The 461,373-nt window shown below is 41.6% G+C and carries 502 protein-coding genes, 9 tRNA genes, 1 other RNA gene, 4 pseudogenes, 3 riboswitches and 7 other annotated features (1 of these 526 only partly in view); of the genes and pseudogenes, 82 read left to right on the top strand and 434 right to left on the bottom strand.

Going from position 1 to position 461,373, the window contains the following annotated elements; translation table 11 throughout:
• The 19 genes from hisC to CZ434_RS02950 form a co-directional block, all read right to left on the bottom strand.
• A protein-coding gene (gene hisC / locus CZ434_RS03040) for a histidinol-phosphate transaminase (protein ID WP_077621737.1) crosses the window boundary here: on the bottom strand, positions 1 to 19 show its 5' portion. It extends 1,085 nt beyond the left edge of the window; only the first 19 of its 1,104 coding nucleotides appear in the window; the start codon lies at positions 17 to 19; the stop codon falls past the left edge of the window.
• Positions 20 to 35: 16 nt separating this feature from the next.
• Positions 36 to 398, bottom strand: a complete 363-nt coding sequence (gene aroH / locus CZ434_RS03035) for a chorismate mutase (RefSeq protein ID WP_077621736.1) — start codon at positions 396 to 398, stop codon at positions 36 to 38.
• Positions 399 to 417: 19 nt separating this feature from the next.
• Positions 418 to 1,497: a 3-dehydroquinate synthase gene (aroB, locus tag CZ434_RS03030; RefSeq protein ID WP_077621735.1), complete on the bottom strand. Its 1,080-nt coding sequence runs from the start codon at positions 1,495 to 1,497 to the stop codon at positions 418 to 420.
• Positions 1,497 to 2,663 carry a chorismate synthase gene (gene aroC, locus CZ434_RS03025; protein WP_077621734.1) on the bottom strand — a complete coding sequence of 389 codons (1,167 nt, stop codon included), beginning with the start codon at positions 2,661 to 2,663 and terminating at the stop codon, positions 1,497 to 1,499. The genes aroB and aroC overlap by 1 nt, the downstream gene beginning before the upstream one ends.
• 383 nt (positions 2,664 to 3,046) lie before the next feature.
• Positions 3,047 to 3,490: a nucleoside-diphosphate kinase gene (ndk, locus tag CZ434_RS03020; RefSeq protein WP_077621733.1), complete on the bottom strand. Its 444-nt coding sequence runs from the start codon at positions 3,488 to 3,490 to the stop codon at positions 3,047 to 3,049.
• 83 nt (positions 3,491 to 3,573) lie between these two features.
• A complete protein-coding gene (hepT, locus tag CZ434_RS03015; protein WP_077621732.1) occupies positions 3,574 to 4,545 on the bottom strand; it encodes a heptaprenyl diphosphate synthase component II in 972 nt (323 codons plus the stop codon).
• 25 nt (positions 4,546 to 4,570) lie between these two features.
• Positions 4,571 to 5,281 (bottom strand): demethylmenaquinone methyltransferase, encoded by a 711-nt coding sequence (gene menG / locus CZ434_RS03010; RefSeq protein WP_077621731.1) that lies wholly within the window; start codon positions 5,279 to 5,281, stop codon positions 4,571 to 4,573.
• 4 nt (positions 5,282 to 5,285) lie between these two features.
• The gene (locus tag CZ434_RS03005; RefSeq protein ID WP_077621730.1) at positions 5,286 to 6,095 is read right to left on the bottom strand and encodes a heptaprenyl diphosphate synthase component 1; all 810 of its coding nucleotides are present in this window, start codon (positions 6,093 to 6,095) and stop codon (positions 5,286 to 5,288) included.
• Positions 6,096 to 6,193: 98 nt separating this feature from the next.
• Positions 6,194 to 6,427, bottom strand: a complete 234-nt coding sequence (gene mtrB, locus CZ434_RS03000) for a trp RNA-binding attenuation protein MtrB (protein ID WP_077621729.1) — start codon at positions 6,425 to 6,427, stop codon at positions 6,194 to 6,196.
• 152 nt (positions 6,428 to 6,579) lie between these two features.
• Entirely contained in the window at positions 6,580 to 6,852 is a 273-nt protein-coding gene (locus tag CZ434_RS02995; RefSeq protein ID WP_077621728.1) for an HU family DNA-binding protein, read from the bottom strand.
• Positions 6,853 to 7,195: 343 nt separating this feature from the next.
• Positions 7,196 to 8,674 (bottom strand): stage IV sporulation protein A, encoded by a 1,479-nt coding sequence (gene spoIVA, locus CZ434_RS02990; protein WP_077621727.1) that lies wholly within the window; start codon positions 8,672 to 8,674, stop codon positions 7,196 to 7,198.
• 231 nt (positions 8,675 to 8,905) lie between these two features.
• Complete coding sequence (locus tag CZ434_RS02985) at positions 8,906 to 9,640, bottom strand: YajG family lipoprotein (RefSeq protein WP_077621726.1); 735 nt, start codon at positions 9,638 to 9,640, stop codon at positions 8,906 to 8,908.
• Between the two features lie 25 nt (positions 9,641 to 9,665).
• Positions 9,666 to 9,863 carry a DUF2768 domain-containing protein gene (locus tag CZ434_RS02980; protein WP_077621725.1) on the bottom strand — a complete coding sequence of 66 codons (198 nt, stop codon included), beginning with the start codon at positions 9,861 to 9,863 and terminating at the stop codon, positions 9,666 to 9,668.
• A 266-nt stretch (positions 9,864 to 10,129) separates the two neighbouring features.
• Positions 10,130 to 10,390: a stage VI sporulation protein F gene (locus tag CZ434_RS02975; protein WP_077621724.1), complete on the bottom strand. Its 261-nt coding sequence runs from the start codon at positions 10,388 to 10,390 to the stop codon at positions 10,130 to 10,132.
• Between the two features lie 58 nt (positions 10,391 to 10,448).
• Positions 10,449 to 11,489, bottom strand: a complete 1,041-nt coding sequence (locus CZ434_RS02970; RefSeq protein ID WP_077621723.1) for an NAD(P)H-dependent glycerol-3-phosphate dehydrogenase — start codon at positions 11,487 to 11,489, stop codon at positions 10,449 to 10,451.
• A gap of 11 nt (positions 11,490 to 11,500) precedes the next feature.
• Positions 11,501 to 12,811: a ribosome biogenesis GTPase Der gene (der, locus tag CZ434_RS02965; protein ID WP_077621722.1), complete on the bottom strand. Its 1,311-nt coding sequence runs from the start codon at positions 12,809 to 12,811 to the stop codon at positions 11,501 to 11,503.
• 116 nt (positions 12,812 to 12,927) lie between these two features.
• Positions 12,928 to 13,107, bottom strand: a complete 180-nt coding sequence (locus CZ434_RS02960) for a capping complex subunit for YIEGIA (protein WP_077625052.1) — start codon at positions 13,105 to 13,107, stop codon at positions 12,928 to 12,930.
• 8 nt (positions 13,108 to 13,115) lie between these two features.
• Positions 13,116 to 14,006, bottom strand: coding sequence for a YIEGIA family protein (locus CZ434_RS02955; RefSeq protein WP_077621721.1), 891 nt, complete (start codon positions 14,004 to 14,006; stop codon positions 13,116 to 13,118).
• The gene (locus tag CZ434_RS02950) at positions 13,999 to 14,607 is read right to left on the bottom strand and encodes a YphA family membrane protein (protein WP_077621720.1); all 609 of its coding nucleotides are present in this window, start codon (positions 14,605 to 14,607) and stop codon (positions 13,999 to 14,001) included. Before CZ434_RS02950 ends, CZ434_RS02955 begins: the two co-directional genes overlap by 8 nt.
• Before the next feature lie 139 nt (positions 14,608 to 14,746).
• Here CZ434_RS02950 and CZ434_RS02945 point away from each other — a divergent pair, with 139 nt between their 5' ends.
• Positions 14,747 to 14,950 (top strand): spore coat protein, encoded by a 204-nt coding sequence (locus tag CZ434_RS02945; protein ID WP_077621719.1) that lies wholly within the window; start codon positions 14,747 to 14,749, stop codon positions 14,948 to 14,950.
• Positions 14,951 to 14,972: 22 nt separating this feature from the next.
• Entirely contained in the window at positions 14,973 to 15,269 is a 297-nt protein-coding gene (locus CZ434_RS02940; protein WP_095742887.1) for a spore coat protein, read from the top strand.
• Positions 15,270 to 15,476: 207 nt separating this feature from the next.
• Here the strand turns inward: CZ434_RS02940 and fni are convergent, their stop codons facing one another.
• The 9 genes from fni to prsW all read right to left on the bottom strand — a co-directional run bounded on the left by fni (position 15,477) and on the right by prsW (position 23,253).
• Positions 15,477 to 16,502 carry a type 2 isopentenyl-diphosphate Delta-isomerase gene (gene fni / locus CZ434_RS02935; RefSeq protein WP_077621718.1) on the bottom strand — a complete coding sequence of 342 codons (1,026 nt, stop codon included), beginning with the start codon at positions 16,500 to 16,502 and terminating at the stop codon, positions 15,477 to 15,479.
• Between the two features lie 12 nt (positions 16,503 to 16,514).
• Positions 16,515 to 17,654 carry a 30S ribosomal protein S1 gene (gene rpsA, locus CZ434_RS02930; RefSeq protein ID WP_077621717.1) on the bottom strand — a complete coding sequence of 380 codons (1,140 nt, stop codon included), beginning with the start codon at positions 17,652 to 17,654 and terminating at the stop codon, positions 16,515 to 16,517.
• A 105-nt stretch (positions 17,655 to 17,759) separates the two neighbouring features.
• The gene (locus tag CZ434_RS02925; RefSeq protein ID WP_077621716.1) at positions 17,760 to 18,341 is read right to left on the bottom strand and encodes a lysophospholipid acyltransferase family protein; all 582 of its coding nucleotides are present in this window, start codon (positions 18,339 to 18,341) and stop codon (positions 17,760 to 17,762) included.
• A 19-nt stretch (positions 18,342 to 18,360) separates the two neighbouring features.
• Positions 18,361 to 19,035, bottom strand: coding sequence for a (d)CMP kinase (gene cmk, locus CZ434_RS02920; protein ID WP_077621715.1), 675 nt, complete (start codon positions 19,033 to 19,035; stop codon positions 18,361 to 18,363).
• Positions 19,036 to 19,201: 166 nt separating this feature from the next.
• The gene (locus tag CZ434_RS02915; protein ID WP_143262113.1) at positions 19,202 to 19,402 is read right to left on the bottom strand and encodes a DUF5359 family protein; all 201 of its coding nucleotides are present in this window, start codon (positions 19,400 to 19,402) and stop codon (positions 19,202 to 19,204) included.
• A 35-nt stretch (positions 19,403 to 19,437) separates the two neighbouring features.
• Positions 19,438 to 20,106 carry a flagellar brake protein gene (locus tag CZ434_RS02910; RefSeq protein ID WP_077621713.1) on the bottom strand — a complete coding sequence of 223 codons (669 nt, stop codon included), beginning with the start codon at positions 20,104 to 20,106 and terminating at the stop codon, positions 19,438 to 19,440.
• A gap of 81 nt (positions 20,107 to 20,187) precedes the next feature.
• Positions 20,188 to 21,531: a germination protein YpeB gene (gene ypeB, locus CZ434_RS02905; RefSeq protein WP_077621712.1), complete on the bottom strand. Its 1,344-nt coding sequence runs from the start codon at positions 21,529 to 21,531 to the stop codon at positions 20,188 to 20,190.
• A 14-nt stretch (positions 21,532 to 21,545) separates the two neighbouring features.
• Positions 21,546 to 22,412, bottom strand: coding sequence for a spore cortex-lytic enzyme (gene sleB / locus CZ434_RS02900; RefSeq protein WP_077621711.1), 867 nt, complete (start codon positions 22,410 to 22,412; stop codon positions 21,546 to 21,548).
• A gap of 148 nt (positions 22,413 to 22,560) precedes the next feature.
• On the bottom strand, positions 22,561 to 23,253 hold the full coding sequence (gene prsW / locus CZ434_RS02895) for a glutamic-type intramembrane protease PrsW (protein WP_077621710.1): 693 nt from the start codon (positions 23,251 to 23,253) through the stop codon (positions 22,561 to 22,563).
• 86 nt (positions 23,254 to 23,339) lie between these two features.
• Between prsW and CZ434_RS02890 the strand changes: the two genes are divergently transcribed.
• Positions 23,340 to 24,308, top strand: coding sequence for an asparaginase (locus CZ434_RS02890; RefSeq protein WP_077621709.1), 969 nt, complete (start codon positions 23,340 to 23,342; stop codon positions 24,306 to 24,308).
• A 49-nt stretch (positions 24,309 to 24,357) separates the two neighbouring features.
• On the opposite strand, the gene CZ434_RS02885 is transcribed toward CZ434_RS02890, so the two are convergent.
• From CZ434_RS02885 to CZ434_RS02860, 6 genes are all read right to left on the bottom strand, one after another.
• Complete coding sequence (locus tag CZ434_RS02885) at positions 24,358 to 25,329, bottom strand: YpdA family putative bacillithiol disulfide reductase (RefSeq protein WP_077621708.1); 972 nt, start codon at positions 25,327 to 25,329, stop codon at positions 24,358 to 24,360.
• 107 nt (positions 25,330 to 25,436) lie between these two features.
• Entirely contained in the window at positions 25,437 to 26,717 is a 1,281-nt protein-coding gene (locus tag CZ434_RS02880; protein WP_077621707.1) for a Glu/Leu/Phe/Val family dehydrogenase, read from the bottom strand.
• 149 nt (positions 26,718 to 26,866) lie between these two features.
• Positions 26,867 to 27,793 (bottom strand): D-alanine--D-alanine ligase, encoded by a 927-nt coding sequence (locus tag CZ434_RS02875; RefSeq protein WP_077621706.1) that lies wholly within the window; start codon positions 27,791 to 27,793, stop codon positions 26,867 to 26,869.
• A gap of 203 nt (positions 27,794 to 27,996) precedes the next feature.
• Positions 27,997 to 28,581, bottom strand: a complete 585-nt coding sequence (locus CZ434_RS02870) for a genetic competence negative regulator (RefSeq protein WP_077621705.1) — start codon at positions 28,579 to 28,581, stop codon at positions 27,997 to 27,999.
• Positions 28,582 to 28,705: 124 nt separating this feature from the next.
• The gene (locus CZ434_RS02865; protein ID WP_077621704.1) at positions 28,706 to 29,476 is read right to left on the bottom strand and encodes a metallophosphoesterase; all 771 of its coding nucleotides are present in this window, start codon (positions 29,474 to 29,476) and stop codon (positions 28,706 to 28,708) included.
• A gap of 78 nt (positions 29,477 to 29,554) precedes the next feature.
• A complete protein-coding gene (locus CZ434_RS02860) occupies positions 29,555 to 30,187 on the bottom strand; it encodes a CBS domain-containing protein (RefSeq protein ID WP_077621703.1) in 633 nt (210 codons plus the stop codon).
• Positions 30,188 to 30,334: 147 nt separating this feature from the next.
• On the opposite strand from CZ434_RS02860, the gene CZ434_RS02855 reads away from it, so the two are divergent.
• The 3 genes from CZ434_RS02855 to CZ434_RS02845 all read left to right on the top strand — a co-directional run bounded on the left by CZ434_RS02855 (position 30,335) and on the right by CZ434_RS02845 (position 31,474).
• On the top strand, positions 30,335 to 30,562 hold the full coding sequence (locus CZ434_RS02855; protein ID WP_077621702.1) for a spore coat associated protein CotJA: 228 nt from the start codon (positions 30,335 to 30,337) through the stop codon (positions 30,560 to 30,562).
• Positions 30,555 to 30,818, top strand: a complete 264-nt coding sequence (locus CZ434_RS02850) for a spore coat protein CotJB (protein ID WP_077621701.1) — start codon at positions 30,555 to 30,557, stop codon at positions 30,816 to 30,818. The genes CZ434_RS02855 and CZ434_RS02850 overlap by 8 nt, the downstream gene beginning before the upstream one ends.
• Positions 30,819 to 30,904: 86 nt before the next feature.
• Positions 30,905 to 31,474 (top strand): manganese catalase family protein, encoded by a 570-nt coding sequence (locus CZ434_RS02845; RefSeq protein WP_077621700.1) that lies wholly within the window; start codon positions 30,905 to 30,907, stop codon positions 31,472 to 31,474.
• 35 nt (positions 31,475 to 31,509) lie between these two features.
• Here CZ434_RS02845 and CZ434_RS02840 read toward each other — a convergent pair whose 3' ends face one another.
• Genes CZ434_RS02840 through CZ434_RS02825 form a run of 4 tightly spaced genes read right to left on the bottom strand, consistent with a single transcriptional unit; the run spans position 31,510 to position 35,042 of the window.
• Positions 31,510 to 31,860 carry a hypothetical protein gene (locus CZ434_RS02840; protein ID WP_077621699.1) on the bottom strand — a complete coding sequence of 117 codons (351 nt, stop codon included), beginning with the start codon at positions 31,858 to 31,860 and terminating at the stop codon, positions 31,510 to 31,512.
• A complete protein-coding gene (locus CZ434_RS02835; RefSeq protein ID WP_077621698.1) occupies positions 31,860 to 32,450 on the bottom strand; it encodes a CPBP family intramembrane glutamic endopeptidase in 591 nt (196 codons plus the stop codon). Before CZ434_RS02835 ends, CZ434_RS02840 begins: the two co-directional genes overlap by 1 nt.
• On the bottom strand, positions 32,437 to 33,984 hold the full coding sequence (locus CZ434_RS02830; RefSeq protein ID WP_077621697.1) for a RecQ family ATP-dependent DNA helicase: 1,548 nt from the start codon (positions 33,982 to 33,984) through the stop codon (positions 32,437 to 32,439). The genes CZ434_RS02835 and CZ434_RS02830 overlap by 14 nt, the downstream gene beginning before the upstream one ends.
• On the bottom strand, positions 33,984 to 35,042 hold the full coding sequence (locus CZ434_RS02825; protein ID WP_077621696.1) for a YpbB family protein: 1,059 nt from the start codon (positions 35,040 to 35,042) through the stop codon (positions 33,984 to 33,986). Before CZ434_RS02825 ends, CZ434_RS02830 begins: the two co-directional genes overlap by 1 nt.
• A gap of 133 nt (positions 35,043 to 35,175) precedes the next feature.
• On the opposite strand from CZ434_RS02825, the gene CZ434_RS02820 reads away from it, so the two are divergent.
• On the top strand, positions 35,176 to 35,421 hold the full coding sequence (locus tag CZ434_RS02820) for a ferredoxin (RefSeq protein WP_077621695.1): 246 nt from the start codon (positions 35,176 to 35,178) through the stop codon (positions 35,419 to 35,421).
• A gap of 162 nt (positions 35,422 to 35,583) precedes the next feature.
• Positions 35,584 to 36,081 carry an inorganic diphosphatase gene (locus CZ434_RS02815; protein WP_095742886.1) on the top strand — a complete coding sequence of 166 codons (498 nt, stop codon included), beginning with the start codon at positions 35,584 to 35,586 and terminating at the stop codon, positions 36,079 to 36,081.
• Between the two features lie 40 nt (positions 36,082 to 36,121).
• On the opposite strand, the gene CZ434_RS02810 is transcribed toward CZ434_RS02815, so the two are convergent.
• From CZ434_RS02810 to CZ434_RS02730, 17 genes are all read right to left on the bottom strand, one after another.
• A complete protein-coding gene (locus CZ434_RS02810; protein ID WP_077621693.1) occupies positions 36,122 to 37,354 on the bottom strand; it encodes a GerMN domain-containing protein in 1,233 nt (410 codons plus the stop codon).
• Positions 37,351 to 37,887 (bottom strand): RNA polymerase sigma factor SigX, encoded by a 537-nt coding sequence (sigX, locus tag CZ434_RS02805; RefSeq protein WP_077621692.1) that lies wholly within the window; start codon positions 37,885 to 37,887, stop codon positions 37,351 to 37,353. Before sigX ends, CZ434_RS02810 begins: the two co-directional genes overlap by 4 nt.
• Positions 37,888 to 38,265: 378 nt before the next feature.
• On the bottom strand, positions 38,266 to 38,766 hold the full coding sequence (locus CZ434_RS02800) for an ECF transporter S component (protein WP_077621691.1): 501 nt from the start codon (positions 38,764 to 38,766) through the stop codon (positions 38,266 to 38,268).
• Between the two features lie 5 nt (positions 38,767 to 38,771).
• Positions 38,772 to 39,188, bottom strand: coding sequence for a DUF4430 domain-containing protein (locus CZ434_RS02795; protein WP_077621690.1), 417 nt, complete (start codon positions 39,186 to 39,188; stop codon positions 38,772 to 38,774).
• Positions 39,189 to 39,332: 144 nt separating this feature from the next.
• A riboswitch (cobalamin riboswitch) is annotated at positions 39,333 to 39,538 on the bottom strand.
• An 80-nt stretch (positions 39,539 to 39,618) separates the two neighbouring features.
• Positions 39,619 to 41,388: an ATP-binding protein gene (locus CZ434_RS02790; RefSeq protein ID WP_077621689.1), complete on the bottom strand. Its 1,770-nt coding sequence runs from the start codon at positions 41,386 to 41,388 to the stop codon at positions 39,619 to 39,621.
• On the bottom strand, positions 41,388 to 42,104 hold the full coding sequence (locus CZ434_RS02785; RefSeq protein ID WP_077621688.1) for a response regulator transcription factor: 717 nt from the start codon (positions 42,102 to 42,104) through the stop codon (positions 41,388 to 41,390). Before CZ434_RS02785 ends, CZ434_RS02790 begins: the two co-directional genes overlap by 1 nt.
• Before the next feature lie 47 nt (positions 42,105 to 42,151).
• Positions 42,152 to 43,339: a c-type cytochrome biogenesis protein CcsB gene (gene ccsB / locus CZ434_RS02780; RefSeq protein WP_077621687.1), complete on the bottom strand. Its 1,188-nt coding sequence runs from the start codon at positions 43,337 to 43,339 to the stop codon at positions 42,152 to 42,154.
• 38 nt (positions 43,340 to 43,377) lie between these two features.
• Positions 43,378 to 45,006 (bottom strand): cytochrome c biogenesis protein ResB, encoded by a 1,629-nt coding sequence (gene resB, locus CZ434_RS02775; protein WP_077621686.1) that lies wholly within the window; start codon positions 45,004 to 45,006, stop codon positions 43,378 to 43,380.
• 30 nt (positions 45,007 to 45,036) lie between these two features.
• Positions 45,037 to 45,606, bottom strand: a complete 570-nt coding sequence (resA, locus tag CZ434_RS02770) for a thiol-disulfide oxidoreductase ResA (RefSeq protein ID WP_281252227.1) — start codon at positions 45,604 to 45,606, stop codon at positions 45,037 to 45,039.
• 54 nt (positions 45,607 to 45,660) lie between these two features.
• Positions 45,661 to 46,401, bottom strand: coding sequence for a pseudouridine synthase (locus CZ434_RS02765; protein ID WP_077621685.1), 741 nt, complete (start codon positions 46,399 to 46,401; stop codon positions 45,661 to 45,663).
• Positions 46,402 to 46,504: 103 nt separating this feature from the next.
• Positions 46,505 to 47,038: a spore maturation protein gene (locus CZ434_RS02760; RefSeq protein WP_077621684.1), complete on the bottom strand. Its 534-nt coding sequence runs from the start codon at positions 47,036 to 47,038 to the stop codon at positions 46,505 to 46,507.
• Positions 47,035 to 47,625, bottom strand: a complete 591-nt coding sequence (locus CZ434_RS02755) for a nucleoside recognition domain-containing protein (protein ID WP_077621683.1) — start codon at positions 47,623 to 47,625, stop codon at positions 47,035 to 47,037. The genes CZ434_RS02760 and CZ434_RS02755 overlap by 4 nt, the downstream gene beginning before the upstream one ends.
• The gene (locus CZ434_RS02750) at positions 47,625 to 48,722 is read right to left on the bottom strand and encodes a serine hydrolase (protein WP_077621682.1); all 1,098 of its coding nucleotides are present in this window, start codon (positions 48,720 to 48,722) and stop codon (positions 47,625 to 47,627) included. The genes CZ434_RS02755 and CZ434_RS02750 overlap by 1 nt, the downstream gene beginning before the upstream one ends.
• Before the next feature lie 141 nt (positions 48,723 to 48,863).
• Positions 48,864 to 49,748, bottom strand: a complete 885-nt coding sequence (locus tag CZ434_RS02745) for a superoxide dismutase (protein ID WP_077621681.1) — start codon at positions 49,746 to 49,748, stop codon at positions 48,864 to 48,866.
• 711 nt (positions 49,749 to 50,459) lie between these two features.
• The gene (locus CZ434_RS02740; protein ID WP_077621680.1) at positions 50,460 to 50,942 is read right to left on the bottom strand and encodes a DUF3907 family protein; all 483 of its coding nucleotides are present in this window, start codon (positions 50,940 to 50,942) and stop codon (positions 50,460 to 50,462) included.
• Between the two features lie 68 nt (positions 50,943 to 51,010).
• Positions 51,011 to 51,604: an SMC-Scp complex subunit ScpB gene (gene scpB, locus CZ434_RS02735; RefSeq protein ID WP_077621679.1), complete on the bottom strand. Its 594-nt coding sequence runs from the start codon at positions 51,602 to 51,604 to the stop codon at positions 51,011 to 51,013.
• Complete coding sequence (locus CZ434_RS02730) at positions 51,604 to 52,341, bottom strand: segregation/condensation protein A (RefSeq protein WP_077621678.1); 738 nt, start codon at positions 52,339 to 52,341, stop codon at positions 51,604 to 51,606. The genes scpB and CZ434_RS02730 overlap by 1 nt, the downstream gene beginning before the upstream one ends.
• 173 nt (positions 52,342 to 52,514) lie before the next feature.
• Between CZ434_RS02730 and CZ434_RS02725 the strand changes: the two genes are divergently transcribed.
• A complete protein-coding gene (locus CZ434_RS02725; RefSeq protein ID WP_077621677.1) occupies positions 52,515 to 52,598 on the top strand; it encodes a YjcZ family sporulation protein in 84 nt (27 codons plus the stop codon).
• 185 nt (positions 52,599 to 52,783) lie between these two features.
• Here the strand turns inward: CZ434_RS02725 and CZ434_RS02720 are convergent, their stop codons facing one another.
• The 20 genes from CZ434_RS02720 to CZ434_RS02625 all read right to left on the bottom strand — a co-directional run bounded on the left by CZ434_RS02720 (position 52,784) and on the right by CZ434_RS02625 (position 69,503).
• Positions 52,784 to 53,167, bottom strand: a complete 384-nt coding sequence (locus CZ434_RS02720; protein ID WP_077621676.1) for a GNAT family N-acetyltransferase — start codon at positions 53,165 to 53,167, stop codon at positions 52,784 to 52,786.
• Between the two features lie 486 nt (positions 53,168 to 53,653).
• Positions 53,654 to 54,088: a peptidylprolyl isomerase gene (locus CZ434_RS02715; protein WP_077621675.1), complete on the bottom strand. Its 435-nt coding sequence runs from the start codon at positions 54,086 to 54,088 to the stop codon at positions 53,654 to 53,656.
• A complete protein-coding gene (gene lysA / locus CZ434_RS02710) occupies positions 54,085 to 55,404 on the bottom strand; it encodes a diaminopimelate decarboxylase (RefSeq protein ID WP_245830916.1) in 1,320 nt (439 codons plus the stop codon). Before lysA ends, CZ434_RS02715 begins: the two co-directional genes overlap by 4 nt.
• Before the next feature lie 197 nt (positions 55,405 to 55,601).
• Positions 55,602 to 57,017, bottom strand: coding sequence for a spore germination protein (locus CZ434_RS02705; RefSeq protein WP_077625048.1), 1,416 nt, complete (start codon positions 57,015 to 57,017; stop codon positions 55,602 to 55,604).
• Between the two features lie 62 nt (positions 57,018 to 57,079).
• On the bottom strand, positions 57,080 to 57,640 hold the full coding sequence (gene spoVAEA, locus CZ434_RS02700) for a stage V sporulation protein SpoVABEA (protein ID WP_077621674.1): 561 nt from the start codon (positions 57,638 to 57,640) through the stop codon (positions 57,080 to 57,082).
• A 34-nt stretch (positions 57,641 to 57,674) separates the two neighbouring features.
• Entirely contained in the window at positions 57,675 to 58,091 is a 417-nt protein-coding gene (locus CZ434_RS02695; RefSeq protein ID WP_077621673.1) for a stage V sporulation protein AB, read from the bottom strand.
• Positions 58,072 to 58,695 (bottom strand): stage V sporulation protein AA, encoded by a 624-nt coding sequence (locus CZ434_RS02690; RefSeq protein WP_077621672.1) that lies wholly within the window; start codon positions 58,693 to 58,695, stop codon positions 58,072 to 58,074. The genes CZ434_RS02695 and CZ434_RS02690 overlap by 20 nt, the downstream gene beginning before the upstream one ends.
• 116 nt (positions 58,696 to 58,811) lie before the next feature.
• Positions 58,812 to 59,567: an RNA polymerase sporulation sigma factor SigF gene (sigF, locus tag CZ434_RS02685; protein ID WP_077621671.1), complete on the bottom strand. Its 756-nt coding sequence runs from the start codon at positions 59,565 to 59,567 to the stop codon at positions 58,812 to 58,814.
• A 10-nt stretch (positions 59,568 to 59,577) separates the two neighbouring features.
• A complete protein-coding gene (gene spoIIAB, locus CZ434_RS02680) occupies positions 59,578 to 60,018 on the bottom strand; it encodes an anti-sigma F factor (protein ID WP_077621670.1) in 441 nt (146 codons plus the stop codon).
• On the bottom strand, positions 60,018 to 60,368 hold the full coding sequence (spoIIAA, locus tag CZ434_RS02675) for an anti-sigma F factor antagonist (RefSeq protein WP_077621669.1): 351 nt from the start codon (positions 60,366 to 60,368) through the stop codon (positions 60,018 to 60,020). The genes spoIIAB and spoIIAA overlap by 1 nt, the downstream gene beginning before the upstream one ends.
• 105 nt (positions 60,369 to 60,473) lie before the next feature.
• Positions 60,474 to 61,670, bottom strand: coding sequence for a D-alanyl-D-alanine carboxypeptidase family protein (locus CZ434_RS02670; RefSeq protein WP_077621668.1), 1,197 nt, complete (start codon positions 61,668 to 61,670; stop codon positions 60,474 to 60,476).
• A gap of 105 nt (positions 61,671 to 61,775) precedes the next feature.
• On the bottom strand, positions 61,776 to 63,077 hold the full coding sequence (locus CZ434_RS02665) for a pyrimidine-nucleoside phosphorylase (RefSeq protein WP_077621667.1): 1,302 nt from the start codon (positions 63,075 to 63,077) through the stop codon (positions 61,776 to 61,778).
• A gap of 21 nt (positions 63,078 to 63,098) precedes the next feature.
• A complete protein-coding gene (locus tag CZ434_RS02660; RefSeq protein WP_077621666.1) occupies positions 63,099 to 63,920 on the bottom strand; it encodes a purine-nucleoside phosphorylase in 822 nt (273 codons plus the stop codon).
• Positions 63,921 to 63,933: 13 nt separating this feature from the next.
• On the bottom strand, positions 63,934 to 65,115 hold the full coding sequence (deoB, locus tag CZ434_RS02655) for a phosphopentomutase (RefSeq protein WP_077621665.1): 1,182 nt from the start codon (positions 65,113 to 65,115) through the stop codon (positions 63,934 to 63,936).
• A gap of 97 nt (positions 65,116 to 65,212) precedes the next feature.
• Positions 65,213 to 66,100: a site-specific tyrosine recombinase XerD gene (xerD, locus tag CZ434_RS02650; protein WP_077621664.1), complete on the bottom strand. Its 888-nt coding sequence runs from the start codon at positions 66,098 to 66,100 to the stop codon at positions 65,213 to 65,215.
• Between the two features lie 7 nt (positions 66,101 to 66,107).
• Positions 66,108 to 66,326: a YqzK family protein gene (locus CZ434_RS02645; protein WP_077621663.1), complete on the bottom strand. Its 219-nt coding sequence runs from the start codon at positions 66,324 to 66,326 to the stop codon at positions 66,108 to 66,110.
• 125 nt (positions 66,327 to 66,451) lie between these two features.
• On the bottom strand, positions 66,452 to 66,916 hold the full coding sequence (gene fur, locus CZ434_RS02640) for a ferric iron uptake transcriptional regulator (RefSeq protein ID WP_077621662.1): 465 nt from the start codon (positions 66,914 to 66,916) through the stop codon (positions 66,452 to 66,454).
• A gap of 109 nt (positions 66,917 to 67,025) precedes the next feature.
• Entirely contained in the window at positions 67,026 to 67,664 is a 639-nt protein-coding gene (spoIIM, locus tag CZ434_RS02635) for a stage II sporulation protein M (RefSeq protein ID WP_077621661.1), read from the bottom strand.
• A gap of 125 nt (positions 67,665 to 67,789) precedes the next feature.
• Positions 67,790 to 68,956, bottom strand: coding sequence for an endonuclease Q family protein (locus CZ434_RS02630; protein WP_077621660.1), 1,167 nt, complete (start codon positions 68,954 to 68,956; stop codon positions 67,790 to 67,792).
• A 1-nt stretch (position 68,957) separates the two neighbouring features.
• Entirely contained in the window at positions 68,958 to 69,503 is a 546-nt protein-coding gene (locus tag CZ434_RS02625) for an NUDIX hydrolase (protein ID WP_077621659.1), read from the bottom strand.
• Positions 69,504 to 69,644: 141 nt separating this feature from the next.
• On the opposite strand from CZ434_RS02625, the gene CZ434_RS02620 reads away from it, so the two are divergent.
• Positions 69,645 to 70,565 carry an aldo/keto reductase gene (locus CZ434_RS02620; RefSeq protein WP_077621658.1) on the top strand — a complete coding sequence of 307 codons (921 nt, stop codon included), beginning with the start codon at positions 69,645 to 69,647 and terminating at the stop codon, positions 70,563 to 70,565.
• Between the two features lie 53 nt (positions 70,566 to 70,618).
• Here CZ434_RS02620 and CZ434_RS02615 read toward each other — a convergent pair whose 3' ends face one another.
• From CZ434_RS02615 to CZ434_RS02595, 5 genes are all read right to left on the bottom strand, one after another.
• A complete protein-coding gene (locus CZ434_RS02615; RefSeq protein ID WP_077621657.1) occupies positions 70,619 to 70,849 on the bottom strand; it encodes a YqkE family protein in 231 nt (76 codons plus the stop codon).
• Positions 70,846 to 71,175, bottom strand: a complete 330-nt coding sequence (locus CZ434_RS02610; protein WP_077621656.1) for an iron-sulfur cluster biosynthesis family protein — start codon at positions 71,173 to 71,175, stop codon at positions 70,846 to 70,848. The genes CZ434_RS02615 and CZ434_RS02610 overlap by 4 nt, the downstream gene beginning before the upstream one ends.
• Before the next feature lie 66 nt (positions 71,176 to 71,241).
• Entirely contained in the window at positions 71,242 to 72,033 is a 792-nt protein-coding gene (locus CZ434_RS02605; RefSeq protein ID WP_077621655.1) for an SDR family NAD(P)-dependent oxidoreductase, read from the bottom strand.
• A 14-nt stretch (positions 72,034 to 72,047) separates the two neighbouring features.
• Positions 72,048 to 73,013, bottom strand: coding sequence for an MBL fold metallo-hydrolase (locus tag CZ434_RS02600; RefSeq protein ID WP_077625047.1), 966 nt, complete (start codon positions 73,011 to 73,013; stop codon positions 72,048 to 72,050).
• A 177-nt stretch (positions 73,014 to 73,190) separates the two neighbouring features.
• Positions 73,191 to 74,813 (bottom strand): M20/M25/M40 family metallo-hydrolase, encoded by a 1,623-nt coding sequence (locus tag CZ434_RS02595; protein ID WP_077621654.1) that lies wholly within the window; start codon positions 74,811 to 74,813, stop codon positions 73,191 to 73,193.
• A 118-nt stretch (positions 74,814 to 74,931) separates the two neighbouring features.
• Here CZ434_RS02595 and CZ434_RS02590 point away from each other — a divergent pair, with 118 nt between their 5' ends.
• The 3 genes from CZ434_RS02590 to rnz are packed head-to-tail and all read left to right on the top strand — an operon-like array spanning position 74,932 to position 77,653.
• Positions 74,932 to 75,669, top strand: coding sequence for a glycerophosphodiester phosphodiesterase (locus CZ434_RS02590; RefSeq protein ID WP_077621653.1), 738 nt, complete (start codon positions 74,932 to 74,934; stop codon positions 75,667 to 75,669).
• Between the two features lie 31 nt (positions 75,670 to 75,700).
• A complete protein-coding gene (gene namA / locus CZ434_RS02585; protein ID WP_077621652.1) occupies positions 75,701 to 76,720 on the top strand; it encodes an NADPH dehydrogenase NamA in 1,020 nt (339 codons plus the stop codon).
• 15 nt (positions 76,721 to 76,735) lie between these two features.
• A complete protein-coding gene (gene rnz, locus CZ434_RS02580) occupies positions 76,736 to 77,653 on the top strand; it encodes a ribonuclease Z (RefSeq protein WP_077621651.1) in 918 nt (305 codons plus the stop codon).
• 50 nt (positions 77,654 to 77,703) lie between these two features.
• Here rnz and CZ434_RS02575 read toward each other — a convergent pair whose 3' ends face one another.
• Positions 77,704 to 78,954, bottom strand: a complete 1,251-nt coding sequence (locus tag CZ434_RS02575; RefSeq protein ID WP_077621650.1) for a DNA polymerase IV — start codon at positions 78,952 to 78,954, stop codon at positions 77,704 to 77,706.
• 91 nt (positions 78,955 to 79,045) lie between these two features.
• The gene (locus CZ434_RS02570) at positions 79,046 to 80,221 is read right to left on the bottom strand and encodes an MFS transporter (RefSeq protein WP_077621649.1); all 1,176 of its coding nucleotides are present in this window, start codon (positions 80,219 to 80,221) and stop codon (positions 79,046 to 79,048) included.
• 140 nt (positions 80,222 to 80,361) lie between these two features.
• Between CZ434_RS02570 and CZ434_RS02565 the strand changes: the two genes are divergently transcribed.
• Both CZ434_RS02565 and CZ434_RS02560 read left to right on the top strand, forming a co-directional pair.
• Positions 80,362 to 81,120 (top strand): TrmB family transcriptional regulator, encoded by a 759-nt coding sequence (locus CZ434_RS02565; protein ID WP_077621648.1) that lies wholly within the window; start codon positions 80,362 to 80,364, stop codon positions 81,118 to 81,120.
• Between the two features lie 164 nt (positions 81,121 to 81,284).
• Entirely contained in the window at positions 81,285 to 82,193 is a 909-nt protein-coding gene (locus CZ434_RS02560) for a glycine betaine ABC transporter substrate-binding protein (protein WP_077621647.1), read from the top strand.
• 91 nt (positions 82,194 to 82,284) lie between these two features.
• On the opposite strand, the gene CZ434_RS02555 is transcribed toward CZ434_RS02560, so the two are convergent.
• The gene (locus tag CZ434_RS02555) at positions 82,285 to 82,932 is read right to left on the bottom strand and encodes an SIMPL domain-containing protein (protein WP_077621646.1); all 648 of its coding nucleotides are present in this window, start codon (positions 82,930 to 82,932) and stop codon (positions 82,285 to 82,287) included.
• 150 nt (positions 82,933 to 83,082) lie between these two features.
• On the opposite strand from CZ434_RS02555, the gene CZ434_RS02550 reads away from it, so the two are divergent.
• Complete coding sequence (locus tag CZ434_RS02550) at positions 83,083 to 83,877, top strand: TIGR00266 family protein (protein ID WP_077625046.1); 795 nt, start codon at positions 83,083 to 83,085, stop codon at positions 83,875 to 83,877.
• Between the two features lie 258 nt (positions 83,878 to 84,135).
• On the opposite strand, the gene CZ434_RS02545 is transcribed toward CZ434_RS02550, so the two are convergent.
• Positions 84,136 to 84,762, bottom strand: coding sequence for a DJ-1/PfpI family protein (locus tag CZ434_RS02545; protein ID WP_077621645.1), 627 nt, complete (start codon positions 84,760 to 84,762; stop codon positions 84,136 to 84,138).
• A 332-nt stretch (positions 84,763 to 85,094) separates the two neighbouring features.
• On the bottom strand, positions 85,095 to 85,451 hold the full coding sequence (locus CZ434_RS02540) for a SpoIIAA family protein (protein WP_077625045.1): 357 nt from the start codon (positions 85,449 to 85,451) through the stop codon (positions 85,095 to 85,097).
• A 169-nt stretch (positions 85,452 to 85,620) separates the two neighbouring features.
• Here CZ434_RS02540 and CZ434_RS02535 point away from each other — a divergent pair, with 169 nt between their 5' ends.
• Positions 85,621 to 85,989: a carboxymuconolactone decarboxylase family protein gene (locus CZ434_RS02535; protein WP_077625044.1), complete on the top strand. Its 369-nt coding sequence runs from the start codon at positions 85,621 to 85,623 to the stop codon at positions 85,987 to 85,989.
• 138 nt (positions 85,990 to 86,127) lie between these two features.
• Here CZ434_RS02535 and CZ434_RS02530 read toward each other — a convergent pair whose 3' ends face one another.
• The 5 genes from CZ434_RS02530 to CZ434_RS02510 form a co-directional block, all read right to left on the bottom strand.
• Positions 86,128 to 86,553 carry an OsmC family protein gene (locus CZ434_RS02530; RefSeq protein WP_077621644.1) on the bottom strand — a complete coding sequence of 142 codons (426 nt, stop codon included), beginning with the start codon at positions 86,551 to 86,553 and terminating at the stop codon, positions 86,128 to 86,130.
• A 96-nt stretch (positions 86,554 to 86,649) separates the two neighbouring features.
• Positions 86,650 to 87,774, bottom strand: a complete 1,125-nt coding sequence (locus tag CZ434_RS02525; protein WP_077621643.1) for a M20/M25/M40 family metallo-hydrolase — start codon at positions 87,772 to 87,774, stop codon at positions 86,650 to 86,652.
• A 111-nt stretch (positions 87,775 to 87,885) separates the two neighbouring features.
• Positions 87,886 to 89,436: an acyl-CoA carboxylase subunit beta gene (locus CZ434_RS02520; protein ID WP_077621642.1), complete on the bottom strand. Its 1,551-nt coding sequence runs from the start codon at positions 89,434 to 89,436 to the stop codon at positions 87,886 to 87,888.
• Positions 89,433 to 90,257: a methylmalonyl-CoA epimerase gene (gene mce / locus CZ434_RS02515; protein WP_077621641.1), complete on the bottom strand. Its 825-nt coding sequence runs from the start codon at positions 90,255 to 90,257 to the stop codon at positions 89,433 to 89,435. The genes CZ434_RS02520 and mce overlap by 4 nt, the downstream gene beginning before the upstream one ends.
• Positions 90,258 to 90,278: 21 nt before the next feature.
• Positions 90,279 to 91,919, bottom strand: coding sequence for an acyl-CoA mutase large subunit family protein (locus tag CZ434_RS02510; RefSeq protein ID WP_095742954.1), 1,641 nt, complete (start codon positions 91,917 to 91,919; stop codon positions 90,279 to 90,281).
• A gap of 176 nt (positions 91,920 to 92,095) precedes the next feature.
• On the opposite strand from CZ434_RS02510, the gene prli42 reads away from it, so the two are divergent.
• Positions 92,096 to 92,233 carry a stressosome-associated protein Prli42 gene (gene prli42, locus CZ434_RS21915; RefSeq protein WP_179107155.1) on the top strand — a complete coding sequence of 46 codons (138 nt, stop codon included), beginning with the start codon at positions 92,096 to 92,098 and terminating at the stop codon, positions 92,231 to 92,233.
• A 169-nt stretch (positions 92,234 to 92,402) separates the two neighbouring features.
• Here prli42 and CZ434_RS02505 read toward each other — a convergent pair whose 3' ends face one another.
• The 10 genes from CZ434_RS02505 to CZ434_RS02460 all read right to left on the bottom strand — a co-directional run bounded on the left by CZ434_RS02505 (position 92,403) and on the right by CZ434_RS02460 (position 103,924).
• A complete protein-coding gene (locus CZ434_RS02505) occupies positions 92,403 to 93,353 on the bottom strand; it encodes an aromatic acid exporter family protein (protein ID WP_077621639.1) in 951 nt (316 codons plus the stop codon).
• 76 nt (positions 93,354 to 93,429) lie between these two features.
• Positions 93,430 to 93,861 carry a BrxA/BrxB family bacilliredoxin gene (locus CZ434_RS02500; RefSeq protein WP_077621638.1) on the bottom strand — a complete coding sequence of 144 codons (432 nt, stop codon included), beginning with the start codon at positions 93,859 to 93,861 and terminating at the stop codon, positions 93,430 to 93,432.
• A gap of 97 nt (positions 93,862 to 93,958) precedes the next feature.
• Complete coding sequence (locus CZ434_RS02495) at positions 93,959 to 95,236, bottom strand: dihydrolipoamide acetyltransferase family protein (protein WP_077621637.1); 1,278 nt, start codon at positions 95,234 to 95,236, stop codon at positions 93,959 to 93,961.
• Between the two features lie 19 nt (positions 95,237 to 95,255).
• The gene (locus CZ434_RS02490) at positions 95,256 to 96,239 is read right to left on the bottom strand and encodes an alpha-ketoacid dehydrogenase subunit beta (RefSeq protein WP_077621636.1); all 984 of its coding nucleotides are present in this window, start codon (positions 96,237 to 96,239) and stop codon (positions 95,256 to 95,258) included.
• A gap of 12 nt (positions 96,240 to 96,251) precedes the next feature.
• Entirely contained in the window at positions 96,252 to 97,244 is a 993-nt protein-coding gene (locus tag CZ434_RS02485; RefSeq protein ID WP_077621635.1) for a thiamine pyrophosphate-dependent dehydrogenase E1 component subunit alpha, read from the bottom strand.
• Positions 97,245 to 97,262: 18 nt separating this feature from the next.
• Positions 97,263 to 98,687, bottom strand: coding sequence for a dihydrolipoyl dehydrogenase (lpdA, locus tag CZ434_RS02480; RefSeq protein WP_077621634.1), 1,425 nt, complete (start codon positions 98,685 to 98,687; stop codon positions 97,263 to 97,265).
• 1 nt (position 98,688) lies between these two features.
• A complete protein-coding gene (gene buk / locus CZ434_RS02475) occupies positions 98,689 to 99,783 on the bottom strand; it encodes a butyrate kinase (protein WP_077621633.1) in 1,095 nt (364 codons plus the stop codon).
• Between the two features lie 30 nt (positions 99,784 to 99,813).
• On the bottom strand, positions 99,814 to 100,908 hold the full coding sequence (gene bcd, locus CZ434_RS02470; protein ID WP_077621632.1) for a branched-chain amino acid dehydrogenase: 1,095 nt from the start codon (positions 100,906 to 100,908) through the stop codon (positions 99,814 to 99,816).
• 13 nt (positions 100,909 to 100,921) lie between these two features.
• A complete protein-coding gene (locus tag CZ434_RS02465; protein ID WP_077621631.1) occupies positions 100,922 to 101,824 on the bottom strand; it encodes a bifunctional enoyl-CoA hydratase/phosphate acetyltransferase in 903 nt (300 codons plus the stop codon).
• 33 nt (positions 101,825 to 101,857) lie between these two features.
• Entirely contained in the window at positions 101,858 to 103,924 is a 2,067-nt protein-coding gene (locus CZ434_RS02460) for a sigma 54-interacting transcriptional regulator (protein ID WP_077621630.1), read from the bottom strand.
• 171 nt (positions 103,925 to 104,095) lie between these two features.
• Here CZ434_RS02460 and CZ434_RS02455 point away from each other — a divergent pair, with 171 nt between their 5' ends.
• From CZ434_RS02455 to CZ434_RS02445, 3 genes are read left to right on the top strand one after another with little or no spacing between them, the layout of a single operon-like run.
• Positions 104,096 to 104,326: a DUF2627 family protein gene (locus CZ434_RS02455; protein WP_077621629.1), complete on the top strand. Its 231-nt coding sequence runs from the start codon at positions 104,096 to 104,098 to the stop codon at positions 104,324 to 104,326.
• A 34-nt stretch (positions 104,327 to 104,360) separates the two neighbouring features.
• Entirely contained in the window at positions 104,361 to 106,271 is a 1,911-nt protein-coding gene (locus CZ434_RS02450; protein ID WP_077621628.1) for a DUF294 nucleotidyltransferase-like domain-containing protein, read from the top strand.
• Positions 106,271 to 106,999, top strand: coding sequence for a 3'-5' exonuclease (locus CZ434_RS02445; RefSeq protein WP_077621627.1), 729 nt, complete (start codon positions 106,271 to 106,273; stop codon positions 106,997 to 106,999). Before CZ434_RS02450 ends, CZ434_RS02445 begins: the two co-directional genes overlap by 1 nt.
• 42 nt (positions 107,000 to 107,041) lie before the next feature.
• Here CZ434_RS02445 and CZ434_RS02440 read toward each other — a convergent pair whose 3' ends face one another.
• The 29 genes from CZ434_RS02440 to CZ434_RS02300 form a co-directional block, all read right to left on the bottom strand.
• The gene (locus CZ434_RS02440; RefSeq protein ID WP_077621626.1) at positions 107,042 to 108,397 is read right to left on the bottom strand and encodes an aspartate kinase; all 1,356 of its coding nucleotides are present in this window, start codon (positions 108,395 to 108,397) and stop codon (positions 107,042 to 107,044) included.
• Positions 108,398 to 108,564: 167 nt separating this feature from the next.
• Positions 108,565 to 109,161, bottom strand: coding sequence for a SafA/ExsA family spore coat assembly protein (gene safA, locus CZ434_RS02435; RefSeq protein WP_077621625.1), 597 nt, complete (start codon positions 109,159 to 109,161; stop codon positions 108,565 to 108,567).
• A gap of 105 nt (positions 109,162 to 109,266) precedes the next feature.
• Positions 109,267 to 110,052, bottom strand: coding sequence for a sporulation transcription factor Spo0A (gene spo0A / locus CZ434_RS02430; protein ID WP_077621624.1), 786 nt, complete (start codon positions 110,050 to 110,052; stop codon positions 109,267 to 109,269).
• A 264-nt stretch (positions 110,053 to 110,316) separates the two neighbouring features.
• Positions 110,317 to 111,600 carry a SpoIVB peptidase gene (spoIVB, locus tag CZ434_RS02425; RefSeq protein WP_077621623.1) on the bottom strand — a complete coding sequence of 428 codons (1,284 nt, stop codon included), beginning with the start codon at positions 111,598 to 111,600 and terminating at the stop codon, positions 110,317 to 110,319.
• Between the two features lie 203 nt (positions 111,601 to 111,803).
• Positions 111,804 to 113,543, bottom strand: coding sequence for a DNA repair protein RecN (gene recN / locus CZ434_RS02420; RefSeq protein WP_077621622.1), 1,740 nt, complete (start codon positions 113,541 to 113,543; stop codon positions 111,804 to 111,806).
• A gap of 62 nt (positions 113,544 to 113,605) precedes the next feature.
• Positions 113,606 to 114,055 carry a transcriptional regulator AhrC/ArgR gene (gene ahrC / locus CZ434_RS02415; RefSeq protein WP_077621621.1) on the bottom strand — a complete coding sequence of 150 codons (450 nt, stop codon included), beginning with the start codon at positions 114,053 to 114,055 and terminating at the stop codon, positions 113,606 to 113,608.
• Positions 114,056 to 114,131: 76 nt separating this feature from the next.
• Positions 114,132 to 114,959 (bottom strand): TlyA family RNA methyltransferase, encoded by an 828-nt coding sequence (locus CZ434_RS02410; protein WP_095742953.1) that lies wholly within the window; start codon positions 114,957 to 114,959, stop codon positions 114,132 to 114,134.
• A gap of 3 nt (positions 114,960 to 114,962) precedes the next feature.
• On the bottom strand, positions 114,963 to 116,855 hold the full coding sequence (gene dxs / locus CZ434_RS02405) for a 1-deoxy-D-xylulose-5-phosphate synthase (RefSeq protein WP_077625043.1): 1,893 nt from the start codon (positions 116,853 to 116,855) through the stop codon (positions 114,963 to 114,965).
• Between the two features lie 124 nt (positions 116,856 to 116,979).
• Positions 116,980 to 117,555 (bottom strand): hypothetical protein, encoded by a 576-nt coding sequence (locus CZ434_RS02400; protein WP_077621619.1) that lies wholly within the window; start codon positions 117,553 to 117,555, stop codon positions 116,980 to 116,982.
• Between the two features lie 701 nt (positions 117,556 to 118,256).
• Positions 118,257 to 119,141, bottom strand: a complete 885-nt coding sequence (locus tag CZ434_RS02395; RefSeq protein ID WP_077621618.1) for a polyprenyl synthetase family protein — start codon at positions 119,139 to 119,141, stop codon at positions 118,257 to 118,259.
• 1 nt (position 119,142) lies between these two features.
• Positions 119,143 to 119,373: an exodeoxyribonuclease VII small subunit gene (locus CZ434_RS02390; RefSeq protein ID WP_077621617.1), complete on the bottom strand. Its 231-nt coding sequence runs from the start codon at positions 119,371 to 119,373 to the stop codon at positions 119,143 to 119,145.
• Positions 119,366 to 120,715 (bottom strand): exodeoxyribonuclease VII large subunit, encoded by a 1,350-nt coding sequence (gene xseA / locus CZ434_RS02385; protein ID WP_077625042.1) that lies wholly within the window; start codon positions 120,713 to 120,715, stop codon positions 119,366 to 119,368. Before xseA ends, CZ434_RS02390 begins: the two co-directional genes overlap by 8 nt.
• An 18-nt stretch (positions 120,716 to 120,733) precedes the next feature.
• Positions 120,734 to 121,597 carry a bifunctional methylenetetrahydrofolate dehydrogenase/methenyltetrahydrofolate cyclohydrolase FolD gene (gene folD, locus CZ434_RS02380; protein ID WP_077621616.1) on the bottom strand — a complete coding sequence of 288 codons (864 nt, stop codon included), beginning with the start codon at positions 121,595 to 121,597 and terminating at the stop codon, positions 120,734 to 120,736.
• 14 nt (positions 121,598 to 121,611) lie between these two features.
• On the bottom strand, positions 121,612 to 121,989 hold the full coding sequence (nusB, locus tag CZ434_RS02375) for a transcription antitermination factor NusB (protein WP_077621615.1): 378 nt from the start codon (positions 121,987 to 121,989) through the stop codon (positions 121,612 to 121,614).
• Between the two features lie 201 nt (positions 121,990 to 122,190).
• Positions 122,191 to 122,589 carry an Asp23/Gls24 family envelope stress response protein gene (locus CZ434_RS02370; protein WP_077621614.1) on the bottom strand — a complete coding sequence of 133 codons (399 nt, stop codon included), beginning with the start codon at positions 122,587 to 122,589 and terminating at the stop codon, positions 122,191 to 122,193.
• Between the two features lie 19 nt (positions 122,590 to 122,608).
• The gene (gene accC / locus CZ434_RS02365; RefSeq protein WP_077621613.1) at positions 122,609 to 123,964 is read right to left on the bottom strand and encodes an acetyl-CoA carboxylase biotin carboxylase subunit; all 1,356 of its coding nucleotides are present in this window, start codon (positions 123,962 to 123,964) and stop codon (positions 122,609 to 122,611) included.
• A 12-nt stretch (positions 123,965 to 123,976) separates the two neighbouring features.
• Positions 123,977 to 124,477 (bottom strand): acetyl-CoA carboxylase biotin carboxyl carrier protein, encoded by a 501-nt coding sequence (accB, locus tag CZ434_RS02360; RefSeq protein WP_077621612.1) that lies wholly within the window; start codon positions 124,475 to 124,477, stop codon positions 123,977 to 123,979.
• A gap of 249 nt (positions 124,478 to 124,726) precedes the next feature.
• Positions 124,727 to 125,290, bottom strand: a complete 564-nt coding sequence (locus CZ434_RS02355; protein WP_077621611.1) for a SpoIIIAH-like family protein — start codon at positions 125,288 to 125,290, stop codon at positions 124,727 to 124,729.
• A gap of 15 nt (positions 125,291 to 125,305) precedes the next feature.
• A complete protein-coding gene (gene spoIIIAG / locus CZ434_RS02350) occupies positions 125,306 to 125,953 on the bottom strand; it encodes a stage III sporulation protein AG (protein WP_245830915.1) in 648 nt (215 codons plus the stop codon).
• A 1-nt stretch (position 125,954) separates the two neighbouring features.
• The gene (gene spoIIIAF / locus CZ434_RS02345; protein ID WP_179107154.1) at positions 125,955 to 126,509 is read right to left on the bottom strand and encodes a stage III sporulation protein AF; all 555 of its coding nucleotides are present in this window, start codon (positions 126,507 to 126,509) and stop codon (positions 125,955 to 125,957) included.
• A gap of 70 nt (positions 126,510 to 126,579) precedes the next feature.
• Positions 126,580 to 127,809 (bottom strand): stage III sporulation protein AE, encoded by a 1,230-nt coding sequence (gene spoIIIAE / locus CZ434_RS02340; RefSeq protein ID WP_077621609.1) that lies wholly within the window; start codon positions 127,807 to 127,809, stop codon positions 126,580 to 126,582.
• Positions 127,810 to 127,833: 24 nt separating this feature from the next.
• Positions 127,834 to 128,223 (bottom strand): stage III sporulation protein AD, encoded by a 390-nt coding sequence (gene spoIIIAD / locus CZ434_RS02335; protein ID WP_077621608.1) that lies wholly within the window; start codon positions 128,221 to 128,223, stop codon positions 127,834 to 127,836.
• A gap of 5 nt (positions 128,224 to 128,228) precedes the next feature.
• Entirely contained in the window at positions 128,229 to 128,435 is a 207-nt protein-coding gene (gene spoIIIAC, locus CZ434_RS02330) for a stage III sporulation protein AC (RefSeq protein WP_077621607.1), read from the bottom strand.
• A gap of 21 nt (positions 128,436 to 128,456) precedes the next feature.
• Complete coding sequence (gene spoIIIAB, locus CZ434_RS02325) at positions 128,457 to 128,969, bottom strand: stage III sporulation protein SpoIIIAB (RefSeq protein ID WP_077621606.1); 513 nt, start codon at positions 128,967 to 128,969, stop codon at positions 128,457 to 128,459.
• Entirely contained in the window at positions 128,914 to 129,888 is a 975-nt protein-coding gene (gene spoIIIAA, locus CZ434_RS02320) for a stage III sporulation protein AA (RefSeq protein ID WP_077621605.1), read from the bottom strand. Before spoIIIAA ends, spoIIIAB begins: the two co-directional genes overlap by 56 nt.
• Positions 129,889 to 130,068: 180 nt before the next feature.
• Positions 130,069 to 130,629, bottom strand: coding sequence for an elongation factor P (efp, locus tag CZ434_RS02315; protein WP_077621604.1), 561 nt, complete (start codon positions 130,627 to 130,629; stop codon positions 130,069 to 130,071).
• Between the two features lie 24 nt (positions 130,630 to 130,653).
• A complete protein-coding gene (locus CZ434_RS02310) occupies positions 130,654 to 131,715 on the bottom strand; it encodes a M24 family metallopeptidase (RefSeq protein WP_077621603.1) in 1,062 nt (353 codons plus the stop codon).
• A 5-nt stretch (positions 131,716 to 131,720) separates the two neighbouring features.
• Positions 131,721 to 132,161, bottom strand: coding sequence for a type II 3-dehydroquinate dehydratase (gene aroQ / locus CZ434_RS02305; protein ID WP_077625040.1), 441 nt, complete (start codon positions 132,159 to 132,161; stop codon positions 131,721 to 131,723).
• 60 nt (positions 132,162 to 132,221) lie between these two features.
• Positions 132,222 to 132,737, bottom strand: a complete 516-nt coding sequence (locus CZ434_RS02300; RefSeq protein ID WP_077621602.1) for a YqhR family membrane protein — start codon at positions 132,735 to 132,737, stop codon at positions 132,222 to 132,224.
• Between the two features lie 137 nt (positions 132,738 to 132,874).
• Here CZ434_RS02300 and CZ434_RS02295 point away from each other — a divergent pair, with 137 nt between their 5' ends.
• The 4 genes from CZ434_RS02295 (at position 132,875) to CZ434_RS02280 (ending at position 135,781) form a co-directional block, all read left to right on the top strand.
• Entirely contained in the window at positions 132,875 to 133,825 is a 951-nt protein-coding gene (locus CZ434_RS02295) for a DUF1385 domain-containing protein (protein WP_077621600.1), read from the top strand.
• Positions 133,740 to 134,273 (top strand): SA1362 family protein, encoded by a 534-nt coding sequence (locus CZ434_RS22755; RefSeq protein WP_425441997.1) that lies wholly within the window; start codon positions 133,740 to 133,742, stop codon positions 134,271 to 134,273. The genes CZ434_RS02295 and CZ434_RS22755 overlap by 86 nt, the downstream gene beginning before the upstream one ends.
• Before the next feature lie 61 nt (positions 134,274 to 134,334).
• Positions 134,335 to 135,285 (top strand): DUF1385 domain-containing protein, encoded by a 951-nt coding sequence (locus CZ434_RS02285; RefSeq protein ID WP_077621600.1) that lies wholly within the window; start codon positions 134,335 to 134,337, stop codon positions 135,283 to 135,285.
• Between the two features lie 115 nt (positions 135,286 to 135,400).
• A complete protein-coding gene (locus CZ434_RS02280) occupies positions 135,401 to 135,781 on the top strand; it encodes an SA1362 family protein (RefSeq protein ID WP_077621599.1) in 381 nt (126 codons plus the stop codon).
• Positions 135,782 to 135,843: 62 nt separating this feature from the next.
• Here CZ434_RS02280 and mntR read toward each other — a convergent pair whose 3' ends face one another.
• A complete protein-coding gene (gene mntR / locus CZ434_RS02275) occupies positions 135,844 to 136,263 on the bottom strand; it encodes a transcriptional regulator MntR (RefSeq protein ID WP_077621598.1) in 420 nt (139 codons plus the stop codon).
• A 192-nt stretch (positions 136,264 to 136,455) separates the two neighbouring features.
• Positions 136,456 to 139,026: a vitamin B12-dependent ribonucleotide reductase gene (locus CZ434_RS02270; RefSeq protein ID WP_077621597.1), complete on the bottom strand. Its 2,571-nt coding sequence runs from the start codon at positions 139,024 to 139,026 to the stop codon at positions 136,456 to 136,458.
• Between the two features lie 411 nt (positions 139,027 to 139,437).
• Between CZ434_RS02270 and CZ434_RS02260 the strand changes: the two genes are divergently transcribed.
• The 3 genes and pseudogenes from CZ434_RS02260 to CZ434_RS21700 all read left to right on the top strand — a co-directional run.
• Positions 139,438 to 139,830, top strand: coding sequence for a rhodanese-like domain-containing protein (locus CZ434_RS02260; RefSeq protein ID WP_077621595.1), 393 nt, complete (start codon positions 139,438 to 139,440; stop codon positions 139,828 to 139,830).
• A gap of 338 nt (positions 139,831 to 140,168) precedes the next feature.
• Positions 140,169 to 141,758 (top strand): bifunctional metallophosphatase/5'-nucleotidase, encoded by a 1,590-nt coding sequence (locus CZ434_RS02255; protein ID WP_077621594.1) that lies wholly within the window; start codon positions 140,169 to 140,171, stop codon positions 141,756 to 141,758.
• A 176-nt stretch (positions 141,759 to 141,934) separates the two neighbouring features.
• Positions 141,935 to 143,052 (top strand): annotated as a pseudogene (locus CZ434_RS21700) (IS3 family transposase); the annotation flags it as partial.
• A 53-nt stretch (positions 143,053 to 143,105) separates the two neighbouring features.
• Here the strand turns inward: CZ434_RS21700 and gcvPB (CZ434_RS02240) are convergent.
• A complete protein-coding gene (gcvPB, locus tag CZ434_RS02240; protein ID WP_077621592.1) occupies positions 143,106 to 144,542 on the bottom strand; it encodes an aminomethyl-transferring glycine dehydrogenase subunit GcvPB in 1,437 nt (478 codons plus the stop codon).
• On the opposite strand from gcvPB (CZ434_RS02240), the pseudogene CZ434_RS22420 reads away from it, so the two are divergent.
• Positions 144,497 to 144,901, top strand: a pseudogene (locus tag CZ434_RS22420) (DDE-type integrase/transposase/recombinase); the annotation flags it as partial. The gene gcvPB (CZ434_RS02240) and the pseudogene CZ434_RS22420 sit on opposite strands and share 46 nt — an antisense overlap.
• A 53-nt stretch (positions 144,902 to 144,954) precedes the next feature.
• Here the strand turns inward: CZ434_RS22420 and gcvPB (CZ434_RS02230) are convergent.
• From gcvPB (CZ434_RS02230) to gcvT, 3 genes are read right to left on the bottom strand one after another with little or no spacing between them, the layout of a single operon-like run.
• Positions 144,955 to 146,415, bottom strand: a complete 1,461-nt coding sequence (gene gcvPB / locus CZ434_RS02230; protein WP_077621591.1) for an aminomethyl-transferring glycine dehydrogenase subunit GcvPB — start codon at positions 146,413 to 146,415, stop codon at positions 144,955 to 144,957.
• Positions 146,408 to 147,757, bottom strand: a complete 1,350-nt coding sequence (gene gcvPA / locus CZ434_RS02225) for an aminomethyl-transferring glycine dehydrogenase subunit GcvPA (protein WP_077621590.1) — start codon at positions 147,755 to 147,757, stop codon at positions 146,408 to 146,410. Before gcvPA ends, gcvPB (CZ434_RS02230) begins: the two co-directional genes overlap by 8 nt.
• Before the next feature lie 24 nt (positions 147,758 to 147,781).
• Positions 147,782 to 148,888, bottom strand: a complete 1,107-nt coding sequence (gene gcvT / locus CZ434_RS02220; RefSeq protein ID WP_179107349.1) for a glycine cleavage system aminomethyltransferase GcvT — start codon at positions 148,886 to 148,888, stop codon at positions 147,782 to 147,784.
• Positions 148,889 to 149,052: 164 nt separating this feature from the next.
• A riboswitch (glycine riboswitch) is annotated at positions 149,053 to 149,139 on the bottom strand.
• A gap of 164 nt (positions 149,140 to 149,303) precedes the next feature.
• Between gcvT and CZ434_RS02215 the strand changes: the two genes are divergently transcribed.
• Together CZ434_RS02215 and CZ434_RS02210 are read left to right on the top strand one after the other, a co-directional pair.
• Positions 149,304 to 150,980: a DEAD/DEAH box helicase gene (locus CZ434_RS02215; RefSeq protein ID WP_077621589.1), complete on the top strand. Its 1,677-nt coding sequence runs from the start codon at positions 149,304 to 149,306 to the stop codon at positions 150,978 to 150,980.
• Positions 150,958 to 151,767 carry a YqhG family protein gene (locus CZ434_RS02210; protein ID WP_077621588.1) on the top strand — a complete coding sequence of 270 codons (810 nt, stop codon included), beginning with the start codon at positions 150,958 to 150,960 and terminating at the stop codon, positions 151,765 to 151,767. Before CZ434_RS02215 ends, CZ434_RS02210 begins: the two co-directional genes overlap by 23 nt.
• 14 nt (positions 151,768 to 151,781) lie before the next feature.
• Here CZ434_RS02210 and CZ434_RS02205 read toward each other — a convergent pair whose 3' ends face one another.
• Together CZ434_RS02205 and CZ434_RS02200 are read right to left on the bottom strand one after the other, a co-directional pair.
• Positions 151,782 to 151,967: a YqzE family protein gene (locus CZ434_RS02205; protein WP_077621587.1), complete on the bottom strand. Its 186-nt coding sequence runs from the start codon at positions 151,965 to 151,967 to the stop codon at positions 151,782 to 151,784.
• 59 nt (positions 151,968 to 152,026) lie between these two features.
• A complete protein-coding gene (locus CZ434_RS02200) occupies positions 152,027 to 152,539 on the bottom strand; it encodes a shikimate kinase (RefSeq protein ID WP_245830913.1) in 513 nt (170 codons plus the stop codon).
• Between the two features lie 103 nt (positions 152,540 to 152,642).
• Between CZ434_RS02200 and CZ434_RS02195 the strand changes: the two genes are divergently transcribed.
• Together CZ434_RS02195 and CZ434_RS02190 are read left to right on the top strand one after the other, a co-directional pair.
• Complete coding sequence (locus CZ434_RS02195) at positions 152,643 to 153,095, top strand: ATPase, T2SS/T4P/T4SS family (RefSeq protein ID WP_077621585.1); 453 nt, start codon at positions 152,643 to 152,645, stop codon at positions 153,093 to 153,095.
• An 84-nt stretch (positions 153,096 to 153,179) separates the two neighbouring features.
• Complete coding sequence (locus tag CZ434_RS02190) at positions 153,180 to 153,584, top strand: hypothetical protein (RefSeq protein WP_077621584.1); 405 nt, start codon at positions 153,180 to 153,182, stop codon at positions 153,582 to 153,584.
• 30 nt (positions 153,585 to 153,614) lie between these two features.
• On the opposite strand, the gene CZ434_RS02185 is transcribed toward CZ434_RS02190, so the two are convergent.
• The 11 genes from CZ434_RS02185 to CZ434_RS02140 form a co-directional block, all read right to left on the bottom strand.
• Complete coding sequence (locus CZ434_RS02185; protein WP_077621583.1) at positions 153,615 to 155,825, bottom strand: type IV secretory system conjugative DNA transfer family protein; 2,211 nt, start codon at positions 155,823 to 155,825, stop codon at positions 153,615 to 153,617.
• Complete coding sequence (locus CZ434_RS22585; protein ID WP_281252224.1) at positions 155,825 to 155,959, bottom strand: hypothetical protein; 135 nt, start codon at positions 155,957 to 155,959, stop codon at positions 155,825 to 155,827. Before CZ434_RS22585 ends, CZ434_RS02185 begins: the two co-directional genes overlap by 1 nt.
• Complete coding sequence (locus CZ434_RS02180) at positions 155,956 to 156,402, bottom strand: hypothetical protein (RefSeq protein WP_077621582.1); 447 nt, start codon at positions 156,400 to 156,402, stop codon at positions 155,956 to 155,958. The genes CZ434_RS22585 and CZ434_RS02180 overlap by 4 nt, the downstream gene beginning before the upstream one ends.
• 129 nt (positions 156,403 to 156,531) lie before the next feature.
• A complete protein-coding gene (locus CZ434_RS02175; protein ID WP_077621581.1) occupies positions 156,532 to 156,720 on the bottom strand; it encodes a hypothetical protein in 189 nt (62 codons plus the stop codon).
• A gap of 100 nt (positions 156,721 to 156,820) precedes the next feature.
• The gene (locus CZ434_RS02170; protein WP_077621580.1) at positions 156,821 to 157,003 is read right to left on the bottom strand and encodes a helix-turn-helix domain-containing protein; all 183 of its coding nucleotides are present in this window, start codon (positions 157,001 to 157,003) and stop codon (positions 156,821 to 156,823) included.
• A gap of 485 nt (positions 157,004 to 157,488) precedes the next feature.
• Positions 157,489 to 158,667 (bottom strand): peptidoglycan-binding protein, encoded by a 1,179-nt coding sequence (locus CZ434_RS02165; protein ID WP_077621579.1) that lies wholly within the window; start codon positions 158,665 to 158,667, stop codon positions 157,489 to 157,491.
• Positions 158,667 to 159,104 carry a phage holin family protein gene (locus CZ434_RS02160; RefSeq protein WP_077621578.1) on the bottom strand — a complete coding sequence of 146 codons (438 nt, stop codon included), beginning with the start codon at positions 159,102 to 159,104 and terminating at the stop codon, positions 158,667 to 158,669. The genes CZ434_RS02165 and CZ434_RS02160 overlap by 1 nt, the downstream gene beginning before the upstream one ends.
• Before the next feature lie 144 nt (positions 159,105 to 159,248).
• Positions 159,249 to 159,752 (bottom strand): hypothetical protein, encoded by a 504-nt coding sequence (locus CZ434_RS02155; protein ID WP_077621577.1) that lies wholly within the window; start codon positions 159,750 to 159,752, stop codon positions 159,249 to 159,251.
• A gap of 70 nt (positions 159,753 to 159,822) precedes the next feature.
• Complete coding sequence (locus CZ434_RS02150) at positions 159,823 to 160,266, bottom strand: DUF1617 family protein (protein WP_077621576.1); 444 nt, start codon at positions 160,264 to 160,266, stop codon at positions 159,823 to 159,825.
• The gene (locus CZ434_RS02145; protein WP_179107153.1) at positions 160,256 to 162,805 is read right to left on the bottom strand and encodes a tail tube TT1 domain-containing protein; all 2,550 of its coding nucleotides are present in this window, start codon (positions 162,803 to 162,805) and stop codon (positions 160,256 to 160,258) included. The genes CZ434_RS02150 and CZ434_RS02145 overlap by 11 nt, the downstream gene beginning before the upstream one ends.
• Positions 162,806 to 162,872: 67 nt before the next feature.
• Entirely contained in the window at positions 162,873 to 163,844 is a 972-nt protein-coding gene (locus tag CZ434_RS02140) for a tyrosine-type recombinase/integrase (protein WP_218668307.1), read from the bottom strand.
• 118 nt (positions 163,845 to 163,962) lie between these two features.
• Here CZ434_RS02140 and CZ434_RS21910 point away from each other — a divergent pair, with 118 nt between their 5' ends.
• Positions 163,963 to 164,124 carry a CopG family ribbon-helix-helix protein gene (locus CZ434_RS21910; RefSeq protein ID WP_179107152.1) on the top strand — a complete coding sequence of 54 codons (162 nt, stop codon included), beginning with the start codon at positions 163,963 to 163,965 and terminating at the stop codon, positions 164,122 to 164,124.
• Positions 164,125 to 164,138: 14 nt separating this feature from the next.
• On the opposite strand, the gene CZ434_RS21905 is transcribed toward CZ434_RS21910, so the two are convergent.
• From CZ434_RS21905 to CZ434_RS01860, 63 genes and pseudogenes are all read right to left on the bottom strand, one after another.
• On the bottom strand, positions 164,139 to 164,279 hold the full coding sequence (locus CZ434_RS21905) for a hypothetical protein (RefSeq protein WP_179107151.1): 141 nt from the start codon (positions 164,277 to 164,279) through the stop codon (positions 164,139 to 164,141).
• 28 nt (positions 164,280 to 164,307) lie between these two features.
• The gene (locus CZ434_RS22375) at positions 164,308 to 164,559 is read right to left on the bottom strand and encodes a hypothetical protein (protein ID WP_218668306.1); all 252 of its coding nucleotides are present in this window, start codon (positions 164,557 to 164,559) and stop codon (positions 164,308 to 164,310) included.
• Positions 164,560 to 164,871: 312 nt separating this feature from the next.
• Positions 164,872 to 165,369 (bottom strand): annotated as a pseudogene (locus tag CZ434_RS02130) (peptidoglycan recognition protein family protein); the annotation flags it as partial.
• A gap of 12 nt (positions 165,370 to 165,381) precedes the next feature.
• The gene (locus CZ434_RS02125) at positions 165,382 to 165,639 is read right to left on the bottom strand and encodes a holin (RefSeq protein WP_077621573.1); all 258 of its coding nucleotides are present in this window, start codon (positions 165,637 to 165,639) and stop codon (positions 165,382 to 165,384) included.
• Between the two features lie 13 nt (positions 165,640 to 165,652).
• Positions 165,653 to 165,997, bottom strand: coding sequence for a hypothetical protein (locus CZ434_RS02120; RefSeq protein ID WP_077621572.1), 345 nt, complete (start codon positions 165,995 to 165,997; stop codon positions 165,653 to 165,655).
• Positions 165,998 to 166,219: 222 nt separating this feature from the next.
• Positions 166,220 to 169,021 carry a hypothetical protein gene (locus tag CZ434_RS02115; protein WP_077621571.1) on the bottom strand — a complete coding sequence of 934 codons (2,802 nt, stop codon included), beginning with the start codon at positions 169,019 to 169,021 and terminating at the stop codon, positions 166,220 to 166,222.
• A gap of 13 nt (positions 169,022 to 169,034) precedes the next feature.
• The gene (locus CZ434_RS02110; protein WP_077621570.1) at positions 169,035 to 169,976 is read right to left on the bottom strand and encodes a phage tail domain-containing protein; all 942 of its coding nucleotides are present in this window, start codon (positions 169,974 to 169,976) and stop codon (positions 169,035 to 169,037) included.
• A gap of 10 nt (positions 169,977 to 169,986) precedes the next feature.
• Complete coding sequence (locus CZ434_RS02105; protein ID WP_077621569.1) at positions 169,987 to 172,944, bottom strand: phage tail protein; 2,958 nt, start codon at positions 172,942 to 172,944, stop codon at positions 169,987 to 169,989.
• Between the two features lie 4 nt (positions 172,945 to 172,948).
• The gene (locus CZ434_RS02100) at positions 172,949 to 173,275 is read right to left on the bottom strand and encodes a hypothetical protein (RefSeq protein WP_077621568.1); all 327 of its coding nucleotides are present in this window, start codon (positions 173,273 to 173,275) and stop codon (positions 172,949 to 172,951) included.
• Between the two features lie 41 nt (positions 173,276 to 173,316).
• The gene (locus tag CZ434_RS02095; RefSeq protein WP_077621567.1) at positions 173,317 to 173,703 is read right to left on the bottom strand and encodes a tail assembly chaperone; all 387 of its coding nucleotides are present in this window, start codon (positions 173,701 to 173,703) and stop codon (positions 173,317 to 173,319) included.
• 58 nt (positions 173,704 to 173,761) lie between these two features.
• Positions 173,762 to 174,334, bottom strand: coding sequence for a phage major tail protein, TP901-1 family (locus CZ434_RS02090; protein WP_077621566.1), 573 nt, complete (start codon positions 174,332 to 174,334; stop codon positions 173,762 to 173,764).
• Positions 174,335 to 174,345: 11 nt separating this feature from the next.
• On the bottom strand, positions 174,346 to 174,732 hold the full coding sequence (locus tag CZ434_RS02085) for a hypothetical protein (RefSeq protein ID WP_077621565.1): 387 nt from the start codon (positions 174,730 to 174,732) through the stop codon (positions 174,346 to 174,348).
• Between the two features lie 8 nt (positions 174,733 to 174,740).
• Entirely contained in the window at positions 174,741 to 175,088 is a 348-nt protein-coding gene (locus tag CZ434_RS02080; RefSeq protein ID WP_077621564.1) for an HK97-gp10 family putative phage morphogenesis protein, read from the bottom strand.
• Positions 175,079 to 175,390 (bottom strand): hypothetical protein, encoded by a 312-nt coding sequence (locus tag CZ434_RS02075; RefSeq protein WP_077621563.1) that lies wholly within the window; start codon positions 175,388 to 175,390, stop codon positions 175,079 to 175,081. The genes CZ434_RS02080 and CZ434_RS02075 overlap by 10 nt, the downstream gene beginning before the upstream one ends.
• A complete protein-coding gene (locus CZ434_RS02070; protein ID WP_077621562.1) occupies positions 175,390 to 175,731 on the bottom strand; it encodes a phage head-tail connector protein in 342 nt (113 codons plus the stop codon). Before CZ434_RS02070 ends, CZ434_RS02075 begins: the two co-directional genes overlap by 1 nt.
• Before the next feature lie 4 nt (positions 175,732 to 175,735).
• Positions 175,736 to 176,080, bottom strand: a complete 345-nt coding sequence (locus CZ434_RS21800) for a hypothetical protein (protein ID WP_077621561.1) — start codon at positions 176,078 to 176,080, stop codon at positions 175,736 to 175,738.
• Positions 176,081 to 176,109: 29 nt separating this feature from the next.
• Positions 176,110 to 177,153, bottom strand: a complete 1,044-nt coding sequence (locus CZ434_RS02060; protein WP_077621560.1) for a major capsid protein — start codon at positions 177,151 to 177,153, stop codon at positions 176,110 to 176,112.
• A 2-nt stretch (positions 177,154 to 177,155) separates the two neighbouring features.
• The gene (locus CZ434_RS02055; RefSeq protein ID WP_077621559.1) at positions 177,156 to 177,491 is read right to left on the bottom strand and encodes a hypothetical protein; all 336 of its coding nucleotides are present in this window, start codon (positions 177,489 to 177,491) and stop codon (positions 177,156 to 177,158) included.
• 14 nt (positions 177,492 to 177,505) lie between these two features.
• A complete protein-coding gene (locus CZ434_RS02050) occupies positions 177,506 to 178,168 on the bottom strand; it encodes a DUF4355 domain-containing protein (protein WP_077621558.1) in 663 nt (220 codons plus the stop codon).
• Between the two features lie 169 nt (positions 178,169 to 178,337).
• A complete protein-coding gene (locus CZ434_RS02045) occupies positions 178,338 to 178,559 on the bottom strand; it encodes a hypothetical protein (protein ID WP_077621557.1) in 222 nt (73 codons plus the stop codon).
• Positions 178,560 to 178,616: 57 nt separating this feature from the next.
• Positions 178,617 to 178,919, bottom strand: coding sequence for an ImmA/IrrE family metallo-endopeptidase (locus CZ434_RS02040; protein ID WP_077621556.1), 303 nt, complete (start codon positions 178,917 to 178,919; stop codon positions 178,617 to 178,619).
• 4 nt (positions 178,920 to 178,923) lie between these two features.
• Complete coding sequence (locus CZ434_RS21900; RefSeq protein ID WP_179107150.1) at positions 178,924 to 179,067, bottom strand: hypothetical protein; 144 nt, start codon at positions 179,065 to 179,067, stop codon at positions 178,924 to 178,926.
• A 115-nt stretch (positions 179,068 to 179,182) separates the two neighbouring features.
• A complete protein-coding gene (locus tag CZ434_RS02035; protein WP_077621555.1) occupies positions 179,183 to 180,139 on the bottom strand; it encodes a minor capsid protein in 957 nt (318 codons plus the stop codon).
• Between the two features lie 9 nt (positions 180,140 to 180,148).
• Positions 180,149 to 181,564: a phage portal protein gene (locus CZ434_RS02030; protein ID WP_077621554.1), complete on the bottom strand. Its 1,416-nt coding sequence runs from the start codon at positions 181,562 to 181,564 to the stop codon at positions 180,149 to 180,151.
• Positions 181,565 to 181,576: 12 nt separating this feature from the next.
• Positions 181,577 to 182,881, bottom strand: a complete 1,305-nt coding sequence (locus CZ434_RS02025; RefSeq protein WP_077621553.1) for a PBSX family phage terminase large subunit — start codon at positions 182,879 to 182,881, stop codon at positions 181,577 to 181,579.
• Between the two features lie 216 nt (positions 182,882 to 183,097).
• The gene (gene terS, locus CZ434_RS02020; protein ID WP_077621552.1) at positions 183,098 to 183,742 is read right to left on the bottom strand and encodes a phage terminase small subunit; all 645 of its coding nucleotides are present in this window, start codon (positions 183,740 to 183,742) and stop codon (positions 183,098 to 183,100) included.
• A gap of 73 nt (positions 183,743 to 183,815) precedes the next feature.
• Positions 183,816 to 183,938: a hypothetical protein gene (locus CZ434_RS22580; RefSeq protein ID WP_281252223.1), complete on the bottom strand. Its 123-nt coding sequence runs from the start codon at positions 183,936 to 183,938 to the stop codon at positions 183,816 to 183,818.
• Between the two features lie 132 nt (positions 183,939 to 184,070).
• Positions 184,071 to 184,595: a hypothetical protein gene (locus tag CZ434_RS02015; RefSeq protein ID WP_218668305.1), complete on the bottom strand. Its 525-nt coding sequence runs from the start codon at positions 184,593 to 184,595 to the stop codon at positions 184,071 to 184,073.
• A gap of 2 nt (positions 184,596 to 184,597) precedes the next feature.
• Positions 184,598 to 185,974, bottom strand: coding sequence for a DEAD/DEAH box helicase (locus CZ434_RS02010; protein WP_077621550.1), 1,377 nt, complete (start codon positions 185,972 to 185,974; stop codon positions 184,598 to 184,600).
• Positions 185,971 to 186,282 carry a VRR-NUC domain-containing protein gene (locus CZ434_RS02005; protein ID WP_077621549.1) on the bottom strand — a complete coding sequence of 104 codons (312 nt, stop codon included), beginning with the start codon at positions 186,280 to 186,282 and terminating at the stop codon, positions 185,971 to 185,973. Before CZ434_RS02005 ends, CZ434_RS02010 begins: the two co-directional genes overlap by 4 nt.
• Before the next feature lie 310 nt (positions 186,283 to 186,592).
• Positions 186,593 to 189,031, bottom strand: a complete 2,439-nt coding sequence (locus tag CZ434_RS02000) for a virulence-associated E family protein (protein ID WP_245830912.1) — start codon at positions 189,029 to 189,031, stop codon at positions 186,593 to 186,595.
• A gap of 30 nt (positions 189,032 to 189,061) precedes the next feature.
• Entirely contained in the window at positions 189,062 to 189,466 is a 405-nt protein-coding gene (locus tag CZ434_RS01995) for a hypothetical protein (RefSeq protein ID WP_077621548.1), read from the bottom strand.
• Positions 189,459 to 189,671, bottom strand: a complete 213-nt coding sequence (locus CZ434_RS01990) for a hypothetical protein (protein WP_077621547.1) — start codon at positions 189,669 to 189,671, stop codon at positions 189,459 to 189,461. The genes CZ434_RS01995 and CZ434_RS01990 overlap by 8 nt, the downstream gene beginning before the upstream one ends.
• Complete coding sequence (locus CZ434_RS01985) at positions 189,668 to 189,883, bottom strand: hypothetical protein (RefSeq protein ID WP_077621546.1); 216 nt, start codon at positions 189,881 to 189,883, stop codon at positions 189,668 to 189,670. The genes CZ434_RS01990 and CZ434_RS01985 overlap by 4 nt, the downstream gene beginning before the upstream one ends.
• Complete coding sequence (locus tag CZ434_RS01980; protein ID WP_077621545.1) at positions 189,880 to 190,149, bottom strand: hypothetical protein; 270 nt, start codon at positions 190,147 to 190,149, stop codon at positions 189,880 to 189,882. The genes CZ434_RS01985 and CZ434_RS01980 overlap by 4 nt, the downstream gene beginning before the upstream one ends.
• Positions 190,146 to 190,295: a hypothetical protein gene (locus CZ434_RS21895; RefSeq protein ID WP_179107149.1), complete on the bottom strand. Its 150-nt coding sequence runs from the start codon at positions 190,293 to 190,295 to the stop codon at positions 190,146 to 190,148. Before CZ434_RS21895 ends, CZ434_RS01980 begins: the two co-directional genes overlap by 4 nt.
• Before the next feature lie 21 nt (positions 190,296 to 190,316).
• Positions 190,317 to 190,511 carry a hypothetical protein gene (locus tag CZ434_RS01975; protein ID WP_077621544.1) on the bottom strand — a complete coding sequence of 65 codons (195 nt, stop codon included), beginning with the start codon at positions 190,509 to 190,511 and terminating at the stop codon, positions 190,317 to 190,319.
• Between the two features lie 141 nt (positions 190,512 to 190,652).
• Positions 190,653 to 190,811 (bottom strand): hypothetical protein, encoded by a 159-nt coding sequence (locus tag CZ434_RS21890; protein WP_179107148.1) that lies wholly within the window; start codon positions 190,809 to 190,811, stop codon positions 190,653 to 190,655.
• Positions 190,812 to 190,816: 5 nt separating this feature from the next.
• The gene (locus CZ434_RS01970) at positions 190,817 to 191,014 is read right to left on the bottom strand and encodes a hypothetical protein (protein ID WP_218668304.1); all 198 of its coding nucleotides are present in this window, start codon (positions 191,012 to 191,014) and stop codon (positions 190,817 to 190,819) included.
• An 8-nt stretch (positions 191,015 to 191,022) separates the two neighbouring features.
• A complete protein-coding gene (locus CZ434_RS01965) occupies positions 191,023 to 191,235 on the bottom strand; it encodes a DUF1653 domain-containing protein (protein ID WP_077621543.1) in 213 nt (70 codons plus the stop codon).
• Between the two features lie 41 nt (positions 191,236 to 191,276).
• Positions 191,277 to 191,498 (bottom strand): hypothetical protein, encoded by a 222-nt coding sequence (locus CZ434_RS01960; protein ID WP_077621542.1) that lies wholly within the window; start codon positions 191,496 to 191,498, stop codon positions 191,277 to 191,279.
• Positions 191,499 to 191,530: 32 nt separating this feature from the next.
• A complete protein-coding gene (locus tag CZ434_RS01955) occupies positions 191,531 to 192,220 on the bottom strand; it encodes a sigma-70 family RNA polymerase sigma factor (RefSeq protein WP_245831047.1) in 690 nt (229 codons plus the stop codon).
• Positions 192,221 to 192,258: 38 nt separating this feature from the next.
• Positions 192,259 to 192,750 carry a hypothetical protein gene (locus CZ434_RS01950; RefSeq protein WP_077621540.1) on the bottom strand — a complete coding sequence of 164 codons (492 nt, stop codon included), beginning with the start codon at positions 192,748 to 192,750 and terminating at the stop codon, positions 192,259 to 192,261.
• 14 nt (positions 192,751 to 192,764) lie between these two features.
• On the bottom strand, positions 192,765 to 193,535 hold the full coding sequence (locus tag CZ434_RS01945; protein WP_077621539.1) for an HNH endonuclease signature motif containing protein: 771 nt from the start codon (positions 193,533 to 193,535) through the stop codon (positions 192,765 to 192,767).
• Positions 193,532 to 193,771, bottom strand: a complete 240-nt coding sequence (locus CZ434_RS01940) for a hypothetical protein (RefSeq protein WP_077621538.1) — start codon at positions 193,769 to 193,771, stop codon at positions 193,532 to 193,534. Before CZ434_RS01940 ends, CZ434_RS01945 begins: the two co-directional genes overlap by 4 nt.
• Positions 193,772 to 193,776: 5 nt before the next feature.
• Positions 193,777 to 194,322, bottom strand: coding sequence for a hypothetical protein (locus tag CZ434_RS01935; RefSeq protein ID WP_077621537.1), 546 nt, complete (start codon positions 194,320 to 194,322; stop codon positions 193,777 to 193,779).
• Positions 194,323 to 194,433: 111 nt separating this feature from the next.
• On the bottom strand, positions 194,434 to 194,643 hold the full coding sequence (locus CZ434_RS01930; RefSeq protein ID WP_077621536.1) for a hypothetical protein: 210 nt from the start codon (positions 194,641 to 194,643) through the stop codon (positions 194,434 to 194,436).
• A gap of 78 nt (positions 194,644 to 194,721) precedes the next feature.
• Positions 194,722 to 194,913, bottom strand: a complete 192-nt coding sequence (locus tag CZ434_RS01925; RefSeq protein ID WP_077621535.1) for a hypothetical protein — start codon at positions 194,911 to 194,913, stop codon at positions 194,722 to 194,724.
• Between the two features lies 1 nt (position 194,914).
• The gene (locus CZ434_RS01920) at positions 194,915 to 195,421 is read right to left on the bottom strand and encodes a dUTP diphosphatase (RefSeq protein ID WP_077621534.1); all 507 of its coding nucleotides are present in this window, start codon (positions 195,419 to 195,421) and stop codon (positions 194,915 to 194,917) included.
• Complete coding sequence (locus CZ434_RS01915; protein ID WP_077621533.1) at positions 195,418 to 195,837, bottom strand: hypothetical protein; 420 nt, start codon at positions 195,835 to 195,837, stop codon at positions 195,418 to 195,420. The genes CZ434_RS01920 and CZ434_RS01915 overlap by 4 nt, the downstream gene beginning before the upstream one ends.
• 14 nt (positions 195,838 to 195,851) lie before the next feature.
• Complete coding sequence (locus CZ434_RS01910; protein WP_179107348.1) at positions 195,852 to 197,840, bottom strand: DNA polymerase; 1,989 nt, start codon at positions 197,838 to 197,840, stop codon at positions 195,852 to 195,854.
• The gene (locus CZ434_RS01905; RefSeq protein WP_077621531.1) at positions 197,840 to 198,604 is read right to left on the bottom strand and encodes a DUF2815 family protein; all 765 of its coding nucleotides are present in this window, start codon (positions 198,602 to 198,604) and stop codon (positions 197,840 to 197,842) included. The genes CZ434_RS01910 and CZ434_RS01905 overlap by 1 nt, the downstream gene beginning before the upstream one ends.
• Positions 198,605 to 198,674: 70 nt before the next feature.
• Entirely contained in the window at positions 198,675 to 198,797 is a 123-nt protein-coding gene (locus CZ434_RS22415) for a DUF6011 domain-containing protein (protein WP_245830911.1), read from the bottom strand.
• 35 nt (positions 198,798 to 198,832) lie between these two features.
• Positions 198,833 to 200,023, bottom strand: a complete 1,191-nt coding sequence (locus tag CZ434_RS01900; RefSeq protein ID WP_077621530.1) for a DUF2800 domain-containing protein — start codon at positions 200,021 to 200,023, stop codon at positions 198,833 to 198,835.
• Positions 200,020 to 200,571, bottom strand: a complete 552-nt coding sequence (locus CZ434_RS01895) for a hypothetical protein (protein ID WP_077621529.1) — start codon at positions 200,569 to 200,571, stop codon at positions 200,020 to 200,022. Before CZ434_RS01895 ends, CZ434_RS01900 begins: the two co-directional genes overlap by 4 nt.
• A gap of 91 nt (positions 200,572 to 200,662) precedes the next feature.
• The gene (locus CZ434_RS01890) at positions 200,663 to 200,911 is read right to left on the bottom strand and encodes a hypothetical protein (protein ID WP_077621528.1); all 249 of its coding nucleotides are present in this window, start codon (positions 200,909 to 200,911) and stop codon (positions 200,663 to 200,665) included.
• A 5-nt stretch (positions 200,912 to 200,916) separates the two neighbouring features.
• Positions 200,917 to 201,282 carry a YopX family protein gene (locus CZ434_RS01885; RefSeq protein ID WP_077621527.1) on the bottom strand — a complete coding sequence of 122 codons (366 nt, stop codon included), beginning with the start codon at positions 201,280 to 201,282 and terminating at the stop codon, positions 200,917 to 200,919.
• 103 nt (positions 201,283 to 201,385) lie between these two features.
• Entirely contained in the window at positions 201,386 to 201,628 is a 243-nt protein-coding gene (locus CZ434_RS01880) for a hypothetical protein (RefSeq protein WP_077621526.1), read from the bottom strand.
• 22 nt (positions 201,629 to 201,650) lie between these two features.
• Positions 201,651 to 202,046 (bottom strand): hypothetical protein, encoded by a 396-nt coding sequence (locus CZ434_RS01875; RefSeq protein WP_077621525.1) that lies wholly within the window; start codon positions 202,044 to 202,046, stop codon positions 201,651 to 201,653.
• A gap of 44 nt (positions 202,047 to 202,090) precedes the next feature.
• A complete protein-coding gene (locus tag CZ434_RS01870) occupies positions 202,091 to 202,360 on the bottom strand; it encodes a hypothetical protein (protein ID WP_077621524.1) in 270 nt (89 codons plus the stop codon).
• Positions 202,361 to 202,385: 25 nt separating this feature from the next.
• On the bottom strand, positions 202,386 to 202,631 hold the full coding sequence (locus tag CZ434_RS01865) for a hypothetical protein (protein ID WP_245830910.1): 246 nt from the start codon (positions 202,629 to 202,631) through the stop codon (positions 202,386 to 202,388).
• Complete coding sequence (locus CZ434_RS21885; protein WP_179107130.1) at positions 202,628 to 202,768, bottom strand: hypothetical protein; 141 nt, start codon at positions 202,766 to 202,768, stop codon at positions 202,628 to 202,630. Before CZ434_RS21885 ends, CZ434_RS01865 begins: the two co-directional genes overlap by 4 nt.
• A gap of 52 nt (positions 202,769 to 202,820) precedes the next feature.
• Positions 202,821 to 203,024, bottom strand: a complete 204-nt coding sequence (locus CZ434_RS01860) for a helix-turn-helix transcriptional regulator (RefSeq protein WP_077621523.1) — start codon at positions 203,022 to 203,024, stop codon at positions 202,821 to 202,823.
• A gap of 161 nt (positions 203,025 to 203,185) precedes the next feature.
• Here CZ434_RS01860 and CZ434_RS01855 point away from each other — a divergent pair, with 161 nt between their 5' ends.
• The 12 genes from CZ434_RS01855 (at position 203,186) to CZ434_RS01800 (ending at position 209,421) form a co-directional block, all read left to right on the top strand.
• Positions 203,186 to 203,557, top strand: a complete 372-nt coding sequence (locus CZ434_RS01855) for a helix-turn-helix domain-containing protein (protein WP_077621522.1) — start codon at positions 203,186 to 203,188, stop codon at positions 203,555 to 203,557.
• A 113-nt stretch (positions 203,558 to 203,670) separates the two neighbouring features.
• Positions 203,671 to 203,895 (top strand): helix-turn-helix transcriptional regulator, encoded by a 225-nt coding sequence (locus tag CZ434_RS01850; protein WP_077621521.1) that lies wholly within the window; start codon positions 203,671 to 203,673, stop codon positions 203,893 to 203,895.
• A gap of 182 nt (positions 203,896 to 204,077) precedes the next feature.
• Positions 204,078 to 205,487, top strand: a complete 1,410-nt coding sequence (locus CZ434_RS01845; protein ID WP_179107147.1) for a recombinase family protein — start codon at positions 204,078 to 204,080, stop codon at positions 205,485 to 205,487.
• Positions 205,488 to 205,490: 3 nt separating this feature from the next.
• The gene (locus tag CZ434_RS01840) at positions 205,491 to 206,087 is read left to right on the top strand and encodes an ATPase, T2SS/T4P/T4SS family (RefSeq protein ID WP_077621519.1); all 597 of its coding nucleotides are present in this window, start codon (positions 205,491 to 205,493) and stop codon (positions 206,085 to 206,087) included.
• Complete coding sequence (comGB, locus tag CZ434_RS01835; RefSeq protein ID WP_077621518.1) at positions 206,041 to 207,096, top strand: competence type IV pilus assembly protein ComGB; 1,056 nt, start codon at positions 206,041 to 206,043, stop codon at positions 207,094 to 207,096. Before CZ434_RS01840 ends, comGB begins: the two co-directional genes overlap by 47 nt.
• Before the next feature lie 14 nt (positions 207,097 to 207,110).
• A complete protein-coding gene (comGC, locus tag CZ434_RS01830) occupies positions 207,111 to 207,413 on the top strand; it encodes a competence type IV pilus major pilin ComGC (RefSeq protein WP_077621517.1) in 303 nt (100 codons plus the stop codon).
• Positions 207,410 to 207,859 carry a competence type IV pilus minor pilin ComGD gene (comGD, locus tag CZ434_RS01825; RefSeq protein ID WP_077621516.1) on the top strand — a complete coding sequence of 150 codons (450 nt, stop codon included), beginning with the start codon at positions 207,410 to 207,412 and terminating at the stop codon, positions 207,857 to 207,859. Before comGC ends, comGD begins: the two co-directional genes overlap by 4 nt.
• Positions 207,846 to 208,175, top strand: a complete 330-nt coding sequence (locus CZ434_RS01820) for a hypothetical protein (protein WP_077621515.1) — start codon at positions 207,846 to 207,848, stop codon at positions 208,173 to 208,175. Before comGD ends, CZ434_RS01820 begins: the two co-directional genes overlap by 14 nt.
• A complete protein-coding gene (locus tag CZ434_RS01815) occupies positions 208,123 to 208,572 on the top strand; it encodes a ComGF family competence protein (protein WP_179107144.1) in 450 nt (149 codons plus the stop codon). Before CZ434_RS01820 ends, CZ434_RS01815 begins: the two co-directional genes overlap by 53 nt.
• Positions 208,544 to 208,939: a competence type IV pilus minor pilin ComGG gene (locus CZ434_RS01810; RefSeq protein ID WP_077621513.1), complete on the top strand. Its 396-nt coding sequence runs from the start codon at positions 208,544 to 208,546 to the stop codon at positions 208,937 to 208,939. The genes CZ434_RS01815 and CZ434_RS01810 overlap by 29 nt, the downstream gene beginning before the upstream one ends.
• A gap of 42 nt (positions 208,940 to 208,981) precedes the next feature.
• Positions 208,982 to 209,053: transfer RNA gene (locus CZ434_RS01805), tRNA-Gln, on the top strand.
• Positions 209,054 to 209,178: 125 nt separating this feature from the next.
• Positions 209,179 to 209,421 (top strand): DUF2626 domain-containing protein, encoded by a 243-nt coding sequence (locus CZ434_RS01800; protein ID WP_077621512.1) that lies wholly within the window; start codon positions 209,179 to 209,181, stop codon positions 209,419 to 209,421.
• Between the two features lie 50 nt (positions 209,422 to 209,471).
• Here the strand turns inward: CZ434_RS01800 and CZ434_RS01795 are convergent, their stop codons facing one another.
• On the bottom strand, positions 209,472 to 210,098 hold the full coding sequence (locus tag CZ434_RS01795) for an MBL fold metallo-hydrolase (RefSeq protein WP_077621511.1): 627 nt from the start codon (positions 210,096 to 210,098) through the stop codon (positions 209,472 to 209,474).
• A 157-nt stretch (positions 210,099 to 210,255) separates the two neighbouring features.
• Here CZ434_RS01795 and CZ434_RS01790 point away from each other — a divergent pair, with 157 nt between their 5' ends.
• Positions 210,256 to 210,423 (top strand): DUF2759 family protein, encoded by a 168-nt coding sequence (locus tag CZ434_RS01790; protein WP_077621510.1) that lies wholly within the window; start codon positions 210,256 to 210,258, stop codon positions 210,421 to 210,423.
• 149 nt (positions 210,424 to 210,572) lie between these two features.
• Here the strand turns inward: CZ434_RS01790 and CZ434_RS01785 are convergent, their stop codons facing one another.
• From CZ434_RS01785 to CZ434_RS01765, 5 genes are all read right to left on the bottom strand, one after another.
• On the bottom strand, positions 210,573 to 212,468 hold the full coding sequence (locus CZ434_RS01785) for an LTA synthase family protein (protein ID WP_077621509.1): 1,896 nt from the start codon (positions 212,466 to 212,468) through the stop codon (positions 210,573 to 210,575).
• Positions 212,469 to 212,744: 276 nt separating this feature from the next.
• On the bottom strand, positions 212,745 to 213,710 hold the full coding sequence (locus tag CZ434_RS01780; protein WP_077621508.1) for an ROK family glucokinase: 966 nt from the start codon (positions 213,708 to 213,710) through the stop codon (positions 212,745 to 212,747).
• 32 nt (positions 213,711 to 213,742) lie between these two features.
• Positions 213,743 to 213,931 (bottom strand): YqgQ family protein, encoded by a 189-nt coding sequence (locus CZ434_RS01775; RefSeq protein WP_077621507.1) that lies wholly within the window; start codon positions 213,929 to 213,931, stop codon positions 213,743 to 213,745.
• A 419-nt stretch (positions 213,932 to 214,350) separates the two neighbouring features.
• Positions 214,351 to 215,808: a spore germination protein gene (locus CZ434_RS01770; protein WP_077621506.1), complete on the bottom strand. Its 1,458-nt coding sequence runs from the start codon at positions 215,806 to 215,808 to the stop codon at positions 214,351 to 214,353.
• Positions 215,809 to 215,877: 69 nt separating this feature from the next.
• Positions 215,878 to 216,924 (bottom strand): M42 family metallopeptidase, encoded by a 1,047-nt coding sequence (locus tag CZ434_RS01765; RefSeq protein ID WP_077621505.1) that lies wholly within the window; start codon positions 216,922 to 216,924, stop codon positions 215,878 to 215,880.
• Between the two features lie 103 nt (positions 216,925 to 217,027).
• On the opposite strand from CZ434_RS01765, the gene CZ434_RS01760 reads away from it, so the two are divergent.
• Positions 217,028 to 217,903 (top strand): hypothetical protein, encoded by an 876-nt coding sequence (locus CZ434_RS01760; protein ID WP_077621504.1) that lies wholly within the window; start codon positions 217,028 to 217,030, stop codon positions 217,901 to 217,903.
• 108 nt (positions 217,904 to 218,011) lie between these two features.
• Here CZ434_RS01760 and CZ434_RS01755 read toward each other — a convergent pair whose 3' ends face one another.
• The 4 genes from CZ434_RS01755 to rpmG form a co-directional block, all read right to left on the bottom strand.
• A complete protein-coding gene (locus CZ434_RS01755; protein ID WP_077621503.1) occupies positions 218,012 to 219,190 on the bottom strand; it encodes a rhomboid family intramembrane serine protease in 1,179 nt (392 codons plus the stop codon).
• Between the two features lie 79 nt (positions 219,191 to 219,269).
• Positions 219,270 to 219,458, bottom strand: coding sequence for a hypothetical protein (locus tag CZ434_RS01750; protein ID WP_077621502.1), 189 nt, complete (start codon positions 219,456 to 219,458; stop codon positions 219,270 to 219,272).
• Positions 219,459 to 219,563: 105 nt separating this feature from the next.
• A complete protein-coding gene (locus CZ434_RS01745; protein ID WP_077621501.1) occupies positions 219,564 to 220,121 on the bottom strand; it encodes a 5-formyltetrahydrofolate cyclo-ligase in 558 nt (185 codons plus the stop codon).
• Between the two features lie 90 nt (positions 220,122 to 220,211).
• Positions 220,212 to 220,361, bottom strand: coding sequence for a 50S ribosomal protein L33 (rpmG, locus tag CZ434_RS01740; RefSeq protein WP_018933855.1), 150 nt, complete (start codon positions 220,359 to 220,361; stop codon positions 220,212 to 220,214).
• Positions 220,362 to 220,569: 208 nt separating this feature from the next.
• Here rpmG and CZ434_RS01735 point away from each other — a divergent pair, with 208 nt between their 5' ends.
• Positions 220,570 to 220,932 carry a hypothetical protein gene (locus CZ434_RS01735; RefSeq protein ID WP_077621500.1) on the top strand — a complete coding sequence of 121 codons (363 nt, stop codon included), beginning with the start codon at positions 220,570 to 220,572 and terminating at the stop codon, positions 220,930 to 220,932.
• A complete protein-coding gene (locus CZ434_RS01730; RefSeq protein ID WP_077621499.1) occupies positions 220,933 to 221,394 on the top strand; it encodes an endolytic transglycosylase MltG in 462 nt (153 codons plus the stop codon).
• Between the two features lie 41 nt (positions 221,395 to 221,435).
• On the opposite strand, the gene phoU is transcribed toward CZ434_RS01730, so the two are convergent.
• The 17 genes from phoU to CZ434_RS01645 form a co-directional block, all read right to left on the bottom strand.
• The gene (phoU, locus tag CZ434_RS01725) at positions 221,436 to 222,095 is read right to left on the bottom strand and encodes a phosphate signaling complex protein PhoU (protein WP_077621498.1); all 660 of its coding nucleotides are present in this window, start codon (positions 222,093 to 222,095) and stop codon (positions 221,436 to 221,438) included.
• Between the two features lie 22 nt (positions 222,096 to 222,117).
• Positions 222,118 to 222,900 (bottom strand): phosphate ABC transporter ATP-binding protein PstB, encoded by a 783-nt coding sequence (gene pstB, locus CZ434_RS01720; protein ID WP_095742883.1) that lies wholly within the window; start codon positions 222,898 to 222,900, stop codon positions 222,118 to 222,120.
• A gap of 6 nt (positions 222,901 to 222,906) precedes the next feature.
• Complete coding sequence (pstB, locus tag CZ434_RS01715) at positions 222,907 to 223,722, bottom strand: phosphate ABC transporter ATP-binding protein PstB (protein WP_077621497.1); 816 nt, start codon at positions 223,720 to 223,722, stop codon at positions 222,907 to 222,909.
• A gap of 23 nt (positions 223,723 to 223,745) precedes the next feature.
• Positions 223,746 to 224,633 (bottom strand): phosphate ABC transporter permease PstA, encoded by an 888-nt coding sequence (gene pstA / locus CZ434_RS01710; RefSeq protein ID WP_077621496.1) that lies wholly within the window; start codon positions 224,631 to 224,633, stop codon positions 223,746 to 223,748.
• Entirely contained in the window at positions 224,633 to 225,556 is a 924-nt protein-coding gene (gene pstC / locus CZ434_RS01705; protein WP_077621495.1) for a phosphate ABC transporter permease subunit PstC, read from the bottom strand. Before pstC ends, pstA begins: the two co-directional genes overlap by 1 nt.
• A gap of 69 nt (positions 225,557 to 225,625) precedes the next feature.
• Complete coding sequence (locus CZ434_RS01700) at positions 225,626 to 226,576, bottom strand: phosphate ABC transporter substrate-binding protein (RefSeq protein WP_077621494.1); 951 nt, start codon at positions 226,574 to 226,576, stop codon at positions 225,626 to 225,628.
• A 220-nt stretch (positions 226,577 to 226,796) separates the two neighbouring features.
• Complete coding sequence (locus tag CZ434_RS01695; protein ID WP_077621493.1) at positions 226,797 to 228,959, bottom strand: peptidoglycan D,D-transpeptidase FtsI family protein; 2,163 nt, start codon at positions 228,957 to 228,959, stop codon at positions 226,797 to 226,799.
• 142 nt (positions 228,960 to 229,101) lie between these two features.
• On the bottom strand, positions 229,102 to 230,379 hold the full coding sequence (locus tag CZ434_RS01690) for an MFS transporter (protein WP_077621492.1): 1,278 nt from the start codon (positions 230,377 to 230,379) through the stop codon (positions 229,102 to 229,104).
• A gap of 137 nt (positions 230,380 to 230,516) precedes the next feature.
• Positions 230,517 to 231,128, bottom strand: coding sequence for a superoxide dismutase SodA (gene sodA / locus CZ434_RS01685; protein WP_077621491.1), 612 nt, complete (start codon positions 231,126 to 231,128; stop codon positions 230,517 to 230,519).
• Positions 231,129 to 231,290: 162 nt separating this feature from the next.
• A tRNA-Phe gene (locus CZ434_RS01680) sits at positions 231,291 to 231,363 on the bottom strand.
• A gap of 43 nt (positions 231,364 to 231,406) precedes the next feature.
• Positions 231,407 to 231,499: transfer RNA gene (locus CZ434_RS01675), tRNA-Ser, on the bottom strand.
• Positions 231,500 to 231,509: 10 nt separating this feature from the next.
• Positions 231,510 to 231,586: transfer RNA gene (locus CZ434_RS01670), tRNA-Ile, on the bottom strand.
• A gap of 27 nt (positions 231,587 to 231,613) precedes the next feature.
• Positions 231,614 to 231,689: transfer RNA gene (locus CZ434_RS01665), tRNA-His, on the bottom strand.
• 13 nt (positions 231,690 to 231,702) lie between these two features.
• Positions 231,703 to 231,779: transfer RNA gene (locus tag CZ434_RS01660), tRNA-Met, on the bottom strand.
• A gap of 1 nt (position 231,780) precedes the next feature.
• A tRNA-Asn gene (locus CZ434_RS01655) sits at positions 231,781 to 231,855 on the bottom strand.
• Between the two features lie 233 nt (positions 231,856 to 232,088).
• Positions 232,089 to 233,729 carry a Na/Pi cotransporter family protein gene (locus CZ434_RS01650; protein ID WP_425442089.1) on the bottom strand — a complete coding sequence of 547 codons (1,641 nt, stop codon included), beginning with the start codon at positions 233,727 to 233,729 and terminating at the stop codon, positions 232,089 to 232,091.
• A gap of 347 nt (positions 233,730 to 234,076) precedes the next feature.
• Positions 234,077 to 234,703 (bottom strand): NfeD family protein, encoded by a 627-nt coding sequence (locus tag CZ434_RS01645; RefSeq protein ID WP_095742882.1) that lies wholly within the window; start codon positions 234,701 to 234,703, stop codon positions 234,077 to 234,079.
• Between the two features lie 135 nt (positions 234,704 to 234,838).
• Between CZ434_RS01645 and CZ434_RS01640 the strand changes: the two genes are divergently transcribed.
• Both CZ434_RS01640 and ispG read left to right on the top strand, forming a co-directional pair.
• Positions 234,839 to 235,207: a hypothetical protein gene (locus CZ434_RS01640; RefSeq protein WP_077621490.1), complete on the top strand. Its 369-nt coding sequence runs from the start codon at positions 234,839 to 234,841 to the stop codon at positions 235,205 to 235,207.
• 161 nt (positions 235,208 to 235,368) lie between these two features.
• A complete protein-coding gene (gene ispG, locus CZ434_RS01635; protein WP_077621489.1) occupies positions 235,369 to 236,472 on the top strand; it encodes a flavodoxin-dependent (E)-4-hydroxy-3-methylbut-2-enyl-diphosphate synthase in 1,104 nt (367 codons plus the stop codon).
• A gap of 46 nt (positions 236,473 to 236,518) precedes the next feature.
• Here ispG and CZ434_RS01630 read toward each other — a convergent pair whose 3' ends face one another.
• Both CZ434_RS01630 and CZ434_RS01625 read right to left on the bottom strand, forming a co-directional pair.
• Positions 236,519 to 236,965 (bottom strand): DUF4190 domain-containing protein, encoded by a 447-nt coding sequence (locus CZ434_RS01630; RefSeq protein ID WP_077621488.1) that lies wholly within the window; start codon positions 236,963 to 236,965, stop codon positions 236,519 to 236,521.
• A gap of 147 nt (positions 236,966 to 237,112) precedes the next feature.
• Positions 237,113 to 237,847, bottom strand: a complete 735-nt coding sequence (locus CZ434_RS01625) for a lytic transglycosylase domain-containing protein (protein WP_245830909.1) — start codon at positions 237,845 to 237,847, stop codon at positions 237,113 to 237,115.
• A 144-nt stretch (positions 237,848 to 237,991) separates the two neighbouring features.
• Between CZ434_RS01625 and CZ434_RS01620 the strand changes: the two genes are divergently transcribed.
• The gene (locus CZ434_RS01620; RefSeq protein WP_077621487.1) at positions 237,992 to 238,282 is read left to right on the top strand and encodes a DUF2624 domain-containing protein; all 291 of its coding nucleotides are present in this window, start codon (positions 237,992 to 237,994) and stop codon (positions 238,280 to 238,282) included.
• Positions 238,283 to 238,364: 82 nt separating this feature from the next.
• On the opposite strand, the gene CZ434_RS01615 is transcribed toward CZ434_RS01620, so the two are convergent.
• Both CZ434_RS01615 and CZ434_RS01610 read right to left on the bottom strand, forming a co-directional pair.
• Entirely contained in the window at positions 238,365 to 239,258 is an 894-nt protein-coding gene (locus CZ434_RS01615) for a deoxyribonuclease IV (RefSeq protein WP_077621486.1), read from the bottom strand.
• Between the two features lie 121 nt (positions 239,259 to 239,379).
• A complete protein-coding gene (locus tag CZ434_RS01610) occupies positions 239,380 to 240,687 on the bottom strand; it encodes a DEAD/DEAH box helicase (RefSeq protein WP_077621485.1) in 1,308 nt (435 codons plus the stop codon).
• 236 nt (positions 240,688 to 240,923) lie between these two features.
• Between CZ434_RS01610 and CZ434_RS01605 the strand changes: the two genes are divergently transcribed.
• Entirely contained in the window at positions 240,924 to 241,886 is a 963-nt protein-coding gene (locus CZ434_RS01605) for a 4-hydroxy-3-methylbut-2-enyl diphosphate reductase (protein ID WP_077621484.1), read from the top strand.
• Between the two features lie 51 nt (positions 241,887 to 241,937).
• Here the strand turns inward: CZ434_RS01605 and CZ434_RS01600 are convergent, their stop codons facing one another.
• From CZ434_RS01600 to rpsU, 24 genes are all read right to left on the bottom strand, one after another.
• A complete protein-coding gene (locus tag CZ434_RS01600) occupies positions 241,938 to 243,053 on the bottom strand; it encodes a Nif3-like dinuclear metal center hexameric protein (protein WP_077621483.1) in 1,116 nt (371 codons plus the stop codon).
• The gene (locus CZ434_RS01595; RefSeq protein ID WP_077621482.1) at positions 243,050 to 243,742 is read right to left on the bottom strand and encodes a tRNA (adenine(22)-N(1))-methyltransferase; all 693 of its coding nucleotides are present in this window, start codon (positions 243,740 to 243,742) and stop codon (positions 243,050 to 243,052) included. Before CZ434_RS01595 ends, CZ434_RS01600 begins: the two co-directional genes overlap by 4 nt.
• An 85-nt stretch (positions 243,743 to 243,827) precedes the next feature.
• On the bottom strand, positions 243,828 to 244,208 hold the full coding sequence (cccA, locus tag CZ434_RS01590) for a cytochrome c550 (protein ID WP_077621481.1): 381 nt from the start codon (positions 244,206 to 244,208) through the stop codon (positions 243,828 to 243,830).
• Positions 244,209 to 244,624: 416 nt separating this feature from the next.
• Positions 244,625 to 245,746 (bottom strand): RNA polymerase sigma factor RpoD, encoded by a 1,122-nt coding sequence (gene rpoD / locus CZ434_RS01585; RefSeq protein WP_077621480.1) that lies wholly within the window; start codon positions 245,744 to 245,746, stop codon positions 244,625 to 244,627.
• A gap of 31 nt (positions 245,747 to 245,777) precedes the next feature.
• Complete coding sequence (gene dnaG / locus CZ434_RS01580; RefSeq protein ID WP_077621479.1) at positions 245,778 to 247,598, bottom strand: DNA primase; 1,821 nt, start codon at positions 247,596 to 247,598, stop codon at positions 245,778 to 245,780.
• Between the two features lie 35 nt (positions 247,599 to 247,633).
• Positions 247,634 to 248,098, bottom strand: a complete 465-nt coding sequence (locus tag CZ434_RS01575) for a YaiI/YqxD family protein (protein WP_077621478.1) — start codon at positions 248,096 to 248,098, stop codon at positions 247,634 to 247,636.
• Positions 248,099 to 248,424: 326 nt separating this feature from the next.
• A complete protein-coding gene (locus CZ434_RS01570; RefSeq protein WP_077621477.1) occupies positions 248,425 to 249,240 on the bottom strand; it encodes a pyruvate, water dikinase regulatory protein in 816 nt (271 codons plus the stop codon).
• A 16-nt stretch (positions 249,241 to 249,256) separates the two neighbouring features.
• The gene (gene ccpN / locus CZ434_RS01565) at positions 249,257 to 249,886 is read right to left on the bottom strand and encodes a transcriptional regulator CcpN (RefSeq protein WP_077621476.1); all 630 of its coding nucleotides are present in this window, start codon (positions 249,884 to 249,886) and stop codon (positions 249,257 to 249,259) included.
• Between the two features lie 78 nt (positions 249,887 to 249,964).
• A complete protein-coding gene (gene glyS, locus CZ434_RS01560; RefSeq protein ID WP_077621475.1) occupies positions 249,965 to 252,052 on the bottom strand; it encodes a glycine--tRNA ligase subunit beta in 2,088 nt (695 codons plus the stop codon).
• Complete coding sequence (gene glyQ, locus CZ434_RS01555; protein WP_077621474.1) at positions 252,039 to 252,932, bottom strand: glycine--tRNA ligase subunit alpha; 894 nt, start codon at positions 252,930 to 252,932, stop codon at positions 252,039 to 252,041. The genes glyS and glyQ overlap by 14 nt, the downstream gene beginning before the upstream one ends.
• 74 nt (positions 252,933 to 253,006) lie before the next feature.
• Positions 253,007 to 253,177: a binding site (T-box leader), on the bottom strand.
• A gap of 53 nt (positions 253,178 to 253,230) precedes the next feature.
• Positions 253,231 to 253,974 carry a DNA repair protein RecO gene (recO, locus tag CZ434_RS01550; protein ID WP_077625030.1) on the bottom strand — a complete coding sequence of 248 codons (744 nt, stop codon included), beginning with the start codon at positions 253,972 to 253,974 and terminating at the stop codon, positions 253,231 to 253,233.
• Between the two features lie 60 nt (positions 253,975 to 254,034).
• Positions 254,035 to 254,181, bottom strand: a complete 147-nt coding sequence (locus tag CZ434_RS01545; protein ID WP_077621473.1) for a YqzL family protein — start codon at positions 254,179 to 254,181, stop codon at positions 254,035 to 254,037.
• 110 nt (positions 254,182 to 254,291) lie between these two features.
• Positions 254,292 to 255,197: a GTPase Era gene (gene era / locus CZ434_RS01540; RefSeq protein WP_077621472.1), complete on the bottom strand. Its 906-nt coding sequence runs from the start codon at positions 255,195 to 255,197 to the stop codon at positions 254,292 to 254,294.
• 220 nt (positions 255,198 to 255,417) lie between these two features.
• Complete coding sequence (locus CZ434_RS01535) at positions 255,418 to 255,801, bottom strand: diacylglycerol kinase family protein (RefSeq protein WP_077621471.1); 384 nt, start codon at positions 255,799 to 255,801, stop codon at positions 255,418 to 255,420.
• Positions 255,773 to 256,243, bottom strand: coding sequence for an rRNA maturation RNase YbeY (ybeY, locus tag CZ434_RS01530; protein WP_077621470.1), 471 nt, complete (start codon positions 256,241 to 256,243; stop codon positions 255,773 to 255,775). Before ybeY ends, CZ434_RS01535 begins: the two co-directional genes overlap by 29 nt.
• A complete protein-coding gene (locus tag CZ434_RS01525; RefSeq protein WP_077621469.1) occupies positions 256,244 to 258,385 on the bottom strand; it encodes an HD family phosphohydrolase in 2,142 nt (713 codons plus the stop codon).
• A gap of 72 nt (positions 258,386 to 258,457) precedes the next feature.
• Complete coding sequence (locus tag CZ434_RS01520) at positions 258,458 to 259,423, bottom strand: PhoH family protein (RefSeq protein WP_077621468.1); 966 nt, start codon at positions 259,421 to 259,423, stop codon at positions 258,458 to 258,460.
• 2 nt (positions 259,424 to 259,425) lie between these two features.
• Entirely contained in the window at positions 259,426 to 260,616 is a 1,191-nt protein-coding gene (gene yqfD, locus CZ434_RS01515) for a sporulation protein YqfD (protein ID WP_077621467.1), read from the bottom strand.
• 33 nt (positions 260,617 to 260,649) lie between these two features.
• Positions 260,650 to 260,931: a sporulation protein YqfC gene (gene yqfC, locus CZ434_RS01510; RefSeq protein ID WP_077621466.1), complete on the bottom strand. Its 282-nt coding sequence runs from the start codon at positions 260,929 to 260,931 to the stop codon at positions 260,650 to 260,652.
• Positions 260,932 to 261,066: 135 nt separating this feature from the next.
• The gene (locus tag CZ434_RS01505; protein WP_077621465.1) at positions 261,067 to 261,564 is read right to left on the bottom strand and encodes a hypothetical protein; all 498 of its coding nucleotides are present in this window, start codon (positions 261,562 to 261,564) and stop codon (positions 261,067 to 261,069) included.
• A gap of 31 nt (positions 261,565 to 261,595) precedes the next feature.
• Positions 261,596 to 262,579, bottom strand: coding sequence for a flotillin-like protein FloA (gene floA, locus CZ434_RS01500; protein ID WP_077621464.1), 984 nt, complete (start codon positions 262,577 to 262,579; stop codon positions 261,596 to 261,598).
• Between the two features lie 4 nt (positions 262,580 to 262,583).
• The gene (locus CZ434_RS01495; protein WP_077625029.1) at positions 262,584 to 263,882 is read right to left on the bottom strand and encodes an NfeD family protein; all 1,299 of its coding nucleotides are present in this window, start codon (positions 263,880 to 263,882) and stop codon (positions 262,584 to 262,586) included.
• A gap of 259 nt (positions 263,883 to 264,141) precedes the next feature.
• Positions 264,142 to 264,588, bottom strand: coding sequence for a GatB/YqeY domain-containing protein (locus tag CZ434_RS01490; protein WP_077621463.1), 447 nt, complete (start codon positions 264,586 to 264,588; stop codon positions 264,142 to 264,144).
• An 83-nt stretch (positions 264,589 to 264,671) separates the two neighbouring features.
• Positions 264,672 to 264,845, bottom strand: coding sequence for a 30S ribosomal protein S21 (gene rpsU / locus CZ434_RS01485; protein WP_067837072.1), 174 nt, complete (start codon positions 264,843 to 264,845; stop codon positions 264,672 to 264,674).
• Positions 264,846 to 265,046: 201 nt separating this feature from the next.
• Between rpsU and CZ434_RS01480 the strand changes: the two genes are divergently transcribed.
• A complete protein-coding gene (locus CZ434_RS01480) occupies positions 265,047 to 265,976 on the top strand; it encodes a Na/Pi symporter (protein ID WP_077621462.1) in 930 nt (309 codons plus the stop codon).
• A 53-nt stretch (positions 265,977 to 266,029) separates the two neighbouring features.
• On the opposite strand, the gene deoC is transcribed toward CZ434_RS01480, so the two are convergent.
• The 13 genes from deoC to gpr form a co-directional block, all read right to left on the bottom strand.
• Positions 266,030 to 266,701, bottom strand: a complete 672-nt coding sequence (gene deoC, locus CZ434_RS01475; RefSeq protein ID WP_077621461.1) for a deoxyribose-phosphate aldolase — start codon at positions 266,699 to 266,701, stop codon at positions 266,030 to 266,032.
• 141 nt (positions 266,702 to 266,842) lie between these two features.
• Positions 266,843 to 268,195 carry a tRNA (N(6)-L-threonylcarbamoyladenosine(37)-C(2))-methylthiotransferase MtaB gene (mtaB, locus tag CZ434_RS01470; RefSeq protein WP_077621460.1) on the bottom strand — a complete coding sequence of 451 codons (1,353 nt, stop codon included), beginning with the start codon at positions 268,193 to 268,195 and terminating at the stop codon, positions 266,843 to 266,845.
• Between the two features lie 4 nt (positions 268,196 to 268,199).
• The gene (locus CZ434_RS01465) at positions 268,200 to 268,952 is read right to left on the bottom strand and encodes a 16S rRNA (uracil(1498)-N(3))-methyltransferase (RefSeq protein WP_077621459.1); all 753 of its coding nucleotides are present in this window, start codon (positions 268,950 to 268,952) and stop codon (positions 268,200 to 268,202) included.
• 3 nt (positions 268,953 to 268,955) lie between these two features.
• Complete coding sequence (gene prmA, locus CZ434_RS01460) at positions 268,956 to 269,909, bottom strand: 50S ribosomal protein L11 methyltransferase (RefSeq protein WP_077621458.1); 954 nt, start codon at positions 269,907 to 269,909, stop codon at positions 268,956 to 268,958.
• A 105-nt stretch (positions 269,910 to 270,014) separates the two neighbouring features.
• The gene (dnaJ, locus tag CZ434_RS01455; protein ID WP_077621457.1) at positions 270,015 to 271,139 is read right to left on the bottom strand and encodes a molecular chaperone DnaJ; all 1,125 of its coding nucleotides are present in this window, start codon (positions 271,137 to 271,139) and stop codon (positions 270,015 to 270,017) included.
• Between the two features lie 656 nt (positions 271,140 to 271,795).
• Positions 271,796 to 273,619: a molecular chaperone DnaK gene (gene dnaK / locus CZ434_RS01450; RefSeq protein ID WP_077621456.1), complete on the bottom strand. Its 1,824-nt coding sequence runs from the start codon at positions 273,617 to 273,619 to the stop codon at positions 271,796 to 271,798.
• A 39-nt stretch (positions 273,620 to 273,658) separates the two neighbouring features.
• Positions 273,659 to 274,240: a nucleotide exchange factor GrpE gene (gene grpE / locus CZ434_RS01445; protein ID WP_077621455.1), complete on the bottom strand. Its 582-nt coding sequence runs from the start codon at positions 274,238 to 274,240 to the stop codon at positions 273,659 to 273,661.
• Positions 274,241 to 274,372: 132 nt separating this feature from the next.
• Complete coding sequence (gene hrcA / locus CZ434_RS01440; RefSeq protein WP_077621454.1) at positions 274,373 to 275,395, bottom strand: heat-inducible transcriptional repressor HrcA; 1,023 nt, start codon at positions 275,393 to 275,395, stop codon at positions 274,373 to 274,375.
• Positions 275,396 to 275,472: 77 nt separating this feature from the next.
• The gene (hemW, locus tag CZ434_RS01435; protein WP_077621453.1) at positions 275,473 to 276,630 is read right to left on the bottom strand and encodes a radical SAM family heme chaperone HemW; all 1,158 of its coding nucleotides are present in this window, start codon (positions 276,628 to 276,630) and stop codon (positions 275,473 to 275,475) included.
• A 128-nt stretch (positions 276,631 to 276,758) separates the two neighbouring features.
• Complete coding sequence (gene lepA, locus CZ434_RS01430; RefSeq protein WP_077621452.1) at positions 276,759 to 278,573, bottom strand: translation elongation factor 4; 1,815 nt, start codon at positions 278,571 to 278,573, stop codon at positions 276,759 to 276,761.
• A 182-nt stretch (positions 278,574 to 278,755) separates the two neighbouring features.
• Positions 278,756 to 279,100: a DUF3679 domain-containing protein gene (locus CZ434_RS01425; protein WP_179107143.1), complete on the bottom strand. Its 345-nt coding sequence runs from the start codon at positions 279,098 to 279,100 to the stop codon at positions 278,756 to 278,758.
• 13 nt (positions 279,101 to 279,113) lie between these two features.
• The gene (spoIIP, locus tag CZ434_RS01420; protein ID WP_077621450.1) at positions 279,114 to 280,301 is read right to left on the bottom strand and encodes a stage II sporulation protein P; all 1,188 of its coding nucleotides are present in this window, start codon (positions 280,299 to 280,301) and stop codon (positions 279,114 to 279,116) included.
• An 81-nt stretch (positions 280,302 to 280,382) separates the two neighbouring features.
• The gene (gene gpr / locus CZ434_RS01415) at positions 280,383 to 281,480 is read right to left on the bottom strand and encodes a GPR endopeptidase (RefSeq protein WP_077621449.1); all 1,098 of its coding nucleotides are present in this window, start codon (positions 281,478 to 281,480) and stop codon (positions 280,383 to 280,385) included.
• Positions 281,481 to 281,689: 209 nt separating this feature from the next.
• Here gpr and rpsT point away from each other — a divergent pair, with 209 nt between their 5' ends.
• Entirely contained in the window at positions 281,690 to 281,956 is a 267-nt protein-coding gene (gene rpsT / locus CZ434_RS01410; RefSeq protein ID WP_077621448.1) for a 30S ribosomal protein S20, read from the top strand.
• A 107-nt stretch (positions 281,957 to 282,063) separates the two neighbouring features.
• On the opposite strand, the gene holA is transcribed toward rpsT, so the two are convergent.
• Entirely contained in the window at positions 282,064 to 283,098 is a 1,035-nt protein-coding gene (gene holA / locus CZ434_RS01405; protein WP_077625028.1) for a DNA polymerase III subunit delta, read from the bottom strand.
• A gap of 325 nt (positions 283,099 to 283,423) precedes the next feature.
• Here holA and CZ434_RS01400 point away from each other — a divergent pair, with 325 nt between their 5' ends.
• On the top strand, positions 283,424 to 283,558 hold the full coding sequence (locus tag CZ434_RS01400) for a YqzM family protein (RefSeq protein ID WP_077621447.1): 135 nt from the start codon (positions 283,424 to 283,426) through the stop codon (positions 283,556 to 283,558).
• A gap of 82 nt (positions 283,559 to 283,640) precedes the next feature.
• On the opposite strand, the gene CZ434_RS01395 is transcribed toward CZ434_RS01400, so the two are convergent.
• The 3 genes from CZ434_RS01395 to CZ434_RS01385 all read right to left on the bottom strand — a co-directional run bounded on the left by CZ434_RS01395 (position 283,641) and on the right by CZ434_RS01385 (position 287,453).
• Positions 283,641 to 285,932 carry a DNA internalization-related competence protein ComEC/Rec2 gene (locus CZ434_RS01395; protein WP_077621446.1) on the bottom strand — a complete coding sequence of 764 codons (2,292 nt, stop codon included), beginning with the start codon at positions 285,930 to 285,932 and terminating at the stop codon, positions 283,641 to 283,643.
• A gap of 290 nt (positions 285,933 to 286,222) precedes the next feature.
• A complete protein-coding gene (locus CZ434_RS01390; protein ID WP_077621445.1) occupies positions 286,223 to 286,783 on the bottom strand; it encodes a ComE operon protein 2 in 561 nt (186 codons plus the stop codon).
• A 64-nt stretch (positions 286,784 to 286,847) separates the two neighbouring features.
• A complete protein-coding gene (locus CZ434_RS01385) occupies positions 286,848 to 287,453 on the bottom strand; it encodes a helix-hairpin-helix domain-containing protein (protein WP_245830908.1) in 606 nt (201 codons plus the stop codon).
• A gap of 77 nt (positions 287,454 to 287,530) precedes the next feature.
• On the opposite strand from CZ434_RS01385, the gene comER reads away from it, so the two are divergent.
• Entirely contained in the window at positions 287,531 to 288,355 is an 825-nt protein-coding gene (gene comER / locus CZ434_RS01380) for a late competence protein ComER (protein ID WP_077621443.1), read from the top strand.
• Between the two features lie 65 nt (positions 288,356 to 288,420).
• Here the strand turns inward: comER and CZ434_RS01375 are convergent, their stop codons facing one another.
• From CZ434_RS01375 to CZ434_RS01340, 8 genes are read right to left on the bottom strand one after another with little or no spacing between them, the layout of a single operon-like run.
• On the bottom strand, positions 288,421 to 289,179 hold the full coding sequence (locus CZ434_RS01375) for a class I SAM-dependent DNA methyltransferase (RefSeq protein WP_077621442.1): 759 nt from the start codon (positions 289,177 to 289,179) through the stop codon (positions 288,421 to 288,423).
• A gap of 12 nt (positions 289,180 to 289,191) precedes the next feature.
• Positions 289,192 to 289,539 carry a ribosome silencing factor gene (gene rsfS, locus CZ434_RS01370; protein WP_077621441.1) on the bottom strand — a complete coding sequence of 116 codons (348 nt, stop codon included), beginning with the start codon at positions 289,537 to 289,539 and terminating at the stop codon, positions 289,192 to 289,194.
• Positions 289,532 to 290,131, bottom strand: coding sequence for a bis(5'-nucleosyl)-tetraphosphatase (symmetrical) YqeK (yqeK, locus tag CZ434_RS01365; protein WP_077621440.1), 600 nt, complete (start codon positions 290,129 to 290,131; stop codon positions 289,532 to 289,534). The genes rsfS and yqeK overlap by 8 nt, the downstream gene beginning before the upstream one ends.
• On the bottom strand, positions 290,118 to 290,687 hold the full coding sequence (locus CZ434_RS01360) for a nicotinate-nucleotide adenylyltransferase (protein ID WP_077621439.1): 570 nt from the start codon (positions 290,685 to 290,687) through the stop codon (positions 290,118 to 290,120). The genes yqeK and CZ434_RS01360 overlap by 14 nt, the downstream gene beginning before the upstream one ends.
• A gap of 43 nt (positions 290,688 to 290,730) precedes the next feature.
• Positions 290,731 to 291,021: a ribosome assembly RNA-binding protein YhbY gene (gene yhbY, locus CZ434_RS01355; RefSeq protein ID WP_077621438.1), complete on the bottom strand. Its 291-nt coding sequence runs from the start codon at positions 291,019 to 291,021 to the stop codon at positions 290,731 to 290,733.
• Positions 291,008 to 291,862 carry a shikimate dehydrogenase gene (gene aroE / locus CZ434_RS01350; RefSeq protein ID WP_077621437.1) on the bottom strand — a complete coding sequence of 285 codons (855 nt, stop codon included), beginning with the start codon at positions 291,860 to 291,862 and terminating at the stop codon, positions 291,008 to 291,010. The genes yhbY and aroE overlap by 14 nt, the downstream gene beginning before the upstream one ends.
• Positions 291,863 to 291,872: 10 nt before the next feature.
• Complete coding sequence (gene yqeH / locus CZ434_RS01345) at positions 291,873 to 292,973, bottom strand: ribosome biogenesis GTPase YqeH (protein WP_077621436.1); 1,101 nt, start codon at positions 292,971 to 292,973, stop codon at positions 291,873 to 291,875.
• Between the two features lie 5 nt (positions 292,974 to 292,978).
• The gene (locus CZ434_RS01340) at positions 292,979 to 293,494 is read right to left on the bottom strand and encodes a YqeG family HAD IIIA-type phosphatase (protein WP_077621435.1); all 516 of its coding nucleotides are present in this window, start codon (positions 293,492 to 293,494) and stop codon (positions 292,979 to 292,981) included.
• Between the two features lie 393 nt (positions 293,495 to 293,887).
• Here CZ434_RS01340 and sda point away from each other — a divergent pair, with 393 nt between their 5' ends.
• The 8 genes from sda (at position 293,888) to sigK (ending at position 300,415) form a co-directional block, all read left to right on the top strand.
• A complete protein-coding gene (sda, locus tag CZ434_RS01335; RefSeq protein ID WP_077621434.1) occupies positions 293,888 to 294,028 on the top strand; it encodes a sporulation histidine kinase inhibitor Sda in 141 nt (46 codons plus the stop codon).
• 234 nt (positions 294,029 to 294,262) lie between these two features.
• Positions 294,263 to 296,599: a Na+/H+ antiporter subunit A gene (locus tag CZ434_RS01330; RefSeq protein WP_077621433.1), complete on the top strand. Its 2,337-nt coding sequence runs from the start codon at positions 294,263 to 294,265 to the stop codon at positions 296,597 to 296,599.
• Between the two features lies 1 nt (position 296,600).
• Complete coding sequence (locus CZ434_RS01325; protein ID WP_077621432.1) at positions 296,601 to 296,939, top strand: Na(+)/H(+) antiporter subunit C; 339 nt, start codon at positions 296,601 to 296,603, stop codon at positions 296,937 to 296,939.
• A complete protein-coding gene (locus CZ434_RS01320; protein WP_077621431.1) occupies positions 296,932 to 298,413 on the top strand; it encodes a Na+/H+ antiporter subunit D in 1,482 nt (493 codons plus the stop codon). Before CZ434_RS01325 ends, CZ434_RS01320 begins: the two co-directional genes overlap by 8 nt.
• A 6-nt stretch (positions 298,414 to 298,419) precedes the next feature.
• Positions 298,420 to 298,896 (top strand): Na+/H+ antiporter subunit E, encoded by a 477-nt coding sequence (locus CZ434_RS01315; protein ID WP_077621430.1) that lies wholly within the window; start codon positions 298,420 to 298,422, stop codon positions 298,894 to 298,896.
• Positions 298,896 to 299,198: a Na(+)/H(+) antiporter subunit F1 gene (locus CZ434_RS01310; RefSeq protein ID WP_077621429.1), complete on the top strand. Its 303-nt coding sequence runs from the start codon at positions 298,896 to 298,898 to the stop codon at positions 299,196 to 299,198. Before CZ434_RS01315 ends, CZ434_RS01310 begins: the two co-directional genes overlap by 1 nt.
• Positions 299,179 to 299,565 carry a monovalent cation/H(+) antiporter subunit G gene (gene mnhG / locus CZ434_RS01305; RefSeq protein WP_077621428.1) on the top strand — a complete coding sequence of 129 codons (387 nt, stop codon included), beginning with the start codon at positions 299,179 to 299,181 and terminating at the stop codon, positions 299,563 to 299,565. The genes CZ434_RS01310 and mnhG overlap by 20 nt, the downstream gene beginning before the upstream one ends.
• Positions 299,566 to 299,713: 148 nt before the next feature.
• The gene (sigK, locus tag CZ434_RS01300; RefSeq protein WP_077621427.1) at positions 299,714 to 300,415 is read left to right on the top strand and encodes an RNA polymerase sporulation sigma factor SigK; all 702 of its coding nucleotides are present in this window, start codon (positions 299,714 to 299,716) and stop codon (positions 300,413 to 300,415) included.
• Positions 300,416 to 300,747: 332 nt separating this feature from the next.
• On the opposite strand, the gene CZ434_RS01295 is transcribed toward sigK, so the two are convergent.
• The 3 genes from CZ434_RS01295 to CZ434_RS01285 form a co-directional block, all read right to left on the bottom strand.
• The gene (locus CZ434_RS01295) at positions 300,748 to 300,987 is read right to left on the bottom strand and encodes a YrhC family protein (protein ID WP_077621426.1); all 240 of its coding nucleotides are present in this window, start codon (positions 300,985 to 300,987) and stop codon (positions 300,748 to 300,750) included.
• 107 nt (positions 300,988 to 301,094) lie between these two features.
• Positions 301,095 to 301,787 (bottom strand): 5'-methylthioadenosine/S-adenosylhomocysteine nucleosidase, encoded by a 693-nt coding sequence (gene mtnN / locus CZ434_RS01290; RefSeq protein ID WP_077621425.1) that lies wholly within the window; start codon positions 301,785 to 301,787, stop codon positions 301,095 to 301,097.
• Between the two features lie 30 nt (positions 301,788 to 301,817).
• Positions 301,818 to 302,489: a YrrS family protein gene (locus CZ434_RS01285; RefSeq protein ID WP_077621424.1), complete on the bottom strand. Its 672-nt coding sequence runs from the start codon at positions 302,487 to 302,489 to the stop codon at positions 301,818 to 301,820.
• 177 nt (positions 302,490 to 302,666) lie between these two features.
• Here CZ434_RS01285 and CZ434_RS01275 point away from each other — a divergent pair, with 177 nt between their 5' ends.
• Positions 302,667 to 302,930 (top strand): hypothetical protein, encoded by a 264-nt coding sequence (locus CZ434_RS01275; protein WP_077621422.1) that lies wholly within the window; start codon positions 302,667 to 302,669, stop codon positions 302,928 to 302,930.
• Positions 302,931 to 302,958: 28 nt separating this feature from the next.
• On the opposite strand, the gene CZ434_RS01270 is transcribed toward CZ434_RS01275, so the two are convergent.
• The 22 genes from CZ434_RS01270 to CZ434_RS01165 all read right to left on the bottom strand — a co-directional run bounded on the left by CZ434_RS01270 (position 302,959) and on the right by CZ434_RS01165 (position 324,584).
• Positions 302,959 to 304,641 (bottom strand): peptidoglycan D,D-transpeptidase FtsI family protein, encoded by a 1,683-nt coding sequence (locus tag CZ434_RS01270; RefSeq protein WP_179107142.1) that lies wholly within the window; start codon positions 304,639 to 304,641, stop codon positions 302,959 to 302,961.
• 119 nt (positions 304,642 to 304,760) lie between these two features.
• The gene (locus tag CZ434_RS01265; RefSeq protein WP_077621420.1) at positions 304,761 to 305,150 is read right to left on the bottom strand and encodes a c-type cytochrome; all 390 of its coding nucleotides are present in this window, start codon (positions 305,148 to 305,150) and stop codon (positions 304,761 to 304,763) included.
• A 57-nt stretch (positions 305,151 to 305,207) separates the two neighbouring features.
• On the bottom strand, positions 305,208 to 305,942 hold the full coding sequence (gene tatC / locus CZ434_RS01260; protein ID WP_077621419.1) for a twin-arginine translocase subunit TatC: 735 nt from the start codon (positions 305,940 to 305,942) through the stop codon (positions 305,208 to 305,210).
• A gap of 22 nt (positions 305,943 to 305,964) precedes the next feature.
• Positions 305,965 to 306,186, bottom strand: a complete 222-nt coding sequence (gene tatA, locus CZ434_RS01255) for a twin-arginine translocase TatA/TatE family subunit (RefSeq protein ID WP_077621418.1) — start codon at positions 306,184 to 306,186, stop codon at positions 305,965 to 305,967.
• A gap of 29 nt (positions 306,187 to 306,215) precedes the next feature.
• On the bottom strand, positions 306,216 to 307,955 hold the full coding sequence (locus CZ434_RS01250; RefSeq protein WP_077621417.1) for a GMC family oxidoreductase: 1,740 nt from the start codon (positions 307,953 to 307,955) through the stop codon (positions 306,216 to 306,218).
• Between the two features lie 21 nt (positions 307,956 to 307,976).
• Positions 307,977 to 308,735: a gluconate 2-dehydrogenase subunit 3 family protein gene (locus tag CZ434_RS01245; protein WP_077621416.1), complete on the bottom strand. Its 759-nt coding sequence runs from the start codon at positions 308,733 to 308,735 to the stop codon at positions 307,977 to 307,979.
• Positions 308,736 to 308,919: 184 nt separating this feature from the next.
• Positions 308,920 to 309,396, bottom strand: a complete 477-nt coding sequence (greA, locus tag CZ434_RS01240; RefSeq protein WP_077621415.1) for a transcription elongation factor GreA — start codon at positions 309,394 to 309,396, stop codon at positions 308,920 to 308,922.
• 238 nt (positions 309,397 to 309,634) lie between these two features.
• On the bottom strand, positions 309,635 to 310,258 hold the full coding sequence (udk, locus tag CZ434_RS01235; protein ID WP_077621414.1) for a uridine kinase: 624 nt from the start codon (positions 310,256 to 310,258) through the stop codon (positions 309,635 to 309,637).
• A 27-nt stretch (positions 310,259 to 310,285) separates the two neighbouring features.
• Positions 310,286 to 310,921 (bottom strand): O-methyltransferase, encoded by a 636-nt coding sequence (locus CZ434_RS01230; protein ID WP_245830907.1) that lies wholly within the window; start codon positions 310,919 to 310,921, stop codon positions 310,286 to 310,288.
• Positions 310,922 to 311,016: 95 nt separating this feature from the next.
• Positions 311,017 to 312,159: an endolytic transglycosylase MltG gene (mltG, locus tag CZ434_RS01225; protein ID WP_077621413.1), complete on the bottom strand. Its 1,143-nt coding sequence runs from the start codon at positions 312,157 to 312,159 to the stop codon at positions 311,017 to 311,019.
• Between the two features lie 183 nt (positions 312,160 to 312,342).
• On the bottom strand, positions 312,343 to 312,627 hold the full coding sequence (locus tag CZ434_RS01220) for a DUF1292 domain-containing protein (protein ID WP_077621412.1): 285 nt from the start codon (positions 312,625 to 312,627) through the stop codon (positions 312,343 to 312,345).
• A gap of 24 nt (positions 312,628 to 312,651) precedes the next feature.
• Positions 312,652 to 313,068 (bottom strand): Holliday junction resolvase RuvX, encoded by a 417-nt coding sequence (gene ruvX, locus CZ434_RS01215; RefSeq protein WP_077621411.1) that lies wholly within the window; start codon positions 313,066 to 313,068, stop codon positions 312,652 to 312,654.
• A gap of 1 nt (position 313,069) precedes the next feature.
• On the bottom strand, positions 313,070 to 313,336 hold the full coding sequence (locus tag CZ434_RS01210; protein WP_077621410.1) for an IreB family regulatory phosphoprotein: 267 nt from the start codon (positions 313,334 to 313,336) through the stop codon (positions 313,070 to 313,072).
• 97 nt (positions 313,337 to 313,433) lie between these two features.
• On the bottom strand, positions 313,434 to 316,070 hold the full coding sequence (gene alaS / locus CZ434_RS01205) for an alanine--tRNA ligase (RefSeq protein WP_077621409.1): 2,637 nt from the start codon (positions 316,068 to 316,070) through the stop codon (positions 313,434 to 313,436).
• Between the two features lie 333 nt (positions 316,071 to 316,403).
• On the bottom strand, positions 316,404 to 317,471 hold the full coding sequence (locus CZ434_RS01200) for an AI-2E family transporter (protein ID WP_077621408.1): 1,068 nt from the start codon (positions 317,469 to 317,471) through the stop codon (positions 316,404 to 316,406).
• A gap of 188 nt (positions 317,472 to 317,659) precedes the next feature.
• Entirely contained in the window at positions 317,660 to 317,848 is a 189-nt protein-coding gene (locus CZ434_RS01195) for a hypothetical protein (protein ID WP_077621407.1), read from the bottom strand.
• A gap of 72 nt (positions 317,849 to 317,920) precedes the next feature.
• On the bottom strand, positions 317,921 to 320,245 hold the full coding sequence (recD2, locus tag CZ434_RS01190) for an SF1B family DNA helicase RecD2 (protein WP_077625026.1): 2,325 nt from the start codon (positions 320,243 to 320,245) through the stop codon (positions 317,921 to 317,923).
• A gap of 21 nt (positions 320,246 to 320,266) precedes the next feature.
• Positions 320,267 to 320,941: a tetratricopeptide repeat protein gene (locus CZ434_RS01185; RefSeq protein WP_077621406.1), complete on the bottom strand. Its 675-nt coding sequence runs from the start codon at positions 320,939 to 320,941 to the stop codon at positions 320,267 to 320,269.
• Between the two features lie 111 nt (positions 320,942 to 321,052).
• On the bottom strand, positions 321,053 to 322,165 hold the full coding sequence (gene mnmA, locus CZ434_RS01180) for a tRNA 2-thiouridine(34) synthase MnmA (protein WP_077621405.1): 1,113 nt from the start codon (positions 322,163 to 322,165) through the stop codon (positions 321,053 to 321,055).
• A 50-nt stretch (positions 322,166 to 322,215) separates the two neighbouring features.
• Positions 322,216 to 323,361 carry a cysteine desulfurase family protein gene (locus CZ434_RS01175; RefSeq protein ID WP_077621404.1) on the bottom strand — a complete coding sequence of 382 codons (1,146 nt, stop codon included), beginning with the start codon at positions 323,359 to 323,361 and terminating at the stop codon, positions 322,216 to 322,218.
• Positions 323,362 to 323,548: 187 nt separating this feature from the next.
• Positions 323,549 to 323,968 carry a cysteine metabolism transcriptional regulator CymR gene (gene cymR / locus CZ434_RS01170; protein WP_077621403.1) on the bottom strand — a complete coding sequence of 140 codons (420 nt, stop codon included), beginning with the start codon at positions 323,966 to 323,968 and terminating at the stop codon, positions 323,549 to 323,551.
• A complete protein-coding gene (locus CZ434_RS01165; RefSeq protein WP_245830906.1) occupies positions 323,922 to 324,584 on the bottom strand; it encodes a YczE/YyaS/YitT family protein in 663 nt (220 codons plus the stop codon). Before CZ434_RS01165 ends, cymR begins: the two co-directional genes overlap by 47 nt.
• Before the next feature lie 302 nt (positions 324,585 to 324,886).
• On the opposite strand from CZ434_RS01165, the gene CZ434_RS01160 reads away from it, so the two are divergent.
• Both CZ434_RS01160 and CZ434_RS01155 read left to right on the top strand, forming a co-directional pair.
• On the top strand, positions 324,887 to 326,173 hold the full coding sequence (locus CZ434_RS01160; RefSeq protein ID WP_077621401.1) for a replication-associated recombination protein A: 1,287 nt from the start codon (positions 324,887 to 324,889) through the stop codon (positions 326,171 to 326,173).
• Positions 326,174 to 326,380: 207 nt separating this feature from the next.
• Positions 326,381 to 327,058, top strand: coding sequence for an RsfA family transcriptional regulator (locus CZ434_RS01155; protein WP_077621400.1), 678 nt, complete (start codon positions 326,381 to 326,383; stop codon positions 327,056 to 327,058).
• Between the two features lie 267 nt (positions 327,059 to 327,325).
• Here CZ434_RS01155 and ssrS read toward each other — a convergent pair.
• The 11 genes from ssrS to CZ434_RS01105 all read right to left on the bottom strand — a co-directional run bounded on the left by ssrS (position 327,326) and on the right by CZ434_RS01105 (position 340,545).
• Positions 327,326 to 327,516: non-coding RNA, 6S RNA (gene ssrS / locus CZ434_RS01150), on the bottom strand.
• 127 nt (positions 327,517 to 327,643) lie between these two features.
• Entirely contained in the window at positions 327,644 to 329,407 is a 1,764-nt protein-coding gene (aspS, locus tag CZ434_RS01145) for an aspartate--tRNA ligase (RefSeq protein WP_077621399.1), read from the bottom strand.
• Between the two features lies 1 nt (position 329,408).
• Complete coding sequence (gene hisS, locus CZ434_RS01140) at positions 329,409 to 330,689, bottom strand: histidine--tRNA ligase (protein WP_077621398.1); 1,281 nt, start codon at positions 330,687 to 330,689, stop codon at positions 329,409 to 329,411.
• A gap of 223 nt (positions 330,690 to 330,912) precedes the next feature.
• Positions 330,913 to 331,129 (bottom strand) — a binding site (T-box leader).
• Positions 331,130 to 331,176: 47 nt separating this feature from the next.
• Complete coding sequence (locus CZ434_RS21880; protein ID WP_179107141.1) at positions 331,177 to 331,350, bottom strand: hypothetical protein; 174 nt, start codon at positions 331,348 to 331,350, stop codon at positions 331,177 to 331,179.
• Between the two features lie 194 nt (positions 331,351 to 331,544).
• Positions 331,545 to 331,991, bottom strand: a complete 447-nt coding sequence (gene dtd, locus CZ434_RS01135) for a D-aminoacyl-tRNA deacylase (protein ID WP_077621397.1) — start codon at positions 331,989 to 331,991, stop codon at positions 331,545 to 331,547.
• A gap of 18 nt (positions 331,992 to 332,009) precedes the next feature.
• Complete coding sequence (locus tag CZ434_RS01130; RefSeq protein WP_077621396.1) at positions 332,010 to 334,214, bottom strand: RelA/SpoT family protein; 2,205 nt, start codon at positions 334,212 to 334,214, stop codon at positions 332,010 to 332,012.
• 255 nt (positions 334,215 to 334,469) lie between these two features.
• Positions 334,470 to 334,982: an adenine phosphoribosyltransferase gene (locus tag CZ434_RS01125; RefSeq protein ID WP_077621395.1), complete on the bottom strand. Its 513-nt coding sequence runs from the start codon at positions 334,980 to 334,982 to the stop codon at positions 334,470 to 334,472.
• Complete coding sequence (gene recJ, locus CZ434_RS01120) at positions 334,972 to 337,314, bottom strand: single-stranded-DNA-specific exonuclease RecJ (protein WP_077621394.1); 2,343 nt, start codon at positions 337,312 to 337,314, stop codon at positions 334,972 to 334,974. Before recJ ends, CZ434_RS01125 begins: the two co-directional genes overlap by 11 nt.
• Before the next feature lie 66 nt (positions 337,315 to 337,380).
• A complete protein-coding gene (locus tag CZ434_RS01115) occupies positions 337,381 to 337,716 on the bottom strand; it encodes a LapA family protein (RefSeq protein ID WP_077621393.1) in 336 nt (111 codons plus the stop codon).
• 102 nt (positions 337,717 to 337,818) lie between these two features.
• Positions 337,819 to 340,068 carry a protein translocase subunit SecDF gene (secDF, locus tag CZ434_RS01110; protein ID WP_077621392.1) on the bottom strand — a complete coding sequence of 750 codons (2,250 nt, stop codon included), beginning with the start codon at positions 340,066 to 340,068 and terminating at the stop codon, positions 337,819 to 337,821.
• 180 nt (positions 340,069 to 340,248) lie between these two features.
• Positions 340,249 to 340,545: a post-transcriptional regulator gene (locus CZ434_RS01105; protein WP_077621391.1), complete on the bottom strand. Its 297-nt coding sequence runs from the start codon at positions 340,543 to 340,545 to the stop codon at positions 340,249 to 340,251.
• A 124-nt stretch (positions 340,546 to 340,669) separates the two neighbouring features.
• On the opposite strand from CZ434_RS01105, the gene spoVB reads away from it, so the two are divergent.
• Positions 340,670 to 342,223, top strand: coding sequence for a stage V sporulation protein B (gene spoVB / locus CZ434_RS01100; protein ID WP_077621390.1), 1,554 nt, complete (start codon positions 340,670 to 340,672; stop codon positions 342,221 to 342,223).
• Between the two features lie 34 nt (positions 342,224 to 342,257).
• On the opposite strand, the gene CZ434_RS01095 is transcribed toward spoVB, so the two are convergent.
• Together CZ434_RS01095 and CZ434_RS01090 are read right to left on the bottom strand one after the other, a co-directional pair.
• Positions 342,258 to 342,926, bottom strand: a complete 669-nt coding sequence (locus CZ434_RS01095) for a DUF421 domain-containing protein (RefSeq protein ID WP_077621389.1) — start codon at positions 342,924 to 342,926, stop codon at positions 342,258 to 342,260.
• 71 nt (positions 342,927 to 342,997) lie between these two features.
• Positions 342,998 to 344,296, bottom strand: a complete 1,299-nt coding sequence (locus CZ434_RS01090) for an ArsB/NhaD family transporter (RefSeq protein ID WP_077621388.1) — start codon at positions 344,294 to 344,296, stop codon at positions 342,998 to 343,000.
• 175 nt (positions 344,297 to 344,471) lie between these two features.
• Between CZ434_RS01090 and CZ434_RS01085 the strand changes: the two genes are divergently transcribed.
• On the top strand, positions 344,472 to 344,855 hold the full coding sequence (locus CZ434_RS01085; RefSeq protein WP_077621387.1) for a TIGR04086 family membrane protein: 384 nt from the start codon (positions 344,472 to 344,474) through the stop codon (positions 344,853 to 344,855).
• Positions 344,856 to 344,915: 60 nt separating this feature from the next.
• On the opposite strand, the gene yajC is transcribed toward CZ434_RS01085, so the two are convergent.
• From yajC to CZ434_RS00885, 40 genes are all read right to left on the bottom strand, one after another.
• Positions 344,916 to 345,179, bottom strand: coding sequence for a preprotein translocase subunit YajC (gene yajC / locus CZ434_RS01080; protein WP_077621386.1), 264 nt, complete (start codon positions 345,177 to 345,179; stop codon positions 344,916 to 344,918).
• An 18-nt stretch (positions 345,180 to 345,197) separates the two neighbouring features.
• Entirely contained in the window at positions 345,198 to 346,337 is a 1,140-nt protein-coding gene (tgt, locus tag CZ434_RS01075; RefSeq protein WP_095742881.1) for a tRNA guanosine(34) transglycosylase Tgt, read from the bottom strand.
• Positions 346,338 to 346,363: 26 nt separating this feature from the next.
• Positions 346,364 to 347,392, bottom strand: a complete 1,029-nt coding sequence (queA, locus tag CZ434_RS01070) for a tRNA preQ1(34) S-adenosylmethionine ribosyltransferase-isomerase QueA (protein WP_077621384.1) — start codon at positions 347,390 to 347,392, stop codon at positions 346,364 to 346,366.
• A gap of 20 nt (positions 347,393 to 347,412) precedes the next feature.
• A complete protein-coding gene (locus CZ434_RS01065; protein WP_179107347.1) occupies positions 347,413 to 347,604 on the bottom strand; it encodes a DUF2905 domain-containing protein in 192 nt (63 codons plus the stop codon).
• Between the two features lie 5 nt (positions 347,605 to 347,609).
• Positions 347,610 to 348,611 carry a Holliday junction branch migration DNA helicase RuvB gene (gene ruvB, locus CZ434_RS01060; protein ID WP_077621382.1) on the bottom strand — a complete coding sequence of 334 codons (1,002 nt, stop codon included), beginning with the start codon at positions 348,609 to 348,611 and terminating at the stop codon, positions 347,610 to 347,612.
• Between the two features lie 15 nt (positions 348,612 to 348,626).
• The gene (ruvA, locus tag CZ434_RS01055) at positions 348,627 to 349,244 is read right to left on the bottom strand and encodes a Holliday junction branch migration protein RuvA (RefSeq protein ID WP_077621381.1); all 618 of its coding nucleotides are present in this window, start codon (positions 349,242 to 349,244) and stop codon (positions 348,627 to 348,629) included.
• 825 nt (positions 349,245 to 350,069) lie between these two features.
• Positions 350,070 to 350,639, bottom strand: a complete 570-nt coding sequence (locus CZ434_RS01050) for an intercompartmental signaling factor BofC (RefSeq protein ID WP_077621380.1) — start codon at positions 350,637 to 350,639, stop codon at positions 350,070 to 350,072.
• Positions 350,640 to 350,727: 88 nt separating this feature from the next.
• Positions 350,728 to 351,477, bottom strand: coding sequence for a YebC/PmpR family DNA-binding transcriptional regulator (locus CZ434_RS01045; RefSeq protein WP_077621379.1), 750 nt, complete (start codon positions 351,475 to 351,477; stop codon positions 350,728 to 350,730).
• Between the two features lie 178 nt (positions 351,478 to 351,655).
• Positions 351,656 to 352,186, bottom strand: coding sequence for a YhcN/YlaJ family sporulation lipoprotein (locus CZ434_RS01040; protein WP_077621378.1), 531 nt, complete (start codon positions 352,184 to 352,186; stop codon positions 351,656 to 351,658).
• Positions 352,187 to 352,283: 97 nt separating this feature from the next.
• On the bottom strand, positions 352,284 to 353,021 hold the full coding sequence (gene nadE / locus CZ434_RS01035) for an NAD(+) synthase (RefSeq protein WP_077621377.1): 738 nt from the start codon (positions 353,019 to 353,021) through the stop codon (positions 352,284 to 352,286).
• A gap of 32 nt (positions 353,022 to 353,053) precedes the next feature.
• A complete protein-coding gene (locus tag CZ434_RS01030) occupies positions 353,054 to 354,013 on the bottom strand; it encodes an aminoglycoside phosphotransferase family protein (RefSeq protein ID WP_084778741.1) in 960 nt (319 codons plus the stop codon).
• The gene (safA, locus tag CZ434_RS01025; protein WP_095742880.1) at positions 354,006 to 355,313 is read right to left on the bottom strand and encodes a SafA/ExsA family spore coat assembly protein; all 1,308 of its coding nucleotides are present in this window, start codon (positions 355,311 to 355,313) and stop codon (positions 354,006 to 354,008) included. The genes CZ434_RS01030 and safA (CZ434_RS01025) overlap by 8 nt, the downstream gene beginning before the upstream one ends.
• A gap of 156 nt (positions 355,314 to 355,469) precedes the next feature.
• A complete protein-coding gene (gene pheA, locus CZ434_RS01020) occupies positions 355,470 to 356,327 on the bottom strand; it encodes a prephenate dehydratase (protein WP_077621374.1) in 858 nt (285 codons plus the stop codon).
• Positions 356,328 to 356,343: 16 nt separating this feature from the next.
• Entirely contained in the window at positions 356,344 to 356,793 is a 450-nt protein-coding gene (locus tag CZ434_RS01015) for an ACT domain-containing protein (protein WP_095742879.1), read from the bottom strand.
• A gap of 53 nt (positions 356,794 to 356,846) precedes the next feature.
• Entirely contained in the window at positions 356,847 to 358,127 is a 1,281-nt protein-coding gene (obgE, locus tag CZ434_RS01010) for a GTPase ObgE (protein ID WP_077621372.1), read from the bottom strand.
• Between the two features lie 6 nt (positions 358,128 to 358,133).
• Positions 358,134 to 358,682 (bottom strand): Spo0B domain-containing protein, encoded by a 549-nt coding sequence (locus CZ434_RS01005; RefSeq protein WP_077621371.1) that lies wholly within the window; start codon positions 358,680 to 358,682, stop codon positions 358,134 to 358,136.
• A gap of 126 nt (positions 358,683 to 358,808) precedes the next feature.
• On the bottom strand, positions 358,809 to 359,099 hold the full coding sequence (gene rpmA / locus CZ434_RS01000; RefSeq protein WP_077621370.1) for a 50S ribosomal protein L27: 291 nt from the start codon (positions 359,097 to 359,099) through the stop codon (positions 358,809 to 358,811).
• A 14-nt stretch (positions 359,100 to 359,113) separates the two neighbouring features.
• Positions 359,114 to 359,446, bottom strand: a complete 333-nt coding sequence (locus CZ434_RS00995; RefSeq protein WP_077621369.1) for a ribosomal-processing cysteine protease Prp — start codon at positions 359,444 to 359,446, stop codon at positions 359,114 to 359,116.
• A gap of 12 nt (positions 359,447 to 359,458) precedes the next feature.
• A complete protein-coding gene (rplU, locus tag CZ434_RS00990) occupies positions 359,459 to 359,767 on the bottom strand; it encodes a 50S ribosomal protein L21 (protein WP_077621368.1) in 309 nt (102 codons plus the stop codon).
• 12 nt (positions 359,768 to 359,779) lie between these two features.
• Positions 359,780 to 359,854 (bottom strand) — a sequence feature (ribosomal protein L21 leader region).
• Between the two features lie 36 nt (positions 359,855 to 359,890).
• Complete coding sequence (locus tag CZ434_RS00985) at positions 359,891 to 361,348, bottom strand: Rne/Rng family ribonuclease (RefSeq protein WP_077621367.1); 1,458 nt, start codon at positions 361,346 to 361,348, stop codon at positions 359,891 to 359,893.
• Between the two features lie 13 nt (positions 361,349 to 361,361).
• On the bottom strand, positions 361,362 to 362,234 hold the full coding sequence (locus tag CZ434_RS00980) for a site-2 protease family protein (RefSeq protein ID WP_077621366.1): 873 nt from the start codon (positions 362,232 to 362,234) through the stop codon (positions 361,362 to 361,364).
• Positions 362,218 to 362,994 (bottom strand): M23 family metallopeptidase, encoded by a 777-nt coding sequence (locus tag CZ434_RS00975; RefSeq protein WP_077621365.1) that lies wholly within the window; start codon positions 362,992 to 362,994, stop codon positions 362,218 to 362,220. The genes CZ434_RS00980 and CZ434_RS00975 overlap by 17 nt, the downstream gene beginning before the upstream one ends.
• A gap of 131 nt (positions 362,995 to 363,125) precedes the next feature.
• Positions 363,126 to 363,923, bottom strand: a complete 798-nt coding sequence (gene minD, locus CZ434_RS00970) for a septum site-determining protein MinD (protein WP_077621364.1) — start codon at positions 363,921 to 363,923, stop codon at positions 363,126 to 363,128.
• Positions 363,916 to 364,602 carry a septum site-determining protein MinC gene (minC, locus tag CZ434_RS00965; RefSeq protein ID WP_077621363.1) on the bottom strand — a complete coding sequence of 229 codons (687 nt, stop codon included), beginning with the start codon at positions 364,600 to 364,602 and terminating at the stop codon, positions 363,916 to 363,918. The genes minD and minC overlap by 8 nt, the downstream gene beginning before the upstream one ends.
• A gap of 131 nt (positions 364,603 to 364,733) precedes the next feature.
• Positions 364,734 to 365,273, bottom strand: a complete 540-nt coding sequence (gene mreD / locus CZ434_RS00960; RefSeq protein WP_077621362.1) for a rod shape-determining protein MreD — start codon at positions 365,271 to 365,273, stop codon at positions 364,734 to 364,736.
• On the bottom strand, positions 365,270 to 366,151 hold the full coding sequence (mreC, locus tag CZ434_RS00955) for a rod shape-determining protein MreC (RefSeq protein ID WP_077621361.1): 882 nt from the start codon (positions 366,149 to 366,151) through the stop codon (positions 365,270 to 365,272). Before mreC ends, mreD begins: the two co-directional genes overlap by 4 nt.
• Before the next feature lie 13 nt (positions 366,152 to 366,164).
• A complete protein-coding gene (locus tag CZ434_RS00950; RefSeq protein ID WP_077621360.1) occupies positions 366,165 to 367,205 on the bottom strand; it encodes a rod shape-determining protein in 1,041 nt (346 codons plus the stop codon).
• 232 nt (positions 367,206 to 367,437) lie between these two features.
• On the bottom strand, positions 367,438 to 368,127 hold the full coding sequence (gene radC, locus CZ434_RS00945) for a RadC family protein (RefSeq protein WP_077621359.1): 690 nt from the start codon (positions 368,125 to 368,127) through the stop codon (positions 367,438 to 367,440).
• Between the two features lie 81 nt (positions 368,128 to 368,208).
• Entirely contained in the window at positions 368,209 to 368,775 is a 567-nt protein-coding gene (locus CZ434_RS00940) for a Maf family protein (RefSeq protein ID WP_077621358.1), read from the bottom strand.
• A gap of 182 nt (positions 368,776 to 368,957) precedes the next feature.
• Positions 368,958 to 369,863 carry an SPOR domain-containing protein gene (locus tag CZ434_RS00935; protein WP_077621357.1) on the bottom strand — a complete coding sequence of 302 codons (906 nt, stop codon included), beginning with the start codon at positions 369,861 to 369,863 and terminating at the stop codon, positions 368,958 to 368,960.
• A 164-nt stretch (positions 369,864 to 370,027) separates the two neighbouring features.
• Positions 370,028 to 370,603 (bottom strand): hypothetical protein, encoded by a 576-nt coding sequence (locus tag CZ434_RS00930; RefSeq protein ID WP_077621356.1) that lies wholly within the window; start codon positions 370,601 to 370,603, stop codon positions 370,028 to 370,030.
• Entirely contained in the window at positions 370,600 to 371,163 is a 564-nt protein-coding gene (locus CZ434_RS00925; RefSeq protein ID WP_077621355.1) for a hypothetical protein, read from the bottom strand. Before CZ434_RS00925 ends, CZ434_RS00930 begins: the two co-directional genes overlap by 4 nt.
• A gap of 14 nt (positions 371,164 to 371,177) precedes the next feature.
• On the bottom strand, positions 371,178 to 372,149 hold the full coding sequence (gene pilM, locus CZ434_RS00920; RefSeq protein ID WP_077621354.1) for a type IV pilus biogenesis protein PilM: 972 nt from the start codon (positions 372,147 to 372,149) through the stop codon (positions 371,178 to 371,180).
• 13 nt (positions 372,150 to 372,162) lie between these two features.
• Entirely contained in the window at positions 372,163 to 372,918 is a 756-nt protein-coding gene (locus CZ434_RS00915) for a prepilin peptidase (protein ID WP_077621353.1), read from the bottom strand.
• A 68-nt stretch (positions 372,919 to 372,986) separates the two neighbouring features.
• On the bottom strand, positions 372,987 to 373,385 hold the full coding sequence (locus CZ434_RS00910; RefSeq protein ID WP_077621352.1) for a competence type IV pilus major pilin ComGC: 399 nt from the start codon (positions 373,383 to 373,385) through the stop codon (positions 372,987 to 372,989).
• Positions 373,386 to 373,400: 15 nt separating this feature from the next.
• Positions 373,401 to 373,483, bottom strand: a riboswitch (cyclic di-GMP riboswitch).
• A gap of 57 nt (positions 373,484 to 373,540) precedes the next feature.
• A complete protein-coding gene (locus CZ434_RS00905) occupies positions 373,541 to 374,749 on the bottom strand; it encodes a type II secretion system F family protein (RefSeq protein WP_077621351.1) in 1,209 nt (402 codons plus the stop codon).
• A gap of 2 nt (positions 374,750 to 374,751) precedes the next feature.
• Positions 374,752 to 375,789, bottom strand: a complete 1,038-nt coding sequence (locus CZ434_RS00900) for a type IV pilus twitching motility protein PilT (RefSeq protein ID WP_077621350.1) — start codon at positions 375,787 to 375,789, stop codon at positions 374,752 to 374,754.
• Between the two features lie 13 nt (positions 375,790 to 375,802).
• Positions 375,803 to 377,428: a GspE/PulE family protein gene (locus CZ434_RS00895; RefSeq protein WP_077621349.1), complete on the bottom strand. Its 1,626-nt coding sequence runs from the start codon at positions 377,426 to 377,428 to the stop codon at positions 375,803 to 375,805.
• 33 nt (positions 377,429 to 377,461) lie between these two features.
• Entirely contained in the window at positions 377,462 to 377,884 is a 423-nt protein-coding gene (locus CZ434_RS00890) for a hypothetical protein (protein WP_077621348.1), read from the bottom strand.
• The gene (locus CZ434_RS00885) at positions 377,877 to 378,344 is read right to left on the bottom strand and encodes a type IV pilus modification PilV family protein (protein ID WP_179107140.1); all 468 of its coding nucleotides are present in this window, start codon (positions 378,342 to 378,344) and stop codon (positions 377,877 to 377,879) included. Before CZ434_RS00885 ends, CZ434_RS00890 begins: the two co-directional genes overlap by 8 nt.
• A gap of 62 nt (positions 378,345 to 378,406) precedes the next feature.
• Between CZ434_RS00885 and CZ434_RS00880 the strand changes: the two genes are divergently transcribed.
• Positions 378,407 to 379,543, top strand: coding sequence for a prepilin-type N-terminal cleavage/methylation domain-containing protein (locus CZ434_RS00880; RefSeq protein ID WP_077621346.1), 1,137 nt, complete (start codon positions 378,407 to 378,409; stop codon positions 379,541 to 379,543).
• Positions 379,544 to 379,586: 43 nt separating this feature from the next.
• Here the strand turns inward: CZ434_RS00880 and CZ434_RS00875 are convergent, their stop codons facing one another.
• Complete coding sequence (locus tag CZ434_RS00875; RefSeq protein WP_179107139.1) at positions 379,587 to 381,293, bottom strand: GGDEF domain-containing protein; 1,707 nt, start codon at positions 381,291 to 381,293, stop codon at positions 379,587 to 379,589.
• 85 nt (positions 381,294 to 381,378) lie between these two features.
• Complete coding sequence (locus tag CZ434_RS00870; protein ID WP_077621344.1) at positions 381,379 to 382,662, bottom strand: bifunctional folylpolyglutamate synthase/dihydrofolate synthase; 1,284 nt, start codon at positions 382,660 to 382,662, stop codon at positions 381,379 to 381,381.
• Positions 382,663 to 382,782: 120 nt separating this feature from the next.
• Between CZ434_RS00870 and CZ434_RS00865 the strand changes: the two genes are divergently transcribed.
• From CZ434_RS00865 to CZ434_RS00855, 3 genes are read left to right on the top strand one after another with little or no spacing between them, the layout of a single operon-like run.
• Positions 382,783 to 383,673 carry an ATP-grasp domain-containing protein gene (locus CZ434_RS00865; RefSeq protein ID WP_077621343.1) on the top strand — a complete coding sequence of 297 codons (891 nt, stop codon included), beginning with the start codon at positions 382,783 to 382,785 and terminating at the stop codon, positions 383,671 to 383,673.
• A gap of 9 nt (positions 383,674 to 383,682) precedes the next feature.
• On the top strand, positions 383,683 to 384,552 hold the full coding sequence (locus CZ434_RS00860) for an ATP-grasp domain-containing protein (protein WP_077621342.1): 870 nt from the start codon (positions 383,683 to 383,685) through the stop codon (positions 384,550 to 384,552).
• Between the two features lie 3 nt (positions 384,553 to 384,555).
• The gene (locus CZ434_RS00855; protein WP_077621341.1) at positions 384,556 to 385,068 is read left to right on the top strand and encodes a GNAT family N-acetyltransferase; all 513 of its coding nucleotides are present in this window, start codon (positions 384,556 to 384,558) and stop codon (positions 385,066 to 385,068) included.
• 852 nt (positions 385,069 to 385,920) lie between these two features.
• On the opposite strand, the gene CZ434_RS00850 is transcribed toward CZ434_RS00855, so the two are convergent.
• Positions 385,921 to 388,572, bottom strand: coding sequence for a valine--tRNA ligase (locus CZ434_RS00850; RefSeq protein ID WP_077621340.1), 2,652 nt, complete (start codon positions 388,570 to 388,572; stop codon positions 385,921 to 385,923).
• Between the two features lie 65 nt (positions 388,573 to 388,637).
• Positions 388,638 to 388,873: a binding site (T-box leader), on the bottom strand.
• A gap of 415 nt (positions 388,874 to 389,288) precedes the next feature.
• Here CZ434_RS00850 and CZ434_RS00845 point away from each other — a divergent pair.
• Positions 389,289 to 389,477, top strand: a complete 189-nt coding sequence (locus CZ434_RS00845; protein WP_077625025.1) for a hypothetical protein — start codon at positions 389,289 to 389,291, stop codon at positions 389,475 to 389,477.
• Here the strand turns inward: CZ434_RS00845 and CZ434_RS00840 are convergent.
• From CZ434_RS00840 to hemA, 8 genes are all read right to left on the bottom strand, one after another.
• Complete coding sequence (locus CZ434_RS00840; RefSeq protein ID WP_077621339.1) at positions 389,474 to 390,499, bottom strand: protein kinase family protein; 1,026 nt, start codon at positions 390,497 to 390,499, stop codon at positions 389,474 to 389,476. The genes CZ434_RS00845 and CZ434_RS00840 overlap by 4 nt on opposite strands.
• 125 nt (positions 390,500 to 390,624) lie before the next feature.
• The gene (gene spoVID / locus CZ434_RS00835; RefSeq protein WP_179107138.1) at positions 390,625 to 391,668 is read right to left on the bottom strand and encodes a stage VI sporulation protein D; all 1,044 of its coding nucleotides are present in this window, start codon (positions 391,666 to 391,668) and stop codon (positions 390,625 to 390,627) included.
• Positions 391,669 to 391,876: 208 nt separating this feature from the next.
• Positions 391,877 to 393,169, bottom strand: a complete 1,293-nt coding sequence (gene hemL, locus CZ434_RS00830) for a glutamate-1-semialdehyde 2,1-aminomutase (protein ID WP_077625024.1) — start codon at positions 393,167 to 393,169, stop codon at positions 391,877 to 391,879.
• A 19-nt stretch (positions 393,170 to 393,188) separates the two neighbouring features.
• Positions 393,189 to 394,166 carry a porphobilinogen synthase gene (gene hemB, locus CZ434_RS00825; protein ID WP_077621337.1) on the bottom strand — a complete coding sequence of 326 codons (978 nt, stop codon included), beginning with the start codon at positions 394,164 to 394,166 and terminating at the stop codon, positions 393,189 to 393,191.
• Positions 394,167 to 394,176: 10 nt separating this feature from the next.
• Positions 394,177 to 394,965 carry a uroporphyrinogen-III synthase gene (locus CZ434_RS00820; RefSeq protein ID WP_077621336.1) on the bottom strand — a complete coding sequence of 263 codons (789 nt, stop codon included), beginning with the start codon at positions 394,963 to 394,965 and terminating at the stop codon, positions 394,177 to 394,179.
• Entirely contained in the window at positions 394,965 to 395,894 is a 930-nt protein-coding gene (gene hemC / locus CZ434_RS00815) for a hydroxymethylbilane synthase (protein ID WP_077621335.1), read from the bottom strand. Before hemC ends, CZ434_RS00820 begins: the two co-directional genes overlap by 1 nt.
• A 56-nt stretch (positions 395,895 to 395,950) precedes the next feature.
• Complete coding sequence (locus tag CZ434_RS00810; protein WP_077621334.1) at positions 395,951 to 396,769, bottom strand: cytochrome C assembly family protein; 819 nt, start codon at positions 396,767 to 396,769, stop codon at positions 395,951 to 395,953.
• 48 nt (positions 396,770 to 396,817) lie between these two features.
• Positions 396,818 to 398,185, bottom strand: a complete 1,368-nt coding sequence (gene hemA, locus CZ434_RS00805; protein WP_077621333.1) for a glutamyl-tRNA reductase — start codon at positions 398,183 to 398,185, stop codon at positions 396,818 to 396,820.
• A gap of 303 nt (positions 398,186 to 398,488) precedes the next feature.
• On the opposite strand from hemA, the gene CZ434_RS00800 reads away from it, so the two are divergent.
• Positions 398,489 to 398,980, top strand: coding sequence for a LiaI-LiaF-like domain-containing protein (locus tag CZ434_RS00800; protein ID WP_095742878.1), 492 nt, complete (start codon positions 398,489 to 398,491; stop codon positions 398,978 to 398,980).
• Positions 398,981 to 399,028: 48 nt separating this feature from the next.
• On the opposite strand, the gene yihA is transcribed toward CZ434_RS00800, so the two are convergent.
• The 19 genes from yihA to CZ434_RS00705 form a co-directional block, all read right to left on the bottom strand.
• Positions 399,029 to 399,610, bottom strand: coding sequence for a ribosome biogenesis GTP-binding protein YihA/YsxC (gene yihA, locus CZ434_RS00795; RefSeq protein WP_077621331.1), 582 nt, complete (start codon positions 399,608 to 399,610; stop codon positions 399,029 to 399,031).
• Entirely contained in the window at positions 399,597 to 401,930 is a 2,334-nt protein-coding gene (gene lon / locus CZ434_RS00790; protein WP_077621330.1) for an endopeptidase La, read from the bottom strand. Before lon ends, yihA begins: the two co-directional genes overlap by 14 nt.
• A 266-nt stretch (positions 401,931 to 402,196) precedes the next feature.
• Positions 402,197 to 403,477: an ATP-dependent protease ATP-binding subunit ClpX gene (gene clpX / locus CZ434_RS00785; protein WP_077621329.1), complete on the bottom strand. Its 1,281-nt coding sequence runs from the start codon at positions 403,475 to 403,477 to the stop codon at positions 402,197 to 402,199.
• A gap of 426 nt (positions 403,478 to 403,903) precedes the next feature.
• A complete protein-coding gene (gene tig, locus CZ434_RS00780) occupies positions 403,904 to 405,190 on the bottom strand; it encodes a trigger factor (protein WP_077621328.1) in 1,287 nt (428 codons plus the stop codon).
• Positions 405,191 to 405,365: 175 nt separating this feature from the next.
• Positions 405,366 to 406,361, bottom strand: a complete 996-nt coding sequence (locus CZ434_RS00775) for a DUF3196 family protein (RefSeq protein WP_179107137.1) — start codon at positions 406,359 to 406,361, stop codon at positions 405,366 to 405,368.
• A 179-nt stretch (positions 406,362 to 406,540) separates the two neighbouring features.
• A tRNA-Arg gene (locus CZ434_RS00770) sits at positions 406,541 to 406,614 on the bottom strand.
• 19 nt (positions 406,615 to 406,633) lie between these two features.
• Positions 406,634 to 406,707: transfer RNA gene (locus CZ434_RS00765), tRNA-Gly, on the bottom strand.
• Positions 406,708 to 406,871: 164 nt separating this feature from the next.
• A complete protein-coding gene (locus CZ434_RS00760; RefSeq protein WP_077621326.1) occupies positions 406,872 to 407,390 on the bottom strand; it encodes a metallophosphoesterase in 519 nt (172 codons plus the stop codon).
• Between the two features lie 16 nt (positions 407,391 to 407,406).
• Entirely contained in the window at positions 407,407 to 408,000 is a 594-nt protein-coding gene (locus CZ434_RS00755) for an XTP/dITP diphosphatase (protein WP_077621325.1), read from the bottom strand.
• A gap of 2 nt (positions 408,001 to 408,002) precedes the next feature.
• Positions 408,003 to 408,773: a ribonuclease PH gene (gene rph, locus CZ434_RS00750; RefSeq protein ID WP_077621324.1), complete on the bottom strand. Its 771-nt coding sequence runs from the start codon at positions 408,771 to 408,773 to the stop codon at positions 408,003 to 408,005.
• 895 nt (positions 408,774 to 409,668) lie between these two features.
• Entirely contained in the window at positions 409,669 to 410,805 is a 1,137-nt protein-coding gene (locus CZ434_RS00745) for a GerMN domain-containing protein (protein WP_077621323.1), read from the bottom strand.
• A 157-nt stretch (positions 410,806 to 410,962) separates the two neighbouring features.
• Complete coding sequence (gene racE / locus CZ434_RS00740) at positions 410,963 to 411,766, bottom strand: glutamate racemase (RefSeq protein ID WP_077621322.1); 804 nt, start codon at positions 411,764 to 411,766, stop codon at positions 410,963 to 410,965.
• 23 nt (positions 411,767 to 411,789) lie between these two features.
• A complete protein-coding gene (locus CZ434_RS00735) occupies positions 411,790 to 412,242 on the bottom strand; it encodes a MarR family winged helix-turn-helix transcriptional regulator (RefSeq protein ID WP_077621321.1) in 453 nt (150 codons plus the stop codon).
• Positions 412,243 to 412,339: 97 nt separating this feature from the next.
• The gene (locus tag CZ434_RS00730) at positions 412,340 to 413,812 is read right to left on the bottom strand and encodes a potassium/proton antiporter (RefSeq protein ID WP_077621320.1); all 1,473 of its coding nucleotides are present in this window, start codon (positions 413,810 to 413,812) and stop codon (positions 412,340 to 412,342) included.
• A gap of 189 nt (positions 413,813 to 414,001) precedes the next feature.
• Entirely contained in the window at positions 414,002 to 414,226 is a 225-nt protein-coding gene (locus CZ434_RS00725) for a helix-turn-helix domain-containing protein (RefSeq protein ID WP_077621319.1), read from the bottom strand.
• A gap of 143 nt (positions 414,227 to 414,369) precedes the next feature.
• Complete coding sequence (locus CZ434_RS00720) at positions 414,370 to 414,813, bottom strand: acyl-CoA thioesterase (RefSeq protein ID WP_077621318.1); 444 nt, start codon at positions 414,811 to 414,813, stop codon at positions 414,370 to 414,372.
• Between the two features lie 86 nt (positions 414,814 to 414,899).
• Positions 414,900 to 415,661, bottom strand: a complete 762-nt coding sequence (sdhB, locus tag CZ434_RS00715; RefSeq protein ID WP_077621317.1) for a succinate dehydrogenase iron-sulfur subunit — start codon at positions 415,659 to 415,661, stop codon at positions 414,900 to 414,902.
• 15 nt (positions 415,662 to 415,676) lie between these two features.
• Positions 415,677 to 417,428, bottom strand: a complete 1,752-nt coding sequence (sdhA, locus tag CZ434_RS00710; protein ID WP_077621316.1) for a succinate dehydrogenase flavoprotein subunit — start codon at positions 417,426 to 417,428, stop codon at positions 415,677 to 415,679.
• Positions 417,429 to 417,477: 49 nt separating this feature from the next.
• Positions 417,478 to 418,098 carry a succinate dehydrogenase cytochrome b558 subunit gene (locus tag CZ434_RS00705; protein ID WP_077621315.1) on the bottom strand — a complete coding sequence of 207 codons (621 nt, stop codon included), beginning with the start codon at positions 418,096 to 418,098 and terminating at the stop codon, positions 417,478 to 417,480.
• Between the two features lie 316 nt (positions 418,099 to 418,414).
• Between CZ434_RS00705 and CZ434_RS00700 the strand changes: the two genes are divergently transcribed.
• The gene (locus tag CZ434_RS00700) at positions 418,415 to 418,855 is read left to right on the top strand and encodes a YslB family protein (RefSeq protein ID WP_077621314.1); all 441 of its coding nucleotides are present in this window, start codon (positions 418,415 to 418,417) and stop codon (positions 418,853 to 418,855) included.
• Between the two features lie 110 nt (positions 418,856 to 418,965).
• Here the strand turns inward: CZ434_RS00700 and uvrC are convergent, their stop codons facing one another.
• The 13 genes and pseudogenes from uvrC to zapA form a co-directional block, all read right to left on the bottom strand.
• A complete protein-coding gene (gene uvrC, locus CZ434_RS00695) occupies positions 418,966 to 420,768 on the bottom strand; it encodes an excinuclease ABC subunit UvrC (protein WP_077621313.1) in 1,803 nt (600 codons plus the stop codon).
• A gap of 137 nt (positions 420,769 to 420,905) precedes the next feature.
• Positions 420,906 to 421,220, bottom strand: a complete 315-nt coding sequence (gene trxA / locus CZ434_RS00690) for a thioredoxin (RefSeq protein ID WP_077621312.1) — start codon at positions 421,218 to 421,220, stop codon at positions 420,906 to 420,908.
• Positions 421,221 to 421,510: 290 nt separating this feature from the next.
• Positions 421,511 to 422,491 (bottom strand): electron transfer flavoprotein subunit alpha/FixB family protein, encoded by a 981-nt coding sequence (locus tag CZ434_RS00685; protein WP_077621311.1) that lies wholly within the window; start codon positions 422,489 to 422,491, stop codon positions 421,511 to 421,513.
• A 36-nt stretch (positions 422,492 to 422,527) separates the two neighbouring features.
• A complete protein-coding gene (locus CZ434_RS00680; RefSeq protein WP_077621310.1) occupies positions 422,528 to 423,301 on the bottom strand; it encodes an electron transfer flavoprotein subunit beta/FixA family protein in 774 nt (257 codons plus the stop codon).
• Between the two features lie 16 nt (positions 423,302 to 423,317).
• On the bottom strand, positions 423,318 to 424,088 hold the full coding sequence (locus tag CZ434_RS00675) for an enoyl-CoA hydratase (RefSeq protein WP_077621309.1): 771 nt from the start codon (positions 424,086 to 424,088) through the stop codon (positions 423,318 to 423,320).
• Positions 424,089 to 424,110: 22 nt separating this feature from the next.
• Positions 424,111 to 424,695 carry a fatty acid metabolism transcriptional regulator FadR gene (locus CZ434_RS00670; RefSeq protein WP_077621308.1) on the bottom strand — a complete coding sequence of 195 codons (585 nt, stop codon included), beginning with the start codon at positions 424,693 to 424,695 and terminating at the stop codon, positions 424,111 to 424,113.
• 129 nt (positions 424,696 to 424,824) lie between these two features.
• Positions 424,825 to 426,531, bottom strand: coding sequence for a long-chain-fatty-acid--CoA ligase (locus CZ434_RS00665; protein WP_077621307.1), 1,707 nt, complete (start codon positions 426,529 to 426,531; stop codon positions 424,825 to 424,827).
• 193 nt (positions 426,532 to 426,724) lie between these two features.
• Complete coding sequence (locus CZ434_RS00660) at positions 426,725 to 427,132, bottom strand: DUF350 domain-containing protein (RefSeq protein ID WP_077621306.1); 408 nt, start codon at positions 427,130 to 427,132, stop codon at positions 426,725 to 426,727.
• Positions 427,133 to 427,217: 85 nt separating this feature from the next.
• Positions 427,218 to 429,560: an endonuclease MutS2 gene (locus tag CZ434_RS00655; protein WP_077621305.1), complete on the bottom strand. Its 2,343-nt coding sequence runs from the start codon at positions 429,558 to 429,560 to the stop codon at positions 427,218 to 427,220.
• Between the two features lie 82 nt (positions 429,561 to 429,642).
• Entirely contained in the window at positions 429,643 to 431,361 is a 1,719-nt protein-coding gene (polX, locus tag CZ434_RS00650) for a DNA polymerase/3'-5' exonuclease PolX (RefSeq protein ID WP_077621304.1), read from the bottom strand.
• A gap of 375 nt (positions 431,362 to 431,736) precedes the next feature.
• Positions 431,737 to 432,642: pseudogene (gene polX, locus CZ434_RS00645) on the bottom strand (DNA polymerase/3'-5' exonuclease PolX); the annotation flags it as partial.
• An 810-nt stretch (positions 432,643 to 433,452) separates the two neighbouring features.
• Positions 433,453 to 434,022, bottom strand: a complete 570-nt coding sequence (locus tag CZ434_RS00640; RefSeq protein ID WP_077621302.1) for a CvpA family protein — start codon at positions 434,020 to 434,022, stop codon at positions 433,453 to 433,455.
• Positions 434,015 to 434,290 (bottom strand): cell division protein ZapA, encoded by a 276-nt coding sequence (zapA, locus tag CZ434_RS00635; RefSeq protein WP_077621301.1) that lies wholly within the window; start codon positions 434,288 to 434,290, stop codon positions 434,015 to 434,017. The genes CZ434_RS00640 and zapA overlap by 8 nt, the downstream gene beginning before the upstream one ends.
• Before the next feature lie 239 nt (positions 434,291 to 434,529).
• On the opposite strand from zapA, the gene rnhC reads away from it, so the two are divergent.
• On the top strand, positions 434,530 to 435,468 hold the full coding sequence (gene rnhC, locus CZ434_RS00630) for a ribonuclease HIII (RefSeq protein WP_077621300.1): 939 nt from the start codon (positions 434,530 to 434,532) through the stop codon (positions 435,466 to 435,468).
• Positions 435,469 to 435,490: 22 nt separating this feature from the next.
• Here the strand turns inward: rnhC and pheT are convergent, their stop codons facing one another.
• From pheT to CZ434_RS00615, 3 genes are all read right to left on the bottom strand, one after another.
• Positions 435,491 to 437,920 carry a phenylalanine--tRNA ligase subunit beta gene (pheT, locus tag CZ434_RS00625; protein ID WP_077621299.1) on the bottom strand — a complete coding sequence of 810 codons (2,430 nt, stop codon included), beginning with the start codon at positions 437,918 to 437,920 and terminating at the stop codon, positions 435,491 to 435,493.
• A 16-nt stretch (positions 437,921 to 437,936) separates the two neighbouring features.
• A complete protein-coding gene (gene pheS, locus CZ434_RS00620) occupies positions 437,937 to 438,971 on the bottom strand; it encodes a phenylalanine--tRNA ligase subunit alpha (protein ID WP_077621298.1) in 1,035 nt (344 codons plus the stop codon).
• Between the two features lie 91 nt (positions 438,972 to 439,062).
• Positions 439,063 to 439,295: a binding site (T-box leader), on the bottom strand.
• 97 nt (positions 439,296 to 439,392) lie between these two features.
• Complete coding sequence (locus tag CZ434_RS00615) at positions 439,393 to 440,148, bottom strand: TrmH family RNA methyltransferase (RefSeq protein ID WP_342745642.1); 756 nt, start codon at positions 440,146 to 440,148, stop codon at positions 439,393 to 439,395.
• A 100-nt stretch (positions 440,149 to 440,248) separates the two neighbouring features.
• Between CZ434_RS00615 and sspI the strand changes: the two genes are divergently transcribed.
• Both sspI and CZ434_RS00605 read left to right on the top strand, forming a co-directional pair.
• Positions 440,249 to 440,464, top strand: a complete 216-nt coding sequence (sspI, locus tag CZ434_RS00610; RefSeq protein ID WP_077621296.1) for a small acid-soluble spore protein SspI — start codon at positions 440,249 to 440,251, stop codon at positions 440,462 to 440,464.
• Between the two features lie 157 nt (positions 440,465 to 440,621).
• Positions 440,622 to 441,251 (top strand): lytic transglycosylase domain-containing protein, encoded by a 630-nt coding sequence (locus tag CZ434_RS00605; RefSeq protein ID WP_245830905.1) that lies wholly within the window; start codon positions 440,622 to 440,624, stop codon positions 441,249 to 441,251.
• A 57-nt stretch (positions 441,252 to 441,308) separates the two neighbouring features.
• On the opposite strand, the gene CZ434_RS00600 is transcribed toward CZ434_RS00605, so the two are convergent.
• Together CZ434_RS00600 and CZ434_RS00595 are read right to left on the bottom strand one after the other, a co-directional pair.
• Positions 441,309 to 442,394, bottom strand: coding sequence for a M42 family metallopeptidase (locus CZ434_RS00600; RefSeq protein ID WP_077621294.1), 1,086 nt, complete (start codon positions 442,392 to 442,394; stop codon positions 441,309 to 441,311).
• A gap of 80 nt (positions 442,395 to 442,474) precedes the next feature.
• Positions 442,475 to 442,957 (bottom strand): dUTP diphosphatase, encoded by a 483-nt coding sequence (locus CZ434_RS00595; protein WP_077621293.1) that lies wholly within the window; start codon positions 442,955 to 442,957, stop codon positions 442,475 to 442,477.
• 123 nt (positions 442,958 to 443,080) lie between these two features.
• On the opposite strand from CZ434_RS00595, the gene CZ434_RS00590 reads away from it, so the two are divergent.
• A complete protein-coding gene (locus CZ434_RS00590) occupies positions 443,081 to 443,467 on the top strand; it encodes a sigma-w pathway protein ysdB (protein ID WP_077621292.1) in 387 nt (128 codons plus the stop codon).
• Between the two features lie 496 nt (positions 443,468 to 443,963).
• On the opposite strand, the gene CZ434_RS00585 is transcribed toward CZ434_RS00590, so the two are convergent.
• From CZ434_RS00585 to polA, 17 genes are all read right to left on the bottom strand, one after another.
• The gene (locus tag CZ434_RS00585; protein WP_077621291.1) at positions 443,964 to 444,569 is read right to left on the bottom strand and encodes a TVP38/TMEM64 family protein; all 606 of its coding nucleotides are present in this window, start codon (positions 444,567 to 444,569) and stop codon (positions 443,964 to 443,966) included.
• Positions 444,570 to 444,657: 88 nt separating this feature from the next.
• On the bottom strand, positions 444,658 to 444,927 hold the full coding sequence (locus tag CZ434_RS00580; RefSeq protein ID WP_245830904.1) for a DUF1294 domain-containing protein: 270 nt from the start codon (positions 444,925 to 444,927) through the stop codon (positions 444,658 to 444,660).
• Between the two features lie 107 nt (positions 444,928 to 445,034).
• Positions 445,035 to 445,391 (bottom strand): 50S ribosomal protein L20, encoded by a 357-nt coding sequence (gene rplT / locus CZ434_RS00575; protein WP_077621289.1) that lies wholly within the window; start codon positions 445,389 to 445,391, stop codon positions 445,035 to 445,037.
• A gap of 47 nt (positions 445,392 to 445,438) precedes the next feature.
• The gene (gene rpmI / locus CZ434_RS00570) at positions 445,439 to 445,636 is read right to left on the bottom strand and encodes a 50S ribosomal protein L35 (RefSeq protein WP_077621288.1); all 198 of its coding nucleotides are present in this window, start codon (positions 445,634 to 445,636) and stop codon (positions 445,439 to 445,441) included.
• 108 nt (positions 445,637 to 445,744) lie between these two features.
• Entirely contained in the window at positions 445,745 to 446,248 is a 504-nt protein-coding gene (gene infC / locus CZ434_RS00565; RefSeq protein WP_143262156.1) for a translation initiation factor IF-3, read from the bottom strand.
• An 81-nt stretch (positions 446,249 to 446,329) separates the two neighbouring features.
• Positions 446,330 to 446,449: a sequence feature (ribosomal protein L20 leader region), on the bottom strand.
• Between the two features lie 232 nt (positions 446,450 to 446,681).
• A complete protein-coding gene (gene thrS, locus CZ434_RS00560) occupies positions 446,682 to 448,631 on the bottom strand; it encodes a threonine--tRNA ligase (protein WP_077621287.1) in 1,950 nt (649 codons plus the stop codon).
• 91 nt (positions 448,632 to 448,722) lie between these two features.
• Positions 448,723 to 448,945, bottom strand: a binding site (T-box leader).
• Between the two features lie 53 nt (positions 448,946 to 448,998).
• The gene (gene ytxC / locus CZ434_RS00555) at positions 448,999 to 449,847 is read right to left on the bottom strand and encodes a sporulation protein YtxC (protein WP_245830903.1); all 849 of its coding nucleotides are present in this window, start codon (positions 449,845 to 449,847) and stop codon (positions 448,999 to 449,001) included.
• A 260-nt stretch (positions 449,848 to 450,107) separates the two neighbouring features.
• On the bottom strand, positions 450,108 to 451,043 hold the full coding sequence (gene dnaI, locus CZ434_RS00550) for a primosomal protein DnaI (RefSeq protein WP_077621286.1): 936 nt from the start codon (positions 451,041 to 451,043) through the stop codon (positions 450,108 to 450,110).
• A gap of 27 nt (positions 451,044 to 451,070) precedes the next feature.
• Complete coding sequence (locus CZ434_RS00545) at positions 451,071 to 452,441, bottom strand: replication initiation and membrane attachment family protein (RefSeq protein WP_077621285.1); 1,371 nt, start codon at positions 452,439 to 452,441, stop codon at positions 451,071 to 451,073.
• Between the two features lie 41 nt (positions 452,442 to 452,482).
• Positions 452,483 to 452,944 carry a transcriptional regulator NrdR gene (nrdR, locus tag CZ434_RS00540; RefSeq protein WP_077621284.1) on the bottom strand — a complete coding sequence of 154 codons (462 nt, stop codon included), beginning with the start codon at positions 452,942 to 452,944 and terminating at the stop codon, positions 452,483 to 452,485.
• Positions 452,945 to 452,977: 33 nt separating this feature from the next.
• Complete coding sequence (locus tag CZ434_RS00535) at positions 452,978 to 453,385, bottom strand: cytosolic protein (RefSeq protein ID WP_077621283.1); 408 nt, start codon at positions 453,383 to 453,385, stop codon at positions 452,978 to 452,980.
• Positions 453,386 to 453,545: 160 nt separating this feature from the next.
• Positions 453,546 to 453,923: an adenosylmethionine decarboxylase gene (gene speD / locus CZ434_RS00530; protein WP_077621282.1), complete on the bottom strand. Its 378-nt coding sequence runs from the start codon at positions 453,921 to 453,923 to the stop codon at positions 453,546 to 453,548.
• 428 nt (positions 453,924 to 454,351) lie between these two features.
• The gene (locus tag CZ434_RS00525) at positions 454,352 to 455,383 is read right to left on the bottom strand and encodes a glyceraldehyde-3-phosphate dehydrogenase (RefSeq protein WP_095742877.1); all 1,032 of its coding nucleotides are present in this window, start codon (positions 455,381 to 455,383) and stop codon (positions 454,352 to 454,354) included.
• Positions 455,384 to 455,535: 152 nt separating this feature from the next.
• On the bottom strand, positions 455,536 to 456,135 hold the full coding sequence (gene coaE / locus CZ434_RS00520; protein WP_077621280.1) for a dephospho-CoA kinase: 600 nt from the start codon (positions 456,133 to 456,135) through the stop codon (positions 455,536 to 455,538).
• A gap of 12 nt (positions 456,136 to 456,147) precedes the next feature.
• Entirely contained in the window at positions 456,148 to 456,777 is a 630-nt protein-coding gene (ytaF, locus tag CZ434_RS00515) for a sporulation membrane protein YtaF (protein ID WP_077621279.1), read from the bottom strand.
• 91 nt (positions 456,778 to 456,868) lie between these two features.
• On the bottom strand, positions 456,869 to 457,693 hold the full coding sequence (mutM, locus tag CZ434_RS00510; RefSeq protein WP_077621278.1) for a DNA-formamidopyrimidine glycosylase: 825 nt from the start codon (positions 457,691 to 457,693) through the stop codon (positions 456,869 to 456,871).
• Positions 457,694 to 457,711: 18 nt separating this feature from the next.
• The gene (polA, locus tag CZ434_RS00505; RefSeq protein WP_077621277.1) at positions 457,712 to 460,354 is read right to left on the bottom strand and encodes a DNA polymerase I; all 2,643 of its coding nucleotides are present in this window, start codon (positions 460,352 to 460,354) and stop codon (positions 457,712 to 457,714) included.
• Positions 460,355 to 461,373 lie beyond the last annotated feature (1,019 nt).

Below are 461,373 nucleotides of genomic sequence, written 5' to 3'. Positions count from 1 at the left end.
ATACTTCTTTTCCTTCCATTCTAAAAAGCTCCTCTCTACTTCAGCAAGTCTGGTCTCAGCTGTTTTGCCTTATGATGGTATACATGGTTGATTTGTTCCTGTGTCTTGTCGGTATTGACCGTCATCATTACTCGAATACATTGCTTTAGACTGCCGCGGACCTCTATTTCCTGCATACACATGACTGGAACGTACGTCCATCCCTCAAGTTTTCTCAAAGCCTTAGCCGGAAAAACTGCATCCAAGTCAGTAGTCATGGATACCAAAACCGTTGCTATATCATCAGGCATAATGCCATTCGCATCTGCCATTTCTTCGATCAGCTTTTTGGTATTCTCGATTATTTGTTGTCCTTCATTTTCTTCTACTGTTGTGGCTCCCCTTACTCCCCTGATCATTTACTCACCAACCTTCTTTTTATAACTCAGCATTTTGATTAAAAAAGCGTATTAATAGCTTTTCAAGATCATTGTCCGCTATTTTTTCTACAGATGGTTTTCCAATCCCTTTCAACAATACCATTTGAACTGTTTTATCCCTGGCTTTTTTGTCTTTTTTCATTCTATGGATGATAGAAGGAATATCAATATCTTTAAATTGGAGTGGGTAGCGATTGTATTCCAGCCATTTTAAAAGCCTGTCATAAGGCAATTCAATAGCATAGACATGTTCACTAACCCTGATGGCGAATAACATTCCGACTGCTACTGCTTCGCCATGAGTGATTTTGCCATAGCCTAACTCCGCCTCCAATGCATGGCCGAGAGTATGTCCGAAATTCAAAAATTGACGTATGCCCGTTTCTTTCTCGTCTTGTTGGACAATTTCCGCCTTTACCGCAATTCCTTTGCGAATATGGTCCATCAGCATAGTATCGGAGAGTTTAAAAACACTCGCATTGTCCACCACATCCAAAAAGTAAATTTCGTCACTGATCAACCCGTGTTTCACGATTTCCGCATAACCTGAACGAATTTCACTTTCCGGCAATGTATACAATGTTTCGACATCATATATCACGCCGCTCGGCGGGTAAAAACTGCCGATCATATTCTTTCCCTCCGGGTGATTTATGGCTACTTTGCCACCGACACTGCTGTCATGCGCCAAAATGGTTGTCGGAACCTGCACATAGTCAATCCCTCTCATGTACGTAGCGGCCACAAAACCGGCCAAATCCCCGACAACTCCGCCTCCAAGTGCTATGATAAGCGAATGGCGGTCCAAATTGGCTTCCAGACAATCCGTAATCAAATCAAAATAGACATCCTTGCTTTTAGATTGTTCTCCTGCAGGTATGACAGTGGTGAAGATTTCACTTCCTCCGGAAAGTGATTCAATAATATCCTCCAGATATAACTCTGCAACAGAACTGTCTGTGATGATCATTATTTGTTGGTAGTTTTTCTCTAACAAAGCTGCCAAATTATGTCTTATTTTTGTTCCCACATGAACACTATATTGACCAGAACTGGATTGGATAGTTAATGAATCCATTAAAAACACCTTAATTCTTCACGGTACTGATCAATGGATTCTTTCAATTTAGGGAATTGGTCATGAGGGAACTGTTCCAACAACCCTTTTGCAAGTTCAAATGCCACAACATGTTCCATAACGACAGCTGCTGCAGGAACTGCACAAGAATCAGATCGTTCAATGCTTGCGCTGAATGGCTCTTTCGACTCGATATCGACACTTTGCAACGGCTTGTAAAGAGTAGGAATTGGTTTCATGACTCCTTTCACAACGATCGGCATCCCGGTCGTCATGCCACCTTCAAATCCACCTAAGCGATTCGTTTTCCGATAGTAACCGACATTCTTCTCCCAAGCAATCTCGTCGTGGACCTGGCTGCCGTTCATCCGTGCGGCCTCGAAGCCTATTCCGAATTCCACCCCTTTAAAGGCATTGATGCTCGCAACTGCCCCCGCGATTCTTCCGTCAAGCTTCCGGTCATAATGAACATAGGAACCTACTCCGGCAGGCATACCTTCTATATACACTTCCACTACACCGCCGATTGAGTCCCCATCCTTTTTAGCCTGGTCAATCGCATCCATCATTTTTTGTCCCGCTTCTTCATCAAGGCTGCGGACAGGTGAATCCTCAGAGATTTGCCTTTTCTGATCGATCGACAGATCTGTTTTGTCTTCTGCTTGAATGCCTGCTATCTCTTTCACATAACTTACAACATCGATGCCGAGCTGCTTTAGTAATGTTTTTGCAACTGCCCCGGCAGCTACTCTTGCAGCCGTTTCCCTGGCAGAGGACCTTTCCAAAATATTTCTTATATCCCTGTGGCCATATTTCATCGCCCCGTTCAGATCTGCATGCCCGGGTCTCGGGCGGGTCACAGTCCTCCTGATATTCTGCCCTTCAGGATAAGGATCTTCTCCCATAATGTCTTCCCAATGTTTAAAGTCATCATTATGTATAACCATAGCTATCGGCGAGCCCAAGGTGTAACCATGTCTTACACCCCCTGCTATTTCAACGAGGTCCTTTTCAATTTGCATTCTTTTTCCGCGGCCGTGTCCTTTCTGCCTGCGGAGCAATGACTCATTTATATCTTCCTTTGTAAGAGGCATTAAAGCCGGAAGCCCTTCTACGATAGTTGTAAGTTGTTTGCCGTGTGATTCACCGGCAGTAAGATAGCGCATGATTATACCTCCATATACTTTTAATTTTTGTACTACTATATCATACCTTCTTTCCCATGTGTGCATATAAATCATAGTAAACGCTTACAAGACTAAATTTTTTAATAATAGTGGCCCGATTTGCCGATCAAGACCATAACCAGGTTATTGTCATTTTTAAAGACACCACCGCTCCCTTCATAATCTTGATTCATCAGATTGATATCCATTACTTTCATGGTTCTCATTCTGGGATACCTTAATCAACCTGCTCCACTATCTTGAAAAGACTGGATTATGTAGCATTTGCTAGATAAATAACAATTTGTGAAAAAAGAAAAACAACCCCCGCTTTGGAAGGTTGTTTCCTGTATATTTGGATAAAAATTATCTTAAACACTTTTTTAAAGCCAGGCACTGGCCGTTTTCTCATAATCCAATAGTTGTCCTTCTTCGAAAAATAAAGAAATTTCCCGTTGGGCACTTTTTTCAGAATCAGAGCCATGAATGACATTTTTTCCGACAGTCACCCCGTAATCGCCTCTGATTGTACCTGGTAAAGCTTCTTGAGGATTTGTCTTGCCCATCATTTGCCTTGCGACCGCAATCACATTCTCCCCTTCCCAGACCATCGCAAACACTGGCCCTGAAGTGATAAATGCGACCAACTCCTCGTAAAAAGGTTTTCCCTTGTGCTCACCGTAATGCTGTTCGGCCAATTCTTCTGTTATCTGCATCAATTTGGCGCCGACCAGTTTATATCCTTTTTTCTCAAAGCGTGCCATGATTTCCCCCGCCAAGTTTCTTTGTACCCCATCTGGTTTGATCATCAAGAAAGTCTTCTCCATCGAATACACCTCTCCAACAAGATTATGTATGAAAGCGCTAACCTAATAAATTCTATCAAATATTCAATGAATTGGCAATTTGTTTAAGATTTTCTTTTGCCTATATATTTTGCTATATCTTTCAAAGTCTGCTTCGCCTTAATATCAGGCAATTCTTCCAAAGACTTATAGGCCTTGTCGAGGTACATATCACTCAAAGCGTACGATCTTTCGATGACATCCGAATTTTTGATCATATCGATGAATGGACGGATATCTTCATGGCTAATATCCTCCGGAACCGCAAAAAGTCTGTTCAGTTCTTCCTTGAAGTCCGGGTTTTCCATTGCATAGAATACCGGCAACGTCAAATTACCCTGCATCAAGTCACTTCCTGCTGGTTTTCCCAACTGTTTCTCTGTGGAAGTAAAATCAAGAATGTCGTCAATGATTTGGTAGGACATTCCGATATAGTAACCATATCTGTTCAGCGCTTTTTCATAATGGGCGGGCACATCAGACGCAATTGCCCCGAGACTGCAGCTGGAAGAAATCAAAAGAGCTGTTTTTCTTTTTATCCGTCTCAGATAATTTCTGACATTTTGTTCCAAATGATATTTATCCCTGATTTGTTCCATTTCACCAATACAGAGTTCCACCATCGTTTCAGAAAGAATCCGATGTGCCTTTGGTTTTTCCAGGGCAGATAAATACTCAAGTGATCGTGCGAATATGTAATCTCCTGTGTACATAGCAATCCGATTGTCCCATCTAGCCTTGACGGTCGGTTCACCTCTTCGCAGCTGGGCTTCATCGATCACATCGTCATGAACAAGGGAAGCCATATGTATTAATTCCAAAGATACTGCGACTTTTTCCACACGCGTAATCTGGTAATCTCCAAATTTGGCGGCAAGCAAAACAAAAACAGGACGAAGTCTTTTTCCTCCTGCTTGCAATAACTGACTGGAAGCCTCCCTTAATACAGGATGCTTGGAGCGGATTGTTTTATTCAAGGCTTTTTCAATATGATCAAGATCTTGTTTTAAATAGGAATAGATCATTGCTAATTTCATGTCTTTCACCTTTTTAACTAATTTTTTATGATGGTTTTGTTCCCATATGCATGGCTGCAACGCCTCCAGTATAAGCCTTTACATTAACTTGGCTGAGACCGGCTTCCTTGAACATTTCTTTCAATTCTTCTTTGCCGGGAAAATCTTTGGCAGATTCATGAAGCCAGGCATACTCTTGATAGCTTTTTGCGAACAGCTTTCCGAAAAGAGGCATTATATGACCGAAGTATATATAGTATAGCTGTCGAAACACAGGTGCAGTCGGCTGGGAAGTTTCTAAACATACCACTTTTCCGCCGGGCTTGACTACTCTTCTCATTTCCCTCAGGACTTGGGCATAATCAGGTACATTGCGCAATCCAAAACCGATTGTTATATAATCAAAGCTGTTATCCTCGAAAGGCAGTTCCATGGCATTACCTTGAATAAAGTCCAAATGGGAGATGTGATTTGTCTCTTTCTTCTTACGTGCAACCGAGAGCATGTTATTACTGAAGTCCAGTCCGACTACCTTTCCTGTCGGTCCGACGGCATCGGCCAGCGAAAAAGACCAGTCGCCAGTTCCGCAGCAAACATCCAAGGCAGTATCACCGCTCTTAACATTCATCCTTTTCATGACATCTTTTCTCCACGCTTTGTGTCTCTGAAAAGAAATCACCGAATTCATAAAATCATAACGATTGTATATTTTTTCAAAAACATTATGAACCCGTTGTTCTTTGGTTTGTTGTGACATTCAATTAACCCTCTTCCAATACTGTTGTATTATTTCCAATGCTGTCGATAATGGCGTGGACATGCAATCGAAGTGATTGAAAATGACCTGGCAGCTGTGAAATGGTCTCTTCAGCACGGCGTGTACTGTTCTGGATGAATTGTTCAACTGTAGTTACGACGTGATTATAGTCAATTCGATGTGCCGGCCCTTTTGTAAGCAGCTCGAATATCAATGAGCTTTCTTTATTGAGAAAACTGCTTTTCTCCCGCATCAATTTCCTGGTGAGCAGCCAGTTGCCAGTAAACTCATTGATGGAATCCCGTTGGAAAAATTCAGCGATTCTCCTTATGAGCAGGGATTCTATTTGCATGACGGAGTTCATGAATTCAGAGACAGACTCGTACTCCTTATAATATACAGTCATCTTCAATTCATTGATTTCTTTAATCGCTGAGGCGAGCATATGAATCATCGGAATATCATCCAGGCGGGAAAGCAGATAATAGTACAACCCGCTGTAGTAATCTCCGGCCAGGACAGTCAATTGCCTTTGTTTTTTATTCCGGCCGGTTTCCCCGTGCTCTTCCCTTCTTGAAACAAGATCATGGGTATCCAATGCAATTTGGACAAGCATTGCAGTAATTATATAATGCTTTTTCTTGCTGTCGGAATTCGGAGTGTTATTTATGATGGAGGATAAGATGAACAGTTTATCGTCATCAATAACGGGCTTTTGTATATACTTTTCCAAGTAAGAATGCTCAATCTGCGTCTCAATCGCTTCTTTTATTTCATTAAGCGTTAAATTTGATGATGTCTTCAAAGTAACCACCCAAGCCCTTTCGTAACATTATGTCAGGTTTCATTCTATTATAACACAATTAAAATAGGTAATCCCGGCCAAAGTCTTACCTATTGTGAATCACGAACTCACTCGTCATTAAGGTTGGATATTTCCCCATGGCTCGACTGAATGATGGCATTCCCACGGATTTTCACTGCCGAGGTATGTTCTGTAAATTGCGCAATCATCATTTCGTTTTTGTCTAGTTTTTCTGAATGGTGAAACCTGGTATCCGTCCCTCTTGTCAATCCGATTACCTGGACACCGTCTTCCAGCGCCTTGATTATAAAGAAATCATTGCTGTCTTTATATGTTGACATCCTCCTGCCTCCTAATCAATATTTACACGTTCAAATTCACCTTTTGACCAGTCTTTGAAATGAACTATCTATGTACATACGATAAACCTAACATAACAAAAATGCAAAAATAAAAAGGGTGCAAAATGTGCACCCTTTGCCCGTTATGTAAATTATTTTACATTGTCTTTCAGGGCTTTACCTGGTTTGAAGGCTGGAACCTTGCTTGCAGGAATTTCGATTTCATCACCTGTTTGAGGGTTGCGCCCTTTACGTGCAGCACGCTCACGCACTTCGAAGTTTCCAAAACCGATTAATTGAACCTTGTCTCCAGCTTTAAGTGAATCCATGATAGATTCGAAAACTGCATCCACAGCTTTAGTAGCATCTTTCTTGGAAAGTTCGCTTCTTTCTGCAACTGTGTTGATTAGATCTGTTTTGTTCATGACATTCACCTCCTCCCGATATATATCCTACGATTTCGAACAAATGACCGTACATCCATTTGTTCACCATTTTTCAGCATTTTATACTAGTTGCCACCGATTTAAAAGATGACATGGCTTATATTAAACGACTTTTAGCGGAAATTCAACAAAAATCGGCTAGATTGCTAAAAATTTGTAGTATTTCCCAGATTTTCATCAGCCAGGCCACAATTGGATATTATCACAGTTAAATACTGTCATCAAGCGGGTTCTATCCAATTATTCTCTTTTCATTCACGAAAATCCTGTGTTTGGAAGGATGGAATTTTGGCCATAACAAAAAGCGGCCTGTAATTAGCCGCTAAAGGATTATTGCTATTAAACCACCAGATCCTTCATTGATGATTCTTTCAAGTGTTTCTTTCAACTTATATCTGGCGTTTTCCGGCATCAGGGATAGTTTGGCTTGAATTCCTTCCCTGACAATCGAACTTAATGACCGGCCGAAGATATCCGATTCCCATATTGACAAAGGATCTTCTTCAAAATCTTGCATCAAATACCTGACAAGCTCTTCACTCTGTTTCTCCGTTCCAATGATTGGAGCGAATTCCGATTCCACATCTACTTTTATCATATGAATGGATGGTGCAACTGCTTTGAGCCTGACTCCAAACCTGGATCCCTGCCGGATAATTTCCGGTTCATCCAATACCATATCATGAAGAGTAGGAGCTGCAACCCCGTATCCGGTTTGTTTGACCATTTGTAACGCTTCGGCCACCTGGTCATATTCTCGTTTGGCATTAGCAAAATCCTGCATCAATTGGAGTAGATGGTCCTTTCCTCTGATTTCTTCGCCGACTATCTCTTTTAATACTTGGTCATAAAGATAGTCTGGTGCCTGAAGATCAATTTCAGCTACCCCTTCGCCCATTTCCATCCCGGCCAGTTTTGCATCTGCGATATAGTCATAACCTTCAAAGTTGCCGACAACCCTGTCTACATCGCGCAACCGTTTGATGTCCTTCACTGTATCCTGAATGGCTGATTGATAACTTTCCCTCAGCCAGTGGTCTTCGTTCAAAACCATTACCCAGCTTGGTAAATTTACGTTCACTTCTAATACCGGGAATTCAAACAGGGCTTCACGAAGCACATTGTAAACATCGTGTTCGGCCATACTTTCCACACTCATCGCCAGTACGGGAATATCATATTTTTCGGACAGTTCTTCCCTGAGCAATTCGGTTTCTTTCGTATAAGGCTGAACTGAGTTTACAACCATGATAAAAGGTTTGCCGACTTCTTTCAGTTCCTCAACAACTCTAGCTTCTGATTCTATATAATCCTCTCTGGGGATTTCTCCAATCGTCCCATCTGTTGTGACAACTACTCCTATGGTGGAATGTTCCTGAATTACCTTCCGAGTTCCTATTTCTGCAGCATCATGAAAAGGAATCGGTTCCTCGTACCATGGTGTATTAATCATTCTTGGCCCATTTTCGTCTTCGAAGCCTTTTGCACCTTTCACAGTGTAACCGACACAGTCAACGACCCTGACGTTCACATCAAGTCCTTCATCCACTTGAATGGAAACAGCCTGGTTTGGCACGAATTTAGGCTCGGTCGTCATGATGGTTTTCCCAGCCGCGCTTTGAGGCAGTTCATCCTGGGCTCTTGCTCTCTCTCCTTCATCTTGAATGTTAGGCAATACAACAAGCTCCATGAACTTTTTGATGAATGTCGATTTACCTGTACGGACCGCTCCCACTACCCCTAGATAAATATCTCCGTTGGTCCGTTTTGAGATATCTTTAAAAATATCCACTCTTTCCAAATGATCCCCTCCCGGTCTACTTCGCCATAGAACTGTTACGAATCTTTGACATTAAGAGTCTATGACGTTGTCCTACCCAAATATGACTTGTTTCATTGAAAAGTTTTAAGATATAGCTGTAAAGGAATAAATATCGATAATAATTTCAGGTAAACTCAAGGGCAGCTTATTTATTTACAAAAAGACCCTTGCCTCATTATATGAAGCAAGGGCATATCTATTCTTCAATCTTTAAGGAGTTTTCAAATCAGGAGCGAAGACAGGCTCGTCGCTTCCACTTTCAATCGTATAAGGAAGGGAATAGGCAGGTGCAAAGGGGGTCGTTTCCGCCAGAAGATAACGGATATCGTCACCGGCTTCATAATCGTGTTCCTCATTCTTGATGGCTTTGTACAGTTCTGCCCTGTAGTCCACATAAATGTCCCCATTAGTATCCATGACGAGTGAGAGGTTGTCCTGTGAATAGGGACTCGGGATTGTCGGCGGATTCTCCAAGCCGATCTTTGAATAGTTGACTTTATATATTCCGTCGGCAACTTCTTCACCGAACGGAGGATAGAGATGCTCGTCCCTGTATTGATTAATATATCTTTCGACCGTATTGATTTCCTGTGTCATTCTTAAATCGATTACTTTAACACGGGGGTCCTCTTCCGGAGTAATGAGAATATATTGATAGACTCCCCCATTCTCAAAAGCTGTTCCAGGAATTTCGGAAATCAAATTTTGTTCTTTCAATTTAGTGAAATCAATTAAATATTTCTGGAAGACAGGGGTTTCGTTCGGTTTTGTCTTTATCGGCACCAATCCTTGATTATTCTCTCTGTATTGGTCAACAGCTGATTGAATCGTTTGCAACTGAACTTCGTTGGGCACCTCATTTTTTGTCAATTGCTCATTGGGATACAAGCAGCCGCTTAGTAATACTGTCATAAAAACCAGCAAAACGATATGAATCCGCTTCATCATTCAAACCTCCTAAAACATTCATCTATGCGGTCGGACCGCTGAAAACAATGTAAAAAATAATCAAACTGCCAAAAATAAGACAAATATATGCCACAACAGCGATTATAAATGCAAATATTCCTTTTAGCTTGTATCTGCTCAAAAGGATTAGCCCTATTGATACCATCAAGGCAATGATACCGGCAAAAGAAATATACATGTTTAACATCGATTCTGACAATTTTCTTCACCTCTTTATATCATCTCGCTTACTGTTTCCTCAAGACAAGCCGTTTTTATGTATTTGTTCGACACTTCCAGTATTATATCACAATTATTTGCACGTTCGATATCCCAAACGGATGACAACAAAAAGACCGAGATAGAGGGGGCAGTCTCTATCCCGGTATGACTAAATAATTACCCATACAGCTTTAAAATGAATGCTTGTGCGATTTATTTTATGCGAACCTTATCTTCTTTGTATCCTCATATGCCCAGTTACCGCTACTTTTTGAAAAGGTTTCCCAGTGTGCTCATGTCTGTAGGCATGTTGTTGCTGGTTATCGCTTTAACTATTTTGTCCTCTTTCTCTTTGGAAATAGGTTTATCAGCCATTCTGGCCAGCTGTCTCACAAGCCTCCTGACTGTTTTTTCATCCGAGAAATCAGCATTTTTAACGGAATCAGCCACTTTGAAGATATCATCAGGTTTTACACTCGATTTTTTCTGAATCTGGTCGAACAAATTCTTTTGAAAGTCGCTCACGTCCACTCCTCCTTGCCTTTATCTTCACAACATTATATGCAAAGAGGGTTAGACTGTGTTAGTTTGAAAATCGATTGCTCAAGATTAACGACAAATCATCCATTTCCTGTCTTCTATCACGGTTCATCAGCTGATCGACGACATCTTTCGGTTTAGCTTCTTCAAATAAAATCCTGTAGAGCCCGTCCGTTATTGGCATGTCAATCCCTTGCTTATCCGCCAATTGATGGGCAGCCCTAGTAGTCCGAACTCCTTCGACGACCATTCCCATTTGGTCTAATACATCCGGCAGCTTATAATTTTGACCAAGCAAGTTCCCTGCTCTCCAGTTCCGGCTGTGCACACTTGTACACGTCACAATTAAATCCCCGACACCGGTCAATCCTAAAAATGTCAGTGGATTTGCCCCCATCGAGCTGCCCAGCCGGGCGATTTCGGCAAGCCCTCTGGTAATGAGTGCCGCTTTGGCATTATCTCCATAGCCGAGACCATCTGATATACCTGCCCCAAGAGCAATAATGTTCTTCAATGCTCCGCCAAGTTCGACACCGATCATATCTGGGCTTGTATACACTCTCAAGTTGCTGTTTATGAATAAATCCTGTACTTTCTGAGCCTCTTCAATATTCTCGGACGAGGCGGTAAGTGTAGTCGGCTGTCTTTGGCTTACTTCTTCCGCATGACTTGGCCCTGATAGAACGACTACATTATTATAAAAGCGGTTGGACAATTCCTCATCGATAATTTCGGAAACCCTTTTGAAAGAGTCGGGCTCGATGCCCTTAGTACCATGCGCCAGGGTAACCGGATGTTCAAGTACTTCAGCCAACTGCCGGCAAACCCCTCTCACAGCCTTTGTAGGCACAACAAATAAAATGGTTGAGACATCCTCCGTCGCTTTTTTCAAATCATGATAGGCTGTAATCTTCTCTGAAATAGAAACTCCAGGTAGATACTTTTCATTGGCATGCGTCTGGTTAATCAATTCTGCATGTTCCCGGTTGTGCGTCCATAACCTCACCTCGTGCGAGTTATCTGCAAGGACCATTGCAAGCGCTGTTCCCCAGCTTCCAGCTCCCAATACTGCTATCTTACTCACAGAACTCCTCCTCAACTTCTTTTTCTAGCAAATATCTTGATCGGCGTCCCTTCGAAACCGAACGCTTCCCTTATTCTGTTTTCCAGAAACCGTTCATATGAAAAATGCATCAATGCCGGATCGTTTACAAATACCACAAAACTCGGCGGTTTGACAGAAACTTGTGTTGCGTAAAGTATCTTGAGCCTTTGCCCTTTCATAGTCGGAGTAGGATTCACCGCGAGGGCATCCATGATGACATCGTTCAACACATTGGTTTCCACTCTTTTTGCATGGTTTTCACTCGCTTGCAGGACTTGCGGCAACAGAGTGTGCAGCCTTTTTTTCGTTTTGGCGGACAAAAATACTATAGGAGCGTAATCCAAGAATAGGAAATGGGCCCTGATTTTATCCTCAAACTCTTTCATTGCCTTTTCATTTGTTTCGACTGTATCCCATTTATTGACTACAATCAAAACCGCTTTCCCTGCCTCATGAGCATAGCCGGCAATTTTCTTATCGTGCTCGATAATACCGGTTTCTGCATCAATTACCACGAGTACGACATCAGATCGTTCAATTGCTTTTAAAGCGCGAAGGATACTGTATTTCTCAGTTGTTTCATATATTTTACCTCTTTTTCGCATGCCAGCTGTGTCAATAATGACGAAATCCCGTTCATCGCGTGTGAACGGTGTATCGACAGCATCACGCGTGGTGCCAGCCAAATCACTGACAATGACCCTTTCCTGATTCAAAATGGAATTGACCAGGGAAGATTTCCCTACATTCGGCCTTCCAATCAAACTGAAGTGAATTGTATCTTCTTCATATTGTTCCTGTTCCAATTCAGGAAAGTGTTTTACCACTTCATCAAGCAAATCGCCGAGCCCAAGCCCGTGTGTCCCGGATATTGGAAACGGTTCTCCAAATCCAAGGGAATAAAATTCATAAATCTCATCCCTCATTTCCGGGTTGTCTATTTTGTTCACTGCCAATACTACTGGTTTATTGGAACGGAACAACAGTTTGGCCACCTCTTCATCAGCCGCGGTAATGCCTTCTCTTCCATTGACCATGAAAATGATGACATCTGATTCGTTTATGGCTACCTCTGCCTGTTCCCTCATTTGCACTAACAAAGGCTCATCGCCAACTTCAATCCCTCCTGTATCGATAAGATTGAAAGAAGTTGTCAGCCATTCAGCGCTCGAATATATTCTGTCTCTCGTCACTCCCGGTACATCTTCTACTATTGAAATCCTTTCTCCTACCAACCTATTAAAAATAGTTGACTTGCCCACATTAGGCCTTCCAACTATTGCTACTACAGATTTCCTCATGAAAGGACCATCCTTTCTGTCCACTATACTTCAGAACTTTTATTCACAATCATTAACCTATTTATTTTAGCAAAAGAGGAAATATTAAACAACGATTTCTTTAAATGCCACCTGTCTCAATGTTTGACGATGATATGTAATTGATCACTGAGCGCATGACTTATCCCGTCCAGGATTGCTTCCAGATTGGCAGCGACTTTTTCCATTTCCTCCTGGGAATCACATAAGAATATGGGTGCACCACCTGCAACTTTTTCCTGCTTGGTGGTAATAACGGCCAATACCGCTTTTTCCATTTTCACTCTCAATTCCCCCCTTTCCGGTTCGCTTTCGATTCGGACGGCATTCTGATCGCATTTTCCAATACGGGTGTTGCTCCGATCACGTTGATTGCCCTTTCAACATCTTTGTTCTGAGGCAAAATGAAGACACCGATTCGACCATCATCCAAATCCCTTTTGATAAGCGGGACGAGGGCTGGAGTTCCAGAATCCCTGAATACACCCATAGACACAGATACATCATGAAGAATTGCTTGCCTTTGTCCGAGATTGGCTATGGTAGAACGAACATTAAAGTTTTTCGGTGTGAGTATAAAGCCCATCCCATATTTTCTTATTTCATCCTGCCTTTCCGGTAAACCGATATTCATTATATAGATGTTGTCGACATAAAGTCCCGCTCCTTCAAAGTGTATATCCTTATATTCAATATCGACTATATCTTTAAGTGTAGATCCACTCATAAATTTCCTGATAAGGAGAAAACAAACCAAAGAGACTACAATCGCAATCCAAATATTCCATACTAGATAGGAAAGAGTAGCCAAAAACGCTGTAAATATGACCAGATAATTTCTGCCTTCGAACGCTACAGCTATTCCTTCTATATAAGTGTTTCCCCTCGGCACGAGTTCGTAAGCATCTAATTCAGTCAACGTATTCCTTTCCATATTTCTTACTTCACGGAACTGTGAAGCAGCTATTGTCAAAAATGTGACAGCGGTAAACTCTTTTTCCATAATGGAAGGCACAGCCATGGTCCCCAATCCAGCTGCAATGAATCCTAAAGAGATATGGATGACTTTGCCGTGCAGATATGTGGGATACTGTCGGTAATCAGTACGGAGCATAACAAGCCTTGCAAGCGTTCCGACAATGACCCCGAAAAGGATTGGATAAGTGTACTCATTCATGGTTCCACCTCATTTTCAGCTTTTCTTCTATGCTCTGAAGGATGATTTCCACCCGTCTTTTAACCAGTACCATTAGTGTTGCTAAAAGATTGAAGCTTATTCCCACCATCATCAAATCCAGAAACGATAATTGTCCTATACCTACTGAGAAACCATAGCTGTTCAAGATAATGGTGTGAAGAATTTCACCAGTCGTAACACCTAATGTCCAGACCGCACACCTGTCACGGAAGGTCTTACAAACAAAAAACAATAGTGCGACTCCAAGAAACGGAACCATCAGAAGCCTTGGCATGAAAACCCAAATCGGGCTGATCATTTCCCAGAATAGTATCCCTGTATAGCTGAATACCAGGCATAACGTACAAAAATTGTGATACAACCACCTGGAACTTCTCGCATGAAGTATCATACCTCCGCAAAAAGAAACGATAACTGCCATATTTACTTGATAGCCAACGAAAGTGGCATTTATCTCCGAGCAAATGATTAGCAGAAGTATCCATGCCGACATAAATATCCTGAACCGGTCTTTTCGATATAAGAAAGTGAAAAAGACCCAAACCATCCAACTGATCCAATAAAAAAACAAACCTTCCATAATGTTCACCACCCTTAGCATTATAGCTGGAATTTTATTATTTTAATCATTGGCGCTGAAAAGGAAAGGTTCAAGTTTGAAAAGTAACAGTTTAGGGGTATTCATTGTTGTGAGGCAATAAACGAAAAGGAGGAGTATTATGGCTGCGGCTAACAAACTTGCAATGCATGAAACGTTGGAAATCCATGAAATTCTCACTTTAAAACAATCCGCAATCCTGAAAGCTTATGCAATGAAACCCCTTGTAGAAGATGACACATTAAGACAGATCCTGGATAATGAGGTCACCACCTCGGAAAAAGCGATAAAAGAACTAGAAGAGTTATTACCGAATAACAAATAAAAAAGAAAGGAGAGAAAATCAGATGGAATTAATGGAGAAGTTGAAAACTGCAGGGAAAATGAGGGACGAGATTATCGCGACAGATTTTCTGGTCACTGCTAAATCTGCAGTTAGAACTTATGCAGTGGCTATAACGGAAACAGCATCCCCAGAAGTGAGAGAAGTCCTGAAAAAACAGTTAAACCAAGCCATCGACACACATGCTAAAATAGCGAACTATATGATCAAGAACGAGATGTATCATGCTTACGACGTCAACGAACAATTATCACATGATGAAGAAAAAATTAAAACGGCCTTGGAAATGGTCAACGATTAACCCTGGACTTCCAGGGTTTTTCTATTTGACACCCGCGATTCCCCTTGTCCGGTTTCTGTATTTGAAGTTCCATGCTTCTTCTGCCCGGCGATCATCACTCCTGTCAGGTGAATATCAAGATAACTAAGGAAAAGGGAACGACAAATAAAAAGGCCATCGGAAAAACTCTCCCGACAGCCTTCACAATGTTTTATGTATATTTACTCATCAAATTCTTCTTTGTGTAAACCAATCATTCAAATAACCTGTAGACACATATGGTTTATTTTCTAACTCGTAAGTTTTGGTACAATCCAGTAGTAGCATGGCAAGTTTTACTTCTTCATGGACTTGGTCGATTTGTTCCTGCAAGGCTTCTAATCCTTCCTCTAACAGGACTTTCAATAACGTACCAGCCATACCAAAAGCCTTGGCTCCCAATACCATTGACTTGGCTCCGTCCAATCCATTTCTTATGCCGCCTGATGCAAGCAGATTACAATCCGGGAATGCCTTCTTCACTTCTTTGATAGCAGCCGGGGAGGGGATGCCCCAATTATTGAAAGCTTGAAGCGGTTTCTTTCTACGCCTGTTTTCCACTTTTGAAAAATTGGTACCGCCTTTGCCTGACACATCTATGTATGTCACTCCCAATTGCTTCAACCGATTTGCTGTTTCCTTGGACATGCCATACCCTACCTCTTTTACAATTACCGGTATATGGATATGACGGACAATTGATTCTATATTTTTTGCAGTCGATGTGAAATCGCGATCGCCTTCGGGCATGATCAATTCCTGGAGAGTATTCAAGTGAATTTGCAAGGCATCGGCTTCCAGCATATGAATCGCTTTTTGTGCCTGGTCAACACTAGCCTCGCTGCCGAGGTTAGCGAATATAATCCCCTCTGGATTTTCCTTCCGCACAATTTTAAAGCTTGCTTCTTCTGTCTTGTCTTTTACTGCAGCCATTTGGGAACCGACCGACATCGCCACCCCTGTATGTGAAGCGGCAATTGCCAGTTTTTTATTTATCTCTTCCGTTTTTGTACCTCCGCCTCCGGTCATAGCGCTGATAAAAAGAGGCGAACTTAAAGAAAGTTCGCCTAAGTCAACACACAAATCGATGGAATCCCAATGAAGTGAAGAAATGCTTTGATGGATCAATGTCAAATCATCAAAATAATTTCCTTCCGTGCTGTTCGATTCAATCGCATATTTGATATGCTCCAATTTTCTTTGGGATCTATTCATTGTTGGTCACCATCACTTGTATTTATCTAACTTATCACCGATCATGTCACCCAATTGGAAACCTGAATGGTCTTCCTCTTTTTCGTATTGTTTTAATTCAGCTTGGTTTTGGTCACGCTCTAATTCCTTGATACTGAGCGACATACGCTGATCAGCTTCGTTTACATCGAGTACTTTAACTTGAACGGATTGACCGACATCCAGCACTTCCTGTGGTGTTCCGATATGCTGGTTGGAAATCTGGGATATATGCACAAGGCCTTCCACCCCTGGAGCGACTTCGACAAAAGCTCCAAAATTAACCAAACGTTTGACGGTGCCGTCAACCACAGATCCGGCTTGTATTTTATCCTCGATGTTATCCCACGGTCCGGGCAATGTTTCTTTCAAGGAAAGGGAAATCCGTTCATTGTCTCTGTCCACAGACAAGACTTTCACGTTGATTTTTTGGCCTTCTTCTACAACATCAGATGCTTTTTCTACATGCTGATAGGATAACTGAGAGATATGAACAAGACCGTCAATGCCACCGATATCCACGAATACTCCGAAATCGGTTAGACGCTGAACAGTACCTTCCACAACCTGTCCTTCTTGAAGGCTTTGCAGGACTTCCTGCTTCTTGGACGCTTCGTCTGCTTCTGTAACAGCACGGTGTGACAAAATCACACGGTTTTGCTCGCGATCCAACTCTACCACTTTTAAACTCAATGTCTTGTTTTTATAATCTTCGAAGTCTTCTACATAATGTGTTTCAACTAAAGAAGCCGGGATGAATCCGCGCAAACCGACATCTACGACAAGACCGCCTTTAACGACATCTTTGACTTCTGCTTCGAAAACTTCTCCGCTGTTATATTTCTCTTCTAAATCTTCCCATGCATTGTCTGCATCGACTGCACGTTTGGAAAGAACGATTTCATCGTCTTCTGATTTTTTCACTTTGAGAGTAAGCTCTTCTCCTTCACTCACAGCATCGGATGCTTTTTCCACATGCAAGCTCGAGAGTTCGCTGATAGGGACAATTCCTTCTACTTTATAGCCAATGTCCACTAGTACTTGTTTATCCTCTACTTTTACCACTTTACCGGTAACCTGGTCACCTACTTGTGGCTGTTGAAGATCTGAAAGTTCATTGTTCATTTCATCCATAAAAAGAAACCTCCTTCAATTTCCGACACACAACAATACTTCCTTGAAATGTCCTTTTTTCTAACTTCTTACATTTGAACATTTTTGTCAAGCAATAGATAGTTTCTAACTGTGTTTTTCTGCCAGCTTTCTGATTTCTGACATGATAACTTCAGTAACATCCTTTGCTGAAGTTTTATTTTCCCGATATTTATCCATTTCAATCGGTTTTCCGTAAATTACTTTCAATCTCGAAAAAGGTTTATAAGGTCCGATTATTGCACAAGGTACAATGTAAGCTTCAGAACGGAGTGCAAAAAAGCCTGCTCCGGACAATCCCTTTCCAATTTGGCCTGTTTTGCTTCTGGTACCTTCGGGGAACAATCCCAATGTCTCACCCCGACCGAGAATGTCAAGTGCTTTCCTCAATGCATTCCTGTCTTTCATTCCTCTTTTGATAGGAAAGGCATGTATTCTTGTTAGAAGCCCTCCAAGGAATTTTTTTTGGAACAATTCCTCTTTTGCCATGAAGTAAATATCTCTCGGACAAGTGATGCCAACTACCGGCGGATCTAAATTAGAGATATGATTGGCACAGATAATGACAGGGCCTTGCTTCGGAACATTCTCCTTACCCTCTACTTTAATACGATATAATGGATAAAGAAGTACTGTCACCACATTTTTTGCAAACGTATATAAACTCATTTCCCCTTAATCCCTTCTACTATTTTGTTACACCCTTGACAACTTCCAAAATTCTATCAGCGACTTCATTGATTGATAAAGAGGTCGTATCAATCTCCACTGCGTCTTCAGCTTTTATCAATGGCGAAGCCTCCCGTTCAGTGTCCAGCTGATCTCTTCTTTCAATTTCCTTCTTAAGCTGCTCCAATTCAGATGGATAGCCTTTTTCCAGATTCTCTTTGTGCCGCCTTTCGGCCCGTTCCTCGACAGAAGCAATCAGGAAAATTTTTACTTCGGCATCCGGCAGAACATGGGTGCCGATATCCCTTCCGTCCATTACCACCCCTTTTTGGTCGGCAAGGACCCGCTGTCGCTGAACCATTTCTTTTCGGACATCAGGATGTTTGGCCACGATCGAAACTTGATTCGTAACATCTTGAGTTCTGATTTCATCCGTGACATCACGGTCATCGACCAAGACCTTTTGCCCATCCTCGGATTGTTGGAGATCGATGACCGTTCTTTTAAGGAGCCCGGTGATTTTGCTTCCATCCTCCAGGTCAGTATTGTTTTTGATTGCTGCCCATGTAAGCGCTCTGTACATCGCTCCTGTATCGATATAGATAAAAGATAGTTCTTTTGCGATCATTTTCGCGACAGTACTTTTACCGGCAGCTGCTGGTCCGTCGATTGCTATAGCTAAATTTTGTTCCATGTACTTACATTCCTCTCGTATTTGGTGAAAAGTATTCATAAATAATTGCTGACAAAAAGTCCGCTAGTAAGAAATTCTCCTATTATCCGCCCGTGATGGTGGAGGGCGGAATGTCACATAACTCTTTACCTACCGAACCTCTCGTTTGGCACTCTAAGAGTTGCCCTTAAAAGGATAACACACTATCTATTACTTGTTGCAATTTTTCTAACACAGTTGTATTTTCCATTTTGGCTACCCCAACATATTCATAGACAGGGTTCAAAAATAAGTTTACATCAGTATGCAAAACAAGCAGTTGAAAACTGACCAAAAGGAAAGCATGCAAACCCAATAATGCTACAATATACCGTTCCACACGTTTCATCTTCCTCAAACCTTTTCTTTTAATTTGAGTAATACTTACAAACCCATTCCTCTCTTTCTGGATTGCAACTGTTTTTGAAAGCAAAATCTTATGATGGATTGTCGGTCTTTTTCATTCATATCCCCAAACTTCAAAGAAAGCAGTTTACTTTGACCTTCTTTCCTTGTGATTGTACGAATTGCTTTAGCCGACGTCCGTATGTATTCATATCGACTATTTTCCATTGGAAGGACGAGCCATAAATCCAGGGAAGTACCATGGGATATTTCATCATAGTGCTCGGGAAAGAGAAGGGAAATTCCGCCACCGCTAATATCTTGTGTAACAGCCGTAAAAGGCGCCAATATCCCGTTTGGATCATGGACCGAAACATCTAATGTGACTTCCATCCGTACGTATTGTCTTCTCTGGATTCTTTGCAAATGTTCGTCCCCTGGATAATCTAAGACAAGGGTCGGCACATTGTTCATTTTCTTTTTTTCTTTTATCTCGGTCGAAAAACGATAAACACCGCGATCTGTTCCAACAAAGTTTGCAGAGAACTTTGTGTTGTTTCTAAATAAACTAGTTCGTCCGGTCAATTCATGGACAGGGTAATCGACATACAAAAGATTCCCTATTACATCGACAATTTTACATCGGTATCGATCTGAATTTTCTCCCTTCCCCGTTTCCAGGACAAGTCTAGATCCTATTTTGATCACTCATTACGCCTCATTCCTATCTAGTCTTGCAAATATTATCTCAAAAATAGGCAAAAAGGGAAAGGCAATTACTACCCTTCCCTAAACAGATTCTTCGAATACTTCTTCCGTGCCTTTTAAATGCTCTACTCTTTCTTCCTCACCTGTGTTGGCATTGATAAATATCCGATAGGTATCGTTCTCTAATGTTCCAAGAAATTCGTAAACAAGCACCTCTTCAGTCATATCATTTTCAATCACAGCCAGGGAATGCTCTTGAATCTGGACATTCGGGTTTACCGTTTCTTCAGCTTCGCTAACAGATAATCCAGGTTCCTCTATCTTGCGTTCCTGATGATTCATGAAAAAATCCCGAGCAGAGATACCGAGAATATCACCATTATCCAGAGCTACTTTTACTTGTACAGAGTCCGGGTATATCCTCACTTCATCCTGCTTGAATAAAAAGTTGAAGACGCCAACATTGTCATACTGACTGCTTTGGAAGACCTCCATACCATCCAGCTGTAGTTTATTCATATAATCCCCAGCTTTTTCCATCGCCTCATTCAAACTTATTTTCTGCTCTTTGACTTCCCGGTTAACCATCAAAGAAAGCGGGTGACCGCCTTTTTCAGAAATATCGAGATAGCCATTTTTTCCATCTTTTTGGTAGGATGCGCTATACATAGGAATTTGGGCACCGTCGCCGGTTTTAGTGACTGTTATCTCAACATCCTCTCCCACATCGAATAAGTCCCTGGCTCTTTTCCTTGCTTGATTCTCGGAGATTTTTTCCCCCTGTAGATTTTGGAACTTGTGGTTTTCCTTCGAGGTACCGGTCAGAGTCGGTCCGAAGTTACCCTCCGAGTACCCTTTAACTGTTTTTTCCACAGTTTTAAACCCATCGACAATTGTATTGTCTGCCTGTTGGTCATTAGTCGACAGCGCAAGTTGAACATCCATCCAACGAAGATTATTATCCAGAACAACATGCTGGACTTTTCTCAGTTCATTTTTTATCTCTCCGGACTGCTGATACAAGGTCTGCAGGCTCTTCACTTCGTTTTCCGATAAAGGCTCTTTATCCAAATCCCTTATAGCTGCCTTATAACTAAAATCCCCTATGTCCGACAAAAACTCTTCGGTCTTGTTAAAAGGTAATAATGCCAGTGGCAGCTGTCCTACATCAGTACTTGCTTCCGATGTAAGCCTCCAAATATCAGCCAGTTGCGGAGACAATTGGGACCTCGTGTTCATGGCAAGAGTCGTTCCGATCTTCTCATGAAGCAAATCCATATGATAAGACAAATCGTGGAAAGACCGTTGATAGGTGTTTTCCGCTTGTATCAGAATTGCATTCTTCTCTTGGTGTTCCTGATAACCCCATATACCAGTAGCAGTTATACCTACAGCTAGCAGTGCTACTAAAATCCATCTGATCATTCTTATCCACCTTCCTACATACAGAATATATGCTTTCCTATCCGCTTAATTTGAGGACGGGACCATATCCAGCCTGAGGTGGCCGTGTCTGGATTGAAGTAGTAAATAGCTTCTCCAGTAGGGTCCCAACCATTGATTGCATCCAGTACCGCCTCTTCGGCCGAATCATCAGGGGTCAGCCATATCTGTCCATCAGCCACCGCCGTGAATGCTCTTGGCTCGAAAATTACTCCTGAAACGGTATTTGGAAACGTGGGACTTTCCACCCTGTTGAGAATGACTGCTGCCACGGCCACCTTGCCTTCATAGGATTCACCTCTCGCTTCCCCATGGACGGCATTTGCCATCAAGCGGATATCGTTTTGCGAAAAGCCACTCGGAACATTGACTGCAGTAGGTTCGTCCGGTGTCTGGTTTCCTTCCGCCTGCTGGGCTTGGCCTCCTCCTTGTGGGGCATTTCCACTTTGATTGTTGCCTTGCTTTACTTGTTGTTCCTTTGGGGTTCCCCCATAGTGGGTAAAGTCTTTGCCTTGGTTGATCTGTTTCTTCACAAAATCCTTGTCATAATTGCTTGCTTTCTGTAGTTTTTCCTTTGTTTCTTTACCGGCCAGCCCGTCAATCTCCATTCCGAACTCGTATTGAAAGTTTCGGAGAGCCCAGTAAGTTCCCCAGCCGAAAACACCGTCGATTTTACCATTATAGAAACCTAAGTACTGTAGTCTTGATTGCAGCTCGATGACATCTTCTCCGACAGCACCTTGCTGGATTACTTGATTACTAAAGGCCTTTACCGGTGAATTTTCATTCGAAGCAGTGAGGCCGACAGCAAGTACTATGATACTGATGACCAAAAACATCATCGACTTCTTCTTGAAGTGCATTTATATTCCTCCTAAGAGTAAAAATGTCTTTGTTGTCGGCTTATTTTTTAGCAAGCTATCAGTTTTTATACATTGTATTGACAGGAAGAAAATAAAAGGAAGACCATGAAAATAACAAAAAACCCGCTTCTTCTCCAAAAGCGGGTTTTCACAAAGTATTGGATTGTTTCTCGTTGATCAGAGTCACTTGGTGATGCATGGCTTGGCGATTGGCAATTTTGACTTTTCTTAGTCCGAGCATCCAGAGGGCTATCATGAAAGGAGTCAATAAATAAATCCAATAACTCGGGACGGCTTCTAAAATATAGTCGTACATTCCATGCAGAAAAACAGGCAGAAAAAGAGCGAATGCCAGTGTGCGTTTTTTGTAGACAGGAGAAAACTTCGCTTTCCCTAAATAATATCCCATTATTACGCCGAACAGTGCATGGGAAGAGACCGGAAAAAACGCTCGTCCGAAAGCATACTCTATTCCATGTGCCAACAGGTAGAGTAAATTCTCTACTGTCGCAAATCCCAGACTGATTGCAACTCCATAGACAATTCCATCGTATAAGGAGTCAAAGTCGGTATATTTATAAACGGTATATAAGAAAATGAACCATTTGAAAAATTCTTCCATCAGCCCTGTTATTAAAAAGGAGCGGATAAACGGTGTTTGTCCTACTCCTTCGACCATGAAAGCGTATTGAACAAACATTATCGGAAACACCAATAATGCTCCATATAAAAAAGTCCTGAAAACCATAGACAGAGGTTCTGATTCAAATTGGTCTTTCAAATAAAAAAATGACATCAATGCAAGAGTCGGTGCAATCCCTGCTGACAGGACAGCAAACATAATGACAACCTCTTTCTTTCTTAATATATTCATCGTATCATGAAGTAGGTAAGATTAAAATAGAGCTAAGTAAAGTAGGTGTAATTATGAAAAAAATCCTCATCATCCATACAGGCGGGACAATATCGATGATGGAAGACAAAATGACAGGAGCAGTATCGACTACTCACAAACACCCTTTGACAGATATGACTCCTGCCTTGAGCGAAATTGCCGATATAAAGGAAGAATTCATGTTCAACTTGCCTTCACCCCACATTACTCCATTGCACATGCTGCAACTTGGCAGAAATATAGAGAACAGGTTGTCTAAAGAGAAATTCGACGGAGTCGTAGTCACACATGGGACTGATACGCTGGAGGAAACGGCATATTTCCTTGATCTGTTCCTAAAAACTAGAAAGCCGGTCGTCGTTACAGGGGCAATGCGTTCAAGTAATGAAATCGGATCCGATGGTTTATATAATTTAATCAGTTCTATTAGAGTCGCGAATTCGGAAGACGCTCACAATAAAGGTGTTTTGGTAGTAATGAATGATGAAATCCATACTGCGAGAAATGTTACCAAAACATCTACAAGTAATGTAGCGACTTTTCAAAGTCCACAATATGGTCCGGTCGGAATCATCACAAAGCAGGCAATCTTTTTCCATCAGAAACTGTTGACCCAAGAGACCTATACTGTTGAAACATTAACAAAAAATGTAGCACTGATTAAAGCATATGCAGGAATGCATGAGAGTTTGATAAAAGCCATCCATCATACAGGCATTGATGGGCTTGTGATCGAAGGGCTTGGCCAGGGAAACCTTCCTCCCAATATCGTCGGATCTTTAGAAGCCATGCTGGCCGATGGTATTCCGATCGTATTGGTTTCAAGATGTTACCAAGGAGTTGTACAAGCTACTTACTCTTATGATGGCGGCGGTAACAAACTGAAAGAAGCAGGAATCATTTTCGCCAATGGGGTTACAGGTCCTAAAGCAAGAATAAAATTGATGGTTGCACTGGAACATACCGATAACCCAAAAGAACTGGTACCACTTTTTGAATAGACTCAATGAAAGAAGCTGCACTCCGATATGGATGCAGCTTCTTCTTCAGTCAGTTACAGATGGCATTTGCAATTAGCTCACCATGAAACCGTCCGTTCTCGATGAATATTTTGTTGTTGTTAAACCCTGCAGCAATAACCCCTGCTATATAAATTCCATTGATGTTCGTCTCCATTGTCTCTTCGTTAAAAACGGGAGCTCCTGTTGCTTCTTCAATTTCGATGCCCATATGACGCAAAAAGTCATTGTCGGGCTGGTAGCCGGTCATGGCAAAAACAAAATCATTTTCCACTTCTTTGGCCATCCCGTCAACTTTATATTTAACATGGCTTGTCGTTATCTCGGAAACACAGGCATTGAATTCCATGTTAATCCGCTTGTTTCTCACCAGTGATTCAAATTCGGGTAATATCCAGGGCTTTATGCTTCCGGAATATTCACTTCCTCTGTATAATACGGTGATATTCGCTCCAGCTTTGTGAAGTTCTAAGGTAGCGTCGACCGCAGAATTCTTTCCGCCGATGACGACTACATTTTTTGCGAAATATGGATGTGCCTCTTTAAAATAATGCATTACCTTCGGCAGGTCTTCTCCCTCGACACCCATCAACCTCGGCTGATCATAATAACCGGTTGCTACAACAACATTCTCGGTATAGTAAAGGTTTTCCCTTTCATCAGCCAGAATTGTATGTAGAAAAAAGCCATTTTCTTTTTTTTCAACTTTCACTACTCTCTCAAAAGAATTTATTCTCAGTGATTTTCTGTCTGCAACTGTCCGGTAATAAGCCAGGGCCTGATTACGGACAGGTTTTTTCTTTTCTGTTATGAAAGGTACTCCGCCTATCTCTAAACGGTCACTGGAACTGAAAAATGTCTGATGGGTCGGATAATGATAAATAGAATTGACTATATTTCCCTTTTCAATAATTAGTGGATTGATTCCCTTTCGTTGCAATTCAAGAGCGGCGGACATACCACAGGGACCGCCGCCTATAATGATCGTATGTTCGTTATGCAAATTCGTTCACTCCTTATCTGCAGCATGCAATAGATTATTCCCAAATAAAAACAAGTAAGCACTTACCAGATTCACTGTTAAGTGCTCACCTTGTTAAATGATTACAGTTAAATCCATCCACGGAATCTGGCTGCTTCGGCCATTTTCCGCACCCCAACCATGTAGGCAGCAAGTCGCATGTCGACCTTCCTGGTCATAGCAGTATTATAAACATTGTTGAACCCTTTGACCATCACTTTGTGAAGCTTTTCTTCTATCTCCTCTTCTGTCCAGTAATAGCCTTGATTGTTTTGCACCCACTCAAAGTAGGAAACGGTCACACCGCCCGCAGATGCCAGAACGTCCGGTACCAACAATATATCCCGGCCCGACAAGATTTTGGTTGCCTCCAGCGTAGTTGGTCCATTGGCAGCTTCTACTACAATTGACGCTTTAATATTATCGGCATTTTCCTCTGTGATCTGATTCTCTACAGCTGCAGGAACAAGTATGTCACAATCAAGTTCGAGCAGCTCTTTATTTGTGATCGTATTCTTGAACAGCTTGGTGACGGTTCCGAAACTATCCCTGCGATCAAGAAGATAATCGATATCAAGTCCATCTGGATCATGTAAACCGGCGTACGCGTCAGAGATACCGATCACCTTGGCCCCGGCATCATGAAGAAATTTGGCAAGGAAACTGCCTGCGTTCCCGAAACCTTGAATAACTACTTTAGCGCCTTTTACGTTGATACCTTTTTTCTTAACAGCTTCGTCGATACAAATGGTAACACCCTTTGCTGTGGCAGACTCCCGACCATGTGAACCTCCTAGTACAATCGGCTTACCAGTAATGAAACCCGGGTTATTGAATTCATCGATACGACTATATTCATCCATCATCCATGCCATGATTTGAGGGTTGGTAAACACGTCGGGAGCAGGTATATCTTTTGTCGGTCCGACTATTTGACTAATTGCACGTACATAACCGCGGCTTAGGCCTTCTAGTTCACGGAACGACATTTCACGAGGATCACAGACAATACCGCCTTTCCCCCCGCCGTATGGTAAATCTACAATACCCGCTTTCAAACTCATCCATATGGATAAAGCCTTTACCTCTTTTTCGGTTACAGCAGGATGGAAACGGACTCCCCCTTTGGTCGGTCCTACAGCGTCGTTATGCTGGGCTCTATAGCCTGTGAATATTTTAATGGAGTCATCGTCCATCCGGACCGGAATCCGGACTGTCATCATCCTGACAGGTTCTTTCAGCAAGTCGAAAACTTCATCTGGATATCCCAATTTATCAAGTGCTTGCTGAACAACTGATTGGGTGGATTTTAATACATCAAGTTTGTCGTTATGTTCATTTGGAGAATCTGATGCTTTATCGGCTACCATCATCTTACCTCCTATAAGATTCTGTTCATCCATTCGATTCTTCGTTCTTCAGAAAATAGTATACATGCTAACAATCAATATGCAAAAAAACTCCTATATAACCTTAGCCATCTTAACTATAATAAAAACATAAGAATACGTCCACTCGATTACTTTTTAGCGGAAAGTTCTACAAATCGTTCGATCATCTGCTCATATGTCAACCCGACTACCTTGGCTGCATCCGGGAATAGACTTGTCGGCGTCATTCCGGGCAGGGTATTCACTTCGAGAATCACAGGCTTTCCTTCATCCGTAATGATGAAGTCCACTCTTGAATACACTTCACAGCCTAATAACTGGTGTGCCCTTACAGCATAGTCTTTAACCTGGCTGGTCAGTTCATCGCTTATTCTTGCCGGGATGATATGTTCACTTCCTCCAGGTTTGTACTTAGAGTCGAAATCATAATATTTACTTTTTGGTATTATTTCGATAATAGGCAATGCTTCCTCATCGCCACTATTTCCTACAATTGCGACTGTATATTCCTTTCCGGAAACAAATTCCTCCACTAATAAAACGGAATCGCTTTTCATCGCCAGCTCAATCGCTTCCGGCAGCTGCTGTTCGTCAGAGACGATCGTCAATCCCAGTGTCGATCCTTCCTGGTTAGGTTTGACTACATACGGTGGCGAAAAAGAACCTTTCACCTTTTCTATCAGCTGACTTTTTGAATATTTTTTCGTCTCAAATGCAGCTCCTTTGGCGACTGGGAGCCCATTCATCTCAAAAATTTGCTTTGCTTTTGATTTATCCATTGCCAATGCGGAAGCAAGCACTCCAGAACCGACATAAGGAATATCCAACATATCCAGCAAGCCCTGGATTCTTCCGTCTTCTCCGAACTTACCATGCAATCCGATAAAAACCAGATCAACTTGCAAATCAATGAGTTCCGACATTTTATCGGGATGGAAATCTATACCGACTACTTCATGTCCGTTCTTTTTTAGTGCTTCGATAATTCCCTTACCGGTCGATAGAGACACTTCTCTTTCACCGGATGTGCCCCCATATAATACAGCAATTTTCACAAATTTCACTCCTTGGAATTATTAAAAAGTTAATATGATGCAGCGATGCACGACAATTGAAAATCCATGCACTTCATACCTATATTTCTAAGATACGTAAATATAGTAACATGTTACCTGACCATCATCTAGAAAAACCTTCAAACCTTTTTTCCAGCAAAAAAGGCTGGTTCCTCAAAACCAGCCCGTACCTCGTTCCTATTTTACAGAAAATACTCTCCGACCTTTAAAATGGCGTCAGAATCGAAAATTACTTTACCATATTCTTTCAACTTATAGGATGTAACTATGCTCGGCGATGAGAATTCCGACAAAATGGCAATGATATGTTCACGGTTTTGGCCATGGACATCTTCCTCAGATATCTGCATATAATACAAGTCATTCATATGATAAACACTGCCGCCTGTTAAACCCAATTGCTGCAAATGGGAGCTTACCTGGATGATATTTTCAAAATCCATAAAAGCAAAAATCAGTTCCCTGCTTTCATCCAATGTGACCTTCATTTCTACGAATTCCTCATCATCTTCACTGTCCAATTCGTATTCATTTTGTGTGACAATTACCATCATTCCCTGTGCTTGCATCAGATGTACTTGGACAAGCAGCATGCCTTCCAACTCAAAACCCAATTCATCGCTGGCTTCATACATCATATCGTGGAATAATTGATGGACTCTGGGCAAGTCAAGCCAGAGGTCTTCTTTCGTCAGCCCTCTTTCGACTAAGTCATCAAACGTTAAAAAGATTTTAAACTGGTTTGTGGATAATCGTTCTAAACGCATTCACTTATCCCCCCTTGAATGCCCCATTTATTATATTTAATATATGAGGAAGAATTAAAATGGTAACTGCTAATGACCGAAAAAAACAAGCGTTATCTTTAAAATTATTCATTAAGTATGCAAATCATGAAATAGTAACCACATGGCATTCCGAACTCGTTCCCAATCTGAATGGGAGATGGGTATACCCATAACCCTCACTCACTAATATCCAGGTATTGTCGACCTTGTTCAATCCACCTCTGGAATAAAGCCCCAAGCCCATAAACCGGATTTGCCCGCCATGTGTATGTCCACTAAAAGCTGCCGTGACTTCTTCTTTTTCGTTATTTGATAAACTATAGAATATATCTGGCCTGTGTGTCAACAGGATCTTCGTTTCGCCCACCGCTTGTTGAAACAACAATTCCATAAGAGGACTGCTTCTGTCAGGATCATCGACACCGATCAAACTGAGCGACCCTCCGGATGGAAGAACAATATTTTTCGATTCATTTCTAAGCGTGTGGACACCATAATTCTCCAACAGGGAAACAAGGCGGGTCTGATCAAGTTCGTAATCATTATTCCCCCATACAAAATATACCGGTGCGCCCAGCTCTTTCAAACGAATGATGTTTTCTTTGATTCTCTCGAAAGGAACTTTCTTTTCAGCCAAATCTCCTCCAATTAAAACAAAGTCAACTTGGTGGGCAACTGATAATAGAGTTTTTCTTTTTATTAATCTGGTGTGGATATCGGATATAAAAAAGAAATGGATGGCTTGCTCCTTTTCTTTTTTTTCATCGGGTTTCTCAATTCTCAAGTACCTGACATGGTCATGAAAGGCTTTGAATATCATATAGCCAACCATTCCTGCTAAAAGGGCTGTTAAAACCAACAAAAATGCAATCAAACCATAACTCCTTCTCTCTCCATCTTTATCTTACCAATCGAATCCAAAACACCAGGGGTGACAGGTGTTATTTTCTCCTCATATCTCTTTAATATCCAAGACTCTGAACCCTGCTTTCTCCAGTTTGTTGGACAATCTGTCTACATTGTCGTTTTTTTCGATTTTGAGTACAATTCTCCGGGCAAGTTTATCCGTTTCATCAAACGTAGTAACCGAAATGACATTGCCATGATAATGCTTGATGATATCAGCGAGCCTGGACAACCTCCCGGCCGATTCTTCGGAGGTGAAAGCAATTCTTATCCCGGGTTTTTTCACTCCAAATGCACTTTCGAATTGTTCCAATACATCAAAACGGGTTACAATCCCCAAGAATTGACTGTTTTCATTTACAACTGACAAGATGGGAAAACCCTTAAAAGCTGTCAGTGTTTTTTCAAATACAGCCTCTTCGTCGATAAACAAATCACTATTTGTCATTACATCGCCCGCCGTTTTATTTTCTAAAAAGGTTTGTTTTTTCATCTCACTGAGAAAAAATGCCTTATATATTACTTGTTTGGAGATCATTCCTTTGAATATGCTGCCATCAACTACCGGCATCGCTTCTATATCATTACTTTCCAGGCTGTCTACCACTTGTTTTAATACATCGCCAGTTGAAGCAACTATACATTTATAACTTGGGATCATGATACTTTTCACGAACATTTTCTCAGCCTCCTTTGTTTTACTTTATAATATTTCTACAACTTCCTCTGCATTACCTGCAAATTAATCCAACACAAGAATCAGACAAGCTCTTTTCCCATAGACTCTATGGAAAGAGTTTGCATACCGCCAGGAAGGAGGTTTCGCATGTTTACTCAACGGAAGTATTATCATCCATATATCAGTCCGTTTGATCCATGCCCACCAATCAAAACGAAAAGCTACGAAACACCGCCGCAATTATATCTCGGATTTCAACCACCAGGTCTCCCCCAATATGAAACAGCGATAGAAGCATTGTACAGAGGCACATTATGGCCTGCCCTTTTCAGTCCATATTGTTCGCCTTATGAGAGGGGGGACGACGATGGATAAATTGCTGTCAACTGAATATTATCAATTATTGGAGCAAATTCAAGCAATTGACTTCGTTCTCTGCGAATTGACCCTGTACCTCGATACGCACCCTTACGATGAAGAGGCCATACAGCAATTCAATTACCATGCTAAACAGAGCAAACAGCTGAAAAAGCAGTATGAAGTGAAATACGGACCGCTCATGCAATACGGAAAAAGTTATTCCGGTTACCCATGGAACTGGAAGGATGCACCATGGCCTTGGCAGGTATAAATCATGCCGGTTAACTTCCCATCCTCCACACAAACCTGAAAAATAGCGAGCTGGTATGGAAACTATTGATGGAAAGGAAGATATCTGTGTGGTATTACGAAAAGAAATTGCAATACCCTGTTCGTGTGAGGGAATGTAATCCCCGACTTGCAAAGTTTCTGATTGAACAATACGGCGGAGCTGACGGAGAATTGGCAGCAGCTTTAAGATATCTGAATCAAAGATATTCCATTCCTGATAAAGTGATCGGTTTGTTGACAGACATTGGTACAGAGGAATTTGCCCATCTCGAGATGATTGCTACCATGGTTTATAAGTTAACGAAAGACGCTACTCCGGAACAAATGAAAGAAGCAGGCCTTGGCGAACATTATGCAAACCATGACAATGCTTTATTTTACCATAATGCAGCAGGAGTTCCATGGACAGCTTCGTATATCCAGGCAAAGGGCGACCCAATCGCCGATATATATGAAGATATTGCTGCGGAAGAAAAGGCGAGAGCAACCTATCAATGGATTATTAATCTTTCAGATGACCCGGAATTGAATGATGGACTGAAATATTTAAGAGAAAGGGAAGTAGTCCATTCACAACGCTTCAGAGAAGCGGCGGAGATTCTAAAAGAAGAGCGAGATAAAAAGAAATTTTTCTGATTTACTTGCGGAGCTGTAATGTCATTCGGCTCCGCTCATCCACTACCTGTTTTGATTTCGATTATTTCCACCCAAGGCCGAAATTCCTCTGGTACACGCTCCATTTCGAGATTCATCCATTCTTTGCCCCATAAATTGTAAGTCAGCAGCAAAATGATAATCAATAAGAACAATAAAAACAATAAACGGACAAGCGGGTAGCTTAACTTCCACTTCATTCCGGTCTTTTTTTGTTGGTGAACAGTTTTTCGGGGAGGAAGTTCCAATACATTCACATCCATTTCCGCTGTTGGGTCGGTAGTTGATGTCTGATCCTCTTCCTGCAGTTCGGGCTTGCTTGCCTTTTTCCTAAGCTGATTTGCCTGATCACTCATATGTTCTCCCATCAGGACTCCCCCTTTCCCTTTTTTGATTTGATGATAAGCCCTAATAATAGATCTATTAGGAAATGTGCAGTGATTGTAGTTAGAAGGTTCGCAGTTGTTTCATATAGCCAACCAATAAAAAAACTCAACACCAAAACGGAAAATAACAATACAGGCTTTGTTAAATATCTGAAATGCACTAATGCAAATAGCAGACTGGCCGTTATATATCCCAATTCCGTTTGCAGAACGCCGCGGAACAACAACTCTTCACTGATGGAAATGACGGCTGCCAAAAGAAAGATATGAGGGATGGAAGCATTTCTGAACACCTTTTCATTGATTCCTCCGTCGTCGAAGGACTCCTCCGGAAATACCCTCACCAGGACCAAATCAATCAAAACTACAACCAATCCAGGGATGACACCATAGAAGAAAAGCTGTTGTGGCTTCCAAGAGAATAATCCGAGCCATCGGGAAGGAGAATCAAACAAAAACAGACTGATTCCTAGTGTGAACAGAAAGAAAATAAATTGGGATAAATACAACTGTTTTATCAATTGTTTATAAGGCATTTTCCTGGCAATTTTTGCTTGGTTAGTGAACTTCATTCCGGTCACCCTGCAACATAAGCATTTTAAAATCTTCTTTCCAATCAATCGTCTCATTCCGCCGTGTTTGCTCTTCCGGCTGCCACGTCCCCAAAGTAAAACCACAATGATCACAACACCCGTAAGTTGGAGGTTTGACAGAATCCTGAAAAGCAGAAAACAACCCCTCTCTTCTACAAATCGATTCAGACTCTGCCCATTTCAACAATTCCGACAGCTTCGACTCCTTATAGCTCGTCCTCCAGTTAACAATTTTTCCGAGTTCGAGCTTGACTTGGTTCCAGTCTTCAAATTCAGGAGCGATCCTTCCCTGTCCTATCACTGCTTGCTTTTCTAGATGATAACGTAAAAATCTCCACTGTGTTTCAGAAATATCCATAAACTGGGCATTTTCTTCGTCTTTTTCGAACAGTTTCCCTTCTTTTTGCTGTATGGCCTGCAACCGGTGAAATACCCTTTCAACCTCCATCTCAACAGGAAGTTCAAGCTGGATCAATTTCTTTGGCAATAAATCGTCATTCGGGGCTAGCATTACCAGACTGACGCTGGATTTTCCATCTCGGCCTGCTCGGCCTATTTCTTGGATGAATGATTCAATTTGTGTCGGCAGGTGAAAGTGCACAACAAGTCTGATATTGTTTTTATCTATCCCCATTCCAAAGGCACTGGTACAGCAGATCACATCTAATTCATCATTCATGAATTGCTGTTGAACCAGTATGCGATCTGTCTGTTCCATTCCGCCGTGATAGTATGCGATTTTTAAATCCGGCACTGCATTGGAAAGAGTGATTGCTGCTTTTTCTGTCCAGTTCCTGCTCGAAAAATATATCATTGTCGGAACTTTATATTTTTCCAATATTTTTGACAAGTACGTCAATTTATCAGCAGGGCTTGGGAATTTATCTACTTTCAATGCAATGTTTTCTCTGTCCATTGGATGTATATGCTTTTTCATTCGGTCGCTCTTCAACTGATAGATAATATCCTCCTGGACTTCTGGGGTGGCCGTCGCACTCAATGCTAAGATAGGGGGACGACCCAACTCCCCCACGATGTCACCCAGTTTCAAATAATCCGGCCTGAACTCATGCCCCCATTGGGAAATACAATGTGCCTCATCGACTACAAACAGGGCTAGTTGGATTTGTTTTAATTTCGCAACGAATTCCGGACTTTGAAGCATTTCGGGAGAGGCATAAATAAGGTCATAGCTGCCTAGTTGCTGAAATGCCGTCTTTTTCTTTTCAAAAGACAAAAAGCTGTTGATTGAAATGACTCTTTTAAAACCCTTCGCAATCAATTGTTTTTCTTGATCAGTCATCAAAGAAATCAACGGGGAGATGACTAGTACCGATCCTTTCAATATCCTAGCCGGAAGCTGGTAGCAAAGTGATTTTCCCGAACCGGTAGGAAGAATGCCGAGGACATCTTTTCCGTCCAGGACATCAAGGATTATTTCCTTTTGACCGGGCCGAAAGGAAGAAAAACCATAATATTTTTGTAATGCCCTTTCCAGTTTTTCCTCTACCATTACACCTGCTCCTTTAACCAGTCTGAACGTTTCACAGCCAATGCCAGTCTTAACTGAAAATACTTATACTTATTATCGAGTGCAAGCTGAATCTCTTTCAGCCTTCTTGTATTAAGCTTTTTAGCCATGCCCACTATTTCTTCCACTTCTTTGTTTGTCAAGAAACGTTCAAGCGGGAATTGTGGACTGGCATAAGCTACTTCAACAATATGATCGTGAATAGTGTTTTCTTTCAACTTTCTGATTTTGGCCACAGCAGGAATACTGTAGCCCTTTTGCAATAGTTCATATGTCTTTTTTGCAGAATCTGTAAGAAAGAAGTCATTGAACAACCCATCTGCAAAAACAGACAAATACGGATATTTGTCTTGGTTGTCTGCAATGTGATTCAAAAGCGCATGGACTGTCAGGAGCCACCTTAAGTGAACATCCAGCTTTTCAATCTGGTATTTTACAGCCAATTGTTCCATACTCAAACCTATTCTGCTGTACCCCGTCAGTCTGTCGACAAAAATCCCGGCATCCATATCAGGGATTTTTTGCAAGAAAGCCGACAGTTCTTCATAAAGAGCATCTATCCACTTTTTCAACTCTTGGTTATGCTTCCGGTAGAACGACTTGAACCATAGTAATGTCTGTTCATTTTCTATAACCGGAATGAAAAATTTATTACCAGAATAAATATTTGTCGCTGTTTGAACAAATATAGTTAAGCGTTGATAAATTAAATCTGCAGAGCGATCGTAGACCAAGCCGTTGAATTGCTCGAAAGGTTCTTTGTAAGCACTCTTAGAAAGACAGGCAATTCCTTTCTCTTTAACTGTTGCTGCACCTTCCCGAATTTGGATTTTGCCATTTTCATTCAATTCCATAATTGCACGGTTAAAATCTTCTTTTACAAGAGATTTGCACAGTCCGAAAAAACCGGCCAAGTCGAAGATTCTAGCATCCTGCAAGGTTTGGGAAGATCTCTTGCCAGTCAGCAAGTGATAGACGGCAGGAAGGCTTCGTTCACCGTTTATTTTATGTATACTAGCTAGTAATAAATGTTCAAACACACGGATTCTCCTTTACATCCCTTGCCAAAAGTACTTTCCTGACAATACCTGTTATTGAAATGTCGTTCCAACAATCTTACAATAGAATACGAGGCAGATGCTAACTTGACTGCAAACAAGGGGGAACTCATTGATGCCTAAATTTACAATGGTCGACCAAGAGACTTGCATTGCCTGTGGAGCGTGCGGGGCTGCGGCGCCTGATATATTTGATTATGATGACGAAGGTATTGCTCTGGCTTTTGCTGACAACAATCACGGCACAACTTCCATTCATAGTGACTTAGAAGAAGACCTGTTGGATGCTCATGATGGTTGTCCGACAGATTCAATTAAAATAGCTGAAACGCCATTTTTCGGTGATCCGCAAACTAAATAGTTTGGTAGTAAGGCCGACGAATAGTTCAGATTATATTTTAACATGTTATTAGCTTTCTTTCCTCCATAAATATTGATATAATATGTAACCGAAGTTAATTACATATTATCCGGCAGCGGATTTGAACAATCCTGCTCCAGGAAATCAATAAGGAGGAAAACTATAATGGCAGAAAATAAAGTTTTAGACGTGTTCGTGGAAATACCTACTGGAAACCAAAATAAATATGAATTCGACAAGGAAAAAGGTGTATTCAAGCTTGACAGGGTGCTATTCTCTCCACAGTTTTATCCTGCAGAATATGGCTATATTGATGAAACACTTGCATTGGATGGAGATCCACTTGATGCGTTGGTAATCGTAACTAACCCTACATTCCCAGGTTGTGTTATCGAGTCCCGTGTTATTGGTTTCTTGAATATGATCGATAGCGGTGAAGAAGACCAGAAACTGCTTGCAGTGCCCGTTGAAGATCCACGTTTTAAAGATGTGTACAGCTTAGAAGATATCCCATCCCATAAATTGGATGAAATTGCTCATTTCTTCAAGACATACAAAGATCTTCAGAACAAAAAAACAGAAATCGGTGAGTGGGAAGGCGTAGAAGCAGCTAACAAACTTATCGACGACTGTATTGCAAGATACAAAGAAACTAAATAAGCACAGAAAAAAACCGGCGCCTTATGAAGCACCGGTTTTTTTATTGCTCTATTGGAGTAGGATTGGCCCCGTCAGGGATATCGAGCGGCTCACTGAGCTGGTATGGACCCACTTGGTCAATCCCCATGTCCAACTCCACTTTTTGAAAATGAAAGTCCTTGGCTGTCATCAAAATAGCTTCAACTGTATTGAGAGTCTTTTGGTCTTCATTAAACTGGCCCTCCAAAGATACTTTCAAAATTCCTTTTGTAAGGTTCTGTTCCACAACTAATGATGCTGCTTCCGGTATAGAAGCACTGATACCGGAAGGCTGCTCATCTTTCTGCATCTCCTTTAGAGCACTGCCTATATTTCCTTCCTGATCTGTTAGAGGGACAGGCACCAGTCTTTCTGGTGATTGTTCATTGTACTGATAAATTTTGTACCCTTGTTCATCACCAGCTTGAAATTCAAATCTTTCAATATCTGTGCCGATTTGTCCTAAATCGACTCCTGGAACACCTTCAGTCTGAAGCAGTGCCTGATCGATATCCAGCGGCAGAAACAAATCCGAAAGGATTGTTTCTAATTTGCTTTGGACAGAACTTCCCGGGGGCAACGTATAATCTTCCGGAAAATCAATGATGACCTCTCTTGTTTCCTGCTTCAAATCAAAACTCAAGTTTGCTAGCGGGTGTGGAGAAGCACCCCCGACTTCTTCTGGAATATACGATTGGATATTATTCAATACTTCTTCAATCTTTTTTTCATCATTCTTTACTTTGATGGAGAACGGAATAAGGTATTGAGCATTCAAATCAGGAACGGAAATAGTCAATAATGTCTCGTCGTTTTCGTCAAGATAGATCAATTTCGGAGTTGTTATCTCTTCTGCATTATTTAATTGTGCAGATGCCCCAGTATCCTCTGCTCCCTCTTCAGATATCGAATAGTCTCCGTCCTCATTTCTTTCCATTTTTCCGACATTCTCTTTTACTGGCCGACTTTCCTCTGTATTTGTCATCGAATAATCTACAGTATCTCCCTCAGAGGAATAATAGCCTTCTTGCAAGATGCTTTGAACGATCACAACAGCCAGGATAAGAACAGCCAGCGTTGCAAAGGAGGGGATAAGCCAAACAGCCTTGGATTTCTTATTTTCAATCTGCCTACCCTCTGCCTCCATACGGCAAGTGATTTTTTGGTAGAGTTCATCTCGCTCTTGCTCATCCTTTATAGCAGGCATATCTCTCAACAAGTCTTCCAATTTATTTTCATCGATTTTTTTCTTCATTCAGCGTCTCCCTCCTCCCCGTTTTCTTGTTCGATAAATCTTCTCAAAGCTTTGATTGCTCTATGTTGCGTTGTCTTCACTTTGCTGATACTCCATCCTAAAGTTTTTGCGGTTTCTTCAATGGAAAAAGATTGTACATACCTTAGTATCACAACACTTTTTTGGTCCAAAGTGCATTTATCGAGACAACGGTAAACCATTTTCATTTCTTCATTGAGAAGGGATATCTCTTCAGGAAGCGCTCCCTCGTCCCTTACAAGATGGGCTTTTTCCCCCCAGTCAAAAATATCCAGGATTCTTTTTCTCCGGCTTTGCTGTCTGCGGAAATAATCAATGGATACATGGCGGGCAATAGAGAAAAGCCAGGTTTTTTCGGAACTATCTCCCTTGAAAGTATCATAGGACTTCAAAACCCTTATATATACTTCCTGGACGAGGTCTTCTGCTTGCTCCTTGTTTTTTACCATATACATGATAAATTGAAATAAATCATTATGATATTCCTCGTATAATTGCTGAAAAGCGGCTTTCATACGCAAGCCCCCCGTTCATAAATATTTGTCGTACCGAGTATCTCGAAAGTTACAATATCTTGGAGGAATTTTGTGTGTTTAATTTATGGTTTACAAGAGAGGGAAAGTGCGAACTAAGGTTACTTCGATTCTTGTTGTTCTAATGATCGTCTATGTCCTGGCTGCAGCAGAACACTTCGCTTTCCACGCGCACGGCCTTAGCCCCCACATCAGCTCTGCGTCTTCTACTGCCGCTTCTTAGTATGGTTCCTCGACGAGCTGGTGAATTTGGCTGGCGTTTAATCACATAGCCGCCGGATATTTTGGTTTCTTATATGATTGAAATAGGTCTTACTAATTTATCACAAAAAAATACCAACAGGGAAGTTGGTATTTTTATCATAATTGCCATTTATTTTGATACCGCTGAAATACTTTTGAGAATAATGGAAACAAAAGAAACGTAAAAATCCCATTACCAACAGCATGGTATGTGTCGAAAGGTAGTCCTGCTAAATAGTATGGCAAGAATTTTCCGCTTACTGTAAATGAAGTCAACGAAATAATCAGGCCATATAAATAGCCTGAAAAAATGGAAAATAGACTCAGAAGAATAACGGGAATATTTTTAAAATACTTTCCAATCATGCCACTTAAAAAACCAATAAAGGCCCAGCCGATGATCTGCCAGACAGTCCATATCCCCATTCCAAGAAACAAATTGGATAAATAGGTGGACAGGACTGCTAGCAGTATGCCAGCAACTGGTCCTAAAAAAAAGCCGCTAATGATAATCAAGGTAGTCACTGGCTGGATATTGGGAAGGAATTGAAAAGCAAATCGTCCCACTACAGCCAATGCTGCCAATATAGAAACAAGTGTGAGCTTATAAATGTTCAACTGGCTCATTCCATTGCTTGCAAATCAAAAGTAACTTCGTCATCAGGAGACAACTCTTTTTCATTCGCGCCAACTTCAGCCATTTCTCCATTCACATAATACATCCAATATTTACCTGCTTCTTCATCCTGCGAAACACCTTCAATTGAAGTGATAAATCCATCTGATTCTTCGACTTCAAAATTTTCTTTCATGACGTCCAACAAAATGTCTCCTTCTTCAATAGGAATATCTTCTTCAGCGATGACGTCTTCACCATCTTCACTAATCGTAACCGAAACGGACTCTTCGTTTTCTGTCTCACTCGCATTCTCTGTCTGGGGCTCTGACTGTTCCTGTTCCTGTCCTTGTTCTTGACCACAGCCCACTAGTCCTGTAACTAAGAAAAGGACTAAAAATAGTGCTGAAAAAATGTTTTTCATACTGACAACCTCCGATAATTTATTTGGTTGAACGAAATTGTCTAAAAATACCAACAAAAAAGCTTATCTTTCTAGGAAGATAAGCTTTAAGACATACGGATGGAATAACCAGCCTTAAGTCTCATTCGCTCAATCCCCGAAGCATTGAAACCAAAGACATGGCAGGTCTACTGACTTTGTGTATCAACCTACTAAGGGACCTTCCCATATGTTTGCCATACAGTGGAACTCCCGTTTCGTACACACTTACAGTTGCGAGGACAGTTCCGGATTTACACCGGATTCCCTTTTAAGCCAACAGCCCTTCCGTTTAAGAAAAACTGAAAAGCACCAACGTCTTCTCTATTCAATTTGCAAAATAATTCTACCATAACTAAACAAATATAAAAAGATTGAATGTTCCATAGGTAACAAGATTATTCTTCATAAATTACTGATAATCGTGCTTTTTCGGGATTTGGAAAGTAAATGTCGTACCTTCTTCCAATTTACTTTGAACCGTTATCGTACCCTTGTGGGCTTCAATTATATTTTTAGCAATGGCCAGACCGAGTCCTGTACCTTTTTTGCCGTTTCCTCTTGTCCGGGCCTTGTCTGCCTTGTAAAACCTTTCAAATACAAAAGGGAGATCTTCCGGGGGAATTCCATAACCTGAATCTTTAACAGAAGCAACCAGCATCTCACCTTCCGAGCGAAGTTGAATTCCTACCCGGCCATCTTCTTGGGAATGCTTTATGGCATTGTCGATCAAATTGGTAAACACCTGTTCAATTCTGTCAGGATCGAATAAGGCCTGGTGCTCATCGAGTTTCACATTCATCTCTAAATGAATATTTTTTTCATTGGCAAGCCCTTGAAATTTCTTCACGATACGATTTGTGAAAACTTCAACATCCACCGATTCAAAGTTCAATTGGATATTGCCAGATTGCATTCGCGCCAAATCGAGCAATTCATTGACAAGTCTTCCAATCCGTAGAGATTCTTCATGGATGATACCGGCAAGTTCATTTTTTTCTTGTTTGCTTTCCGCAATATCATCCACAATAGCTTCACTGTATCCTTGCAACAGCGAAATCGGTGTCCGAAGTTCATGGGATACGTTTGCAATGAAATCTTCCCGTAGTTTATCCATTCTTCTTTCTTCTGTCATATCCCGGAAAACAGCTACTGCCCCACGAACGTATTCTTGATCATAGAGGGGTGTCATGATCATCGCCCAGTTCCGGCCTTGAATGAGCAGCTCTTTCATGACTTCTTGTTCAGTATCAATTACTTGTTCCAATGTTTCTCTGAGCTCTGTCGGTAAAGGAGCTTCCTCTTCAAATTCAACTGAGTTTTCATAATACCAATCTCTTAAGAATTTTTCCGCAGGTGGGTTCGATACGATGATATTCCCTTTTCTGTTGAGCGTTATAACTCCATCTGCCATCGAACTAAGTATGCTTGATACTTGTTCCTTCTCTTGCCTGAGAGCATTGATATGAAATTTCAACTGCCTCCCCATTCTGTTGAAGGCCATTGCAAGTTCTCCTATTTCGTCATGAGTAAGAATCGGAACTTTTGTATTAAATTCGCCTCTTGCAAGTTCAAAGGCGCCTTCTCGCATTTTAATTAATGGGGAAGTAATCCTTGTGGACAGGAAAAAGGCGAAAATGGTTGTAAGTATCAATGCAACTCCTGCCGCCAGACAGATTATTTTAGTAGTTTCATTTGTAGTTTCTTTGATGACATTAAGCGACTGATAGACATAGACCGCGCCCTCCCTGTCAGGCAAAGGCATACCGACAATGATCGCCTGGTCTTCACTTCCCGGCAGACTGGTAAGTTTCTGCACTTCTCTATTGGTATCTTTTATCGCAAACAGATCGTCTTCTGATTTCAACCAATCATAACTGATTTCTGGCAATGTGCCATCGTTTCCATCAGAAACCCAAAAGTCGTTTTCAGAGAAAAGGACAGCCACCCTGCTTGAAGGATCCTTTACAAGGTCGGTGGTTTCAAAAATCAAATCCCGTTCCTCGTAATGTTCTACCATGACGGAGACCTTGACGGCTGTCTGCATGAGATTCTTTTCCGCTTCACTGGTATGGAAATTCTGAAAGAACTGCAATAGAAGTATAGTCAGGATTAAAAGAACAAATGCCACCAATAAGAGGATAGTAAACCATAATTTACCAACCACACTCCGCCACAACATTATTCCTCAGTTACCTCGAATTTATAGCCTACTCCCCAGACAGTGACAATCATTTTTGCCGCATCTTTGGAAACTTTGCTCAATTTTTCTCTTAATCTTTTCACATGGGTATCGACTGTCCGCAAATCGCCAAAAAATTCGTATTTCCAGACTTCCTTCAGCAACTGCTCTCTATCGAACACCTTATCCGGTGCTCTTGCCAAGAAAACCAGCAGTTCATATTCTTTAGGAGTCAGTCCCACCTCATTGCCGTCAGCTGTTACACGATGGGCATCGTTGTCGATTAACAAATGCGGAAATTCAATCAGGTCACGCGTTTTACTATCGATTTCGGAAAAAGTGCTGGCAGAAGATCGGCGGAGCAGAGCTTTTACCCTTAGGACCACTTCGCGGGGGCTGAACGGCTTGACTATATAGTCATCTGTCCCTACCTCAAAACCTTGAACACGATTAGCTTCCTCGCCTTTAGCTGTCAGCATAATGACAGGGGTGTTTTTTTCCTCTCTTAATTCCTTGCAAACTTCTATCCCATCTTTACCGGGCATCATAATATCAAGGATGATGACGGAAAAATCTTCTTTCAAGGCCAGCTCCAAACCTGTCTCCCCATCCTCTGCTTCGATAACTTCATAGTTTTCTCTCTCAAGGTACATCCTGATCAATTTTCTGATTCTATCTTCATCTTCTACCACTAACACTTTCTCTAAATCAGACATTTCTTTCCCCCCTAATCTTATATAGCATGGCTTTAAAAGAAATAACCTTATGCATAAGAATGAAGACCTGCGATTATCAAATTAACAGCAATCAAATTAAACATAATAATCGCAAAACCACCGACCGCAAGCCAAGCAGACTTTTCACCGTGCCAACCTCTCGAAAGTCTCAAGTGTAAAAAGGCGGCGTAAAAAAACCAAGTGATAAGGGCCCAGACTTCCTTAGGATCCCATCCCCAGAATCGGTCCCATGCCTGTTGTGCCCAAATCATTGCAAATATTAAAGCTCCTAAAGTAAATACAGGGAAGCCAATAGCGACAGAACGATAAGAGATTTCATCGACCAAATCAGGGTTTGCCTTTTTCAATAACGGCTGGATGGCAGCTGCAACTCTTTTACGCAGAATAAGCCTTGCAGCAATATAAAGAATAAGTCCGACCATCATCGACCAAATCAAGGTATTGAATTTTCTGGCTGCATTTTCTCCATGCATCCAACCTGGTGCTTCAAACACAGGTCCCATGGCGTCCTCTGTGAGAAGCTCACCCTCAGAAGGTCCTGCTATAGCAGGCAAATGATAATCAACAGTCACTTCTTCTCCTTCAATCGGGAACTGGAATTGCGCATTATAACCGAAACCGGAAAACACTGATGTAATTATCACAAAACCAAGTGTAGCCAATATGGAATAAATGATAATTTCAAGCCAAGTAGTACGTTTGCTTCTTCTGGCCTGGTCTACCTGGCTGATCAGATAAATAAGACCTGCTGCGAAACTCACAGCCAAAATTGCCTCCCCCAAAGCTGCAGTTGTTACATGAATATACAACCAATGACTCTTCAATGAAGGAATCAAAGGGGAAATCTCTGTCGGGAACATGCTTGCATAGGCTATCACTAAAAGGGCCACAGGCAATGCAAACAATCCTAGAAGATTCAACCGGTATATAAAATAAATAATTATAAAAGCCAAGACCAACATCATTCCGAAGAAAGTAGTGTATTCGAACAAGTTGCTGACAGGAGCATGCGAGCTCGCAACCCACCTTGTAAAGAAATAACTGACTTGTGAAAGGAAACCGACGATGGTAATCGCAATGGCAATCTTACCCAACCTGTCACTATTACTTTTTCCCCGCTTGTCACGAATTGTGCCGGCAAAGAAAAAGGTAGCGACCAAGTATAAAATAAAGGCAGCATATAGTAACCCGCTGCTAATAGTACTTAATTCCACGATGTTCGTCCTCCTTTAGCCTTCGGGTTTACGAAGGCTTATTTTTCATCCTGCTGATCATTTACCATGTTTACATTTGTAGTTTGAATGGCTTTCTCAATATCACGTTTTAAACCGAACCAATTCTTGTTGGTATGGGCAGCCATCAGAATACCTTCTCCTTTTGGATGGATCCAAACACGTCGGTGGTACCAGTACATGCCTTGAACGACACCTATCATAAAAATAAGTCCGCCTAATGCGATGATCGGTAAAGTATAGTCACGTTTCACCGTCAATCCGGTCACATCCCTGACATCAAAGTCCTGAAGACCGACTTTGTAATCATTTTCGCCGCTGGCATCCACATTTCTCCCGATACCTGCAAAACTTATTTCGGGTTCTTCTTCTCCGGGAGGATATACAAAGAATACAAAAGCCGGATTTCTGGGATACTTTGTTGATGAGGCAGGTGTACCTTCATCCAAATAGTAGTCAGGAAAATACTGGTCGATGACGACTCTGAAACCATTATCCAAATCGTACTCATAAGCAGGATCAGTCAAGTCGACAGTAAAGCTGGTCAACGCCTCCTCTTCTTCGTCATCTGTTTCATGGATTTTAAATGTCATTGAACTAAACTCGTTGAGCTGGTAGTTTGATTGATATAAAGCATATCCGTCAAATTTGAGCGGCTTGTTGACCTGGATACTGCCTTCCTTGACTTCTTCCAGCTCCGGATCCTCCCCGGCAACCATATTATCGGATCTTTCATAAATGACTGCGTCGGTCTGGTAATTACTCGGCACAGCACCGCCCTGCATCTGGATAGACTCTTGATACCGTTCATCGGATTCATCATAGGTTTCCATGATGAATTCTTTATTTTCTATATAATAACGCTGTTCAGTGTTTGGTATTACGACGGTTTCTCCTTCACGTACCCATACATAGTCATCTATGTACATAAATGGAATAAAACGAAGCAGAACCCCGAACAGAAAGACAATCAATCCAATATGATTGACATATGGCCCCCATCTGGAAAACCGGCCTTTTTCGGCAAGGATATGGCCATCTTCTTCTGTGATGTTATACCTCTGTTTTTTCAGACCATTTATGATTGTCTCCTTCTCTTCTTTCGAGACGTTGTCAGTATTATTGTAGAGTCTTTGCCGCTTTAAAAAAGTTTCATGCCTTTTTGGCTTTTGCATCTTTAAAGCCCTGTATAAAGGAACGACCCGATCGATACTGGCTATGATGATCGATATACCAATCATTGCTATCAAAACCATGTACCACCAGGAGCTGTATAAATTATGGAAACCGAGCTGGTAATAAATCTGGCCAAGAATTCCATAACGGTCGGCGTAATGTTCTGCGGGTTCCACCGTTTGAGGAATATACATTTCCTGCGGGAAAATCGTCCCGACGGCGGAAGCAATAATGGTGATTGCAATCAGCCATACACCTACTTTTACAGAAGAAAAGAAATTCCAAATCTTGTCGATAATGGACTTATTGTAGGTTTGGGAACGCCTGGCACTTCCGTCATACCGCATGTTGAGCAGTTTATTTTTGCCGCTGCCTTCATCGCCGCCTTGTTGGATCGGCTTTCCACATGATTCGCATAGCACTGTGCCTTCCCGATTGACATGCCCGCAGGCATCGCATGTAATTTGCTTCATAAAAATCCCTCTCCATTTTACTAGCTGCTGTTATTGAGGCGTAATTTGCTGCAAATATCCCTCCAGCCGGTCGAGAGTAAGTGCGCCTGACACCTTTTCAACAACCTTTCCTTCAGGATTGATAAACAAGGTAGAAGGAAGTTCTCCTACATCATACAATTCAAGCACTTGATTATTGTTGTCTCTCAATATTGGAAATGAAAGTTCGTACTGATCAACGAATCGATTCACAACCAAATCTGTAGAGTCTAAACTCACCGCTACTATCTCTACGCCTTTTTCTTTATATTCTGGGTAAAGACTTTGCATATAAGGCATCTCTTCTTTACAAGGCCCGCAATATGTAGCCCAAAAGTTCAACATGACTCCCTTTCCTTCAAGGTCGTCTAGCGAGAGTTGTCCCCCTTCACCGTTCAAACGCTCCAGTTTAAAATTAGGCGCCTCTTCCCCAACACCGACAACAATTTTATCTTTAGTAAAGTTAGATACTAAGGCAAACACTACTGCAGCCAATAAAACGATCAAAATAGACGACCGGAATAAGAGCCTCATTTTTTTCTTCTTGTTTTTCCGTTGTTTTGCTTCTTCCACTTTGCTCAAAACGCTCACTCCCTAAACCATTATATCATTTTAAGCAAGCCACAAATTTGACTATTATTTAACACTTTTTTCTGCCATCGACCGGAGTTTTTTGACTTCATGGGGCGTCAGTTCTCTTGACTCGCCTGCATTCAGACCGTTCAATGTAAGGAAACCATATTGTTCCCTCTTAAGTTTTTCAACCGGTAAATTGAGAACCTCCATCATTCTTCTGATATGCCTGTTCTTTCCTTCATGCAATATCAATTGAAGGATGGTGGTGTTTTTTTTGTTATCTGTAGACAGTATTTTTGCATGGGCAACTTTTAGTTTTTCGCCCTCAGAAACTACCCCCTTTTTCATTTTCTTCAGCACATCTTTATCAGGAATTCCTTTAATCTTAGCCACGTAGACCTTGTCCATTTCATAACGTGGATGCATGAGAAGATTTGCGAATTCTCCATCATTTGTCAACAATAACAAACCCGATGTATCGTAGTCGAGACGTCCGATCGGGAAAATCCTTTGTTTTACTTCAGGCAGATAATCCGTGACTACCTTGCGCTCCTTATCATCTTTCACACTGGAAATAACCCCTCTTGGTTTATAAAGGAGGTAATAAACAGGTTCTTCTTTTTCTAACGGGATGCCTTCCACCTCGATTTTGTCGTCGAAGGTCACCTTTGTTCCCAACGTTGTGACAGTCTTTCCGTTCACTTTGACTTTGCCGTCTTCAATCAACTTTTCAGCTTTTCTTCGCGATGTTATTCCACTTTGTGCAATCACTTTCTGTAAGCGTTCTTGAGAATTTGTCATGTTATCACCATAATTTCATTGTATAGTAGCTCTTACAATTTGTTATACGTTCGCTTTTGCAGTTTAAAAGCCACAATAAGAGCGTTAACATAATGTTAACGCCTTAAACCGCAAAAACAATCGTTACAACAACAATTGAAGCTATTATACCAATTAAATCTGCCAATAGTCCAACTTTAAGGGCATCACCCATTTTTCGGATACCAACAGCACCAAAATAAACAGTTATAATATAGAGAGTAGTATCCGTGCTTCCCTGCATGGTTGAAGCAAGTCTTCCAATGAATGAATCTGGGCCATATGTCCTGATCATCTCAGTAGTCATACCGAGTGCGGCCGTGCCCGACAGAGGACGGACAAGTGATAATGGAATGATTTCAGGCGGGACCCCGAGCAGCGACAGAAAAGGTGTCAAAAAACCGATAAATGCTTCAAGTGCTCCAGATGCTCTTAAAATTGCAATAGAAACCATCATCCCCAATAAAAAAGGGAGAAGCGAAACAGCCATTGTGACTCCCTCTTTCCCCCCTTCTACAAACAATTCATATGCCGGCACTTTTTTCCAAACAGCCGCCAATAAAACGGTCAATATAATGACAGGTATCAGCCAAATGCTTACATTTGTGATAATGCTCATTTTTTGTTCCGTCTCACCCTTCTGTAATAAAATAATCTATCAATCAATATAGCTGCACAGGTCGATATAAGTGTAGCGAGAATGGTGGTGCCTACTATTTCTGTAGGTGAAACGGAACCATATTTCATCCTGATCGCTATCACTGTAGTCGGGATTAGTGTCAAGCTGGAAGTGTTAATTGCCAGAAAGGTGATCATGGAACGGCTTGCTTCATCACTACCGTTGAGCTTCTTCATTTGTTCCATCGCTTTTATACCGAGCGGTGTGGCAGCATTGCCCAGACCAAATAGGTTTGCGGTGAAATTTGATAAAATATATCCCATGGCCGGATGGTCTTTTGGGATTTCAGGAAAAAGACGGGTTACTACAGGTTTGAAAACTTTCGTCAAAAAGGTCAGTAAACCAGCTTTTTCGGCCACTCTCATCAACCCCAGCCAGAACACCAAGACGCTGATCAGCCCAATGGAAAGCATGACGGCATCTTCGGCACCCTCAAACAAAGCTTTATTCACTTTCTCCATCGTACCGTTGAACATAGCATAAACGATTCCGACGATTGCCATGAACGCCCATATATAATTGACCATTACCTAACACCCATCATTTTATGAAGCACATTTAAAAAACGATGTTTGACGGTTCCTGTTTTCCTTTCATTGTGGATGGTGACCTCTGTAATGGGTTGCCCGTCAATCGCAAAGACTCTTTTCCCTATTGCGGATCGCGGGACATTCTCCTGCTTCTTAGACAACAAGTAGGTCTTACTCTCAACCTTTACCAATTCATCCCTTTTTAAAGGAAAGATAATGTCATGATGATAGAAGCCTTTCCTGGTCTCCTGTGTCTCTGCCATATGGAAGGTTTCTTTTCCCTGTTCTTGAAGTTTAACCATTTCGTAGTTCTCAAACCCCCAATTGAACATAAGCATATGATCCCTCCAATCATCGGGGTCGTTGATTGTGACCATCACCAGTTCCATGCCTTCTTTCTCTGCTGTGGAGACTAATGTCCGCCCGGCTCGTTTTGTATAACCTGTTTTGCCGCCTGTACAGTATTCATAGTACTGGGTCAACAGCTTATTTTTATTTGCCCAGGCGTATGTCCTTGTTTCAGCTTTATGGGACTTGGCACCAGTGATTTCTCTAAATACAGGATTATCCATAGCATACCTCATGAGAAGCGCCATATCATACGCAGTGGATCGGTGATTCTCTGAATCAAGTCCGTGAGGGTTTTCAAAAACGGTATTGTTCATCCCCAGCCATGCCGCTTTTTCGTTCATCATGTACACAAATCCTTCCAGACTCCCCCCAACATGTTCGGCTATTGCCACGGCTGAATCATTACCTGAGCGAAGCATCAGACCGTAGACAAGATCTTCCAGCTTCATTTCTTCTCCTTCCTCCAAGTAGATCGAGGAACCTTCTGTATAGACAGCCTTTTTGCTTGCAGTAACTTTTTCATCCAACTTTCCTGATTCAATTGCTATGATTGCAGTCATTATTTTTGTGATACTAGCTATCCGCTGTGGTTCATTTCCATTTTTTTCAAAAAGCACTCTGCCTGATCCTCTCTCCATCAAAACCGCACTAGTAGCAGAAACACCAGGACTTGCAATACTTGTATTCGGAAAACTCAACACAATCAGAAACAGGCAGCTGATAATGCTTATTATGGATTTCAATCTCCTACCTCCCCAACCTTCCTTCTTGTACAATATTATGCAAAAAGGACATGCATATGTATAAAATCACCTCTCGCAAAAGGAAGCAACGGAAATAAGCAAGTAGAAAAAAGGAACAAAAAATCCCGGGTTAATCCGGGATCAGTAAAGTTTTATATTGATTTGCTTAGCTTTCTCAAGTCTGGTGGCTACTGAAGGCCAATTGACTACATTCCACCAATTCTTGACATATTGAGATCGGTCATTTTTATATTGTAAATAGTAGGCATGCTCCCAAACATCCAAGACCAGGAGCGGAAATACATCCCATAAACTGAACATTTGATGTTTTTCCACGGTTTGGATGGCAAGTCTCCCGGATCTGAATTCCCATACGAGCACTGCCCACCCCACACCTTCGACCGATTCAGCAGCACTGGTGAACAGACGCTTGAACTGGCTGAAAGAACCGAAATCTTTTTCCAATTGATTCAATAATTCTCCTTTCGGTTTCCCTCCTCCATCCGGTGTCATATTCTCCCAAAACAATGTATGAAGAAAATGGCCTGAACCGTTAAATGCTTGTTCTCTCTGCCAATGTTTCAGTAGCTTATCATCTTTGGGATTACTGTAAATCTCCCTTTCTGCTTTATTAAGCCCATCTACGTAGGATTTATGGTGTCTGTCATGATGGAGTCTCATTATTTCTGAGGAAATGTAGGGTTCCAGTGCATCATATGGATATGGCAGATCAGGGAGCCTATGCCGACCTATGCCGACTGAACCTAAGACATTTCTCTTTTTTGAAATGATCAATTTCAACAGAGAAAGTAAAATTTGGCTCTTTTCTTCCAATTCCGCAATTTTTTCATCCGGGGGATCATTTTGCATTTCCAGTGCGTCGATAACCATCCCCTTCCAGGATACTAGTTGTTTTTTCCATTCACCTGCTTCCTTTTTATCCAAATCAAATCCTTCTATTTTTTCTTCAATATCTTTGCCCCATTGCAGCAAGGAGTTCAAATAGTCTTTTTTAGAGTCATTCATCCAATCACCTCGCCATATCCTATGCACCACTTCCCGCAGAGTGCCTATTCACAGCAAAAATGAAACATATATTTGTACACTACAGAAAGCAACCGATAACGAGTTCCACCGATGGAAGCCACCTTATTTAGTTTCTAGTTGAGAGAAACTGCGACACAACTCTCAGTGTCGCTTTCTTCCATCCATTTCGAATGGAGTGGTAGTCCAGCGCTACGGAAAAATACTCCCTTTCCGGGGGCAGCACCTCAGCCTCCTCGAAAATACAAAACGATTTTCTTCTTTCGATGCCATGCTGACGAAGCTTTCCTTATCCTGTGGGAACAGCGCAGGTCTTAGATGGGTCTGCATCTTCCAGTTAAGCTTTGTAGCAAATCCCTCGACCCATGGTTTTCAGTGGGACGAGTAATCGCAGTCCCAAAAGGGCTTCGATGGGGCGAGTAATCGCAGTCCCAAAAGGGCTTCGATGGGGCGAGTAATCGCAGTCCTAAAGGGAACAGGAAGCTTATTCACGTAGTCCCCTGGCTGAGGCCGTGGCCGCGGAAAGCGAAGTGTTCTGCCGTAGCGGTTGTATAGCACTCGACTTATTCAGGATGGGAGTAAGCCTGTCCAGTTATGTCGCAGTTTATGGATTTTACACAATAAGGATACTGTCAGACTAAAAAGAAAACCGTGAGTTCTGAAAAACAGAATCCCACGGTTTTCTTTTTAGTATCAAGACATTTTAGGTTGGAATTTTGTTTCATAATAAGCAAGGCTTTCTCTTATATCTTGAAAAGAGTCTTCCAATGAACTCATTAAATAGGCAAAAGACCTGGGCGGGGTATGATGAAATCTAATAGAATGATTGCCTGTATAAGATGCCCGGCTGTTCTCATACCACCGATCATATTTTGGTGAATAAAACTCCAATATACATTGGTGGTAGATGCCATATAACGTTTTTTCAACGGCAGAATCAGGAATATTTTCCCGACGAGTCAAACTTTTGACTGCATCCAGCGCTTCCTCGCAAAACACTGCCATTCTTCTTAGACCCTTCATTAATTCCTTATAATACTCAGCATCCTTGCTGCCGTTTTCTTCCAATAAGTCATTAAGTCTGTGATTGTCTAAATAGTCGCTCATTTCTTCTACCGTTTTTGATAAAAAATCCTTTACTTCTTTAACATGAACATGAAGCAATTTATTGCCCATCATTCAGCCTCCTGTATTGTGGAAGAGTTATTATGAATTATATGATTATAATTCGATCAATTTTACTATTATTCCTTTTCCATATCCAATTGATCTTGAAACTTTTCAAAAAATAAATCTGCTTCACCCTCAATATCGGGCTCTGAAAGATTTTCAGGCAACGGTGGAAGCTCTTCGATGGAACGTAAACCGAAGTAAGTCAAAAATTCAGTCGATGTTCCATATAGGATAGGCCGGCCGATCCCCTCTTTTCTGCCGACCTCCTGGATCAAAGATCTGGAAACAAGCGTCTGGACCGGCCGATCGCTTTTGACCCCTCTAACTTCTTCTATTTCAATCCTAGTAATCGGTTGTTTGTAAGCCACGATAGCCAATGTTTCCAGCGCTGCCTGTGACAGCCGGGAAGACTGCGGTGTTTCCAGAAGTTTTTTATAATATCCGGAATGTTCTGGCTTTGTTGTTAAATGGAGTACTTGATTTGATTTCATTATAGTAATACCTCGGGAAGGCTGATTATAATCATCGATCAGCTCCTGCACAAGATGTTCAATTGACTCAGCGTCCAAGTCGAGAGCATTTCGTATTTGTTTGACACTCAGACCTTCATCACCTGTAGCAAACAATAAACCTTCGAGGATTCCTTTATATCCTGTTAAGTCCACTATCGATCCCCCATATTATAGATAATTAATTCATCAAAGTGTTTCTCTTGCACACAATAGATTTCCTTTCCTTTCATCAGTTCCAGAATCGCCATGAAGGTCACAACCACATGGGAACGAGACCGTTGGGGAAATAATTGGTCGAAATGGATGCCGGATTCGCTTTTTCTTACTGCTGTCAGTATTTCTTCCATTCTTACCTTAATGGGAATTTCCGTCCTTTGAATTTTGGTTTCCATCGGCTGGTTCCATTTTTTCCTTTCCATCACCTTATTCATGGCTGCAATCATATCATAAATGGAAACATCACCTGGTACTACCGGAGATTTTGAATTCGATTCTTCCAAAACTTTCGGTGGTCGTGTATATATTTGATTGGCTTCCAGTTCTCTCTCTTTCAGTTCATCTGCCGCTTGCTTGTATTTTCTATACTCAATCAATCGGTGCATCAATTCGTCCCTTGGATCTTCTTCATACTCCTCTTCCTCTGCCTCGACAACTTGGTTAGGAAGCAAGAGCTGGCTTTTGATTGCCAACAAAGTGGCTGCCATGACTAAATATTCACTGGCTATGTTCAGCTCCAGCTGTTGCATAGTATGAATATAATTCATATACTGCTCGGTAATCTGAGCCACAGGTATGTCATATATATCAATTTCATACTGGTTTATCAAATGAAGCAAAAGATCAAGCGGTCCTTCGAATGCTTCGGTTTTGACTTCGTATGCCTCACTCATGTTACTCTTCCTTCCTTACTGAAAAACTCCAAAAAAGTTAAGAACACCATCTTAAACCAGAATAATGTTTTGATGTACTGCATGAACGCCTATACGCATACTCACCAATGGCATACATTATTAATGTAAGATCAAGTTTCAAACTATTTCCTGAAAAAAGGAGGAGTTTTCATATGGGTGCTAATTACGGCGGTGGATTCGCTTTGATCGTTGTGTTGTTCATTCTTCTTATTATCGTCGGTGCTGCTTGGTTATAGTATAGACTGTAAAAAAGCCTCCGGTCAGGCTAGTATAAACATGTAAAGCTGCCTCTATGTATATTAATGGACGAAATAGAACCGGTCAATACTCAGGCAAAATTGATCGGAAGAAAAACGTAAAAGCCAGCTCTAAAAAGGAGCTGGCTTTTCACTTGGATTATTCCAAGTCATATGTCCATTAATCACGATTCAAGACTTGTCCCATCTTTTCCTTCTTCTGTATCCTGACATTTATCAAGGAATCTTTCCGTCATATCATTTGAACATACAGCATATTTTTCAGCATACATTTCTTTGATACCTTGTACCATTTTTCTTCCTATTCCCATATTGCGATGGGATGGATTAACCGTAATATGCTGTACAATAACATTAACCTGGTTTTCAAACCTGATACCGACGGCACCGAGAATATCTTCTTCTTTCCACAAAAAAAGATGCCAGTCAGGATTGTTTTCATATTCCTTGATGGTACTCTGCAGTTTTTTTACTTCTTTTTCCTCAGGCATAAACGACAGAAGTCCCATAGCAATTTTTTCAAAGCTTTTCTTATAACGAATTAACATATTTACCCCTCATTAAGAAAATAACCTCCATGCTATTAATTAAGACCTCACCCATATAACATGAGCGGACCAAGTGGAAGTATATTTCTGTTAAGATACTAAATTATTCGGCAAACTATACTATATTTATGACTCACTTATTGGAATTTGTCAAATAGCTTTACTGGTTTTTTTATCATCATAATACGATGCCGAACCAATAAATTATACCCCAAACAATTCCACCTAATAATAGAATGCCAAACAGGATCCAATTTTTCTTTTTTTCATTCAATGAAAATCTTCCTTTTTTAACATGCCAACAGCTTCACTTTCTGCTTTCATTAATAAAGCTCCCAAAATATGGCCGGATTCATGGATGAATACTCCCAGTGGAGATACAATATAAATCAGGTACACGAGCATTATGAATCCAAAAGAACACAATCCTTTGCAAAGCGCTATATCGGCATTTTCTTTTTGGGTCCAAGGGGTTGAGAGGGAATACTAGACCGTCTCGACATGAACTGATTTCATTTCATCTCCGGGCTTGATTCTTAATACGGTATCCATTCCTTCAGTAACCTGTCCAAACACGGTATGCACACCATCCAAGTGAGGCTGAGGTTCATGAACGATAAAGAACTGACTTCCCCCCGTATCCTTTCCGGCATGGGCCATGGATAAACTTCCAGCCACATGTTTATGTGGATTGCCTTCTGTTTCGCATTTGATAGTATAGCCCGGGCCTCCTGCGCCTGTTCCAGTCGGATCTCCGCCTTGAGCGACAAAGCCAGGTATCACTCGATGAAAAGTCACGCCATTATAAAAACCGCTATTTGCCAGTTTTTCAAAGTTTGCCACCGTATTGGGAGCTGCATCCTCATACATCTCAATTTTAATTTGTTCGCCATTTTCAAATTCTATCGTCGCTTGTTTCATTTCTTTATTCGCTCCTTCATTTCGTATGATAAGTCATTTTTAGTTAAGTCATGATAGGATTCCCGCTGGATGACCAGTTGTTCATCACCGTTTTCCGCAAAAACGACTGCTGCTTTAGGAAAACGATTATAGTGATTGGACATTGAATAACCGTAGGCGCCGGTACTGAAAACAGCCAGCAGGTCACCATGTTCAATCCTTGGAACTTCTATATCCCATATTAACATATCTCCGGATTCACAGCATTTTCCGGCTATCGAAACTGTACGTTCTGTCGGTGCAGCTGCTTTGTTGGCAATCACTGCTTCATATTGTGCTTTATACAGAGCCGGCCTCAGATTATCGGTCATGCCTCCATCGACAGCAACATACGTTCTGACGCCTGGAATCTCTTTAACAGAACCTGTTTTGTAGATAGTCACTGCCGTGTTCCCGACAATAGACCTTCCCGGTTCTATCCAGATTTCCGGCAACTCCAGTCCCAGTTCGTCCGTTTGTGACTTCACTTCCCGGACCAATGCTTCGACATAGCGGTTAAGAGGCAAGGGTTCATCGGCACCAGTATAACGGATGCCAAAACCGCCTCCCAGGTTCAATACGCTTGGCGTAAATCCAAAAATTCGACTCCAACGCGCCAATGTTTCAAAAAGCTTTCTTACAGCTAATTCAAAACCATCTGTTTCGAATATTTGCGAGCCGATATGGCAATGCAAACCAAGCACGTTTATAGAGTCAATATCTTTCAAGACTTCAAATGCCTGGTCTGCTTGTCCATTTGCCAGGTCGAATCCGAATTTGGAATCTTCATTCCCTGTCAGAATATAATCGTGTGTATGGGCTTCTATGCCAGGGGTCACTCTTAAAAGGACGTCCATTGTCTCCTGACGTTCTCCCAGTATATCCCGCAACAGCTCGATTTCATAAAAGTTGTCAATAACGATGCAGCCAATCTTGTTTTCGACCGCCATCTCAAGTTCTTGATAACTCTTATTGTTGCCGTGCATATGGATTTTATCTACTGGAAAATCAGCTTGAAGCGCTGTATATAATTCTCCTTGTGAAACGACATCCAAACTCAGATTCTCCTGTTTGGCCACTTGCAGCATAGCGATTGACGAAAATGCTTTGCTGGCATAAGCCACTTGTGCTTTTACTCCGAGTTTTTTAAATGTGTCCACAAATGATCTTGCATTTCTTCTGATTAAATCGACATCATAGACAAAAAGCGGTGTACCGTATTTTTCCGCCAGGTAGGTGGTATCCACTCCGCCTACTTCCAAGTGTCCCTGATTATTTACTTTAAAAGGGTGCTTCACGCGTCGACACCTCCATCCTGTTTCACGCATTTGCATAAAAAGTCCCTTATCACCAACAGTTCATGGAGAACTCCTAATAAAAGCGATAAAGGGACTTTTGATAAACCTTTATATTATTTAAACAAGGTAAAATTGATTCCCTCTCATGAATACATAAAACAAATTTACCACAATAGTGTAAAAGGTTCAATATTTAGTTAAGGCTGCCTGTAGCTGTTACGAGGATGGACAATACTCGGTCTTTTTTTCGTGATCGGCACGGAAACGCGGAAAATGATCTGCATCAATGCGTTGGCATTGAAAGGAATAAAAGGCCATAAATATGGTGTATTTAATGATTTGGTACTTGCGAGCAACAACAAGTACAAGGTGAAACCAATAACCAAACCATTAACTCCGAACATTGCTGTAATGACAAGCAAAATGACCCTGGACAATTTATTGGCAACACTTAATTCATAACTCGGTGTAGCAAAAGATCCAATTGCACATATTGACACATACAATATGACTTCTGCCGTGAATAGTCCTACATCTATGGCAATTTGGCCAATTAAAACAGCAGCAATCAAACCCATTGCTGTAGAAAGAGGGGTCGGCGTATGAATGGCAGCCATCCTCAAAAATTCAATACCGATGTCGGCGATGATCAGTTGCAAAACAACTGGAATGTTACCTTCGTCATTAGGCCCGATAAAATCCAGGTTTTCCGGTAGCAGATTGGGTTCCAGGACGAATACAAGCCATAGGGGAAGCAAAAAAACAGAAGACAGGATGCCTAAAAACCTTATCCACCGGATAAATGTCCCGATGATCGGTACTTGCCTGTACTCTTCCGCATGTTGTACATGATGAAAAAAAGTGGTCGGCGTAATAATTACACTTGGTGATGTATCGACCAATACAATAACATGGCCTTCCAAAAGATGGGCAGCCGCTACATCAGGCCGCTCGGTGTATCGAACAAGAGGAAACGGATTCATACCTTGATGAACCAAATATTCTTCAATTGTTTTATCTGCCATCGAGATTCCGTCGACTTCAATGTTCTTCAGCTCGTTTTTAATCAGTTTGACAAGTCCAGGGTCTGCTACATCCTTCAAATAGGAAATACAAATATCTGTTTTTGACCTTTCGCCAACCTTCAACATTTCATGTCTTAGCCGTTCGTCCCTGATTCTTCGGCGGGCAAGCGCCGTATTTTCGACAATATTTTCCGTGAAGCCGTCTCTCGATCCTCTGACTACTTTTTCAGTATCGGGTTCTTGTGGAGTACGCCCTGGATAGGATCTCACATCAATGACAAAGGCTTCTGATTCACCTTCAACGAAAATGACAACTAAACCGGTCAGAATCTGGTCCACAGCTTCATCCATCGATGTGATTTTGGTGACCTGCTGATGAACTAGATGGTTCTCTATTACATGGAACAGTTTGCTTTTTGAAGAAGTGGAATGAAGATCATTAATTTCGAGAACTTTCTTTATCAATTCAACGATAATCGGAGTTTCTACCAGTCCGGTCAAGTAGTAGAGATGGATTTTCTTTTTAAGAATAGACAATTCCCTGAAGCCTACATCGTAAGAAGCTTTTACACCTATCCGTTCTTCCATGTATGCTTGATTTTTTTCTATTTCCGATTTTACCGGGGCATTTTCATTGGTTTCTGTCAACTTCAGCCACCTCTTTCCATAATAATTTCGATTGCTTTTCTGGTTATGGGCGAGCCGATTGCTATGTCATCTTTTCCCTGCATCTTTCCGATATCTCCGATTGCTATTATCAAGGGAAGGTCTAGTTGGTCCAATACATAAACAGTATCACCATTTATCCTTCCTACCTCAGGTATAGGAATACCTTCCTTGCTGATCCCGTTTGGTATTAACTCTCCATCTTGGTCGATGGCGAACGTGAATCGTGACCACTCGGCATTTTTGGTATGGGCCGCAACAGCAATGGCACCGATGATTTTGATACCTGGATGTTCAGCCATATCGAGTAAAATCCTTTCCCCTGCCCCTACTCCGGTGGCCCCGGCGTCATCAATCAAAACATAGACAGGTTCTTTCTTTGCCCGTAATACTGCCTTGATTACTTGGTATGAGGATGCATGGGTCGGATTGTCGGACAAATAAGCTAAACAAGTGCCGCCCAGCTGTTTTGACAAATAGTCAATAGTTTTTCTTGCATAAGCATCGCCATCTGTGATGACGATCACTTTTTTCGGTTCTTCCATCGGTTTGTTCCTTTCTCATACCTGCCTGGATTTTTCATTTAACAAAAATTATCCACTGAAACAGCGATCCAAAAACTTTCCCGAATACAAGCGCCATCAACAGCCATAATAAACTGTTCTCCATGCCGATCCGTTTTGCAAGTACCGGAAAAACATTGAGAACTTCTGTCAACGCAGCCGCAAGCATACCGACGAACACGCCGTGCAGCAACCCCCAGACTATTGTTACAGGAATAGATACATTCAATGGCACTCCCACAAAGGATAGATAGACTCCAAACATGGCTCCCAATATAACTGCCGCTTCATAACTTTTGACATATTTACTAGTCTTACTTAATTGAATAAGCCTGGGTATTATTCCCAATACTGTCAGGAAAGCCACAAATCCAGCCCCGACAGTCAGACCTGCTGCAAATCCGATAAATACTTCAATTAGTATCAGAATCATTTTTGCTGTTCAACTCATTTTCATGATAAGTTACATAGCTATCAAGGTCTTGCTGGTATTTGAACATCTCTACTTCTAATGGACTGGGCTCTTCATTAAATCGTTTCTTGAAGAGATGGTTGAAGAAGAGAATCATTCCGATTCCCAAACCAAGAGAATAAGGAATTTGGATCCAAAGTGGATACTCACTCGATCTACCTGTCAAAAGATAATACAGTTTTTGCTGCACTGCCTGCATACTGACATCGTAATGAAAATTCATTATCGCCATTGCGGCGCCGACAAATAGTAAAAGCCAAATGACAATGACCATCATTATGGGATTTTTTTTTCTTGCAGTTTGTATGTTCAAGATTATCTGAGTAGGCCCGATGGTTTGAAGTTCAATTTCAGGGTATAAATTATTCAGGCGCTCTATTACATGAAATACATCGATGATGGACACATTGTCATCAGACGGGGTTACCTTATAAATAAATACCTTTTCCAGGAGATGTTTGACATCATCATTTCCAGACAAAAAAGCGATATCCTTGAGACGGAGAGATGCGTTTGGCTTCACAACAAGTTTTTTCTTCAACCGTAAATAAACAATGCCTTTCATGATGTGTCTCCTTTCTTTCTGGTTGCTTTTATTATGGGTCAGCTGCCCGAGAAACATGCATAAACGTTAAGCACGCAAAAAAGCGGCCCTTGAAATGTTCCAAAGGCCGCTCTTTTCTAAATACCGATTTGGTCTTTTATATACCGGAGGATTTTCTTCTCCAACCGTGAGACCTGCACTTGTGAAATACCCAGTCGTTCTGCGACTTCTGCTTGCGTCTGATCTTTATAATAACGTAAATAAACAATCAGTCTTTCTCTCTTTTCCAAGTTACGGATAGCATCCTGCAATGCAATCTTATCAAACCATTTTGTATCCTGATCGGCTATTTGATCAAGAAGAGTTATCGGGTCCCCGTCATTTTCATAAACGGTTTCGTGAATAGAATGCGGCAGTTTAGCAGCTTCTTGAGCATGAACGACATCTTCAGGAGAAAGTTCCAGTTCTTCTGCGATTTCATTGACTGTAGGTGCTCTGCCAAGCTTTTTAGTCAGTTCGTCTTTTTTCCTTCTGATTTTATTTCCTGTTTCCTTCAGTGACCTGCTTACCTTCACACTGCCATCATCGCGGATAAACCGTTGAATTTCACCTATAATCATCGGGACAGCGTAAGTAGAGAACCTCACCTCATACTTCAAATCAAACTTATCAATCGATTTCAGTAAGCCGATACAGCCGATTTGAAATAAGTCGTCCGGGTCATACCCTCTGTTAATGAATCGCTGAACTACAGACCAGACAAGTTTTACGTTCTTTTCCACCAGCATATCTCTTGCTGATTGATCACCGTTCTGGCTGGAGTTTATCAATTGTTTTACTTCTTCATCTGTCAACTGAGCATCCTTTTGAGATTTCTTCAGCTCTATTTCCATAGGCAGCTCCTTAGTTGCACAAGGTTTTACTTTTTTTTAGTTGTTTATACAGTTTAACCGTGGTGCCTTCCTCAGGAGTTGAAAATACTTCCACCTTGTCCATAAAATTTTCCATAATTGTGAAGCCCATTCCTGATCTTTCCAGTTCCGGTTTGGAAGTGTACAAAGGCTGGACAGCTTCGTTAATGTCCCAGATGCCTATGCCTTCATCCTTTACAATCAACTCGATGCCATCATCCTCCAGAACACAGGAAATATAGATGGGATGATCCGGCTCGTTGTTATATCCGTGGATGATCGAATTAGTCACCGCTTCCGACACAACTGTCTTCAATTCGGTCAATTCGTCCATCGTAGGATCTAATTGTGCAACAAACGAAGCAACTGTCACCCTGGCAAAAGACTCATTTGAACTTAAGCTGGAAAATTGCAAGTTCATGGAATTTCTCATCAGGCCACCCCCAGACTAAGCAATGCATATTCTTCATTTTGTTCCAAACGGACAATCTTGAATAACCCAGACATGTCAAACAACCGTTTTACCTCCGGGGAAATAGAACAAACAATCATTTCCCCGCCAATTTGCATGACCTCTTTATACCTTCCAAGTATGACGCCCAGACCAGAGCTGTCCATAAACGACAAATCACCAAGATTCAAAATGACATGCTTTGTTTCAGAAGCTCTTATGGCCTCTTTCCATTCTTTTCTCAGCTCTTCAGAAGCATGATGATCAAGTTCTCCTGAGAGGCGGACTAATAGAACATTTTTTTTGGTAGTAAAGTCGACTGTTAGGCTCACTACAGATTCCTCCTTGCCGTTTCTGTAGGTAACCATTTCTCTGTTTGCCGGTTCAATTCCTGCCGTGTGACAAAAGAAGTGTTAAACCGCAAATTAAAGTGTTTTTCATCCTTTTTTGACCATTTCATGAAAGGTTCGTTTAAATAGTTTCCAATATCCCGCGTTTTGGATATCTTTGTTGACAACAAGCGGTGTCTCTGATAACACCTTCCCGTCTCTCATCACTTCTATTTTGCCGACTTGCTGGCCTTTTTTCAAAGGAAGGGTAAGGTTTTCATCAATTTGAACATTTGTCGTATATCCTTTTAGTTCCTCGCCTTTTTTGTACACTACCGAAATCGATTCCTCTGTTACAATATCGATATTTTCTTCATCTGCTTTAAGGAGCTTTATTTTTGATACCGGCTGATCGCTTTCGAACAATTTTTTTGTGTCGAAATGATTAAAAGCAAAGTCGAGCATTTGTGTTACATCGCTGTTCCGCTTTTTCGTTGTATCAGAGCCGAGAACCACTGCGATAACCCGCATATCGTCTTTTTTGGCAGTAGCGGTCAAGCAATATTTTGCTTCAGAGGTATATCCCGTCTTCAATCCATCTACACCAGGGTAGAATTTGACTAACTTGTTAGTGTTTACAAGCCAAAATTCGTCATCTGTTCCTTTTCGCAGATAATCATCATATATCTTTGTGTACTCCGTAATTTCTTCATGCTTCAAAAGTTCTTTTGCCATCACAGCCATGTCGTAGGCGGTGCTGAAATGCCCTTCGGCAGGCAAACCGGTGGGATTTTGGAAGCGTGTATTTTCAAGTCCCAGTTCCCTTGCTTTATTGTTCATCATTTTCACAAAAGCTTGTTCACTTCCGGCAATTCTTTCTGCAAGGGCCACACTGGCATCATTGCCCGAGGCAACGGCGACACCTTTCAATAGGTCCTGCACGACCATTTCTTCCCCTGCTTCCAGGAAGATTTGAGAGCCACCCATGGAAGCAGCATATTCGCTTATCCGTATCTTTTCATCAAGACTTATTTTTCCTTCATCCAACGCTTCCATAATGAGCGTCAATGTCATGATTTTAGTCATACTTGCCGGCGGCATTTGTTTATGGGCTTCTTTTTCGTATAGTATTTTGCCCGTGTCTCTTTCAAGCAAGATAGCTGATTTTGAATTTTTTGCCAAGTTCAGCTGATCTGGTGTTTGTTCCTGTTCTGCTTTGGTATTCGTTTCTTCTGCTTCCACTTGGATTAAACTTGCAGTAAAGAAAGTAAATATAACAAGAAACACTAAAGGAATTCTTTTCATGGCATTACCTCCAAAACGTTAGTATTCATATTTTTTCCATGAAAAGTTTTTTTATAACAAAAAAGACCCAGGTTTTCCTGGGTCTTTCCCTACCGGCATGGCCGGTTATTTTATAACTTCATAAATTAATTCGATAGGCGCTGTTTCCTCGGCTGTTATATTGTATGCATGCTGCACTTTGGCCACGGAGTCTTCCGGGTTTTCTGTTTGGCTGTGCAGGACGACAAGCGGCTCTCCTGCTTTGACAGGGTCACCGATTTTCTTCATTAGTGTCACACCGACAGAATGGTCGATTTCATCATCTTTTGTCGCTCTTCCAGCACCGAGATACATAGCCGCAATTCCGATTGCCTCTGCATCGATTTCTGAAACATAACCATCTGTTTCGGCTTTCACTTCGACATCATACTTGGCCTTAGGGAGTTTTGAAAGGTCATCAATCATCTCGATATTTCCTCCCTGGGCTTTTACGAATGTCCGGAATGCCTGGAACGCCTTCCCATTATCAAGATTGGCTTCCAGATTATGATAGGCCTGTTCATAGTCGGAAAAAGCACCGGCTAAAACAGTCATATGAGCAGCAAGTTCCAATCCGAGCCTTCTTAAGTCATCTACTTTTTTCCCTTGAAGGACTTCGACCGCTTCTTTGATTTCGTTTGCGTTGCCGACTTCATAACCAAGCGGCTGGCTCATGTCGCTGATCACGCCGATTGTATTTCTTCCGAGGTTGTTCCCGATATTGACCATTTCCCGAGCCAGTTCCTTTGATTCCTCAAGAGTCTTCATGAATGCACCCGAACCGGTCTTTACATCCAAAACGATACTAGCCGCACCGGAAGCCAGTTTTTTGCTCATGATCGATCCAGCAATCAATGGAATCGAATCAACGGTGGCTGTCACATCCCTCAACGCATACAACTTTTTGTCAGCGGGAGCTAGATTCCCGGTTTGACCGGCTACAGACAGCTTGTTAGTATTTACATTCTGAATGAATTCTTCCTTTGTCATCTCGATATTGAAGCCACTTATCGATTCTAATTTATCCAAGGTGCCACCCGTATGGCCAAGACCTCTTCCGGACATTTTGGCTACCGGTACCCCAACAGAAGCAACCAGTGGACCTGTTATAAAAGTAATTTTGTCACCGACACCGCCGGTAGAATGTTTATCAACGATATGGCCCTCGATCTTGGAGAGGTCGATGGTTTCTCCAGAATCGACCATGGCTTGCGTCAAAGTTGCGGTTTCTTTTTCCGTCATGCCGTTAAAATAGATGGCCATCAACAAAGCCGAGACTTGATAATCTGGAATAGTTCCCTTTGTATATCCATCGATAAAAAATGCTATCTCCTGTTCATTTAATTCATCGCCGTTTCTTTTTTTGCTAATGATGTCAACCATTCTCATCGATATAAACCCCTCTCCGGTTTAAGGTAGCGTCCTGATAATTTCTTTCACAAATGAGAGAAAATCTCCACGGACCTTTTCGGTTGTTTCGATCACTTCGTCATGGGAAAGCGGTTGATCTAATATTCCTGCCGCCATATTGGAAATGCAGGAAATGCCGAGAACCCGTATTCCCATGTGTCTTGCAACGATAACTTCAGGTACGGTGGACATGCCGACTGCGTCCCCTCCAAGCACCCTGAGCATCCGGACTTCTGCCCCGGTTTCATAAACGGGTCCACTGTTAGCTACATAGACGCCTTGCTTGACATCCAAATTCAGCCTTTCAGCGCTTTGTTTGGCGTGATCGATAAGCGTTTTGTCGTATGCAGTCGACATATCCGGGAATCTTGGACCGAGCTCTTCGTCATTAGGACCGATTAATGGATTGTCACCCAGATTGTTTATGTGGTCTGTAATCAGCATAAGATTTCCCGGTTCAAAGCTTTCATTGATTCCTCCTGCAGCATTGGTGACAAAGAGTTGTTCGATGCCAAGTTGCTTCATCACTCTGACCGGAAAGGTGACTTGTTCCAAGGTATATCCCTCATAGTAATGGAACCGTCCCTGCATGGCGACAACTGTCTGTCCCTCCAATTCCCCTGCTACAAGCTGGCCTTTGTGTCCCGCTACTGTGGATTCAGGAAAATGGGGAATATCTTTATACGATATAGCGATGGGGTTCTCGATTTCATCAGCAAGTACACCCAAGCCAGAACCAAGGATAAGTCCTATTGTTGGTTCTATATTGTTCACTCTACCACTAATATAATCCGCAGATTCTTTTATTTTTTTCACGTCCATTTCAACGTCCCCCTTATTCATCAATATCTTTCAAAAAACTAAGGCCATGTTCAGGCATTTTGACTTGGAAGTTTTCCGAAATGGTTGCACCGACATCGGAAAAGGTTTCTCTTAACTCCAATTCCTTTCCTGATTCCATTCCATTATGGTAAACAAGAAGGGGCACGTATTCTCTAGTATGATCTGTACCATGATGGATTGGATCATTGCCGTGGTCAGCTGTGATAATCAATAAATCATCTTCTTCCAACTTTTCAAGGACCTCCGGAAGTCTTGCATCGAAAGCTTCCAAAGCTTCTCCGTACCCTTGAGGGTCCCTGCGGTGACCGTATTTGGCATCAAAATCAACCAAATTCAAAAAGTTAAGACCATTGAAGTCCTTATCCATTGATTCAACAAGCTTCGTCATCCCGTCATCATTACTCACCGTCCGGATTGCTTCTGTCACTCCTTCGCCATCATAAATATCCGAAATTTTACCCAGTGCAATCACGTCAAATCCTTCATCTTTCAATTCATTCATTACTGTCCGCCCAAATGGTTTAAGAGCATAATCATGGCGATTGGCTGTTCGCTCGAAAGCACCTGGCTTACCGATGAATGGTCTGGCAATGACCCGTCCAATCATGTATTTCTCATCCAAAGTCAATTCCCTGGCAATCTCGCAAATCCGGTATTGTTCTTCTATAGGAATGACTTCTTCATGTGCAGCTATCTGCAACACGGAGTCAGCAGAAGTATAAACAATCAAAGAGCCAGTTTCCATGTGTTCTTCGCCCAGCTCTTTAATAATTTCCGTACCGGAAGCTGGTTTGTTTCCGATTATTTTCCTGCCCGTCTTTTCTTCCAGTTCATTAAGCAGCTCGCTTGGAAAACCGTCCGGAAATGTTCTGAAAGGCTGTTCGATTTTCAATCCCATGATTTCCCAATGTCCGGTCATCGTATCCTTCCCACTTGAAGCTTCCTGCATCTTTGTATAATGGGCTATAGGCGGATCTGCTTTTTCAATCCCTTTGATTTCCCTGATGTTGCTTAGGCCAAGGCGGCCTGTATTTGGCATTTTCAATCCGCCCATATGCTCGGCGATATGTCCTAGTGTGTCTGCTCCCTTATCATTGAATTGGATGGCATCCGGAGCTTCGCCAATGCCCACCGAATCCATTACTATCAAGAAAATCCTTTTAAATTGTTTCATAGTTAACCCTCCTATAAGTTACTTTCCCATAATTAGCACCGATTATGCCACCAATAGCATGTTGTAGGATGTCAGACATCTCAACAAAAAATAATGCCTATGCCCTCGGGTGATAGGCTTGATAGATATCCTTCAATCTGGCTTTGGTAACGTGTGTATAAATCTGTGTCGTAGATATATCAGAATGACCGAGCATTTCCTGCACGGATCTTAAGTCTGCCCCATTTTCGAGGAGATGGGTAGCAAAAGAATGTCGCAGCGTATGCGGTGTTATTACTTTTTCGATGCCCGCTTCCCTGGCAATCGCTTTCAATATCTTCCAGAAACCCTGACGTGACAAAGGGTTGCCATGATGGTTGATGAACAATGCGTCTGTTTTCTTCTTTTTCAATAAAGAAGATCTGCTCGTCATGATGTATTTTTCGACCGAGTCTTTTGCCATGTTTCCCAACGGGACAATCCGTTCCTTGGACCCTTTCCCAAAGCATCTGACAAACCCCATTGTAAGATGAACATCAGACAGCTTCAATGATAGCAGCTCAGATACACGCAAACCAGTGGCATACAACATTTCCAACATTGCTTTGTTTCTCACAGCAAGGTGATCCTTCTCATCCAAAGACAAAAGAAGGTCAACTTCTTTCGATGAAAGGACCTTAGGGAGCTTACGTTCTTTTTTTGGTGTTTCTATATGTAAACTGGCATCTGTACCCAGTTGATATTCCCTGACCAGAAACTGGTGGAACAATCTTATGGAAGATAAATTCCTGGCAAGGGTTGCGGAAGATTTGCCCTGATCATTTAACTCGTATAAATATTGCATGATATGATTTCTTGTGACACTTCTCCAATTATCGAGCTTTTGATTTTCCGTTAAAAACAAAAAATAATGCTTTAAATCCCTCTGGTAGGATTGCAGCGTATTATCCGATAATCCTCTTTCCACTTTCAAATAATGATAAAAGTCTTTCATTTCATCTTTCATTTAGATGCTACTCCCCCAGCCTGAAAAATATAGACAAACGGTCAACCAAGTCTTGTTCATTGCTGTTGAACACCTTGACGGCTCTTCCCTCTGGTGCATCATATCTATGATAGTCTTCATATTCTGCATGCATGGCCTTTAACCCGAAGTAAAACAAAAGTGTACAGGCTGTAAATATGATAAACACTTTCACAACATCTTTGATCAGGAACATAAACGGTCTCATCGATCTTATCTCCTTTGTAAAAAATGGACAACTTTTTTACTAACAAGATATGCCAAAACCGTTTGAATTTATACTCATCGATTGATTAACAGATAGAAAGAATTCGAGAGAAGGGTTTATTCACATCAAGATGTTTTGCTTTTTTCTGCAGCTTCGACCTGACATTTCGCACATACTCCATGAAAAGTCAGACGATGGTCTTTTACTTTAAATCCCCAATCTTTCTGGACTATCTTTTCGACATCATCCAATAAATCTTCCACTATTTCTTCTACCGAACCACATTCCATACAGACAAGATGGTGATGAAAATGCGCAGCTCCTTCTTTACGCAAATCATAACGGGAAACCCCGTCACCGAAATTAATTTTATCGACTATTTTCAGTTCCGATAATAATTCCAATGTCCTGTAAACAGTAGCAAGTCCGATTTCCGGCGCTTTCTCCTTAACCAGGAGATAGACATCTTCAGCACTCAGATGATCTTCTTCCCGTTCCAGCAGGACTCGTACTGTCGCCTCTCGCTGGGGGGTTAATTTGTAACTCTGAGAATGCAGTTGTTTCTTGATTCGATCGATTCGATGTTCCATGTCCCATCCCTCCCTCATATAACCACCTTAATTATAAGCAGACATGGAACAGGTGTCAAATTAAAATAATTATAAATAACTTTCGATAAAAATTATTTATTTATAATTATTATAAATAAATCCATTCAATTATTACCTGCATAGCCGGTTTCGCAATATAGGATTCGATAAAGGAAGCTGCTCCGACAAAACCAGCAAGTACTAAAAAACAAACATTGTATCTCATAAACGGTTGCAATACGGGCTGCTGGAGCCTCCTGGAAAATAACTTCCGCAGCAGTGCAGTGGAAAAAATCATTGCAAGACTGCCGGCTATTAGATAGACGGGTATAATCAGAAGATTTTGCGGAGCAATCGATGCTGCTGCGAAAATAAGTCCTTTCCACCCCATCTGATTTACGAAGAACCCGACCGAAAAACCTACAACCATACCCTTAACGAACAGCATGATCCAAATTACAGGCATACCGATAATCGACAGCCCCAGAATAAATAAGAACAACAAATACTTGATATGATAAGAAAAACTTTCTTTCAATATTTGTGTTTTTTCAGTCAAAGATCCCTCGATCAATTGACCAAAAAAACGATCCAAATAAAAAAACAAATCTTGTTTCTGGACAAAATTCATGCTATTGACAATAACCGCTCCGAAAACGATCCCGGTCAGAAATAGAATAGCCATAAAAAAATAGATGACTGAATGTTCTTTAATATGGTTCGTATAAACGCTTCTCGTCTTATACATGAGACTCCCCCCAATTTTTGAAATGAGTCAGAAGTTAACAGGCTCTCATTTCTCCTGAAAACAACTTCTATAACTCAAATCTATGAGCGGTATCTCTTTTTTAGACCTCCAAAAAGTAGAAGCATTCATAACTTTACACGGCCATATTTCCCCCCTCCTCCCGGTATAACCGGCAGCTTGCCGGACCTCATGGCAATGATTGCTTGTGCAAGCTTTTCGGAAACTACCTTCTCTAGTTCTTCTTTAGTAGTGTTATGAAGGACATCCATTTCGGTATCGAATGCTTCAAGCAGCTTATCCATTGTTTTCGGTCCAAGCGTTGGCAAGTATTCTAACGGGACTTGATGGATATAGGGAGGCCTTCGTGATATTGTATGGTCACTGTCCGAAAGTTCATCAATACGGTCGGAAACTCCTTTTATCCACTTATTCCCTTGGCAACTTTTACATGGCTCCGATGTCTGCACGGGCTCCAGACAATTAGCACAGACACTAACATGGTACTTACCCAGCAAGGGATTCATTCCATAGTTTGCCGACACTTTTCTTCCATCTATTTCCTGAATAGCCAGAACCAACTCCTGAAAGGTCGGTTCATTCAATTCCAATTTCTGATACTCCCTGCCGATTTTCGCCAACGAATGGGCATCCGAATTAGTTAAAAAAGTATAACGGTGCAATTCACTTATGCGATCGGCCATTTTTGTATCAGCACTCAACCCCAATTCGACTGCATCGATTAAATCCTTATCGAAAACTTCCGTAAGCGTTTTTTTAACACCTTTGCCGTACAAGCTTTTGAAAGGCGTGAAAACATGGGCAGGTATAAACAACCCACTCAATTCCTTGACTTTGTATTGCAACTCTTTCCCAGTCCCGTAATAGCGTTGGGAACTAAGGTTGATGTTCGTCATTTTACCTTGCAGCCAATTGCTGAATTCCTTCATTTTCGATAAGGTTGGAAAGAAGCACAAAACATGTACAGGCCCCTGGCAAAATCGGTCATAGATTTCAATTTCCGATCCAAGTATCAGGGTAGTCCGGTCAAATCGGATTCCTCCATCAGCTTGTTCCTCCGCTTTTCCAGCGTGAATCAAATCTTCCAATTCCGCTTGGACCGACGGAACATGGCTGTCGATCACCCCGATGATATCCATCCCTTTCCTTTGACTCGACTCAATTAATATATTCGTCAGTGTCAAACTTCTGGCCCCTGTTATTTTAACCGGCTTGTTGTGAAGATCTCTTCCTATGTGAATGTGCAAGTCTGCAAAAAACGTTGTGAGTGACAAGCTATTTCCACCCTTGTGATTTTAAATATAACAGAGCATAAATTGTCTTAGCATCATGGATCCGCTGTTCAGCAACCATTTTATCTGCCTCTTCAGGTGTCACCTCCAGGATTTCCACGAATTCATCCTCATCTCCGGCCACTTTTTCTTCCAATGGAATCAGGCTTTTGGTCAAATAGATGTGAACCAATTCGTCGGCAAATCCGGGTGAAGTATAGAAAGAAGTTAGCAGAGTCATGTCCTCGGTCGTATAACCAGTCTCTTCCTCAAGCTCTCTTACCACTGAAGCATCCGGATCTTCGCCAGGTTCCAACTTTCCCGCCGGAATTTCAACAAGACTTTTTTCCAATGGCTTCCTGTATTGTTCCACAAGAAGCAGTTTGTTATCCTCTGTCACCGGAATGACAGCCACTGCTCCCGGATGTTTGACGATTTCCCGCTTGGATGTCTTCCCGTCAGGGAGAGTAACTTCATCGACTTGGAGCTCGACAATTTTCCCGCTGAATATTTTTTCCGTGCTGATTGTCTTCTCTTCAAACTTTTTCATTTTCTTTTCCTCCTGTCCGCTTTTCATCTATCTATATCTAAAATAGTTTAACACCAATATAGAAATATATAAATCATCTCAGTTGTTATATGGAATGACATTTCTTTAAAATAATAGAAAACAGACTGAGGAGGAATGATCGTGAACAAAAGACAAGTAGGGAGTTCAGATTTACACGTATCAGAACTAGGACTGGGATGTATGTCACTTGGTACAGAAGAAAAAAAGGCTGAATATATCATCGATCAGTCATTGGATGCTGGAATCAACTATCTTGATACTGCAGACTTGTATGATTTCGGCGAGAATGAAAGCATTGTAGGGAAAGCGATCAAAGGGAAACGAGAGCAGATCGTTTTGGCCACGAAAGCAGGTAACCACTGGAGCAGAGAAACAGGTGACTGGTACTGGGATCCGTCCAAAAAATATATCAAAGAGGCGGCCAAAGATAGTTTGAAAAGACTTGGAACAGATTATATCGATCTCTATCAACTCCACGGAGGGACGATAGAAGACCCTATCGATGAAACCATAGAGGCATTCGAGGAATTAAAGGAGGAAGGGTTGATCCGTCATTACGGAATTTCATCGATCAGACCGAATGTAATCAGGGAGTATGTGAAACGTTCCAATATAGTGAGTGTAATGATGCAGTACAGTTTGCTGGACAGAAGACCAGAAGAAGAAATGCTGGATTTCCTCTATGAAAATCAGATCAGTGTCTTTGCCAGAGGACCGGTCGCCAAAGGGATATTGAGCAAACATGCAGAACAAAAAGTGGAGCAAAAAGGAAATGAGGGCTATCTGACTTACAGCTTCGAAGAACTGGAAGAAATCATACGGTCTTTGAAAGGTTTGCCTGAATCATCCCGGGGATTGACTGCATTGGCCCTGCAATACGTCCTATACCATCCAGCCATGGCCGCAGCGGTTTTCGGTGCCAGCTCGGTGGAGCAATTGCAGGAAAATCTTTCAAGTCAAAAAGCTGAACCTCTCGACAAGCAATTGTTTGAACAGCTTCAAACAATCACCAAACCTGTCACATATGAAAAACACAGATAATAGATTAAAGGAGCTTGCAAATAATCAGCAAGCTCCCCTTTCAATTAAAACCTTCATTTATATTTTTTCCAGTCCATGTCGCTTTCTTTCAACAATTCTTCGAAACTCTTATTCGCTTCCCGCTGCTTCCGTTCTTCTATTTTTCTCAATCTCTCTGTTTCTTTTTCTTTTTCTTCTGCTACTTTCCATTCATTTTTTTTTGAACGAAGCTGTTCTACGAGCGACTGGTTTAAACGTTCTTTCAGCGTATTGTTTCCATCTTTTGTTTTACGGTCTTTCTTCATGCCATTACCTCTTTCTTTATCTCCATCACAGAGATGGTCGGATTCAGCATACCTTGCGGGCTCGACAGACGGAAAATATTTCCATCAAAATCCAATTTCATGTTTTTTTCAAAAAACACTTTTTGTGCAGAAATAACAGCCGCCGACATTCGATCACAAATTACTTCTTCCAGTTCATCGGTAAAATTTTTCACGAACCGAAGAGTTGGTACCCCGTTCACTCCACAACAACCTTCCGTATCATAGAACACAAGGAGCAAATCCTGCGGATGCTGCATTAATTGTGTCAGTTTTTCAGCCGCATGCTCAGTCATTGTCAGATTCATCGGTAAGAACCCTCCTTCTTGTTAATACTATTTTATCTTCTATTTGCGATAGAAGCCAATTAAAAACTACTTTTTGTGGAATTGCCGGTTTAACACCTTTTCCATGAAACGGGGAGCGAACTGATACATCTTACTACCCAACTCCATCCAGCGAGGCAGGTTTATCTCCCTTTTCTTAGTGAATAAATGTTTTACAATTTTTTCCGCCACTTTTTCCGGATCAAGCATATACTTTTCCACAGATTTTTGATAGTTCCCAGACGGGTCGGCACTATCAAAAAAACCCGTTTGCACAGGCCCAAGATTAACTGTTGTCACGATGACTCCTTGTTCTGCTGTCTCGAGCCGCAATGCATTGCTGAAACCTATCACAGCATGTTTGGTGGCACCATAGACCGCAGACTTCGGCGTAGATATTTTCCCTGCCTGGGAACCAATATTGATTATATGGCCTGATTTGTTTTCGATAAATTGTGGCAGGAAATGTTGGGTTGCTTGAATCATCGATAAAACATTGAGCCGGAACATGGATTCAGCCTCAGTCATTTCTGTTTCCCCTACCAGGCGGAAAAAACCGATGCCTGCATTATTAATAAGCCCATCAATAAGTTGATGCTTTTCTGTGATTAAATCAAGCGTACTCTCCCAGTCAGCCGAGTTTGTTATATCAACTGCAAAGTATTCACCGACTATTCCGAACCGGTTGAATATCTCATCGTGGAGGGCCCGCAATTTATTTTCCGATCTTGCGACAAGCAGAGGGATGCCGCCGAGGGCCGCTATTTGCCATACAATCGCTCTGCCTAATCCACCAGAGGCTCCAGTGACGAGTATTTTTTTGCCTGCAATCTGCTTCATTGAATCACCATCATCTAGTCAAATTCTGTATTGGTATACAGCCATATACCGTTAATCATTCGCTTTTCAATTCTCTTCATTTCTTCAAGAAAATCCAATTGACCAATTGTTTCCGACATAGTCAGCCCAAATTCCTTTTCTATGTGGTTGGGAAACAGTTTTTCACAAACCTGATAAACGGTATATTCTGATCCTACCATAAAATCCAGCACCTTTTGTGCCCTGTGCTCTTGTTTTTCCAATCGCAGATCGATTAGGTCCTGTACTCCATCAAAGACAGGTCCGTGGCCGGGATAAACGGTCTTTATGCCCAGTTTCCGGCACCTGTTCATTGACTCTCTGTATTGCAACAATGGTTTAGGCCGGTCCATTTCAAAAGAATCCGGTGGTTCCAGTAATGGGTTCGATGAAATATGCTTCAACAGGAGATCTCCTCCGATAAACGATTTGTCACTCTTTCTGAAAAACGAAAGATGGCTTTGCGCATGTCCTGGTGTCTCTAATACCGAGAAATCCTGATGCCCAGGAATGACATCCCCCTCTTTCAAAGCTCCTGTCAATTCTCCTTTTCCTGCAACTTTCAAAGGGTCCCTTAGACGCCGGAGAAACGAATTATATTTGTCAGGTACTCCTGACTGTCTGTACAATAGGGCAAAAAATGACTCATACCTTTCAAAGTACGTTTCATCCCTGTTCAGCCAAACCCTGTTCCGCTTGTGTCCGTATATGGAAGTTAGTCTTGGAAACTGGTCAGTGAATCCGGTGTGGTCAGGATGGTGGTGGGTCAGGATGATTTGTTCCACATCTTTCGCCTGATAGCCAAGTTGCCCCAATTGATACAAAAAAGCTTCCCAGGCCGGCTTTGTTTTCACTCCGGCGTCCACTAGGGTGAGAGAATCCCCTTCAAGCAGATAAATATGTACATCTCCTACAGGAAAAGGTGTAGGAACCGTTATTTGATGTATAATATCGTGTTTCATCACCACAACATCCTCCCTTTAAATGAATGGCTATTCATTCATTATTTTACTTTATTTACTGGAAAAAGTCATTTATATAAAATGAGCCTCCAGACCGTTTATTTTGATATTTACTCGCCCACACCTACTAAGAAGAATACAAACCCTCGCCCAACAAGTGGGAGAGGGACAATCAGGTCACTTCTCTAACAGTTTTTTGATGGTTTGAACCAAAATTTCCGGTAGGTATTCAAAGCTGTAATTCAATTCCAGTCTTTCTGTCCATTGATGTGGATCTCTGCCGAGCGGGCCGACGTTCAAGATAGGCATCGTGATCTGTTCCATAACATCTTCCGGCAATTCAAAACCCTTATTTTGCAAGGGCATATTTTCTGTTAGAGATGTCAGATTATTGCCTGACGAGGCTGGTCCGATATAACTTAAATCAGATAACCCTGGGAAGTATTCTGTCGCTTGTAAGTCAATGTGGTATCTCTGTTCAGCGTGCTTTTTAATAGTTTTCACTACATTCATTATATATTCATCATCTTGAGAAGAGACGGACGGATAAAATGGAGGACTGTAAAATAAGACAATCATGGGACAATCCTCTTTACACATTGCTGCCAGTTCTTGTACCAAAAGTGTGGAAAAGTCTCGGTCACCTTTATCTTCCCTATGGTTGATGAGTAGATTTTGCCTTCTTTCCACTTCGTCTTTGCCTAACCGGGCAACTGCTTTTTCATACAAGGTTTTATAAGTATATACTTTTACAGAGAATTCCGGTTTGATAAAATCAGGTGCAACTTTCGCAAATTTAGCCACTTTTTCTTCAAAATGATTCTCTATCGCACGGGCTGCTGTTTCAGCGGCTTGAAACAATTTATCATTTATCGAATCAATCGATTGTTTCAAATAAAGCACATTGTACATGGATACTGCAGAGACAGGTGTCTGTACGGAATATTCCTCCTTAAGATCCCTTTGCATAAGGCTCACTGGAGGAGGAGTAACCTCTTCCCCTACTTTCTCTACGAATGCTTCATTCAATTCGAGTTCCTGGGAAAGAAAACTTATCATCAAATTTGCATTCAAGCCTGCAAACGGCTCTCCAACGTGTGTTTCTTTTCCATAGCACAGGAATCCGGGCAGCACTTTACCAATAGAACCCGAATATATATAGTGTTTCCTATCGCCAGGGTATTTGCTGAACATCGGTTCTCCATTCAAGCATGCCCGGTAATTCAGAGCTTCTCTGTCCTGTAATCTTTTCAACACTGGCAAGGCCGTCAACATCCCCAATGAATTGACTTCCTCGTCCGGCACGGTCACCAGCAGTATATTGCCATCAAACTCACCTTCCATCGCCTTTTCAAGCATCGATAGGTGGACAGTCAAACCCGATTTCATATCCATCGTGCCTCTTCCGAACAGCCACTCACCCTCGTCCAGGTCCTGACGCACTGATTCTGGAAGGTGGTCGTAACGTTTTTTTAACTCTTCTGTTAATTCACCCGGTTGAAAGGCGAGGTTTTTCAAAGAACCGTAATCATCAATACCGACAACATCAAAGTGACTCAGCAATAACACCGTGTCTGCGTGGTCATTTTGTTTGACCAATGCTGTAAGAAGCTGTCTGCCATCCTTCAAAGGATGCAGTCCTAAATGGTCAGGGTTTTTCCGGAAATACTGTTTGTCTTTCAATAGGAAATGTATGTATTCTGCTAGAGCATTTTCATCTTCACTTCCGGTTATACTGGGATATCTGATTAATGACTTCAATAATTCGATCATTTGTTTTTTGGTTTGCCATGATTGCATATCTTCCATGCCCTCCCTTGAGAATTGACTTTTCTTATTAAATGAAACACAATTTAATAGCAGTGTCGGTGTGCTGTGTTAGACCTCAACTAATATGTGATTAACAAGAGGTGATTTGATGTCCACGATGGTTTACGCCCACCGGGGTGCCAGCAAACATGCGCCGGAGAATACCTTTCCAGCTTTCCAGTCGGCCTTCGAGATGGGAGCTGAAGGGATTGAGACGGATGTCCAGTTGACACGCGATCATATCCCTGTTTTGATTCATGATGAAAAAGTCAACCGGACATCCAGCGGAATCGGTTTTGTAAAAGATTATACATATGAACAACTTAGAAAGCTAGATTTCGGTTCCTGGTTTTCGCCGAAATATACAGGAACGACCATTTTGTCCCTGGAAGAATTCCTCGCATGGTCTTCCCGGAAGAAGTTGCAATTGAATATAGAATTGAAAAATAATGTAATCGACTATCCAGAGCTGGAAAAAAGAGTATATGACCTCCTCATTAAATACAAAGTCGCAGGAAGGACAACAATCTCGAGCTTCAACCCGGCCAGCATCGAACGGATCAAGCATATTGATAGAAAATTAGCTACAGCTCTGTTAACTTCACAGAGTAAAAAAGGTTTGGTTGAATATGCCAGGGAATTAGGTGCAAACGCCCTGCATATCAAATACAGGCTTTTATCGGAAAAACTTGTGGCAAAGTGTCAAGAAAAGGATATGGCTGTAAGAGTTTATACGGTTAACAAAACGGCACACATGAGGAAATGTTTTCTTCTGAAAAGTGATGCGATATTCACAGATGTACCGGATAGAGCATTGCAGCTGCGAGACAGTCTCTTCGATCTTTGAGTTTACAATCTGTTAGGGGGTATTCATAGAAATGAACGCAAAACTTTTTTCACCAATCTCTTTTCGTGAGTTAGAAATTAAAAACAGAATTGTCATGTCACCGATGTGTATGTATTCTTCTGAATCTGAAGATGGCACTGTTCATCCTTTTCACATCACACACTACGAATCTCGCGCTGCCGGCCAGGCAGGATTGATCATGGTGGAAGCCACTGCAGTCCAAAAACATGGCAGGATTTCTTCCAAGGACTTAGGAATATGGGATGAAAGCCATGTGGAAGGATTGAAAAAAATCAGCGACCGCATCCATGCACATGGCTCAAAAAGCAGTATCCAGCTGGCCCATGCCGGCAGAAAAGCGGAAGACGAAGAAGTCATATACAGTGCCAGTCCGATCGCTTTCAGTGACGCTTATAAAACGCCGGAAGAAATGACAAAACAAGATATAACGGAAACCATCGAGGCGTTCAAATCAGGGGCGGAAAGGGCCAAAAAGGCAGGTTTCGATATTATCGAAATACATGCTGCACATGGCTATTTGATCAATCAATTCCTTTCTCCTCTGACCAATGAAAGGAAAGACGATTACGGTGGCAGCAAGGAAAACAGATATAAATTTCTATATGAAATAATTGAGGCAGTGAAGAAAGCATGGGATGGCCCTGTTTTCGTCAGAATCTCTGCAGACGAGTATAATCCACACGGTAACTCTGACAAAGAATTTGTTTATTTCGCGCACGAAATGAAGAAACAGGGCATAGATCTTATCGACTGCTCGACTGGCGGTGTTGTACCTGCCAAAATATCCTCTTATCCGGGTTACCAGATACCTAAAGCAGAGATGATTAAATCACAAGCATCAATCCCTACTGGTGCTGTAGGTATGATCCAATCCGGTATACAGGCGGAAGAGATACTGCAAAACGAACGGGCGGATTTGATTTTCATTGCCAGGGCATTGCTCAGAAACCCATACTGGGCGAAGTATGCAGCAGATGAATTAAAACAGGATATCGAAGCACCAAAGCAATATGTACGCGGGTGGATGTAAATCCGGGAGGTTAAAATGGAATTATATTTTTTAGGTACTGGAGCGGGTCTGCCTTCAAAAGAAAGGAACGTCTCATCGATCGCATTGCAGCTCCTCCAGGAACAGCAGAGTATCTGGTTATTTGATTGCGGGGAAGCCACGCAGCATCAAATTTTGCATACAGCAATCAAACCACGAAAGATAAACAAAATTTTTATTACACACATGCACGGAGACCACATTTACGGTCTTCCAGGATTGTTGAGCAGCAGATCTTTTCAAAGCGGGACGTCCCCTGTTACAGTTTACGGGCCGGCAGGACTGAAAGACTTTATACAAACCAGTCTCCGGGTAAGCGGGACAAGCCTTGCCTATCCCCTCTATATAGAAGAAGTTTTTGAAGGTCTGATACTTGAAAATGAAAGATTTCAGGTTTTCTGTAAAAAATTAGATCACGGATTAAGCAGTTTTGGATACCGTGTCGTGGAGAAAGATCAGCCCGGACAACTGCTACCGGAAAAACTGAAAGAAGCCGGAATCACTCCAGGTCCTATTTATCAACAAATCAAAACCAACCCTGAAATCAAACTGGAAAGCGGTGAAACGATCTATCGCAGTGATTTTATCGGGCCAGATAAACCTGGAAAGATTGTGACCATTTTAGGGGATACCCGCTATCTGCCTGAATTGGCAGAATTCGTTAACAATTCCAATGTACTTGTACATGAAGCTACATTCAGCGAAAGCGAAGAAGAACTCGCTTATAATTATTATCATTCTACTACCCTGCAGGCTGCAAAACTGGCCAAAAGCGGAAATGTAAAACGGTTGATTTTAACCCACATTTCATCAAGGTATCAAGGAGATTCCAAAAACGATTTACTAAGTGAAGCGCGGTCAGTTTTTCCAAATGCCGAACTGGCCGATGATTTCTATCATACCGCGGTCACTTAATTAACGCCCATAACAAAAATGCCTTCTGTTCGAGTCAGAAGGCATTTTTGTTATGGGCGTTTGTAGTCATCCAAAAAGTCTTTTTGAAAACTTGTTTTCGGTTGGAATCCTTCTCTTTGTTCCGGTAAGTTTTTGAAAGGATTTGCACCATACTTTTCGGTTAGACGATCGATTGCTTGATATAATTTTTCTTTTTCTGCTTCTTTTTGATACGTGAACAAGTCAAGCTGTTGAGCAACGTCCTTTTTCTCTGCCAAATCTTGAATGGTAATACCAAGCAACCTGATTGGTTCAGCATTCCAATGCTTTTCGAAAAGTTCCACTCCAATCGAAAATATATCTTCTTCTTTATCGATGTATTCCGCCACCTTTTTTCTTCTGGTTACTGTCTTCCTGTCATGGTAACGGATCATGATTTGGACACTTTTTCCTACTGCCTGCTTCCTATTCATCCTGGCCGCAACGCTTTTGGCCAATTTTCTGAAGAGCTTTTCAATCTCCCCTTCTTCCGTCGTGTCCATCGGAAGCGTTTCGGAGCTTCCGATACTCTTAAAATCATGGATGGCATCGGGGTCGACCGGACTGGAGTCCATACCTTCCGCTTTCTTTTGGAGCCTCTCCCCGTTGACGCCAAGCATTCTCTTTAATAGATATGGATCTGCTTCAACTAAATCTTTGATCGTTTGAATGTTTACTTTGCTTAATTTTTCAGCTGTTTTATTGCCGATCCCGTACATTTCCCCAATCGGCAGCGGCCACAACTTTTCCGGTAAATCTCTTTTTCTTAAGACAGTGATGCCCATCGGTTTTTTCATATCTGAAGCCATTTTAGCCAGAAATTTGTTCGGGGCGATTCCGATACTGCAAGGTAAATCCAATTCAGTAAGTATCCTGGTTTGGATCATATCAGCAATAAACAACGGTGATCCAAGCTCAGAACACCCGCTGATATCCATGTATCCCTCATCTATCGACACTGGTTGAACAACAGGAGTAATTTCAGCGAGGATTTTGAACATTTCTCTTGATGCTGTTCTATATCTGTCAAAGTTAGGCCTTAGAACTGTCAGCTCAGGACACAGCTTTCTAGCTTCCCACAAAGGCATAGTCGTTTTCACACCTTTTTTCCTTGCTTCATAGCTGCTCGTTACGACGATTCCTTTTCTTTCTTCAGGGTTACCGGCAATGGCAATCGCCTTTCCCTTTAAAGTCGGGTCATAAGCCATTTCAACTGAAGCATAAAAGCTGTTCATATCAACATGAAGAATTACTCTCCCGTTTTTCGGATACCACTTGGACATAAGAAGTTCCCCTTTACCGCCATTCCTGCTTTTATTATAGCATAACCATCATCTTAGTTGATATTTCCGTGCAATCAACGACAGTCTGAGTTTAAAGCGAGGACTTTCTGTTCAATTCAAGTGCCTCTTCCTTGTTTTTCCCCATGGAGATTACCGCCGCACCGAGAGCCAGGATTACAATTATTCCGCCAACAACCGGATTATTACCTACAGTTGACCGTTCAATGACAAGTCCTCCGATAAAAGAACCAAACGCAATTCCGAAATGCAGTGCAGAGTTATTTAAGCTTTGCTGGATTTCTGATGTTTCCGGAGCGGTTTCAATCAGATAACTCTGTATAGCCGGTGTAATTGCCCAACTCATCGCACTCCAAACAACCATGACCATCAAGAACAACGGAAAAGAAAAAGTGGTGTGCGGAATCGCAAAAATTGCTGCGGCAAACACAATGGTTACAGAAACAATCATCGTTTTGGCACCTAGCTTATCTGCCAAAGCACCGCCTATGCCTCCTCCTGACACGGCTGCAATACCGAATACTAAATACACAATACTAATCCATGCGCCATCCAACCCTAGACTTGTTTTTAAAAACGGTGTTAAATATCCGTATAAAGTCAGGTGACCAGCTAAAAACAAAAAAGTGGTCAGCTGGGCGAATAAAATACTCTTGTTCTTCAAAGCCGCCAGCTGTTCCTTTATAGACACAGAAGATTTCGGGGCTATTTCCCCCATAAAAAAATAGACGCCAATAAACGATAATATGGTCAATCCGGCGATAAGCATGAAAGGAGCCCGCCAGCCAAATGCGTTACCTAGCATGAGGCCTGCAGGTACACCAAGCACCAGAGAACCACTGACCCCCATAAATACAATCCCTATCGCCCTTGCGCGGTATTGTTTATCAACAATCCCGGCAGCGAGAGTAACACATAAAACAACAAGCAAAGAACCGCTGGCAGCAGAAACGATTCTGGCAATCATCAAAGTGGAAAAAGAGGAACCGAACACTGCCGCTAAATTTCCGAGAAAGAAAACGACCAGCGATAAAAGTGTAAGTTTTTTTCGTTCCATTTTCGCTGTCATAGTCATCAAGACAGGGGCAGCAATAGCAAAAACAAGCGAAAACACAGTAATAAGCTGTCCTGCCTGACCAAGACTTATTTTCAAATCGTCAGCCACGATATCCAATATACCGCCAATGATTAGTTCTACCATCCCTACTACAAAGGACACAATCGTTAATAAATATACCCGTTTATCCATTCTACGTTTCCCCCTAATAAAGTTACCACTACAATGGTAACTCTTACACCAAGAGAAAACAATGATTTTTTACTTTCTTGCAAGTATTGGAAAAAGATATGCTATGATAAAAAATAAATACAAGTACAAGGAGTCAAAACATGCTGCAACAATTTGGTTTCACAAAATATGAAAGCCAAGTGTATCAATCTCTCATAAATACAGACTCGCCTTTGGATGCGTCTACCATTGTCAAGAGCTCAGGTGTACCGCGTTCCAAGGTATACGAAGTGCTCCAGAGGTTGGTTGAAAAAGGGCTAGTGATGGAATCCACTGTTGAAAAAAAACGGTTATACAAAGCTCTTCCCATCGAATCGACAGTCCAAAAATTAAAAGCTGACTTTGATCATAACATCGATCAGCTGAGAAAAGTTCAAGCCAAACAAACACCTATGGATGACCGTGTTTGGTCTTTAAAAGATGATTCATCAATCCAGTCTGTCTTCAGAGCGTTGATTCGCACCGCAGAACATTCCATCCATATTTCCGGATGGGCGGATGATTTGTCCACTTGCCTGCCGTTGTTGGAAGAAAAACAGAAATCAGGACTTGAGATAAGTGTCCATTCAATCGGAGAATTAACAACCGTGCTTCCAAACGTTTCTATATTGATACCGGACCACGAACATGGAAAATTGGAACGAAGCAGGGTTCTGATTTCAGATAGACAAGAAATGCTTTTTGCTGCCATGGAAAATAACGAGTGGCAGGCAATCCAAACAAAATCGGGGCCATTGGTAAAATTTTTCACAGAGTTTTTCTATCATGACGTCGCCCTGACGGAAATCACGAGGAAATATAAAGATAAGATAATGGAAGACAGCGAAATAAAGGATGTATTGCTCAACCTTAGATATTAAATAGTGTTACAGCTGATATGAAATGAATGTGGATATCATCTTTTTTTTCCGTTATGAATGAAACGAATGTTTTTAGGTATCAGTCCCTTGCCTGCGGGAACAATATAGAACGAAATTCTGGTATTCTAAATTGTTTGTTTAAAAAAACATAAGGAGGATTATGCATGAACAACATGAAGAAATGGATCACTCCCCTGTTGCTGGGACTGATGCTTGTTTTATCCGCTTGCGGAGGAGATAATTCTGCGGATGAAAATAACGGCAATAACTCTGATGGTGATAATAATCAGGACAAAGGGACCATCAAAATCGGGATGAACAACTGGGCAGAAAACGTCGCTGTATCTAATTTGTGGAAACTCATATTGGAAGATAAAGGTTACGATGTAGAGTTGACCTCTGTTGAAAAGGCCTTTTTATATGAGGCATTATCGGCCGGGGATTTGGATATTGGAATGGAGATTTGGCTGCCAAATACCGATCAGGCATATTATGAGAAACATAAAGATGAAATCGACTGGCGTGAAACATGGTATGAAGGGACAGACCTGGCTCTCGTGACACCTTCGTATATGGAAGATATCAACAGTATTGAAGATTTGAATCAACATGCGGAAGAATTCGATTCCCAAATTGTCGGAATCGACGCCGGTGCAAGCATCATGTCCTTAACCGAAGAGGCAATTTCTGAATATGATTTAAACTTCGAACTGGCGAGTTCGTCTGAACCTACCATGCTGACTGAATTACAGAACAGTATGGAAAACAAAGAGCCGATAGTAGTCACTTTGTGGAAGCCTCACTGGGTTTTTGCTGAGATGGATTTAAAAATACTCGAAGACCCTAAAAATGTGTATGGTGATTCGGAAAATATTTCCTACGCTGCGAGGCTGGGATTAAAAGAAGACCAACCTGAAGTTGTTGAATGGTTTGATAATTTCATGTTAAACGATCAGCAACTTGGTAGTTTAATGGCTGAAATTAATGAAACAGGATCTGAAGAGGAAGGTGCCCGAAACTGGCTGGATGAACATCAAGACCTTGTCGAAGAGTGGACGGGCCAATCAGAATAATATCAAGACCTGGTTCCTTATTCTTGGAAGCAGGTCTTTTTCACATTGAGCTGTTTCTCCAGAAATCGCACTGATAATCTGTAACATTCCACTAATAATAAATGAACTCCACTACCACACGGGCTGTTAACTCCAGCTGTCCTGGTCTTATGGAAGTGTTATATACCCCCGTTGTCATATACTCGCCAAGCATGGAGCCTCCATCAGGCACTTCGTTTATTTTCACAGGGATGGGATTCAATTGCAAGTTCATTGACTGGGCTAATGCCCGGGCTTTCGTTGAAGCGTTGTCCATTGCTTCATTTAATAGTTGCCGATAATAAGCCATTGGCTCACTTACACCGAACTGAATCCCCGAGATCTGATTGGCTCCATGCTGAACTGCTATATCGACAGCACTGCCTACCTGTTCAATATCAACAACTTTTACGGATAGCATATGTGTCACTTCGTATCCCCGGAATACTTGTATATTATCGACAAAATCATAAACAGGATGAATATGGTAGGCGGCAGTTTGTATATTTGCTTCTTCGATTCCCAGGTTCAGCAGAGATTGAATGACTTGGCCGGTCTGTTCTGAATTTTCCAGCCGTACTTGCGTCAATTCATCACCCACTGTCAGAACCCCAAGCTGCAGGGTCGCTATATCGACTTGAAGCAGAGTTTGAGCGCTTCCTTCCATCCTCATTTTTCCTGGTGGGTCTTTTTCCTGGGCACGCATCGGCGGATAATACATGGATAACCCCCTTAACTTAGAATGTCTTCTTTTATTTCATGCGCTAGTCCGAAATTTTATGACTGGAATGAATGCAGTAAAAGGAAATTTATGAATCTTCTCTTGCCGGAAACCGTACATATCATTAAGAAGACAGAAAGGGTGACCACGGTGAATAATCACGAAATCGATTTCAAATTACATGGAGATGATATGCAGTTTGTCGAAGTAGAATTGGATCCACAGGAAACAGTAATAGCTGAAGCAGGAAGTTTGATGATGATGGAAGACGACATCAGGATGGAAACTATTTTCGGTGATGGATCCGCGGACAAGGGCGGAATTGTCGGAAAACTATTTGGTGCTGGCAAACGAGTGATCACAGGTGAAAGTCTGTTCATGACCACCTTTACGAATGAAGGAACTACAAAAAGGCATGTATCTTTCGCTTCTCCCTACCCTGGTAAAATAATCCCGATGGATTTAAGCGAGATAAACGGAAAATTGATTTGTCAAAAAGATGCATTCCTTGCCGCTGCTAAAGGTGTTGAAATCGGAGTGGAATTCCAGCGAAAAATAGGTACAGGTTTTTTTGGCGGAGAGGGCTTTATTATGCAGAAGCTGGAAGGAGATGGGATGGCTTTTGTACATGCTGGTGGAACTATCCATGAAAAAAAACTGCTCCATGGAGAAAAGCTGCGAGTGGACACCGGCTGTCTCGTAGCGATGACCGGAGATGTCGATTATCAGATAGAATATGTAGGCGGTATAAAAACAGCCCTGTTCGGTGGTGAAGGCCTGTTTTTTGCCACCCTGAGCGGACCCGGCACAGTTTGGATCCAATCCTTGCCATTCAGCAGGCTCGCTAGCCGGGTATTCGCCGCCATGCCTGAAAAAGGCGGTTCCAAAGGGGAAGGGAGCATTGCCGGAGGATTATTCGACTTGTTGGGAGGAGACAGAAAATAAATATATCTCTTTTCCCTCGATGACAATACTTGTTGTACATTAAGAAATGGTTGTCAATTGACGTGTCAAAAGCTATGTCAATTCAAGTGTAAACTCTATTGTCATTTAGGGGGGCAATTTTATATTAAAGCGGATAATGGTACTTGAAGGAGATTACTTTTATAAGATATGAAGGTAAGCTTGGCGCCATCAAAAAAGAGCTTGGAATCCAAGCTCTTTTATTTTTCTTCTTCAACTAAAGCACCCTTTAGTGAAAATTTAAATTGTAAATTCTAATGTTTTAGCAGTTCTTTCAGCAATAGTTTCTCCCAAAACCCGCTTAACAACATACAGTGCCATATTTATTCCTGAAGAAACTCCCCCAGAGGTTATGATGTTGCCATCTTGTACTACTTTTCTATCGGATAAAACTTGAATCTCAGGATATTTTTCCTGTATCAGTTTCAATGCTAAATGATGGGTAGTAGCTTTCTTTCCATCTAACAAGCCAGTTCCCCCTAATATGTATGCTCCAGTGCAAACAGAACTTATATATTCAATATTTTTATGCTTCTTAATCCAGTCTAATATCTTTTGGTTTTTAGCTATATTTTGAACCGCTCTTAAAGGACCACCTGGAATTATTAAAATATCTAATGTAGGATGCCTATCATTAATACTAAAATCAGGCTCTATTTTTGTTCCTGAATGAGTTTTTATCCCCTTGCCTGTTTCCGAAAGGGTAAATACTTCAAATGGTCTCGTTGGTAATAGTTGCTTTTTATAAAGGGTTAATGTTTGTTCGGCTTTATTATTTGCAGTTAATGATAAAACTTCAGCTGGACCAGCAAAATCTAAAACATCAACATAATCAAACAGTAAAATTCCGACCTTTCGTTTTTTCACATTTTGTATCTCCTCTATTTAAAAACAATTATTTATCTTTTCTTACGCTATCCTGCCCATTTAGTTTAAGAACTTTCCTTCACAAACTCTATAATTAATTTAACATAAATATTCTAAATCCGGTAATTTTTAACAGCATCTCTAAAAACAACATATTCCAACAATGCAACAAAGCCTTACCACTAATATGGCAAGACTTTGACCAATAACTGGTTTTAATCATTATTTTTATATGTCATTTCGCTTGTCAATTCAATTGTATTTTACCCTCTTTTTTAGAAATGCATCTTAAAATGGAACCCTTTAATATTCCATCTGCCCCTCTTTTTTGTTTAATTCTTAATCCATTGCCACGCCTCATCCAGTTGATCTTTCTTAAAATGTTCAGCTGTCACACCAGGAAGATAGCTGCCGATACCGGCAGAAGTTTCCAACCAATCTTTATTACTTACTACAGCAAATTTACGAAACTGGTTCCAACGCTTTGTGTCGAATTTCATACCCTCTGTCATCCCTTTCAACGTGGTTCCTTCTATGTCATGCATGACAGCGAGTATATTGAATTTTTCTTTATCGCCAAACTTCTGATTCACTTGCAGATCCAATTTTTCAGCGTCCTCTTTTGTTGCTTTTCCCTCAAACTCTACTGCGATTGTATGGTCATCCTGACTTGGAAGAAAGCTTAACATAAAATCCTCCCTTTCTTCATTTATCATCAAAGTTCCCTTTTATAACGGAAGTAAACTTACTGCATAGAACTGTTACACGCTTTCCATTTAATACCGCGAATCAACACGCGCGTGTTTCGTCATGCTATAAATGCGTCTGAAATCAAGAATTGGAGTGAAAACATTGGATATGCCATTTGAGGAAGTAAGCAATTTCTTTGATGATTCGATTTTGGATTATAAAGAAGGCAGCAGCAGGTTCCAGAAAGCCTTACCGAAAATGACACAAGGTTACTTCGATTTTACCGAAGCTTGTTTCCAAGCTGGTTCGGTTGGCGAAAAGGAAAAACAATTGATAGCTCTCGGTATCAGTATCTATTCCCAAGACGAGTATTGTATTATGTATCATACAAAAGGTGCTGTTGAACATGGGGCTACTGAAGAAGAAATAATGGAAACAGTGGCGGTCAGTGCTGCACTTGGCGGCGGGGCTGCCTTTTCACAGGGCGTAACCCTTGTCATGGATACATTCGATTATTATGAAAATCGTGCTCACTAGAAACCGAGCTACGAGGGGTGTCTCATCCCTTGTAGTTCGGTTTAGTTTACATAATAATATTATATAACACAACGAGATATTCTTCCCCAAATTCGTTAAAAAGCTGTCAACCATGTGGCTGACAGCTTTTTTAACAAATTATATTTCCTTTTCAGCCTTAACCCCATTGATAGAAAAACTTACGCGGATGTCAGAACTTAAAGAATGAGAAACAGAACAGTAAGTATCTTTCGATAACTTTATAGCTCTAGCCACTTTTTCTTCCGGTAAGTCGCCTGTCAATGAATAATGAATACTTATTTTCGTGAATCTCCTCGGATGTTCATCCGCACGTTCTCCCTGTACTTCCATTTCAAAACTCTCTGGTTCCAGTCTCATCTTCTTGAGAATTGAAATGATGTCTATTCCCGTACATCCAGCTACAGCATTGAGAAGCAGTTCAGTCGGCCTTGCGCCGCTGTTTGTCCCTCCGACTTCTTCGGAAGCATCCATGTGGATTTCATGGCCGGACGGGGTGATACTGGAAAAAGCCATCTTTTCATCCCATTTAATTGTAGTCTTCAAGCAAACTCTCCTTTCACTAACATGTATTTTATGTATACAGGCTAAACTTATGCTTCCATGGTAGGGAGAGGTGCTCTCACCTCTCCTCCGGCACTCTTATTTTGATGCCTCTTTTACAATGGCTGTAATCAACTCAGCTGCTTTTACTAGCTCACCGACAGGCATCCGTTCATTCGTTGTGTGGATTTCTTCATAACCTACGGCAAGGTTGACAGTAGGTATTCCATGACCTGCAATCACATTGGCATCGCTGCCGCCGCCGCTTTTCAACAATTCGCTTTCTCTGCCGATTGATTTAGCAGCATTCCTGGCAACCTCCACGACATGATCACCTGCTTGTTGTTTGTACCCCGGATACATCACTTGAATATCCAACTCGACGCTCCCGCCAAGGCTTGCGGCTGTTTCTTCAAATGCTTTCTTCATTTTGTTCACTTGTTCTTCCATCTTCTCTGGAACAAGGGAACGTGCTTCAGCTAATATTTCCACATGATCGCAGACTATATTTGTTTGCGAACCACCTTCAAATCGGCCAATATTGGCTGTTGTCTCTTCATCAATTCTTCCAAGCGGCATTTTGGCTATTGCTTTGGCAGCCAGTGTGATCGCAGAGACACCTTTTTCGGGTGCTACTCCGGCATGGGCCGTCTTTCCTTTGACGATAGCCTTTATTTTGGACTGAGTCGGAGCAGCAACAATTATGTTCCCTACCGCCCCATCACTGTCGATAGCATAGCCATAGTCGGCTTGAAGCAGAGAAGTGTCGATTTCCTTTGCTCCGACAAGTCCGGATTCTTCTCCCGCTGTAATGACAAATTGAATGTCTCCATGCTTGATATCATTTTCTTTCAATACACGGATCGCTTCGAGCATTGCAGCAAGACCCGCTTTATCATCAGCTCCTAGAATGGTTGTACCATCAGACACAATATAGCCGTCCTTGATAGAAGGTTTAATATTCTGACCCGGAACAACTGTATCCATATGGGAAGTGAAGTAAATGGTATCCTTCCCTGAAACTGAACCTTTCAGATTACAAATCAAATTCCCGGAACCATGACCTGTTTTTGCTTTACTGTCATCTTCTATGACTTCCAAACCCAAATCACCGAACTTCTTCTTCAAAACTTCCGCGATTTGTTGTTCGTTTTTTGTTTCAGAGTCTACCTTCACTAATTCGATAAACTCGTTCACTAACCTTTCTTCATTTACTTGTGCCATTTAGATTGCCTCCTTGATTCCTTTCCTCTCTTAGTACGTTAGCCAATCGAGTAAAGTCTGTCAATTTTTTCATCTGATATTATTGGTGGAGAAATCGTTATAAAGCAAAATTTATAAAGGAATGTTGCCATGCTTTCTTGCGGGCCGTGTTTCCTGCTTGTTTTTCAACATTTTCAGCCCTCTGATAATTGCCATCCTCGTTTCCCTTGGATCAATGACATCATCGATCATGCCAAGTCCAGCTGCGATATAGGGATTGGCAAACCTTTCTTTGTATTCGGCTATTTTCTGTTTTTTTGTCGCATCCGGATTATCGCTTTCCTGTATCTCTTTAGCGAAAATAATGTTCGCAGCGCCTTCGGGACCCATTACAGCTATTTCGGCATTCGGCCAGGCGTACACCAAATCGGCACCGATCGATTTACTATTAAGCGCCACATACGCACCCCCATACGCTTTTCTCGTTATCACTGTAATTTTCGGTACTGTTGCTTCAGAATATGCATACAGGATTTTTGCTCCATGCCTGATTATTCCTCCGTGTTCCTGCTTTATTCCAGGAAAAAAACCGGTGACATCTTCAAAAGTAATCAACGGGAAACCAAAACAATCACAGAAGCGGATAAACCGGGCTGCTTTGTCACTACTATTGATATCCAGGCTGCCCGCCAACGATTTCGGCTGGTTGCAAACAAGTCCGACCGGTTGACCGTTAACTCTTGCAAATCCGATCACGATGTTTTTCGCAAATCCAGGCTGTATTTCGAAAAAAGAGCCGCAGTCGACCACCTGATCGATTACCTTTCGTATATCGTATGGTCTGACCGAATCAAAGGGCACGATGTCTGCCAGTTCCGGCCGAAAATCCTCCTTTTCTTCCATCGGGGTCAGTGGCGGTCTTTCCCTATAATTGGCCGGAAAGTAAGAAATCAGTTTCCTGACCAGAAGCAAAGCCTCTTCTTCAGATTTTGCTTTCAAGTGAGCATTTCCACTAATATGATTATGTATCTCTGCCCCTCCAAGATCCTCATGACTTATTTTTTCCCCTGTTACTGTTTCGATCACCTTTGGACCCGTAATGAACATTTGGGAGGTTTTCTCGACCATGATAACAAAATCAGTTATAGCCGGGGAGTAAACGGCCCCTCCGGCACACGGGCCCATAATAACAGAAATTTGGGGGATAACTCCCGAATAAATGGAATTCCGGTAAAAAACATGCCCATAACCATCAAGCGAAGACACCCCCTCTTGAATTCTTGCCCCGCCTGAGTCATTCAACCCGATAAAGGGGGCGCCGTTTTTTGCTGCAAGATCCATGACAGCAGCTATTTTTTTTCCATGCATCTCGCCAAGTGCTCCACCATAGACAGTAAAATCCTGGGAAAACAAATAAACCGGCCTGCCATCGATTTCTCCGTATCCTGTAACGACACCTTCTCCATCCGCCCCATTATCACCCATTCCAAAATCTGTGGATCTGTTTTCGATAAAGGGGTTTAATTCTACGAAGCTTTTTTCATCCAACAGGCAATCTATTCTTTCTCTGGCGGTCATTTTTCCTTTTTCATGCTGTTTGGCAATTCGGTTGTCGCCACCGCCCAGTTCCACTTTTCTCCGCTTGTCATAAAGTTCATTGATTTTATCAAACATATCCATCATTGATCACCTTCTTTAGGATGTTCGCTCAATTCTATCAACACACCGTTTGCCGCCTTAGGATGCAAGAAGGCAATCTGGCTGTTTCCGGCTCCACTTACCGGTTTATCGCTTATCATGCGGATACCCTGTCGTTTGTATTGAACAACTCGTTCATTTATATCCGCCACTTCCAAGGCGATATGATGTATGCCTTCCCCTTTCTTTTCCAAAAAACGATGGACAGGCGATGTTTCATCAAGTGCTTCCAGTAACTCCAAGCGAGATTCGCCAATAGTCAAAAATGCCACTTTCACTTTTTCATCCGGTACTTCTTCCACTTTTTCCAGTTTCAAACCAAGCACATCTAGATAAAAGGGCAGTGATTGCTCAATACTGTTAACCGCAATACCGATGTGCGAAATTTTTTCGGGTGATTCCATTTTTTTCTGTGTGCCTCTTACAAGTTCTTTTATATAATCTGCGAGCAGCTGAGTCGATGCGCCGCTAGTGAATATCTTTCTTATCCCTTTCTCCTCTAAAAACGGGATATCCTCAGGCGGAATCACGCCGCCACCTATTACCGGTATATCCCCGGCTCCGCTCTCCCTCAAAGCTTCGATTACTTTGGGAAAAAGAGAGCGATGGGCTCCTGACAAGGAGGATAATCCAACGACGTCCACATCCTCCTGAATGGCAGCAAGTGCTATTTGCAGTGGTGATTGTCGTAACCCTGTGTATATGACTTCCATCCCTTGGTCCCTCAATGCCTGCGCAATGACTAAAGCACCCCTGTCATGCCCATCCAGACCGGCTTTCGCTATCAATACTCGAACAGGTCGCATTTGAATCTCCCCTTTTAGATGTTATATTCCTGTGTACTCCCCGAATTCTTTTCTCAAAACGGAACAGATTTCACCGACAGTCGCATATGCCTTCACTGCTCGTAATATGTGCGGCATCAGGTTCTCCTTTTCGCTTCTTGCCGCTTTTTTTAAAGCAGCCAGACTCTCATCGACGGCCTTCTGGTTTCTTTGTTTTCTGATTGCATTCAATTGTTCTATTTGCTGTTCCTCGAGCGTTTCATCAACTTTCAGAAGTTCTGGATAAACTTCATCTTCTTCGACAAATTCATTGAGCCCCACGATTATATCTTCTTTTCTTTCCAATTTCTTTTGGGTCTCGTAGGCGGATTGATGTATTTCTTTCTGCATGTATCCTTCTTCCACCGCCTGTACAGCACCACCCAATTTATCGATTATTTCCATATATTCAAGTGCCTGGGCTTCTATTTCATCGGTAAGACTTTCGACATAATAAGAACCGCCCAACGGATCCACAGTATCTGCGACTCCGCTTTCATTCGCGATGATTTGCTGGGTCCTCAAAGCTACTCTGGCTGATTGTTCGGTCGGAAGCGAAAGAGCTTCATCTTTCGAGTTTGTATGAAGACTCTGGGTTCCTCCGAGGACGGAAGAAAGCGCTTGCAAAGCTACGCGGACGATATTGTTATCCGGCTGCTGAGCCGTCAGGGTTGATCCGCCTGTTTGGGTATGAAACCGCAACTTCCAACTTTTCGGATTTTGCGCATGGAATCTTTCTTTCATTATTTTGGCCCACAGCCTTCGGGCCGCACGGAACTTTGCAGCCTCTTCGAAAAAATGATTGTGTGCATTGAAGAAGAAAGCCAGACGAGGGGCAAACTGATCCACTTCGAGGCCGGCATCAAGAGCCGCTTCCACATAGGCAATACCATTAGCCAAAGTAAAGGCTACTTCCTGAACTGCCGTTGAACCCGCTTCCCTGATATGATAGCCCGAGATACTTATAGTATTGAATTTCAACCCGCTTTCTGAACAGTAAGCGAATATATCCGTAATCAAACGCATAGATGGTTTTGGAGGAAATATATATGTACCCCTGGCAATATATTCTTTCAAGATATCGTTTTGTATCGTTCCGGTTAATTTATCGACAGATACCCCTTGTTGTTCGCCGACAGCAATATACATACACAACAGTATCGAAGCAGGAGCATTAATTGTCATCGATGTACTCACTTTGTCCAATGGAATAGAATCAAATAAACGTTCCATATCTTTTAAACTGTCAATGGCTACTCCTACCTTGCCGACTTCTCCTTCAGCCATGACATCATCCGAATCATAGCCGATTTGGGTAGGCAAGTCGAAAGCAACGGATAATCCAGACTGGCCTTGTTCCAAAAGATAACGAAACCGCTTATTGGTTTGTTCAGCCGAACCGAAGCCTGCATATTGGCGCATGGTCCATTGTTTACTCCGGTACATGGTTGGCTGGATTCCCCTGGTATATGGGAACTGCCCCGGAAATCCTAGCTTATCGAGATAATCATTCGTCAGTTCATCCGGCATATAAAGTCTTGCTATCGGGATTTTAGAACTAGTTTCAAATGCGGTTTGTCTTTCAGGCATTTGTTTGTTGGACTCCTCGACAAGTTGTTTCCATTTATCTTTTGAAATTTTCATGTCCCGGTCTCCCATACGACATTACCTCCTTTGTTATATCACAACTGTCATCAAACATTTTCTGATAATTCTATTATATAGGAAATAATCCAACATGTAATTACCAGAAACGCTTGTCCAATCAATTAAATCCATGTAAAATACAGTTAGGACTTGGTGTGAAGGAGGAATTGGCGATGGCTGCGAAAAACGCACCGCAAAATCAAACGAGAAAACCATCGAAACGGGAAAAACGAATCAAAATGGTTATATATATTATGATTGCAGCAATGATCCTGTCTACGTTAACTGCGGGATTGGCGATGTTTGTTTAAACTGCATAAATGTTAAAGGCTGTCCTTTTCCGGTATTTTCCGATATGGAAAATTTCCAGGAAAGGTACAGCCTTTTTCTTTTGGATAATGCAGTATTTACCGGGAACTTCTCTGACATTCATTTGAATTTTTCTCGAGTAAAACTGCTTGGTCAGGCATCAAGACATCTTTAAATATCACTTGGTTTGAAAGTCCTTTTTAACACTAAATACTGCTCGATTTCATGTAAAAGACGGAAGAGATTCGCTCTTGTTTCAAATTCTTCCCTCGTCTTTGGCAAATCATCCTCATCAAACGTTCCCCGCAACTCTTTCAACGTTTGCAGATGAAGTTTAGCCGTATTACCTGGATTTACTGCTTCTGACAGCTCATCAAAAAAGTCAGCCATTCGATAATTTTGTTCATACAACCGATTCATTTGACTGATTAACGGGAGCATCCTTCTCAATAACTCGAATTGTTTCTTTCTCATTACGAAATAGTCAAAAAAAGTGTGCTTGTCCCGAAGCAGATGATTTTCGATATCCCTGGAGACCAGACGTTCGGCTTCTTTAAGATAGTCTTCCGTTTCTTGCAATTCCTTGCCCGTCCAGGTTTCTCTGCCTTCCCGCAAATATATGGCGATTTCTTTCAAGATTGTTTTGAAATTATCCTCGACCCTCTCCTGCAGGTCGACTAGATCGGTTTCAAGACTCGGCATATAAAGATTTAATATCAATGCCATGCCGATACCGACGAAAATTAAAATCAATTCATTGATGATCAAGGAAACCGAAATATTGCTGGAACTGTATAAATGCAGAATAATCACCGAACTTGTCACGATCCCGGGTGTCAATTTCAATTTGACCGTGGCAGGTATGAACAGTATCAATAAGATTCCGATACTAAGAGGATGGAACCCAAGTGTTTCAAAAATTCCAAAGGAAAAAATCATTGCCAGCAAACAGGCCCCAAATCGATGCCAGGAACTTAAGAAAGACCTTTTCCGGGTTGGCTGGATGCAAAGAATGGTGATAATTCCTGCCGAGACAAAATTATCAAGCTGCAGCAGCTGTGCAAGCCATATCGCTACAGGTGTGCCGATTGCTGTTTTGATTGTACGATAACCGATTTTCACTAGCTTAACTCCTTAAAATCCTGGATAAAAAAACCTTGTCACGGCTGGTGGCAAGGTTTCGAAACTTAATCCAATTTTATACTTCTTCGCAATGTTCGTCAAAAATCCCTTGAAGCTTATTTACAACATCGACTGGACTGAACCCTTCGATATCGTGACGTTCAACCATTGTAACGATTTCCCCGTCCTTTAAGAAGGCGAAAGAAGGAGATGATGGTGGATAACCTTCAAAATACTGTCTTGCCCTCTCAGTAGCCTCTCGATCCTGACCTGCAAAAACGGTGACTAAATGATCCGGACGCTTGTCGAAATGGATGGCATTCGCAGCGGCTGGACGTGCTACACCTCCGGCACATCCACAAGTAGAGTTAATCATCACCAATGTGGTCCCTTTACGGTTCAAAGCCTGATCCACTTCTTCCGGTGTTTCCAACTCCTCATAACCGGCTTCTGTGATATCTTTGCGTGCTGCATTGACGACATCATTCATAAATAAGTTAAAGTCCATATACAGTCATCTCCTTAAATCTAAGTACTAAGACAATATTATCAAGTTTTTCCTGTACTTTCAATTGAGCCGTCTCCGGTCTTTCCCAATTTTTCACTCAATATAATGAAGTAGTTTCCCTTGAGACATTTTCCAGTAATTCTTTAATCCTTGCCATGAATTTACCACAAATTAAACCATCAAGTACCCTGTGATCGAGTGAAAGGCAAAGATTGACCATATCTCTAGCGGCAAACATGTTGTCGATTATAACCGGCCGTTTCACTATCGATTCCACTTGAAGAATTGCCGCCTGGGGGTGGTTGATGACACCCATGGACTGTACAGACCCGAATGAACCTGTATTGTTTACGGTGAAGGTGCCTCCTTCCATATCCTTTGAAGACAAACTTCCCTCTCTTGCCTTGGATGCAAGCGTATGAATATCTTTTGCAATGCCCTTTATGCTCTTCTCATCCGCCCCCTTAATAACAGGAACATATAGCTCTTCCTCATTGGCAACGGCAATGGAAATATTCACATCTTTATACTGGATAATTTTCTCTCCAGCCCAAGAGCTGTTCATCTCCGGAAACTCTTTTATCGCTTGGGCAACTGCTTTGACAAAAAAGGCAAAAAAGGTGAGACTGAAGCCCTCTTGCTTCTTGAATTTGTCCTTCACAGCATTCCGGTATTCGACCATCGATGTTACATCGACTTCTACCATCATCCAGGCATGCGGAATTTCCGTGGTGGATTTAACCATATTGTTGGCAATGGCTTTCCTGATACCGCTGACTGGTATTTCAGAGACTCTGTCTGTGCCTGACATTGCATCGACTTTATGTATATCGCTTGGTTGCGGGGTATTGGTGTTACTTGCATCCCGCGCGTCTTGTTGCTTGCTGGATGTAGGTGAGACTGGTAACTTTCCGTTATCAATCAGTCCATAAATGTCCTTTCTGGTTATACGGCCGCCCTTACCGGTTCCTTCTACCTGCTCAAGGTCAATATCATGCTCTTGGGCCAACTTCAAAACTGCGGGCGAATATCTTTTTTTCATCGAAGTTACGGTTTCATGTTTAGATTTTCTGGTGATTTTTTCAGTAGCTTCAGTACCGCCAGCCTGTTCACCGGCAGTGTTTTCTTCACTACCTTTCACCTCTATATAGCACATCAATTCTCCGACACTCACCGTGGTGCCTTCCTCTGCAACTATTTCAGTCAGTTTCCCGGAAAAAGAAGAAGGAACTTCTGCATTCACTTTATCGGTCATCACTTCAGCAATGGGGTCATATTTATTTACATATTCACCGGGTTTTACCAACCATTGACTGACTGTCCCTTCTGTGACACTTTCACCGAGTTGCGGCATATTGATTCGCTCGATCGGCATAATATTTCCTCCTTCGGGATTAAAATTCTGCTAATTCGCGCATTGCTTTTTCCACTTTATCCGGATTTATCATAAACGCTTTTTCGAGAGTTGGTGCATAGGACATTGCTGGTACATCCGGACCGGCCAGCCGTCGGATAGGTGCATCCAGCTCAAACAAGCATTCCTCGGCTATGATTGCGGCAACTTCACCGATAATGCTGCCCTCTTTATTGTCCTCTGTTATAAGCAGGACCTTTCCAGTCTTCACCGCTGCCTCTATAATCGCTTCTTTATCTAGGGGGTAAATTGTCCTTAAATCCAGGATATGGGCGTTTATACCTTCCTGCTCCAATTTTTCGGCCGCCTGCAAGGCAAAATGGACGCATAATCCATATGTAATGACCGTCAAATCGGTTCCCTCACGTTTGATGTCGGCTTTTCCGATTGGGAGTGTATAATCTTCTTCCGGCACATCGCCTTTGATAAGCCTGTAAGCACGTTTATGTTCAAAAAAGAGAACTGGATCCTCGTCGCGTATTGCCGCTTTTAGCAAGCCTTTCACGTCATAGGGAGTCGAAGGCATGACAATTTTCAAACCCGGTTGATTGGCAAAAACCGATTCAACCGACTGGGAATGGTAGAGGGCACCGTGGACACCGCCTCCATATGGCGCTCGGATAGTGATCGGACAGTGCCAGTCATTGTTCGAACGATACCTGATCTTAGCCGCTTCGGAAATTATCTGGTTAACTGCAGGCATGATAAAATCAGCAAACTGCATTTCAGCAACCGGGCGCATGCCGTACATGGCTGCTCCGATTCCTACACCTGCTATCGCTGATTCGGCCAATGGCGTATCCAGTACCCTTGCTTCTCCGAATTGCTCATAAAGCCCGTCGGTCGCCCTGAACACACCTCCCCGTTTTCCTACATCTTCACCGAGCACAAATACTTTTTCATCCCTCTCCATTTCTTCCCGCAATGCCTGGGTTACTGCTTGGATATACGAAATTACTGCCATCAAAAGCCCTCCTTACTCTTCATATACATGATCGAATAGTGTTTCCGGATCTGCGTATGCTGCATTTTCCGCATAATCGGTCGCTTCATTGACGATTGAAATGATTTCCTCTTCTATTTCGCTTTCTTTTTCGTCCGTCAATATCCCCAGGTCACGCAGATATGTAGAAAAAGTCCGTATGGAATCCTTCTGTTTCGCTTCCTCGACTTCTTGCCGATCCCGATAGGCTCGATCATCGTCATCACTGGAATGAGCTGTTAAACGGTATGAAACAGCTTCGATAAGAGAAGGACCTTCTCCCTTACGTCCTCTTTCAGCTGCCTTTTTTACTGCTTCATAAACCGCAAGCGGATCATTACCATCAACTGTTACTCCGGGCATCCCATAACCTTGTGCACGGTCGGAAACCTTTTCGCAGGCCAATTGCTTGCTTGCCGGAACCGAGATGGCATACTTATTGTTTTCCACTAGAAAAATGACAGGCAAATTATGCACGCCTGCAAAGTTGGCTCCTTCATGAAAATCCCCTTGATTGGATGAACCTTCTCCGAAAGTGACTAAACTGACAAAATTATTGTTTTCCATTTTTCCTGCCAATGCAATACCTACTGCATGCGGCACCTGCGTGGTAACCGGGGAAGAACCTGTGACAATCCTGTTCCTCTTCTGACCGAAATGTCCGGGCATTTGCCTTCCACCAGAATTTGGATCTTCCGCTTTGGCAAAACCAGATAACATCAGTTCCTTTGCGGTCATCCCAAATGACAGGACTACTCCTACATCACGGTAATACGGCAAGACGTAATCCTTGTTTCTATCTAATGCAAAGGCCGCTCCAACTTGGGCCGCTTCCTGGCCTTGACAGGAGATCACAAATGGAATTTTACCCGAACGATTTAATAGCCACATTCTTTCATCTATTTTTCTAGCCAACAACATGGTCCGGTACATGTCCAATGCTTGTCCGTCGGTCAACCCAAGTGCTTCATGCTTTTTTTCCGACATACTTTACCTCCTAACATATTATCCATGTATTTGCATACCGTCCACAGCAAGTGCTGCTTCACCGATTACTTCCGACAAAGTAGGATGGGGATGTATGGTTCCGCCGATTTCCCATGGCGTCGCATCCAGTACCTTTGCCAGGCCTGCTTCCGAAATCATATCCGTTACATGTGGGCCGATCATATGGATACCCAGGATATCGTTTGTCTTCTTGTCTGAAATAATTTTGACGAATCCGTCAGATTCCCCGTAAACCAACGCCTTGCCATTAGCCTTGAACGACATTTTGCCTGTTTTGTATTCCAGCCCCTTTTCCAAAGCCTGTTCTTCAGTAAGGCCGACACTTGCTGCTTCTGGGTGGGAATATATACAGGAAGATATGTATGTATAATCAATTTGGTCTGGATGATTACCTGTAATATGTTCCACAGCGACGATTCCTTCATGTGAAGCGACATGTGCCAGTTGTAATCCGCCGATTACATCTCCAATCGCATATATGTGTGATTCTTTAGTTTGATAAAAGCCGTTTACATCAATGGCCCCTTGGGGTCCTATTTCAATATCTGTGTTTTCAAGGCCGATATTGGAAATGTTCGCTTCTCGTCCAATCGATACAAGCATCCGATCTGCTTCGAAAGTCTGCTTTTCTCCCGAAATGTCGGCTTGCACTTTTATTCCATCTTCTCTATGCAACGTCTCAGGCAGCAGCCTGGCTCCAGTTGCTATTTTTATTCCTTTTTTTCCGAGTAAGCGCATCATCTCATTTGCGATTTCCTTGTCTTCTGAAGGCAGGATTCTGTCGATGTATTCGATGACTGTGACTTTCACACCGAAATCCGCTAACATGGAAGCCCATTCGATTCCGATAACCCCGCCCCCAACAATCAGAATAGATTCAGGAAGCGTCTCCATGCACAAAGCATCTTCAGAAGTCATGACCGTCTTGCCGTCAACCTCAATCCCTGGCAATGATTTCGGACGGGAACCCGTGGCGATAATCACATTTTTAGGGATCAACATTTCATTTTCCTCACCATTGCTCATTTCAACTGAGATTGTGCCTGCTGTGGGAGAGAAAATGGATGGACCTAGAATTCGGCCAAACCCCTGAAAAACATCTATTTTTCCTTTCTTCATCAAGCTCTGGACACCTTTATGCAATGTTTGCACAATATCCGTTTTACGATGTTGAACTTTGCCGAAATTCACCTCAGGAACAGCCGTTTCTATACCATAAGAACCGGCATTCTTGGTTTGCCGGAATATTTCGGCACTGCGCAGCATCGCTTTGGAGGGGATGCAGCCTTTATGAAGACAGGTCCCCCCCAATTTTTCCGATTCGACGATCGCGGTACGAAGCCCCAACTGGGAAGCTCTTATCGCAGCAACATATCCGCCTGTCCCTCCGCCCAGTATCACTAAATCATAATCACGAGCCAATTCAAATCACTCCTCCCTGATCAGGGTATTGTTTTGCTTTTTCCTCCCCTAGTAAAACCCTTAGAGTTCCTTCTGCCAAAGCCTGTATTTCATTTTCTCCTGGATAAACAAGTATATCTGCTATCCAGCTGACTCTTTCTGAAATCAAATCGACAAAACGTTTGCCATATGCCAACCCGCCTGTCAAAACGATCGCATCTACACTTCCTGACAATGCAATCGCAGCCGAACCGATTTCTTTGGCTATCTGATATGCCATTGCCTCATACACCAGTTTGGCCCGTTTGTCGCCATTTTCAATCATTCTTTCTACTTCTAGTGCATCATTTGTGTTCAGGTAACCGACCAAGCCACCTTCACCAATCAATTTTTTCATGATCTCTCCCCGATAATATTGACCGGAGAAACACATAGCTACCAAATCCCCTGCCGGGACAGTACCTGCTCTTTCCGGGCTGAAAGGTCCGTCTCCATGGAGGCCATTGTTGACATCGACTACCCTGCCCTTTTTATGCGCTCCAACAGTGATGCCCCCACCCATGTGAACGACAACCAAATCCACCTCTTCATATTTATCATGCAATTCTGCCGCAGCTCTTCTTGCAACAGCTTTCTGGTTTAGTGCATGAAAAATACTTTTTCTTGGTATGTCCGGAAAACCGGATATTCGCGAAATGTCATCCAACTCATCAACCACAACCGGATCGACGATATAGGAAGGAATATTCAGGCCTTCGGCAATTGCATATGCAAGTATCCCGCCGAGATTGGATGCGTGCTCACCGTTGTAACCCATTCGCAAATCCTGGAGCATTTCATCATTGACAAGATAGGTTCCACCTTCTATGGGGCGGAGCAAGCCCCCTCTTCCACATACAGCGTCGAACTTGGAAATGTTAAGCCCTTGTTCATGCAATTGCTCTAATATGACCTTTTTGCGAAATTCGAATTGGTCGATGATCCGATTGAAGTTCGATAGCTCTTCATAAGAATGCTTGATTGTTTTCTCAAAGAGACACTGGTGTTTATCGAAGACACCAATTTTTGTTGATGTCGAACCAGGATTTATTACTAAAATGCGTCCCGTTCGCTGCACTCCTCCACCTCCGTTGATAGATCACAATGCTTATCGTCTGTTGAGAATGCTCCGGCCATCAGTCAAGAACTGACTTCGGGATTGTTTGAGCGCCTGTATCCGTTCTTCTGCCATTCGGTCTGCCGCCGCATAGGCAGGTATATTGTCGCGCCTGGAAATTTCGAAGACCCTTTCTAGATTCGTATATATTGTCTCTACCTTTTTCATAGCCCTTTCCCTGTTATAGCCAACAAGCTCATCTGCAACGTTGATGACCCCACCGGCATTTATTACATAGTCCGGTGCATATATTACTCCCTTTTCATGCAGAATATCCCCATGCCTTGTGTCTTTCAATTGATTGTTGGCAGCTCCGGCAATAACTTTTGCTTTTATTTTCGGGATGGTGTCGTCGTTGATAGTAGCTCCAAGAGCGCATGGTGCGTAAATATCTGCGTCGACTTCATAAATGTCATCAGGGTCCACAGCTGTAGCCTGAAACGCTTCGACCGCTCTTTCGACCGATTCCTTATGGATATCGGTGACAATCAACCGGGCACCCTCTTGATGAAGATACTCACACAATTTAAAAGCCACATTTCCGACTCCTTGGACTGCCACAGTCTTCCCCTCGAGAGAATCTTCGCCAAATGCTTCTTTTGCTGCAGCTTTCATCCCTTTATATACTCCATAGGCTGTTACAGGAGAAGGATTCCCTGATGAGCCGAATTCCGGGGATATTCCTGTAACATAATTGGTTTCTTCATGAATCAAATCCATATCATATACAGTTGTACCTACATCTTCAGCTGTAATATAACGACCATTCAAACCTTGTATATAACGACCGAAAGCGCGGAACATTGCTTCATTTTTGTCTTTTTTAGGATCGCCTATGATGACTGTTTTTCCGCCTCCCAGATTGAGTCCTGCCGCAGCGTTTTTGTAAGTCATGCCTTTGGCTAGTCTAAGAGCATCTGTTATGGCGTCTTCTTCCGAATCATACGTCCACATCCTTGTCCCACCGAGCGCAGGTCCTAATGTCGTGTCGTGGATTGCGATAATGGCTTTGAGACCGGATTGTTTATCTTGACAAAAAACTAATTGTTCGTAATCATAACTTTCCATATAAGTGAATATTTCCATGTTGAGTTCCTCCTCAGATTGTTGTTCGAATTGCCAATGCAAGTGAGTATAATCTATTTTCTGCGGAATCTGATCTTGACACCAATACAATCGGTGCTTGTGCTCCTGATATAATCCCTGCAACTTTTGCTTTAGCAAAATAAACAAATGATTTATATAATGAATTGCCTGCTTCCAATGTAGGTGCTAATAGAATATCTGCATCTCCGGCTACATGTGAAGCTACTTTTTTCTGTGCTGCAGCTTCTTTCGAGACGGCTACATCGAACGCCATTGGACCGTCGACAAGACAATTCCCGAGCTGCCCCCTGTTTTGCATTTGTGTTAGACAAGCTGCATCAATGGTTGCTGGCATAGTCGGGTTTACTGACTCAATAGCAGCAAGCACGGCTATTTTCGGTTTTTTTATTCCAACAGAATTAGCGACTTTTACAGCATTTTCAAGGATGACCGTTTTTTCCTCCAGCCCTGGTGTGATATTGATGGCTGAGTCGGTAAGAAATAAGAGTTTTTCGTAACCGGGCAATTCAAAAAGTGCAGTATGCGAAAGAAATTTACCGGATCTGATTCCATTCTGTTTGTTAAGCACCGCCTTAAGAAAATCAGCCGTTTGGATACTTCCTTTCATTAAGATTCCGGCATGTCCCAATCTGACATCCTTTACGGCTTGTTCCGCTGCATCCTGAGCAGAAGGAGCGTGAATAACATCCAACCGGCTGTCATTCAAGTCCAACCCTGCTTCTTCGGCGATTTCCTTGATTTCTACTAAGTTGCCATAAAGTCGATAGGTCCCCAAATTGAGTTGAAGCGCTCTTTTGACAGTTGAAAGAACTATGCTATCTGCCGCCTGAACAACAGCTGTGCTAAATCTAGTGTTATTACCGAAATGATGCAACAAATCATCCAATTTTTCCATTGCGTCCTCCCATCCGGTCACTCGTTAAAAAACTCATGAAAAATCTTGCATGCTATCCTTGTCAAGGTGGTATTTATTCATTTTATAGTACAAATTCCGGATTGAAATCCCCAGGCTATCTGCTGTTTTAGTTTTGTTTAAGTCATTTGCAAGTAGGGCGGATGCAATCATTTCTTTTTCAAAATCCTCTAGCGCCGATTGCAAGGATTGATCCTTGAAGTTCTCCCAGACTATTCCTCTGTCGCGCCCTGACTTAGATAGAGGATATAGATCCGGTAGATGGCCGAAAACGATTCTTTCCTCACTGATTTCCATAACCATCATTGCCCTTTCAATCACGTTCTCAAGTTCCCTTACATTACCGGGCCAATGATAACCTTTTAAGTATGTGAGAGCATCTTCACTGATCCCTTTTACATTCCTACCGTATTCCTGGTTCTTTTTCTGAATCAAAAAAGTGGACAGTTCCTCTATATCTTCCATCCTTTCCCTTAAAGGCGGAATAAAGATCGGGAGACGGTTCAGGCGATAGTACAAGTCTTCCCTGAAAGTTTTATTCATGATCGCTTTTTCCAAATTGACATTGGTTGCCGTAATTATCCGGACATCTACGGCTACCGGCGCATTTCCCCCTACTCGGAAAATTTCTTTTTCTTGCAATACTCTCAATATTTTTGCCTGCATATGCAGGGAAAGCTCTCCAATTTCATCCAGAAAAATGCTGCCGTTCCTTGATTCTTCAAAAAAACCTTTTCTAACCAGTTGGCCATCCTGTTCCAACCCAAACAATTCTTCTTCTAAAACATCATCTTCGACAGCAGCACAGTTCACTTTTATAAATTTATTATTCCTTCTATTACTTTCGTTATGAATAGCGTGGGCAAACAGCTCCTTGCCAGTTCCGGATTCGCCTCTTAACAATACGGTAGCCGGAGTCTTCGCACCCACTTTCGCTTGTTCCAATGCAAGTTTCATTTCGCCGGAGGAACCGACAAAATCATCAAACGTATATTTAGCTTCCAAATTACGGATTATTTGCCTTGCTCTTTTCAGCTCACTTGTCAAAGACTTTATTTCTGAAACATCGTGGAGAACCCCCACACTCCCCTTTAACACGCCGTCCACTATGATGGGAGCAACATTCACCAATACATCCTTCTTCCCAGGTCCCACCTTCATGCGGACGCCGCGGACAGCCCGTCTTGTAGTGAGGACTTTCATATGCATACTCTCACCCTCGGAAATGTCTGTAGCAGCATGTTTACCAACTATTTCATCTTCCGTCAGGCCGGTTATCCTTGTATAAGCAGGATTGATCATAATACCAATCCCATTCTCGTCCACCACACTGATTGCTTCGTCGGAAGAATGGAAAATAGCTTCCAACATCTTTTTCACTTCTTTCAACCCAGTAACTTGTTCAGCAAGTTCGACTACCTCCGTAATATCACGGAAAACGGCAAAGGCACCTTTCAACCTGTCATTAGCATCGATAATTGGAATTCTAGTCGTGATAACCTTCCTGCCGTTTTTCAACTCAAGCTTTTCGTTAACTTCTTTTTTCCTTGTCCTCAATATTTGCGGAAGTCTCGTCTGATCAATCACTTCCCTTATTGGTTTTCTGACAAAGTCTTTTTCGGGTATCCCGACAATTTCTTCGGCACGTTTGTTAGCAAAAGTAACCGATTCGTCATTATTTATGACGATCATGCCTTCATGAATATTATTCAGAATCAGTTCTTGTTTGTATGATTGCTCTTGCAACTCCCCGAGCAGCAGCTCTTTCTCTTCTAAAAGCTCAGCTGTTATGTATGCTACTGAACCCGGAATTACTACCGTCTTTCCGGCTCTCTCTCTGATAATGTCGTAGAGCACCTGCTCAGAGCCGGTAACTTCGATGACAATATCGATCTGTTCATGTATCCATCGACGCCAGTCATGGCCTGTCGGAATGTTACTTTCTTTCGCTGCCTGCAGCGCCGGAGCATTTTCGTCGATGTCAATTACCGCTACAATCTTCATTCGACTGGTTGAAGCAGAAAGAAGTTTCAACAAAGCAGTACCGCCTTTGCCGCCTCCCACGATAAGTACGCGTTTCACCTAGTCATCACCCTTGCACGTTTTTGCATACTTCCATCTTAATATTTACTGCATGATTTAGCAAGAAAACTTTGGTTTTCAACACTTGTCACCTTTGCTATACTACTTAGGAATGATTACTAGGACAGTTAAAAGACTTTGATATGTATATAGGAAGAAAGAGGAGAAAAAATGAGATTATTTGCATTAATTATCTTGCTGATACCTGGCATAATCGCCACGTTAGGTGTCAAATTAATGAGAGACGCGATATTCGGGGATTTTTATTCGATGTTTTTCCATATAGGAGTTCAATTCGTTTTCGGACTAATTTTCTTTCTAGGAGGGCTAACATTTATTGGAGGTTTTATTTTTTACAGAGACAAAAAAAGAAACCTTACAAAAAGTAAGGGGAAAAAGTAAGACATCCGGTAATTTACTTAAGGTGGTGTTTTTATTGCATGAATATATGGATGTATTCAAAAACCAATACCCATTCAATCTACTGACAGACCAGGAATTCGATTTAATAACAGACAAAGCAGTAATAAAAAAGTTTAAAACAAACGAGTTTATCATCCATGAGGAACAGGATGAAGAAAAAATCGACATCCACTTTTTAATATCAGGCCTTGCCAATAGCATCATGCACAGGTCAAGCGGAAGGCAGTTATCGATGCGTTACTATTATCCAGGGGACCTTATCGGGATGATGATCATGTTATCCAGCGGGGAAATGAAATTTTCCGTCCAAGCTCTGGAAGAAACGCAGACGTTATGCTTTGATAAAAACCGATTCATGGAAATTATGTCAAATAACACGAATTTTTCCAAAGTGGTACTGGAAGGCATCAACAACTTGATGAAAAGTCTCTATCATGAAGTGAAATACACAAGTTCCGACCTAAATGACCATTCCGAGCAGGAAATGTACACAAAGCGAGTGGACAGATACATGGAAGCACCTGTATTCATTGAGCCTGGCATTACCATAGAGGAAGCTGCAAGGATACTTCAGGAAAAAGAATTGGAAGGGATTATTGTCAGCAAAGACAAACAACATATGCTTGGGATGCTTGGTTACTCAGAGGTCCTGAAAGCTTATTTAAACAATGAACACAACAGTCCGGTAGAAAATCATATGAATACACAAGTATACTCTGTCATGTCTAAAAATTTTATATATGAAGCTTTATCCTATTTGAAGCATCATCCGACCTCGATTGTCCCTGTCTTCCACAAGGAAAAAGTCGTCGGCTTCTTAAGACAGTCGTCATTTTTCAATATCAAGGATTCTATCTATTTCGATTTGACATATCGGATTGCGGACGTCAACACGCTTGACGAGTTAAGACAGTTGTCACCGGTTTACAATGAACGTTTTCACGGATTTATCAAGGAGCTGATTGATCATGGAACATTCGGATATGAAATTTGCGAATTGATCTCAAATCTGAATGATCGTATTCACAAAAAAGTGATCAACCTCGCTGAAGAAGAGATGGTGAAAGAAGGATATGGACCGCCCCAAATCAACTATTGTTTCATCGTCATGGGATCGGAAGGCAGAAAAGAGCAAGGCTTCAGTACTGATCAAGATAACGGGATCATCCTTTCCGATTATTATCACTCAAATGATAAAGAAAGGATTACACATTACTTCAGAGTACTGAGCCAAAAAATCAATTATATGCTTGAACTATGCGGTTTTCCTCTATGCAAAGGCGGAATCATGGCTAAAGAGGAAAAATGGAGAAAAACACTATCCGAGTGGTCGGAAGGTCTCACTGATTGGATCAAAAAGATGGATGCAGAAGAGATCAGGGATTTTACTATTTTTATGGATTTCCGACCGATTTATGGAGACTACGCACTGGCTTATAAATTGCGGGAAGAATTGACACAAAAAATAGAAAAATCATTGAATTTACATCAACTCTTGATGAAAGACACCCTTCGTTTCCGAGTACCTTTCCATCCATTCGGCAGGATAATCGGCGTTGGACGTCAAAGGAATTTGAACCTTAAAAAATCTGCAATCATGCAGATTGTCAACGCTATCAGAATATATTCTGCGCGTTATGGGATTGATGACGTAAGTACCATTGGAAGAGTGAAAACTCTTACGGAATATGAAAGGTTTCACCCCAGGGATTCCGATAATGCGAAGCTCGCTTTACATCGTTTGCTAACATTCAGGCTCACCCAGAATCTCAAACAACTGGAAGAAAAAAAGCCACTTACAAACGATATTAGCCTACATGAACTCTCTAAAGAGGAAAAAAGAAGATTAAGGGAAGCACTAGCTATAGCAAAAAGACTCCAGCAAGTATTGGAACTCAGCTACAATAGGAATCGGGTGGTTTGATGTTACCGATCGATATACAAATTTTAAAGTATTTTTTCTTTGAAAAACCGATCTATCATCAGAAAATCAAACCATTTTTCGAACTGGATGCTTATCGGAAACTAAATGAACGATTAGAATATTTTCATGAAGATCCTCGAATAAGGTATCAAGATTTGGGGGAAGTATCATTTACCATTTTTGACTTGGAAACTACCGGATTAATCCCTGATTTGGGCCATGAAGTCATATCGATCGGCGCAATCCAATTAACCGGCTTGAAATATTGCCGTAAACAAACATTCCACAAAATCATCAGGCCGATAAGACCTGTTTCCAAACGGATCAAAGATTTAACGGGAATCGATAAAAGCGAAATTAAGAACGCCGGCCTTTTCATCGAGGCTTTTGACAAGTTCTTGGATTACAGCAAGGGTTCTATTTTAGTAGCACATCCTGCCAAGTTCGATATAAGGTTCCTCAAAACGATGCTGAAAAGATGGAAACTGCCGGATTACGAACCGTTAGTTGTCGATTCCCAATCGATGGCAAAATGGCTGTATCCTGGTCTGGATTATCAACTCGACCCTCTCATCCGTCATTTTGGCATAAATAAATTGGAGAGACACCATGCACTGAATGATGCAATCATGACTGCAGAATTATTTGAACTTCTGCTCGAACGTGCAATGCAAAACGGCATTTACTGTTATGACGAGTTGGAAAAAACATTAAAAAATTACACTTAAGAAAAGCGTGTCCCAGTAATTGGAACACGCTTTTCCTGCTTGTTATTCATATTCACCAAAGAAAGCTTGGTATAAGGAACGTACCGAAGCCTCAATACCAGAAGACTTGATTCCGAACATCATGGAAACCTCAGATGAACCCTGGTTGATCATCTCCAGATTAACAGCAGCGTTGGCGAATGCTTCAGTGGCTTTTTGAGCGATTCCCACCGTACTGTTCATCCCTTCCCCTACAATCATCACCATGGCAAGATCTCGTTCAATGGATACTGTATCAGCTTTCAATTCTTCTTTTATCCTTTGGACGACTCTTTCTTCCTTTCGCTTTGGAAAATTCGATTCACGAATGATTACAGACATATCATCGATTCCGGATGGAGTGTGTTCAAATGAAATGCCCTCATCTTCCAGTATGTTTAAAAGTCTGCGGCCGAAGCCTACTTCCCTGTTCATTAGATACTTGCCCACATATAAACTTAAAAAGCCGCTGTCACTAGCAATTCCAACCACTGGATTATAGGAAGTATGCTTCTCGGAAACTATATACGTTCCCAATCCTTCGGGGTTGTTGGTATTCTTGATGCAAACGGGAATACTTGCCTTAAATGCCGGGATAAGAGCCTCATCGTGAAAAACGGAAAAGCCGGCGTATGACAACTCCCTCATTTCCTTGTATGTAAGAGAAGTTATTTCTCTTGGATTATCAACAATATTCGGGTTAACACAATACACCGAGTCGACATCTGTAAAATTCTCGTATAAATCAGCTTTAACTCCGGCTGCTACAATAGATCCGGTAATATCTGACCCACCTCTGGAAAATGTAATCAATTTCCCCTCTTTTGTGTAACCGAAAAAGCCAGGAATGACTACAATCCCTTCCCTTTCGTGCAGCTTATACAAATAATCAAAGCTTTCTTCAAGAATTTGGGCATGGCCGGGTTCATCACTTACCATTATTCCGGCATCTTTAGGATTCAAATAAGATGCCTGCATGCCAATGGACTGTAAATAAACGCTTAAGACTTTTGCGAGCGAATCTTCGCCCACCGCTTTAAAGGCATCCAACTTTAACTCGCTATTATAATCGGAATTTATAACATCATGAATATCTTGCCTGATTTCCTTCAATATCTTATCGCCTAATTCCAATTCATCTGTTATATCTTTGAACCTGTTTATTACTAAATCGATCTCTTTTTCGTATGGTTCATCGTTCAAAAAGGTCTCTCCTAAATTAATCAATAAATCGGTAACCTTCGTATCTCCATCGAATCTCTTGCCAGGAGCTGAAACAACGATCACTCTTCTCTCCGGATCATCCTGGATAATTCCGGCAACTTTTCTCAACATATGGGCGCTGGCTACGGAGCTACCACCAAATTTTGCTACTTTCATTCCAATAATCTCTCCATTTAATTTATTTTTTTCTCTATTATAAAATATTATCACACTTCTTCGAATTTTTTCTACTATTCGATGGTAAGCAAGCCCCGGGCATATTGAGTGATAATTTAAAAAGCACAAAAAAACCCTGATTATCATCAGGGCCTTCTAAGATTTCATTATTTTGTGATAAACATCTGTGTCCAGTATTTTCCTTCAGCCACATATCCCACGCCTATATGGGTATAATTTTCATTTAAAATATTTTTTCTGTGGCCAGAACTGTTCATCCATGCCTGGACCACCGCATTCGGACTCTGCTGCCCTCTTGCAATATTTTCTGCAGCACTACGGTAATCGATTCCGAAATTCCTGATCATTTTAAACGGCGATCCGTAAGTAGGGCTTGTATGGGAAAAATATTGTTGATTCTTCATGTCTCGGGATTTATACCGGGCGACCCTCGACAGTTCCCAATCCGGTCTTAATGCCGGTAGCCCATATTTAGCCCGTTCCTGATTCGTTAACTGAATCACCTTGTGCTCTGTAGTTTTGACTGCACTTATTTTTGGAACGTTCAATTTCTGGTTGGGATAAATCAAATCAGGGTCATCGACCCGAGGATTCGCTTCGATTATTTCCGTAACACCAATTTTATACTTTTCGGCGATTTTCCACATCGTATCGCCGCTTTTGACTGTGTATGTAGTTGCAGCTGAAACAGTCACCGGGATACAGATTAATAAAAATGCAGTAAATAGTAAAACCTTTTTCATGCTGAACATACCTCCTTTGTGAATTAATATCTCACTTTTATGGAAGTTTATTCAGCAAAAAAAATAACCCCCAAACTAAAAATTCAGAGGTATGATATCTTTTATTTAACTCGCACGATGTTCCAAACGAAGCCTGTCGGCAACCATGGCGATGAACTCCGAATTTGTCGGCTTTGCTTTTGAGATGCTTACGGTATAACCAAACAAAGACGAAATAGAATCCATGTTTCCACGGCTCCAAGCAACCTCGATGGCATGTCTGATCGCCCGTTCTACTCGTGAAGCGGTTGTGTTATATTTCTTCGCTATATCCGGGTATAGTACCTTCGTAATCGAACCAAGCAATTCAATGTCTTTATATACCATGGTGATAGCTTCCCTCAGGTACATATAACCCTTGATATGTGCGGGAACCCCGATTTCATGGATAATATGTGTGATGCTCGTTTCCAGGTCTTTTTTCTTGTCATCTTTCTTCGCTTTTTGCTTGGACCCTTTGTTCTCAAATGAAGGAGAAATCCCATGAACTTGCCTTATCTGGTCTGCCAGGCTTTCTAAATCAAAAGGCTTCAAAATAAAGTAAGATGCACCAAGTTCGACAGCCTTCTTGGTAACTTCTTCCTGACCGAATGCCGTAAGCATGATGACATTAGGATATTTGTCCTTTTCTATTTCTTTTATCTTCCCTAATACAGCAAGCCCATCGATATGCGGCATAATAATATCAAGCACCAATATATCGGGGTCCAATTCTGAAAGCATGCTCAAACAATCTTTCCCATTATATGCAGTGCCAATTACTTCAATATCGTCCTGGTCCTCAAAATATTCTTCCATCAAGTTAATAAGTTCCCGGTTATCATCGACTAGACAAACCTTTATTTTTTCCAATATATTTCCTCCTTCGTGTAATTCCTCCTCTAGTTCCTGGTTATATTTTCGACATTTGTTCGAAATATCCTTCTTTTAAGGAAAAAACATTTAACTTTTTTCTACTTTCAAAGAATAACTCCCGCATCCTTCAATTTTCGATATGATTTGACATCAAATACACCCGGTTTGTCGAAAAATCTTTGGACATATTATATCATGTATGTATTTATTTACAATCGGAATAACAAAAAACCCTTATCATAAAGATAAGAGTCAGTGTAATCAACTTGCTTTTTCTTTGTTTCCGTAAATATCTATTCCTGCTTCGTTTAACATCCATTCTATATGCACACCATATCCTGATGTAGGGTCATTGACGAAGACATGTGTCACTGCCCCGATAACCTTTCCGTCTTGTATGATCGGACTACCACTCATTCCCTGGACGATTCCACCTGTTTCTTTTAGTAATTCTGGGTCGGTGACTTTCACAATCATTCCTTTGGTGGCCGGAAATTTCTGCGGAACGCTACTCACAATTTCTACGTCGAAAGCTTCCACTTTTTCTCCTTTAACTACTGTAAGGATTTGGGCAGGTCCCTCTTTTACCTGATACGATAAAGCAATCGGCATCGCTTGATCCATTTGACCATTGGAGATACCTTTATCTAATTTACCAAACACGCCAAATGGTGTGTTTTTGGTTATATTCCCGATTTTTTTCTCATTGGCCGAGAATTCTGCTTGTTTCTCACCCGGGGTACCGTTATTTCCTTTTTCTATTGACTTAATACTAGATCTTACAATGGTGCCGTTATGGATTTCAATCGGTTTCCTTGTATCCATATCAGAAATTACATGCCCCAAAGCACCATATTTTTTTGATTTCGGTTCGTAAAATGTCATTGTTCCAATACCCGCAGCAGAATCCCTAATATAGAGACCTATTCTGTATTTATCTTCTTTTTCATCCAAATATGGCTTGAGTTTTGTTTTAAGTTTTTCATCGCCTCTTTTAACAGTCAAATTCAATTCGGCACCATTGTCCCCGGCACTTTTGACGTAAGGAGCGACTTCTTTCATTTCTTTTATCTTCTTTCCGTTTATCTCCAGTATAATGTCGCCTACTTGGATATCGGCTTCTTCTCCTGGTGAAACTTTTCCATTTGCTGTTTCGATTTGGTGATGTCCTACCACCAATACTCCGAGTGTATGCAAATTGACACCAATGGATTGACCGCCTGGGATAATTTTTAAATCATCCAAAACATCGACATTTACCTTCTTCACCGGCAGTCCTGCAAGTTCGTAAATGACATTGCCTGATCCGGCATCAATGGCTTTAAATTCACTCGTATCTATAGCTTCAATTACTTTTTCTTCACTGTTTGCCGAAACGGTGACGTTATCACCTAAAGCCGGCAATTGGAATGAATCCTGTTTACTGAACATGGTGATTTTATTTGGAATTGAAAGAAAAGTCTGGACCGGTGAATATAATGGAATCAAGAGGATAGCAACAAGGAGCATTATTCCTATTCCATTTCGAAACCCGTTAAATTTCATTTTTCACTCTCCTCATTCCTAACCCATACAATGTTTTTTTCTGTACTCCTAATTTGACCTTAGAGTCGATTTTTTAAACACTGTAAAGATGAGAAATAAGGGGTAACTTTTCCTATTTTGTCGTGTTTTGAAAATGTACCACATGCATAATTTAAAACGGTTACATTGCAGAAGCCAAAAAACCGGCCTTTATGGCCGGGTTTTCAATCAATACGTAGCGTTTCTTTGAATTTCTCTGCCAATTTTATCAATTCTCTTGCATGCTCTTTCGTTGTGTCCGTCAATTCAGCACCTGTTATCATCCTGCTGATTTCCTCCACACTTGATTGTTCATCCAATTCTTTGACAGAAGTGCTTGTTCTGTCATTGGACACATGCTTTTCAATTAGAAGGTGAGTGTCTGCCATAGACGCCACCTGAGGTAAATGGGAAATACATAAAACCTGTGAGCCACTAGATATTCCGTAAATTTTCTCTGCAATCGCCTGGGCAACACGACCGCTGACACCAGTATCCACTTCGTCAAAAATTACACTGGTCACACCTTGGTGTTTTGAAAAAATCTTCTTTAAGGCAAGCATGATTCTGGACAGTTCACCACCAGAAGCAACTTTGCTGATTTCTTTAAGGGGTTCACCCGGATTAGTCGTAATAAGAAATTTAATAATGTCAAAACCATTAATCTGAAGGCTCACTGGTTCACCCTGTAATTCCGGTTCGCCATCTGTGCCATTTTTAATGGTGATATCCACTCCGAAAGCAGCTTTTTCCAAATAAAGGTCTTTTAATTCCAGATGGATTGCTTCAGTCAATGTATCAGCAGCGTCCATTCTAATTTCATGCATGTGCTTTGCTTCAAGCAAAGCGTCTTGCCCTTGTTCTTCAATTTGTCTTCTCAAGGAATCCAAATGAGAATCTTTGTTTTTGATTTGGTCTATTTCTTCTTCAATCTTGGAAGCATACTCCAATATTTCCGTGACTGTTTGCCCATATTTCTTTTTCAGCCTGTTTATTTCATTAAGCCTGCCCTCGATAATATTCAATCTCTCTGGATCAAATTCCAAGTTATCCAAGTATGCCCTTAAATCATAAGTCAGTTCTTCGATGAGATAGTAATGATTGGAGAATTCTTCTCTTTTTTGCGAAATCTCTTCCTCATATTCACTGGCGTTTTCCAAACTCGACAGTGCCAGAGACAGCCAGTCAAGCCCCTTCTGCTCACCGTAAAGAGCATTATAGGCATCATTGATACCCTGGTAGATGCGTTCATAGTTATTCAACTTTTTTCGCTCTTCAGAAAGCTCCTCGTCTTCCTCAGGCACTAATTCCGCTTCCTGAATTTCATTCAATTGGAATTCAAGCAGATCCAGCCTTTGGGCCATGTCTTGTTCATTTTCACTCAGTTCCCGGTAACGTTTCCTCAATGCTTGATACTTGGAATAAAGAGATGTGTACTCTGTTTTCACAGGTTCTAACTCGTCACGAATATATAAATCCAATAGTTCTATATGACGGTCAGCATCCATTAGCGACTGTGTTTCATGTTGACTGTGAATGTCAATCAATGTTTTTCCGAACTCTTTTAATATTCCCAATGTCACTAGCTTTCCATTTATTCTGCAGATGCTCTTCCCGCTCGATGTGATGGTCCGCTGTAAAACGACCATTCCATCGGTGCTTATATCTATCCCGAATTGAACACCTTTTTCATAAATCGGATGATGCGGATCATCAATCGTGAACAGCCCTTCGATATCAGCTTTGCTTGAGCCGTAACGGACAAATTCCACCGAGCCCCGTCCGCCGGTTAGTAACTGCACAGCATCAATTATGATGGATTTACCAGCACCGGTTTCTCCGGTCAGCACTGTAAGCCCATCATTGAAAGTGATGGATAATTCATCAATAATAGCAAAATCTTTAATAGATAATTCAGTTAACAAATATATGCCACCTCGTTTCGTTTAAAGTGGAACGATTTTAACTTTCGCTTATCAAGGTCGGTTTAAAGCATGTCCAGCAGTTTGTTTTTGATCGATTGGGTTTCCTTTTCCGTCCTGCAAATGATCAGGCATGTATCGTCCCCACATATAGTGCCGAGTATTTCCTCCCAATCCAAATGGTCAATTAATGCCCCAAGAGCCTGTGCATTTCCCGGAAGTGTTTTTAATACGATAAAATGGCTTGCAGTATCGATTTTGACAAAAGCATCCATTATAAGCCTTCTCAATTTCTCTAAAGGATTAAATCGCTGATCCGCAGGCAAACTGTACTTGTATCTTCCATCTACCATCGGCACTTTTACCAGATGGAGTTCTTTGATATCTCTGGATACAGTTGCTTGGGTGACATTATAACCCAAATTCCTTAAACGTTCGACTAGTTCATCTTGTGTTTCAATATCATTATCTGTAATCAATTCCCTAATTTTTATATGACGCTGGCCCTTGGTCATCATATTCCTCCATTTCTCGTACATGAAATTATGAAAAATACGCAAATGAAAAGGGCTACTGACAGCAGCCCATTACTCAAGCATCTTTTTTCAGAGACAGGTGAGCTTCGTCGACAACTTGTTCTATCCCAATCTCTTCGATGCTTGCTTCTTCCTTTATTCCATCCCATTTCAAATGAGCTAAAAACTCTATATTTCCATCTCCACCGGTAATCGGAGAAAAAGTCACTCCCATTGTCCGGAATCCTTCTGTCCGGGCGTAGGAAAGAATATTGGACAGTACTTGTTTGTGTACTTTGGCATCCCTTACGATCCCTTTTCTGCCGACCTGTTCTTTCCCGGCTTCGAATTGAGGTTTAACGAGAGCAATGACTTCGCCGTTCTCGAGCAAGATCTTACTAAGGACGGGCAGAATCAGCCTGAGGGAAATGAAGGAAACATCAATCGTCGCAAAATCAGGCAGACCACGGTCGAACATATCGCTTGTTACATATCGGAAATTCGTCCTTTCCATCACAACTACCCGCTCATCATTTCGTAATTTCCAGTCAAGTTGATTGTATCCAACATCGATTGCATAACTGAGGCTTGCCCCGTTTTGCAAGGCACAATCTGTAAATCCTCCGGTTGAAGATCCAATATCCACCATTATTTTTTCGCTTACATTTACATCAAAAAACTTCAACGCTTTTTCAAGCTTTAATCCGCCTCTTCCAACGTATGGAATCACCTTGCCCTTGACGGTCAAAGGGATGTCCACATCCACTTTCATACCAGGTTTGTCAAGCCTGGTACTTTCCGAATAGACCAGGCCTGCCATAATTGTCCTTTTAGCTTTTTCTCTTGTCTCTATTAAATCTCTTTCAACCAATAATATATCCAGCCGCGTTTTTTTACTCACTATCAATCATGCCCTTTGCTGTTTACTTGGAAGCATATGCTGTATATTTGCTATGACATCTTCCTTGGTAAGACCGATCTCGTTTAAAAGTTCCTCAACTTTACCATGTTCAATAAATCGATCCGGAATACCCATTCTTTTTATGACCTGTCCATTGTAGCCATTTTCTTCTGCGAACTCCAGCACAGCACTTCCGAAACCGCCCTTGAGTACTGCTTCTTCAATGGTGAGGATCGGCATATTCTCCCTCATCAAGCCATGAAGCATGTCATTGTCTAACGGTTTAATGAAACGGGCATTGATTACCTTTACCGACAAACCTTTTGCCTGTAGTTCTTTACTGGCTTTCATAGCCATTTCAATGGTAGTCCCAAATGTGAGAATGGCAGCATCTGATCCTTCTTTAAGTACTTCCCAACTACCGATTGGTATATTAGAAAGCGACTCGTCCATCCGAACCCCGATACCTGTCCCTCTTGGATACCGAACGGCAACAGGGCCGTCGTTGTACTCAATGGAAGTATTGACCATGTGCTGGCATTCATTTTCATCCTTAGGCATCATGACTACCATATTTGGGATATTACGAAGGAAAGCTACATCAAATACGCCTTGATGCGTTTCTCCGTCTGCTCCCACCAGTCCGGCTCTGTCTATCCCAAAGACTACATTCAAGTTCTGCCTGCATACGTCGTGAATAATCTGATCATAAGCTCTTTGCAGAAAAGTGGAATAAATAGCAAGGAATGGCTTCATTCCCTGCGTTGCCAGGCCTGCGGACATTGTGGTTGCATGTTGTTCTGCAATCCCGACATCGAACAGCCTTTCCGGAAACTCCTGATGGAACTTTTCCAGTTTTGACCCTAAAATCATCGCAGGAGTGACGACGGCCAATCGTTTATCAGTCCTGGCTATCTTTTGCAAAGTACCGCTGACCACTTCGCTCCATGCCGGAGGACCTCCGACAGGTTTAATTTTTTCGCCGGAATCGATTTTATAAGGTCCCACCCCGTGCCACTTATCCTTTTCATCCAATTCTGCCGGTTGATAACCTTTTCCTTTTTGGGTGATGACATGGACAAGGACCGGCCCTTTGGTTTTTTTGGCATAATTAAGGTTTTCCTGTAAATCGTTAAAATCATGACCATCGACTGGACCGAAATAGGTAAAACCAAATTCTTCAAACAACATACCCGGAACCATGAAGTATTTCATACTGTCTTTAATTCGTTCCGCTGTTTGGGCGAGACGTCCGCCCACCGCAGGAACCTTCTTCATCAACCATTCCAGTTCATCTTTTACACGGTGATATTTCCCTGCGCTCCGCATCCGTCCCAGTGCATTGTGCAAAGCTCCTACATTATTGGCGATCGACATTTCATTATCGTTCAGAATAACAGTTATATCCTTTTTTTCATGGCCGATATGATTCAAAGCTTCCAATGCCATACCACCTGTCAAGGCCCCATCACCAATGATCGGGATGACATGATGATTTTCTTTTTTAAGATCGCGGGCAATCACCATCCCCATCGCGCCGGAGAGGGAAGTGGAACTGTGGCCTGTCTCCCAGGCGTCATGTTCGCTTTCCCGCATTTTAGGAAACCCGCACAGCCCTTTATATTGACGCAAAGTATCGAACTGTGACGTGCGTCCGGTCAAAATTTTGTGGATATAGGACTGGTGACCGACATCAAAAAGAAACTTGTCCTTTGGACTATCGTACAATTTATGAAGAGCAAGTGTTAACTCCACTACTCCTAGATTTGCTCCTAAGTGCCCACCTGTCACAGACAGTTTTTCAATCAGGAACTCACGTATTTCTGCTGCTAATCTTTCCAAGTCTTCGTTTGACAATGATTTTAAAAACGAAGGATCTTTGATTTCATTAAGATCCATTTTGGGAGTCCTCCCCTTCATCACTAATTTCTGCTTGCCTGAATGTGCCAATGCAGAAGCTCTCATTGCTTTCCCCATCAGTATAACAGACTTTTCACTAAGATGTTTCATATTTCGACCCTTATCAACGTTGGGATATCAATTTTATTTTAAATTTTTCCTCCATAAAAGCAATCATTTTACCTGCAAAAAATATGATATTGGTGGAGGCATGGATTGCAAAATACTTTCCAATTGCTTTTCCACCGACAGTCAATGCCGCCACGAGACTTGTCAAAACAACCGAAATGACGATTTGGACTGTGGATCCCTCAGAATAACCGAACCCATTTGCAACCTGGAGGACAACAATGGCGGAAGCGGTCCCGCTGACAATCCCAGATATATCACCGATTACATCATTGCAAAAACTTGCAAACTTATCGGCATTACGTACAATCTGGATCGCCTGTTTGGAACCGCTTACCTTCTCTGCTGCCATGGCGTGAAAGGGTACTTCATCAGCAGCAGTGGCTGCAATGCCGAGCATATCAAATACAACACCGATTAAAACGATCAGCAGCACGATAAACAATCCTACAATCCATACTACCCCACTAAGTACGGACGAGGAGATAACTGAAAAAATAGCCGCTAACACAAATGTGATAACGGCAATACTCAAACTAAATTTTAATGACTTACTTAAGTGTGATTTCATTTATTGACCTCTTGAAAAATTCAATTATGTAATTGGAATGGTCACTTAAAAGGTAAAAACTGCGGCTTAGGTCCAGTAGGTTTTCCCAGATGGATACCGAATGTTGCCATTCTGGCGGTTCCCCTTTAAATCCATCTTAGCCTTGTTGCCAATGGCTAGACTGGATTACCACTTAGTCCGCACTATAATCCCTTTTAAATGTCCATCGGAACAGTCTAGGAGATTTCCTCAGCAGTCTTTGGCCGTTCCCTAGCCTCTTTTGCAGTGTTGATTTCATATGGCAGAAAATGAAAAGAAAGTGGCCACAATCTCGCCATTTATAACCATAATCCCCTCAGCACCACTCAAGGCAGGCTACGCTGCGAATAGAGATTCCCTTTCCCTATTGCGCAGGTTCATACCCCAGTCCATAGCGGGTTCTAGGCTTAGAAACCACTACAGAGATGGGCCTCCGCGGAAGCAGGGTCCTCGCCCACATGCCTTTGTGGATCGCCCTGCAACCTTAACTCCCAGCACTGACCCAAGGCTGGGCGCCTCAAGCCAGCACAAGGAACTTCATCGATGTGCCCTTTGGCGGATTTTTAGGCCCGCCTTCAGGAACGGAGGACTGACTAGAATACTGCACCATTCCATTTGTCTTTATAATATATCATATTTTTGTCGTTTGCTCAATAATTACTTATCAGCGTCTCGAAACGATACTAATAATCCCTGTTTCCAAAGTGTTCGGTAATTTCAAAGAGGATCGATGAATGGACCTCGGCATCGGCCAATGCTTCTTTTGCCTTATCCATATAGGAATTCTTTTGATCGATTGCCCCTTCCATACCTAACAATTTCGGAAAAGTACTCTTGAAATTGGTAGCGTCACTACCAATTGGCTTTCCTATCAATTCAGGATTTCCGTCGATATCGAGGATGTCATCCTGCACTTGGAATATTAAACCTAAATAGTAAGCGAATTTATGCAGAGCTTCTAATTGGTAATCTGTTGCACCACCCAGAAAAGCGCCTGCGGCCACTGCAAACTTCAGTAGTTGCCCTGTTTTCAATGTATGGATTGTCTCCAGTTCGCCCAAAGTACTTTCCTTGTTTTCTGCCATCATATCAAGAATTTGCCCTGCAACCATCCCTTTTGGCCCTGCAGCACCGCTGAGCATACCGATGAGTTTGACTTTTTGGCTGTCTGAAAGCAATTCATCTTTTGCAATGATTTCAAAACTATAGGTCAGCAAACCATCGCCGGCAAGAATCGCCGTTGCTTCGTCAAACTGTTTATGATTCGTAGGCATTCCTCTTCTGTAGTGGTCATCATCCATTGCTGGTAAATCGTCGTGGATCAAAGAGTAAGTATGGATCATTTCCAAAGCTGCAGCAGTGGAAAGGGCTTTGTCTCCTTCTCCACCATAGGATTGGAAGCTTGCAATCATCAAGGCAGGCCGCAGTCTTTTCCCCCCGGCTTTGACGGAATAGAGCATGGAAGCTTTCAGCCTTTCAGGCAAATCGAGTTGTTCGATTTGCCTGATCAGTTCTTGATTTATAGAAGTCTGAGTTTCCGTTAAAAAATTTTGTAAGGCCTTAGGCACGCTATTCTTCCTCCTGGACATTGAAGGGTACAGTATCTCCCTGTTCATTAACAATTTGTTCCATTTGTTCTTCTACCGTTTCCAGTTTGTCGCTGCAAATTTTCGAAAGTTTCATCCCTTCTTGGTAGTAATTGATAGCCTTTTCCAATGGGACGTCTCCTTCTTCCAATTTTCCTACGATTTCTTCGAGTTGTTTCATCGCTTCTTCAAATGTAAGTTCTTCTTTACTCATTCGTATCCTCCTCTATCCCCCAGACTTGGCAGTCCAAAATACCATCATAAAGCTTCACCGTCAGTTGATTTCCTGGTTGGACGTCTTTTGTAGTTTTCAAGACCTGTCCATCCTCTGTGTAGGTTATCGAATAACCTCGCTTCATTGTTTCCAATGGATTAAGCAAGGACAGTTTATCCAAATTTTTGGCAAAACGGACATGTTTGGTTTCTATCTCTTTCCTGAAGGCCAGTGTGAATCTACTTTGAAGTTTTTCCAATTCTCTTTTTGACTGACTTACCTGTATTGCGGGATGTCGTTGCTCCAATCTTTGTGTAAAAAAATGTAGTTGGTCACGGTTGCGATCATGTTTCCATTTTAAAGCTTTTGAAAGCCTTTCGACGTTTCTATCCAGCTCCTGTTCCTTCTGCTTTAGCATTTGGGCCGGATATCGAAATGCATATGACTTGTTCAGTTGATCCAGGCGCTCTTTCGCCGTGGACAATTGGCTTACAATTAAACGGTCAAGCGACCTTTTTGCTGAATTTATTTTCGTCTTAAGTTCCAATTGTGAAGGAACCGCGAGTTCTGCTGCTGCAGTCGGTGTGGCAGCGCGGACATCTGCAACCAAGTCGCTTATCGTAAAATCAGTCTCATGGCCGACTGCAGAAATCACGGGCAGTCTGGACCCCGAAATGGCCCTCGCGACTATTTCTTCATTAAAGCTCCATAATTCTTCTATCGATCCGCCGCCCCTGCCGACAATCAAAAGGTCGATCCCTTTATGGTCGCTTGCAGCGTTTATCGCTTTTACAATCGATTCAGCCGACCGTTCACCTTGCACCAAAACGGGATATAAACTGACTTTGACTATTGGGTAACGCCTTTTCAGGGTTATCATAATGTCCCTTACCGCAGCGCCGGTCGGTGATGTAATCACTCCGATATGTTTGGGATAAGCAGGAATTGGTTGTTTTTTTTCTTCATCGAACAACCCTTCCTTGCTCAATTTTTCTTTCAATTGTTCATAAGCAAGGTAAAGAGCACCTATTCCATCGGGCTGCATATCGTTAATATATAATTGGTATTGGCCTTGGGGTTCATAGACACCAAGCTCTCCTTTTACCAGCACATTCATCCCATTTTCCGGGCGGAATTTCAGAAAACGATTATTCCCTGCAAACATAACTGCCTGGATTCTCGAACGATCATCTTTCAAGGTAAGATACATATGTCCCCTGCTATGATGTTTAAAGTTGGAAATCTCCGCTTTCAGCCATACATCCTTCAGATGCTTATCCATCTCGAATTTACGCTTTATATAGCGGGTCAAGGCTGTAACTGTTAAATATTTATCATTCATATCAAACACCTGCACATTTTATTTCCCTAAATATCCGTTATGTTTCTTGGCCGCCTTGATGGTGTTATGTAATAACATCGTAATCGTCATGGGACCTACGCCACCTGGTACGGGGGTGATCAAGTCCGCTTTCTCTTTGGCTGTGTCGAATTCCACGTCCCCTGTGAGTTTTCCGTTTTCCATCCTATTGACCCCCACATCGATGACCACAGCACCAGGCTTAATATCATCTGCAGTCAAAAAGTGCTGCTTCCCTACAGCTACAATAAGTATGTCCGCTTCGAGCGTGTGTTTTCTCATATCCTCTGTCCGGGAGTGACAATAGGTAACAGTTGCATTTTCGTTTAAAAGCAATTGACCTACCGGTTTGCCGACAATGTTGCTCCTGCCCACAATAACGGCCTGTTTACCTTCAATTTTCACATTTTTCGATTTGAGCATAGTAATAATCCCATAAGGAGTACAAGGGTAGAAGGTATCCTTTCCGGCAACCATCCGACCTATATTTATCGGATGAAATCCGTCAACATCTTTCTCTGGACTGATTGCTTCAATGATTACCTGTTCGTTTATATGCCCTGGAAGAGGAAGTTGGACTAATATGCCGTTCACGGAAACATCGTTGTTTAGTTCATCAATAACTTCCAATAATTGCGTTTCGGTGGTTTCCTCTTTCATCCTGAGAACATTGGATTCCACCCCTACTTCCGCCGATGCTTTCTCTTTCCCTCTTACATATGAATGGGAGGCAGGGTCGTCTCCGATTAGGACCACCGTTAGTTTTGGGGTTATTTCGGCTTTTTTCAGTGCGTCCACTTCAAGTTTCATTTCTTCTCTCAAGTCGCTCGCCAGTTGTTTGCCATATATTATTTCCGCTGTCATTTGTACATCCCCTTTTATAACATCTTGGACAAAACACCATTAATAAACTTTCCTGATTTCTCGTCACCATAATCGTTCGCCAATTCTACCGCCTCGTTGATGGCTACGCCTTGCGGAACATCTTCTTTATAAAACAATTCAAACACAGCAATCCGCAACAGGTTTTTTTCCACCGAAGCCAGTCTGCTGAAAGTCCATTTTTCCAAATTGTCATCTATTTTACTATCGATTGCATCCCTGTGTTCCACTACACCGTAAACTAACTCAGTAAGATAGGTCCCTTCCACCGGCTGTTCCATGACATGTTCTATTGCATCTTTGGGATCAATGTCGTTGACATCCATTTGGAAGAGGATTTGGAAGGCTTTCTCTCTGGCTGTTCGTCTTTTCATACATTCATTCTCCTTTAAGCTATATCTGTTTCAAATAATAACATTTTCCGAATTACAAAACCATATTCGAGCCTGACTCTTTCTTATAAGAAAACCGTTCCGGAGAAAGATGATTCGCGCGACAACTTTTTTCTCGCCAGGTCCTGTTAAATAAAAGAAGCCAAAAGAGAATTTGACTCCTTTGACCTCCTTCAATAGTTCCTATTCAGAAATCGCTTCCTGTTCTTCCTTTTGATCTATCTGGACACCGACAACATGGATATTGATCTCATCAATTTCAAGAGCTGTCATGTTTTTAAGCGCCTGGCGAATGTTGGTCTGGATTTTCTGGGCGATTTCAGGGATTGTCGTTCCATAATCCAATACAACAAACACATCGATCAACACACCATTTTCTGTCAGTTCGACCTTTATGCCCTTGCCGTGTGACTTCTTGCCCAATCGCTCTGCTACACCCGAAGCGAAGTTGCCACGCATCCCGAATACGCCTTTGATTTCGATGGTTGCAATCCCGGCAATAACCTCGATTACTTCAGGAGCTATTTCCACTTTTCCAAGGTCTGAACCTTCACCGACGTTCAATAAAGAGTTTTCGTTCATTCCGTTCACTCCTTTTGTACTATTCATCTTCCATTATAGTATATTTTTCCAAAAATTTTGTATTAAAATCTCCATCGACAAATTTTGGGTGAGCCATCATTCGCTCATGGAAAGGAATAGTAGTGAATACCCCTTCTACAACAAATTCATCCAAGGCACGTCTCATTCTCCGGACAGCTTCTTCCCTTGTCGGACCATAAGTAATAAGTTTAGCAATCATGGAATCATAATAAGGAGGTATTTTGTAACCAGGGTAAGCACCTGAATCGATTCTCACTCCAAGACCTCCAGGAGGCAGGTACATTGTTATTTCACCTGGCGACGGCATGAATTGCTTGAAAGGATTTTCCGCATTGATCCTGCACTCAATAGCCCAGCCGTTAAACTCGATTTCTTCCTGTTTGAAAGAAAGCTTTTCATTGTTTGCAATTTTGATCTGTTCTTTAATCAAATCAACCCCTGTTACCATTTCTGTCACAGGATGTTCCACTTGAATCCGTGTGTTCATTTCCATGAAATAGAAGGTTTCCTCTTTTTTGTCAAAAATGAATTCGATTGTGCCTGCACCGGAGTACTCCACTGCCTGTGCAGCCTTGACGGCGGCCTGACCCATCTTTTCCCTGATTGCTGGTGTCACTGCAGGTGAAGGAGTTTCTTCAATCAATTTCTGCAGGCGGCGCTGGATTGTACAATCCCGCTCTCCTAAATGGACGACATTTCCGAAATTGTCGGCAAGTACTTGTATCTCGACATGACGAAAATCTTCGATGAATTTTTCTATATAGACGCCAGGATTTCCAAATGCCTGTTCTGCTTCTTTTTGGGTTACTCGAATTCCTTTTACTAATTCTTCTTCAGATCGGGCGACACGGATTCCTTTACCGCCTCCGCCTGCTGTCGCTTTGATGATGACAGGATAACCGATTTTTTCTGCAACTCTTTTTCCTTCTTCTTCATCGGCAATAATCCCCTCAGATCCGGGAACAATCGGTACACCTGCTTCTTTCATTGTTTCTCTCGCCACATCTTTTGTTCCCATTTTTTGAATTGCATATGCACTCGGCCCTACAAAGGTGATATTGCAGGCGTTGCATATATCTGCAAAATCGGCATTTTCGGACAGAAATCCATAACCAGGATGTATAGCATCGACTTCAGTCAAAGTTGCCACGCTCATTATGTTGGTGAAGTTCAAATAACTATCCTTGCTCAATATCGGACCGATACAGTAAGCTTCATCTGCTAATTTCACATGAAGAGAATCCTTATCCCCTTCCGAATATACAGCTACTGTTTCTATATCCATTTCTTTACACGCTCGTATTATGCGGACAGCTATTTCTCCTCTGTTCGCAATCAAGAGTTTTTTAATCACAATGTCATCCCCTTACTCTGTCTTAACTCTAAATAAAGGCTGGCCATATTCAACCAGTTCGCCGTCTTCCACTAATACTTCGGTAATTTCACCTTTCACTTCCGCTTCAATTTCGTTGAACAATTTCATCGCTTCAACGATACAAACGACGGTATCAGAAGACACCTTGTCCCCTTTTTGAACATATACATCACTTTCCGGGGTCGGTGAACTGTAAAATGTACCAACCATTGGTGAAACAATCTCATGGTCATGTCCACCTGCATTCTTTTCTGCGGGTTTTGCAGCTTGCGGTTCTGGAGTAGATTCTACCTCGACCGGCTCAGTTGATGGTTGAGACACCACTTCGGATGCTGCAGGTGCGATATTTGCAGGGGATTGGACCGCCTGTACTCTCTCGCCTTTTTCTTTCTTCATCGATACTTTTGTACCATTCGATTCATAACTGAATTCATCAATAGATGATTGATCAATCAATTTAATTAGTTCTCTTATCTCTTGTACTTTCAACATGCTCCATTGGCACCTCTCTTTTTAACAATTTAACAACAGGTACTAATAACTCCTACTACATTTTACGAGATGGTTGAAAAAACTTCAACTTCCCCGAAACAAAACGGCTTTCAAACAGGAGTTCTTGGTATTCCCTTGAAATGATCCATCTATTATTATAGCAATGTGTCCCGAAAATGACTAATTTATAATAAAAAAACAAAAAGCAGGGACGTGTACTTCTGTTACAGTACACGTCCCTGCTTTTAATTAGCTGGTCGGTTGAAATTTCACTTCTATTGTCACTTCGCCGAATTCATCTTTGGCCATTTGGATGATATTGTTTGCTTCTGTTTTTGATAATTCAGCCGCTTGTACAGTTACTACTACTTCGTCCTCTTCAGATCTTACAAGCACATCATCGTATCCATTCTCCGCTACAATCGATTCTTCCAAGACAAGTTCTTTTGTCGAGACCTCTTCAAGCTTCTTCATCTCTTCATAAGCTGCATTCACTTCTTCGGTTGAAGCAGTGCTGGAAGCGACTATTCCTTCTAATTGTTCCTTTTTAACACTTCTTTCATCTTCAATGTCCATCCTGATTGAAGCGAACAACTCTTCCGAAGAAGTTTGGGAAATGACTGATTCTCCTTCTTCCAACATTTCTGCATTTTCTCCATCCGCTCCGCCACTTGTTGCCTGATCCTCTTCTCCTGAGTTAAACGTATCTATGATAGCAAGCTCTTCGTTGTTTGGAGAACTCATATAGTACACACTCAACACAATCATTAAACTCAACATCGTCAACAACCACACCGTTTGTTTTTTCAGCATCTTTTTTCCCCCTCATTAATTTTTCGGCATAACGGAGATTCTATGCGATGGGACATCCAGAACCCTCGATACTGCTTCGACGACCCATTTTTTCACTTGCATATGGTCTACTCCTTTGGCAACTATGAGGACCCCCCTTACTTCTGGCTTTTTTGTATGGACAAGAAGCGGAACTTCTTTATCACCTTGTCTGACTAGTACAACTTCCTGTTCTCTCGTCGAATCTTCGAGAGTTCGTTCTCCGCCGTTTTGATCTGTTTCCTCTGTTGTCTGCTGGCCGATCACTAGATTTTTTTCATAAACTTTTTGTTTGGTCGAATCTAGATTGACCATTGCTTCCACATTTGACACACCTTGAATTTTTTCGAGGAGAGCCTGCAATTGTTCCTCATAACTTTTTTCCAAGTCGGTTATGGCTTCTTCTTTTTCTACATTATCCTTTTGCAGGAAGGTTTCCTGATCTTCAGTTGCCATGGCAGACGGACCTGATGAGAGAGGTTCTTCCGCCTGGTTATCCGCTGTCGGAGAAAATATGCTGCTGACGATCAATAAGAGAATTCCAACCAAACCTAGAATCAATAGGTAGGCCAATTTTGTCGGTTTTTTTGTTTCACCTTCCTTAAGCTTCAAATGGGAAAACAGCATTTTAAAAGGATTTTTCACTCTATTCCCCCTCCCAGTGAACTTTCAGATTCTGGTTCTCGAGCTGCCAGGACTCATAAAGATATTTTTGAATCTGATCTGTTTCCTGATTCCTTAGATTTTGGACGTCTTGTTCAGTATCAATTACAATTTCTTTCACTTCCCCCTTGTTCGTGCGCAAGGGGGATGCTTCCAATACAACATCGACAGTTTCCAGCGTTTCAAAGGTCAGTTCACTTCCTTCTTGAAAAGAAAAAACAATATCGTTTATCTGGACTCCGTATTGTTTACTTAGTCCTTCTTCCACTTGTTGTTTCATTTGGACAACCATTTGTTCTAAAATATATGCACGCTGAGAGTCTTCTATTTCACTTTTCTTTGATTCGATGGAATTTTTCATTTGTTGATCACTCATTTCCGCTTCCAATGCAGGAATTGCGTTGTTAAGGTATGTTTCAAAATCCGATCGGAACAAATGGAACAATGGTTGAAGAAAAATCAAAATCAATAATAGCCCGACAACTACCTTGATGTACTTTTTCATAGAGGAATTCGGAAGAATAAGATCGATTAACATTGCAAGTAAAAGGAATAAGATGATTTGAGCTATCCATTCCGTCAGAAGTCCTATTAGAATCCCCTCCTGTTCATCTAAGCATTACGGTTAAATTACTGGAGGCAACTAATATCACAATCGCTAAAAAGAACATCAAGGTGACGATCAAAAGTGCCGCAAAGATGTAAATTATGTGTTTACTGATCGTATCCATACAAGTAATGACCGGTCCTTCCCCGATCGGCTGCAAAAGAGCTGAAGCCAACTTATAAATAATTGCGATGACAAAAACCTTCACAGCAGGAAAAATAGCCAATCCAAGTATCATGATCACACCGACAAGGCCTACGGCGTTTTTGAGCAATAAGGATGCACTTAACACAGTGTCAGCTGCATCTGTAAACATCCTGCCCACCACGGGAATAAAATTGCCTGTGACAAATTTGGCTGTCTTCATAGCAACTCCGTCCTGGATGGCACTTGTCGCTCCTTGAACAGAAATCACGCCGAGAAAGGCGGTAAGAAAAACCCCCAACAATCCGATTCCGGTATTTTTTAATAAATCGGCCAGTTGTGTCGCTTTATAATTTTCATTCAGCGTACTGACTATGGAAAGCAATGCAGATAAAAAGAATAGGGGGAGCACGACCGTCGAAATAAGCAAGACACTTATATGGATCAGAAAAATCACCATCGGATGGAAAAAAGACACAGATGCCACGCTGCCGAAAGATGCCATCAGTCCTAGCAACAATGGCAACAGTGCAACCATGAAACTACTCATTGTTTCAATCGCTTCTTTGGCATAGGAAGCTGCTAGGTGAAAACTGTTCAGTGCGAGGACTATAAGGACCAGATATACTATTGCATAAGCGATCTTGCTGATGTTCTGGTTTTCGAAAGAAGACTGCAATGTTTGAAGAATGACACAAAAAAGTGTCAGCATGATGAGCATCCCCAACAACTTTCCATTCATGACTACTTCATGAAACAAGTATTTTATAAGTCCAGTTGCCCAGTCTTTTAATGAAAGGGAATTTTGGTTTTTCACAAATTCAAAGAAAGTCGATTTTTCTATTCCTGGCAAGTACCCTCCATACTCATCGACCAGCAAATCCCAATATTCTCTCACTTCGTCGAAAGAAATGGATTGGAAAGTATCCAACTCGAGTTCTTCTTCCGGACTTAACTCTTGGTCAGTATCCGGATTTATGTCAGCGCCGATGTCCGGGTTGATGGTTGCATCGACGGAATATGGGATGACAGCGACAAAAAGGAGGATGGTCAGTAGAAAAACAGCTTTTTTTGTTACACAGACCATAGACATCTCCCGCCTCTTTATTGGCTAAACCGGTAAAAACCCCAGGATGGTTTCAATCACTGCTGTGAGAATTGGAACAGCCAACACTAATATAAACACTTTACCTGCGAGTTCTATTTTGGCAGCAACTGAATTCAAACCGGCATCTCTTGTAAGGTGAGCCCCGAAATCGGCAATATAAGCAATTCCGATAATTTTTAGAATTGTTTCTATATAGATACCATTAACGTTCGCTTTCTGTCCTATATTCTCGATCAATGCAAACACTTCTGCTATTTTCGGAACAATAGTGAGAAAAATAATGATGCCAGTAACTAAAATCAGAAGAAATGCCAGAGAAGCTTTCTGATCCTTCAGGACGATGAACAGAAGGCTTGCCACTAACCCCAGGCTTACAACTTGAAATATTTCCATTTAATCTATCCTTGGAACAGGAAGACAGATTTTATTTGCTGAAACAAATCTGATATCTCGTCAATGACTACGATCAATACGATGATAAAACCCACAAGAGTAGCAAACTGCGCAATTTCTTCTTTGCCCATTTGTTTCAAGATGGTATGGATCATGGCAACGATAATCCCTATTCCTGCAATCTGAAATAATATAGAAGCATCGTCTAACATGATATATTGCTCCTTTCCTTTCTAAATCAAAAGCAATACCAGCAATAAACCGGTCAAAAAACCAAGACTCTTTACCATTTTGCTGTATCTGTTCTGTTGTTCCAGTGCTTCTTGCAGTTCTCTTTCAAGATGCGACAAGGCCAGCTGGATATGTTTCTGTTGCTGGATAAAATCGTGCTGACCCAACGTTCTGCCAAACTGACGCAGTATTTCCTTCTCATTCTCCCGCAACGAGACAAACTGCCAGATATCATCCAGGTTTTCAACCCAGATTTCATACAGGTCTCTATTTCTCTTACCGAGCTCCACGCCCACTTTCTCAAAGAATTCAGAGACGGGTCTTGGGAGCTGACGGGCAACGGATATACAAGCTTCGGCTATGGTGGCATGACTGTATAGAATCTCCGCTTCCATTACCTGCAGGGCATTTTTTAATTGGCGGATTTGTTTCGGGCGGTCTGTCAGCTTTTTTGCAAATTCAATCCCTGCCCAGCTTGTAGCTATAAGAAGAATCATAGCCCCAATCCACTTCATCTTTTCCACTCCCTGGTTTCCTGTATATGTTCTCGCCAGTATTGTTCAGCACCTGTCTGACAATACCTGCCGAATGTCTTTCGAGCACAATGAACCTCCGGAAGGTCTGTTGTTGAAAAAGCGGCAGGAAGGATGGCCTTCTTCTTATTTCATCTAAAGTATGGCCGTGTACAGTACATATGACTTGAACTCCGGCATGGACGGCTTCCATCAATGCCTTGACATCTTCTTCGCCTCCAATTTCATCTACTACCAACACTTCAGGAGACATCGAGCGAATCATCATCATCATGCCCTCTGCTTTCGGGCACGCATCAAGTAAATCTGTCCTGATACCGAGATCATGCTGAGGTATTCCTCTTATACTGCCGCCTATCTCGGATCTTTCATCTATCACTCCTGTTTTCTGCGCAAGTACTTTCCCCCATCCACTTGATATTAGGCGGGTGGTATCCCGCAGCAACGTTGTCTTACCGCTTTGCGGAGGGCCAATTATCAATGTGTTTTGATAGCCCTCATCATACAAGAAAGGAATGACAGATCTGGCTGCACCTATCTTTTCCTTTGCAATTCTGATGTTGAAAGATGAGATATTTTTGATAGCTTTGACACAGCCATTCTCCGTATTGACCCTTCCCGACAGGCCTATTCGGTGCCCGCCTTCGATGGTTATAAACCCCTCCCGCAATTCCTCTTCCAATCTGTATAAAGAAAATTGACTCAACTGATTTAACAGGTGGATCCCATCGTCTTCTGTAGGATAAAGTCTATTGATCCACTCTATCCCGCTGTCAAAAATCAATTCAACCGGCCGTGATATCCTGAATCGAATTTCCTGGAGGCTTGTCCAGCGATTACCAATTTCGTGAATGATCAACTTGTTTATAGGATTAGGGAAAAGCTTTATTATTTCTTCCACTACCATGTCCCCCACTTTGTTCTAAACTTAATGCTTGGCCCTTAACAACAATGTATGCCCGCTTGTCCTGTTTATGACTAAACAGCCCTTTCCAGTTGATTCATTATTCAATAGGAGCTATTAAAGAGCACAAAAAAAAAGCCGGACCCATTCTTGGGTCCGGCTTTTTCCAAACTGCCATCAGTTGGCACGCGAAACATATTTTCCGTCACTTGTATTAATGACAAGTACGTCGCCTTCATTGACAAAGAAAGGCACTTGAACGATTAAACCTGTTTCCAAAGTAGCAGGCTTTGTACCACCGCTTGCGGTGTCACCTTTAACTCCAGGTTCTGTTTCAGTCACCGTCAGTTCCACATTATTCGGCAGAGAAACTCCAATTGTCTCTCCTTGGTATGTCATAATACTTACTTCCATATTCTCTTTTAAGAATTTTAACTCGTTTTCAATCTGGCTTGTCTGCAGCTCCAGTTGTTCATAAGTGTTGGTGTCCATGAATGTGTGAGTTGTTCCCGAAGAATAAAGGTACTGCATTTTATTATTCTCGATATGGGCACGATTTACTTTTTCTCCGGCCCTGAACGTTTTTTCCTGAATACTTCCATTCCGCAAATTACGGAGTTTTGAGCGAACAAATGCTGCACCTTTTCCTGGCTTTACATGTTGAAAGTCAATAACCTGCCAGATACCGTTATCCACTTCTATTGTCAATCCGGTCCTAAAGTCATTTACTGAAATCATTTCTATTTCCTCCTTGTTCCCTTACTATAAAGTGATTAGTTCTTTCGGTGCAAATGTCAACGACTCGTTGCCTTGCTCTGTAACCAAAGTATCGTCTTCGATTCTGCAGCCACCCGTATCAGGGACATAGATGCCCGGTTCAACAGTGACGACCATTCCAGCTTCAAGCTTTTGGTCGGATCGATAAGAAAGCATAGGCCCTTCATGTACATCCAGGCCAATACCATGTCCGGTAGAATGGCCGAAATATTGTCCATATCCCTTCGACTCGATATGATCTCTTGTCAAAGCATCGGCCTCTTTCCCGGTGATACCAGCTTTTATTCCTTCCATTCCTTTCAATTGAGCTTCCAAAACAGTATCATAGATTGTTTTCAATTCATCGGAAATTTCTCCGACAGCGACTGTCCGGGTAATATCAGAAGCATAGCCCTTGTACAAAGCTCCAAAGTCCATCGTGACCAGTTCTCCAGCTTGTATCTTCTTAGAGGATGCCACTCCATGCGGCAAGGCTGAACGAAGGCCGGAGGCAACGATGATATCGAAACTGGAGGAAGTTGCCCCCTGTTTTCTCATGAAAAATTCAAGTTCATTGGAAACCTCAATTTCTCTTACTCCCGGTTTTATAAAGGTAAGGATATGCTCGAAAGCGGCGTCGGCGATTTTTGCTGCATCTCGCAGGATACTCATCTCTTCTTCCGATTTTATCAATCGCAGTTTTTCAATGAGGCCCCCTACAGGCACCAGTTCGGCTTCTATTGTTTGACTATATCTTTCGTATATGGCATATGTAAGATCATTTTTTTCGAAACCCAATGTTTTTGCTCCGATTTTTTTCACTTGATCGGCAATCTCAAGTTCGATTGGCTGTTTGTGTTCGATTATTTCGAATCCATCCACTTGTTCGTTAGCCTGCTCGGTGTAGCGGAAATCAGTGATGAAAATGGCTTTATCGAGACTTACCAAAGCAACCCCCGCTGTCCCGGTGAAACCAGTTATATAGCGGCGGTTACGGCCGCTCGAAATTAACAGAGCATCTACATTGTTCTGTTTTATGGATTCTCTCAATTTTTCCAATTTCCCCATCTTTTTCATCCTTTCTTGTTTTCTTCCAGGAACGTAAGAGCCGCTATACGGTATCCAGTTGTACCCAATCCGACAATTTGTCCACGGCATACCGGTGCCAGCATCGATGTGTGCCTGAACTCCTCGCGCGCATGGACGTTCGATAGATGTACTTCAATCACCGGGACTGAAATGGAACTGATTGCATCCCTCAAAGCTACACTTGTATGAGTATAAGCAGCAGGATTAAAGATCACTCCGTCATATTTCCCCTCCGCCCCATGAAGGGAATCAATTAATTCTCCTTCATGATTGGACTGGTAAGCATCAAGCTGCCATCCATGGGATTCTAAAAGCATCCTCAGACTGCTTTCGACATCCTTCAGAGTTTCGGTTCCATAGATGGAAGGCTCCCGAATTCCCAATCGGTTCAGGTTAGGTCCATTGAGGAGCAATAAACGATTCATCGGCATTCTACACTCCTTGTTTCTCCCTTTTTTACATACAACAAATCAAGTTTATCATAATTATCTATTTTTTGAATAATTATTTCCATCGGCTTTTTGAATATCCTGATAATTATAGGCAATCGAGTAACCGATAAATGTACCATAAAGAAGGTACAGGCATATAGTAGTAACAACTGTGTTGCTGTTCAGTTCAGTCATGTGCGGGATATTTGGAAAGATAGGCTGAAATAAATAAAAAATAACAAACCACAAAGCCAACCCGAATATCGCGCTTGGCCAAATTCCACCATCCATATTTTTTCCCAGACCATAAAAAATGACAGCAGTCAATATAGACAGCAGCCCAATGATGAAAATTGATAAAAGCTCACCTCGCCAGCCGCCAGTCCAGTCTGCATCCAGCCAGGAACGCAGGATGAAAGTAGCGGGTGAAACCGAAGCGAAGTTGAAGTAGGATGCAACAGCACCGAAAAAACTCCATATCACTCCTCCTATGAAGCCAGTAAACAAAGCTCTTCCGAAAAACGACACAGGTTTTTCTTGTTTGTTTTGTTCTAAATGTTGTTTTCCCATAATATTGACACCTCCACTGGTTAGAATGGCCAAACAAGCTTTGTTCCATCCATAAAAACTTCTGCTTAGACGCTAGTTAAAAATCCCTTTTTCTAGTAAAATATAGAGTATACAAACGACATGAGGTTGGTGGATCAATGAGTAAAAAGAAGGAAACGGCATACGGCGGCCAGGCGTTGATAGAGGGCGTCATGTTTGCAGGTAAAACCAGTTTTGTCTCAGCTGTACGGAGAAAAGATAATAGCATTGAATATTTTTCATTAGAACGGAAAGAATCAAATATAGCTAGACGTTTAAAGAAGATACCTTTTGTAAGAGGGCTGGTGGCGCTCGTGCAGTCAAGCGCAAACGGCGTTAAACACCTCAACTTTTCAAGCGAAAGGTACGATGTGCACCCCGACGATGATGAGCAAATCAAAAAAGAAGAGAGTTCTTCCAAAATCGCAACTATTATCGGCATAGGGGCTGTAGGTGTACTTTCCTTCTTTTTCGGGAAAATGATTTTTACTGTCACACCTGCGATTGTTGCAAACTTCTTTGAACCGTTTATTTCAAGCAAACCCGGTCAGGTCTTATTAGAAGGATTTTTTAAGTTGCTGCTCTTACTAGGTTATATTTACGTAGTTTCTTTGACGCCGCTGATCAAAAGGGTTTTCCAGTACCATGGAGCTGAACATAAAGTAATCAATGCCTACGAAAATGGTGTTCCGCTAACAGTTGAAGGTGTACAATCACAATCTCGTTTGCACTATCGCTGCGGTTCCAGTTTTATGCTTTTCACTGTTATCGTAGGTGTATTTGTTTATATGTTTGTCGCAACCGACCCTCTCTGGTGGAGGATCGTAAACCGGATTTTTCTCATACCAGTAGTCATCGGAATTTCTTTCGAAGTCTTGCAAATAACCAATAAAGTGAGAAACATTCCCGTTTTGAAAGTACTTGGTTATCCAGGTCTGTGGCTTCAGCTGCTTACTACTAAAGAACCAGAAGACGATCAAGTAGATGTTGCTATTCACTCGTTCAAAAAAGTGCTGGAAAATGATAAAACGTTTGAAAAAAGTGGTATACAGGGTAGTAAAGCTATATAGTAGAGCCATTAGGAAATGTGGTTCCATAGACGATTATTTCTTCTTCCTTAATGAAACCTACGAATTTAGTGTTTGCTGTTTTAAGATATTGTATCCTGAAAGGAGGAACGGAAGAATGTATCGCAATAAACTGTCTCTCTTCGTTTATGTACTTATCGGTCTTGCAGTATTGGGTTTTGCAACACAGTTGTTTACGGACACTGCTTCTCTTCTTAAAAACCTTCTGATTATGGTTGCAATAGGGGCCATTATATACGGGGTCGTTCATTACTTTTTCCTCAGAAAAAGGACATCCAACGAATTAAAGAAGTATAAGAAAGCAGTAAAACAATCTAAGATGAAGTACAAGGAAGACACTACAAGCAAAAAAGCGTTTTCCCAGGCCACTAAAAAGAGCCCTTTGACAAAACATAAAAAACCAAGTAAAGCNCTTCTGCTTAGACGCTAGTTAAAAATCCCTTTTTCTAGTAAAATATAGAGTATACAAACGACATGAGGTTGGTGGATCAATGAGTAAAAAGAAGGAAACGGCATACGGCGGCCAGGCGTTGATAGAGGGCGTCATGTTTGCAGGTAAAACCAGTTTTGTCTCAGCTGTACGGAGAAAAGATAATAGCATTGAATATTTTTCATTAGAACGGAAAGAATCAAATATAGCTAGACGTTTAAAGAAGATACCTTTTGTAAGAGGGCTGGTGGCGCTCGTGCAGTCAAGCGCAAACGGCGTTAAACACCTCAACTTTTCAAGCGAAAGGTACGATGTGCACCCCGACGATGATGAGCAAATCAAAAAAGAAGAGAGTTCTTCCAAAATCGCAACTATTATCGGCATAGGGGCTGTAGGTGTACTTTCCTTCTTTTTCGGGAAAATGATTTTTACTGTCACACCTGCGATTGTTGCAAACTTCTTTGAACCGTTTATTTCAAGCAAACCCGGTCAGGTCTTATTAGAAGGATTTTTTAAGTTGCTGCTCTTACTAGGTTATATTTACGTAGTTTCTTTGACGCCGCTGATCAAAAGGGTTTTCCAGTACCATGGAGCTGAACATAAAGTAATCAATGCCTACGAAAATGGTGTTCCGCTAACAGTTGAAGGTGTACAATCACAATCTCGTTTGCACTATCGCTGCGGTTCCAGTTTTATGCTTTTCACTGTTATCGTAGGTGTATTTGTTTATATGTTTGTCGCAACCGACCCTCTCTGGTGGAGGATCGTAAACCGGATTTTTCTCATACCAGTAGTCATCGGAATTTCTTTCGAAGTCTTGCAAATAACCAATAAAGTGAGAAACATTCCCGTTTTGAAAGTACTTGGTTATCCAGGTCTGTGGCTTCAGCTGCTTACTACTAAAGAACCAGAAGACGATCAAGTAGATGTTGCTATTCACTCGTTCAAAAAAGTGCTGGAAAATGATAAAACGTTTGAAAAAAGTGGTATACAGGGTAGTAAAGCTATATAGTAGAGCCATTAGGAAATGTGGTTCCATAGACGATTATTTCTTCTTCCTTAATGAAACCTACGAATTTAGTGTTTGCTGTTTTAAGATATTGTATCCTGAAAGGAGGAACGGAAGAATGTATCGCAATAAACTGTCTCTCTTCGTTTATGTACTTATCGGTCTTGCAGTATTGGGTTTTGCAACACAGTTGTTTACGGACACTGCTTCTCTTCTTAAAAACCTTCTGATTATGGTTGCAATAGGGGCCATTATATACGGGGTCGTTCATTACTTTTTCCTCAGAAAAAGGACATCCAACGAATTAAAGAAGTATAAGAAAGCAGTAAAACAATCTAAGATGAAGTACAAGGAAGACACTACAAGCAAAAAAGCGTTTTCCCAGGCCACTAAAAAGAGCCCTTTGACAAAACATAAAAAACCAAGTAAAGCTCGTGCCACTCATTTACGTGTTATTGACGGAAACAAACAAAAAAGCAAAAACAGGGCTACCTTTTAGTAGTTGTCAAATCATAAAAAAATCCCGCCATTGAATATGGCGGGATTTTTTTATTGACAATATCACTCTTCGCTTTTTTGATGAATATCCTCCAAGGCTTTCACTCTCTTTGGGTCCTCTTCGAAAAATTGCACCAAATCACCGATACGATCGATGGAATTCCAGCTTAAATGATGTTCAATTCCTTCTACATCTTCATAAATATTTTCTTTATTGACCCCGATCAGTTCCAAAAATTGCTCCAGCAATTCATGTCTGTATACCAACCTTTTTCCAATCTTCTTTCCCTTGGAAGTAAGGATCAGTCCTCTGTATTTTTCGTAATTCAGGTATTCGTCTTTATCGAGTTTCTGCACCATTTTTGTAACGGAGGATGGATGAACTTGCAAGGCCTCGGCAATATCCGATACCCGTGCATATCCTTTGGCTTCAATCAACATATATATTTGCTCGATATAGTCTTCCATGCTTGGTGTTGGCATTTTGCTCCTCCATTCCCTTTACCCAGTATTGCTTACACGTTATATAAAAAGGATACAATAGATTGACTACTGAAACAAGAATGTTTCTCGGACAGTAACCGGAAATACACAAGCTGCACCAGCAGTCCTTAGAAACCTTCCCAAAAAACATTAAAGCATGTGAAAAGAGCAGCATCAAGCTGCCCTTTGTCATTATAAGCCACATTTCAATTGTGCATTACAATTGGTGCAAGTGTTGCATCCACCAATATCTTCTACCGTCCCTTTTCTGCAAACCGGACAAGTATCTCCCACTTCAGATCCAATCGTGACGTTTGTCTTTTCCAACTCTTGAATAGTATCCATCAACACGACATGGGGCTTATTTGTTTCCCCTTCCGTTTTGCTCTGCTTGTCTTCTTCATCAAAATTGTTATCTTCCGCTTTCAAAGAGAGAACTTGTGTGTCACGGCTGCCATCGACATATACCGTACCTCCCTTTGCACCTCCGTTATAAAGCCTTCTGTACACAGCTTCGACTTGTTCCACTGCATATCCCTTCGGGGCATTTACAGTTTTTGATATCGAACTGTCAACCCATTTTTGGATGACACACTGTGTATCGGCGTGTGCTTCAGGACTAAGTTCCATTGCTGTTACAAACCATTCCGGTAGATTGTCAGCATCCTGTCCAGGATTTTGTTCTAAATATTCTTGGACAATGTCCGCTTTCACTTCGATGAATTTGCCAAGTCTCCCGCTTCTGTAATAAGAGAAAGAGAAATATGGCTCTAACCCGGTAGAAACCCCTACCATCGTTCCGGTACTGCCAGTAGGCGCTACCGTTAACAGATGTGAATTCCTGATACCGTATTTAAGGATATCCTCCCTGATTTGTTCCGGCATTTTTTTCAAGTATCCGGTATTAACAAACCGTTCACGCAACCGTTGTGTCTCTTCATCGTTTTCCCCGATCAAGAATGGAAAACTCCCTTTCTCTTTCGCTAGGTCGATAGAAGCTCTGTAAGCAGTCGTCGCTATGGTTTCAAAAATTTCGTCGACTAGCTCGTTGCCTTCCACAGATCCGTATTCTGTTTCTGTATATATTAATAAATCATGCAATCCCATTACTCCAAGGCCGACTCTTCGCTCGCCTAATGCCTGTTTCTTGTTTTCTTCCAAGAAGTATGGGGTTGCATCAATAACATTATCCTGCATTCTAATTCCTGTTTCTACTGTCTTTTTAAGCTTTTCGAAGTCCACACGTTTATTTTCTTTATCTGCTACAGATGCCAAATTGACTGCAGCCAAGTTACATACTGAATAAGGTGCAAGCGGCTGCTCTCCACACGGATTGGTAGCTACCACTTGTTGACCATATGCCTTCGCGTTGGTCATATCATTCGCATTGTCGATAAAGAAAATCCCTGGTTCTGCCGAATAAGTCGCACAGATATTGATTAGATTCCATAATTCCTTGGCTTTCATCCGTCGGTAGACCCTTATTCCGTAACCTTTGTCTTCCCATCTCCGTACATCGCCGATCTCATGCCAGTAGTTGTTATAATCATCCATCTCTTGGGAGTTATAATTTTCGACATTGGGAAATCTTAGTTCATAATCTGCATCAGCTTCGACTGCTTCCATGAATTCCTTCGTCAGACATACAGAGATATTCGCCCCTGTCAGGAATTCTGGATTGTGGACGCTGTATGTACCTCCTGTGTTCAGCTTTTCTTCCGCTTCTTTGATTGCACTCTCAGGAAAACCGCCGAGTCCTGGCATGTTCTTATAATTGACAATACCTTGATACAAGTCGATTTCCGTCTGTGTCAACGGAGTGAACTTAAGCTTCTCTCTGGCCAGCCTCTTTATTTGTTCGTCTTCTGTATTTTCAATCAAAAACCGAAGAATTCTCGGGTTTTGCATCTTAGAGATGATAAATTCGATAATATCAGGATGCCAATCAGAAAGCATTATCATTTGGGCTCCACGGCGTGATCCGCCCTGTTCTACCAAGTGTGTCAGTTTGGCAATATCGTCCAACCACGATACAGAACCTGAGGACTTGCCATTTACTCCGCGTGCCAATGTATTACGCGGACGAAGAGTGGATCCATTCGTTCCGACACCTCCACCACGGCTCATTATTTCCATTACCTGCTTTCTGTGGTCGGAAATTCCTTCTCTTGAATCTTGTATAAACGGCATTACATAACAGTTAAAATACGTTACATCCGTTTCTGCCCCTGCACCGTACAACACTCTTCCGGCAGGAATAAAGTTCAAGCTTGAAAGTTCTTCATAAAAACGTTCAAAAGATTCCTTCCGTTTTTCTTCTGTTGTTTCCACCTGCGCAAGGCCGGTGGCATTTCTTAAAGCAATCTGTTCATAGAAAAGTTCCAATGGCTTGTCGATAACATCCAAAGATCTGGTAACAATCCCCGTTTCTGCCTCTTTCTCGTTATCAAGAACTGCAACAAAATCCTTGTCCACCTTTATATCTGCTTGTTTTTTGTCCCAATCGATTGAGTGGACGAATCCAAAACCTCTTGCAGGGAACTTGGGATCGGCTTTTACTGTCAAGACGACGAAGTCGCCTTCTTTAAGTGTAATTTTCTCTGTATCCTTAAAAGCATATCGATCAAGCATAACAAGCCTCGAAACACCTTTGTGTGTTATTTTCATGTCCTTGCTGATTGCATGGACTTGAGGAAATGATTCAATATCCTTGTTTAATTGTTCGACATTTATCTCCAATTGACGCTCGACGGCTGTATCCATGAGAAGCATCACTCCTTCACCTAATATATAATCCTATGTATTAATCAATTTACCACATCACACATACTTAAAACAATATATAGTGCTTGGATTTTATTTTTCGCACTATATATGGAGAAATGGAACGAGAGTCTATTAATCTGTCAAAAATGATAAACAACAAAATATCAAGCATGAGAGAGAACAGAAAAGATACAAAGGTAATTGGCATTATAAATCACCTTTTTTATAATTTGCAAATTTTGTTGTCTTTTGTCACCATTTCGAAAATAATAAAGAACATCTCATTTTTTGAAAACAACTTAAAGGAATCGATGACACTTGTAGCCCAAAACACAAAAATACTTTGAAAAATGATATAATCATCCATATAATATATTAGAAAGTAAATGTGAAAATGGGGGAACAAGAATGGAATTAGTTATATTGCTGGCAATATTGGCAGCCCTATTAGTATTTGGGATCTTTCGTTTTATGAAACAGAGAAAAATTTTAAAAACTTTGTCGGAAGAAGAATTCAGACAGGGCTACCGGAAAGCCCAGCTGATCGATATAAGAGAACAAAAGGAATTTGCCGGCGGGCATATTCTTGGTGCCAGGAACATCCCTTTGTCTCAATTGCGCAACCGTTTGGGGGAAATCCGGAAAGATCAACCCATATATATGTATTGCCAAAACGGTACACGTACACCCAGAGCCGCCATCCTCTTGAACAAAAAAGGATACAATGATCTGTATCAGCTGCAAGGCGGTTTCAAAAAGTGGAACGGTAAAATCCGAAAATCTAAAAGTCCTCAATATTAAGGAAAACCCCCTTGGAACTCTAGAGTGACCCAATAATATGAGACAGGATAAAACACCCCCNCCGAACATCGTTGCTGCAACAAGTACACTGCTGACCACTTTTTTCATCTCTATCATCCTTTCCGGTTTTGTACTCACCAAAAAGGATATAGTCTTTTTATTTAGCTACTTTTAATAGAAGGTTAAGCTATGGTAAATCTCGAGAAATGATAGAAACTTCCCAGGGATATAGAAGGCTAAACACCAGTAGAACCCTACTTTCTGCCCTGTTCATTTTCCCCCTTAACTTATACATTGGAGAAAAGTGGATTAATAGAATTACTACTAGGAGGTATTTTATGTGGAAAAAAATGTTGTCAGCCGCCCTTCTATCCGTGGCTCTCTTTAGCACTACCGTTTCCGCAGCACCGGCTGGAAACGACAACTATCAAAACAGGTACAAACACGTCCAGCTGCTGGGAATCAATGATTTTCATGGACAACTGGATATATACCAGGACATCGATGGAAGACAGGCTGGCGGAGCAGAGTATCTTGCTGCATATCTAAAACAATACGAAAAAGACAATAAAAATACCTTGCTCGTTCACGCAGGAGACGCTGTCGGTGCAAGCTCGCCAGTATCCTCACTATTACAGGATGAGCCGACCATTGACATACTCAACAAACTTGGCTTTGATATAGGGACGGTTGGAAACCATGAGTTTGATGAAGGCGTGGAAGAGATGAACCGTTTAATTTATGGAGGGGAACATGAGCAAACTGGAGACTTTGAAGGAGCTTCTTTCCCTTATACAGTGGCAAATGTAGTCGATGAGGATACAGGTGAACACATCCTGCCCCCGTATGTGACTAAAAAAGTAAACGGCATGCCGATTGGATTTGTCGGGGTTGTCACAACGGAAACGCAAAACAGTGTGCTTCCAAGTGGAATTAAAGGCCTTTCGTTTACCGATGAAACAGAAGCGATCAACAATGCCGTCCAACAGCTAAAGGACCAAGGTGTTCAATCGATTGTTGTACTAGCCCATGTCCCCGCTTCTTCTGACCAAGATGGTTCCAAGCCATCAGGAGACGTTGTCGAATTCGCGCCGCAAATCGATGACGAAGTGGATGTCATATTCGGAGGACATAATCACGATTACGCCAATACAGTAATCGATGGAAAGTTAATTGTTCAATCCTATTCAAGTGGTACAGCTTTTTCTGACGTCGACTTAATGATTGACCCGAAGACAAAAGACATCGTTTCTAAAGAAGCTAAAATCGTCACCACTTACCATGATCAAATCGAACCTGATGAAACAGTGGCAAACATGGTTGATACTTACGAAGCTGACATTCAGGACTTGGTGGACGAAGTAATTGCGAATGCCTCAGAACCAATTACCTCCATACAGGATGACAGCGGAGAATCTGCACTCGGTAACTTAGTAGCTGATTCGCATCGTGCTGCAATGGTTACTGACTTTGCTTTCATGAATCCAGGTGGTATTCGAGCTGACTTGGACGAAGGTCCGATCACTTGGGGTGAGTTGTACACCATGCTGCCATTTGGTAATAACCTAGTGGAAATGACACTGACCGGAGAACAGATAAAAGCCGTCTTAGAACAACAATGGGAAGGTGATTCTACGCACATCCTGCAAATCTCAGGACTACAGTATACTTGGGATGATGAGGCTCCGGTTGGAAATAGAGTATTAGAGATTAGCGACAGTGAAGGAAATCCAATTGACCTAGAACAACCGTACACGGTTACGGTTAACAACTTCTTGGCTGAAGGCGGCGACGGGTTTACCGTGTTAACTGATGGTGCAGATGAGGTGGCAGGTCCTCTTGCCTTGGATGCGATGATTGAGTATTTAGAAGGCATGGAGGGAGAAGTTGATGCGCCAGATGAGGTTGATAGGATTAGAGTGGAATAGGCATATGCATAAGTAGGAAGGGATGGCCCGTCCTTTCATAAAGCCATAGCATTAGGTTGCACTCTATTATCACAAAGAAGGCTCCCCTGAAGCTAGAGTGACCCAATAATATGAGACAGGATAAAACACCCCAAGAGTCGTATATACAATTATCGACATTTGGAGGTGTTTTTCTTATGGGAAAGAAAAGGTTTTATCCAGAAGAAATAAAAAAGGAAGTTATTCGCTTGAAGCTTGAAGGGAATCTAACGAACAGGGAAATTATGCAGAAATTCGGAATCAAAAATAAGTCTCAGATTAAGTCATGGATGAAATGGTTTCGAGAGGGAGAAGAACATAGGTTGTCTCAGCCTATTGGGAAACAATATTCTTATGGAAAAGGCCCAGAAGATAATAGTGAACTGTCTCAGCTCAAGAAGAAAGTTAATTACTATGAGATGAGGGAAGAAATGATGGGAAAGTATCAAGAAATCGAAAGGAAGTGGTCCCAGAAGTATTCGTCGAAGTTGTAGAAGTGTTAAGCCATAAGTACACCGTGATGACAATATGTGAGTGTTTCGGTGTGCCTAAATCCACCTATTACCGCTGGAAGAAGAAATCAGATAAACTGCCTTATCTTCATCAACTGATCATAAATATTTGTAAGCAGTTCTCTTACAGACTTGGCCATAGAAATGTAAGAGGCATACTGAAGAATGATTATAAGATCAAGGTCAACCGAAAAACTGTTCAAAAGGTTATGCAAAAGTATCATATCCAATGTAGAGTGAAAAAGAAAAGAAAGTCCCATATCGCCGGGGAGGGTAAATGTATCGTTCCGAACCTTCTCAAACAGAACTTTCAGGCTGATCACCCTAACCAAAAGTGGGTAACGGATATTACATACTTGCCTTATGGTGAAAAAATGCTTTATCTGTCCACCATAATGGATTTATACAACAATGAAGTTATAGCTTATAGAGTAAGCGATACCCAAGAGGTTCATTTAGTCTTAGACACGTTGGAGGCTGCATGTGAAAGAAGAGAGACACATGGAGTCATTTTACACAGTGATCAGGGGGCTCAGTACACCTCGTATGCTTTTCAGGAGCTAGCTAAAGAAAAAGGCATTATCACAAGCATGTCCCGAAAAGGCAACTGCTTTGATAATGCCGTAATCGAATCCTTCCATTCCTCGCTAAAGTCGGAAGAATTCAACACCCAAATAAGGGTGAAACCTACAAACTCTATTGTACTAGAAAAAGTGGAGTCGTACATGTATTATTACAACTATATACGACCTTTTACAAAATTATTATTCAGTCTCATTTCTCTGGGTCAGTTCACTCCCAAGGGGGTTTTGTCAGCTTATTCTTTTACATACATTAGAACAGGCTTTCGTGCAGCGGTCGTCTCATCCATACGTTTTACGACGGTGGTGTGCGGAGCTTCCTGGACAATTTCGGGGTCATGCCTTGCCTCTTCGGAAATCTGAAGCATTGTCTCTATAAAACCGTCAAGAGTTTCCTTTGATTCTGTCTCGGTCGGTTCCACCATCAAGGCTTCCTCTACATTCAACGGGAAATAAATGGTTGGCGGATGGTAGCCGAAGTCAAGCAGTCGTTTAGCGATGTCCAGGGTGCGGACACCTTGTTTCTTCTGCTTTTTACCTGATAAGACAAATTCATGCTTGCAATGCTGTGTGTACGGGAGGAAGAATTGTTGTTCCAATTTCCGCATCATATAATTAGCATTAAGGACAGCATATTCACTGACTTTCTTGAGACCTTCTGCCCCCATTGTCCGGATATACGTATAAGCTCTCAAATTGATTCCGAAATTACCATAATACGGTTTCACCCTGCCGATAGAATCGGGCCTGTTATAATCAAATCCAAAAGTATCCCCTTGCTTAGTCAGCAATGGTTTAGGTAAAAATCTGGCAAATTCTTTGGTAACACCCACCGGACCGGAACCTGGACCACCCCCGCCATGCGGACCTGTAAAAGTTTTGTGAAGGTTCAAATGGACGACATCAAAGCCCATATCCCCCGGACGTGCATAGCCCATTATGGCATTCAAATTGGCCCCGTCGTAATAAAGTTTTCCGCCTGCCTGATGAATGATTTCCGCCATTTCCACAATGTTTTCTTCAAAAAGACCAAGTGTGTTGGGATTTGTCAACATGAGAGCAGCTGTGTCATTTCCGACAACCCTTTTTAAGTCCTCTAAATCAACCGTACCACGTTCATTCGATTTAACTGTTACAGCCTCGAACCCAGCAACTGTCGCCGATGCCGGATTGGTACCATGAGCAGAATCGGGTACGATAACTTTTGTCCTGTTTCTATCGCCATTTGCTTCATGGAAAGCCCTGATCATCATCAAACCTGTCCATTCACCCTGTGCTCCAGCTGCCGGCTGAAGGGTGACCTCATCCATCCCAGTTATTTCGGCAAGTGATGTTTGCAAATCATACATGACTTCCAAAGCGCCTTGAACGGTTTCTGTTTCCTGATACGGATGGATATGACTGAAACCTTCAAGTCTGGCAATGTCTTCGTTCATTTTCGGGTTATATTTCATCGTACAAGACCCTAACGGATAAAAACCTGAATCAACCCCATGATTCCGTTTTGACAAAGCCGTATAATGACGGATGATCTGCAGTTCACTTACTTCCGGCAAGGCAGGTGCTTCTTTGCGGACATATACTTCATCCAATTCTTGTTCAAGATTTGTTTCAGGAACATCTAGGNCCTTATGGTGAAAAAATGCTTTATCTGTCCACCATAATGGATTTATACAACAATGAAGTTATAGCTTATAGAGTAAGCGATACCCAAGAGGTTCATTTAGTCTTAGACACGTTGGAGGCTGCATGTGAAAGAAGAGAGACACATGGAGTCATTTTACACAGTGATCAGGGGGCTCAGTACACCTCGTATGCTTTTCAGGAGCTAGCTAAAGAAAAAGGCATTATCACAAGCATGTCCCGAAAAGGCAACTGCTTTGATAATGCCGTAATCGAATCCTTCCATTCCTCGCTAAAGTCGGAAGAATTCAACACCCAAATAAGGGTGAAACCTACAAACTCTATTGTACTAGAAAAAGTGGAATCGTACATGTATTATTACAATTATATACGACCTTTTACAAAATTATTATTCAGTCTCATTTCTCTGGGTCAGTTCACTCCCAAGGGGGTTTTGTCAGCTTATTCTTTTACATACATTAGAACAGGCTTTCGTGCAGCGGTCGTCTCATCCATACGTTTTACGACGGTGGTGTGCGGAGCTTCCTGGACAATTTCGGGGTCATGCCTTGCCTCTTCGGAAATCTGAAGCATTGTCTCTATAAAACCGTCAAGAGTTTCCTTTGATTCTGTCTCGGTCGGTTCCACCATCAAGGCTTCCTCTACATTCAACGGGAAATAAATGGTTGGCGGATGGTAGCCGAAGTCAAGCAGTCGTTTAGCGATGTCCAGGGTGCGGACACCTTGTTTCTTCTGCTTTTTACCTGATAAGACAAATTCATGCTTGCAATGCTGTGTGTACGGGAGGAAGAATTGTTGTTCCAATTTCCGCATCATATAATTAGCATTAAGGACAGCATATTCACTGACTTTCTTGAGACCTTCTGCCCCCATTGTCCGGATATACGTATAAGCTCTCAAATTGATTCCGAAATTACCATAATACGGTTTCACCCTGCCGATAGAATCGGGCCTGTTATAATCAAATCCAAAAGTATCCCCTTGCTTAGTCAGCAATGGTTTAGGTAAAAATCTGGCAAATTCTTTGGTAACACCCACCGGACCGGAACCTGGACCACCCCCGCCATGCGGACCTGTAAAAGTTTTGTGAAGGTTCAAATGGACGACATCAAAGCCCATATCCCCCGGACGTGCATAGCCCATTATGGCATTCAAATTGGCCCCGTCGTAATAAAGTTTTCCGCCTGCCTGATGAATGATTTCCGCCATTTCCACAATGTTTTCTTCAAAAAGACCAAGTGTGTTGGGATTTGTCAACATGAGAGCAGCTGTGTCATTTCCGACAACCCTTTTTAAGTCCTCTAAATCAACCGTACCACGTTCATTCGATTTAACTGTTACAGCCTCGAACCCAGCAACTGTCGCCGATGCCGGATTGGTACCATGAGCAGAATCGGGTACGATAACTTTTGTCCTGTTTCTATCGCCATTTGCTTCATGGAAAGCCCTGATCATCATCAAACCTGTCCATTCACCCTGTGCTCCAGCTGCCGGCTGAAGGGTGACCTCATCCATCCCAGTTATTTCGGCAAGTGATGTTTGCAAATCATACATGACTTCCAAAGCGCCTTGAACGGTTTCTGTTTCCTGATACGGATGGATATGACTGAAACCTTCAAGTCTGGCAATGTCTTCGTTCATTTTCGGGTTATATTTCATCGTACAAGACCCTAACGGATAAAAACCTGAATCAACCCCATGATTCCGTTTTGACAAAGCCGTATAATGACGGATGATCTGCAGTTCACTTACTTCCGGCAAGGCAGGTGCTTCTTTGCGGACATATACTTCATCCAATTCTTGTTCAAGATTTGTTTCAGGAACATCTAGGTCAGGGAGGCTGAAGCCTGTCCTTCCTTCCTTGCTATGTTCAAAAATCAAAGGAAAATCTTGTTTATCCATTAATATCCCTCATTTCTCTTACAAAAGAATCAATCTCATTTTTCGTCCGGATCTCCGTTACTGCAACCAACATATGATTTCTTAAATGCGGGAACGTTCTTCCCAGATCATATCCGCCAATAAAGCCTTTCTGTAATAACCTCTTATTAACCTCAGCAATCTCCGAATCCAGTTTAATGACGAGTTCATTGAAAAAAGGACCTTGAAATGCCACGGCCAATCCGCTTTTTTCCAATTGACTCTTCATGTAACGGGACTTCTGCATGTTCATCCATGCCGTCTTTTTTATCCCCTGTTTCCCCAAGGAACTCATAGCCACGGAGGAAGCTAACGCATTAAGCGCCTGATTCGAGCAAATATTAGACGTAGCCTTGTCCCTGCGTATATGTTGTTCCCTTGCCTGCAAAGTCAGTACGAAGCCCCTTCGTCCTTCTTCATCGGTGGTTTGGCCGACCAATCTACCTGGTACTTTCCGCATCAGTTTTCTCGATGTGGCAAAGTAACCACAATGAGGTCCACCAAATTGAGGTGGTATCCCAAATACCTGTGTATCCCCAACCACAATATCTGCACCGAAATGTGCCGGTGGTGTGAGATAACCTAGCGCAAGAGGATTGCTGGAAACAATCAGCATCGTCTTTTTGTTTTCCGCCAAGATGCTTTGAATTCGATCCATCGGTTCAATTTGGCCAAAGAAATTAGGATATTGGACAACAACACTTGCTGTATCTTCATCTACAGCCGCTTTCAAACTCTCAAGATCCATAATTCCTTCTTGCTGCTGGATGACCACTACTTCCAGCTCCGGCCCCTTGGCATAAGATTTGATAACTTCGAGTGATTCAGGATGGACTGTTTCCGCCACCAATATCTTCTTCTTTTTCGTCTGGGCGGCACTTAGATTGACAGCTTCTGCCAAAGCAGTTGATCCATCATACATGGATGAATTTGCCACATCCATTCCGGTCAACTGACCTATCATGGTCTGAAACTCAAATATAGCCTGGAGTTCCCCTTGAGAAATTTCCGGTTGATAAGGGGTGTATGCCGTATAAAACTCCGACCTGGAAATAACATGGTCAACTATCGATGGGATGTGATGCTCATATACCCCTGCACCCAAAAAGGACACATGCGATTTCAGGCTTACATTCTTTTTCGACAGTGCTGTAAGTTCCTTTGTCAATTCTGCTTCACTTGCAGGCGACTTGATGTTAAGTCTTCCGTTGTATCTGATTGATGCAGGTACGTCTGAAAACAACTCCTCTGTGGAACGAATACCTATTGTTTCAAGCATTACTTGTTTATCTTGTTCAGTCATTGGTAAATAACGAAACTCCATTTGCCAGTTCCTCCTCCAGCTTGTCTATGAGCGTTTATAAAAAGGGATGTCAACCACTTTGGCTTTTAATTGCTTGTTCCTTACTTTCACTTCTACTTCCTGGTTCCGTTTTGTGTAGGATGTCTTGAGCAGCGCAAGTCCTACATTTTTCTTCAGTGTTGGTGAATGCGTCCCGGTTGTAACAAATCCGATTAATTCCTCTCCGGAAAATATTTCATAACCATGCCGGGGTATTCCTTTGTCGATCATCTCTATTCCGACGAGCTTGCGTTTCGTCCCCTCTTGCTTCTGCAAACGGAGAGCTTCCTTACCGATGAAGTCTGCTTCTTTATCCGTTTTGACCGCAAAGCCGAGACCTGCTTCGATCGGTGAAATTTCAGCCGTTAACTCCTGGCCATATAAAGCTAGATTCGCTTCGAACCGTAATGTGTCCCGCGCACCCAGGCCAACTGGCTGCAATCCTTCTGCCTGTCCCGCCTTCATTATTTCTTCCCAGAGTCTGCTGCCAAAATTTGCCGGTATGTAAATTTCGAAACCATCCTCACCTGTATATCCGGTTCTTGATACGATTGCTTCGGCCTCTTCCACTGCATCAAATTTCACCGGACTTTCAAACCGGAAGAAACCGATCCGAGCCAAGTCTGTATCGGTAATTTTCTGTAATATGTATTCTGCTTTCGGTCCTTGAATAGCCAGTTGTACATAATCTTTACTCTGATCCTTAATAGCGACGTCGGCAGGCTTATGTTGTAAAAGCCAGTCATAATCTTTTTTTGTGTTTGCTGCATTTACGACAAGTAAATACTTGTCCGTATTTAGCATATAGATGATCAGGTCATCTACGGTTCCGCCATTTTCGTAACACATCAATGTGTACTGAGCCTTTTTGGGTGTGAGTTTCTCTACATCATTTGTCAACATTTTTTGAAGGAACGACTTGCTGTTGTCTCCTTCAACCATTATTTCTCCCATATGGGATACATCAAATAAACCTGCAGCTGTTCTTGTAGCTTCATGTTCTTTTTTAATGCCTGAAAACTGGACAGGCAACTCCCAACCGCCGAAGTCAGTTGTCTTGGCACCTTGCTTTTCATATTGAGGAAACAATGGCGTCCTTTTCATTTCCTTCACTTGATACATCCCCTTTTTCTGTAATTTCCCAAGCATCAATGCCGAAAAAAAGACAGAGATCCCCTTTTGCAGGAAATCTCTGTCCATTTCACCAGAAAGTTTCGCCCGAATCAAACGGGCTTGCTTCTTGGGTAGTTTACCGCAGTAAACACTCTCCAGAGTTGCGTCATACAAGAGTCTTTTTGCCTGAGAGATTCACATATGTTTGCTCCTTCGGCGCTACTGAACGTAGTCTCTCCTCTTATAATCATTCGCGATATTAATTTGCCGTAATCGGGACATACTAAAAGCCAGTCCGGATACATCAATAACAAAAACCGATTATTAAGAATTGTGGTACATTTTATAAAATTCAGCCTCATTATATCACAGCCATTTGTTTCTGTGTAATAGATTTTTTAAAGTAGGTGTTTTCATGAATATTCAATTGAACCGTGATAATGAATTTATTGAAGATTTCGAGCAGGCATTAGAGAGCAACGAGTCCATGTCTTCCTGGGAATTGTTTAACATGTCCTATTTGGCCGCAAAGGCGACTGTAACTCCTGAATTTAAAGGTCTGACCGCCCCTGGGCATTTACCGCATATGGACTTTCTTCCGCACCAGTTGGAGTGCGCACAGCAAGTGGTAGAAGAGATGAACGGTAGAGGACTTCTTGCAGATGAAGTCGGGTTGGGAAAAACGATAGAAGCTGGTCTCATTCTGAAAGAATACATGATCAGAGGTTTGGTGACAAAAGCTTTAATACTGGTGCCTGCTTCCCTCGTCAATCAATGGGTATTGGAATTGAACCAGAAATTCTATATACCGGCTGTTTCACAAGGAAAGCGTCCTGTCTGGGACCAGGACGGTATCATTGTCACTTCAATTGACACAGCAAAGCGTCCGCCACACCGCGATATCATCCTTGATCAATCCTATGATTTCGTGTTGATCGATGAAGCCCATAAACTTAAAAACCATAAAACGAAAAACTATGAGTTTGTCAGAGCATTGAAAAAAAAATATTGTCTGCTGCTGACCGCCACTCCCGTGCAAAACCGGCTGAGCGATATTTTCAATCTCGTTTCTATCCTTAAACCAGGTTATCTCGGAAATTATGAAGATTTCACTGCGAATTTCGGCAAGGACAGAAAGAATCTATTTAATGATGAGTACCTGAAACAGCTTGTCCAAAAAGTGATGGTCCGGAACCGTCGGGAGGATACTGCCGTTGATTGGACGAAGAGAAAAGTAGAAACGGTCTGGATTAACTTCTCGGAAGCTGAATTAAACACTTACAACATGCTCCGGGAGATATCCTCCCAATCTTCGAGCTTTGCTTCGATAACATTAACAAGGGAGCTCTGTTCATCCAGGGAAGCCTGTTATTTATCGGTCAAAAAAATGATTGACAACAATCCCGGCATGGCATTAAGACAACAATTTGAAGAAGTCCTAGCGGAGATTGAAAAGCTCCCTCACCACGCAAAAGCAGAAAAAGTAGTTGAATTGATAAAGAATAAGGATGAAAAATTTATTATTTTCACAGAATACAGGGCAAGCCAGCTTTATTTACAATGGTATTTACAACAACATGGAATCTCGTCCGTTCCTTTCCGGGGAGGATTCAAGAGGAGCAAAAAAGATTGGATGAAGCAGCTTTTCCAGAACCATGCACAGGTCTTGATTGCAACAGAGGCAGGAGGAGAAGGGATAAACCTCCAGTTTTGCAGCAATATGATCAATTATGATTTACCATGGAACCCGATGAGACTGGAACAGCGAATCGGCCGTATCCACAGGTTTGGGCAAAAAGAAGATGTCCATATATACAATTTAGCAATAAAGGATACGATGGAAGAACAAGTTTTAAATCTCCTCTATGAAAAAATTCAATTATTCGAGCGAGTGGTCGGAAATCTGGATGCAATCCTTGCCGAATTGGAAATAACGGATGTAGAAAACGAAATAAATTCAATATTTCTTGAATCCCAGTCCGAAGGGGAAGCAAAGGTCAAACTGGAAAATCTATCGTCGGTAATTTCCTTTACCCAAGAACGCCATTTCCAGCAAAAGGAGGGGCAAGATGGCAATAGAGAATCTTCATGAATTTATCACAGAGTATTTTATCGCAAACAAGTGCGAACCCATCGAAAATGAGAATGGAAAAGTGACCTTCCAGCTGACAGACGAAATGGATGAATTAATCATGAACAGGCCATTTTATTGGCATTATATAAAGAAAATCGGACAGGCTGGCCAGCCGATGAAATTGTCTCTTATAACAAATCCTGAACGGCGGGAAGAACAAGGGGAATGGATCCATTTCGGAAGTCCGCGGCTCCACCAGATTTTCCGGACACTAAGCGTTCAAGGAAAGATAACCAAACAGTTCGAAAATAATAACGAAAACCCTAAAAGCGCTTTGATTCCCTGGCTGGTGATCAACGCGAGGCTCAGTTTTAAAGGAAAACACAAAAAAGATGAGATGATATCCCTTGGTCTGCAAATGATCAACGGAGCGATAAGAAACAATTTTATGCAAGAGTTACAACAGCTCTCTTTAACTCCGGTAATCCCGGACTTTTGCTATACAATCACTCCCATGATCCGTTTAAAAAGCGGATATCAAAGACTGATCAATTATGCAGAGGAATATTTAAGAACAAAAGATTACACATGGGCAAAAGAAGCATGGGATCATCTTTATGAGGAAGGAAAACTTCTCGAACACTTTTACAAAAAAGAAGAGGATAACGAGGAGGCAAATTCACAGTTACAACAAGAACTGAAAGCTATAGAAGAACGCTTCCGGCCAAATGTCTCTATAGAGGTTGTTAACGGAGGGATATTCTATCTATCCCAGCAAACATCCGGTTTGTTGATACAAAAATAGCAGGCGCTTAGAAATTAAGGCCTGCTACTTTTCTTGATGAGGAGACGAAAAGCAAAGGGCAGCAATCCGAACCAATGACCGGATATTTCATTACTGTTACCTTTTTTGTCTGCTTTCTGTTTTAACCTTTCCTCTTGCGGGGTGTCCATATATCTTACGATTTCCTGTGTCATGAATTTCACATAATCGTTTCCGGACATAACAGCCACCATCCTTTATTAGACGGAGTTCTGTCATATTGTTACTTATTGTTGAACTCCTATGAATGTAGTTTATCCATATTTTCCATCTTTATAATCCTGAGTATTTCTGTAGCTATTTCTTCAGGCGACTTCCCATCTGTGACTATCGAAATATCTGCTGTATTTTTATATTTTGACTGTCTGTTCTCGAATAGCTGTTCTTTATCATGCAACTGCCACAATGGCCGTGACTCGTCATCGACCAGTCTTCTATTGATTTCCCCCCACGTAGTATGTAAATGAACGACAATACCATGCTCCATTAACCAGCTTCTGTTCACTTCTTTCTCGATGATCCCTCCCCCGGTAGCTATTACAGCATCTTCTACAGGCATTTTTTTCAAGACATTTGTCTCGAATCTGCGGAAAGTTTCCTCACCGTAATTCTCAAAAATAGAAGCTATGGGGCCATGCATCTTGATTATTTCCTCATCTGTGTCTTTATGACAGACATCCAGCCGTTCAGCCAGGTAATGAACAACACTTGATTTCCCGCTGCCCATAAATCCAATCAAAAAAATAGTCCTCACTTCCATGTCCTCCTCTACTATTTTTATTTATTTTTTTCGAAACTTGCAGGAAAACCAATAAAAATGTCGAAAACTAACTCAAACGAAAGCGAGGTGATAAATATTGAATGCCGCAGCTGTGTTCTCCAATAAACTCCTGTTGTCAGCGGCACAGGCCACAGCGTCAGATATCCACTTTTTCCCTTCCTCCGAGAAAGCTTCCATTTATTTCCGTATCCATGGTAAAAGAATATTTCATCGGGAAATACCGATGAGGTTATTCGAAACACTCCTTAGTTATTATAAGTTTACCTCAGGAATGGACATAGGTGAAGTCAGAAAACCGCAAAATGGGACCATTCAGTTCGAAACAAAAGATTGCCTTTACTCTCTCCGGCTGTCTACTCTGCCCGTCTATAATTCAGAAAGCCTGGCTATACGTCTGTTACCACAGCAGGCGACACCCCAATTAAACCAATTGTTTCTTTTCCCAGGTCAGTTATCTAAAATGAAAAAATGGATTTCAAACCGTGCAGGGATCATACTGCTTACCGGACCTACTGGTAGCGTTATATAAACACATCAATTTTCAAGACCTCCTTTTTAATCGCTGAATCAGGTATAATAACATCAAGTAAAGTAATCCGAGGAGGCGGTAAGGATGGGCTTAAAAGAGGAGTTTCGTAAGGCTACAAATGATTTCAAACAGGAAGTAAGAAAAGAAAACAAGAAACTAAAAGATGCAGCAGGCGATTTCAAGAAGGACATGGCGGATATTAAAAAGGACTATAAACAAGGTAGAGAAGATGACAAACAGGTTTTTGAAGTTCAAAAAGAGGCCAATAAAGTTAAACGCCAAACAGCAAAAGAAGAAGCCTTCCGGAAATCAGAAGAGAAGAAGCAAGTCGAGAAAGATACGCTATCGGAAACAGAAAAGTTGGCTAAAACAGGAAACTTTGTTTTAAGAGGTGTCGCCCTCTGGTATTTGCTTCCGTTTCTCGGAGTATTGTTTATCATCGGTATTTTTGCAGTGGTATGGGTATTAGATCTCATTGGAATAATGTAAAAGGAAAGCCCTCTATCTAAGAGGGCTTTTTTAATTACCTTCTGGAGGAGCGCTCATCTTGGCCACAAACGGTTTAACTACTTCCCCGCCACTTCTTAATATGTTTATTGCGTGGAACCTTTTTAACCCCATCGCTTCTTCCACTTTGAATGGCTTGATTTCTTCCGCCAAGTCAGAGAAAGTTTTCTTACTGGACGGATACAAGTGATAATGTGGTCCTGCTGCTTTGACAATCTCAGCCAAGTCTCTCGGTATTTGCTCCCAGGAATGAAACATCCACACATATCCTACTCTCCATTTACGACTTTCTACAGTAGCTGCCTTCCAAGTCTTTGCTGATCGTAAAAATTGGTGAGGTTCATCGAATACCACAAAGAATGGAAATTGATTCTTTTCTTCCCGAAGAGTCATGGCCAAATCGATTTTAGTGGATAATAAGTTGACGATCAGATCCACTGCTTCTGAACCTAAATCTTTTTTCGGCACATCGATGATAACGGCTTTCCGTTGACTCATAAGTTCCACCATGTCGATAGATTGATCGGATTCCATGCAGCTGCTTAAATATTCATCTCCCAAAATGGTATCCAGCCGGTTCATGATAGGGGCTAATATTTGAGCTTGCCTTTTATCAGACATGTGATGAAACTGAATCAGTGTCTGGGAATAGATGTTATCGCCTAAATTGATAATAGCGCATATACGCTCTTTTTCCTTTGTGAATATGTCTATAATCTCTTTTAACTTTCCTGAGCGCATTCCCATGACGGCTGCTCTCAAATATCTAGCTGTTTGTGCACCGGCCTCATCTGTTGCTGTATTAAAGAAACCTATGATAGTGTTGGCCAACCGATTCTTTGCTCTTGAAGAATGAGCTACTTCGCACCAATCAAGTGAGATTGGTATTTCTCCCAGACGAACTCGAATGATTTTATCTGCAGGCAACGCCTTTTGAACTCCATCTCCAATTTCTCCCTTGGCCGGATCAATGGCCATTGCACCAAAGCCTTTATCTACTGCATTGACAATCCAGTTGGATCCAAAACCTTTTGTTTTTCCTTGCCCCATCCCACCTACAACGATTCGAGGCAGGCACAATTCATCGTGGTCTTTAATCGGCATATATACCGGCTGCTTTTTACCTTTGAAGGTTGCTGTGCCTAATTCCATTCCGTCTTTCTTGATGGCATCTGGAATATCTATCTCTCTTCCGTCTACTGTTTCGATAATCGGGTACTCTTCTTGAAGTGCTCTTTGCGGCAGCTTAATAAAATGCGATATCTCAGGCGAGGTGATGATTTGCCGTTTACCGAAAAGAAAAGGTACCGGAATATGACGTCTGTGAATGTCTTCGAAAAACCGTTTGGTCTGCCGAGGTTTAATCAACTTTTCTTTTAACTGATTGTCATGATTCAGCTGCTTCAGGGCCAAACTTATTCCTCTGGCAATACGGCGCCTTCTTCTCTCATCCTTTGATTGTACAACTACACGTAAAGTGAAATCGAATCCAAAATTACCAGGTTTTAATTCTGTTGCTTTACTGAATTCTTTTTTGATCCAATGTTTAGGAGGCTTTTTCTCAAATTCATTTCTGTCCCTTTCAGCATCTTTGAACCACTCCTCTTCGGCCGATTGGAATCCGAATTGGATGAATGCTTTGTCTCCCCTTTGCATGAAACGGGATATCTCCAAAAGCTCTTCCAACGGTATCTGCTGCATGGCACGGTCTGTTTTCAACGATAGGAAAAATGGATACTTCAGTTTGAAACGCAAGCATAAAGAGTCTTTTGGAAACTGATCGGAAAATTTGTGCTCATCTTGCAGAGTGACGTGCTTCCATATAACTTGGCTTTGTTGTTTAACAACGTCTGTTAAATCGGTATTGGTAGTGATGAAAGTACGATAGGAGGAATTGGTGATTTCCGTTTCGAAGAAGATTCTATCCGGATCCCGCAGCAGCCCTTTGTTAAACCTTTTTATCAGTTCTTCATAAGTGTCGGCAAGCGAATCGGCAAATTGACCTACTTTAATATTTTTCACATTGGAATGAGGGATGATTTGAAAAGTGCTATATTTGGGGCGTTGCTGTTGTTTAGGTTGAAGCTTTGTCAATTTTATAGGGGCCTCTTTGTTATTTACTTTAGCAATGAACATGGGAGATGGTTCTTCTTTGACAACTGGTTTAATGACGGGCGCCGCAAGTCGGATTTTAATTTGAGAGCCATTCCACGCTATATCCATCAGAATACCTCCAATACAGATTTTATGCCTTTCATGATTTTAACCGCCAATCCGTCTGACGCCTCAACTGTCTGATACAAAGCATAGAAAGTGCCGGCGATAAACCCAATAACCAACCCTGATAAAAATCTCATTGACCCATCACATCCTTAATGCCGCCATTCTGTACGTCTTTGAATGCTTCCAGCAAGGCATCGTTCAACGTCATGGCAATGATGGCGAAGAGCATGATTGCTGCAGGAGCCAGGAACACCCCGCCAACAATAAATGCTGTTGTCTTCAAGGTCATCGTGCCCCACCTCTTTTTAACCGCCAGGAGAGAAAGGCCCGCGATGATGGCCAACACACCAAGACCCAGAGCCATGGATTGAAATTGGTGGATTAACGGCTGCACCTGCTCATAAAAAGAGCTTGCGTGAGCTTTTTCCGCTGACATCAATGTTGCCGATGCGGACCAGAAAGCGATTGCCATGGTCTGAAGTTTCTTGTTTCCCCATCGGGCAATAACGATTTCATCCTCTTGAATAGCAGATTCTTCTGTATCAAACCACTGTTGTCCGTTAATTTTAATCAGCATTTTCATACCTCCTGTATATTTGCACAAAATTTCGTCCATAATACAAACAAAAGAGAGGTGATACCCCATGATCCCATTAATCCTAATTACTGGTGGAGTTGCGTTGATTGCCTTTTCCCAACTTCCACTTTAATCTATTTTGATTCTGACACCGCCTGTTGCCGTTCTGTGGACACTCGATTGCTTTTGCATGTCACGGTCGATTAACTTTTTTACGTACCCGGAAAAGTTATCTACGTCTTTCACATGATTAAAGCGTTTCTCATCAACCAAATTATCCAGGTTAAAAGATACGGGTCTGTTCTTCATGGTGGCCATCCGTTTTCCCTCCTTGGGGTATCGTGATACTTCATGATATGTAATCGGATAACATGATATGCACAAAATATCGTCATTTAAGACGAAAAAATAGGCCGCCTTAACTCGGCGGCCAAATTTCATAAACGGATCTATTTAATGCAGAGGCAATCATATAAGCTTTGTCTAATTGAGGAGCAGTGCCTTTTGTGTAGGAAGTGATCGTATTCCGATGCACCCCCGATTTCTTGGAAAGCCATATATAAGTCCTTCCATCCAGAAATTCATCTATCCTGCAATTCATTTTACTCACCTCAACAGATTATTCTCTGCAGATGAGATGTAATCCTGCTTAGAAAATCATCTGTTTTTCGTACGAAACTAATCAATCTGTCGACGACATACTTAGGCTATGGAAGCTGTGCGCTCGCCTGCGCTATGCTACAGCGTATGCGCGCATGAGAGGGAATATGCATAATTGGAAAAAAAAATAAAAAAAAAGCCCTCACCGAGGTGAAGGGCAGTCCCATAAATGGAACATGAAAGGATACATATACATATCAATATCAATATCAATATCAATATCTGTATAATTTACACAATCTTTACAAATAATATACCTTAAGGGTGCAGACATACTTCTATATCCGATTCAATCCCTTATAAAGCCTCTTCTTCTGAAGGGGGCTTCTTTTGTATATTTATTTTAAAAGGAACACATTTTATATTCGAGGGGACAACACTTTCCTTTCTACTTCTCTTCAATCCCCCTCTTTTTCGGAGGGGGATTTAAAACATAACAGCCCATGTTTTAGGACCAACACGGCCATCGTCAACTAACCCATGGCGACGCTGATACGCTTTTACTGCTCTTTCTGTAATAGGTCCGAAACGTTCGTCTGGTTTTACCCCCACAGCTCTCTGAACTCGAGCTACTTCTTTCCCTCTGCTACCTCGTTCTATTGGATAGCCAGGATATGGAACGATCGAGTTACCATATTTCGGTTTAGGGTTGTCCTTTTTGAGTTCAGCCATCGTATTCGGTCCAATTATACCGTCTACCTGCAATCCCCTTGCTCGTTGAAAGTCCATTACTGCTTCTTCTGTTTCATCACCGAAGGATCCATCTGCTCCATATACCGGCAAATCAAATCCCAGTTCCATCAAGCGTTTTTGTTTCGCTTTTACTTCTGATCCCGTGTCTCCTTTGGAATAGTAGCCCTTCCAAGAAGTTGTTTGAGATTTTGTCTGAGTCTTTGGCGCGGGCTCTCTTTTAGCTGCAGCTAGTTTGATTTTTTGCCCTACTTTTAATTTAGAGTAATCGACATCTGGATTGATTTTGATTAAATCATCTACATTTAGCCCTTCGATTCCGTTAGCGATGCTCCAGAAGGTATCGCCTTCTTGAATAACATACTCATCAGGAAGTGGAGCTTGTTTAACATTGCTATCAAGGAACTTGAAGGCTTCCATGTAATTAAAAACGCAGCATGCTTTCCAGGGATAGCCTGGCATTTCATTATGGGACCTATCCTGACTTCCGATTTTATCGTCAACCAATGCTTGTTGCAGTTCATCGATACTTGCAAGGGTAGCTTCGTCCATTTCATCTGTCCGGTAGTCTCCTGCAACGCAAATGCCTAAAGCGAATTGGTTGCTGTTACCTACGTGATAGGTCCTTCTGTTGATATCATGGACATAGACAATTCTTGCGCGAGGGCCTTTTGGTGTCTGGATGACATTCCGCGGTTCTATTACAAAGGCATAACCACATCCTGGCCATCCTAAGTTTTCCACATGATATTTAGCAAAACCATAAGCAGTGGATCCGGAAAGGTTTTTCTTGGTCAGGGAATGGTGCCAAACACGGGTTGTTATCAACTTTATACGCTTGGAGTACTCGCCTTTTTCTGGCAAGCCTTCTCTTTTATCAACCAATTGTGGTAATTTCTCAAAGTTATAAGCCATTACTTTTCATCCTCCTTATTAATGGTGAATTCTTCTCTGACTTCTTCCGGTAATGATTTTGTTTCGTTATTTGCATCTATTGAGTTCAATCTCTCTTTTAAGCCTGAAGGAACGACCACGCCTACAGCTGCAAGGTTTTCTATAATGGATAGTCCCTCATTTGCGATATAAAAAAGAACAGTCGCATAAGTGACTGCTCCATTCAACATCAATATTTGATCTACTACGTTGGCCAATATAATCACAACCAGGACCATTACCTTCCTTGCATATCCAAACAAGCTTTTTCTACTCCAAAGGTTTCCGATTTTCCATGCCTTGAACAACCCTGAAATAATGTCCAATCCCATCGCCAGCAACAGAAGATGCAGAAACTTCACATCTCCAAACAAATAAAACCGGGCCGCCTCTAAATATTCCAAGTTAACACCGCCCATTTATTCCTCATCTCCTTCATATTAATGACCCCCTGATCTAAGACTTGCTTCTCGTATATCTTTATTTAGCCACCTCAATCAATCCCTGGTGGCGTGAGAGGACGTTGTGGCGTCCCTTCTTCCCATAAAAAAAATAGCTCACCGTTAAGTGAGCTTGTTGATATATTCTTTTAAAGCTTTTTCAACTATTTCTTTTAAGTTTTCTTGATTTTTCAACCATTCTTCATGATGTCTGTAAATTGGAATATCGTCTAAATCAATCGTTGTATGAGGTGGCTTCAACTTTCTTATTTCCTCTAAAGAAATACTTGGTTTAAAGTTACTCTTTTTCCCATATTTCGTCATCCAATCATCGTCTTCCTCAATATAGTCAATTTCTGGATAGTCAAAAGGGTTATCTATTGGTCCTGTTAAATCTAACGTTGGGAAAGGGTAATTCGCCCAATCAACTTCTAATTTTACCTTTATTATTACTCCATCACTGAGAGTGATTTCACCATCACATGGCCCTAGTTCGTCGAACTTTTCAGTAATGTCCTCTGAGGTAACCACAATTCCATAAAGATTATCTTCATGAAAGAATAAGTCACTTTCGAACAAAATTATTTCTTCACCATTCAACTTTAATGTCTTGATTGGTCCACACATACTATCCCTCCTTGTCGGTTTAATTCGACAAAAAGGAATAAAGTTCCTTTTACAGCATAAAAAAATACGCCTATTCGGCGCTGTCTTCATCTTTCTTTATTGCTGCTTCGAATGCATCCATGAGCGTGTCATACCCATCCGCTTCTTGACCTTCAAGACCATTATCGAATTCTTCGATAGCGTCAATAGCATCATACAGTACTTTAAAATTATTTACATACTCACCTCCTTCAATGATAACTTCTTCTTCACTGAGCTCTTTTGAATCGACTTCAAAAGCTCTTTTATTTTCAAGTACATATCCACCTTCTTTGGCCTCAACCAACTGACCCATATCTCTTTCGCCGTGCTTTTCAATTAATTCTTTAACGTCCTCCTGGTACTCGTTTATTTTTTTATCTAGTAGCTTGATTAGCTTTGTCCTGGCCCTTGTTTGTTTTGATTTTTTAAAATTCATGTGATAAAGAAACCGCTGAACAGATACCAATTGATAATTTTTAAATTTAAGCTGCATTTTCCAATTCCTCCACTCTTAATTTCACGGATTTTAATTCTCTTTCTAATTCATCCACCCTCGTCTGGATAGACGTTTTAAAATTTAATATTTCGTTGATTTTTTCAGATAACTCTTGGGACCCTTTCCAAAGGATTGAGGCCATGGCATATAAGTTGATGGAGTCCCCTCCTTTGATGGTTACGATATCAACTGGAGATTCTTGGACTATTAACCCTACCCGTTTTGGATCTATACCTTCAATATCTTCGTTCATGTGAAAGAAACGCACCGGTGTGCCGTTTATCATTTCCATCGCATCTTTGGTGTAATACTCTATGTTTTTCTTATAATAAACACTGGAAACTGTCACGAACTCGGCAGCTGCAATGCCCATGTAGGTAATGCCATTTCCATCATTATATCCGGCATAATTAGTTACCCTGACGTACCCCCCGCTATTGGTGGCCAAAAAGATATCATTTGAACCGATATTTGCTCTTAGACCGCTTGCGAACAATGTGATGGTTGGATCTGTTCCCGATGTTGTTCCTCCTGAAGAGCCATTCCAGTAAACGGTAGCACTTCCGTCTCTTTTATCAATACGGTTTGTGGCTATATTTCCGACATCAAACCATGTATTGCCACCTCGTACATGGTCCCCATCTACCACTGCGATTAAATTACGATCGCCGCCATAAAACATCCGAAATCCCACATGATAATCATCTGTGGCACCGTACATCAAATAGCCATCTTCATTATCATTACCTGTCGTGAAACCAAACGCTTGGTCATAGGAACTTAGATTATTACGAGGATGAACGAAAACAGGTGCATCTTTACTATCCAAGTTGACACTTTGAGAAGCATTTAACACAATTCTGTTAGTGTCAGATTCAAGAGCAACTACACCGCCGTATGAATTAATCGTTATCCCGTTTGCGCCTGTAGGGGAATAAGTCGGGTCCCACCATACAATTGTACCGGAAGAACCTTGCCCTTCCCCTTCTCCATCGAGATACGTAGAAATACCGTACTCCGATAAATATAAGGAACGATTCAAGTCATCGTTACGGAAGCGCAAGTGACCATTATGCAATCTAGTCCTTACATCATGTGTGCTTGTTTCCCCTCTCCAACTACGTTCATATGTTCCTCGAAGTTCAACGGTTGATCCGGAAATATAGGCATACTCTCCTTCATGGCCTCCATAGATGGCCACTTGGTCGGCATTGAGCGTACCAGTGGTAATGACATCAGCGACAAAACCATCAGCAGTAGCCGCAACAACAGGTGTCGCACCACCATCTGTGCTTATCATGAAACCGGCAGAATTTAACCACATCATCTTATTTGGATCGTTCTTATCTTGTGCTATGATACCTTGCACGCCATTTTGACCATTCCCAAAAATCAACTCGGTCATCGCCGCTTCTAAATTCCGAACAGCATTTTGTTTAGACGATGGGAGCACGCTGAATGGTAACTTCCTTCTACCTTCCAACAATTCTGTTATTTGTTTTGCGGCCGCATTTAAATTGGATTGATGCCTTTTGGTAATCCCTTCAGATCCAAATATTAACTTCAAGTCGATGATATCGCCTTTCCAATTCCGGATTGTCTTTAAATCCACCACCCGAACTTCCTCATTCAATCCAATCCGTTCATCAATTAAAAACACCCTATCCCCTTTTTCTGGTTGTGCAAGGGCATAACCCTGATTCCTTAAATCATGGATGTCAGCAGATACGCTTATTTTCAATGATTCATCTACCAGTATTTTTAATTGCTCTCGCATGAAATCGGGGTCTTTAATATTCCCGTTTTTGACAGGTGGTGCGTCTCTTTTTCCGATTCCTGGGATGTCTGCTAATGGTGAGGTGTATTCATCGATAAGTCCTGCATTGTTTTCGGCATCCTCATCGCCGCCATCTTCGTAGTCACCATAACCTCTTGCATAAGTGTAGAAGGCAGCTCCGTCAATCTCCTGAACGATATTAGAGGCATTAAGCCTATACCGGTATTGGAACTGTGTGTCACGACCTACCTGCCTCTCTAAATATACGGTATTTCCCGAAATTCGAAACTCAGCTTTATAGCGCTCCAGCCCTCGTTTAAAAGCACTTAGCCTGGTTTCGCTGTCCCCTAAACCTTCCCAGTCTTGTGCATAAAATGTATCTACTAAAATGAAATTGTAGCCAGACCCACCGAAGACAATGGTGAAAAACTCTTGCGCCGTCATATGGCGGTCATACCGTTCGTAAATGCGTTGAGTGTCAAAGTCATCAAAAAATTTTGGGATTGCTTTTATGCTGACAGATAATTTACTACCGACACCTTGTCGCTTGCAATAAACGATTTTGTAGTCTGTATCATTTTCATCGATGATTGTCCACATTTTGTCTATATCTTTAATAAATTGATCATTTACAATTGTCGGTAGAATAGTAGCAGACAAACTATGATTACCATTTAATTCTTCGGAGAATTCATGTGTTGCCTGGAGTGGGTTTTCATTTCCTTTTAAATCTCGTATGGATAAGACGCTGCTCGGCATTGCCTCACCTCCCTCGCAAAATAAAAGGACCCCTTTAAGGAGTCCTCTACTGTACATGAAATTTATCCTAAGCATGTTTCTGCCTCTCTTTTGAAACACTTGCGTAGACTAATGTAGTACTTGGACTGCTGTGGCCCATCAAATGCTGCAAGTCTGATAACTCTATACCGGCATCCATTGAGAGGTTGGCGTAGGTATGTCTTAGCACATGAGGTGTTAAGGTTTTAGTTATGCCGGCTCTTTCCTCAATTTTATTAATTATCCTTTGTATTTGCCTATTGCATATTTTCCGTATAGGCCGGCGAACAGTGGTAAACAGATATTCGCAATTATCATCCCTAGTGTGGAGATATTTTTGCAAATGGAACAAGGCTTTATGGGAGATGTACACTTCTCTTTCCTTATCCCCTTTCCCGACAACCGTAAGGCTCATGTTCTGAATATCCAAGTCGTGCCTCTTTATATTCGTCAATTCATTTAATCGACAACCTGTGCTGTAGAATACCTCCAAAATAGCACGTTCTCTGACCGTTTTACACGATTCCCTCACTGTCTCCAATTCAGAGATGTCCAAGCCTTTTGGCATTCTTTTTGGAGTCTTCGGAGTTTTTATTTTCCGGGTAGGATCCCGCAATATGATTTCTTCTTCAACCAACCAGGAAAAGAAACTTTTCAACATAGACAGCTTACGACCCACTGTACTCTGCATCCATTCCCTATTGGAAGCAAGATACCCTCGTATGTCTGTTGGAGTGATGAGAGCAGTCGCTTTATTGATGTGCTGCCTGAATAATCTCAATTCCAACTCATAACCGCCTAATGTCAAAGGACTTAATCCTTCTACTTCTTTCGCAGCAAGAAAGATACGAACGTTTTCTTCTAAATCTTTTTCCATTTCTTGATAGGATTTTCGCTCAATGGTGTAATTGCTTAAGACCTCTTCCAAACGGACTGACAGCTTGTTTTCGTCGACATCAGGGCTGAGAGTACCGACCAACGCACTTAAATCGTGTGTCATCCTGGCTTTGTCTAAGCTCATTGATATCCTCCTTATATAGGTTATATAACTTATATAACCTATTGAGTTTGTAATTAAACCACTTGTAATAAAAAAGTTATATAACTTATAATACTAATAAGATAAGGAGTGATTTAGAATGGCAGTTGATAAAAGCAAAAACACACAAGTGCTGGTAACCTTCCCGAATGAAATTCTGAAAGAGATTGAGAAGTACTGGCATGCAAACAATCTCCAAAATAGGAATGAAGCAATCAGAGAACTAGTCAAAAAAGGACTAGAAAAAGAGCCCTCAGATTAATCTGGGAGCTCTTCTTAAATCTCTAATAATATTCTACCGCTTTCAAAGATAATCTCTATGTCATTATCAATAACACAGCCGCCTTCGCAGGATATAAAAACTTCAACATTAGGATCTGATGCTTTAAGTTTTTCTATTAACTCTTTTACTTTCATCAGGTTTCCTCCTCTGTTACCGACAAAACTATCCGTACACAGGTATTCCTACAATATAAGGCGCTAATCCATCAGGATACCTTTTAAATGTTTTTTCGTAATTCTTCTTAAAATTGTCGGTATTCTTAGCTTTTTTATACCATTCACTGGCAGCTTTAATCAAGTCTTTACAAAAAATTTCAACATCAATATTCAAGACATCATTGATTTCATTATTATGCATAACCATACCGTGGTCAGGTTCCACAAATAATATTTTTTTTGAAATTAGACCTTTCATGTTCAGTACTTCCTTGATGTAAAAAAGAACATCTGAAGTAATAACAATCAGATGCTGAAAGCCTAAGTTTATCACCTACATAGGTTTCATACCATCGCTTGTACTTTGTCCTATTAGTTTGTCCATCGTCAGATTCTAAGGCTGCACATATGTCTGGTATGCATAAGGCCAAATTTAAGGACAGCTGATAAACCTTAGCATCTAAACCTCTTTCTATTTCATTTAATAAATCTTCCATAAACTCCCTCCTCCTCGTATACTTACGAGAAAAAAGGATATAATCCTTTAAATAAATTTTCACTATGTCGCAATTTCNGTTTCCTTGCTTGCTGATTTGAATACACCATCTTTGAAATCATCAAACCGACTAAGCAGTTTTCTTGGACAGTTTTTCCCTGACCAATGCTTATGAGGTACAACACGGTCAATGCTAAGGTCATGATCGTCTAGCAATTTCCGCACCAACCATTGTGCATTAGCAACAGCCTTTTCAAAGTCACCGTCTGCATTTTCGCATATCTCGATACCGATTGATTTCCTGTTACCGGACCCGTTTGCCCCGTCGCCGGCATGCCAGCCATTTTCATTAGTCGGTAAGTGCTGATATATCTCTTTGTCATCCACTGTAAAATGCCAGGATGCACCACGACCACCACCGCCATTCAATAGATAACGAGAGTGCATTTCTGCATTGGCTCCCTTTGATGCATTGGCTGTATTGTGAATGGTGATATACTCTGGATTCATGCTGTATGCCGGGCGTAACGAACGGTAAAACGTAGGGATATACTTTTTGATGATTTTAACCATGTTATCTCCTCCTTATTTTGTCGTGCCTGGTCTTGACTTAACTAACTCAAACAATCCTGTACCGGATAACCCGGCAAATCCTCCGGCCCATAACCTCAATACAAGCTCCATATCGGAAAATGGATAGGCTATGGCTCCAACTAAAATCCCCACCGCAAAGGATACGGCAGGGACGATTGCTTTCGGCATATTCACGGTTCTTTTGATTAGCTCCACCAATGCCAATACGATGGGGAGCAATAGGGTTGCAAAGGCTAATACTTCTTCCATTGTTATCTACCTCCTATTTAAGTCCTAACTGCATAAGAAGCATGGCTCCGATCAATAAAAAAGCAAGACCCCACCATCTGTTGCGTTGGTCTCGCCGTTCTTGTTCGTATCGCTTTGCTTCATCTTCCTTCTCTTTCTCCCACTTCTCCTCCCACTTATCACCAAGAGCCTTCAAGCCAGTTTTCAACTCGCTTATATTCTCCATTAAGTGTGTTTGGGACTGCTGCATAAGTTGACTTGATGACCGTAAGTCTGTAACATCTGACCGCAATTTTTCCACCTTCTCTTTTAACTCACGAATGTCATCTGTGTTATTGGCAACATTCTTTTCGATGAGTTGCACCTGCTGTTCACCCACTCTCTAGCCTCCTTTGTAAGGGAGGTTTACTGTTCTCGACCCCCTGAGAATTTTAAAACTAAAGCAGGAATTTTCTCTCTTGATGTCGTATTTGTTATTACCGCCCGGAATAGACCCTGTCCGGGTGGGAGAGGGTGCTAACCCCACCCTCGTTTTTCTCCATAAAAAAGACGCTCGGAGTGAGCGCCTTCACTGTGTCGCAATATTGTCCAAATGAGACATTTACACTGTTGCTCCATTAGTGTCTTTCCACGTAGATCCATTCCATATGATAGGTTTAGATAACGTTGTATCAAAATACTGGTATCCCGTGAACAACCCATTTGTGGGACGATTGCTAGTTGTGCCACTTATAGGTAATATTCTATCTGATCCATTGTTTGCTTCTTGGTCAAAAGCTAACAAGCCTTTCATATAACTTCTAACTGACCCAACAGGGTACACAGTGATTAAATAATCGGATAGTTCTTTGGATAACCTTGTTCCTATATGAGTGTTGAAAACTTGAAAATTACCTGACCAAATCTTAAATATCCCAGTATTAGCCTGAGTCTTATCCCAATCAACCGCTCCCTCAACTTTAATAGGATGGATGGTACAGTTCACCCATGAAACTTTAGCGCCGTTCAAATAGAAACAATCACTTGAATCTCCACTTATAATGTTTGGTTTTACTTCTGAATTTTCAAAATGATAAATCCCTTTTGAACTCCCTGCTCCATTCCCATCTAGCACACCAATGTCGCTATCTTTTATCAGGAAAATACCGGCAGCAGATTTCGTTTGCAAGTTTAAATGTTTACAGTTAATGATTTCTACTTTAGGTATCATCGAATTATCGTCAGTGTACACATCACTCGCATTGACATCTATAAAAATATGACAATCGGTAATACCTTGAGGAACGTCTAACATATCTTCTGTGTCAATGGTGTCAAAGCGATAATAAGCATTAGGGACAATATTATGACCACTGATTTTTCCTTTCTTTGGTAAGTAATACAGATTAGCTTTTCCTAGATTGAAGAAACGCACACCTTTCTCACGACCAGCAACATGTACGTTTTTAAACTCTATATGGTAAGGGTACTGTACTCGGTTTTCGGATAATGTCGCATAATGGGTAAACCAAGAGAGATATGTGTTTCCAAGATTGTCAGGAACTTGTGAATAATCGAATACAAAATCTTCTACAGATACCTTTCTTCCGTGGATTATCTTGTACCCATAGTCGTAAGCCCCATTAGGAGCAAAAGAAAGTATTTTCGAGCCAGAGGTGGGATGATTAATAATCAGTTTTGATTTTTTTATAAAGATATCTCCATCCCATCTAGAGCCGTAATCCTCTCGGAATTGAACAAAGTCTTTACCGTTAACAGTTACGTTCTCTATACTTAAAGTTCCACCGCCTGTTAAACGAAAGCCTCTATCTCCTATATCTGTGTCTGTTATAGTGAAATTCCACCCGTGAAAGTGAACATCCACCCGATTTAATCTACATTTTTCGATACGCACGTTTTTAAGCAAGTCAGTTCCCATAACACCCCAGTGTTCTGAAGAACCTTCGCCTGTTAAATTGCGGAGGGTTAGATTAAGAACTCTGCTCCCGCTGATTCCGTAAGTCCCCCTAGGTGTACCATTTACGGTATAATATTTGCGAGGGATAGGACGTGAATTTTCAATTGTTATATCGTAACAACCACCAATGTGGTAAAAGCCATCACTTGCTGCCGACATATTATCGTCCATTCCATCTTCATGCCCAACAAATTGATTTCGAACAATTACCCTACTGCGGTGTATCCATATACCTGTCTTTTTGTATACTTCTACTGTGCTTCCAGTTAAATCCCCAGATAAAAGGAACGTACCGCCTTCAAATATGAGATAATTGTCATCCATTTTTCTTGCTTCGATAGATGTTATTCCAGTGAAGTCCCAAGTTATATCGCCTACCAAACGTCCGCCATTTTCAACGACAAAGAATTCTTCCATATCCTTTCCGCCATCAGCGTTTGCGCCTTGCCTTTTTCCTACTTTTGTGTTCGAGTCAAAAACTCGAATAAAGTGGTTTTCGTAGTCTTGAAGTTCTGTGATTAAGGCTGTACCTTTTTTCATTTTAGGGAGAATATTATTTCGCAAAGTAGAATCGAGATTAAAAGCTGTATGGTTGGTTGTAATGTGGTAAATTTGTGCCCCAGTTTCAGGCGCTGACGCCTCATCAACATGTAACTTAGTCGATCCTAAATTGGTGCTTGTTTTTACAACAATATCTCTCGTCTCTTTAAGCCAATACTCACCAGTTAGATTTATCACCGGTATCTTTGCTGCATTTGCATAAGCGTGAGTTTTCTTGATTTGAACTCCATCATCGTTGATACTGTCTCCTACTGCTCCAAATTGCTTATAGTTCACAAAACCAAAGCTTTGCAGATGAGCTTGCCTTCCATTATTTAACGTAATAGTTGAGCCGCCATCTTCTACGGAGGCAGTAGTTTTTATTAAATATGTTCCTCCTCCGCCATCATTAGGAGAAAAATACCCAAGTGTGACAACTACGTCATTTTCCTTAAAGTTATTCCTTGATTTCATTGTCTCCACACTATCTACATATGTCGGCTTCTCTGCCAACTGTGAACTAAGTCTTTGATCAACTTCGTTGACTGGACCAGCAGTTATCTCTGCAAAATGCACCCAGTTTCCATCTCTAAAAATATAAATTTTACCCGTGTCACCCACAAAAACTCGGTCGTTTTCTTCTGGGGTCGGATAGGTTGTTACGATTTCATCGAATGTATTTACAGGCTTTAGATATTTACCTATCGTATATTGTTTAGCAGCTTCTGCATCTTTTATTGCTTTATCCGAATTTCCCTTAGCCTCATTTGCTGTATTCTTCGCCTCGGCAGCCTCTGTTTTTGCTTTGTCAGCTGTCTCCTTCATCTTGAATGTTTCTTCAAAATTCTGGTTTATATCATTTCTGAAATTACTATCAAAAGGGATCTTTATCTCTTTTCTGGCCATAAAAATCACTCCCTTACAAATAATAAAACCGGAAGTCGAATGATACTTTAGCACTTGTTGCTCCGCTAACCGTAAACTCATTCCATCCCGGGTCCAGTTCGATGTATTCTTTATTCGTTTTTCGAAAATAAGCTAGTTCATTTGATTTAATGTCAGGCCCATCTATTTTTATTACCTGGTCACTGTTTACAGCTTCCTTCGTTCGGAAAGTGGATCCATTTGTTTCATTTTTCAACTCAAGGTAATCAGCAGATTCTTGAACTTCAGAAATAGTAATTACTAAGTCCATCATTTCAAACGGGTGAATCTGAACATTACCCGGATTAAAAATCCGGAATGTAGTTCCTTGGTGAGTGTACTTCCAACTTGATTCATCAGATAATAACCCCATCCCGAATCCCCATATCCCGCCATCTGTTAAAAGCCCGTTTTGTTCGATGTCTTGCGAAGTACCGATAGATTCAGCAAAGGGAAGTTTGGTTGTTTCAAAAACCAATTCGCCTTCACCCAATAATAGGGTTTGATCTATATCAAAGTCGTTTGTCAGACGGACTAAATATCTTTTGCCGCCAATATATACATTTTGGCTGTCTTGACTGTATTTACGATTTCCATATTCATCGACTGCACTTTCGTTTATATCTACAAAATCATAGTGGAGATACTTCGGCCTTCGTAACTCTCTAACAAAATAAGCCTTGGTATCTTGTACCAAGGCAAACAACGCATCTCTTGCCAAAGGATAATCCAATAAATCTTTAGCTAATAAGTGAAAGGGAACGGTAATTGATCGGGTACCGTAAGTAGAACCGTAGTCAATTCTCCCGTGACTTCCTTCTGCTTTCCCGTATTCACTTTCCATCGAGATGGCTCCTACGCGGAAATCATCTATCAACACACCGTGATCAGATAGCAAAAAGGAAGTGCCATCTGATTTTGTAATCTCTAAGTCCATATGACACCTCCTAGTCCATTATCGAAACTCTGTCATCTATGGCATTACCTTCATTCACATATGTTCTTAACCATTCAGCGTCAGCTTCGTTGCGGATAATGATTTGGATTGGTTGCTTTCTAACGCTGACATCTGCATTCACTGCGCTTTGAACTTTTGCAGAGCTATTTCGTTTAAGGTTTTTCAAACTTGATGTAATCTGCGATGATTTTACTTGCAGGTTAGGGTTGAATGAATCTCTTGCGGTGGCAGCCACCATTTTAGAAGCATTGGCCACTTTATTTTTCATTCGCTTCACGCCTATAATGAAGCCTTCTAAGGTATTAACCCCAAAACCTCGGAACACCCTGGACGGGGAATTTATGCCCAGAAGGTTTTTCGCTCCCTCTATAGCGTTTCCTACAACTCCTGTAGCTGCATCGACTACGGCTCCAGCCATATTCTTAATTCCGTTAATCAAACCCTGGATGATGTCTTGACCTATGCCGTACAAATCAATCCCCCGGAAGAAATCCATGACATTTCCCCAGATATCCTGGATTTTACCCCATGCGTCAGACATTTTTTCTCGCACAGCAGAAACCATATCGGAAAACTTTTGACGTAAATTGTTATAAATATTGCTTAGAGTCGAAGTAAAGAACGATTTGATATTTGACCAAATTGACTTCAAAATCGACCAGGCTAATTTCATCGCCGTTTGTATCGCTGTCTTCGCTTGATCAAATTTTTGCTTTACCCAGGTATAGACTTTGATTGCTGACTCAAGCGTCCAAGCAGAAATTTTTGACCAAATATCCTTGATAAAATTCCACGTTACAGACCAAGCTTTTTTCGTCCAGGCAGAAACTTTATCCCAGTTTGCGATAATTAAAGCGACTAAAGCAACCACCGTTGCTATGACCCAGCCAACCGGGCCCATTGCAATAACAAAAGATGCCGCTACTCTTGCAGCGCTTACTAATGCTCTTGCAGCCATCCAGGCGTATCTTGCTGCTACCTGCGCAAACATCGTTATCATTCTTGCCGACCATTTCAACGCAGCTACCAACATTTGGCCAGTAAAAGTTGCTGCTATCTTCAAAGCATTCACCGTGGCTTGTATAGCCATCCAAGCGAATCGTCCAGCGACTTTCACAAAAGAGATGACAACCCCTGCAGCCCATCTTGCCGCGCTAGCGATCATGGACGCGAAGCTGGTAATCCACCTGGTTAAGGTGGTTCGTATTTGTGCGATTAACATAGTTGACCATAACCGAAAGTTTGAAACGAAAGTTAAAACAGATGAACCAAGCATCTTAAATCCGGCGATCATATTCATTCTAAATGGAGCAAATATTTTCCATACACCGGAAATCCCTTTTCCAATTAGCGTAAAAGCTCCTCCGAAGGCAACTTTCCATCCTATGATTAAAGGAATCATGGCCGTTAGTACACCGGCCAAGGAAAGGACCACCGCTACTACCTTTCCGATCCAGGGATGTGCATCCATCATGCTATTACTCCAACTTAGAAAGCCATTTACAATATCCAGTATCTTAGACCCTAACGGAGCCATGCCTTGTCCGAGATTGACCAAAAACCCTGTAAGGTTTCCAATTAACTCGATCACTTTTGGGCCGTTTTCTCTTACGTAATCAACGAATGCCTGGAACTGTTGATTTTCAGATAAAGTTTGACCCCAAGTTTTAAACTTCGAAGTCAAGTTTTCCAGACCTGTCATCATATCAGCAGAAAGAGGAGCGAACGCCGAAAACATGCCTACTAGTCCAGAGACAATATTACTGAAAATATTTATCAGCTTCGGCCCGTTTTCTCTAACATAATCGATAAATGCCTGAAACTTCTTTGATTCACCTAGCCCCGAAGTCCATTCCCGAAAACTTTCCGACATGCCAAGGAACCCATTTTGCATATCCACGCTGAGTGGGCCGAAAGCCCTGGCCATATTCATGAAACCGATCATGAAATTCATGCCAGCTTGACTGAGCGTTTCCAGTGCAGGACCTGCATAATCCCCCATCCATTTAAAAAACGCTTTGACATCTTCTGTCTGAAGCGTTTGATTAAAGGAATCCATCAAGTTATTAACCGCATCTGTCGCTCCCTGGAATGTGGGCTCTGCCATTTTTAAAATGGTGCTTAATGCTTCCATGGCCTTTGTGAAAATTTGTATGGTGGGCTTTTCAAGCTTGCCCATAATGCCGCCCCAAACTTTTTGCATGCCGCGTAGAGACTCAAGCGCTTTGGTCTGTTCTTTGTTAAGGGTGCCCTGTATAACTGCCATCTCTTCTAGTATTTCATTACGCTTCTCTTCGTCTGTAGTGACGGCCAGCTTGTCCTGGAGCTTTTTTAAATCGCTAGATACTCCGAATACGTCTCCCAGGTTGGAAACAGCAACCGCTCCAAAGGCCGCAGCCCCCGCACCTGCTAATCCAAACGCGGTTCCTAAGCCAGCAATCCCTCCAGCCAGGGTCCCTATCATAGGGCCTAGACCGCCCAAAGCCCCTGCGCCGGACGCAAGAATAGGAGCCAATGCAGGACTTACTGCTAATAATCCGCCTCCAAGCATATTCTGCCCAATGGTGCCGAAGGTTTGAATGGTTTTAGCGATACGGTCCATCTTACTTTGGAACTTATCGACTCTTGCATCGATTTCTACAATTACCTTATCCCGTGTTAGATCTCGGGCTTTTTGCGAAACTAGGGAAGCTTTACGAAAGAATTCAGCCACGGTAGCACCGATATCGACTTTCGTCTTGCCGTGCTCTCTCCTGAATTGTTGCATTTGCTGCCGGGCTTTTTTAATATTTCGTCTTAGAGGTTGAGTATCAGCATTCAGCGTTGTGTCTTTGACGCTTTCAGACTCACGCTTGAATTTCTCTGTTACACGTCTTGCTGATTGGATAGCTTTTTTAAACTTCCCGACATGAGCCTTTAGTTCCGCATCCACTGAATAATTAGCCATTCACTCACCCCTTTCTGCTGTTACGTTGTAATGCAAGTTGAGCCGGAGACAACTTCTTATTCGGATTGTCTTCTTTCTTTGGCTCTGTAATTTCTTCATCCACTGCTTTCAGTATTTTCTCGTAGTCAAAAAATTCTTCAAATGCTTTATAAATGTATTCTTCTCTTTGATTCTTACCAGATCCCACTGTTTTAGTAGCTGCAGCATTCCTGATCAAGAATGCCAAATGGTGTAGGTCATACGACTTGTCCACCTCTTTGTACTCTTGGGCATATCGTTTGTAGTGGAACTCTGTGAGAGTCATTTGTTCGATATCGTGAAGCCTTTTCATATCTAATTTCCGCATGCAATAGATAACTATTTCGTTGTAACTTAGACCGCGCTCTCTTCCGGTGTCTCCTGTTTCTCCTGTTTCTCCTTGAGATCTTCTGGAACTAGACTTGCAGTCATAGGTCGCTTTCCCAACTCCTCAATAACCCTTTCTCCAAAAGCCTTAAATCCCTCATTTTCAGCTATGTCATCCAGAACTTCTTCTAAATCTTCGTAAGTTTTCGGTGATTTCTTATCATGGGATGTGGCGCACTTGATAATTTTTGAAAGGCCTACAGGATTTCCTGATTGCAGTTTCGGAATGAGCATTTCCACACCTTCCCCCAAACTTGCACCATCCATTTCAAACCCTAATTCCCGGTCAACCTCAGTCAAAGTACGAAGACCAAATTTTAATTCAATTTCGCGACCATTAAAGTTAATATGCATAATAATTCCTCCTTAGTTAATCAATAAATTAAAAAGGAGAGGTTTGCTTCCTCTCCGATTATGCTGTAGGTGCTCCTGAAGCCAAGCCGTCATCTGCAGGATCTTCAGCCAATATATCGTGGAATACGTATGACAATGTTTCAATGTCTCCGTCTGGGAGAGTCACTTTACCTTTCTTTCGCTTACCTTCTGTTATAAAGGTACCTTCTACGGTTGGGTCATCTTCAGACCCAGAGGTCGTTTCCCATGAAGTGATATAGCCTTGACGATATTCCGCAGCAAATTTAGTTATTTCTGTCGTGCCGTCAGTATCAGTTTCAACGGTTTTCTTTGCTAAATTTACTTCCCACATTTCTACCGCATACCCCTGGTCGTCTGTTTCATCGCCGTAAATAGAGTCTTCCAGCATAGTGAAAGTGGGATCATCTGTGGACTGCAATGCCGAAATACTCACTTCTTCTTCTAAAGGAGCGCCCCCAGACACGCCCCCGTCTTTTGTTTGGGTTGTTTCTCGTTCTCTACTTGCCGATTTGGAATGCTCTGTCTGGAAAACCAGTCTTGCAGCTTCTGCCGCTTCGCCTAATTTTCGAAAATACAAAACTTTGTGTACGCCTTTTGCAATTTCAGCCATCTTCTAACCTCCTAAGATAATTTGTACTCTACTTCTATAATGCCGTGGAGAAGATTATCATTTGTTGTATTGTCGTAAATGGTATTTGAATTCAGAGACTGCAATTCCACACGGTAATTAATCAGTCTCTTCATCGCTCTCAAATCTTGTTTCAAGCTATGCATCATAGCCGTGTGTAAAGCCCGATTGTTTGCATATCCCCATACATGGATAGTCTGAGATACAAATCCGGTAATCACTTGCTTGTTGTTGATTATGTCTTCGTCAGTTGTTTCTCCTACATGGACAAATGGATAAGGTATTTCGTCTTTTACCGGAGAATAATCAACCGTCTCGTATCCACGGTTAAGGGATAGTTTGAATACGGCATTAAACAACTGAATTTCAGGTGCTTCCATCATTTCACCTACTCAACCAACCGATCCAAATCGGCTAGGAATTTCTTCTTTTGCTCATTGAATGAATCGCGCATAAACCAGGTAGCATCCATGAAACGGGTGCCGTAATTCAAATAGCCTGCATATTCAGAACCCACAACTGTTTTATAATGCATGCTGCCTACTCTTTCGGTTTTCGTATTCCTGGCTGTGTGGCCGGTCCAATAACCTTTTGTAAATCGGGACCGCTCATTCATGAGAGTGAGATGTGTCATTTCCTTCGTGTTATTTTTAACGACTGTATCGACATCTTTCTCGATTTCTTCATCCATACGCTCCAAATCGGCTAACAGCTTGTCCAATCCATCTAGTTCCATGCCGTAACACTCTCCAGATAAAAAACGCTCTCAGAACGATAGGGGACGTGTCTGAGAACGTTGTATTTTTTACCGTTTACTACGGCTCTGTCAGCCTCGCCTTTAAAAGGGCGCTGTAGCCTGGCTATCCCGATTTCTTGGGTAATAGACCCGAATGTTGTCGCTGTTTTTTCAGGACCGGCAGTGGAAAAGTTACAAGGCAATATAACCCCTTCATCGACGCTCACTTCTGTTTTTCCCGTCCCGGGGTTATATTGCCTTCCAGTACTCTTATGCAAGGTTATCCTGTCTGTATATCTCATCAGAAAAACATCGCCTTTCCTTTTTTTGCCCTGTCCGGTTCGACTGGGATATAAGTGTTTAGGATAGAAGAGTAAGGTTTGAAATCGTCCTCGTTATAACTGACAGAATGCCCCTCCACAGACTCTGAGCTCATGCCCTCGCTGCCTCGTTTTTGAAAACGGATGATAGATAGCTCAGTGATGATAAATTCTAATTCTGCAGGTATTTCATCCAGTCCAGCATATTTTTTCAGCCATATCTTAAGATGGGCCTCTGTATTTCGGATGATAATATTAATCGCTTTATCCTGAAGGGTGTCATCGATTCCTAAGAGAACTTTCACATCATCGAATACCGCCATGCGATCACTTCAATTCTTCTTCGGCTGCTAATGCTTCTTCTTTCCCTTGAATCTTCTCACCGTTAGAAAGCTCGAACCACCCTCCCCCGGTATGCTTGGGGAATTCAGTTTCTTCCCCTGCGCCACCGGTAGAGTCGTTATTTTCTCCATTCGGTTCTTCATCAGTGCCTTCTACCTGGGAAGCTTCCACCTCTTTGATGAGAGGCTCTTTTGCATCATTGTTAGCCGTGGATAATTCTTTGATTCGTCGCTCAGACACCTTACCTTCTTTAGGAAAGGGATCCCCTTTTTCGTATAGGTGCCGTTCATTTTCCTTATCATGAAAATCCCGGATTACTTGATATGCCATGTTATATCATCCTTTCAATAATTGTTTTATTAAGCTGTAGGAGCAAGTACACTTGCGATAAAGACTTGGTTGGCTGTCGGGAATGAAGGCAATGCCAATGCTACGGCCTTCGTCCAACGGGCAACTGGATCCTGAGTGTCGTAAATTTGCGCTACGATATTTCCGAAGTTCTCGAATGTAGCTGTTTTGTTGTATTGCATATTTGCTTCTTCAGGCGTAGAGCTGAAGACAGTCTTTCCCAGTTCTCCATCGGGCAGCAGTACAAAATTGTTCTCAGTGAAGAATCGTTCTGTAGCATAGGTTCCATCATTCTTTTGAACTCGGTAAACCCGGTCATCGGTAGCAATCGCAGGAAGACCCTGTTCTTGCAAGAAGGCATTCAATTCTGCATTCGTTACCAGACGGGCGCTGTTAACGCCGAAGATACCTTTACGCACGGAATCATGCCTCTTCAATGCGTTGAATACCTTACGGGATGTCAGGGCACGTGTAGGCGTAACACCTGAGTAGGCAACTACCTGGTTAACATACCGGTCGATATCCTCCAATGGATTTGCTGCTGGATCACTCCACAAATCGGTACCAGACAACGCTTCTTTTTGATCGTCTGTAACCCCGTAGTCGATTTCTCCTTTAAAGCCATTTTCATTAAGCACTAACTTGCCAGTAGAAACAGCTTCAAAACGGAAACGTTCTATACGGGTACGGACAGAGTTAACCATGTTGTCGACATCGTTATAGATGCGATCGACTACCCGCTGTACTTCTGCATCGGTACGAGCCTGGGTCATTGCTTTAATCAAACGTTCACCCATCTTTATTTTCCGTTTGATAAGTGCAGGTTCCATGGTCATTTCGGAAAACCCATCACGGGAACCGATTTGCGCTTCCGTATCGTAGGCATGGACAGATGCAGACACAGGAGCTGCATTACTTCCTAGAATATATTTAATCTCGAATTCTTCCGTTCTATCAGCAGGGAATAGTCCGTCTCCTACATCAAGCGGAAATTCACGACTTTGTACGTAATCTTGCAATGCTTGGTCTGTTAGAAACTCTTCAATGTTTGGCATTATTATTCACCCTCCGTTGCGTTGTATTCTTCGAATTTGATTTCTGGTATTTCTGGTTTCGCTAGCGCATCAACCGCTTGCGGTAAACGAGATTCATAGACATAACCTTCCACCATAACGGCTACCGGCTGATCGCCGTGGGTTAAATCCACATCGTGTAGAGTGATTCCTTCAGCTGTTGCATCATTTGCAGGAAAAACAGAGCCGGCCCTCAAAATAGTACGACCGTTTTCCGCTGTCCCCATTGCCTGTGTCGCTGTACGAGTACGGCTGACAATATGTGCACTCGATACAAAGGCAGGCGTGTTCTCATAATTCTTTTTGTTTGATACAAACATTCCTTATCGCTCCTTTACGCCCATAAGTCCGGGGCTTTGTTTTGTTTTTGATCTTTCTTGTTTCGCAGTGCAGCAATGGAATTGGCGCCTTTATCCGATCCACCGTTACCGGCTGGCGGCGTGTCCTGGCGTAATTTTTCCTTCACTGCTGCATTTACAGCCTCGTCAAAAGTTTTCTTGATGTTTGTGATAGACTCTTTTATCTTTTCGTTGTCATCCAGTTGAACGAGTGATCCAGCGAATTCAGCAGGCAATCCTTTTTCTTTCAAATCGGACTCCACTTCCGAACGAAGCTCCCTTAAATTAAGCTCACGTTCTTTTGCGTCCAGTTTTTCTTGCCTTTTTTCATAATCTTTTTCCTGCTGTTGCTGTTTCGTTAATTTGGCATAATCAGCAGCATCTTTCTTGGCCTCGTCGATGGCTCTCTGTTTTTCCTTTTCGAACTCTTTTTCTTTGTTCTTAAGTGCCTTGTCTACTGCCTTGCTGATAGCAGAATCCACTTCAGACTGGCTGAAAGATTTATCCTCCGGTGGATCAGCAGGAGGGTCAGTCGGCGGGTCTGCAGGTGGATCCTCAGGCGCCCCTCCATCAGCGAAAAACTGTAGGTTGAGTTTCAATGGTTCCGGGAAACTAAGTTTTTTATTATCAATTACATTTTTAATTTTTTCTAAGTCCATTTTCATTCTCCTATCCCGTCCAGTCTTTAACAATTAGCTTTTCATTGCATAAAAAATAAGCCCCGTTCAGTCTCGGAAGCCCGTCCAGTGCTTACATCTATGAAATTATTCAGCTAGTGATAAAGCCCGTTCAGTATTTTTTCGTTAGCCTTTTAGTGACTTGCTGAGGTCATGCTTTAAATCGTTTTTTCATCATTTCACGTTTATCCATTCTTTCTTCCAATTTCTCAGCAAATTTTTGCACATCTAATATCTCATCCAGCTCCGCAAGTTTTCTTGCTCTTGATTTTAGTACCTTGGAGCGCAAGTACTCATTATAGATAGAATACGCGCTGTAAACGATTTGAATGGAAATAGAACATATTAACAACACTAGAATAGATGTTACCAACTTATGCCCTCCTCAAAGCAAACACCCGTGACCCAGGGCGGGAGATATAGGATCACCTTACCCTTCCGCTGTATCAGCTTCAAATTCAAAATTGTTATCCTTTAGAACTTGATAAAGTACATTGGAAACTCTTCTCACCATGTCCTCGTCCTGTTCATCGTAACCAGCCTCAAACATTATTGCATGGAACATTTCATGAACAAAAACACTTTCTTTGCGTTGTACTTCTAAGCTTCCATCAATCAAAATTCTGTTATTGTGATAGGTAACTTGTCCATAAACTTCGCTATCAATCATAAGGTCTTTTGATTCAACTATTTGATATTTGACGCCTGCAATCTGTACTGCTTTGGGGGTCATTTCCTCACATCCTTTCGTCCGGTGGTTTGCCTTTTATAATAGGAGCATCCTTTGTAACTGTTTTATGGCCATTCTGCTTTTGCAACTCGGCAGCAATCACCTTCAGGCTTCTGTCGATGGACTTTAAATACTTTTCCGTGTTATCCATTCAATCGCTCCTTTTTATTCTGGAAATTATCCAACAGCCGCTTACCGGATCGTGGATAGCAAATCTGTCACCAGCAATTTTTATCTTTATGGATAGATTCAACCGGATCACACCTCTACAAAGTATATTTACCTTCTCTTTTAGCAAAGAAATCTTCGCGCCAATTATCGGGAGGAAGCAACGCTGCAGAACTACGGCAAAACGGATGCATCGGAGCTGCGTTGACGCCTGGCTTCATGTTTCTGACTTTGAAACGTTTGCCGTTCAAATCTCTGCATCGTTTACTTGTTTTATTGTCCATCATGGCCACAAATTCGTATTCAGCATCTGGCTCGTCTTCACTTACCGCTTCAAAAGAAAGTTTTTGTGACTCCGATTGTACCCTGGCAGTTTCCGTGATTAAGAGTCTTCTAGCTTCAAACTTCGTTACGTCGAATCTCTCTCTGATTTCAGGAATGAAACGGTCAGGGTGCCTTCCACGGACAATGGAACTGTTCACAACGATTTCCAGCTCTTCTCTCAGAGCATGCATATCGTCCCAAATCCTACTGGACCAGGTTGCATCATAGAAAGAAGCGCCAACAAGAGAAAGCAGCGTTTCCGATGAAATGATGATATCTGCTCCCAGTATGCCTGCCTGGCGTGCGACTTCCGCTATTCCTGCTTGTTCCAGGTATTCTTGAAAGGTTTTTATTTGATCATTTGCCATGACCACTAAATGGGCATTGAGATACATCATGAGAAGTTCCTGCCGGTTTATCCGCATTTTCGTGTTGTATGTGTAAAGCTCCTGATTTGCCCGGTCGGAGAAGTTCTTGTCCTTCACATATTTTGCTGCTGTTTTTTCGAATGCTTTTACATCGAAGTTACTTATTTCTTTCTTTGCTTCTTCAGGAGTCATTTTGTTTTTAGCGGCATAACGCGAATAAAAGTCTCGGATATCCTTCTCCGCGTCTTTTAGAGCTCGATTGATGATTGTTTCAAGCTTCTGGTTGACTTCTTCATCCTTCATTTGCTCCCGCTTGATATTGTCCTTTTCCCGTTTGACCCAATAACTCTCTTCTTCCGACATCTAGGCACCTCAATTCTCCGCATTCATATAGGCAGAAGTAGAAGCCTGGCGACGCCTTTTTCTTTCTTCTTCGATGCGCTCTTGCTCTTCTTCAATATCAACCTCATAAGGAAAAACCTTCAACTTTGTCTCGTTGGAAACTTCTCCGCCAAGGCTGTTGAAGATGTCGATTTCCTCTTTGGTGTTCTTAGGGAAGTTAGGTGTAAATTCAATGGTGATATCTTTCAACAAATCCTCTGCAAGTTCAGAAGCTTTTGTTTTCATGTTATTGATCAGTCGGTATCTGTTTCTTAACGAACGCTTGAAATAACGTTCCTTGGTTGCCCTTACCTGCTCCAGAGCAAACAGCTTGTATTTCATCGCTTCTCCCGTTTGTTGGCCACCGAATTTTTCATCGGACATATTGGGAATCGCCGTATATTTGTGTATGTCATTATCGAGCCGGTTCTTATAGGCTTCGCTACCTTCTACGTCATACTCCTTGTAAATGTATCCGGCATCGATTTTACCTTCTTTGCCATCAGAGCTCATCTCAGGTTCCATATAGAGGATATTGGCCTGTTTCATTTTCTTTGCCTGTTCAATTGGATCATCGGAACTATTCTCCAATTCCAATCTTCCTTTGATTACCAACATGGCATCCTGCAGGTCCTGGGAATAGTTTGCTAAATCGGATTGTGCTGCATCGTAGAGATCGATTAAACTCAACACATTCTCGAAGTCGCCTTGTCGGAACCGATTGTTCTGATACTCATTAATCGGAACACCGCCGAATCCGTGAGGTTTCGGTCCTTCTTGTATAGACAAATCGCCTTCAACAGCATGGTAAGTGTAAATATTTTGATGAGTGTATAGATTTACCACCCTTGTATCTTCATCCTTGATTTTCTCATTCCAGTATCTGACCCCGGCGATTGGTTTCTGTTCCACCGTATTGTCGTAAATAACAAATGTCTGCAAAGGGGATAATAAAAACACCCTGTCTTCATCATCCTGGCTGCGCAATACCATTTCATAAGCCCGTCCGTAAACACTGCAATCCAGTTCGATTTCACTGTTTATCGCATCGATATCGTTGGTCTTCTTTATGGCGTCGATTGTTTCCTGAGCCTTTTCATCTGTATGTGCTACGGCAATCGGCTTCCCTGTCAAATACCCGACGACGAATTGGCTGATATATCTGGCATAGTTATGCGTGGCCCTGTGGTCTGCCATATGCTCTTCTTTCCGGCGCTGACCTTCTAATATGGTTTTGTTATTGCCCAGGTAGTAATCGTCCAGTTCACTGAGCCTTGGAACTTGTTTGGTTTGATGATGGTCCACCATATCAGCTAAATCTTTTAACTCGTTTATAAGAGTCTCCACGTCAGAATAGGTATAGACTTTATTCGCTTCACTGTCGAATCGCTGCTTCGTATCGGCCATATGTCCTCCTTTCTACAACCCGAGTGATTGTAAGGCTTTGTAAGTTTTTTTCTTATCCTTCAGATCGACTACCTCATAATCGTCTATCCCATACCAAATGGCTGAGAATGTATGAGGGTCGATGTTGAATTCATCGTAAATCGTATTGCCGTGACGGTCTTTTTTGTAGGTTAAGTTTTTCAACTCTCTGATGGTGTTAGGGCACTGATCGGAGCAAACAATCTTTTGAAACCTTTTTACTTTTTTGGTGTATTGCAACCTGGAGCCTTGGAACTTCCTCGCCGGGTCTATCTTCAGGCCTCTTTTTTGCAAATAGTAAATGGTCTTAGGTTCTGCCGAATCTCCTTTGATCCTTTCCTTGCTTCTCTTAAACTCTTGTAAATCGTCGGCAATTTCCGGATCGTCCTTGTGCCTGGTGTAATATTCCCAGTAAATATAAAGAATCTTGTTTTTGTCATCGATGGCCATCCGAAGAAGTGCGTTGTAAGATTCTTCAAATCCGAAGTCCATGCCGTTTCGGTACAAAGGCCTGTGAAGGGAATTGATGGCAGCCATAACCTCTTTATGTGGCTTGCTTTCGAATTGAGGCAATACCTTTCTGCCAGACACACCAAATCGACCTTTACGGGCAACTCGGTAAAGATCCAGATCATACACTTTCGTTTTCTCGAGCTCTTGGATGTAGCTTTCCGGAAGAAACAAGTTGTCGTCTGCTACGGAATGGTGGTAATACGTATCGTCTTTGACTACTGTTCTTTGCTTGTATAACTCCTCATCATCCAAAAAGATAACCTCATCCTCTTGGCCTTTATTTTTGATGAAGAAGTGCGAATAAGTCCAATTTCCCTCATCCACTGGATTGGTGGACAGAATCATGTGCAACGACAAATGAGGATGTCTGAGACGACCAATCAATTCCTTGAAACCGTCATACTTTATTTCAGAACACTCTTCCAGCCAAATAATCGAAATATTGTTAATCGATTTTAGTTTTGCCGGTTTATCCATCCCTTTGAAAATTATCTTTGAACCGTTAGGGAATCGAATTTGCATCGGAGACGTGATGCACTTGATTTTATTATCCAGGCCCAAATCTTCAACGATTTCTTCAAGAAGAGAATACGTGGATTCCCGGTGAGTATCATATACTTCCCGGACGACCAGGGCAGTTCTTTTCTCCTCAAGCAACTTAAGAATTAACTTCAAGGCTACATGATAACTTTTACTGGATCCGTAACCTCCGACCAACAACTGGAATTTTTGTCGCCAGTCGAAAAGAAAATCTTCAAAGTGAGGATTGACATCTTTCTCTATCATACTTGACACCTCAAAGTGTATATCGATGTATAAGCTATTCATTTTTAGTTTACATAATGCCTATTTTAGGAAGTTGGAAAAACTTAAAACCCTTGTTATTCAAGGGGTTGAAAAATCCTCAAAATTATCAATTATGCATGATTTTATACATCGTTGATTTATCAACGTTTTCCGGATATGAAAATAAATTATTTCCCGAAAATAATGCATAAAATTTTACCTTTTTTCTTTTCTTTTTATCGTGATTTCGATAGGTTGGTTACTGTCTTTGTCAGTCAACTTTTCGATTTCTGCTTTTGTCTTTTCGAGATTCAGATTCATCTGCTGCAGCTTCAATCGTCTCTCGTCATCCAGGCTTGCCATTTCATCGAACTGCTTCAACATGTTTCGTAATTCGGCCATGGACCTGCTGAGAGAATTCATGAAAGTAGCTTGTTTATCCCAGGCTTGCTGTATTTCATATTCTCTTTCAATCGGTATCTGTGCTGGACCTTCCCTCGTTCGAACATTTTCTACTTTTAGCTTTTTTAGGGTTTCCGTTCTGTCATCTTGATCTTTGACATACATAATCTGTTGGGCCCTTATGATTGACGCAAACTGCATTTGTATGTTCATCCACAAAATATCAATTGGTTGCATCGAGTCAATACCGCCCATGATGTCTATGGTTTCCTGCGGCAAATATTTCGTGAAAAGATTATGCTTGTTTGCATTTGTATTCTTTTTCATCTTTGCCGGAGGGGCTCCTGTTGATTTGCCGCCGTGCATGCGACAACGTCCATTTGGCATTGCTCTGTTCTTACAAGGTTGTCCAGATCTCGTTTTCGCTCCGCAGTAGTTTGCATGGGGTTTGTTTTTCATTTACATCAGCACCTACCTCCCTATACCGTTGTATGCAAACAGAAAAAAAAACGCCCGTTGTCAGGCGCCTTGCTTACTTGTTATTCTTTTTATTTTTCTCCGGACCACTACGGCCTTTTAACCGTGAATCCTTCTTGCTACTGTTGGATGTGTTCTCCTTGGACACTGGTCCACGTCTTACGTCTCCCTTTGCCATGGTATCCACCTCCTAGCTTATATTAAAAAGGGCACCTAGTTATCCAGGCGCCCTTTTACGATTTCACATTTTTCTCACACTATCATATTAACACGTTTATACGGACACTTTGTGGACAGATTTCGGACAGAATCACTTTTTGAACTTAATGGCATCAATTCCAAAGAATATGACCGGCAAATCCGCAATGGCCCTTTCCAGATATCTTCTAACCGTTCTTTCCTCGATGTGTTCGACTTCTGCAATCTCTCTGTTGGTATATTTCCTTGGCGTGATGTATTTCATCTCCAGCACACGGAAGTATTTCATCTCATCTTCACTGCAATTACGGCGGTAGGCCTCCATCTTGCCTTTAATAAAATAAACCATTGCGATGGATTTTTTCTTGCTCTGCTTGATGGATTCAATCGTTTCGAGATTGATTTCGTCGATGTCCAAATCCTGAATCGACGTCCCCTCGAATTTTTCCAGGTCATCTTCTCGCTTTTGGCAATGCAGCACAAGTGCCCGATAATGCTTCAACAGCAATTTTATATTGTGGAGCCGTCTGTCATGCTTTTCTTGCTGTCGTTTGTTTTCATCCTCTTTGTAGGCCCTTATCACTTCTTTGGACACTGTTTCGGTGATCACTTTTAGTTGCTTTTCTGACAATTGCATCATCAGGCCTCCTCTTTGACTTTTTCAATTCTGGCTTTCAGTGCTGCAAGAAGGTTATTCTGGGTAACGGCCTTGCCCTTTAATGCGTCCTCCACATTTTCATCCATTCCTCCCTGGACGATTAAACGATGGATGAAGACTTTTTCTTTCTGCCCCTGCCTAACCAACCTTGCATTGGCTTGTTCGTACAGCTCCAAGGACCAGTTAAGCCCGTACCAGACAACATGGTTGCCGCCTTTTTGAAGATTCAGCCCGTATCCAGCCGATGCTGGATGGGCTAGTAGTACGTCGATTTCTTTATTGTTCCAATCATCTTCATCCTGGGCCGTTTTCAACTCTCGTACTTTTAGATTTGTTTTCTCCAAAGCTTTCTTAATCCGATCCTTGTCGTGTTGAAAACTGTAGAAGACCAAAACAGGAGATCCGTTCAGTGCTTCAATTAATTCCAGGAAGGCTTCCAGTTTATTTTTGTGGATATCGATGATACTTCGATTTTCGTCATAAACCGCACCGTTGCAAAGCTGTAACAATTTCCCTCCGAGAACTGCTGCAGAGGTGGCTGTTATTTCGGCTTCATCCACTTCCAAAAGCATTTCCTTCTCTAATTTTTCATAGGACTTTTTCGCCTTTTCATCCAAGATGACAGGTATTGAATTGTAGGTTACCGGCGGCAACTCGATATAATCTTCCGCCTTCATACTGACAACGATGTCGTTTAACAAGCTGTGTATTTTGTTTTCCGCCCCGTCTTTGGGTGCGTAAGAAAACACTCGGTCCCTGTTTCGCTGATCAGGCTCGAAGTATCGTTCCCGGAATCCGGTGATCCGCTTGCCAAGTCTTTCCCCTTGGTCCAATAAATAAATCTGCGCCCAGGTATCTATCAGGCCATTAGGTGCCGGAGTACCTGTCAATTCGACGATTCGTTTGATGTGCGGTCTTACTTGCTTCAATGCTTTGAACCGTTTAGACTGATGATTTTTAAAGCTGGAAGACTCGTCCAAAATCACCATGTCAAAGGGCCATTGATTCCGGTAGTAATCCACTAGCCACACAACGTTGTCCCGGTTGATGATGTAGATGTCTGCCGGCTTATTTAGTGCCCGAATCCGTTTCTGTTGAGATCCAAGGACGATGGAGAATCGCAGCAGCTGTAGATGATCCCACTTCCTTGCTTCATTTGTCCAAGTACCCTGGGCCACTTTTTTCGGAGCTACCACCAGTATCTTGTTGACTTCAAACCGGTTGTACTTCAAATCATTTACAGCCGTCAGGGTGATCGCTGTCTTCCCGAGACCCATATCAAGCCATAGGGCAATTGCAGGGTTCTGGATGATTCGATTGATATTGTATTTTTGATAACTGTGCGGAATGAACTTCATTCCTCTTCCTCGCTTTCTTCTCCGAATACAACTCTTTTCACCGTGTCAATAAGCCGGTCTACTTTTTCTTTACTGTCAATCACTGTTACAACGCAGCCGAAATTCTTTAAATCTCGCATTTGTTTAATTTGCAATGGTCTTGGCTTTTTACCCGGTGCTTTTAGCTCAACAAAGTAAATTGTGTTATTTGGAAAAATAACCATCCTGTCTGGCACCCCGTCGTTACCTGGCGACTCAAATTTATAAGCCTTACCACCTGCTTTTTTTACTTCTTTTCGGAGATACTCTTCTATGTCTCGCTCTCTCATTTTTCATACCTCGCTTTCCTGCGTGACTACTTTAAACCCCCATGCACGTGTATAGTTCTAAAACAGGCGTGTTAGGCATATGCTAATAATAGCTAGTACCCCTATATTACCTATTTTTATATTTTTATATATTTAAAGTTGACAAAGTTGACAAATAGTAAAGAATATAGATATATCAAGGGTTTTGCCGTCAACCTTACCCGTCAACTTTCTAAAATTTTAAAGTTGACAAGGTTGACTTTCCCAATTTTTGGAAGGTTGACATTTTGGTACAAAGTTGACATTTTTTCAGTACAAGGTTGACATTTTTTCACTCTCGGAAATATCCGCCTTTCACCTTCCCATAAGGTCCGAAACGCAAAGAAGAAGTTTTCTTTTTCCACCCTTCTATGTTGCTCAGGATGTCATTAATGCGCATGGTTTCAACCCGTCTCATTCGGTTCATTTTTTCATTGAAACACTCGACCCATATTTCTGCTGCACATATCCGGTCCCGATCGACGGTTTCTGCTTGCCCGTCTTTAAACTCTCCGGACCAATATAATTTCCTGGTGCCGACATCTTTTTTATTCCATTCTAAAGGCACTTTCCGTTCTACAAATTCGCGAATGATACTCTCCCAAGGATCCTGTTCTGCGTGGCCTTCCTGCTGACGCTTTGCCTCCTGCAGCAATTCACCTGTTAAAATCAGCGACTCGCCCAGCCTCCAATTCCACACGGCTTCCGCCCACAACTGATCCACTACACCGTCTAAAGCATCGAATACACTTTTAACCGGCTGCTGAATCCCTACGTCAATAGGCAAAAAACGTCTACCCCCGGTTGGATCCTTTAGATAATCGTTACGGTTACTGGTACCGAAGAACACGCAACGTCTTGGGTGCTTTTCCGTTTTACGTGCATATGCAGCTCGATACTGGTCCTCTGTCCGGGTCAAGAAACCTTTGATTGTGTTTAAGTCCGATTTATTATAGGCACTCATTTCGCCGATTTCGACTATCCATACACCTTGAAGTAACTCTGCGGCTTCTTTTCCCTCGAAGGATTCCACGGCATCCGTGAACCAGGATTTGCCCATTTTATGAATCAAGGTGGACTTACCGAGACCTTGCTCCCCGGTAAGCACGGGCATCGTATCGTATTTAAGCCCCGGATTCATGGCTCTGGCCACGGCAGCAGTAAAAGACTTCCGTGTGACAGCTCTTGTATAGGGAGTATCTGCAGCACCCAGATAATCGATGAACAGAGTGTCCAAACGCTTTACCCCATCCCATTTCAAACCGTCCAGATAAGACGTGACAGGGTTGAAGGAATGATTCGCCGCACACTGATTAAGGGCATGCATCAGCTTTTCTTTGGATTGAAACCCCAATATCCGTTCCAAATAAATGATCAGTCCGGAATCATCCTTTTCGCTCCACTTAAACTCCCCGTTTTCCTTGTTCCTCGGTGCCCATGGAAGAGGCGCAACCCCTACGACAGAATCTGCAAACTCATCTAGCTTGATGCGGCCTTTTAAGTTATTTTCACCTTCCAGAGCAACCAGGATATTCTCAATCGTTTTTTGAGGTTGCCCAGTCGTAGCATTTATCTTCAGCTCTCTTATCCAATTGATGTCCTCTTTTGTTGACGGGGTATCCGTGGAAGTGGGTGATGGTGCTGTCTCCGGACTTCCGAAATCCTCCATCGCTTGTTCATATCGTTCTTGATTGATAATGGTCGCAACCCCTGCATCATTAAGGGCGAAAGCGCTCATCTGTACGAAAGACGGAAGCTTGTTCACCGGCGTTTCCGGTTTCGCCTCGTCGTCTTCGTCTCCGTATTTATGCAACCTTACCAAATCGAATGCATTGACCAGGCGCCCGCTGCACGGATCCGTTGCGTGATGGGAATACAAGAACAAACCGTCATCGTACACGACTGCCCCGCCTACCGTGGAACCATCTACGAATGTGTACCGCCCATCATCAGTAGGCGTATAAACTCCCGGGAGAAACGTTTCAATCGCAGAATGAACATCATACTGCCGGCAAAAAGCACCGACGACACCACGTTTTTCCATCGGGTTGCCTTGTTTTGCCGCAAGTCTCGTATGCGATTGAGTGGCACCGGGTACTTCCGGCCATTCTTGTATGTTCCGCCAGTCGCTGTAAGTGGCAAGGAGCCCGTCAGCATTGAGAAATGGTTTATCGGCACATTGGAAAACGTACTGACTATCCGCACAGCAGCTCGGCCAATACATGAGCCTGGAGGCTTCAAAGGTAGTCGGATCGGCCAAGGACATCCCGATGATGGAAGCAAGTTTCCTTGCCAATGGTTCATATTCGTCTGCCGTGACGGTCCGATCAATGGGGGCAAGCACCCGTAACCGGGGCTTCCCCTCTTCATGTTTCCGGGTGCTGTAAGTGGCATAAGCACATCCAAGTCCTTCGAGTCGTTTGAGTACGTCCTGTGTACCGCCTGCAGGGATGTTGTCCAAATCAAGGGTGACAATCTCCCGTCCCGTAACATTGGAAGCTTTCCTGCGGTTATTGGCAAGCGTACCGGCTACAAAGCCCCCGACATCCTTTAATTCATCTTGCTTGGTCTTTGGCAGTTTCAGGTATTCTTCCAGTGTTTCCGTGCCCCGCACCGCCGTCCGCAGCTTGTCCACCATATCGGACCAGTACAGTGTTTGTGCCGGCCATTGCGTTGCTTTTCTACTACCTGCAGCCGATATGGCCATTTGTCTGTCATGTTGCAATACCATGGATTCACCTACTTTCTCTGTCGCCTGACATTACTCATTCCGGATATCTGCTTTTGGAAGGAAATCCATCCCCTCGGTTTTGGAAGAAAGATCATACAACTCCATCCGGCCTTTAGTGTTTTTATCGTGGTAAGCAATCACCAATTTGTCATCTTCCACTTTTACAAAGACCTGGAACCGTTTCAGCTTTTTCATTAGCTTTTCATATTTCTTGTAGTTAACGACAATGCTTCCGATTTGGACCGGAGCCATTTCACTCACTCGGAAAAAATATAGAAAGTCTTCTTCGGCTTCGATCATATCGGCAACCTTTTTCGGTCTATCTTTTGGTCTCGCAGACTTCTTGAGAGAGGATAAATAAGATTGAATCGGTTTTTGAAATTCTTTCATTTTCTCTTTCGATTCAACTAAGGAACCTTCCACTATCTCAATCACCGGAATTCCTCCTTTGCTTTTCCAGCTCATTCTTCAAATGGGTTATTTTAAGATTCAAGTTTTTGATGGTGTTCTGCTTGGTATTGCCGTCCAAAGCGTATATTTTGCCGCCTATTTCCAGTTTTGTCGGAGTGCCTTTTCTTTCTTTTCGTACGGTTGCGACCGGCCGATAAACCTCTCCCTTTTGCCTGGATTTACGTCTCATGTGGGCTCCTCCAATGAGCGTTTAGCGATATCTTGCAAATATCTAGCTGACGATTCTTGCGAATCAAATTTTGCAATTTTCTTCACGGCTTTCTCCAGTCTTGTATTGCAAGCATGTTGGAGATCTAAATAAGCAAGAACAGCCATTCTTTCTTCACCGGTGCATTGACTGTCTACAATTTTCCTGACATGTTCATACGGACTGCTGTTCATTTCTTCGCCTCCGCTGACACGTACTTATCGCTTGATGATTTTACGTTTATTTCAGCTTCGAATGTACCCACTACCTCGCAAACTCTTATATCGTGTGCTCTATGGCCGCCTTTAATTTTTAGTTCGCACTCTCTTTTAGCTTTTTCATATTCATCAAAGGACCATGGTAAAGACTCCCAATCCTTTGTATCTCCTGCACTGTTCATGATGTAATCTAATGCATTTATTGGTCCTTTTCTAACTTGAATGAAGAATCTATCTTTCATTTCTTCGCCTCCATTAACTGTTTTTGAAGCCTCGTGGCGTGGTCTGCCAGCCAAATGACTTCTTTCCGGAAATGACCTAAAGATGTATCAAAATGAGCCGTTTCGAAATACCCTTTTAAACGGGACAGTTTTTCTTGATCAGTCATCGAATTCACTCCTAAAAGTTTTTAATATGATATTTGTTGCCAAAGAACATAAGCAATACCAATAAGTGAAAAACCTATGGCCATTAATGCGAAATACTCTTTAAAAGTAAGAAGGGACTTACGTTGTGTTACTATTGCTATGTTGCAGACAAGTTGAATTGCTAAAACGGCGCCTATTCCGGAAAATGCGGCAGCTAAAGCTATCCATTTAATCATCTGATTCCTCCTCCAATATCGCTTTTGTTCGTTCCGCTTCCGGTATTTTTACGTAACACAGCTGGCAAATCCGTTCATTTCTGTAAGGTAAAGCCCTTGATATTGGGGTGAGAAGATTACACCTAGGGCACCTTTGCAGTTTCACTGTTTTTTCTCTCTTTCTCCAGAAGACGAAAAGGATACTAAAGTAGGAATTAACAAAGCCCATAAAGGTGATAACTTACCTGTCACGATAATTCCGGTAGTTATTACTATTGAACAAGCCAGCCAAATCAAAGCTTGAGCTGTTGAATCTTTCATTTAGGTCACTCCCTTTCTGAATCATTTAATTTAACGGCAACTATACCTTCGGTTTTGATGCGATTAACTTGTGACGGAGTGGCATAGTAGTAAATGGTCTTGACGCGAACTCCCAATGCCTCTGCACACTCTTTGGCATTTCCCATACAAAGCAACTCTTCGCCTTTGTAAATGGCGTATTCATGTTTCATCGTCCTGGGCATCAGCCGGATCACCTGCACATGTTGAATTGCCCGATATTTTCAAAACGATATACTTCTTTGCCATCCACCCAAACGGTTCCTTTAAACATTTTTTCAGGTCTAGCCCAAATCTTCCCGTCCAGACCTTCGTAGATTACTAATCTCTCACCGGTTTCTGAGTTCACTGCAGTACAAACAGGTTTGTATATTCCACCTTTATAGTGTCTGAATATACTAGACATTGATTAACCTCCTTTAAGTCGCCTTTTACTCGGACTATAAATTAATCTTCTTCGTAAATATCAAACTCATCGGCGTGGTCTTCAAGATACTCGTTTACAAGTTCCTCAAATATTTCTGTAAACCGAATTAAAAAATCATCGTTATTTGTTGCTGAAATTACAATGTCCTCAATCTTTTCTTCTGGAATTTCAAAATAAATATTACCTTGATTATTCTGTAATACATCTCTAGTAACAGTTTCCATTGCTTTTCTTAAATCCATTTTCATTCTCCTTTTTAGTTCGTATTTTGTGTCTACTGAGCCACTTTTTCTAAACTTGAATATTCCTTATAAAGCTTCCTGGCCACTTTAATACTTTTAGAGATAGTAGGTTGACTAACGGATAAGAAGGAGCCTATCTCCTTTTGAGAGTAACCATCCATTTTCATCTCGACGATGGTCCGCAGCCCCTCCGGTAATTTGGACAGGAAATCCTGGACCGTACCTTCCGTAAAATCATTATCTTTACCTATTTGATCAGCCAGAGTAACAACATCAGTGTTATTGAGACGAACCTTGCTATCTATAGATTTAGTGGATTCCATGCTTTTCAAAGCATCTTGCACTTTTCTAAGATCAACATTAAGAGTTATCGCTATTTCTTTGCCAGTCTTGTCAGATAGCCCTTGTTTCTTGATTTGATTCGCCAACTCAAATAATGACCTAGGAATTTTAACCACAGTTGATTTATCTCGGAGAAACTTAAGGATATCCCCCTCAATACACGGAACTGCAAAGCTGGAAAATGCAGACCCATAGGCAGGGTCATAATTCCTGAAAGCATATATCAGCCCCAAGTATCCTTGATGGACCAAATCATCCATAGTTATGAGGTTATACTTGGTAGCTATAACGTATTTTTTGGCCACTTTGCAGACAAGACCTATATTTTTTCGCAAACATTCTTCTTCGGTCATCGGTTCACCATTTATCACCTTTCTCACTTCTTCCAAAGTACTCCCCTCTTTCTCAGGCTACAGCGTTAACTGTGCATGGATTGACCAAAGACTAGTTTTTGCATTCCGCTTTTACTTCTCGCCCGCTTTAAACTTTCATTATTCTCGATCACAGGCACGCTCACAGCATCTTCTTTCGTCCAGCCCAACTTCTTTACTCTCATGTAAGCAGTAGCTCTATGAATGCCGTTAGCTTCCATCTGCAGCTCTTGAGCTGGCGAAAATATCTTTCTGGAGCGATTATTTCTTTCGGCGACTTGGTAAGGAGATAAAGGTGGAGTCAACGCAGCATTTTCATGACTCCAACCTCCTCTTACTCTTTGCATGTAAGTCGATCTTGTTACTTTTGCACGGCTTTCCCATTTATCCCAGTCACGGCTGCTTCTTTTCATTACAGGCTGAGAGATGGCTCGTTGAATGTGCCAACCTTTTTCATAGAAGCGATTGTCTACATGCTTTTTGGAGATACCGTTTGATTTAGCAGTTTCATAGTGTTGAGGTTCAACATAATAGGACATGAGCTTGCTCTCCTTTATTTCCTGCTTCGCTCGCTTATCTTTTGGTACAATTCCGCCATAATGATACTGGTTCTGTTATAATCGGGATTGTTGGTTAACAACCCCTTCTTGTTCAACGTGGACATTTGTCTATTAGAGACAAGTATCAAGTTGTCCAAAGTTATGTTCTGTTTGTTTTGATCAGCGAACAACAGTTTATGACCTGGAGGGATTGGACCACGTTCTTTTTCCCAAAGGACCTTGTGCTTCGCCCGCCAGCGTTTGTGCCAAGGTCCTTCATTAGAAACTTTCACCAATACGTAACCGTAACTATCTACACGTTCATATCCGACTGGTTTGTAATTGACCGGCTTTTGACCTTTCTTGAAAGAAGTTTTATTGCCGCCCACATTGTAGATACCTTTTGTGCCTTTGTTTGGTGGTGCCGTGCCCTCAGAGCCTTTTAGGCCACTGGAAAGATGATGGTTTGCTTTCCAGGTTTTTATTTGCTTGGTTGTAATGGACAGATTAAAAGTCTGATTGATCAGCTTGGCAAGCATTTGATTAGAACGGCCTTTTACATTGTCTTTGATAAATGCTTCCTGTTCCTTTGTAAAAAGACCCGTGCTTGTTCTCTGTTTTTTCACAAGGTTGCTTTTTATTTTGTGATTCGACTTGAAACTTTTTATCTGACTTTCAGTGACATTTGTTCCGAATTCCGCATTGAAAAGCTCCGCGATCTCCACGTTGTATTTCCCGGGAGCAACCTTACGAATAAATTCATGCTGCTCTTCGGTGTACTTCATTTTTCTCCGCCTTCAAGCATTTTAGGCACAGTTGTATCTGCGTTCATGCGGTCATCTCTCAACTTTTGGGCTTCGAGAACGAGAGTGCCGTTTTCAATGATTTTAGAAGCGACAGATGTCACGGCTTTGGCCCTGTTAATTTCTTCATTCAATTTTTCTCCATCTATATCTTCATCACTTAAACGCTCCAGTTGTGCAAATAAGTGGTTGTTCAGATCTCCTAAAGTGTTTTTCAATCCAATCATCCTTCCATTTTGGATAAGTCATATTTCTCAAATGCCAGATAAACATTTCCGTTTTCGTCTTCCTCACCCCATTTTCCAGTTGCGCTTTTCAAATGGAGTTTCTCATTACAGCCAGGGCAGAAAGTATATCGAAAACCAAACTTTACATACCGGTGGGAATCCATTGAACATTCAGGACAGTTGATTTTAGCTCTGCAGTCGTTTTCATCTTTATGGGCTGGAGACTCACTGGCCCTCATCAACGGAAGCCGTCTTGATCTAGTAGGTCGAAGAGTGTCTTCAATCATTTGGTTTAAAGGATCCTCTTTTTCTACCTCAGAAACAGGAAGGTGTTCTTTTGGTTGAATTTTTTCAGCGTTGATTTGTTTCAAAGGTTCTTTTTCATTTATCTGCAAATTTACGTCAAACGGAGAAGCTTCTGACCCAATCTCTCCGATCGTTTCTAAAGATTTGAAAATAAGGTCCCTTTTTAAGTCCTGGCTTTCATCTTCCATTTTGATGTGAACAGCTTGTTTCCCATTTCGGATTTTCACTTCTAACATGGGTACTCCTCCTCTTTGTCGAAACTCACCTAGCTTAGTAACTGCACTAAGCAAGCGAATTTGTGTACGTAATTATGACAACTTTCATTCCAAAAATTTCGCCACGAATAGCTACTTCGATACAGCTTTCTTATCGTTCACTTCTTTTAGCAGCTGTTCATAGGAACGGTTCATTTCCACTTTTAAATCCCTGCGGACTTGTCTTTTTGATTTATTTTTTCCCATCATGAACCCTCCAATATTTTCGATTAACCCTGCATCCGATAGTCCATTTTCTCGGTCTGTTCCAACGGCACGCTCCATTCCGTTTTGCACGTACATCGGAAGTACACTTTGCCAGTAGATCTAATCCGAAAATTTTTGCTGTAGCAGGTGAATTTACAGTTCGGGCAGTAGGCTTTAAACAGGGCTTTTGCCAATGACAGCAACCCCTCTCTTCTTGGCTTCATCACATTTGACTGCGATATAAAGGTCTTCCAATTCCTTATAAGAAAGATTGGATAAGGGTGTATGAGGAGCAAAGTCTCTTTTGGCCAATTCCTTTACGATATATGCCCTGCGTTGTTCTACCGCTTGTCTTAACACAGCCATGTCAGTAACCACTTTTCTGCCGCAGATAATTCTTGGCATTTTTATCTTTATAAGCTTGGGTGATTGCCTCTTCCGTGAATCCAAGCAGCCCGCCCAAGTGCAGGTAGGATTGAAGGGCGAATAGCCAGTTGGTCCGGTAATCCGCTATTTGATTATCGTGATAATTCCACCAGGCATCGGATAACCTCTTGGTAATAGAAGCAAAAGTTGTCCGGATGCTGCCAATCTTCTCCAATGAGAAGTCATGGTCCCATTCCATGCCCATACCATTTCCGAGTGACAAGAAGAAATGCAAGCCGTCCACATACTCTTCCAATGCTTTTACCGGGTTGATCATACGGTTGTTACTCCAATGTTTGAAGAAACGCACCTCATTGGCCAGCTCCGCTACTTCCACCTGGAGCGCATAGATGGTATTGAGTGTTAAATCCCTACCTCTTAACCCTTTCCTTTGAATAATGTGAGCGTCCAGTTGATACTGCATGCCAGATAACTTATTTAGGTTCACTTACTTTCCTCCTTTATGGTCCATTTGCCTTCGAATATTTGGTCCCATAACTCAAACCAGTTGAAATTCGCTACATCTGCCTTGCTTCCCGCTTGGGAGCACACCTTACTTCCATTCAAATAATATTCATATCTCCTATCCAAGAACTCACACACTACGTGCTTGCCATGCTCTAATGCTGCTTTTGCTTCTTCAAAAGATACATAGTTTGGGAGGATGCGCCACCTCGCCTCATCTGAAATGAAAGTAGTTATTTTGAATTCTAAACCATCTTTCCAGAGAAATACTCTTGACCTCTTAACAACTCTTTTCTTATTCTCGGTTAAGTCTTCTCTCTCAGGAACATTTACACATTCGGCAATCTCGCCCTCTTTTAAACGATCTATCATCTGCCCCGTAGTTAGTAATTCGTCCACTTTTCATCCTCCTCTTAATCCTTCATATAGTAATTTGCCGTAAAGCCATCGGCGTTTAAGTTAAGTCCTGGCGCCCAATCAATCGGCTGGCTCATGATCCGTTCCACTTTTTCCAAGTCTGCGTGTTCTTTCGGTACATCCAGGACAGCTTCGTCATGAACATGCATAACTGTTTGATACCCGGCTTCTGCCAACCTTTTGAGTGTTACCGCCAGACAATCGCGGGCAATAGCCTGTACGATGTTCTCCGTCATTTTGCCGCCGTATGTCGAAATCTTCTCCCATTTCTTGGTTGTCTGATTCAAACCTCTGTAATGGACGGCCTCTTTTCCAAAGTCATTTTCATCTAAAAAGGGTTTGACGTAGAACAACTTCCGACCGCTAGGTAATGTGACAGTCAAGAAATCAAGTCCGTTTTGAATGTCGCTCTCCCTGGCAATAAGTAGCCCTTTAACACCGGCAGGTTGTCCCGTCCTCATGACATGAAGAGCAGCATTTTCCAAAGCAAACCATAAATCAACAATTCGTTTATTCGAGGAGCGCCACCGTCTTACGATATCCGGCAGCTCTTCTTCCGTAAGACCCATATTTAAAGCACCCATCTGCATCAATGCTCCCTTGGCTCCTTGATATCCAAGCGCCAGTTCCGCGACTTTTCCTTTCTGCCTGAGCTCATATTCCGGATTGCCTTTCTTGATCAGTTCAATCGGCACACCGAACATTTGGGAAGCAGATGCTTCGTAAATCTTTCCGTGTGTCCGGAATACTTCCAGTCTCCATTGTTCACCAGCAAGCCAGGCAATCACCCGGGCTTCTATAGCTGAGAAATCGGATATCAGAAATACATGGCCATAACTGGGAATGAATGCTGTTCTTATCAGCTCTGATAACGTATTCGGTACATTTCCATAAATAAGCTTCAATGCTTCTATGTTTCTATCTCTCACAAGCTCTCTGGCATGTCCTAAAGTAGACAAATAGTTTCGAGGAAGGTTTTGCACTTGAACCAATCTTCCGGCCCAACGTCCGGTCCGATTTGCTCCGTAAAACTGTAATAGCCCCCGCACCTTGTTATCCGGACAACAAGCGGCTTCCATGGCCAGGTACTTCTTTACACTCGTTTTGGACATTTCTTGCCGTATTTCCAGTGCCCTTTTAACGCTGCCTTCTGTTGTTTCGATAAGTTCTCCTACTGTGTCTTTTTGCAAGTTTTCGACTTCCATCCCTTGATCAGAGAGCCACTTTTTCAGTTGTGCCGCACTGTTTGGATTGTTCAATCCTGTCAGTTGTTTTGCTTCTTCGGTCAAAGTGGCAGTTGTTTCATTGCTTATCTGGATAGCTCCTTCTATCAACTGATTGTCAACGGAAATACCGTGAGCGTTAATCTGTTGGTCCAGCTCCCACAATTTTTGTTCCGCTTCAGGAACAGGAAATTTGGAAAGCTTGCTTTCGATCTCTTTCTCCACTTCAACGTCCTGGATGCAGTATTCTTTGAAAAGCTCCCATTTTTCCGGCTCATGATGGGGAAGTGTTCTTGTCCGTCCGCCATTCTTTTTTGTCGGTTTTGTAGGAGTAGAAAACACTTTGATAAGAGAGTTACCTACAGTCATTTTTTGTTTGGATTGTGCCAATCCGAGTGCTTTGGCTGTTGGACCTAACCCGGCAGTGTAACCACAATATAAGCCGTGAAACATCGTGCAACGCCACTGACTTAACCAGTCCACTGTATGTTTTCCATACATACCCAAGTGCTTACTAAGGCAATACCATTCAAAAGGGGCGTTATAGGCATGCTTTGTAACTTCCGGATTTTCTAAAGCTTCGATAATGTGCAAGGGAATAAATTCATCTTGTGCTAGATCCACTATTTGAGTCGGCCCTTTATTCACAGAATAAGCGAATAAAAGGATTTGAAAGTCGGGAGACTGCACATATCTGTACAGTCCCGCTTTCTTGATGTCTATGCTGCTAAAAGTTTCGATGTCGATATTCAAAGTGCCAATCATATTCCATAAACGCCACCGTTTAGAGGTTTTCCGGTAATAGGGTCAAATTGCTGCTGTTGTCCCTGGTTCGGCTGTTGCTGTGGTTGTTGGCCATACCCCTGTTGTGATGGTTGGTACTGCTGACTTGGCTGCTGATACTGAGGTTGTTGATTAAAGCCCTGGTTAGGTTGTTGATACTGTTGTTGCGGCTGATACTGCTGCTGTGGAGCTTGGCCACCGCTACCAAAGTCCTCATCAGCTGCAGGTGCAGAAGCGCCCAACGGCTCTCCGTCCCGTGTTTTTTGTACGTTTGTGCTGATATAAACCCCGATGCCTTTTTTCCCTTGGAACGCATAAGGGTTGAAATTGAGTGCAATTTTTCCATACATACCGCTATATACTTCTGTAGCATCCAAGATAGGATTCAAATTAGCATCAACTACTTTCGGCGGGTAATCCTCCCCAGTAGTTGCCGTGAAAACCCAGTGACCTTTGCATTCTTCTCCGAACGGCATCCCGTCAGAAGGTTTAACGCCATCCCCATCGTGAACAGGAATCGATACTACCGGAGGGATGACACCGTTCCATTTATCCGATTTACCTTTTTGCTTGGCTGCTTCGATAGCTGCATCGATTTTTTGTTTGGTTGCTGTATCAGACTTCGGCACCAAGATTGTTGCACTATATTTCGGAGCACCACCATATTGATCCTCACGGGGCTTTAGCAGACTCACAAAGCTGAAGCGTACTTCTCCAGTTACAATTCTTGTTTGGTTTTCCATGTTTACATTTCTCCTTTGATTGAAATTTTTATAGGTTTTAGTAGTTAATAGATTCACATAAGAGATTTAACTAGCTGTCACTTTGCTTTTCCTTCTCGGCTTCTTCCTGGGCCTTTTTCCAACAAGTTGGTCCATAACCACGTTCTATGCTTCGCTTGTCTTTCAACTCACGCCCGCATTTTACGCATTCCAACGCTGACACCTCCTTAAATTCGTAATCTTGTTCCATCAATTGAAATCCTCCGCTGCATCCACTTCGTTGGTGATCGCTTTTCTTTTGTCTGATGCAGGAGCAAGGGTTGGTTTCCCTGCCGATTTCAGCACATGGCCAGGTTCTTCCATATAATCACGGAACTGTTTTTTGCCAAGTTCTTTTTCCAGTTTCGGTACGGTCAACGGGACCCGTTCGTAAAGCACGGCTTCATCGATGCCCCTATTCTGTAATTCATCGAAAGCAGCATCTTGGTTTTTGTACACTCTGGATCCTCTTCCTTCGACAGCTTTCCAACCGGGAATCTCTTTTCCTTTCAGGCTTTCTTTCAGGGCATAGTCTTTCAATGCTTTGACCCAGGACTCTATGTGCTGGCCCTTTTCCAATATCCCTCCCACTTCCTCGTCGGATATCAAAGGAGGTTTCATTTGTTTAAAATCTTCCAAAGCCGTGAACTGGTCTGCCCTGGCACGGCATTTTGCTTTTGCTTTACAGAATTTACAGTGTTCACCTGGCACAAATTCGCCTTCACCCTTAAAAGCTTTATCGGCTTTGGGTTTGATTGATTCTCCCCAAGCAAGCAGTTCTTCGATGGTAAGCGTGAACTCCGATTCGTTATCCAATCTAGGTTGGATGATGGCTAAGTGAACATTCTTGATCGGGTAAAGAAAGCTGTATTCCAAATAAGCGCCCAGGGCATACAACTTCATTTGGGAGTTGTCTTCCGCACTGACCGGAACCCCTTTCCCGTATTTAAAATCCGTAACGTACAGTGTTTCACCTGCTATCAAGAGGCAGTCCACTGTACCAAACCCTTCAGGAGCAAAGGAGCTGTAATCTATTCTTTTTTCAATGGCTACATAGGGCTCTGTTGAAAGTCCAATAGCGATGCCTTTCACATAGTCCAAATAGGTGTCCGTATGCTTTAGCATTTCTTTTTGGAATAACAATTCATCGTTGTACGTTTTCTTCTTAAGCTTGTTCAACCGTCTTGTAAAAGTCGCTTTGGCCATCGGCTCAGTAAAATGCTTTCGTAATTTCAGTTCTGCGATTTCATGGGCAAGCGTACCTTCTTCAGCGAAAAACGAAGTAGTTTCTTCGAATTGGTCCTCCAACCGGGCACTCGGTGTACAGGTCAGCCAACGGCTGGAAGCACTCGCTGAAAGTAGAGCATGTGCCCGGTCAGCGTGGGCGATTTCTCCCGTCATATTTTGGCACCCATTTCACGCAACTTTGTTGCAAACGCTCCGTATTGTTCTTTAGGAAGCGCAGTCAGGGCTTGTACACCGAATACGGAAAGCAAAGATACCAGCTCTTCCCGTTTACCCGCGTCTACCAATTGCGTTGCTGCGACAGCGAGTTGATCCATGCTATACGTTGGGTTGGAAGTCGGCACCCCTTGCTGCTGTTGTTCCGGCTGCGGTTGAGTTTGCTGTTCTGGCTGAACTGGCTGTTGCTGCTGTGTCGGTTGTTGATACTCTTGTTGAGGCTGTACCGGCGGTTGCTGTGTTTGCTGAACAGGCACCGCAGACTCTTGTTGTGGCTGCTGTACAGGAACCGTGGTTTCTTGTGGTGCTTGCTGATTTTGTTGTTGCGGTACTTCAGGTTGAGATGGTTGCTCGGGCTGAATCGATGTAGCAGGAACCTTTTCCCCTCCGTTTCCATTTGACGGCAGTTCATAATTGGCTAAAACCTGTGCAAGTGTATGGATAGCACCTTCCAAGCCGGGTGCTTCGATTTTCAATTTGATTTCCATGTTTTTTTCCTCCTCTTGTATTCTCTAATTCATTGCTATAAAATTGACTCATGTACAATGTTTGTTTCAGGCTCACTGTTGGCGCAGTGAGTTATTTTTTCTCTTTTAGAACTAGCTTCATGTCTCGCAAAACCGGCTCCAGTTCTTTAATTTTTCCGTAAATTAAATCAACCTCAAAGATGGAAATTAATTCTCTTGTGTCTTCCAAAGCATTCGGACTACTAGTCACAATACTCCCGATTAACTCCCGTAAATCCTTCTCTGAATCCAATGTTCGAACTTCTTTTTGTCTGTAAGTACCTTTACTTACTTTGATTACGACCAAGAATCTCTTCAGCAACTTTCTCACCTCCTTTCAAGAAGTTCAGAGTTATCATGATTGTTGCCGATGACTTTGCAATACTTTCTAACCCGAAAAAGCAAGTATCCTCCGGCTGATAATTCCATCACTTCGTTATAACCGACTTCGTAAACTCCGTTCGCTAACGGAAAAGGGTGGTCAGACACTTCGACAATATCCCCCTCAAAAATCTCCCTCCCATTACGGTCGTACAGTCCTGTGAATTGCCCAACTTCCCCAACCATTACCCAGTCATCATCTGGACCATTAAACTCAATCATGTACCAGGTGTCAGTATCGTTGTCATACTGAACAGCAGAACCGTATATCCACGTCATGCCGTCATATCCTCTAAATTTAATCTCTCTCAATCTCCTCACCTCCTTTAAAGAGTTATGATGATGGCCCAAATCAAGAAGACCAATACACCTGCACCTAACGCGGAATGAAAAATCCAATACGATTTGTCACTCATCAGAAGAAAGCCTTCCTTGTCGCCATTGCATGCCTTTCCTGGTCATCCCGAATCACTTTCTTGCTGTTTAATGCTTTTACTATGTTAAGAGCTTTATAGATTTGATGTGCAGCTTGTTCTGCTTTCTTCAAATCGCCTTGTAGTGTGAAATCAATAACGTCCAAACTTGACTGGTGCATACGATTGATTTGAACATTCAAGTGTGTAAAATCTTCGGAGAGGAAATGCTTTTCGTATTCCATGCGATCACTCTCTTTCTTGATATTAAAAATTGGTGACATGAGGTGTTTTAAGCGCCCACTCTCTGCCTTCTTTTGTGTTAAGCCAGCCTTCAATCTTTTTGTATTGGTTAATCCTTTTTGCTCCGGCTAGCGCTTTTAACTGATGCGCGGGTAGAAACTTATGGTTGATTGAATCATCGATTCTGATTTCAATAATCCCGTCTGTGTATCCGCCTACTCGTTTTGTAGCTGAGGCAATGACTTTTATACATTTTTCTTCAGATATCGAGTAGCGATCTCTCTGTAAGCGAGAATGCTCTCCGATTAGCCTAGATAAAATCTGCTTATGATATGGTGAAAGTCTCTTGTCGGCGATGTTTTTCAACTCAGTTATCTGCACCTCATTTAATGGATTGCGGGTCTCGTTTGTAGCATCCATTCACCATACACCCTCCTTCGTATTTAGTTTGGTCGGACTATTGGTTAATGGTCGGTCCTATGGCTTAAATTTGAATTAGGAATTTCTTTTCTTCCACGCTCAATAATGTTCCCTATTTGATTTAACTTTCCGTATAGCCATTGCTTTTCTTCTTTTTCGTGTTGGACATAATCACGATAATCTTCAAGTGCATGAATCGCCTCTCTTGTCAGTTTTCTTAGTGACGGACTGTTTAATTCTGATAAAATATCTCGCAATTCATCATCCGATTTATCCACTAAATCTATCCAATTCGGTGTAATTCTTTCACTCATTGCTATCCTCCTTACTTCAAAATGTTTAAAGACTTCTTGCCATACTCACCGAACGAAACAGCTGCATTAACTCTGGATGGTCTGCTTCAAAGGCTTCATTATGGAAAGCTGGAATTAAGTACCTTTCTTCCAAGTCGGACATAAGTGCTGCCAAACGGAAATCCCTTATATCACCAGTTGAGCATTCCATGATTTCATTGAACCGTTTTGTGTACTCGAACATTTCACCAAAGGTCATTTGCTCGGTTTGCCTGATTGCCACAACGTTCACTTCCCTTCCTCCTTTGCTTTGTTTGCTTCTTCCTTTCTTGCTGCCAATATCCGTGGTACCGAAGTTTTCATGAAGAATTTGGACATCTCCTTCATGGTGGAAGCCGGGATTGAAGGCTTGTTAATTTTTGTCTGCAAAATAAATTCTCCTCTCCATGTATAAAATACGTGCGGAAAACGCACTATATAACTATAAAAAAAGGTCTTCAACAGACTTGTTAAGCACTTTCGCTATCCGACTTGCAATTTTCAGTGATGGACCGAACTTTCCAGCTTCCACATTGGAAAGATAACCGCGGGAAATACCCACTTTACTGGCTAAATCTTCCTGCGACAATCCCAGTTTCTTCCGGGCATCCACCAATGCCGACCTTGGTTTTCTTGATGTCAACATGCTGACACCTCCTTCTCGTTATGTTCGTTTTAAGAACTTAACTTGATTATAGGTGCTATAAACGAACATGTCAACATATAATTGCGATAAACGCACATGTTTTTTTAACGAACATTATCATATATAATAAATTTGGTGCAATAGAAAGGAGAAAGGGAAAAATGAGTTTCTCGAAAAGGTTGAGGAAACTAAGGGAAGAACGGGGCTTATCACAAGAAGAATTAGCGAAAAAATTGAACATGCCCCGAACTTCTGTGAGTCATTATGAAAATGGTGAGTCCGATCGAGTGCCACGACAAAAAAGACTTTATGATTTAGCTGATTTCTTCGGGGTGACAGTTGATTACCTCTTGGGAAGAAGTGACTCAGATAAAACCACATCTAGTGAAGAGGAATTTATAAACGACACCAAAGAGTTATCTGTGGAAGAGCTCATGGAAAAATACAGGTTGAATATCGATGGTGAAGAGGCTTCCAAGGAAGAAATCGAAGGCGCCATAGCATTCATTCGTTCTTTGCGCGGGATGAAGTAGTACTTTGTTTTTTCATTTCTTCTTTTGCCAATTTACTTAATAATTCCATTAGATCAATAGTTTTTTTCACCATGAACAACTCCTAGTTGATGTAATAATGAAAGGGTGTCTATTTGACGTACAAAGTCGGTAGATGCCTACTTCGAGAACGTTTATACGAATCGGGAATGACACAGACGCAGCTAGCGAACAAACTAAAAATTACCGTCCAGCAAATAAACAAATACGCATCTGGGAGGCAGGGAATGTCTCTCCAGGTGGCAAAAAACATTGCATCCATCCTCCACTGTCAAATGGAAGAATTGTATGAATGGATCGAAGTAGGCGATGACGAGTAGTTAGAACTACTCGCCGGCTTTGTTCAGCCGAACGGCTTAATTGTCTAAATTATAACATGATTACAAAAATTTTACTGTTAGCTAAATCACAAATTGTCGGGTATGGACGAATTATCTACAACTATAGTATCATAAATACGAACAGATGTTCTAATAATTTTGCAGAAAAAGGAAGATTTTTTATGACAATAGGAATTTATATCCGGGTATCCACTCTTGAACAAGCCAAGGAAGGTTATTCCATATCGGCACAAAAGGAAAGACTTGTCGCTTTTTGTACAGCCCAAGGCTGGGATGATTATAAATTTTATATAGATGAAGGTATTTCAGGTAAGGATACAAAAAGACCTGAACTCCAAAGATTGATGGAACATATGCAGCAAGGTAAAATTTCCATGATTCTTGTTTACCGCCTGGATCGCTTTACCCGTTCTGTTCTGGATTTGCATAAGATGCTTGCCGAAATCGACAAATATAACTGTGTCTTTAAATCGGCCACAGAGCCCTATGACACGTCGACAGCCATGGGCAGGATGTTTATCACCATTGTCGCTGCTTTGGCTCAATGGGAAACGGAAAACCTCTCAGAGCGCGTGAAAATGGCGTTGGAAGAAAAAGTTTCCGGAGGAGAACGAGTCGGTAATATCCCTTACGGTTTTGATCTGAATGAAAAAGAGAAACTTGTTAAGAATGAAAAGTCCCTTGTGATTCTGGATATGATTGAAAAATTGAAATCGGGTAAATCGGTGCTTGCGGTTGCAGAGTATCTGAACAAGACCAACAACGACAGGGCAAATTGGTCGGCTACGGCCGTTTTCCGTATTCTGAGAAACCCGGCTTTATACGGTGCGACCAGGTGGAATGATAAAGTATATGAGGATACACATGAAGGAATTATAAGCAAAGAGGAATTCATGAAACTGCAAAAAGTGCTGGATGATCGCACGCAAATTAGACGAAGGGAAATAAAAAGCACTTATCTATTTCAAGGTATTCTCAAGTGTCCAGGATGTGGAAAAAAGCTTGCCGTCAACAGGTATGTTAGAACAAGAAGCAACGGGACTATTTATCAGCATTCCACTTATCGTTGCCCGCCCTGCGCTAAAGTGAACGCCTTTAATAAAAGTATCGGTGAAAATCGATTCGTAGACGCACTGTATAAATATATGAGAGAAATTAATATTGAACCGGTAAAAGAAATCGAAGAAGACAATACAAAAAGTTTTTATGAAAAACAATTAAAGCAAATCGAACGGAAAAGAGAAAAATTCCAACGGGCCTGGGCTGCCGATCTGATGAACGACGAAGAATTCATGAAGCTCATGGAAGAGACCAAAGAACCTTATGAAGAATTGAAAAAGAAAGTGGCAGAATACCGGGAGCCTGTAACAATGGACATAGAATCCCTAAAAAAGATTGTTCTGTCCTTCAATGAAAACTTCCGGAACTTAACCATTGAAGAACAGCAAAGGTTCATTTCGACCTTTATAAGAGAAATCCAATTTGAAGTAATTCCTAAACCTCCCGTAAGAAGCGACCAGTCGGTGCGGGGTAAGGATGAGATAGTAGTGACGAATGTCGATTTTTATTAATGTATTTATATCACCCGCCCGACCGGAAGTGGTAAAACGACAACTTTATATGCATTGCTTCAAACCCTGCTGAGGGAAAAGTCTTTCCAGGCAATCACTCTCGAAGATCCTGTCGAAAGAGAAATCCACGACATTTTGCAAGTCCAAGTCAACGAAAAGGCAGGAATAACATATCAAGCAGGGTTGAAAGCGGCTTTGAGGCACGATCCGGATATTCTCATGGTTGGAGAAATCCGCGATAAGGAAACAGCCCATTTCGCCTTTCATGCCGCTTACAGTGGCCACTTGGTTCTTAGCACACTTCACGCTAAGAATGCAGTAGGGACCATTCACAGATTGAAGGAAATGGGAATTAAAAAAAGTGACTTACACCAAACTCTGATAGCAGTGGCATCCCTCGAGCTAATTTCCATCATCACTCAGCCGCACCTTCCTTCAAGAGCTGCCATCATGGAACTGTTGGATTCCAATCAATTGACAAACGCAATAAATGAAAAAACGGTGGAAAGGCCATTTCTTTCATTTGACCATTTAAGGAGGAAAGCCTTTGCGTATGGATTTACAACAAAAGAAACCTTTTTCAAAGGTGCGGCAAAGTAAGCCCTCACTCGACCTTCAGCTGAAGTTTATAAAAAGGCTGGAAAGACTTATAACGAGTGGATATACCGTCATGCAAAGTCTCGAGATGATTAAGTGGGATCCCAAACTTGCCACACTGGTTGAGAAAATGTCTATTTCCTTATATGATGGAAAACCCATCGATGAAGCTTTTAAAGATGCAAACTTTCATGACAACATACTTGCTTATTTGTACTTCTGCAGAGCGAATGGCGATTTGGCTCACACGATCACAGCCTGCAGGAAAATGGTAGAAAGACAAGCTATACACACGAAGAAATTTCAACGCACATCCCGTTATCCGTTATTTTTGCTAGTTCTATTTGGATTTCTGCTCTTCTTTGTCAAACACTCCGTATACCCTTCCTTTCAGCAGCTTTTTGCCTCGACTGGCCAAACGGCACAAATTACAACTTTCTCCTTCCGACTTATCGATATAACTTTCGTCGGAATGAATGCTTTGTTTATTGCTGGTATTCTGGTTATGCCGTTCTGGTTGTTGATCAAGCCTTCCCTTTGGATTGGCACACGAATAAAAATCTACAATACCATCCCTCTGGTTCGTAGTTTTATACGAATTAACACAACCTACCTTTTTTCTCTACATCTGGGCTCTTTATTAAAAACAGGGATGCCCATAAAAGAAGCGTTTCATATTCTTAAGAATCAGACACGCCTTCCCATCTTATCCTATTACGCGTCGATCATGGTTGAAAATCTGGAGAAAGGTTCCCATTTGGATTCGGTTCTTCCGGGCTTATTACTATTGGAAAAGGAATTAGCCGAAATATTTCATAAAAATGTCAACAACGAGGCTTTAGAAAAGGATTTAACTGTCTATGCAGAAGTCCTCATCGAACGATTGCAGGAAAAAATCAAGAAATTGATCAGCATAATTCAACCAGCAGTTTTCACCCTTCTTGCGGGATTAATTATCGTTGTTTATCTGTCACTGATGCTGCCCATGTTTCATCTTATCGATAACATTTAAAAAGGAGGAAACAAATGAAAAACCAACGGGGATTTACATTGATTGAAATGCTTTTGGTACTTACCGTCATTTCCGTGCTTATGATTCTTATCATTCCCAATCTAGCCCATCAAAATGAGGAAGTTCAATCAAAAGGCTGCGATGCATTAATCGAAATGGCTACGGGCCAAATGACCGCTTACAAACTGGAATATGGCTCGTTTCCACAACAAATAAGCGAACTAGAAAATGAAAATTACCTTAAATCGACAACTTGTGATGGCGGGTCTAAATCGCTTGCCATCGAGAGCGGGGAAATCGTGCTTGTGGAACAATGAAAACAGCAAGAAAACAAGAAGGTTTCACTTTGATTGAAGTACTCGTTGTTTTAAGTATGTCCGCGATTTTCATGTTATTTGCAGTTTCTATTTCGGAGCGGTTGGTCGAGAAGTATAAAACAGAGCAATTTTTGCGTACATTCCAAAGCGACATCCTTTACCTTCAACAGTTATCCATGACTAACAGTAAGAGATTTTACACATTGGACATACAGCCGGCCAGCCATTCTTATACGATCAGGCAAGGGGGATTGGGAAAGGTGATAATATCCAGAGATATCCCAGCCAATTGGACAATCGAATTGAATTCTTTAAAAATGCCCATCACTTTCACCTATAAGGGAACTTTAAAAAATCCAGGAACGATGTATTTGAAAACAGACAGCAAAACTTACAGGATCGTATTCCCATTAGGCAAAGGTAGGAGTTACATTGTGGAACAATAAAGGGATTTCCATGGTAGAGATTTTAGTTTCCCTCTGTGTTTTTTTATTGATTCTCTCAACTCTGATACCTGTCATTTATCAATTGAAAATGGCAGAATACGAGTTGAAACTCAAAAGAAGCATCCAGTCCGAACTTCATGACCGGATCATTCTGTCCGACTTTCCTGTTCCTTCCAACAACAGGGCTGTCATTTTCCATACAAATGTCGATTTTGAATTCAAGATCGAGAATCGTCTTGTGAAAGGATGTGCTTATTGGAAAAGTGAAAAACAAAGCACCGAATCGTTTTGTTTATACAATATTGCAAGGGAGTGAAGGATTTACATTCCTGACCATGCTATTTGCGTTATGCATCCTATTCTTGATGCTCCCTTTTATTCCCTTTCTTTTCCGTAGCCTCTCGGAATCTGAAGATCATTATCAAGAGCTAGCTACACGACAGTTCTTCTTCTTTACAGCAGATGAAATCTTCCAAGCAAATCGTATTGCCATACAAAACGATGAACTAGTTCTTCACCATGCAGGAAGTGAAACGGTCCATATCAGTCAGTATGGAAATGTGGTCCGGAGACAGGTTCTCGGCAAAGGCCATGAAATTCTGTTGAGAGATGTAGCTGATTTTCAAGTTGCCAAACTAGCACACGGAATATCCGTTTCCATCACCACTACGGAAGGAGAGACATATGAAAAAGCCTTCAGCTGCTATGAATAGACTGGCTAACAATAATGGCTATTTTTTCCCCTTTATTGCCGGACTTGCCGTTTTAACTTTGTTCTTATCAAGCACCGCTGTTTCCGTATATAAAAACAACTTGGAAATCACCTATAAACAGACAGAACAACTAATCGTCGACAATTTACTTGAAATGGGGATGATCGAATTTATTGAAGAAACGGAAAATCACGCTTTAATAACGGACCAAACTGAATTCGAATACGATTACCCTACCGGAAAGGTTACGATAGAATTTTTTCAACCCTCGAATGCTCCCTACCATTTGAAGGTACAAGTAACATCAAACCAAGGAACTGTCTATCATACAGAAAAAGATATAACTTTTTTGGATTTTCCCGCATAAATGGAGTCTGCTGAACAATACTAAAAGGGAGAAAATCTTCTATGGGCTATAGCCAAGCGGTAAGGCAGCGGATTTTGATTCCGTCATTCGCTGGTTCGAATCCAGCTAGCCCAGTTTTTTTAGTATTTATATTATGATAGCGGACACATAAATGACAGAATATGATAAGATTTATTTACAATGTATTTTCACTCGTTTATAATAACGATGATATGCAACCTTTGTAAAGGAGGGAAAGTATGGATAGAATGTATCGAGTTCTTGCCTTTTGGACGGGTATCTTTACAGTGATGTTTTTCATAGCTGGTTTGAATAACCTGACGATGCTGTTTTTAGTACAAACTGTATTTTTCGTAGCGGTCAGCTACTTGAACTTGTCTGAAAGAATGTATATGTACTTATTTGGTGCTTATTGTACCGTATTCTTTATCGGTTTTACTTACTATTCAAACTTCATACTAGTTCCCGGCTTTGGGCATTAAAAAAAGCTCCGGTTTCCACGATTGGAACCGGAGTTTTTTTATATGGGAGTTTATCCTTGTTTAATGAATGGATTGCTTTTTTTCTCTATTCCGATACTAGTAGGACCGCCATGACCGGGGTACACCTTATAGTCATCTGCCAATGTGTAAAGTTCCGTTTTGATACTATTTAGCAGGATATCATAATCTCCTCCCGGCAAGTCCGTCCTTCCGATTCCAGCCTGGAAAAGTGTGTCACCGGAAATCACAAAGCTATCATGATGGAAAACAAATGATACTCCTCCCGGAGAATGTCCTGGTGTCTCTCTTACCTCAAATTCGAATCCACCTATTTGTTTATTACCTTTGCCGATAAATTCGTCTGCCCGACGTGCAGATATGGGTTCTGACTGAAATAATGAAGATCCATTCAAATTAGGATTGGGAAGCCAGTCAGCTTCTTCCTCATGGACGTATACCGATATATTGAAGCGGTCGCGGACAACATCAACAGCCCCTATATGATCAAAGTGGGCATGTGTCAGCAAGACTGCCAAAGGTTTTAGATGTTTATCTTCTATCCAAGAAACTAATTCCTCTGGATCTCCTCCTGGATCGATAATCAACGCTTTCTCCTGTTGGTATAATATGTAACAATTTGTTCCCAGCGGTCCTAATGATAACTTCTCTATGTGCATCTATATCACTCCTATAAAACATAGTATAAAACGTTCATGTATATCTCGACAAATCATATAATTTGTTTTAAAATGTATGAGGAGATATTATCTAATACATATTAAAACAAATAATTCCTTACACAGGCTTAGGAATCTGACAAGGAGGTTTGGAATAATGGTTTTAGCACTAATGCTGCTAGTTGTCACAATTCTTTGCGCTATTGCTGTTATCCGGGAGTTAAAAGCTAAAAACATGTTCGCAGTTGCATTTGCCGGTTTATCTGTCTTAGTGTTTGGATTTTTTTCCATTGCAACCATCTACACGGAGCTTTTCGCATCTTAAAAACGATGAGTCCCTACCCGGCTATGGGTAGGGATTTTTCTTTTTACCCTCCTTCGATTCACCTATCCCAAAAAATGCTCTAATTGAAAAAGGATTTCCTCATACAGATTATTGAAAAAGGCATTCCACTAAATGGAATGCCTTTTTCTTTACTCATCCTCTTCGAAATTATAGAAACGGAATAAGTCGCCATAAATTATTTGGTCTGAATAAGAAAGTTCTTTTTCCACCTTCTCTTTAATTGGCTGGCAGGCACTATCCTGTTCATTTCCCTGGTCTAATCCAGTTGGATCGGTTTCGATCAATTCACCTGTTTCCCTATTGAAACATTGTCCTTTGCTGTAAATATATTCATCACTGATAAAGCTGCCGTCCCTCAATGCGATGAAATCTTTACGGTCTTCAGTGAATAAGTCTGTACCGAATGTTATATCGTCTTCATTCTCAATCCCCAGCAAATGCAGAAGGGTTGGTTTGACATCTATTTGTCCCGCGATGTCTGAGATAACTCCCCCTTCTTGTCCAGGAATATGGATAAAGAAAGGAACTCGTTGCAATTGGACATGGTCATAAGGAGTGATTTCTTCTTTTCCAAGATACTGGCTCATCGCTTTGTTATGGAACTCACTAATCCCATAATGATCTCCCATCAAAACGATGATGGAATCTTCATAAAGACCGGATTCCTTCAAATCGGCAAAGAATTGTTGTACCGCTTCGTCCGTGTACCTTACAGTCGGGAAATATTGATTAAGTGTTCTGGAATTCGAATCATATTGGTCGATAGACGCATCTTCCTCATCCAAATCAAATGGATAATGATTCGTGAGCGTGATAAATTTTGAATAGAAAGGCTGTTGCTGACCTTGCAAATATTTAATCGATTGGTCGAAAAATTCCTTGTCCTTCAATCCCCAACCGATTGAATTTTCTTCATTGACTTCATAAGAATCGACATCAAAAAACTTATCATAACCTATGTTGTCGTACATTACATCACGGTTCCAGAAACTTTTATTGTTTGCATGAAAAACAGACGAGTGATACCCTGCTTCTTTCAGAATTTCAGGCAAAGCATTATACTCGTTTTGGCCATGGGTGAAGTAAACAGCACCTCTTGGCAAAGGATACAAGGAATTCTCTACAAGAAATTCTGAATCGGACGTTTTGCCCTGTTGTGTTTGGTGGTAGAAGTTTTCAAAATAGTAACTGTCATCGATTAAATCATTCAAGAAAGGCGTAATTTCCTCTCCGTTCACTTCGTTATTAATTACGAAGCTTTGAACTGATTCCAAAGAAACAAAGATGACATTTTTGTCTTCTGCTATACCGAACAAATCCGATTTTTGTTCACTAGTTGCATTGTTGTCCACATATTTTTTGATTTCGGGCATTTCGGTTCCATCGGCAAACACACGTTGTGCCTTCGTCTTGGATTGTAAAGCAATATCATAAATATGATAATTGAAGACGCCAAGGTTTTTCACTAAATATTCCCGGTCAAATGTTCTTTGCAGCAATTGAGGGCGCTCAATTTCAGCAAGAACATAGTTGAAAAGCAGGAACAACAACGACATACTCAGTGCCATCGTCTTGGCTCGCTTGCGGTAAGAAACGGCCATGTCTTCCGGACGTTTTCTGCTCAAGTACCAAATAATCGCAACATCCGCAAACAACAGTAAGTCCTGAAGATGGACCAGGGACAAAATGCTGGATCCCAAATCAGCCGCATTGCTTCCCTGGAAAAGGACTGGAATAGTAATGAAGTCGGTGAAATTCCTATAAAAAATCAAGTTGAAATATAGTATAATCGTCCCGAGAAAAGCGGTATATCGCAAAAATTTCAGTTGGCGCTTTTTCACAAACCAGACACTGACCGCGAATATCAAAAAGGCGGAAGCGAATGGATTAATAAACAAAATTAATTCCTGCATCGGATTATCCAACGAAATGTTAAATATGAACCGATACACAATATATGTCTTAAGGCCAAATAAAATACTGGCAATAATATACAATGGTATATTAACTTGTCGCTTAGACATGATGATTCCTCCTATCATTGGTTCCTTTTCATAGTTTTTTAGATTCATTTTGAGTTTTACAATTTACATTACGCTTACAGTTCAATAATATATTCCACCGGGACGGTAAAATAAACGCTATTAATATAGACGATGGTCGGTTTAAAAAAGTTTCATAGTGTGCTTGTTTTTTTTACTTTAATTTAATATTTCTATATTTTAATAGATATGCACAGAAAAATAAACCCTGGTCAAAGGGTTTATTTTTCACATGCAGCACTTCTGTAAAAAGATTGATCAGCCTTGTTGGGCCTGCTTCACTAAAAAGGCAGCTCCTATAACTCCAGCATCATTTCCCAACTCTGCTATCACAAATTCACACGCTTCGCTGATACGTGGAAGTGCATGTTTGTCAAAAGCTTTTCGAAGTGGGCGTAACAACTGTTCACCCGCCAATGAAACTCCGCCACTAATGACAATCTTGCTCGGGTTAATCACAGTGGCTGTATTTGCAATGGCCAATCCCAAAACATCTGTAACATGCTCAATAAGCTCTATAGCAGCCTGATCGTCTTTCTCTGCAGCCTCAAAGACATCCTTTGAAGTTACTTTTCCATTATCATTTAAATAATTTCTTAGTATAGTTTCACAACCGCTTGCCACTACATCCGAAGCAAGTCTCGCTATACCTGTAGCTGAAGCGATTGTTTCGAGACAACCCCTCCGCCCGCAGTTGCATGGTGCCCCATCAGGTTCAACAGTGAAGTGTCCGATTTCTCCAGCCGTTCCATTCGCTCCATTCAAAATCAATTTATTGGATATAATGCCCCCACCGACACCAGTACCAAGTGTGACGGCGACCAAATTGTCAGCCTGGTTTCCCGAGCCTAGCCAGTTTTCACCCAAGGCAGCAATATTGGCATCGTTATCCACTAAAACAGGGAGACCTGATTTTTCTTCCAATTGTCCTTTTAAATCAAAGTCCTTCCACCCTATATTAACTGCTATGGAAACAATGCCTGTCGATGGTTCAACAAAACCTGGGGCACCTGCACCGATACCGAGGATAAAGTCTTTGTTAATGGCCAGTTCTTCCAGTTTTTTTTCAATAGACGCCCAGATGTCATCCGGAATGGATATGCCGCCATTAGCCGTATTTGTTTCGATTTCCCACTTGTCAATAATGGTACCCGATTCACTGATTATTGCCTGCTTAACTGTCGTTCCACCGATATCTATCCCGATCGCATATTTTTCAGCCATATTTTTCTTCCCCCTATTGAATGAAAACTCGTCTATAAATTCTGTTTTTCTTTCTGCAGAACACTGATCGCCATTTGGTATTCTTGGGATGTGATAAACTGTGACACAAATAATTCTCGCAACTCATCTTCCATCATCTCCAAGTCGGCGAGCCGATCTCCCAAGTAAATGATTGTGCCAAACTTTTTCAATAATTGTCTTACATCATAAATCGTTTTCATAAAAATCACCAATTGATATTATATCATTTTTCAATCGTAAAGGAATAATTTATCTACTCTTTTAGAAACCACTTTTGTTTCCCGACTTTACAGTTGAGGGAAACTGCGAACTAGTGAAAATTCATTTTTGTGTGGCTTCTTCTTGTTCTTATTTTAGTTGAATGCTAACCCGGCGCTCCGGAAAAATACGAGACTCCAGTGTGGGAAAGGAACAGTCTGAAGACCCCACAGCCGGTGGTTTTCCGGCGAGGAGGCTGAAGCGTTCCCCACGGAAAGCGAGTGTTTTTCCGCAGCGCTGGACCGCCACTCAATCCAAAAAGGATGGTAGGAGTCACGTTTAGTGAAACTAGTTATGTCACAGTTTATAGAAGATAACAAGGATGGGGTCATTAAAAAGTAAAACAAAAAACCCGGCCGTTTTAGCGGTCGGGGTCTTGTGGATTGAGGAAAGTTGGTCTTCGGTTTTTCAATGGAATCGGGGAGCGAATCAGTACGTCACGCAATGCCCTTGCGGAGAATGGCAGGAAAGGCCAAAGATATCCGATTCTGAATGAATCCATACGCAATAGGTAAAAAATCCAGATGGTAATCCCTGCAACATATCCTTTGACACCGAATATAGCTGTGGCTATCAGCAGTATAATCCGGTATGTCCGATTGGCCAGACTAAGTTCATAACTTGGAGTGGCAAAAGTACCGATAGCAGCAACAGCCAAATACAATACGACTTCATGAGAAAACAATCCTACTTCTACAGCGACTTCCCCGATTAAGATGGCTGCCACCAATCCAAGTGCGGTCGCAAGGGCTGTAGGAGTATGGATAGCAGCCATCCTGAGCATATCGATTCCTACTTCAGCGACTAAAAATTGAACCAAAATCGGGACAGTTCCATCCTGGCTCGGCCCGATAAATGAAAGGTTTTCAGGCAACAAATCCGGCTGCTTTGAAAACAGGTAATATAAAGGCAATATAAAGATGGATGCAATAACAGCAATAAACCGCACAAATCGTAAATAGGCACCTATAAACGGTTTTTGTCTGTATTCTTCTGCATGCTGCAAGTGATGCCAAAAAGTGGCTGGTGTGATCATAACGCTCGGCGAGCCATCGATTATAAGAAGTATGTGTCCTTCGTATAAATGTGCAGCCGCTGTGTCGGGCCGTTCTGTGTACCTGATTGTGGGGTAGGGATTCCAGTGCCTTCCGCATAGAAATTCTTCAATTGTTTTTTCTGCCATCGGCAAGCCATCTGTATCGATTTTTTTCAAGTGTTCTTTCAATGTTTTGACTCTCTCCATATCTGCTATATCTTCCAGATAGCAGACACAAACATCGGTTTTTGAACGCCTGCCCACGCTCAGATATTCCATTCTTAGCGACCTGTCCCTCACTCTCCTCCTAGTCAATGCAGTGTTGAAAACAATAGTTTCTACGTATCCATCACGCGAACCCCTTACCACTCTTTCAAGATCGGGCTCTGCTACTCCTCTGACAGGATAAGTACGAGCATCAATCATGATGATTTGATCAATGCCTTCAACAATCAATGCTATTGGACCAGCTAGAACTTGATCTGAAGCTTGATCTAAATCGCCCAGTTTGTCCAATTCAATATAAGGTATATTTGTTTTTAATAATTTTTCGAGCGGGTCAGGTTCTAACTGGTCCTCTTTCAGCCTTGCAAGAAATTTCATCAGTAAATGGAGGATATCATCTTTTACAAATCCATCAATCATGAACATGGCCATCCGTCGACCCGCATACTCCAAGTCTAAATGAATGACATCAAAGCTTTTGTCAACGGCAAGTCTGTCTTTTATATAGTTTACATTATCATTAAAATTCCGGTACATAGGTTTCGATTCCTTATCCATCGTCTCACCCTAAACAAATTGATGGTTGTATTTTGCACCGAAAGAATTTATAACATGCATGTAATATAACTAAACTATTTCTGATTGCAGATAATGCTTTAATAGCTTCAATGTATTCACAAGTGAGTCGACGTGTGTCCGTTCGAAGGAATTCGAGGCATCGATTCCCGGACCGATGAGCCCGTGTCTGACATCCGACCCTGCAAAAACGGCACTGGATGCATCTGAACTGTAAAAAGGATAGACGTCCACCTGATGTCCGAGCCTGTACTGCCTTGCAAGGTCCACCAAGTGTTTCCTCAATTGAAAATGATAAGGTCCGCTCGTATCCTTGGCACATATCGACACGTCATATTCAGTGGAAGTCTGTCCTTCTCCAATCGCCCCTATGTCTACCGCCAAATATTCGACTGTTTGGGAAGGAATTGACGCATTGCCACCATAACCAATCTCTTCGTTATTAGAGATATAAAAGTGAGTGGTATGCGGCAGTTCTATTCCATCCATGTGGATTTTATCCATTAAATGAAGCAATACGGCCAAACCGGCTTTATCATCCAAATGCCGCGACTTTACAAACCCCTCTTCAGTTACTTCAAATCTCGGTTCAAATGATACGAAATCCCCTACCTGGATTCCTAATCGTTGTTGAACCTCCTGTTTCGATTTTACTTTTGCATCTATCCTGACCTCGATATGTTCTTCATCTCTTTTCCCCTTTTCGGCTTGGTCATGGACATGGACAGAAGCCTGTTCCATCAAAATCGTTCCCGTCCAGGATTCCCCATCCATAGTATGGATATTGCAATATTCTCCTTCAATACTATTCCACGCAAAGTCGCCGATTTTGCTGATCCGCAGTTTGCCGTTTTCTTTTATTTCTTTTACCATCGCTCCAAGTGTATCGACATGTGCTGTCAAGAATCGGTGTTTCAAACTGTCCTTTCCTTGCATCGTGGCAAGCAATGCACCCTTATTCGTCTTTACTGTATCGATTCCCCTGGCTCTCAACAAGTTGCGGCAGAAGTCTATTGCCTCATCAGTATGGCCGGATGGGCTGGGTATCTTGACTAACTGCTCGATAGTTTCTACAATCATTCTTCCTTCTAAGTTCATTATTCTCCTCCATTCATAAACTGTGTTTTTCTTCATATATTTATAAAAGCTTGTCTTGGGCACTGTACTGGTCACTAAAGGCTGTCACAGAGGGGGGCATACCATGAGTAAAAGTTCTGTTGCTCTTATTTGCGTGATAATTGGATGTTTGGCTCTTGGATGGGCTGTCTACGAGAAACAAGACGTTTCCGTTATCAAATATTTTCCACCTGATGAAAGTCAGTCCTTTTCTTCCTTCTCAACGGAAATTAATATGCTGTCACAGACAGATCTAGATGAATACGATATCCAGGTGATTTCTGATTCTACAATGGAAGCACCCATTTATTTAAGACAGGATGTTTCTTTGCTCTATGTAGACGGTCGCTTAAAAGGCATCTTAAGTAAATGGAAGGAAAACGCACAATCCATTTCTCAAGAGTCGACCATTCACGGTGAAGACAGCAGTCACTTCCAAGCGATAACTTTACATCACGGGGAAGTACACTACCCGGATGACAAGATCAAAAGCATCCAGGCTATGAGCTATGATGAATTATATGTCATAGATTCGCCTTATTCACCATTGGAGTCCTTCAGCAAACCTGTTAATCCAACCCAGGTAGAATGGAAAAAAACACTTGACCATGCCACAAACCAACAACTCAGCTATTTTTGGAGGCAACTTATCGCCGATTACAAAATACCGAGCAACAGTTACACCATCGTGCCCTTAACTGAGTTATATCAATTTCAATCGACTCCTTTGCCGAACCTTACACAGGAAAAGACCAACCAAGTGATTGGCCAGCTTTGGGAGGGCTTATATAAAAATTATATACTCGGAGTGTCTCAAAGCCAGACAGAGACAAATCCGCTCAACACCTTCATTCCAATTATTTTGTTCGATAATAATGGCAAACACCTTATTGTCCTTTATCGAGACAATCGTGGCAAAAACCAACAGTTAATACAATACTATTCTACCGAACCCAATTGATTGAATGGCAGCCGGGGATTTTTGTATAGTTGTTCCAGCAGGAGATCGTTGTTCATCTCCCTGAAAGGGTTTGCTCTGCTGCCAGCAACTACAATCAAGGGATAATAATCAGTAAAGTCCGTAAAATACCAGACTAATAAGAACGGCGATATATGCAGCAAAAGCGGCCAATTGTCTCGGTAGACTGGCGTTATCCGGCAGTGCCACGAATGCAGATGCTGCAAAGCCTCCGACCAGCCCTCCTATATGGGCACCATTATCAACCTGTGGGACGACAAAGCCAAATATAATATTTATGGCAAGGATAAACAGAAGGTTCCAGCCCATCGTTCGAAAAAAAAGTTTCTTATAAGTAATACCAAAGAACAACAATGCTCCAAACAAACCAAATATGGCACCCGAAGCACCAGCGGATACCTGCGTATTAAAAGCAAAACTGGCCAGCCCGCCGGAAATTCCTGCCGAGAAATAAATAACGGTAAATCGGAAGCTGCCATAAATTTTCTCGACAGCGGCCCCTAAATAGTAAAGGGCGAGCATGTTCATTAATAAATGAAAAAAACCTATGTGAAGAAACATCGAACTTACGATTCGCCACCATTCTCCCTCTTTGATTGCCGGATTATATTTAGCCCCAAAATCTATCAAGGTTTTTACATTCATACTTCCCCCATTTTGTTCCAGGAAGAAGAACAGCAAAAAATTAATTATTAACAACCCGAAGACCCAAACCGGCCTGCCATATGTAAAAACAGAATGTTCCTTTTTCCGTGCTTCCCTGTGTCTTTCCATGAGTCTTCTTTTCCACGTAAGAACAGCTTCGTCCGCGGCCAATTCGCTTTGAAGTTGAAGGTGGTCGTCCCGGTTTTCCACATGCAGATTAGAGTAAAATCTTTCCAGTTCATTTTCCAAATTGTATTGATTCAGGTAATACGTCAGGATTTCTGTCTGTTTTATCCCCGGCACTTCTACCGGCTTTTTCAAACTTTCCCATTGATCAACCGGGGGATACCAGTTTATATAAACATTATGGATTTTCACACTTCTTCCCACTATCATGCTTCTAAGTCTTTTCACCTTATCAGACACAGCGGAAATATCGCTTTTCATGTGATTTTGCCAGCCGAACCCTTTTTGAAACAGTCTGACAACATGTGTGGAATCTTTTATCTTTTTTTCCAACCATATCTCGTTTTTTACGTTATCCAGATGAAGGATTTCGAAACCATGCATTTCTGTCAGCCCGGCTGAAATCTGATATAAGAGATATTCCTCTTGCATAAGCATTTATGGTCCCACCTCTCTCCTTCATGATACCATGTCTGCATTAAACCAAAGAAAATGATGCTTAAAAAAACGTCCAGCACTAAAGCGCTGAACGTCCTAATATAGAAGGCAGAATTTTGCTTCTTATGAATGGCATATTCATGGAAATGGTGACGATAACCTTTCTTATCGTATTAATCGCCAACAATGCATTAAGGATTTTGAATCTTCTTTGAAACAGGATGCTTGTACCTACCAGTAAAGTTGCAATTACAATGAACCCCCTCATGACAGCCCTCCTTCTCTATTTTTGCTTTTATTTTGTTTCATGGGCCGTTTTTTATGCGAAAATTACGCCTTCATCGCGAGGGACATACGCAAAAATAAAAGCAGTTTAAAAGAAAAGACCTTTTTCCGTTATAATGTGTTGGACGGGTATATCATGGCTTTCTTTAGGTACTCTTGTCATTAACTGCTCAGAACTCGTGATGGAGAGGGTAACGTTAGGAAAGTCCTGTATATAGCGATCATAATATCCTCCCCCGTAACCAACACGGTAACCTTCTTGGTCAAATAAAAGACCAGGAACAATTAACAAATCAATAAAATCTTTTCCCATTTCCTTTTTTTGTTCCGGTATAGGTTCCAATAAATCCATATACACGCATTCCAATTGGTCATAAGACTCCAGACGATAAAAAACAATTTCCGGAATGTTCGGAAAGCATTTCGGAACACAGACCGTTTTATTTTCTTTCCAAGCTTGTTCGATGATGAGTTTAGTGTCCCATTCATGCCTTTGAGAGACGGTAACTGCAACAGATCGGCTCGAAGTCCAAAAGGTTGAGTGAATAAGATGGAAAAAAAGTCGTTCTTCAACCTTTTTCCTTTTTTCCACCGAAAAGTTTTCCAGTTTTCTTTTCGCTTGCTTCCGCAAAATTTTCTTATCCATAAAGTGACTTCCAATCCGGCAAAAGCCTTGAATATGATAAAAAAACTCTTACCGGCATGGTAAGAGTTTTCGTCATGCACCTAAAGCAGATTACTTTGTTTCACGGTGCAATGTATGTCTTTTCAAACGTGGAGAATATTTCTTAAGCTCTAAACGTTCAGGATGTTTACGCTTGTTTTTTGTAGTAATGTAATTGCGATCACCAGTTTCGGTGCAAGCAAGTGTAATGTTAACACGCATTCTTTATCCCTCCAAACCATTTCTAGTCATCAACAAGTAATTGTTATCATTTCTCAGACTTAATTATATTATCAAAAAAACAAAAGGATTTCAACCTCTTATCAGAAAAGCTTTTATATCCTTCTTGTTTCCATCATGGTTAATCTGTGATATAACTATAAAGGACGATTTTACAATACATATATTATTTAAGGAAATGAGGAACAAAATGGTCTATGCCTTTATCACTTTGCTAATTATTTCTATTGTTCTATTTTTAATGTCATTTTTCATGAACGATCGATTTAAAAACATCGAAAACCAATTGGAACAGTTCTCGATCACTTCCATGCAGGAATCTTATCAACTTAAAAAGAAAATTAAAATCCTTGAAGAAGAACTACTGACAGAAGATTTGACGGATGGTTTTCCAAGCAGTACTACATCCCAAATACCACCCATGTACCAACGAATCCACTCTTTATATGCCCAAGGAAGTGACGTTTCAGAGATTTCAAGAAAGACATCTTTGAAAGAGAACGATGTACATGCAATCATTTCTCAACTTACTCAAAACAAGGGGCAATCGTAAATGAAACAAACTATACGATCCTTCGCTCTTGGCATTTTCCTTTCGGTCACTTTGTTGGCAGCTATTTTCTTTTTAGAGAATAATGAGGAAAAAGAACCTGCTGTTTCTGTATCAGAAATGATTGAAACAATCGAATCGGAGGGTTACGAAGTATACACGCACCAACAGGCAGAATCCTTAAAAAACACCGCCGTTCAAGAAAAAACGGATAGTAAACAGGAGACTGAACAGAAAGAAGAACAAGAAGATAAACCGGCCGAAACTGTAATTACTGTGACAGAGGGAATGACAACCAGCCAATTAGTAAACCAGCTTACCTCTGCAGAAATTATAGAGGATGAGCAATCATTTATTGATTTTCTGATTGAAAATGATTACAGTAAAAAAATCCAAATTGGCAAATTTGGATTAGAAAAAGACATGACATATAAAGAGATAGCTGAACGACTGACAGGCAAATGATATTACGAAAGGTCATCGGAAGAGTATCCCGACGGCCTTTCTTATTTGTTCAGGTCAAGCGATTCACCTTTAACCAAGTATAAAATGCTTTCCCCGATATTAGTAATATGATCCCCGAACCGCTCAATATACCTTCCGCTGAATGCCATCTGCATAATATGTTGGATTTTTTGTGGATTGTTTGCAGTCTCTTCCAGTAATTCTTTGACCAACTCTCCATACATATTGTCGATAACATCGTCCATCTCGCCCAACTTCCTTGCTAACGTTATATCTTCATATTCAAACGCCGTAATAGAAAGGTCAATCATTTCTGTAGCTTTCTTCTTCATCTGGTCCAATAACGGATGAATGACAAGGCCATGACCTTCTCCAAGATGAATCGTTGATTTGGCAATATTTTTGGCGTTGTCGGCCATCCGCTCCAAATCAGAAGAAATTCTGAGGGCGACAATCAACCTGCGCAAATCGGTGGCAACCGGCTGCTGCTTCGCAATGAGAAGAATGGTCTCTTCATTTATCTCTAGTTCCTTGTCATCGAGCAACTTGTCATCCAAAATGATTTGATTCGCGAGATTTACATCTTCTGTATTGAGAGCCAATATTGCTCTGTTCAATGCTTCCTTGGTTCCATTAGCTAAATCAATAATACTCTTTTTCAATTCTGACATCTCATCATTAAAATGCTCTCTTACAGCCATTTAATTACCTCATTTCCATTATTTATCCGAATTTCCCTGTAATATAATCCTCTGTTCTTCTATCTTTTGGCATGGAAAATAGACTGTTCGTATCAGAAGTCTCAATTATTTCTCCATGAAGAAAAAATGCTGTTTGATCAGAAATCCTAGCAGCCTGTTGCATGTTATGGGTGACAGTCACAATTGTGTACTGATCTTTCAATTCTGCGATTAACTCTTCAATTCGCATGGTAGCAATCGGGTCCAAGGCAGAAGTCGGTTCATCCATTAAAACCACATCCGGCTTCGTAGCTATGGTCCTGGCAATACACAGACGCTGTTGTTGGCCACCTGACAGGCCTAGCGCTGAAGAGTTGAGCCTGTCTTTCACTTCTTCCCATAAGGCCACCTTTTTCAAAGAGGTTTCTACAATTTCATCAAGTATCTGTTTCTTTTTAACCCCATGGATCTTGGGGCCGTAAGCAACATTATCGTAAATCGACTGTGGAAAAGGATTGCCTTTTTGAAAGATCATGCCTACTTGCTTTCTCAATTTCACTAAGTCGACATTTTTACTAAGCAGATTTTTGTCATTAAAAAAGAGCAATTCTCCCGACACCCTAACCCCTGCAACCCTGTTCACCATCAGGTTCAATGTTTTGATAAAAGTAGATTTCCCGCATCCTGAGGGACCAATTATTGCAGTAACTTCTTTCTCAGGTATAGTTAAATGAAGATTTTTCAAAGCATGAAAGTTTCCATACCATAAGTTCATGTCTTTTATATTAAAAACATCTTTACTCAATGTTTTAGTTGTCAAGTCGATTCACTCCTAACCGAATCTTCCGGAAATATATTCTTCTGTCTTTTGTTCACTTGGATTTGTGAAAATTTTCTTAGTGTGATCATATTCAATTACTTCACCATTTAAGAAAAAAGCAGTATAATCCGATATTCTCGAGGCTTGCTGCATATTATGTGTAACTATGATGATCGAATAATCTTCCTTCAGTTGTAGTATTAATTCTTCGACCTTAGCATTCGAGATCGGATCTAAAGCAGACGATGGTTCATCTAATAACAATAAATTTGGTTCCATAGCCAGCGTTCTGGCAATACATAACCTTTGTTGCTGCCCACCGGAAAGAGAAAGGGCTGATTGATGGAGCCGATCCTTCACTTCGTCCCATAAAGCAGCTTTTTTCAGGCTTTCTTCTACCATTTGATCCAACTGCCTCTTCCCCCGGATTCCGTAAAATTTCAGTGCATGAGCAATGTTATTATAGATCGATTTAGGAAATGGATTCGGTTTTTGGAAAACCATGCCAATCTCTTTGCGTAATGCGATTGTATTAATATTGCTCGCCAATAAATTAACACCATCATAAATAATTCGACCTTCACTTCTTGCTCCCGCAATCAGATCATTCATCCTATTGATACTTCGCAGGAAGGTTGATTTGCCGCATCCGGAAGGACCGACCAATGCAGTTATTGCATTTTTTTCTATATTTAAACCGGCATGTTTAACGGCCTGGTTTTCCCCATAAAAAATACTCAAATCATCTATTTCCAATATATTGTTTTTTTCTTGATCATTTTGATAGGCGATATTTTTTTCTTGGTAAACTCTTGTTTTAACAGCCATCTTAATACTCCTTACTATTAATGTTATTTGCCAGCCGTAACCTTTTTGTGAACAAAACTTCCTATCAATCTTGCAAGCAAGTTAAATAATAAAACAGATATAACAAGCACAGCAGATGAACCATTGGCTATTTCTCTAATGTCCGGCATGATACCATTCGTATTAACAGCCCAGATATGAACGGACAATGTTTCTGCCGGCCTGAAAATATTCAATGGGGAAGTTTCGGAAAAAGGGTTCCAATCCATGTAATCCAACCTTGGAGTGGAAAGTCCTGCTGTAAATAATAAAGCTGCCGCCTCGCCGAATACACGCCCAGATGCCAATATTGCCCCAGTCAAAATTCCAGGAAAGGCACTCGGTATTAAAATCGTCTTGATGGTATGCCAGTGGGTAAGACCCAATGCCAATCCGGCTTCTTTCTGTTGTCTGGGAACCGATCTGATCGCATCCTCACTCACCCTTACCATTACGGGAATGTTGAATATAGTTAATGCTAAAGCACCGCCGATAATCGTATAACCCCAGCCTGTAGTATTGACAAAAATCAATAGGCCGAACATTCCTACTACAATGGACGGTAATGAAGCAAGCATTTCGATACAAGATCTGATAAAACTCGTAATTTTTCCTGGTTTGGCGTATTCCGCCATATAAATACCTCCACACACACCAAGAGGGACGGTAATTAACATAGTGATCAAAAGGATATAAAAAGAGTTAAACAATTGGTCTCTTATTCCTCCACCTTCTCGTACAGCGCTTGATGGTGTTGTTAGGAAATCCCATGAAATTTGCGGAACTCCCCTGAATAATATGAATGAAAACAAACTGACGAGCAGTACCACTACAAGCATGGCAAGCCCGATAAAAACTCCGGTAGCAATCTTGTCTGAGATCTTGCTGTTCATTAGATTTTCCTCCTAGATGACAAATATCTGATGATTAATATAAAAATAAACGAAATGGTTAATAGAACTAATCCCATTGACCATAAAGTGTTATTTTCAACACTGCCATATGTGGTGTGTCCCATATTAAGCGTAATAATCGTTGTCAATGTCGCAGAAGGATCAAGAATGCTTGAAGGCAAATCGCGAACATTCCCTATAACCATTTGAACTGCAAGAGCTTCACCAAAAGCCCTTGCCATGCCTAAAACAACAGCAGTCAACAAAGATGGAAGTGCAGCAGGCAGCAATACCCGCCGGATAGTCTGCCAGCGCGTCGCTCCTAAGGCCAACGACCCTTCTCTTAAACTATCCGGCAGTGCACCCATCGCTTCCGTAGCAATCGTTGTAATGGTAGGCAAAATCATAATCGACAGGACTATTGTTCCGGCAAGCAGACTAAATCCTGTCCCAGAAGTGTGTTCTCTGATAAATGGTACAAGTACTGATAAACCAATATATCCGTAAACAACCGACGGGATGCCTACCAACAATTCAATTACTGGTTGCAAGATTTTCCTACCCCATGATGGAGCGATTTCGGTCATAAAAATCGCGCTTCCGATACCAACAGGAGCAGCTATAAGAGCTGAAAGCAGCGTGACTGCCAACGAACCGAATATAAATGGCAGTGCACCGTAACTTGGGTTATCGCCTAACGGATTCCAATTCGTACTGGTCAAAAATTCAAGCAGACTTACATTGTTTACCAAAAATGACTGGAGTCCTTTTGTAGCGAGAAAGACCGTAACCGCGACAGTGGCAATAATCATTATAAAAGCACAGGCGGTTACTATCACTCTGCCTCTCATTTCGCCGTAAGATCTATTTTTTGCCGATTTTATCAATCTATCTTCAGCAGATAATTCCGCGCCACTTCTCATCCATTAACACCCCTTGAAAGTCATTGCAGGGTAAATGCTATCTGCATCTACCCTGCATTTTTTATATTTTTATTTTTCCGTTTGATTTCCTTCAACATCTCTTTCGACTTGCATATTAGTAGAAGAAATATATCCTTGTTCCGGCACTAAACCATTTTGTACTTCTTCACTTAAAAGATAATCCAAGAAAGTTTTTGTAAGTCCTTCAGGTTCCCCATTAGTGTATGAATGTTGATATGCCCAAATCGGGAAATCTCCGGACTGTACATTTTCGTCCGTTGCTTCTACACCGTCGATAGAGAGGGGTGTTACAGAATCATCTGTAAAATAAGAGAAAGCCAAGTATCCAATAGCACCTTCTGTATCCGCAATGATTTGCTTGACTGTATTGGAAGAATCCTCTGTTACTCCCTCGGCAGGTGTTTCACCGTCTAGTCCGAATTTCACAAATGTGGCACGGGTTCCAGAAGAATCCGGTCTGTTTACTAAGGTAATTTCGACATCTTGGCCACCCAATTCTGACCAATTGGTAATTTCACCGGTAAATACTTTCTTTAAGTCTTCTTTAGAGATATCTTCGATTCCAACTTCCGGGTTGACCGCCGCGGTCATTCCCACTACAGCCACCTGGTGGTCGACAAGTTCTTCAGCCGGTATGCCATCTTTTTCTTCAGCAAAAACGTCGGAATTTCCAATGTCAACAGTACCTTCAGCAACTTCGCTTAAGCCTGTACCTGAACCGCCGGCATTTACCTGGATATCGGCTTGAGGGTTCTCAGCCATAAATTCTTCCGCTGCCGCAGCTACCAAGGGTTGCATAGCACTTGAACCGGAAACCGTGATGGATCCCGAAGCTTCACCATTCTCGCTTCCTTCATTAGAACTTTCTTCTGCCGTTTCTTCTGTGTCCGATCCTTCATTTCCATTTGATTCCTGATCCTCAGAATTTCCGCATGCCGCTAGAATGCCTATCAATAATAATAGCAGTGCAGCAAATGACAATAGCTTTGTTTTCTTCATTTGTTAGTTCCCCCTCTATTTCTTTTTGATTAGTGCCTCATCCGGCTACAAGTACATCATAACTAGTGAATTTTAAGTGGTTATTAATTACCTGTAAAGTTAATGTAAATTCGGGGACGAACTAGAATAAAATAAGAAAAATGGACTATTAGTTTTCTAGTATCTATCAATCTTTCATAAAAAAACCCCGGTGCTGGCCACCGGGGTAATAAACTATCATTTAATTTTGTTCGGAATCTTCTTGATCCTCATCTTCTTCTACTTCCTTTTCTCCTTCTTCACTTGTGGATAATTCTTCTTCCACTCCATTTTTGTCACGTTCTTCTTTCAATTCGAAGTACTTGTCAATAATCCTTTTACCAATATGGTGTTGAATTGTGTACTGGTTTCCAATGGCTCCATTATTAGGCACCATCACAGCAAATGCCACTTCAGGTTCGTCATAAGGTGCATAACCAACCAGGGTCAGGTTCTCCGTATTGGCAAGCAACTTTCCGTCTTCACTATATACTTCATTTTCGGCGGTACCCGTTTTACCTGCAACTTTGTAATCTTTTCCTTTGTTCCAAATGGAATTGTTCGCAGTACCCTGAGAACCATGGAAAACTTGTTTGAAACCTTCCTGAACCCTGTCCAGATAGGCATCGTCCATTTCTATTTTGTTCAGTACATCGGTATTAAAATTCTTCGAAATTGGTCCAAGCTCGCCTTTTTCCGCTTTAGGCTGTCTGATTTCACTGACAAGCCTTGGTCTCACACGGTATCCATCGTTTGCGATGGTAGATACATATTGCGCCATTTGCAAGGGGGTGAATGTATCATACTGACCGATTGCAAAGTCCATTAGGTTACCTGCCTGTGGGTTACTTCCCTGATAACCAATACTTTCGAATGGATAATCAATCCCTGTTTCCACTCCCAACCCAAACTGTTTAAAGTAATTTCTGAAGGTTGTTAGTGCATCAGGGTTAAAAGTGATAGATTTTTTGCCGTAATAATAATTATATTCTCCGCCCATTCTCATCGCAATATGGTACATATAAACGTTCGAAGATCTCTCAAGCGCACTTATATCATTAACAGGGCCGAGATTTTTCCAGGAAGCCTTAGGTGGCTGCTCTCCTATTTTGATTGGTCTGTCCACGATCACTTCACCCGGACTTACCACACCAGAGTCCAATCCAGCCAAAACGGAAGCACCTTTCACAGTCGACCCAGGTCTGTGTGCGTCATAAATAGTACGGTATGATTGATTGGAATAAGTATTGCTTTCACGATCGTAATGCTGGCCGGACATTGTCAGGATTTCACCTGTTTGTGGATCCATCATCACAACCAGAGCATCAGTCATATACTGGTTTTTGCTCGGGTGCATTTCGCGTGCCGTTTGCAATTCCTCTCTGGCTATTTTGTCGACTTCCTGCTGCAGCTCCATATCAATCGTCAACACTAAATCGCTGCCGCGTTGGCCTTCTCTAACGACTTCGGAGCTAATGATGTTCCCTGACTTGCCAGTTGTGTACTCTACTTGTTCTTTCGTGCCCTTCAACACACTTTCATATTGCTCCTCGAGACCGCTTGTGCCCACTCGGTCATTTCTGTTATAGCCTCGGCTTAAGTAATACTGAAGGTTTTCTTTCGGAATTCCTTTATCAGAATCGGAGACATTTCCGATTATGTCCGCAAATGTTCCTTCTGCAGACGCTTTTCTGTCCCAATCTATGGTGGCATCTATACCGGGTAACTCATTCAAATGTTCAGCAACACGGGCGAATTCCTCTTCTGAAACATCTTTGTTTTTGACAATATGTGGAGACAATTCTGAAGCTGCATCCAATTCTTTCTTAATCGCTATTACTTCAAGCAAGGAGTCCTTCCATTCGATCTCAGACAGGTTTTCTTCCGTAATACGATCAAGCATTGTTTGGTATTGTTCCGCAACGCTTAGATCTTCCAATTCCTCTTTGCTTAAACTGGCTTCTGCAGCTTCTTGGTTTAAGAGATACCAATACTCCTTTTTATCCCGTTCCCCCACTATTTCGTCCGCTTCCTCGATATCGATGAATTCAGCTAGCTTTTCAGCAAGTTCCAGTCTTTCTTCTGCAGACGCGCCTCGTTTAGGCGGTGTATAAGTGATAGATCTGACTGGTTCATTATCCAAAACTACACGGCCATATCTGTCGAACATTTTTCCTCTTGGAACCGGTATTTCGGAAATCGTGTTTTCTGTTCGGTTGATTTCTTCCTGTGCTTCTTCCCCATTCAAAATTTGCACGACTCCCAATTGGAGTATCAACCCGGAAAACAACAAAAACACAAATAAAAACAATATATTTAATCGAAAGGGAAGTTGTGCTTTCTTTTTCTTCTTATTATTCCCCATCTCGCTCCCCCTTTTTCTTTTAAAATGGGTACTGCTTATTCCCCGAAAATCCTATAGACGTAACGAACTGACAGGCTTTGGAATTTTATTAAAAACATTCCTTTCATTATAACACCATTCTGGGGCTCCTACTATAGGTTAATCACCGATTTTCTTCATCTGACAGCTGCTGCCCTAATGCCACATGCTCGCGGTCTGTTTCTGGTGTTTTTATATTTATTTCTTTGATGAAGAAATAAATAATGAAGTGTCCGGCTCCTGCTATCACCAATAAATACGGGATTGCGGACTCCGCAGAAAACAAAGGAACCGTAATCAGAAACAGGACAATCGAACTGACCCTTCCTAAATTGACAAACAACTCCCGTACTACTATATACTCTATTCTCATCTCAGCAGCGTTCCAGGCTTTGCCGATAACATCATAAGTCATGGAAGAATAAGGTACAAACAAAATCGGATAAGACATACCGATAATGCCAGCATAAATTAACAATGTTGTATAGTTCATATGAACAAGAATAAGGAAAATCGATAAAAATAAAGACAAACCACCCACAAAGATGGACCATTTCCTCATTCGGGGTTTGATGAATCGTGTCGCAAGGTAGTAAAACACGAACGAAAAGCCTGAAAAAACCAAATTGAAGGTTCCGAGGGCGAACTCACTCTGCGTCACCACGTATACCCAAACGGAAATGATAAATACAAAGATACCTTCTCTTAATCCTTGGAAGGAATGAGCGTATAAAATTCTTTTCCATGCTAAATTGTTTTTTCTTTCATCGAAAATACGCCGGAACGAAAAATTCCCTTTCGCCGAGCGCCTGTTCAAAAAAAGAGTGCAGACGACTGCCATGGCAAACAAACTGAAAGAAATAGCAAAGATAACTGTATATCCTCTGAACTCCTCCATGCGGGAAATAACATACCCTGCGACGACCGGACCGATCATTCCGCCGAATGATTGCAATAATCCCAGGAATCCGTTGAAAAAGTCCCTCGTTTCCGGTTCTGTCACTTCAAACGTCAGGACATTGAAAGCCAACCAGTAAAATCCATAGCCGATTCCCAACAATCCACCCAATATTATATTATAGGTCGCTGCTCTTTCTCCTGCAAGAAGGACAGCCATAAAAAAAAGGGATAAAAAAATCACCCCTAATCTAAGTACGATCACCCTGTCCACTTTTTTAGCCCACCTGCCAGCAAGGATGAAAGTGAGGGGTTGCAAGATAAAAATGGCAAGATTATAAAATGCAATGTCGATAAAATCGCCCGATTGCTTCCATAAGTAAATATTCACAAAAGTATTAGATAAAAATATTCCAAGAGAATACAATCCGCCTATCGTCAAAAGCAATTTCAAATCCCGGTCAACTTCTATATCTCCCATTATAACCTTTAGTGATTTTTTCATATCTGCTGTCTCCTTTACTGTTATAATTAGTGTTTTCAAATAAAAGGCAGTTATTCAGCAGATACAGAATTGGAATATTTTAAGATTAAAAAAACCCCCAGAGCTTTTTCCAGCTCCGGGGGTTAAATGATTACTTATTATTTTGCAGATTCATATCGCTTGGAAACTTCATCCCAATTAACGACATTCCAGAAAGCGGAAATGTAATCTGGACGCTTGTTTTGATATTTCAAATAGTAAGCGTGTTCCCAAACATCTAGACCTAATACTGGAGTTTTACCTTCCATGATCGGAGTATCCTGGTTAGGCGTGCTTGTGATTTCCAATTCACCGTTATTAACGATCAACCAAGCCCAGCCTGATCCGAAACGGCCTGTGGCTGCAGCGCCAAACTCTTCTTTGAATTTGTCGAAGCTGCCAAATTTGGCGTTAATTTTGTCTGCCAACTCACCAGTAGGTTCTCCTCCACCATTTGGAGACAAGATAGTCCAAAACAGTGAATGGTTTGCATGGCCGCCGCCATTATTGCGAACTGCGGTACGTACATCAGCCGGTACGCTGTCTAAATCAGAAAGTAATTCTTCCAAAGATTTGCTTTCCAAATCGGCATTTCCTTCAATTGCACCGTTTAACTTTGTCACATACGTATTATGGTGTTTAGTGTGATGAATGTTCATTGTTTCCTTATCAATGTGCGGTTCTAATGCATCATAAGCATAAGGTAGTTCTGGTAGTTCGAATTTAGCCATTTCAATTCCTCCTTATTTAATATGTACAGGAAAACAATTATTGTTTTTCCTTTTAAAGCAAGGTTATCAAAGCCCATTTTTTCTTGCAACTTTTATGCATATGAAAATTCAAGTTTTTGTATCAAAAAAAGCCCAAGCATTCTGCTTGGACTTTTTTCATGATGGCTCGGGACGGAATCGAACCGCCGACACACGGATTTTCAGTCCGTTGCTCTACCGACTGAGCTACCGAGCCAAGAGTAGTATTAAATTTGCACAACAATAATCAATTATGTAAATGGAGGAGGATGAGGGATTCGAACCCCCGCGGGCGGTGAAGCCCCTGGCGGTTTTCAAGACCGCTCCCTTCAGCCAGACTTGGGTAATCCTCCTCTATTAAAATGGTGGACCCTGCAGGACTCGAACCTGCGACCGATCGGTTATGAGCCGATAGCTCTAACCAGCTGAGCTAAGGGTCCCTGTTAATTAATAGTAAAGTATGTGTATGGGGCGACCGATGGGAATCGAACCCATGAATGCCGGAGCCACAATCCGGTGCGTTAACCCCTTCGCCACGACCGCCATGATTTTTTATTGGTGGCGGTGGAGGGGATCGAACCCCCGACCTCACGGGTATGAACCGTACGCTCTCGCCAGCTGAGCTACACCGCCATGGCTCCACAGGTAGGATTCGAACCTACGACCGATCGGTTAACAGCCGATTGCTCTACCACTGAGCTACTGTGGAACAAGTTATGTAATTTAAAAACCATTCAATCGAAGCGACAAGATATATTGTAACTTGTTATCGAAATTCTGTCAACACTTTCTCGAAAAAAATCTTGAAAAGTTGTTTCGTAAATCGGCAACAAAAATAATATAGCACGTCCGCCACCATCATTCAAGATTTTTTTAGTAATTTTATGAAATATTTTTTTTAAAAAGGCGGAGACAGCAATTCAATTGTCTCCGCCTTTTTTATTATCTTGCTTCTCCCAATACTTCTTCCGCTATATTTACAGCATGGTCGCCGATTCTTTCCAAATTACTGATAATGTCGACAAACACAATACCGGCAGGCCCTGTGCACGAACCTTCGTTCATACGGATAATATGCTTTTTACGATAAGCCCTTTCCATCTGATCTATTTGATCTTCCTTTTGAACAACTGCCAATGCCTCTTCCTTGTCCATATTGCCAAGTGAGCTTATGGCTTGTTTTACAGTGATTAGAGTTAAGTCAAACATATCGTTCAAATCTTGAAGAGCTTGTTCTGTGATATTTACTTTATTTGATATTTTGTAATCCACCAGTTCAACAATGTTTTCAAAATGGTCGCCAATTCTCTCTATATCTCTTACAGAGTCCATCAATGCTGTATGCTTGGCACTATCCGCCTCGGAAAAAGATGTTCCAGACAAACTGACTAAATAATTCGTGATTTCCTTATCAAGATTATTCAGTGCTCCTTCTATTTGCAATGCCATATCCGCATGCTTTTGGGTATGATTGTTCAAATAAAGGCTGGATTCTTCTAACCCTTTGTGCGCATATTCACCCATACGGATCACTTCCTCCTTAGCTTGATCCAAAGCCACGGTAGGAGATTGCTGTATGAAAATCGGATCTAAATGCTTTGCTTTGTACTCTACGACCGCGTCTTCTCCAGGAATCAGCTTTGTTACGATAAATGCCAATCCTGCGATGAAAGGAAACTGTATAACTGTGTTGACGATGTTGAAACTACCATGCGCAAACGCAATCGTCATTTCAGGATTCAAATTAAAGGCAGACTGCAAGAACTCAACATACCTTGTAAACAGACCTAAAAGGATTAAAAAGATGGTTGTCCCAATCAAATTGAAGATAACATGAGTAAATGCAGCACGTTTCGCGGCTATACTTGCACCGATCGAAGCCAGGATAGCTGTAATGGTTGTACCAATGTTATCACCGAACAATACTGGCAGCGCTGCATTCAAATCGATAGCGCCTTGCTCGAACAACCCTTGCAGAATACCGATCGTTGCACTGGAACTTTGAACAATAAAGGTAAACAGGGTACCAATAACAACACCAAGTACCGGGTTTGAACTCATGTTCAGTGTCAAATCCTGAAATGCCTGTACCTCCCTCAACGGAGACATTCCAGCACTCATCAATTCCAATCCATAAAATAGAGAACCAAAGCCAAAGATAGTTTGACCAATATAAGATACTTTATTGTTTTTAAAGAAGAACAAAAGTAAAGCACCAACCGCCATGATCGGCAAGGCATACGCGCCAAGGTCGATACCGATGATAAAAGCAGTGACTGTAGTTCCGATGTTTGCCCCCATAATGACACCGATCGACTGCCTTAACGTCATAAAACCTGCATTTACCAAACCAACGGTCAACACGGTAGTTCCGGAACTACTCTGAATTAAGATAGTAACAATAATACCTGCCAAAACTCCCATGAACGGGTTGCTGGTAAAACGGTCGAGAATGTCTCGAAGACGGTCGCCCGCAGACTTTTGCAGGCCATCCCCCATAAATTTCAGACCGAGAAGGAAAATACCCAGCCCGCCTACAAATTCAAATATCAGTGTTTGAATATCAATATTCAAATCAATCATCCCTTCAAACAAGTTAATTCAATTCCAACTTTCTCATTATTAATGATTGCTAAATGCTTTGTAAAGATTTTTTCGGTAAAATTTACGTTAATTTTACATTTTTCGAGTCTATCCCGGAATTTCCGTTTATTACTTCGACAGTCAAACCTTATTCTTGCTTCATTGAAATTAATTATTCCTGAACAGTCTTGTACAAGACATGGCACTATTTGTCAGTCGCCTCACTCCTTTATATTAGTGACTATTACTTGTATGTACCCAAAAAGAGAAAGAACTACCGCTCTGAAACACAAAAAGTACGGCATTCTTAAAATGCCGCACTTTTTAATGGAGGGATAGACACCCGATTATTTGACTGTCACCAGGATTTTCGTACCATCTACCTGGGTTATCTTCACCACTGAATCTTTTGGTATCCATTGTCCATTGGAGACAGCGCTGTATTCCGCACCGTCTACCTTAATCGTTCCGACCGGCCGCATATCTGTCATCGTTACAGCTTGTTTACCTACCAATTCTGAATAGGAAACATTCATCGTACTGTATCCTTTGTCTTCGGTGAGTTGATCGACAAGTGCAAGTTTTGTCCACATATCTCTTCTTTTGAAAACCTTCAGGAACATCAGGGAACAAGCACCACCGATTACCACCCCTATCACGGCATAAAGACCCGCTGTCCAATTCGGAGAACTAAGACCGACAGACAGCACCATACACACTGCTCCGATCACTGCCAAAGTCCCATCGTTCAATAACTTTCCGTCAATAATAATCAGCAGAAGTCCTATTAAATAAATTACCATCATCAATATAAACGTTCCAGGCTCTAAAAAAGAAAGGAAATAAACAGTGATGAAACCGAAGCCCAGCAGGCCAAAGAAACCTTTCATGTTGACTAAGACTTCTCCGAGTAAAAACAGTGTACCTAATCCAGTTATGATAAAGCTGATCCAGTCAGAGGAAAAAGGTTCCACAAGATTTGCCCCCTTCTACTTTCTGTTTTTTGTTTACTTATAATACGATCAGAAAATATTTTTTGTTTCAAAAATAAAGGTATTTATATTTTATGTAGAACTTATATATTAAACGAAGGGGAGGAAAAAATCATAATGAATTTCTTCAAAAGAACTTTCTTGGTTATTTTGATAGCTCTATTTGTCATCAGCATCGTCAAGGACTTGACAATCGGAACGGTCATTACGGAACCCATCCCCCAACAAAGCACAGCCAAACAAGAGCCGGAGACAAATGACTCCGAACCGGAAGCCGAAGAAGAAAAAAGATATCAAGTTGTGGAGGTAAAAGTCGGCCCAGGCGATACCGTACTGTCTATCATAGAAGAGATTAACCATGGCGGCGTCCTTTTCCCAATAGAGCAGATCATTGCCGACTTTGAAACATTGAACCCTGATACCGATCCCCACCAAATCAGAACGGAAAACAATTACTACTTCCCTGTCTATGTCGAAAAGAGATAAAAATAGAAACCATTGTTTGATACCTTCGGAGACTTTTCTAAGGAACAGGAATATATTTATAAGTTTTGATACTTCTCATTTTAACTTTTTCCCCTTATAATAAGCAATGGTACTCTAAATACCACTTCTTGTTCGCGATTATATAAAGGAGCGATTCATTTATGGCACTAACCCACAGAAAAGACACACGACCAGTCAAGGTAGGAAACGTGATGGTCGGGGGAAAAAACGAAGTTGTCATTCAATCAATGACAACAACTAAAACACATGATGTTGAAGCTACTGTTAATGAAATATTACGTTTGGAAGAGGCAGGCTGTCAGATTGTACGTGTAGCATGCCCTGACGACAGAGCTGCAGCTGCAATACCAGAAATTAAAAAGAGAATAAATATTCCTTTAGTTGTGGATATTCACTTTAATTATAAATTGGCATTAAAAGCAATCGAAGGCGGAGCAGATAAAATCCGCATCAACCCGGGGAATATTGGAAAAAGGGATAAAGTGGAAGCTGTTGTAAATGCAGCCAAAGCCAAAGGAATACCAATCCGGATAGGAGTTAATGCCGGCTCATTAGAAAGGCATATCATTGAAAAATATGGTTATCCGACAGCAGATGGCATGGTAGAAAGTGCATTGCATCACATCAAAATATTAGAGGATCTTGATTTTCATGATATCGTAGTATCCATGAAGGCATCAGATGTACCACTTGCCATTGAGGCATATGAAAAGGCAGCGGAAGCTATCCCTTACCCACTACACTTAGGCATCACAGAATCCGGAACATTATTCGCCGGTACAGTGAAAAGTGCGGCAGGACTCGGAGCAATCCTCAGTAAAGGCATCGGAAATACAATGCGTATTTCCTTGAGTGCGGATCCTGTAGAGGAAGTAAAAGTAGCCAGAGAGTTACTGAAGTCTTTCGGGCTTGCATCCAATGCGGCGACACTTATTTCCTGCCCAACTTGCGGCAGGATTGAAATCGATTTGATTTCCATCGCCAATGAAGTGGAAGAGTATATTTCCACCATCAAAGCGCCTATCAAAGTTGCTGTGCTCGGTTGTGCAGTAAACGGTCCTGGGGAAGCAAGAGAAGCGGATATCGGCATAGCCGGAGCTCGTGGCGAAGGATTGCTGTTCCGACACGGAGAAATCATCCGCAAAGTACCTGAAGAAACCATGGTAGAAGAATTGAAAATCGAAGTGGATAAAATTGCAGAAGAGTACTTTGCCAAACAAAAAGAAGAATCCCAAGAAGTATAAGAAAAGAGCTGGTCTATTTGCGACCAGCTCTTTTTGTATGCCATGCTTAAACGAACGGGGCAACGAATAAAGCCAACACTATTGATATAGCACCAGCGATAATCGCCGTATTGCCCAGTGTATCTGCACCCCTGTTTCTAGAAATAAACCCGAATATTATCGCAGCTGCTCCTAAAACGACAGGCATCATAAAAAACGACAAAGCCGCTAATATAACTGCTACCCAACCAAACCCAGTTTTGGCTTCAGATTTCATGCTTGTTTCTTGTTCAGCAGTATTCATTGGCTTCCTGAAGTCATTTGCAGCAAGTTCCTGTGACATTTCTTCATCTCTTTTGTAAGGCTCATCCAAAATATATTGTTCTTCAGGGTCACGAGGCGGCAAAGCCTGGCTTGCCTGTTGACGACTATTGACAGGGTTTGGAGCGTCATCTCCAAACCTTGGTGGTTCTTCTACATTTTCTGTCTGGTCATTGTTCTGCTTTTCATCCATGGGAAACCCTCGCTTTCCTATTCGGGGTGCCTTCCTATTGTATGGAGATTTCATTCTTATTTACGAGGTAGTTCATGCATGAAATGGTAAATTATGCTTACTGCAAACAAAACGAGGCCTCTAAATCGAAGCCTCGTTGAGTGTAGTTTATTGTAAGGTTGCCAAAGTTTGATGGGAATCGGCTTTGCTAAGGATTTCAACTGCATACCAGCTTTTTGCATTGCCGTTATTTTCGATGTATTTCTCTAGTCCCCTCATTCCTCTATGATAAGCAGTAAGCGCCTTATTCCAGTTTTGATATTCGGTGTGTAAAAAGTCTAAATAAATGATCGATAATTGCATGGAATAATATGGATCAAACAACAATTCTTCTTTGTAAGGCAAGCCTGCCATGTCAGCAACCCAAGGTGCGGTATTTTTCATAAATTGTCCCATACCATACGCTCTGCCGTATTTAGTCTCAGGGCCAACTAAGTCAGGATCAAATGTCCCTCCTGTTTCCACTTTCAGTAGTTCATATACCAGATGCGGATCTATCTCATATTTTTGTGACTCCTTTACTAAGTATAATGCCCAAGTTTTATTAAACGCCCCTCCGCTGTCTTGGACAAGTGCATCAGCCACCGTTTCAACCTGAGGCCAAGTTAAGTATCCGTTTTTATCATTTTTCGTCTGTTTGACAGATTGCAAATAGTTATTTTGTGACTTTAATTGTTTATTTTCTTCTTTTAACATATCTATTTCCTTTTGGGCTTCCTCTTTTTGTTTCGAAACAGCATCAAGATTTTCACCCTTTCCATTGAATCCGGTGTTCAGAATCAATAAACAAATACCTAACACCAAAAAGAGTATAGAATACTTACCAACTTTACTTGATTCCAATGTAACATCCCTCCTTACTGGCAATCACAATTAGCGACTTTACAATCAGATTGTCAGGAATGCAATTCATTAAGCTTTTTTTATTCACGCGATTTTGTTTTGCACATACGGTATTAGCAAAACATAAAGCAGAAGGTGAATAGGATGAACCGAAACAAGATGCTTGAATCAATGGTTATTAAAAAGATAAGACAATTAAGTACGAATGATCTGCTTCATTACTCAAAGCAATATGATATTCCATTAACCAAACAACAAGCGGATCAAATTGTAGCCACGTTAAAGAACGAAACTTTCAATCCTTTAGAAGAAAATGATCGCATGAAAATGTTCAAAAAGCTGGCTCAGATAACAGATGTCAAGACTGCCCAAAAAGCAAACAAACTGTTCAGACAATTGACCAAAGCTTATGGAATCGACTCCTGGTTTCAATGACTTCCCTTTTTATTTACTATTTAAACATCCAGAAATGCAAAAAAGCTGTAAAGCGGCAGCCCGCTTCACAGCTTTTAACTACTTATTGTGCAACAATTTGGTCCTTCAAATCGGTCACAAATTCGTTTCCTTTAATCATCTCGATTTCAAATTTATATGGCGGCTTTTTATTTTTTTTGTCTTCACCGACATAAGGAGTTTCCAGTATTTTTGGAAGATCAGACAATTGCGGATGGTGTACAATATAACGTAATGCCTGATAACCAATATGGCCAAAGCCAATATTCTCGTGCCTGTCTTTACTTGCTCCGCGTTCGTTTTTACTATCATTGACGTGAATTACTTTGAGTCTGTCTAGACCAATCGTTTTGTCAAACTCATTCAGCACACCGTCAAAGTCATTGACAATGTCATAGCCGGCGTCATGAATATGGCAGGTGTCCAGGCAAATGGACAATTTATCATTCAATTCTACTCCATCGATGATTTTCGCAAGCTCATCGAAGTTCCTTCCAAGTTCCGAACCTTTCCCGGCCATAGTTTCCAAGGCTATCTGTACTTGCTGGTCGCTGTGTAAGACTTCATTAAGTCCTTCGATGATTTTATTTAACCCTTTTTCTTCTCCTGCTCCAACATGGGATCCAGGGTGCAGGACAATTTGTTTTGCCCCGATTGCCTCTGTCCTTTCTATTTCACTACGAAGAAAGTCGACACCCAGCTGGAAAGTTTCTTTTTTATTTGTGTTTCCAATATTAATGATGTAAGGAGCATGTACAACAATATCAACGATTCCATTTTCTGTCATGTGTGCACGTCCATTTTCAATATTCAATTCCTCTATAGGTCGCCTTCTGGTGTTCTGTGGCGCGCCAGTATAAATCATAAATACATTTGAACCGTATGAAGCTGCTTCTTCACTTGAACCCAGTAACATTTTTTTTCCGCTCATCGAAACATGAGACCCAATTTTCAACAAATTCTCCACCTCTTTCAACTATCTGAAATCATTATAACATAATAATCATTATTATTATATGTATAATTTTGTTGCAATAGGAAGGCTTTCTCCTTTGGTGAAGGAAGAAAGCCCGTTTAATCTAATATTTTTTCCTGTTTAACTTCTTTTTGACTTGTTCTTGCTGTTTTTTCATTTTCTTTTTATACCCGGGCTTCACCTTTTTCGGTTTTCTCACCCTTTTCCATGCTTCTTTTTCTGTATCTGACTCGGTTTTCTTTCTGGAACTTCTTTCGTTCCAGGCTTTTGTCTCCAGCCATTCACCATTTTTGACATCATAGCTTGTAAAGGCCAGACCTTTTTTCTCCAGCTTCTGTACTAGCTGAAGATCTGACTCTGTATATAGATTTATTGCTGTTCCTTCCATGCCAGCCCGTGCTGTCCGGCCGACCCTGTGGATATAAAACTCTTCTTCTTTAGGCATTTGTGCATTGATAACATGACTAACTCCACTGATATCAATTCCCCTTGCAGCAAGATCCGTCGCTACAATATATTGAAACCTGAGGTTTTGAATGTCTTTCAGCACCCTTTTCCTTTCTCTCGGGGACAATCCTCCGTGAATCAGGCCGACATCCATGCCCATCTCGGTTAGCTCTTCAGCCAACTGATTGGCTAGTTCCTTTCCATTTGTGAAAATAATCGCCAAATAAGGCTGTATGGATTCCGATATTCTATAAACCATCTCAGAAACAGAACGATGACGCAATGCCACTAACCGGTGCTCCATCGTTTCCGGTGATATTTTTTCCTCTTCTGCTTTTATATACTTTGGGTTCTCCAAATATTTCTTCAAGAACGGTTGAAGCCTTTCTGGTATTGTGGCAGAAAATACCAATAGCTGAATATCGGGATTTGTTTTGACCAGAATTTGATCGACATCATTTATGAAGCCAAGATCAAGCATTAAATCTGCTTCATCTACAACAAACGATTTAGCTGCATAAAGGTCAAGTGCACCTTCCTCTACCAGATCTTTTATCCTTCCAGGCGTCCCTACAACAATATGGGGCTGTTCTTTCAGCTTTTCGATGGACTTCTTTTTATCTGTACCGCCGATTAACAATTTAGCGTGCCAGCGATGTTCTTTATTGGCATAATGGATAATTTTCCGTACTTCATCATAAATCTGGACTGCCAGTTCTCTTGTCGGAGCAGTCACGACGAATTGAACTTCTCTTTTGCCTTCGATGATTTGATTAAACAAGGGAAGCAGATATGCATGCGTTTTTCCAGAACCAGTATGTGACTGTCCAATTACACTTTCCCCCCTCAAAACAGCCGGGAGGACTTTCTCTTGGATTGGTGTCGGTTTATAAAAGTCAAGATGATCGATGATATCATTCAATAATGGATGGAAATTATACTGCTTGAATAAATGATTTTCCATAATGATACTCCTTTTGAATTACTTGTAACTCCTATCCTATTATAGAGGACGTTTGCTTTTTTTGCACGTTTATCCGTTAAAGCAGGAAAAGTTAATCGACCAGATAATCTTTGTCATAATGTAGTTTTACCTTTATAATGAAACTAATGCCTTTTAAAAGGCATCTATTATGAAAACATATAAACATCCAAAACCTCTTAAGGATTTGAAGATATAAGATAGTAGGGGGAAATGAAATGGAAGTAATCAAAATCGCACCACGCGGGTACTGTTATGGGGTAGTGGACGCCATGGTCATTGCACAAAACGCCGTGAAAGACCCTAACCTTCCGCGACCAATTTATATACTGGGAATGATCGTCCACAATTCACACGTTAATGAAGCATTTAAAAGCGAAGGTGTCATCACTCTTGATGGAAAAAACCGGGCTGAACTATTAGAGGAAATCACCGAAGGGACGGTTGTTTTTACAGCTCATGGGGTTTCCCCTGAAGTGAAAGAGAGGGCTAGAGAAAAAGGATTGACTGTACTTGATGCAACATGCCCTGATGTCACACGAACACATGATTTGATCAGGGAAAAGGTAAAAGAAGGTTATGAAGTTGTTTACATCGGTAAAAAAGGGCACCCGGAACCAGAAGGGGCGGTCGGAGTCGCACCTGGCCATGTCCATTTAGTGCAGACGGAAGAAGACGTAAAAAATTTGGATATTGTTAGCGAAAAAATCATTGTGACCAACCAGACAACGATGAGCCAGTGGGATGTGTATGATGTTATGCAGAATGTGAAAGAAAGGTACCCACAGACTGAAATGGTTCAGGAAATCTGTATGGCGACACAGGTTAGACAAGAAGCAGTGGCTGAACAAGCTAAAGAAGCTGATTTGACTCTCGTGGTCGGAGACCCGCGGAGCAACAACTCCAACCGCCTTGCCCAAGTATCCAAGGAAATTGCCGGGACAAAGGCATACCGGATTGCTGATGTTTCCGAAATCGATATCGCCTGGTTAAAAGGAGTCGAAAAAGTTGCCGTAACTGCAGGGGCGTCCACACCTACTCCTATTACCAAAGAAGTAATAAAGTTTATCGAGGAATATGAAGAAGACGAAGAAAAAGTGTGGAATTTAACCTCTAAAGTGGAACAGCATAAAATCCTTCCAAAAATAAAAGCGAAAAAGAAAAGTACTAAAGCAAAATAATTATTCTATTCGAAAAAAGTCTAACTTCCTTAGAAGTTAGACTTTTTTCATCTATAGAAATTTGAAAGGCTCTGTATTCGATTCTGAAACAATGACCTCCACTTTTTCCTGCAACTCTGCCTGCAAATAAGATTGTACTGCTTCTTTCATCACTTTCTCGACATGATGGCCCGGATCAATCAAGTTCAGGCCCATCTGCCAGGCATCCTGCGTTTCATGGAAAGTCAGATCTCCAGTGATATACACATCTGCACCACTTTTATGAGCATGGCCGATGAAATCTTCCCCACTTCCTCCAAGCAATGCGATTTTTTTCACTTCAGCATCCAGGTTTCCCGCTACTCTTAACCCAGGAATATTTAAACGCTGCTTAACTCTTTCACAAAGGGTACGTAGACTGAGGCTCTCAGGAAGCTCTCCTACCCTCCCGACTCCAAAAGTAATGCCATTATTGTTAAGAGGAAACAAATCGAAAGCAGGTTCTTCATAAGGATGTACCCTTTTCATTGCGTCGATTGCAATTTTCAATTGAGATTCCCTGACGATCGTTTCGAGCTTTACTTCTTTGACCTTTGCAACTTCACCTTGCGCGCCTATATATGGATTAGTTCCTTCTAAGGGTAAGAAAGACCCTTCCCCTGATGTACTGAAAAAACAATGACTATAATTGCCGATGTGGCCTGCACCTGTATTCCCCACTTCATCTCTCACCTTGCCGGCGTGATCTTCAGGAACATAAACAACAAACTTATAGAGCATTTCAGAATGTGATTTCACTAAGACCTTTGTATCATTTAGTCCGAGTTTTTGAGCAAGAATATCGCTCACTCCTCCGAAAGCCATATCTAAATTTGTATGTGCAGCATAAACTGTTATATCATTTTTGATGATTTTTTCGATAGTTCTACCTTTTGGACTTGTCATGTCGATTTGTTTGACAGACTTAAAAAGTAACGGATGGTGGGCTATAATCATATCAACATCGTTTTCAACCGCCTCGTCCACCACGTTTTCCAAGACATCAAGAGTCACCATTAACCGTTTTACCTGGTTCTCATAATTTCCTATTTGAAGTCCCACATTATCCCAATCATATGCTAATTCCTTTGGTGACCACTTTTCGAAGACCTGAACGACATCTCTAACATTCAGCTTCTCCTTTGTCATGCCAACACCTCCTTGATCAAGTTGATCTCCTCAGAGAATTGTGCCATTTTAGCCGTATCTGGATTACTGGCTTTTTTCATTTCGGTAAGGGCGCGCTCTCTCTTTAATAACTCAGACTTCCATTTCTCAACGAAAGCAGGAGATTTTTCTTTTAAAAGAAATGGTCCACATAGAAGCTCTTTATCGGTAAGTGGACTCACACTTTCTTTTCTTTCCGCCATCAATATTTCGTATATATGGCCTGACTCTTCGATGATTTTTTCACCAGCCAGGAGGTAGCCATTATCTTGAAACCAAACGCGGATAGATTTTGCATCAACGTTGGGCTGCGCGATGATGCGGTCCACAGAGGACAATTTGTTTTTCCCGCTGTTTAAAATATCAGCAATCAGGCTTCCCCCCATGCCGGCAATCACCAATTGGTCTACCTCTTTTTCGTTCAACACAGCAAGTCCGTCACCTTTCCGCACCTCAATTTGCCCACTTAATCCGAATGACTGGACGTTTTTTTTAGCGCTTTGATAGGGTCCTTCGTTCAACTCGCCAGCGATGGCCTGTGCCTGGTTGTCTCTGCTGCAAACATAAACTGGCAAATACGCATGGTCGGAACCGATATCAGCGAATTTGGCGGCCGGTGGAAGAAAATCTGCTACAAGTTGAAGTCTTTTTGATATGCCATTTTCTCTCATTGTTTTTCCTCCTTTCTTTCTGTCATAAAGTTTTACTGCAAAGAAAAAGCTTTCTGATCGCCTGCCAGAAAGCTTTTTACCGGTTTTATTGATGTTCCGCCAGCCATTCAGCTAGTGAATTAGCTTCTTCTTCACTGACTAAACCACCTGGCATTGCTGTTCCCTCAATTCCATTCATGATAATTTCATGGATTTCTTCTTGGGAATACCTGCTGCCGACTTCTTGTAAGTTCGGGCCTGCTCCACCTGATAAATCAGCACCGTGGCAGCTGGCACAGTTATTTTGGAAGATAGCTTCCGGATCACCAGGATCTCCGCCCTCAGCAGATTCTTCCTGTTGTCCCCCTTCTTCTCCCGCCTGTTCTATTTCTTGAAACTGATCCAGGCCGACAATTGATAAAACGATCATAGTAAGTATTCCCAACACCGCGATAATTGCATAAGGGATAACTGGGTTTCTTTTCATCTCTATGTCCTCCTTATGTAATCCCCATATTCTCTTTTTTATGAACAAGCTATATATATTTTACTTGAAAAAACGACAAGAGAAAAGGGTAAAGACAAGAATTTTTACAACGTATATAAAAATCGTTAGAATTCATCGACTTTCTACATCTGACAAACGAATAACAACAAACTTTTTAATTACAGCCCAAAAAAACAGCAAAAAGCCGGCCTATTTATGTAGAAAAACCGAAAAAAATAATTTCGGTGCAGATTTGCATTCCGGTGCCGATTTGAGTAAAATTGATTACAAGAAATGTTAACGGTATCAAAATCGCAAGCAAAAAAATGCATGTGGGATTACAATTGCAAAGCCATTGTACCGGTACAGCACAATGACTGAGCAAACATAATCTCCTATCTTTCAGAACTTCAAGGCTATTCCAAGAAGTCTTTCAACCGTTTGCTGCGGCTAGGGTGACGAAGTTTTCTTAATGCTTTGGCTTCTATTTGTCTGATTCGCTCTCTGGTTACTCCAAAGACTTTTCCAACTTCTTCAAGCGTTCTTGTTCGGCCGTCATCCAGTCCGAACCGCAGTCTTAGTACATTTTCTTCTCTGTCGGTCAGAGTATCCAACACGTCTTCTAACTGCTCTTTCAATAACTCATATGCAGCATGGTCGGATGGAGAAGTTGCTTCCTGATCTTCAATAAAATCACCTAAATGCGAATCATCTTCTTCGCCGATTGGGGTTTCAAGAGATACAGGCTCTTGGGCAATTTTCAGTATTTCTCTTACTTTATCTGGTGTAAGTTCCATTTCTTTCGCAATTTCCTCGGGGATTGGTTCACGGCCCAAGTCTTGCAAAAGCTGTCTTTGTACCCGGATAAGTTTATTGATTGTTTCAACCATATGGACAGGGATACGGATTGTACGGGCCTGATCGGCAATCGCTCTTGTGATTGCCTGGCGAATCCACCAAGTTGCATAGGTACTGAATTTATAACCCTTACGGTAATCAAACTTTTCAACAGCCTTAATGAGTCCCATGTTACCTTCCTGAATTAAATCAAGGAATAACATACCCCGGCCGACATATCGTTTGGCAATACTTACAACCAGTCTAAGGTTTGCTTCAGCCAATCTGCGCTTGGCTTCCTCTTCCCCCTCTTCGATCCGCTTGGCTAAATCTATTTCTTCAGCTGCAGACAATAGGTCAACCCGTCCTATTTCTTTCAAGTACATCCTTACCGGGTCGTTGATTTTAATACCGAGAGGAACACTCAAATCATTCAGGTCAAATTCTTCTTCCTTGGATAACTGTTGCATACTTGGATCTTCATCCGAATCTCCGATTACCTCTACACCTTGTTCATTCAGGTACTCATAAAATTCGTCCATCTGATCTGATTCCAATTCAAAGTTGGATAACCGCTCTGCAACTTCTTCATATGCGAGGATTCCTCGTTTTTTACCTAGTTCAAGCAGCTGGTCTTTTGCTTGTTCCAGGGTGAGCTCATTTTCATTTTCTTTAGAACGTGATGGCTTGTTATCTGCCATGAGTCCCCCTCCTTCCAGACTTACTTCTATATCAATGATTTGAATTTTTCAATTGCTTCCTGATCTCAAGGATTTTCATCGCTATTTGAGCTGCTTTCAGTGGATCATTCTGCCTTTCAGCCATTTTTTGCTCCGCTTGCAGAGATTTTATCGTGACTGCATCGCTGTTTTCAGTCCGGATGAGTCTAATATAATCATTAATCTCCCTATCACTTATATCCTCGTGAATAGGCATCATTGCAATTTGAACAACTAAACTACGAACAGAATCATCCGGCAGCTGTTCTAAAAAATGGCTGACATTCGGCATATGTCCCTCTTCATAATACGCATATAGATAAGTAACTATAACCTGGTGTTCTTCAATGTTGAAAGAACCTGCCAATTCCTCTTTGACTTTATCAGCTATTGTGTTATCTTTCAGCATATAAGCCAACAGCTGTCTTTCCGCGTTATGAAAAGCCGGCAATAACTTTTTGGCTTTATACGGGCCTTTTGCCATATTAGTATTGCTACTTTGCACTATCTTATCCTGCTTTGGTCTTATCTTTTGCCTTCTAGCCAGAATTTCCTGAGTCAGCGTATCCAACGATAATTCAAATTCATTTGCCAATTCTTTTAGATAATGCTCTCGTTCAACCGGTCTATCGATTAAAGCAAGCTCGTCAAGTACACTTTCAACATACTGTATGCGATCTCCTTCTAATTTTAGATTATAATCTTTCTTTCTAAACCTCATGATGAAGGAAATATACGTATCGCTTACATCGATAACCTCTTTTTTAAACCTTTCAGCACCTTTTTGCGTAATAAAATCATCCGGATCCATTCCCTCGGGCAACACAGCGACTTTGACGATGCAGCCTGCTTTTTTCAAGGTTTTAGCTGCTTTATATGTCGCCTGAAGACCGGCGTTGTCGCCGTCGTAACAAATAATCACCGTGTCGACGTACCTTCTCAGAAGCTTTGCCTGGGCATCGGTTAAGGAAGTTCCAAGTGTCGCTACCCCGTTATGGACTCCGGCTTTATGAGCTGAAATAACATCCATATAACCTTCAAACAGTACCGCAGCTTCTTCTTTCCGGATCGTGCTTCTTGCTTTGTCGAAATTATACAGAAGCGTTCCCTTATGAAAAAGTTCTGATTCCGGACTGTTCAAATACTTTGGTTCCTGGCCGTTTATCGATCGACCGCCAAATGCCACGCTTTTACCCAAGTGATTCCTTATCGGGAAAATCACCCTGCCTCTGAAGCGGTCTGATATCTGATTTTGGTCATTCATGGACAATAGACCTGCTTTGACCATTGTTTGTGGGTGAAAACCTTTCTTTTCAAGGAACTGTACAATAAATTCTCTGGAATTAGGTGAAAACCCTAATTGAAAAGTATCGATTAATTCATCAGTAAATCCTCGATCAATCAGATATTGATACCCTTCTTTTCCTTCTTTGGTATGGCGAAGCAGGTGGTGATAAAGCTTTGTCAACCATTCATAGGCCCGCAAAACATCCTGATTTGCCTGGTTTTGCCGGCTGTTGTTGCTGGCTTGATAACTTTCAGGTAATTGTTTGCCGCTTCTATCGGCTAACTGTTTTAAAGCGTCATAGAAATTATAACCTTCCAACTCCATCAAAAAAGTAACAACATTGCCGCCTTTCCCACAACCAAAACAATGAAATATTTGCTTTTCCTGTGTTACAGAAAAAGAAGGGCTTTTCTCGCCATGGAAAGGACATAATCCAAAGTAGTTCCTACCTTGTTTTTTAAGCTGTACATATTCTCCAATCACATCTACGATATCATTGGAGTTTCGAATATCTTCAATAGTCTCTTCAGGAATTTGACCATTCATTGAAATCACCATGTTTTACATTTATTCGATACAAACTAAGAAAACCCTTCAATTTTCGACAATATTTTTTCAAATGTTACTAAAAAGTTTTTTTTATCCTCTTTGGTCAATTTAGAAGGACCCTTCACCCTTTTTTTCTGCTTTTGATTCTGAAGTCTGAGATACTTCCGGAGGAATATTTCTTCAGAATCTCCTTCATTTATAATGTTACCTCTTGGAGTCAATGCATAAACCCCGCGGGAGACAACTAACGCCGCCAATGAAAGGTCCTGGGTTATAACAATATCTCTTTGCCTGACTTTGTTTAAAATAAAGTAATCGACGGCCTGATCTCCAGTATCGACAATATGCCAATTACTCCCTTTATCCAGGGAACCTACATGGTTGTAGGAAGCAACATAGTGGACAGTGAGTCCATACATGCTGGCAACCTTACTTATTTCCTCTTTCACAGGGCAACTGTCTGCATCAACAAAAACATTTAATGAGGTATAAAGCATAGTTTTTTATTCTACAATAAGTAGTAAAATCCTTCCTTTTTCTTAATGTTTTATTTTTCTGAATTATCGTGCTTGTTTTCCTATCTTAGCCTTAGAAATTATAGAAACATTTTTTCACAAATATTAATTATAATACAGAAAAATAGAAAATGCTAACATTTTTTCTTAATAACTATTCTTACCCACAAAGTCGTTAATTAGACATGCGGAAGCCCTTGCCGGCAACGAACAAAGCAAGGGCAGTATATTTTTTTATTCTTTCTGTAAAACCAGGTGATAATCATATCACAACCACACAGATTAATTCATCTTATTTGTTTCGGACATTATTTAGCACTTAAATTGTTTCTTATACTGAGAATAACGTTCGCTGTCTCTTCTACCGCTTTATTCGAAACATCTATCACATGGCAGCCGATCCGGTCGACAACTGTCTCAAAGTGTTTAAGCTCTTGTTGGATCCGATTCATATTTGCATAACTGGCCTGGTCTCCCAATCCCAAAGCCTTAAGACGTTCTTTTCTGATGTCGTTTAGTTTTTCAGGGCTTATTTTCAAGCCAATGCATTTTTCAGGATTTACATAGAACAACTCTTCCGGAGGGTCCACTTCGGGTACTATCGGTACATTGGCAACTTTGAGCCTCTTATGGGCAAGATATTGTGATAACGGAGTTTTGGATGTCCGGGATACCCCGATCAAAACGATGTCAGCTTTATTTATCCCTCTAGGATCCCTGCCATCATCATATCTGACAGCAAATTCGATTGCTTCCACTCTCTTGAAATAATCTTCATCGAGTTTATGGACAAGGCCCGGCTCCAATCTGGGAACCTGCTTGAATACCCTCTCCATCGCATCCACCATCGGCCCCATGATGTCAATGCATTCGATTCCATGCTTGCTGGATTCTTTCAGCAGGTAATTCCTGAAAGTTGGTTCAACAAGCGTAAAACCAATTATAGCCCCTTTTTCTTTGGCCTGATAAACGGTTTCCCTCAATATTTCCAAATCTTCGACATATGGAACTCTGTGCAATTCCAGCTCCCCATTGTTATCGAACTGACTTAGTGCAGCCTTGACAACTAGTTCCGCTGTTTCCCCAACAGAATCTGAAACGATATAAACCAAGGGTTTCTCCATAGTTGGCCCTCCCTTACTAGACCATACCCTCACTTGTTAATTCCACAAAGACTTTGGTCATATTGGTTTTGGTAATACGTCCGACGACCTGCATAGCACCGTTCTTAGTATTTACGACGGGCAGGCTGTCGATCTGCTTTTCTATAAGCAATCTGGCGGCATCGATCAGCAAATCTTCTTTGTTGCATATTGTGATGTTCGGCATTCTCGTCATGATAATATGTACAGCCAGATTGTTTAAGTCTTGGTTACCCATACTAGCCCGCAGCAAATCTTTTCTCGATACCACACCAGTCAGGTTGGAGGATTGATCAACAACGAACAAGGTACCGACATCCTCCAAAAATATAGTGCTTATCGCATCATAGACTGATTCATTCTCATTGATGACAATTGGGACAGATTGATAATGTTTCACCTTCAATTTCTTCAATTTTTCCGTGAACAGTTCGGTCCCTGTCTTCCCTGTGACGAAATAACCAACACGGGGGCGGGCGTCTAAAAATCCAGCCATGGTCAGGATAGATAAATCAGGCCGGAGGGTAGCTCTCGTTAAATCAAGCTTGGTGGCAATGTTTTCTCCTGTGATAGGTCCGTTTTCTTTTACGATTTCGATTATTTGCTGCTGTCTTGAAGTTAATTCCATCTACCCTCACCGCCTTTCATCAATGTGACATACTATTTCTCATTATATCCTATTATTTTAGAGGAATAAAGCCGGATACTAAAACTGTTGTTTCCATTGAACTTTTCGCAAATCTGCATATTTATATACCGTTTCTGCTATTTGGTTTAAAAGATGCAGCCGGTTGTCCCGGATTTGTTCATCTTCAGCCATAACCATCGTATGGTCAAAGAATTGGTGAATAGGTTGGGTTAACTTAGCAAGAACGATTAATGCTTGTTCAGCATCCAACGAACTTATCGCCTGTTCGAACTCTTTTTCCACTTCCAAATAGCTGGAATATAGAGCTTTCTCTGTATCATTCTCAAAAAGTTGTTCGTTCACAGGGCCGATCTGGCCTTTTCCCGCTAGATTGAGTACCCTGACTAATGCTTCCTGAGTCGACTTGAACGTTTCATCTGCCCTTTTTCCAGTCAACACGGAGGCTTTGTCAACAGCGAAGTGGTAATTTCCGATGCCTCTGGTTAACACTGCATCAATCACATCTTGTTCGATGTCCTTCTCTTTCATCAAATAAGATGCCCGTAGTCCGAAAAAGTCCTCAAGGTCCGATTTAATTTGCTGTTCGTCACGGATAGAGATCCCCGATTGAACGATTTGGTTGTAAGTGAGATCTATCATTTGTTCTAATGAGATACTCCATTTTTGCTCTTTAATGATTTGAAGGATTCCGAGCGCTTGTCTTCTAAGTGCGTATGGATCCTGAGAACCAGTCGGGATGATTCCAACAGAAATACAACCTACAATCGTGTCCAACTTATCGGCTACGCTGACAATCGAACCTTCACGTGTTTCTGGAAGCTTGCCATTGGCGCTGCGTGGCATGTAGTGTTCGTTAATAGCGACCGCAGTGTTTTCCTCTTCACCAAAAAGCCTTGCGTACTTCTCACCCATAATACCCTGTAACTCCGTGAATTCGTTGACCATGTTTGTTACTAAATCAAATTTGCTTATTTCAGCAGCTCTTTCTGCTCTTTTGGCTGTTGCCTCATCCACTTTTAAAACACTGCTGATTTCTCTGGTAAGCTTCACCACTCGCTGCACTTTATCAGCTATCGTGCCCAGCTTTTCCTGAAAAACCATTTTAGAAAGCTTCGCCAAATTTTGCTCGATTGACTGCTTTTGATCTTCTTCATAAAAGAATCTCGCATCAGACAACCGGGCTTTCAACACCTTTTCATTCCCTTTTGCTACTTTATCCAAGTGGCGGGCATCTCCATTTCGCACACCGATGAAATAGGGAAGCAATTCGCCTGTCTTTGACCGGACAGGAAAGTATCTTTGGTGTTCTTTCATAGAGGTTACCAAAGCTTCTTCAGGGACTGTCAGAAATTCTTCATCGAACCCGCCATAAAATACCGTCGGATACTCGACAAGATGTCGAACCTCATCGAGTAAATCATCATCTATTGTGACATTCCAATCATGTTCTTCTTCTAATCCTTTTATTCCTTGGACTATTCTTGCTTCTCTTTCTTTCGGGTCTGCCAAAACAAATTGTTCGCTTAAAATGACCGGGTAATTGATCGCATCGTCCAACTGTACTTTGGTACCGAGGAATCGGTGCCCATAAGTCACGTTGGAAGAGGTTACACCTGCAATTTCCATCGGTATAACTTCCCTGCCGAACAAAGCAGCCATCCATCGAATCGGGCGGGCATAACGAATGTCCAAGTTACCCCATCTCATATTTTTTGGGAAGTTCAAGCTCAGAATCACTTCCTTGAATCCTGGCAAAAGATTGACTGTCTGATCACCTTTTATGAATTTATTCACAAAAATATATTCTGTTCCCTTAACTTCTTTCATATAGATGTCATCGACAGACATGCCTTGCCCCTTCGAAAAGCCTACAGCCGCCTTGCTCCATTCTCCGTTATCGTCCAATGCGATTTTCTTAGCCGGACCTCTTGCTTCTTCTTCGATATCCGGTTGTTTTTCCGCTGCGTCTTTGATCAGTACTGCCAGTCTTCTCGGGGTTGAGTATGTAACGATTTCCGAATACGGAATTCTCAAATCTGTCAACCAATCTTTCGTTTTTTGTTCAAGCTGACTTTCGGCATCGTTCAAAAACCGTGCCGGCATCTCTTCCAGTCCAATTTCAAATAAGATATTAGTTACTACCATTTTGGTTATCCTCCTTTTTCAACATAGGAAAGCCGAGACGTTCTCTTTCTTCTACATAGATTTTTGCTATTGCCCTTGCCAGGTTTCTTACTCGGGAAATATATCCGGTCCGTTCTGTTACGGAAATGACTCCTTTAGCATCGAGAAGGTTAAATGTATGAGAACATTTCAGCACGTAGTCATAGGCCGGAAATACAAGCCCTTTTTCCATCGTTTGTTTTGCCTCTTCTTCATAAGTGGAAAAAAGTTCGAACAGCATGTCTGTATTGGATTCTTCAAACGTATACTTGGAATGTTCATATTCCGGTTGATAGAAGATGTCTCCGACTGTGACACCTTCTGTCCATTCAAGATCGAACACATTCTCTTTATCCTGGATATAGGAAGCCAAGCGTTCAATTCCATATGTCAGTTCAACCGAGACAGGCTTGGCTTCAAGCCCGCCAATCTGTTGGAAATAAGTGAACTGGGTGATCTCCATTCCATCCAGCCAGACTTCCCAACCAAGGCCGGCAGCTCCCAATGTGGGGTTCTCCCAGTTATCCTCTACAAAGCGGATATCGTGCTCAAGGGGATCTATACCCAAGGCTTTCAACGATTCTAAATAAAGCTCTTGAATGTTATCTGGAGAAGGCTTCATGATCACCTGGAATTGATGATGCTGATAAAGACGGTTAGGATTTTGTCCATACCGGCCATCTGCCGGCCTTCTTGACGGCTCTACATATGCCACATTCCAAGGTTCCGGACCAAGACTGCGAAGCAATGTCATCGGGGACATGGTACCTGCACCCTTTTCTACATCATAAGCCTGCATTAAAATACAATTTTGGTCAGACCAATGCTTTTGCAAAGTTAAAATCATTTCTTGAATATTCATTAGACAACCTCCGTTATCATCCTGTTTTCGGATTAATTATTCACATAAAAAAACCGTCCCTATGTCTCCGAAGACATAGGGACGGGGAATGCCGCGGTTCCACCCTACTTGCTTTCCTATATAGAAAAGCCACTTTAACGAAATGCTCAAGAGTGCCTTCCTTAAGGTTTCCTTATCCAGCTCCCACCGTCCTGGACTCGCTAACAGGAAAAATGTTAAGTACTACTCTCCATCAATGCAATATGTGAAATTTTGTTATAAAGATACTTAATTTTTATTAATTTGTCAATACTATCGACTATTTTAACATATCCAGTTGTTTAAGGAAATTTTTTGACTTGATGTAATAACCTCCGTATCGGTCGTAATATGCTTCCATCAACTGTTTGAGAAGTTCCTTATTTTCCGGCTTAATGGAAATATTGCCGACTCTTTCCGTATCGATTTCCGATAGTATAAACAACACCTTGGAGAGTCGTTCAGATAGTGGTACGGCTTCCCCATCAAGATACCGGCAACGTGGACATAGATAACCACCTTCTGAAATAGAAAACGAAAAAGGGCCATTTGGATTGCCACAGTTGACACATTCTTTCACATTAGGTGCGAAACCGGCTTTTCGATACATTTTCAATTCGTAAATTATTGTTAACACTTCAGCATCTTTATCTTCGGATATCCACTGAAAAGTGTTTAACAATTGCTTATATATGAATAGGTCAGGCTGTTTTTCATCCAAAAGTTTATCCGTCAGCTCTGCCAGATATGTAGCATATGCGGTTTTAATGATATCCTCACGTATAGGCCTGAGCGAAGCAAGCACTTCTCCCTGTTGCAAACTACCAAGTCCAGAACCTAATTGAAGCAGGAATTGCCCATGGATAAATGGCTGCGTAACCGCAGCCATTCTGCTTTTTGGTTTCTTTGCCCCTCGCGCTATTGCGCTTATTTTTCCAAACTGTTTTGTCAAGATTGTAACTATCTTGTGCGTCTCTCCGTAATCCCTGGTCCTGAGGATTACTCCCTCCACCTTCTCAAACAAATTTCTCACCATTCCTCTTATACTGCCTTCAACCAGTGTTCCTCCATGCTTGCCATGCCATCAGTTATTATCTAGTTCTGACACTTCTTCTTTTATATCGGACATAGAAGTAGCATCTTTATCATAGACAGTTTCCATTTCTTTCATTAGTAAATAGGTTTCAATGTTTCCTGTCTGACTAAAAATTTTCCACGGAAAGTCGATCACAAGAAACCCCACCTTTCTTTTAAACTAATTACTTACACTATAGTGATGAAACTTCATTTATAGGATTACCTGACTGAAAGGAAGCATGAGTTAAAAAATTTACCAACTGCTTAATACTCATCGCTTCTGAATCCATATTCGTTTAGTTGAGTCTGTCTGTTCCGCCAGTCTTTTTGAACTTTGACCCACAATTCAAGGAATATTTTCGTACCCAGCAATGCTTCGATATCCTGTCTTGCCCGCTGTCCGATTTCTTTCAACATAGAACCTTGTTTACCGATAATGATCCCTTTTTGAGACTTTCTTTCCGTTACGATTGTCGCCTGGATAAATACGTTTCCGGATTTTTCACGTTCTTCTATATTGTCTATTACCACCGCTATTGAATGCGGAATTTCCTCCCTGGTCAACTGTAATGCTTTTTCCCTTATCAATTCGCTTATTACGAAACGTTCCGGATGGTCAGTGATTTGGTCCTCCGGATAATACTGCGGACCTTCCGGCAAATGCTGTTTTAACACTTTTAATAAATGATCCACATTATTGCCTTCCAGAGCAGAAATCGGAATGATTTCCTCAAACTCATATTTATCTTTATACTGATCGATCAATGGTAAAAGTTCATCCGGGTGTACTTGGTCTATCTTATTGATTACTAAAAAGACAGGATTGCGTACATTGGCCAGTCTTTCCAATATAAACTGGTCTCCGCGTCCATATCCTTCTTCCGCGTTGATCATAAATATGACTGCATCTACTTCGTTAAGGGTATTTTCAGCAACTTTAACCATGAAATCCCCGAGTTTATGCTTTGGTTTGTGAATTCCAGGTGTGTCTATAAAAATATATTGAGCGTCTGGCTCCGTCAACACGCCTTGGATTTTGTTCCGAGTGGTTTGAGGTTTATCGCTCATTATGGCAATTTTTTGGCCAATCACCCTGTTCATGAACGTCGACTTACCTACATTCGGTCTACCTATTATTGTAATAAATCCTGATTTGAATATTTCTTCCATGTTGTTTCCTCCATCATTATCTCGGTTCTGTAGTTGATACCTCTTATTTTACTATAAAACGTATTCCCCTTTCATATATTCGACAAAACCTCTATAAAAAAGTTGTAATACAGGCAAGGGGAATGGATTGTCTACGGTTTTTATTGTAACCAGTTCCTGTTCCAAAATGAAAAAAACAAGCCTCTTTGTTACCATGATTGGTTAACAAAGAGACTTACAATTACCGGAACATTTCCAACAAATAAGGGGAGAATATAAAGATTCCCACACATACAGAAAATATAGCAGTAACCAGCACAGCACCTGCTGCGATATCCTTGACCAGTCCAGCCTGGGGGTGGAAGTCCGGTGCCAGATAATCGAGAAGCCTTTCGATTGCCGTATTAATCATTTCAGTGCTCATCACCGTCCCGAAAGTCAAAAACAGTATCGCCCATTCAACTCTGGAAACATTGAAATAAATTCCTGCCATCGTCACAATAACGGCAGCACTTAAATGAATAGTGAAATTTCTTTCTGTACGCAGTATCTCTTTAAGCCCATTCCATGCAAAAGAAAAGCCGATAAACGGTTTTTTATTGTTCCCGTTTGAGTCCGAAGCCATCTAGAATTTCCTTTTGTCTTTGGAACATTTTTTCTTCCTCTTCCTTCTTCATATGATCGTATCCAAGTAAATGCAGGAATCCATGCAATGCCAGGAACCCCAGTTCTCTTTCAAAGGAATGTTGATATTCTTCAGCCTGTTCCTTTGCCTTATCGACCGAAATGACAATATCCCCTAGAACTGCAGGAATATCTTCTCCTATTATTTTCATCTCTCCTTCCCCTTCTTCTTGCAAGGCGAAAGAAATTACGTCAGTCGGTTTATCCTGCTGCCGGTAATTCCTGTTGATGACCTGGATTTCCCGGTTGTCCACAAAATTCACGGACACTTCCGATTCAGGTGTTATGTCCTCCTGTTCTGCGGCAAACGACAGCAGCCGCTGGATCATGTCTATACTATCTGTAGGAACTGAATTCGTTTCATCATGAAAATCAATATGCATTTAATTTGCCTCCTTAACTTCACGGTTATCAGGGTACTGGATACGTGAATGAAAAATGCCATTTAGTGTTTCACACACGGCCACTTTGATTTTATCCAATTCATTAAATGTCAAGGGACAGTCACTCAGTTGACCGTCCATCAAACGATCATCGATGATCGATTGGACAATCTCTTCTATTTTATCCGTTGTCGGCTCTTTTAAAGATCTTACCGCTGCCTCGACAGAGTCACAAATACAGATAATGGCCGCTTCTTTTGTTTGGGGTTTGGGGCCTGGATAACGAAAATCCTTTTCCTTTGTATATTTGTTCTGTTCTTTGGCTTTGTAGTAGAAATACTTTAAAAGAGTTGTTCCGTGATGCTGCTCGGCAACATCGACTATTTCTTTTGGCAACTTATGACGTTTCAGCAATCCGGCACCATCATAGGGATGATTGATGATAATATCTGCACTCTCATTAGGATGAAGCATATCATGTGGATTTTTGCTCCCCATTTGATTCTCAATAAAATAATGCGGCCGGATTGTTTTGCCTAAATCATGATAATATGCAGCTACACGAGCGAGCAGACCGTTCGCACCGACTGCCTCACAAGCAGATTCGCTTATATTCGCAACCATTACACTGTGGTGATATGTACCGGGTGCCTCTGTCAATATTTTACGTAGCAGGGGGTGATTGGGATTCGATAGCGTCAGCAGCTTTGTATCAGATAATATACCGAGCCCTGTCTCAAAAAACGGCAAAAGGCCAATCGTAAGCACCGAAGACATGAACGCTGCTATCACTCCTGCCCCGCTATGCATAAAAATTTCCGTAACGGTATATTTTTCAAATGAAAAAAATAAAAATAGAAGTACAGACAACAAATGAACGGAAGTTATTCCGAGGCCTGCCTTCAGGATTGCCATCCGGTCCTTCACATTCCCCAAGAACACAACACCTGCAAGTTGGGAAAACAGAATGTATATGCCCGCCTCCATGTTCAACGCACCCGGTATTTCCGAATTGAACAAGATTCCTGCCAATACAGCATACAAGCCTGCCATAGCCACTGCAAAGCGGTCATTAAGAAGAATCTTCAATAACATAGCACCCATAGCTGCCGGGACTATAAAAAACAAGGGATTTGCAGAAGTGGTGAAAAAGCTGGCTAATTTCATTAATCCTGCCATAATGATACTGATGGCTATGATTGATAACAACTTGCCAGTATCCATTTCCCGTTTCTTGTATAATATATTCATTTCATAAGCAATTACTCCACCAATCAGTGTTACCAATATACCCAGTCCGATCAGGGGATATATATTGCGGTCATTATTCAAAAGACCGACAAGCTGTAGTTCCTCATATATTTCATTGGTGATTGTCTGGCCTTCTGTTACAATCACTTCTCCTGCTCTGATCATTACCGGTTCCACGTTGCTGGAAGCCTGTTTTTGAGCTTCGACCGTTTTTTCCGCATCATAAAATGAATTTTGGACTACAGCGAATTCACTGATAGAAACCAGCGTGTTTTTAAGGGGATTATCGAGACTGGAGTATCGCAAATTCTGTCTTATATCCTGTAGATCTGCCTGAATGCTTTCAGACGTAACCCCGGCATTCATCACATCATATAATGAAGTAGTGACAAGCTCTTTCCCAAGAGACCGATCGTGGTCGCTTGATTGAATTAATTCCATCAATTCCTCATCTGTTAAAGCCTGGGTGATTTCGGGGGTGAGGATTTGCTTTAAATTTTGCACCTTTTCCTTGTCAGATAAGTCACTGTTGTCTTCCTTTTCATCGTTATCTGTCTCGGCTTCTTCCATTTTATCCACTGCTTCAAAAATCTCATTGACAAAGCCAATCCGCTCGTCCGTAATTTCCCCGGAAACGTTATACCGGTCTTCGACCGCTTGGACAGCATCTCTGATTTGTCTCTCTGTTTCCTTCTTATTCTCTATCGATAGAGGGGATCGGATTGTCTCCTTAGCGGTGCCGAACCTTTCAATATTATAGGTTTCTGTATAAACATTGGACAATGAAACAAAGAAAAAGAAGACGCCCAATATCACAATGGAAATTCCTATTTGAACCCATTTTTCTTTTAACAGGGACATTTGTGTCAAACGGCGCAAATATTTTTTCATTCATCCACCTCTTTATAAGCAGCATATAGAAATAAGACCCGCTAACTGGGCCTTATTTCACAATTGATACATTTACTCTGCTCCATAAACATCATAAGCATCGATAATCTTTTGAACCAATGGATGTCTCACCACGTCAGATTGCTTCAAATAAATAAAGGAAAGCCCTTTGATTGAGGAAAGCCTTGCCTCGACTGCTTTCAAACCAGAGATGACACCTTTAGGGAGATCGACTTGAGTAATATCTCCTGTAATAACCATCTTTGAACCAAAACCAAGCCTTGTTAAAAACATCTTCATTTGGGCCGGCGTTGTATTTTGGGCTTCGTCAAGGATTACAAAAGCATCGTCCAGTGTCCTCCCCCTCATATAAGCCAACGGAGCGATTTCGATCGTTCCTCTTTCAATCAGCCTTGTCGTGTGTTCCGTTCCCAATACATCATGGAGGGCATCGTATAATGGACGTAAATACGGATCTACCTTTTCTTTCAGGTCACCTGGAAGAAAACCCAAACTTTCGCCAGCTTCCACCGCAGGTCTGGTCAAGATTATTTTTTTCACCAACCCTTTTTTCAGAGCTGTGACTGCCATGACGACTGCTAAATAGGTTTTACCTGTACCTGCTGGACCGATTCCAAATACTAAATCGTTCGATTTTATTGCACTGATATAGTTGCGTTGACCCAAAGTTTTGACACGGATTGATTTACCCTTGGCGTTTTTGGTGATTTCGTCTTCAAATAACGTTTCGAATTGGCTGATTTTCCCTTTTTTCGCTAAATCTACAGCATAGACAACATCCCGCTCGGAAATGGTCAAACCTTTTTTTATGATTGTAAGCAGTGCCAGTAATATTTCCTCTATGAGGGTCACTTCTTCCTGGCTTCCGGAGACACTTACTTGTTCTCCGCGCGTGATGATCGAGACACCCAACTGCTCTTCAATTTGTTTTAAATGTCTATCTTCTGTTCCAAACAATGCCATCGCATCATTAGGGTTTTCTAATTGTAAGTCTATCGTCTTTAAATCTTCCGGCATAATCAATCTCCTTGGGATATAGGTTGAATTTTTGCTATATTTTCCTTCACTTTGAAGTAAAGGATTAATTTTACTTTACCACTCTCTATTCGTTCGTGCAAAACTTTTTGAAAGGATATTTCGGCTTCTTTCCCAAGTTTTTCCTGTAGTTCTCTGGAAGCTTGTTCGATTGCTGTTTCTATTGCAGTTTGTTTATTCCTTTTCACCTGAATTGTTTCTTTTTCTTGTATCGACTCGGTCACGAGGGAGAGCGGAAGCGTCCAGTTCAAAAAATAAAACGGTTTTTCAGTCGTTTCTCTATAAACCTCCCCGAAATCCGGATATTTGAATCCCCAAATCGGGATATCCCATTTTCCCATCTTCAGATAATACTTTTTCTCTCTACTTCCAGTCAGTACATCATATTTTGCTTCAAGGGGGATATTTATATTGGATTCGTACCAAGTCTCTGCTATTATTTCCCCCTCCGCAGTAACTAATTCCTGTTCTTCATCCTCTTCACCAAGTATACCGGAAACAAGAAGGTCTCCCTTTTTTACTACATCGTTAACTTTCACCTTTGGTTGTCCTTTTGCAACAAACATGTCTACTATTACACCTTTTTTAGATGCGACAATATTCCTGGGACCTTGTTCTTCCTTTTCTTCAATTATTGTTTTTTCCACACCTTCAAGCTGATAAGTTGTCCCTTTTTCTGTCACACCGACCCATAGCAATTCAGGAATATCATCAAGCAATTTCTTTTGAATCTCTCCAGGAGTATCAATGGAAAATTTCATCGCTCCCCGATGGATCCCGTGTTCATCGAGGCTTTCCATAATTTTATTCTCGATTTCCATAGGAACGCCTTCTACTTGAACATCCCATACAATATTAGATAGGAAAGCAATAAACATTGCACTCAACAAAATGCCAGCAACCATCTGCTTTTTCCGTAATGTCCGGTTAATTAAAAAAGGAAGACCGTTTCTTCGGATGAACGCCAGCTTATAAACTGTTTTTCTTCGCAGAATTCTGATAGTAGATAGCTCATTAAGGGAAACATTTCCGATACAGGCTGTTTCACTAATTTTTTTTACATTCCATACCGTTATTCCTTCCCTCGCACAAAGATCGAAAAACAGTTCGGGATGATGGCCTGTCACTTTAATGGTTACATATCCTGTAAAGAAAACACTCTGCGTCTGCTTCATAACGTCCTCCTTTAATATTCCCCCCGAATCAGCCTATTCCTCGACAAATATCAGTTCTTTTATTACACCTTCCAAAAGTATTTCTTCCGGAAGCATCATTTTTAACACAAAGTTTTCTCCGTTAATTCGGAGATAACCATCCCTCATCCGCAGGCGGAGCTCGGAATCAGAAAACAACATAAGTCCTTTGTGATTTTCTATATAAGCATGCAGGGTGCCAATTGTGGTAATTCTGGGAAGTTCGAGGACCACATCAGAAGGAAGTTCCAGATGTTGTGTCAGCAGTTTCTCAACGCGTTGTTTCCATTTTTTCACCGGAGATGCCTCCTCTCACATCATATTTATGAGTGGAATTTTCAGTTAAGAACATTAAAATTCCTCCAATAAACATAAGGAAGACTGAACTAAAAAAGGCAATCCATAAAGATGGATTGCCTCTTTTGCATTCTATTACTTTCTTTTTTGTTGAATGACATCCTGGTATGGTTTCACAGCTCGGGGCGGCCCCAAAACCTCAGCCATTACAATACTTTCTGCAAGGCCTTTTTTAGATAGGTTCTTCCTAACTTTGAGTTTGGGTTTCTTACTCCCGGACTGTACCTTCACTTGGACTTGCGGCTTACTATCTTTCTCTGTGCCAATTGAATCCTTCGTTATCAGGGTGTCTGTTGCTTTAGAGAGACCGTCCTGTATTTCGGCAAGTTTCTCCACTTTCTTTTCATAATAATTTTGAGCATCTGTATATGTTTCCACACTTGTTTTCGGCTTTTGTTTAACTTCCTGTTCAGCCATGTTTCCTTCAGGCTTGGGGACAGGACGGGATTCACTCTGATGCCGACGGACAGGTTTGCCGGGCTCTTTACCCTCCTCGTCTTGTTTGTTAAAAAGACCGAACAGCCAGCCTGCTACCGCCAACAGTGGTACAAGTAACCCTATAAGATCTTCCAAGTTTCACCCTCCTTTAGCAGAATAAGGAATTCTATTCTTCCTCATCCTCTTTAGAAAGTTTTCCTATCGTATCCCTCATGTCTGTGTCTGCATTGATATTCTTATAGTTCATATAATCCATCACACCCATATTACCAGAACGCAAAGCCTCTGCAAGAGCCTGCGGTACTTCTGCTTCTGCTTCGACCACTTTTGCACGCATTTCCTGGACACGGGCCAGCATTTCTTGTTCCTGTGCGACTGCCATAGCTCTCCGCTCTTCCGCTTTAGCCTGTGCAATATTTTTATCAGCCTCGGCCTGATCAGTCTGCAGGATTGCTCCAATATTTTTGCCGATATCGATATCAGCAATATCGATGGAGAGAATTTCAAAAGCCGTTCCGGCATCAAGGCCTTTTGATAAAACATTGTGTGAAATCAAGTCCGGATTTTCCAATACTTTCGTATGGCTGTCCGAACTACCGATTGTACTGACAATACCTTCACCGACACGGGCGATAACTGTATCTTCGCCTGCACCACCGACAAGGCGGTCAATATTTGCTCTTACAGTAATTCTCGCTTTGGCCTTCACTTCGATTCCATCCATGGAAATACCAGCAATGAATGGAGTTTCGATAACCTTAGGGTTTACACTCATTTGAACTGCTTCTAACACATCACGACCTGCCAGGTCAATTGCAGCTGCTCGTTCAAACTTCAAGTCGATATTCGCCCTTTGTGCAGCAATTAAAGCATTGACCACTCTGTCGACATTACCACCCGCAAGGTAGTGGCTTTCCAATTGGTTTATCTTGACATCCAAGCCCGCTTTATGCGCTTTAATCAACGGATTGATGACACGAGAAGGAACCACTCTTCTCAGACGCATACCTACAAGGGTAAAAATACTGACCCTTACCCCTGCAGCCAGTGCACTGATCCACAGCATTACCGGGATAAACGTAAACAACACAGCGACTACTATTATAATCAGGCCGATAATTATAATCGGCATCAATTCAGATAATGTCATAATCTTATTCCTCCTGAGTATTTTCTGTATTATTTATTTCTCTTACAACAATTCTCGAACCTTCCGTTTTGACCACTTTTATCGGAGTGTCTTTGGAGATAAAACCACCTTCCGAAACCACATCCAATCGTTCTTCATTAAACAAGGCTGTTCCCGATGGACGCAGTGGTGTAACGGCAGTTCCCTTCAAACCGATTAACTCCAGACGGTTTTGAGAGGAGACATATCCTTGTTCTGAAGTGGTCGCATCCTTTAGGATGATATTTTTAAAAAAACCTTTTTCCAACCCCATCGTTTTGAACAAGATAATGGAAACGATGATGGATGCCAGTAAAGCAATGCCGATACTCATAGCCATATGCCCTGTATCGGCTGAAGACATGAACAATGACCCTGCCACTGCCCCTATGCCTAGCACACCGAGGATTCCACCTGGGACAAATATCTCAGCTATGATCATAATAATGCCTAAAACCAACAGAATGATCGCCTCATACCCGGCAAGCCCGGCAACAATATGACCGTAAAAGAACAATACCAAAGAAACCAAGCCCAAAGATCCTGGTATTCCGAATCCCGGTGAGTACAACTCGACGATTAAACCAATGCTTGCTACGGATAATAAAATTGGTACGACGACTGGATTTGTTAGAAATCTGGCAACTTCCTCTGCGAAAGTAGTTTCTGTTTCAACTATTTGGGCATCTTGAAGCCCAAGCTCAGACAATAATTCTGTACGGTGCCTGACTATCCCCTCTGAATATCCGACTTCTACGGCTGAATTTGGATCCAGTGTAAGATAATCTCCTTCAGGAGCACCGTATTCCTTCAAATCGATGTCAGGGTTCGCCATGGCTTCTGCATATAAGGGATCTCTCCCTTTTGAAGAAGCGGCACTTTTCATGGCAGCAATCCAAGCTGACTGCGCTTTTTTGTCAGCAGCATTTCCGTCGGATGTTATAACCCCGCTCGCTCCCATTGTCGCTTGCGGATTCATATATATATTGTCTGTGTTCAATGCTATGTATGAACCTGCCGATAAGGCCTCGTTTGTTATATAGGAAGTTGTCTCAATTTCCATTTTTTGAAGAAGTTCCGCAATTTGCCCTGCAGCATCCACTCTTCCTCCGGGAGTGTCGATTTCAAATATTACATGGTCTGCATTTTCCGCAGCAGCCTCCCCTGTGGTCCTCGACAAAAAAGCTTCCAATCCTCGCTCCACTTCTTTTTCTATCGGTATGACATAGACCAGTTTCCCTTCTCCTTCAGCTTTCACATCGTTCGGGAGAGCCATCAAAATCATGCAAAACAGTATAAGAAAAAGGGGAAAGAAAATACCAATTTTCCTTTTCACTAACTATCCTCCTTTCCAGACTCGATTAATACCTATACGATTTTCAATTATAATATGTTTCAAAAATCTTCACCCAGTTTAACATAATTGAAACAACAAACAGAACAAGATAGGTTTAATATGCGCGTATAATAACGAAAAAACCCCCACCAGTTTATGGTGGAGGTTTTCGGCTACAGAGAACCAATTCTGTCAGTGACTGTCACTTTCAGGATAATTGTTTTTGGACCACCTGATTAACCTGTGATCCATCTGCCTTACCTTTTACTTTAGGCATGACAGCGCTCATGACAGCTCCCATATCCTTTTTAGAAGTAGCACCAACTTCTTCAATGGTTTCCTGCACAATAGATTCTAATTCATCTTGTGAAAGCTGTTTCGGCATATATGCTTGTAAAACTTTAATTTCAACATCAAGTTTTTCCGCAAGATCATCGCGTCCAGCTTCTTTAAATTCTTGGAGGGAATCTTTTCGCTGCTTTAACTCTCTGGATAAAACAGTTAATTCTTCTTCTTCAGATAAGTCGTCTTTGCCAAGTTTGATCGCTTCGTTTTGTAAGGAAGCTTTGACCATGCGGATTACACTCAAGGTCTCTTTATCCTTATTTTTCATAGCTTGTTTCATATCTTGGTTAAGACGTTCGATTAATGACATATCTCTTACTCCCTCTTTTTTAAGGGTTTGTTCAATCAAAGGCTATAATCGCATAGCACTGTGACGAACATACACAATTATTCTTACTTGCGTTTTCTAGCAGCCTCAGACTTTTTCTTACGGCGAACACTAGGCTTTTCATAGAATTCACGCTTGCGGTATTCAGACAATGTACCACTTTTAGATACACTGCGTTTGAAGCGACGAAGAGCATCTTCAAGAGACTCGTTTTTACGAACGCGAGTTGTGTTTGACATGCTAATTTCCCTCCCTCCGAAGCATACAACCAGTTTGTTACGACATATGTATCTCACATATGCCTCCCGCCAATTATAATACAATGCTTTTCATTGGTCAACTGTGCATTTCTTTAAATTTTTAAATTCCATACTTTGTATCGAAATTATTTTACACATGTTTGGTAGGCCCGTCCATACAATGATACAGAGGTGAATCCGTTGGAAGAACTCTTATCGTTATCGGCAGTCTATCTCATGCTTTTTTTTATGGGTTTTACAGTATTACGGACCGGTCTTTACAATTTAACACATGAAAAGATCGAGCCTGCATTGAAGAACCTGACCAGCAACCACTTTACGGGTATCTTGACAGGGATATTTTTTACAACCATTCTCCAAAGCAGTTCGATCATCATGATTATCACCATAGGATTTGTGAGTGTAGGGCTGTTGTCATTAAGACAATCAATAGGTATTATACTTGGAGCTAACATCGGGACGACTTTTACTGGAGAGCTGCTTGCATTTTCGGAAATAATCCCCAAGTGGTCATTTGTCGTCATCGGAGCATTCATGCTAATGACCAACAACAAGTTATTGTTTTGCACTGGTACGATACTTTTTGGAATTGGCAGCGTGTTCGTTGCATTGCATGGTTTTGAGACGCTTGCACCTTTAATTGCCGAAATGCCGGTGCTTGTTGAAGGGATTCAATATGCAGCCCTCCATCCAGAAACAGGTGTCCTGATCGGCATTTTGTTCAGCGGAGCAATTCAATCCTCGAGCGCCACCACCGGGATTACCATGAGTTTTCTCCATGAAGGACTTTTGACCATGCCCGCTTCAATCGCCATCCTTCTTGGCGCTAATATCGGTACTTGTGTGACTGGTATCCTCGCTTCCCTAGGGGCAGATCGCAATGCGAAAATGACAGCGATGGCACATGTTTGGTTCAATGTATTCAGCGTCCTTTTGTTTGTGCCTTTTATAAATGGGTTGTCTTCATTGGCACAATTCCTTGCCGATACACCCGTAAAACAACTTGCACATATTTCAGTTCTTTTTAATATTGCAGCGGTCCTGCTTATACTTCCTTTCATCCATTCATTCGAAAAATTCATCTTTTTTTTCCACGGGAGGAACCGTTAGAGCTCACAAAAGAATGAGCACCCAACCTGAATACAGGTCGGGTGCTCAAGTATTCAATAATCAGAAGATCCTTCTTGGCCAGCAATTATTTGAACACCGGAACTGGCTCCGATTCTTGTTGCTCCTGCTTCTACCAAAGCGAGGGCAGTTTCCCTATCACGTACTCCGCCAGATGCTTTCACACCGATATTGTCTCCAACTGTTCTCCTCATCAAGGCTATGTCTTCTACTGTAGCACCTCCGCCGGAGAATCCAGTCGATGTTTTGACAAAGTCAGCTCCTGCATTTTTTGCCAGTTTGCACGCTTTTACTTTCTCTTCGTCAGACAAAAGCGATGTTTCTATAATAACCTTTGTTAAAGCTTTTCCCTCTGCGGCTTTAACAACTGCCTCAATGTCTGTTTGAACCGTTTGATCATCACCTGATTTTAATGCCCCTACATTGATGACCATGTCGACCTCAGTCGCACCATTCTTAATAGCCTGGTCTGTTTCGAAAACCTTCGTCTCTGTAGTTGTTGCTCCCAAAGGAAAACCGATGACAGTGCATACCTTTACATCGGTTGTTTTCAATTTTTCATAACAGTAGGCAACCCAGTATGGGTTAACACAAACAGAAGCGAAGCCATTCTCTCTGGCTTCTTGAATGATCGTGTCGATTTTGTTTTTTGGTGTATCAGGCTTGAGCTGTGTATGGTCAATCATATTAGCCAGGTTCTCTGCCATGTTCATCCATCCTTTCCTATATCCTTATCAATATAGCACTTCTGTTACAAAAGACCAAGTTTATAAAACCTATCGTCCTACTGTTTATGCTTGCATGTTTCAAGCTGTTTTTCAACAGAAAACCCGGTTTATGACCGGGTTTTAGGACATTGCAACTGTTTTAGTAATCTGAGGCTCGTCCAACACTCGGACAAATTGCCCCTCATTATATGGATAACCCGCTTTATCGAGTTTAACACGAACTATTTTACCGATAAGATCGCTTGATCCTTCAAATTTTACCTTTAGATAGTTGTCCGTGTAACCAACAAGTATATTGTTCTCTTCTTCGCTGAATTTTTCTTCAGGTATCACTTCGAGTACTTCTCCCTCGAATCTCGAGGCATACTCTTTAGCCTGTTGATTGGACAACTCAATCAGTTTTTGAACACGATCATTTTTCACATTTTCATCGACTTGGTCCTGCATTCTGGCTGCGGGAGTACCAGTTCTTCTGGAGAAAGGGAAAACATGCAACTCAGAGTAGCCGATTTCCCGGATGAAATTATATGTTTCCATAAATTCTTCTTCCGTTTCTCCCGGGAAGCCCACTATAACATCAGAAGTAATGGCAAGTCCGGGTAGTGCACGTTTTATTTTTTCGATTTTCCCCCGGTAGTAATCACTTGAGTACTTTCTCCTCATCCGTTCAAGCACGGAATCTGAACCGGACTGTAACGGAATATGAAGATGGCGGACAATTTTGTCGGATTGGTCAAGAACTTCAATGACTTCATCTGTAATCTGGCTTGCTTCGATAGAAGAAATACGAATCCTTTTAAGTCCATCCACTTTAGTCTCCAGTTCACGCAGCAACTTGGCAAAATTATAATCTTTCATGTCTTCACCATAACCAGCCGTATGAATACCGGTCAAAACGATTTCTTTATAACCTGCATCCACAAGCTGTTGCGCTTGTTCCAACACATTCTCCGGTTTCCTTGATCGAAGCAGCCCTCTTGACCATGGAATAATACAAAATGTACAGAAATTGTTACAGCCCTCTTGAATTTTCAAAGAAGCTCTGGTGCGATCGGTAAAAACCGGCACATCCATCTCTTCGAATACTCTGTTCTTCATGATGTTGGTTACACCGTTCACAGGCTGGCGATCTTGTTTATGCTTCTCAATGTACTCAATCATTTTACCTCGGTTCTGAGTTCCTACAACGACGTCAACGCCCGGAATTTCCATGATTTCACCCGGAGAGGTCTGCGCATAACAACCAGTCACACAAACAACAGCTTCTGGGTTTTTACGGATTGCTCTTCTTATCACTTGCCGGCTCTTTTTGTCGCCAGTATTCGTTACCGTACAAGTATTAATAACATAAACGTCAGATTCATGATCAAAATCCACCCGCTCATAGCCTTCTTCTTTAAACTTTCTCCAAATACCTTCTGTTTCATAATGATTTACTTTACAACCTAATGTATGAAAAGCCACTGTCGGCATTTCATCACCTCATTTCCTCAAAATGGTAAGAGACTGCTGACAACAGGTATAACGGAGCTGTTTCAGCCCGTAAAATCCTCGGTCCCAGCCTGACAGATAGGAAGCCATTTTCCCTCAACATTTCCACTTCACGTTCTGAAAATCCGCCTTCAGGTCCAAAACAAACAAGTACCGATTGACCGATGGTTACTTCATTCAGAACATCTCCGAACCGTTGAAATGTGTCTGACTTTGCCTCGTCTTCGTATGCAAAAATTTTATGATCATATTGTTTGCTTAACTCCAATAGTTCAACTAAATTAACAACCTGGTGAATCCTGGGGATACTGGTACGATGGGATTGCTCACTGGCTTCTTTTACAATTTTACCATATCTCGAAAGCTTTTTCTCTGCTTTTTTATAGTCCCATTTTACAATGGACCGGTCGGCTTGAAAAGGCAGGAAAGCAAACGCTCCAAGTTCTGTGCCTTTTTGCAGGACAAGTTCCATTTTATCCCCTTTAGGAAGCCCTTGGGCAATCGTAATCATGACAGGTAGGTCCTTTGCTTCTTCCAACCATTCAATTATCTCAGCAACTACCAGGTCCTCTTTCACTTCCGCTATCCTGCACATCGCTCCATGACCTTCAGGAACCATACAAATTATGCTGTCCCCCGCTTCCATTCGCATCACCCTGCTAATGTGATGAACATCATCCCCAGTTATTGTCACCGTGGCATTTTCCGGGTCATAGTCGGAAACAAAATATCTTTGCAATTATTACCCCTGCTTTCCATCGGGTTTTCTGGCTATAAACGCAACCCAGTCTTCCATCTCGTTCACTTCCATGACTTCAAATCCTGCTGTAAGAAGTTTATCCTTTACTTGTTGTTTTTTCGCTTGGATAATTCCGGAAGTGATAAACAGACCTCCCGGCTTAATGCAATCGTAAGCCTCTTCAACAAACCGTATGATGATTTCAGCCAAAATGTTAGAGACAATTACTTCGACCTGAAAGTCGACCTGATCCAGCAAATTGTTTTTCCTGGCAGATATCTTATCCCCCACACGATTGAGTTTAGCATTAATCGTAGTGCTTTTCACTGCGATGTCATCCAAGTCAAATGCATGTACTTCACTGGCACCAAGCAAAACGGACGCAATACTCAACACTCCTGATCCAGAGCCAACATCAATGACTTTGTCTTCAGGACGAAGATACCGCTCCAAAGCCTGAACACTTAATACAGTGGTTGGATGGGTACCAGTTCCAAAAGCCATGCCCGGATCCAGTTCAATGATGATTTCATCACTTGAAACTGGGGAGTATTCTTCCCATGTAGGAGTAATGGTTATTTTCTCAGAGATTTTAACCGGTTTGTAATATTTTTTCCAAGCAGTTGCCCATTCTTCTTCATTAACTTCGCTTAATGTGATTTTGTTATGGCCCAAGTCGAAATCATACAAAAGTAAATTATTGATAGCTTCTTTGATTTGGTCAACCGTTTCACCAAGAAAGCTGTTGACAGCAAGGTATGCTTTGACATATACGCCTTCTTCCGGATAATCTTCTGGATTCAATTCATATATTTCACCCAAAGAAGTCTCCCTGTCTTTCATTAAATCTTTCGGGTCTTCAATCACCACTCCACTTGCTCCTGCTTCATGGAGAATGTTGGAGATGGGTTCGATAGCCTCATTTGTCGTTAATATACATATTTCTGACCATTTCATTTAATTCAACTCGTTTCCTAGGTATTAAGGATGACCTGATAGAACATCCTGCGTTCCAAATAGGTTATCGACCAGGACTATTTACAGCCTGGTCGACAAGATTACTTATTCACCTTTGAACGCCCGCTTCACTCGTTGAAAAAACGTTCCATGTTGTTCCTCGGCAGGCTGATTCCCGCTGATTTCATTGAACTCCCGCATGAGTTCCTGTTGACGATCTGTCAAATTGGTAGGTGTCACCACTCTGATTTTCACATGCTGATCACCTTGCCCATACCCACGTACATTAGGTGCACCCTTTCCTTTTAGACGGAAGGTTTTCCCTGTTTGGGTCCCAGCAGGTATTTTTAATTTCACTTTACCATGAACAGTCGGTATTGCTATTTCATCACCTAAAGCTGCCTGTGTGAAAGTAATCGGCATTTCACAATAGATATGGTCGCCTTCCCGCTCATAGAATTCATGAGGTTTTATTTGCACCACGACGTAAAGATCCCCTGGAGGGCCACCGTTCACTCCAGCTTCCCCTTGACCGGAAACCCTGATTTGTTGTCCTTCATCGATCCCTGCAGGAATATTGATATGGATTTTTTTCCGTTTCTTAACTTTACCGGCTCCACCACAAGTATTACACTTATCGGCAATAATCTTACCAGTACCCTGGCAATAATGACAAACCCGCTTATTGACCACTCTGCCAAACGGCGTATTCTGCTCCATGTTCAGCTGGCCAGTACCGTTACAATGTGAACAGGTTTCCGGACTCGTACCAGGCTTTGCTCCTGATCCATCGCATGTTTCACAAGTTTCTTCTTTGGGAATCTGTATATCTGTTTCTTTTCCGAAAATCGCTTCTTCAAATTCGAGGGTCATGGTGTACTGTAGATCTGCTCCTTGGCGTGGAGCATTCGGATCACGGCGTCTTCCACCCCCGCCAAAGAACATATCGAAAATGTCACCAAATCCGCCAAAGTCTTCCGCACCGCCAAATCCGCCAAAACCTTGACTCTGAGGTCCGGCATGGCCAAACTGATCGTACTGGGCTCTCTTCTGGTCGTCACCCAATACTTCATATGCTTCTTTTGCTTCTTTAAACTTGTCTGCTGCATCTGGCTCTTTGTTTACATCCGGATGGTATTTACGCGCCAATTTTCTATAGGCTTTTTTCAATTCGTCCTTCGATGCATCCTTAGAGACACCAAGAACTTCATAATAGTCTCGTTTACTCACTTGACAATCACTCTCCCGACTCTCTATTGCATAAATTTAATCATAACATTCCTGCTTTGCTTCAAGCAACTAAATGTTGAACCGTGTATGCTCGGTACATATCATATCAATATAACTTATAAGAAGTAATCTTTTCCCGTCACTTGGATATTAATTAATCTTTACAGTTGAAGTAGACTACGAACTAGTGAAAATTTTATTTTGTGAAGCATATTCTTGTTCTGTTGTTAGCTGAGCATGTGTACTCCCTACGATAGAACACTTCGTTTAGGAGTTCTCTAGATTTTGGTTGGGAATTTCCCATGTTAGACATATTCTAGGACCATTTCTCACTTTATCAGAGACTTTTATTCAAAGCGGAGGAAAAATGCGACACTCCTGGGGGAAGTGCAGCTTCCGAAGACCCCGCAGTGAGCGCACTTTGCTCACGAGGAGGCTGAGGTGCTGCCCCCGGAAAGGGAGTATTTTTCCGCAGCGACGGTTTACCACTCAATCCGAAATGGATGGAAGGAAGTCATGCGAAAGTAATTTAGTTCCGTTTTTTTGCGAACAGCATCGATAATTATAAGAAAGTCTTCCTCGAAAGAATTGTTTGAAGAAAGAAAAAGTCAAAGCCAAGGGGATCCTGACTTTGACTTTTTAATACTTAACAAACCTTATTTCTTTTCGTCTTCATCGTCGACTTCTTCATAGTCTGCGTCGACTACCTCGTCGTCTTGTTGTTCCCCTTGTGCTGCTTGTGCATCAGCTTGGGCTTGTTCGTACAATTTAACAGACAATGCTTGAACTTGCTCTTGTAGTGCATCTTTCTTCTCTTTGATCTGGTCGATGTCCCCGCCCTCAAGAGCTGACTTCAACTCTTCTTTTGCAGTCTCGGCTTTTTGCTTTTCGTCTTCTGAAACTTTATCGCCAAGATCCTTGATTGTTTTGTCAGTTGTAAAAATCAGCTGGTCGGCTTCATTACGTACTTCTACTTCTTCACGGCGCTGTTTGTCAGCTTCCGCATTTTCTTCCGCTTCCTGTACCATCTTTTCGACTTCATCGTCAGAAAGACCGGAAGAAGATTTAATTGTAATGGATTGTTCTTTGTTCGTACCTAAATCTTTGGCACGTACATTAACGATACCATTCGCATCAATGTCGAAAGATACTTCGATTTGAGGTACTCCACGTGGTGCCGGTGGAATATCAGTCAACTGGAAACGGCCCAGTGTTTTATTGTCCGCAGCCATCTCACGTTCCCCTTGAAGGACATGGATGTCAACAGCTGTTTGGTTATCGGCAGCAGTTGAGAACACTTGGGAATGGCTTGTCGGAATTGTTGTGTTTCGTTCGATCAGTTTAGTCGTAACGCCGCCCATTGTTTCAATACCCAAGGAAAGTGGTGTAACGTCAAGAAGTACGACATCTTTCACATCGCCTTGCAGCACACCGCCCTGGATTGCAGCACCAAGAGCAACAACTTCATCCGGATTTACACCCTTAGAAGGATCTTTTCCGATTTCACGCTTGATTGCCTCCTGAACAGCCGGAATTCTTGTAGAACCACCCACTAGAAGGACTTTGTCGATTTCGCTTGCAGACATACTCGCGTCTTTCAAAGCTTGACGGGTAGGACCCATAGTGCGTTCTACCAAGCTTGAGGAAAGCTCATCAAATTTGGCTCTTGATAGATTCATCTCAAGATGCAATGGCCCTGCTTCTCCAGCCGTAATAAACGGGAGGGAAATTTGCGTTTGAGCGACACCTGAAAGGTCTTTTTTCGCTTTCTCTGCCGCGTCCTTCAAACGCTGCAATGCCATGTTGTCTTTTGACAAGTCGATTCCATTTTCTTTTTTAAACTCAGAAACCATATGGTCGATAATCACTTGGTCGAAGTCATCTCCACCGAGACGGTTGTCACCTGCAGTCGAAACTACTTCGAAAGTACCGTCACCGATATCTAGAATAGAAACGTCAAAAGTACCGCCGCCAAGGTCATAAACTAGAATTGTTTGGTCCTGGTCATCTTTATCGATTCCGTATGCCAAAGCAGCTGCTGTTGGTTCATTGATGATTCGCTCGACCTCTAAACCAGCAATCTTACCTGCATCTTTTGTTGCCTGACGTTCTGCATCATTAAAATAAGCCGGTACAGTGATTACAGCTTTATCGACAGTTTCGCCAAGATAATCTTCCGCATAAGATTTGATGTATTGCAAGATAATTGCAGAGATTTCCTGCGGTGTGTATTCTTTTCCTTCGATTTCTACTTTATAGTCTGTACCCATGTGACGTTTGATGGACTGGATAGTGTTTTTGTTTGTAATCGCCTGGCGTTTGGCCACCTCACCAACTTGACGCTCACCGTTTTTGAAGGCGACGACAGATGGAGTAGTTCGATTACCTTCCGGATTCGGAATTACTTTAGATTCTCCACCTTCCATAACTGCCACACATGAATTCGTTGTACCTAAGTCAATGCCAATGATTTTTCCCATGACTAATTTCCTCCTTTACTACCTATGTAGGTTACTTTTTTATTGATTCACTTTAACCATAGCCGGACGGATAACCCGGTCTTTCAGCATATAGCCTTTTTGCAATTCCTGAACAACTGTATTGGACTCATACTGATCATCTTCAACCTGCATCACGGCTTGGTGGACATTCGGGTCGAACGTTTCACCTTCTGCTTTGACTTCCTCTACTCCTTCTTTTTCAAGGGCGTCTTTCAGCTGTCGGTGTACCATTTTCACACCATCAATGAAGCTTTCAGTGGAATCTTCTTTGATTTCTGTCTCCAAAGCTCTCTCGAAGTTATCCAATACAGGAAGCAACTCGGTCACTAATGCCTGAGATTTATACTTACGATCAGCTTCTTTTTCCTTTTGTGTTCTTTTTCTGAAGTTATCGTATTCAGCCTGCAATCTAAGCAGTCGATCATAGAGTTCATCTTTTTCCTTTTTCAATGCTTCGAACTCTTCATTATTGACCTCGGTATCATCAGCCTCGTCGACAAGTTCCTGGTCAGTATCTTCGATGATTTCCTGATCCTGCAGTTCCTCTTGCCCGTAAGACTGTTCTTGCTTTTCGTTATCTGCCACAAAACTCACCCCCATCTATAATCACACCATCCATGAATATACCATGAATGGCCATTAGAATAAATCAATTCGTTCATGCGGCTTTTCATCAAAAAAACGAGTGATGGCCAGCCGCTCCACCTAAAGCTATTCCCTCATTATGAACCTTTAATACCATGAATGGAAGGTTCTGGTCATATGTCTTGAAAGGACATTTAACAAACTTATCACCCTGGAGTACTCCATCCGGGTCGGCCCTAATAAAGCCATTGTTCCCATTTGCTGATCACCAAGTGTGTAGGAAGCAGTAATCAAGCTGCACCCTTGCATAGCTGCCAACTTGTTTTCCTGACCTATTGACACTTTGATTCCGTCAGATTCGGTTCGGAGCAGGTCGGCAATTAAATCTTCTTGCTCTATGATGGAATACAGAGATCGGATTTTCTCCACATCCTTGAATTCCGGCTGCATGAGTATATTGGTTTTTCCGCCAATATACAGCTTGACGGGGTGCTCTTCAAACAAAGCCCCTTTCAGATAATGATAAGCAGTTTCAAAATCATCGGTATATCCCTTGATGAGGGACGCTACTTCCGTCTGGAGCCTCTCTTGCAATTTAATGATGGGAACACCGGACAGCCTTTCATTTAAAATGTTTACCATTTTCTCTAAATCCCGGGCACTTATTTCTTTCGGAACATTGAACGAGCGATGTTCTACATGCCCTGTATTGGTAACAAGGATGGCAACGGCCGTAGTCGGTGACAAGCTGATTATTTGCAGTTGCTTTAATTTGGTTTCAAATACTTCGGGTCCTAAAATTATCGAAGTATAATTGGTCAGCTCGGACAGAACCATCGCCGACTTTTGAACAACCCGTTCGAATTCGAGCATATCTTTGTCAAATGCATCAGAAATAACATCGAGCTCTGTATCCGACAAGCTAAAAGGTGAAAGCAAATGATCCACATAAAAACGGTACCCTTTCTCAGAAGGGACTCTGCCTGAAGACGAATGGGTTTTTTCAATAAATCCCATATCCTCCAAGTCGGCCATTTCATTACGGATTGTCGCTGAGCTGAATGATACATCGTCCTTTTTGGAAATAGCCCTGGATCCGATTGGTTGTGCATTTGTGATGAATTCATCAATAATAACCTGTAAAACGAGCAACTGTCTTTTTGATAACATCGATGATCACCTCTGTTAGCACTCCCTAATGTCGAGTGCTAAATCTAATAATAAATTATCAAAAGCAGATTGAGATGTCAACGAGGAAGTTCAGTCACATCGTCTTCTAATAAAAATTCTTGAAAAACTTCATTTCCAAACAACAACCCTGCAGATGTTAGCTTGATAAACCCACCTTCATCCACTACCCATTTTCTGCTTTTGAGTGTGGAGAGGGCATCTGCATAGATCTCGTCCGCTTCGAGGTCGAATTTGTTTCGGAACATTTCCTTAGACACACCGGTACGTTTTCTTAAGCCTAAAAACATTTCCTCTTCGATTTCTTCTTTTCTCCCGATTGGTTCAGTATGAAGCACAGGTTTGCCATCCAAATTAGCTTGTTTTACATATGCGGGCAGCGGGCGAAGATTGACGATTCTCTTCCCGGGTAAGTACCCATGAGCTCCTGCCCCCATCCCATAATAATGCTCATTGTTCCAATAGGTCAGGTTATGCTTGCTCTCGAATCCAGGCTCGGCGAAATTACTTATCTCATACTGGATTTTACCGTGTTTCTCCATTTCTTTCATAAGATGCTGATACATAGCTGCTTCCGTTTCCTCAGGAGGTTTAGGTAATTTGCCTTGCTTGTATCTTTGGTAGAAAATCGTTTTAGGTTCTATCTGTAAAGAATAGGCAGAATAGTGAGGCAGGTCAAAAGACAGTGCTTCCTGCAATGTTTTCTGGAAATGCTCCATTGTCTGATTTGGCAGACTGTAGATTAAATCGATACTTATATTTTCAAAACCGTACCGAGTCAGGGAATCAATATTATCATACACGTCCTTTATTTTGTGCAGACGACCGATATATTCAAGCATTTCATCGTCAAACACTTGGACGCCCATAGAAATGCGTTGCACTCCATAGCTTTTCAACAATTTTATTTTCTCCACATCGAGGTCGCCTGGATTAGCCTCAAACGAGTATTCCTCACATGTATGCACGTCAAAATGGTTATCGATCATTTTGAGCAATTTTTCCAATTGCTTGTGATTTAAAGCAGTTGGTGTGCCTCCCCCAACGAAAATAGTCTTCATAGACTGTTTTCCGGCCGGAATGTAAGTCCTCATTTCATTTTCCAGAGCAGTTAAATAATCGTCAACAAGCTGCTCGTTGTAGAAGAACTTCGTAAAATCACAATAATGGCAGATTTGCTGGCAGAATGGGATGTGAATGTACACAGATTTAACCATCTTCTCTCCTCCAAACGAATGGTCTTTTCCATTCTTCGTCTTAGATGTTTTATCAGTGAAGGAGCTGACCCTGCCAGGCAGGAACAGCTCCTTCTGTTATAAGTATTCGGATGTTCTCGACCGTCAATTTATTCTTCGTCCATTCTCAGAACAGACATAAATGCCTCCTGCGGAACTTCGACAGAACCGACCATTTTCATCCGCTTCTTACCTTCTTTTTGTTTTTCAAGCAATTTTCTTTTCCTGGAAATATCTCCGCCGTAACACTTAGACAGAACATTTTTACGCATTGCTTTGATCGTTGACCTTGCTACTATCTTGTTCCCGATCGCAGCCTGGACCGGTACTTCGAATTGCTGTCTCGGAATCAAGTTTTTCAATTTATCGACAATTTGTTTGCCACGTTCAAATGCAAAATCTCTGTGTACAATAAACGAAAGTGCGTCGATCGTATCTCCATTCAGAAGAATGTCCATTTTCACAAGGTTAGATTGCTTGTATCCGATAAGTTCATAATCAAAGGATGCATATCCCTTCGTTTGCGATTTCAATTGATCAAAGAAGTCATAGACAATCTCAGATAAAGGAATATCATATACAACATTAACCCGGACATCATCCAAATATTGCATGTCTATGAAATCTCCGCGCTTTTTCTGGCATAATTCCATCACAGGTCCCACATATTCGTTAGGCACCATTACAGTTGCTTTAACATATGGTTCACGAACCTCTTGCACTTTTTGTGCATCGGGCATTACAGAAGGATTGTCCACTTCTATTTCCATTCCATCTGTCAGAGCAACCTGGTAGATAACACTAGGGGCTGTTGTGATCAAATCGATATTGAATTCACGTTCAATTCTTTCCTGGATGATTTCCATATGAAGCATCCCAAGAAAACCACACCTGAAGCCGAATCCTAATGCTTGCGATGTTTCTGCTTCATATTGAAGGGAGGAATCATTCAACTCCAACCGCTCCAATGCTTCACGAAGGTCGTTATAATTGTTGGCATCGACTGGGTACAATCCACAGAAAACCATTGGATTCAACCGTCGGTAACCCGGAAGTGCTTCATCAGCGGGGTTGTTCGCCAACGTAATCGTATCACCGACACGACTATCCCCGACATTCTTGATAGATGCCGTCAGATATCCTACATCTCCGACAGTCAGTTCATCCTGCGGAACCGGTTTCGGGTTGAACACGCCGATTTCATTCACCTCGAACTCTTTACCGGTCGCCATCATCTTAATTTTATCGCCCACTTTTACGGACCCTTCTTTGATACAAACATATGCAATAACTCCGCGGTAAGAATCATACAGGGAGTCAAAGATCAACGCTTTCAGAGGATCATCCGCATCTCCTTCGGGTGCTGGGATTTTCTCTACGATACGTTCCAGGATTTCGTCTATTCCGATTCCTGCTTTTGCACTCGCAAGTATGGCTTCTTCCCCATCGATTCCAATTACCTCTTCTATTTCCCTCTTTACGCGTTCAGGGTCAGCACTTGGCAAGTCGATTTTATTGATAACAGGTATGATTTCCAAATCATTGTCCAATGCCAAATAAACATTAGCCAATGTCTGTGCTTCTATTCCCTGGGCAGCATCGACAACCAAAATTGCTCCCTCACATGCAGCCAGGCTCCTGGAAACTTCATATGTAAAATCCACATGTCCTGGTGTATCGATCAAATGGAATAAATAATCTTCCCCATTGTCCCTTTCGTATTTCAATTGGACTGCATTCAATTTTATTGTAATACCACGTTCTCTCTCGAGATCCATCGCATCCAAAAACTGTTCTTTCATTTCTCGTGAGGTCAATGCTTTGGTTTTTTCCAAAATTCGATCAGCAAGTGTAGACTTTCCATGGTCAATATGCGCTATAATCGAAAAATTACGTACTCTATTCTGGTTTCTTTGTTTTTTCAACGGTGATCACTCCTATTTTCGAGCAACAATAACTAGGATTGATTATAGCAGTAGGCAGCAAGAGATTCAATGAAAACAAAACGATTATAAATGAACTGGACAGCTTGTTCTGCTAGTTTTACCTTAGGGGGATAAAAAAACCGCCCCTCGGCTGAGCCAGAGGAGCAGGATAATAATCAATGTCAGAAAAACACTTGAATCAGTTGGTAAACGGTCTGGATCAATTGATTGTAGACCCATTTTATGCCGCTTTCCAAACCCACAGCTATCTTCTGTGTGAAGTGGCTTGCTTGTATCTCCTCATATTCGGTTCGTCTTTCCTCCATCTCTACCGTTTCAAAGTCTTCACCCAGGATTTCAACACGCTCTTTCCCTTGTTCGTTGCTGCTGGTTTGAATAACTTCTTCCAATCCACCTGCACTATATCCCTGGGTGTTTTCAATCCCTTTATTGGCCTGATTGATTCCTAGCAGTACGCCGCTTAAAAACAAGATTGTCATCGACAAGAGAAGTACGATTGTTTTCATACCACATACCTCCTTATGGATTTCCCTGCACTTTTTCGGCATCCCAGTAAAATTCACTGAACACCTCTGCCAGCGCATCAGCAGAACGGTACAATTCATCCATATTGTTTTCTACGCCTCCAACTTCAATTAGAAGGGCGTTTTCGGAAAGGTTTTGATTGTAAACGCCATTTTTCCCCGATCCTCCCATACTTGTCACCCCACGACTGAGACCTGGATATTTCTCTTCGATCCGGTGGTGCAAATCTGTGGCCAATTTCATATTTTCTTCGTTATCAGCATTTTCAGATCCTATGACAAAAAACAAACTGGCATAATCTTTGCCATCAATTGTGGCAGTCGTGATATCTCGCCCCTGGCTGTCACGGTGTAGATCAAAAATATATTGTAAATCTTTGTTGCTTGCCATCGCTTCTTCCACAACTGGCCTGGAAGCTTCGTATGACTGCCAGTATTCCATGCCGCTTTGGTCGAGTTTGCCGGTTATATCTGTCTTATCAACCGTCGTACCAATTCCAAGTTCCTCCAGGCTTTGTTTCAAACGTTCGCTGACTTTTGTAATATTCACTTCTGAATGGAAAGGCGTCGTTGTTCCCTCGGGCAGGTGGGGAAGGAATGATTCCCGGTTATGCGTGTTGTAGACAAAAACCACATCACGATCGCCAGTTGTAGGAAGTTCGTTTCCTGTCTCATCCTTGTTTTCCGGAACCCTGGCTTCATCACTCTCTTCCTCGATAGTCGCTTCTCTATCTTCCAACACCATTTCAAGCGGCGCGGAAGATTCGACAGGAAGGTTTGTATAATCCGTTCCCTGACCAGCAACGATTATCTCGCTGTCATATGCAGCAAAACCGGGAATTTCTCTTCCCAACAAACTTCTCGGATCATTCAACTCCACATTTGTGGCCAGTTCGAATGCCGAGCTGGAAAGTTTCTTTGGTTTCAAATCTTCCGGGTATGCTTCTTTGAACACTCTATTTTCCATCCCGATTATATATAGAAAGGAAGAACCATCGATTTGCCGAGTCCAATCATTAATTGTCGAGGAAGATAACCGGTATGCTGGTTGTATGGATGTCAATATGCCTATAAATATAAATAAGACAAGGAGACCGCCGGCGAAGATACTGCCTTTTTTATACCAGGGTATCGTTTTTTGGACGAATGCAGTTATGGAATTTTTCTTTACCTGTTTTCTCATTTTTCCATCCTTTCTGTATCCTCTATCATCTTTACTAGACTCTATGAAAGGGATACAGAAAGTAGAACCGGACATTGCGACTTATCTTGTATAGGAGCCAGACTCTTCAACCTCAATCGTAGAATGCAAGGCAGCATTCAAACCAGCAGCAACGAGATGTGCCATATCTTCCATATAGCCATCGACTTCTTTAGGAGTAACCATTAAGTTATGTCCAAGCGGGGTCAAAACTTCTTTTATCAACGCCCTTTTTTCTTCATCGGAAAGTTCTCCAACCATTCCAAGGACTGCTTTTCGCTGTTCTTCTGAAGGTAGATCTTCATCCGTCAACTTTCGAGTCCCGAAATTCAAGCCGGCAGGAGTCAAGGCTTTAGAAGGCTCATCTTTTTCCCGCCATTCCCTGCCAAAATGTTTCAACATGAAATCGATCGTATCACTCGTTATTGTTACGGCATCGACCACAGTCGGAACTCCGATTGCTATTACCGGTATCCCCAGAGTCGCTTTGCTCAACTCTTTCCTTTTATTGCCAACACCAGATCCTGGGTGAATCCCACTGTCAGATATCTGGATCGTGGCATTTACCCGTTCAACAGATCTCGATGCAAGTGCATCGATTGCTATAACAAAATCAGGTTGAGTTTTTTCGATGACACCAAATATGATATCGCTCGTTTCGATCCCTGTTACGCCCATCACACCAGGCGTCATCGCAGATACAGGACGATATCCTTCTGCCACATGATGCGGCTGCAGTTTGAACAAGTGGCTGGTGACCATCACTTTTTCGATCGCCATCGGCCCCAGCGCATCAGGTGTTACATTCCAATTTCCCAACCCCACGACAAGACAGACAGCGTCTTCCTGAAGATTATTTTGTTTGATTATTTCTTTCATCTCTTTTGCCAATACTTTTGCTGTTTCTGTCTGACTTTTCGTATCCTGTTTTTTTACTGCCTCGGAGTGAATCGTTATATAATTCCCGGCTTTCTTATCAAGTGATTCAGCACCTGTCTCGTCAATCTGCACATATGTGACTTTGACATCTCCCTCGTGCCGCTCTTTTACTGTTACACCTTTAATTTTGTTTTCTTCGGTACGTTCCTTTTCCACATACATGTCTTTCGCTTCTACAGCCAGGTCCGTCCGCACTTGGTATTTGTCTGCCTCATTTTCCATACCGCTCGGCCTCCCTTTTTTATAAATAGCCTTGCCTCAACGTTGAAAAAAAATACTAATTTATCATCACCTATTTGCATAACGGACTAACAGACTAGATTTATTTTTTCTTCTCATATGCAGATACCTATTGAAAACAAGCCCTCGCTTTGGTACAATGGCTTTTGTTCCAATCGAGAATTAATTGAAGTTTTTTTGGAGGTGAAAAAATGGCTAATATTAAATCTGCAATCAAACGTGTCCGCACAAACAGCGACCACCGTGCTAACAACCAGTCTTACAGAACGGACATGCGCACACAGATCAAACAAGTTGAAAACTTTGTTAACAATAACGATGTTGAAAATGCAAAAGCAGCTCTTCAAACAGCTACTAAGAAAATTGATAAAGCTGTTCAAAAAGGGATTATCCAACGCAACAAAGGCAACCGCCAAAAATCCCGTCTTGCTAAGAAGGTCAACGAACTTAGCGCTTAAACAAAAATGACCACCACTAACGATCCTTATATATGGGGTCGTTTTTTATTATCTATTTGTTTTGGTCACATCAAAAAGACAAGCCGCAAGATGGGCTTGTCTTTTTTTCAGACCGCTTTTTTGATGTGAATTAATTGATAGAGCAATAATTCAAAAGCAAGTATTTTATCCGTTTTCCCCTGTTTAATACTCGAATCTGTCTCTGTGCAAATATCCATGATTTTCTTCAGCTCATCGATGTGAAAGCTCCGTTCCCTTTTCTGTGACATTTTGACAACATATGGGTGTACTTTTAATTGTTGCGCCATCTGATTTTGAGAATAGCCTTTTTTCGCCATTAATTTGACATGGAAGATAGTTCTGAATTGAGAAGCCAAAAGGGCGATCAGCGCAATTGGTTCTTCATTCGACTTCTGCAGATCCTTAAAGATATGTATGGCTTTGTTTAGATCTTTCTCTATAACAGCATCAACAAGCTTCAACCCTGAAGTATTGGAATTATGGGAAACCAACTTATCGGCGATTTCCTTAGTGACAATCCCGCCTTCACCCACAAAAAGGGCCATTTTATCGATCTCTTGCTTTAATATTAATAAATTGCTTCCTATTTCCTCCCCAATCAAGTCAAATGCCCTTTCATCCACGGATATTCCTGATTCATCTGCCAGGTTTTTAATCCATTGTGGTATGTCCCATTCTTTTACAGGCTGGCAAGCTACATAAGCGGCATGCTTTTTGAACAGCTTTGTTATCTTTTTCCTCTCGTCTAGTTTTTCATACGGGGCAACAAAGACGAGCAAAGTGTGTTCTGCAGGCTGTAATAGATAGGATTGCAAAACATCGACATTGTGTTCAACAGGTACTTTATCTGGCTTTGCTTTTAAAAATACGGGATTGTAGGCAAATATCACTTTTCGCTCACTAAGAAATGGATATGTCTCCGCATCTTCGATGACTTCCTGAATAGAGGTTTCCTCGAGGTCATAAGTCAGGACACTGGTATCCATATCTTCTTTATTCAAAGACTTTGCAACCAGTTGCTGCTTTAAATCCTGTATCAGATAGGACTCCGTACCATAAAATAAGTAGACAGGAGAAAATTTCTTTTTTCTTATATCCTTGATTGTTTCAAAATAACTCATCATGTTCACTCCATCCTTCGATAAACCAATCGTAAAACGAAAATGAATTGGTTGCAAGACGAACTTGATGAAGAAGGGGGAGAATACAGCCGTAGCTGAATTCTCCTCAGGGAAAGCAATCTATATTAACGCTTGGACGTCTGTCCCGGGAACAGCTGTCCAGGCGGTGTTTTGGTGTTACCTATAGATTTGCCAATTAATCGGTTTATATGGTTGTTAAGTCTTGCTAACAAAGGTAAGTACGTTTTGAACAGTAATTTTTACTTGAATATGGATTTTTTATATATTTTGTCTTATACTAAAAGTTGATATAGGAGGGGTTAAGGTGAACGAATTCGAAAGAGAAGTGCAATCCAAAAATAATGATGTGATCGACTCAGGTAAAGGATTTATTTTCTCATTCCTTTTCTTTTTCATCATTTTCTTCATTGGTGTATTTGTGAAAGTGATTGGATCTTAAGTATTGATTCAGAGGAAGAGACTGTTGAAACAGTCTCTTTTTTCGTTCCAGGACTTAACAACAACCTTTCCTCATGTTCATCCTATGGCAGGAAGGGAAAAAATGTTCCATGCTCAGTGCCAAAAATGTACTGGACGGCACCATCCCTATCTGTTCGAAAAATAGACGAGCCCGATTTTTCTAAACGTTGGACGACTTCGTCAGAAGGATGTCCGTAACGGTTGTTTCTTCCAACAGAAATAAGAGCAACCTCCGGTTTGACATCAGATAAAAACGCTTCACCAGAAGATGTATTGCTGCCATGATGAGCGACCTTCAGAACATCCACCTCCAAGTCAGGATATTCCTGCAACAGCATCCTCTCCCCTTCACTCCCTATATCACCGGTGAACAGCCATTTTTCATTTCCCAAAACAGTATATAAGACCAAAGAGTTTCCGTTACTCTCCGCTCCTTCTTTTGCAGGAGCAAGAATGAAGAACCGTTGCCCTCCGACAGATATAACATCTCCTTCCTTTCCCGTTATCAGTTGAATACGGTGATCAAGCATAAGCCTGTTCAAAGTTCGAAAGTCGTTATAAAACGGGCTTACGACGACATTATCTACAGAGAAATCATTTACCACAAAAGGGAGACTACCAGTATGGTCTATATCGGCATGGCTTAGGATGACCGTATCGATTTTGCTAATACCCCTGGAAAATAAATAAGGTTTGATGCTCTGTCTGAATACTCTACTTGATACAGTTTGGAAATCATAGCTTAATTCTCCAGCCGCATCAACAATGATGACCCCTTTTCGGTACGGCAGTTCGATAACAATACTGTCTCCCTGGCCTACATCCAGCATCGTCACTTTGCCTTCAGGGTCAAAATAGGGCTTAATTGACACAGCAAATAACAGAGTGGAAAGTAAAACTCCGAATGAGAATGCCCTTAAAAGAGCAGCCTTTTGCAAGTTCAACATAAAGCAGATGACAGATAGATAAAATGGAATAATTAAGGATGCAGGGAATTCTCCGAGGACCCACGGGAAAAATAAAGCCTCCTGGATGATATGCATCCCTTCAAGGAATACCGTATGAATATTACGATAAATCAAATCAAATAATCCAACAGCCTGCGGGACGAAAAGTGTGAGAACAGAAATAAAGAGCATAAAAGGAATCACAAAACACGTAAAGTAAGGGACGGCAATAACGTTCACCAAGATTGACAATGGATTAAAAAAATAAAAACTATCCAATTGTAAGGGTAGGACAATAAGTTGGGATAAAAGACTTATTTTTAAAACGAGGAAAATTTTTGCTTCCTCTTCCCTGAACAATTCCTTACTCAAAAGAAGAGCGAATGTGACTAAATAAGAAAACTGAAAACCCAGTTGATTAAAAAAACTGCTATCGATTATGATCAAACAAATAAAAACGATGCTTAGACAATCAGTCAAACTGAGCCGTTTATTCCATTTTAAAAAAACCAGGAACAATACTGCCATTAGTGTCGACCGCCACACTGACGGGGCGCCTCCTGCAAGCAATGCATAAGCAGGCAAGCCCAAAATCATTAAAGATTGGGCTCTCTCTTTTGATAGTATTCCGAGTTTTACAAGCAAAAAGTAACATATCCCGCTGAGCAGTCCTACATGAAGACCGGAAATAGCAAGAAGGTGGGAAAGACCCCAATTTTGAAACAACTCAACCGTTTCATCATCAAGCCAAGAATCATCCCCAAAAATCAATGCATTAACCCAACTTGCTGTAAAAACACTAAGATGGCTGTAATTCCGATTGATCAGTTTGCTTCTCATACTTGTGAAGGGTTCCAAAACTTTATTCTCTAGGCACTGAACATCGTTTAAAGATTTTACAGCCGCCTGGTAGAATATTTCCTTCCCGTTTAAAAATCTTTTGTAATCGAACTGACCTGGATTGGTTGCCTTTTGTGGCAAGTTCACTTCACTCACAATTGAACAGACAGCGCCAAAATGTATGCTATTGTTATCGGAAGCGTATAAGTGTTCATTATCTTTAAAGAAGGAGACCAATATTTTATGATTGGATTTTTGATCCAGCACCATAAACTCTATTTTTGAAGGGGATTCCGTGATGTCTGAGATCACTTTACCTTGGAGAAATATTTCCTTCTGCAGAGGAAGAGAAATTGAATTAACAGAAAACGAAGGCGGAAGGTGAAACCACAATGCGGAAATAACAGTGAGGAAAACAAGAAATAGGCATGAAGATTTCTTAATACGGCCCTTAAAAACCAATAGTACGAGCCAGCTTATGAAACAAATAATGATCAGGCGGCTGAATAAAGAAGCTAAATATGCTGCCAGGATGGAAACAGCTGCAATATGCCAGTAACCTTTCACTACTACCCCCCCAGTCGTTTAATGTGGTTTAATGTGGGCTGTTTGAAAAGATTCCATAAAAAGATAGTGATTGAGAGCGGAGGAAAAGAATTTCACGGGTAGTAAGGACTCAAATATATTTGTTTTTTTGGAAAGAAATAGTTTGCTTACCAAAGATTCTTATAGTAGATAAAGCGACGCTGCGGAAAAATAACGTTTTTCCACAGCGATAGGCTGGTACTCATCTGGTATGAAACAGTCTGAACCAATTTATTTTTCTTTTGGGGTGGTATCGCATCCAAAAAGCACACTTATGTAAATAGTCTTTGTGCTTCTTGTTTGATTGCGGCTATTTCGGAAGTATCTTCTACAGAGGTTTCCAGCTTGTCCAAAAGCTTGTCGACATAGTCTTTTTTCTCTTGCATATGGAGTTCGACAGAAACTTGTTCCAACTTGACCTTCTCTACGACAACTCCAGCATCTTGAAATAATTCAATAGCATATGGATGGTTCTTATAATCAGCAGCAAAATATACTTTTTTTATGCCGCCCTGTATGATTGATTTGCAACATTGAAGGCAGGGAAAATGAGTTACATAGATTTCTGCTCCCTCTGTCGCCACTCCGAACTTGGCACACTGAAGCAATGCGTTGATTTCTGCATGGACCGTCCTGACACAATGTCCATCAATCACATAGCAACCTTCGTCTATACAATGAACATTGCCGGTCACACTCCCATTATAGCCCCCTGCAATGATACGTTTGTCCCGGACGATTGTCGCCCCAACCATCAGCCTTGTACATGTACTTCGTAATGCTAATAAATGGCTTTGTGCCATGAAATATTGGTTCCAAGAAATTCTTTCCATTACAATAACCATCCTAATCAATTTTTAATTAAGTGTAACCCTGGTCGATATTTACGTCAATATCCTATGGTACAAGAATTTCTTCCTCGATTTTTTCCAAAGTCTTCTCTCCTATCCCGGTAACATTCAATAAATCCTTCACCTCATTGAAAGGTCCATTTTCTTCCCTGTAGGTAATGATAGCCGCCGCTTTTGATGGTCCAATGCCCGACAAAGCGGTCAGTTCTTCTTCTGATGCTAAATTGATCCTTAATGGTGATTCTGATTCTTCCTTTGACCATTCAGTGATAAGCTTGTCTTCGTCCCCTTTTTTCGGTACATGAATCATCATTTCGTCATGTATTTTAACAGCAAGATTGACGAAATCCTCATCGGCATCTTCTGTGAATCCGCCTGCCATCTCAATGAGATCACCTACCCGGTTGTCCGCATCTGCCTCATACACCCCAGGTTTCCTTACTTCCCCTTTTATATCCACAATCCATTTCACTGCCTCAGTCTCGCCTGTATCTTCTTTATCTTCTTCTATCCGCGAATTCATTTCTAGAATTTGTTGTTCCTTCGGCTGTTCTTCTGGACGGGAATTATTAAATCCATTTGAAAAAATCCAAAATACTCCAATTGAACCAACTATGCACAATATCAACCAATATTTTCTCAATATCTCCAATGAAATGGCATCCTTTCTCATAAGCGGGGTTCTTTTCACATAGGATGGTAATGGTAAAACGCGCAGGGAGTGATTACATGAAATGGGGAGTTATCGGGACAGGAAATATGGGTAGCATACTCATCCATGCTTGGATGTCCTCTCGAGTGATAAGCGAGGACGAATTATTCGTGACAAACAGGACAATAGATAAAGCGATATCCCTTCAAGAAGAATATAAAGGGATTCATGTTTGTGAAACACCGGCAGCTGTAGCGTCACAAGTAGATATTTTATTCATTTGCGTAAAACCAGGTCAAATTTTTCCCCTGTTGACAGAATTGTATCCTGTTCTGAAACCGGAACAATGTCTTATATCGATTACAAGTCCCTATTCTGTTAAAAGGCTGGAATCACTGGTTCCTTGCCAGGTTGCCCGTATGATTCCAAGCATAACCAATCGTGCCCTGGCTGGAATCACATTGTTTACATTCGGCTCAAGAATAAACAAGGAGATGAAAGGTTACTTGCTTCAATCTTCAAGATTGTTTTCTAACCCGGAAGTCATAGACGAAGATATAACCAGGATTGCATCTGATTTCGTTTCCTGCGGGCCGGCATTTTTCAGTTTCCTTGCCCAAAAATATATTGAGGCTGCCTGCTTGGAAACAAAAATAAGCAAAGAAACAGCAAGCAAGTTGATCGAAAAGATGTTTATTGGTTATGGAAAATTGATGGAAGACGGGCATTTCACTTTGGAGGAACTGATCGGGAAAGTTTGTGTAAAGGGTGGTATAACAGGAGAAGGGATAAAGGTGATCGAAGAGGACGTCGGGGAAATGTTCTACCATTTAGTCCTGAAAACACACGATAAGTACAGGGAGGAGAAGAAGAAAATAAGCTGCCAGATTTACGACAGTTAATTCTATGATTAATTAATTTCGCCGAAAAAAATGAAAATCCTTTCTTTTTTGAAAAAATCGAGGAATTATTTTTCCTCGATTTTTTTACATGAAAAGAAGACTCTTTCTTCTTCATCAGGACACGGTGAAATGGCGGTGGAGAAGTCTCCATAGATTCCTTCAATTTGAAAGCCTTCAGCCTCAAGAAACTTTTTGTACAGATCAACGTAATGAGTCCGCTGGTGGTGCCTTTCATCGAATCTTTCGTATTTTTGTTTTTCATCCTGAACAAAAAAAGTCAAGTCATGGTATAGATCTCCTGGCGCTTCGCCAGGTTCACACATCCACACATATGATATGTCATCGTATATTTCAGCAAATGTCTGCCCTTTTAAATCTCTCTCAAAATGGTCCATAGAGTGAACGTCGAACAGGAATAAACCACCCTTTTTCAAAAGATGGTTTACATTGCGGAAAACTTTTTTCAAATCTTCCGTGTCTGTTATATAGTTGATAACGTCGCAAAAGCTAATAGCAGCGTCTTTCGGTGAAAATCCCTGCAAGTCTCTTACATCCATTTGAAGCCAGTCGATGCGCAAGCCTTCAGCGCTCGTTTCTGCCTGTGCCTGGGTCAGCATTTCACCGGAGTTATCAATACCGATCATTCTGTAACCTTCACGGGCAAGCCGCCTGGTTATTTGGCCTGTACCACATCCCAAATCCACTACTGATTCAACAGGAGAACCTTGCTTGGCGAACATGGCCTCTGCAAACTGTTTCCACTGCTCATAAGGCGCATCTTCCATAAGCAGGTCGTAAACCTGCGCCATCTTCGCATATGACATCTTTACACTCCTTTAGTTGATACCCAGTTCAATAAGCGGCGCATCGCCCCATAAGCGTTCCAGGTTGTAATAACTGCGTTCTTCTTTATGGAAAATGTGGCAGACTACATCTTCGAGGTCGACAAGAATCCATCTTGCCTGGTCAAAACCTTCCAGCCTTTTTACCACTAAATTGTTTTCCTCGGCTTGCTCTTTGATTTCCCTGGCAATCGCTTGAACCTGCCGTTCATTACTCCCTTCACAAATCAAAAAGTAATCTGCGATCAGGGAAACATTTTTCATATCTAAAAGAACAATGTCCTGTCCTCTTTTATCATCACATGCTTTTGCAGCCAATTGTGCCAACTCTTTGCTATCCATTAATATTTTCCCTCCATTTTATAACATCCTTTTCATTTGATAAATCATTATATGCATGAAAGGTATCAGGATAAATCTTTTGATTTCTGTTCATTAAAAAATTAATCGTGTTCCTGGAAGCCATCCAACAAGCAACATCTATGCTTTTTGCTGCGGCTTCCCTTACTTCTTCCACCCCGGAAAACTTTCTTCCCGGTTCGATATAATCAGATAAAAATATCAGTTTGTCCGTGAGGGACATCTTCGCTTTTCCCGTTGTATGCCAACGGATTGCACTTAATACATCTTGCTGGTGTATCCCTATCTCCCGTTCCACTAGCAAAGCACCTACAGGGCCATGCCACAATTCATGGTGATAATCGAGTAAGTCCTTCGGCAAAGGGTTCGATATAATCCACCTCTTCATTTCATGGAGGTTGCGGTACTTGGCATAATCGTGGAAAATGCCCGCCAATTCGATGGCTTCTGTATCTAATTTACCCTCATACGGCTTTGCCAATTCCAAAGCGGTATCTGTAACTCTGATTGTGTGCTCGAATCGTTCCCGTCTTAAATGCGGCTCCACTAATGCAAGTGCTTCATTCCGTTTCATACAAGTGATACTCCTTTATGACATAAAATACTTCATCTGGAATCAAGTACCTGACCGACCGGCCGCCGGCAATCCTCTCTCGGATCATTGTAGAGGAAACATCTACTCTGGGAATAGATACTTCCAATACTGGAAATTGGGTTTGGAACTGGTAATCTTCTCTTTTGACACCAACAAATTGGACAAGGTCTGCAAGTTCTTCGATACGGTGCCACTTAGGTAGATATTCCACCATGTCCCCGCCGATTATAAAATAAAAAGAATAGGCGGGATACCTTGTTTTTAATGTCTTTACCGTGTCGATCGTATAGGACTTTCCTCTTCTCTCGATTTCGACTGTATTGATCGAGAAATTGGGATTGTCCTTTATCGCAGCTTCAACCATCTCCACCCGATGTTCAGCTCTTGTCCCAGATTTTTGCTTATGAGGAGGTTCATAGGAAGGGATGAACCAGATTTCATCCAACCCCAGGGTGGCGTAGACCTCTTCCGCAATAAGCAAATGCCCTAAATGCGGTGGGTCAAAGGTTCCGCCCAATAAACCGATTTTTTTCATAACAGACTCCTTTTCTGAGTTGAAGTTGAAAATTCTTAAGTCATCATGGTAATTGTATTTGCTTATTTTCATCTGATTCCTTGTACAAAACAATGGTATTCCCGATGATCTGGACAACTTCAGCTTCGGCACCTGAAGCCAAGTTTTCAGCCACTTCACCTTTGTCTTCCATACAATTTTGAAGAACACTGACTTTGATCAATTCTCTTTTTTCCAAGGCTTCCCCCACCTGAATGATCATATTTTCATTAACACCTGTTTTCCCTACTTGGAAAATCGGATCCAAATGATGCGCTTGTGCTCTTAAATAGCGTTTTTGTTTACCTGTTAACATGTTTATTTCCTCGCAATCTTTGTTCTAGTTGTTTAAGTATTTGCCCGCCAGACGTTGTTTTGCCAGTCCAAATTCGGAAGGCATGAAGTGCCTGGTACAACAACATAGCATGTCCACGATGGATTCTGGCGTTTTTTACCTCAGCTGAAGCAAGCAGTTGGGTGGTCAGAGGATTATAAACAATATCACTAACCACTGTATGTGGCTTCAATCGATTTAATGAGAGGATTTGTTTATTCACCTCTGGTGTCATTCCGATGGAAGTCGTGTGGACGATGACATCATAATCACCTAAAATCCGCTCCGCTTGGTCATAATTAATAATCCTTGTTTTTGTATCTGGTTCTTTCAATTCTAATAATGCTTCGGCTTTTTCTGTAGTCCTGTTAGCTATATCGACAGTAGGAAACCCTTCTGTCACTAGCGCCCTGTATATTCCCCGTGCTGCTCCGCCAGCACCTAACAGAAGGACATTTTTGTCGCCCGTAAACAAGTCTGGGTAAGCTTGCCTGAGCGCTTCCACATAACCGATGCCATCCGTATTATATCCTTTCAAGCGGCAATTTTGGCTGACAACTGTGTTCACCGCACCGATTAGACGGGCGTCTGTATCCACTTCGTCCAGGTAGGGAATTACTTGTTGTTTAAAAGGGACTGTAATATTGAATCCATTCATGCCTGTTTGTTTGAACTCTTGTATTCTGTCTCCCAATTCCGGGGGCGGTGTTTCATAAATTTCATATCCCCCGTCAAGCCCTGTCTGCTGTAAAAACTGATGATGTATCCAAGGAGATAAAGAATGCTTTGCAGGATATCCGATTAATCCTAATTTATAACTCATTGCTTACCTCCTATATCAAGGAATTTCTGACCGATACTTCTACCCCTTTTGGGCTGTGTACCGTGATCGTAGTATTTGCCTCGGGAACCGTCACCCAGCCCAGTCCAGGAAACACGATATCCGTTTTTGCTTCTTTTATCTTTATTGTTTTCTTTTCCAAAGGCGGCAGCTGTTCCACCGTGTCTGCATCCGGTGGAGACAGCATTTCACCTAAATGCCGTTCATATAGCTCATCAGCATTTTCCAGCTTAGTCCGGTGGATATTCAATTGGTTTGAAAAATAACAGACGAACGCCTGTCTTATTCCTTTCTCAAAATCAAACCTGGCCAGTCCTCCGAAGAAAAGGGTTTGAGCTTCGTTTAATTGATACACCCTTGGTTTTATCTCTTTTTTCGGGGTAATTATCTTTAAATCTGCTTCGGATACATAATGGGCCATTTGTGTTCGATTGATAACTCCGGGAGTATCATATAGAGAACTTTTTTCATCAAGTGGTATATCGATGAATCCCAAAGTAGTACCTGGAAAATAAGAAGTGGTGATTGCATCGCCCACACCAGTGGATTGATTGATTAATTTATTGATCAATGTCGACTTTCCAACATTTGTGCTTCCAACCACATACACATCTTTACCTTGCCTTGAATCCTCCATCGCATATTGAAGATCCTCGAGTCCTATACTCTTTTCAGCTGATATCAAGTAAACATCTTTGACTTGCAATCCTAAATCTTTTGCCGATTTCTTCATCCATTGTTTCAATTTATTTAAGTTGGTGGACTTAGGCAGTAGATCTACTTTATTACCGACCAAGAGGATAGGGTTGTTACCTGTCAATCTTTGCAGGCCGTGTATGAAACTGCCATTAAAGTCGAAAATGTCGACGATTTTCACCACAAGGCTGTCGGTATTTCCAATTTCACTTACCATTTTCAAAAAATCATCATCTGTCAGCGAAACATCCTGTACTTCATTATAGTGTTTCAAACGGAAACACCGTTTGCAAACAATTACCTCTTTATTCAATGCCGATTCAGGGGCGAATCCGGGCGAATCCGGTTCTTCCGTTTGGATTGCCGCTCCGCAGCCCTGACATATTATCTCTTCCATTTCGTTTATTCCTCCCAAGTAATCATTCCTTTTTTCCTCATCCAGCTTAGGATCCTCCGCTCTATCTGCCTGTTTATACGGGTGATCTTTCCATCGGTACGGACAATGGGTACAACAAGGACAGTATAAAATCCGGCATTGTTCCCTCCTAACACATCGGTCAGTATTTGGTCGCCTACCACTACAATTTCCTCTTTTTTCAGGTTCATTTGTTTTGCTGCTTTTTTGAAAGCCCTGCCCAATGGTTTTCTTGCACTAAAAACAAAAGGGGTTTCTAGAGGCTCCGAGAATAACTTTACTCGTTCTTCCTTATTATTAGAGATGATCGTTACTTTAATATCATGCTCTTCCATCATCTTGAACCACTCTATTATTTCGGGAGTGGCGTCCTTTACATTCCATGCGACAAGAGTATTATCCAAATCAGTTATTATGCCTTTGATTCCTCTTTTTTTCAAGTCTTCAGGGCGGATTTCGAATACGTCGCGGACATGTTCATTCGGTAAAAATCTTTTTAACAAGCTAGTTCACCTCATTTTATGTATAACCGTTCTTGACATACCTTACTCATGATAAACAATTTACCACTGACTTTCAAAAAAATGTACAAAATTGATGAATAAATATTTAAAAATAGAATAAAATATTTCCTTACCGAAAAAAAATCCATAAAACTTTCGACAAATTATTCCACCATTCATCTTTGTGGATAACTTTACTCACAATTCTATTCTTATTAGAGCAGCTTTCTCATTTATTATCCACGGATTACTAACAAGTTATATACAACCGCCTGTAGATAACTTGCACTCTTGTCCGTCCCAAGGTTTCATGATAAAGTAATTAATAACTTCAGAGGACTTACAGCAAACCACGTATTGAAATTGGTACTTCCCATACAGGAGGGCTGCTATATGGAACACTTATCAGACGAACTGCTAATTGAATCCTACCACAAAGCAAATGAGCTGAAGTTGAGTTATGAATTCATCCATTTGATTGAAAAAGAAATACAGAGAAGATCCTTGACACATGAAATCAGGTACACTAGCTAAAGAATAATTGATTAATGAAAAAATTGTCGAACTCTTGTCATATTTTATATGGCAAGAGTTTTTTTATTTTCGTTAAACTATTATCGAGGATATACTATGGGGTGGTGAGAGAAAACCAATCTATATACAAGGGTATTTAGTTGAATAATAATCTCTAATCTGATTACAATGTAAGAGATAAAATACCTCTGAGCCCTCATTGTGTACTTATTTTAAAAGGAGGAGCAACAATAAATGCTAATAGCTGTTTTATTACCACTTTTTATTACTCTCTTAATCCCATTTGTGAGTAAATTCAAGCAAAAGTTCCATACCGGGATATTCGTATTATTGATCCCCCTGGGAATATTCATCTACTTCGTCCGCTATATAAGCGAAGACTTTTCACCCGTATCTGCCAGTTATCCATGGATACCTTCCATTGATATTTCTTTTGACTTTTACCTCGATGGTCTTAGTCTGCTATTCGTTTTGTTAATCAGCGGCATCGGAACGCTGGTCACTCTTTATTCTATCTACTACTTACATAAATCGGAGAAACTGGCGCATTTCTACATTTACTTGTTAATGTTCATGACTGCTATGCTTGGTGTTGTTTTGTCGGATAACATTTATGTACTGTATTCTTTCTGGGAGCTGACTTCCATATCTTCCTTCCTGTTGATCGGTTACTGGAACTATCGGGAAGGATCCAGATACGGTGCGATGAAATCAATGCTAATCACTGTTTTTGGCGGCTTGAGCTTGCTTGGCGGTTTCATTCTGTTGCAATTGATCACCGGCACCACAAGCATCCAAGAAATGATTGCGCAGTCGGATGTTATCTTGGACAGCCCATATTTGCCTTTGATTTTGGTTCTCGTGCTGTTAGGTGCATTCACAAAATCAGCCCAATTTCCATTTCATATCTGGCTGCCTGATGCCATGGAAGCCCCTACACCGGTTAGTGCTTACTTGCACTCTGCTACCATGGTAAAAGCAGGAATATTTTTGATTGCAAGGTTTTCACCTATATTCAATGCATATGAATGGTTTTTCATTGTTGTAAGCGGGATAGGAATTATTACATTATGCTGGGCTTCCTATATGGCTGTAAGACAAACTGATTTAAAAGGGATATTGGCATTTTCCACTATCAGCCAACTCGGCATGATCATGGCGATGCTTGGCTTCGGTACAGAAGCTGCCGTTTTTGCTGCCGTTTTCCACATCCTGAACCATGCTACCTTCAAGGGCAGCCTGTTCATGATTGCCGGTATCATCGATCATGAGACTGGTACAAGGGACATCCGGAAGCTCGGCGGATTGATGACGCTTATGCCAATTTCCGCAACTCTCGCCCTATTCGGCACATTCTCGATGGCTGGAGTACCCTTACCATTCCTTAATGGTTTCTATAGTAAAGAATTGTTTTTCGAGAATTCCCTTCATTTGGATTCCGGCAATCTATGGCTTGCCGAATTTCTCGTACAAGCAGTACCTTATTTGGCCGTTTTCGGCAGTATTTTTACATTTGTATATTCCATGTACCTGTTATTCGGTACTTTTACCGGCAAAAAGAATCTTGACGAGCTGCCATCTAAACCACACGAGGCGCCATTGGGGATGTTGGTTGCACCCGCAATTTTGATTGCAGGGGTAATCATCATCGGAATATTCCCTAATTTGCTGAATGAAAATTTCCTAGCCCACGCTGCACTTGCGGTGAGCGGCCATGAGGTTCATGAACACGTCCATTACTGGCACGGATGGGATTCTCCTGCATTCTTAATGTCTCTGACCGTTCTAGCACTTGGAACGTTGTTATATGTCTTCAGGGACAAATGGACGGGAATCTATAAATCGATTCCTGGAGCGCTAAGTTTCAACAAGGTGTATGACAATTTGGTAGCTGGATTGGATAGATATTCTTCCAGCTTTACCAAGGGGTACATGAATGGTTCTCTTCGTAGATACATGGCTTTGATCATATCCACAATCTTCATTGTGACCCTTACAGTTATGCTCGGTACCGACGGGTTTTCTTTCAGCACAGATGACCTTGCTGAAATAACGGCGGCAGAAATACTGGTGGCGGCAATGATGATTGTAGCTGCGTTTGGTACAATCTTCCCGAAAAACAATATAGGGGTCATCTTGTTATTGGGAATCGCAGGATATGGGCTCGCCTTGTTATTTGTTTTCTATCGGGCACCGGACCTTGCCTTGACCCAATTAGTGGTAGAGACAATTACAGTTGCATTATTCCTGCTTTGTTTCTATCACCTGCCGAAGCTGCGTCCTATTAAGGAAAGTAAACGGGTGAAAATAACAAATCTGATTATTTCCTTTGCATTCGGCGGCATGATGACGCTCGTAGGGATTGCTGCCCATAGCAGTAAATGGTTTGAAACCATTTCCGGATACTTTATTGAAACCTCCCATGATCTAGGCGGCGGGGACAATGTGGTCAATGTCATATTGGTAGATATGCGTGGTTTGGATACCCTGTTCGAAATTTGCGTATTAGGGATAGCTGCACTGAGCATCTATACAATGATCAAACTGCGCCGCAACAAGGAGGAAAGGTAATATGGAAATAATTATGTCGATTGTCGCAGGGGTTTTGTTTGCAGCCGGATTGTATAATCTGCTGCAAAAACAACTTCTGAGAATTGTGGTAGGTACTGCCCTTCTTTCTCACGGCGCCCACTTGTTCATCTTGACCATGGGGAAGTTGAAAGAAGGAGCTCCGCCGATTCTGGATTACGATATCAGCGAATACACAGATCCTCTGCCACAAGCATTGATTCTAACTTCTATTGTAATCAGCTTTGGGCTGACTAGTTTATTGTTAGTGCTGACTTACAGAGCTGCACAAGAAAATGATACAGATAATATGGAAAATTTAAGGGGTAACCATGATGAGTAATTTGGCTGTATTGCCGATAGTAATTCCGCTGCTGGCCGGGATACTGTTGGCGTTTGTTCATAAAAAAACAATATTGGTGCGAAACTTGGCAAAAATTTTCACTTTAGGAAATACCGCTGTAGTGGCTGCTGTGTTCTATCAAGTGTATCAAAACGGAACCATAATATTGGAAACAGGTGGCTGGCAGGCGCCCTATGGCATAGTGTTGGTAGCGGATTTGTTTGCAATAACATTAGTCCTTACCACCAACATCATTGGTTTGGCTTGTGTATTTTATGCGCCGAAGTCGCTCAGCGCGAAGCAGGAAAGTTTCTATTTCTACACCTTTTATTTCTTGTTGATAACAGGAGTATCCGGTGCGTTCTTGACTGGTGATTTGTTCAACTTGTTCGTGTTTTTCGAAGTGTTATTGATGGCTTCTTATGCTTTGATCGTATTGGGGGGCGAGAAAGTCCAACTCCGTGAGTCGATAAAATATGTACTTGTCAATCTTTTTTCTTCCATTTTGTTTGTAACAACTATCTCTTTTTTGTATTCAGTAGTTGGAACAGTCAATATGGCACAAATCGCTCAAAGAGTGCAGGAGGTTGACCAGAGGGGAATACTTACAACAATCGGGATACTATTATTCTTTGTTTTCGGCACAAAAGCTGCCCTTTTCCCCCTCTATTATTGGCTTCCTAAGCCTTACATTGTCCCGAATCCGGTCGTATCTGCCTTGTTCGGTGCGTTGTTGACAAAAGTTGGCGTATATTCGATAATCCGGGTTTTCACCCTGATTTTCATACACGAGACATCGATCACACATGAAATGTTCATCTGGATAGCAGGTTTCACGCTAGTATTCGGAACGATCGGGGCTTTATCCACCAATAATATCAAGCTTATCGTGGCCTATAATATTATACCGGCAATCGGATTTATGATTATGGGAGTGGGCATTTTCAATGAAACGGCGATAAGCGGGGCGATTTACTACCTAGTCAATGATATGATTATAAAGGCGGCCCTGTTTTTACTGGTCGGAGCAGTCACTTATTTAGCCGGAACTTCAGACTTAAGAAAAATGAGCGGTCTGATCAATCAATATCCTCTCCTGGGCTGGTTATTGTTCATTTCGGCATTTGTCCTTGCGGGCATACCGCCCTTCAGCGGGTTCATCGGTAAGCTGCTGATCCTGCAAGGTGGTATGGAAGCGGAAGAAATCACCATTGTGATTATCGGATTGCTTGCTAGTCTATTGATTCTTTATTCAGTGATGAAGATTTTCCTCAGAGGTTTTTGGGGACAAAAAGATGAGTCCATAAAAGTCGACAAAAAGGCGGCAAATCATTTTACTATACCTATAGCATTCCTCATGTTCTTTTCTGTGCTGCTTGGTATAGGGGCAGAGTTGTTCTATCCTGTCGTAGAAGATATTACGAATGATTTGATGAACCCTGACATATATATAGATTCTGTTTTGAAGGAGTAAACTTATATGCCATTTCAAATTTTGTTAAACATACTCATAGCTATTATGTGGATGTTCTTAAGTGAAAGCTACACTTTCCCTGCATTCTTCTCAGGTTACATTATCGGGATTTTATTGTTGCTTGTATTCAGACGGTTCATCCCGGATGCCTTTTATATGCACAGGGTCGTCAAAGTGTTCAAGCTCATCATCTTATTTTTCAAAGAGCTTGTTCTTTCCAACTTGGAAATAGTCAAGCTAGTTTACAAACCCAACCTTGATATTGAACCTGGAATATTTGCTCTTCCGACCGAGTTGAAGACCAATTGGGAAATCACAATGCTGGCAAACCTTATCTCGCTGACACCCGGTACTCTTTCCGTAGCGGTATCTGATGATAATGGATATATTTATATTCATGCAATGCATATAGAAGACACAGCTAAATCGATTGCCGAGATTAAAGATTCTTTCGAGAAGGCAATCATGGAGGTGACTAGATAATGGTTGATTCGGTACACCAATTCACCGAATTAGTGACAACTTTTTGTGTCATAGTAAACTCTATTTCATTGATACTGCTGTTGATTAGAGCCATCAAAGGACCAACTAATCCTGATAGAGCAGTAGCCCTTGATGCGATTGGAATTAATTTGATGGCATTGACAGGTCTGGCAGCGATTTTGTTGGTGACGACGAATTTAAATGACGTCGTTCTCTTGATTGGAGGCCTGTTATTCATTGGTACGATTGCTATTGCAAAATTTTTAGAAAAGGGTGTTATTATTGACAGGGACATGGATTGATATAGCAGTTGATATTATTATTTCAATATGTTTGCTCGTAGGCACCTTTTTCATTTTTTCCACCTCGGTCGGAATTCTCCGTTTTCCCGATGTATATACACGGTTGCATGCAGCCACGAAAGCAGCAACACTTGGGATTACGGGCATAATGATCGGAGCCTTTCTATTTCTGTATGTAGAACATGGAATTATAAGCGGAAAGCTGGTATTGGGTGCTGTTTTCGCTATGATGACTGTTCCGGTATCCGGACATATGATCGGAAGAGCAGCCCATCGTAGTGGCGTAAAACTTTGGGGCAAAAATGTAAGAGATGATTATGCGGAAGCGGTACGTCTGAAGGAAAACCAGGAATATCATCGGGAATAGTAATTCATCACACCAACCCTTATCCATGCGGATAAGGGTTTTTGCATGCAATAAGCTAAGTTTCTAAGCAAGGACAGGCACAATTCCCATTTCCGCTCATAAAGTGTTTATATAGGCAACAGCCCACATCTTTAGGAGGTGCATGTGTTTGTCTAGTATTCTAAGTGCGCTGGCACTGCTAATCAGAGAGGCTCTGTTTTTTGTTTCCTATGTAAAAAACCACGCTTTTCCTCAACCACTTTCCCCGGATGACGAGGCAAAGTATATCCAAAAAATGCAGGAAGGAGATTCTCATGCCAGAGATATGTTGATCGAACACAACCTACGCCTTGTTGCCCATATCGTCAAAAAATTCGAAAACACTGGTGAAGACACGGAGGATTTAATTTCTATCGGTACCATCGGGTTGATCAAAGGAATTGAAAGCTTCTCTATCGGCAAAGGAACAAAGCTGGCAACCTATGCAGCGAGATGTATAGAAAACGAAATACTTATGCACTTACGAGCTTTGAAAAAGACGAAAAAGGATGTTTCTCTCCATGATCCTATCGGTCAGGACAAAGAAGGAAATGAAATAAGTCTTATTGATATTCTGGAAGCTGAGAACGAAGACATCATTGAATACATCCAGTTGAATATGGAAGTGGAGAAAATAAGAAAGTATTTAGACATATTGGATGGCAGGGAAAAGGAAGTAATCATTTACCGATATGGCTTGAACAATGAGAAGGATTTAACTCAACGGGAAATAGCCAAGAAGCTTAAGATTTCCAGAAGCTATGTTTCCCGTATTGAAAAACGGGCATTAATGAAAATTTTCCATGAATACTATAGAAAAGAGAAACAATAATGTTATGGAAAAATTGACTTATTGAAAAAGCATGACAGCCACCTACACCACAAACAGCAGGTTGCATATGTTAATTAATAAGTCATTCAAACGTAAAAGGAAGGTGTAGTTATGTCTTATTACCAACCATATTACCCTCCCTATGCCCCCTATCCTCCCCCAGGCTATTACCCGTCATCCGGAAAAGGAATAGGGTTTGGTCTGCTGGTAGTCGGGTTGGTATTGTTGCTTCTACTTGGAGGAGGATACTACTTTTATAAATACTAGGAGCCTTTGAAGATAAAAAAACCGGCTTGTCAAATAAATCATCTATTTGACAAGCCGGTTTTCATCTATTCATCAATCGATTGATTTCTTTGTATCTGCCATTTACGCAGTAAACCTGCAATAATTCCAGCGCAGGTAAGAGTAGAAAGAGTCAACCAGGCCATGATGCTCCCTTTTCCATTCGGCTCTAAAAAGTAACTGATGACCATTCCAAAATAAAAAAAAGTGCCCAGAATCAGCAATGTGACAAGAAAACGGCTGTAATCTTCTACTCTATGCTCCAAATCTTTGGTTGTCTTGTCCATTCTCTTACCCCCTTCTATCAAACAAGCATTCTATTCGAATCATAACATAAAATGATTGAATGACAAGGTGTAAAAGTTGGTAATGACGAGTTAAACCGTTCAATGCTTTACATTTTTTCAACCATTTTAATGATCAAATTGGCGGCATTTCCGGCTGCCTGCTCCAGGAAAGTGTCGAATGAAACAGATGATTCTTTCCCTGCTATATCCGACAATGCCCTGATGACAACGAAAGGAACACCGTATTGATGACAAACTTGTGCTATCGCTGCAGCCTCCATTTCTGCTGCAAGCATGTCTGGAAACTTTTCTCTTACAAAATCAACTCTTTCTTTATCGGACATGAAAGAATCGCCTGTCGCTATTAAACCTTTTTTCGCTAGGATAGTTTTTATTGATTCAGTGGCCGACATTGCCGTTTCTACTAGTGTGTCGTCTGCTTTATATGCTGCCGGCATTCCCGGAACCTGGCCATATTCATAATCGAAGGCGGTGACATCTACATCATGGTGAGTAACTTCTGAGGAAATAATCAAATCGCCAACATTAAGATCTTCGGCAAAGCCTCCGGCAGAACCAGTGTTTATTACTTGGTCCGGCTGGTATCTTTCATGAAGGATCGTAGTCGCCATAGCAGCATTTACTTTACCTATCCCGGATTTCAACAAGACAACCGCTTTATTTCCAAGAGATCCTTTGACAAACTGACAACCTGCAACTTCTTCTTCTAATTCGATGTTCATACTGTTTTTCAATAGTTCTACTTCTTCATCCATTGCTCCAATTATTCCAATAGTCATTCCATTATCCTCCAATAGTTCGTAAAATCATTATTCAAAACGATACTTTTGGTCGTTTTCCTTTAAAACTTCCACTTTGGTCGGCTTCCATCCCTGCTCCTCTATCCAGCGGACATAGACGCGATAAGTTTCTGTCTCTGCTTTGTCTGACACTGTTGCGATCACTTCTTGATTACCCGCACGGGAAACCCACCAATCGATTCTATTTTCTTCAGGCAGACCAGTAGCAACCTCCACTGCCTGCATCATTTCCGCCCAATCCTTGGAATTTTCATCCCATGTAATTTCATGGGTCCCTTCTTGCGATGTTCCTACTGGCTGCCAATCTGCTGTATAAGCTTCGGCAACATTATCATCAGACCCCTCTACTTGTTGACGTTCAAGGGATTCCTCTTGCTGATCTTCTTCCTGTGTCTCATCCTCTGACACTTGGCCTTCATCATTGTTATCGTCTTCTGAAGTTTCGTTTTGACCTTCGTTTTTCTGGTCATCGTCTGAGGAATCAGTATTCTGCTTTTCTGATTGGTTTACACTCGCTTCTTCAGCAGAGTTGTTTCCATCTTCATTTCCAAATATAAAGGAGCCGATTAAAACTACCAGGAGAATCCCTCCGGCAAATAAAAGAAAAGAAATCAATTTGGTACTTTTCCTCTTCTTATCAAATCGATTGATTCTAGTAGGAGAGTGATTTTCTTCCGACATCTGTGTTCCTCCTTTTATGGGCTATTTTTATATTATACTACGAGAATTGCTGGTTACCAACAGCAGAAAATATTACATTTATTTGTCGAAGTTTTACTAGTTTTGACATATTAGAAGGAGTTCCTGCATATATATCAAATATAATAGCCAACAAGCCATTAAAAGGAGATGATTCGCTTGAAGGTGACAAGATTTGATTCACAACTATGGCAGATAAATACGTTTAGCGACATCAGTTACAACAAAAAAGCAAGCCAGTTAACCATTTATTTCTTTGATGGTACAAGACTGGACTTCTCCGAAGTGGATGAATTAGCAATCTTTCAATTCTTGATAAGTGCAGAAAAAGAAACCTTTATAAACAAGGTACTGCTGCCAAGTTACCCATATATCCAACAGACAAAGCGGTTAACCGAACAAAAACTGATCAATTATTCTTGATTTTCAGGGGGTGGATAAGCGAGAATATTCACCCCTGTCCGATATTCTTGACAATCTGTTTGTATATGCCGAATGTGATGGGAGCGGGATTACTATGATCCAGATTTACGACCACCATAGCATACTTGGGTTTATCCGCCGGAAAATAGCCGGCAAACCAATGATGTACTAATCCATCCCTTCCCGTTTCTGCTGTCCCAGATTTGCCTGCTACATTTAACCCGCCCAATTGGCTGCCAGTACCGTTCTCTACTACGTCAGCCAATAAACTTCTCAATTGCAGGGCTGTTTCCGGCTTGATTTTTTGGCCACCCAAGTTTTGTTCTTCAAAAGAATACATAGATGTTCCATTTTGATATAAAATATGCGAAACTGCCCTAACTTCTCTTTTTATTCCGTTATTAGCGATAGTTGCCATCATATTGGCTACTGCAAGCGGAGTGATTTTTACTTCTTTCTGCCCTATAGCTGTCTGGGCAATTGCTTTAGAGACAGATTTATCCTCGTTATTCCCCCAAACTGTGCCTGATTCTTCTTCCGGAAACTGTCGAAAATCGTCATATTGAAACACCCTCCCCTTCCAGCCTACTGGACCAACAAGCCCTAACTTTTCGGCATATTGCTCTAAAATGGAGGGATTTTTGCTCAGTAGCTGTTCCGCTATCATGGCGAAAGTCAGATTGCAGCTTTGGGAAAAACTTTCATTGAAATTCAATACTCCTAAATCCCTTTCACTTGGACCGTCATTGTATAAATTTTTACTGCAATCAAATTCCTGCCTTGTTAGAGAAGGGGCCCTTTCAAGCACGGCTGCAGCGGTTACTAACTTAAATATCGATCCTGGAAAATGGGCAATGAGATTTTGGTTTTTTATCGAATCGTTATAATATGGGTCTTCTTGGTTGATTTCCGGTTTCGAAATCATGGCTGCTACTTCTCTTGTCTTTACGTCTATTACGACTATGCCACCTTGTGAAAGGCCATGATCACTTGCTGCATCTTCAGCCAAGTTTTGAACCTTCTTGTCGATTGTTGTTTGCAGCTTCAATGGATAGAAACCATCCTCATTTCCGTGGTATCTTACATTCAATCCCATCAAAGGATTACCAAGAGCATCTACATGGTATTGAATCGCCCTCTCTTTATTTTCAGAAAGGAATGGGTCAAATGCCTTCTCCAATCCTGAAAGAGCCGTTTCTTCCTGATTATTTCCATCACTCTCACGGGTGATGCCGATTAAATGTTGAAGAGAGCTTTTCGATTCTTTCTTTTCTCTTTCGATTGGAATAAAACCCGGTACTTGTAGACCACTAATCGAAAGAGTTGTCTTCTGGTCTATCTCCTCATCTATGAGTGAACTCAGGTACACCGGCTCTCCATGTTCCTGGAAGGTCTCCCATTTATCTTCTGAAATCGAAAACATATCAGTTATCTGTTCCGGTAAGTCTTGCTTCTCTAAAAATGGAAAAAGGACGACATCATTGACAATCGATTTACCGATAAGTTGTCCATCTTTGTCTATAAAGATCCCCCTTCCATCAGAAACAACCATACGGTCTGTACGCTGGATGACACTTTCTTTCAATAGATTAACTTTTTCCTTCCCAAAGTCCTCACTTGAAAATAATTGAATATCGGCAATCCTGTATGTAATACCGCTAAAAAGCATAATGAATACTATCACTAATAAAATCACTCTTGATTTGTTCATGTCTTTCACCCCAATTTCCATTATCTACAAAAATACAGGGAATAAACATGAGCATAGGTTAAGATAATTCATTTATAACGGAAAAAGGCACCTCCTTAATGAGGTGCCTTCCTGTTATTCTAATTGCCCATAGGAGCAATTTCTTCTGTAATATAGGCAGAAACGTCAGCTATTTCTTGCTCTGATAATTGATCACCAAACGCCGGCATTCCATTACCACCGTTTTCGACCTTATCTGCCACTTGGCCATGATCAGAAGCTACATCAGACTCCTGAAGATTTGGACCACTGGCACCTGCACCTTGCTCACCATGACAAGATAAGCAATTGTTCTCGAATACAGCCTCTCCATTAGCTGGATCACCAGACTCAGCAGTTTCGGTTTCACTGCCGGAATCACTTCCGCCTGAACCTTCATCGGAACTTTCGTCTCCGCCGCCTCCGCATGCTACTAAAATGAATGCCAAGGAAAGCAAAGAAATCATGAATAGAAAATTTCTGCTTTTCATCACATAAACCCTCCTAAAACTCTTCTATATATTTTAAGTATAAAATACTTAATAAACTCAGGATGCTTCTGTTTCTTGTTCCGCCTTCATTCTGCGTTTGTACATTACTTTCGACAGGATGACACCGAGCTCATAAAGAGCGATCAACGGAGCAAGAACAATGACTTGTGAAATGACATCCGGTGGTGTTATCAATGCAGATAATACCGCCATCAACAAATAACCATATTTTCTTATCTGCCCTAGCTTCTCCGGCGTCACCAGACCGACAGCAGTTAAAAACATCAGAACCAGCGGTACTTCAAACAAGAATCCTAACGGTATGGATGTCATCAGCATAAAAGAAAAGTATTCCTTAGCTGTGATCATCATGTCGAAATTTCTTGTTCCAAGATTCATCAAAAATCCATAAACGGTCGGAAAGATAATAAAAAATCCAAAAGCCAGACCGGAAAGGAAACTAAAGAAAATACCTGGAATAAACGAAATCGCTGTTTTACTCTCTTCCTCTGTCAATGCCGGCCGTACGAATTTCCAAATTTGATATCCAATAAATGGAGCGGAAAAGCCGAGACTCAAACTCCCGGCAATTCCTGTGTAAAAACGGACAACATCCAGAGGGCCAAGCATTACAAGTTTTTCTTGTTCTGTCAATAATGGTATTACTTTATTTATTGAAGCCAGGAGGACAATAAAGCAAATAACAAAGAAAACCACCGAATTTATAATAGCCTTCCTTAAATCTGTTATATGCTCGACTAAAGTCTGCTCTTCTAATTGTGCCTGTTGCATGATTGCTTTCACCCCTCATCTTTTAGGATGGCAAGTCTTTCTTTTCTTCCTCAGGGGCATCTACTGTTTTCTTAGTACGATCCTCATCGTTATCACTCATAAGATTGCTGGTTGACTTTTTGAATTCGGAAAGTGTCTGTCCGAAGGCAGCTCCGATTTCCGGAAGTTTTTTAGGACCGAAAATAATCAATGTGACCACCAGGATGATAATTAATCCGGGGATCCCTATGTTCGTAAATCCCATGAAAATCTCTCCTTTAGATTGAAAATATTTTAAGCAAGCTGACTTTTCGCTTTTGCTTTCACAAGCTGTCCATTTTCCTCACGATATTTCATGATGCCTTCGGCAGCACGATATGCTAATGCACCCACTGTACCTGTCGGATTGTATCCGCCATTATGGGCAAAAGCAGAAGCACCGACTACAAAAATGTTATCGGCATCCCACATCTGTAGGTAGTTATTCACTGCAGATGTATCAGGGTTATCCCCCATGATGACGCCTCCGGTGTTATGGGTTGTCTGGTAAGGAACAATGTTATAGTGGTCACTGACAGATCTTCGTTCCACATGGTCCGCACCCATTTCTTCCATGATTTCCACACATTTGTCGGTAATGTATTCATGAAGGTTCCTGTCTTGTTCTGTGTAATCATACGTCATCCGAAGCAAGGGATTTCCATACGCATCTTTATAGTCAGGGTCAAGACTCAAATAGTTTTCCCTGTGAGGCATGGAAGCACCTTGTCCACCTACGGATAAAGTCTTATGGTACCATTTAATCGATTCAGATTTGAACTCTTTTCCCCAGTTAGGCGTGTCTTTCGGAACCGTGTTGTTATTGATCGGCCTTTTTCCTGTCTGAGTGATAGATATGGATGCACCGTGAATAAAGTCAAGATCTGAATGATCGAAATTATCTCCATTAAAATCATCTACCGATGAACCTAGCGCTCCTGCACCCATATAGGTGTTGAATTTCTCATTTTCAAAGAAACCAGTGGCACCAGGCAAGATTTGATAACAATAGTTTTTACCGATTACACCGTTACCTGTTTCAGGATCGTACGCCTGTCCGATTCCGGATTGGAGGAGCAATCTGGTATTGTTCATCACATAACTTGTTAAAATAACGATATCTGCAGGCTGTTCAAATTCTTCACCTGTCAATACATCTACATAGCGGACACCCGTAGCCCGGTTTCCATCATAAAGGATCTCTGTTACATTAGCACCCGTGCGGAGTTCGAAATTCCCTGTATCCTGTGCCGTCGGGATGACAGTCACATTAGGAGATGCTTTTGCTCCGTATTCACAACCGAAACGTTCACAAAAACCGCAGTACTGGCACTTATACATTTTTTGACCATCCGGATTTTCATAGTTTTCCGTCATGTTGGCGGAAGGAAGTTGGAACGGATGCAAGTCAAGATTACTTGCGGCATCTTTGAACCTTTTAGTGATTGGCGAATCTTTCATTGGCGGATTCGGATAAGGGTTGCTCCGTGGAGCTCCCATCGGATTTTCTTCCCCGCCAATTCCAGCTGTCTGTTCGAATTGATAAAAATATGATTCAAGTTCTTCGTAAGTAATTCCCCAATCCTGGATGGTATAATCTTCCCCAAGTTTGTTTTCTCCGTATTTTTCATCGGTCATCGATTTGATTTGTAAATCATACGGGAGGAAACGCCAAGTGTGACCGTTCCAGTGGACACCGGCACCCCCTACTCCTTCTCCAAGCAAAAAGGAACCAAGTTGACGCATGGGCAATGCTCTTTCATCACGATTATTTCTAAAAGTAATCGTTTCTTGGGATAAATCCTGCATCAACTCATAACGGATTGCATAGCGATATTCATCATGGACCATCTGGAAATCTTCCGTCGAACGGTTATGTCCTCTTTCAAGACCGACAACCTGAACGCCTTGTTTCGCCAGTTCAGCTGCTATGATCCCGCCTGTCCAGCCTACTCCGACTGTTACAGCTTCTACTTTATCCAATTGCGTTGCCATATAAATCCTCCTTAATTGTTACTATGATGAAATGTGAGCTCTTAAAGGACGAGGTTCTTTTTCGATAAATTCTTCAGAATCAAGTTCTTCATTATAACTCATGTAACTTCCCGGGTACTCTTTCATACGCCACCCGTCCATGTTTCCGTTACCTCCGTATAGTGGGTCGGAATAGGCGCCTTCAAGTGTAGCCGAACGAAGAAGTTCAAAGAATGTGGTTGGGGTTACACCTTTTAAATCGACATCTCCATCTTGGAATTTCTGCAAGATTTGATCTTGCTGTTCTGGTTCCAAGTCGGTAAATGATGCATTGTGATCTTTCTGACTCTCCCTTTCGATTGCCTGTATCCCCAAATCAAATACTTGATGCCTCTTCAATTTCGTTTGATAGCCTTGGAAATCAGATCCTTCAAAAAACGGCCCTTGCATATACTCTCTTTCGTTATGTCCGTAACCACCGGCCAATTGGTGGTCGATAAAATAAGGAACCCCGAGTCCAATGGCACCTGGGCCATTCTCATCTTCCGGGAAAATTCTTTCTGTTGCTGCACTAAGTATATTGAAGTTTTCCTGACGCGTGAAATACATCAACGCTTTGTTAAAGTTCGTCTGTCCTTCCCCCCCACCAGAGGAATCAGTCGATGCGGTTTGACTGTTATCGGAAACGTTCGCGGTAATCAGGGTGCCGAGTAACCCGCCGCCAATGGCTCCTCCGGCAACATAACTCGAGTTTTTAATAAAACGCCGCCGGGACATTTTTGACTTATTATTATCAGCCATCATTTTCCTCCTTCCACTTCATTTAGATAGGAATAAAATAACTACCTAGGTACTAGTTACCTCTCAATAAGTGTGTTAAACATATTCCAACAATTTTTTTATTTTTTTGTTACAAATTTTTTTATTCTAAGAAAATGAATGCATAAAAAAAACGCATCAATTTAACTTGATGCGTTCCAGCTGATTATTCAACGTTGACGATTTTTACTTGCATTTCTCCTCCAGGGGTAGGTACGGTGACCTCTTCACCGATTTCACGACCTAAGAGGCTCTTAGCAATCGGAGAGTCATTGGAAATTTTCCCTTCGAAAGGATCTGCTTCCGCACTGCCCACGATTGTATAGCTTTCTTCGTCCCCGTCAGGCAGTTCTTGAAAGGTTACCGTTTTTCCCAGTCCGACGACATTAGGATTGTCATTGTCACTCTCGATAATGACAGCATTGCGGATCATGTTTTCAACTTGGGCGATTCTGGATTCAACGAATGCCTGCTCGTCCTTTGCTGCATCGTATTCGGAGTTCTCTGAAAGATCGCCAAACCCCCTGGCAATTTTTATTCTTTCGACAACTTCCTGTCTTCTTTCCGTTTTCAATTCATGCAGTTCGTTTTCTAACTTATCTTTACCTTCTTTGGTCATATAAAAGCTTTTTTCTGTAGCCATTGAATACACTCCTTTACCCCCAACAACGATGTTACATAATCTCCGGTTTAAACCGGGTTTCCGTCTATCTGGGTTTTATTTATCTTATAATTTAGATATAGATATTATGTTAAGTAATAAATAAAGTGCTTTCCGACACCAAAATCTGTGGAAACGTTTTATATTACCAACTAATCCATACTATGGCAGATTTTTGCCATATTTTCAATACCTATCTATCTTTTCCCAAAAAAAGAGGTTACTCATTTAGTATTGTCTGGATTTTGGTTGCCATCAAATCGATTGCTACGTGATTTTGTCCGCCTTCCGGTATGATTATATCAGCATAACGTTTAGTAGGCTCTACAAACTGCAAATGCATCGGTCGCACAACATTTATATATTGGTCGATTACAGAATCGATAGTCCGTCCTCGTTCTTTAATGTCTCTAAGTAATCTCCTGATAATCCTTACGTCGGCATCTGTATCGACAAACACCTTAATATCCATGAGATCAAGCAGTCTCGGATCCTCCAAAATAAGAATACCTTCGAGAATAATGACCTCTTTCGGTTCTACCCTTACAACTTCTTCAGAACGGGTATGAACAGTATAATCATAAACCGGTTTGTCTATCGGTTCCAGGTCTATAAGTTTTTTCACATGTTCAACCAGCAATTCATTGTCGAAAGCCAATGGATGGTCATAATTGGTGTTCAACCTTTCTTCGATAGGTAAATGACTCTGGTCCTTATAATAATAATCTTGTTCAATCACTAAAATGGTTTTATCTGTAAAACGTTGACTGATGGACCTGGTCACAGACGTTTTCCCAGAACCGCTTCCTCCAGCAACACCTATTACAACAGGTTTATTGGGCATACTTCCGAGCTCTCCTTTTTTCCTATTTCATCGTTTAACACTGACTGCCACACCATCCCCTATCGGAAGAATGGATGTATGATAATCCGGATGACCGACAAGCCAATCATTATAATGGCGGATTTTTCCCGCTATTTTATTTAATCTTTTATTTTCTTCATTTTTAGAAGCCACTATACCTTTAAACAAGACATTGTCTGAAACAATTGTTCCATTATCCGTCAGGAACCGGCTGTAAATTTCGAAGAAACGTTGGTACTGTCCCTTGGCTGCATCAATGAACAATAAATCATATGGGCCGTTTTTCCTTATTTCCTCGACCTTGTCCAGAGCGTCGCCAAAGATGACTTTTATGTTGTCCTCTTTTTTTAATGATGAAATATTTGCTATTGCTTCTTTGTATCTTACTTCATCTCTTTCAATCGATACAATTTGTGATTCAGGGTAAGCCTCCTGCATTCTCAATGCAGAATATCCTATAGCAGTCCCGATTTCCAAAATCTTACCGGGGCGTTTCATCCTTACAATTTGCATTAGAAAATCAATACCCAGCGGCTCCATGATCGGTATATTGTTTTCTTTTGCGAAAGTCTCTATTTTTTTCACCCAGTCAGGACTTTGGGTAAGCATTTCAGTCAAATACTTCTCTAACTGTTCATCCACAGATTGTTTGCCCCCTTCTTACATCGGCAAAAGAATATTAGCCTCACTACAACCACATTATTTTAACACAAAAAAAACAGGGAATGCGAATTTCTTCACTCCCCTGCAGCATCCCTGTTTAAATATTCTTGTGTTAGCTGTTGATGTTTTTCATAAGTTTCCGAATAATAAACCTCTCCATCAGGCGCAGCCACAAAATACATGTAACTGGTATCCTCTGGATTCAGGATAGACTTTAAAGAGCTTTCACCGAAATTGGAAATCGGTCCTACCGGCAGTCCTGTTATTTGATAGGTGTTATAAGGCGATTCTGTCTTCAAGTCCTCAAATAAAACTCTGTCTTTATGTTCTCCCTGGGCGTAAAGGACTGTGGGATCGGTCTGAAGCATCATATCTTCTTCAAGTCGGTTATAAAATACGCCCGCAATCAACTTACGATCTTCTTCAGTCCGTGCTTCTTTCTCGACAAGCGATGCCATAGTCAATGCCTCATGTACCGAATCAATATCTTCTCTAGCTGAAATCGAGTCCAAGTAGGGGGTTACAACGTTTTCTGTTTTAGTCACCATATCCTCTATAATCTTATCTATCTCAGGATTTTCTGTGTAAAATTCGTATGTCGCCGCGAATAAATAACCTTCTAATGGATATCTAATTTCAGGATCAAGGATTTCCTCGGAGAGGATGGAAGGATGTTTGTCGATTAAAGACTGAACATAATCCGGATCTTCCGTCCTGTTAATGAATTCTTCTTTGTCCAGACCCGTCTTTTCCGAAAAGATTGCAGCGATTTCTTCCACATTTTTACCTTCTGGAATCGTCACCGAAATGACTGGTTCTTTTAAAACCGTACCAGTTTGCAATGCATCGATCACCTCACTGATCGACATGGATGGAGTAAATTCATAATCCCCTGCCTGAAATTCAGTGACATTATTAAATTTTACATAGAAGCGGAAAATCAAACTATTATTAATAATTCCTTCTTCTTCCAGAATACCTGCAATCTCCGAAGTAGATGATCCAAGAGGTATCTCCACTGATTTTGTGGTGTCATCTCCGGGATTTACGGGTTCCAGCGCGTTTGTTACATACATATAGCCGGCAATCGTCCCGGCAACAAGGATGAGTATAAGACAAGATAACACGATGGCAACTATTTTTCTGACTGTACTAGCTTCTTCGACTCGTTGCTTGAATTTGTCTTTATACTGATCTCCTTTATCAGACGTAGACATTAAAAAGTCCCCCTTTCACCGGATATATTATACTACAAAATCCGTCAAGTTTTCTAATATTATCTAAAATCCGCCAGTCATACCCGATTATCCAGCACTTGAATGCCCTTCCAGGATATTTAAAAAAGGCTCGTCCGATAACATACCGGACGAGCCTTTTTTGCATGAACTTCACTCAATCATTCAATCCGTTTCTTCATCGGTGAAAGTATTCAGCATCTCTTCCACCATTCCCCATTCCTCTTCAGATTCGATTTGGAAAAGAGAAAGGTCGTCTTCGTCGTTGGTTTTTTCTTCATAACGGAACGCAAAAACTTCGACTTCTTCTTCGTCTTTTTGATCAGCTGGAACAACTGCAATATAGGAATGCCCCGTTTGATCTACATCAAATGTAAACAAAACTTCAAATAGATGCTCTTCACCATTTTCATCAGGAATGATAATCCGTTCTTTTTCTTCTAATGCCATTTCCGCACCTCCATAATAAACCTGTCAATTGTTTGCATCGAGATAACTTTGCAAAATCATGACTGCAGCCATTTTATCAATGACTTTTTTCCGTTTTTTTCTGCTCATATCCGCTTCCAACAATACACGTTCAGCAGCCATCGTGGTCAGCCTTTCATCCCACAAGGTTGTGGTAAGCGAGAACTCTTCTTCAAGGAACTGCGCAAATTCCTGCGAGGCTTCTCCACGAGGACCTATGGTCCCGTTCATGTTTTTAGGCAGGCCGACGACCGCCTCTTTAATATCATGCTCTTCGATGATTGTTTTTATAGCATCCGAAGCAGTGGAGAAATCACTTTCATCCCACTTGATTGTCGTCAAGCCTTGAGCAGTCCAGCCAAGGGCGTCGCTGACCGCAACGCCGATGGTTTTTTCTCCAACATCTAATCCAATTTTTTTCATACTATTCCTCTTTGTTTTTGTCGATGTAGGACTTAACAAGTTCCTCGATTAACTCATCCCGCTCTATTTTCCTTATCAAGTTCCTGGCATCCTTATGGCGGGGAATATAAGCCGGATCACCAGATAATAAATAACCCACAATTTGGTTGATCGGGTTATAACCTTTCTCCCTCAATGCATCATGTACAGTGAGGAGTACCTCTCGGACATTTTCTTCGAAAGGATCTTCCGGAAAACTGAATTTCATCGTTTTATCCATAGAGCCCATTATCCATCCCCCGTTTCTAGATTTGCCGCATTAGAAAATATTCACGACCAATTAATATTACTTTCTATTATATACCTATTTCCAACAAATGAAAAACTTAAGAATTATCTATTACGTATGTTTCAGCGAATTTCAGTGCTTCAGGGAGTTTTTCCGGATTCTTTCCGCCGGCTTGTGCCATGTCTGGACGTCCTCCTCCGCCTCCACCGCATTTTTGTGCAGTTTCTTTGATCAGATTGCCTGCATGGTAACCTTTTTCCACCAAATCTTTCGAAACGCCAGATGCAAGCTGGACTTTGCCATTGTTTGCTGCACCGAGCAATATAATACCCGAACCAATTTTTTGTTTCAAGTCATCAACCATCGTTCTTAACTGGTTCATGTCCTGGACGTCAACTTGCTGTGCAAGCAATTTCACGCCATTTATCTCCTGAACCTTGTCCAGAATGGTTGATGCTTCCAAGTTTGAAATTTTGGCACTTAATGATTCTTTTTCTTTTTGCAAATCCTTCAGCTCCTGATAGAGCGATTCAATCCGTTCAGGAACTTGATCTGCTGTTGTTTTCAGTAAATTGGCAGCCTCATTCAATGTATTTTGCTTTCCGTTCATAAATTGATAGGCACCTTTTCCTGTAACAGCCTCGATCCGCCTTGTCCCTGCTCCGATTCCGGAAGCAGACACTATTTTGAACAAGCCGATTTCAGCTGTGTTCATCACATGGCACCCGCCGCAAAGTTCAATGCTGTAATCCCCGACTTGAACAACACGTACAATATCGCCATACTTCTCGCCGAATAAGGCCATTGCCCCCATATCTTTGGCCTCTTCCAGACTGTGATAATCAACAGCTACCTGAATGGAATCCCATACTTTTTCATTGACGATTCTTTCAATTTTGTTTAATTCTTCTTCAGTCAATGCATTAAAGTGAGAAAAATCGAAACGAAGTCGATCACTTGTAACAAGAGAACCAGCCTGATTGACATGATCCCCCAGCACATCTTTCAAAGCCTGATGAAGCAAATGGGTGGCAGTATGATTTTTGACAATATCGGCCCTTGAAGTTTTTCCCACTACTGCGCGTACATGCTCTCCTTTTTGAATCGTCCCTTTTTCAATGGTCACTTTATGAACATTTTGCCCTTTGGGTGCTTTCTGAACATCTTCAACAGAAACGGTTGCATTAGCACCGTGGATAACGCCATTATCGGCAACTTGCCCCCCGCTTTCTGCGTAAAATGGGGTCTCTTCCAAAAACAAGAAAACTTCTTCCCCTTCGCTTGCCGAATCAGCGAATTGCTTGTCCTTGATAATTTCTACGATTTTCGTGTCAATTTCCAATGTTTCGTAGCCGACAAATGTGCTGTCCGATTCCACATCACTTAGAACACTTTCCTGTATTTGCATGGAATCGACCTTCTGACGGGCTTGTCGCGCACGTTCTCTTTGTTTGGCCATTTCCTCCTGGAAGCCTGCTTCATCAATTGTGAACCCTGCCTCTTCCAAATATTCCTCTGTCAACTCTTTCGGAAAACCATACGTGTCATACAAACGAAAGACTTCCGTTCCAGGGAATTGATTACTACCTTTTTCCTTCTCTTTTTCCAAAATCCCGGACAACATTGCCAATCCTTCATTCAAAGTCTCATGGAATCTTTCTTCTTCTGTTTTCACAACATTTACGATAAATTCCTGTTTTTGTTTGATTTCCGGATAGAATGGTTCCATTATTTCTCCGACCGATGCAACCAACTGATACATAAATGGCCGCTCAATCCCTATTTGTCTTGCAAACCTGACAGCTCTTCTAAGCAACCTTCTCAGGACATATCCTCTGCCTTCATTGGATGGGAGCGCCCCGTCGCTTACAGCAAAGGAAACGGTACGTATGTGGTCCGCAATGACCTTGAAAGCTACGTCTCCTTCTTTTGATTGTCCATATTTTGCATCAGCATGTTTTTCTGCGCTCTTAATTAAAGGCATGAACAAATCTGTATCAAAGTTTGTCGGAACATCCTGGATGACACTTACCATCCGTTCCAGACCCATACCAGTATCTATGTTTTTCTTAGGCAGTGGTGTATAAGTATCATCAGGATTATGATTGAATTGTGAAAACACCAGGTTCCAAATTTCTAAATATCGCTCGTTTTCCCCGCCGGGATATAATTCCGGATCACTGGAATCGTTACCGTATTTTTCTCCTCTGTCATAGAAAATTTCTGTATTCGGTCCACTTGGTCCTTCTCCGATATCCCAAAAATTTTCTTCAAGTCTGATTATCCGCTCTTCCGGGATTTTCACTTGGTCCCGCCATATTTGAAACGCCTCATCATCTTCCGGATGGACAGTGACAGAGAGTTTTTCCTTATCGAAACCAATCCACTCTTCACTAGTAAGAAACTCCCACGCCCACTCGATTGCTTCTTCTTTAAAGTAATCTCCGATCGAGAAATTCCCGAGCATTTCAAAGAAAGTGTGGTGTCTTGCAGTTTTTCCTACATTTTCAATATCATTTGTTCTTATCGACTTCTGAGCATTTACAATCCGTGGATTGTCAGGGATTACTCGTCCATCAAAGTATTTTTTCAGTGTTGCAACTCCGCTGTTGATCCATAGAAGCGTCGGATCTTCTTTTGGGACAAGGGAAGCGCTTGGCTCTACCCGGTGTCCTTTTTCTTTGAAAAAGTCTAAATACATTTGCCGTACTTCGGCCGATGTTAGTTTTTTCATCATCTTACCTCCTGCTGGATAATTGTCGATTTTTACAATATGGCAACTAACATATAAAAAGCTCCCGTCACTGCAAAAGCAGGGACGAGAGCATTGTCGCGGTACCACCCTGATTATGGACAAATAGTCCATCACCTCGTGCGCGATAACGGTGCGTATCCGGCGGGAGTGAGCCGCACTCAGATCTAGCTTCCATGGTCCTTCGCCTGGATTTCCTTTCAGCCTGGGGAATTCCTCTCTGCAGGTGGGTCTACCATGTACTCATGATCTTCAAAGTATTCATTGTTTAACCGACTGTGATATGCGATATTATAAGAAACATTCTTAGAATTGTCAATCATCAAGGCGGAAAGACCATATATGGATAAGGATGACTTTCAATACGCTTAGCAACGGAACGGCGAGAATCATACCGATAATTCCACCAAACTCTCCACCTACCAAAAGAGCGAAAATAATCAAAATCGGATGGATATTTACGCTTTTGCCTACGATGAAGGGGGAAAGCAGATTGCCTTCGATGATTTGGACAATAAAGACACCGATGATAACATAAAGGACCATTTTATAAGAAATTGTAAAAGCGATCACTACAGCAGGGACTGCTCCAAGGTACGGTCCAAAGTAAGGAATCAGATTGGTGGCACCCATCAATAATGCAAGAAGCAACGGATATTTCATGCCAATGAACCAGAAAACTCCGTAAGTCGTGATGCTAACAAACAGACAAACAAGGAGTTGTCCCCTTATATATGCGCCTAGACTTTTATCAATATCATGTACCAGTCTTCCTGCACTTTGTCTGTACTTTGAAGGCGCCAACTTCCAAAGAGCCCTTTTAATCAACGAAAAATCCTTCAGCATATAAAAAACCAAAACCGGGATGACGGCTATGATCACAATGATATCCATGATTTTCGTCAATTTGGAAGCAATGCTTGTCAATAAGTTGTCTATAAACTGTTCAATCCTTGAGAACATTGTATCCATTTTGTCATGAACCGTTTCAGGAAGATAGGAAGTACTTTCATACATACTATAAATAGCGTCGCGATATTGCTCCATGAAATAGGGCAGATTATGATTCAAATCTTTCAGTTGGTGGATGAAAATTGGATAAAGTTTATAAATGAGATAGGTCACGCCACCGAAAAACAAGATATAAATCCCTATGATAGCCAGCCAACGGGGAAAATTATATTTGTGCAGGAGTTCAATCAACGGATGTAGTAGATAAGCGATAACAGCGGCAATTATAAAGGGTGTGAGGATATGAAAAAACACTGTAACGGCTTCTTTATATAAAGGTAGGATCTTTGAAAGAAGATATAAAAAGAGCAGGGCAAGAATTCCAACAGCAACCCAATATATTATACGCAACGCCCTATTTTGATCGTACACGCTCAATTAGTCTCCTTCCTGTCTTTCCCAACAGTCTTACTAAAATTGTCCTCGTCAGGTACTGTTTATTTCATAGAAGAACCCTTGCCATAAAGGCAAGGGTTCTTCTACCAGTTAGCTTATCCAGTACAAAGAATTTTATAATGATTTTGATAGAAATTTGCGATTTAAGATGGCATTTTCAAAGATTACCAGCTTGCTTTTCGTTCTTCTTCTGTAAAGAGATCATTCAGTGAACTTAAAGAACCGTCCATTTCGACTTGATGCATGTCAAGCACTTCTCCAAACAGAGACAACTCAATAAAACAATCCCAGCAATAATATTGCTGATTGCCGATTTTGCCGATGTTTTTCCCCTTACAATTTGGACAATACATACATGAGCAACTCCTTGTTCGTATCCTAAAGTTGCCTACAGCATGTCCAATTTCACCTTGTTTATACATTGTTCAGAGAAAATCATATGGAGAAAGTTCTTGTTCCGGGACCTCTTCTTCCGCTCCTTGCTCTCCTTTAGCAAGCAATTCGTTCAAGAAATCTACTAGTGAGGTGTTTCTGCGGTTCGTGTTTTGGTCTTTAACGCCTTCAACGAAAGCGCGCTTATCCCCGCATAATATCAAGGATTTTTTACATCTGGTTACCGCCGTGTATAAAAGGTTTTTACGAAGCATCCTCCTGTATGACGGTATTACGGGGATGATGACAATCGGGAATTCACTCCCTTGTGACTTATGAATAGATGTACAATAAGCATGCATAATATTGTTCAGATCTTTTTTCTCATATGCTACTTCTCTTTCGTCATATCGGACAACTACTTGATCTGTTTGACCGGCATTTTCATCTTCTTCGAAAATTGCGGCGATTTCACCGATATCACCATTGTACACTCCGTCTTCCGGCTGATTTACTAACTGAATAACTTTATCTCCAGTTCTGTAAGTTGCTTCATGGGTCCGGATATCTCTCCTCTGCCCGCTTTTAGGATTGATCACTTTCTGGATCTCTTCGTTCAGACGATGAATGCCTGCTTTCGAGCGATACATTGGAGCCAACACTTGCATGTCACGTAAATCCACGCCTTTATCGTAGGCTTTTTTTACAATTTGAAGGACAGCGTCGACGACCTGATGTTCCCGGCAGGAAATAAAATTAAAGTCCGCTTCTTTATGAAGTGATTCTACCGTACAGGTATTGTTTTTTATTTCATGTGCCAGCTGAATGATTTTGGACCCTTCTTTTTGTCGATAAACTTCACTTAATTTAACAGATGGGATCTGTCCACTGGTCAACAGATCAGCCAATACTTGACCAGGCCCGACTGACGGTAGTTGATCCTCATCTCCTACTATCAGCACTTGCATATCTTCCGGAACAGCTTTGAACAACTGATTGGCCAGCCAAATATCCACCATGGAAAATTCGTCGATCACAAGCAATTTTCCGGACAATTGGTTATTCTCGTCTTTTTCAAACGATTCGTGCCCGTTCCAGCCAAGTAGACGATGAATGGTTACAGCTGGAAGACCTGTTGATTCATTCATTCTTTTGGCCGCTCTTCCGGTCGGTGCAGTCAACACAAATGGATAAGGATTATCATTATCATAGTCATCAGGGTCGAGCGACAGGTCGTGAATCATTGCAAAAGCTTTGATTATTCCTTTGATGACAGTCGTTTTCCCTGTGCCGGGTCCACCGGTAAGTATCATCATCTTGGACCTGATGGCTTTCTCTACTGCGTCATATTGCTCTCTGCCATAACTCAAAGACTCTTCTTCTTCAATTGTCCCCACAATTTTCAGCAGTTCAGCATCAGCCACTTCCTCTTCCTTTCCTCTCTTGCAAATACGGTCAATTTGCGAACAAAACCCTGTTTCCGCATAATACAGTGAAGGCAAATAAACTTTTGACTCAAGATTGATCAGCTTTTTCTGTTTGTTCAGCTCCAAAATCTGTTCTGTAATATCATCTGCATCAATGGCATTCATTTGACCGTTTAGTAAATCATCGATGGCGTAAAGATGTTCTTCCAACGGCATATAGACATGACCATCCTGAACACTTTTCTGGAGGATATAAATACAAGCTGCCTGGATTCTGCTAGGATGATTCATAGGGAGATTATTTTGTCTTGCCACTTCATCTGCCCGTTGAAAGCCGAATCCAGGGATATCGAAGACATACTGATAAGGATCCCTTTCAAGTACTTCAACAGCTTCATCTTTATATACTTCGTAAATTTTTTGTGCCATTTTCAACCCGAAACCATAAGAGGACAGGCCGACCACGATATGCTCGAACCCTTGATGCTCTTTAAGTTCCTTTGACAATTGCTCAGCTTTTTCTTTGTTTAAACCAGGAATACTTTCTAATACCGAGGGTGATTTCAAAATTTGGGAAACTGCCGTCTCTCCCAAATGATCGACAATTCTCTGGGCTGTCTTTTTTCCGATTCCGTAAAAAAGGTCACTTGATAAATAGGTGACCAATCCATCAATCGTATCGGGAACAAAGCGTTTGTATTGATATACTTTATACTGCTTTCCGAATTTCTTATGTTCTTCGAATTCTCCGTAAAAAACATAAACTTCGCCCTCTTCGAGTTTTGACAGATAGCCTTTGACTACCATATCCTTTTGATCGACAGATTCGTTTGTATCCAGAATTTTAATGCGGGCAATGGAAAAATGCTCCTCCTCATTAAAGAAAATAGTATGGAGGAGTTCTCCTTTTATATAACCTTCATGCTCAATTACGTCTTTGTTTTCTTCCATTGCCATCTCTTATTGCCCCTTTTAGTGATCGCTTTTCATTTGATCCAGCATTTCCTCAATTTTTTGTTTTCCATTGGCTGCCAGCAAATGGTCAGGCTGAATTTCCAATGCTTTTTTAAAGTGTTCGAGAGCTGGTTCCACCCTCTCCTGAAAAAGATAGGTTACTCCGATATTGTAATGGGCATCACTATGGTGGTCATTCAACTCCAGGACTTTTAGGAAGGTTTCCTGGGCCAATTCGATTTGGTCAGTCCCGGCCAGTGATAAACCATATTGGAATAAAGCTGTATCATCTTCCGGATTCAATTCTGCCGCTCTTTGAAAATAAGGCAATGCCAACTTAGGATATTCCTGCTGAAGCATCGTCATTCCCAGCATGAAATAAACGTCACCTTCATCTAATCCAAGGTTTACAGCCTGCTGGAACTGCTCTTTTGCTTTATCATAACTTTCCGATTCAAAAAATACGTTTCCTAAACCATAGTGTGCTGTCGCTGCTTCTGAATCCAATTCTATTGCCTTTTCATAGAATCTTTTCGCCCTCTCCAAGTCATCCATATGAAGAAGAAGATTGCCGAAGTTTATGTAGCCGAGCGGATTTTCCGGATTCTCTTCAATCGATTCATTGAACAATCGTGCCGCTTCTTCAAATTTTTGTTGTTTCATCTTTTCAATTCCTTCATTCATTTTGTCCATTATTACACCTCTTTTTCATTATACAATTGAAATAGTCCTTTTTAATGATAATTTTATCATAATTATGTACGAAAACCCTTGCCACCTCGACAAGGGTTTTCCATTCTGTTATTAACCAACATAATCGATTTGCTTCTTATTCTTTAGCACTTCGTCTATCGTTCCCCCACCAAGGCAAACTTCTCCATGGTAGAAAACGACTGCTTGCCCTGGAGTTATGGCACGTTGAGGTTCATGGAATTCGACGTGTACCTTGCCATCTTCCATTGGATGCACTGTTACTTTGCTGTCTTTTTGCCTGTAACGGAATTTAGCTGTACATTCAATTGACCCGTTAAGCGGCTGTTCGTCAATCCAGTTAAGTTTTGTGGCAATCAGCCCATCTGAGTACAAGTAATCATTGTGGAAACTTTGCTCCACATACAGTACGTTTTCTTCCAGATTCTTTCCTACAACAAACCATGGATCCCCGGATCCCCCGATTCCAAGACCCTGTCTTTGCCCGATTGTGTAATACATCAAACCTTCATGGCGTCCTTTTTCCACACCTGCCAAAGTTTTCATTTTACCAGGCTGTGCCGGCAAGTACTCGCTAAGAAATTCTTTGAAATTCCTTTCGCCTATAAAGCAAATTCCCGTGCTGTCTTTTTTGTGGGCAGTCGCCAAATCATTTTCCGCTGCAATTTTTCGCACTTCGCTTTTCGGCATGTGTCCAAGCGGGAACATTACTTTAGAAAGCACAGACTGTGACAATTGGTTCAAGAAATAGGTTTGATCTTTGTTGTCGTCAACCCCTCTTAACATCCGGTATTGCCCATCTGTATAATCCACTTGTGCATAATGCCCTGTAGCCAGATAATCTGCACCCAATGACAGGGCATGATCCAAGAATGCTTTGAATTTTATTTCCTTGTTACACATTACATCAGGATTCGGTGTTCTCCCCGCTTTATATTCTTCCAGGAAATAGGTGAAAACTTTATCCCAGTACTGCTTCTCAAAATTAACTGCATAATACGGTATTTCAAGCTGATTGCATACTCTGACGACATCATCGAAGTCTTCAGTGGCAGTACAAACGCCGTTCTCATCTGTATCATCCCAGTTCTTCATAAAAATCCCGACCACGTCATAACCTTGTTGTTTCAACAATAATGCAGCAACGGAAGAGTCGACTCCACCACTCATCCCCACTACCACACGGGTATTGCTGTTATCTTTCATTCTATTTCACCGCCTTAATTATCTAGCTTGAACACGCGGATTACCAGGCTCTACCTGCGTGTCAACCTTTCCACGATAGAAGCGATACGATCGGCAGCTTCTATCACGTTTTCTACTGTATTGGCCGATCCAAAACTAAAACGTATGGAATTAATCGTTCTATCATCATTTTTCCCGTACATTGCAGACAATACATGAGAGGGTTCGACTGAACCAGCAGTACAAGCACTTCCGCTCGAAGCTGCAACGCCGGATAAATCGAAATTAGTCAGTAATGCTTCAACATTCGTTCCCGGAAAGCTCAAATTAACAATGGCCGGCACCGACTTACTGTCACCGCCATTGACTGAGAAGGTGACATTGTTATCCTTTAACCTGCCAAGGAACACTTGTTTATATTCTTCATATTTATTCCATCTTTGCTGCTTTTCGCGGATCGCCAGCTCGATTGCTTTATGGAATCCTCTGACACCTGCCAGGTTTTCGGTGCCAGGACGTTTCTTCCTCTCCTGCTGCCCGCCATGCTGTAGAGAAGTAATGGAAACACCTTCCCTTACATACAAGAAACCGACGCCTTTTGGACCATTTATCTTGTGGGAAGAAGCCGTCAAAAGGTCCACCCCTAATTCTTCCACATCCAATTCCAGCAGTCCGTAAGCCTGGACAGCATCTGTATGAAAATAAGCTTGATGTTCTTTCAGGATCATACCTATTTCTTTTACTGGCTGGATAATGCCTGTTTCATTATTAACAGTCATAATGGAAACCAGGATCGTTTCTTCCGACAAGGCTTCCTTCAGTTCACTCGTATCAATCTGTCCATTTTCTTTCACAGACAAGTAAGTAACAGAAAATCCTTGTTTTTCTAAATGCTCTGCAGCATGAAGTGTAGCATGATGTTCAAGTGTGGTGGTAATAACATGCTTGCCGCGATGTTTATTAGCAAATGCTGTTCCGATTAAAGCAAGATTATCTGCCTCAGTTCCACCGCTTGTAAAGATAATTTCCTTTTCCTTGGCATTGATACTTCGGGCGGCAGTCCGTCTCGCCTCATCGACCATCTGCCTTGCTTTTCTGCCGAAATGGTGAACACTGGAAGGATTGCCATACACTTCCTCCATTGCAGGCATCATCGCTTCGATTACTTCAGGATGAATCGGTGTAGTTGCAGCATGGTCAAGGTAAATAGGTTTCATGTTCATCCTCGCTTTCTTTAAAATAGCCTTTGTCCGCTTAATTATTTCTTTTGGGCCTTACGATTGAGAGAAACTGCGACATAGTGTAAATTTTACTTTTGTGTGACTTCTTCATTACTCCGCCCGCCGTTATGTCGCAATTTATGGTTCATTAAATAGGAACCAGAACTTCCGTTTCATACTCTTCCTAAATATAAAACATATATGGTTCCTGGCTGTAATCTTCGCCGTGGTTCATCAAATCTTCCAGAGTGGTTGTATCTAAAACGTTTTTTACCGCATCCCGCACCCTGAGCCATAAAGCCTGTTTTGCCGGTTCTTCTTCTTCGATTCCTTCCACAGGCGTGATCGGGCCTTCCAAAATCCGGATAATATCTCCCGCAGATATATCTTTTGGTTCTTTAGCCAATATATATCCACCATATGCGCCTCTTATACTTCTTACCAAACTGGCATTTCTCAACGGTGCTGCCAGTTGTTCAAGATAATGTTCAGACAGATTATTGTCCCTGGCAATGGTCTTTAATGAAACTGGTCCATTGCCGTAGTTTCTCGCAAGTTCAATCATGATGGTTAATCCGTAACGCCCTTTGGTTGAGATTTTCATCTCTTTCACCTCTTCTAATCAAAAAATTCATCAGTTTAACTGAACTCGGCATAGTTATTCCCACTAAAGGCCCCAAACAGAGTACAATCAATATAGTACCCATACCGACAGGCCCTCCCAACAACCAGCCAATCATACAAATAATAAGTTCGATTCCGCTTCTTACATAAGATACGCGCCAGCCTGTCCAATCACTCAAATTCAGCATTACACTGTCCCGGGGACCAGCACCGAGCCCTGGCGCAACGTAAATTCCGACCCCGCAGGCTGTTATAAAGATACCGGTCAAAAACAGAAAAACTTCCATCCAGAAGTCTTCAAATGATGGAATGGTCCAATTAAAAATATCGATAAACACTCCTATCAAAACCATGTTAAGGAAGGTGCCGATTTTTGGAATTGTTTTTGTGAAAATAAAGGTGATCAGTACTATGACCAACCCGGAAACAATCGACCAAACACCTATTGTCAATCCCAGTTTGAGAAACAAACCATAATGGAAGACATCCCAGGGACTTATCCCCAAGTCCTTCGCTTTGATTGTCAATGTAATGCCAAGTGCTAAAATAATTATTCCGGACAGCAAAAATGCCCAGCGTATAAGTAGTTCCTTCATATTAGTACTCATTAGTATATACATACCTCAAAAAAAATTTCTTGTGCTTATCTTTCCCGATCTGATCAAGGGTGTTTAACTCACGTTATTATAGCATGATAGCAAGATCCTTGCATTTTATAAACGTTATCATTACGCTTAAAAATAGTTATTTTATATAAGATTGTAATATACGTCAAGCTCTTTGTTCGGAGCTTTGTCGAATGTATGCTTTCCTCCATTAATTTACCAGAGCAGAAACGCATTCGTCATTATCACTTACTAAAATGGTTTGCAGACCATAACCAATAAGGGGGAGAAGGATGAGAAACAAAGAACCACTAGCATACCGAATGAGACCTCAAAGAATAGAAGATATAGTGGGCCAGGAAGATATCATCGGCCAAGATACAAAACTATATCAAATGATCCAAAATGGCTACGTACCTTCCATGCTGCTTTATGGGGAGCCGGGCATCGGAAAAACGGCGATTGCCTATGCTGTTGCCGGCACTGTAAATCTGCCCTTTTCCTCATTGAATGCAACCACCGCTGGTAAAAAGGACGTTGAGATAGTCATTGAGAAGGCGAAAATGGAAGGGACGACGATTCTTTTTCTGGATGAGATTCACCGCTTTAATAAAGCTCAGCAAGATTATTTGCTTCCACACGTGGAGAAAGGATTGGTCATCCTGATAGGAGCTACAACCGAAAATCCTTACCATGATGTCAATCCGGCGATTCGAAGCAGGTGCGGCCAAATAAAACAGTTATCAAGATTAAGCAGCGAAGATATTATTAAACTACTTCGCAACGCAATCGACAATGAGGAAAGGGGCCTCGGAACACTTCCCATTCAAAAAAACGAAGAAGTGCTTCGACTGATTTCCGAAGGCACTAATGGAGATGCAAGGAAGGCACTGAACGTCTTGGAAGCTGTTGTCCACGCTTCCAGGAAAACAGACGGGAAAATCTTGCTTGAAGAAGCGACGGTACATGAATTTATCGATAAAGCCGGTGTCTTTGGAGACAAAAAGGGATCTAATTTTTACAACTTGTTATCCAGCTTGCAGAAGAGCATTAGAGGAAGCGATGTAGATGCATCGTTATATTATCTGGCTCATTTACTCGAAAGCGGTGATTTGACGGCTGTCAACAGGCGTCTACTCGTAATTGCCTATGAGGATATTGGATTATCCAACCATTCAATTGGTCCGAGTGTGCTAGCAGCTGTTGAAGCAAGTGAACGATTGGGAATGCCGGAAGCAAGAATTCCACTTGCGGTAGCCGTTGTAGATATGTGTCTGTCTTCAAAATCGAATTCGGCTTACAAAGCTCTCGACACAGCGATCAATGATATAAGAAAAGGTAAAACGGGCAGCATTCCTCTCCATTTACGAGACGGTCACTATAAAGGTGCAGAAGATTTAGGACATGTTGGATACAAATACCCTCATAACTATCCACTTGGATCTTTCGGAGGTTGGGTAAAGCAAGATTATCTGCCCGAAAACCTAAAAGAAAGGCAGTACTATAAGCCTGTTGAAGCTGGAGAAGAAAAAAGAATGTCAGAGATTTATAAGAAATTACGCAAATTCAAACAACAATAAAATAATCAGACAATGAAATTCTGGGTGATTTTCTACTAATCTGATTCCAAATAGTGGAGCTCCAATAATCTCCCTTCCACTTCGGAAGAAATAAAATTGTATTAAGTGTATAAACCACTCCCTTTTCGGTAAAGATAAAGACAAATATACCAAACTAGTTTTATGAGAATTGAATCATATAACTTAGAAGATAAGGAGTGGAGTTAAATGGTTAAAGTAAGACAAGATGCCTGGTCGCACGAAGATGATTTGTTACTGGCAGAAACAGTATTACGCCATATTCGTGAGGGCAGCACCCAATTGAATGCATTTGAAGAAGTGGGAGACAAGTTAAACCGTACTTCGGCAGCCTGTGGTTTCCGTTGGAATGCGGAGGTCAGAAAAAAATACGACCAAGCGGTTGATATCGCCAAAAGGCAACGGAAAGAAAAGAAGCGGGCAATGGCGAAAGAACAGAATTCTTCTTTGAAGAGCCCTGCAGTCCAATCAATCTTCCATACGAACAATGTAGAAATCAAGAATGAGGAGGCTGAAGATCAAAACGAAATAGCTTCTTCTTCTACAAACAGTAATCCTCTTAATTTGGATTCCGTTATATATTATCTACAATCCATGAAGCAGGAATATCAAGATTCAAGCAGATCAAAATTTGACATTCAAAAATATCAGGAAGAAAATGAATCTCTTAAAGAAGAAAATCGCCGTCTGGAGAAACAACTTACCGAAAAACATGAGCAGCTTCAAACTATTCAGGAAGATTACCAAGTATTAATCCAAATCATGGACCGAGCAAGGAAAATGGTTGTATTTGAAGATCAGGACAGTCTATCCACATCCTCGTTCCGGATGGACAAAAATGGCAATCTCGAAAATATCGCTAGATAAGTTGAAAACTGTTGACCCTGCTATATAATGCTTTGTCATTATAAGCTGGATCAAGTGAGGACTAACATACAAGCTTTCGAGCCCTACTTGTTGGTCCTTTTATTTTAAGCTTAAAGTAATAGTTTCATATGGATACCGGGGGTTTTCGGTAACGGTCTTCACCCATGTTTCAAGCTGCTGTCTCCGCCATTCCCATCCGAGCTGAATTCTTAAGAGAAACAAAAAACTCAGAACATGATGTTCTGAGTTTTTCTAATATGTATGGTATCAAATCCCGATCGTGCCGTCCTTATTTAAGTTTTGAACCCGCTCCCAGCAGGTGGGTGCCCTGTTCCACGCTTAACGCTTCCTCTCATTAGGTAAATAATGAGGCTTGCATGCCACATGGAAACTTCAAGCTCCCGTTTATAAAATGTTCGGTCAAAACGTAATAATTAAGACGAACACATCAGGATTAATACCTAACCTTGTTGCTTAATGCATGAACAATTATCTGATATATCTGAATAATAGCATAGATCCCTCAGCTAATCAAGGGATATATGGTTGACAGTTTGTTTACACAGATTTACAAATAGATGACAACTACTCTTTTAGACGAAGGTGAAGTTCATCCAATTGCGCATCACTGACCACTCCTGGAGCTTCTGTAAGCGGGTCGGATGCGGAAGCTGTTTTAGGGAACAAAATGGTATCTCTCAAATTCGACCTTCCTGCCAACAACATGATGAATCTGTCAAATCCTAATGCAATGCCTCCATGGGGCGGAGCGCCATGTTCGAGTGCTTCGAGCAGGAATCCAAATTGTTCCTGTGCCTCCTCTTGACTGAAACCCAATACTTCGAACATTTTGTTTTGAGTTTCTTTCTGATAGATACGCAGAGATCCTCCGCCCAGTTCGAAACCATTTAAAACGAGGTCATATGCTTGTGCCTTAGTCTCTCCAGGGTTGGTTGTCAATTTGTCTAAATCTTCTGCAGCTGGCATTGTAAATGGATGATGGGCAGCAAAATACCTTCCTAATTCTTCGTCATATTCGAATAAAGGCCATTCAGTGACCCAAAGAAAGTTAAAGACAGATGCGTCGATCAGACCTAATTCTTTCCCTAACTTTGAACGGAGTGCTCCCAGGCTTTCATGTACGACTGCCACTTTATCAGCCACAAATAATAACAGGTCGCCATCGGATGCATCCATCAATTGAGTGATACCGCTTGTTTCTTCTTCTGTCAAAAACTTGGCAATAGGACCCTTTAACTCGTCCTGCTCAACTTTCAACCATGCCAGGCCTTTGGCTCCATAGATTTTGACGAATTCTGTAAGTTTATCAATATCCTTGCGTGAATACTCACCCGCTTTACCTTTGACATTGATCGCACTCACTTTACCACCGTTTTCTACAGCACCGCTAAACACTTGGAAACCGGAGTTTTTGACGGTTTCAGACAGGGTGACCAACTCCATCCCAAATCTCGTATCCGGTTTATCAGATCCGAATCGCTCCATTGCCTCATTATAACTCATTCTGTTAAATGGAGTATCCACTTCAATTCCTTTTACTTCCTTCATTACTCTCTTCATCATTCTCTCAGTCATTGCCATGATCTCTTCGCTGGACATAAACGAAGTTTCTATGTCAATTTGAGTGAATTCAGGCTGCCTGTCGGCACGAAGATCTTCATCCCTGAAACAACGGGCAAACTGGTAATACTTTTCAAAGCCTGACACCATCAACAATTGTTTGAAAAGCTGAGGTGATTGTGGAAGGGCATAAAACTCGCCAGGATGAACCCTGCTTGGCACCAAGTAATCCCTTGCCCCCTCTGGAGTACTCTTAGTCAACATCGGCGTTTCCATTTCAAGATATTGTTCATCATTCAAGAAACTGCGAATCACTTGGGTAGTTTGGTGACGCAGCTTGAACGTTTCCTGCATTTCCTCTCTTCTGAGATCCATATACCGGTATCTCAAACGTAGATCTTCGGAAACATCTGAAGCATCCTCCAACTGAAATGGCGGTGTTTTGGATTTATTTAAAATTCTCACTTCATTTACTGTCACTTCAATCTCACCTGTAGCCATTTTGTCATTGACCGTCGAAGCTTCTCTCTCAACAACTTTCCCCGCTATTTCAAGCACGAATTCATTTCTGACTTTTTCTGCTGTTTCCAATGCTTCCTGGGAAAGCTCCGGATTGAAAACAACTTGAACAACACCAGACCTGTCCCTAAGATCAATAAAAATCAGGCCGCCGAGATCACGGCGTTTTTGAACCCAACCTTTTAGTAATACTTCTGAACCAATGTGTTCTTTCCTTAAGGCTCCTGCCAACTGTCTCTCGTTTTCCATTTTAACCCTCTGCCTCCAATTCCGATCGTAAGTGATCTACTACATTTTCCAACGGTATCTCTTCTTGATTGCCAGTTTCCATATTTTTCACTTTTACAAGATTCTGCTCTACTTCTTCATCTCCCAGAATCAGGACGAATTTTGCACCTAGACGATCTGCTGCTTTAAATTGCGCTTTGAATTTCTTTCCTAGATAATCTTTATCAACTTGGATGCCGGCTCTTCTGAGATCATAGGTCAGCTTCACAGAGGTTTCTTCTGCGAGTTCTCCCATAGAAACCAGATAACAATCGAGCGATTCATCCAATGGGAGCTCAATCCCTTCAGCTTCTAATGCCATTAACAGCCTTTCGACGCTCATCGCAAATCCGATTCCCGGTGTTTCTGGTCCACCTAAGTCTTCCACCAGGCCATTGTATCGCCCACCGCCGGAGAGAGTGGTGATCGCACCAAATCCTTCGGCATCACTCATTATTTCAAAAGCAGTGTGATTGTAATAATCCAAACCTCTTACAAGGTTTTTATCTACTACATAATCAATTCCCATGGAATCCAAGTGTCCTTTGACTTTTTCAAAGTAAGCTTTGGACTGATCATTTAAATATTCCAAAATAGATGGTGCCGATTCCATCGCCGGATGGTTGCGGTCTTTTTTGCAATCAAGCACTCGCAATGGATTCTGATCCAACCTTACTTGGCAATCCTCGCACAATTCTTCCCGGTACGGTGCAAAGTGATCAATTAATGCTTGCCTGTGATTCTTTCGGCTTTCCAAATCACCCAGACTATTGAGTACAAGCTTTAATGAAGTTAGCCCGAGTTCCTGATAACTATTCATGGCCAAGGCTATCACTTCGGCATCAACAGCAGGATCGGCGCTACCCAACGCTTCCACGCCGAATTGAACGAACTGCCTCATCCTCCCTTGCTGTGGACGCTCGTACCGGAACATTGGACCGAAGTAAAACAATTTTGTCGGCTGACTGGCGTTTCCGAAGAGTTTATTTTCCACAAAAGAACGGACTACGGATGCAGTACCTTCTGGTCTAAGTGTCAGACTTCTGTCCCCCCGGTCCTTGAACGTGTACATTTCTTTCTGAACGATATCCGTGCTGTCTCCAACTCCTCTTTGAAAGAGTTCTGTATGTTCGAATATCGGTGTTCTAATTTCTTTGTAATTATATCTCCTGCACAGGTCTATCAGAGCGTATTCCACATACTGCCACTTCTCCGTAATGCCTGGAAGCAAATCTTGTGTGCCTCTTGGTGCTTTCATGTTCATATAAAAACCCCCCGTTTTTAGAATCTAAGATAAAAAATCTTTCTGCTATTTACTTGCTAAGTATTTAAGTAACACGGACTGCTCGATACTTCATCAGCACTCCGCGCGTTTTCCCATTGTAGAAGTAAGAATGGAATATTCCGCCGATGTTCTTCTATGTTTTCCATTTCATCTAAGCGGGACTATAGAAAACAGCGAAAAAAAATAAACTCTCATCCCCGAAAAAAGGGACGAGAGTTTACCCGCGTTGCCACCCTAGTTGGAGCTGCCTTGCTCCCCCTTACACAGTTAACGCCTGCAAAACGTTTGTATTTACTTACTTCAATACAAAACCTCTAGAATGTCTTTCACCGGGTCATCACAGGGAAAAGCTCTCAACCTTAGGCGTTTCCTCTCTGTCAGCGTGTATTCCCGATTACTTTTTCCGTCATCAGCTATTCGGTGTTTTTTGAATTGCTTATAATCATAATCTTTGCTATCAAAGTTGTCAAGCACGGTTTAATCTTTCTTTCAATTTTTTAATGTCACCAAGCGTAACACCCAGTTCCCCGGCGAGCTCGATTCTGTTCAACTCACCTTCAGCCTCCATGAATTTATGATAGTTGACCCCAAATATACTTTTTTGGGCGTGAGAATCGCTTTGTTTTTGATGATACCTCATTTCCAGTTCCTCCTAACTGAAAGAAATAGACATGACAAGTTCTGGTTTTCAAACTTATATTCAGTATGTCCACCAAAAAACGATTCTATGCTGACAGGTATCGGGACTGGTTTAGTACTTATTAAGCAAGATTAAGAGACAGAAAAAAACAGGTGTCTGCGGAACCACTTCCCCCAAACAACCTGCTGTTCAATTTAACGCTCTGCACTGTCCAATACAAGCGTGACAGGACCTTGATTTACAAGCTCGACATTCATCATGGCGCCGAATTCTCCGGTTTCCACTTGAATTCCTGTGTCGGACAGTAACCGGTTGAATTCCTCGTAAAGTTTTTTGGCAGGCTCAGGTTTGGCTGCTGCCATAAAGTTCGGTCTGCGCCCTTTCCTTGTATCACCATAAAGGGTAAACTGGGAAATGGATAATACACTTCCTTCTACATCTTTCAAGGATAAGTTCATCTTATCTTCTTCATCTTCGAAAATTCTCAGATGGACAATTTTGTTGACCAGGTACTCCGCATCCTCCAAGGTATCGTCATGCGTCACTCCCAACAAAACGACCAAACCGTTATCAATCTGCCCGGTAATTTCGTTTTTTACGGTTACTTTTGCATTGGCGGCCCGTTGTATGACGGCTTTCATTTCTATCCAGCACTCCTCTTATTGCAACATTCTGGTTACTGTATATACATCTTTTATTTGCTTGAGACGGTCGACTATTTTCCTTAGATGACTAATATTGTGAATCAGGATAGTGATATGAATAAGAGCCATTTTGTTCCGATCTGACTTCCCGTTTACTGCAATAATATTCGTTTTTGTTTCATTTACTGCCTGCAGTACTTCATTTAACAATCCACGCCGGTCGAAACCGGTTATTTCCAAATCAACATGGTATTGTTTGGTGTTAGAAGTGTTATGTTCCCAATCAACTTCTAAAATCCGATCCTGTGCTTCTTCCGTCTGGATATTCGGACAATCTGTACGATGGACAGAGACTCCACGTCCCTTCGTAATATAACCAATGATGTCATCACCTGGAACAGGATTGCAGCACTTCGAGAGCCTTACCAACAAATTATCTACACCAGCTACCCTTACGCCGGAATCTTTCTTATGGTTTCGGGAGGATTTAGAAGTGTCCGTTTTCACAACGCCTTCCAAGGTCTGTTCCAGTTCCTGATTAAGGTTCTGTTTTCTCGCCTTTTCTGTCAGCCTCGTTGCGATTTGGGCAGCAGTTATTCCCTGATAACCAACGGCAGCATACATATCTTCCTCGTTGGTGAAATTGAATTTCTCCGCAATCCTTTTCACATTTTCAGCTGTAATGATATCTTTTGGTTCGAAACCTGCTGCTTTCACTTCTTTTTCGACAGCGTCACGGCCCTTTGCTATGTTTTCCTCGCGACGTTGTTTCTTGAAAAACTGTTTAATCTTGTTCTTGGCTTGGGAAGTCTGGGTAATACTCAGCCAATCCTGTGATGGGCCGTATGAGTGCTTGGAAGTCATCACTTCGACTATATCACCCGTTTTGAGACGGTAATCCAATGGCTCCATTTTGCCATTCACTCTTGCACCGATGGTTTGATTGCCTACTTCTGTATGAATCTTATAAGCAAAGTCTAGCGGAACTGATCCGGATGGCAGTTCAATCACGTCCCCTTTAGGGGTGAACACATAGACCATATCCGAAAACAAATCGACTTTCAATGATTCCATAAATTCCTCTGCATCATGGGTTTCATTTTGCCATTCCAGAATATCGCGGAACCAGGTAAGGTTTTCTTCGGAGTTCTTAGAGTTGTTGTCCAGCCGTTTTCCCTCTTTATATGCCCAATGGGCGGCAATACCGAACTCAGCGATTTCATGCATTTCCTTAGTCCGGATTTGCACCTCAAGCGGCGCCCCTTTAGGACCGATTACTGTTGTGTGAAGCGATTGATACAAATTCGGCTTCGGCATCGCAATATAATCTTTAAACCTTCCCGGCATAGGCTTCCAACACGTGTGGATAATGCCTAAAACAGCATAACAATCTTTTATACTATCTACGATGATTCTAACCGCGAGCAGGTCATATATTTCATTGAACTGCTTGTTTTGAAGCGCCATTTTTTTATAAATGCTGTACAAATGCTTGGGCCTGCCGGAGAACTCTGCTTTGATGTTCACATCTTCGAGTTGGTTTTGAACTTCCTGCATAACTTCTTCTATATAATTCTCGCGTTCTTCGCGTTTTTGCTTCATTAAATGGACGATTCGGTAATACTGTTGAGGATTTAGATACCTGAGCGCCGTATCTTCTAATTCCCATTTTATAGTGGAAATCCCCAGTCTATGGGCAAGCGGAGAAAATATTTCCAATGTCTCATTTGAAATCCGGCGTTGTTTCTCAGGAGGCAAATGCTTCAATGTCCTCATATTATGGAGCCTGTCCGCCAGTTTAATCAGTATTACCCTGATATCCTTAGCCATTGCGATGAACATTTTTCTGTGGTTTTCCGCTTGTTGGGCCTCTTTTGATTTATATTTAATTTTCCCTAATTTTGATACACCGTCCACCAGCATAGCAACTTCACCGTTGAATTCTTCTTCCAGCTGCTCGACAGTCACATTTGTGTCTTCTACAACATCGTGGAGAAAACCGCCTGCAATTGTTTCCGGATCGAGTTCTAAATGAACCAAAATGCCTGCAACCTGAATCGGATGAATGATATAAGCTTCACCAGATCTTCTAAACTGACCTTCATGTGCTTGCTCGGCATATTTGTATGCTCGGCTGATAAACTCAATATCTTCTTGTGAAAGATACTCTCCAGCTTGTTTAATTACATCTTCTGCTGTCAAAATTTTATCTTTCGACATGTAATCACCTTTATTTCCTTTGCTACTGCTCATGTTATATGGACAGTTTAAAATTGACTTGCACTCTTCATGTGGAATTAATCGAAAATATTACATATAATGACAAATTCCCTGCATATGTTAGAACAAGGCTTTATTATAGTATTAAGAAAACCAGCCAAAATGTAAAGCAAAAAAATCATTTCCGACTCACTCCAGCTGGGAAAGCCCCTTTTTGAGAAACGAGGAGTACTCGATAGAGCACTCCTCGGAAGATTAATATTGCATTAATGTAAGGATATCGTATCCGTCTAATTTATCACGGCCGTTCAAGTATGTCAGTTCAATTAAGAACGCACAACCGACGACGATTCCGCCCAGCTGCTCCACCAAATTAATTGTAGCCTCGATAGTTCCGCCTGTAGCCAGTAAATCATCTGTGATTAATACTCGCTGCCCGGGTTTGATGGCGTCTTTGTGGAGAGTCAGCACATTTTTTCCGTATTCAAGTCCATAGTCGACTTTTATCACATCCCTTGGAAGCTTCCCTTCTTTTCTAACTGGAGCAAAGCCTACTTCTAATGCATAGGAAACCGGGCACCCAACAATAAAACCCCTGGCTTCCGGACCGACTACCAAGTCAATTTCCCTGTTTCTTGAATACTCCACAATCTCATCAACTGCAGATTTGAACGCAGGACCATTATCCATGAGGGTAGTAATATCTTTAAACCTTACACCCTCTTTCGGCCAATCTTCCACTACAGTTATATACTTTTTATAATCCATGACTTACTTCCTCCTTAGGTGTGCCAACCGCCGCCATTTGCTGATCGAACCAATCTTTCAATTCGTGATAAGACGAATAATATAGCTTTTGTTCTATTTCCAGATTTTTTTGCTTTCTTTTATAGGTAGCAGATTCTTCCAAATCCTTCTTAGAAGGTTTGGAATTAGGTTTAACGACACTATTTTCTATTTTAACAAAATCCAAATCAAAAAAAACAGAGACAATAAATTTTATTTTGTCCGCTTTCCATTTTTTATGGTATGCAAGTTTGTCCAATTCTTTCTCAAGATCGAACTTCCCTCTTTTTAAAATCATCCCATAAAACCATTTAAAATCTTCTCTTGAAGGAATGGCAGACATGTAATGTCCCCCATTTTCATAGAAGCAGGCATATATGATATCCGGCCGAAGTACTGATACAACTTCTTTCAAATCATCCAAATCTTCCGGAAGATTAAGTAACACCATATTCCGGTGGCCGCTTTCGCCCCAGTCCACCGGCTTATTCTTCCCATAATAATGAACAGGGAAATCCGGGGGCAGCCGGTCATCTGTCGTATCAGGACGAAATGAAACTGCGATACACTCTCTTAGAATTTTCTCCGGTATTTGCTTTTGCAAGTGTCTGGAACCACGGAAATCGAAAAGCTGCCAGTGACTAACAGCCAAATCTTTTACCATGATCTGCAGTTTCTGTTTCCCGTTCCATTCATTTATTTGCAATTCACCTACCACATCCACTTCAGATCTCGAAGAAATTTTCGGATATAATTCGCCAAATCCGAACCCAACACCGTCAAGCTGCTTTTGCATCCCTTGAAAAGTAAACTTCAAATGATTTTGCTGACTTCCAATTTGACGGATTTCGGTCGGAACAGCCTTTAAGTGAAATAGTGGTTTCGGGTTCCCCATTCCGAAAGGAGATAGTTTATTGATTTCCTTGATGACTTGAATGTCAAGTTCATCTATAGCAACTGAAGAATCGATTTTTAATAACTGTTTAAAATCTTCTTCAGACAAAAGCGCGCCGGCTATTTCATTCAATTGTTGTTTAAGAGATGGAAGATTCTCCGTTGGCAAAGTCATTCCCGCGGCCTGGGCATGACCTCCAAAATGGGTAAATATATCTTTTATTTTCATACAATTAGTGAATAAGTCAAATGCATCAATACTTCTCGCAGATCCTTTAGCATGCCCCTTGTCTGGGTTTATCGACAAAACGATAGCGGGCCTGTCAAATTTGCGGACTAGTTTGGACGCAACAATTCCCAATACACCCTCGTTCCATCCTTCTTTGGCTGCAATGATGACATCGGGGATATTGTCTGCTTCTACCATCTCTTCGGCTTCTTTAGCGATGTCAGCAACAATTTTCTGCCTTTCCTGGTTCAATTGCTGCACAAATGCCGCCAAATCTTCTGCTTCACTGTCATCCTTGGTCAATAATAAATCGACTGCCATATCAGCATCCTGCAGTCTTCCTACAGCATTGATACGAGGTCCGATCAAGAAACCGATATCCTCTTCTGTAACATTGCCTTTAATATTACATACTTTCTTCAGAGCATTGATTCCCGGCCTCTTCGAATTAGAAATAGCTTTCAAACCATAAAAAGCTAACAGCCTGTTTTCGCTCTTTAAAGGAACTAAATCCGCAATTGTTCCAATGACCGCCAAATCAAGCAAATGTTCCGGAAAATAACCTAGTAAATGCTGGGCAAATTTGAAAGCCACGCCGACGCCCGCTAATTCCTGGAAAGGATAATCTGTCGAGCATTTGGGATGGACAATCGCAAATGCATCGGGAAGTTCTTCCTGCACCTCATGGTGGTCGGTGATTATCAAGTCAATACCAATTTGTCTTGCATATGCAGCCTCCTGAACAGCTGCTATACCAGTATCTACGGTGATAATCAGGCTGACGCCCTGTTCACCTGCTTTGCGGAATGCTTCCTCGTTCGGACCGTAACCTTCCGTAAACCTATTAGGAATATAAAAATCACAGTCTGCGCCCAGCTCCCTTAGAGCTTCCAGCATAACAGCTGTAGAACTTACACCATCAGCGTCATAGTCCCCGAACACAAGCACTTTTTCTCCGTCAGCCACAGCTGTGCGCACGCGTTCAGCCGCCATTTCGATATCGTTCAGTTTGGAAGGATCATACATATGCTCCAAACTCGGATGAAGAAATTGTTCGGCTTGTTCCTTGGTGACTATTCCGCGCTGAAACAACAATTGCTTTGTCAATGAAGAAATAGGAAGACCATACTCCATGGAAGCTGCCTGATCATCTTTATATGTAAAATTCCAATTTGATTGGCTGAGTAACATAAATTCACCCCTGACTCACTTATTATACAAGAGTGAAACAGGGGTCGCAAACAGATTATTTCGATCTTATTGCTTTGGGTAAGAGTTTGTTTCAGAATGAGCCCTTCCTGTGTCCGAATTTGCTAAAGTTTCCTCTTTTTTCGAACTATGGGACCGGCTGGATTCGTTGGTGCTCTTTTTTAATGCCTTTACTTCCCGCTGCATCCTGAGCAACCTGACCCCTCCTACAGCGGCTGTAATAATTCCACCCATCAGTGCAGATATCAAAATGACCAGAATTAATGGAGCATTGCCAGTACCGAACAGATAGTTCACTTCCACTGGATCAACATTGATAACCGCGAAGATTGCCACGATCAATGCAAAAACCAATGCAAGGATAATGTAACTTTGCCCCTTCAAATTAACCCTCCTTTGTTTCATTGCCTTATACATCTTGTCCTATGTCTATTTATATTCCCCAAGACGGCATAGAAAAAAACCCCCGCATTTGCGGGGGGATGTTCAAACTTGAGGTCCGTCCGTTTTTTTCTTTGCTGCATAGTTTATAGGCTTTTCTGCAATGTTTCGTCCACGCATAACCAGCCATAATTGGGATGCTATGAACAGAGACGAATAAGTACCTGCTATTAAACCGACAACCAATGCAAAAGCAAAGTTGGTTATAGAAGAAGCTCCGAAAATCAACAGCATTGCAGCCGCAAAGACAACAGTAAGGACTGTATTGAAGCTTCTGCCGAGCGTCTGCATTAAACTCCTGTTTACTATTTTTGCCAACTCACTAAACGATTTCACCCGTTTTTTCAATTTCAAATTTTCCCTGATCCGGTCGAACGTGACAATTGTGTCATTGATCGAATACCCGACAATGGTCAGAATGGCGGCGATAATCGTGATGTCGAATTCAAGTCTTGAAATACTGAACAAGGCCAGAATAAAGAAAGCATCATGTAACAAAGCGATAATCCCTGCCAGGGCAAAATAAAACTCGAACCGGATTGTTACATAAATTATGATACCGATTGATGCGTAGATGACGGCCATTATTGCATTTTTGGCCAATTCCTGACCTACTACCGGTGAAACCGTGCTTACACTTGGTTCATTCCCATACTGTTCATTGAACTGCTGTTTGACATCAGCAACGTCTTCTTGCGATAAAACGGAATCAAAACGGGCGACAGCTATGTCGTTATTCTCCCCAGACAAAACTATTTGAACAGGGGACAGACCTATCTCCTCGAAATTCGATTCCACCTCTTCTTCCGTCACTGCTTCTTCTGCTAAGACTTCCACCCTTGAACCACTTGTAAAGTCAATTCCGAGATTCAATCTTAATACCGATAAACAGATAATCCCGGCAGCAACAAGGACGATCGACAAGGTGAAGAATTTCTTTCGTTGACTCACCAAATCGAAAGAGCGCCCGAATACACGGGGTTCTAATTCAGTAGTGTCTGATTTATCCTTGATATCTTTTCTCTTAACTCCAAACCAGCCTGGTCGTTTATTCAGGAACTTACTATTCACCCATAAGCCCAGGAATAAACGGGAGCCGAAGACGGCCGTAACAAAACTTAGGAGAATACTGACAATCAACATGGTCGCAAAGCCTTTGACAGAACTTGTACCGAAAATAAATAATACAGTCGCTGCAATCAGCGTTGTGATGTTTGCATCAAGAATGGTAGACAAGGAATTCTGATTCCCGGACCTGAAAGCAGAAAGAGTCGACTTTCCTGACTTCAACTCTTCTTTAATCCGTTCATAGGTGATGATATTAGCATCTACTGCCATCCCCACACCGAGTATCAACGCAGCAATCCCGGGCAGTGTGAGGACGCCGTTCATCCATTCAAACACTAAAAGGATTAAATAAATATAAATACTTAAAGTAATCGATGCAATGAAACCTGGAAAGCGATAGTACAAAATCATGAATATAAATATCAATCCAACACCCAAAAACCCTGCAAAAACGGTCTTGTCCATTGCCTGCTGGCCGAACTGCGCTCCGACCGATGTCGAATAAACTTCATTCAAATCGACCGTAAGTGATCCGGCATTCAAGATGTCTGCCAACCTTTTAGCAGATTCAACCGTAAAGTTGCCGTCTATTTGTACATTGGAAGTATTAAGCGTCTGTCTGACTGCCGGAGCTGAAATGTATTTCGGCTCTGCTTTCTGGGATTCTTCTTCGAATGAATCCCCTTCTTCATAATCCATCCAAATGACCAGACGATTGTCCGGCATCTGGGAAATCTGCCGTGTTACTTCAGCAAATTTCGAAGCATCTTTCAACTGAAGGGTAACGATCGGCTGGTTTGTCTGACCGTCGAAGTTTTGCTGTGCACTGCCTTCTACCAGATCCGACCCATCGAGATATTCCTTATCATTGACATCGCGGAAAGACAACTCTGCCTGGGTCGACAGCAATTCCCTTGCTTCTGACTGATCTTCCACCCCTGCCAGCTGCACTCTTATACGATTTGGTTCTTCTATATTGAAATTGGGTTCGTTCACACCCAGTACATCAACACGTTCTCTTAAAGCCTGGGTTGTCGCTTCCAAGTCTTCTGTTGTGATTTCGTCATCTTCATCCAATGGTTCTACTTCATAGAGAACCTCGAATCCACCTTGTAAATCCAAGCCCAATTTAATGTCTTTTGTTATCCCTGTAATCGTTGTTCCAATCGTTCCGGCAAATATTAATACGATTAGGAAAAAGGCAACGATTCTGCCTCTTTTAACCATGCTGCTAGTGCCTCCTTTACCCTGTCCGCCTACATAAACTTATGTAGTCAACTTTGGCCCTTTTGAACGATTACATTCCTGACGTCTTAAGGGCAAGGCAGACCGAGTAATTAATAAAGTAATTAATTGTACAATACAAATATTATAGAAATGATTTCCACTTGGGTCAATAACACATTTTCACCCAGACTCACCGCCCTGTGATATTGCAGCAATCGAAGCAAGCAGATCATCGTCCTGATAAGCTTCCATCGTCAAATAAGTCATATAAATGGATGAACTTAAATGAAAAATATCGGCTACTACTTCATGGAGCTTCTTTTCCGGATCCCCTTTCCAGACTTTTTTCTCCAGACAGTCCCATATCTCCTCAGCATTAGCTCTTGAATAGCCAAGCAGTTTGAATTCTTCCACCTTGCTCTCTGTCACAGTAGTCAAACTTGCTTTCCATTCACTGACACGTCTTGTTTCTATCATTCGACTGACTCCTCCGTTAATTAACATTTCCGAAATAATCAAAGCCTGTCATGCTTGGCCAACTGTTTTGCATATACATTCATTGTATATGAATTTTAAATATTTGAGAAGGCAGGTCGTTAAAGTGTCCAAGCAGACATTTCTTCAAGGAACGTTAATTTTGATATTAGCGGGGATGATTACGAGGTTTTTAGGATTTATCAACCGAATTATTGTTGCCCGCCTTATGGGTGAAGAAGGGATCGGCCTGTATATGATGGCTCTTCCAACTCTTTTCCTCATCTATACATTAACACAATTCGGCCTTCCTATTGCCATCTCGAAACGGGTTGCAGAAGCAGAAGCACACGGGGACTTACGTAAAATAAAACAGATATTGATTATTTCATTGACAATCACCGGAACGCTGAGCATTTTCTTTACGATTGGATTAATCTTTCTGGCCCCTATCGTCGCCACCAAATTTTTAACTGATGAACGAGTCCTTTATCCATTGTTAGCTATCAGTCCGATGGTACCTATTTCTGCTGTATCATCCGTGATTCGGGGATACTTTCAGGGCAGGCAAAACATGAAACCCCAAAGTTATGCCCAAGTAATCGAACAAGTCGTGCGGATTTGCTGTGTAGCATTTATGGTCAAGCTCTTTCTACCTTATGGTGTCGAATTCGCTGCTGCTGGTGCAATGTTCTCCGTTATTGTCGGCGAGCTTTGCTCGCTGATGTTTATGTTAAGTATGTTCAAAAAGAAGAAACGGATGAAAATGAGAAAACATGTTTTTCAATATGTCAAAACCGGAAGAAAAACATTCGAAGAATTAATGTCGATAGCCCTTCCTGGAACTGGAAGCAGATTGGTCGGTTCCGTTTCCAATTTTCTGGAACCTATTCTTGTGGCACAAAGTCTCGCCATCGCCGGCTTGCATACGGTGGCAGCCACCAAACAGTATGGTGAGCTGACCGGATATGCCCTGCCGCTTTTGTTCATACCTACTTTTATTACGCACTCCCTGGCTGTGGCAATGGTCCCCAATATCAGCGAAGCGGACGCCAAAAAAAATCACAAACTCGTGCACTACAGAATCCATCAGGCAATCAGGATATCTTTTGCATCCGGAGCGATTTCAACCGTGCTATTAATGTTATTTTCCGTTCCTATCCTCAATTACATGTATGGAAGCACAGGCGCAAGTAGATTTTTACTATTCATGTCCCCTTTCTTCCTGCTTTTATATGTCCAGTTCCCGCTAAATGCGACCCTGCAGGCTTTAAATCATGCTAAAGCTGCAATGTGGAACAGCATTATAAGTACGGGAGTTAAATTCATCGTCATGTTGATATTCGCCACAAATCCTGATTTCGGCATAATGGGCGTAGCGATCGGGATGGTTGTAGGAGTCGTACTTGGCACCTTGCTCCACCTTGGCACTTTGATGAAAGTAATATCTTTCAGGATACCAATACAAGAAATCATTAAAATGGCAGGACTGTTCATTATAACTCTTCTGGGAGGAAGCCAGTTAAGGTATCTATTTGCAGGATATGAAACAAATTTACCGGTCTTTCTTGCTCTGCTACTCGTACTGACAATTGGTTATATTTTCCTCCTGTTCCAATTCAAATTCCTTACAAAAGAAGAACTAAAGCAATTGCCTTTCTTCAAAAAACGGATAAAATAGCCAAAAAAAAAGCTGGATGGTTTGCTCCATCCAGTTATTTTCGTTCATCTTTTCTGTCTACAAACCATCTGTTGTTTCCATCAACGGAGCAAAAGGATATCGTCTCGACCGGCAAATGGCCACCCTTTTCCAATTCTTCCATTAACCAGGCCTCGTCCTTATTGATTTTTTCCAAGGCTGACTGCTGTATCTTGCCATCCACGACTACTGGTACAGCATAGCCATCTGCAGAAACTGCTTGCTCGCCTTCCGATTTTTCAAATATGGACAACTTTCCGGAGGACTCCAGTATAGCAAATTCGACGTCCTGTATGCTTTTTGTACCATTTTCCCTGAGTTGTTGCATGAGATCGTTGAAATTGTATCGCTGTCTCCTCATTTCCCGTTCATCTATTTTTCCCCTGGAAATGATAACGGATGGTTTGCCTTCAAACCATCCTCTGAACTTCTGATTCTTCAAAGACAAAAAAGCTGTAAAACGCTGGATCAAAAACAGGATAACGATCGGTATCAAAGAGTGCAGGAATCGCATTTTCGTATCTTCAATCGAGAAAACAGCCATTTCAGCAACCATGATAAATACGACAATGTCCATCAAGCTCAATTCCCCGATTTCCCGCTTCCCCATCAAACGAAAGACAAATACGATGATAATATAAGAGATAACCGTTCTAAAAACTATCTTCCCTATTTCAAGCTCCATTAAATAAAGCCCACTTTCCTTCGGTGATTTTCTTTTTGGGTTATATCTTCACCAAATATGTGCTATTTATTCTAAAGACCTTGCTGGAAAGGAAGAAGATATCTGATGTAAACATAAATAGTGGAAACTATTAGGGATATCAACACCAACGGCAGTCCATATAAAAGAAAACGGACAAAAGGAATCCTTTGATTCGCTCCTTCAGCTAAACCGGCTACGACTACATTTGCCGAAGCTCCGATCAAGGTTCCATTGCCACCCAGACAAGCTCCCAGCGCAAGCGCCCACCATAAAGGATCCAAGTTAGCCATCCCGTAAGATTCGAATTCCTTTACCACCGGAATCATCGCTGCGACGAAAGGAATATTATCAATGATCCCGGAAAACAAGCCCGCAGTCCAAAGGATCAGCAAAGCGGTGTTGGGCAGATCACCTTGTGTCAGCCACATTATCCCTCTTGCCAATTCATCGATCACCCCCGCTTTTTCCAAACCGCCTACAAGCATGAACAGTCCGATGAAAAAAAACAAGGTAACCCACTCCACTTCTCCGAATACTTTTTCGGCGCTTGACTCTTTATCAGTCAACAAGAGTAATAATACAGCGCCGCACACAGCGACTGTCGTCAACTCAATGTGAAATACAGGGTGAAGCAGAAAACCGAAGATTGTCATTAACAGGACGGTTATCGACTGATACAGCATCGGAGATTTAATCAAATAATGCTGGCTGTCCATTCGCATCATTTTGTCGACTTGCCTGTCGTTCTTCTGAAGGTGCTTCCGGAATAATAGTACGATTCCTGATACCATTAGAATAAACAAAACCACTACCACTGGTCCCAAGTGGACGATGAACGAAAGAAATGTAAGGTGTTCCACAGCTTGGCCGATCATAATATTCGGCGGATCCCCTATAAGGGTGGCCGTTCCCCCTATATTCGCGCTGAAAATGATCGTCAATAAATACGGAAATGGCGGCAGTTCCAACAGCTTTGTCAAAGTTAGGACAATCGGAACGAACAATAACACTGTCGTGACATTATCCAGTAGTGCTGATCCGACACTCGTCAAAATAGCACAACCAACCAACAACGGGATCGGTTCTCCGTTCACTTTCTGGGCAAATGCGATAGCAATGTATTCAAACAAACCTGTTTTCTTGGTAATAGATACTAAGACCATCATCGAAAACAGCAATGCAATGGTATTCCAATCAATATAATGCGTGTAAGCTTCCTCGAAATCATAAATACCCGTCAACAGGAATAATACCCCACCAGAGAGAGCAACAAGTGCTCTGTTGACCTTTTCAGTCATGATGAAAAAATAACTTACTACAAAAACAATTATAGCAATTGTGGCAGACATTACGTTCCCTCCCCCCGAGGATGCTTGTCTTTTCGCAGTCCATACTTTGATATGGTCCATGCCGCATACGGGCCATCTCTATAAATGTATTCAAGGCTTGTCAAAATATTTAATTCTAATTTATAAACACAGGAATAGAATGGTTGTAACAGGACAAACAGGGGAGGGTTAGAAGATGATAAAAACAAGATTTACTGCGCTTCTCTATGGATGGATTATCATTTTCGGGATCATGCTTACTGCTAGTTTTATCTTATCGATATTATTGCGTTTTACAGCTTTCGGGGCTCCAGCTTTAAGCTGGGCAACATTATCAATCAGCGTTGCCGCTTTATTTATCGGAGGGCTTGCCTCAGGGTTGAAAGGCAAAGAAAAAGGCTGGATTCTTGGGTTCCTGACAGGTGCGGGATTCATTCTCTTCATCTTGCTTTATCAATACTTAGGTTACCAGGCTGGCATGTCACTGCAACAATTGGTTCATCATGCTGGTTTTTTGCTTGCATCTATGCTTGGAGGGGTACTTGGAGTGAATCTCAGTTCGGGAGATTCTTCTCAATAATAAAACCAATTAAAAAAGACTGACTCCTTGTCAGTCTTTCTAAGTTCATAGCCTGATAAATTAACCCTGTGCTACGACTTCTCTTACAGCGGAACGATCATATGTAAGTTTCGTACCGTCTTGCGTAGTAAGCACTAATGTTCCTTCATCGATCGCATGTACTGTTGCATGCATACCGCCAATCGTAATTACTTTATCTCCTTTTTTCAAGTCAGATTGCATTTGTCTTACTTGCTTCTGTTTCTTTTGTTGTGGACGGATCAAAAGGAAATAAAAAATCACAAACATCAAAATTATCGGTGATAATTGGATAAGAAATTCCACTACATTTCCTCCCTTCTATTAGAAATTTTTTGCATCAGGTTTGTTGAAACCATATTTTTCAAAAAATTCCTCTCTGAAATCGCCAAGTCGATCATTTTTTATTGATTCGCGGACTTGCATCATTAATTCTAACAGAAAATAAAGATTATGGTAAGTAGTTAATCTGAAGCCGAATGTTTCATTAGCCTTAATTAAATGACGAATGTAAGCTCTCGAATAATTGCGGCAAGTGTAACAGCTGCAATTCTCATCGATCGGCCTGAAATCCCGGGCGAATTTGGCATTCCGAACGACCAGACGGCCTGTCGAAGTCATACATGTTCCATTGCGGGCAACTCTAGTTGGCAATACGCAATCAAACATATCAATGCCCCTGATCGCACCATCAATCAATGAGTCGGGAGATCCAACCCCCATCAAGTATCTGGGTTTATTTGCCGGCAGTAAAGGGGTAGTGAATTCCAACACTTTATTCATTACGTCTTTTGGTTCACCGACAGACAAGCCGCCTACTGCATAACCGGAAAAATCAAGTGAAGTCAAATCTTTAGCGCTTTGTCGGCGTAGATCCTCATATTCGCCTCCTTGCACGATCCCGAACAACCCTTGTTCACTCGGCCTTTGATGGGCTTCCAGACACCTTTCCGCCCACCTGCTGGTCCTTTCAACCGATGCCTTCATATATTCGTGAGTGGCCGGATACGGTGGACACTCATCAAAAGCCATCATAATATCAGAACCAAGTGCATTTTGGATATGCATCGCTTTTTCCGGCGAAAGGAACAACTTCTCCCCGCTTATATGATTGCGGAAATGGACACCGGATTCTTCGATGTCTCTCAGGTCACTAAGACTAAAAACCTGAAAGCCACCGGAATCAGTAAGTATCGCTCCATCCCAATTCATAAAGGAATGAAGTCCGCCTGCCTCCCGGACGATGTCTTCTCCAGGACGAAGCCATAAATGGTAGGTGTTTGACAGGATGATTTTCGCTCCCATCTGTTCCAATTCTTCCGGACTCATTGTTTTGACTGTAGCAAGTGTTCCTACAGGCATGAACATAGGTGTCTCGAAAGAACCATGAGGGGTGTGGACTCTCCCCAGTCGGGCACCAGTTTGTTTGCATGTTTTTATATGTTCATAGGTGATTGGCACTATTGCTGCACCCTTCCTTTCAAAAGTCGTTAAATAATTAGCATGGCATCTCCGAAGCTGAAAAACCTGTAGCGCTCAGCGACCGCTTCTTCATAGGCACGCAAGACGAAATCCTTCCCTGCCAAAGCGCTGACAAGCATGATCAAGGTTGATTTCGGAAGATGGAAGTTCGTAATCAGACCATCAATAGCAGTAAATTCATACGGAGGATATATGAATATATCCGTCCAGCCACTTGAAGCCTTGAATTCTCCGTGGTTATCCCTTGTGATCGTCTCCAAAGTTCTGGTGCTGGTCGTCCCTACCGAGATGATCCTTCCATCGCCTTGTTTGATCCGATTTAATTGATATGCGGTTTCCTGCGACATATGGTAAAATTCTGCATGCATTTCATGCTCTTCAATAGAATCGACACTGACAGGCCTGAATGTCCCCAAGCCTACATGGAGTGTAATAAAGGCTACTTCCACGCCCATTGCTTTTATTTTTTCAAGCAATTCATTGGTGAAGTGCAAACCAGCAGTAGGCGCCGCGGCAGATCCTTCTTCTTCGGCATACACTGTTTGGTATCTTTCCCGATCTGGCAGCTGCTCCTTGATATAAGGAGGAAGGGGCATTTCCCCGAGCTCATTCAATACTTCCAAAAAGATTCCTTCATATTCGAATTTTAAAATCCGGCCGCCATGGTCCTGTTCCTCAAGACATGTAGCCTTTAATTTGCCTTCCCCGAAAGTGATGACCGATCCCGTTTTTATCTTTTTCGCAGGTTTTACGAGAACTTCCCATTCATCCTGCTCCTGCTGATGAAGAAGCAGGACTTCTATCTTTGCCCCTGTATCCAGCTTACTTCCATATAACCGTGCTGGTAAAACACGCGTGTTATTCAAGACAAGACAATCACCAGGTCTTAAAAACTCGGTTATATCGGAAAAATGCTTATGGGACAGTTGTTCTTCCTGCTTGTCCAGGACAAGCAGCCGGGAAGCACTTCGATCCTTCAATGGAGTCTGAGCGATAAGTTCTTCCGGTAAATGAAAATCAAAATCATTTATATCCATAGTAATCTCCTTACTTTCCCTTAACGGAATCTGCCGATGATAAACATAATCAACGTCAAGATCACGCTAACAATAATAGAGGTCATGATAGGAAAATGAAACGATACATTGCCTTTTTTAAAGCTGATATCTCCAGGCAGCCTGCCGAATATTCCCCACACAAGCCCAATAATGATAAACACAACCCCTATAACAATAAATATTTTTCCCATTCCGGTCAAGCTTCCGGCACCTCCCGATCAAAGTGTCTATATGCTTTCTCCGTTACTATTCTTCCCCTCGGAGTCCGCTGTATAAAACCCATTTGCAATAAAAATGGTTCATAAACATCTTCAATCGTCTGGGATTCTTCCCCTATCGTTGCCGATATCGTATCTAATCCGACCGGGCCGCCTTTAAACCCATCGATGATAGCCAAAAGAAGCTTATGGTCGATGTGGTCCAATCCTTCAGCATCCACCTGAAGCATTTTCAGAGCATTGTCGGTTGTGTCTTTTGTTATCTCGACTTCCCCTTTGACCTGGGAAATATCCCTCACCCTTTTCAACAATCTGTTGGCAATACGCGGTGTTCCCCTCGACCTACGCGCTATCTCTATTGCTGCATCTTTTTTGATTGCCACATTGAAAATATCCGAAGTCCTCTCAACAATGGAGCACAAGTCATTCGTGTCATAAAATTCCAACCTGCTTAATACTCCAAAACGGTCCCGTAGTGGAGCAGTCAGAAGTCCCGCTCTGGTAGTAGCGCCAACCAGGGTGAACGGAGGCAGATCGAGACGGACTGACCTTGCACTTGGCCCGGTTCCAATGACAATATCCAAACAAAAGTCTTCCATTGCAGGATATAATATTTCTTCCACCGATCGCGGTAGTCTGTGAATCTCATCAATAAAGAGTACATCACCCGCCTCCAAGGAAGATAAGATAGCCGCCAAATCGCCAGCCCTTTCGATGGCAGGTCCGGACGTGCTGCGAAATTGAACACCCATTTCATTGGCGATAATGGAAGCCATGGTTGTCTTACCCAAACCCGGAGGACCATATAACAACACATGGTCAAGCGGTTCATTTCTCATTTTTGCGGCTTCTATAAATATGCTGAGGTTATTCTTCGCTTTATGCTGGCCAATATACTGCTTCAATGTCGTGGGGCGTAAACTTAATTCAATCGATTCGTCTTCTTGTTGCATTTCATTTGATATCATCCGTTCTTCCACATTACCACCCCTTGGTTATTTCTTCATCATCAAAGCCAGCCCTTTGCGGATATAATCATCTGCTTTGGCCAATTGTTCAGTCCTTAACTGCGGAACAATATTTTTCACTTCCCGTTCGGTGTAGCCAAGTGACTTCATCGCTTCTATCGCTTCATTCAGGGCCGTGTTATCTGTCTCAGTGTTTTTGTCACCTTGTCCATTATTTTCAAACAACCCTTCGTTGATATCGATGCTGAATGGGAGTTTCCCTTTTAAATCAAGTATCATTTGCCGGGCTGTTTTCTTGCCTACTCCCGGAAAACGGGTTAAAAATTTGTCATCTTCTCTTTCTATTGCTGCGGCGAATTCTTCTACCCTTACAGTAGCTAAAACGGAAAGTGCTCCTTTAGGACCGATTCCCGATACATTCAATAATTTAGAGAATAACAGTTTATCGTCCGTCTTTTTGAATCCGTAAAGGGTTTGGTTGTCTTCTCTTATATAATGGTACGTATAAATGAGAACCTGGCCGCCAATCTCTTCTTGAAAATTATATGGATTGGCACACACTATTTCATATCCAACCCCATTTGTCTCGACTATGACAGATTCTTCGTTAATCAATGCCAGTTTGCCTTGTATGTATGCAATCATCAATACTCTCTCCTATTCCCTGAACCTCCCTCTATCTTACCATACAAGCGTATGTTCGTATAGAATCACGATAGCGGCTTTCCCGACAAACAATCGAAAACGAAGGAATATAATAAAAACTTTCTGTTTTGTAGTTCTTGTTGATTTTCTTATTGAGAGAAACTGGGACATAGTGAAAATTCACTTTAGAGAGACTTCCTCTCGTTCTGATTAAAATGAGTGGTATAACTTCGCTGCGGCAGAACACTTCGCTTTTTGATTTTTTCTAAATTTTGGCTAGGGATCCCATGTTAAACAAATCTAGGAGCATTTCCCACTTGATTAGATGTTCTACAAAAGGGAAGGAAAAATGCGACACTCCTTGAAAAGTAAAGGTCAATTTTCTGCGGTGTAAATGAATGGATGTCTTTTCAAAATCCTGGGGTTCTGGTACAAAGATGTTCTGTAACCGCAAGAGTCAACTTGTTCTGCCTCTCGTTGCGTAAGGTTTTTCTCCATTCTTGTTAGGGAGAACCATGTTAGACACATTTCAGAATTACTTCTCACCTAATCAGAAAACTATACCGAGCTGCGGAAAAATGCGAGACTCCAGTGGGAAAGGAACAGTCTGAAGACCCCACAGCTGGTGGTTTTCCGGCGAGGAGGCTGAAGCGTTCCCCACGGAAAGCGAGTGTTTTTCCGCAGCGCTGGACCACCGCTCAATCCGAAATGGATGGAAGGAAGTTATACTAAAGTATGTCGTAGTTTATGGTAATTCCGGAGTTTGACTGGGGAATTGATTGCAAAAAGACCCCAACTTAAGAATTGGGGTCTTGAAATTGAACTTCAGCTGTTTACAGACCTGGACGGCGATGGGGCCATGTCCCGGTATGCTTCCAAAACATATTGATATACTTGCTTGGAATCAATCTTGATTCCTTCTCTCAACTGCTTTGCCTGGTAGCTCTCCAGTTCCTTTGTGTCAATTTGATAAAAGGACTGAATGACCTGTTCATGCATTGGGAGCCCTTCAAAGATAGTCAATTGACCATCTCGCAATCCGAAGTAACCATTCTCTTTCATATATGGAGAAATATCGGCCACTTCCTTTCGGAAAATAATTTCTCCTTCTTTTTGATCAATTACTTGCCAGCCGTCATAATATGCCCAAAAGTCTTCCATCGCCCACACTGTTTCTTTGTGTGAATCTGCTTCCACTTTTCCGTCCATATAGTGCCTTTGAAGGATGACTTCTATCTCCAAAGGATCTTTCTGAACCGCTAAACGGCCGTCATTTTCTTCCGTATTGGCATTCTGACTGCTTTTTGCCAGGCTCCAATCAGAATAGAAGACAGATAAGAAGAATATCCCTACGATTGCCATACCTGAAATTAAGAACAGTTTAGAAATTCTCATAATAAATCACCCCATGTATGTTCTTCTATTAACAGTGTTTCCGAAAATAAAAGTATTATCCATGGGGTGTAATCATTGATAAAATTAACTATAGCTGTGCAAGCACTTCATCATCCGCATCAAGATTGTGATAGACATCCTGTACATCCTCGTTATCTTCCAATGTTTCTACGAGTCTGATCATTTTCTTCGTATCATCTTCGCTTAACGGGGATAAAGTCTGAGGCAGCATGGTAATTTCGGCTGTTTCCAAAGTATAGCCGTTTTCTTCGAGGGCACTTTTAACTTCCCCGAAACTTTCAGGATCTGTATAAATTTCAAACGTTTCATCGGTTGTTTCCATTTCTTCCGCACCAGCTTCAATTGCTACTAACAGCATTTCATCTTCATCTGCTTCAGTAGTTTCTCGGTCGATTTCAATGTAACCTTTACGGTCGAACATGAATGCCACACAGCCGTTTTCCCCTAGATTCCCGCCATTTTTGTTGAATGCATGCCGGATTTCGGAGGCTGTTCTGTTTTTATTATCTGTCAAAACTTGGACCATTACAGCTACACCGCCTGGTCCATAGCCTTCATATGTCAATTCTTCATAGTTGACCCCTTCTAAGTCTCCTGTAGCTTTCTTGATAGCACGATCGATATTGTCATTAGGCATATTATTGGCTTTTGCCTTGTCAACTGCAAGGCGAAGAGATGGGTTCATATCAGGATCCCCTCCGCCTTGTTTGGCGGCAACGAAAATTTCCTTAGCCATTTTCATAAATATTTTTCCGCGCTTTGCATCTTGTGCATTTTTGCGTCGTTGTATGTTTTTCCATTTAGAATGACCCGCCATCGGACATTCTCCTCTCTTCTAACTAATTATAATAAATATAAAAGCTGAATCCCAATCAAATCAGGGATTTATCCTTCTTTACTATAACATAATAATCTGGCAGGAAAAAGTTTTACAACAGGAAGAAAATAAACAAAAAACCCTTACTGCATACAAGACAGCAGTAAAGGATTTGTTATCAACTGGATGTATCACGGCCGTCATTATCTCTCATTTGGTTCCAGTAGATATCGCCAGTATAGACGAGTACCTCTTTTCCCGGAGAAACTTCTTTCACATGACTTTCGACACGTTCCGCGATTTTCGGGGAATGTTCATCGAATTCTTGATTCAACAGTAAGGCAACGATGATCCTTTCATCGGAGACGTAAACCTGGCTGATTTTAATCTCATCCCATTTGTTTAGTTCACTGGATATCTTCGATGCCTCTTCATTGTAAAATTCTTTGTTATAAGAATCAGGCTTATTGTGAGGAGCCTCCATATCTTCCTGAAAATCATGCAAATGCTGGGCCTGCTCTTGTTCAAACCTGTCTCCCTTTTCTTCATTCCCTAAACTGTTTTCCGCTTCCTGTTTGGTTCCATAATTGATCGGCATCGTCGAATCTTCCATACCTTCTTCGATCATCCGATTATCACTCTCATTCTGCATACATCCAGCCAAAATAAACGGAACAAGCATAATGCATTTTGCAAATGCGTTTTTCATCTTAAAAAACCTCCCTTACTCAATAGAATGAGTAACGAAGGTTTTTTTAATCAGTTATCTGTTCCCACTGTTTCCTGACTTTCCCATCCGTAAAATCTTACAGCGAAGGTCCTGGAGCTATCTCTCGTTTATGCGCGGATGCTTTATGCAACCGCTCGATAATATCTTTGTCTTCCTGCGGAATTTCCTCTCCTTTAAGATACCTGTCAATCGTATCATAGGTAACACCCATTTCGCTTTCATCGGTCTGGCCTTCCCATAATCCTGCACTTGGCTTTTTGTTTACAACATCATCCGGCACTCCAAGATACTTGGCCATTTCCCGTACTTCACCCTTAGCCAGGCTTACAAGCGGGACAAGGTCTACTCCGCCATCACCATATTTGGTGAAATAGCCGGTATAAAATTCTGCAGCGTTATCCGTTCCAACAACCAGATAACCGTAATTAGCAGCCAAAGCATACAAGGTACTCATACGAAGCCTTGCACGTAAATTGGCATCAGCCAATTGCTGGCTGTCTTCATTCTCATCTTGTTGTTCGCGTAATTGAGTTTGAATGTTGGAGAAAAGGACTTCATGTGTTTCAGTAAGATCCACAGTGATGGAATTAATACCTGCGCTGTCGATTACTTTTTTGGCATCCTCCATATCCTGTGGATTACTTTTACATGGAAGTATCACTCCCAAGGAATTGTCAGGTGCTGCACGCTTGATAAGATGGGTTACTACAGCTGAGTCTATCCCACCGCTGACACCAACCAACAGCCCGTTAACATTTGCTTCTTTTATTTTTTCTTGTAACCATGCCACAATTTTTTCTACTTTTTCCTGCATTGTTATTCCCCTTCCCATTCAATAATAATTTATCATAGCATACTTCTTGCTTCTTTCAAAAAGTCACGTCTCCATTCCCATTGAATCGACAATCTATCCAAATAAGATATACAATTTATCCGAGGTGATTCTTCTGACATGAGTACCCACCATTCACGGATAAGGTCACTTGGAAAAGCAATGTTATTAGCACATACAATCCAATCTTCCGAATCCATCGCCAGCTCACGTTTCAGATTTCCGATGTCATGGCTCATATATGGAAGAAACCTTTGTCCAAGTTGAATCCAGTCATAAATCTGCGGTGACAATGCAAGTAAATCAAAATCGATAAGAAATGTATTACCTGACGCTCCGTCATGTAAAAAGTTATGTGCAGCAACATCCCCGTGGATCCAAGTCAGCTCTTCGACAGCTTTTTTCTCCAATCCATACCAATCCAATTTGTGAAGAATATTTAACTGTTTGGCGGATTCCTCCCATATATCCTTCCACAGTTTCTCAAATCCCAACTGTATGACAGTCTCTTTCGAAATTTTCCAACGTTTGAGGCGCTGTTCCCATTTTAAATACAGCGGTGGCCTTATTAACGGTGCGGGCAATTCAATTCCCTTGCAGTCATCATGAAACATCCTAATTGCCGATACTGCCTCTACTCGGTCATCGAGTGAACTAAAGTCTAACCCTCTACCTGGTTGAAATATGGCCAGTGTCCAATATAAACCGAAACCATATAAAAAAACTTCCCCATTGGGGAAAGAAACAAACCTGATTAAAATTGGATAGGAACATCTTTTAAAGAATTCCAATTGTTGATCGAGGATATGATAGTCCTTATTTCCTTTCAATATATATTTGCTTCCCTCTGTATTTATTTGATACACATCATGTTTTATATGGGACAATCCTTTGACCGTAAGATTACCTTGTGACTTTAAAAAGGAAGAGAGACGATCAATAAATCGACCGTCTCTTATATTGGACTTATTCACTTTCTTCCTCTTCTTCCCGGGAATATGGTGGGTAAGGCATGGAAAAACCCTGATCACCTGATGACATACCAGGCTGCATTTGTTGGCCTGGATAAAATCCCCCCTGGAACGGATTACCAGGCTGCTGGTGATATCCCGGATATTGGAACCCTCCCGGCTGCTGATGCATCGGCTGGAATCCTCCACCGAAGCCTGGCAGGTGCCCCTGATATGGGGAAGATGGCATGCCTTCATTTCCATACGGGAGCATTTGGGCTGGATACCCTCCCTGATGCATACCATAGTTCGGATCATAATCCGGAAAAGAGGAAGCTGGCTTCTTACCACTGCAACCACAATCCGAAGTGCCCATACCTGCCACTTGCTGGGGCATTTGCGGCATTTGCGGTTCAGATGATGACTCCATTAAGTCTGAACCGAAAGGCATTGTTTGCGGGTAATTCATTGCCGGATAGCAATTTGGATTGTAGTAATGATGCACTCCTCCATATTCTGCGCCCATCACCTGATTCGGCTGGGTGTGTACCGGATACGGCACCGGGTTTACAGGTATGCAAGGCATCACCGGGTAATAAGATGGCATGACAGGCTGCTGCGGCATGGTGTGAGCAGGTGCTACTGTTTCCGGCTGATCTTGTTTTTTTGGCTTGGTATATTTCGGTATTTCCGGAATATTGATCGATGTAGGAAACTTTTCCATATGCTGCTCCATCATTGGCACTTTCGGTATGTCCATCGGTTTCATCGGCCAGTGCTCTTTCTTTGCTTTCTTATCATCATCTTCTTTGATTACTGGCATAGACTTAGGTGACGTATCTTTGTACGGGTGGTGCGTGAGCGGTTTTTTCATATCTTCTTTCATCGATTGAGCTTTCCCTGCAAGCTGATCCACTTCATCCTTCAAGGAAGGCTTCATACCCTTCGCTTTGCTGCTCAGGCCTTGCAGCAAGTCTTTTTTGTCTTGTGATTTACCATGCATCTTTTCGTATGCATCTTCCATTCCCTGCTTAACCGACTGCTTTTTATCTTTTGCCTTTCCGTACTGTTCTTGCATCTCCTGTTTTGCTGTTTCCTTTTTTTCTTTCGCTTTGTCAGCAGGATACTTTTTCATTTCCTTGTCTAATGTCCCCTGCTTTTTCACTTGAACTGAAGAGCCGGGAATTTTAATTTTCATTCCAGGCATAATCATATCAGGATTTGAAAGATGTGAGTTCACTTGCTTTAATTCGTTGAAATCGACCCCGTATTTCTTCGATATTTCCCATAGAGTCTCGCCTTTTTGCACGACATGAATTTTCAATATACTGAAACTCCCTTCTATAAAGCTATTATCAATTAGGCTATTTATAGAACAATTCAATAACAACATATGCGAATGTCCCGAAAAGGTTGATTACTTCATAAAAATTTTTTCCATACAAAAATAGACCGGCCCAATCATGGACCGGTCTAATATTTATAAGTGCATATGAAATACTGGATAAGTGCCTAATATGGTGACCTTGCAGCCCAAAGCCTCCAATTCAGCCTGAACCCCGGGAAACAAGACGCTGTCATATGGTTGGTTGACATCGATAATAAAGAAGTAATTGCCCAACCCCGTTTTCATCGGCCGGGACTCAATTTTAGAAAGGTTCATCTTTCTCCAGGCAAACGCGGACAGCACCTGATGAAGTGCTCCGGCATAATCACTAGGCAACGTGATCATCAAAGTCGTTTTTTGTGTTTCGATAGTTTGTTCCCTGATTTGTACCGGGTCTCCAGTTTTAGAAAGTACAGCAAATCGTGTATGGTTATTTGCATAGTCATGTATATCTTTGGCAAGGATAGTCAAACCATATTCTTCTGCGGCCAGTTCATTGCCGATTGCAGCATTACTGGCGTCTGACTCTGATACAAACTCAGCAGCACTGCCGGTTGAGGTAGTGTAATGAATATCCGCGTCTGGCAAATGCTTATGTAAGTATTGATGACATTGTGCAATTGCGTGACTGTGGGAGTATACATTTGCTATTTGGTCACGTGACTGGTCAAATTTGTCATTAACAAGTAAATGCTGTTTAATCGGGACGACTATCTCTGCTATTATCGGCAGCCTTACTTGATGAATCATATAATCGATGGTCAAATGTACAGTACCTTCAATGGCGTTTTCCAACGGCACTACACCGATATCTATCTCTTCATTCTGAACCCCGTCAATGCATTCCGGGATCGTAGCGTAGCTCTTCTTCACTTCTCCGTTGAATAAGGAATCAACAGCTATCTTGGTAAATGTTCCTTTAGGGCCCAGATACCCAATCTTTTTCGACAAAAATAACTCCCCCTGTCTATGCTCCTGTGCTTAATATTTCTACCTTGTCAACAAAATCCATTCGCTTTAATTGCTGTATCAAATTTTCTATGGTTGTGTTCATCCCAGAGGTATTCAGAGATATGGTGACATTGGCTTTCCCTTGAAGGGGAATAGTCTGGTGAATGGTTAAAATGTTACCGCCGGCTCCTGCGACGGTAGCAAGTAAATTGGATAAGGTACCTGTCCGGTCTTCCAAGTGAAAAAACAAAGTTATCATTCGTTCTTTGACCATTGCCTGGAATGGAAATACCGCGTCCCTGTATTTATAAAAAGCGCTCCTTGATAAATCAACCTGTTTGACCGCGTCAAATACTGACTCTACCTTTCCTCTTTCGATCAACGCTTTAGCTTCGATTGTTTTCTTCATCGATTCCGGCAGGATGTCGCTTCTCACTAGATAGAATTGTTCTTCTTTTTCAGGCATCTTCATTCCCCTTTGAATTTCCTCTTACATTACACACCGGAGACACATATTAACTATTCGATAAATTCGAACTCATATTCTAATAAGCGGACTGTATCCCCGTCTTTGGCTCCTTTTTTACGGAGAGCTTCATCGACTCCCATCCCCCTCATCTGTCTGGAGAACCGGCGTACGGATTCATCCCGGTTAAAATCAGTCATCTTAAAGAGGCGCTCTATTTTGTCTCCTGAAAGTACAAACGCACCATCCGGGTCCCTTGTAATCGCAAAAGCTTCCTGTTCTTTTTCAAACTTGTAAACCACACGATCTTCCGTTTCTTCTATCGCCGACGTTTCTTTCGGGATGGAATCCAGCGTATTGGCAACCGCAAACAACAATTCACGGAGACCTTCCTTCCTCACAGTTGAAACCGGATAAATTGGATGATCATCTGTCAGCTGTTGTTTGAAATAGTCGAGCTGTTCTTCTGCACCGGGTATGTCCATCTTGTTGGCAACAATGATTTGCGGCCTGTTTTCCAATTTCAGGTCATATGCTTTAAGTTCTTTATTGATGGATAAATAATCCTGATATGGATCCCTGCCTTCGGTAGAAGCCATATCGATTACATGGACGATCACCCTCGTCCTTTCCACATGTCTCAAAAATTGATGGCCAAGACCTACACCTTCATGGGCTCCTTCTATCAAACCCGGCAAGTCTGCCATTACAAAACTGCGCTGATCTCCGGTCTCCACTACACCTAAATTTGGAGAAAGCGTTGTGAAATGGTATTCAGCAACTTTCGGCTTAGCTGCACTGACTACAGACAGAAGCGTCGATTTTCCTACACTAGGAAATCCGACCAGTCCGACATCCGCTATCAATTTCAATTCGATTTGTATATTTCTTTCTATTCCCGGCTCGCCGTTTTCAGCCAGTTCCGGAGCAGGATTCCTTGCCGATGCAAAGTGGATATTCCCTCTTCCACCGCGTCCTCCTTTGGCAATTACCGCTTGCTGTTTATGTTCCACCAAATCAGCTAACAGTTGTCCTGTTTCTTCATCCTTAACTGTTGTGCCCGGTGGAACGGCAAGTATAAGGGGCTCTGCATTCTTTCCATGCTGACCCTTGCTCATGCCATTTTCCCCGCGTTTTGCTTTAAAGTGTTTCTGGTAGCGGAAATCCATCAACGTGTTAAGGCCTTCGTCCACTTCGAAAATAATATCTCCGCCGTTTCCACCGTCACCGCCGGCAGGCCCCCCCATCGGCACGTATTTTTCCCTTCTGAATGCAGCGAGTCCATTCCCGCCATCTCCTGCTTTAACATATACTTTTACTTGATCGACAAACACAGTAGATCACCTCTTCAGTTGCACATCCATGACGAGTGTACATTGTTTATTGTCTTCCATTGGTATGATGTTTACGCTGTCTAAGCTTCCGACTGCAATCAATTGCTTTTTAAGTCCGGATAAATCGGTGAAAACACCAGAAAACGAGAGCTGCATACCGGCCAATACTTCTTTACCATTCCCGCTTTGGAATCTTAAATCCCCTTCATAGAATTCCATCTGATCGGTGAACCGGTCCATTATTTCCATTATCTCTTTTAACAAAGATAATATGATACTATCCTGGCCGGTAAGTTTCTCCTTTATATTTCCAACGTGATAATTCAATCGGTAATTGTCATAATTCCAATTGAAACATATTGCCCACAAAGCCGTTTCAGGCATCCCCAGATTGGAAATATTCCTCTCTTTTTCGAATGAGGAAACGACAGAATTTAACTTTTCCTGCACTTTTTCCAGTTTTCCCATCGATGCGTAACCCATCAATAATTGCAATTCATTCAACACATCATGCCGGTAATTACCCAAAAGGCTAATGACTTCTTCCGATTTCATTTTAAACTCTCCCCACCAGTAATATGAAAATTATAGCAAAAAAGAGTCCCCACTAAAACCGGAATGAAACGATATAGACCAAAAAAAAGACCCTAACCAACAGGCTAGAGTCTTTTTTATGTCACCTTAAGCTTCTTGAGCTACCGGGTACACGCTCACTTTTTTGCGATCGCGTCCGTAACGTTCGAATTTAACAACACCGTCAGCTTTAGCAAATAGAGTGTCGTCTCCACCACGGCCTACGTTTGCACCTGGATAGATTTTAGTACCGCGTTGACGGTAAAGAATAGATCCACCAGTAACAAATTGACCATCAGCACGCTTGGCACCTAGGCGTTTAGATTCTGAGTCACGGCCGTTTTTTGTACTACCTTGACCTTTTTTCTGGGAGAAAAACTGTAAATCTAGACGTAGCATTGAAATGCACCTCCTTATTTTTCAGAGATGGTTATATATTTCCCATAGTCTCTAGCTATGGTCTCCAAGGATACCATCATACCCTCGAGCAACAAATGCGCTTTTGATTTCTTTTCATCTGATAAGCCTTCAGGCAGTTCCATCCGTAAATAGCCGCCTTCTTTACCAGCCTGCTCAATGATGGGTTCCATTTCACATAACCTGATAACAGCATTTACAGATCCGAACGAAACTGCTGAAACACCAGCGCAGACTAAGTCATAGCCTTCTGAAACACTGTCAGCATGGCCGCTCAGTTCAAACGCATAAATATTGCCATCTTTACGATGTGCAGTCACTTTTATCATCGAATCAAAACCTTATGCATTGATTTTGTCAATGGTAAGTTTTGTGTAAGGTTGACGATGACCTTGCTTGCGTTGATAGTTTTTCTTTGGCTTATATTTGAAAACAGTAACTTTTTTGCCACGGCCTTGTTTTTCAACTTTAGCTGTAACAGAAGCACCATCTACAAAAGGAGCGCCGACTTTTACATCGTCACCACCAACAATAAGCACTTTGTCAAAAGTAACAGAATCGCCTACTTCACCTTCTACTTTTTCTACGTAGATAGCTTGGCCTTCTTCAACTTTGACTTGTTTACCACCAGTTTCAATAATAGCGTACATAACTGCACCTCCTCTAAGACTAAGACTCGCCATTCAGGTGTCAACTCTGTTGACTTAATAACCTGTTCTGAGCGGTTGTAGCAATGGGTGCTACAATGAATAACATACTGATGTTATCATAGATTAAAAAAGTTTGTCAACAGTATCATCGTTTTTATTTGTTAAAAACAACTTTGCTGACTGTTCGCTTCCTGTAAAGACGATCTCAAATGTATCAGTTTTTTCCTCTTCTATCAAGTAAACAGACTTATTCACTCCTTCAGCCAGCCGTTGCAATGGGAGCAATTGACGAAGCTTCCGTTTTAATTCACCAGGTACGGAAACTATTATGACGTCTGCCTCCTGTCTTCGGCGTGCCAGCAGTTCCCGTTCAAGCATATAAGCATTTGTTTCCAAAGTCAGAGGCAAACAGCCCTGATTGATTTTACCGGACAACAAATAAGTTAACGGCAGAGACTCTCGTTTGCGGGTCATTTCCAACAGACCCAGTTTGGTAAAACCGTATATTTCCGTCCGGACCGGATCGGTTCCCAATTCCTTTTTCAAACGTCCGATGACTGCATTTTTATCCTCTTCACTTTGCATATTGATGAAATCAACAATAATTATTCCGGACATGTTTCTCAAACGGATTTGCCTGGCTATTTCTTCTGTCGCTTGCAGGTTGACATTTAAAATTGTCTGCTGTTTATCGCGTTTGCCTGTATAACCAGCCGTGTTGACATCAATGACGGCCATGGCTTCTGTCTGCTCGATATACAACTCTGCGCCACCCTTTACGGGGACTTTCGGAACGATCGACTCAATCAGCAGCTGATTGACTGACAATTGTTCCTCCAAATCTTTATTCCAATGAACCTTCTTTTCCAACGTTATATACCTTTGCCTAATCTTATTGGCTAATTCAACACTGTCTGCGTGGATAGTCTCCATGCTGCCTGAAGAGAACCTCCTGATAATCCGGTCCGGAATTTGGGCATCTTCAAAGAGACGGATGGGGGGATTGCGTTTCGTTATCGTGGCGGTCAATTCGTACCAGCTCTGTCTTAATCGCTTATATTCCATCTCCAATTTTTCAGATGGAACCTCCTTGGCGGATGTTCGGAAAATCGCGCCTTCTTGTTCATCAATAAACCCGCCTGCCAACCGTTTTAGATCTGTCCTTGCCGGTTCTTCTATTTTCTTTGAAACAGCAACATAGCCTCCATACGGCAGATAGATGACATCCAAACCCGGCAATGTAATGTTGCATGTAAGACTCGCCCCTTTATTACCATATGCCGCCTTCTTAACTTGAACGATGACAGCCTGTCCTTCTGTTACGAGACTTTCCAACCGGACTGTTGATTCCTTCCTCGAAGCCGGGATTTCCTTTTTTTGCAGGAAACCAAGCTTCTCTTCTCCGATGTCCACAAAAGCTGCTTGCAGACCTTTTTCTATTTTGACGACTTTTCCTAAGTAAATGCTTCCGACATTATCCTGCATCCCGGGTCGGTCAATAATTATTTCTTTCACATCACCAGAATCTTCCACTACACCGATTTTTTCGGTAGCGGAAGCTTGAATATAAATTTTCACCATCGTTTTTCCATCCTTAATGATTTTGTCCGCTTATTTCTCCAGCCGTAATCTTGTATTGTTTCACACCGAAATAAGCATGCAGACAGTCTCTTTCATCAATCCAGCAACAGGAAAGCGACCTACTGTCATTTTTCACATATATGTGATGCCTGCTCGACCGTTTAAAATGAGAAAAAACATCGATTAACTGTTCATCAGAGCAAGCAACAACAGGCCGGACCCTGCCAAGGACTGGATTCGTCGAGTATCTTTTATATAAAAACCGCATAAACACATAGTAGCGACGTTTCCATTCTAATCTATTTTCCCATAATATAAAACCTGCCAACAAGACAGAACTGAGGGTGAATGGGAACAATATCAACGACAGCAAAATCGCCACCGAGGAGAAAATGAGAGATATAAACACAGCGGCACTGTGTGCTTTTCGAAAAGAGAGGAATTGCCCCAGCAATAAAAACAGCAGCTTACCGCCATCCAAAGGCCATACAGGCAATAAGTTAAAAGCTAAAATGGTGGTATTATATAAATAACCGAGATCTACGATTGCTTGGGGAAGTATATCCATATAAGATAAGGCATAAAGCAATATATAAATCCAGAGATGCTGCAGTGGTCCGGCCAACAGGATGTAAGCCTCTTCTTTAACCGGTTTGCAGCTATGTTCTTCTGTTTCCATCACTCCGCCAAATACCCAAAGGTTGATCCTTCTTATCCGCCATTTATAATAAACAGCCATCGACAAGTGTCCCAGTTCATGAATGATTACAATTGTAAATATCAAGATAAACTCCACAATAGTTCCTGTAAGAAACGCCGTTACAGCAAAAATAAACAATATTGGGTGGATGTTTATGCCTGGAACCATTTTACGGAGTTTCGTCAACTTGTATCACCTGTATTGGGTCAAGATATTGATTATTCTTTTGGATGCCAAAATAAATGTCCTTTGACACTCCTGTGGATGGATCAAATTCCCCAAGTACAGTGCTGGCATCTATGAACTGATACTGATAAACATCAATCGACGATAAATATCCATAAATACTTTTACTTTTATCTGCATGCTGTACGATAACTGTCTTTCCTGTTTCGGAATCATTGCCGGCAAAAATAACCGTTCCAGCTTCTACTGCCACTACTTGGGACTTTTCATCAGCAGCAATCCGTATCCCTTCACCGTTGGCCTGGAAGGACTGGCTGACTGTACCATTGACAGGCAGTGCCGCCGGCTGGTCTTCTGTCTCTTCCTTGTCTGGCGTCATTGCCAACGGGCTGCCAAATTTATTCTGATACCATTGATTTACAGATGCAAATGGAAATTCCTCCGTCAATGCCTGGCTTGTCCATTGTTTCGGTTGTATGAGCCAAGGCATATCAGCCCGGTGTATAGTCGCGATAGCAAAGAACAGAATTCCAGCCAGAATGCTTTTCATGACGAGATTGGCGGTAAACTTCTCTTTAATGTCAGATGAATCTGTGTAATTTTCCGTTGAAAATGGTAGGTAACCATGCTTTTCTTCGTCTTGTGGGAAGGAGTTTTTAAAATCAGGGGCCTCCTGTTTAAATGAGGTAACAGAGCTGATGGACTTTTCTCTCTTTCTCTTAGCAATACTTTTGCGAACTTGGCTGACATCTTTTTTCATCCCGCGTCATTCCTTCTTATATGTTTTGTACAAGTCTATGTACGAATAAGGCAGGTTATGCGGAAGGTTTGTCCCGACAAAAAACCCCGGCCTTTAAGACCGGGGATAACTAATAAGCTGGCTAAGAAAGTCTAGGAACGGATTCCAAAGAACTTTTTCACTTTGGATAATACACTTTTATCCTCTTCCAAGGATAGTAATGGTACAGTCTCTCCCAGAATCCTTCTTGCAATATTTCTGTACGCAATCGATGCTTTGGTATTTGGGTGGAAGGCAACGGGTTCCCCATGATTGGAAGCCTTGATTACCTCTTCATCATCTACCACGATGCCGAGCAGTTCAATCGACAAAATTTGAACTATTTCATCTACATCAAGCATATCTCCACTTTTGACCATGTGGTTTCTAATTCTGTTGACAATCAAGTGAGGAGGTTCAATATCTTCTTTCTCAAGTAAACCTATTATCCTATCAGCATCACGCACACTTGATTTCTCAGGTGTGGTAACAACCAGTGCTTTGTCAGCTCCCGCGACTGCATTTTTATATCCTTGCTCAATACCGGCAGGACAATCAATGAGAATATAATCGTATTCTTGTTTTAATTCCGCTACGATTTCTTCCATTCCTTTAGGATGGAGGTCAGATTTGTCGCTGGTCTGTGCAGCTGGAAGCAGAAATAAGCAATCAAATCTTTTATCTTTGATCAATGCCTGTTTCAGTTTGCATCTTTTTTGTATAACATCGACAATGTCATAAATAATTCTATTTTCCAATCCCATAACAACGTCAAGGTTTCTTAGACCAATGTCGGTGTCGATCAAACAAACCTTTTTCCCGAGCAGCGCCAAAGCAGTTCCTAGGTTGGCAGTAGTCGTCGTTTTGCCGACACCGCCTTTACCTGAAGTTATAACAATCGCTTCACCCATGTATCATTCTCCTTTCAAACCCGCTAATATCCGGTCGTTTTTGCGAAAGAACCTGGAGGCGGTCGATGATGATTTTCTCTTTTTCCTGATCTATAAGACCGCACTCCATATAAACGCCATCTGACTCATAGTCAGGTGAACGGCTGATGTAATCTGCAATTCGTAATTGAGTTGGTTTCATAAATGCTGCAGCAATCACCGCATCCCTATTTCCATGCAACCCTGCATGGGCGATGCCACGGAGATTCCCCATTACGAAAATATTTCCGCTTGCAGCGATTTTTCCACCAGGGTTTACATCCCCGACGAGGAGCAAATCCCCTTTCACTTCTACAACTTGTCCGGAACGGATGACTTTGTTGATCACTTTCACTTCACTGTCTTCCTTCCACTCAAGCGCTTGCCTTTTCGGGATTACATCGGATTCTATGGATTGGACGACCAGCTTGTTCTTATTTCGGATCAAATCCCTTAACTGCTCTTCCTGTGATTCGTGTAAGTAACGATTGCCAAGCTGAATGGACACCGTAATCATCGGTTCCTCTTCATCGACATGGTTTGTGGACAACGTTTGATCCAACTGATGTAATAATTCGTTAAAGGAACAAGAATCATCTATATAAAGCGTAAGACCGTCACGCGTTCCTTTTATCGTTACTACTTGCTTGCTGCCTGCCACGATACGTTCACCTCAAAAGTTATTTTTTCAATAAAATCTGGTTTGCTCGAAAAATGATACTTTACTTTAAGCTGCCTAGTTATCCAAATAAGAACAGGTACTTCTATTCTATATCAGTTATGAAACTATGATTATAGCTTGTTCGTCTGATCGAAACGTGCCGTGGACCATTTTGCCAGTTTGGGTTTCGTAATCGGGTAGAGAATCAAAAAGAACAACAGATTCGCCAACACCGTAGGCATCAAGCGAACCAAGAGATATTCCGACCAGGAAAAAATGGTCATCCCTATAAAGGAGTAGATAATATATAAACCTGTATCAACTAGTGCAACGGCGATCACAACCAACAATAATGCGACGAAGAAATTAGTATGGAGGAGCTTTTTCAACCCATGGACCAAGTAAACCACCAACGCATAAATGAACATATAGACGCCTATGACACTCGTATAAGCAATATCGATAACAAGGCCGAAAATCAATGCATATAGTACGGAAAAATATGTACGCTCCATGTCATAAAAAACGGTGATCAGAACAAGATAAACAAGCACCCAGTGAGGAACAATCATCCATTTCCCATCAGTCAAGGAATCAGGAAGAAAATCAAGTGCCACTCCTTCGAAAATCAGCAGTGCCAGCAGGATGAGAGGAAGATAAAACCTTCTCATTGTTCATCCTCCTCTGTCGTATCCGCTGATTCTTCAGGTTGAACTACTGTTCGGTTGACGATTATCACATGGTCCATATCTTCTAAATTGGCCGCAGGAGTCACATAGGCCATTTGTGTTAGTCCATACTGATCAGGTTGTACTTCTTCTATTGTACCTATTTCCAGACCTCTTGGGAATACCCCGCCCATTCCAGACGAAACAACCAATGATCCATCTTCAATTTCGGAGTCGTAGGAATTAAGTTTCAACATAAGTGCTTCCCTATCCTCATCGTACCCAATAACAAAGCCGGTCTCATTCTCATTTTCTTCTTGTGAAACCGTCACGGATATACGATTGGAACGGTCAAACCCGCTTAGTAGCTGGACAGTGGAGGTGAATTCGGAAGTAGACTGAACTTTTCCAATCATTCCTTCACCGGTAATAACCGCCATGTTGACTTCTAAACCATGCTGCTTTCCTTTGTTTATAGTCACTTCCTTGAACCAACGCTCAGGGCTCCTCGCTATAACACTTGCCTGTATAGGCTCATAGTCGGTTATCGATTCGGTTTTATCCAAAGTACTTCTTAATTCCTCATTATCCTGTTTCAGTTCTTGAATTTCATATAACAAACTTTTATTGTCGGCAAGTCGTTCTTTTAATAGTTGATTTTCTTCATATACATTCCGTATTTCATCAATGTTGCTGAAGATGTTGCTTGTAAACTGTGCCGGTCGGTGGACAATATTTTGCAGCCAGCCTGTCGTATCTTTCAAAAATTCTTCCGCGGTAGTGAGTTCTTCCCGGTCCCGCAAAGAAAATCCTATCGAAGCAACAAGTATTATTATTCCTATTAAAATGATAAACAGCCGAGTTCTTCGAAAAAAAGACATTGATTACACCTACTTATTTCATGGTCGAACGGTTGGATACATTTGGCTGAGACCGGAAATGCTGAATATATTCCAGGGATTTTCCCGTACCTATCGCGACACTGTCCAATGGCTCTTCCGCTACGAAGACAGGCATTTTCGTTTCATCGCTAATCACCTGGTCAAGTCCTTTCAAGAGGGCACCGCCACCTGACAGAACGATTCCGCGATCCATGATATCCGCAGCAAGTTCCGGCGGAGTTTTCTCCAATGTATTTTTGACAGCCTCTACAATCGAAGTTACCGTGTCATTCAAGGAAGCGGCAATTTCATCTGAGTTGATCGTAATGGTTTTAGGGAGACCAGTCAGCAAGTCCCTGCCCCTGATATCCATTTCTTCTTTTTCAACTTGGGCACCGGCCGAGCCGATATCCATTTTGATTGATTCTGCAGATCGCTCACCAATCATCAAGTTGTATTGTTTTCTTATATATTGAATAATGGAATCATCCATCTCGTCTCCAGCTGTTCTGATGGACTGACTCGTGACAATACCGCCAAGCGATATAATCGCCACTTCCGTCGTCCCTCCGCCGATATCGACAATCATGCTCCCCGTAGGCTCCCATACCGGAAGTCCTGCCCCGATTGCAGCAGCGAAAGGTTCCGCTATCGGAAAGGCATCTTTCGCTCCGGCCTGTTTGGTTGCGTCTATAACCGCTCTTTCTTCCACCATCGTAATACCTGAAGGCACACAAACCATCACATTCGGTTTTTTGGCAAATGCTGAACGGTTTTTCTGTGCTTTCTTAATGTAATATTTCATCATCACTGCTGTCGTATCATAATCAGCGATAACTCCATCCTTCATTGGACGTATAACCGTGATATTCCCCGGAGTACGGCCGATCATGTTTCTCGCTGAACTGCCAACCGCCTCGATATCACCAGTAGAATTGTTTTTGGCAACTACGGATGGCTCTCTGACGACGACTCCTTTCCCTTTAACAAAAACAAGCGTGTTCGCCGTTCCTAAATCTATACCTAAGTCCTGTGATAAACTGAATCTTCCCAAAAAATATCTCCCTTTCCAACACAATTCATTATAATTTTCATTTGTATGTTTAACTATATCCATTACCAATCAAACTTGCAATAAAATCTGTCTGCAAGTTGCCATTCCAGCCGGATGGCGCTTCCGGCTTCCATGAGAAGAAGCGCCAATTGCAAGATAAACTCTTGAAAATGGCGCTGACTTTGAAGTCTGTCTATCCAATTATACGAAAAAAAAATAAAAATAGATAGTGTTACAGGTAGCCTTTTTCTTTTAGAGAGACAAATTTACGATCACCGATAACCAAGTGATCTAAAAGTTCTATCCCGATCATCTTACCACATTCCGACAAACGTTTGGTAACATGAATATCTTCCTGTGATGGCGAGGGATCTCCTGAAGGGTGGTTATGGGCGCATATGATCGATGCAGCGGACCGTTTTACAGCTTCGCGGAAAACTTCGCGGGGATGGACTATCGAGGCATTCAAACTACCGATAAATATTGTCTGACGGTGCAAAACCTGATTTTTCGTGTTAAGAAACATACAGACGAAATGTTCTTGATTCAATTGTCTCATCTCTTCCATAACATAATCCGCTCCATCTTCCGGACTACGGATTACATACCTTTCTTCCGGCTTGAAACAATGCATTCTCTTTCCAAATTCGATGGCTGCCAAAAGCAGGACACCTTTAGCGCTTCCTATTCCTTTAATGGCGGTCAATTCTTCGATGGTGGAATCTTTCAGCAGTCTAAGTCCTTCGAAATGCATCAAAACCCTTTGAGCCAATGTCATGACAGACTCTTCTTTCGTTCCGGTCCCCAATAAAATGGCAAGTAAATCCTGGTTGGACAAGTATGGAGGGCCCATTTCAATGAGCCTTTCCCTCGGCCTGTCCTGTTTTGGTACATTTTTGAACTTCACTCCCGGCTCAGACATTTGATCATCAACCTTTCATCCATTTCCCCAACTATCTAAGCTATGTCAGGAGGTTGAAACTCCTTACCGGCCAATCACCGCTCATACAGGGAATATACCGAACTCTTTAAGTTTCCTGATCACGAGGGAGACGGGGAGACCAACTACATTATAATAGTCCCCGGCAATCTCTTTCACCAAGAAAGCTCCCCTTGTTTGGATGCCATAACCGCCTGCTTTATCGAAAGGATCTCCAGTTTCCACATAAGCAGCCAAATCCTCTTGCCGATGTTCCCAAAAAAGAACCTTGGTTTCAACAGAGAAGACCTCCTCTATCTGTGTGGTACGAATCATCACTCCAGTCTGTACTTCATGCTGCTTGCCGTTTAAAAGCGACAGCATCTCCATAGCCTCTTCTTTGGAATGTGGTTTAGTGAGAATTTTGTCCTTATAACTGACAACCGTATCAGCGCTAATAACAACTTCCTCATCACCTATTTGTATCGCTTCCCCTTTGTACCTCGCCAATTTTTCGACAAGTTGTCTTGGGCTGTCGGCTCTGACTGCCTCTTCATCAATTTCTTGTTTCCGAATTGAAAACGGGATACCAGCTTGCTGCAGTAATTCCCTGCGCCGTGGTGAGCCGGAAGCCAAAATAAGTCGTTTCATGTATGGCAACTCCTTCCTGCTAGTAATCGGGTAACAATATCTTACAGAATTCTCGCTTTGAATACAAACCGACAAAAAGCTCTTTCCCTGTTCTTTCTGAGGAGAAAAAAAGAATCGATAACAGAAGAAATCAATAAACACCTGCTCTATTTTTAAAGAAAATAAAAAGCAGAATAGTTAATCTACTCTGCTTTTAGCGATTCCATTTGTTTCCACATTTTCAAAAGGGAATATTGGATGGAGGAAGTACTACTTCCCTCCATAGTCTCAGCCAGGTTCAATGCTTCCTCCTCCAATTGAACAAACTTTTCCTTGTTGGAGTCTGGATTGGATTCTGCCCAAGCTATCCATTGACTGCCGGTCACCGTTGACTGAGAAACAACTGATTCATTCCATAGTTCTGCGAAGTCTCTAAGCCATTGTTCTTCATTATTATCAGCAGTCATCGCTGATTCATCCGTCTCCCATTTTTTTACATACACATCAATTCCTGCTGCTGTTAAAGCAGAAGCCTCTTCTTTGGCGGCTTGTTCTGTCGCTGCTGCTCCGGCAAATAGATAAAACTGGCCGTCGCGCTTCCACACTATCGAAGGAAAATCGGAAGATGCGAACAATTGCTGATACTCCTCCGCTTTTTCCAATGTAGAAAAAACACCGCCCTGGATGACGAACGCACTAAGGGCCGGTATCATGAACTCCTGATTTGACGCGTCCGAAGCTAAGTCACTTGCGGTTGCAGTCCCGGACAATGAGTTGTCAGCCGTCTTGTCTGCACTATCAATTCCCGCAAACAAACGCAACATGATAAAACCCAACGTAACTCCAATCAGGAGAGCAGAACCTGCAGCAAATAAAAAGACCTTAAAAAGGGGCGACAGTTTTCTCTTTTTAGGGGGGATCCGATATTCTATTTTATCCCGTGTCTCCAATTCATCCTCTTCCAAAGAACTGTCTGTATTAATGCTAGCCTCTAATGCTGCAGCTTGTTCCTGATAGATTTCAGGTAATTGGTTTTCTTCACTGTCTTCCTCCTGTCCCAAAACCTTTTTATCTCCTAAACGAATGGTAATTGATTTATGCTTGTCCACTAATTTCCCCCGTTTCTGAAAGGATTTGTTTCACTCTATCACAACGGTGGTAAAAAGTAAGACGAGAATTGTCTTCGGCAGGTCTCAACATTTCTCCATAAATCCTCTTGCTTCATCAAAAAGACGCTAAATATTCAAAAATGGATAAATTACCCATTAAAGAATTACGAAGGATCAGTGGATAAATTACTCAAAGGGAGAAAATTTTCATTATAAAAAGTACGAAAAATGATAGAGAAATTCAGGTTTTCTTCAGTTGTATCCCCGAATTGTATACGCTCTATATTGATCAATCTTTCTCTCTCTTCTACTTTTTTTAAAAAAGACGTCATTGCCTTGTAATCCGACGCCGTCACATCTATTCGATAGCTCAATGATTTCAATCCGCTTAAGTCAGGTCCATTTAATTCTTCCAAAAAATAATCATGATCCTCAATCGAAGAAATATTTTCAATCGTGCTTTTCGTTCCCGATTCAATTTCCCATAACATAGTCAGCACTTCGTCTGTTTTCCTGTCAGCCGGCAGCATTCGGAAATTCTCAACGGAATCATCTTTCTGTTCTGCCGCACCGCTGCCCTTTGTGCTTGTTTGAACTGATTTCAAAGACACTACAACCTGTTCCGCTTCGCTTTTAAGAGGACTGACATAATACTGCCAGCCTGAAATAAAGGCTAATGGAACAATTAGCAGACAACCTGCAAGTAAAATAAGGCGAAGACGTGTCCATCTTAGTATCATTGCTCTCCACCTTCTTCCATCAAGTACCGTTCATTGATTTCCATTTGGAAGTCGGCAGTGTATGTTTTATTTTTTTTCTTATCCACGCCATTTTCTTTTATAACATTCGTTACCAGTAAATTGTTAATGAACTCCTGGTTTTCAAGGCTATATGTATATTCGGCAATCCCTTCCATACTGTCAGACCGGACCGTTAACTTCAGGCGCTCTCCCAGCCCGTACTGATAATTTTTCACTTCGAGCTTTTCCGGTATCAAGTCTATAAGCCTTTCCATTACCGATAAAGAAGGAAACAACGTTGTTTCAATTGCATCGATTTGACTGCCAAGCATAAACCGTTGTTGCTCCAACTCCCTGGTTTTTTCCAACGACTCTTGCTTGCTCGCTTCTATATCGTCGATTCTTGTCAGTGCATTCTCTAACTCCACCTGATAGACATCACGCTGCCATAACAGAATCAAGGTTGAGGACAATATCAAAACCACTAAAACCGCCGTAATAAACAGGAACGTGACGTCTTTTTTAGGCTTCTCTTCCAATAAGTTTATTTCCGGGACCATTCCCTTCACCCCTGTCAGCTTTTTCTATTTTTGATGGCCAGCCCAAGTATATCCGCATATTTCAGTGGTAGGGGCAGGATATCTTCTTTTTCTCCCAGCCATTGAATGTCAATGTCCTGCTGTTCCTTCAATTGGTCTTTTAATTCTTTAAGGAAAGGATAGTCTCCTGACAGAAGGATTTTGGATATTCTGTCTGTTCCATCCATAACGGAAAACTGATAGAAATCCAAAAACTTCCCGATTGTAATTACTTGTTCTTCAAGATAACGGTCTACTTCCATCTGTTCACCTGACCAAGTTAATTCATTCTCACCAATCTGCCAGGTCCAGGAACTCCTAGAGAGCGAGGAACGGATATTCCGAGTGAAGACAGGCTTTGCTTCGTTAAAGGCAGTCAAAACCATTGCATCTTTGTCACATTGAACAGTAAGCAGATTTTCCTTCCCTTCAATCAATTGAATATGGTGATACAACCGATATAGGCTTAAAGAAGAGATGTCAGCCACCACAGGCTTTAACCCCGACTTCTTAAAAATGCTTACAAGATGATCAATTCTTTCTCTTGGATAAGCGAATAACAGAATCCGCAGCAGTCCATCCTCTTTCCCGAGTATTTCAAAGTCGATTACAGGATTTGCGAAAGGGAGATGGAGGTTTCTTTTCTCCTCAAGTTCCATGTGAAGATAGCTTTTTATTTCTGACTTTGCCAAAGTCGCCGGTACAAGCTGCTCCCTGATCGTGATAGCCGCGTCAGGAACGCAGAAACGGAGCTGGCTGTTCTTCCAATTCTTATCTTTCACCAACTTGTCCAACATCTTCTGGAGTTGTCGCTCATTCAGTACTTTTCCGTCTTCCATTACTTGCTCGGAGAAAAACGCTTCTCCGTGGTCGCTAATGGAGTCCAACTCCGGTTGGCGTGCAACAGTATAACGGATTACGTGGTCTTTTATGTTCATGTTTATATATTTTTTATTATTGTTTAACACAGAAGTCACCTTCTTAGAAAAAAGTCGCTAAATACCATCCGAACAAATTATCTCCAAAGAAAAACGCAGTGATGGTGCCTGCAGCAATGAAAGGTCCAAAAGGAACCGGATTCTCTCGGTTGATCACTTTCAACGCTAATAGTATACCACTGATCACTGATCCATAAATGGTGGCCAAAAAGAAAGCAATCAGTACTCCTTTATAACCGATAGCGATGCCTAGCAATCCAAATAGTTTCATGTCGCCTCCTCCCATTCCGCCTTTACTGACCATAATAATCGCAGCCAACAGGAAAATACCGATAAGCCCGCCTAAAATGGAGGACCACCAGGGTGTTAGCGGTACGAAAACTCGATAAATAATGAACACGGGAAGAAAAAACAGCAAAATACGATCGGGGATCAGCATATAATGGAGATCTGCGACCATAATGACAGCCAGCAGGGATATAAGCAATATAGAAAACGCAAGCTCGACATGAAACCCAAAATGGTGATAACTGTACGCGAAGCAGAGTCCTGTCAATAATTCTACGAAGGGATATACTGAGGAAATAGGCTGCCTGCATTCACGGCATCTGCCTTTGAGGAACAGGTAAGAGAAGAGCGGAATCAATTCATTCCAGGTAAGTTGATGGTGGCAATTGGGACAATGCGACCTTTCCGTTCCGAATGGTTCCCCTTTTGGCACCCGGATACCGACTACGTTAAAAAAAGAGCCAAAAATCAATCCGATTAAAAAAAAATAAGCTAGATAGATTAACTGCATGTATGTATTCTCCTGTAAAAGATAGAGATCCCATGTTGGGACCTCTTTCTCCGGTTTAATTTTTATTATTAGGAATTAGTATCGTTTCCATCAGCAGGTTCTTCAACAACGGTTTCTGAGCTATATTCGTAACTGGTTTTTCCGTCCGTACTAACTGTAACCGTAACACTACCAGTTTTAGGTAATTTCTCACTATCAATTTCTTCTAAGTAACCATCACTAATTAAATCAGAAACAGCATAAGTGGCAGTTTCTGGAGTTCCTTCACTTATATGCTTTAGTCGGGCAGCTTCTTCGATTAGAGCTATGTGCGCTTCTTTGGCATCGTCTTCCGCATTGCTGATTATTTTGCCGATGCCTGGTACTGCTATTGCCGTAATGATGCCCAAAATTACAATCACTGCGAGCAATTCTACCAAAGTAAAACCTCGTTCGTTTTTTAATAGACTGCTAAACTTCTTACTCATATATGTACTCCTCTCATTTTGCACAGTCGGTTGCACTACTTGCTCCGGATCCTCCAAGTGCCCATAATGAGAAAACCCTTCATCACATCCTGCTATTTATCTAGTCCGATTATACTATACCCTATTTCTGAATTCACTAACATAAAGTGACAAAATTATATACTTTCAAAAATGGAAAACATCGGTATGATAATCGCCATCACTATGGCTCCTACTACCACAGTCAATAAGACGATCATCAGCGGTTCGATCAATGATTTCAGCTTCTCGGCCGCCTGGTCGAGTTCCTCTTCATAAAAGTCAGCTGCTTTTTTGAGCATTTCATCCATCGATCCCGATTTCTCGCCGACTTGGATCATTTGGATTATCATGGGAGGAAATGCCCAGTGGTTTGCCATCGGGCCGACCATGGATTCTCCTCTCTCCAAAGAGTCGCGCGAATCACTCAACACTTTTTTGATAACCCGATTCTGGACTACTTGTTCGGTAATCTGCACGGATTGAATGATCGGTACTGAACTGTTAAGCAACGAACTCAACGTTCTCGTCATCCTTGCCAACGCGGACTTTTTCAGTAAGTTACCGAATATTGGCAGTCTCATGAACATCCGATCCATGTGGTAATGGAAATTCTCCTTTTCGTTTAGGTACCTATATAGAAAGATTCCTAAGATTGCCATAAGGACGATCATCCACCAAAAGGCCTTGAAGAAACTGCTGACATTCAGAATAAACGCTGTATATGAAGGTATCTCTTCCCCGAACGATACAAACATGTCAGCAAACGTCGGGACAATATATATGAGTAAAAACATTGTCACCAGGAAAGCAATTGTACCGATAACCAGCGGGTATGCCAAGGAGGTTTTCACTTTTTGGGTGAGCCTGTATTGTTTCTCATAATAAGCAGCCATCCTGTCCAGGATTTCATCCAGGCTCCCGCTTATTTCGCCAGCATGCACCATGTTAACCAGAAGTTTCGGAAATATCGCCGGATTTTTCCCCATGGCTTCTGATAAAGATGTTCCTTCTTCCAACTCATCTTTCACTTGTTGCAGTGCATGTTTCAATTGTTTGCTTTCAGTCTGTTCCGAGAGAGTCCCTGTTGCTTCTACCAGCGATATACCAGCTTCTACCAATGTGGCAAACTGCCGCAAAAACAGGACAAAATCCCTTGTTTTTATTCTATTGCTTAGTCGTATATTAATCTCTTTATGAAGAATCCCCTTCAACTCTTTAATGAAAAATACTGTTAAGCCCTTCCTGTGCAAAATTGACAATGCATCCTGCCTGGTTTCGGCGGCAATCTTCCCTTGCTTCAGTTTTCCTTCTTCGGTTCTGCCTTTGTATTGAAAGGATGTCATACCTAAATTGCCCTTCCACTTAGAAATGGCAGCGCGTCAGCTTTCGAGATGGTTCCTTGGCCAAGCAGCCGTTTGATATCCATTTCCATTGTGTGCATGCCTAATTCTTTGGATGACTGCATAAAGCTCGGGATTTGGTGCATTTTTTCATTTCTTATTAAATTCTTTATAGCGGGAGTATTCAATAAAATCTCGGTTGCTGCTCTTCTTGAATTGTGATCTGCGGTCGGGAAGAGTCGTTGCGATATAATCGCTTGTAAAACATTCGCAAGTTGAATCCTAATTTGTCCTTTTTGATGGGCAGGAAATACATCGATGATCCGGTCCATAGTAGCCGCAGCACTTGTTGTGTGAAGGGTCCCCAAAACAAGATGCCCTGTTTCAGCAGCGGTAATCGCGGTCGATATTGTTTCCAAGTCCCTCATCTCCCCGACCAAAATCACGTCAGGATCCTGCCTCAGGCAAGAACGGAGGCCATTCTGAAAGTTAAGGGTGTCGAATCCTACTTCCCGCTGATCGATAATACATTGTCCATGCGCATGCAGGTATTCAATCGGATCCTCCAAAGTGATTATATGCTTGGACATTTGATTGTTCATATAATCGATCATGGCTGCCAATGTCGTGCTTTTTCCGCTCCCTGTCGGTCCTGTAACCAATACAAGGCCGTGCGTACTCCCGGCTATGTTCTTAAGCGTTTCAGGCAATCCTAAACCGTCCAATGAGGGAATTTGCGTGGGGATGACCCTGATCGCCATGGAAAGGCAGCTGCGCTGGTGATAGATATTGATCCTGAAACGGGAAACACCAGGAATTCCATAGGACAAATCGAGCTCCCTACTACGCTGCAGCTCCTCCCAAAGTGAATCTGTCAATATTGTTTGGACCATTTCTACTGTATCTTCCGGCCGAAGGGCTGTATCGCCATGTTCGCTAAGCTTTCCATTGATCCGCAGAACCGGAGGCGTCCCGACGGTTAGATGAATATCCGAAGCCTTTTGATGAAAAGCCGCTTCCAGCAATATATCTAATTTACTCACACTTTTTCCTCCCCTAATCTTCTATCGCCACTCGCAGTACTTCATCGATTGTCGTCTGGCCCTCGACAGCTTTGGCAAGTCCGTCGTCTATGAGAAATTTCATTCCATTCTGTTTTATGTAATTTTTGATACTGGAAATCGATTGGTAATTCATCATCATTTGTCTGATTGAATCGTCAACAACCAACAGCTCATGGATAGCCATCCGGCCTCTATAGCCGGTATGCCTGCAGCTGTCACACCCTTTCCCAATGAATACCTGTTCAACATTCAGACCGCGTTTTTGGAATAAGTCTTTTTCCATTATTGTAGGTTTCCTGCTTGTTTTACAGTCACGGCATATTTTTTTCACGAGCCGCTGTGCCATAATACCGGATAAGGAAGAAACGACCAAATATGGTTCGATTTCCATGTCGATCAGCCTGGGAATGGCTGCAACCGCACTGTTCGTGTGCAGGGTACTAAATACTAGATGGCCGGTCAATGAAGCCCTGACAGCTATTTCAGCAGATTCGGAATCTCTTATTTCTCCCAACATAATAATATTGGGGTCCTGTCTTAATATGGAACGGAGCCCCTTTGAAAATGTAAGTCCGATTGAATGGTTTACTTGAACTTGGTTTACTCCTTCTAATTGGTATTCAACAGGGTCTTCCACTGTGATGATATTCACATTCTCTTGGTTCAAATGATTGATTGCGGCATACAGAGTAGAAGACTTACCTGAACCAGTAGGACCGGTAAGCAATATTAATCCTGAAGGTTGTTCAATCAATTGCTGGAACCGTTGATAATTGATATGTTCCATATCCAAATCGGCGAGGCTTTTCAATACGTTCTCAAGATCCAGCAGCCTGATGACGACTTTTTCTCCGAACACGGTAGGCAGTGTCGATATTCTCAAATCCACCGGCACTTGATCAACCTCCGTCCTGATTCTTCCATCCTGGGGCAGCCTGTTTTCCGTGATATTCAAGTTGGCCATTATTTTCACTCTGGCAATCAGAGAGTTTTGGACACTTTTACTGAATACCCTGTCCGTTTTCAAAGACCCGTCAACGCGGTACCTTACCGTTACATTCTCTTCGCCAGGATCCATATGGATATCGCTCGCTTTTAATGCCAGTCCAGTTTGAAGTATCTGATCAACCAATTTAACCGCTGATCCATCTTCTTCATTACTATCCGTCTCAGGTCTTTTTTCACGGTCATTTCGATGATAGTAAGTGTTGATCGCCTGAAGAATATCGTCCTTTGTTGCAATTACTGGGGATATCCGCAATCCTGTGGAGATTTCCAGATCATCTATCGTGAAATAGTCCATCGGATCGTTCATCGCGACTGTCAATACTCCATCCTTGTAATTCAGCGGGACCACCAAGTTTCTTCGAGCAAATTCTTGATCAACAAGCACGGTAGCAGATGGATCAACAGGGTAACGGTATAAGGATACACTTGGTGTGCCTAATTGGAACTCCAGCACTTCTATTAGCTGTTTCTCTGTTATGTACCCTTTTTCCAGCAACACATCTCCGAGCTTCTGACCTGTCTTTTTTTCTGACAAGGAGGTTTCGATTTGAACTTCCGAAAGCAGTCCTGATTCTATTAGCAAATCTCCTAATTTTCTTTTAGTAGCCATTTGTTATTTTACTCCTTTTATCGATCCAGTTGATCAGAAACTGATAGTTATCGTTTGGTCATCTAATACTGATTCGTTTCCATGTGCTGTTCCCTTCACACGGAAAGTAATAATGTAACTATCGGTCCGTTCTTCGATGCTTGTCAGGTCTATCTCTACAAAAGTGGAATCATCCAAATCGATTTTTTCAAACCGGTTCAGGCTTTGTTCTAATAATGCCTTGTCAAACCGGTTTCCTTCCGCTTCATTTACCATCTTTTCCACATGAGCACGGTAGTACTCCACTCCCATTTCTGCTGCAGATTCTGATTGGATAACAGCCTCCATCTTATCAAACTGCGCAACGGAGGTATTAAGATGATATAATAGTATAGTTGAAAAAATCAGCATCAGAGTAATGATGAACAAGACCAGCACAAGGGCTGCTCCCCGTTGCTCGCTAAAGTACTTAGTCAATTTCTTCACTTCCGGATACTTTCAAATATGTATATAAATAAGAATCCGCCGGCTGATCTTGGTTGGAACGGTAAATTTCGACCTTGGCCCGATACAAGTCAGCTTCTTTCTCTTCGGGTGATTGACAAATAGATAATCTGGGGAAATATTGTTTGCCATTGACAGTATATTGAGTTGTTATCCCTGTTTCCTCCAATGATACCGAATCAGTCGCAGGGCAAACAGCAGTGGCAGCCCTTGTAGAAAGTATCTGTTCCAACTGTTCATCTCTTTCGATTTCATAAGCAGTCTGGTCAGCAATGTTCACAGCTGTAAGTTTGTCTTCTGCTTTGTTTGTAAATATCGCAAAGTTCGAGAAAAAAGGAATAAATGCAATTGAAACAATGCCAAGTAGGGAGATGGCTGCGAGAATTTCAATAAGGGTAAATCCGTTTATATTTTCGTATCGATTTGAAAGCAAGACATTCACCAAATTTCACGTTTTACTACAGACCATTATATCACTCCGAAAGGATTTATTGTATGAAGAAAGACCTATTCTCCAATCAACGAGGACTAACAATGGTAGAACTTCTAGCAGGTATTGCCTTGATTGGTATAATCATCGCTCTTATATCGTCTATTATTTACCAGACTACTGCCTATCACAGTAAAGCGGAAGATTCAGTCGGATTGCGACAGCAGGCAAATTTGCTTGTTAGCTCATTGCGGAGCAGCTTCCATAAGGGGGATAATTCGCTTTGTATCAACCAAAATGGGCAGCTTTCCATTGCCGGTGTTTCCTTTAACCCCCGTGGCAATATAGCCATCCAGGATATTGAGCTGCACTACGGGGAACAAACACTTGAGTCGGAACAGGAAAATTGCATGTCGATCGATGGCACTTCCGATTCCATGGATATAGTCTTTTCCCTTTCAGACCAGGATGGGCAGCAGTTTTCTATTAATACCGTTTTAGATAATCCTGGATCTTATGTTATTGATGCACACGAAAAGAATGAGGGAAACGAAATTTATCAAGACTGGAATGAATTCACGGACAAAATCACTTTTCCACCGATCGATTCTTTTGAACATGTAGATGGTTACCAGCATGATAACTCGTGTCAATATGAAACAAATCTAAAGGTGACAGGAGATGCTTTGAACTTTTGCAGCAAGTCTGCGGACATCCGGGGAAACGTCTGGTATCCAGATAGCTTGACCACATGGGAAAACACACATATCGTGGTGCATCACAACCTTTACAGCGACAGCACAACCAATATGTGGTCTAAATCTTCCATTTCGATTAGCGGTGAGGCGAGACTGACAGGAAGGTCTACATTGGGTGGGCAGAGCCAAATGTCTGTGAGAAACCTATATGCCCAATCTGACTTGACCATCCAAGAGTCCTCGAAATTATCCACTTCAGGAAGCTTGAGGGTTGACGGAACACTCAAAATGACAGGGCAGAGTTCCAAGCTTCATGTTAAAGGGCATGGCTTCTTTGCAGGGGCTGTGCACTTCCAGGAAGGGGCCGAAATTATCATAGATGGAAATGCAGAATTCCTGGGAGAAATAAGCCCTGAATGGGGTCATGGATCACTTTGCGTCAAAGGAGAATCGGAATTTTCCCAAAAGAAGCCTGAATGGCTCAAACTCCAAAAAGATTGCTGACACCAAAAAGGAGGATCGTTCAGACATCCTCCTTTTCCTATGCTTATTTTTCCATTACGGCGACTCTGTTCCTGCCCCTTCGCTTTGCGCCAATGTACATCGCCCTGTCGGCACATCGGACTAACTCTTCCGGACTGTTACAATCTTCCGGATAAGAAGCAACTCCTATACTTGCAGTAATTCCGACTTTCACCGCTCCATCCTCTTCAAGGATGTGATCTTTTATGTAAAATGGTTCTTCTGCTATCTCTTCTCTGATCGTTTCCGCAAAAAGATGACCTTGCTGCAGGGTGGCAGACGGTAAGAAAACGATAAATTCTTCCCCGCCATACCTGGCGACAATTCCTTTATCACCAATCATTGTTTCGAGCCTTACAGCTAGCTGTTTCAATATTTCATTGCCACTTTGGTGGCCGTAAGTATCATTGATCGATTTGAAATGATCCATATCTATCAAAATGACAGCTGCCATTTTGTCTGTTGTATTGTCCATCCATTGACTCAGATATGATTCGAAATAACGGTAGTTGAACAGTTTGGTCAAAGGATCACGCTCACTATTCCGTTTTGTTTCCTTGTAGTGGCTGGCATTGAGCATTGCCACAGCCAGATAATTCGTTAATATAGATAGAATCATGTATTGGTATTTATCAAATGCTCTTTTCTGTTTAGACATGAGGGTGAGAACCCCGATAACTTCGTTGTCCCTCTCTATCGGAAGGGAAAGAATGCTTTCCGCCGGCAGATCGAATTCTTTGTCATTTAAATCACTCCACTGTCTGCGATGGTGGAAATGCATACCACGTTTGTTTCCCCAAACTGTGCCGCTGATTGATTCAAATTTAATCAGCCTGTCCTTCTCCGGAAAAGCATGCAAATGACCAATATCGATAAACCTTCTTAATTGTAAGTGTGAATCTTCTATTTTTTCATAAATTAAAATATAATCAACCTGTAGCAGCTCGGTAATGCGCTCATTGAATAAATCGATAACTTCGTTTTCTTCCATTTGCGCTGTGAGTTCATGGCCGATTTCACTTGTCTTTTGGAGCTGGTTGTTCACCCTTTGACTGGAATGGTAGAGTTTGAGGATAAAGGAAATAATGATAAATAGAATGCCGACAAACAACACTGCCGACAGGCCGATTTCCACGTACAACAAGTATAAAACGATGCCGGTTGGAATAACCAAAGTCAACGTATAGAATTCCCACAAAAACCCTCTGTCCAGAAATTTCCCTTCGATGCCATACACATATCTTGTCACAAGGTAAAGAATAAACTGATTAGCAAGAAAAACCGTAAATATGTATCCAATGACAGGAATAAGGTTATCTATGCCAATTAAAACCTGCGGGCCATGGTCGCCACCTAAACCCCAATACACCATGGCAGCCACAAACGAGACAAACAGAAACATCAACAAATTGACTGGAATCCGGTAAAGCTCTTTTTTTTCAAGACGAAGGCTTGCGAGAAGGGAAAGGATCGCGGCCTGTGTCAAGATTGCTTCGGCATAGACGCCAAAATAAATAAATACGGCAAGACTTATACCATTGACAAAAAAAATAGGAGTGTCATTTATGACAATCGGGAACAGGGCGACAGCGCACATCAACAGGCCAAAAACGAATAAATGCATCCATAGCCCGTCCATTTCTGTCGACAAATGCCTATAGCAGATAAAAATTGATACCGGCCATATTAGAATTAAACCAAGCCACAGTGAAATCTGTTGATTACTCCTCACCATTAACAACTCCCATCCCCGCAGCCTGACGCTGGCCCATTATCCGCTAGGTCTTAAGACTTATTATTTTGACTATTTAAAAGTATCATAAGTATTTGATAATTTCAAAATATTTCCTGATATTTTTTATAAAATGCAGTGAACCACATACGAAAATGACTTTACCTGTTTTATTTATCATTGATTGCTGAAGTACTTCTTCCCAATCCGGGTTTTCATTAAACGGAAATGCGCTGTCTGTTTTTTTCATATCTTCTATTGTTGCTGCCCTTGGGTGGTCGAACGTGGTCAAAGTGATTTGTGGGAAATTAGCTGTTAAAAGTTCGAGCATTTCATTTAAGTCTTTATCTTTAAAAGCAGCGAAAACCACGTGTTTCTCTCTGTTCCCATAATGTTGAGCTACTGTCTGCAGGAAAGCTCTAATGCCTGCCGGGTTATGGGCCCCGTCTACAATTACTTCCGGATCGTCATGCACTTTTTCAAACCTTCCAGGAATAACGGCTTTAGACAAACCCTCCATGTATTTGGAAATATCTATTTTAAACATTCCACTCAGAAAATCGACAGCTTTAATAGCCAACGATGCATTTACAGCCTGATGTTCCCCTTTCATCGACAAAGTCACCTGGTTCAGATGCAATTTGTCGGAACAATATCGGAAGGCGCCTTCCTCGTTGATGTTCTGCTGAATAGCGAAGCTTTCCCCATATTTGTATAAGGGTGCTGCTTGTTTTTTTGCTGTTCTGTCAACGACTTCTTCTGCCTCTTCGTTAAGGCTGCCAGTGATTACAGGGACGCCTTTTTTGATGATTCCCGCCTTATGTCGGGCAATTTGTGTAAAAGTGTCACCTAAAAATTCGGAATGGTCTTTTTCCACATTCGTTATGATGGATAAAATTGGTTCGAGGGAGTTGGTTGAATCTTCGGCCCCACCCATTCCTGTTTCGATTACAGCTACATCCGTCTTCCCTGAAAAGTAAAGAACAGCAATCATGACAAGTATTTCAAATTCAGTGGGCTGATCCCCCATTTCATCCAGTGTCTCTATGCAAGGGAGCAGTTTGTTCATTACATCAATAAGTTCTTGTTCCGGTATTTTTTCAAAATTGATTTGAAACGGACCTCTAATACCTTCCAGGCTTGGAGACGTGAATGCCCCGACCTTCAATCCATTTTCCACAAGGGCTGATTTGATATAAGTCAGCGTCGACCCTTTGCCGTTTGTACCAGCAATATGTATTACTTTCAGCTTTTTCTCCGGATTGGAAAAGAACTCCAGCATTTGATCCATCCTTTTAAGGCCGGGTTTTATGCCGAATCTATTCCTATCTTGTAAATATTCAGCAATTTGCGCAACCGATTCAAACATTCTTCTGCCACCCCTCTATCTCAAACAAGTTTATGGTATCTTCTTTCATAAGCCTTTATTATACTAGAAAAGAATTCTACATACTAAAAATTAATCATTTTACTAAGTGAGGTTTTTTCAATGGCGAACTACTGTTGGATTATTTACAACGGGCATCTAAAAGGACCGAAATTCCGTGACTTTGCTGAATGGCTCCAGAAAGCTGCTGAAAAACAGAATGTCCATGCAGAGATTGTTCCAAACAACCATTTATTATCTAGTTATTCGAGTGATGGTTTGGGCCTCCATAGCATGAAGAAAGAAAATCTTCCGGACTTTGTGCTGTTTGGAGATAAAGATATCCACCTTGCAAGACAGTTAGAAGCTTTAGACGTTCCAGTTTACAATTCAGCTTCAGCTATCGAATTGTGTGACGATAAAATCCGGACTTACCAAGCCCTTTCTGCCGACCGGCTGCCTATTCCAAAAACAATTGCGGCACCAAAAATTTTTCCGGGGGCAGCGGAGATTGATCAACAGACTTTTTTGAATGCCGGCAAATCACTTCATTTTCCACTAATTTTGAAGGAAGCTTACGGTTCTTTCGGAGAACAAGTATATTTACTCGACACTCCCAAGGAAATGCTGGATAAAATCAAAGAGATACAAGACAGACCATTTGTGTTGCAGGAGTTTATTTCAAGCAGTCGCGGAAAGGATGTCCGACTGAACGTAGTTGGCAATAAAGTAGTGGCATCGATGCTTCGAACATCGCTATCAGATTTCCGTGCAAATGTTAGCGCAGGAGGCAAAATGGAACCATATCAACCTTCAAAAGAGGAACAATATCTCGCCATTCGCGCAGCCAAAGCTGCCGGAGCCGATTTCGCAGGCGTCGATTTACTGTTCGGACCTGATGGACCGGTTGTCTGCGAAGTTAATTCCAATGCACATATCCGTAATATTTATGATTGCACGAAAATCAATGTAGCAGAACATATAATAGAATATGTGCTCCACACACAGAAATGAGGGAAAAATGTGAACTATTCTGGGTGGATAATCTATAACAAGGAAGACGCTCAATCGAATAAAAGCTATATAGATTGGTTTATCGATCAATGCCGGAAACGACACATACAGCTGCAACTTGTCTATCGTGAAGATTTATCAATCGGGATTTTCAATCACCAAACGGAAGTAAAGCAGAATGGACAAACACCGATTTCCCCGGATTTTGTGATAGTACGTGTTGTGGAACCCACCTTAAATCTTCATTTTGAAATGATGGGTATCCAGGTATTTAATTCCTTTCTTGTATCACATATCTGCAATAATAAGGCATTGACGCATATGCACTTAAGCATGTTGCAAATACCAATGTTGGACAGCGTATTTGCCCCGAAAACCCTGCTGGATGAAGAATTGCCTGCGACTGTACCTTTTATTATTAAAAGCGTGTCAGGGCGAGGCGGCAGACAAGTGGCTCTCATTGAACAACAGAGTGACATGGAAAAATACATGAAGGAAACAGATGGTCAGGAATTTGTTGTGCAGCCTGTTAACGTACAAGCTGGAAAAGACCTTCGGGTGTTCATCGTGGGTAAAGAAATTGTCGGGGCGGTCCTCAGAGAGAACAAAAGTGACTTTCGCGCCAATTACAAGTTGGGTGGTTCTGCAACCTGGTATTCGTTAACTAAACCGGAGATACAAATGATCAGAAAGATTGTCGATCACTTTGAATTCGGCATGGTTGGAATCGATTTTTTATTTGATAAGGATGGAAACCTTCTCTTCAATGAAATTGAAGATGTTGTCGGAAGCAGGACATTGAGTAAAGTGAGTTCCGTTAATATTCTGGAGAAATATGTACAATACATAGAGGAAAAGTTAAAACAGAAGGAGAGATAAAGAATGCATATCAGACAGGCAACAATCAATGATGCAAAGGATATTGCCCAGGTCAGCGTCGAATCATGGCAATCGACTTATAAAGGGATCATTGCTCAAGATATCCTTAAGAACCTCTCCATCAAAAATCGCGAACAAAAATGGCGGGAAAGACTACAAACTACCAATCAAATCCTACTTGTAGCTGAATCGGAAAAAGATGGTATTGTCGGTTTCATTAACGGAGGAATTGAACGTACGAATCAGTATGATTATGACGCTGAAATCTACAGTCTTTATTTGCTGAAAGAATATCAGAGACAAAAACTGGGCCACCGCCTCGTCAAAGCACTTGCCGCATATCTGATAGAAGCAGGTAATAATTCCTTGATGGTCTGGGTATTAAAAGATAATCCATCTCGCAGATTTTATGAAACTTATCGGCCTGAATTCGTAGATGAAAAATTACTGGAGGAATTGGGTGTGAAAGAAATAGCTTATGGATGGAAGGATTTAAAGATTTTTCTTCCGGCCTAAATTTCGTTCACTGTGAACTAATTAGATTTATAATAGAGGCAAACTGCGACATAGTGACAATTCTATTTTTTGAAGCTTATTCTTGTTCTGATTTTAGGTTAAGCTTATGTACTCGCTGCGGCAGAACACTTCGCTTTCCGCGGGCACGACCTCAGCCAGGGGACTACTTTGAATAAGCTTCCCTGCTCCCTTTGGGACTGCGATTACTCGTCCCACCGAAAACCATGGGTCGAGGAATTTGCTACAAAGCTTAACTGGAAGACGCAGACCCATCAAGCGGGGTCTTCAGAATCGTGGGACTGCGATTACTCGCCCCATCGAAGACCTTTTGGGACTGCGGTTACTCGTCCCATCGAAGACCTTTTGGGACTGCGGTTACTCGTCCCATCGAAGACCTTTGCTGTTCCCACAGGATAAGGAAGGCTTCGTCAGCAATACATCGCACGAAGAAAATCGATTTGTATTTTCGAGGAGTCTTCGTGTTCTGCCTTCGCTGTTAGAATTTTCTGAATTTTGATGTTAGGAATACCTCCTGTCAGACATACTTTAGAACAACTTCTCCCTTGATCAGAAAAACGAATGAAGCGGAGGAAAAATGCGAGACTCCAGTGGGAAAGGAACAGTCTGAAGACCCCACAGCCGGTGGTTTTCCGGCGAGGAGGCTGAAGCGTTCCCCACGGAAAGCGAGTGTTTTTCCGCAGCGCTGGACCACCTCTTAATCCGAAAAGGATGGTAGAAAGTCACGTTCAGTGAAGCCAGTTATGTCGCAGTTTAAATATTTTGAGTAAAAGCGACAATATTTTGTAAACTATATAGTAAAAAAACATCTGCCGTGTTGGCAGATGTTTTTTCTTAGAGCGATTTTAGTTCTTTCATTCTCGCTTCGACTTTTGAACGTTTTTCTATATAATCTTTTTCTTTTTGTTTCTCTTCTTCCACGACTTTTTCAGGAGCTTTCTTCACAAATCCTTCATTGGAAAGTTTCTTTTGAACTCTTTCCACTTCTTTGTTATATTTCTCCAACTCTTTCTCTAGTCGCTCTATTTCTTTATCGATTTCAATCAGACCCTCTAGTGGAAGGAATATTTCCGCCCCTGTAATTACGGCTGACATAGCTTTCTCAGGTACATCAACCTTTGTTGAAATCGTCAGTTCACTCGTGTTGCAGAACCGTTCCAAATAGTGTTGATTGTCTGTCAACTGCCCGGAAATTGTTTCATTTTCCGCTTGAACAAGCAAACTAATCTGCTTGGACATCGGGGTATCCACTTCTGCTCTTATATTCCGCACAGAGCGAATGATTGCTACAAGCCGCTCCATTTCCCGAGATGCTTCTTCATCATGATAGTCGCTTCTTACCACTGGCCAGGATGCTGTCGTAATTGATTCACCCTCATGCGGCAAGTGCTGCCAGATTTCTTCCGTTATGAATGGCATGAACGGATGAAGCATCCGCATGGTTTGATCCAACACATACGCCAAAACTGACCTTGTGGTATGTTTAGCTCCTTCATCCTCCCCGTAAAGTGGAAGTTTCGCCATTTCGATATACCAGTCACATAAGTCGTCCCAGATGAAGTTATAGAGCTGTCTCCCGGCTTCACCAAATTCATATTTATCGGTATTCTTTGTTACTTGTTCGATTGTTTGGTTCAATCTGGTCAAAATCCATTTATCTGCAACAGACTTCTCTCCAGTCAGATCGATTTCTTCATAACTCATTCCTCCCATATTCATCAATGCGAATCGGGAAGCGTTCCAAATTTTATTGGCAAAATTCCATGTGGATTCTACCTTCTCCCATTGGAAACGAAGATCCTGTCCCGGGGTAGTCCCAGTAGATAAGAAATATCTTAATGAATCAGCGCCGTATTTGTCGATAACATCCATCGGATCAACGCCATTTCCTAATGATTTACTCATTTTACGACCATCTGCCGCCCGGACAAGTCCATGAATCAATACGTCATTGAATGGCCGCTGGTCTGTGAATTCAATTGATTGGAAAATCATTCTGGCCACCCAGAAAAAGATAATGTCATACCCTGTGACCAAAACGCTTGTCGGGAAAAACCTTTTGAAATCTTCAGCCTCTGTATCCGGCCAATGCAATGTTGAAAACGGCCAGAGAGCGGAAGAAAACCAAGTGTCCAAAACGTCGGTATCCTGTTCCCAATTCTCTTCGTCTTGTGGCGCTTCCTTCCCAACATACATTTCGCCGGTTTCTTTATGATACCAGGCAGGGATACGATGACCCCACCACAATTGACGGGAAATACACCAATCCCTGATATTTTCCATCCAGTGCAAGTACGTTCTCTCAAAACGGTCAGGTACAAAATTGACTTTTTCGTCCTGTTTGCTTTGAAGATCGATGGCCGCATCAGCAAGCGGCTGCATCTTGACAAACCACTGGGTAGACAGGTATGGCTCTACAACAGCTCCGCTTCGCTCGGAATGCCCGACAGAGTGCATATGGTCTTCAATCTTAAAGAGGATCCCTTCCTCCTGCATATCTTTGACAAGCTGCTTCCGACAATCAAAGCGGTCCATTCCTTGATACTTACCTGCTTTTTCGTTCATTGTCCCATCTTCATTCATTACGAGAATCCGGTCGAGATTATGTCTGTTGCCAATCTCAAAGTCATTAGGATCATGGGCAGGGGTGATTTTAACCGCACCTGAGCCAAACTCCATGTCCACATAATCGTCTGCTACGATTTCGATTTCACGGTTAACAATAGGCAGGATTACTTTTTTCCCGATCAGATGCTGATATCTTTCATCATCAGGATGTACAGCTACCGCCGAATCGCCAAGCATCGTTTCAGGCCTTGTCGTCGCGATTTCTATGTGTCCTGATCCATCTTTCAATGGGTATTTCATATGATAGAAATGCCCTTGAACCTCTTCGTAAATGACTTCGATATCACTTAAAGCCGTTTTGGTAGCCGGATCCCAGTTAATAATATACTCTCCGCGATATATCAAACCTTTGTTATACAAAGAAACGAATACTTCTTTTACGGCTTCGGAAAGCCCTTCATCCAAGGTGAATCTTTCTCTTGAATAATCAAGGCCTAAACCGAGTTTCGACCACTGTTCCCGGATGAATTCAGCAAATTCTTCTTTCCAATCCCACGCTTTTTCCAGAAACTTTTCCCTACCAAGATCGTACCTGCTCTGCCCTTGTTCTTTCAGCTTAGCTTCTACTTTTGACTGGGTAGCTATCCCGGCGTGATCCATGCCTGGCAGCCACAGAACATCGTAGCCCTGCATTCGTTTAATCCTTGAAATAATGTCCTGTAAAGTCGTATCCCAAGCATGACCGATATGAAGACGTCCTGTTACGTTTGGTGGTGGAATGACAATAGTGAAAGGTTCTTTGTCTTTGTCACCTGTCGCTTCAAAGAATTTTCCTTCAGTCCAAAATTTATAGCGGTCTTTTTCTACCGTTTCAGGATCATATTTAGGCGGTAAGGATACCTGGTTATTTTCCTCCATCTCTGTTTCCTCCTTTGACAACAATCTGCCGTGATTGGCTGTACAACAAAAAAAGCCTTTCATCCAAAAAGGACGAAAAGACTTTGCTTCCGTGGTACCACCTTTGTTTACAGGTATATATATACTACCTGTACACTCAAGACATTTAACGGTTAATTAAACCGGCTTCTCCTACTGTGATTTTCAAAGAAGCTGCATCCGGGGCGACATTCCAAAGTAAATAATCCTGGAAAATCTTTCAGCAGATGATTTCCCTCTCTTTAGGCATTAACCTTGTACTCTTCCCCATCACGGCATTTTTATCGTTTTCTTTTATAATAGCTATTTTATCCAAAAGAGTGCTGTTAAGTCAATAATAATTAAAATAATAGACACTTTTGAGCTTTATGATAGGTATCAGAAATATTATACGAAGCTTTGGAAAAATGCGAGACTCCAGTGGAAAAGGAACAGTCTGAAGACCCCGCAGTTGGCATTTTTTGCCAGCGAGGAGGCTGAAGCGTTCCCCACGAAAAGGGAGTATTTTTCCAAAGCGCAGGTTTAGCACTAATCCGAAGAGTATGGGAGGAAGTCATGCTAAAAAGAATTCGTCGTAGTTTATGGTTTTTTATGAATTACAGCAATTTTATGGAGAACGGGCTGAACATATAAATTACATGGACCCATTTTTGTGTGAATTACATACTATACACCAAAAGATCAAAGGAGTGAAACAGATGGCACGCTTTTATCGGTATAAATTGCCGCCATGGTGCAGGTACTGGCTGCTGGTCATAGAAAGAGCCACACTTCCGATCATGATTTTTCAATTGATAAGAACCTTGTTTTTCCCTACCACAATGGATGTTTTTTTACTTGGAGTGTTTGTGGGGTTGTTCATAGCTTTCTATATGGAATGGATTTAATCCTCTTCCGCCATTTCTTCCTGTTCAATTATTTCTTCTCTTCTTTCACGAAGAAACTCTTGCATGTTCAACCCATTCATCAGCCTCCGATAAGATTGTTCCAAACTTCTTAATTGGAAGGGCTGGGACTTTCTCGTCGTTCGCTGTTGATAATCGTTTACAACATTTAAATAGGGCTGAGGGTTTAACAGGTAAATTGCCAGCAGGCTTCTTTCACTTTGCAAGAGGGGGTACCTTTTTTCGTAAACATAAAAAGACTGTATCAATTCATCTACCAGACTGTCATGGTACTGGAAATCCTGATAATAGAAAAGTGCCAAATCATGCATCGGGCTGCCATGGAAAGAATGCTCCCAGTTGACAAAATAAGCTTTGCTATTTCGATTGATAATATGCGAAGAACGTAGATTTCCATGACATAAACATACATTAGCAGAATCGCTTTTGCTTTCATCCTCTAAATACAACTCATACCACTCATCAAGCGATTGGTATACACGCAGTAAATCCCTGTAATGCGTGCACACCTGTAATTCAAATGGTGACATATACCTTCTTTGTTCAAATGTCTCAACTGATTCCAGTAATTGTGCCTGCCCGGAAAAGACATTTTCTTTTTCTTTCAGAACAGATTGTTCCAAGAAATTGTCTGGCAGCTTTCTTTCTTGTTTTGTTTGTTGATGAATGTAGCTAATTTCATGGTAAAAAGCTTCGATGTCATGCTTTGGTTCATCACTGGCAACTTGTTCTATCCAAGGAGAAAGATAATAGAAGTCTTGTTGGAATTCCAAATAGATTTCTCCATCATTTGTCAAATATACAGGGACGATGGAGTCAAATCTGTACTTATTTGCATTTTGATAAGCTGATCTCCAATTAGAAAGGGACTGAGGGTGCAGTCTGGAACGTTTTAGTGCAAAAGTGTCGGTTGGTGTATGGATTTTATAGAGCCGATCTGTCACCCTCACGATATCTGTAGGGATTACATGAAAAGCCTGCAATATGAATCGTATATCCTCCATTGAATTTCACTCCAGCTATTTTTGAATTAGAGGAAGCTTTTTTAAATAGTTACACTCTATCTTTGCGATATGCTTCCCGCAATAAATCCCTTGTCACCATCTCTATGACAAGGGATTTATTTACGTCATTTCACAGGAATATATAATATCTGACCCTCGGATAATTCTTCATCTTCCAACTGGTTCCGCTTGGAAATATTCAAAGGTGATACGTTATATTTCTGTGCCAAAGAATCCAATGTATCACTATCCTGAACAATACATACCTTCATCCTTGCAAATTGTTCTTCTTTCTCTTCAAAGATGTTTAACAAATACCTTGTATCTGGATCTTCCTGTCTGGAAGACTCCATGATATCTTTGGATTCATCAAGAGATTCATCATACTCAGATTCTACCTTTATTTGTTCGGATTTAATTTCATCGCTTTCTTTTAACTCTTCCAATTGGTCTGCAGTTTCTTCTGTTTTACCAAAAAATTCGGCTAATGTCTGCGTTTTTTTGTACTTCCACCTGTCTTTGTCTTCTTGCTCCTCTAAATCGTGTTCGGTTTCGGGTACACTGTTTTCTTCTTCCAATTTTTCTTTTACGTCGAAAGAAAAGGTCTCATACTCAGGTTGTCTCTCACTCGGTGACTCGTCATCCGTAACAGGATGTTCTCTCTCTTCCGTCTCCTCTATTGAAGATTCTTCTTCCCTGTTCTCGACTGGCAGTACTTCATTCCTTTGCTCCTTCACTCCGTGGATAGCGAGTGTAGCATTTAATTTCAACTGGCAATCTTCCGGAAGCTCATAGTCAAAAGAATCGATACCAACCATCAACTCATCCACGGCTTCAATCCGATACATCGGGATCGATATCTCTACGGGAAATGTATGGAAAAATTCATTAACACCATCTTCATAAGTTTCTACCCTGTCTACCCACCGTTGTGATGGATGTTCCCCCAATGGCAGTACATCGGAAGAAGATGAGTCCTGTTCTCCTACCTGAAAGTATTCTCCTTTTAACTCGATGACTCCCCTGATGGAAACAAAATCTTCAAATTCCTCGATGGATATTTCCGGTTCTAAAGAAATACCCATAATTTCTGCGACTTCCTGTCCTCTTTGAAACCAGACAGACTCATTTAAATCGAAAGTGAAAACTGATAAACCTTCATCAGCCACCATATACTCCTCCCTTCGAAATCCATAAAGCTCGAACAATAGTCTCCCTTCAGATATATGAGTCCATGAGCAGAATTATGCCTGTGGCAATCCTGGATGAAAAAATCACTTACAAAATCTATTCCTTCACAATATATTCTCCGGCTTCGATTTATATGAAAAAAACCGGAGGCTGTACTGTGTACATACCGTCCGGTTTCTCAGATGATTAGTATTTGTTTATCTTGGCAAATGCTTTTCTTGCTGCTTCAATCGTCTTCTCAATATCCTCGTCTGTATGGGCAGTTGATAAGAATGTGCCTTCAAATTGAGACGGTGGCAAGAAAATACCTTGATTGATCATTTCCCTGTAATACTCGGCAAAATGATCCAAATTAGAGGACTTGGCTGTCTCATAGTTAATTACGCCTTCATCGGTGAAGAAGAAACCTACCATGGATCCGGCTCTGTTAATACTTAAAGGAATATTAAAGTCAACTGCAGCCTGCTTGTAACCCTCTATAAGCGTATCCACTTTTTGATTGATGGAAGCGTATGCCTCTTCATCCATTGCACTTAACGTTTCATAGCCAGCAGTCATGGCAAGCGGGTTTCCCGATAAAGTACCGGCTTGATAAATATTGCCTGTCGGAGCTACTTTTTCCATTATTTCTCGCTTGCCGCCATATGCACCTACTGGAAGACCTCCACCGATCACTTTCCCAAGACAGGTCAAATCAGGAGTCACGCCAAAATGGCCCTGCGCACAATGATAGCCAACCCGGAATCCGGTCATCACTTCATCAAAAATCAATAACGTCCCGTTCTGTTCGGTTATTTGTCGGAGTTCCTGAAGAAAGCTGTCCTTAGGGGGAACGACTCCCATGTTACCTGACACTGGTTCTACTATTACAGCTGCCAAGTCATCACCAAATTCTTCAAATGCGTACCGGACGCTTTCCACGTCATTATAAGGAACCGTTATAGTGTTCTGAGCAATGGAAGCAGGAACTCCGGGACTGTCAGGCAGCCCTAAGGTTGCCACACCGGAACCCGCCTTTATCAACAGTGAATCGCCATGGCCATGATAATTACCTTCGAATTTCAATATCTTATCCCTGCCCGTGTAACCTCTTGCAAGACGCAACGCACTCATTGTTGCTTCAGTGCCTGAATTTACCATTCGGACCATTTCGATTGATGGCACTCTGTCAATAACCAACTGTGCAAGTTTGTTTTCTATTTCCGTAGGTGCCCCGAAACTTGTTCCTCTTTCGGTGACCTCTTTAAGTTTTTCTACTACTCGATCATCAGCATGTCCGAGGATCAGCGGTCCCCAGCTCAGTACATAATCGATGTATTCATTTCCATCGACATCCCATATCTTAGACCCTTTTCCACGTTCCATGAATAAAGGATTCATTCCGACAGATTTAAAGGCCCGAACAGGTGAGTTCACACCACCCGGCATCAAATCCACCGCTTCTTTATATGCATCTACAGAACGATCAAAATTTGCCACAACAATCACCCTTCCCTTCTTATTCAGCTAACCACTTGGCAACGTCTTTTGCATGATAAGTGACTATCAAATCTGCTCCTGCCCGTTTCATGGAGGTCAATTTTTCCATTACCAACTCTTTTTCATTTATCCATCCATTCAACGCAGCCGCTTTGACCATGGAATATTCGCCGCTTACGTTATATGCTACCATCGGAGCATTATAACGGTCTTTGACTTCCCTCATGATGTCCATATAGGATAAAGCAGGCTTGACGATCAGGAAGTCTGCGCCCTCTTCCATATCCGACTCTGCTTCACGAAGTGCCTCTAAACGATTGGCCGGGTCCATTTGATAAGATTTTCTATCACCAAATTGCGGAGCACTTTCCGCCGCTTCACGGAAGGGTCCATAAAATGCTGAAGCATATTTGACTGCATAGGACATGATCGGTATATGTTTGAATCCAGCTCGGTCGAGTCCTTTCCGAATCGCTGCCACAAATCCATCCATCATATTGGAGGGGGCAATAATATCCGCTCCTGCCTTGGCCTGGCTGACAGCAGTTTCGACGATTAATGGGAGTGACTGATCATTGTCTACGTCCCCGTCATGGATAACACCGCAGTGTCCATGGGAAGTGTATTCACACAGACAAGTGTCCGCTATCGTCAATAACTCAGGCACGTCTGATTTTATTTTCCGCAGTGCCTCTTGAACAATACCAGTTTCACAATAAGCTTGACTGCCTTGTTCATCTTTTTCTTTTGGTATGCCGAACAACAATACTGATTTTATACCTAAACTTACCAGTTCCTTCATTTCTTCAGTCAAGTTGTCGAGAGAAACTTGATGGATTCCAGGCATGGAAGAAATCTCTTTCCTAATATTGCTTCCTTCGACTACGAATATTGGATAAATCAAATCGTTTACCGATAAATGTGTTTCCCTTACCAACGCTCTCATTGCGTTGGAAGTTCTTAATCTGCGATGCCTTCTAAATGACAATTCGTCCATTAGAACCACCTTATCCTTTCCGTTTATAATAACTCCTCATTTTGTTGATCATTCCTTCCACCGTGTACTCATCAGGTACGAGTACATGATGGAACCCTGCACGGCAAGCCGCTTCACCCGTTGTCGGGCCTATACAGACACAAAGAGCCTGTTCTTTAACCGTTCGAAACAACTCTGGTCTATCGCGAGCTATCCGGCAGAAGGACTTCAAACTGGACGGACTCGTAAATGTATAAGCGTCAATCTCAGCTTTTTCCATATAAGCAAGCAGCTCTTCTTTCTCGTCTCCATTCCATAGAGTATCATAAACAACCGCTTTCTGGAAAAGAACTTGCTGTCTTTCAAGTTCGCTGGCAATCTCATTTCTAGAGATATTCCCTACTGTCAGCAATATAGATCCTGGTTCGGAGTGGTCATTCAGGAATTGATCAACCATTGTTCTTCCGTTGAAGGTATCCGGAAGGAAATCCGCCCGTAACCCGTAAGTATGTAGCTTATGTTCCGTTTTTTTTCCGATTACTGCGAATCTCTTGGACTTTAAATCCTCAAGGGTAACATGATGAAACTTGCATTGCTCGAAAAAAAACTTCACGCCATTGGCACTCGTGAAGAATATCCAACTAAATTCGTGAAGTTTAGAAAATATTGCATGGTTTTCTTGTGATTCTCTCATTTTGAACTTCAATAACGGGACAACAAATGGCAGCGCACCTTCCGCTTCTATCTTGTCAGAAAACAATTTTGCTTGCTGTTTCCCGCGTGTCACAAGAATTTTTTTACCGAGAAGAGGCTTGTCCATTACTGGTCAAGCTCCTCTCTTGCATCGTCGACTATTTCTTGTGCGCCGCGTTTTTTCATCCGAACTGCTGCTTCCTCGCCGACTGCCACAGGATCTTCACCGCGGACAACTTCTTTAAGGACGGTCTTTCCATCGGATGTTGCTACTAAGGCAGTCAATATGACGTCGTCTCCTTCCAAGTAGGCATAGCCTCCTATCGGCACTTGACAACCTCCGTTCAATAAGTGCAAAAAGGTCCGCTCAGCAGCGACAGTCCTGGCTGTATAATCGTCATTGATTTTATCAAGCAGTTCTCTTAATTCAGCGTCGTCCTCACGGCACTCTATCGCAAGTGCACCTTGGCCGACTGCCGGAACGCAAACTTCTGGTTCCAGATACTCCGTGACAACTTCCTCGCCCCATCCCATGCGGATCAAACCTGCAGCTGCAAGGACAATTGCATCATAATCTTCTTCTTCCAACTTTCTTAAACGCGTGTCGATATTGCCCCGGATCGATTTAATCTCCAAATCGGGTCTGGCGGCAAGCACCTGAGCGGCTCTCCTCAAGCTGCTTGTACCCACGACGGCACCTTTAGGCAAGTCCTTCAATAATACTTTGTTATTGGATACAAATGCATCACGATGATCTTCCCGGACAGGTATCGTTGCAATCGTCAGCCCCTCCGGTATTTCCGCAGGCATATCTTTCATACTATGAACAGCCATATCAATCTCTTTATCGAACATTGCTTGTTCAATTTCCTTTACAAACAGCCCTTTCCCTCCTACTTTCGATAGGGTTACATCGAGGATTTTATCCCCTTTCGTCACGATTTTCTTTATTTCGAAATCATAGGGCGCTCCGGCTTTTTTCAACTGTTCAATCACCCATTCCGTCTGGGTTAAAGCCAGGTTGCTCTTTCTGGATCCAATTACCATCTTGCGCATGTGTTAGTCCTCCTGTCATGAATTAAGATTTAATGCTTTCGTTGACTATTTCACTATCAAAAATGGAAGTTTGACATTGTACCGAACAGAAAAAAATTCACTAATAAAATTAAAAAGGCAGCAGAATTGAATATGGCTATCGCCCTGCCCTGATAGCCCCGGACCAATCGCAAAAATAAATGAATCATATAAACAAGTAATACTATTATAGAACCAATTGTTTTAAAATCATACCAATAGAATTCGGCTCCTGACGAGTACGCCCAGACTACTCCCAGTATGATGGAAATCATCAATGACGGAACACCGATAGTAATCGTATGAAATGAAAGTTTGTCGAGTTTGTTCAGCCCGCCGAACCTGCCCAGCCATTTATAGCCCTTTTTCTCCTTTAGCAGTCGATATTGAAGTAAATACATCACAGAAATAATAAAGGATAAAGTAAAGAATCCATAAGACAACAAGGCGAGGCTTATGTGAGCTATCAATAATTCGCCGACAAGGTACACTCCATGCTCGGTTTCCTCCAATTGGGCTGTAGCTCCGATATGGAGAAGCATGATAAAAAAACCTAATAGGTTAGTGAAAAAAACCAACAGATCAACACGGAAAAATCGGTTGATCAGTAAAGAAAATGTTACCAATATCCACGAATAAAAATACAATCCATCATATATATTCAGCACTGGAAAACTTTCTTTTGTCAAAAGTTGAAATAATAAAAAAAAGGTTTGTAATATCCAAACCATACTAAGCAACCAGAAGGCTATCCGGTTTGCCTTCCGGTTGAATTGTATAAAATCTATAAAGTATCCCATCACACTAGCGCCATAAATAATAAGGATGAATTCGTAAAGCCACTTTATTTCTAGCATAAGGGAAATCCTTTCACTATTTAAACTGAACAACAAAACGATCCCAGTTTAGTTTGTCGACACGCTCTTCATGGCAGGAAAAGTAAGTCCGCCACTTTTGTCAAAGGAAACAACATTGTTTTTATCTTGTTTCTGCACTTCGGACTGGACCAATTCCTGTATACCGAAAATCTGCATGAACATTTGCAGTGATTCATCTGCATCAGGCTGTGCCGCCAATTCCTTCGCTTGAAGAATCGGCTCTTTCAACATTTGATTGATGATACTTTTAGTATGTTTATTCAGCACTTTTCTTTCCCGATCCGATAAGTCAGGCATCTTTCTTTCAATGCTTTTCATCGTCTCTGCTTGGATAGTCAACGCTTTTTCTCTTAAAGCGGAAATTACAGGGACGACCCCGATTGTCTGCAACCACTCTTTAAATTCGACGATTTCCTTTTCGATCATCAATTCTATCGCTTCGGAGGCTTTTCTTCTCGCTTCCAGGTTTGCATCGACGATTCCTTGCAAATCATCGATATCATAAAGGAATACACTTTCCAAATTCGCGAGTTGCGGATCAAGATCTCTAGGCACGGCTATATCGACCAAGAACAACGGGCGCCCTTTTCTTTGTTTATGGACAGAAGCCAGGAGTTCTTTCGTAATGACATATTCCTTGGCACCTGTAGAACTGATCAGTATGTCTGCATCTTGAAGAACATCTGTCAGTGCTTCCATCGATTCGGACTTTCCATCAAATTTATCGGCAAGGGCTTTAGCTTTTGCCAAAGTGCGATTTACGACGGTCACTTCCTCGACACCAGAGCCTTTTAAATTTTTGGCAGCAAGTTCACCCATTTTTCCGGCTCCGAGTATGACAACATGTTTGTTCAGTAAATCACCAAATATTTTCTTGGCAAGCTCTACAGCAGCATAACTGACAGAAACAGCACTCTCGCCTATTTCCGTTTCATTATGTCCGCGTTTTGCCAGAGTTATGGCTTGTTTAAACAGTTGGTTGTATATCGTACCTGTAGTGCCGGATTGTTGGGCTAGTTGAAAAGCTTGCTTCATCTGACCCAGTATTTGTGTTTCTCCAAGCACCATCGAATCTAATCCACTGGTGACTTTAAAAAGATGCTCGACCGCTCCATCCCCTTCATAAATTGCCAAATGAGGGGAAAACACCTCTTTATCTGTTTCAAACCAGTTCGCCAAAAATTGCTTAATATAATATCGCCCTGTATGGAGCTGGTCAACCACTGCGTAAATTTCTGTCCTGTTACATGTGGATATAATCACATTTTCCAACACACTTTTTTGTTCATTCAGCGATTTCATTGCCTTCGCAACATCCTGATCCTCAAAAGTGAGCTTCTCCCTTACTTCAACAGGGGCTGTTCTATAATTTAATCCGACCACTAATATATGCATCTCTATCTACCCCCACAAAATCATTCACATGGAACAAAGGATCTTCCTTTTTTTAGGTGAGTTTGTCCCTCAAAGATTGAATATCAAGAAAGGTTGATACCATAAAGCATTCAAGTTTCATTATACCATTTTTGTTTCATCGTCTTCACGGAATTTGTGAACAGAATCTGAAACTATATGTTAGGATAAGAACGAGGTGTTTCACTCTTCCTTGCTAATTTTTAATCCTTTTGTACTTTATCATACAAGTAACATTTAATCAAGAAATTAATACTAAGTAATAATCATTACAATCTACGGAGGATGGCTGTTTTGAAAAAACAAAATTTGTTCTCAGGGTTCCTTTTAATCGGAATTGGGGCCTACTTTTTACTCAGGCAATTGAAAATTCCCTTTTTTACTGATTTCTATTCCTGGCCCACCTTGTTGATGATTATCGGTATCGTGTTTTTACTCTATAGTTACTTTTCCAAGGACTATAAAAATTTATTCCCCGGAACCATATTAATTGGTCTTGGGCTTCACTTTTTCGGTTTAAGGCATTATCGCTTCTGGATTGATCACTGGGGCGCGTATCCATTGATCATTGGTTTAGCATTTCTCGTCAAGTTTCAGAAAACAAAAAAAGGACTACTACCCGGTCTTCTGCTGATCTCTATAGCTTTAATGTCCATCTTTTCTATCGGTAAGCCCGGTTGGTATGTATGGGTAAATGAAGCGGTGCGCTTGATGGAAAACTTCTGGCCGCTCATTCTTATCCTTGTAGGTGGTTTTCTCTTGTATAAGAAAAAATAAACATCATTTTATCCAAAAACAGCCTCCAGCGTAACCGGAGGCTGTTTGTTATAAATATTTTTGGAGAATCTTCCAAGCGTCATCCTTACCCTCTGCTGTCTCGGCAGAAAAAGGAATGACGATATCGTCTGCCTCTACTTCCAGAGTTTTTATCGTCCTTTGTAAATGTTTTACCCGTTTACCTTTTGGGATTTTGTCTAGTTTAGTCGCCACTACAGTGACAGGGAGTTCATAGTACTTTAAAAAATCATACATTCTTCTGTCATCGGCTGTGGGTTCATGCCTTATATCCACTACCAGTACGGTCATTTTCAAATTCTCTCTCTGGGTGAAATACTCCTCCATCATCTTCCCCCAGGCTTCCCGTTCTTTTTTGGAAACCTTGGCATAGCCGTAACCTGGTACATCTACAAAATAAAAAGCCTCATTTATTTTATAAAAATTCAATGTCTGTGTTTTACCGGGTTTTGAGGATGTACGTGCCAGACTTTTTCGGTTGATCATTTTATTGATAAAGGAAGATTTGCCTACATTCGATCTTCCTGCCAAAGCTATTTCCGGCAATTGATCATCCGGATATTGCTTTTTAGATACAGCACTTATTACAATTTCTGCTTCAGTTACTTTCATACTTCTCCTCCGCTAACGCATGTTTGAGAACCTCATCCAGATGTCTGACAGGGATAAAAGTCAAGCCCTCTCTGACACTCTTTGGGATGTCCTCTAAGTCTTTCTCATTGTCTGCAGGGATAATCACAGTTGAAATCCCGGCTCGGTGGGCACTAAGTGATTTTTCTTTCAGCCCGCCAATAGGTAGTACTCTCCCCCGCAAGGTAATCTCTCCTGTCATGCCGACTTCTTTTTTGACAGGACGGCCGGTCAAAGCTGAAACAAGAGCGGTCGCCATCGTGATTCCGGCAGAAGGTCCGTCCTTTGGGGTGGCCCCTTCCGGTACATGAATGTGAATATCATTTTTCTCGTGAAAATCCTGTTCAATATGAAGTGTCTCAGCTCTAGACCGAATATAACTGAAAGCAGCTTGTGCAGATTCTTTCATCACATCGCCCAGTTTTCCGGTCAGAGTCAACTTCCCTTTTCCAGGAGATAGCGATACTTCGATAGATAAAGTGTCTCCTCCCGCAGCAGTGTATGCCAGTCCTGTGGCCGCTCCAACTTGGTCCTCTTCTTCCATTCTTCCATAACGGAACTTCGGCTTACCTAAGAGTGTCTCAAGTTGTTTTTCCGTTACCACGACTTTCTTTTTATTTTCCGAAACAATCAACTTGGCGGCTTTCCTGCAAATCGAAGCGAGCTGCCGTTCCAAACTGCGGACGCCTGCTTCCCTTGTGTACGTTCTGATTAATTTAACCAACGCCTCATCCCGAATTTGCAACTGTCCCTTACTCAAACCATTTTCTTTGACCTGCTTAGGCAGTAAGTGTTCTTTTGCAATATGAAGCTTTTCCACTTCCGTATATCCTGCAATAGAGATGAGTTCCATCCTGTCCAGCAATGGACCAGGAATCGATTGTAAATTGTTGGCAGTAGCAATGAACATCACATTGGATAAATCGTATGTTTCCTCAATGAAGTGGTCACTGAAAGTGCTGTTTTGTTCTGGGTCGAGAACTTCCAGCATTGCCGACGAAGGGTCACCGCGAAAGTCGCTGGCCATTTTATCTATTTCATCTAAAAGGAATATCGGATTGACTGTTTTCGCTTTTTTCATCCCTTGGATGATTCGACCGGGCATCGCCCCTACATAAGTCCTTCTGTGTCCCCTGATTTCTGCTTCGTCTCTAACACCACCGAGAGAAATCCGGACAAAGTTCCGGTTGATTGCACGGGCAATCGACTGTGCAAGTGAAGTCTTACCTACACCAGGAGGTCCAACTAAACAAAGAATCGGCCCTTTGATCGTCTGTGTAAGCTGCTGAACTGCCAGGTATTCAAGCACCCGTTCTTTAACTTTTTCCAAGCCATAATGATCTTCGTCAAGAATTTTTTCAGCATGATTGACATCAAGGTTATCCTCTGTCTTGCTTGTCCATGGAAGTGTGATCAGCCAGTCAATATAATTCCTGATGACAGAGCTTTCAGCAGAGCTTTGAGGGATTTTCTCATATCTGTCCAACTCTTTGTAAGCTACTTCCTGGACCCTCTCCGGCATGTCGGATTCTTTGATCTGATCTTTCAACTGAGAGATTTCGGACGATTTTCCGTCTTTGTCCCCCAACTCGGATTGGATAGCCTTCATCTGCTCTCTAAGATAATATTCTTTCTGTGTCTTTTCCATTGACTTTTTTACTCGTTGACCGATTTTCTTCTCAAGATTGAGAACTTCACGCTCGTTTGTGATGAGCTGGATTAGATGGTTCAATCGTTCTGTGACAACTTCCATTTCCAGTACTTCCTGCTTATCCTTGAGCTTTAAAGATAAATGAGAAGTGATTATATCTGCGAGCCTGCCAGGTTCATCGATGTCCGTAACAGTGGACAGGGTTTCCTGGCTCACTTTCTTAGATACCTTTATGTACTGCTCAAATTGCCCAAGCAGTGAACGCATTAGAGCCTCTTCTTCATTCGTCTCCCCATGAACTTCTTTAAATTCCTGTATCTCCACCTCAAACTGGTCCTCATCATCGAGGAATTGGACTATTTCTGCTCTGTACAATCCTTCCACGAGAACCCTGATTGTACCATTGGGCAGCTTCAACATTTGTTTCACTTTCGCCATTGTACCTATCCGGTAAATATCTTGCCTGCTCGGTTCATCTATACCGCTTTCTTTCTGTGCAGCCAGAAAAATATGATGGTCATCCATCATAGCTTTCTCCAGGGCATTTACAGACTTTTCGCGCCCGACATCCAGGTGCAATACCATGGAAGGGAAAACCAACAAACCTCTTAATGGCAGGAGGGGTATTTGGATTCTGCTTTCTGCTGTCATTTTGGCACCTCCATTGTTGACTAACGAATTAATTCTCTCCGTTTATTACTTCGCAAATCTATTGCATTTATACTAGTGTAAAAAAAAGCTTCCATTATGTCTAACCATCAAAACTGTTATGTTAGGTGGTCTCCTGTGTAAATCCGCTCCTAAACTTCTGTTCAAGCCGATGAAACGCCTATCCATATATAAATCCCTTGTTATAGATATAACAAGGGATTTATAACAGTCTGTTTACTTTATTATTGAACTAGCGATTGTATTACTTATGCACTTTCTTTTGGTGATTCTTTATTCTCGTCCTTGACGGTGCCGTCGTTCAATACCAATTTTGGACGGCCATTCTCTAGAAGAACAGTGTCCTTGGTTATAATGCATTTCTCGATATCATCTCTTGATGGAAGTTCAAACATCACATCAAGCATTATACCCTCAATAATGGAACGCAAGCCTCGGGCACCTGTCTTTCTTTCAATTGCCTTCTTGGAAATTTCAATCAAGGCCTCTTCTTCAAATTCCAACTCAACATCATCGATTTGGAATAATTTTTGATACTGTTTGACCAGCGCATTTTTTGGTTTAGTGAGTATTTCGACAAGCGCCTCTTCGTCCAATGGCTCCAAACTTCCGATTACCGGTAAACGGCCGATAAATTCCGGAATGAGGCCAAATCGAAGCAAGTCTTCAGGAAGAACCTTGGAAAGCAGTTCTCCTTTGTCCATATCCTGGTTAGCATCTTCCGAACCAAATCCGATGACCTTTTTACCTAACCGTCGTTTTACAATTTGCTCCACTCCGTCGAAAGCTCCTCCACAGATGAAAAGCACATTGGTTGTGTCGATCTGAATGAACTCTTGATGAGGGTGCTTGCGTCCACCTTGTGGCGGTACACTGGCAACAGTTCCTTCCAAAATTTTAAGAAGTGCCTGTTGTACACCTTCACCGGAAACATCGCGCGTAATCGACGGGTTTTCTGACTTTCTTGCAACCTTATCGATCTCATCGATATAAATAATTCCTTTTTCTGCTTTCTCGACATCATAATCGGCTGCCTGGATTAATTTAAGAAGAATGTTCTCCACATCTTCCCCGACATAACCAGCTTCTGTCAAAGAAGTGGCATCTGCTATCGCAAATGGTACATTCAAAATTCTTGCCAATGTTTGGGCAAGAAGCGTTTTACCGCTTCCTGTCGGCCCTATCATTGCAATGTTACTTTTGGACAGCTCGACGTCATCGGTCGTGCTTTTACTGGAATTAATCCGTTTATAGTGATTATACACAGCCACCGACAAATTTTTCTTCGCTTTTTCCTGGCCGATCACGTAATCATCTAGGATGTTGCAGATTTCTTGTGGTTTGGGAATTTCTTTGAATTCTACTTCTTCCTCATTACCAAGTTCTTCTTCCACGATTTCGGTACATAATTCTATACATTCATCACATATATAAACGCCAGGCCCAGCAACTAATTTACGGACTTGATCTTGACTTTTACCGCAAAAAGAACATTTCAACTGGCCTTTTTCTTCATTAAATTTATACATTAAATTCACCCCTCGAGTTTAAGTATCTATAATGATATGAAAAATCATTCAGTATTTCGATTGTTATTATTTCTATCTTTAGCTCATCATATCAGATAAAGACTGCTTTAAAAAGTAATAAACATTTTAAAGACTTTCAGCGCTTTTTGAACCGTCTACCTAAAGTCTTGCCATACAACAACAGCAATAAACCGTTTGCACGGAAAAAACTCTTGATTCCAATAAACCGATTAAAACGTTGTACACTTAATTATGTAAAAAGAACGGAAAAAGTCAACTAATATTGTTTTATTATATGTGTAATATATTGCTGTTTATACTAAATAATTATGTATTCCTTATGAATATAACGTTCTTCTTTTCATTGTAAAATCTTTTGATAGAGAAAACAAGGTACGATTTATTCGCACCTTGTTTTCAGGATTTTTATTTAGTTTTGCTGTTTTCAGCTAAAAAGTCAATCGCTTTTTTGAATTTCAAGTCTTCTTTAAGCGCATCTGTGTTGCCGCCAAGCATTTGTCTTAATTGGTCGACATCTGTTTGGTACATTGATGCCATAGATTCAAGCTCTTTGTCTACGTCTTCGTCTGTTACTTCCAATTCTTCCTGAACAGCAATCGCTTCAAGAGTCAAGTTTGTTTTGACTCGTTTTTCAGCATCTTCTTTCATTTGCTCTTTCAACGCATTTTCATCTGTTCCGGAGAACTGATAATACATATCCATTGTCATGCCTTGCATTTGCAGACGCTGTTCAAACTCTTTTACCATACGATCAAGCTCAGTAGTTACCATAGCTTCAGGAACATCTACCTCAGCATTATCGGAAGCTTGTTGTACCAAAGATTCACGCTTTTGAGTGTCGGCATCTGTCTCTTTTTGTTCTTTCAAGCGCTCTTTTGTTTTTGTTTTCAATTCTTCCAAAGATTCGACTTCTTCATCGACATCTTTTGCGAATTCATCGTCAAGTTCCGGCAATTCTTTCGCTTTGATTTCATGAATTTTCACCTTGAATACTGCTTCTTTTCCTGCAAGTTCTTCTGCATGGTACTCTTCAGGGAAAGTTACTTCTACTTCCGTATCTGCTCCAGTTTCTTTTCCGATCAATTGATCTTCAAAACCTGGAATGAAAGAACCGGAACCAATTTCTAATTGATGGTTTTCCGCTTGTCCGCCTTCAAATGCTTCTCCATCAACGAAACCTTCGAAATCCATAACTACTGTATCGCCGTTTTCAACAGTTCCTTCTTCTTTGACTACCAATTCCGCCTGGCGTTCACGCATTTGATCGATTTCTTGATCGACATCTTCATCTGTTACTTCAGTATCTTGTTCTTCTACTTCCAAGCCTTTGTATTCACCTAGTTTTACTTCAGGCTTAACAGTAACTTGGGCAGTGAAAATAAGATTTTTACCTTTTTCGATTTGAGTGATATCTACTTCAGGCTGATCGACAGGCTCGATTCCTGCCTCTTCTACCGCATTAGTATATGCTTCAGGCAGAATGATATCTACTGCGTCTTGATAAAGAGATTCCACGCCGAAACGCTGTTCAAAAAGGCCTCTTGGCATTTTCCCCTTACGGAAGCCCGGTACCTGTACTTGCTTCACTACTTTTTTGAACGCTTGGTCTAGCGCTTGGTCGAACTTCTCAGCATCTACTTCTACTGTAAGAAGTCCTTGATTTCCTTCTTGTTTTTCCCATTTTGCTGACATGTTTTTCCCTCCAACATCTATGATTTCATATGTCGTGTTTGACGTTCATTCGGTGTATAAACTTATATATACTAGGGCGGAACGCAATTGCAACCACCTTATTATAACATAAACAGTTGTGCTTTCAACAATTAGAAAGGAACAAGGTATATGGCGTTCGTTTCTAGTCTTTCTCTTACTCTTCTATAATCGAAAAATAGTGCTTTTCAGCGGAAAGGATCTCTTCTACACAAGCTTTTATATCCTCTATGTCTATGTATTCACTTTCTAAATACGGTGAAGCATCGATATGTAAATATTCAGCCCCCATAACCTTTAACGCCTGGGCAATTTCCAAAAGCCTACCCTCATCAGGTGTGAATGGGAACATAACATATATATATCTGGTCAATAATTTCTCCAGCAGCTCGTATAAAGATGGATTATTCTGTTCCACTTCTCTCAATAAGACGAGAATTTGCTTAGTTACCGGATGGTCGTTCATGTCCTTTAGTTTAGAAGGGTTTATGCATAGGGCATTTCCGAATTTCCCCACCTCTATTGATTCATCAATTTCCTGTTTTTGCAACCATTGAACGATCGCAGTTTTCACTACAGGGTCAATAGAGTCATTTATCAATAAATGCTTAATGTAGTCGAGATAAGGTTTGACTTCCAATTCCCGGCACTTGACCAGAACTCTCCATTGCTTAACGGAATCACCTGAATTGACTGCTGCCTTCAGCTCATCCATAAGACCTGCCGCTTCGTCCTGCCGTTCATCCCTGTGAAGCTTTTTACTCATCTCATATAATTGCCAGAGTTGTGCTTTCAAAGACTCGGGCACTTTCTTAGTCTGGAATATGCGGTCGGTTAATGAAATAATCTCTTCATAATGACTCATTTGAAATAACAATGTCAAATATATATGTATGTATTCAAAATAGTAAGCATCTTCATTATCTATTAGTTCCCGACATAATTCTTCCGCTTTTTCATAGTGCCCGAGCTCCATCAAGCAGATGATTTTGCCAGTGTACACTTCGTGGCTGTGTACATCATGCTCGATTAATTTGTTCAGTTTGTTCAATGCATCCTCATAACGTTTTTCCTTTAATGCCTGCAGACTTTCTTCCTCTAGGGCATCTTTCCATTTAGGGAACAGGATTACATTGTCGTTTTCTCTACTCATTCGCATCCTTCCTCATTTTACTTTTTATTTCCGCAATATTTTAGGTTTACCCTATTATTGCAGTTAATAACAAAAATACCAAGAAAAAATCAACTTCGTTCAATTATTTATCCGGTGCAGAGTTGTTTCAATAACAAAAAAGGTTCAACAAACAAGTGTTGAACCCTTTTTTCTTATAGCGTCCCAGACAGGATTCGAACCTGTGACCCACAGCTTAGAAGGCTGTTGCTCTATCCAGCTGAGCTACTGGGACATGATATGGAATTATGTAATGGAGCGGGTGAAGGGAATCGAACCCTCGACATCAGCTTGGAAGGCTGAGGTTTTACCACTAAACTACACCCGCACGTCATTATGTAGAGTGTTTGTTTTCCGTTCTTTTGTAACGGACAAGATTTATTATAATATCATTAAACGATTAAGTCAACAGTTTAATAAAAGTTTTTTTGTTTTTTTGGAGAGGCTCGTAAACTGAAAAGTTAGAGCCTCTCAACCTTACTTTCTTACAGGTCACTTCAAACTTGTCCGAAAAGACATGTTGTCGATTTTTACTCCATCTACAGTATAAAATTCGACATCAATCTCACTTTTGGTTGTCCATTTTAAAATCGCGTATGTCTTTTCTTTGCGGCCTCTAGGTAAACGGATACTGCCCGGGTTGAGGAACAATTTGTTTTCCACCCGTTCTGCTCCCGCATAGTGAGTATGTCCGAAACAAACAATTTGCGCGCCAAGCTCTTCAGCCCGGTAGGATAATGGCATCAAGGACGTTTTAACCTGGTGAAGATGTCCGTGTACAACAAGAAATTCCATATCCCCCACTGAAAATTTCTGTTCTTCCGGCAATCGGGAATCGAAATCACAATTCCCGGCAACTTTCATGAAATCAGACAATTCAACCGAATCAGCATCCAATTCAGAATCTCCACAATGGATGAATTGGTCTACCTCTCCTCGGTGTCTTTGTTTAATCTCTTGAACTTCTGCTTCCAAGCCGTGACTATCACTCATTATTAAAACACTTGGCATAAGTTTTCCCCTTTCCTTACAGTTTCCCCACCCATTTTTCTAATTGTACTAATGCGTTTTTCCGATGGCTGATTGAATTCTTTTCCTTTGCAGTCAATTGAGCCATCGTCTTATCAGTACCTTTCGGATAAAATACCGGATCATAGCCAAATCCATTTTCTCCTGCAGGAGCAGTTGCAATAGACCCTTCACACGTACCCCTTACCGTGTAAGTAGCTTCTCCAGGCCGAGCTACAGCTAATACGCAAACAAACCTTGCAGATCGGTTATCTGCAGGTACTCCTTCCATCTCTTCCAGTACCTTTTCTAAGTTTGCCTGATCATTCTTCGCTTCTCCTGCATACCTGGCTGAATAAACTCCTGGACGTCCGCCCAATGCGTCTATTTCCAGCCCAGAATCATCTGCCAAAACAGGAAGCTGAAACCTTTCTACTATTGTTTCTGCTTTTATCCTGGCATTTTCTTCAAAAGTAGTTCCTGTTTCTTCTATTTCAGGGATTGTTTCATCCAAGTCTAATAAAGAAATGATCTCCATTCCGTACTTTGAAAATAACTCTTTAAAGTCTCTCACTTTGCCTTCATTTTTAGTTGCTATAAGCAGTTTTTCCATTATCAAGCTCCATTACCATTTTGTTGCTCTAATCTTTTGTCTATCGCTGCTGCCCATTTTCCTATTGCTTCTCTTTGCAAATCAAAGATAGTATGGAGACCGCCTTTTGCTAAGCTCAACATTGCTTCCAACTGCTGATAAGAAAATGTGGCTTCTTCTCCAGTTCCTTGGATTTCCACAAATTCTTCGCTTCCGGTCATAACGATATTCATATCTACCAGCGCTTGTGAGTCTTCTTCATATTGCAAATCAAGGATTTCTGTTCCATCTGGAAGAACCCCTACAGAAGTTGCTGCAAGAAAATTGTTGACTGGCAGTTCCTTTAAAGTGTTCTTTTCAACCAATTTTCCGAACGCAAGTACTACAGCAACGAAAGCTCCAGTAATCGAAGCAGTTCTGGTACCGCCGTCTGCCTGAATGACATCGCAATCTACCCATACAGTTCTTTCTCCTATTTTATCCAAATCGACGATAGTCCTTAACGACCTGCCGATCAATCGTTGGATTTCCATGGTTCGTCCAGAAACTTTCCCTTTTGAGGATTCGCGTATATTCCGTTGCTGGGTGGCTCGAGGGAGCATTGCGTATTCCGCTGTTATCCACCCTTTGCCTTCGCCGCGCATAAAAGGAGGGACACGGTCTTCAATACTGGCATTGCATATAACTTTGGTATCACCTACTGAAATAAGGACAGAGCCTTCTGGGTGTTTTACATAATCCACTTCGATGCTGATTGGTCTCAGTTGATTTGTTTCTCTTTCATTAATTCTCATAATCTTTTGTCCTCCTTTTAAATTCCTCATTAATCGTAACATATTTTGACCTAATAATATAAGTTCGATACTTCCCATATTTGGTAAAACAACTATTATATACTTTTTACTAAATACTGCTTCTTTTACGGATAAACCATAAACTGCGACATAACTTTTTTATGGCTTCCTGCCATTCTTTTCGGATTGAGTGGTAGTCCAGCGCTGCGGAAAAATACTCGCTTTCCGTGGGGAACGCTTCAGCCTCCTCGCTGGAAAGGCCCCAACTGCGGGGTCTTCAGACTGTTCCTTTCCCACTGGAGTCTCGCATTTTTCCTCCGCTTTTGATGGAATATCTGATTAAGTGTGAAGTGGTCCTATAATATGTCTAACATAAAATTCAGAAAATCCCTAATAGCGAAGGCAGTACACGCAGACTCCTTGAAAATACAAATCGATTTTCTTCTTGCGAGGTGATGCTGTCGTAGCCTTCCTTATCCTATGGGAACAGCGAAAGGGCTTCGATGGGGCGAGTAATCGCAGCCCCACGAGTCCAAAAGACTCCGCATGATGGGTCTGCGTCTTCCAGTTAACCTTCGTAGAAAAGACCTCGACCCATGGTTTTCGGTGGGACGAGTAATCGCAGTTCCAAAGGGAGCAAGGAAGCTTATTCAAGTAGTTTCCTGGCTGAGGCCGTGCCCATGGAAAGCGAAGTGTTCTGCCGCAGCGGGTATATCAACTTCACTTTCATCAGAACAAGAGGAAGCTCCCCTTGAATGAATTTTCACTATATCGCAATTTCCCTTTTCTATGAAGTTTTTACAATATAATGTTTGAAAAAAAGTCTTCTATTAAACATATGGGTAAAGAATTAGGGTTCATAAAAAAAAGGAGCCAGAATCAGCTCCTCTTTGTATTATAAACTTTCTGTCGGGACGAATGTTTCTCTTGTCACCGGCTCTGTATAGGCTGTACCACCTTCGTTGAATACTTGTTCTATGTTTTCCACTTCAACATTCACTGCATCAATGCCTGATATATCAGTTAGAGTCAGCACCAACGTTTCCATCACTTCATCTGTTATCGAAGCTTCTTCTACGTTATTCAGAATATTTTCATTGAATGTAAGATTAATCACTCCATTTTCTACTGTTGGATCTTCTGCTAAAGATGTGCCCGGGTTGAAAATGTGGAGAAGATTCAATTCAAATGAAGGACCATCGACCAATGCTTGTACAATTGAGGAATAATCCTCTAAATCGGATGTTTCTACATGCTGAGTGACCGGAACATGGTAAACCAGATCGCCATCCTGTGCCGGATAGTAAAGCGTCACTGCTTCACTATCCATCAAATCCACTCCGTCTTTGCTATGAATGTTTATTCCGTTCGCTCTTGAATAGCCATCCACAATCGGTGTCCCATTAACAGGCATCTCTTCTTTAACTTGACCGTTTATCCAAAGTTTGATTCTTTCCACGTTTTCAAACTGGGTCAAAGTATAAGTCATTGCTTGTAATATTTTTTGTTCGTCCTCCGGCCTGTATTCCGCAAATTCTTTGGAAACATCAACAGTCAGCGTGCCATCCTTAAGATTCAAACTAATGATTTCGGTTCCTGTCGGCAAGACAGCTTCGAATCCATTAGGAAGCAGTTCTGTTACCGGGCCGCCTTTCACCAAATATTCCAAAGCTTGCTTTGCGACTTCATTAGACTCTGCCTTTGGAAGTTCCAATGTTTGTGGCACAACCATGCCGTTTGCGTCTAACAGGTAAAGTTGTCTTTTTACGGTAGCATCTACTTCTTCTCCAGTATCCCCTGATTCACCTGTTTCCGGTTCAGTAACCTCTCCTGCTTCGTTCTCATCTGTTGTGTTATTTTCTTGTTCCTGACTTTCTTCAGAAACTTCATCAAGATTATCTGTATAGGTTGCTTCTTCTGGTGGATTGTCAATTTCTTTTAAGACCTGTTCCCCTTGAAATATTCCGCAACCTGTTAATGCCAAGGCGAGACTTCCCAAGCCGATAAAACCTATTATAGATCGCTTTCCCATGCTTTCCCCTCCTACGATGGTTTGTACTAATATATATACGGGCTATTGAAAGATTTAGACCACAACTTAGAAATTTTCCCCGAGACGTGGAAGAGGCTCAATATAAAAAAAGAAATGCGGTCATAAAAAAAAGCCCTCTATAGAGAGGACTCTTCGTTTAATAATCGATTACAACACTTGTAATAACAGAGACTGGCTGATCAAGCCATTCACCAGCGATAGTTTCGAAGACTTCAAGTTTTCCTGTAGTATAAAACTCGTGTGCCGGTTTTCTGTTTCCTGTGTATAATTTTTGGTGATATCCTAGGATCGTACTTACTTCACGGGCGGTTTCTTCTCCGGAAGAAATGATTGTGACCCGGTCGCCCATGACTTCTTGGATCGTCTCCCGAATTAATGGATAATGCGTACATCCAAGAATAAGAGTATCTATATGATTCTGTTTTTTCATCGGCACCAACGTTTCAGAGACCACTTCCATCGCAGCCTCACCTGATAAGATTCCTTGTTCCACCATAGGTACAAAACGAGGACATGGATGTGCATTGACATGTATTTTGGAATTGATGTCTTTTAACGCTTTCGGATAGGCCTCACTCTTGATTGTGCCCTCTGTACCGATTACTCCTATATGAAGATTCTGGGTTGTTTTAATTGCAGCCCTTGCGCCGGGTTCGATAACACCGATTACCGGGATTGGCAATTCATTCTGCAGATTTTCCAAAGCAAATGCAGTTGCTGTGTTACAAGCTACAACTAGCATTTTGATATTTTTCTCCATTAAAAATCGCACCATTTGCCATGTATAGGTAATCACCTCTTGCTCGCTGCGCGGTCCATAGGGACACCTGAGAGTGTCACCGAGATATATTAATTGTTCATTCGGAAGTTGACGCATCAGCTCGCTCGCGACCGTCAAACCCCCAACTCCGGAATCAATAACACCGATCGGTTGATCCAACTTTCTCGCTCCTTCTTCTATCTTTATTTTTCGCTGACTAATTTCATTTGGGTATGGAGCAGGCTAAGTATTCTAACTAGTGTATCTACTTCTTCCGCTGATACATTTTCTAATACTTCCCCTAAATATTCCTGTCGTTTCTTTATTACTTCCTGAATGATTCCTTGCCCTTTTTCAAGCAAATGAATCCTGACCACCCGACGGTCTTTTGTATCTTTTATTCGTTCTACCAGGGCGTTCTTTTCCATCCGGTCGACAAGATCTGTTGTTGTACTAAAAGCCAGATTTATTTTATTGGATAATTCTCCTATAGTCAGATCCCCTTCTTCACCAAGCCACTGTAATGCTACAAACTGTGGCGCAGTGATGGGATAGTGGTTCAATATTTCCCTGCCTTTTTGTTTGATCAAACCGGAAATATATCTTAAATCTCTTTCCACATCTGCAATTGTCGAAGATTGCTGAGTATTTTGCAATTCATGCCCCCCTTTTCGACTTCGCACATACCTCTAATTAAATAACATTAACATTAAAGAAGCAAGATGAAAACATCGAATTACTGGGGGGAGGCAACTAAATACCTTGCTTCAGGGCAGTTTTCAACTCTTTCCTCCACCTTCTGGATACCATTATATACAAACTGTCCCCTTCCTGTACTACTGAGCTTCCATCAGGAGTGACAATATCTCCTCTCCGGATAATAGCATTGATTAAAGATCCTCTCGGGAGGTTAATATCTTTTATCCGCCGTCCATTGATTACATCAGACTTCTCAACCACATATTCCACAAGCTCTGCGTCGTTCCGACCGATCGATATAAGTTCAAGGGATTTGATCGGGTTGGTTTTAGGCGGTCCTACTAAATCCAATTTACTGGCAACCAAAGGAATGGTGGACCCTTGGATCAAAGTGGATGTCAAGACTACGAAAAATACTGCATTAAAGAATACCTGGCTGTTTTCCAAATCCGCCAGCAACGGGTATAATGCCAGAATTATCGGCACGGCCCCCCTCAAACCTGCCCAGGAAAAGAACAGTTTTTCTTTCACTTTGTATCCAAAACCGGACAAAGAAACGAACGCAGCGACTGGACGGGCTATAAGCATCAAAACAGCAGACAACAAAAATCCGTTAAGAATAATGTCCAGGGAGAATAACTTTGAAGGAAAAACAAGCAGTCCTAAAATAATAAACATCAGAATTTGCGACATCCAGCTGAATCCTTCATTAAACCGGAAGATCGATTCCCGGAATGGTAAATCCAAATTACCGATAACTATCGCAGTTACATAGACTGACAACAATCCGCTAGCACTGGCCAGTGAACTTATACTATAAGATAAAAAAGCAAAAGACAATGCGAACAGGGGATACAACCCACTGGATGACAACCCTACCCGGTTGATCGATTCACTCGCTATTTTCCCGATGACAGCGCCGATAATCAGACCACCGCCCATCTGCCAGAAAAAACTTCCGATCAACAACCAGATATTAGAAGTTTGGTCTGAGAGTAATTCCACTAAAGATATGGTCAGAAATAATGCCATGGGATCATTTGTACCAGATTCACCCTCTAGCGTAGCCTCGATACGATCCTTGATATTTTTCCCTTTTAAAACAGAGAAAACGGCCGCAGCATCGGTAGAACCTACCAGTGAACCGATCAACATTGCTTCGAGCCAAGTGAAATCGAATATATATTTAGCAGCAGTCCCTACAATGACTGCCGTGACAATCACCCCGATTGTAGCCAATGAAATGGAAGGCGCCAATACAGGTTTAATTGTTGTCCATTGAGTTTGGAGTCCCCCGACGAAAAGAATGACCACCAAAGAATAAACACCGATCGCCTGGGCGATATGAACATCATCGAACGAAAGTATATCAAGTCCATCACTCCCGATTGCCATTCCGACCCCTATGAACAATACGAGCGACGGGAGTCCGAGACGTGCGGAAAATTTAGTTACCAACACGCTGATGATTAACAATAGAGATACAAGAAAAATGAATTGGTCGGATTTTACCACTTCTTCTATCATATAGAGCCTCCTAGGGTTGTGATGTATGCTGGGTTTATTGTTTTATCTTAGTAAAATGTTTATATACCCGTAAAATACCCTGTCGACTCCCTTTTTTATGAATACATTACCTTTTCAACTATATTCCGCCTTCTCAATTCTTTATTTTATAACAAAAAACCGACCTTCTAAAAGAAAGCCGGTCTTTGATTAGAGCTTTAATTCCCCCATACGAAGGAGCTCTACAACTGCTTGAGAACGCCCCTTGACACCCAACTTCTGCATGGCATTTGATATGTGATTTCTGACAGTCTTCTGTGAAATGAACAGTTCCTGGGCTATTTCTTTTGTTGTTTTGTCTTGTACTAAAAGTTCAAAAACTTCTTTTTCACGTTTGGTTAAAAGTTGCTTCGGTTTGTAGTCATTATCCTTCAAGTGTTAACCCCTCCTTGCTGTCTTTAAAGCTGCATCTTGAAGGGTATTTATTTAGTCAATTTATTTTATGAACAGGAGGGGAATACCGTGCTAGTAATTGCATAAAAACATCCGTGCTACACGCGGATTCGGACCGTTTTATTTCACTTCGTGAGTTTCTCCTTCATTTCCTTTGAAAGCGGCACTTTTTTTCCTGTTTTTGTATCTACTTGAACCATCCTGCCTCTGCCGGTAAGAAGAACACCTCTCTCCTTTTCGACTCCCATATAATGTATGTCAAAGGAGGTATTTCCGATATAATCTGCTTTCACATACAAATCAAGTTGATCATGCAGATATATCTGTTTGTGGTAGTCACACTGCAAATCTGCAACAATTGGAAATGTGCTTGCAGGAGAGGAAGATAAAGTGAACAACCCTTTGCTCTTCAGAAATTCGATTCTTGCTTCCTCAAAATATATGAAAGCGGAAACATTATTGACATGGCCAAACATATCCGTTTCCGAAAACCTGATCTTAATTGGAATCGAGAAATTGAACGCTTGTTTCCATTGTTCCAAGTCTTCAATATAACTAACCGTTTTCATCATTTGACCGCCTTTCTATGGAAAATAAGCCCTTGCCAAATTAAAGATGGCAAGGGCTTTGCTTATCTAGCAGATTGAATCATGCATCAATAGACATGATCACTGCCGAAAAAGTTCTTGAAAGATTGGATGTTGGTATCTCTGTTCATTGCGGCGATAGATGTTGTCAATGGGATACCTTTCGGACATACCTGGACACAGTTCTGAGAGTTTCCACAGCCATGAATACCGCCATCTTCCATCAATGCTTCCAAGCGTTCGCCTTTATTCATTTGCCCTGTCGGATGGGCGTTGAACAGTCTAACCTGGGAAAGTGCTGCAGGTCCGATGAAATCTGATTTGCTATTTACGTTCGGACAAGCTTCCAGACACACACCACAAGTCATGCATTTCGATAATTCATATGCCCATTGTCGTTTCTTTTCAGGCATTCTCGGTCCTGGCCCCAAATCATACGTACCATCGATCGGGATCCAGGCTTTTACCTTCTTCAAGGAATCGAACATCCGGCTTCTGTCTACAGCCAAATCCCTGACAACAGGGAAAGTAGACATTGGCTCCAAACGGATTGGCTGCTCCAATTGATCGACAAGTGTTGCACAGGACTGTCTTGCTTGTCCGTTAATAATCATTGAGCAAGCGCCACATACTTCCTCCAGACAGTTCATTTCCCAAAACACTGGAGTAGTTGATTTACCATCAGCATTTACTGGGTTACGGCGGATTTCCATCAAAGCAGAGATGACATTCATGTTTTCTCTGTATGGGACTTTAAACGTTTCTTCATAAGAAGAAGCATCAGGACTGTCTTGGCGGGTAATAATCAAAGTTATCGTTTTGTCAGCCATTCTCGCTTACCCCCTTTACTTTTTCTTACTGTAATCTCTTTTCCTAGGTTTGATTAAAGATACATCAACGTCTTCATAGGTAAATACCGGTGTATTATTGACAGCATCGAATTGCGCTTTGGTCGTCTTTAACCATTCCTCGTCATTCCGCTCAGGGAATTCCGGTTTATAATGCGCTCCTCGGCTTTCATTACGGTTCAAAGCACCAATAGTGATGACACGTGCTAATTGAAGCATGTTTTTCAATTGACGAGTGAACATAACTCCTTGGTTGCTCCAGCGGGAAGTGTCATTAATATTGATATTATCCCATCGTTCCAATAATTCCTTGATTTTTTCATCTGTCTTTTTCAGCTTTTCGTTATCGCGGACAACTGTCACATTATCAGTCATCCATTCTCCAAGCTCTTTATGAATTTGGTAGGCATTGTCAGTTCCATCCATTTTCATCAGGTTTTCAAAGTTTTCCTGTTCCTCTTTCAACTTTTGGTCAAACAGACCAGAAGAGAGGTCTTCCGCTTTTTTGTCCAAACCATCGATATATTTGATGGCATTCGGACCAGCAACCATCCCTCCATAGATAGAGGACAATAGCGAGTTTGCTCCTAGTCTGTTGCCGCCGTGCTGGGAATAATCACATTCGCCGGCTGCAAATATACCAGGTATATTGGTCATTTGGTCATAATCGACCCAAAGCCCGCCCATCGAGTAATGAACGGCAGGGAAAATTTTCATAGGAACTTTACGTGGGTCTTCCCCGACGAATTTTTCATAGATTTCGATGATACCGCCAAGTTTGACATCAAGTTCTTTCGGATCTTTATGGGAAAGATCCAGATATACCATGTTTTCTCCATTGATGCCGAGCTTCTGATTTACGCAGACATCGAATATTTCTCTTGTCGCGATGTCACGGGGTACCAGGTTACCGTATGCGGGATATTTTTCTTCCAGGAAGTACCATGGTTCCCCATCTTTGTACGTCCAGACTCTTCCACCTTCGCCGCGTGCTGATTCACTCATCAGGCGAAGTTTGTCATCACCCGGTATGGCAGTAGGATGGATCTGGATAAATTCGCCATTTGCATAAATAGCTCCCTGCAAGTACAGAGCCCCTGCCGCGGAACCTGTATTTATAACCGAGTTGGTAGACTTTCCGAATATGATTCCAGGACCTCCGGTCGCCAGGATAACGGCATCTGCCCTGATTGCCTTTATTTCATGTGATTGGATGTTTTGTGTGATGATTCCACGGCCGATACCTTCTTCATCGATAATAGCCGAAATGAACTCCCAACCTTCATACTTGGTAACAAGTCCTTCCACTTCATAGCGTCTCACTTGTTCATCAAGCGCGTAAAGAAGCTGCTGCCCGGTTGTCGCACCGGCATATGCAGTTCTATGATGCTGTGTGCCCCCGAAACGGCGGAAATCAAGCAGACCTTCCGGCGTCCTGTTGAACATTACACCCATCCGGTCGAGCATGTGGATGATACTCGGTGCCGCTTCACACATAGCTTTGACTGGCGGCTGGTTAGCCAGAAAATCGCCGCCGTAAACTGTATCGTCAAAATGTTCCCAAGGAGAATCCCCTTCTCCTTTTGTATTAACTGCACCATTAATTCCGCCTTGTGCACAAACAGAGTGAGAACGTTTAACTGGTACGATAGACAACAAATCAACAGGAACTCCTGCTTCTGCTGCTTTTATAGTAGCCATTAGACCGGCTAGCCCGCCGCCTACGACAACAACCTTGCCATTACTCATAGTTTTGCTCACTCCCTAAATTAACTGAAATTTCTACTGTTGGTTTCTATTAGACTCCATACGCGAATTGGATTAAAGTTCTTACACCGATATAAGAAATAGCAAGAAAGACGATCAATGTCACATATGTAGCTATTCTTTGAGAACGCGGTGTGATAGTAAATCCCCATGTGACCAGGAAGCTCCAGAGACCGTTTGCAAAATGGAATGTTGTCGAAATGACACCGATAATGTAGAACCAGAACATAAACGGGCTCTCCAGGATATTTTCCATTAAGCTGTAGTCAAGCTCTACGAGTCCCAGACCTAAAGCTATTCTTGTTTCCCAAACATGCCATGCAATGAATATAAGTGTGATGATTCCGGAAACTCTTTGCAGCGTGAACATTAAGTTGCGAAAAAAACCATAACGCCGATTATTGTACTTAACCGTGAATACAATATAAACACCTAAGATCGCATGGAAAAGTATTGGTAGATAAATCACAAACGTTTCGAGCAATAATCTGAAGGGAAGATTGTGCATGAAGCCTGCTGCCCGTTCAAAGCTCTCTCTTCCATATACAGCAAAGTGGTTTACCACCAAATGCTGAATAAGAAAAATACCAATTGGAATTACCCCTAAAAGTGAATGTAGCCTGCGATAAAAAAAGTCGCGATTCTCCGCCATGTGTACCCCCCTCAATTAAAGTCTATCTGCTAAGATATGTACATTTCCCCAATAAAGCGCTTTATTTTTTACTAGTTTAGCAGAAAACAAAGCAAGCAATTGTTAGAAAAATGTATAATTTTGTGACACACTTATTGTACTTCTATCACCGATAAGCGTCAAGAAAACGATTTACTAAATCGTTCCGCCAAATAGAAAACTTTTGAAACGAACACAAAACGGGAACTGTCACAAAAACCCGCAATTTAATCTTAAAGTAGGTTGCACAAACAAGAAAATCAGAGGATAATAGCTTCGTAGGAAAGGAATGAAATTCATGGAAAGAAACCGACATCAATTAGATAAAAATCTCATGGAACATTTACATACTACAGGAGCGGGCTATGATGTGCTCAGATATATATGCCTTCCGGACCTGCTGGGTAAAGAGGCAGCTGCTATTACATATGTGATGGGTAAAAACCTCGCAAGGAAATTGGAGCCGGCAACAGTTGAGGAACTCATCGAATGTTTCTCTCTCTTCGGCTGGGGCCATCTTGAATTAAAAAAAGAGAAGAGGCGGGAGATGGTCTGGGAATTGTCCGGTGAGTCCGTAAGAAAAAGGCACCAGTCACCCTTGAACGAGATAGATTACCGACTGGAAGCGGGATTCCTGGCAGAATCGATCCAGCAAATTAAAGAAACAGCCTGTGAATGCCTGGAAGAAGTTAATACGAAACAGAATACCATTCAATTGAGTGTCATCTATACAAAATAACCCTTGTACTTATAAAGCGCTTTTTTGTTCCAAAGCAGGCAAAATTAAGGGAGGCTGCAGTTTACTGTTTACAGCCACTCTTCTGCTTGTAAACTGTTCTGCAGCCTCTCTTATTTTGACTCATCTGTATGGTCGGCAGTATTGCCGGTTAGATGGTCCAGGATTCTTCTGCTTGTCGGTTCGGGAATTCCCAGCTTCTGCAAGTCCTCTACTCTCGCATTTTTTATTTCCGTAATTGACTTGAAATGTCTTAGCAAGAGTCTCCTTCGCTTTTCCCCTACACCAGGAATGTCATCCAATTCCGATTTGATGGCACTTTTTCCGCGCAATTGACGGTGAAAAGTTATTGCAAAGCGATGAACTTCGTCCTGAATTCGCTGTATAAGGTAAAACTCTTGTGAATTCCTTTCCAGCTCAACAATTGCTGGCGGAGATCCATATAACAATTCACTCGTCCGGTGCTTATCGTCTTTCGCCAACCCGCAAAGCGGGATGTCCAACCCTAATTCATTTTCCAACACATCGAGCGCTGCCTTCATCTGCCCTTTTCCGCCGTCAATCAAAATTAAGTCCGGAAGCGGAGCCCCTTCTTTCAATAAACGGGTGTATCTTCTTCTGACCACTTCCCGCATCGTTTCGTAATCATCCGGTCCTTCAACATCCCTGATTTTGTATTTCCTGTATTGCTTTTTGTCCGGTTTTCCATCAGTGAACACAATCATAGCAGACACAGGATCCGTGCCTTGGATATTAGAATTATCGAAAGCTTCGATTCGGTGCGGCGTTTCAATGTGGAGTTTTTCCCCCAACTCCTCGACAGCTTTTATTGTTCTTTCTTCATTCCGCTCAATAAGGGTAAACTTTTCTTCCAATGCGATTTGCGCATTTTTCTCGGCAAGTTCCACTAGTTCCTTCTTTCTGCCTCTGTATGGAATCGAAACATCTATCTCTAAAAGTTCCTCCAGCAGCTTATGATCGGTCGGTGCTGGCACTAAAACTTGTTTCGGTTTAGGATGATTTTGATGAAGGTAAAAACGGCCGATAAAGCTAAGGAAAGTTTCAGCAGGCTCATCAAAAAACGGGAATATCGATACATCTCTTTCAATCAATTTACCTTGTCGGATGAAAAACACCTGCACACACATCCAGCCTTTGTCATAGGAGTAAGCAAATACATCTCTGTTGACCTGATCCTTCAGTGTCATCTTTTGTTGTTCCATTACAGATTCAATATGCTGGATTTGGTCCCGCAGTTCTTTCGCACGCTCGAAATCAAGCTCTTCGGAAGCCTTGTACATTTTTTGCTGAAGGTCTTTTTTTATTTCTCCATGACCGCCGTTAAGGAATGAAGTGATACTCTGTACGATTTGCCTGTTCGTTTCCTTGGATACTGGATAGACACATGGTCCCAGACATTGATTCATATGATAATAAAGGCAGACCCTGTCAGGCATTTTGTCGCACTTTCTCAAAGGGTATAGACGATCCAACAATTTTTTTGTTTCCCTGGCTGCAATTACATTTGGATAAGGCCCAAAATATTTCCCTTTGTCTTTCTTTACTTTTCTCGTGACAATCAACCGCGGCTGTTCTTCAGCAGTCACTTTCAGATACGGATAAGATTTATCATCTTTCAACAGGACGTTGTATCTTGGATCATGTTTTTTGATGAGATTCATTTCCAAAATCAGCGCCTCGATCTCCGAAGAAGTAACAATATATTCAAAATCCACTATTTCTTGGACGAGCCGTTGTGTTTTCTGGTCATTTGCCCCGGTAAAATACGATCTTACCCGGTTCCGCAGCATTTTGGATTTGCCTACATAAATGATGGTTCCTTGCTTGTCCTTCATCAAGTAACAACCTGGCTGGGCGGGGAGAACTGCCAATTTCTCTTTAATTTTTGCATTCATTCCATCACTTCCCCTAAAACTATACTGATATAAATCTGCATGAAAAGTCTGCAATAGAAGAGTCCCTTGTTACAAAACAAGCAACAAGGGACTCTAAGGCAATTTTATTGTTTCCGAAAAAATGTTCTCTCGTTCTTCTACGCGTGTTTATTGATCAACTCAACCAACGCTTCTTTTGGCTGAAATCCAATTACTTGGTCGACTACTTCGCCATCTTTGAATAACAGCAATGTAGGGATGCTCATTACTCCAAATTTGCCGGCAGTCTCCTGGTTTTCATCAACATCAAGCTTAACGATTTTCACTTTATCGCTCATTTCACCATCAATTTCTTCCAGAACAGGAGCAATCATTTTACATGGACCACACCATGGTGCCCAAAAGTCCGCCAATACGACGCCCTCGCTTGTTTCGTTGCTGAAATTCTGATCTGTTGCAGTTACAATCGCCATTTCAATTCCTCCTCCTAATTGTATGAACCTTCTCAGCTGTACCAGCTGCTTTCATAATTGTAAGCTATATGAAGTATAACAAACAAAACTTTACGGTTACATAGTTGATTTTAATTAGAGTATAGCACCTGACTTTGATTCGGCGCTAATAGTTTGCTTATTATGCATTATACTATGAATGGGGGAATTTACCACTAATCCTGATTACAAAGGAAAAGCCTATGTTAAGTACTTGCTACCATGATAAATCCATGAAAAAGCTGCAACAAATACTGCTGCAGCATTATTAACTATGCTTTAATCCCAATTTGTTTGATTTCCTCAATCAACTGTGGCACCACTTCGAATAAATCTCCTACTATTCCATAGTCAGCCACCTGAAAAATATTTGCCTCCGGATCTTTATTGATGGCCACTATTACCTTCGAACTCGACATACCCGCCAGGTGCTGAATGGCACCGGAAATACCGCATGCAATATATAAATCCGGTGTAACCACCTTACCCGTCTGGCCGATCTGCAAGGAATAATCGCAGTAATCTGCATCACATGCCCCTCGCGAAGCACCTACTGCTCCCCCCAGTACCTTCGCAAGCTCATACAATGGTTCGAATCCTTCCTTGCTTTTGACTCCCCTTCCGCCCGCTACAATTACTTTAGCTTCTGACAAGTCAACTCCTTCGGATGCTTTCTTGATGACATCTGTAATAACAGTGCGCAAATCCGTTATATCGACATCCAAAGAATCGATATTTCCTGACCGGGTGTCATCCCTTTCCAAGGATGGGATGTTATTGGGCCGTATCGTCGCAAAAATCAAGCCATCGATAATGATTTTTTTCTCGAATGCTTTACCTGAATAGATTGGTCTTGTAAAGACTGCATTCCCGCCTTCCATTTCCACGTCGATCACATCGGATATAAGGCCTGACTGTAATTTGCTTGCAATCTTTGGCGTTAAATCTTTGCCGACTGCCGTATGTCCCATAATTATTGCTGCTGGTTGCTCCTGTTCAATCACTTTATTGACTGCTTGAAAATACCCTTCAGATGTATACGTTTTCAATTTTTCGTTTTCTATTTTTATCACTCTGTCTGCTCCGTAATGGATCATTTCTTGAGCGTAATCGTCCAATCCGCTTCCCCCACAAACAACTCCGACGATTTCCCCATTTTCGGACACTTTTTTGCCTGCCGCTATCGCCTCAAAAGAAACATTCCTTAGCGCGCCATCACGTGTTTCCCCGATTACCAGTACTTTTTCACTCATTTTTTCCTGCCCCTTTCTTTTATATTAGGCGGTTTATTACAATACCTTCGCTTCATTCCTCAATAATGATACAAGTTCTTTCACTTGTTCATTCAGTTCCCCTTCAAGCACTCTTCCGGCCTCTTTTTCAGGCGGCAGAAAAATCTCGAGTGTTTTAGTTTTAGGTTCCACCTCATCTCCTTCCAATTCCAAGTCATCTATTTCAAGTTCTTCCAATGGCTTTTTCTTCGCTTTCATAATCCCCGGAAGAGATGGATATCGGGGTTCGTTCAGCCCCTGTTGGCAGGTTACCAGCAATGGTAAGGTTGTATCGATTTTCTCTATGTCCCCTTCTACATCTTTTTCCAGGCTCACTTGGTCCCCGTCGATTTTCAAAGCCGTTATTGTCGTAACATAAGCAATTCCAAGTCTTTCGGCAAGCCGTGGTCCGACTTGTCCGCTAGCTTCGTCGATCGCCACATTTCCTGCCAAAATCAAGTCGACTTCTTTCTCTTCAAAGAAAGCTTCCAAAATTCTGGTAGTCGTAAACTGATCGCCCGTTTCGACGTCATCCTCTGTATTGATCAAAACTGCTTTGTCCGCTCCCATGGCAAGAGCAGTTCTAAGCTGCTTTTCAGCTTCTTCGTTCCCGACTGTGACCACTGTTACTTCCCCACCGTGCTGGTCTCTTTGGTTAATTGCTTCTTCCACAGCGTATTCATCATAAGGATTAATAATATACTCTGCTCCGTCTTCTTCGATTGAACCGTTGTTTACCATAATTTTCTCTTCTGTATCGAACGTCCTTTTCAACAAAACATATATATTCACTAGCATATCCTCCTATCTATTCGTCCTTAAATACTGGTTTTCTTTTGTCTATAAAGGCTTGGATACCTTCTTTTGCATCCTGATTCCCAAATATTTCGCCAAAAGCTTCGGCTTCAGCTGAAAGCCCCTCTGAAAACCTGCTGTTCCTTGCATACGGAATTAAGTGCATGACCTTTTTAATGGTAGGTCCGCTCTTTTCCGCTATTTTCATTGCCAGTTCCTCTGCTTTCACAAATAGCTCATCTTCCCTGTATGCTGCGTTTGCGAGTCCTAATACAGCAGCTTCAGTACCGTTTATCGGCTCTCCGGTAAGAATCATTTCATAGGCTTTGGCACTGCCGACGTATTGTGGAAGCCTTTGTGTTCCGGCAAAACCCGGTATGATGCCAAGCGTTATTTCGGGAAGACCGAGTTTAGCATTTTCGCTTACAAGCCGGATATGACAAGCCATTGCTAGTTCTAGTCCCCCACCAAGTGCAGCGCCATGAATGACAGCGATTACAGGTTTTGTATAATGTTCGATCTTCTCGAAAAGCTGTTGTCCTTCAGCAGCCAAAGATCGATAATCAGAATGCCCTTGAAGGGAAGTGAATTCTTTAATATCAGCGCCGGCCGAAAAGAATTTACCTTCCCCCTTCAAAATGATTGTTTTTATCGAAGAATCGTTTTCCATTCTGTCTAAGTGGTCGGCCAAATCATGCAGTATAGCTCTGGAAAGCGCATTTGCAGGCGGACTGGTGATGGTCAATTCCGCAGCTTTGCCCACTTGCTTGAAAGTAATACTCATAGGGACAACTCCTTGTAATTTGTTATTTATTTGAAAGACCATGGACCAGAAGAGAGTGAACCTCTTCAGCCTGGTTAATCAAACGGTACTTTTGATCTTTCATCACCCAGTTTGTCACAGTCTCATCAAGGGTTCCAAAAATCATTTGCCTGACAAGCCTGATATTTAATTTATCTGAAAAGCTTCCCTCGGCAACTCCCTCTTCAACGATTTGGTCGATTATGACAAGGTACCTCTTCAATACTTCATTTATTTTGGCCCTGAGTTCCTTATTGGATTGCCTCAACTCCAGCTGTGTCACTATCGCAAGCGGTATATCTGCTCCTAGCTGGCTGAAATGCATCTTGATCAGTGCCAGTAATTTGGCTTCTGCTGTATCTTTCGAAGAAATTTCTTCTTCTATTTTTTCGATAAACTGTCCCATTTTCTCTTGGAACAAAGAAACTAGTATATCTTCTTTATTCTTGAAATATAAATAAATCGTTCCATCAGCTACTCCCGCTTTTTTGGCGATCTTTGATACTTGGGATGAATGGTAGCCATTTTCCGCTATAACTTCCACTGCTGCATCGATTATTTGCTTGAATTTTGGTTTGGTATTTTTCATTTTTAAAACTCCTGCCCTTAATAAAATGAATGAATAATCATTCATGTTTATTTTACAACCAGAGTACCCTTCTGTCAACCAACTAACAGCCTGTCTGTCTTTTTGATAAAACTTGGCGTGAGCCAAGTTTTACACAGACTCCGACGCCGTTTCTTGCTTCTCCTGGCTAGCTTCTTCTATAAGCTTTCTTCTTAAAATTTTCCCGACAGCTGTTTTGGGCAACTCTTCTCTGAATTCATAGATTCTCGGTACTTTGTAGGCAGCCATCCGTTTCCTGCAAAATTGATCCAATTCGTCTTCTTTAACATCATAACCTTTTTTCAGAACGATGAATGCCTTCACCGTTTCTCCTCTGTAAGGGTCAGGAATACCTGCAACCGCGGCTTCCTGTATTCCTTCGAATTCATATAATACTTCCTCTACTTCTCTCGGGTAAATATTATATCCTCCAGCAATAATCATGTCTTTTTTCCGGTCGACCACATAGAAATAACCGGACTCATCCATATAGCCAATGTCACCTGTGAACAACCAGCCATCTTTAAGCACAAGGGCTGTTTCCTCTTCCTTATTCCAGTAACCTTTCATCACTTGAGGCCCTTTCACTGCGATTTCACCAATTTCACCAGGAGCAGTTTCCTCACCTGTAGCCAAATCAACTATTTTCGCCTCAGTATCAGGCCATGGAACTCCAACGCTGCCGTTCACACTGTCCTTTGTTAAAAAATTGGAATGCGTAACAGGAGATGATTCTGTCAAGCCGTACCCTTCCACCAACTTGCCTTTCGTGATTTTTTCAAACTGTTCCTGGACTTCAAGTGGCAGAGGAGCAGAACCACTGATGCAAGCTTCGATGGATGACAAGTCATATTGAGATAACTTCGGGTGGTTCAAGAGGCCGATGTAGATGGTGGGAGCACCTGGAAAGATGGTAGGTCGTTGTTTGTGAATAGTCTTTAAAACTTCTTCCGGTTCAAATTTAGGCAACAAGACCATTTTGGCACCGGTCATAACCGAGTAGTTCATCACAGTTGTCATTCCATAAACATGGAAGAATGGCAGAACTCCCAGCACAATGTCCTGGTCTTGCTTTTCTTTTCCAAGCCATGCTATCGACATCTGAACATTTGCAACAAGATTATAATGGGTTAACATTACTCCTTTCGGGAAGCCAGTCGTTCCGCCTGTATATTGCAACAACGCAATATCCTCCTGTGAATCCGTGTCACACTCCTTCAATACCAGGTCCGTTCGTGGCACGATGTTCGCCCATAGATGGGTATCGTCTGATTCTTCCAATTGAACAACCAGGTTATATTGCCTTTTTTGAATGAAAGGATAAATCAAATTCTTGGGGAAGGGCAAATATTCTTTGATTTGAGTGACGATTACATGTTCCAAATCTGTTTGCTTTTTTACATTGCTAACTTTCGGCAGCAATATATCAAGACAGATAAGAGCTTTGGCTCCGGAATCTTGTATTTGATATTTCAGTTCCCTTTCCTGATATAAAGGGTTTGTCTGGACGACAACGCCACCTGCAAGAAGCACCCCGTAATAGCCGATTACCGCCTGAGGAGAATTTGGCAGCATAATTGCCACACGATCGCCTTTTCTGATTCCTAACCTTTGAAGATACGCCGCAACATTTTTTGCCTGATCATAAACTTCTTGAAACGAGAGCTCGCCACCCATAAAATGAAGCGCTTTCATTTTTGGGATTTTCTCAGCGCTTTCTTTTAAAAAATGGTGGAGGGGTTTCTTGTCATACGACATACTAATCGGAATCGTCTCAGGATAATGCTCATGCCACAGCTTTTTATTCGCTTCACCCATAGAACAGCCTCCTTTTTATTATACTCCCCCCTATTATACTGCTTTTTTTCTGTTTGTGTAAAATTTTTCTTATTTCCAATATGAGCTATCTTTCCTATCCTGCCATATACAGATAAACCACGCCCACTATTAGAAATAGCGCCGCCACTACAGCCAGGACTTTTGCCAGTGTTTCCAATTCAACCTCTCCCTTTTATCCTATACTTGCTCCAATTACAAATGACAGACCCACAGAAATAACCATGGAAATAAATCCGACAGCTCTGTTGTCTGCAGCGATTTCGCCGTCAATTTTATATGTAGGAGTCAGAAATTCGAATATAAAGTATCCAATTAGTAGAAGCAAGAAACCAAACATACCCCAGCCAATGCTCTGGAGCAGCGTGTCATTATGTTCAATGGAATATCGGAATATATTTGCTATCCCAAAGATTTTTCCACCAGTCGCCATGGCAACAGACATATTTCCATGCTTTATTTCTTCCCAGTTTTTGTAGGAGGTCACAAGCTCAAACACAGCAAGGAACAGCACTAAACACAGAATGGATACACTATATCGGGCTGCAGTTTCCACCAGAGTATTTTCCCAAAAACCAACCATCTTCCCACCTCAGTATAATAAGTTTTCTCCTATGTAAGGTACTGCCGGGGATGTATGCATCCCCCCGGCAGTTCGTCTATATTATTTAAAATTCTAACACAGTGACACCGCTGCCGCCTTCATTCATTCCTCCGGCACGGAAATCTTTAATCCTTGGATGTCTTTTAGCAAATTCCTGGACAGCATTGCGGAGGGCTCCCGTTCCCTTACCATGGATGATGGAAACCCTTGGGTATCCAGCAAGAAGCGCATCGTCCACATACTTTTCGACCTGCTGTACTGCGTCTTCGTAACGTTCACCGCGGAGATCAAGCTCTGTCTTAACATGATAATTCGAACCTTTTACAGTTGCCATCGGCTTTTCCACCAAAGGCTGATCCCGCTTGACAAATTGCAAATCTTTCTTCTTTGCTTTAATCTTCATGATCCCGACTTGGACCATAAACTCATTCTCGTTAACTTTTTCGATAATGGAACCATTTTGGTTCAATGTCAACAATTTGACTTCATCGCCGGCTTGTAGATTTTGAGCTTTCGTTTTATTATTCGTCGCCTGTTTTTGTTCTTTTTTGCTAAGCTTCGGCTGTGCCTCATCAAACATCTTTCTTGCTTCGATCCACTCGTGCTCTTTCAGGCTTGCATTGTTTTTCATGTTCCGCAGTTCAGAAACGATTGTTTCAGCTTCTTCTCTAGCTTTTTGGACAGCTTTCTCGGCCTTTTGTTCAGCTTTTTTATATAGTTCCTCTCTTCTGGCCTCCAATTGTCCCCATTGCTTTTCCATTTCTTGTTTTAGTTCTTCCGCCTCTTCCAAAACTTTCGCTGCTTGTTCATAATCATGTTCTGCACCTCTTCTGGATTCTTCAAGTGATGCAATCATGTTTTCGACACTCTTTGAATCCGTGCCGATATGGCTTTGGGCACTCTTGATGATATCGTCATCCAACCCCAGCCGTCTGGAAATCTCGAATGCATTGCTTCGGCCAGGAACACCGATGAGCAAGCGGTAAGTTGGTTTCAGTGTCTGAACATCGAATTCAACCGACGCATTGATGACACCTTCCCGGTTATATCCATAGGCTTTCAGTTCTGGATAATGAGTGGTCGCAATTATTCTCGCGCCCCTTTGTACTACCTCATCCAGAATAGACATGGCAAGAGCGGCTCCTTCTTGCGGGTCTGTTCCTGCACCTAATTCGTCGAACAATACAAGTGTTTGATGATCGACCTTTTTAAGAATATCAACAATATTTGTCATATGGGAAGAAAATGTACTTAAACTCTGTTCGATTGATTGCTCATCTCCGATATCGGCAAAAACTTTTTCAAAAACTGCAAGTTCGCATCCGTCCAGGGCAGGAATTTGCAGACCCGATTGCGCCATCAACGTACATAGTCCTACCATTTTAAGTGTCACTGTTTTACCACCGGTATTCGGCCCTGTAATGACGATGGACGTAAAGTCCTCTCCTATTTCAATATCATTGGCAACTACTTCGTCTTCCTCGATAAGTGGATGGCGCGCTTGTTTCATCTTGATAACACCTTTGTTGTTCATTTTCGGCATTGCAGCACGCATCGACCGGCCGAGTTTCGCCCTTGCGAACATGAAATCGATTTTTCCCAGGACTTCAACATTATGGCCTAAGGGCTCCTGATCCTGTGCGATATACTCTGACAACTCTTTCAGAATGCGGTCTATCTCTGTCTTCTCTTGAACCCTTGCTTCCGACAATTGATTATTCAACTCGACAACTGCCTGTGGCTCGATGAACAAAGTGGCACCGGAAGCAGATTGATCGTGGACAATCCCGCCGATTGCCCCCCTGTACTCTTGTTTTACAGGCAGTACATAACGTTCATTGCGGATTGTCACAATTGCATCGGAAAGCATTTTAGATTTAGATCGAGTATAAGATTCCAATTTATCTCGTACTGTGCTCTCATTTGTTCTAATCTTAGAACGGATCGTCCGAAGTTTATCCGAAGCCCCGTCCATTACATGTCCATGATCGTCTATACAGCTCTTGATGCGCCTCTCCAGCTCTCCCAATGGAGTGATTTGAGAGACAAGCTCACGCAATATAGGAAGTTCCGGTTCTTCCATATCATCTATAAATGTCTTTAACTGCTTACCGCCGTAAATAGTGCTGGCAATGTCGAGACATTCCATCGGATTGAGAGTACCCCCGATAACTGTCCGTTTAATACTGGGCTTGATATCAAATATTCCACCCAAAGGTATGTGACCTTTCAGCCTCAGCACACTTGCTGCCTCATCTGTTTCAGCATGCCATCCATTTATTTCTTCTATGTCAGTAGATGGTCTCAATGCTGCTGTTTTTTGTTTCCCCAGCGAAGATGCCGCCTGTTGGTTCAATAATTCTTGTATTTTTCTGTATTCCAAAACATGTAATATTCGTTCATTCATTCTTTTTGCTCCTTTTAGAGAATCTTCTCAAAGGTCTCCACTCATGTCCTTCATTAAAGCCAATGTTTGTGAAAAAGTTCTTCTATCTATTTTTACCAAAGATTTTTTTCAGCTCATCTACAGACCAAGTATTAATTACCGTACCCGGGCTCAGCCAGCCTCTTCTGGCAGTACCTATGCCGATTTCCATGAATTCTAACGTATGGTAGCTGTGAGCGTCCGTATTCACTGCGATTTTGACTCCTTGCTCTTGTGCTTTCTTCACCCATTCCCATGATAGATCCAACCGGTTCGGGTTGGCATTCAACTCCAGGATGGTACCTGTATCTTTGGCTTTTTCGATCAATTGTTCTATGTCGACTTCATATCCTTTCCTGCGTCCGATCAGTCTTCCTGTCGGATGGGCAATTACATTGACATACGGGTTTTCCAATGCGGAAGATAACCTGTCCATAATTTTATCACCGGATTGAGTAAAACTGGAATGAATAGCCCCGATAACGTAATCCATTTCTTTCAAAAAATCGTTCTCAAAATCCAGTGTGCCATCAGGTCTGATATCCATTTCTACCCCGGCGAATATATGGAAGTCCGGGTATTTCTCGTTCAACCTGTCAATTTCCTCTCTTTGGCGTCTTAACCGCTCTTCGTCTAATCCGTTCGCCACTCTTAGAAACTTCGAGTGGTCGGTTATGGCAATATATTCATAACCCATTTTTCTGGCCTGATTCACCATTTCTTCAATTGACTGCCCACCATCACTCCAAGTGGTATGCATATGCAAGTCACCGCGGATGTCTTTCATGGAAACTAAAGGAACTTGTGACTTGAATGTTTCAAGTTCACCAAGGTTCTCCCTTACTTCCGGAGGGATGAATTCTAATCCATAATGACGGAAAAATTCTTCCTCGGTCTTAAAGGTGATCAATTCATCGGTATCGATGATTTCGACCCCATATTCATTTATTTTCTCACCATGGGATTTGGCAAGCTGCCGCATCGCAACATTGTGATCCTTTGATCCGGTGAAGTGATGAAGGGTTGTCGCATATTCTTCGTCTGTTACTATCCGAAAATCCACATTGACATCGTAACCCTCTTCTAATACAACGGAAACCTTGGTTTCACCACCAGCTATTGTTTCTTTTATATTGTCGATTCGCAATAAAGAATCTCTAACACGTTGAGGTTGTTCGGACGATATAATGAAATCGAGATCTCTAATTGTTTCACGCATTCTCCTCAAACTTCCAGCTCGGGAAAACCGGCTGATTTCAGATATTCCAGCCAAATAATCCTCTACCTTTTCTGCAATTGGAAGCATGAAAGCGATTGGCAGTCGTTCAGGACGGTTTGACGCTTCTTCCAAAGCCTTGACGATTTTCTCTGCCGACTTCTTTCCGAAACCGCTGAGCTGTTCTACTTTCCCCTTCTCACAAGCTTCCTTCAATGTCGCTGCGTCTATTACTCCCAATTCCTGATATAGCTTTGACAGTTTCTTTCCACCAAGACCAGGCAGGTCCAGCAAGGGAACCAATCCCTCAGGCACTTCTTCCTGAAGCTGGACCAATGTGTCAGATACTCCGTCTTTCACATATTCCACGATAACAGTGGCAGTCCCCTTACCGATCCCGCTTATTTTAGTGAAATCATCGATTTCCGCCAATGACCGATCATCGGTTTCCAATGCTTGTGCAGCTTTTCGATAAGCAGATATTTTAAAAGGATTTTCTCCCTTCAATTCCAGATACACAGCAATTTTCTCCAGTAATTTAATTACATCTTTTTTATTTACCGTCATTTTTATCACCGTCCAAGTTAATGTACACTTAAGTGGTTGTCATTTCGCAAATTTGTTTATTTGATACTTATAATTAAGGCAAACCGCGACATAGTGAAAATTCTCTATGGGATGGATTCCTGAATTGTTCTGATTAAAGTAGAGTGTGTGTACTCGTTGTGGCAGAAAACTTCGTTATTAAGTTTTTTCTGAATTTGGTTAGGAAAACTCCATGTTAGACACACATAGGACCCAATTTCACTTTATCCGGAGATCTATTATGAAGCGAAGGAAAAATGCGAGACTCCTTGAAAATAAAGTTCCATTTTCTGCTTGCCGTTTAATTCTTGGATGCCTTTCAAAGTCCTGGGGAAGAGCAGCTTCCGAAGACCCCGCAAAGAGTTTTCTCTNGGTCTTAAAGGTGATCAATTCATCGGTATCGATGATTTCGACCCCATATTCATTTATTTTCTCACCATGGGATTTGGCAAGCTGCCGCATCGCAACATTGTGATCCTTTGATCCGGTGAAGTGATGAAGGGTTGTCGCATATTCTTCGTCTGTTACTATCCGAAAATCCACATTGACATCGTAACCCTCTTCTAATACAACGGAAACCTTGGTTTCACCACCAGCTATTGTTTCTTTTATATTGTCGATTCGCAATAAAGAATCTCTAACACGTTGAGGTTGTTCGGACGATATAATGAAATCGAGATCTCTAATTGTTTCACGCATTCTCCTCAAACTTCCAGCTCGGGAAAACCGGCTGATTTCAGATATTCCAGCCAAATAATCCTCTACCTTTTCTGCAATTGGAAGCATGAAAGCGATTGGCAGTCGTTCAGGACGGTTTGACGCTTCTTCCAAAGCCTTGACGATTTTCTCTGCCGACTTCTTTCCGAAACCGCTGAGCTGTTCTACTTTCCCCTTCTCACAAGCTTCCTTCAATGTCGCTGCGTCTATTACTCCCAATTCCTGATATAGCTTTGACAGTTTCTTTCCACCAAGACCAGGCAGGTCCAGCAAGGGAACCAATCCCTCAGGCACTTCTTCCTGAAGCTGGACCAATGTGTCAGATACTCCGTCTTTCACATATTCCACGATAACAGTGGCAGTCCCCTTACCGATCCCGCTTATTTTAGTGAAATCATCGATTTCCGCCAATGACCGATCATCGGTTTCCAATGCTTGTGCAGCTTTTCGATAAGCAGATATTTTAAAAGGATTTTCTCCCTTCAATTCCAGATACACAGCAATTTTCTCCAGTAATTTAATTACATCTTTTTTATTTACCGTCATTTTTATCACCGTCCAAGTTAATGTACACTTAAGTGGTTGTCATTTCGCAAATTTGTTTATTTGATACTTATAATTAAGGCAAACCGCGACATAGTGAAAATTCTCTATGGGATGGATTCCTGAATTGTTCTGATTAAAGTAGAGTGTGTGTACTCGTTGTGGCAGAAAACTTCGTTATTAAGTTTTTTCTGAATTTGGTTAGGAAAACTCCATGTTAGACACACATAGGACCCAATTTCACTTTATCCGGAGATCTATTATGAAGCGAAGGAAAAATGCGAGACTCCTTGAAAATAAAGTTCCATTTTCTGCTTGCCGTTTAATTCTTGGATGCCTTTCAAAGTCCTGGGGAAGAGCAGCTTCCGAAGACCCCGCAAAGAGTTTTCTCTTTCTCACATAATTCGCCTGCGTCTTCTAGTTACGCTAGGTAGCACCATTCCTAGACGCATGCTTTTCGGTGGGACGAGTAATCGCAGTCCCAATGCTTTTCGGTGGGACGAGTAATCGCAGTCCCAAGGGAATAAAGAAGTCTAGTCGAGTAGTACCCTGGCTGAGGTGCTGCCCCCGGAAAGGGAGTATTTTCCCGAGAGCTGGACCCCTGCTTAATCCGACAAGGATGGAAGGAAATCATGTTATGCGAAGGTAGCTATGTCGCAGTTTGTCGATTTTATAAAGATTGATAATTCCAGCAAGCGACATACTTCACAAAAAAAGGCTGTCCCTACCAGCCGATCCTCATATCGAGGAGCATACAAGCATAATTGAGAAGCCTCTTTCCATCCCGGACCCCTAAAGATTCAAATCCGGACTTTAACTATTTTTTATTTGGTCATTAAAAAAATCAGCGACATTTTCAAACCATAAGTTCTTGATTTGATTTGAAATAAAAGGTGTGTTTTCAATGATGAAAGAGGCTATTGCAGAGTGTTCCAGAATGGTCTGCACGAACTCAACCGGCACTAATGCCCCGATGTACAAAAACAAAAACAATAGTAAGTATATTTCTATAAATCCGAGGATGCCTCCCAATAAGCTGTTGATCGAACTGAGTATGGGGAGTGCCGCAATAAAATCAAGCATCGAAGCAATAATCTGCAAAATAATTCTCGCACCGAAAAATATAATTGCAAAAGCAATGGCATTATAGAAAGCTTGCTCCATGGATGTAGAACCCAGAAAGATGGCCCATGAGGAGTCGTCTGGTAAATCAGGGTAAGGAATCCATAACTGAAGGCGTGGAGCTAGGTCATCGTAATACAATACCGCCACGATGAAGGCTGCTATAAAACCGATCAAATGGAATAACTGCAGGACAAAGCCCCTTTTTATGCCAATGAAAAATCCAAAAATAAGTATTAATAACAGTACTAAATCAATCATTTTTATCTTGTTCCCTCTTTTGTTTTATTGATCCCAGCAGTTCTGTATAATCTTCTTTCAGCTTTAAATAGTCATTCATTGTATTTACAGCTGTCAAAACTGCTAATCTTGTCGTATCCAGACTCTTATTCAATTCGTAAATATCCCGCATTTTTTGATCGACAAGGCTCGCCACCATCCTGACATGATGTGCGGGTTCTTCACCTACAATTGTATAAGAACGGTTATGTATTTCGACTGTGGTACGTGTTTTGTCTGATTGGGACACGATTATACCCCCTCGCTTATATAAAATTGTATATAGTTGAATTATCAGTAGTAGAAACGCTTCCGGTCCGGCCGCTCTGATAATAAATAACCTTTTTAAAGTTCATTTAATGGAGAAAATCCTAAACTTAATACTAACATGAACATTCCCATTAGGAAACTATTCTGTATAAAGTGCTATTTGTTCATTGGCAATTTTGCTATACTAGAAAAACACTCGTTAGAAACGGAGAGATATTTATGGGTCAAGTAGTGTTAAAAGTGAGCAACAAAGAAATAGAAAAAATGAAATCATATTATATAAATTCCCTTAAACAAAGTCCACCCGGTGCTGTATTCTCTGCGAAAACACCATCCTGTTCCATCACTGCATATAAATCCGGCAAGGTTCTGTTTCAAGGAAAGGCCCCGGAAGCAGAGGCCGGGCGATGGGGGAATCTATCCGAGCAGATGCCTGCAAAACAACGGGTCAGTAAACCATCTGCATCTCACAGCTATGCTCCGCCTTCTTCCTTGTTTACTAGTTCTCATATTGGTTCGGATGAAGCAGGAACCGGTGATTTCTTCGGGCCGATTACTGTTGCAGCCACTTATGTGTCAGCGGATCAGATCAATATGCTTAAGGCCCTAGGAGTCAAGGATTCCAAAAACCTGACCGATGAAAATATACGGATGATCGCAAGGGAGATCATAAAACAAGATATCCCTTATTCTCTGGTAATCCTGCACAACGAAAAATACAATCAGCTTCAAAGTAAAGGCTGGTCACAGGGCAAAATGAAAACAATGCTACATCACCATGCTATCAATAAACTTTCCCAAAAAATTGCCCCACTAAAACCAGAGGGAATCCTGATCGACCAATTTTCCGATCCAGCGATATATAAAAAACATCTCGCTTCTGAACGGTCGTCCCTTCAACAAAATGTCTACTTTATGACCAAGGCTGAGAGCCATTCAATCGCTGTCGCAGCTGGTTCGATCATAGCAAGGGCTAGTTTTGTAAAAGAAATGGACAAACTGTCGGAAAAGTTAGGAACGGAAATCCCCAAAGGGGCTTCACAAAAAGTGGACCGTGTAGCTGCCGCACTGATCCAGAGCAAAGGAAAACAAGTGTTATTACAATGTGCAAAGGTGCACTTTGCCAACACAAAGAAAGCAGAAGCTTATATCAAATAAGGCTTCTGCTTTCTTTTATTGATCAACCTCTTAATTCAGCTCGGTGTTCGTTTTGGACTGCTTCCAAAACTGCCTGGTAAGAAGCTTCCACTTCTTCATCAGTAAGCGTCCGATCCGGATCAAGGTACAGCAAATTAAATGCTATCGATTTTTTCCCTTCCGGCAGATGCTCCCCCTGATAAACATCGAAAACTTGAACTTCCTTAACAAGAGGACCGCTTGCCTTTTCAATTGTAGACTGTATTTCTCCTGAAGCAAGCTGTTCATCGACTACCAACGCAATGTCCCTTGAGATAGTCGGAAAACGTGGTATCTTATTGAAATTCGGTTCACTGTCAATTTGATCCAGCAAAACATCTGCATCGATATCGAATACATAAGTATCCTTAAGATCAAAATCATTTTGAGTATTCGGATGGACCTGGCCAATGAATCCGGCAGGAATACCCTCAATGAATAGCTGAGCAGTCCTGCCAGGATGCATCCCCTTCAATTGGACTTGTTTGAAATCCACCTGCAGGTCCAATTTCTCCATAAGTCCTTGGACGATTCCTTTGACCAAATAAAAATCGACCGACTTTTTCTCCTGCTGCCAAGGGTGTTCAAGCCATTGCCCTGTCACTGCACCTGCCAAACGAAGCTTCTCTTCCGGCTGGCTTGTAATTGTGCCTGCTTCGTTACTTACAAATACGGTACCCAACTCATAATAAGCAAGATTGGCCTGCTTTCTTGCCACATTGTATGAAAGGGAAGCCAACAACTCCGGAACAAGGCTCAGACGTAAGTTGCTGTGTTCTTCGCTCATCGGCATAGCAAGTCTGACTGACCCAGCGCTCTTTTCTTCTACTTCCGGACTTACCAGCATTTCAGCCCTTTCTTTGCTTGTCAGCGAGTAAGTGATAGATTCCATCAAGCCAGCGCCTTCCATAAAGTGCTTGATCTCCCTTTTAAGAGACTGCCGCTTTGTTAGGCCCCCAGCCTGGGATGCACCTTCAGGCAATGTGTATGGAAGGTTGTCATACCCGTAAATTCTGGCAACTTCCTCCACCATATCTTCAAAAATAGAAATGTCTCCCCTGCGGGTAGGTACATGGACAGTAAAAGTCGTACCATCCTGATCATACCCGAAATGAAGCTTCGTCAAAATGTCTGCGATCTCCTGTTCTGTTATTTCCGTTCCGAGCCGTTCGTTTATTTTTTCGACTGTAATGGCTACGTCTGTTTCCGAGCGGTCAAGATGATCCACTTCCGCAACCCCGGCAAGAACCTTTCCGCCAGCATATTCCGCAAGAAGTTGACAAGCCCTACGTCCTGCTCGTTTTACCCGGTTTGGATCAATTCCTTTTTCGAATCTTGTACTTGATTCACTTCTAAGGCCATGATCCTTGGAACTAGTGCGAACGGCAGAAGGTGCGAAGTAAGCTGCTTCCAACAAAACAGTTTTCGTGTCTGAGGAGACTTCTGAATCAGCTCCCCCCATTACACCGGCGATGGCTGTCGGAACTTCTCCATTTGTGATGACAAGATGGTTTTCTGCAAGATCTCTTTCCTGGTCATCGAGAGTCGTTATTTTTTCTCCTGCTTTTGCCCGTCGCACGACTACTCGTTTAGAAGCAAATTTGTCATAATCAAAAGCATGCAACGGTTGTCCGTATTCAAGTAAAACATAGTTTGTGATATCGACAACGTTATTGATAGGACGTATTCCGGCAGCCATAAGATAGTTTTTCATCCATAACGGAGAAGGTTTTACTTCGACATCTTTGATGACGAATGCCCCATAATATGGATTCAATTCGGAGTCCTCAACCTCCACGTCAATATACTCACCGGCTTTTTCCGAAACAGTGTCGACTTCTTCTTCAGGAAGCTCGACAGGAGTATTTAAAATTGCCGACGTTTCATATGCAACCCCCAACATACTTAAGGCATCCGCACGGTTAGGTGTCAATCCCAGTTCCAAAATGGCATCATCCAGATTCAACAGCTTTAACGCATCTTCACCAACTTCAGTATCGTCCGGAAATACGAATATGCCATCAGCAATATCTTTCGGAACAAACTTCTCTTCGATTCCAAGCTCCTGCAAAGAGCAGATCATGCCATTGGACTCCACCCCGCGCAGCTTGGCCTTCTTGATTTTGAAGTTTCCGGGCAATACAGCGCCAGGTTTAGCAACGGCAACTTTTTGACCCTTCGCAATATTCGGAGCTCCACAGATTATTTGCAGTTCCTCGTCTCCCACGTCGACTTGACAAAGATTAAGTTTGTCGGCGTTCGGATGTTTTTCACATTCTTTCACATAACCGACCACCACATTGGAGCTTTGTTCAGCTATATACTCAATACCTTCCACTTCAATGCCTGTTTTGGTTATTTTTTCAGCCAGTTCTTCCGGCGAAATATCTTTTAAATCTACATAATTTTTCAACCAATTCAATGATACAAACATGTGTGTTCCCCCTTATTTATGCTTTGTGGTACTGTTTTAGGAATCTGACGTCATTGGTGTAAAAATGCCTGATATCGTCTACACCGTATTTAAGCATTGCGATTCGTTCAGGACCCATTCCGAAAGCAAAGCCAGTGTATTGTTCTGAGTCATAGCCGGCCATCTCCAATACACGTGGATGGACCATTCCGCCACCTAGGATTTCTATCCAGCCTGTGCCTTTACAAACAGAACAACCTTCTCCATGACAAACTTTGCAGGAAATGTCCATCTCTACTGACGGTTCAGTGAATGGGAAAAAGCTTGGTCTAAGCCTTATTTCTCTATCTTCACCAAACATTTGCTTAGCGAATCGGTTCAAGACACCCTTCAGATCACTCATGCGTACATCTTTATCCACATATAAACCTTCCACTTGCGTAAATTGATGGGAATGCGTGGCATCATCCGTATCTCGGCGGTATACTTTACCGGGACAAATCATCTTGACCGGCTTCGCCCCCTTGAATTCACCCATAGTCCGCGCTTGGACAGGGGATGTATGGGTCCGCATCAATAATTCTTCTGTAATATAGAAGGAATCCTGCATGTCCCTGGCCGGATGCCCTTTTGGCAGGTTTAATGCTTCGAAGTTATAATAATCGGTTTCTACTTCAGGACCTTCCCGCACTTCAAAGCCCATTCCGATAAACAAGTCCTCAATCTCCTCCACAATGGAAGTCAGCAAATGAGGACCGCCGACCTTGACTGGTCTGCCCGGAAGCGTAACATCGATTGTTTCCTGTTCGAGCTTTTTCTCCAATTCTTCAGCTTCCAACTTGTCTTTTTTCGTGTCCAGTGCCTCAGCTATCGCTTCTCTTACTTTATTGGCCAGTTCTCCGATCACAGGCCTTTCTTCTTTTGACAATTTTCCCATACCTCGGAGTACTTCTGTAATTGGCCCTTTTTTTCCTAAATATGCTACTCTGATGTCCTGTAAGTCTTTTAAAGTTTCCGCCTTCTCCGCTTTCCCAAGTGCTTCGGCTTGTAATTCTTCTAATCGCTCCTTCATCTATAGGAACCTCCTTTATTATTTAAATCTAAAATCTCTTTCGTACCAGAGTCTTAAACTACAACAAAAAAGCCCCATCCCTCTACATCTAGAAAGGGACGGGACTTTAAAAAGACCGTGGTACCACCCTTGTTGACACAAATGTGCCCACTCGAGTATTGATAACGGATAAATCCGGTACGCCTTTACTTGTAATACAAGGTCCCGGCGTCGGCTCCAGAGTGAAATTTCAATAACCATCACGATAGAAATGCTTTCAGTCCAGGGCATTCCTTCCCTTTGAATCGTTTAATAATTATCTACTGGCTCTTTCTTTGCCTGTACACGTATATGAAATAACAAATCGCATATGTATGCTTATTTTCCTATTATAGAAAAGGAGAAGAAAACTTGCAACCCCTTATAACCCGCTTACAGGGATTCATGAGAGTCGGGCTGCAATATGGTACATGAGCACTCCCGCTGCAACACTTACATTCAATGACTCTGCTGCACCGTATATAGGTATTTTGATGTTCCTCGTCGCTCTTTCCAAGATTTCGGCGTCAATTCCCGCTCCTTCGTTACCCATGATTAACGCTACCTTTTCCGGAACTTCACAATCGGTGTACACTTCAGAGTTGGTCAATGCTGAAGCCCAAATTTCATAATCTTGATCCTTCAACTCCTCCATCATTTCAATTAAGTCTTTTTCTAATACTGGCACATGGAACATTGAACCTTGGGTTGCCCTGATAACTTTGTCATTATATAAATCGACCGTTCCTGTCCCGAGAACAACTCCTTCGAAACCTGCAGCATCGGCTGTCCGGATCATGGTTCCCAAATTACCAGGGTCCTGGACGGAATCGATGAGGAGGATTTTCCGGAACTGATCAAGCTTTGGCTGCTTCATTTTGATTTCTGCAGCTATTCCCTGAGGCGTTTTAGTATCTGTGACTGTTTTGAAGACATGCTCTGATACAATGGTACAAGGAAAACCCCTGCCCCACTCTGGGACCGAAGTATTTTCGTTTAAAATCAATTCTTCAATCTCCCAGTTACTCCGGTAAGCCTCTTCTACCAAATGGTAACCCTCTACCAAAAATGATTTCGATTTATACCGTTCTTTTCGTTTCTTTAATTTATTCCATTGCTTTACTTTATTATTTTGGACAGATGTAATCACTGAAATCATCCTTTTGACTAATATCTTCTATATCATACATATTTTATAGAGCTGTGGTCAAACTATTACCGGGTTTATATTATGACTAACAAAATATGGGGTGAATAACATGGACTTGAACCTTAGAAAAGCAATTCTTGCAAATGTCTCCGACAACAACAAAGATCAATTGGAAGCTACCATCGTCGATGCCATCCAAAATGGTGAAGAGAAAATGCTTCCCGGCTTGGGAGTGCTATTCGAGTTAATTTGGCAGCAATCAGATGAATCTGAAAAAGAAGAAATGTTGTCTACATTGGAAAAAGGTGTCCAACAGGCACAATAACAAACAAGCTGTCCGTGATATGGACAGCTTTTCAATTTGGATTGAGACTATCAAAAAAGAAATTGCCACCTTTCGTCGTTTTAGGGTAAAATATAAGAGATTATCATAGAGAATGGGGTTTGTCCCATATTAGTCAGACAGAAAGAGGAGAATGTTTTTGGATTTAACAAACCTGCAACAAATAATGCAGTTACAAGCCATGTCTATGTTAAGGAACACCAATTCAAATGTTTTTTCTTATAATTCAGCTATGTTGGAAACAGCTTTTCAGCAATTTTTGAATGCCGAGCTAACCATGCACACTTCTGAAGAAAAGCCTGCACCAAGCGTTCCCTTAAAAAATCTTCAGCCCATTCATACATATACGCCTGAAATTAACTACGTGAGTGAACCCGAATCTTCCAGTGCCAGTAATACGATTGACCAGATTATTCAACAAGCCTCTGAACAGTTCGGGGTTGACCATAAATTGATCCGGTCCGTTGTCCGACAGGAATCCAATTTTGATGAAAACGCGGTAAGTCATGCAGGAGCTCAAGGATTAATGCAGTTAATGCCAGCTACCGCTAAGTCTCTAGGTGTCCAAAATCCTTTAGATCCCACAGAGAATATCATGGGCGGTACGAAATATTTAAAGCAAATGCTGGATAAATATAACGGAGATACTTCACTTGCACTTGCCGCATATAATGCCGGTCCTGGAAACGTTGATAAATACGCAGGTATTCCACCATTCTCCGAGACGAGAAATTATGTAAGTAAAATCATGTCTTCTTATATGGCATAGATATTTCACAAAAAAATGGAGCAGGGCCTTTTATAGGCTCTGCTCCATTTTGTAGATTTAGCCAAATGTAATTTCTTTCACTTTATCTGCATCCAACCCTTTTATCACTTCTACAATCAACTTCACCGCATTTTCGAAATCATCCTGATGAAGAATTGCAGCATGTGTGTGGATGTAACGGGTCGCGATAGTAATAGATAGTGCAGGAACCCCGTTGGCAGTAAGGTGGATGGATCCGGTATCTGTTCCACCGGCAGCCATTGTAGCGTACTGATATGGGATTTTCTTCTCGTCAGCTGTATCAAGTACAAAATCTCTTAAACCTTTATGTCCGATGGCAGAAGCATCATAAAGGATAATTTGAGGACCTTCCCCGATTTTGCTGTCTGCTTCTTTATCGGAAATACCTGGAGTGTCGCCTGCTATTCCAACGTCCACCCCGAACCCAATGTCAGGCTGGACAGTATGAGTCGAAGTACGGGCTCCTCTCAACCCTACCTCTTCCTGTACAGTACCTACCCCATAAACTACATTAGGATGAGATTCCCCTTTAAGGCGCTTCAACACTTCAATTGCGATAGCACAACCAATTCGGTTGTCCCATGCCTTGGCAAGCAGCAGCTTTTCATTATTCAACTGGATGAATTCGAAGTAAGGGACGATAGAATCCCCTGGGCGAACACCGAATTCTTCCGCTTCTTCCCGGCTTGAAGCGCCGATATCGATAAACATATCTTTTATTTCAACCGGCTTTTTCCTAGCTTCTGGGGGAAGGATATGTGGTGGTTTGGATCCGATAATTCCAGTAAGGTCTCCTTTTCGAGTTAACAGTGTTACCCTTTGGGCAAGCATGACCTGGCTCCACCAGCCTCCTATTGTCTGAAAATACACGAAACCTTTATCATCGATACGTGTAACCATGAAGCCGACTTCATCAAGATGGCCTGCAACCATAATCTTAGGACCATTCTCTTCCCCGGTTTTTTTAGCAATCAGACTGCCGATATTATCCGTATATACTTCATCGGCATATGGAGAGATATACTTCTCCATGACCTGTCTGGCCTCTTTTTCATCTCCGGAAATAGCCCTGGCGTCAGTCAGTTCTTTTAACATCGTTAATGTTTCGTTATTGTCTGTCATATGTACACCCCTTTTTTGATTAATCCCACAATTGAATTATAGCTTTTTTTGCTTGATTTAACAAAAAATACCGATTCCGGTTAATAACCTTGTTCCTGCCGTTGGTGATTAACTTTATTTTTATCATCGTACGAGGACATTATATCTTGTTCTGTGAAACCAAGCGAGTAGCCGAGGGTAATGTATGTATCAAACAATTCCTTGTACGTTTCTTTACTTGGATTTCGCTTAAGTACGATAATTTGTTCGAAAACACGGTTGAATTGTTCCGTGATGTCAGAGGATGATGCCACAGCTCCTGATTCATAAGAAAAGCTCCTGTCGAGACCAATTGACAATATAAAATGGAGACCATCTACATACTCTTCAAGGATGACGGACTTTTCACTTTGCTGCTTATTGCTCCAAAACTTAAAACAGCGTGTTTCATTGGCCAGTTCTCCCACTTCTACTAATAAAGCCAATATTTTTTTATCCATCAACTGTTCGGGCGCCAATTGATGGTTTGCAGCTATGTGTTTATCCAATATATTTTGGGTATGAAATAAATGTTCCCAATCCATAAGATTCCTCCTTGCACTTATTCGTGAATTTTTTTGATTATAACATGGATATTTCTATTTTTTGAAACTTTATATGTTTTCATCCGTATAAATGAGTAACTACGAATAGGGAGACGGTTAATCATGATAGTCATTTTATTCCGCCTATTGATACTGACAGCGATAATATTTATTTTGTACACGGTTTATAAATACATCATAAATCCCAATCGGAAACTTGAAGTCGCTAAAGATAAAAAGGATTTTTACTTTTTGGACGAACCAGATAATACTAAGAAAAATTTTCTTATGACATACAAAGGCTATATTTTTGAAGGCGAAAAATATTTAGGCACAACCGAAAATTCATTCGACGTCGTCAATATAAGCGTTTATGCTAAACATCCTGCTCAATTAAAAGGCTTGGAGAGAAACGATTTGCATTTCATGGAAAAGGAAATCCTGATTCGCTATCCATATGCGAAAGTCGAGTGGAAACACCCACTCAACAAGCTCCTCGTCCTGAAATAATCCATGCAGAAAGAAGTATCCTAATAAGCAGTTGAGGGAAACTGCGACATTGTGAAAATTCATTCAAGGGAAGCTTCCTCTTGTTCTGATGATAGTGAAGTTGATATACCCGCTGCGGCAGAACACTTCGCTGTTAGGGATTTTCTCAATTTTTAATTGGAATAACCCAGGTTAGTCATATTATAGGTCCACCTTACACTTAATCAGAAATTCCATCATAAGCGAAGGAAAAATGCGAGACTCCTGTGGGAAAGGAACAGTCTGAAGACCCCTCAGTGAGTGCTTTTTGCTCGCGAGGAGGCTGAAGCGTTCCCCGCGGAAAGCGAGTATTTTTCCGCAGCGTCGGTTTAGCACTGAATCCGAAAAGGATGGAAGGAAATTATACTAAAAAAGTTATGTCGTAGTTTATGGTTTATTGAGAAAAGATTGCGGCGTTTTGGTAAATAATTTTCAAGATAAAAACCGGCTTCTTGTAAGCCGGTTTTTTAAAATTTCTCTATTTATTCTTAAGTGTGCCTTCGGTGCCGGCAGTTTGCTGTCTTAGGAAGAATTCTTCCCATTCCACTTTGATTTCTTTTCTCCGAAGCAAATAAATAAGTGGTATTAAAAGGAATAAAGACAGTGCCATTAGCACGGGGGAAAAGCTGGAAATCCATTTGCCGAACGAAGTATAGACCACAGCAATCGGGATATTCGAGTAGATCGATGACCGCATGTAATCTTTAAAATTAGCAGACACTTCCAAGATACATAGGGAGAGAAGATGAAAGTGAATGAAAGGAACTAGTCTGAGAATTGCAACTTGGGAAGTAGTGAAATTCGATCCCTTCCCCATCAACCTCTGTTTCATTCTTACCAGCCTGCTGAGGGTCCCAGGCATCCAACGACTTATCCGGTAAAACACAAGACTGGAAAGAGAGATTCCAATGACAGAATAAACCGTACCGGCAACTGCTCCAAACAGAATCCCGCCTGTAATACAAATAAAAACTACTGGAAGAAAAAATAAAGGCCTTAGCAAATGAAAACCGATAAACATTAGAGGAGCTAAAAAACCGCCATTCTCCATAAAAGTCAGGAAGTACACACTAATTTGGTCCACGATAACCTGCTCCCTCCCCTTCGGTCTTATAGATTCTATGACAAGAGACGAGCCAATATGACAACCGATTGGAAAAGGCTTGTCTTATTTAACGAAATCCTGTAAACAAGACGACTATTTGTATGATCAACAATAGCGGAATCCCTATCCGGAATGAAGTATGCCGGGTCTTATGGCGAAAAAAGTACATCCCCAAATAACTCCCCGCAGCTCCGCCAAGTATGGAAATCAGCCAGATGTTTTTCTCAGGGATTCTCCACTTCCTCTTCTTCGATCTTCGCTTGTCGCTTCCCATCACCAAAAAGGATATCAGACTCATTACCAGCATATATCCAAAAACCAATAAAAAATAATCCAATTTTTCCGGCTCCTCCATTGATTATTCTGAGACAATTCCCTGGTCCCTGTTTCTTTCCTCTATAAAAAAACCATCCTCCAGAGATGAGAATGGTTTTAAAAATCGATTTATTTAAGAGCTGCTTTTGCTTTGTCAGCAAGTTGCGCAAATGCTTGCTCATCGTTGATAGCAAGATCAGAAAGCATTTTGCGGTTAACTTCGATTCCAGCTTGTTTAAGACCGTGCATCAAACGGCTGTAAGAAAGGTCGTTCATACGGGCTGCAGCATTGATACGTGCAATCCATAATTTACGGAATTCACGTTTTTTCTGTCTGCGGTCGCGGTATGCATATTGACCTGATTTCATTACTTGTTGTTTAGCTGTTTTAAACAAAGCATGTTTAGAACCGTAATATCCTTTAGCAAGCTTTAATACGCGCTTACGACGTCTGCGTGTAACTGTTCCACCTTTAACACGTGGCATAATAATTCCCTCCTAATATATATAAACGAATTCCATTCGAGATGTTTTTATTTGTTTGGAAGCATTTGCTTGATACGCTTGTAATCTCCAGCAGATACAATTGCACTTTTGCGAAGTTTACGCTTTTGCTTTTGAGACTTATTAGCAAATAAGTGACTAGTATATGCATGAGAGCGTTTAAGCTTCCCAGAACCTGTTCTTCTGAAGCGTTTTTGAGTCCCTTTGTGGGTTTTCATTTTTGGCATGTTTCTTCCTCCTTGAGTTGAAATGTCCAAGTTAACGAGTGAAATCAGCCGGAGAATGGGCTCCCCTCTCTCGCTTGAACAACTATTTGAGTTAATGTTGCTTGAAAGTTATTTTTCGTTAATAGGTGCAAGCATAAGGAACATGCTGCGGCCTTCCATTTTCGGTTTGGTTTCAACGGTGGAAATGTCTTTACACTCTTCAGCCATTTTTTCCAAAACCTCTTGTCCCAACTCTTTATGAGTAATTGCACGACCGCGAAAGCGGATTGAGGCCTTCACCTTGTCCCCTTTTTCAAGGAACTTTCTGGCATTGCGCAATTTAGTATTGAAGTCATGATCTTCAATCCCAGGGCTTAGACGAACCTCTTTCACGTTAATAACTTTTTGTTTTTTACGTGCCTCTTTCTCTTTCTTTTGCTGCTCGAAGCGGTATTTACCGTAGTCCATAATCCGGCATACCGGCGGTTTGGCATTTGGAGCTACTAGTACGAGGTCCAAATTCCTTGTTTGAGCAATTTCTAATGCTTCTTGGCGTGATTTGACACCAAGTTGATCGCCGTTGGAATCAATGAGACGAACTTCGCGTGCGCGGATTTTCTCATTGACATTCATATCTTTGCTAATAATGAGCCACCTCCATAGATTATCGAAAAAATATATACGATCTTCACCGACAAGTCGCTGCTGTTTTTTTACATTAAAAAAGTGTCGGTACATACTGCACCCACACGTCTCCTAATTTAAACGGAAATTAACCTGCTAACTGCACAAATGCGTCAATCAGGTGAGAAGCGGGTGCTTCTACTTGCCTCAGATCAATATTTAATTTCACCTATAAAATGATAGCATGATAATAACAAGATGTCAACTCTTTAAGCTATTTTTATGGTTTTCAAAAAAACGACTCTTTTATACTATCTTAATTTGAACAAAAAAACAACCCCTAATTTAAATATCCCGCTTACAGGTCGATTTTTCAATCATTCAGTCCTTTATTAAGAAGGAAAAAAGGTTCCTGTTTTACAGCCAGGAACCTTTTTGTACATCATTTTTTTGTCATTGTTTTGTTGCGTATTTCCGTTTCCACTTTTTCACTAAATGAAGCGAGCGACATTGTAGCAGAATCCTTTTCACCATACCTTCTGACATTGACCGCTTCATCTTCCATTTCTTTATCCCCCACTACCAAAGCGAAAGGAATTTTTTCCATTTGTGCTTCTCTGATTTTGTAACCGATTTTCTCGTCTCTTTCATCTATTTCCACTCTAACACCTTTAAAACGAAGGTCTTCCTCCACCTTTTTGGCATAATCACGGTGTATATCCCCGGAAACCGGAATGATTCTTGCCTGAACCGGCGCTAACCAAGTAGGAAATGCTCCTTTATATTCTTCGATCAAGAAGGCAACAAACCTTTCCATAGTGGATACGACACCACGGTGGATTACTACAGGCCTGTGTTCTTTTCCATCTTCTCCTATATAGGTCAAATCAAATCGCTCCGGTAAATGGAAATCCAGTTGTACAGTCGAGAGGGTTTCGTCTTTTCCAAGAGCAGTTTTCACCTGTACATCAAGTTTTGGACCATAGAAGGCAGCCTCTCCTTCTGCTTCCACATATTCCAGTTCCATATCTTCCATTGTCTCTTTCAACATTGCCTGGGCTTTCTCCCACATTTCGTCGTTATCTACATACTTCTCTTTATCTTCTGGATCACGGTAAGATAAACGGAAGTAATAGTCGTCGATTCCAAAATCTTTATAAACAGCCTGGACCAGTTGGACAACTCGGATAAATTCATCCTTTAATTGATCTGGACGAGCAAAGATATGGGCATCATTCAATGTCATGGCACGAACCCGCTGTAAACCTGCCAAAGCACCAGACATCTCATGGCGGTGCATCGTTCCCAGTTCCGCTATGCGGACAGGCAGATTGCGATAGCTATGCAATTCGTTCTTGAAAACCATCATATGATGTGGACAATTCATTGGACGGAGAACTAAGTCTTCATTGTCCATTTCCATTGTAGGGAACATATCATCCTTATAATGATCCCAGTGGCCGCTCGTTTTATAAAGATCGACACTGCCAAGAACAGGTGTGTATACATGGTTATAGCCGAGGCGCTCTTCTAAATCGACGATGTAGCGTTCAATTGTCCGGCGGATCGTCGCACCTTTTGGAAGCCATAGAGGCAGGCCTTGTCCAACTTGTTGAGAGACAGTGAATAGATCCAATTCCTTTCCTAACTTACGATGGTCCCTTTCTTTCGCTTCTTCTCGAAGTCGTAAGTATTCATCCAGATCTGCTTTTTTGGCGAATGCAGTTCCATAGATACGCTGCAGCATTTTATTGTTGCTGTCGCCTCTCCAATAGGCACCGGAAATACTCAGCAATTTGAATATCTTAATCTTGCTTGTAGACGGGACGTGTATCCCTCGACATAAATCGAAGAATTCGCCTTGTTCGTAAATGGTTACTGTTTCTCCTTCTGGAATAGCATCGATTAATTCCAACTTCAATTCGTCTCGGATTTCACGGAACATTTCTTTCGCTTGTTCTCTCGGCACTTCTTTCCGGACGATATCTAAATTCTCATCGACAATCCTCTGCATTTCTTTCTCGATTTTAGGAAGGTCTTCAGGTGTGATGGACTCTTCCATGTCGAAGTCATAGTAGAATCCGTCTTCAATAACAGGACCAACGCCAAATTGGACGTCTTTATATAATCGTTTTATTGCTTGCGCCATCAAATGAGCAGTAGAATGACGCATGATTTCAATGCCTTCCGGGTTTTTATTTGTAATTATTTCGATTGTTCCGTCTCCTGGAAGTTCACGACGTAAGTCATAGGCAACACCGTCCAGTTTTACGGCCAGCGCTTGTTTTTTTAAACCTGGTGAAATAGACGCAGCTATATCTTCGCCTGTAGTGCCTCTGGGAAATTCTTTCTTTGCGCCATCAGGGAATGTTATAAAAATTGATTGCTCCATTGCTCTCGCTCCTATTCATTGTAATGTACATTAGTAAGGGATGAGGTTCTTCTCCGGTTAAACCAAAAACGCCCGTCCCTCAGCAGAAAAGCTAAGGGACGAGCGTTGTACTCGTGGTTCCACCCTAATTCCCGCAAAAATGCGGCTCATTAAGCATCTGTAACGTAGATGGGACGCTGCAATTTACTCATATTCCAAAGCAGAGTTCAAAGGTGGTAATCAAATGCCGGATATACAGGAAGCTTTCAGCCAGACGGCTTCCCTCTCTAATAGTATTCCTGAAACATTGATCTTATCCTCATCATTACCATTAATCATATATGACCGTATTATAGCTACATACCAATGAAAAAGTCAAGCCTGTATATCAATTTCTTAAATAATTAGGGAATGGAAAATTACTAAATGGCTTAAAAACGACTTTCTCCTGAAATACATTGATCAATGTCAACGTTTTCGGTTCAGCAGGATGGTCTCCATAGATGATAATCTTTTCAGGAGACATCGCAAGTAACGGGGTCAAATTCAATTCGTTATCATCCAATCCAACTATGTAAAGAGGCTCCTGTTGAATCAACATTTTAATTTCCATTTTTGAAAAAGGCTTTCCATTCGCTTTGAAAAACTTGAAATCGTTCCCTTGGATTATATGAACTGTATTGAATTTCGATTTCTTTTTTGCAACATACTCACGCAAAGATTGTACGAATGACTGATAATCTTCTTCTCTTTTGAACTCATCTATGGCCAGCCCGACCACTTCCTTAAGAGCTTCCCGGTAGTTTTGAAGACGGAATTTTACAATCGAATCAAAATGGATTGTTTTTTCCTCCAGGACATTTTCATTAAACGATTTTAACAATTCCTTTCGAAGGTCAACCGATTGAGGAAATACCCCTCCATCACCTTCGGAATCCGAGATCATGGCCTGAGTCAAATCGAGGATCCGTTGCACCTCCTCTTTATCTTTGAAATAATACACTTGCTGTATGGTTTGTCTTACCATATCTGCTTCCCTGTGCTTAATGAACACTTCCATCATTGCCCTGCCTGCATTAGCCAATTGTTTTGACGAATGACCATCTTCCGGAATTCTTATCTGATTCCCCCACTCCTTGTTCGTTTTCCAATTTAATTCCACTTCATGTCCATATTGAACAATACGGTCACAGAATGTCATGGTTTCATTTGTAGAACGGAAATATATATCAAGCAATAATCATCACCCTCATCACGATCAAGCTGTTACATTATATGGGTGAACAAGCAAAAAAATGAGTTATCTACTTGAAGAAAAAACGATAGATTTAACATCCCCTTCCTTCTGAGAAGAACGTGGGGGGAGTTCGCACTAAAATTAAGTCACAGAAGTTTTTGATGACAAGGTTATAATAGGTGCTTGAAGAGAGAAGTCGCAGGGCCATAGTCTGGATAAAGAAGGCAAATAAAAAAATCCTGAAAATATCAGGATTTTCGTTAACTTCTTCTGTTTGCTCCGAATAAAGGGATTTCTTCGCTTACTTGTTTGATCCTTTCCAATATCCTTCCCGCTTTCACTTCATCCATATCGCCGCGGTTGGTTGTCGCTAGATGTTTTTCGAGTTGTGCGAAGCTGTAGTTGGAAGTGAAAAAAACAGGCAATCTTTCCATCATCCTATATTGTAGTATCGAACCCAAGATTTCATCCCTGAACCAGGCTGACTGCGACTCAGCGCCTATATCATCTATCATCAGCACAGGGATTTTTTTGAAATAGTCTACTTTTTCATTTATGGAATCATCTTTCAGGGAAGCTTTTATCTCTCTGACGAATTCCGGCATATAAATAAGCATCGATTGAATTTTCTTCTTAGCTAATTCATTTGCCAAAGCCCCAAGGAAGTGGGTTTTCCCCACCCCGAATGGACCATATAGATAGAGCCCTTTCGAAGGAAGATGTTCAGGCTCCACTGTATCCAGATATGCCACAATTTTTCTTATGGCAAGATGGCGCTCCGGATCGCTGTGGTCAATCTCCTGAAGAGAAGCTTCCAATATATCTTTTGGCATGTATAAGCTTTGCACCATTGTCCTATGCTTTTCCTGTTCGTCACGCTGTACTTTCCGGTAACACTTCTCATAGGATAACCGGATGCTTTTTTCCTCCACTTGAAGATAAGGAGTATAACCGGATAGTATATTCTTGCATTTATCCAAAGAAGGGCAATCGACGCAATTCTTCGACTGGGATTTGAATTCATATAATTTCATCAGATTTTTATCGATGTCTGTCTCTGATAATTGCGGGTTGTTATGGATAACTTGTTTGATTTCCGAATCATTCAGCACTTCGCTTCGCAATTGGTTGAAGTTATTTAAAAAATTCTTATTGTCTCTCATCCATTTTTTCAGAGAAGCTTGAATTGGTTCCATATACAATCATCCTTATTAAAATATACATTAACTTTCCGAATAACGTTTCAACAATGCAGCGATGTCTTCCGTTTCGGTTTCCTGTCCCTGGTCTATGACTTGGACAGGGCTCTCCGAGTTTGAACTCTCCGCCTGCTTTCTTTCTTTAAACCAATCAGGGATTACTTCCTTATTTGCCGGCTTATTATAATATTTCTTGTTGCCCCACTGCTGGTATTTGCGATTCTCAGATTTTGCCAAATTCATTGCCTGTTTAACGGTTTTCACATTTTTCCGGGCCCAATGGCTGGCTATTTTCTCGAGGTAGGCCTTTGACAGTTTCATATCTGTCTTTAGAAGGACATAATGGACCAGCACATTCATAACTCCTGTGGAAAGTCCTTGTTGGGACATTACATCACGGATCACCTTCAAATCTTGAGCAGAAGCAGCTTGGCCCGATAAGTCTTCCAATAATTGTTTTGGCGAAATATTTTCGAGCAAATGCATAAATTTGTCTTCTTTTGTTTGTGGTTCCTTCTTCTTATCTGTTTCTTCTGAAGTTGTCCGTTCCACCAATCTGATTTCCGCTTTGTCTTGACGGGACTGGAATAAATCATGACAAGCCGTTTTAAACTCATTAACATCTAAATAGTTCTCATCGTTTACAGCCCAAAAAATAGCATTCTCTACGTCTTGGCTGGTAAGGCCATAAAGCACCACCATTTGATTGACCAGTTTTTTGTTGGATAAGGTCAAAATTCTTGAAACAGGCAGCATGCGTTGTCTCAACATCTGCTCAATCCATGGAAAGTCAATATTAGCATGATTGGCGGAAATTGTCGGACCTTCCGTTTTTTCCTTTTCGCTGAAACCTGGTGTATCTTCTTTCCAATCGGCAGAAGCGGGAAAGGTACTGAAAACGTCAGAAAAGTCGGCAGTGACTTCCTCTCCCTCTATATCTGCCTTCGGTTTATATTCACCGAATGCTTGAACCAATTCCATATACTTGTTCTCACCGATATGATGATACAAAAGCTGCGATAACATCCCATCGTCAAAAAAGGCCGACGGTGAAAAAGGCGGGTTTAATACATAAGAATAAATATTCTTTTGGGAAGTCTCTTTCTTGTATGTATTGACTAAACCGATAGCTTCAAGCCTCAATCTGGATTGATAGATCTTATCAAGAGGTAGGGACAGATAATTCATGAGAGTATGGTGCGTTTTAGGTTCGACAGCAGAAGTCTTCAAATAATATTCGCTTAAGAGTGTCTGGTATAAAGAAACCGCTTCACTGCCAATCAGTGGCTGGTACAGATGGGTGAGCGCCAGTTGATAGTCTGTTGGCAAATCTTTTTGCAAATTAATTTGATACCCTTCAATCGGCAGCAATTTACCAATATGTTGTTGCTCCATTTGATAGCCTCCTTCCAAAACAACCTCTCCTGCGAATGGTGTTACTTTTTATCTGATCTTATTAAGTCTTTCAATTCGTCCAGAAAAACGCTGATATCTTTAAATTGTCTATACACGGAAGCAAACCGTACATAAGCTACCTCGTCGATAGAAGACAATCTGTCCATCACCATCTCCCCGATTTCTTTGCTCTGTATCTCAGAGGTTCCCCGGTTACGGAGTTCTTTTTCCACTTCCACAGCTACCGATTCAATCTGCTCCAAAGCAACAGGCCTTTTCTCACATGCTTTAATAAGTCCCCGCATCAGTTTTTCTCTACTGTATTCTTCCCGAGTACCCTCTTTTTTTACTACAATCAAAGGAACTTCTTCTAGACGCTCGAATGTAGTAAACCGAAACCCGCACTCTTCGCATTCCCTTCTCCTTCTGATTGAACGTCCTTCTTCAATCGGGCGGGAATCTAACACTTTTGTACTTTTATATTGGCAATTGGGACATCTCATTTTGTATCATCTCCACATTGGATACAGGTTTTTCTAAACTTGTGCATTGTTTCTCTTAGGATCTTCTATGTACGTGAGTTCTTTCTTCAATTCATCATATAGTTTAGGTATTAAATTATGACTGTAGCCCAGGTCGAAAGGTATTACCGATTCTGTGGTAACAGAAAAATCTACAGCAGTCCGGTAAGGTCTCACCATAATGACAGTGGCAACGACAAACGCTTTTCTCCCTTTGGAGAAATTCACACTGATCTCACCGTGCTCCTTGGATAACGCCACGATTTCGCAGTTACTGGATTTGTTGAAATAATCTTCAATCACCTGGAAACCTTTATCTTTGGTCGTTTTAAAATAATGTGTTTGTAAATTCTGGTCCCAGTGATTTTCACTTGTTTCGGAATGATTGTTAAAAAACTTACTGAAAAATTGTCGAAAGTTCATGAAAGCACCTCGTTTTAAATGTCGCAATGACTTTATTAACTTATTTTAACACGTTTTTGACATTTAAACGATAATCAAAAATTTCTATTAATTTTTATGGCCTCTTTAAAAGGTAAAAAGCCCTTGCTGAATTACAGCAAGGACTTCCGGTTTTGGGTTATTACAGAGCATTTGTCTGTTTAAGGCTGACAGGCCCCATCCCTCTAGGAACTTCCACTTTTTCACTTTTTTTCGATTCAAGCGCTTCAGCGATATATTCCGCAGCCACATTGGGATCAATAATATCTCCGCAAGTATAAACATCTATGCTTGCATATCCATGTTCCGGAAAGCTGTGGATTGTTAAATGCGACTCTGAAATAATAACGACACCACTCACGCCATACGGGGCGAATTTATGAAAAGCAACTTCCCGGATTTCCGCACCAGCTTTCAGTGCTGCATCCACAAAGATTTGCTCAATCAATCCCATATCGTTTAGTTTATCTATATTGCAATCCCATAATTCTGCTATAACGTGTCTGCCCATTGTATCCATTGATAAAATCCCCCTCGTAAATAAAGAATTGCCTCCTAAATAAAGCATGAACCACCACGGGGGAAAGTTAGTCCTGAGAGGTCCTAACCCTTTAAGCAGGCATTACAACATACTTATTTAGAAGAAAAGAGAAATGCGGCTCTTCTATCGCCAAAGCCATGGTTTCTCAACCCTTAATTAACTTTCGCTTTTATTGTATACCTCAATTGCATTTCATCTAAAACATTTATTTTGGAAATAGACGGTTTTTCCATGTGGAAATAAACATCTACTTTCCAGGTGCAAAAAAAGTATATATTGTTTATCTTGTTTTTGCAAGCATGTTCGTGAATTTTTTTACATACTTGAAAAGGCATAAAAGAGGTAAAAAGACTGCCAGGGCATTGGCAGTCTTTTTTAGTATGAGGCAATCAATGGATATTATCCAGCTAGGAGACGTAAACTCTTTCGCTGCGGCTTATAGCCATGCCGACATGGCAGGCTAAGTCGACGACACGACACGCATACCCCCACTCGTTGTCATACCAGGCGAGGATTTTCACCTTTTTGGAATCAATTACCATCGTGGACAATCCGTCAATTACTGCGGAATACTCAGTTGTACAGTAATCCGAGGATACAAGAGGTTCTGTATTAAATCCCAAAATTCCTTTTAAATCTGCAGCGGCTCTTCTTTCAAACAGCTGATTGACTTCTTCTTTATTGACACAGGAGGCTACGTCTACTGTCAAATCAACTAAGGAAACATTTGGTGTAGGTACCCTCAATGCCATCCCCTGCAACTTGCCTTTCATATTAGGCAGCACTTCGCTAAGTGCTTTGGCTGCCCCTGTAGAAGTAGGTATGATCGACTGTGTGCAACCTCTTGCACGCCGTAAATCCTTGTGCGGGTTATCCAGATTTTTCTGATCATTTGTAAAAGAATGGATGGTAGTCATCATGCCATTTTCAATGCCAAAAGCTTCATCGATCACTTTGACGACTGGTGCCAGACAGTTTGTCGTACACGAAGCATTTGAAAGAACATGATGTCGTGTATGATCGTACTTTTCTTCATTTACTCCCATTACAAATGTTGCATCCACATTTTTTCCCGGTGCAGTTATAATCACTTTTTTTGCTCCGGCTTTTAGATGCTGCGATGCTTCACTTTTCGATCGGAATTTTCCAGTGGCTTCAATAACAATATCTATATCATATTCTTTCCATGGTAATTCGGAAGGTTCACGGCTGGATGTTAAATGAATTTTCTTCCCATCCACTTCGATTCCTCCTGCGACGGCTCTTGCTTTCGGACTGAATTGCCCATGGACACTATCATAGTTGATTAAATGAGCCAACGTTTCTGCAGGATAGCTTGCATTGACAGCAACGATTTCGATTTGCTCCGATTTACATGCTTTTCTGAACACCATTCTGCCAATACGCCCAAAACCATTTATAGCAATCCGAGTAACCACATTCATAACCCCCTAATATGATATACTTTAAATAACATTTCTAATATTAAGTATAACACATTAAAAATATTATGTTTGATTTTCAAAAGAAATGACTCAAAAACCTATGCCTGTTTTCCAAAATAAAAAAACCTGGAAATAATCCAGGTTTTTTAAAATATGCCCCAATTTTTCAAAATATGCAGCAACTGTTCATAGGAGTTTTCTATGGAGCCGTTATTGTCTATCACCTCATCGGCGAGTTTCACTTTCTCCGACAAACTCATTTGAGAATTAATCCGATCCATCGCTTCTTCCCTAGTAAAGTTGTTTCTTTTCATAAGCCTGTCGATTTGAACTTCCTGATCGACAAATACAACGATGGTTTTATCTGCAAAATGTGCGAGATTGCTCTCGAACAATAGAGGGATATCCAAGACAACAGCTTTTTCTCCTTGGCTTAGATACCTTTCTTTTTCAGCAATCATTTCTTTCCTTACTGCAGGATGGACGATTTCGTTTAACTTTTGCCGCTTCATTTTATCGGAAAAAATGAGTCGGCCTAATTTTTCCCGGTTTATCTGTTTATCTTCCAATAGAATGTCTTCACCAAAAGCATGCACTATTTTTCTGTAAGCTTCTTCGCCCGGTTCCACCACCACCCGTGATAATTTGTCAGCATCTACCACAGGAATGTTTAATTTTTCAAACATAGTCGATACCGTACTTTTTCCGCTGGCTATACTGCCTGTTAAACCGATTACGACCGCCATCATATAACACCTCTACGTCATTTTAAATATTCCGATTAAAATCAAGATAATCCCGGGTAAAAAAGTCAATCGATGCAGCCAGTTCCAGTAGGAAAACAAATAACCACTTTTCAATCCTATTGCCAGGAATAATCCTGTTGTTACTCCAATGCCAGTTGCTGCATAAACAGGAGTAAAACCGAGCATGGCAGCACCTATTCCCGCTCCCAGCGAATCTACAGAGAGGGCCAGACCAAGCAGAAATGCTTCGATGCCAGTTATTTTCCCCGATTTATCCATATCAGCTGTCATAGGTTTCTTCAAAATTTGAATAACAATCCCCAAAGACTTTATCTCCAATTTTAACAAGACCGGTGTTTCATTCTCCGATCTATCTGTTTTGAAAAATTGATAAATAACCCAGATTCCTATTAGGATTAGCACACTCCCCCCGATTACTTCCGCTACGCGCGGAGAGAGAAAAGAAGTGATCAAGGCACCGATACTCATGGAAAGGAAAAATACGATTCCCGTAATTACCGCTATGATCCAAATAGAACGGACAGGTAGAACCATCTTACGGATTCCATAAGTAAAGCCTACCATGAAACTATCCAAGCTGACTGCTACAGCTAGTAGTATAAATGTAGAGAAATCGACCATGCAAAATAGCCCCTTTACCTATACTTTTACACGTTCAGTATATGGCGGTAACTATTCTGCTGTGCTTTTTCCTGTTTCGGAACTCTTCTTATTACTTCTGACAAGTGGTACAGACGTGAGTACCCCTTCCCCCCACTTTTATTTTTGCAATTGGCGAACCACATTTTTTGCAAGGTTCATTATGTTGCCCATATACGAATAACTCCTGCTGAAACATACCGATCTGTCCCTGACTGTTAACATAAGACCGTATCGTCGTACCTCCTTGCTCAATCGCCAACAGGAGCGTATCGACAGCAGCATGGTGAATTTTGCTTATATCCTTTTCCGTAAGACTTGATCCTCTCCGTTCTGGATGAACTCCCGCCTTGAATAATGTCTCGTCCACATAGATGTTTCCCAAACCTGCTATCACTGACTGATCAAGCAGGATGGCCTTAATTGAACGTTCGCTTTTTTGTATTTTCGACTGAAATATGGATAAATCGAAGTCATCTTCAAAAGGGTCTGGTCCTAACAAGCTTAAAGGTTTATCTGCTGCTTCTTCTCCCTTTTTAAACAGATGCATTGTCCCGAATTTACGGACATCGTTATATCTGAGTTCCTCCCCATCCGTAAAAGCAAAGACGACATGTGTATGCTTCAATAATGGAGTGGAAGATGGAAAGACACCATACTTTCCTTCCATCCGCAAATGGGAAACCAATACATAATCATTCAAGTCAAAAAGCAAGAACTTGCCCTTTCTTCTGATATCATGAATTGTCTGTCCGATTAAACTTTGCTTAAAAATTTCCTGTTGTGCGGGTTTTTTGATGATATTGTCCCAATACACCTGTACATCGTTAATCTCTTTGTTCTTTACAAGGTGCAATAGTGTCTTTCTTACAGTTTCTACTTCCGGCAACTCTGGCATTCAAAGTCTCTCTCCTTGCTATTTTGCATCATACCACGTTTTTCCATAGGCAATATCCACTTTAAGCGGTACATTCAATTCGACCGCGCTTTCCATCGCCGCTGGAACTAATTCTTTCAACTTTTCCAGTTCATCTTTAGGCGCTTCCAGTATTAATTCATCGTGTACCTGCAATAGCATCTTGGCTTGCAATCCTTCATTTTTTAGCATTTCATGAAGATTGATCATAGCAAGTTTGATTATGTCCGCAGCACTTCCCTGGATCGGAGTGTTCATAGCAGTTCGTTCGGCAAAGCTTCGCTTGTTGAAGTTTCTGCTCGTAATGTCAGGTAAGTATCTTCTTCTTTTCATAAGTGTAGTAACATAGCCTGTTTGCTTCGCTTCCTGAACGACCTCTTCCATATAATCACGCACACCAAGATAACTGTCTAAATAACGATCAATAAATTTTTTGGCTTCTTTTCTGGTTATTCCAAGACTTTGCGATAATCCATAATCACTTATTCCATAAACAATGCCAAAGTTCACTGCTTTAGCCTGCCTGCGCATATTAGAAGTGACTTCTGATTCATTGACATGAAAAACGTCCATTGCGGTCTGGGTATGGACATCACGATCTTCTGTAAATGCTTCAATTAACTTTTCATCATTGGCAATATGAGCTAAAACCCTTAACTCGATTTGAGAGTAATCTGCGGCAAATATTATCCAATCTTCTTTCTCTGCGGTGAAGGCTTGCCTGATTTTTTTGCCTTCCTCCAGCCTGATAGGGATGTTTTGCAAATTAGGTTCTATAGAACTCAAGCGTCCTGTTTGGGTAAGTGCCTGGTTGAAACGGGTATGGATTTTATTCGTTTTCTTGTCAACAACTTTAAGCAGTCCTTCGATGTATGTTGATTGCAGTTTGCCCAATTGTCTGTACATCAATAATTTCGGAATGATTTCATGTTGGTCCTGCAATTGCTCCAATACATCAGCCGATGTAGAATAACCTGTCTTCGTTTTCTTAATCACCGGCAAATTCAACTTCTCAAACAGGATAGGCCCCAATTGTTTTGGCGAATTCAAATTAAATTCTACCCCGGCAAGTTCAAAGACTTCTTTTTCTATCTCGGTCAACCGTGCTTGCAGTTCATTACCCATTTCCTGCAAGCGTTCCACATCGAGCCGTACACCTTGGTGCTCCATCTCACCCAGAATTACTGCTAATGGCATTTCCATTTCTTTGAATAAGTTGAATTGTTGATTATCACGAAGTTGTTCTTCCATTTTATCTTTCAAGCGAAATATCATGTTCGTTTTCCGTGCCAAATGTTCTTGAAATAGCTCCTGTTCAGGCAGCTTCATTTTTGCACCTTTTCCATATACTTCCTCGTCGAAACTCACATCTTTTTCACCCATACGGTGGCTGATCGCCGGGATATCATGATTATTTTCGGATGGGTTGAGCAGATAGGAAGCAAGCAATAAATCAAAATCGATACCTTTCATGTGGATATCTTGGTTCAGCAGTGCAACCATTGTCTTTTTGGCATCGAATACCCATTTTTTGTTTGCAGGATCTTCTGCCCATCTTTTGAAAACCTCGGAATTTACGGCCGCATCGGTAGGAATGAAGTAATTTCCATTGTTGTTGGAAATGCCAAATCCCTTGATCGGTTCCCTGTGATAATTATCATGGAGCATTTCTACAACAAGCGCTTCTTCACCGGTAAATAAATCTTCTTCCAAATCATCCAGGACGACAACCTCGATTTCTGGAAGTTCCATATTTTCCGCGTTGTCACCTTCGGCCAGTTCTCCTCCAACTCTGTCAAGCAACGATTGAAAGCCCAGTTCCTTAAAAATGCTACTCACATTATGTGACTGATATCCTTCATAAACAATTTGGTCAAGACCGATTTCTACAGGAGAATCACAGGAAATGGTGACAAGTTGTTTACTCATGAAAGCATCTTCTTTGTGATTTTCCAATTTCTCTTTTAGTTTCTTTCCGCTGACCCCTTCAATGTTTTCATAGAGGTTTTCCAATGTCTGATACTGTTTTAACAGCTTAACAGCGGTTTTTTGACCTATACCGGGAACACCGGGAATGTTATCAGAACTGTCCCCCATCAACGCTTTCATATCAATTATCTGGTCAGGACTGACTTCCATTTTGTCCACCATAAAAGAGGGAGTGTATGCATCAATATCACTCAGCCCTTTTTTTGTCAGACTTACAGTAACTTTATCGGAAACAAGCTGCAGAAGGTCTTTGTCACCTGAAATCACGGTAACATCCCAATCCTCTTTTTCTGCTTGTTTCGCAAGTGTACCGATAATATCATCTGCTTCATATTGAGGTAATTGATAATGTGATATGGCAAATGAATCCAAAACTTCCCTCAACAAAGGAAACTGTTCAGATAGTTCGGGCGGCGTTTTTTGTCTGCCTCCCTTATATTCTGTATAGGTTTTATGACGGAACGTCGTTTTACCCGCATCAAAAGCAACCAGTAGATGGGAAGGTTTTTCCGTCTCGAGTATTTTCAACAACATATTTGTAAAGCCATAAACAGCATTCGTATAAACGCCCTTATCGTTATTCAATAACGGGAGAGCAAAAAAAGCCCGGTAGGCGATGCTATTTCCATCAATTAATACAAGCTTGTTCGACATGACAGGCACTCCTTTAAATATCTATTTTCCTATTATGTAAAAATTCTTCGTCCTCGTCTACTAAAGTACATTCTATCACGTTTGGGCTCTAATATAAAAAAGGACCCCGTTATTCGAGGCTGATACTAATCGCTTTATACTCTCTTTTAAGATTTACAGTTGAGAAGAATTGAGAACTAGTGGACAATTTATCTCAGAGAGACTTTCTCTAATCCTTTACAGGTATGTACTAACCCGGCGCTACGGTAAAATACTCGCTTTCCACAGGGAACGCTTCAGCCTCCTCGCTGGCAAAAAAACGCCAACTGCGGGGTCTTCAGACTGTTCCTTTCCCGTAGGAGTCTCGCATTTTACCGCAGCTTGTTATGGCATTCTGTAATAGTTAGAGAAAATAACAGTTGAGAAGTTATTGAGATTTTTTCTATCCAAAATGCAGAAACATACAAACAGCGGAGGCAGAACACTTCGCTGTTAGGGATTTTCTGAATTTTGAAGTTAGAAATACCTCATGTTAGACATACTTTAGGAACACTTATCACATTAAGATATCTATCGAAAGCAGAGGAAGAATGCGACACTCCTTGAAAAAAAGTTCGATTTTCTGCTCGCAGTGTAAATGCATGGGTGTCTTGTAAAAAGTCCTGGAATTCCGAAAGCATGGAGTGCTGTTCCTGGAAGAATCACCGTGTTCTATCCCCCGCTGCGCAAAGGATTTTTCCATTTATAATAGGAATTACCATGTTAGACACTTTTCAGGATTACTTCTCACCAAATCAGAAAACTATACCAAGCTGCGGAAAAATGCGAGACTCCAGTGGGAAAGGAACAGTCTGAAGACCCCGCAGTGATGCGCCTGCGTCTTCTAGTATCGCTTCGTAGTAAGATTCCTCGGCGCATGGTTTTCGGTGGGACGAGTAATCGCAGTCCCAAAAGGTCTTCGGTGGGACGAGTAATCGCAGTCCCAAGGGAGCAAAGGAGCCTACTCAAGTAGTACCCTGGCTGAAGCGTTCCCCACGGAA

The sequence above is a fragment of the Sediminibacillus massiliensis genome (genome assembly GCF_900156915.1).
GTDB lineage: Bacteria > Bacillota > Bacilli > Bacillales > Amphibacillaceae > Sediminibacillus_A > Sediminibacillus_A massiliensis.
This window is presented reverse-complemented; position numbering and strand designations above follow the sequence as displayed.

Bases quoted from the DNA above. Each gene is read 5' to 3' on its own strand.
- aroH (WP_077621736.1), bottom strand. From the start codon at position 398: ATGATCAGGGGAGTAAGGGGAGCCACAACAGTAGAAGAAAATGAAGGA.
- aroB (WP_077621735.1), bottom strand. From the start codon at position 1,497: ATGGATTCATTAACTATCCAATCCAGTTCTGGTCAATATAGTGTTCAT.
- aroC (WP_077621734.1), bottom strand. From the start codon at position 2,663: ATGCGCTATCTTACTGCCGGTGAATCACACGGCAAACAACTTACAACT.
- ndk (WP_077621733.1), bottom strand. From the start codon at position 3,490: ATGGAGAAGACTTTCTTGATGATCAAACCAGATGGGGTACAAAGAAAC.
- hepT (WP_077621732.1), bottom strand. From the start codon at position 4,545: ATGAAATTAGCAATGATCTATTCCTATTTAAAACAAGATCTTGATCAT.
- menG (WP_077621731.1), bottom strand. From the start codon at position 5,281: ATGTCACAACAAACCAAAGAACAACGGGTTCATAATGTTTTTGAAAAA.
- mtrB (WP_077621729.1), bottom strand. From the start codon at position 6,427: ATGTCAACATATAAAGACAGCAATGATTTCTTTATAATCAAGGCGCTG.
- CZ434_RS02995 (WP_077621728.1), bottom strand. From the start codon at position 6,852: ATGAACAAAACAGATCTAATCAACACAGTTGCAGAAAGAAGCGAACTT.
- CZ434_RS02985 (WP_077621726.1), bottom strand. From the start codon at position 9,640: ATGAAGCGGATTCATATCGTTTTGCTGGTTTTTATGACAGTATTACTA.
- der (WP_077621722.1), bottom strand. From the start codon at position 12,811: ATGAGGAAATCTGTAGTAGCAATAGTTGGAAGGCCTAATGTGGGCAAG.
- CZ434_RS02960 (WP_077625052.1), bottom strand. From the start codon at position 13,107: ATGGAAAAAGCGGTATTGGCCGTTATTACCACCAAGCAGGAAAAAGTT.
- CZ434_RS02955 (WP_077621721.1), bottom strand. From the start codon at position 14,006: ATGAATGAGTACACTTATCCAATCCTTTTCGGGGTCATTGTCGGAACG.
- CZ434_RS02950 (WP_077621720.1), bottom strand. From the start codon at position 14,607: ATGGAAGGTTTGTTTTTTTATTGGATCAGTTGGATGGTTTGGGTCTTT.
- CZ434_RS02945 (WP_077621719.1), top strand. From the start codon at position 14,747: ATGGCTGCGGCTAACAAACTTGCAATGCATGAAACGTTGGAAATCCAT.
- CZ434_RS02940 (WP_095742887.1), top strand. From the start codon at position 14,973: ATGGAATTAATGGAGAAGTTGAAAACTGCAGGGAAAATGAGGGACGAG.
- fni (WP_077621718.1), bottom strand. From the start codon at position 16,502: ATGAATAGATCCCAAAGAAAATTGGAGCATATCAAATATGCGATTGAA.
- rpsA (WP_077621717.1), bottom strand. From the start codon at position 17,654: ATGGATGAAATGAACAATGAACTTTCAGATCTTCAACAGCCACAAGTA.
- CZ434_RS02925 (WP_077621716.1), bottom strand. From the start codon at position 18,341: ATGAGTTTATATACGTTTGCAAAAAATGTGGTGACAGTACTTCTTTAT.
- cmk (WP_077621715.1), bottom strand. From the start codon at position 19,035: ATGGAACAAAATTTAGCTATAGCAATCGACGGACCAGCAGCTGCCGGT.
- CZ434_RS02915 (WP_143262113.1), bottom strand. From the start codon at position 19,402: ATGAAACGTGTGGAACGGTATATTGTAGCATTATTGGGTTTGCATGCT.
- ypeB (WP_077621712.1), bottom strand. From the start codon at position 21,531: ATGATCAGATGGATTTTAGTAGCACTGCTAGCTGTAGGTATAACTGCT.
- sleB (WP_077621711.1), bottom strand. From the start codon at position 22,412: ATGCACTTCAAGAAGAAGTCGATGATGTTTTTGGTCATCAGTATCATA.
- prsW (WP_077621710.1), bottom strand. From the start codon at position 23,253: ATGTTTGCTGTCCTGTCAGCAGGGATTGCACCGACTCTTGCATTGATG.
- CZ434_RS02890 (WP_077621709.1), top strand. From the start codon at position 23,340: ATGAAAAAAATCCTCATCATCCATACAGGCGGGACAATATCGATGATG.
- CZ434_RS02880 (WP_077621707.1), bottom strand. From the start codon at position 26,717: ATGGTAGCCGATAAAGCATCAGATTCTCCAAATGAACATAACGACAAA.
- CZ434_RS02870 (WP_077621705.1), bottom strand. From the start codon at position 28,581: ATGCGTTTAGAACGATTATCCACAAACCAGTTTAAAATCTTTTTAACG.
- CZ434_RS02860 (WP_077621703.1), bottom strand. From the start codon at position 30,187: ATGTTCGTGAAAAGTATCATGATCCCAAGTTATAAATGTATAGTTGCT.
- CZ434_RS02855 (WP_077621702.1), top strand. From the start codon at position 30,335: ATGTTTACTCAACGGAAGTATTATCATCCATATATCAGTCCGTTTGAT.
- CZ434_RS02850 (WP_077621701.1), top strand. From the start codon at position 30,555: ATGGATAAATTGCTGTCAACTGAATATTATCAATTATTGGAGCAAATT.
- CZ434_RS02840 (WP_077621699.1), bottom strand. From the start codon at position 31,860: ATGGGAGAACATATGAGTGATCAGGCAAATCAGCTTAGGAAAAAGGCA.
- CZ434_RS02835 (WP_077621698.1), bottom strand. From the start codon at position 32,450: ATGAAGTTCACTAACCAAGCAAAAATTGCCAGGAAAATGCCTTATAAA.
- CZ434_RS02830 (WP_077621697.1), bottom strand. From the start codon at position 33,984: ATGGTAGAGGAAAAACTGGAAAGGGCATTACAAAAATATTATGGTTTT.
- CZ434_RS02820 (WP_077621695.1), top strand. From the start codon at position 35,176: ATGCCTAAATTTACAATGGTCGACCAAGAGACTTGCATTGCCTGTGGA.
- CZ434_RS02810 (WP_077621693.1), bottom strand. From the start codon at position 37,354: ATGAAGAAAAAAATCGATGAAAATAAATTGGAAGACTTGTTGAGAGAT.
- sigX (WP_077621692.1), bottom strand. From the start codon at position 37,887: ATGAAAGCCGCTTTTCAGCAATTATACGAGGAATATCATAATGATTTA.
- CZ434_RS02795 (WP_077621690.1), bottom strand. From the start codon at position 39,188: ATGAAAAACATTTTTTCAGCACTATTTTTAGTCCTTTTCTTAGTTACA.
- CZ434_RS02790 (WP_077621689.1), bottom strand. From the start codon at position 41,388: ATGTTGTGGCGGAGTGTGGTTGGTAAATTATGGTTTACTATCCTCTTA.
- CZ434_RS02785 (WP_077621688.1), bottom strand. From the start codon at position 42,104: ATGTCTGATTTAGAGAAAGTGTTAGTGGTAGAAGATGAAGATAGAATC.
- resB (WP_077621686.1), bottom strand. From the start codon at position 45,006: ATGAAGCAAATTACATGCGATGCCTGCGGGCATGTCAATCGGGAAGGC.
- CZ434_RS02765 (WP_077621685.1), bottom strand. From the start codon at position 46,401: ATGACAAATTCTCAAGAACGCTTACAGAAAGTGATTGCACAAAGTGGA.
- CZ434_RS02760 (WP_077621684.1), bottom strand. From the start codon at position 47,038: ATGAGCATTATCACAAATGTAAGCATTTGGCTGATACCTGTCATTATA.
- CZ434_RS02755 (WP_077621683.1), bottom strand. From the start codon at position 47,625: ATGGTCAATTATATATGGGCGTTCATGGCAATCGTCGGAATCGTTTAT.
- CZ434_RS02745 (WP_077621681.1), bottom strand. From the start codon at position 49,748: ATGAATGACTCTAAAAAAGACTATTTGAACTCCTTGCTGCAATGGGGC.
- CZ434_RS02740 (WP_077621680.1), bottom strand. From the start codon at position 50,942: ATGGGCAATAAATTGCTTCATGTTCATGTTAAAGAAGTAAAGGATTTT.
- CZ434_RS02730 (WP_077621678.1), bottom strand. From the start codon at position 52,341: ATGAGTGAGGCATACGAAGTCAAAACCGAAGCATTCGAAGGACCGCTT.
- CZ434_RS02725 (WP_077621677.1), top strand. From the start codon at position 52,515: ATGGGTGCTAATTACGGCGGTGGATTCGCTTTGATCGTTGTGTTGTTC.
- CZ434_RS02720 (WP_077621676.1), bottom strand. From the start codon at position 53,167: ATGTTAATTCGTTATAAGAAAAGCTTTGAAAAAATTGCTATGGGACTT.
- CZ434_RS02715 (WP_077621675.1), bottom strand. From the start codon at position 54,088: ATGAAACAAGCGACGATAGAATTTGAAAATGGCGAACAAATTAAAATT.
- CZ434_RS02705 (WP_077625048.1), bottom strand. From the start codon at position 57,017: ATGGAAGAACGGATAGGTGTAAAAGCTTCTTACGATGTAGGCTTCAGG.
- spoVAEA (WP_077621674.1), bottom strand. From the start codon at position 57,640: ATGGAAGAACCGAAAAAAGTGATCGTCATCACAGATGGCGATGCTTAT.
- CZ434_RS02695 (WP_077621673.1), bottom strand. From the start codon at position 58,091: ATGATTCTGATACTAATTGAAGTATTTATCGGATTTGCAGCAGGTCTG.
- CZ434_RS02690 (WP_077621672.1), bottom strand. From the start codon at position 58,695: ATGAAAGGCATTGTTTATTTACGGTTGAAGAAAAAACTTGTTGTGAAG.
- sigF (WP_077621671.1), bottom strand. From the start codon at position 59,567: ATGGAAATAGAGCTGAAGAAATCTCAAAAGGATGCTCAGTTGACAGAT.
- spoIIAB (WP_077621670.1), bottom strand. From the start codon at position 60,018: ATGAGAAATTCCATGAACTTGCAATTTTCCAGCTTAAGTTCAAATGAG.
- CZ434_RS02670 (WP_077621668.1), bottom strand. From the start codon at position 61,670: ATGAAAAGAATTCCTTTAGTGTTTCTTGTTATATTTACTTTCTTTACT.
- CZ434_RS02665 (WP_077621667.1), bottom strand. From the start codon at position 63,077: ATGAGAATGGTTGACATCATTAGCAAAAAAAGAAACGGCGATGAATTA.
- CZ434_RS02660 (WP_077621666.1), bottom strand. From the start codon at position 63,920: ATGGACGTGAAAAAAATAAAAGAATCTGCGGATTATATTAGTGGTAGA.
- deoB (WP_077621665.1), bottom strand. From the start codon at position 65,115: ATGAAACAATTTAAAAGGATTTTCTTGATAGTAATGGATTCGGTGGGC.
- xerD (WP_077621664.1), bottom strand. From the start codon at position 66,100: ATGAAAGATGAAATGAAAGACTTTTATCATTATTTGAAAGTGGAAAGA.
- CZ434_RS02645 (WP_077621663.1), bottom strand. From the start codon at position 66,326: ATGAGACCGTTTATGTTCCTGATCAAAGATGTTGTGAAAGTGTTTATC.
- fur (WP_077621662.1), bottom strand. From the start codon at position 66,916: ATGGAACATCGAATCGATCGAATCAAGAAACAACTGCATTCTCAGAGT.
- spoIIM (WP_077621661.1), bottom strand. From the start codon at position 67,664: ATGTATAAGACGAGAAGCGTTTATACGAACCATATTAAAGAACATTCA.
- CZ434_RS02625 (WP_077621659.1), bottom strand. From the start codon at position 69,503: ATGAAAAAGTTTGAAGAGAAGACAATCAGCACGGAAAAAATATTCAGC.
- CZ434_RS02615 (WP_077621657.1), bottom strand. From the start codon at position 70,849: ATGAAGAAAGACCGTAAAACAAAAGATGGAAACAATACGCTGAAAGAA.
- CZ434_RS02610 (WP_077621656.1), bottom strand. From the start codon at position 71,175: ATGAATCTGACAATGACTGAGCATGCGGCTGAAAAACTGACACAATTA.
- CZ434_RS02605 (WP_077621655.1), bottom strand. From the start codon at position 72,033: ATGAAGCAGATTGCAGGCAAAAAAATACTCGTCACTGGAGCCTCTGGT.
- CZ434_RS02600 (WP_077625047.1), bottom strand. From the start codon at position 73,013: ATGAAACACGATATTATACATCAAATAACGGTTCCTACACCTTTTCCT.
- CZ434_RS02595 (WP_077621654.1), bottom strand. From the start codon at position 74,813: ATGCAATCATGGCAAACCAAAAAACAAATGATCGAATTATTGAAGTCA.
- CZ434_RS02590 (WP_077621653.1), top strand. From the start codon at position 74,932: ATGTCCACGATGGTTTACGCCCACCGGGGTGCCAGCAAACATGCGCCG.
- namA (WP_077621652.1), top strand. From the start codon at position 75,701: ATGAACGCAAAACTTTTTTCACCAATCTCTTTTCGTGAGTTAGAAATT.
- rnz (WP_077621651.1), top strand. From the start codon at position 76,736: ATGGAATTATATTTTTTAGGTACTGGAGCGGGTCTGCCTTCAAAAGAA.
- CZ434_RS02575 (WP_077621650.1), bottom strand. From the start codon at position 78,954: ATGTCCAAGTGGTATCCGAAAAACGGGAGAGTAATTCTTCATGTTGAT.
- CZ434_RS02570 (WP_077621649.1), bottom strand. From the start codon at position 80,221: ATGGATAAACGGGTATATTTATTAACGATTGTGTCCTTTGTAGTAGGG.
- CZ434_RS02565 (WP_077621648.1), top strand. From the start codon at position 80,362: ATGCTGCAACAATTTGGTTTCACAAAATATGAAAGCCAAGTGTATCAA.
- CZ434_RS02560 (WP_077621647.1), top strand. From the start codon at position 81,285: ATGAACAACATGAAGAAATGGATCACTCCCCTGTTGCTGGGACTGATG.
- CZ434_RS02555 (WP_077621646.1), bottom strand. From the start codon at position 82,932: ATGTATTATCCGCCGATGCGTGCCCAGGAAAAAGACCCACCAGGAAAA.
- CZ434_RS02540 (WP_077625045.1), bottom strand. From the start codon at position 85,451: ATGTTAAGCTTTCTTCCAAGTCAGGATGACCATACAATCGCAGTAGAG.
- CZ434_RS02535 (WP_077625044.1), top strand. From the start codon at position 85,621: ATGCCATTTGAGGAAGTAAGCAATTTCTTTGATGATTCGATTTTGGAT.
- CZ434_RS02525 (WP_077621643.1), bottom strand. From the start codon at position 87,774: ATGGCACAAGTAAATGAAGAAAGGTTAGTGAACGAGTTTATCGAATTA.
- CZ434_RS02520 (WP_077621642.1), bottom strand. From the start codon at position 89,436: ATGATGGATATGTTTGATAAAATCAATGAACTTTATGACAAGCGGAGA.
- mce (WP_077621641.1), bottom strand. From the start codon at position 90,257: ATGCGACCTGTTCGAGTATTGATAGCGAAAGCCGGTCTGGATGGGCAT.
- CZ434_RS02510 (WP_095742954.1), bottom strand. From the start codon at position 91,919: ATGAAAATTTCAAAAGATAAATGGAAACAACTTGTCGAGGAGTCCAAC.
- prli42 (WP_179107155.1), top strand. From the start codon at position 92,096: ATGGCTGCGAAAAACGCACCGCAAAATCAAACGAGAAAACCATCGAAA.
- CZ434_RS02500 (WP_077621638.1), bottom strand. From the start codon at position 93,861: ATGGACTTTAACTTATTTATGAATGATGTCGTCAATGCAGCACGCAAA.
- CZ434_RS02495 (WP_077621637.1), bottom strand. From the start codon at position 95,236: ATGCCGATCGAGCGAATCAATATGCCGCAACTCGGTGAAAGTGTCACA.
- CZ434_RS02490 (WP_077621636.1), bottom strand. From the start codon at position 96,239: ATGGCAGTAATTTCGTATATCCAAGCAGTAACCCAGGCATTGCGGGAA.
- CZ434_RS02485 (WP_077621635.1), bottom strand. From the start codon at position 97,244: ATGTCGGAAAAAAAGCATGAAGCACTTGGGTTGACCGACGGACAAGCA.
- bcd (WP_077621632.1), bottom strand. From the start codon at position 100,908: ATGGAAATATTCACTTATATGGAAAGTTATGATTACGAACAATTAGTT.
- CZ434_RS02465 (WP_077621631.1), bottom strand. From the start codon at position 101,824: ATGGAAAAATTGGATGATTTGTTGCATCATTTCGGTAATAACACTAGA.
- CZ434_RS02455 (WP_077621629.1), top strand. From the start codon at position 104,096: ATGAGATTATTTGCATTAATTATCTTGCTGATACCTGGCATAATCGCC.
- CZ434_RS02445 (WP_077621627.1), top strand. From the start codon at position 106,271: ATGTTACCGATCGATATACAAATTTTAAAGTATTTTTTCTTTGAAAAA.
- CZ434_RS02440 (WP_077621626.1), bottom strand. From the start codon at position 108,397: ATGAAAGTAGCAAAATTTGGTGGTAGCTCCGTAGCCAGCGCCCATATG.
- safA (WP_077621625.1), bottom strand. From the start codon at position 109,161: ATGAAAAAGGTTTTACTATTTACTGCATTTTTATTAATCTGTATCCCG.
- spoIVB (WP_077621623.1), bottom strand. From the start codon at position 111,600: ATGAAATTTAACGGGTTTCGAAATGGAATAGGAATAATGCTCCTTGTT.
- ahrC (WP_077621621.1), bottom strand. From the start codon at position 114,055: ATGACCAAGGGCCAGCGTCATATAAAAATTAGGGAATTGATTACAGAT.
- dxs (WP_077625043.1), bottom strand. From the start codon at position 116,855: ATGGATCTTAATGAAATCAAAGATCCTTCGTTTTTAAAATCATTGTCA.
- CZ434_RS02400 (WP_077621619.1), bottom strand. From the start codon at position 117,555: ATGAAATCACACTTAAGTAAGTCATTAAAATTTAGTTTGAGTATTGCC.
- CZ434_RS02390 (WP_077621617.1), bottom strand. From the start codon at position 119,373: ATGAGTAAAGAAGAACTTACATTTGAAGAAGCGATGAAACAACTCGAA.
- xseA (WP_077625042.1), bottom strand. From the start codon at position 120,715: ATGAATGATAAATATTTAACAGTTACAGCCTTGACCCGCTATATAAAG.
- folD (WP_077621616.1), bottom strand. From the start codon at position 121,597: ATGACAGCGGAAATAATATATGGCAAACAACTGGCGAGCGACTTGAGA.
- nusB (WP_077621615.1), bottom strand. From the start codon at position 121,989: ATGAAAAGACGAACAGCCAGAGAGAAAGCCTTCCAAATCCTCTTCCAA.
- CZ434_RS02370 (WP_077621614.1), bottom strand. From the start codon at position 122,589: ATGAACGAAAACTCTTTATTGAACGTCGGTGAAGGTTCAGACCTTGGA.
- accB (WP_077621612.1), bottom strand. From the start codon at position 124,477: ATGTTGAAAGTACAAGAGATAAGAGAACTAATTAAATTGATTGATCAA.
- CZ434_RS02355 (WP_077621611.1), bottom strand. From the start codon at position 125,290: ATGCTGAAAAAACAAACGGTGTGGTTGTTGACGATGTTGAGTTTAATG.
- spoIIIAF (WP_179107154.1), bottom strand. From the start codon at position 126,509: ATGTTAATCGATCTTATTCTTCCGAATTCCTCTATGAAAAAGTACATC.
- spoIIIAE (WP_077621609.1), bottom strand. From the start codon at position 127,809: ATGGTCTGTGTAACAAAAAAAGCTGTTTTTCTACTGACCATCCTCCTT.
- spoIIIAD (WP_077621608.1), bottom strand. From the start codon at position 128,223: ATGGAAATATTTCAAGTTGTAAGCCTGGGGTTAGTGGCAAGCCTTCTG.
- spoIIIAC (WP_077621607.1), bottom strand. From the start codon at position 128,435: ATGTTAGACGATGCTTCTATATTATTTCAGATTGCAGGAATAGGGATT.
- spoIIIAB (WP_077621606.1), bottom strand. From the start codon at position 128,969: ATGAAGTGGATTGGGGCTATGATTCTTCTTATAGCTACAAGCTGGGCA.
- efp (WP_077621604.1), bottom strand. From the start codon at position 130,629: ATGATTTCAGTAAATGACTTTAGGACCGGATTGACAATAGAAGTGGAT.
- CZ434_RS02310 (WP_077621603.1), bottom strand. From the start codon at position 131,715: ATGGGGAAATTGGAAAAATTGAGAGAATCCATAAAACAGAACAATGTA.
- aroQ (WP_077625040.1), bottom strand. From the start codon at position 132,161: ATGAATCGTTTATTGCTCCTCAATGGACCTAACCTGAACCGATTGGGA.
- CZ434_RS02300 (WP_077621602.1), bottom strand. From the start codon at position 132,737: ATGGGAAAACAACATTTAGAACAAAACAAACAAGAAAAACCTGTGTCG.
- CZ434_RS02295 (WP_077621600.1), top strand. From the start codon at position 132,875: ATGAGTAAAAAGAAGGAAACGGCATACGGCGGCCAGGCGTTGATAGAG.
- CZ434_RS02285 (WP_077621600.1), top strand. From the start codon at position 134,335: ATGAGTAAAAAGAAGGAAACGGCATACGGCGGCCAGGCGTTGATAGAG.
- CZ434_RS02280 (WP_077621599.1), top strand. From the start codon at position 135,401: ATGTATCGCAATAAACTGTCTCTCTTCGTTTATGTACTTATCGGTCTT.
- mntR (WP_077621598.1), bottom strand. From the start codon at position 136,263: ATGCCAACACCAAGCATGGAAGACTATATCGAGCAAATATATATGTTG.
- CZ434_RS02270 (WP_077621597.1), bottom strand. From the start codon at position 139,026: ATGGATACAGCCGTCGAGCGTCAATTGGAGATAAATGTCGAACAATTA.
- CZ434_RS02260 (WP_077621595.1), top strand. From the start codon at position 139,438: ATGGAATTAGTTATATTGCTGGCAATATTGGCAGCCCTATTAGTATTT.
- CZ434_RS02255 (WP_077621594.1), top strand. From the start codon at position 140,169: ATGTGGAAAAAAATGTTGTCAGCCGCCCTTCTATCCGTGGCTCTCTTT.
- gcvPB (WP_077621591.1), bottom strand. From the start codon at position 146,415: ATGGATAAACAAGATTTTCCTTTGATTTTTGAACATAGCAAGGAAGGA.
- gcvPA (WP_077621590.1), bottom strand. From the start codon at position 147,757: ATGGAGTTTCGTTATTTACCAATGACTGAACAAGATAAACAAGTAATG.
- CZ434_RS02215 (WP_077621589.1), top strand. From the start codon at position 149,304: ATGAATATTCAATTGAACCGTGATAATGAATTTATTGAAGATTTCGAG.
- CZ434_RS02210 (WP_077621588.1), top strand. From the start codon at position 150,958: ATGGCAATAGAGAATCTTCATGAATTTATCACAGAGTATTTTATCGCA.
- CZ434_RS02205 (WP_077621587.1), bottom strand. From the start codon at position 151,967: ATGTCCGGAAACGATTATGTGAAATTCATGACACAGGAAATCGTAAGA.
- CZ434_RS02190 (WP_077621584.1), top strand. From the start codon at position 153,180: ATGGGCTTAAAAGAGGAGTTTCGTAAGGCTACAAATGATTTCAAACAG.
- CZ434_RS02185 (WP_077621583.1), bottom strand. From the start codon at position 155,825: ATGGATATAGCGTGGAATGGCTCTCAAATTAAAATCCGACTTGCGGCG.
- CZ434_RS22585 (WP_281252224.1), bottom strand. From the start codon at position 155,959: ATGAGATTTTTATCAGGGTTGGTTATTGGGTTTATCGCCGGCACTTTC.
- CZ434_RS02180 (WP_077621582.1), bottom strand. From the start codon at position 156,402: ATGCTGATTAAAATTAACGGACAACAGTGGTTTGATACAGAAGAATCT.
- CZ434_RS02175 (WP_077621581.1), bottom strand. From the start codon at position 156,720: ATGGCCACCATGAAGAACAGACCCGTATCTTTTAACCTGGATAATTTG.
- CZ434_RS02170 (WP_077621580.1), bottom strand. From the start codon at position 157,003: ATGAATTGCAGGATAGATGAATTTCTGGATGGAAGGACTTATATATGG.
- CZ434_RS02165 (WP_077621579.1), bottom strand. From the start codon at position 158,667: ATGGCTTATAACTTTGAGAAATTACCACAATTGGTTGATAAAAGAGAA.
- CZ434_RS02160 (WP_077621578.1), bottom strand. From the start codon at position 159,104: ATGGGCGGTGTTAACTTGGAATATTTAGAGGCGGCCCGGTTTTATTTG.
- CZ434_RS02155 (WP_077621577.1), bottom strand. From the start codon at position 159,752: ATGTGTGGACCAATCAAGACATTAAAGTTGAATGGTGAAGAAATAATT.
- CZ434_RS02150 (WP_077621576.1), bottom strand. From the start codon at position 160,266: ATGCAGCTTAAATTTAAAAATTATCAATTGGTATCTGTTCAGCGGTTT.
- CZ434_RS02145 (WP_179107153.1), bottom strand. From the start codon at position 162,805: ATGCCGAGCAGCGTCTTATCCATACGAGATTTAAAAGGAAATGAAAAC.
- CZ434_RS02140 (WP_218668307.1), bottom strand. From the start codon at position 163,844: ATGAGCTTAGACAAAGCCAGGATGACACACGATTTAAGTGCGTTGGTC.
- CZ434_RS21910 (WP_179107152.1), top strand. From the start codon at position 163,963: ATGGCAGTTGATAAAAGCAAAAACACACAAGTGCTGGTAACCTTCCCG.
- CZ434_RS21905 (WP_179107151.1), bottom strand. From the start codon at position 164,279: ATGAAAGTAAAAGAGTTAATAGAAAAACTTAAAGCATCAGATCCTAAT.
- CZ434_RS22375 (WP_218668306.1), bottom strand. From the start codon at position 164,559: ATGAAAGGTCTAATTTCAAAAAAAATATTATTTGTGGAACCTGACCAC.
- CZ434_RS02125 (WP_077621573.1), bottom strand. From the start codon at position 165,639: ATGGAAGAAGTATTAGCCTTTGCAACCCTATTGCTCCCCATCGTATTG.
- CZ434_RS02115 (WP_077621571.1), bottom strand. From the start codon at position 169,021: ATGGCCAGAAAAGAGATAAAGATCCCTTTTGATAGTAATTTCAGAAAT.
- CZ434_RS02110 (WP_077621570.1), bottom strand. From the start codon at position 169,976: ATGGACTTAGAGATTACAAAATCAGATGGCACTTCCTTTTTGCTATCT.
- CZ434_RS02105 (WP_077621569.1), bottom strand. From the start codon at position 172,944: ATGGCTAATTATTCAGTGGATGCGGAACTAAAGGCTCATGTCGGGAAG.
- CZ434_RS02100 (WP_077621568.1), bottom strand. From the start codon at position 173,275: ATGAAAAGGCTTCACGATATCGAACAAATGACTCTCACAGAGTTCCAC.
- CZ434_RS02095 (WP_077621567.1), bottom strand. From the start codon at position 173,703: ATGCATATTAACTTTAATGGTCGCGAAATTGAATTAAAATTTGGTCTT.
- CZ434_RS02090 (WP_077621566.1), bottom strand. From the start codon at position 174,334: ATGGCTGAAATTGCAAAAGGCGTACACAAAGTTTTGTATTTTCGAAAA.
- CZ434_RS02085 (WP_077621565.1), bottom strand. From the start codon at position 174,732: ATGGAAGCACCTGAAATTCAGTTGTTTAATGCCGTATTCAAACTATCC.
- CZ434_RS02080 (WP_077621564.1), bottom strand. From the start codon at position 175,088: ATGGAACTAGATGGATTGGACAAGCTGTTAGCCGATTTGGAGCGTATG.
- CZ434_RS02075 (WP_077621563.1), bottom strand. From the start codon at position 175,390: ATGAGATATACAGACAGGATAACCTTGCATAAGAGTACTGGAAGGCAA.
- CZ434_RS02070 (WP_077621562.1), bottom strand. From the start codon at position 175,731: ATGGCGGTATTCGATGATGTGAAAGTTCTCTTAGGAATCGATGACACC.
- CZ434_RS21800 (WP_077621561.1), bottom strand. From the start codon at position 176,080: ATGGCATATCAAGTAATCCGGGATTTTCATGATAAGGAAAATGAACGG.
- CZ434_RS02060 (WP_077621560.1), bottom strand. From the start codon at position 177,153: ATGCCAAACATTGAAGAGTTTCTAACAGACCAAGCATTGCAAGATTAC.
- CZ434_RS02055 (WP_077621559.1), bottom strand. From the start codon at position 177,491: ATGTTTGTATCAAACAAAAAGAATTATGAGAACACGCCTGCCTTTGTA.
- CZ434_RS02050 (WP_077621558.1), bottom strand. From the start codon at position 178,168: ATGGACTTAGAAAAAATTAAAAATGTAATTGATAATAAAAAACTTAGT.
- CZ434_RS02040 (WP_077621556.1), bottom strand. From the start codon at position 178,919: ATGACCCCCAAAGCAGTACAGATTGCAGGCGTCAAATATCAAATAGTT.
- CZ434_RS21900 (WP_179107150.1), bottom strand. From the start codon at position 179,067: ATGGATAACACGGAAAAGTATTTAAAGTCCATCGACAGAAGCCTGAAG.
- CZ434_RS02035 (WP_077621555.1), bottom strand. From the start codon at position 180,139: ATGTCGGAAGAAGAGAGTTATTGGGTCAAACGGGAAAAGGACAATATC.
- CZ434_RS02030 (WP_077621554.1), bottom strand. From the start codon at position 181,564: ATGGCCGATACGAAGCAGCGATTCGACAGTGAAGCGAATAAAGTCTAT.
- CZ434_RS02025 (WP_077621553.1), bottom strand. From the start codon at position 182,881: ATGATAGAGAAAGATGTCAATCCTCACTTTGAAGATTTTCTTTTCGAC.
- terS (WP_077621552.1), bottom strand. From the start codon at position 183,742: ATGAAAAACAAACCCCATGCAAACTACTGCGGAGCGAAAACGAGATCT.
- CZ434_RS22580 (WP_281252223.1), bottom strand. From the start codon at position 183,938: ATGGCAAAGGGAGACGTAAGACGTGGACCAGTGTCCAAGGAGAACACA.
- CZ434_RS02015 (WP_218668305.1), bottom strand. From the start codon at position 184,595: ATGCAATTGTCAGAAAAGCAACTAAAAGTGATCACCGAAACAGTGTCC.
- CZ434_RS02010 (WP_077621550.1), bottom strand. From the start codon at position 185,974: ATGAAGTTCATTCCGCACAGTTATCAAAAATACAATATCAATCGAATC.
- CZ434_RS02005 (WP_077621549.1), bottom strand. From the start codon at position 186,282: ATGAGAGAGCGAGACATAGAAGAGTATCTCCGAAAAGAAGTAAAAAAA.
- CZ434_RS02000 (WP_245830912.1), bottom strand. From the start codon at position 189,031: ATGGTATTGCAACATGACAGACAAATGGCCATATCGGCTGCAGGTAGT.
- CZ434_RS01990 (WP_077621547.1), bottom strand. From the start codon at position 189,671: ATGAGACGTAAATCCAGGCAAAAGGGAGAGGTTTATCGGCCGGTCGCA.
- CZ434_RS01985 (WP_077621546.1), bottom strand. From the start codon at position 189,883: ATGAACAGCAGTCCGTATGAACATGTCAGGAAAATTGTAGACAGTCAA.
- CZ434_RS01980 (WP_077621545.1), bottom strand. From the start codon at position 190,149: ATGAAAGATAGATTCTTCATTCAAGTTAGAAAAGGACCAATAAATGCA.
- CZ434_RS21895 (WP_179107149.1), bottom strand. From the start codon at position 190,295: ATGACTGATCAAGAAAAACTGTCCCGTTTAAAAGGGTATTTCGAAACG.
- CZ434_RS01975 (WP_077621544.1), bottom strand. From the start codon at position 190,511: ATGATTAAATGGATAGCTTTAGCTGCCGCATTTTCCGGAATAGGCGCC.
- CZ434_RS21890 (WP_179107148.1), bottom strand. From the start codon at position 190,811: ATGAAAGATTCAACAGCTCAAGCTTTGATTTGGCTGGCTTGTTCAATA.
- CZ434_RS01970 (WP_218668304.1), bottom strand. From the start codon at position 191,014: ATGCCCAGGACGATGAAACATGAATACGCCATTTACAAAGGCGAAGAG.
- CZ434_RS01965 (WP_077621543.1), bottom strand. From the start codon at position 191,235: ATGTCTAGTATATTCAGACACTATAAAGGTGGAATATACAAACCTGTT.
- CZ434_RS01960 (WP_077621542.1), bottom strand. From the start codon at position 191,498: ATGGATTTAAGAAAAGCAATGGAAACTGTTACTAGAGATGTATTACAG.
- CZ434_RS01950 (WP_077621540.1), bottom strand. From the start codon at position 192,750: ATGTCCTATTATGTTGAACCTCAACACTATGAAACTGCTAAATCAAAC.
- CZ434_RS01945 (WP_077621539.1), bottom strand. From the start codon at position 193,535: ATGAAGTACACCGAAGAGCAGCATGAATTTATTCGTAAGGTTGCTCCC.
- CZ434_RS01935 (WP_077621537.1), bottom strand. From the start codon at position 194,322: ATGTTAGAAGTGAAAATCCGAAATGGGAAACAAGCTGTTCACATCAAA.
- CZ434_RS01930 (WP_077621536.1), bottom strand. From the start codon at position 194,643: ATGTACGTGCAAAACGGAATGGAGCGTGCCGTTGGAACAGACCGAGAA.
- CZ434_RS01925 (WP_077621535.1), bottom strand. From the start codon at position 194,913: ATGGCTGTGTTAAGACAAGCGGTAGAACAACGCAGGGCATATATCGTA.
- CZ434_RS01905 (WP_077621531.1), bottom strand. From the start codon at position 198,604: ATGGAAAACCAAACAAGAATTGTAACTGGAGAAGTACGCTTCAGCTTT.
- CZ434_RS01900 (WP_077621530.1), bottom strand. From the start codon at position 200,023: ATGACGGGAGAAATCGCCCACGCTGACCGGGCACATGCTCTACTTTCA.
- CZ434_RS01895 (WP_077621529.1), bottom strand. From the start codon at position 200,571: ATGGAAATCAAATTGAAAATCGAAGCACCCGGCTTGGAAGGTGCTATC.
- CZ434_RS01880 (WP_077621526.1), bottom strand. From the start codon at position 201,628: ATGGAATACGAAAAGCATTTCCTCTCCGAAGATTTTACACACTTGAAT.
- CZ434_RS01875 (WP_077621525.1), bottom strand. From the start codon at position 202,046: ATGGATGCTACAAACGAGACCCGCAATCCATTAAATGAGGTGCAGATA.
- CZ434_RS01870 (WP_077621524.1), bottom strand. From the start codon at position 202,360: ATGAGTGAAAGAATTACACCGAATTGGATAGATTTAGTGGATAAATCG.
- CZ434_RS01860 (WP_077621523.1), bottom strand. From the start codon at position 203,024: ATGTTGACATCAAGAAAACCAAGGTCGGCATTGGTGGATGCCCGGAAG.
- CZ434_RS01855 (WP_077621522.1), top strand. From the start codon at position 203,186: ATGAGTTTCTCGAAAAGGTTGAGGAAACTAAGGGAAGAACGGGGCTTA.
- CZ434_RS01845 (WP_179107147.1), top strand. From the start codon at position 204,078: ATGACAATAGGAATTTATATCCGGGTATCCACTCTTGAACAAGCCAAG.
- comGB (WP_077621518.1), top strand. From the start codon at position 206,041: ATGGATTTACAACAAAAGAAACCTTTTTCAAAGGTGCGGCAAAGTAAG.
- comGC (WP_077621517.1), top strand. From the start codon at position 207,111: ATGAAAAACCAACGGGGATTTACATTGATTGAAATGCTTTTGGTACTT.
- comGD (WP_077621516.1), top strand. From the start codon at position 207,410: ATGAAAACAGCAAGAAAACAAGAAGGTTTCACTTTGATTGAAGTACTC.
- CZ434_RS01810 (WP_077621513.1), top strand. From the start codon at position 208,544: ATGAAAAAGCCTTCAGCTGCTATGAATAGACTGGCTAACAATAATGGC.
- CZ434_RS01800 (WP_077621512.1), top strand. From the start codon at position 209,179: ATGGATAGAATGTATCGAGTTCTTGCCTTTTGGACGGGTATCTTTACA.
- CZ434_RS01795 (WP_077621511.1), bottom strand. From the start codon at position 210,098: ATGCACATAGAGAAGTTATCATTAGGACCGCTGGGAACAAATTGTTAC.
- CZ434_RS01790 (WP_077621510.1), top strand. From the start codon at position 210,256: ATGGTTTTAGCACTAATGCTGCTAGTTGTCACAATTCTTTGCGCTATT.
- CZ434_RS01785 (WP_077621509.1), bottom strand. From the start codon at position 212,468: ATGTCTAAGCGACAAGTTAATATACCATTGTATATTATTGCCAGTATT.
- CZ434_RS01780 (WP_077621508.1), bottom strand. From the start codon at position 213,710: ATGGCTGAAAAATATGCGATCGGGATAGATATCGGTGGAACGACAGTT.
- CZ434_RS01775 (WP_077621507.1), bottom strand. From the start codon at position 213,931: ATGAAAACGATTTATGATGTAAGACAATTATTGAAAAAGTTTGGCACA.
- CZ434_RS01770 (WP_077621506.1), bottom strand. From the start codon at position 215,808: ATGGATAAGGAATCGAAACCTATGTACCGGAATTTTAATGATAATGTA.
- CZ434_RS01765 (WP_077621505.1), bottom strand. From the start codon at position 216,924: ATGAACTTAGAAGGAAGAATGATTGTAGAAACTATCGAGCAGTTAGTC.
- CZ434_RS01760 (WP_077621504.1), top strand. From the start codon at position 217,028: ATGAGTAAAAGTTCTGTTGCTCTTATTTGCGTGATAATTGGATGTTTG.
- CZ434_RS01755 (WP_077621503.1), bottom strand. From the start codon at position 219,190: ATGCTTATGCAAGAGGAATATCTCTTATATCAGATTTCAGCCGGGCTG.
- CZ434_RS01750 (WP_077621502.1), bottom strand. From the start codon at position 219,458: ATGAGGGGGTTCATTGTAATTGCAACTTTACTGGTAGGTACAAGCATC.
- CZ434_RS01745 (WP_077621501.1), bottom strand. From the start codon at position 220,121: ATGGATAAGAAAATTTTGCGGAAGCAAGCGAAAAGAAAACTGGAAAAC.
- rpmG (WP_018933855.1), bottom strand. From the start codon at position 220,361: ATGCGTGTTAACATTACACTTGCTTGCACCGAAACTGGTGATCGCAAT.
- CZ434_RS01735 (WP_077621500.1), top strand. From the start codon at position 220,570: ATGGTCTATGCCTTTATCACTTTGCTAATTATTTCTATTGTTCTATTT.
- CZ434_RS01730 (WP_077621499.1), top strand. From the start codon at position 220,933: ATGAAACAAACTATACGATCCTTCGCTCTTGGCATTTTCCTTTCGGTC.
- phoU (WP_077621498.1), bottom strand. From the start codon at position 222,095: ATGGCTGTAAGAGAGCATTTTAATGATGAGATGTCAGAATTGAAAAAG.
- pstB (WP_077621497.1), bottom strand. From the start codon at position 223,722: ATGGCTGTTAAAACAAGAGTTTACCAAGAAAAAAATATCGCCTATCAA.
- pstA (WP_077621496.1), bottom strand. From the start codon at position 224,633: ATGAACAGCAAGATCTCAGACAAGATTGCTACCGGAGTTTTTATCGGG.
- pstC (WP_077621495.1), bottom strand. From the start codon at position 225,556: ATGAGAAGTGGCGCGGAATTATCTGCTGAAGATAGATTGATAAAATCG.
- CZ434_RS01700 (WP_077621494.1), bottom strand. From the start codon at position 226,576: ATGAAGAAAACAAAGCTATTGTCATTTGCTGCACTGCTATTATTATTG.
- CZ434_RS01695 (WP_077621493.1), bottom strand. From the start codon at position 228,959: ATGGGGAATAATAAGAAGAAAAAGAAAGCACAACTTCCCTTTCGATTA.
- CZ434_RS01690 (WP_077621492.1), bottom strand. From the start codon at position 230,379: ATGAAAAAATCACTAAAGGTTATAATGGGAGATATAGAAGTTGACCGG.
- sodA (WP_077621491.1), bottom strand. From the start codon at position 231,128: ATGGCTAAATTCGAACTACCAGAACTACCTTATGCTTATGATGCATTA.
- CZ434_RS01650 (WP_425442089.1), bottom strand. From the start codon at position 233,729: ATGATTGATTTGAATATTGATATTCAAACACTGATATTTGAATTTGTA.
- CZ434_RS01640 (WP_077621490.1), top strand. From the start codon at position 234,839: ATGAATTTCTTCAAAAGAACTTTCTTGGTTATTTTGATAGCTCTATTT.
- ispG (WP_077621489.1), top strand. From the start codon at position 235,369: ATGGCACTAACCCACAGAAAAGACACACGACCAGTCAAGGTAGGAAAC.
- CZ434_RS01630 (WP_077621488.1), bottom strand. From the start codon at position 236,965: ATGGATGAAAAGCAGAACAATGACCAGACAGAAAATGTAGAAGAACCA.
- CZ434_RS01620 (WP_077621487.1), top strand. From the start codon at position 237,992: ATGAACCGAAACAAGATGCTTGAATCAATGGTTATTAAAAAGATAAGA.
- CZ434_RS01610 (WP_077621485.1), bottom strand. From the start codon at position 240,687: ATGGAAAATCATTTATTCAAGCAGTATAATTTCCATCCATTATTGAAT.
- CZ434_RS01605 (WP_077621484.1), top strand. From the start codon at position 240,924: ATGGAAGTAATCAAAATCGCACCACGCGGGTACTGTTATGGGGTAGTG.
- CZ434_RS01600 (WP_077621483.1), bottom strand. From the start codon at position 243,053: ATGACAAAGGAGAAGCTGAATGTTAGAGATGTCGTTCAGGTCTTCGAA.
- CZ434_RS01595 (WP_077621482.1), bottom strand. From the start codon at position 243,742: ATGAGAGAAAATGGCATATCAAAAAGACTTCAACTTGTAGCAGATTTT.
- cccA (WP_077621481.1), bottom strand. From the start codon at position 244,208: ATGAAAAGAAACCCAGTTATCCCTTATGCAATTATCGCGGTGTTGGGA.
- rpoD (WP_077621480.1), bottom strand. From the start codon at position 245,746: ATGGCAGATAACAAGCCATCACGTTCTAAAGAAAATGAAAATGAGCTC.
- dnaG (WP_077621479.1), bottom strand. From the start codon at position 247,598: ATGAATGGTCAAATTCCTGAAGAGACTATTGAAGATATTCGAAACTCC.
- CZ434_RS01575 (WP_077621478.1), bottom strand. From the start codon at position 248,098: ATGCTTTATACCTCATTAAATGTTTTTGTTGATGCAGACAGTTGCCCT.
- CZ434_RS01570 (WP_077621477.1), bottom strand. From the start codon at position 249,240: ATGGAGAAACCCTTGGTTTATATCGTTTCAGATTCTGTTGGGGAAACA.
- ccpN (WP_077621476.1), bottom strand. From the start codon at position 249,886: ATGGAATTAACTTCAAGACAGCAGCAAATAATCGAAATCGTAAAAGAA.
- glyS (WP_077621475.1), bottom strand. From the start codon at position 252,052: ATGGTAGTAACTAATATCTTATTTGAAATTGGACTGGAAGAGATGCCG.
- glyQ (WP_077621474.1), bottom strand. From the start codon at position 252,932: ATGAATATTCAAGAAATGATTTTAACTTTGCAAAAGCATTGGTCTGAC.
- era (WP_077621472.1), bottom strand. From the start codon at position 255,197: ATGGAAGAAATATTCAAATCAGGATTTATTACAATAATAGGTAGACCG.
- CZ434_RS01535 (WP_077621471.1), bottom strand. From the start codon at position 255,801: ATGGCTTCGGACTCAAACGGGAACAATAAAAAACCGTTTATCGGCTTT.
- ybeY (WP_077621470.1), bottom strand. From the start codon at position 256,243: ATGCATATTGATTTTCATGATGAAACGAATTCAGTTCCTACAGATAGT.
- CZ434_RS01525 (WP_077621469.1), bottom strand. From the start codon at position 258,385: ATGAAAAAATATTTGCGCCGTTTGACACAAATGTCCCTGTTAAAAGAA.
- CZ434_RS01520 (WP_077621468.1), bottom strand. From the start codon at position 259,423: ATGCCGGAAGATTTAAAGACGATAGACTTACAATTAGAAAACCCTAAT.
- yqfD (WP_077621467.1), bottom strand. From the start codon at position 260,616: ATGAAGCAGACGCAGAGTGTTTTCTTTACAGGATATGTAACCATTAAA.
- floA (WP_077621464.1), bottom strand. From the start codon at position 262,579: ATGACATTATCTGAATTGATGCCGATTATAATTATCGGCCTGATTATA.
- CZ434_RS01495 (WP_077625029.1), bottom strand. From the start codon at position 263,882: ATGATTTTGATGGCTCTCCCGAACGATGTGAAAGCTGAAGGAGAAGGG.
- CZ434_RS01490 (WP_077621463.1), bottom strand. From the start codon at position 264,588: ATGTCATTAATCGAACGTCTTAACCAAGATATGAAACAAGCTATGAAA.
- rpsU (WP_067837072.1), bottom strand. From the start codon at position 264,845: ATGTCAAACACAACTCGCGTTCGTAAAAACGAGTCTCTTGAAGATGCT.
- deoC (WP_077621461.1), bottom strand. From the start codon at position 266,701: ATGGCAGAGAACCTGGCTAATATGATTGACCATACACAGCTCAAGCCT.
- mtaB (WP_077621460.1), bottom strand. From the start codon at position 268,195: ATGCCGACAGTGGCTTTTCATACATTAGGTTGTAAAGTAAATCATTAT.
- prmA (WP_077621458.1), bottom strand. From the start codon at position 269,909: ATGAAATGGTCAGAAATATGTATATTAACGACAAATGAGGCTATCGAA.
- dnaK (WP_077621456.1), bottom strand. From the start codon at position 273,619: ATGGGAAAAATCATTGGCATTGACTTAGGTACAACGAATTCATGTGTG.
- grpE (WP_077621455.1), bottom strand. From the start codon at position 274,240: ATGGGGGTGAGTTTTGTGGCAGATAACGAAAAGCAAGAACAGTCTTAC.
- hrcA (WP_077621454.1), bottom strand. From the start codon at position 275,395: ATGTTATCAAAAAGACAGTTGCTCGTTTTACAGGTTATTATTGATGAA.
- hemW (WP_077621453.1), bottom strand. From the start codon at position 276,630: ATGGTTAAATCTGTGTACATTCACATCCCATTCTGCCAGCAAATCTGC.
- CZ434_RS01425 (WP_179107143.1), bottom strand. From the start codon at position 279,100: ATGAAAACAATCGTACTTCTCTTGTCGATGACAATCTTGTTTTTAAGC.
- spoIIP (WP_077621450.1), bottom strand. From the start codon at position 280,301: ATGAGAAAACAGGTAAAGAAAAATTCCATAACTGCATTCGTCCAAAAA.
- gpr (WP_077621449.1), bottom strand. From the start codon at position 281,480: ATGGAAAATGAGGCAGACAAATACCAAGTGCGGACGGACCTGGCTGTA.
- rpsT (WP_077621448.1), top strand. From the start codon at position 281,690: ATGGCTAATATTAAATCTGCAATCAAACGTGTCCGCACAAACAGCGAC.
- holA (WP_077625028.1), bottom strand. From the start codon at position 283,098: ATGAGTTATTTTGAAACAATCAAGGATATAAGAAAAAAGAAATTTTCT.
- CZ434_RS01390 (WP_077621445.1), bottom strand. From the start codon at position 286,783: ATGGAAAGAATTTCTTGGAACCAATATTTCATGGCACAAAGCCATTTA.
- comER (WP_077621443.1), top strand. From the start codon at position 287,531: ATGAAATGGGGAGTTATCGGGACAGGAAATATGGGTAGCATACTCATC.
- CZ434_RS01375 (WP_077621442.1), bottom strand. From the start codon at position 289,179: ATGTCATATGCGAAGATGGCGCAGGTTTACGACCTGCTTATGGAAGAT.
- rsfS (WP_077621441.1), bottom strand. From the start codon at position 289,539: ATGGATAGCAAAGAGTTGGCACAATTGGCTGCAAAAGCATGTGATGAT.
- yqeK (WP_077621440.1), bottom strand. From the start codon at position 290,131: ATGAAACGGAATGAAGCACTTGCATTAGTGGAGCCGCATTTAAGACGG.
- CZ434_RS01360 (WP_077621439.1), bottom strand. From the start codon at position 290,687: ATGAAAAAAATCGGTTTATTGGGCGGAACCTTTGACCCACCGCATTTA.
- yhbY (WP_077621438.1), bottom strand. From the start codon at position 291,021: ATGTTAACAGGTAAACAAAAACGCTATTTAAGAGCACAAGCGCATCAT.
- aroE (WP_077621437.1), bottom strand. From the start codon at position 291,862: ATGAGTTATAAATTAGGATTAATCGGATATCCTGCAAAGCATTCTTTA.
- yqeH (WP_077621436.1), bottom strand. From the start codon at position 292,973: ATGGAAGAGATAATATGTCAGGGCTGCGGAGCGGCAATCCAAACGGAA.
- sda (WP_077621434.1), top strand. From the start codon at position 293,888: ATGGAACACTTATCAGACGAACTGCTAATTGAATCCTACCACAAAGCA.
- CZ434_RS01330 (WP_077621433.1), top strand. From the start codon at position 294,263: ATGCTAATAGCTGTTTTATTACCACTTTTTATTACTCTCTTAATCCCA.
- CZ434_RS01325 (WP_077621432.1), top strand. From the start codon at position 296,601: ATGGAAATAATTATGTCGATTGTCGCAGGGGTTTTGTTTGCAGCCGGA.
- CZ434_RS01320 (WP_077621431.1), top strand. From the start codon at position 296,932: ATGAGTAATTTGGCTGTATTGCCGATAGTAATTCCGCTGCTGGCCGGG.
- CZ434_RS01315 (WP_077621430.1), top strand. From the start codon at position 298,420: ATGCCATTTCAAATTTTGTTAAACATACTCATAGCTATTATGTGGATG.
- CZ434_RS01310 (WP_077621429.1), top strand. From the start codon at position 298,896: ATGGTTGATTCGGTACACCAATTCACCGAATTAGTGACAACTTTTTGT.
- CZ434_RS01295 (WP_077621426.1), bottom strand. From the start codon at position 300,987: ATGGACAAGACAACCAAAGATTTGGAGCATAGAGTAGAAGATTACAGC.
- mtnN (WP_077621425.1), bottom strand. From the start codon at position 301,787: ATGACTATTGGAATAATTGGAGCAATGGATGAAGAAGTAGAACTATTG.
- CZ434_RS01285 (WP_077621424.1), bottom strand. From the start codon at position 302,489: ATGTCGGAAGAAAATCACTCTCCTACTAGAATCAATCGATTTGATAAG.
- CZ434_RS01270 (WP_179107142.1), bottom strand. From the start codon at position 304,641: ATGAACAAATCAAGAGTGATTTTATTAGTGATAGTATTCATTATGCTT.
- CZ434_RS01265 (WP_077621420.1), bottom strand. From the start codon at position 305,150: ATGAAAAGCAGAAATTTTCTATTCATGATTTCTTTGCTTTCCTTGGCA.
- tatC (WP_077621419.1), bottom strand. From the start codon at position 305,942: ATGCAACAGGCACAATTAGAAGAGCAGACTTTAGTCGAGCATATAACA.
- tatA (WP_077621418.1), bottom strand. From the start codon at position 306,186: ATGGGATTTACGAACATAGGGATCCCCGGATTAATTATCATCCTGGTG.
- CZ434_RS01250 (WP_077621417.1), bottom strand. From the start codon at position 307,955: ATGGCAACGCAATTGGATAAAGTAGAAGCTGTAACAGTCGGAGTAGGC.
- CZ434_RS01245 (WP_077621416.1), bottom strand. From the start codon at position 308,735: ATGGCTGATAATAATAAGTCAAAAATGTCCCGGCGGCGTTTTATTAAA.
- greA (WP_077621415.1), bottom strand. From the start codon at position 309,396: ATGGCTACAGAAAAAAGCTTTTATATGACCAAAGAAGGTAAAGATAAG.
- udk (WP_077621414.1), bottom strand. From the start codon at position 310,258: ATGCCCAATAAACCTGTTGTAATAGGTGTTGCTGGAGGAAGCGGTTCT.
- mltG (WP_077621413.1), bottom strand. From the start codon at position 312,159: ATGTCTACGTCTGATAAAGGAGATCAGTATAAAGACAAATTCAAGCAA.
- CZ434_RS01220 (WP_077621412.1), bottom strand. From the start codon at position 312,627: ATGGCATTAGAAGAAAAAGAACGGATTATCATTCCTGATGAAAATGGT.
- ruvX (WP_077621411.1), bottom strand. From the start codon at position 313,068: ATGAAAAAAATTGGATTAGATGTTGGAGAAAAAACCATCGGCGTTGCG.
- CZ434_RS01210 (WP_077621410.1), bottom strand. From the start codon at position 313,336: ATGGGCTCTATGGATAAAACGATGAAATTCAGTTTTCCGGAAGATCCT.
- alaS (WP_077621409.1), bottom strand. From the start codon at position 316,070: ATGAAAAAACTAACATCGGCCGAAGTACGGCAAATGTATTTAGACTTT.
- CZ434_RS01195 (WP_077621407.1), bottom strand. From the start codon at position 317,848: ATGTATTGTCCAAATTGTAAGGGGAAAAACATCGGCAAAATCGGCAAT.
- recD2 (WP_077625026.1), bottom strand. From the start codon at position 320,245: ATGGAAGAAAACAAAGACGTAATTGAGCATGAAGGTTATATAAAAGGA.
- CZ434_RS01185 (WP_077621406.1), bottom strand. From the start codon at position 320,941: ATGGACAAAATGAATGAAGGAATTGAAAAGATGAAACAACAAAAATTT.
- mnmA (WP_077621405.1), bottom strand. From the start codon at position 322,165: ATGAAAGATAACAGCAATACCCGTGTGGTAGTGGGGATGAGTGGTGGA.
- CZ434_RS01175 (WP_077621404.1), bottom strand. From the start codon at position 323,361: ATGAAACCTATTTACCTTGACCATGCTGCAACTACACCGATTCATCCT.
- cymR (WP_077621403.1), bottom strand. From the start codon at position 323,968: ATGAAAATCTCAACCAAAGGGCGTTACGGATTAACCATCATGATTGAA.
- CZ434_RS01165 (WP_245830906.1), bottom strand. From the start codon at position 324,584: ATGAAGGAACTACTTATACGCTGGGCATTTTTGCTGTCCGGAATAATT.
- CZ434_RS01160 (WP_077621401.1), top strand. From the start codon at position 324,887: ATGAGAAACAAAGAACCACTAGCATACCGAATGAGACCTCAAAGAATA.
- CZ434_RS01155 (WP_077621400.1), top strand. From the start codon at position 326,381: ATGGTTAAAGTAAGACAAGATGCCTGGTCGCACGAAGATGATTTGTTA.
- aspS (WP_077621399.1), bottom strand. From the start codon at position 329,407: ATGGAAAACGAGAGACAGTTGGCAGGAGCCTTAAGGAAAGAACACATT.
- hisS (WP_077621398.1), bottom strand. From the start codon at position 330,689: ATGAACATGAAAGCACCAAGAGGCACACAAGATTTGCTTCCAGGCATT.
- CZ434_RS21880 (WP_179107141.1), bottom strand. From the start codon at position 331,350: ATGAGGTATCATCAAAAACAAAGCGATTCTCACGCCCAAAAAAGTATA.
- dtd (WP_077621397.1), bottom strand. From the start codon at position 331,991: ATGAAAGCCGTCATACAACGGGCCGCCAATGCAAAAGTAACCGTAAAA.
- CZ434_RS01130 (WP_077621396.1), bottom strand. From the start codon at position 334,214: ATGTCGAAAGATAAAATTTTGACAGCAGAAGATGTAATTAAACAAGCT.
- CZ434_RS01125 (WP_077621395.1), bottom strand. From the start codon at position 334,982: ATGGATTATAAAAAGTATATAACTGTAGTGGAAGATTGGCCGAAAGAG.
- recJ (WP_077621394.1), bottom strand. From the start codon at position 337,314: ATGTTACTCAGCCAATCAAATTGGAATTTTACATATAAAGATGATCAG.
- secDF (WP_077621392.1), bottom strand. From the start codon at position 340,068: ATGGTTAAAAGAGGCAGAATCGTTGCCTTTTTCCTAATCGTATTAATA.
- CZ434_RS01105 (WP_077621391.1), bottom strand. From the start codon at position 340,545: ATGATAGAAACAAGACGTGTCAGTGAATGGAAAGCAAGTTTGACTACT.
- CZ434_RS01095 (WP_077621389.1), bottom strand. From the start codon at position 342,926: ATGGAGCTTGAAATAGGGAAGATAGTTTTTAGAACGGTTATCTCTTAT.
- CZ434_RS01090 (WP_077621388.1), bottom strand. From the start codon at position 344,296: ATGTCTGCCACAATTGCTATAATTGTTTTTGTAGTAAGTTATTTTTTC.
- CZ434_RS01085 (WP_077621387.1), top strand. From the start codon at position 344,472: ATGATAAAAACAAGATTTACTGCGCTTCTCTATGGATGGATTATCATT.
- queA (WP_077621384.1), bottom strand. From the start codon at position 347,392: ATGGATATAAATGATTTTGATTTTCATTTACCGGAAGAACTTATCGCT.
- CZ434_RS01065 (WP_179107347.1), bottom strand. From the start codon at position 347,604: ATGGGAAAAATATTTATTGTTATAGGGGTTGTGTTTATCATTATTGGG.
- ruvA (WP_077621381.1), bottom strand. From the start codon at position 349,244: ATGATTGCATACATACAAGGCAAACTGGCATTGATTAACGAAGAATCT.
- CZ434_RS01050 (WP_077621380.1), bottom strand. From the start codon at position 350,639: ATGAGAATTTCTAAACTGTTCTTAATTTCAGGTATGGCAATCGTAGGG.
- CZ434_RS01045 (WP_077621379.1), bottom strand. From the start codon at position 351,477: ATGGCGGGTCATTCTAAATGGAAAAACATACAACGACGCAAAAATGCA.
- CZ434_RS01040 (WP_077621378.1), bottom strand. From the start codon at position 352,186: ATGAAAAACGCATTTGCAAAATGCATTATGCTTGTTCCGTTTATTTTG.
- nadE (WP_077621377.1), bottom strand. From the start codon at position 353,021: ATGCAGGAAAAAGTAGAAAAAATTGTGGCATGGTTACAAGAAAAAATA.
- CZ434_RS01015 (WP_095742879.1), bottom strand. From the start codon at position 356,793: ATGCCTGAAAAAGAAGAACAATTCTATCTAGTGAGAAGCGACATCCTG.
- CZ434_RS01005 (WP_077621371.1), bottom strand. From the start codon at position 358,682: ATGAAATCGGAAGAAGTCATTAGCCTTTTGGGTAATTACCGGCATGAT.
- rpmA (WP_077621370.1), bottom strand. From the start codon at position 359,099: ATGCTACGTCTAGATTTACAGTTTTTCTCCCAGAAAAAAGGTCAAGGT.
- CZ434_RS00995 (WP_077621369.1), bottom strand. From the start codon at position 359,446: ATGATAAAAGTGACTGCACATCGTAAAGATGGCAATATTTATGCGTTT.
- rplU (WP_077621368.1), bottom strand. From the start codon at position 359,767: ATGTACGCTATTATTGAAACTGGTGGTAAACAAGTCAAAGTTGAAGAA.
- CZ434_RS00985 (WP_077621367.1), bottom strand. From the start codon at position 361,348: ATGGTGAAAATTTATATTCAAGCTTCCGCTACCGAAAAAATCGGTGTA.
- CZ434_RS00975 (WP_077621365.1), bottom strand. From the start codon at position 362,994: ATGAAAAAAGATGTCAGCCAAGTTCGCAAAAGTATTGCTAAGAGAAAG.
- minD (WP_077621364.1), bottom strand. From the start codon at position 363,923: ATGGGTGAAGCGATTGTTATAACTTCAGGTAAAGGCGGTGTCGGCAAA.
- mreD (WP_077621362.1), bottom strand. From the start codon at position 365,273: ATGAGAAGGTTTTATCTTCCTCTCATCCTGCTGGCACTGCTGATTTTC.
- mreC (WP_077621361.1), bottom strand. From the start codon at position 366,151: ATGTCTTTTTTTCGAAGAACTCGGCTGTTTATCATTTTAATAGGAATA.
- radC (WP_077621359.1), bottom strand. From the start codon at position 368,127: ATGTCTGAGCCGGGAGTGAAGTTCAAAAATGTACCAAAACAGGACAGG.
- CZ434_RS00940 (WP_077621358.1), bottom strand. From the start codon at position 368,775: ATGAAACGACTTATTTTGGCTTCCGGCTCACCACGGCGCAGGGAATTA.
- CZ434_RS00930 (WP_077621356.1), bottom strand. From the start codon at position 370,603: ATGATACTAAGATGGACACGTCTTCGCCTTATTTTACTTGCAGGTTGT.
- CZ434_RS00925 (WP_077621355.1), bottom strand. From the start codon at position 371,163: ATGGTCCCGGAAATAAACTTATTGGAAGAGAAGCCTAAAAAAGACGTC.
- CZ434_RS00915 (WP_077621353.1), bottom strand. From the start codon at position 372,918: ATGCAGTTAATCTATCTAGCTTATTTTTTTTTAATCGGATTGATTTTT.
- CZ434_RS00910 (WP_077621352.1), bottom strand. From the start codon at position 373,385: ATGAGTAAGAAGTTTAGCAGTCTATTAAAAAACGAACGAGGTTTTACT.
- CZ434_RS00905 (WP_077621351.1), bottom strand. From the start codon at position 374,749: ATGACATCCTTTCAATACAAAGGCAGAACCGAAGAAGGAAAACTGAAG.
- CZ434_RS00895 (WP_077621349.1), bottom strand. From the start codon at position 377,428: ATGGCTACTAAAAGAAAATTAGGAGATTTGCTAATAGAATCAGGACTG.
- CZ434_RS00880 (WP_077621346.1), top strand. From the start codon at position 378,407: ATGAAGAAAGACCTATTCTCCAATCAACGAGGACTAACAATGGTAGAA.
- CZ434_RS00870 (WP_077621344.1), bottom strand. From the start codon at position 382,662: ATGTTTGAATCGGTTGCGCAAATTGCTGAATATTTACAAGATAGGAAT.
- CZ434_RS00865 (WP_077621343.1), top strand. From the start codon at position 382,783: ATGGCGAACTACTGTTGGATTATTTACAACGGGCATCTAAAAGGACCG.
- CZ434_RS00855 (WP_077621341.1), top strand. From the start codon at position 384,556: ATGCATATCAGACAGGCAACAATCAATGATGCAAAGGATATTGCCCAG.
- CZ434_RS00850 (WP_077621340.1), bottom strand. From the start codon at position 388,572: ATGGAGGAAAATAACCAGGTATCCTTACCGCCTAAATATGATCCTGAA.
- CZ434_RS00845 (WP_077625025.1), top strand. From the start codon at position 389,289: ATGGCACGCTTTTATCGGTATAAATTGCCGCCATGGTGCAGGTACTGG.
- CZ434_RS00840 (WP_077621339.1), bottom strand. From the start codon at position 390,499: ATGGAGGATATACGATTCATATTGCAGGCTTTTCATGTAATCCCTACA.
- hemB (WP_077621337.1), bottom strand. From the start codon at position 394,166: ATGGACGAATTGTCATTTAGAAGGCATCGCAGATTAAGAACTTCCAAC.
- CZ434_RS00820 (WP_077621336.1), bottom strand. From the start codon at position 394,965: ATGGACAAGCCTCTTCTCGGTAAAAAAATTCTTGTGACACGCGGGAAA.
- hemC (WP_077621335.1), bottom strand. From the start codon at position 395,894: ATGCGCAAGATGGTAATTGGATCCAGAAAGAGCAACCTGGCTTTAACC.
- CZ434_RS00810 (WP_077621334.1), bottom strand. From the start codon at position 396,769: ATGCTAGAAATAAAGTGGCTTTACGAATTCATCCTTATTATTTATGGC.
- hemA (WP_077621333.1), bottom strand. From the start codon at position 398,185: ATGCATATATTAGTGGTCGGATTAAATTATAGAACAGCCCCTGTTGAA.
- CZ434_RS00800 (WP_095742878.1), top strand. From the start codon at position 398,489: ATGGCTGTTTTGAAAAAACAAAATTTGTTCTCAGGGTTCCTTTTAATC.
- yihA (WP_077621331.1), bottom strand. From the start codon at position 399,610: ATGAAAGTAACTGAAGCAGAAATTGTAATAAGTGCTGTATCTAAAAAG.
- lon (WP_077621330.1), bottom strand. From the start codon at position 401,930: ATGACAGCAGAAAGCAGAATCCAAATACCCCTCCTGCCATTAAGAGGT.
- clpX (WP_077621329.1), bottom strand. From the start codon at position 403,477: ATGTATAAATTTAATGAAGAAAAAGGCCAGTTGAAATGTTCTTTTTGC.
- tig (WP_077621328.1), bottom strand. From the start codon at position 405,190: ATGTCAGCAAAATGGGAAAAACAAGAAGGAAATCAAGGACTTCTTACA.
- CZ434_RS00775 (WP_179107137.1), bottom strand. From the start codon at position 406,361: ATGAGTAGAGAAAACGACAATGTAATCCTGTTCCCTAAATGGAAAGAT.
- CZ434_RS00760 (WP_077621326.1), bottom strand. From the start codon at position 407,390: ATGCCAAGTGTTTTAATAATGAGTGATAGTCACGGCTTGGAAGCAGAA.
- CZ434_RS00755 (WP_077621325.1), bottom strand. From the start codon at position 408,000: ATGGAAAAACTGCTTATAGCAACTAAAAATGAAGGCAAAGTGAGAGAC.
- rph (WP_077621324.1), bottom strand. From the start codon at position 408,773: ATGAGAATTAATGAAAGAGAAACAAATCAACTGAGACCAATCAGCATC.
- CZ434_RS00745 (WP_077621323.1), bottom strand. From the start codon at position 410,805: ATGGGAAAGCGATCTATAATAGGTTTTATCGGCTTGGGAAGTCTCGCC.
- CZ434_RS00730 (WP_077621320.1), bottom strand. From the start codon at position 413,812: ATGATAGAAGAAGTGGTAAAATCCGACCAATTCATTTTTCTTGTATCT.
- CZ434_RS00720 (WP_077621318.1), bottom strand. From the start codon at position 414,813: ATGAAAACGGTTAGTTATATTGAAGACTTGGAACAATGGAAACAAGCG.
- sdhB (WP_077621317.1), bottom strand. From the start codon at position 415,661: ATGGCTGACAAAACGATAACTTTGATTATTACCCGCCAAGACAGTCCT.
- sdhA (WP_077621316.1), bottom strand. From the start codon at position 417,428: ATGAGTAATGGCAAGGTTGTTGTCGTAGGCGGCGGGCTAGCCGGTCTA.
- CZ434_RS00705 (WP_077621315.1), bottom strand. From the start codon at position 418,098: ATGGCGGAGAATCGCGACTTTTTTTATCGCAGGCTACATTCACTTTTA.
- CZ434_RS00700 (WP_077621314.1), top strand. From the start codon at position 418,415: ATGGAAAGAAACCGACATCAATTAGATAAAAATCTCATGGAACATTTA.
- uvrC (WP_077621313.1), bottom strand. From the start codon at position 420,768: ATGAATGCAAAAATTAAAGAGAAATTGGCAGTTCTCCCCGCCCAGCCA.
- trxA (WP_077621312.1), bottom strand. From the start codon at position 421,220: ATGGCGATTGTAACTGCAACAGATCAGAATTTCAGCAACGAAACAAGC.
- CZ434_RS00685 (WP_077621311.1), bottom strand. From the start codon at position 422,491: ATGAGTGAAAAAGTACTGGTAATCGGGGAAACACGTGATGGCGCGCTA.
- CZ434_RS00675 (WP_077621309.1), bottom strand. From the start codon at position 424,088: ATGAGTATTACTTTCAAGCAAGTGGGCAAAGCTGCGGAATTGACCATC.
- CZ434_RS00670 (WP_077621308.1), bottom strand. From the start codon at position 424,695: ATGAAAAATACCAAACCAAAATTCAAGCAAATAATCGATGCAGCAGTG.
- CZ434_RS00665 (WP_077621307.1), bottom strand. From the start codon at position 426,531: ATGGGTGAAGCGAATAAAAAGCTGTGGCATGAGCATTATCCTGAGACG.
- CZ434_RS00660 (WP_077621306.1), bottom strand. From the start codon at position 427,132: ATGGTTGGTTTTTGGGAAAATACTCTGGTGGAAACTGCAGCCCGATAT.
- CZ434_RS00655 (WP_077621305.1), bottom strand. From the start codon at position 429,560: ATGAATGAACGAATATTACATGTTTTGGAATACAGAAAAATACAAGAA.
- polX (WP_077621304.1), bottom strand. From the start codon at position 431,361: ATGACGGTAAATAAAAAAGATGTAATTAAATTACTGGAGAAAATTGCT.
- CZ434_RS00640 (WP_077621302.1), bottom strand. From the start codon at position 434,022: ATGATTGATTTAGTACTGTTATTAATACTTATTTTTGGATTTTTCATT.
- rnhC (WP_077621300.1), top strand. From the start codon at position 434,530: ATGGGTCAAGTAGTGTTAAAAGTGAGCAACAAAGAAATAGAAAAAATG.
- pheT (WP_077621299.1), bottom strand. From the start codon at position 437,920: ATGTTTGTATCATTGAATTGGTTGAAAAATTATGTAGATTTAAAAGAT.
- pheS (WP_077621298.1), bottom strand. From the start codon at position 438,971: ATGAAGGAGCGATTAGAAGAATTACAAGCCGAAGCACTTGGGAAAGCG.
- CZ434_RS00615 (WP_342745642.1), bottom strand. From the start codon at position 440,148: ATGATTTCAGTGATTACATCTGTCCAAAATAATAAAGTAAAGCAATGG.
- sspI (WP_077621296.1), top strand. From the start codon at position 440,249: ATGGACTTGAACCTTAGAAAAGCAATTCTTGCAAATGTCTCCGACAAC.
- CZ434_RS00600 (WP_077621294.1), bottom strand. From the start codon at position 442,394: ATGACAGACAATAACGAAACATTAACGATGTTAAAAGAACTGACTGAC.
- CZ434_RS00595 (WP_077621293.1), bottom strand. From the start codon at position 442,957: ATGGATTGGGAACATTTATTTCATACCCAAAATATATTGGATAAACAC.
- CZ434_RS00590 (WP_077621292.1), top strand. From the start codon at position 443,081: ATGATAGTCATTTTATTCCGCCTATTGATACTGACAGCGATAATATTT.
- rplT (WP_077621289.1), bottom strand. From the start codon at position 445,391: ATGCCACGTGTTAAAGGTGGAACAGTTACACGCAGACGTCGTAAGCGC.
- rpmI (WP_077621288.1), bottom strand. From the start codon at position 445,636: ATGCCAAAAATGAAAACCCACAAAGGGACTCAAAAACGCTTCAGAAGA.
- infC (WP_143262156.1), bottom strand. From the start codon at position 446,248: ATGAATGTCAATGAGAAAATCCGCGCACGCGAAGTTCGTCTCATTGAT.
- thrS (WP_077621287.1), bottom strand. From the start codon at position 448,631: ATGGAGCAATCAATTTTTATAACATTCCCTGATGGCGCAAAGAAAGAA.
- dnaI (WP_077621286.1), bottom strand. From the start codon at position 451,043: ATGGAACCAATTCAAGCTTCTCTGAAAAAATGGATGAGAGACAATAAG.
- CZ434_RS00545 (WP_077621285.1), bottom strand. From the start codon at position 452,441: ATGGAGCAACAACATATTGGTAAATTGCTGCCGATTGAAGGGTATCAA.
- nrdR (WP_077621284.1), bottom strand. From the start codon at position 452,944: ATGAGATGTCCCAATTGCCAATATAAAAGTACAAAAGTGTTAGATTCC.
- CZ434_RS00535 (WP_077621283.1), bottom strand. From the start codon at position 453,385: ATGAACTTTCGACAATTTTTCAGTAAGTTTTTTAACAATCATTCCGAA.
- speD (WP_077621282.1), bottom strand. From the start codon at position 453,923: ATGGATACAATGGGCAGACACGTTATAGCAGAATTATGGGATTGCAAT.
- coaE (WP_077621280.1), bottom strand. From the start codon at position 456,135: ATGGCGGTCGTAATCGGTTTAACAGGCAGTATAGCCAGCGGAAAAAGT.
- ytaF (WP_077621279.1), bottom strand. From the start codon at position 456,777: ATGGTCGATTTCTCTACATTTATACTACTAGCTGTAGCAGTCAGCTTG.
- mutM (WP_077621278.1), bottom strand. From the start codon at position 457,693: ATGCCAGAGTTGCCGGAAGTAGAAACTGTAAGAAAGACACTATTGCAC.
- polA (WP_077621277.1), bottom strand. From the start codon at position 460,354: ATGTCGAACAAGCTTGTATTAATTGATGGAAATAGCATCGCCTACCGG.